The 461,373-nt window shown below is 61.7% G+C and carries 354 protein-coding genes, 1 tRNA gene and 3 pseudogenes (2 of these 358 only partly in view); 175 read left to right on the plus strand and 183 right to left on the minus strand.

The genetic code is table 11. From position 1 onward, the window contains the following. Positions 1-1,593, minus strand: the 5' portion of a protein-coding gene (gene xdhB / locus FLM52_08490) for a xanthine dehydrogenase molybdopterin binding subunit (GenBank protein ID NVN55822.1). 822 nt of this gene lie to the left of the window's left edge; 1,593 of the gene's 2,415 nt are visible here — the first part of the coding sequence; the start codon lies at positions 1,591-1,593; its stop codon lies off the left edge, out of view. After that, positions 1,571-3,100, minus strand: coding sequence for a xanthine dehydrogenase small subunit (locus FLM52_08495; protein NVN55823.1), 1,530 nt, complete (start codon positions 3,098-3,100; stop codon positions 1,571-1,573). Before FLM52_08495 ends, xdhB begins: the two co-directional genes overlap by 23 nt. Positions 3,101-3,480: 380 nt before the next feature. Here FLM52_08495 and FLM52_08500 point away from each other — a divergent pair, with 380 nt between their 5' ends. Further along, positions 3,481-4,164 (plus strand): TetR family transcriptional regulator, encoded by a 684-nt coding sequence (locus FLM52_08500; GenBank protein ID NVN55824.1) that lies wholly within the window; start codon positions 3,481-3,483, stop codon positions 4,162-4,164. 210 nt (positions 4,165-4,374) lie between these two features. On the opposite strand, the gene FLM52_08505 is transcribed toward FLM52_08500, so the two are convergent. Together FLM52_08505 and FLM52_08510 are read right to left on the minus strand one after the other, a co-directional pair. Then, on the minus strand, positions 4,375-4,980 hold the full coding sequence (locus tag FLM52_08505; GenBank protein NVN55825.1) for a hypothetical protein: 606 nt from the start codon (positions 4,978-4,980) through the stop codon (positions 4,375-4,377). Beyond that, a complete protein-coding gene (locus FLM52_08510; GenBank protein NVN55826.1) occupies positions 4,977-5,420 on the minus strand; it encodes a hypothetical protein in 444 nt (147 codons plus the stop codon). Before FLM52_08510 ends, FLM52_08505 begins: the two co-directional genes overlap by 4 nt. Before the next feature lie 361 nt (positions 5,421-5,781). Here FLM52_08510 and FLM52_08515 point away from each other — a divergent pair, with 361 nt between their 5' ends. The 6 genes from FLM52_08515 (at position 5,782) to FLM52_08540 (ending at position 11,823) form a co-directional block, all read left to right on the plus strand. Continuing rightward, complete coding sequence (locus FLM52_08515) at positions 5,782-6,777, plus strand: MurR/RpiR family transcriptional regulator (protein NVN55827.1); 996 nt, start codon at positions 5,782-5,784, stop codon at positions 6,775-6,777. A gap of 608 nt (positions 6,778-7,385) precedes the next feature. Beyond that, on the plus strand, positions 7,386-8,240 hold the full coding sequence (locus FLM52_08520; protein NVN55828.1) for a transporter substrate-binding domain-containing protein: 855 nt from the start codon (positions 7,386-7,388) through the stop codon (positions 8,238-8,240). Positions 8,241-8,286: 46 nt separating this feature from the next. After that, a complete protein-coding gene (locus tag FLM52_08525; GenBank protein NVN55829.1) occupies positions 8,287-9,012 on the plus strand; it encodes an amino acid ABC transporter permease in 726 nt (241 codons plus the stop codon). Then, positions 9,009-9,662: an amino acid ABC transporter permease gene (locus FLM52_08530; protein NVN55830.1), complete on the plus strand. Its 654-nt coding sequence runs from the start codon at positions 9,009-9,011 to the stop codon at positions 9,660-9,662. Before FLM52_08525 ends, FLM52_08530 begins: the two co-directional genes overlap by 4 nt. After that, positions 9,646-10,482, plus strand: coding sequence for an amino acid ABC transporter ATP-binding protein (locus tag FLM52_08535; protein ID NVN55831.1), 837 nt, complete (start codon positions 9,646-9,648; stop codon positions 10,480-10,482). Before FLM52_08530 ends, FLM52_08535 begins: the two co-directional genes overlap by 17 nt. A 36-nt stretch (positions 10,483-10,518) precedes the next feature. Continuing rightward, positions 10,519-11,823: an amidase gene (locus tag FLM52_08540; protein NVN55832.1), complete on the plus strand. Its 1,305-nt coding sequence runs from the start codon at positions 10,519-10,521 to the stop codon at positions 11,821-11,823. Positions 11,824-11,954: 131 nt separating this feature from the next. Here FLM52_08540 and puuE read toward each other — a convergent pair whose 3' ends face one another. From puuE to FLM52_08555, 3 genes are all read right to left on the minus strand, one after another. Beyond that, the gene (gene puuE / locus FLM52_08545; protein ID NVN55833.1) at positions 11,955-12,887 is read right to left on the minus strand and encodes an allantoinase PuuE; all 933 of its coding nucleotides are present in this window, start codon (positions 12,885-12,887) and stop codon (positions 11,955-11,957) included. Between the two features lie 158 nt (positions 12,888-13,045). Further along, positions 13,046-14,608 (minus strand): hypothetical protein, encoded by a 1,563-nt coding sequence (locus FLM52_08550; protein NVN55834.1) that lies wholly within the window; start codon positions 14,606-14,608, stop codon positions 13,046-13,048. A gap of 1,319 nt (positions 14,609-15,927) precedes the next feature. Further along, positions 15,928-17,814, minus strand: a complete 1,887-nt coding sequence (locus FLM52_08555; protein ID NVN55835.1) for a VRR-NUC domain-containing protein — start codon at positions 17,812-17,814, stop codon at positions 15,928-15,930. A gap of 290 nt (positions 17,815-18,104) precedes the next feature. Between FLM52_08555 and FLM52_08560 the strand changes: the two genes are divergently transcribed. Then, the gene (locus FLM52_08560; GenBank protein NVN55836.1) at positions 18,105-18,845 is read left to right on the plus strand and encodes a DUF3581 family protein; all 741 of its coding nucleotides are present in this window, start codon (positions 18,105-18,107) and stop codon (positions 18,843-18,845) included. 191 nt (positions 18,846-19,036) lie between these two features. Here FLM52_08560 and selD read toward each other — a convergent pair whose 3' ends face one another. Next, entirely contained in the window at positions 19,037-21,421 is a 2,385-nt protein-coding gene (selD, locus tag FLM52_08565; GenBank protein ID NVN55837.1) for a selenide, water dikinase SelD, read from the minus strand. Positions 21,422-21,546: 125 nt separating this feature from the next. On the opposite strand from selD, the gene FLM52_08570 reads away from it, so the two are divergent. After that, positions 21,547-22,176: a DUF479 domain-containing protein gene (locus FLM52_08570; protein NVN55838.1), complete on the plus strand. Its 630-nt coding sequence runs from the start codon at positions 21,547-21,549 to the stop codon at positions 22,174-22,176. A gap of 15 nt (positions 22,177-22,191) precedes the next feature. Here the strand turns inward: FLM52_08570 and FLM52_08575 are convergent, their stop codons facing one another. The 16 genes from FLM52_08575 to FLM52_08650 form a co-directional block, all read right to left on the minus strand. After that, positions 22,192-23,379, minus strand: coding sequence for an HlyD family efflux transporter periplasmic adaptor subunit (locus FLM52_08575; protein NVN55839.1), 1,188 nt, complete (start codon positions 23,377-23,379; stop codon positions 22,192-22,194). Next, the gene (locus FLM52_08580) at positions 23,376-25,673 is read right to left on the minus strand and encodes a type I secretion system permease/ATPase (GenBank protein NVN55840.1); all 2,298 of its coding nucleotides are present in this window, start codon (positions 25,671-25,673) and stop codon (positions 23,376-23,378) included. The genes FLM52_08575 and FLM52_08580 overlap by 4 nt, the downstream gene beginning before the upstream one ends. Beyond that, positions 25,670-27,037, minus strand: coding sequence for a TolC family protein (locus FLM52_08585; GenBank protein NVN55841.1), 1,368 nt, complete (start codon positions 27,035-27,037; stop codon positions 25,670-25,672). The genes FLM52_08580 and FLM52_08585 overlap by 4 nt, the downstream gene beginning before the upstream one ends. 116 nt (positions 27,038-27,153) lie before the next feature. Next, the gene (locus FLM52_08590) at positions 27,154-44,379 is read right to left on the minus strand and encodes a BapA prefix-like domain-containing protein (protein ID NVN55842.1); all 17,226 of its coding nucleotides are present in this window, start codon (positions 44,377-44,379) and stop codon (positions 27,154-27,156) included. Between the two features lie 491 nt (positions 44,380-44,870). Next, positions 44,871-45,677: a carbonic anhydrase family protein gene (locus FLM52_08595; protein NVN55843.1), complete on the minus strand. Its 807-nt coding sequence runs from the start codon at positions 45,675-45,677 to the stop codon at positions 44,871-44,873. Between the two features lie 229 nt (positions 45,678-45,906). After that, complete coding sequence (locus FLM52_08600; GenBank protein ID NVN55844.1) at positions 45,907-47,226, minus strand: molybdopterin molybdotransferase MoeA; 1,320 nt, start codon at positions 47,224-47,226, stop codon at positions 45,907-45,909. After that, the gene (gene moaB / locus FLM52_08605) at positions 47,216-47,746 is read right to left on the minus strand and encodes a molybdenum cofactor biosynthesis protein B (GenBank protein ID NVN55845.1); all 531 of its coding nucleotides are present in this window, start codon (positions 47,744-47,746) and stop codon (positions 47,216-47,218) included. The genes FLM52_08600 and moaB overlap by 11 nt, the downstream gene beginning before the upstream one ends. A 2-nt stretch (positions 47,747-47,748) precedes the next feature. Then, positions 47,749-48,093, minus strand: a complete 345-nt coding sequence (locus tag FLM52_08610; protein NVN55846.1) for a DUF1244 domain-containing protein — start codon at positions 48,091-48,093, stop codon at positions 47,749-47,751. A 301-nt stretch (positions 48,094-48,394) separates the two neighbouring features. Continuing rightward, on the minus strand, positions 48,395-49,441 hold the full coding sequence (locus FLM52_08615; GenBank protein ID NVN55847.1) for a formate dehydrogenase subunit gamma: 1,047 nt from the start codon (positions 49,439-49,441) through the stop codon (positions 48,395-48,397). A gap of 9 nt (positions 49,442-49,450) precedes the next feature. Next, complete coding sequence (locus FLM52_08620; protein ID NVN55848.1) at positions 49,451-50,110, minus strand: 4Fe-4S dicluster domain-containing protein; 660 nt, start codon at positions 50,108-50,110, stop codon at positions 49,451-49,453. Between the two features lie 130 nt (positions 50,111-50,240). After that, the gene (locus FLM52_08625; protein ID NVN55849.1) at positions 50,241-53,087 is read right to left on the minus strand and encodes a formate dehydrogenase subunit alpha; all 2,847 of its coding nucleotides are present in this window, start codon (positions 53,085-53,087) and stop codon (positions 50,241-50,243) included. A 214-nt stretch (positions 53,088-53,301) separates the two neighbouring features. Then, positions 53,302-53,529 (minus strand): twin-arginine translocation pathway signal, encoded by a 228-nt coding sequence (locus FLM52_08630; GenBank protein NVN55850.1) that lies wholly within the window; start codon positions 53,527-53,529, stop codon positions 53,302-53,304. 85 nt (positions 53,530-53,614) lie between these two features. Further along, positions 53,615-54,391 (minus strand): molecular chaperone TorD, encoded by a 777-nt coding sequence (locus FLM52_08635; GenBank protein NVN55851.1) that lies wholly within the window; start codon positions 54,389-54,391, stop codon positions 53,615-53,617. Positions 54,392-54,395: 4 nt separating this feature from the next. Then, positions 54,396-56,318 carry a 4Fe-4S dicluster domain-containing protein gene (locus FLM52_08640; protein NVN55852.1) on the minus strand — a complete coding sequence of 641 codons (1,923 nt, stop codon included), beginning with the start codon at positions 56,316-56,318 and terminating at the stop codon, positions 54,396-54,398. A 472-nt stretch (positions 56,319-56,790) separates the two neighbouring features. Beyond that, complete coding sequence (locus FLM52_08645; protein ID NVN55853.1) at positions 56,791-57,573, minus strand: DUF3306 domain-containing protein; 783 nt, start codon at positions 57,571-57,573, stop codon at positions 56,791-56,793. Next, positions 57,570-58,127: a DUF3305 domain-containing protein gene (locus FLM52_08650; GenBank protein ID NVN55854.1), complete on the minus strand. Its 558-nt coding sequence runs from the start codon at positions 58,125-58,127 to the stop codon at positions 57,570-57,572. The genes FLM52_08645 and FLM52_08650 overlap by 4 nt, the downstream gene beginning before the upstream one ends. Before the next feature lie 208 nt (positions 58,128-58,335). Between FLM52_08650 and FLM52_08655 the strand changes: the two genes are divergently transcribed. Together FLM52_08655 and FLM52_08660 are read left to right on the plus strand one after the other, a co-directional pair. Further along, positions 58,336-59,271, plus strand: coding sequence for a formate dehydrogenase accessory sulfurtransferase FdhD (locus FLM52_08655; GenBank protein ID NVN55855.1), 936 nt, complete (start codon positions 58,336-58,338; stop codon positions 59,269-59,271). Next, positions 59,271-60,320: a helix-turn-helix domain-containing protein gene (locus FLM52_08660; protein ID NVN55856.1), complete on the plus strand. Its 1,050-nt coding sequence runs from the start codon at positions 59,271-59,273 to the stop codon at positions 60,318-60,320. Before FLM52_08655 ends, FLM52_08660 begins: the two co-directional genes overlap by 1 nt. A gap of 337 nt (positions 60,321-60,657) precedes the next feature. On the opposite strand, the gene FLM52_08665 is transcribed toward FLM52_08660, so the two are convergent. Continuing rightward, complete coding sequence (locus FLM52_08665) at positions 60,658-61,296, minus strand: helix-turn-helix domain-containing protein (protein ID NVN55857.1); 639 nt, start codon at positions 61,294-61,296, stop codon at positions 60,658-60,660. A gap of 329 nt (positions 61,297-61,625) precedes the next feature. Continuing rightward, positions 61,626-62,738: a histone deacetylase family protein gene (locus tag FLM52_08670; GenBank protein ID NVN55858.1), complete on the minus strand. Its 1,113-nt coding sequence runs from the start codon at positions 62,736-62,738 to the stop codon at positions 61,626-61,628. 201 nt (positions 62,739-62,939) lie between these two features. On the opposite strand from FLM52_08670, the pseudogene FLM52_08675 reads away from it, so the two are divergent. The 5 genes and pseudogenes from FLM52_08675 to FLM52_08695 all read left to right on the plus strand — a co-directional run bounded on the left by FLM52_08675 (position 62,940) and on the right by FLM52_08695 (position 69,598). Further along, a pseudogene (locus FLM52_08675) lies at positions 62,940-63,251 on the plus strand (GNAT family N-acetyltransferase). 54 nt (positions 63,252-63,305) lie between these two features. Next, positions 63,306-66,029 carry a bifunctional acetate--CoA ligase family protein/GNAT family N-acetyltransferase gene (locus FLM52_08680; GenBank protein NVN55859.1) on the plus strand — a complete coding sequence of 908 codons (2,724 nt, stop codon included), beginning with the start codon at positions 63,306-63,308 and terminating at the stop codon, positions 66,027-66,029. Between the two features lie 433 nt (positions 66,030-66,462). Continuing rightward, positions 66,463-67,671 (plus strand): glycine betaine/L-proline ABC transporter ATP-binding protein, encoded by a 1,209-nt coding sequence (locus FLM52_08685; protein ID NVN55860.1) that lies wholly within the window; start codon positions 66,463-66,465, stop codon positions 67,669-67,671. Then, on the plus strand, positions 67,668-68,525 hold the full coding sequence (locus tag FLM52_08690) for a proline/glycine betaine ABC transporter permease (GenBank protein ID NVN55861.1): 858 nt from the start codon (positions 67,668-67,670) through the stop codon (positions 68,523-68,525). Before FLM52_08685 ends, FLM52_08690 begins: the two co-directional genes overlap by 4 nt. Before the next feature lie 200 nt (positions 68,526-68,725). Then, positions 68,726-69,598, plus strand: a complete 873-nt coding sequence (locus tag FLM52_08695; protein NVN55862.1) for a glycine betaine ABC transporter substrate-binding protein — start codon at positions 68,726-68,728, stop codon at positions 69,596-69,598. A gap of 170 nt (positions 69,599-69,768) precedes the next feature. Here the strand turns inward: FLM52_08695 and FLM52_08700 are convergent, their stop codons facing one another. The 5 genes from FLM52_08700 to FLM52_08720 form a co-directional block, all read right to left on the minus strand. Next, positions 69,769-70,440 (minus strand): RluA family pseudouridine synthase, encoded by a 672-nt coding sequence (locus tag FLM52_08700; GenBank protein ID NVN55863.1) that lies wholly within the window; start codon positions 70,438-70,440, stop codon positions 69,769-69,771. An 84-nt stretch (positions 70,441-70,524) separates the two neighbouring features. Continuing rightward, positions 70,525-71,052, minus strand: coding sequence for a hypothetical protein (locus FLM52_08705; protein NVN55864.1), 528 nt, complete (start codon positions 71,050-71,052; stop codon positions 70,525-70,527). A 312-nt stretch (positions 71,053-71,364) separates the two neighbouring features. Next, positions 71,365-72,015, minus strand: coding sequence for a pyridoxamine 5'-phosphate oxidase (gene pdxH, locus FLM52_08710; GenBank protein ID NVN55865.1), 651 nt, complete (start codon positions 72,013-72,015; stop codon positions 71,365-71,367). A gap of 70 nt (positions 72,016-72,085) precedes the next feature. Beyond that, positions 72,086-72,460 (minus strand): branched-chain amino acid transporter, encoded by a 375-nt coding sequence (locus FLM52_08715; GenBank protein NVN55866.1) that lies wholly within the window; start codon positions 72,458-72,460, stop codon positions 72,086-72,088. Next, positions 72,457-73,356 carry an AzlC family ABC transporter permease gene (locus FLM52_08720; GenBank protein NVN55867.1) on the minus strand — a complete coding sequence of 300 codons (900 nt, stop codon included), beginning with the start codon at positions 73,354-73,356 and terminating at the stop codon, positions 72,457-72,459. Before FLM52_08720 ends, FLM52_08715 begins: the two co-directional genes overlap by 4 nt. 249 nt (positions 73,357-73,605) lie before the next feature. On the opposite strand from FLM52_08720, the gene FLM52_08725 reads away from it, so the two are divergent. Continuing rightward, positions 73,606-74,454 (plus strand): cytochrome B, encoded by an 849-nt coding sequence (locus FLM52_08725; protein NVN55868.1) that lies wholly within the window; start codon positions 73,606-73,608, stop codon positions 74,452-74,454. Positions 74,455-74,578: 124 nt separating this feature from the next. On the opposite strand, the gene FLM52_08730 is transcribed toward FLM52_08725, so the two are convergent. From FLM52_08730 to FLM52_08745, 4 genes are all read right to left on the minus strand, one after another. After that, positions 74,579-75,088 (minus strand): cytochrome c, encoded by a 510-nt coding sequence (locus FLM52_08730; GenBank protein NVN55869.1) that lies wholly within the window; start codon positions 75,086-75,088, stop codon positions 74,579-74,581. Between the two features lie 224 nt (positions 75,089-75,312). Next, positions 75,313-75,720, minus strand: a complete 408-nt coding sequence (locus FLM52_08735; protein NVN55870.1) for a DUF2069 domain-containing protein — start codon at positions 75,718-75,720, stop codon at positions 75,313-75,315. Then, positions 75,721-76,353, minus strand: a complete 633-nt coding sequence (gene wrbA, locus FLM52_08740) for an NAD(P)H:quinone oxidoreductase (GenBank protein NVN55871.1) — start codon at positions 76,351-76,353, stop codon at positions 75,721-75,723. A 78-nt stretch (positions 76,354-76,431) separates the two neighbouring features. After that, complete coding sequence (locus FLM52_08745; protein NVN55872.1) at positions 76,432-76,791, minus strand: arsenate reductase family protein; 360 nt, start codon at positions 76,789-76,791, stop codon at positions 76,432-76,434. Here FLM52_08745 and FLM52_08750 point away from each other — a divergent pair. The 6 genes from FLM52_08750 to smrA all read left to right on the plus strand — a co-directional run bounded on the left by FLM52_08750 (position 76,790) and on the right by smrA (position 83,369). Further along, on the plus strand, positions 76,790-78,181 hold the full coding sequence (locus tag FLM52_08750; GenBank protein NVN55873.1) for a YihY family inner membrane protein: 1,392 nt from the start codon (positions 76,790-76,792) through the stop codon (positions 78,179-78,181). The two genes, FLM52_08745 and FLM52_08750, sit on opposite strands and share 2 nt — an antisense overlap. 522 nt (positions 78,182-78,703) lie before the next feature. Then, complete coding sequence (gene potA, locus FLM52_08755) at positions 78,704-79,837, plus strand: spermidine/putrescine ABC transporter ATP-binding protein PotA (GenBank protein ID NVN55874.1); 1,134 nt, start codon at positions 78,704-78,706, stop codon at positions 79,835-79,837. Further along, positions 79,834-80,715 (plus strand): spermidine/putrescine ABC transporter permease PotB, encoded by an 882-nt coding sequence (gene potB / locus FLM52_08760; protein ID NVN55875.1) that lies wholly within the window; start codon positions 79,834-79,836, stop codon positions 80,713-80,715. The genes potA and potB overlap by 4 nt, the downstream gene beginning before the upstream one ends. Continuing rightward, positions 80,712-81,494, plus strand: a complete 783-nt coding sequence (gene potC / locus FLM52_08765) for a spermidine/putrescine ABC transporter permease PotC (protein NVN55876.1) — start codon at positions 80,712-80,714, stop codon at positions 81,492-81,494. The genes potB and potC overlap by 4 nt, the downstream gene beginning before the upstream one ends. 40 nt (positions 81,495-81,534) lie before the next feature. Further along, complete coding sequence (locus tag FLM52_08770) at positions 81,535-82,572, plus strand: extracellular solute-binding protein (protein ID NVN55877.1); 1,038 nt, start codon at positions 81,535-81,537, stop codon at positions 82,570-82,572. A 179-nt stretch (positions 82,573-82,751) separates the two neighbouring features. Then, positions 82,752-83,369, plus strand: a complete 618-nt coding sequence (gene smrA, locus FLM52_08775) for a DNA endonuclease SmrA (protein NVN55878.1) — start codon at positions 82,752-82,754, stop codon at positions 83,367-83,369. Between the two features lie 132 nt (positions 83,370-83,501). Here the strand turns inward: smrA and FLM52_08780 are convergent, their stop codons facing one another. Beyond that, on the minus strand, positions 83,502-84,059 hold the full coding sequence (locus tag FLM52_08780; GenBank protein NVN55879.1) for a hypothetical protein: 558 nt from the start codon (positions 84,057-84,059) through the stop codon (positions 83,502-83,504). Between the two features lie 267 nt (positions 84,060-84,326). Here FLM52_08780 and FLM52_08785 point away from each other — a divergent pair, with 267 nt between their 5' ends. The 3 genes from FLM52_08785 (at position 84,327) to FLM52_08795 (ending at position 90,809) form a co-directional block, all read left to right on the plus strand. After that, complete coding sequence (locus tag FLM52_08785) at positions 84,327-86,354, plus strand: BCCT family transporter (GenBank protein ID NVN55880.1); 2,028 nt, start codon at positions 84,327-84,329, stop codon at positions 86,352-86,354. Between the two features lie 507 nt (positions 86,355-86,861). Further along, positions 86,862-88,595 (plus strand): BCCT family transporter, encoded by a 1,734-nt coding sequence (locus FLM52_08790; GenBank protein NVN55881.1) that lies wholly within the window; start codon positions 86,862-86,864, stop codon positions 88,593-88,595. Between the two features lie 549 nt (positions 88,596-89,144). Beyond that, a complete protein-coding gene (locus FLM52_08795; GenBank protein ID NVN55882.1) occupies positions 89,145-90,809 on the plus strand; it encodes an AMP-binding protein in 1,665 nt (554 codons plus the stop codon). A 147-nt stretch (positions 90,810-90,956) separates the two neighbouring features. Here the strand turns inward: FLM52_08795 and FLM52_08800 are convergent, their stop codons facing one another. Then, positions 90,957-92,213 (minus strand): dicarboxylate/amino acid:cation symporter, encoded by a 1,257-nt coding sequence (locus FLM52_08800; GenBank protein ID NVN55883.1) that lies wholly within the window; start codon positions 92,211-92,213, stop codon positions 90,957-90,959. Positions 92,214-92,831: 618 nt separating this feature from the next. On the opposite strand from FLM52_08800, the gene FLM52_08805 reads away from it, so the two are divergent. The 5 genes from FLM52_08805 (at position 92,832) to FLM52_08825 (ending at position 99,607) form a co-directional block, all read left to right on the plus strand. Then, positions 92,832-94,073, plus strand: a complete 1,242-nt coding sequence (locus FLM52_08805) for a thiamine pyrophosphate-dependent dehydrogenase E1 component subunit alpha (protein ID NVN55884.1) — start codon at positions 92,832-92,834, stop codon at positions 94,071-94,073. 149 nt (positions 94,074-94,222) lie between these two features. After that, positions 94,223-95,191, plus strand: a complete 969-nt coding sequence (locus FLM52_08810) for an alpha-ketoacid dehydrogenase subunit beta (protein ID NVN55885.1) — start codon at positions 94,223-94,225, stop codon at positions 95,189-95,191. A 21-nt stretch (positions 95,192-95,212) separates the two neighbouring features. Beyond that, positions 95,213-97,030: a dihydrolipoyllysine-residue acetyltransferase gene (locus FLM52_08815; protein ID NVN55886.1), complete on the plus strand. Its 1,818-nt coding sequence runs from the start codon at positions 95,213-95,215 to the stop codon at positions 97,028-97,030. A gap of 40 nt (positions 97,031-97,070) precedes the next feature. Then, a complete protein-coding gene (locus FLM52_08820) occupies positions 97,071-98,960 on the plus strand; it encodes a protein kinase (protein NVN55887.1) in 1,890 nt (629 codons plus the stop codon). Positions 98,961-99,118: 158 nt separating this feature from the next. Further along, positions 99,119-99,607, plus strand: coding sequence for a hypothetical protein (locus FLM52_08825; protein NVN55888.1), 489 nt, complete (start codon positions 99,119-99,121; stop codon positions 99,605-99,607). A gap of 135 nt (positions 99,608-99,742) precedes the next feature. Here the strand turns inward: FLM52_08825 and FLM52_08830 are convergent, their stop codons facing one another. Continuing rightward, positions 99,743-101,365 carry an aspartate ammonia-lyase gene (locus FLM52_08830; GenBank protein ID NVN55889.1) on the minus strand — a complete coding sequence of 541 codons (1,623 nt, stop codon included), beginning with the start codon at positions 101,363-101,365 and terminating at the stop codon, positions 99,743-99,745. A 108-nt stretch (positions 101,366-101,473) separates the two neighbouring features. Between FLM52_08830 and FLM52_08835 the strand changes: the two genes are divergently transcribed. Further along, on the plus strand, positions 101,474-102,406 hold the full coding sequence (locus tag FLM52_08835) for a LysR family transcriptional regulator (protein NVN55890.1): 933 nt from the start codon (positions 101,474-101,476) through the stop codon (positions 102,404-102,406). Positions 102,407-102,508: 102 nt separating this feature from the next. Here the strand turns inward: FLM52_08835 and FLM52_08840 are convergent, their stop codons facing one another. From FLM52_08840 to FLM52_08850, 3 genes are all read right to left on the minus strand, one after another. Beyond that, positions 102,509-103,660, minus strand: coding sequence for a bifunctional nicotinamide-nucleotide adenylyltransferase/Nudix hydroxylase (locus tag FLM52_08840; GenBank protein ID NVN55891.1), 1,152 nt, complete (start codon positions 103,658-103,660; stop codon positions 102,509-102,511). Positions 103,661-104,027: 367 nt separating this feature from the next. Further along, entirely contained in the window at positions 104,028-104,981 is a 954-nt protein-coding gene (locus FLM52_08845; GenBank protein NVN55892.1) for a nucleoside hydrolase, read from the minus strand. Between the two features lie 142 nt (positions 104,982-105,123). Continuing rightward, a complete protein-coding gene (locus FLM52_08850) occupies positions 105,124-106,044 on the minus strand; it encodes a ribokinase (protein ID NVN55893.1) in 921 nt (306 codons plus the stop codon). A gap of 169 nt (positions 106,045-106,213) precedes the next feature. Here FLM52_08850 and FLM52_08855 point away from each other — a divergent pair, with 169 nt between their 5' ends. Next, positions 106,214-108,112: a hypothetical protein gene (locus FLM52_08855; protein ID NVN55894.1), complete on the plus strand. Its 1,899-nt coding sequence runs from the start codon at positions 106,214-106,216 to the stop codon at positions 108,110-108,112. Between the two features lie 123 nt (positions 108,113-108,235). Here FLM52_08855 and FLM52_08860 read toward each other — a convergent pair whose 3' ends face one another. Beyond that, complete coding sequence (locus FLM52_08860) at positions 108,236-109,243, minus strand: D-2-hydroxyacid dehydrogenase (protein NVN55895.1); 1,008 nt, start codon at positions 109,241-109,243, stop codon at positions 108,236-108,238. A gap of 364 nt (positions 109,244-109,607) precedes the next feature. On the opposite strand from FLM52_08860, the gene FLM52_08865 reads away from it, so the two are divergent. The 13 genes from FLM52_08865 (at position 109,608) to FLM52_08925 (ending at position 121,486) form a co-directional block, all read left to right on the plus strand. After that, the gene (locus FLM52_08865; protein ID NVN55896.1) at positions 109,608-109,832 is read left to right on the plus strand and encodes a zinc ribbon domain-containing protein; all 225 of its coding nucleotides are present in this window, start codon (positions 109,608-109,610) and stop codon (positions 109,830-109,832) included. Between the two features lie 147 nt (positions 109,833-109,979). Then, positions 109,980-111,767 (plus strand): aspartate--tRNA ligase, encoded by a 1,788-nt coding sequence (aspS, locus tag FLM52_08870; protein NVN55897.1) that lies wholly within the window; start codon positions 109,980-109,982, stop codon positions 111,765-111,767. Positions 111,768-112,047: 280 nt separating this feature from the next. Beyond that, positions 112,048-112,626 carry a crossover junction endodeoxyribonuclease RuvC gene (ruvC, locus tag FLM52_08875; protein NVN55898.1) on the plus strand — a complete coding sequence of 193 codons (579 nt, stop codon included), beginning with the start codon at positions 112,048-112,050 and terminating at the stop codon, positions 112,624-112,626. A 312-nt stretch (positions 112,627-112,938) separates the two neighbouring features. Continuing rightward, positions 112,939-113,553, plus strand: a complete 615-nt coding sequence (ruvA, locus tag FLM52_08880) for a Holliday junction branch migration protein RuvA (GenBank protein NVN55899.1) — start codon at positions 112,939-112,941, stop codon at positions 113,551-113,553. Between the two features lie 240 nt (positions 113,554-113,793). Further along, positions 113,794-114,837: a Holliday junction branch migration DNA helicase RuvB gene (gene ruvB / locus FLM52_08885; GenBank protein ID NVN55900.1), complete on the plus strand. Its 1,044-nt coding sequence runs from the start codon at positions 113,794-113,796 to the stop codon at positions 114,835-114,837. Next, entirely contained in the window at positions 114,834-115,268 is a 435-nt protein-coding gene (ybgC, locus tag FLM52_08890; protein NVN55901.1) for a tol-pal system-associated acyl-CoA thioesterase, read from the plus strand. Before ruvB ends, ybgC begins: the two co-directional genes overlap by 4 nt. A 134-nt stretch (positions 115,269-115,402) precedes the next feature. Then, on the plus strand, positions 115,403-116,080 hold the full coding sequence (tolQ, locus tag FLM52_08895) for a protein TolQ (GenBank protein ID NVN55902.1): 678 nt from the start codon (positions 115,403-115,405) through the stop codon (positions 116,078-116,080). 14 nt (positions 116,081-116,094) lie between these two features. After that, entirely contained in the window at positions 116,095-116,541 is a 447-nt protein-coding gene (tolR, locus tag FLM52_08900; protein ID NVN55903.1) for a protein TolR, read from the plus strand. 3 nt (positions 116,542-116,544) lie between these two features. Continuing rightward, on the plus strand, positions 116,545-117,714 hold the full coding sequence (gene tolA, locus FLM52_08905) for a cell envelope integrity protein TolA (GenBank protein NVN55904.1): 1,170 nt from the start codon (positions 116,545-116,547) through the stop codon (positions 117,712-117,714). Next, the gene (gene tolB, locus FLM52_08910) at positions 117,711-119,003 is read left to right on the plus strand and encodes a Tol-Pal system protein TolB (protein ID NVN55905.1); all 1,293 of its coding nucleotides are present in this window, start codon (positions 117,711-117,713) and stop codon (positions 119,001-119,003) included. The genes tolA and tolB overlap by 4 nt, the downstream gene beginning before the upstream one ends. 70 nt (positions 119,004-119,073) lie before the next feature. Further along, on the plus strand, positions 119,074-119,583 hold the full coding sequence (gene pal, locus FLM52_08915; GenBank protein NVN55906.1) for a peptidoglycan-associated lipoprotein Pal: 510 nt from the start codon (positions 119,074-119,076) through the stop codon (positions 119,581-119,583). A gap of 138 nt (positions 119,584-119,721) precedes the next feature. After that, positions 119,722-120,507, plus strand: a complete 786-nt coding sequence (ybgF, locus tag FLM52_08920) for a tol-pal system protein YbgF (protein ID NVN55907.1) — start codon at positions 119,722-119,724, stop codon at positions 120,505-120,507. Positions 120,508-120,721: 214 nt separating this feature from the next. Next, a complete protein-coding gene (locus FLM52_08925; GenBank protein NVN55908.1) occupies positions 120,722-121,486 on the plus strand; it encodes a YciK family oxidoreductase in 765 nt (254 codons plus the stop codon). A 181-nt stretch (positions 121,487-121,667) separates the two neighbouring features. On the opposite strand, the gene FLM52_08930 is transcribed toward FLM52_08925, so the two are convergent. Continuing rightward, complete coding sequence (locus FLM52_08930; protein NVN55909.1) at positions 121,668-122,348, minus strand: HAD-IA family hydrolase; 681 nt, start codon at positions 122,346-122,348, stop codon at positions 121,668-121,670. Between the two features lie 2 nt (positions 122,349-122,350). Then, the gene (ubiG, locus tag FLM52_08935; protein ID NVN55910.1) at positions 122,351-123,067 is read right to left on the minus strand and encodes a bifunctional 2-polyprenyl-6-hydroxyphenol methylase/3-demethylubiquinol 3-O-methyltransferase UbiG; all 717 of its coding nucleotides are present in this window, start codon (positions 123,065-123,067) and stop codon (positions 122,351-122,353) included. A gap of 270 nt (positions 123,068-123,337) precedes the next feature. Between ubiG and mtnA the strand changes: the two genes are divergently transcribed. From mtnA to FLM52_08950, 3 genes are all read left to right on the plus strand, one after another. Continuing rightward, complete coding sequence (gene mtnA / locus FLM52_08940; GenBank protein ID NVN55911.1) at positions 123,338-124,522, plus strand: S-methyl-5-thioribose-1-phosphate isomerase; 1,185 nt, start codon at positions 123,338-123,340, stop codon at positions 124,520-124,522. A 185-nt stretch (positions 124,523-124,707) separates the two neighbouring features. After that, on the plus strand, positions 124,708-125,592 hold the full coding sequence (gene galU / locus FLM52_08945; GenBank protein NVN55912.1) for a UTP--glucose-1-phosphate uridylyltransferase GalU: 885 nt from the start codon (positions 124,708-124,710) through the stop codon (positions 125,590-125,592). Positions 125,593-125,595: 3 nt separating this feature from the next. Further along, complete coding sequence (locus tag FLM52_08950) at positions 125,596-126,882, plus strand: UDP-glucose/GDP-mannose dehydrogenase family protein (protein ID NVN55913.1); 1,287 nt, start codon at positions 125,596-125,598, stop codon at positions 126,880-126,882. Between the two features lie 212 nt (positions 126,883-127,094). Here the strand turns inward: FLM52_08950 and FLM52_08955 are convergent, their stop codons facing one another. Next, a complete protein-coding gene (locus FLM52_08955; protein NVN55914.1) occupies positions 127,095-128,183 on the minus strand; it encodes a zinc-binding dehydrogenase in 1,089 nt (362 codons plus the stop codon). A gap of 495 nt (positions 128,184-128,678) precedes the next feature. Then, positions 128,679-129,263 carry a superoxide dismutase [Fe] gene (locus FLM52_08960; GenBank protein ID NVN55915.1) on the minus strand — a complete coding sequence of 195 codons (585 nt, stop codon included), beginning with the start codon at positions 129,261-129,263 and terminating at the stop codon, positions 128,679-128,681. Between the two features lie 693 nt (positions 129,264-129,956). Here FLM52_08960 and FLM52_08965 point away from each other — a divergent pair. The 3 genes from FLM52_08965 to FLM52_08975 all read left to right on the plus strand — a co-directional run bounded on the left by FLM52_08965 (position 129,957) and on the right by FLM52_08975 (position 137,501). After that, the gene (locus tag FLM52_08965; protein NVN55916.1) at positions 129,957-131,141 is read left to right on the plus strand and encodes a hypothetical protein; all 1,185 of its coding nucleotides are present in this window, start codon (positions 129,957-129,959) and stop codon (positions 131,139-131,141) included. Positions 131,142-131,361: 220 nt separating this feature from the next. Next, the gene (locus FLM52_08970) at positions 131,362-133,287 is read left to right on the plus strand and encodes an outer membrane protein assembly factor (protein ID NVN55917.1); all 1,926 of its coding nucleotides are present in this window, start codon (positions 131,362-131,364) and stop codon (positions 133,285-133,287) included. Between the two features lie 86 nt (positions 133,288-133,373). After that, positions 133,374-137,501: a translocation/assembly module TamB gene (locus tag FLM52_08975; protein NVN55918.1), complete on the plus strand. Its 4,128-nt coding sequence runs from the start codon at positions 133,374-133,376 to the stop codon at positions 137,499-137,501. A gap of 188 nt (positions 137,502-137,689) precedes the next feature. Here the strand turns inward: FLM52_08975 and FLM52_08980 are convergent, their stop codons facing one another. Further along, positions 137,690-138,166, minus strand: coding sequence for a zinc chelation protein SecC (locus tag FLM52_08980; protein ID NVN55919.1), 477 nt, complete (start codon positions 138,164-138,166; stop codon positions 137,690-137,692). 49 nt (positions 138,167-138,215) lie between these two features. Between FLM52_08980 and msrA the strand changes: the two genes are divergently transcribed. Then, a complete protein-coding gene (gene msrA, locus FLM52_08985) occupies positions 138,216-138,854 on the plus strand; it encodes a peptide-methionine (S)-S-oxide reductase MsrA (GenBank protein ID NVN55920.1) in 639 nt (212 codons plus the stop codon). 167 nt (positions 138,855-139,021) lie between these two features. Here the strand turns inward: msrA and FLM52_08990 are convergent, their stop codons facing one another. The 10 genes from FLM52_08990 to FLM52_09035 form a co-directional block, all read right to left on the minus strand. Continuing rightward, positions 139,022-140,191, minus strand: coding sequence for a dicarboxylate/amino acid:cation symporter (locus tag FLM52_08990; protein ID NVN55921.1), 1,170 nt, complete (start codon positions 140,189-140,191; stop codon positions 139,022-139,024). Positions 140,192-140,520: 329 nt separating this feature from the next. Further along, a complete protein-coding gene (locus FLM52_08995) occupies positions 140,521-141,579 on the minus strand; it encodes a hydrolase (GenBank protein ID NVN55922.1) in 1,059 nt (352 codons plus the stop codon). Positions 141,580-141,922: 343 nt separating this feature from the next. Next, a complete protein-coding gene (gene pepQ / locus FLM52_09000) occupies positions 141,923-143,287 on the minus strand; it encodes a Xaa-Pro dipeptidase (GenBank protein NVN55923.1) in 1,365 nt (454 codons plus the stop codon). Between the two features lie 132 nt (positions 143,288-143,419). Further along, a complete protein-coding gene (locus tag FLM52_09005; protein NVN55924.1) occupies positions 143,420-144,331 on the minus strand; it encodes a LysR family transcriptional regulator in 912 nt (303 codons plus the stop codon). 351 nt (positions 144,332-144,682) lie between these two features. Beyond that, positions 144,683-145,708: an ATP-binding cassette domain-containing protein gene (locus tag FLM52_09010; protein ID NVN55925.1), complete on the minus strand. Its 1,026-nt coding sequence runs from the start codon at positions 145,706-145,708 to the stop codon at positions 144,683-144,685. A 50-nt stretch (positions 145,709-145,758) separates the two neighbouring features. Continuing rightward, positions 145,759-146,811 (minus strand): ABC transporter ATP-binding protein, encoded by a 1,053-nt coding sequence (locus FLM52_09015; GenBank protein ID NVN55926.1) that lies wholly within the window; start codon positions 146,809-146,811, stop codon positions 145,759-145,761. 20 nt (positions 146,812-146,831) lie between these two features. Then, complete coding sequence (locus FLM52_09020) at positions 146,832-147,827, minus strand: ABC transporter permease (GenBank protein NVN55927.1); 996 nt, start codon at positions 147,825-147,827, stop codon at positions 146,832-146,834. Beyond that, on the minus strand, positions 147,824-148,870 hold the full coding sequence (locus FLM52_09025; protein ID NVN55928.1) for an ABC transporter permease: 1,047 nt from the start codon (positions 148,868-148,870) through the stop codon (positions 147,824-147,826). Before FLM52_09025 ends, FLM52_09020 begins: the two co-directional genes overlap by 4 nt. Positions 148,871-149,260: 390 nt before the next feature. After that, on the minus strand, positions 149,261-150,856 hold the full coding sequence (locus FLM52_09030; protein NVN55929.1) for an ABC transporter substrate-binding protein: 1,596 nt from the start codon (positions 150,854-150,856) through the stop codon (positions 149,261-149,263). A gap of 943 nt (positions 150,857-151,799) precedes the next feature. Beyond that, positions 151,800-152,453 (minus strand): carbonate dehydratase, encoded by a 654-nt coding sequence (locus FLM52_09035; GenBank protein ID NVN55930.1) that lies wholly within the window; start codon positions 152,451-152,453, stop codon positions 151,800-151,802. 277 nt (positions 152,454-152,730) lie between these two features. Here FLM52_09035 and gorA point away from each other — a divergent pair, with 277 nt between their 5' ends. Further along, entirely contained in the window at positions 152,731-154,119 is a 1,389-nt protein-coding gene (gorA, locus tag FLM52_09040; GenBank protein ID NVN55931.1) for a glutathione-disulfide reductase, read from the plus strand. Positions 154,120-154,451: 332 nt separating this feature from the next. Here the strand turns inward: gorA and FLM52_09045 are convergent. Beyond that, a protein-coding gene (locus FLM52_09045) for an IS3 family transposase (GenBank protein ID NVN55932.1) occupies positions 154,452-155,968 on the minus strand; the annotation gives its coding sequence in 2 pieces (ribosomal slippage) (positions 154,452-155,542 and positions 155,542-155,968; 1,518 coding nt in all). A gap of 337 nt (positions 155,969-156,305) precedes the next feature. Between FLM52_09045 and FLM52_09050 the strand changes: the two genes are divergently transcribed. From FLM52_09050 to FLM52_09060, 3 genes are all read left to right on the plus strand, one after another. Next, complete coding sequence (locus tag FLM52_09050; protein ID NVN55933.1) at positions 156,306-157,295, plus strand: TAXI family TRAP transporter solute-binding subunit; 990 nt, start codon at positions 156,306-156,308, stop codon at positions 157,293-157,295. A gap of 513 nt (positions 157,296-157,808) precedes the next feature. Beyond that, positions 157,809-160,391: a TRAP transporter fused permease subunit gene (locus FLM52_09055; protein ID NVN55934.1), complete on the plus strand. Its 2,583-nt coding sequence runs from the start codon at positions 157,809-157,811 to the stop codon at positions 160,389-160,391. A 356-nt stretch (positions 160,392-160,747) separates the two neighbouring features. Then, positions 160,748-162,154: a PhoH family protein gene (locus FLM52_09060; GenBank protein ID NVN55935.1), complete on the plus strand. Its 1,407-nt coding sequence runs from the start codon at positions 160,748-160,750 to the stop codon at positions 162,152-162,154. A gap of 228 nt (positions 162,155-162,382) precedes the next feature. Here the strand turns inward: FLM52_09060 and FLM52_09065 are convergent, their stop codons facing one another. Next, positions 162,383-163,348 (minus strand): hypothetical protein, encoded by a 966-nt coding sequence (locus FLM52_09065; GenBank protein ID NVN55936.1) that lies wholly within the window; start codon positions 163,346-163,348, stop codon positions 162,383-162,385. A 517-nt stretch (positions 163,349-163,865) separates the two neighbouring features. Here FLM52_09065 and FLM52_09070 point away from each other — a divergent pair. After that, complete coding sequence (locus FLM52_09070) at positions 163,866-165,095, plus strand: site-specific integrase (protein ID NVN55937.1); 1,230 nt, start codon at positions 163,866-163,868, stop codon at positions 165,093-165,095. A 112-nt stretch (positions 165,096-165,207) separates the two neighbouring features. After that, on the plus strand, positions 165,208-165,639 hold the full coding sequence (locus FLM52_09075; GenBank protein ID NVN55938.1) for a SufE family protein: 432 nt from the start codon (positions 165,208-165,210) through the stop codon (positions 165,637-165,639). 195 nt (positions 165,640-165,834) lie between these two features. Here FLM52_09075 and FLM52_09080 read toward each other — a convergent pair whose 3' ends face one another. The 9 genes from FLM52_09080 to FLM52_09120 all read right to left on the minus strand — a co-directional run bounded on the left by FLM52_09080 (position 165,835) and on the right by FLM52_09120 (position 172,894). Then, positions 165,835-166,524 (minus strand): RES domain-containing protein, encoded by a 690-nt coding sequence (locus FLM52_09080; protein ID NVN55939.1) that lies wholly within the window; start codon positions 166,522-166,524, stop codon positions 165,835-165,837. A gap of 41 nt (positions 166,525-166,565) precedes the next feature. After that, positions 166,566-166,967, minus strand: a complete 402-nt coding sequence (locus FLM52_09085) for a DUF2384 domain-containing protein (GenBank protein ID NVN55940.1) — start codon at positions 166,965-166,967, stop codon at positions 166,566-166,568. 162 nt (positions 166,968-167,129) lie between these two features. After that, complete coding sequence (gene yidD, locus FLM52_09090; protein ID NVN55941.1) at positions 167,130-167,462, minus strand: membrane protein insertion efficiency factor YidD; 333 nt, start codon at positions 167,460-167,462, stop codon at positions 167,130-167,132. Beyond that, positions 167,449-167,895 carry a phosphoribosyl-AMP cyclohydrolase gene (gene hisI, locus FLM52_09095; protein ID NVN55942.1) on the minus strand — a complete coding sequence of 149 codons (447 nt, stop codon included), beginning with the start codon at positions 167,893-167,895 and terminating at the stop codon, positions 167,449-167,451. The genes yidD and hisI overlap by 14 nt, the downstream gene beginning before the upstream one ends. A gap of 96 nt (positions 167,896-167,991) precedes the next feature. After that, positions 167,992-168,816 (minus strand): metal ABC transporter permease, encoded by an 825-nt coding sequence (locus FLM52_09100; protein ID NVN55943.1) that lies wholly within the window; start codon positions 168,814-168,816, stop codon positions 167,992-167,994. A 78-nt stretch (positions 168,817-168,894) separates the two neighbouring features. Next, positions 168,895-169,725, minus strand: a complete 831-nt coding sequence (locus FLM52_09105; GenBank protein NVN55944.1) for a metal ABC transporter ATP-binding protein — start codon at positions 169,723-169,725, stop codon at positions 168,895-168,897. A gap of 112 nt (positions 169,726-169,837) precedes the next feature. Continuing rightward, a complete protein-coding gene (locus tag FLM52_09110; GenBank protein ID NVN55945.1) occupies positions 169,838-171,091 on the minus strand; it encodes an ABC transporter substrate-binding protein in 1,254 nt (417 codons plus the stop codon). Further along, positions 171,030-172,367 (minus strand): dihydroorotase, encoded by a 1,338-nt coding sequence (locus tag FLM52_09115; protein NVN55946.1) that lies wholly within the window; start codon positions 172,365-172,367, stop codon positions 171,030-171,032. Before FLM52_09115 ends, FLM52_09110 begins: the two co-directional genes overlap by 62 nt. Before the next feature lie 59 nt (positions 172,368-172,426). Continuing rightward, the gene (locus FLM52_09120; GenBank protein NVN55947.1) at positions 172,427-172,894 is read right to left on the minus strand and encodes a transcriptional repressor; all 468 of its coding nucleotides are present in this window, start codon (positions 172,892-172,894) and stop codon (positions 172,427-172,429) included. 284 nt (positions 172,895-173,178) lie between these two features. Between FLM52_09120 and FLM52_09125 the strand changes: the two genes are divergently transcribed. Further along, entirely contained in the window at positions 173,179-173,892 is a 714-nt protein-coding gene (locus FLM52_09125; GenBank protein ID NVN55948.1) for a DUF1826 domain-containing protein, read from the plus strand. Positions 173,893-173,973: 81 nt separating this feature from the next. Here FLM52_09125 and FLM52_09130 read toward each other — a convergent pair whose 3' ends face one another. From FLM52_09130 to FLM52_09140, 3 genes are all read right to left on the minus strand, one after another. Beyond that, positions 173,974-174,990: an alpha-L-glutamate ligase-like protein gene (locus tag FLM52_09130; GenBank protein NVN55949.1), complete on the minus strand. Its 1,017-nt coding sequence runs from the start codon at positions 174,988-174,990 to the stop codon at positions 173,974-173,976. Between the two features lies 1 nt (position 174,991). Next, positions 174,992-176,554 (minus strand): gonadoliberin III, encoded by a 1,563-nt coding sequence (locus FLM52_09135; protein ID NVN55950.1) that lies wholly within the window; start codon positions 176,552-176,554, stop codon positions 174,992-174,994. Positions 176,555-176,656: 102 nt separating this feature from the next. Continuing rightward, the gene (locus FLM52_09140; protein ID NVN55951.1) at positions 176,657-177,487 is read right to left on the minus strand and encodes an ATP-dependent zinc protease; all 831 of its coding nucleotides are present in this window, start codon (positions 177,485-177,487) and stop codon (positions 176,657-176,659) included. 1,221 nt (positions 177,488-178,708) lie between these two features. Between FLM52_09140 and FLM52_09145 the strand changes: the two genes are divergently transcribed. Next, positions 178,709-179,236: a DUF3833 domain-containing protein gene (locus FLM52_09145; GenBank protein NVN55952.1), complete on the plus strand. Its 528-nt coding sequence runs from the start codon at positions 178,709-178,711 to the stop codon at positions 179,234-179,236. Between the two features lie 92 nt (positions 179,237-179,328). Here FLM52_09145 and FLM52_09150 read toward each other — a convergent pair whose 3' ends face one another. From FLM52_09150 to nfuA, 6 genes are all read right to left on the minus strand, one after another. Continuing rightward, the gene (locus tag FLM52_09150; protein NVN55953.1) at positions 179,329-181,266 is read right to left on the minus strand and encodes a sensor domain-containing phosphodiesterase; all 1,938 of its coding nucleotides are present in this window, start codon (positions 181,264-181,266) and stop codon (positions 179,329-179,331) included. Between the two features lie 234 nt (positions 181,267-181,500). Continuing rightward, complete coding sequence (locus tag FLM52_09155) at positions 181,501-181,893, minus strand: ectoine synthase (GenBank protein NVN55954.1); 393 nt, start codon at positions 181,891-181,893, stop codon at positions 181,501-181,503. 159 nt (positions 181,894-182,052) lie between these two features. Then, positions 182,053-183,318: a diaminobutyrate--2-oxoglutarate transaminase gene (ectB, locus tag FLM52_09160; GenBank protein ID NVN55955.1), complete on the minus strand. Its 1,266-nt coding sequence runs from the start codon at positions 183,316-183,318 to the stop codon at positions 182,053-182,055. A 281-nt stretch (positions 183,319-183,599) separates the two neighbouring features. Beyond that, a complete protein-coding gene (gene ectA / locus FLM52_09165; GenBank protein NVN55956.1) occupies positions 183,600-184,172 on the minus strand; it encodes a diaminobutyrate acetyltransferase in 573 nt (190 codons plus the stop codon). Between the two features lie 336 nt (positions 184,173-184,508). Next, positions 184,509-186,308, minus strand: a complete 1,800-nt coding sequence (locus FLM52_09170) for a diguanylate cyclase (GenBank protein NVN55957.1) — start codon at positions 186,306-186,308, stop codon at positions 184,509-184,511. 330 nt (positions 186,309-186,638) lie between these two features. Continuing rightward, positions 186,639-187,229: a Fe-S biogenesis protein NfuA gene (gene nfuA, locus FLM52_09175; GenBank protein NVN55958.1), complete on the minus strand. Its 591-nt coding sequence runs from the start codon at positions 187,227-187,229 to the stop codon at positions 186,639-186,641. A 392-nt stretch (positions 187,230-187,621) separates the two neighbouring features. Here nfuA and metH point away from each other — a divergent pair, with 392 nt between their 5' ends. Together metH and FLM52_09185 are read left to right on the plus strand one after the other, a co-directional pair. Next, positions 187,622-191,347, plus strand: coding sequence for a methionine synthase (gene metH, locus FLM52_09180; GenBank protein NVN55959.1), 3,726 nt, complete (start codon positions 187,622-187,624; stop codon positions 191,345-191,347). A 330-nt stretch (positions 191,348-191,677) separates the two neighbouring features. Further along, positions 191,678-193,006 (plus strand): MATE family efflux transporter, encoded by a 1,329-nt coding sequence (locus tag FLM52_09185; protein NVN55960.1) that lies wholly within the window; start codon positions 191,678-191,680, stop codon positions 193,004-193,006. 300 nt (positions 193,007-193,306) lie between these two features. On the opposite strand, the gene FLM52_09190 is transcribed toward FLM52_09185, so the two are convergent. Then, positions 193,307-194,823 (minus strand): IS3 family transposase gene (locus FLM52_09190; GenBank protein NVN55961.1). Its coding sequence is split into 2 segments (ribosomal slippage): positions 193,307-194,397 and positions 194,397-194,823, totalling 1,518 coding nucleotides; the frame shifts between segments, so codons are not numbered across the junction. Positions 194,824-195,067: 244 nt separating this feature from the next. Here FLM52_09190 and FLM52_09195 point away from each other — a divergent pair. The 5 genes from FLM52_09195 to FLM52_09215 all read left to right on the plus strand — a co-directional run bounded on the left by FLM52_09195 (position 195,068) and on the right by FLM52_09215 (position 199,387). Next, on the plus strand, positions 195,068-196,132 hold the full coding sequence (locus tag FLM52_09195) for a substrate-binding domain-containing protein (protein ID NVN55962.1): 1,065 nt from the start codon (positions 195,068-195,070) through the stop codon (positions 196,130-196,132). Between the two features lie 136 nt (positions 196,133-196,268). Further along, entirely contained in the window at positions 196,269-197,501 is a 1,233-nt protein-coding gene (locus FLM52_09200; GenBank protein NVN55963.1) for a substrate-binding domain-containing protein, read from the plus strand. After that, positions 197,491-198,288: a hypothetical protein gene (locus FLM52_09205; protein ID NVN55964.1), complete on the plus strand. Its 798-nt coding sequence runs from the start codon at positions 197,491-197,493 to the stop codon at positions 198,286-198,288. Before FLM52_09200 ends, FLM52_09205 begins: the two co-directional genes overlap by 11 nt. 32 nt (positions 198,289-198,320) lie before the next feature. Beyond that, positions 198,321-198,821, plus strand: coding sequence for a transposase (locus FLM52_09210; GenBank protein ID NVN55965.1), 501 nt, complete (start codon positions 198,321-198,323; stop codon positions 198,819-198,821). Further along, positions 198,791-199,387 (plus strand): hypothetical protein, encoded by a 597-nt coding sequence (locus tag FLM52_09215; GenBank protein NVN55966.1) that lies wholly within the window; start codon positions 198,791-198,793, stop codon positions 199,385-199,387. The genes FLM52_09210 and FLM52_09215 overlap by 31 nt, the downstream gene beginning before the upstream one ends. A gap of 28 nt (positions 199,388-199,415) precedes the next feature. On the opposite strand, the gene FLM52_09220 is transcribed toward FLM52_09215, so the two are convergent. The 3 genes from FLM52_09220 to FLM52_09230 all read right to left on the minus strand — a co-directional run bounded on the left by FLM52_09220 (position 199,416) and on the right by FLM52_09230 (position 201,726). Next, positions 199,416-200,945: an IS66 family transposase gene (locus FLM52_09220; protein NVN55967.1), complete on the minus strand. Its 1,530-nt coding sequence runs from the start codon at positions 200,943-200,945 to the stop codon at positions 199,416-199,418. A gap of 80 nt (positions 200,946-201,025) precedes the next feature. Then, positions 201,026-201,361, minus strand: coding sequence for an IS66 family insertion sequence element accessory protein TnpB (tnpB, locus tag FLM52_09225; protein ID NVN55968.1), 336 nt, complete (start codon positions 201,359-201,361; stop codon positions 201,026-201,028). Beyond that, entirely contained in the window at positions 201,358-201,726 is a 369-nt protein-coding gene (locus tag FLM52_09230; protein ID NVN55969.1) for a transposase, read from the minus strand. The genes tnpB and FLM52_09230 overlap by 4 nt, the downstream gene beginning before the upstream one ends. Positions 201,727-201,789: 63 nt before the next feature. On the opposite strand from FLM52_09230, the gene FLM52_09235 reads away from it, so the two are divergent. Next, entirely contained in the window at positions 201,790-202,314 is a 525-nt protein-coding gene (locus tag FLM52_09235; protein ID NVN55970.1) for a transposase family protein, read from the plus strand. A gap of 51 nt (positions 202,315-202,365) precedes the next feature. Then, positions 202,366-204,003, plus strand: coding sequence for an EAL domain-containing protein (locus FLM52_09240; GenBank protein NVN55971.1), 1,638 nt, complete (start codon positions 202,366-202,368; stop codon positions 204,001-204,003). Positions 204,004-204,469: 466 nt separating this feature from the next. On the opposite strand, the gene FLM52_09245 is transcribed toward FLM52_09240, so the two are convergent. Beyond that, positions 204,470-204,706: a hypothetical protein gene (locus tag FLM52_09245; GenBank protein ID NVN55972.1), complete on the minus strand. Its 237-nt coding sequence runs from the start codon at positions 204,704-204,706 to the stop codon at positions 204,470-204,472. A gap of 146 nt (positions 204,707-204,852) precedes the next feature. Between FLM52_09245 and FLM52_09250 the strand changes: the two genes are divergently transcribed. Together FLM52_09250 and FLM52_09255 are read left to right on the plus strand one after the other, a co-directional pair. Further along, positions 204,853-206,505: a nitrite/sulfite reductase gene (locus FLM52_09250; GenBank protein ID NVN55973.1), complete on the plus strand. Its 1,653-nt coding sequence runs from the start codon at positions 204,853-204,855 to the stop codon at positions 206,503-206,505. Positions 206,506-206,518: 13 nt separating this feature from the next. Beyond that, complete coding sequence (locus FLM52_09255; protein ID NVN55974.1) at positions 206,519-207,049, plus strand: DUF934 domain-containing protein; 531 nt, start codon at positions 206,519-206,521, stop codon at positions 207,047-207,049. Between the two features lie 190 nt (positions 207,050-207,239). On the opposite strand, the gene FLM52_09260 is transcribed toward FLM52_09255, so the two are convergent. Beyond that, positions 207,240-207,413, minus strand: a complete 174-nt coding sequence (locus FLM52_09260; GenBank protein NVN55975.1) for a DUF2970 domain-containing protein — start codon at positions 207,411-207,413, stop codon at positions 207,240-207,242. A gap of 301 nt (positions 207,414-207,714) precedes the next feature. On the opposite strand from FLM52_09260, the gene FLM52_09265 reads away from it, so the two are divergent. Beyond that, positions 207,715-208,074 (plus strand): hypothetical protein, encoded by a 360-nt coding sequence (locus FLM52_09265; protein ID NVN55976.1) that lies wholly within the window; start codon positions 207,715-207,717, stop codon positions 208,072-208,074. Positions 208,075-208,424: 350 nt separating this feature from the next. Here the strand turns inward: FLM52_09265 and FLM52_09270 are convergent, their stop codons facing one another. Then, positions 208,425-208,715 carry a hypothetical protein gene (locus tag FLM52_09270; protein ID NVN55977.1) on the minus strand — a complete coding sequence of 97 codons (291 nt, stop codon included), beginning with the start codon at positions 208,713-208,715 and terminating at the stop codon, positions 208,425-208,427. 464 nt (positions 208,716-209,179) lie between these two features. On the opposite strand from FLM52_09270, the gene FLM52_09275 reads away from it, so the two are divergent. The 10 genes from FLM52_09275 to FLM52_09320 all read left to right on the plus strand — a co-directional run bounded on the left by FLM52_09275 (position 209,180) and on the right by FLM52_09320 (position 223,827). Next, positions 209,180-211,561 carry an HD domain-containing protein gene (locus FLM52_09275; GenBank protein ID NVN55978.1) on the plus strand — a complete coding sequence of 794 codons (2,382 nt, stop codon included), beginning with the start codon at positions 209,180-209,182 and terminating at the stop codon, positions 211,559-211,561. Between the two features lie 447 nt (positions 211,562-212,008). Beyond that, complete coding sequence (locus FLM52_09280) at positions 212,009-212,734, plus strand: FadR family transcriptional regulator (GenBank protein ID NVN55979.1); 726 nt, start codon at positions 212,009-212,011, stop codon at positions 212,732-212,734. 111 nt (positions 212,735-212,845) lie between these two features. Beyond that, positions 212,846-213,994, plus strand: coding sequence for a galactonate dehydratase (gene dgoD / locus FLM52_09285; GenBank protein NVN55980.1), 1,149 nt, complete (start codon positions 212,846-212,848; stop codon positions 213,992-213,994). A 96-nt stretch (positions 213,995-214,090) separates the two neighbouring features. After that, complete coding sequence (locus FLM52_09290; protein NVN55981.1) at positions 214,091-214,888, plus strand: SDR family oxidoreductase; 798 nt, start codon at positions 214,091-214,093, stop codon at positions 214,886-214,888. Continuing rightward, positions 214,885-215,904, plus strand: coding sequence for a 2-dehydro-3-deoxygalactonokinase (locus tag FLM52_09295; protein ID NVN55982.1), 1,020 nt, complete (start codon positions 214,885-214,887; stop codon positions 215,902-215,904). Before FLM52_09290 ends, FLM52_09295 begins: the two co-directional genes overlap by 4 nt. A gap of 76 nt (positions 215,905-215,980) precedes the next feature. Beyond that, complete coding sequence (locus FLM52_09300; protein NVN55983.1) at positions 215,981-216,595, plus strand: 2-dehydro-3-deoxy-6-phosphogalactonate aldolase; 615 nt, start codon at positions 215,981-215,983, stop codon at positions 216,593-216,595. A 43-nt stretch (positions 216,596-216,638) separates the two neighbouring features. Then, complete coding sequence (locus tag FLM52_09305) at positions 216,639-217,565, plus strand: SMP-30/gluconolactonase/LRE family protein (GenBank protein NVN55984.1); 927 nt, start codon at positions 216,639-216,641, stop codon at positions 217,563-217,565. Between the two features lie 59 nt (positions 217,566-217,624). Next, entirely contained in the window at positions 217,625-219,847 is a 2,223-nt protein-coding gene (locus FLM52_09310) for an alpha-galactosidase (protein ID NVN55985.1), read from the plus strand. A 70-nt stretch (positions 219,848-219,917) separates the two neighbouring features. Next, positions 219,918-221,906 carry a beta-galactosidase gene (locus FLM52_09315; protein ID NVN55986.1) on the plus strand — a complete coding sequence of 663 codons (1,989 nt, stop codon included), beginning with the start codon at positions 219,918-219,920 and terminating at the stop codon, positions 221,904-221,906. Between the two features lie 532 nt (positions 221,907-222,438). Then, positions 222,439-223,827, plus strand: coding sequence for a GntP family permease (locus FLM52_09320; protein ID NVN55987.1), 1,389 nt, complete (start codon positions 222,439-222,441; stop codon positions 223,825-223,827). 136 nt (positions 223,828-223,963) lie between these two features. On the opposite strand, the gene FLM52_09325 is transcribed toward FLM52_09320, so the two are convergent. The 7 genes from FLM52_09325 to FLM52_09355 all read right to left on the minus strand — a co-directional run bounded on the left by FLM52_09325 (position 223,964) and on the right by FLM52_09355 (position 231,629). Next, the gene (locus tag FLM52_09325) at positions 223,964-224,287 is read right to left on the minus strand and encodes a hypothetical protein (GenBank protein NVN55988.1); all 324 of its coding nucleotides are present in this window, start codon (positions 224,285-224,287) and stop codon (positions 223,964-223,966) included. Between the two features lie 185 nt (positions 224,288-224,472). Then, positions 224,473-226,683: an FUSC family protein gene (locus FLM52_09330; protein ID NVN55989.1), complete on the minus strand. Its 2,211-nt coding sequence runs from the start codon at positions 226,681-226,683 to the stop codon at positions 224,473-224,475. Positions 226,684-226,686: 3 nt separating this feature from the next. Then, complete coding sequence (locus FLM52_09335; GenBank protein NVN55990.1) at positions 226,687-227,682, minus strand: efflux RND transporter periplasmic adaptor subunit; 996 nt, start codon at positions 227,680-227,682, stop codon at positions 226,687-226,689. 105 nt (positions 227,683-227,787) lie between these two features. Then, positions 227,788-227,973, minus strand: coding sequence for a DUF1656 domain-containing protein (locus tag FLM52_09340; GenBank protein NVN55991.1), 186 nt, complete (start codon positions 227,971-227,973; stop codon positions 227,788-227,790). 501 nt (positions 227,974-228,474) lie between these two features. Next, positions 228,475-229,770 (minus strand): TRAP transporter large permease, encoded by a 1,296-nt coding sequence (locus FLM52_09345; GenBank protein ID NVN55992.1) that lies wholly within the window; start codon positions 229,768-229,770, stop codon positions 228,475-228,477. Continuing rightward, complete coding sequence (locus tag FLM52_09350; protein NVN55993.1) at positions 229,760-230,371, minus strand: TRAP transporter small permease; 612 nt, start codon at positions 230,369-230,371, stop codon at positions 229,760-229,762. Before FLM52_09350 ends, FLM52_09345 begins: the two co-directional genes overlap by 11 nt. A 130-nt stretch (positions 230,372-230,501) precedes the next feature. After that, the gene (locus tag FLM52_09355) at positions 230,502-231,629 is read right to left on the minus strand and encodes a DctP family TRAP transporter solute-binding subunit (GenBank protein NVN55994.1); all 1,128 of its coding nucleotides are present in this window, start codon (positions 231,627-231,629) and stop codon (positions 230,502-230,504) included. A gap of 600 nt (positions 231,630-232,229) precedes the next feature. Here FLM52_09355 and FLM52_09360 point away from each other — a divergent pair. Continuing rightward, positions 232,230-233,831: an MFS transporter gene (locus FLM52_09360; protein NVN55995.1), complete on the plus strand. Its 1,602-nt coding sequence runs from the start codon at positions 232,230-232,232 to the stop codon at positions 233,829-233,831. Between the two features lie 196 nt (positions 233,832-234,027). Here the strand turns inward: FLM52_09360 and FLM52_09365 are convergent, their stop codons facing one another. Further along, positions 234,028-234,786, minus strand: coding sequence for an RNA polymerase sigma factor FliA (locus tag FLM52_09365; GenBank protein NVN55996.1), 759 nt, complete (start codon positions 234,784-234,786; stop codon positions 234,028-234,030). Positions 234,787-235,209: 423 nt separating this feature from the next. Here FLM52_09365 and FLM52_09370 point away from each other — a divergent pair, with 423 nt between their 5' ends. After that, positions 235,210-236,301, plus strand: a complete 1,092-nt coding sequence (locus FLM52_09370; GenBank protein ID NVN55997.1) for a FliC/FljB family flagellin — start codon at positions 235,210-235,212, stop codon at positions 236,299-236,301. A 203-nt stretch (positions 236,302-236,504) separates the two neighbouring features. Here the strand turns inward: FLM52_09370 and fliE are convergent, their stop codons facing one another. After that, positions 236,505-236,840, minus strand: a complete 336-nt coding sequence (gene fliE / locus FLM52_09375; GenBank protein ID NVN55998.1) for a flagellar hook-basal body complex protein FliE — start codon at positions 236,838-236,840, stop codon at positions 236,505-236,507. 295 nt (positions 236,841-237,135) lie between these two features. Here fliE and fliF point away from each other — a divergent pair, with 295 nt between their 5' ends. The 13 genes from fliF (at position 237,136) to fliR (ending at position 248,932) form a co-directional block, all read left to right on the plus strand. Continuing rightward, positions 237,136-238,899 (plus strand): flagellar basal body M-ring protein FliF, encoded by a 1,764-nt coding sequence (gene fliF, locus FLM52_09380; protein ID NVN55999.1) that lies wholly within the window; start codon positions 237,136-237,138, stop codon positions 238,897-238,899. Further along, positions 238,892-239,890, plus strand: a complete 999-nt coding sequence (fliG, locus tag FLM52_09385) for a flagellar motor switch protein FliG (GenBank protein NVN56000.1) — start codon at positions 238,892-238,894, stop codon at positions 239,888-239,890. Before fliF ends, fliG begins: the two co-directional genes overlap by 8 nt. Next, a complete protein-coding gene (locus FLM52_09390) occupies positions 239,883-240,743 on the plus strand; it encodes a flagellar assembly protein FliH (GenBank protein NVN56001.1) in 861 nt (286 codons plus the stop codon). The genes fliG and FLM52_09390 overlap by 8 nt, the downstream gene beginning before the upstream one ends. Before the next feature lie 10 nt (positions 240,744-240,753). After that, positions 240,754-242,112, plus strand: coding sequence for a flagellar protein export ATPase FliI (fliI, locus tag FLM52_09395; GenBank protein ID NVN56002.1), 1,359 nt, complete (start codon positions 240,754-240,756; stop codon positions 242,110-242,112). Positions 242,113-242,152: 40 nt separating this feature from the next. Continuing rightward, positions 242,153-242,602 (plus strand): flagellar export protein FliJ, encoded by a 450-nt coding sequence (fliJ, locus tag FLM52_09400; protein ID NVN56003.1) that lies wholly within the window; start codon positions 242,153-242,155, stop codon positions 242,600-242,602. A gap of 26 nt (positions 242,603-242,628) precedes the next feature. Further along, positions 242,629-244,080 carry a hypothetical protein gene (locus FLM52_09405; protein ID NVN56004.1) on the plus strand — a complete coding sequence of 484 codons (1,452 nt, stop codon included), beginning with the start codon at positions 242,629-242,631 and terminating at the stop codon, positions 244,078-244,080. A gap of 178 nt (positions 244,081-244,258) precedes the next feature. Beyond that, positions 244,259-244,747 carry a flagellar basal body-associated protein FliL gene (gene fliL, locus FLM52_09410; protein ID NVN56005.1) on the plus strand — a complete coding sequence of 163 codons (489 nt, stop codon included), beginning with the start codon at positions 244,259-244,261 and terminating at the stop codon, positions 244,745-244,747. A gap of 6 nt (positions 244,748-244,753) precedes the next feature. Continuing rightward, positions 244,754-245,770 (plus strand): flagellar motor switch protein FliM, encoded by a 1,017-nt coding sequence (gene fliM / locus FLM52_09415; GenBank protein ID NVN56006.1) that lies wholly within the window; start codon positions 244,754-244,756, stop codon positions 245,768-245,770. Then, positions 245,763-246,233 carry a flagellar motor switch protein FliN gene (fliN, locus tag FLM52_09420; protein NVN56007.1) on the plus strand — a complete coding sequence of 157 codons (471 nt, stop codon included), beginning with the start codon at positions 245,763-245,765 and terminating at the stop codon, positions 246,231-246,233. Before fliM ends, fliN begins: the two co-directional genes overlap by 8 nt. After that, complete coding sequence (gene fliO / locus FLM52_09425; GenBank protein NVN56008.1) at positions 246,205-246,888, plus strand: flagellar biosynthetic protein FliO; 684 nt, start codon at positions 246,205-246,207, stop codon at positions 246,886-246,888. The genes fliN and fliO overlap by 29 nt, the downstream gene beginning before the upstream one ends. Then, on the plus strand, positions 246,885-247,685 hold the full coding sequence (gene fliP, locus FLM52_09430; GenBank protein ID NVN56009.1) for a flagellar type III secretion system pore protein FliP: 801 nt from the start codon (positions 246,885-246,887) through the stop codon (positions 247,683-247,685). The genes fliO and fliP overlap by 4 nt, the downstream gene beginning before the upstream one ends. A 119-nt stretch (positions 247,686-247,804) precedes the next feature. Then, a complete protein-coding gene (gene fliQ, locus FLM52_09435) occupies positions 247,805-248,074 on the plus strand; it encodes a flagellar biosynthesis protein FliQ (protein ID NVN56010.1) in 270 nt (89 codons plus the stop codon). Positions 248,075-248,188: 114 nt separating this feature from the next. Next, positions 248,189-248,932, plus strand: a complete 744-nt coding sequence (gene fliR, locus FLM52_09440) for a flagellar biosynthetic protein FliR (protein NVN56011.1) — start codon at positions 248,189-248,191, stop codon at positions 248,930-248,932. A gap of 135 nt (positions 248,933-249,067) precedes the next feature. Here fliR and flgL read toward each other — a convergent pair whose 3' ends face one another. The 11 genes from flgL to flgB form a co-directional block, all read right to left on the minus strand. Continuing rightward, a complete protein-coding gene (gene flgL, locus FLM52_09445) occupies positions 249,068-250,327 on the minus strand; it encodes a flagellar hook-associated protein 3 (protein NVN56012.1) in 1,260 nt (419 codons plus the stop codon). Between the two features lie 10 nt (positions 250,328-250,337). After that, positions 250,338-251,969, minus strand: a complete 1,632-nt coding sequence (flgK, locus tag FLM52_09450) for a flagellar hook-associated protein FlgK (protein NVN56013.1) — start codon at positions 251,967-251,969, stop codon at positions 250,338-250,340. 158 nt (positions 251,970-252,127) lie between these two features. After that, complete coding sequence (gene flgJ / locus FLM52_09455; GenBank protein NVN56014.1) at positions 252,128-253,594, minus strand: flagellar assembly peptidoglycan hydrolase FlgJ; 1,467 nt, start codon at positions 253,592-253,594, stop codon at positions 252,128-252,130. Next, positions 253,594-254,724, minus strand: a complete 1,131-nt coding sequence (locus FLM52_09460; GenBank protein NVN56015.1) for a flagellar basal body P-ring protein FlgI — start codon at positions 254,722-254,724, stop codon at positions 253,594-253,596. Before FLM52_09460 ends, flgJ begins: the two co-directional genes overlap by 1 nt. Positions 254,725-254,837: 113 nt before the next feature. Continuing rightward, positions 254,838-255,626: a flagellar basal body L-ring protein FlgH gene (gene flgH / locus FLM52_09465; GenBank protein NVN56016.1), complete on the minus strand. Its 789-nt coding sequence runs from the start codon at positions 255,624-255,626 to the stop codon at positions 254,838-254,840. Between the two features lie 10 nt (positions 255,627-255,636). Beyond that, positions 255,637-256,419 carry a flagellar basal-body rod protein FlgG gene (flgG, locus tag FLM52_09470; GenBank protein ID NVN56017.1) on the minus strand — a complete coding sequence of 261 codons (783 nt, stop codon included), beginning with the start codon at positions 256,417-256,419 and terminating at the stop codon, positions 255,637-255,639. 26 nt (positions 256,420-256,445) lie between these two features. Continuing rightward, positions 256,446-257,213, minus strand: a complete 768-nt coding sequence (locus FLM52_09475; protein NVN56018.1) for a flagellar basal body rod protein FlgF — start codon at positions 257,211-257,213, stop codon at positions 256,446-256,448. A 75-nt stretch (positions 257,214-257,288) separates the two neighbouring features. After that, positions 257,289-258,548, minus strand: a complete 1,260-nt coding sequence (locus FLM52_09480) for a flagellar hook protein FlgE (GenBank protein NVN56019.1) — start codon at positions 258,546-258,548, stop codon at positions 257,289-257,291. Between the two features lie 132 nt (positions 258,549-258,680). After that, positions 258,681-259,370 carry a flagellar hook assembly protein FlgD gene (locus FLM52_09485; protein NVN56020.1) on the minus strand — a complete coding sequence of 230 codons (690 nt, stop codon included), beginning with the start codon at positions 259,368-259,370 and terminating at the stop codon, positions 258,681-258,683. Positions 259,371-259,424: 54 nt separating this feature from the next. After that, entirely contained in the window at positions 259,425-259,901 is a 477-nt protein-coding gene (flgC, locus tag FLM52_09490; GenBank protein ID NVN56021.1) for a flagellar basal body rod protein FlgC, read from the minus strand. Beyond that, positions 259,901-260,320: a flagellar basal body rod protein FlgB gene (gene flgB / locus FLM52_09495; GenBank protein NVN56022.1), complete on the minus strand. Its 420-nt coding sequence runs from the start codon at positions 260,318-260,320 to the stop codon at positions 259,901-259,903. Before flgB ends, flgC begins: the two co-directional genes overlap by 1 nt. Before the next feature lie 274 nt (positions 260,321-260,594). Here flgB and flgA point away from each other — a divergent pair, with 274 nt between their 5' ends. The 3 genes from flgA (at position 260,595) to FLM52_09510 (ending at position 262,567) form a co-directional block, all read left to right on the plus strand. Then, positions 260,595-261,509 carry a flagellar basal body P-ring formation protein FlgA gene (gene flgA / locus FLM52_09500; GenBank protein NVN56023.1) on the plus strand — a complete coding sequence of 305 codons (915 nt, stop codon included), beginning with the start codon at positions 260,595-260,597 and terminating at the stop codon, positions 261,507-261,509. A gap of 309 nt (positions 261,510-261,818) precedes the next feature. Further along, positions 261,819-262,097 (plus strand): flagellar biosynthesis anti-sigma factor FlgM, encoded by a 279-nt coding sequence (gene flgM / locus FLM52_09505; GenBank protein NVN56024.1) that lies wholly within the window; start codon positions 261,819-261,821, stop codon positions 262,095-262,097. After that, a complete protein-coding gene (locus FLM52_09510) occupies positions 262,094-262,567 on the plus strand; it encodes a flagellar protein FlgN (protein NVN56025.1) in 474 nt (157 codons plus the stop codon). The genes flgM and FLM52_09510 overlap by 4 nt, the downstream gene beginning before the upstream one ends. Positions 262,568-262,722: 155 nt before the next feature. On the opposite strand, the gene FLM52_09515 is transcribed toward FLM52_09510, so the two are convergent. The 11 genes from FLM52_09515 to fliD all read right to left on the minus strand — a co-directional run bounded on the left by FLM52_09515 (position 262,723) and on the right by fliD (position 275,816). Then, on the minus strand, positions 262,723-263,313 hold the full coding sequence (locus tag FLM52_09515; GenBank protein NVN56026.1) for a flagellar protein FlhE: 591 nt from the start codon (positions 263,311-263,313) through the stop codon (positions 262,723-262,725). A gap of 81 nt (positions 263,314-263,394) precedes the next feature. Further along, entirely contained in the window at positions 263,395-265,491 is a 2,097-nt protein-coding gene (gene flhA, locus FLM52_09520; GenBank protein NVN56027.1) for a flagellar biosynthesis protein FlhA, read from the minus strand. A gap of 147 nt (positions 265,492-265,638) precedes the next feature. Next, positions 265,639-266,994: a flagellar type III secretion system protein FlhB gene (flhB, locus tag FLM52_09525; protein NVN56028.1), complete on the minus strand. Its 1,356-nt coding sequence runs from the start codon at positions 266,992-266,994 to the stop codon at positions 265,639-265,641. A 292-nt stretch (positions 266,995-267,286) separates the two neighbouring features. After that, positions 267,287-268,261 (minus strand): flagellar motor protein MotB, encoded by a 975-nt coding sequence (gene motB, locus FLM52_09530; protein NVN56029.1) that lies wholly within the window; start codon positions 268,259-268,261, stop codon positions 267,287-267,289. Positions 268,262-268,422: 161 nt separating this feature from the next. After that, positions 268,423-269,292 carry a flagellar motor stator protein MotA gene (motA, locus tag FLM52_09535; protein ID NVN56030.1) on the minus strand — a complete coding sequence of 290 codons (870 nt, stop codon included), beginning with the start codon at positions 269,290-269,292 and terminating at the stop codon, positions 268,423-268,425. A 296-nt stretch (positions 269,293-269,588) separates the two neighbouring features. Next, entirely contained in the window at positions 269,589-270,155 is a 567-nt protein-coding gene (flhC, locus tag FLM52_09540; protein ID NVN56031.1) for a flagellar transcriptional regulator FlhC, read from the minus strand. Then, positions 270,155-270,583, minus strand: a complete 429-nt coding sequence (locus FLM52_09545; GenBank protein ID NVN56032.1) for a flagellar transcriptional regulator FlhD — start codon at positions 270,581-270,583, stop codon at positions 270,155-270,157. Before FLM52_09545 ends, flhC begins: the two co-directional genes overlap by 1 nt. An 830-nt stretch (positions 270,584-271,413) precedes the next feature. Continuing rightward, positions 271,414-273,321, minus strand: a complete 1,908-nt coding sequence (locus FLM52_09550) for a hypothetical protein (protein NVN56033.1) — start codon at positions 273,319-273,321, stop codon at positions 271,414-271,416. Positions 273,322-273,423: 102 nt separating this feature from the next. Beyond that, positions 273,424-273,759 (minus strand): flagellar protein FliT, encoded by a 336-nt coding sequence (locus FLM52_09555; protein NVN56034.1) that lies wholly within the window; start codon positions 273,757-273,759, stop codon positions 273,424-273,426. 2 nt (positions 273,760-273,761) lie between these two features. Next, entirely contained in the window at positions 273,762-274,163 is a 402-nt protein-coding gene (gene fliS, locus FLM52_09560) for a flagellar export chaperone FliS (protein NVN56035.1), read from the minus strand. A gap of 195 nt (positions 274,164-274,358) precedes the next feature. Beyond that, positions 274,359-275,816: a flagellar filament capping protein FliD gene (gene fliD / locus FLM52_09565; GenBank protein NVN56036.1), complete on the minus strand. Its 1,458-nt coding sequence runs from the start codon at positions 275,814-275,816 to the stop codon at positions 274,359-274,361. A gap of 359 nt (positions 275,817-276,175) precedes the next feature. On the opposite strand from fliD, the gene rbsD reads away from it, so the two are divergent. The 8 genes from rbsD to FLM52_09605 all read left to right on the plus strand — a co-directional run bounded on the left by rbsD (position 276,176) and on the right by FLM52_09605 (position 285,678). Beyond that, complete coding sequence (rbsD, locus tag FLM52_09570; protein NVN56037.1) at positions 276,176-276,595, plus strand: D-ribose pyranase; 420 nt, start codon at positions 276,176-276,178, stop codon at positions 276,593-276,595. Then, positions 276,595-278,226 (plus strand): sugar ABC transporter ATP-binding protein, encoded by a 1,632-nt coding sequence (locus FLM52_09575; protein NVN56038.1) that lies wholly within the window; start codon positions 276,595-276,597, stop codon positions 278,224-278,226. The genes rbsD and FLM52_09575 overlap by 1 nt, the downstream gene beginning before the upstream one ends. Continuing rightward, positions 278,226-279,203: a ribose ABC transporter permease gene (rbsC, locus tag FLM52_09580; GenBank protein ID NVN56039.1), complete on the plus strand. Its 978-nt coding sequence runs from the start codon at positions 278,226-278,228 to the stop codon at positions 279,201-279,203. Before FLM52_09575 ends, rbsC begins: the two co-directional genes overlap by 1 nt. 145 nt (positions 279,204-279,348) lie before the next feature. Beyond that, positions 279,349-280,242: a ribose ABC transporter substrate-binding protein RbsB gene (rbsB, locus tag FLM52_09585; GenBank protein ID NVN56040.1), complete on the plus strand. Its 894-nt coding sequence runs from the start codon at positions 279,349-279,351 to the stop codon at positions 280,240-280,242. 158 nt (positions 280,243-280,400) lie between these two features. After that, positions 280,401-281,426: a LacI family transcriptional regulator gene (locus FLM52_09590; GenBank protein ID NVN56041.1), complete on the plus strand. Its 1,026-nt coding sequence runs from the start codon at positions 280,401-280,403 to the stop codon at positions 281,424-281,426. A gap of 333 nt (positions 281,427-281,759) precedes the next feature. Continuing rightward, positions 281,760-282,896 carry an MFS transporter gene (locus FLM52_09595; GenBank protein NVN56042.1) on the plus strand — a complete coding sequence of 379 codons (1,137 nt, stop codon included), beginning with the start codon at positions 281,760-281,762 and terminating at the stop codon, positions 282,894-282,896. A 192-nt stretch (positions 282,897-283,088) separates the two neighbouring features. Continuing rightward, entirely contained in the window at positions 283,089-284,300 is a 1,212-nt protein-coding gene (locus tag FLM52_09600) for a dicarboxylate/amino acid:cation symporter (protein ID NVN56043.1), read from the plus strand. 331 nt (positions 284,301-284,631) lie between these two features. Beyond that, positions 284,632-285,678, plus strand: a complete 1,047-nt coding sequence (locus tag FLM52_09605) for a hypothetical protein (GenBank protein NVN56044.1) — start codon at positions 284,632-284,634, stop codon at positions 285,676-285,678. 133 nt (positions 285,679-285,811) lie between these two features. Here the strand turns inward: FLM52_09605 and FLM52_09610 are convergent, their stop codons facing one another. The 4 genes from FLM52_09610 to FLM52_09625 form a co-directional block, all read right to left on the minus strand. Continuing rightward, entirely contained in the window at positions 285,812-286,345 is a 534-nt protein-coding gene (locus FLM52_09610; GenBank protein NVN56045.1) for a hypothetical protein, read from the minus strand. Positions 286,346-286,729: 384 nt separating this feature from the next. Then, positions 286,730-288,022, minus strand: a complete 1,293-nt coding sequence (locus tag FLM52_09615) for a c-type cytochrome (GenBank protein NVN56046.1) — start codon at positions 288,020-288,022, stop codon at positions 286,730-286,732. Positions 288,023-288,261: 239 nt separating this feature from the next. After that, positions 288,262-289,875 carry a GMC family oxidoreductase gene (locus tag FLM52_09620; GenBank protein NVN56047.1) on the minus strand — a complete coding sequence of 538 codons (1,614 nt, stop codon included), beginning with the start codon at positions 289,873-289,875 and terminating at the stop codon, positions 288,262-288,264. Positions 289,876-290,028: 153 nt separating this feature from the next. Next, positions 290,029-290,577, minus strand: a complete 549-nt coding sequence (locus FLM52_09625) for a hypothetical protein (protein NVN56048.1) — start codon at positions 290,575-290,577, stop codon at positions 290,029-290,031. 580 nt (positions 290,578-291,157) lie between these two features. On the opposite strand from FLM52_09625, the gene FLM52_09630 reads away from it, so the two are divergent. From FLM52_09630 to FLM52_09645, 4 genes are all read left to right on the plus strand, one after another. After that, the gene (locus FLM52_09630) at positions 291,158-291,619 is read left to right on the plus strand and encodes a carboxypeptidase regulatory-like domain-containing protein (GenBank protein NVN56049.1); all 462 of its coding nucleotides are present in this window, start codon (positions 291,158-291,160) and stop codon (positions 291,617-291,619) included. 54 nt (positions 291,620-291,673) lie between these two features. Next, positions 291,674-292,408 carry a helix-turn-helix domain-containing protein gene (locus tag FLM52_09635; GenBank protein ID NVN56050.1) on the plus strand — a complete coding sequence of 245 codons (735 nt, stop codon included), beginning with the start codon at positions 291,674-291,676 and terminating at the stop codon, positions 292,406-292,408. Between the two features lie 190 nt (positions 292,409-292,598). Next, positions 292,599-293,756 carry an EamA family transporter gene (locus FLM52_09640; GenBank protein NVN56051.1) on the plus strand — a complete coding sequence of 386 codons (1,158 nt, stop codon included), beginning with the start codon at positions 292,599-292,601 and terminating at the stop codon, positions 293,754-293,756. Between the two features lie 160 nt (positions 293,757-293,916). Beyond that, complete coding sequence (locus FLM52_09645; protein ID NVN56052.1) at positions 293,917-294,909, plus strand: EamA family transporter; 993 nt, start codon at positions 293,917-293,919, stop codon at positions 294,907-294,909. Positions 294,910-295,053: 144 nt separating this feature from the next. On the opposite strand, the gene FLM52_09650 is transcribed toward FLM52_09645, so the two are convergent. The 4 genes from FLM52_09650 to FLM52_09665 all read right to left on the minus strand — a co-directional run bounded on the left by FLM52_09650 (position 295,054) and on the right by FLM52_09665 (position 300,115). Beyond that, complete coding sequence (locus tag FLM52_09650) at positions 295,054-295,383, minus strand: HigA family addiction module antidote protein (protein ID NVN56053.1); 330 nt, start codon at positions 295,381-295,383, stop codon at positions 295,054-295,056. Positions 295,384-295,397: 14 nt separating this feature from the next. Continuing rightward, positions 295,398-295,691 carry a type II toxin-antitoxin system RelE/ParE family toxin gene (locus FLM52_09655; protein NVN56054.1) on the minus strand — a complete coding sequence of 98 codons (294 nt, stop codon included), beginning with the start codon at positions 295,689-295,691 and terminating at the stop codon, positions 295,398-295,400. 169 nt (positions 295,692-295,860) lie between these two features. Next, complete coding sequence (gene codB / locus FLM52_09660) at positions 295,861-297,123, minus strand: cytosine permease (protein ID NVN56055.1); 1,263 nt, start codon at positions 297,121-297,123, stop codon at positions 295,861-295,863. 553 nt (positions 297,124-297,676) lie between these two features. Beyond that, a complete protein-coding gene (locus FLM52_09665; GenBank protein NVN56056.1) occupies positions 297,677-300,115 on the minus strand; it encodes an FdhF/YdeP family oxidoreductase in 2,439 nt (812 codons plus the stop codon). 322 nt (positions 300,116-300,437) lie between these two features. Between FLM52_09665 and FLM52_09670 the strand changes: the two genes are divergently transcribed. Beyond that, positions 300,438-300,878 carry a hemerythrin domain-containing protein gene (locus tag FLM52_09670; GenBank protein NVN56057.1) on the plus strand — a complete coding sequence of 147 codons (441 nt, stop codon included), beginning with the start codon at positions 300,438-300,440 and terminating at the stop codon, positions 300,876-300,878. Between the two features lie 267 nt (positions 300,879-301,145). Here the strand turns inward: FLM52_09670 and FLM52_09675 are convergent. Then, positions 301,146-301,826 (minus strand): annotated as a pseudogene (locus FLM52_09675) (hypothetical protein). Positions 301,827-302,251: 425 nt separating this feature from the next. Between FLM52_09675 and FLM52_09680 the strand changes: the two are divergent. Both FLM52_09680 and FLM52_09685 read left to right on the plus strand, forming a co-directional pair. Further along, positions 302,252-302,605: a hypothetical protein gene (locus FLM52_09680; protein NVN56058.1), complete on the plus strand. Its 354-nt coding sequence runs from the start codon at positions 302,252-302,254 to the stop codon at positions 302,603-302,605. A 198-nt stretch (positions 302,606-302,803) separates the two neighbouring features. Next, positions 302,804-303,658: an SDR family oxidoreductase gene (locus tag FLM52_09685; protein NVN56059.1), complete on the plus strand. Its 855-nt coding sequence runs from the start codon at positions 302,804-302,806 to the stop codon at positions 303,656-303,658. Between the two features lie 149 nt (positions 303,659-303,807). On the opposite strand, the gene FLM52_09690 is transcribed toward FLM52_09685, so the two are convergent. Continuing rightward, positions 303,808-304,878 carry an MBL fold metallo-hydrolase gene (locus tag FLM52_09690; protein NVN56060.1) on the minus strand — a complete coding sequence of 357 codons (1,071 nt, stop codon included), beginning with the start codon at positions 304,876-304,878 and terminating at the stop codon, positions 303,808-303,810. A 164-nt stretch (positions 304,879-305,042) separates the two neighbouring features. Here FLM52_09690 and FLM52_09695 point away from each other — a divergent pair, with 164 nt between their 5' ends. Together FLM52_09695 and FLM52_09700 are read left to right on the plus strand one after the other, a co-directional pair. Next, entirely contained in the window at positions 305,043-306,998 is a 1,956-nt protein-coding gene (locus FLM52_09695; protein NVN56061.1) for a TonB-dependent receptor, read from the plus strand. 371 nt (positions 306,999-307,369) lie between these two features. Further along, positions 307,370-308,392 carry a patatin gene (locus FLM52_09700; GenBank protein ID NVN56062.1) on the plus strand — a complete coding sequence of 341 codons (1,023 nt, stop codon included), beginning with the start codon at positions 307,370-307,372 and terminating at the stop codon, positions 308,390-308,392. 51 nt (positions 308,393-308,443) lie between these two features. On the opposite strand, the gene FLM52_09705 is transcribed toward FLM52_09700, so the two are convergent. Continuing rightward, positions 308,444-309,409, minus strand: a complete 966-nt coding sequence (locus FLM52_09705) for a permease (GenBank protein NVN56063.1) — start codon at positions 309,407-309,409, stop codon at positions 308,444-308,446. A 199-nt stretch (positions 309,410-309,608) separates the two neighbouring features. Here FLM52_09705 and FLM52_09710 point away from each other — a divergent pair, with 199 nt between their 5' ends. Both FLM52_09710 and FLM52_09715 read left to right on the plus strand, forming a co-directional pair. Continuing rightward, a complete protein-coding gene (locus tag FLM52_09710) occupies positions 309,609-309,935 on the plus strand; it encodes a helix-turn-helix transcriptional regulator (protein NVN56064.1) in 327 nt (108 codons plus the stop codon). Positions 309,936-310,023: 88 nt separating this feature from the next. Beyond that, the gene (locus tag FLM52_09715) at positions 310,024-311,220 is read left to right on the plus strand and encodes a hypothetical protein (protein NVN56065.1); all 1,197 of its coding nucleotides are present in this window, start codon (positions 310,024-310,026) and stop codon (positions 311,218-311,220) included. A 52-nt stretch (positions 311,221-311,272) separates the two neighbouring features. On the opposite strand, the gene FLM52_09720 is transcribed toward FLM52_09715, so the two are convergent. Then, positions 311,273-312,787, minus strand: coding sequence for a PLP-dependent aminotransferase family protein (locus tag FLM52_09720; protein ID NVN56066.1), 1,515 nt, complete (start codon positions 312,785-312,787; stop codon positions 311,273-311,275). A gap of 463 nt (positions 312,788-313,250) precedes the next feature. On the opposite strand from FLM52_09720, the gene FLM52_09725 reads away from it, so the two are divergent. The 9 genes from FLM52_09725 (at position 313,251) to FLM52_09765 (ending at position 324,756) form a co-directional block, all read left to right on the plus strand. Further along, positions 313,251-314,675, plus strand: coding sequence for an amino acid permease (locus FLM52_09725; protein ID NVN56067.1), 1,425 nt, complete (start codon positions 313,251-313,253; stop codon positions 314,673-314,675). A gap of 154 nt (positions 314,676-314,829) precedes the next feature. Further along, a complete protein-coding gene (locus FLM52_09730; protein NVN56068.1) occupies positions 314,830-316,323 on the plus strand; it encodes an NAD-dependent succinate-semialdehyde dehydrogenase in 1,494 nt (497 codons plus the stop codon). A gap of 138 nt (positions 316,324-316,461) precedes the next feature. Next, positions 316,462-317,733 (plus strand): 4-aminobutyrate--2-oxoglutarate transaminase, encoded by a 1,272-nt coding sequence (gabT, locus tag FLM52_09735; GenBank protein NVN56069.1) that lies wholly within the window; start codon positions 316,462-316,464, stop codon positions 317,731-317,733. Positions 317,734-318,066: 333 nt separating this feature from the next. Then, on the plus strand, positions 318,067-319,491 hold the full coding sequence (locus FLM52_09740) for an amino acid permease (protein NVN56070.1): 1,425 nt from the start codon (positions 318,067-318,069) through the stop codon (positions 319,489-319,491). Beyond that, positions 319,481-320,485, plus strand: a complete 1,005-nt coding sequence (mmuM, locus tag FLM52_09745; protein ID NVN56071.1) for a homocysteine S-methyltransferase — start codon at positions 319,481-319,483, stop codon at positions 320,483-320,485. The genes FLM52_09740 and mmuM overlap by 11 nt, the downstream gene beginning before the upstream one ends. 311 nt (positions 320,486-320,796) lie before the next feature. Further along, on the plus strand, positions 320,797-321,450 hold the full coding sequence (locus FLM52_09750; protein NVN56072.1) for a DsbA family oxidoreductase: 654 nt from the start codon (positions 320,797-320,799) through the stop codon (positions 321,448-321,450). Between the two features lie 178 nt (positions 321,451-321,628). Continuing rightward, a complete protein-coding gene (gene rihA / locus FLM52_09755; protein NVN56073.1) occupies positions 321,629-322,570 on the plus strand; it encodes a pyrimidine-specific ribonucleoside hydrolase RihA in 942 nt (313 codons plus the stop codon). A 94-nt stretch (positions 322,571-322,664) separates the two neighbouring features. Further along, positions 322,665-324,374, plus strand: coding sequence for a GMC family oxidoreductase (locus FLM52_09760; protein NVN56074.1), 1,710 nt, complete (start codon positions 322,665-322,667; stop codon positions 324,372-324,374). A gap of 154 nt (positions 324,375-324,528) precedes the next feature. Then, positions 324,529-324,756, plus strand: a complete 228-nt coding sequence (locus FLM52_09765) for a glutaredoxin family protein (protein ID NVN56075.1) — start codon at positions 324,529-324,531, stop codon at positions 324,754-324,756. Between the two features lie 291 nt (positions 324,757-325,047). On the opposite strand, the gene FLM52_09770 is transcribed toward FLM52_09765, so the two are convergent. From FLM52_09770 to FLM52_09780, 3 genes are all read right to left on the minus strand, one after another. Further along, positions 325,048-325,410, minus strand: a complete 363-nt coding sequence (locus FLM52_09770) for a hypothetical protein (GenBank protein NVN56076.1) — start codon at positions 325,408-325,410, stop codon at positions 325,048-325,050. A 336-nt stretch (positions 325,411-325,746) separates the two neighbouring features. Continuing rightward, positions 325,747-326,739 (minus strand): IS30 family transposase, encoded by a 993-nt coding sequence (locus FLM52_09775; protein NVN56077.1) that lies wholly within the window; start codon positions 326,737-326,739, stop codon positions 325,747-325,749. A 504-nt stretch (positions 326,740-327,243) separates the two neighbouring features. After that, positions 327,244-327,909 (minus strand): GntR family transcriptional regulator, encoded by a 666-nt coding sequence (locus tag FLM52_09780; protein NVN56078.1) that lies wholly within the window; start codon positions 327,907-327,909, stop codon positions 327,244-327,246. 423 nt (positions 327,910-328,332) lie between these two features. On the opposite strand from FLM52_09780, the gene FLM52_09785 reads away from it, so the two are divergent. The 4 genes from FLM52_09785 (at position 328,333) to madM (ending at position 333,012) form a co-directional block, all read left to right on the plus strand. Next, a complete protein-coding gene (locus FLM52_09785; protein ID NVN56079.1) occupies positions 328,333-329,802 on the plus strand; it encodes an MCD, Malonyl-CoA decarboxylase MCD in 1,470 nt (489 codons plus the stop codon). Positions 329,803-329,902: 100 nt separating this feature from the next. After that, positions 329,903-331,462, plus strand: coding sequence for a malonyl-CoA synthase (locus FLM52_09790; GenBank protein NVN56080.1), 1,560 nt, complete (start codon positions 329,903-329,905; stop codon positions 331,460-331,462). A 295-nt stretch (positions 331,463-331,757) separates the two neighbouring features. Continuing rightward, positions 331,758-332,240, plus strand: coding sequence for a malonate transporter subunit MadL (gene madL, locus FLM52_09795; GenBank protein NVN56081.1), 483 nt, complete (start codon positions 331,758-331,760; stop codon positions 332,238-332,240). Between the two features lie 10 nt (positions 332,241-332,250). Next, complete coding sequence (gene madM, locus FLM52_09800; protein ID NVN56082.1) at positions 332,251-333,012, plus strand: malonate transporter subunit MadM; 762 nt, start codon at positions 332,251-332,253, stop codon at positions 333,010-333,012. Between the two features lie 287 nt (positions 333,013-333,299). On the opposite strand, the gene FLM52_09805 is transcribed toward madM, so the two are convergent. Next, positions 333,300-333,806, minus strand: coding sequence for an OsmC family peroxiredoxin (locus FLM52_09805; GenBank protein NVN56083.1), 507 nt, complete (start codon positions 333,804-333,806; stop codon positions 333,300-333,302). Positions 333,807-334,097: 291 nt separating this feature from the next. Here FLM52_09805 and FLM52_09810 point away from each other — a divergent pair, with 291 nt between their 5' ends. Continuing rightward, a complete protein-coding gene (locus FLM52_09810) occupies positions 334,098-335,108 on the plus strand; it encodes a hypothetical protein (protein NVN56084.1) in 1,011 nt (336 codons plus the stop codon). A gap of 115 nt (positions 335,109-335,223) precedes the next feature. On the opposite strand, the gene FLM52_09815 is transcribed toward FLM52_09810, so the two are convergent. The 3 genes and pseudogenes from FLM52_09815 to FLM52_09825 all read right to left on the minus strand — a co-directional run bounded on the left by FLM52_09815 (position 335,224) and on the right by FLM52_09825 (position 338,523). Beyond that, a protein-coding gene (locus tag FLM52_09815) for an IS3 family transposase (GenBank protein ID NVN56085.1) occupies positions 335,224-336,386 on the minus strand; the annotation gives its coding sequence in 2 pieces (ribosomal slippage) (positions 335,224-336,128 and positions 336,128-336,386; 1,164 coding nt in all). A gap of 475 nt (positions 336,387-336,861) precedes the next feature. Next, complete coding sequence (locus FLM52_09820; protein ID NVN56086.1) at positions 336,862-337,914, minus strand: AAA family ATPase; 1,053 nt, start codon at positions 337,912-337,914, stop codon at positions 336,862-336,864. Between the two features lie 204 nt (positions 337,915-338,118). Further along, positions 338,119-338,523 (minus strand): annotated as a pseudogene (locus tag FLM52_09825) (PAS domain S-box protein). A 401-nt stretch (positions 338,524-338,924) separates the two neighbouring features. Between FLM52_09825 and speB the strand changes: the two are divergent. The 4 genes from speB to FLM52_09845 all read left to right on the plus strand — a co-directional run bounded on the left by speB (position 338,925) and on the right by FLM52_09845 (position 344,829). Further along, on the plus strand, positions 338,925-339,875 hold the full coding sequence (speB, locus tag FLM52_09830; GenBank protein NVN56087.1) for an agmatinase: 951 nt from the start codon (positions 338,925-338,927) through the stop codon (positions 339,873-339,875). Between the two features lie 324 nt (positions 339,876-340,199). Then, positions 340,200-341,516, plus strand: a complete 1,317-nt coding sequence (locus FLM52_09835) for a YjiH family protein (protein ID NVN56088.1) — start codon at positions 340,200-340,202, stop codon at positions 341,514-341,516. A 75-nt stretch (positions 341,517-341,591) separates the two neighbouring features. Then, positions 341,592-343,268: a 5-guanidino-2-oxopentanoate decarboxylase gene (locus FLM52_09840; protein ID NVN56089.1), complete on the plus strand. Its 1,677-nt coding sequence runs from the start codon at positions 341,592-341,594 to the stop codon at positions 343,266-343,268. 109 nt (positions 343,269-343,377) lie between these two features. Continuing rightward, positions 343,378-344,829 (plus strand): aldehyde dehydrogenase family protein, encoded by a 1,452-nt coding sequence (locus tag FLM52_09845; GenBank protein ID NVN56090.1) that lies wholly within the window; start codon positions 343,378-343,380, stop codon positions 344,827-344,829. A 126-nt stretch (positions 344,830-344,955) separates the two neighbouring features. Here the strand turns inward: FLM52_09845 and sulP are convergent, their stop codons facing one another. The 3 genes from sulP to FLM52_09860 form a co-directional block, all read right to left on the minus strand. Continuing rightward, positions 344,956-346,782 carry a sulfate permease gene (sulP, locus tag FLM52_09850; protein ID NVN56091.1) on the minus strand — a complete coding sequence of 609 codons (1,827 nt, stop codon included), beginning with the start codon at positions 346,780-346,782 and terminating at the stop codon, positions 344,956-344,958. Beyond that, entirely contained in the window at positions 346,775-348,136 is a 1,362-nt protein-coding gene (locus tag FLM52_09855; GenBank protein NVN56092.1) for an NAD(P)/FAD-dependent oxidoreductase, read from the minus strand. Before FLM52_09855 ends, sulP begins: the two co-directional genes overlap by 8 nt. Positions 348,137-348,236: 100 nt before the next feature. Continuing rightward, entirely contained in the window at positions 348,237-349,127 is an 891-nt protein-coding gene (locus tag FLM52_09860) for an MBL fold metallo-hydrolase (GenBank protein NVN56093.1), read from the minus strand. A 203-nt stretch (positions 349,128-349,330) separates the two neighbouring features. On the opposite strand from FLM52_09860, the gene FLM52_09865 reads away from it, so the two are divergent. The 4 genes from FLM52_09865 (at position 349,331) to FLM52_09880 (ending at position 354,687) form a co-directional block, all read left to right on the plus strand. Beyond that, positions 349,331-350,845 carry a sugar porter family MFS transporter gene (locus FLM52_09865; protein ID NVN56094.1) on the plus strand — a complete coding sequence of 505 codons (1,515 nt, stop codon included), beginning with the start codon at positions 349,331-349,333 and terminating at the stop codon, positions 350,843-350,845. 297 nt (positions 350,846-351,142) lie between these two features. Next, entirely contained in the window at positions 351,143-352,438 is a 1,296-nt protein-coding gene (locus FLM52_09870) for a DUF3100 domain-containing protein (GenBank protein ID NVN56095.1), read from the plus strand. 114 nt (positions 352,439-352,552) lie between these two features. Then, positions 352,553-353,716 carry an amidohydrolase gene (locus FLM52_09875; GenBank protein ID NVN56096.1) on the plus strand — a complete coding sequence of 388 codons (1,164 nt, stop codon included), beginning with the start codon at positions 352,553-352,555 and terminating at the stop codon, positions 353,714-353,716. A gap of 83 nt (positions 353,717-353,799) precedes the next feature. Beyond that, the gene (locus FLM52_09880) at positions 353,800-354,687 is read left to right on the plus strand and encodes an NAD(P)-dependent oxidoreductase (protein NVN56097.1); all 888 of its coding nucleotides are present in this window, start codon (positions 353,800-353,802) and stop codon (positions 354,685-354,687) included. A gap of 9 nt (positions 354,688-354,696) precedes the next feature. On the opposite strand, the gene FLM52_09885 is transcribed toward FLM52_09880, so the two are convergent. Further along, the gene (locus FLM52_09885) at positions 354,697-355,623 is read right to left on the minus strand and encodes a LysR family transcriptional regulator (protein ID NVN56098.1); all 927 of its coding nucleotides are present in this window, start codon (positions 355,621-355,623) and stop codon (positions 354,697-354,699) included. 385 nt (positions 355,624-356,008) lie between these two features. Here FLM52_09885 and FLM52_09890 point away from each other — a divergent pair, with 385 nt between their 5' ends. From FLM52_09890 to FLM52_09905, 4 genes are all read left to right on the plus strand, one after another. Further along, positions 356,009-356,422, plus strand: a complete 414-nt coding sequence (locus FLM52_09890) for an aminoacyl-tRNA hydrolase (GenBank protein NVN56099.1) — start codon at positions 356,009-356,011, stop codon at positions 356,420-356,422. Between the two features lie 51 nt (positions 356,423-356,473). Then, the gene (locus tag FLM52_09895) at positions 356,474-357,181 is read left to right on the plus strand and encodes an SIMPL domain-containing protein (GenBank protein ID NVN56100.1); all 708 of its coding nucleotides are present in this window, start codon (positions 356,474-356,476) and stop codon (positions 357,179-357,181) included. A 41-nt stretch (positions 357,182-357,222) separates the two neighbouring features. Continuing rightward, a complete protein-coding gene (locus FLM52_09900) occupies positions 357,223-357,525 on the plus strand; it encodes a hypothetical protein (protein NVN56101.1) in 303 nt (100 codons plus the stop codon). A gap of 78 nt (positions 357,526-357,603) precedes the next feature. Continuing rightward, complete coding sequence (locus FLM52_09905) at positions 357,604-357,906, plus strand: hypothetical protein (GenBank protein ID NVN56102.1); 303 nt, start codon at positions 357,604-357,606, stop codon at positions 357,904-357,906. Positions 357,907-358,000: 94 nt separating this feature from the next. On the opposite strand, the gene FLM52_09910 is transcribed toward FLM52_09905, so the two are convergent. From FLM52_09910 to FLM52_09920, 3 genes are all read right to left on the minus strand, one after another. Next, positions 358,001-358,282: a hypothetical protein gene (locus FLM52_09910; GenBank protein ID NVN56103.1), complete on the minus strand. Its 282-nt coding sequence runs from the start codon at positions 358,280-358,282 to the stop codon at positions 358,001-358,003. Between the two features lie 71 nt (positions 358,283-358,353). Next, positions 358,354-359,343, minus strand: coding sequence for an IS481 family transposase (locus FLM52_09915; GenBank protein ID NVN56104.1), 990 nt, complete (start codon positions 359,341-359,343; stop codon positions 358,354-358,356). 519 nt (positions 359,344-359,862) lie between these two features. Beyond that, positions 359,863-359,939: transfer RNA gene (locus tag FLM52_09920), tRNA-Pro, on the minus strand. Positions 359,940-360,183: 244 nt separating this feature from the next. Here FLM52_09920 and FLM52_09925 point away from each other — a divergent pair. Beyond that, complete coding sequence (locus FLM52_09925) at positions 360,184-360,453, plus strand: hypothetical protein (GenBank protein ID NVN56105.1); 270 nt, start codon at positions 360,184-360,186, stop codon at positions 360,451-360,453. A gap of 267 nt (positions 360,454-360,720) precedes the next feature. Beyond that, the gene (locus FLM52_09930; protein ID NVN56106.1) at positions 360,721-361,824 is read left to right on the plus strand and encodes a GGDEF domain-containing protein; all 1,104 of its coding nucleotides are present in this window, start codon (positions 360,721-360,723) and stop codon (positions 361,822-361,824) included. 132 nt (positions 361,825-361,956) lie between these two features. Here the strand turns inward: FLM52_09930 and FLM52_09935 are convergent, their stop codons facing one another. From FLM52_09935 to FLM52_09950, 4 genes are all read right to left on the minus strand, one after another. After that, positions 361,957-362,496: a hypothetical protein gene (locus tag FLM52_09935; GenBank protein NVN56107.1), complete on the minus strand. Its 540-nt coding sequence runs from the start codon at positions 362,494-362,496 to the stop codon at positions 361,957-361,959. Positions 362,497-362,678: 182 nt separating this feature from the next. Beyond that, a complete protein-coding gene (mtnK, locus tag FLM52_09940) occupies positions 362,679-363,929 on the minus strand; it encodes an S-methyl-5-thioribose kinase (protein NVN56108.1) in 1,251 nt (416 codons plus the stop codon). A 243-nt stretch (positions 363,930-364,172) separates the two neighbouring features. After that, positions 364,173-365,600 (minus strand): cardiolipin synthase, encoded by a 1,428-nt coding sequence (gene cls, locus FLM52_09945; GenBank protein NVN56109.1) that lies wholly within the window; start codon positions 365,598-365,600, stop codon positions 364,173-364,175. Positions 365,601-365,816: 216 nt separating this feature from the next. Further along, positions 365,817-367,322 (minus strand): fumarate hydratase, encoded by a 1,506-nt coding sequence (locus FLM52_09950; protein ID NVN56110.1) that lies wholly within the window; start codon positions 367,320-367,322, stop codon positions 365,817-365,819. 347 nt (positions 367,323-367,669) lie between these two features. On the opposite strand from FLM52_09950, the gene FLM52_09955 reads away from it, so the two are divergent. Together FLM52_09955 and FLM52_09960 are read left to right on the plus strand one after the other, a co-directional pair. Continuing rightward, complete coding sequence (locus FLM52_09955) at positions 367,670-368,668, plus strand: N-acetylmuramoyl-L-alanine amidase (GenBank protein NVN56111.1); 999 nt, start codon at positions 367,670-367,672, stop codon at positions 368,666-368,668. A gap of 337 nt (positions 368,669-369,005) precedes the next feature. After that, a complete protein-coding gene (locus FLM52_09960) occupies positions 369,006-369,245 on the plus strand; it encodes a hypothetical protein (GenBank protein ID NVN56112.1) in 240 nt (79 codons plus the stop codon). A 142-nt stretch (positions 369,246-369,387) separates the two neighbouring features. Here the strand turns inward: FLM52_09960 and FLM52_09965 are convergent, their stop codons facing one another. The 8 genes from FLM52_09965 to FLM52_10000 form a co-directional block, all read right to left on the minus strand. Beyond that, positions 369,388-370,089 carry an ABC transporter ATP-binding protein gene (locus FLM52_09965; protein NVN56113.1) on the minus strand — a complete coding sequence of 234 codons (702 nt, stop codon included), beginning with the start codon at positions 370,087-370,089 and terminating at the stop codon, positions 369,388-369,390. A 74-nt stretch (positions 370,090-370,163) separates the two neighbouring features. Then, complete coding sequence (gene livG, locus FLM52_09970) at positions 370,164-370,895, minus strand: high-affinity branched-chain amino acid ABC transporter ATP-binding protein LivG (GenBank protein ID NVN56114.1); 732 nt, start codon at positions 370,893-370,895, stop codon at positions 370,164-370,166. 151 nt (positions 370,896-371,046) lie between these two features. After that, positions 371,047-372,372 carry a high-affinity branched-chain amino acid ABC transporter permease LivM gene (gene livM / locus FLM52_09975; GenBank protein NVN56115.1) on the minus strand — a complete coding sequence of 442 codons (1,326 nt, stop codon included), beginning with the start codon at positions 372,370-372,372 and terminating at the stop codon, positions 371,047-371,049. Then, positions 372,372-373,292, minus strand: a complete 921-nt coding sequence (livH, locus tag FLM52_09980; GenBank protein NVN56116.1) for a high-affinity branched-chain amino acid ABC transporter permease LivH — start codon at positions 373,290-373,292, stop codon at positions 372,372-372,374. Before livH ends, livM begins: the two co-directional genes overlap by 1 nt. Positions 373,293-373,549: 257 nt before the next feature. Next, on the minus strand, positions 373,550-374,653 hold the full coding sequence (locus tag FLM52_09985) for a branched-chain amino acid ABC transporter substrate-binding protein (GenBank protein ID NVN56117.1): 1,104 nt from the start codon (positions 374,651-374,653) through the stop codon (positions 373,550-373,552). A gap of 661 nt (positions 374,654-375,314) precedes the next feature. Continuing rightward, positions 375,315-377,342 (minus strand): excinuclease ABC subunit UvrB, encoded by a 2,028-nt coding sequence (gene uvrB / locus FLM52_09990; protein NVN56118.1) that lies wholly within the window; start codon positions 377,340-377,342, stop codon positions 375,315-375,317. A 66-nt stretch (positions 377,343-377,408) separates the two neighbouring features. Further along, entirely contained in the window at positions 377,409-377,843 is a 435-nt protein-coding gene (locus FLM52_09995; protein ID NVN56119.1) for an OsmC family protein, read from the minus strand. Between the two features lie 87 nt (positions 377,844-377,930). Then, the gene (locus tag FLM52_10000) at positions 377,931-378,122 is read right to left on the minus strand and encodes a hypothetical protein (GenBank protein NVN56120.1); all 192 of its coding nucleotides are present in this window, start codon (positions 378,120-378,122) and stop codon (positions 377,931-377,933) included. Positions 378,123-378,495: 373 nt separating this feature from the next. Here FLM52_10000 and FLM52_10005 point away from each other — a divergent pair, with 373 nt between their 5' ends. Further along, positions 378,496-379,527 (plus strand): folate-binding protein YgfZ, encoded by a 1,032-nt coding sequence (locus FLM52_10005; GenBank protein NVN56121.1) that lies wholly within the window; start codon positions 378,496-378,498, stop codon positions 379,525-379,527. A 124-nt stretch (positions 379,528-379,651) separates the two neighbouring features. On the opposite strand, the gene FLM52_10010 is transcribed toward FLM52_10005, so the two are convergent. The 5 genes from FLM52_10010 to FLM52_10030 all read right to left on the minus strand — a co-directional run bounded on the left by FLM52_10010 (position 379,652) and on the right by FLM52_10030 (position 386,486). Beyond that, complete coding sequence (locus FLM52_10010; GenBank protein NVN56122.1) at positions 379,652-382,495, minus strand: EAL domain-containing protein; 2,844 nt, start codon at positions 382,493-382,495, stop codon at positions 379,652-379,654. Positions 382,496-382,569: 74 nt separating this feature from the next. Further along, positions 382,570-383,337: a TatD family deoxyribonuclease gene (locus FLM52_10015; GenBank protein NVN56123.1), complete on the minus strand. Its 768-nt coding sequence runs from the start codon at positions 383,335-383,337 to the stop codon at positions 382,570-382,572. A gap of 139 nt (positions 383,338-383,476) precedes the next feature. Beyond that, complete coding sequence (mscL, locus tag FLM52_10020) at positions 383,477-383,959, minus strand: large conductance mechanosensitive channel protein MscL (GenBank protein NVN56124.1); 483 nt, start codon at positions 383,957-383,959, stop codon at positions 383,477-383,479. A gap of 375 nt (positions 383,960-384,334) precedes the next feature. Beyond that, positions 384,335-385,924 (minus strand): peptide chain release factor 3, encoded by a 1,590-nt coding sequence (locus FLM52_10025; protein NVN56125.1) that lies wholly within the window; start codon positions 385,922-385,924, stop codon positions 384,335-384,337. A gap of 166 nt (positions 385,925-386,090) precedes the next feature. Continuing rightward, positions 386,091-386,486, minus strand: coding sequence for a helix-turn-helix domain-containing protein (locus FLM52_10030; GenBank protein NVN56126.1), 396 nt, complete (start codon positions 386,484-386,486; stop codon positions 386,091-386,093). A gap of 140 nt (positions 386,487-386,626) precedes the next feature. On the opposite strand from FLM52_10030, the gene FLM52_10035 reads away from it, so the two are divergent. Beyond that, complete coding sequence (locus tag FLM52_10035) at positions 386,627-387,409, plus strand: cation transporter (protein ID NVN56127.1); 783 nt, start codon at positions 386,627-386,629, stop codon at positions 387,407-387,409. A 73-nt stretch (positions 387,410-387,482) separates the two neighbouring features. Here FLM52_10035 and maiA read toward each other — a convergent pair whose 3' ends face one another. From maiA to FLM52_10050, 3 genes are all read right to left on the minus strand, one after another. Beyond that, a complete protein-coding gene (maiA, locus tag FLM52_10040) occupies positions 387,483-388,133 on the minus strand; it encodes a maleylacetoacetate isomerase (protein ID NVN56128.1) in 651 nt (216 codons plus the stop codon). A gap of 145 nt (positions 388,134-388,278) precedes the next feature. After that, positions 388,279-389,298 (minus strand): fumarylacetoacetate hydrolase family protein, encoded by a 1,020-nt coding sequence (locus FLM52_10045; GenBank protein NVN56129.1) that lies wholly within the window; start codon positions 389,296-389,298, stop codon positions 388,279-388,281. Positions 389,299-389,416: 118 nt separating this feature from the next. Then, on the minus strand, positions 389,417-390,745 hold the full coding sequence (locus FLM52_10050) for a homogentisate 1,2-dioxygenase (GenBank protein NVN56130.1): 1,329 nt from the start codon (positions 390,743-390,745) through the stop codon (positions 389,417-389,419). A 249-nt stretch (positions 390,746-390,994) separates the two neighbouring features. Between FLM52_10050 and FLM52_10055 the strand changes: the two genes are divergently transcribed. The 5 genes from FLM52_10055 to FLM52_10075 all read left to right on the plus strand — a co-directional run bounded on the left by FLM52_10055 (position 390,995) and on the right by FLM52_10075 (position 395,337). Further along, positions 390,995-391,513 carry a winged helix-turn-helix transcriptional regulator gene (locus FLM52_10055; protein NVN56131.1) on the plus strand — a complete coding sequence of 173 codons (519 nt, stop codon included), beginning with the start codon at positions 390,995-390,997 and terminating at the stop codon, positions 391,511-391,513. Positions 391,514-391,625: 112 nt separating this feature from the next. After that, positions 391,626-391,793 (plus strand): DUF2256 domain-containing protein, encoded by a 168-nt coding sequence (locus tag FLM52_10060; GenBank protein NVN56132.1) that lies wholly within the window; start codon positions 391,626-391,628, stop codon positions 391,791-391,793. Next, positions 391,780-393,327 carry a DASH family cryptochrome gene (locus FLM52_10065; GenBank protein ID NVN56133.1) on the plus strand — a complete coding sequence of 516 codons (1,548 nt, stop codon included), beginning with the start codon at positions 391,780-391,782 and terminating at the stop codon, positions 393,325-393,327. Before FLM52_10060 ends, FLM52_10065 begins: the two co-directional genes overlap by 14 nt. Before the next feature lie 169 nt (positions 393,328-393,496). Then, on the plus strand, positions 393,497-394,768 hold the full coding sequence (locus tag FLM52_10070; GenBank protein NVN56134.1) for a HAMP domain-containing histidine kinase: 1,272 nt from the start codon (positions 393,497-393,499) through the stop codon (positions 394,766-394,768). A 32-nt stretch (positions 394,769-394,800) separates the two neighbouring features. Beyond that, complete coding sequence (locus FLM52_10075) at positions 394,801-395,337, plus strand: response regulator transcription factor (protein ID NVN56135.1); 537 nt, start codon at positions 394,801-394,803, stop codon at positions 395,335-395,337. Positions 395,338-395,487: 150 nt separating this feature from the next. Here the strand turns inward: FLM52_10075 and FLM52_10080 are convergent, their stop codons facing one another. From FLM52_10080 to FLM52_10105, 6 genes are all read right to left on the minus strand, one after another. Next, positions 395,488-396,261, minus strand: a complete 774-nt coding sequence (locus FLM52_10080) for a 3-hydroxybutyrate dehydrogenase (GenBank protein ID NVN56136.1) — start codon at positions 396,259-396,261, stop codon at positions 395,488-395,490. Between the two features lie 224 nt (positions 396,262-396,485). After that, positions 396,486-397,904, minus strand: coding sequence for a hypothetical protein (locus tag FLM52_10085; protein NVN56137.1), 1,419 nt, complete (start codon positions 397,902-397,904; stop codon positions 396,486-396,488). After that, complete coding sequence (locus tag FLM52_10090) at positions 397,901-398,563, minus strand: response regulator (GenBank protein ID NVN56138.1); 663 nt, start codon at positions 398,561-398,563, stop codon at positions 397,901-397,903. Before FLM52_10090 ends, FLM52_10085 begins: the two co-directional genes overlap by 4 nt. A gap of 147 nt (positions 398,564-398,710) precedes the next feature. Beyond that, on the minus strand, positions 398,711-399,586 hold the full coding sequence (locus tag FLM52_10095) for a hypothetical protein (GenBank protein ID NVN56139.1): 876 nt from the start codon (positions 399,584-399,586) through the stop codon (positions 398,711-398,713). 334 nt (positions 399,587-399,920) lie between these two features. Then, positions 399,921-400,649: an LrgB family protein gene (locus FLM52_10100; GenBank protein ID NVN56140.1), complete on the minus strand. Its 729-nt coding sequence runs from the start codon at positions 400,647-400,649 to the stop codon at positions 399,921-399,923. After that, on the minus strand, positions 400,646-401,167 hold the full coding sequence (locus FLM52_10105) for a CidA/LrgA family protein (protein NVN56141.1): 522 nt from the start codon (positions 401,165-401,167) through the stop codon (positions 400,646-400,648). Before FLM52_10105 ends, FLM52_10100 begins: the two co-directional genes overlap by 4 nt. A gap of 239 nt (positions 401,168-401,406) precedes the next feature. Here FLM52_10105 and FLM52_10110 point away from each other — a divergent pair, with 239 nt between their 5' ends. Then, the gene (locus tag FLM52_10110; GenBank protein ID NVN56142.1) at positions 401,407-404,676 is read left to right on the plus strand and encodes an EAL domain-containing protein; all 3,270 of its coding nucleotides are present in this window, start codon (positions 401,407-401,409) and stop codon (positions 404,674-404,676) included. Positions 404,677-404,926: 250 nt separating this feature from the next. Here the strand turns inward: FLM52_10110 and FLM52_10115 are convergent, their stop codons facing one another. The 6 genes from FLM52_10115 to FLM52_10140 all read right to left on the minus strand — a co-directional run bounded on the left by FLM52_10115 (position 404,927) and on the right by FLM52_10140 (position 432,582). Continuing rightward, positions 404,927-407,029, minus strand: a complete 2,103-nt coding sequence (locus FLM52_10115) for an HlyD family efflux transporter periplasmic adaptor subunit (GenBank protein NVN56143.1) — start codon at positions 407,027-407,029, stop codon at positions 404,927-404,929. 3 nt (positions 407,030-407,032) lie between these two features. Further along, positions 407,033-408,391 (minus strand): HlyD family efflux transporter periplasmic adaptor subunit, encoded by a 1,359-nt coding sequence (locus FLM52_10120; GenBank protein ID NVN56144.1) that lies wholly within the window; start codon positions 408,389-408,391, stop codon positions 407,033-407,035. Between the two features lie 14 nt (positions 408,392-408,405). Continuing rightward, complete coding sequence (locus FLM52_10125) at positions 408,406-409,470, minus strand: efflux RND transporter periplasmic adaptor subunit (protein ID NVN56145.1); 1,065 nt, start codon at positions 409,468-409,470, stop codon at positions 408,406-408,408. Further along, complete coding sequence (locus FLM52_10130) at positions 409,256-410,887, minus strand: TolC family protein (GenBank protein NVN56146.1); 1,632 nt, start codon at positions 410,885-410,887, stop codon at positions 409,256-409,258. Before FLM52_10130 ends, FLM52_10125 begins: the two co-directional genes overlap by 215 nt. A gap of 128 nt (positions 410,888-411,015) precedes the next feature. After that, the gene (locus tag FLM52_10135; protein ID NVN56147.1) at positions 411,016-431,859 is read right to left on the minus strand and encodes a tandem-95 repeat protein; all 20,844 of its coding nucleotides are present in this window, start codon (positions 431,857-431,859) and stop codon (positions 411,016-411,018) included. Between the two features lie 282 nt (positions 431,860-432,141). Next, positions 432,142-432,582 carry a low molecular weight phosphotyrosine protein phosphatase gene (locus FLM52_10140; GenBank protein NVN56148.1) on the minus strand — a complete coding sequence of 147 codons (441 nt, stop codon included), beginning with the start codon at positions 432,580-432,582 and terminating at the stop codon, positions 432,142-432,144. 363 nt (positions 432,583-432,945) lie between these two features. Here FLM52_10140 and FLM52_10145 point away from each other — a divergent pair, with 363 nt between their 5' ends. After that, positions 432,946-434,328 (plus strand): NAD-dependent succinate-semialdehyde dehydrogenase, encoded by a 1,383-nt coding sequence (locus tag FLM52_10145; GenBank protein NVN56149.1) that lies wholly within the window; start codon positions 432,946-432,948, stop codon positions 434,326-434,328. Between the two features lie 249 nt (positions 434,329-434,577). On the opposite strand, the gene FLM52_10150 is transcribed toward FLM52_10145, so the two are convergent. Beyond that, positions 434,578-435,636 (minus strand): cation transporter, encoded by a 1,059-nt coding sequence (locus FLM52_10150; protein ID NVN56150.1) that lies wholly within the window; start codon positions 435,634-435,636, stop codon positions 434,578-434,580. A 188-nt stretch (positions 435,637-435,824) separates the two neighbouring features. Here FLM52_10150 and FLM52_10155 point away from each other — a divergent pair, with 188 nt between their 5' ends. The 4 genes from FLM52_10155 to FLM52_10170 all read left to right on the plus strand — a co-directional run bounded on the left by FLM52_10155 (position 435,825) and on the right by FLM52_10170 (position 439,424). Then, entirely contained in the window at positions 435,825-436,754 is a 930-nt protein-coding gene (locus FLM52_10155) for an EamA family transporter (GenBank protein ID NVN56151.1), read from the plus strand. A gap of 94 nt (positions 436,755-436,848) precedes the next feature. Continuing rightward, on the plus strand, positions 436,849-437,955 hold the full coding sequence (locus FLM52_10160; GenBank protein ID NVN56152.1) for an endonuclease: 1,107 nt from the start codon (positions 436,849-436,851) through the stop codon (positions 437,953-437,955). A gap of 87 nt (positions 437,956-438,042) precedes the next feature. Continuing rightward, positions 438,043-438,807, plus strand: a complete 765-nt coding sequence (locus tag FLM52_10165; protein ID NVN56153.1) for a lipo-like protein — start codon at positions 438,043-438,045, stop codon at positions 438,805-438,807. A gap of 116 nt (positions 438,808-438,923) precedes the next feature. Further along, the gene (locus FLM52_10170) at positions 438,924-439,424 is read left to right on the plus strand and encodes a DUF1456 family protein (protein NVN56154.1); all 501 of its coding nucleotides are present in this window, start codon (positions 438,924-438,926) and stop codon (positions 439,422-439,424) included. A gap of 90 nt (positions 439,425-439,514) precedes the next feature. Here the strand turns inward: FLM52_10170 and FLM52_10175 are convergent, their stop codons facing one another. From FLM52_10175 to FLM52_10185, 3 genes are all read right to left on the minus strand, one after another. Next, positions 439,515-439,859 (minus strand): metalloregulator ArsR/SmtB family transcription factor, encoded by a 345-nt coding sequence (locus FLM52_10175; protein ID NVN56155.1) that lies wholly within the window; start codon positions 439,857-439,859, stop codon positions 439,515-439,517. Between the two features lie 382 nt (positions 439,860-440,241). Beyond that, positions 440,242-441,105, minus strand: a complete 864-nt coding sequence (locus FLM52_10180; protein NVN56156.1) for a serine protein kinase RIO — start codon at positions 441,103-441,105, stop codon at positions 440,242-440,244. A gap of 148 nt (positions 441,106-441,253) precedes the next feature. Next, positions 441,254-442,339, minus strand: coding sequence for an NAD(P)-dependent alcohol dehydrogenase (locus tag FLM52_10185; protein ID NVN56157.1), 1,086 nt, complete (start codon positions 442,337-442,339; stop codon positions 441,254-441,256). A gap of 331 nt (positions 442,340-442,670) precedes the next feature. Here FLM52_10185 and FLM52_10190 point away from each other — a divergent pair, with 331 nt between their 5' ends. Then, on the plus strand, positions 442,671-442,859 hold the full coding sequence (locus tag FLM52_10190; protein ID NVN56158.1) for a hypothetical protein: 189 nt from the start codon (positions 442,671-442,673) through the stop codon (positions 442,857-442,859). Positions 442,860-443,064: 205 nt separating this feature from the next. Beyond that, a complete protein-coding gene (locus FLM52_10195) occupies positions 443,065-443,622 on the plus strand; it encodes an NYN domain-containing protein (GenBank protein ID NVN56159.1) in 558 nt (185 codons plus the stop codon). A gap of 151 nt (positions 443,623-443,773) precedes the next feature. Here the strand turns inward: FLM52_10195 and FLM52_10200 are convergent, their stop codons facing one another. Beyond that, positions 443,774-444,544, minus strand: coding sequence for a UTRA domain-containing protein (locus tag FLM52_10200; GenBank protein ID NVN56160.1), 771 nt, complete (start codon positions 444,542-444,544; stop codon positions 443,774-443,776). 716 nt (positions 444,545-445,260) lie between these two features. Here FLM52_10200 and FLM52_10205 point away from each other — a divergent pair. From FLM52_10205 to FLM52_10235, 7 genes are all read left to right on the plus strand, one after another. Next, positions 445,261-446,292, plus strand: coding sequence for an extracellular solute-binding protein (locus tag FLM52_10205; protein ID NVN56161.1), 1,032 nt, complete (start codon positions 445,261-445,263; stop codon positions 446,290-446,292). A gap of 92 nt (positions 446,293-446,384) precedes the next feature. Beyond that, positions 446,385-447,218 (plus strand): alkaline phosphatase family protein, encoded by an 834-nt coding sequence (locus FLM52_10210; protein NVN56162.1) that lies wholly within the window; start codon positions 446,385-446,387, stop codon positions 447,216-447,218. Next, complete coding sequence (locus FLM52_10215) at positions 447,218-448,066, plus strand: ABC transporter permease subunit (GenBank protein NVN56163.1); 849 nt, start codon at positions 447,218-447,220, stop codon at positions 448,064-448,066. The genes FLM52_10210 and FLM52_10215 overlap by 1 nt, the downstream gene beginning before the upstream one ends. 40 nt (positions 448,067-448,106) lie before the next feature. After that, positions 448,107-449,030 carry an ABC transporter permease gene (locus FLM52_10220; GenBank protein ID NVN56164.1) on the plus strand — a complete coding sequence of 308 codons (924 nt, stop codon included), beginning with the start codon at positions 448,107-448,109 and terminating at the stop codon, positions 449,028-449,030. Further along, positions 449,030-450,217 (plus strand): ABC transporter ATP-binding protein, encoded by a 1,188-nt coding sequence (locus FLM52_10225; GenBank protein ID NVN56165.1) that lies wholly within the window; start codon positions 449,030-449,032, stop codon positions 450,215-450,217. The genes FLM52_10220 and FLM52_10225 overlap by 1 nt, the downstream gene beginning before the upstream one ends. Continuing rightward, positions 450,156-450,884, plus strand: coding sequence for an HAD-IB family hydrolase (locus tag FLM52_10230; protein NVN56166.1), 729 nt, complete (start codon positions 450,156-450,158; stop codon positions 450,882-450,884). Before FLM52_10225 ends, FLM52_10230 begins: the two co-directional genes overlap by 62 nt. Before the next feature lie 199 nt (positions 450,885-451,083). Further along, a complete protein-coding gene (locus FLM52_10235; protein ID NVN56167.1) occupies positions 451,084-452,289 on the plus strand; it encodes a GAK system CofD-like protein in 1,206 nt (401 codons plus the stop codon). A 117-nt stretch (positions 452,290-452,406) separates the two neighbouring features. Here the strand turns inward: FLM52_10235 and chrA are convergent, their stop codons facing one another. The 4 genes from chrA to FLM52_10255 all read right to left on the minus strand — a co-directional run bounded on the left by chrA (position 452,407) and on the right by FLM52_10255 (position 456,831). Next, on the minus strand, positions 452,407-453,669 hold the full coding sequence (gene chrA / locus FLM52_10240) for a chromate efflux transporter (GenBank protein NVN56168.1): 1,263 nt from the start codon (positions 453,667-453,669) through the stop codon (positions 452,407-452,409). A 314-nt stretch (positions 453,670-453,983) separates the two neighbouring features. Next, a complete protein-coding gene (gene arsJ / locus FLM52_10245) occupies positions 453,984-455,303 on the minus strand; it encodes an organoarsenical effux MFS transporter ArsJ (GenBank protein ID NVN56169.1) in 1,320 nt (439 codons plus the stop codon). Between the two features lies 1 nt (position 455,304). Beyond that, entirely contained in the window at positions 455,305-456,354 is a 1,050-nt protein-coding gene (locus FLM52_10250) for an ArsJ-associated glyceraldehyde-3-phosphate dehydrogenase (GenBank protein NVN56170.1), read from the minus strand. Between the two features lie 114 nt (positions 456,355-456,468). After that, positions 456,469-456,831, minus strand: coding sequence for a metalloregulator ArsR/SmtB family transcription factor (locus FLM52_10255; protein ID NVN56171.1), 363 nt, complete (start codon positions 456,829-456,831; stop codon positions 456,469-456,471). A 489-nt stretch (positions 456,832-457,320) separates the two neighbouring features. On the opposite strand from FLM52_10255, the gene trxA reads away from it, so the two are divergent. From trxA to FLM52_10270, 3 genes are all read left to right on the plus strand, one after another. Further along, on the plus strand, positions 457,321-457,644 hold the full coding sequence (trxA, locus tag FLM52_10260) for a thioredoxin (GenBank protein NVN56172.1): 324 nt from the start codon (positions 457,321-457,323) through the stop codon (positions 457,642-457,644). Between the two features lie 203 nt (positions 457,645-457,847). Continuing rightward, positions 457,848-458,966: a hypothetical protein gene (locus FLM52_10265; protein ID NVN56173.1), complete on the plus strand. Its 1,119-nt coding sequence runs from the start codon at positions 457,848-457,850 to the stop codon at positions 458,964-458,966. 231 nt (positions 458,967-459,197) lie between these two features. Further along, positions 459,198-460,181: an alpha/beta fold hydrolase gene (locus FLM52_10270; protein NVN56174.1), complete on the plus strand. Its 984-nt coding sequence runs from the start codon at positions 459,198-459,200 to the stop codon at positions 460,179-460,181. Positions 460,182-460,304: 123 nt separating this feature from the next. On the opposite strand, the gene FLM52_10275 is transcribed toward FLM52_10270, so the two are convergent. Next, on the minus strand, positions 460,305-461,373 hold the 3' portion of the coding sequence (locus tag FLM52_10275) for an NERD domain-containing protein (GenBank protein NVN56175.1). 350 nt of this gene lie beyond the right edge of the window; only the last 1,069 of its 1,419 coding nucleotides appear in the window; the start codon falls outside the window, past its right edge — the gene reads right to left on this strand; it ends in the stop codon at positions 460,305-460,307.

Here is a 461,373-nt window from a genome sequence, read left to right on the forward strand (position 1 = left end):
GGTGTTGGGCACCTTGTCGGTGCGGGTGGCGGTGATGCGTACCTTGTCCACGGCCAGCCCCAGTTCACGCGCCGCGACCTGGGTGATCTTGGTGTGCAGGCCCTGACCCATCTCGGTACCACCGTGGTTCACCTGCACGCTGCCATCGGTATAGACATGCACCAGGGCACCTGCCTGATTGAGGTGCTTGGCAGTGAAGGAGATACCGAACTTGACCGGCGTCAGTGCCAGCCCCTTCCTGACCACCGGATTGGCGGCATTGAAGGCGCGTATCTCGGCGCGGCGCGCCCAATAGCGGCCACTCTCCTCGAGCTGATCGATCAGGGTGGCCAGCAGCGGGTGCTGATTGACGTGTTGGCCATAATGCGTGGTCTCACGGCCCTCGCAGTAGAGATTGCGCTTGCGGATCTCCAGCGGGTCACGCCCCAGACGCCGGGCGATATCCTCCATTGCGGCTTCGACCGCCAACATGCCCTGAGGGCCGCCAAAACCGCGGAAGGCGGTATTGGACGCCACATTGGTACGTGCGCGAATGCCGCGCACGTGGGCATTGCCTAGATAGTAGGCGTTGTCGGCATGGAACATGGCGCGGTCGACGATGGCATCCGACAGGTCCGGCGAGTGGCCGCAGTCACCGGTCAGCTCGATGATGGCGGTCTCGATGCGCCCGCTGTCATCGACGCCGAATTCATAGCGATGGTGGAAAGGGTGGCGCTTGCCGGTCAGGCGCATGTCATCTGCGCGTGCCAGTCGCAGGCGTGCCGCACGGCCTGTGCGCCGGGCGACCATCGCCGCCAGACAGGCCACCGGTGCGGCCTGGGTTTCCTTGCCGCCGAAGCCGCCCCCCATGCGCCGGGTTTCCACCGTGATGGCGTGGAAGGGCACGCCGAGCACTTCGGCAATCAGCTTCTGGACTTCGCTGGGGTGCTGGGAGGAGCTATGCACCAGCATCTCGTCATCTTCGCCGGGCAAGGCCAGTGCGGCCTGACTTTCCAGATAGAAGTGTTCCTGGCCGCCGCTTTCCAGCTCACCGCTCAATTGCCAGGCGGATCTGGCGAGCCTGGTGCTGATGCTGTCGAGATCGCCGGCGCGACCATTGGCAAGCCGTGCCTGGGTGTGGGTCGGGCGCACCAGATCACCGCGGCTGGCCGCCTCGCGCGGGTCCAGGCATACCGGAAGGGGGGACGTTGCGACCTTGGCTAGTCGCGCGGCTTGACGTGCCGCGCGCTCGCTGTCGGCGGCGACCACGAACAGCGCCTGACCATGATGGCTGATGATGTCACTGACCAGCAGCGGGTCGCCGGGGAAGACCGGCCCCACATCGCTGTGACCGGGGATGTCGGCGGCGCTGAGCACGCAGACCACGCCGGGGGCACGGCGCACCGCTTCGAGATCCAGCGCATCCAGAGTGGCGTGCGCGACCTCGCTCATGCCGATGGCCAGATGCAGCGTGCCCGCGGGCAGTGGCAGGTCATCCACATAACGCGCCGAACCGCTGACATGGCGCTGGGCGCTTTCATGCTGACGTGACTGGAGAACGGGGGCAGCCGGCGCAGCGCTGGCGTCGGACTCAAGACTGTGCAAGGTACGCATCGAGGCTCTCCAGTGGCGTGAGGGAAGTCGTGGGCTGGCGCTCATTCAGGATGCGCTGGGCCACGCGGGGAATCAGATGGCTGGCGGCCAGCAGGCGATACTCGCGTGAGCCGCGTACGTCACTGAGTGGTGAGAAATCGGCCTGCACGGCCTGTTCGATCTGCTGGCGAGTCTGCGCCGTCAGCCTGGCGGGCGTGAGAGACTCCAGCGCTTGCAGCGTCAGCAAGACTTCCAGGTGCGGGGCGCGGGCCGGAACCCCGGCCATGCCGCCGAAGGCCACCCGCCAGTGTTGCGCGCGCCCGCTGGCATCCCGCCGCCAGGCGAAGACACCGAGCAGGGTGGAGATGTCATCATCACGCCGCTTGGACAGCTTGTGCACCGCCAGTCGCTGGTTGGGTAGCGGGCGTGGCAGGAAGACGGAGTGGATGATCTCGTCCGGCATCAGCTGGGTACGCTTGTAGTCGAGGAAGTAGTCCTCGAGCTTCAGAATGCGCTCATTGTCCTGGCTCATCAGCTGGATGTAGGCGTCCAGCGCGATCAGCAGCGGCGGCATGTCCCCGATGGGCGAGGCATTGCCGATATTGCCGCCCAGGGTGCCACGATGGCGGATCTGTTCACTGCCCAGTCGCGTGAGCAGCTCCGCGCCATCCGGGTAATGTTCCCGCAGCAGCGGCATCAGCTGGTGATAGCTGACCGCGGCCCCGATCCACCAGCCTGCCTGGCCGGCGTGCTCGCCTTCCTCTATCTTGCCAAGCGCCGCGACCTGGGTGGTGTCGATCAAGGCCGGGAAGTCGCGCAGGCGCTGGGTGTGCTCCAGCATCAGGTCCGTGCCACCGGCGATCAGCGCGGCATCCGGGTGCTCGGTGCGCAGCGCCAGCAGGGCCTGCAAGGTGACCGGCCGATAGAAACGCCCGGTGTCTGGCTCGTCATCTGGGGCGGTATCGTGCGCTTCCGCTGTGCTATCGCCAGCGTCCTGCAGGCTGGCTGGCCCGAATTCGCCTTGCAGCAGGCGATGAGCGGCCTCGCGAATCGGGCGATAGCCAGTGCAACGACACAGGTTGCCGCCCAGTGCATGGTCGATCATGGTGTCGCGCTGTCTGGCATCGATCACTTCGCCCTGATCGATCTGGCGCTGATGACGGACATGCAGCACCGCAAGGCTCATGGCGATGCCCGGGGTGCAGAAACCGCACTGGCTGGCATGGGTGCTGACCAATGCCTGCTGCACTGCCGAGAGGGTTGGCGTCTGGCTGGCACTCGCCAACCCCTCGACGGTGATCAAGTCGCAGCCGGCCAGCTGGTGGGCGGGCATCAGGCAGGCGTTGGCGGTGCTCATATTGTGGCCCGGCCCCTGCAAGGCAATGGTGCAGGCGCCGCAGTCGCCGGAGGCACAGCCTTCCTTGGTGCCGTCTTGCCCAAGTGAGGTGCGCAGCACTTCGAGTACGCTCGTTCCCGGTGCAGGTGAGGGCAGTCGGCACGCGCGCCCGTTCAAGGTGAAGTCGATCATGCGGGCATCCTGTCAGGTCGTATTGTCATTGTGGTGCCTTGTTGCGTACAGCGTCGTCCCAGCGCTCAAGTCCTCTGTTCTACGCTGCCAGCGAGCCTGTTCTTGCCAGGCGGCGAGCGTTGGTCTGCTGGCTGTTGTCTCTATCAATGTAACAGGTCGTATTGTGATTCTTGCAAGAATCTGACCAAATGGTCAGTGCATGTTGTGGTATTTTGTTCGCCGGTGTCTCAACGGGCTGTTTTCACTGCTTTTCCAACGCCACGTGATAGTCGCTTGACAAGAGCCTCCTGCTTGCGCACATCGCCGCTGACAGGCGAGACCGACAGGGAGCTGTCGCCAAGAGACTCGAATGCTTTTTTCTGACCTGATGAGTGATGCCGATGCCCGCGGATTCTCCTTCTTCCCTTTACGCTGAAGTCCGTCGTACCCGTAGCGCGGAATTGAGCGTCCCGCCTGCCAGCTCTCCGCGTGAGCAAGCCGAGAGCCGCATTCTCGAGGCCGCCGAATGCGTATTCGCCTGTCACGGTTATCGCGGCAGCACCTTGAAGCAGATTGCGGAAGTGGCCGAGTTGCCCAAGGCCAATCTGCTCTATTATTTCGGCTCCAAGGAGAAGCTCTACGTTCACCTGCTGGAGCAGACCCTGACGCGCTGGAATGCCTCGCTCGAGGATATCTCGCCTGATGACGAGCCGCGTGAGGTGTTGGAGGCGCTGGTGCGCGTCAAGCTCAAGCTGGCACGCCAGGCACCGCAGGCCTCGCGTCTGTTCGCGGCGGAGGTGATCAGCGGGGCGCCTTTCCTGCGCGATTATCTCAGTGGCGACCTGCGTGACTGGGTACAGGCGCGCTGCGATGTCATGAAGGCCTGGATGGCCGCGGGCAAGCTGCGTGAGGCGGAGCCGATGTGGGTGATTTACCTCATCTGGTCCACCACTCAGCATTACGCGGATTTCGCCGCCCAGATCGATCAGCTGGGGGGAGCGCCGCAGAGCGATGAAGACTGGGAGCAGCTGGCGGATTTCGTGGCCAGCACGCTATGTGATGGTCTGTGCCCGCGACAGTCATGAGCGGCATGAGTGGCGTAAGCGCTTGAGCCGGCGGGTTCAGCGCTCTGTCAGTTGCCTGCTGTTTGGTGCCTGTTCTCACAGCCTCGCCGCACAGTAAAAAGCCCGCCCCGGATTCCAGGGCGGGCTTTTTGGTTCTTGAATCTCGAGTCGTTCTTGCGTCGCTCGCTCTTGCGTCATTCTGGAAAAGCGAAGGAAAAGACCTTCAGGTGGTCAGCTTGCCATCTCCAAGGGCATGCTAGGATCGCGATCCAGCACGGCTTCTTCCTCTTGCTTGGCCCCCGACAACTCGGCTTTTTCCAATTGAGAGATGTCACAGTGTTGATGCATCTGCCAGCCATCGCGGGCATCGTCGGCCAGGTAGATCAGCGCGGCATCGGCACTGGCCCACAGACGCGCCAGGTCACGTTGGTGGCGGGTGCGGTTGGCCAGCGGCAGCGCATCGGCGGTGACCACCACTACCGGCGCCTTGCGCAGCCAGCGCGGCGCATGACTCGGCCAGCTGTGATGCACGGCGTCCAGCCAGGGCGCCTGGGGATGGCCGGGCGATGACTGCCAACGCCAGCCACGCCCGACTTCGGTGATCCCGCGCGCCGTCCAGATCAGGCTGCGGCGCGGCAGCTGCGCCTCCAGGCTTTTCAGCAACGCATCGTCGCTATCCGTCAGCGGCTGGATGGCGCCTGACATCATGCTCAGGTACTCGCCAGCGTGCTGGCCGGCGGTCAGTTCAAGCTTGATGCGAGGCGCCGAGGCGAGGGCGATGCTGTTCTCCAGCGGTATGTGCATGCCGCATTCCATGCCGATGGTATAGACGCTCATGCCAGCATTCCCCGACGCGTCATGGTCTGTCGCAGCAGGGTGTGGTGGCGGTGCATCGCCTCCCAGTCGGCGTGAGCCTTGCGATTGATGTCCGGGTTGAAGACGGCTTTCTGCTGCGCGATGGGCGATGCTGTCGAGGTCGAAGTCGGAGTGTATGTCTCGGCTGAGGCCTGGGCCGCCATGGCCGAGGCGGCAATGTCAGCCTGGCTGCGCGTGTCATGGGCCGGCGAATGCGGCGTGGGGGCCGCCGTTGCCTTCAGGCTCAGCGGCGGTGCCTCGTAGCCCATTGCCATCACGCCCAGCAATTGAGCGGACTGGGCATTGGCGACATCCTGGCTAGCGCTGCCAGAGCGGGGCAAGAGGGTGAATGTCTGTGTCGTGACCTTGGCTGTCATGGCTCGGCAGGTATCGAGGAGGGCAGTCATCGTTGAGGTGGCCATGAGAATGCTCCTTGCGCATCGCGAGCGCTGTATCGGGAATATTGCAGTCCGGCAAGGGTCGTTGGCGTTACTGCGCGGCATATGACCTGTCGGCTGGCTAGTCTTGATCAAGCGGCTCGCGTGCCGATTTGATGTGATGAACAGTAAAAACAGGCGCTTGTGTCTGTCGCGCGGTGCGGATGGTTGGCATCGTGCAGCGCTTGAGGGCGTCAGAGGCGCTCAGGATGAGGAAAAAGCGCTCATCGCGAGGGTTACGCCTTTCGTCTATGCACTGTCAGTCAGCACCTGGCCCAGGCTTTGCACTGTCTTGATGCAATCGTTGCTCTGCGCTCACGCAGAATCTTTTCAGGAGTGTGTCTTCATGCCACGAGCGCCCATAGATCACAGCGCGCCCCCCGAGGATGACGTGTCCGGTGAATCCCAGGCAGTGCACCCGGATGGGGAAGCGCCTGCCCCCGTTGCCGATGCCGACGACACTGTCAATCTTGCGACCAGTCTCGCTCGCCATGCCGCAAGGCAGGGCACCAGGAGCCTGAGTCTGCATCAGCGTCTGACCCGTTCGCTTGAGGAGCTCACCCCGAATGAGCAGCGCATCGCGCGCTTTCTTCTCGCGCATCAGGATGAACTGGCGCTATACAACGCCGCGGAACTGTCACGGCTGACCGACGTCTCCAAGGCGACGGTCAGCCGCCTGTTCCGCCGTCTTGGCTATCAGGACTTCCGTGAAGCGCGGGATCAGGCGCGCAGTCTGCGTCAATCGGGTGTGCCGGTGGCGGCAGCGCCGACGGCAGACCATCACCAGCGTCACTATGAGCAGGAGTGTCGCAACCTGCGTCAGGCGCTGGCGGCGCTGGACATGCTGGACATGGAGGCCTTGAGCAGTGCTCTGGCCAAGGCCGAGCGGCTGCAGATCATCGGCTTTCGCAATGCCTATCCACTGGCGCTGCACCTGCGCCAACAGTTGCTGCAGCTACGCGCGCAGGTGGCGGTGTTGCCGCAACCCGGCCAATCACTCGGCGAGGAGGTCGCACGCCTGGGTGCCGATGATGCCGTGGTGGTATTCGCCATGCGCCGGCGACCGCAGGGGCTGGCACGATTGCTTGAGTGGCTGGGGCAGGCACCGTGTACAGTGTTGCTGGTCTGCGATGACAGCTTGAGCACCATCCCCGCCGGTATCGAGCATGTTCTGCGCTGCCCGTTAGACAGCGTCAGCGCCTTCGACAGCTACGCCGCAGCCATGAGCCAGATCAACCTGCTGGCCACGCGCCTGCTGCATGACGACCTCGTCGGCGGGCGCAGTCAGATACGCCGCGTGACCGATACCTTCGATGCGCTGGAGGAACTGGGCGACGGCTGATCGTCCAGCGTGAAGTGCTCCTGCCTTTCCTTCCTCTCTCTCTATCTCCCGGTGGGCCGGAAGCCTTGCTTGTGATCTGTGTGGCGGCCCGATTCGACTCGCCGCGCTCTGCGCACCCGTAGGGCGCATATGCCTGCCTGACTGCACCATCTGCTGCCATATCGCTGGTGTCGGCGCCCTGATCTCGCCGCCCGGTGAGGACGTCATCCTCGATTTCGCCTCCCGCAGGCGTGTGTCGCTCCTTTTCCTTTCCATTCGCTGCTTGGCTTGCATGCCTGTGCTCAAGCGCGTTCTCAAGCCCCTGCTCGGGCGTGTGAGCCGCAGGCGCCTCAGCACTTCCTGCAACTTGACCATCTTGTTGAGCGCGAAGCGGAGGTCTTTGGCACACCTGTTGCAAAGATTGATAAGGGAATCACTTGTTTCATTGGTCAGGTTCTGAAGACCAATGGGGCAGGGAGTCACTGGATATGACTCGACGAGACACTCGGCAAGCAGCACGGCGGGACACTCAACAACAACCAACAACAATCTACTGCCGCAAGGCACCAGGTGCACCAAGAGCCGTTCTCGCATCAGCGCCTGGCATTGACGGATACCGGAGTCGACCGATGAGCAAGCGTCACGAGAGCAAGGCCCAGCAGCGCGCCACACGGACAGGCAACAAGCAGCGTCTTGGCAACTGGGTCCGCAAGGGAATATTGCTGGCCCTGTGGGGCACGTTGGCGTCCACCGCCCTGAGCGCACACGCGGATGCACTGAGTGACATCAAAGATAGCGGGGTGCTGAAAGTGGCGGTGCCCCAGGACTTCCCGCCCTTCGGCTCGGTCGGCCCGGACCTCAAACCGCGTGGCTACGATATCGAAATGGCGCGCTATCTGGCAGACGAGATGGAGGTGAAGCTTGAGCTGGTACCGGTCACCTCGGCCAATCGCATCCCTTACCTGCAGACCCGCAAGGTCGATCTGGTGATCTCGAGCCTGGGCAAGAATCCCGAGCGCGAAAAGGCGATCGATTTCTCCGATGCCTATGCGCCGTTCTTCCTCGGCGTGTTCGGCGAGAAGGGCAGTGAGGTGGACTCCGCGCAGGGACTGAGCGAGAAGATCATCGGCGTGACACGTGGCTCGGTGGAAGACATGGAGCTCAGCAAGGTGGCACCGGAATCGACCACCGTGAAGCGCTTCGAAGACAACAACACGACCTTGTCGGCCTTCCTGTCAGGGCAGGTCGAGATGATCGCCACCGGCAATCTCGTCACCGCCGCCATCGCCGAACGCAATCCTGCCCGCGTGCCGGTCAGCGTGCTGCCGCTCAAGAATTCTCCCTGCTATGTGGGCATGCGTCATGACACGCCGGCACTCAAGGCGCGGGTGAATGAGCTGATCGCCCAAGGGATCGAGGATGGCACGCTCAATACGCTTTCCGAGACCTGGTTCAAGGCGCCGCTGCCGTCACTGGATGCCTGACTCGAGACGACATACGCCTGATCCCTTTGCCCGTGAGGCTTGATCGATGAACTATCTCCCGGATTTCCCGCGCCTGTTGCCGTATCTGCCTGACCTGTTGGCCGGGCTGATGACGACGGTCTGGCTGACGGCGCTGACCACCACGCTGGGGATACTCGGCGCGGTCATGTGTGTCTGGCAGCGCCATCGTGCGCCGACCAGCCTCTTCAGCCGGTTGCTGGGCATGCTGGTGGAGCTGCTGCGCAACACGCCCTTCATCGTCCAGCTGTTCTTCATCTTCTTCGGTCTGCCGGCGCTGGGACTGTCACTCAGCGCCGAGATGGCCGCGGTGATCGCGATGACACTCAACCTGGCGGCCTACAGCAGTGAAATCCTGCGTGCCGGGGTCGATGCCACCGGTCGCGGCCAGTGGGAAGCCGGGCGGGCACTGGGGCTTACCCGTTGGCAGAGCTATCGCCATGTGGTGCTGATGCCGGCGCTGGAACGCATGTATCCGGCGCTGACCAGCCAGTGCGTGATCGTGATGCTGGGCTCCGCCGTGGTCTCACAGATCAGCGTGGCGGACCTGACCTTCGCGGCCAACTTCATCCAGTCACGTACCTTCCTGAGCTTCGAGAGCTACGTGGTGACGGCAGGCATGTACCTGCTCTTGGCCATCGCGATGCGTGCCTTGCTCAACCGTATCGGGCGTGGCCTGTTCGGCTTTCGCCACCTGACGCCGGCCCCGCGTAGCCGTCTGTCTTCCCCTGTCCTGAAAGAGGCCCACTCATGATCGACTTCACGCTGTGGGACATTCTGCGCAACCTGTTGCTGGCGGCGCGCTGGACACTGGCGCTGTCCCTGATCGCCTTCATCGGCGGCAGTCTGGTCGGGCTTGCGCTGACCTTTCTGCGCCTGACCCGCTGGCCGGGGGCGGCGCTCTTCTGTCGCCTCTATACCGAGCTGTTCCAGGGCACGCCGCTGTTGATGCAGCTGTTCCTGGCCTTCTTCGGCGTGGCGGTCTTCGGGCTGGATGTCTCGGCCTGGACGGCGGCGGCCGTGGCGCTGACGCTGTTCAGCAGTGCCTTCCTGCACGACATCTGGCGCGGCTGTGTCGAGGCAGTGCCCAAAGGGCAGTGGGAAGGGGCGCGGGTGCTGGGGCTCGGCTACCTGAAGACCATGCGCCACATCATCCTGCCGCAGGCACTGCGCATGGCCATCGCACCGACCGTCGGCTTCTCGGTGCAGATCATCAAGGGCACCGCGCTTGCCTCGGTGATCGGCTTCGTCGAGCTGACCAAGGCCGGCACCATGCTCAACAACGCTACCCTGGAACCCTTCACTGTCTTCGCGCTGGTCGCGTTGCTGTATTTCGCCATGTGCTATCCGCTGTCGCGGCTGGCTCGCCATCTGGAGGCACGTCTCAATGTCACTGCTCGCTGAAGTTTCTGCGCTGGATAGCGCCTCATCCGACGCCGCTGTCTCCGAAAAGACTACTGTCACCGGGAGCGCTCCCGTTTCCGAGAAGGCAAAGTCACCGCTGGTCAGCCTGTCGGCGCTGACCAAGTCCTTCGGCGACGTGGCGGTCCTCAAGGGCATCGATCTCGAGGTGCGTCCGGGGGAAGTGGTGTCGATCATCGGGCGCAGCGGTTCCGGCAAGAGCACCTTGCTGCGCTGTATCAATCAGCTCGAACAGCATGACGGCGGCGCCATTCATGTCGCCGGCAAGCTGCTGGATGGTAGCGAGATGGACGCCGCCGCCCTGGCGCAGGATGTCGGCATGGTGTTCCAGAGCTTCAATCTGTTTCCTCACAAGCGCGTCGGCGAGAACGTGATGCTGGCGCCGATGCTGGTCAAGGGTATCGCTCGCGATGTCGCGGAGCGCGAGGCTCGCGAGATGCTGGCCAAGGTCGGGCTGGGGGAGAAATTCGATGCCTGGCCGAGTCAGCTCTCCGGTGGACAGCAGCAGCGGGTGGCGATCGCGCGCGCCCTGGCGATGCACCCCAAGGTGCTGCTCTGCGATGAGATCACCTCGGCGCTGGACCCGGAACTGGTCGGCGATGTGCTCAAGGTTCTGGAACAGCTCAAACGTGAGGGCATGACGCTGATTCTGGTCACCCACGAGATGAATTTCGCCCGCGATGTGGGGGATCGCGTGATCTTCATGCACCAGGGGCGCGTGCATGAGTCGGGCGATCCCGCGACGCTGTTCGCCAATCCGGCCACGGAAGAGCTGCGCCAGTTCCTCGGCGCGGTGCTATGAGCGCAGCGTCTTGAGCGTGCAGCGGTGGACCACATCATGAGTCGAAAGGAGTCGCTCCGAGTGGACAAGCGTATCTATGTAGCGCCGGCACGTTTTTCGGGGCCGCGGAAACAGGGGCCGCTTGATGGTCAGAGACTGGTGGTGAAGGATCTGTTCGCGATCAAGGGCGAGCGCATCGGCCAAGGCAACCCTGACCTGCTGGACAGTGCTCCCATCGAGCGGCAGACGGCGCCTGCTGTCCTCGCGCTTCAGCAGGCGGGGGCCGACTATCGAGCCCGCACCACCACCGATGAGCTGGCCTACAGCCTCAACGGCACCAACAGCCATTTCGGTACGCCGCAGAACCCACGCGCGCCGCTGAGATTACCGGGCGGCTCTAGCGTGGGCTCTGCGGTGGCGGTGGCGCGCGGCGAGGCGGAGATCGGTCTGGGCACCGATACCGGCGGCTCCATCCGCGTGCCGTCCAGTTACTGCGGGCTTTATGGGCTGCGCCCGACCCATGGCCGTATCAGCATGACCGGGCTCAAGCCGCTGGCGCCGCGCTTCGACACCGTCGGCTGGATGACGCGGGATCTGGCGACGCTGACGCAGGTCAGTGAAGTGCTGATGCCGGCGGCGACAGCCACCCGACTGCCTGCGCGCATCATCCTGCTGGTGCCGGAAGGGCTGGCCGCGGGGCCTTATCAGCGCCTGCTCGGGCCGATGTCCCGGCGCCTTGAGTCACTGGGCTTTCAGTGCGAGCGGCGCATGCTGAGCCAAGCCTTCATGGCACACGCCAGTGAAGCCTTCCGGATTCTGCAGGGCTGCGAGATTCGGCGTACGCACCAGGCATGGCTGAGTACGCCGGAGCAGGGGCCCGAATCGCGCTGGCCGCGCCTCAACCCGGATATCGCGGCGCGTCTCAAATGGTGCATGACGCTAAGCGATAGCGATGAGCAGGCAGCAGAAGCCAAGGCAGGTGCCGTTCGCCGCTGGTATCGCCAGCAGCTGGCAGCCAGTCACCAGGAAGGCAGCGAGCCGCCAGGGGAGTCCGGCAGTCGCGCGTCTCATGCTCAGGCCGAAGCCACCAGCGAGGCGGTCTTCGTGCTGCCCACCACGCCGGGCGCCTCACCTTTACTTGGCGCTAGTCTAGAGGTGATGGAGGCCTATCGTCATCGCCTGATGGGACTCACCGCGCTGGCGGGCTTGAACGGTGCGCCGCAGCTGAGTCTGCCGTGGCTTGCCGACACGACGGCACGCCTGCCACAGGAAGCCGCGCCCCCGCCCTGGGGCGTGTCATTGCTGGGCCTGCCGGGACGCGATGAGAGCCTGCTGGCCTTGGCCCGCATGTTGGAAGACTGACCAGCATGTTGGAAAACTGACCAGCGCTGCCTTGTAGGTGCGATTGCAGACATTGTCTGAAGTTGAACAGAAACGCCGCATCCCGAAAGGGTTGCGGCGTTTCTGGTGCTGGCGTTTGAAGGGATGGTATGTCAGCTGGCGGGGGGATAGGGATGCTCGCGTTGCCAGTGCTCTGCGATATCGATGCGTCGCGTGATCCATACCTTGTCATGCGACTGAACGTAGTCGAGGAAGCGTTTCAGCGCCGCGAAGCGTCCCGGGCGGCCGGCGATCCGGCAGTGCAGCCCGACGGAGAGCATCTTGGGTGCGGTGTCGCCCTCGGCATAGAGCACATCGAAGGCATCGCGCAGGTACTGGAAGAAGTCCTCGCCGCTATTGAAGCCCTGGGCGGTGGCGAAGCGCATGTCATTGGTGTCCAGGGTGTAGGGCACGACGAGATGCGGCACCTGCTCGCCATTGGCGGTGGTCACCTCCATCCACAGCGGCAGGTCATCGCCATAGTAGTCGCTGTCGTAGGTGAAGCCGCCGTGTTCCACCACCAGACGGCGGGTATTGGGGCTGTCACGTCCGGTATACCAGCCCTGCGGCGCATGGCCGACCAGCTCGCGATAGCTTTCCACCGCGCGTTCCAGGTGGGCGCGCTCATGGGCCTCATCCATATGCTGGTAATGAATCCAGCGCCAGCCATGACTGGCGATCTCGTGGCCGTCCTCGAGGAAACGCGCCACCAGATCCGGATGGCGAGCCAGCGCCATGCCGACCCCGAAGACCGTCAGCGACAATTCCCGGCGCTTGAATTCATCCAGAATCCGCCACACGCCACTGCGCGAGCCATATTCGTAGATCGACTCCATGCTCATGTGCCGCGCGGGGTAGGCCTCGGCACCGATGATCTCGGAGAGAAACTTCTCGCTCTCGCTATCGCCGTGCAGCACGCAGTTCTCGCCGCCTTCCTCATAGTTGAGCACGAACTGGACCGCGATCTTCGCGCCACCCGGCCAGTTGGCATGGGGGGGATTGGCACCATAACCGATCAGATCACGCGGATAGTCGTCGCCCCACAGGGCGTTGTCGTTGTCTGGCATCGTGCGGCTTCCTTGCGGGTGGCTAACGAAATGAAGAGCGAAGACAAGAGCGATATGAAGACCCAAGTACTCTCCATTGATGTGCAGGCTTTGTGCCATCACGGCGCATCGTGGCGGCGTCACGCTTGCATCCCGCATCAATTCGTCGGTGTCCACCAGCGAGGCAGCAACCGTGCGACTTCCGGGCGCATGAAGCGGTCATCGATCAAGTGGATCACGCCCTGATCCTGCTCGCTGCGAATCACTCGGCCGGCAGCCTGCACCACTCTGGTGAGCCCCGGGTACAGATAGGTGCAGTCATCGGCATTCAATGGCTGGATGACCGGGCGAGGTGCGCGCGTATCATCGCGTGGGTCGCCTTCGGCCTGTTGCGGCTGGCTACGCCGCTGTGCGTCGTTGTCGAGCCACGTGGCCAGACGCTGCTTGAGTGCTTCATTCTCGGGGCTGAAACCGGCCAGTCCCAGGGTGGCGATGAAGGCCCCGATCAAGCGCGAGCCGGGCAGATCGATCCCTTCGCCGAACGCGCCACCCAGTACTGCGAAGCCGATGCCTTGGCCGTCGGGCGTGAAGCGCTGAATGAAGCCGGTGCGCTCAGCCTCCGTCATGGCGCGGGTCTGGCGCCATTGAGGAATCTCCGGCGCCAGCTGTTGCAGGGTGCTGGCGACCTGCTCCAGATAGACGAAGCTCGAGAAGAACGCCAGATAGTTGCCCGGGCGCTGCCGGTATTGGCGCGCCATCAATTCGGCGATCGGCCGACAGGAGGCGTCGCGATCCCGCAGGCGTGTCGAGATCCGATGACGACTGACCTGCACCTGGGTCGCGGTGAAGGGGGAATCGACACTCAGCCAGACGGCATCGTCCGCCAGACCCAGCAGGCGATGGTGATAGGCCGGTGGATTGAGCGTGGCCGAGAACAGCAAGGTGGCGTGACTGGCGCGCAGACGGGGTACCAGCCACGGCGCCGGGCTGACGCAGCGCAGTCGCGGCTGGATCTGTTGCACGCTGCGCCCGCGGGCCTTGCGTGGTCGGGTTGCTGTTCCTGCTTCTCCTCCTGCTTCTGCTTCTGCATCCGATGCTGCGCCGCAACTCGAGCTTGAATCGCTGGCGAGTGATGCTTGCCGCGCAGGGGGCGTGGCGGCGAGTTCGACCTCGAACAGCGAGTGATCGCCGAAGCCTTCGGCGAGTCGCGCCAGTGTCAGTGCCGCAAAGTAGGCCTCCATCATCTCGACATCGGGTTCCACACGGCGCCTGGCCGTGGTGGAGCCGGAGATTGTCGTTGCAGTGCCTGAAACAGTAGTGCCCGGAGCAGCAGAGGAAGCATCGCTTGCGATCAGACCCAGCTGTTCGTGGGCTTGTGTGGCTGTGACTCTCGCTGGCTGTTGCCTGTCCGCAGCAGGGGATGCGGCCTTGTCAGGCTCTGCCAACCAGTCACCCATTGCGCCGGTCCACTGGCTCAAGGCCTTGAGGAAGTCGCCGGGCAGAGCCTCCAGCGCAAGTCGCTGGGCCTTGCGGCCTTCGTCCCTGCTATCGACCTTGCTTGTCTGTGTAGCACCTTCAGTACCCTGCTCGAGCTGCTCCAGCGCGCGCCATTGGCGAGCCAGCGCACGTGAGGCCGAGCGCAGCGGGGCCGGATGGCCCGTGCGGCTCAACTGCTTGAGCAGAAAGTGGAACTGGCGCGCGTCGAGCTCGGTGCTGTACATGCCGCGGGCGCGCTCGATGAGATTGTGGCTCTCATCGACCAGTACCACCGTGCACCAGTCATTGGCCTGGGTCAGGGCGAACAGCAGCGCATGACTGTCGAAGTAGTGGTTATGGTCGCCGATGATGACATCCGCCCAACGCGAGAGCTCCTGGGCGAGAAAATAGGGGCAGATGTCATGGGCCAGGGCGTGGCGGCGTGTCGTCGCCAGATTCAGGGGCCGTCGGTCGGCGAGGGCGGCGTCGCGCGCCGCGGGCAGGCGATCATAGAACCCGCGCGCCAGCGGGCAGGACTCGCCATGACAGGCGAGGGACGGGTGCTCGCAGGCCTTGCTGCGCGCGCCCAGTTCCAGAATGCGCAGCGGTGTCGCCGGTGCCTTTTCCTGCCCTTCGCTGTCATCAGCGGCTGGTGCCAAGGTGGCCAGTGCGTCGAGTGCCAGGGCGCGCCCCGGGGTGCGGGCGGTGAGGTAGAAGAGCCTGTCCGTGCCGCTTGCGGGCATCGCGCGCAGTGCCGGATACAGCGTCGCCAGGGTCTTGCCGGTGCCGGTAGGTGCCTCGGCCAGAAGCTCGCGGCCGGTCATCACCGCCTTGTAGGCATGCTCGGCCAGTTGGCGTTGCCCGGGGCGCCAGCTCGGCCACGGAAAGGCCAGGCGGCTCAGCGCGCTGTCGCGGGCACTGCGATGGGCCAGCTCATTGGCGGCGAATTCGCTGAAGCGTGCCGCCAGACGTGCCAGCTCCGCCTCCAGCGCCTCACGGCTCCACCAGGCTTCCAGACGCTGCTCATCATGCTGCGCCTTGCGGCTTTTGGGGCCAGTCTGGTCAGTCTGCTCGTCTCGATCATCCAGGGCGCCCGCGTCCTGCTCGTTCTGCTCATCCTTGCTGGCCTTGGCGCCCCTGGGCGCATCCGCCGCGATGTCCAGATAGACCAGCGCCAGCGTGATGCCTTCGAGGTCTCGGCTGCGACACATCAGGGCACCGTAGACGCGTGCCTGGGCCCAGTGCAGGGCACGATGGTGTGTGGGCTGGCGGGAGAGGTCGCCGCGATGGGTCTTGATCTCCTCGAGGCAGTTGCGCCCGGGATCATAGCCATCGGCGCGCCCACGGATGGTCAGGTTGCCGATGTCACCGCTGAGCGAGATCTCGCTTTCATAGTCCTTGCCGCGTCGGCGCACGACACGTTGGTGACCACGGATGCCCTGCTGGGCAGTGGGCGATGGCGTGAAGCGTAGATCCAGATCGCCCTCGCGCGCGGCAAAGGCGCACAGTTCACGCACCGCGATCCGGTAGCGTGCGGGCTCAGCGTGGGTATCGTCCGCCTTGATCATGATGTAGGAGGTGCCTTGTGCCGAGAGCATTCGTCCACTGAGGCCTCGGCTGTACTCTGCCACTCGACTCGACATTCCAGCGCCGGAATCGCATGGCGTGCGAACAGGGCCAGCCATTGACGCTGGTTGTCCTGCAGACGGTCGGTGGGCGCCTTGACCTCGATCAGCCGATAACGGTCGGTGCTGTGCTCGGGGAAGAACTGGATCAGGTCTGGCAGGCCGGCGCGATGTTCGCGAGGGTTGGCCAGCAGGTGGCGGAAACAGGCTTCCAGATGCGCGGGCGGAATGCAGTCCAGTGCGTGGTTCAGCAGTTCCTCGCTCAATAGCTCCCAGTGCACGAAGGGTGCCTGAATGCCCTGTTTCTGCTGGTGGCGTTCACGAATCACCTTCCGGTAGCTTTCGTCCTTCAGACGCGCGAAGCAGGCCTCGAAATCGGCCTGGCGACGGCTGACGAAATCAGGGCGGTAGAGGTCCGCCGGGCCGGTATGGAAGGCGTGGAAGAAGGCCCCCGGCAAGGGAGCGAACAGCGCCTCCCAGCACAGCAGGGTGAAGAGCGCGGGAATCAGGCCATTCTCGACATAGAAGACCGGTGCCTCGGGCGTGGCCAAGGCATGGGCGGCCGCGCGCTCGACGCCGTGGATGCCGTCAGCCGCCGAGGTGGCAAGATCGGGCACCGTGAGGGTGATCTGCGGCGTGGTCGGCGCCTTGGCGCGTCTGGGCGCGGGCAATCCGAGGCCACGACACAGACGCGGCAGGGCGCGTTCGAGTGCCAGTTGCTCGTCCAGCGTGATCTCGGCGCGCGCCAATCGCTCGCTGGCCAGCGCGTGGGCTGTGCTGATATCGCCAGACAGCTCCAGCGCTCTCACCCGGCGCGGCATGGCACGCGGGGCATACGCGGAGTCCTCGAGACAGGCGTACTGGCGGGCAGCCGCCTGATGCCAGCCCTGACGCTCGGCGTCGCGGGCCAGCGAGAAGCGCAGGCGGTCACGCCGCTGCACCAGCCAGGCATTGGCACGATCATCAATAGCGCGCCCGTCGGTGGCATGAGCGTCAATGAGCTGATGAGGCACCGACGGCTCAGTGATGATCTCATCTTCCGCTGCAAACGGCGTTGCATCCAGCGCCGCAACGATGCGCTGCCAGTGCCGCTCAAGTTCAGCGTTCGCCGTGCGGTCCAGCCGCTCGCTGGCTTGCTGCCAGTCCTCACGCAGTTGCTCCAGCGCCAGGTAGTGATCCACCTCCCAGCAGTGGGTGAAGGCGCGCGAGGCCGGCGACAGGGCGACCGTCTCACAGCGCAGCAGACCCAGCTCGCTGAGTACGAAGTCCGACAGGTTCTGGCGCAGGTTGCCGAAGAACATCAGGCTCAGGCGTCGCGACAGCTCACCCAGCCCGACACTCAAGGTGTCGGCGGCGGGGTCGTTCAACCACGTTGGCAGTGGCCGTGGCGTGATGTCACCCAGCAGCTCGCTGAGGGCATCATGCATACGGCGCTTGGGTGTACTTCTGTGCAGCTCGGGAAAGGCTGCCCGGAGGCGCGGCAAGGTCACCAGCGCCAGCATCTCGTCCAGCGTCAGATCGGCATTGTGGCGGCACAGACCGTCAGGCGTGGCACTGTCGGCGAGCGGTGTGATCAATGGCTGGCTTGCCGCCTCGATCGCACCGATCTCGGCATAGTGCAGCTGTGAGCGCTCGAAATGATCGCCCTTGCGCATCAGCAGTCGCACCAGCAAGGCCCGCGACGCATCCGGCAGACGCGTGATGGCGTCCACCGTGGCACGCTCCGTCTCTGTCAGCAGATCGGCGTGACACTGGCAGACCCAGTCGATCAGGGTGTCGAAGTTGGCCAGGTAGTAGCGTGGATTGTCGAGGGGAGCGGCTTGCATGGCGACCTGTCGAAGTGGCGGGCAGTGCAGCGGTTGCCCGAAAGCATGGGGTTATATACAGTATATGGCCATCTATCGTGCTGCAATCTCTTGCAAAGCCTGTCACGAGTCACCACCTGACCCTCATCCAGTGATAAAATCGTTTCATCTGCATGTCTTGAAAGCTTCATGACACGACAGGTGGGCAGGCGTGACAGCGCGCCGACCGCGATTCCTCCCCTCGGAGGCATTTCCGCGATGGTTCAGGATGGGCCATCGATCATCATTCAAGCAGGGCAGGAAGGCAGTCCATGTTTCTTGATCAGTTTCACCGGGTCGAAGATGGCCGCGTGCGGATCACCGCCGAGCAGGCAAGTCGTTTCGCCAAGCAGATGGCGGGGGATTACAACCCCATTCATGACCCGGACGCGCGACGCTTCTGTGTGCCCGGCGATTTGCTGTTCTCCCTGCTGCTGGCGAAGTTCGGTCTGTCGCAGTGCATGACCATCCGTTTCTGCGGCATGGTCGGCAACGATGTGCCCTTGATCTTCGAAGCGCTGGACGCCCCCGACGAGAATGGCGTGTCCCTGCTGGTGCGCGATGAAGCCGGCAAGGTCTATCTGACGGTCGAGCGCAGCGGCGATACCACTCATGATGAGGAAGTGGTCGCCAATTTCACCCGCCAGTACATCGCCTTCTCCGGGCGCAACTTCCCGCACTTCCTGCAGCCGTTGATGCTGGAGAAGGGCGTGATGTTCAACCCGGCGCGCCCGCTGGTGATCTACGACAGCATGGGCTTCTGTTTCGAGCGTCTGGATATCGCCGACCTGCACCTCGATTTCGTGGGCTCTTCCCTCGAGGTCAACGGCAAGCGTGGCGATACCCTGCTCGAGTTCAGCATCCATGATGGTGAGCAGTGCATCGGCAGTGGCTCCAAGAAGCTGGTCGTCAGCGGGCTGCGGGATTACTGTGCCGAGACCATGGATGCGTTCGTGGAGTCCTTCGAGGCGCTCAAACGCGAAGCCGAAGCCTGTGATAGCCGGTCAGTCTGATGCCTGTCGCCAGACGCCCCGCGCATGAGTCGGCAGTCATGCAGACGCCCGCCAGAGAATTCTCTGGCGGGCGTCTTGGCATCTGAATGTCACAACGCTAAATGTCACACCGCTTGTGAAGCGTCGCTGGGAGTCGCCGGTTGTCATTCACCGTCAACTGGCTGGCTCACCGTGTGACCGTCTAACCGCGCTCAGCGCTTGATGCTGATCGGCGCCAGTGCATCGCCCTGGGGCGTGATGCGCCCGATGATGGCGCTGGCGTGATAGCCGGCGGCCTTGAGCGCGGCCAGACAGGCCTCGGCCTCTTCGGCCGGCACACTGGCCAGCAGGCCACCGGCGGTCTGCGGATCGAACAGCAGCGGATAGCGCGGATGATCGATGACGCCGGCCTGATCCTTCAGGGCACGCTTGAGGCGCAGATTGGCCGGTTGCAGCGAGCTGACCACGCCGCGGGCGACACAGTCCTCGGCGCCCTCGAGCACTGGCAGGGCATCGATCTCGAGCTCGGCATCCACGCCGCTGGCGCGGGTCATCTCCACCAGATGACCGAGCAGGCCGAAGCCGGTGACATCCGTGGACGCGCTCGCCTGATGCGTTCGCAGGATACCCGCCGCGCGCAGACTGGATTGCTGCATGCTGTCCAGCGCGGCGTCGATCCAGCGGCCGCGAGCTTCCAGGCGCGCATGCGCCGCCAACAGGGTGCCGGTGCCGATGGCCTTGGTGAGGATCAGCACCTCGCCCGGCTGCATGCCGCCCTTGCAGGTGACGCCGGTCAGACTTTCCTCCACCAGACCATTGAGCGCGAAGCCCAGCGCCAGCTCCTGACCTTCGCCGGTGTGGCCGCCGACCAGACTGCAGCCTGCCTCGTTGAGCACCTCGGTCGCGCCCTGCATCAGCTCGCGTACCAGCGGTTCGACCTTGCGCTCGACCCCTTGTGGCACCGTGGCCACCGCCGTCGCCGTGTGCGGCGTCGCACCCATGGCGTAGAGATCGCCCAGCGCGTGATTGGCGGCGATGCGCCCGAACAGATAGGGGTCATCGATGAAGGCGCGGAAGAAGTCGACGCTGTGCACCAGCGCCTGTCCTTCGGGTACGCGCACGATGGCGGCATCATCCGGGGCATGCAGCCCGACCAGCACGTCCGGGTTATCGCGTGGGGCAAGGCTCTGCAGCGCTCGCGACAGCACACTGGCCCCGACCTTGGCACCACAGCCGCCACAGCGCATCGCCAGAGCGGACAGGGCCTGATGTGCCTCCTGCTCATCCAGCTCGGCGGTCAGGCGCGGGTGGAGCCTGCCATCGCCGCCCTTGAGCGCTTGCCAAGCAGCGCTGACGCGCTGGTGCAATCCTGACAGGCCGCCGGTGGCCGTGGCGTCCTGCATGTTGGGCAGTTCAGTGAAGCGCGTCATGAACTGGCGGTCGATATGGTCCTTCCAGCGCCACAGCCACGGGCGCAGAGCCGGGGCGACCAGCCCCAGGCTGCCGCGTGAGGCGATGGCGTCGCGATCCCCAGTGCTGATCAACGCTAGCCAACGTGACTGTGGGACATGGGGCTTGAGTGGCTCGCCGCGCACGGCCCGTCGCAGGTTGTCGGCCAGTGGTCGCGCCTGACGCACGGCAAACACGCCGGCCTTTTCGCGGGGATGATTCAGCTGATGCGCGATATCGCCCGCGGCGAAGATGGCATCATCCTCCAGCGTCTGCAGGCTGTCGCGAACCTTGAGGAAGCCATCCTCGTCCAGGCTCAGTCCAGTCTTCTCCAGCCAGCGCGCGCCACCGGCCCGTGTCACCCAGATGGCCTCATCGGCCTGATGGCAGGCACCGCTGGCACTGATCAGCAGCCGCTGTGAGGACGTCGTGGAGGATTCGACAGCGGTGATCTCCTCACCGAAATGCACCTGGATACCGCGCTCGTGCAGGGTAGTGGCAAGCGCCTCGCTGACCGTGTGCGCATGGGTGGGCAACAGACGCTGACCGCGGGTGATCAGCGTCAGGTTTGGCTTGAGCGCATCAGGCAACTCGGTGGCGAGGCGCTGCTGGATGGCCAGCAGCAGCTCGACCCCGCCGGCACCGCCGCCGACCAGCACAATATCGAGCGGACGCTTGGCACTCCTGGAGCGCTCGAGCAGACTCAGCCAGCGCTGCTGGAAGGTGCTGATCGGCTTTACCGCCACCACGGGGGCGTCTGCGGCTTCAGGATCACCGATACCATCGATGTGGGACAGGCGAGGCGTGGAGCCGATATTGATCGACAGCAGGTCGTAGTCCACCGCCGGGCGCTCGGCGCAGATCACGCGGCGCTCGCGGCGGTCGATGTCGATCACCTGGTCACGATAGAAGCGGGCGCCGGCGAACTGACACAGCCGGCGCAGGTCGATATGCACATCGTCGAACGTATAATGACCGGCGACGTAGCCCGGCAACATGCCGGAGTAGGGCGTGTCGGTGTCGCGACAGATGACGGTCAGGCGGACACCGGGCTCTGGCTGCATGGCAAAGCGCATCAGCACGCCGACGTGGCTATGCCCACCGCCGATCAGGACGATATCGCGCACGATGGGTGCTTTGACTGGCATGGAGGCGGACGGCATCGTGAATCTCGACAATCAGTAAAATAGGGAAACAGGAGCACAAGAATGCAGAGCCTGGGTGTGACAGATCAGACCGGCGACAGGATGCGCAAAGGCCGGAGTCTAGCAACTTGAACTTCCTCGGTCATGCACGCCTGAGCCTTTCGGGCAGCGATAACTACCTGTTTGGCAACCTGATTGCTGATGGCGTGCGCGGCAGTGACCTGAGCGACTGGCCGCCCGAAGTGGAGGCGGGCATCCGTTTCCATCGCCGCTGTGATGCGGTGATCGATGCCCACCCCGAGACGCGCTGGCTGCTGACGCAGGTGCCACCCACATCGCGACGCGTGGCCGGCATCGCCCTCGACATGATGTGGGATCATCTGCTGGCCGCCGACATGCAGGATGACGATATCGAGCGCCTCTATCGCCTGCTGGCACGCGAGGAGGTGCCAGCACGGCTGGCGAGCCTGATCGAGTGGATTCAGGTGCGCGATGCACTCAGGCGCTATCGAGAGCTGGACTTCACGCTCGCGACGATTGCCAGCATCGGCGAGCGCATGGTGGCCAGACGTCGGTCACGCAATGGCGGTCGTTCGAGCGGCGTGGAAGGTACGCACGGACAGCGAGTTCTGGATGCAGACGCCAATCCGCTGGCGGACATGACGCCGTGGCTGGCGGATAACCGCGCGATGCTCAAGGACAGCTTCGCGCGGTTGTGGCCGGACATGCTGGCATTGCGCCAGCCGCCCGCTATCTGACGATCAGGCTTGCGCTCAGCGCAGCTCCAGACGCGTGAAGGGCCTCAGCAGGTAGGAGAGCACGCTGCGCTCGCCGGTCTCGATGTCGACCGTGGCGATCATCCCCGGCTTGATCGGCAGCGTCTCGCCGTTGTGCTCAAGCGCCGCGGTCTCGCTGCTGACCAGCACGCGATAGTAGCTCTCCTCGCCGCGTGGCGTTTCCTCCTCCAGGGTGTCAGAGCTGATGCGCTCGACCTTGCCTTCCAGCGTGCCGTAGACCGCATAGTCGTAGGCGCTGATGCGGATCGTCGCCGGCATGCCCGGGGCGATGAAGGCGACATCCTGCGGCCGGATGCGCGTCTCGAACACCAGGGTGTCCTCCAGCGGCGTGATCTGCATGATCTCCTCGCCGGGCGGAATCACCCCACCGCGGGTCGTGATCGAGATGTTGTTGACTACCCCGCGCACCGGCGAGAGCAACCGTGTCCGATCCAGCTGGTCACGGCGCTGCACGCTGGTTTCCTCAAGCGTCGCCAGTTCGGATTTCTTGTCGGCAAGCTCGGCGTAGGCATCCTGCAGATAGGTATTGCGGATCTCGGCCTGACGGCCCTTGAGTTCGGCGATCTCACGGTCGAGCTTCAACATCTCCATTTCCCCCACGGCGCGACGCTTGACCAGCGGACGGATCACCGCGAGCTGACGCTGTGCGGCACTGATTTCCTTGCTGACTGCCTCCAGGGCGCTGTCACGCTTCTTGCGCCGGGCCGTGAACAGTTCACGCTCGGTGGCGGTCAGTGCCTCGTTGTCCCGCACTTCCTCGGGGAACTCGATGCTCGACTTGTCCAGTACCTCGGCTTCCAGACGAGCGATGGTGGCGCGCAGCGCCTGTGCCTGGCTCAGTGACTCCATGTAGGCCGAGCGGAAGCGGGTCTCGTCGATGGCGGCCAGCAGCTGACCGGCCTCGACGATCTCACCTTCGCTGACCATCATTTCGTCGAGGATGCCGCCCTCGAGGCTCTGGATGGTCTGTTGACGCGAGGAGGGGATGATCTTGGCTTCGCCACGCGCCACCTCATTGACCTCAGCCCAGCTGGCCCAGGCGATGAACAGCGCGATGACCAGGAAGCTGGCCCACAGCAGTGGACGCGACCAGTGGCTTTCCAGCTTCTGGTCCGGTGCGCCCAGTTCGCGCTTGATGAGTTCGGGATCGAAACGCTGGCTCATGAGGCCTCCTGGCGCTGACGGGATGCGGAGGTGGCCGGTGTCTTGCCAGCCGATTGACTGGCCATGATCTGATCCAGCGGGCCATCCATGACGCGCTTGCCGTGACGTAGCACCAGGGCGCGTTCGACCCAGCCGAGCAGCGACTTGCGGTGGGTGGCCAGCACCAGGGTGCGGCCGGCAAGCCAGGGAGCGAGCGTCTTGATGACATGCTGCTCGGTGGCCTGGTCCAGCGAGGCGGTGGGCTCATCCAGCAGCACGACGATGGGGTCCTGCAGCACCAGGCGGGCAAGGCCGAGGCTCTGACGCTGGCCGCCGGACAGGCTGTGGCGGTCATGCAGCATCATGTCCAGCCCCAGCGGGTGGCGGCGCACGAAGTCGCCCAGCCCGGTCATCTCGATGACCTCCAGCAGGCGCATGTCGCTGACATCCCGCCCGTCGATGCACAGGTTGTCGCGCAGCGTGCCGCTGAACAGGCTGATGTCCTGCGGCAGATAGCCGATGGCTCGCTGACGATCGGCAGGGTCGATCTGACTCAGGGCGAGATTGTCGAGGGTCAGCTCTCCACTGGTGGGCGTGAAGTAGCCGGCCAGCAGGCGCAGCAGGGTGCTCTTGCCGGCGCCATTGCCCCCCAGCAGGGCGAGGTGCTCACCGGGCGCGATGCTCAGGCGGTCCAGCGCCAGCGCCTCGGGGGCTTCCTCGTCATAACGCCAGTGCAGATTCTCGGCCTGATAGCGACCATGTGCCTGGGCAAGCCGCGCGAAGCGGCGATCGCCGGGACGCTCGATATCGGTTTCCATCAGCGCATCCAGCCCTTCCTTGGCGACCTTGACGTGCTGCCAGCGGCTCAACAGCGCAGTGATCTGCAGGGTCGGACCGATGGCGCGCGACGAGAGAATCGAGCAGGCGATCAGGGCACCGACACTCAATTCGCCGGCCATGATCAGGTAGACCCCGGCGATGATGACGCCGACATAGGCCAGCTGCTGCATGCCGGTGCCCCAGCTGGTCAGCCAGGCGACGGCGTGGCGGAAGGTGACGCCGCGGTGGGTCTGCTCGGAGGTCAGGCGCTGCCACTGACGGCTGGCATGGCCCTCGGCGCGACAGGCCTTGAGGTTCTCGAGGTTGTCGAGGGTCTCGAGCAGCACGCCATTCTTGACCGCGGATTCGCGCATGCCTTCACGCGACAATCTCGACAGCCAGGGTTGCGCCAGCAGCACGGGAATCAGCATCAACACGATGGCCGCCACCGGCACCCAAACCACCGGGCCGCCCAGCAGGGCGATCAGCCCCAGGAACAGCAGCGCGAAGGGCAGGTCACCACAGGCGCCGAGGGTCGAGGCAGTGAAGAACTCGCGGATGGCATCGAAGTCACGAATCTGGCTGGCCATCGCACCGGTCGAGCGCGGCTTGGCGGCCAGGCGCATCTGTACGGCGTGACGGAAAATGTGATCGTTGAGTTCGAGGTCGATCTTCTTGCCCGAGTTCTCGATCAGCTGCGCCCGCAAGGCGCGTAGCAGCGCTTCCAGGCCGATGGCGAGCATCACGCCGATGCCCAGCGCCCACAGCGTATCGACGGCACCGGTCGGCACCACTCGGTCATAGACCTGCATCGCGAACAGGGCCGTGGCCACGGCCAGTAGAGCGGCAAGCGAGGAGGACAACGCGACCTCGGCGAAGACGCGCCAATGCGACTTGAGCCGTGACGTCAGCCAGTGGCCCTTTTGTGTCTGGCTATACCCCTCGGCACGCTCCAGCGAGATCTCGCCATGCGCAAACAGCGCAATGCCGGCGTAGGCGGCAGCCAGCGCGTCCTGTGGCAGCCAGTAGGCGCCGCCGGACAGTGGGTCGAGCAGCTTGTAGCCGGGGCCGCTGGAGGAGGTTGCCGTGTCATCCTCTGTCTGGGTGTCGCTCGTGTCGCTGCCCGACTCACTTCTCGTGTCGGTAGCCGACTCGCTGCTCGATCCCGTGCTCGACTCGGCAGGCCACTGATGCGCGGCCTCATGGGACAGCAACACGCGACTGCTGCCGTCTTCCAGCAGCACGACACAGGGCATCAGGCTTTCGGGAATTTCGCTGAGCGGCGCCTGACTCAGACGCGCGGCGATGCCCTGGCGCGACAGGGCCTGCTCCAGATCCTGCGGTGCCAGCTCCCCTTTGGTCAGCGGCATGCCGTGTCGCAGGCGCTCGAGGTCGATGCCGTGGCCCTGAAGGCGCAGCAACTGGCGCACGCTCTCAAGCAGCGGGTCCGATTGCGACGTCACGGGAGGGCGCACGGAAGACTGTGGGGAGGTCATCGGCTCACTCCTTGGGGAACGTCGGTGGCAGCAGTGTGGTGTTGCACGGGAGCTTTAGCGGACACCAGCGGCAGAGCCCCCAGCTGGCTTGCCAGATCATACTGGTCGGTGAGCAGCTGGGTATTGAGCTCGATCATCTGGCGGCGTGCAGCGAAGATCTCGCTTTCGATGGTCAGCAGGTCCTCGATATTGCGCGCCCCGGTAATGAACTGGTCGCGGTAGCTGCTGCGCAGACGCTCGCCACTGCGCGCCTGTTGATCCAGCGCCTTGATACGTGCCTCGACTGCGGGCTGACTGGCCGACAGACGCTGTATCTGGCGGCGTAGCTCGCGCGCTGTGGAGGCGGTTTCGAACTGGGCGGCGGTCAGGCGTGCGCGGTCCGCTTCGGGCTGGCGCAACGGCGTCAGACCCTGGAAAACCGGGGCCTCGATGCGCAGGCCGATGCTGGAGTCGCTGACCATGTCGTCATTCGACTCATAGCGTGAACTGGTCGCCTCCAGCCGCAACTCCGGCCAGCGCTCGGCCTCGCTCAGGCTCAGGGTGTGGCGCGCGGCATTCTGCTGACTGACATGACTGCGATAGGCCGGCGCGTTGGTGATGGCGGCATCGGTGGTGGCGGGATCTCGGGCCAGGTCCGCCACGATCGGCAGGGGCGGCGGGGCGCTCAGGGCGACATCCCTGAAGGAGCGGCCGCTGAGTATCTCGAGCTCCTGCCGGGCGGTATCGGAATCGCCCTGCAGACGTGCCAGCCATTCGCGGGCACTGGCGAGGTCCACGGCCGCGCGGTCCAGCTCGACGCGGTCACCGTAGCCCGAGAAGGTGCGGTCATTGGCCAGGGTCTCGAGGCTTTCGAGCTTCTCGATGTAATCGCGTACGCGGCGCATCATGGCGCGGTTGGCTCCGAGATCGATATAAGCGGTGATCGCCTCCTGGGCGACCTCCATCCGCGTCTGATCCAGAGTATCTCGCTCGACATCCCGCTCTGCCTTGCGCTGCGCGACCTCGGCTTCCACCTGCCCCCAGTCGTACAGCATCTGGCTCAGCGTGATGCGATAGCCGCCTTCGGTGAAGTTGTCCTCGGTGCCGACGCTGCTCTCCAGGCGTGGCCAATAGCCATCCTCGGCAATCTCGATGTCGGTGCCCGCTGCACGCACATTGGCCTGGGCAGCCTCGATGCGAGGGTCATGGGCAAGTACATCGCTCAGCACGGCGGCGAGATCGCGATTCGTCTGGGCAGTGGCCGGGAGTGATGCTGAAAGCCCGGCGGAGATGGCACAGATGGCGACGCAACGCTTCGTCGCTGGCATGCGCGCAAGTGTTGCCTGTCTGTGGGCAGACGGGCAACGAAATAGGGTGGGCATCATGTGACTCCTTGTCTTCAGAGTGTCCTCTGAAGTGCTGCGTCATCCTGACGCTCTAGTGTTTCTGAATCATGCTGATCATCAAGGGAGGCGCCCCTTGCGGGGCACCTCGATCAGGCTTATCCGTTGCTGGTATTCACGGTCACGTCTTGATCGATATACAACGTTGCCTCACCAAGCTGATAAGTATCATACGTCGTGCCGTTGAACTCGGTCGTTGTCGCGGAGGATGTTGCCCCAGCCGCTTCCACGCTATCGCCTTCATCGCCATCGATAAACAGCTCGTTATCATCATCGGTGAGGTTCAATACCGTATCGGCATCGATTTTCAGACTGGTGCCGGTCTCGCTGCTGGCCGAGATATCGAGCACTTCGATGTTGGTCGCAGTATTTACCGAAGCATCCGCATCCAGCAGTGCAGTCAGGTCAATGCTTTCCCCAGTATTGTCGAAGCTCAAGGTATCAATACCTACGCCACCCTCGACGTCGAAGGTGAGTGTGGATGTCACGAGGGTGTCATCGCCATCACCGCCATCGAAGATATTGCTGCCAGCGCCGCCTGAGAGGTAATCATCGCCCAGACTCCCGATCAGAGTGTCATCGCCATCGCCACCTTGGAGGGCATCACTTGCGCTACCGCCGGTCAAAACATCATTTCCCGTAAAGCCGTAGAGATAGACACTGGTATCGCTGCTGCTCTCATCAAAGATATCGGCTTCTGCGCCTCCAACAAGAATGGAGGAAGCATCAATCCCGCTGAATACCGAGCTGCCGTCTAGAAGATCAACATCAACTAGTGATGACAGTGTGCCTGTTGTTTCTGCATCGTAAACATCTGTGGCAGTAATACTCAAAGCATCAAAGAGTTCTACATCTACTAGGTTGATACCTCCTTGATCCAGCGTGACCGTCGCGAGAAGTTGATTTAGCGCTTCGTTGTCAATATCACCGCCATCAGCTGCAGTAATAGTGATCTGAGCATTGGCAGCGACGGTGCCAAGTACGCCATCGAATTCGGCACCTGTGTCTTGAACACTGAGCCCTAGAGCGATAGCCAAATCGTCATTCCACGTGAAATCTGGAGCAGTAATGAGTGAATCCACGTCAATTGTGACTAGCGCACTATAATCGATTACCACGGAGCGCAGGTTGTTGTCATAATCTGCAACAAAGACATTGCTATCGTAAAGATCAATAAGGCCTAATGCTTCCAGTCCCACGAGTCCGAGAAGTTCATCATCATCTGCAGTCACGGTAGGGGCGACATTACTCACCGAATCCAGGCTCTCCTCGCCAATGAAGGTGATTTCACCCGTCGCTGTATCGCCATCACCATCCACGACCGTGACACTGACATCAGACTCATTGACCTCCGTGCCCACCAACAACTGCTCGCCGCTGATGAGGGAGTCGATGACCTCACTGCTCGTCAAGGTGCCACCGTCGGTCAGATCGAGTCCATCGATATTGATGACCTGGTTGGCGGACGCGGCAGGATCAGCGGTCAATCCACCCTCTGTGTTGAGATAGAGGACGGTCGTACCAGTTGCCGAGACATATTCGGCACTGATATAGCTCGCAAGATTGTTGGTGGCGCTATCGACATAATAGGCCCCGTTGAGCATATCGCGCAGATCAAGAATGTCTCCCGATCCGGCGCCACCATTATTGAAGTTGAGCACGGTGTCTGTTGCCGCAGCAGCGACAGTGCCCTCATCACCAGCTTCCCAGCGAATGACGTCGACGCCTGCTCCGCCATCAAGCACGGTGTCGGAGCCAGAACCGCCAATCAGTAAGTCACTGCCAGCGGCACCATAAAGTTTGTCAACGCCGCTACCACCGCGCAGGATGTCACTGCTAGTGCCTCCGTAGAGCTCATCATTTCCACCATAGCCATAAACAGACTCACCTGTATCGGCAGCATTAAGAGTATCCTCTCCCTCATCTCCTTCCTTGATCGGCGGTTGGTAGTCTCCCGAGAAAAGGTCGAGATCAAGATCGATAACAGTTGCATTGGCTGCTACATCGGAGGTTGCATCCAGCGTATCTGTAGCTGCAATACTGGTTGTGCTCAGGATGGATGAGATAATGGCATCCAGGTCCAGGATATCCAGCAGGCCGGTAAGAATCCCGTCTGTCGATATAGTGAAGTCGATACTTGCCAAAATTTCATTTATTTCCAAGTTGGAAATCTGGCTGCCATCATACTTGGTGATAGTGATTGTTTCAGTTGACACTCCACTCTGTGTAGTCACTACCAGCCCCAGCTCGCTTGCCATGGCTGCGCTGTAAGTCCAGCTGCTATTTCCTACGAGAGTATCCAGCAACTCCTCTACAGTAGGCACATCGACCAGAGGTACTGCATCTAGTGTAGCTAAAGTAAGCGCCAATAAGTCAGAGATGCCATCCAGATACGTGCTGACTGTATTGTAGATGTTGCTTGTGCTGATACTGACTGAAGCGAGGTTGTTGTCTACATCGTAAGCGTTGTAAAGCTGATTGTTATTCAGGTCTACAATACTTAGTACATTAGCACCCACAATTCCCAGTACATCGTCAGTCTCTGTGACATTGACAATTGGCCGAGAATTGGCCTCGTCTGCGGTACTGAACTGGCCCTGGTGGCTGTAGCTATAGTCTCCAGAATCGATATTCAGGCTGAAGGATTCACCGGACAACGTTTCGACCGCCAGAATGCCATCGACGATGCTGACAGTATCGCCAGCTTCCAGACCAATCTCGGTAGAGGTGCCGGTCACGTCCGCGTAGGTGCCATCATCAGAGACACTGAATGTCAGGCCCTTGAATGTGAAGGACTGTACCTGCCCATTTGCCTCATCAGCCCCAAACCCGAAGTCACCCTCACCATCAAAGATGGAGCCGGTGTAATCCGTGTTCGAGCTCAGTGACTCCACGATGGTACTTGCCGCAATCGTCGGTACATCATCAGTGATATCGATGTTCAAGGTACTGCTGGTGCTCGACGCGCCATCGCTAAGAGTGACAAGCACATCCACCGTGGATGACTCGGCATCTACCTGATCAATATTGCCGAGCAGTTCTGCGCTGTAGACAACATTTGTACCATCCTCGGTGACGGAAACAACCATAACGGCCGTCGCTGCAGCGTTGTCGACATCACTTGCCAGTGTGAGCGTGCGTCCTTCATCCGTGACAACCCAATCAAGCGCCTGGCCGTTGCTGGTGAGCGACTCGGTGGAGCTGAGTGATAGTGTTGCCTCACCGCTGGTATCAGCGAATGCCGGCGTGCTGGCGACGGCGCCCGCCACAGAGGCGATCAGCGCTTCCGAGATCGTCAGACGGTTGGCATTGCCCAGATCGAGGAAATCGTCGCTCAGCTTGGTCGCCGTATCGGTCACGGCGGCCACATTCTCATTTCCCGCATCGTCCGTCACGGTCATGGTCACGGTCAGCAGTCCCTCTGCCAGACTGGTGAGATCGACGCCTGACACAGTCACTTCGCCCGCCGCCGAGACAGTGATGTTCTCGGTCGGGACGGTGACAGAGCCATTGTCGGTATCTGTGATCACGATCGTGAGATTGCTGCTGGTCAAGCCAGCTTCGACAGTGCCTTCGAATGTCACATCTGTCGCTTCTGCAGCGTTGAGGTCATCCCCATCAGCGTCCGTAAAGTTGATGACGCTCTCTGACGGAGCAGTCGTATCGATGACGATGTCTTGACTCTCGATGGCGCCATCGTTGCCGGCGGCGTCCTGCACCTTGAGCTGCACGGTGGCAGAGGTGGTGAGGTCGGTATCTACGTAGCTAACGGCAGTACCGGTCACGCTGTCGGTGATGTCTACCCAAGTGGTGCCATTGGTGCTGTAGAGCAGAGTTTCCCCGGTGGCGAGCTCGGTACTTAGCGTAGCGGTAACGGTCAGACCATCATCGTCATTGGTGATGAAATCATCGGCTGCGAGGCCAGTATCATCACTGATGGAGTCGATGGTGATAGTCGTTGTGGGGGCAGTGGCATCTATGGTCACTGTACCCAGATTGACTTCATTGCTGACGTTGCCTGCGGCGTCAGTAATGACAGCTGAGGCGTTGTAGCTACTGCCATCGGTCAACGTGTCAGCCGGGATGGTCACAGCCACAGTGCCTGCGTCGATATCCGTTTCATCCAGCTCCACATCAGCAGTAATCACATTGTCCGCATCATCTGTGTCAACCAAGGTGACCGTGGCCGTATCCCCTGCGACGGTATCCGCACTGAGCGCGACCTCGGCTTGCAGCCCATCTGCCAGCTCATCGATATTTACGCCATTGAGGGCTTCACCAATCACTAGTGACGGAGGTGCGCCCGGCGCCGTGTTATCAACCGTCACAGCGCCCAGGTTCACGGCGTCGCTGACGTTGCCGGCCACATCGGTCTGACGGACCTGCACAACGCCATCGGCATAGCTGCCTTCGGCGAGGGTGAAGGTGGTGCCAGTGCCATCGATCCAGGTGCTGCCGCCGTCGAGGGAGTACTCCCAGGTCGCGCCAGTCTCGAGGCCACTGATGGTGACCTCACCATTGCTGGTGATGCCGTCGGCATCGAGCGTGTCGGTGGTCAACGCGAGGGCCGGATCAGCGATGGTGGCATCGATCGTCACCGCGCCGAGACTGGCCTCATTGCTGACGTTGCCGGCGACATCGGTCTGACGAATCTGCACAACACCATCGGCATAGACACCTTCCTCCAGTGTGAAGGTGGTACCGGTGCCAGCATCCCAGGTGCTGCCCCCGTCGAGGGAATACTCCCAGGTCGCGTCGATCTCGAGGCCACTGACGGTGACCTCACCATTGCTGGTGATGCCGTCGGCATCAAGCGTGTCGGTGGTCAGCGCGAGGGCCGGAGCGTCAGGCACCGTGAGATCACTGGTGGTGGTACCGTCGGTCTCGAACGTATTGCCCGCCACATCGGTCACGGTCATCGAGACGGTGAGGGTGCCCTCAGTGAGCCCGGAAGTTGCGGTGCTCAGGTCCAGACCGGTAACGGACAGATTGCCGGCACCGTCGACCGTGATATCAGTCGTGGCGACGGTGATCTCGTTGGCTGGATCGGCGCTGTCAGTGATGGTGATCACGACATTGCTGCTGTCGAGACCGGCCTCGATGCTGCCAGTCAGGTCGACGGCGCTGATGTCTGCAAGATTGAGCAAGCCATCGTCACCGTCGACGAAGGCGATGCTGCCCGTCGGGGCGGTCGCATCGATCGTCACTGCGCCGAGGCTGGCCTCATTGCTGACGTTGCCGGCCACATCGATCTGACGAATCTGCACAACGCCATCGGCATAGCTGCCTTCAGCGAGGGTGAAGGTGGTACCGGTGCCAGCATCCCAGGTGCTGCCGCCGTCGAGGGAATATTCCCAGGTCGCGTCGGTCTCGAGGCCACTGACGGTGACCTCGCCATTGCTGGTGATGCCGTCGTCGGTGACGTTGGTGTCGTTGGTGAGCGCAAGGCTCGGAGCGTCAGGCACCGTGAGGTCACTGGTGGTGGTGCCGTCGGTCTCGAACGTATTGCCCGCCACATCGGTCACGGTCATCGAGACGGTGAGGGCACCCTCAGTGAGCCCGGAAGTTGCGGTGCTCAGGTCCAGACCGGTGACGGACAGATTGCCGTCACCGTCGACCGTGATATCAGCCGTGGCGACGGTGATCTCGTTGGCTGGATCGGCGCTGTCAGTGATGGTGATCACGACATTGCTGCTGTCGAGACCGGCCTCGATGCTGCCAGTCAGGTCGACGGCGCTGATGTCTGCCAGATTGAGCAGGCCATCGTCACCATCGACGAAGGCGATGCTGCCCGTCGGGGCGGTCGCATCGATCGTCACCGCACCCAGGTTCACGGCGTCGCTGACGTTGCCGGCCACATCGGTCTGACGGACCTGCACAACGCCATCGGCATAGCTGCCTTCAGCGAGGGTGAAGGTGGTGCCGGTGCCAGCATCCCAGGTGCTGCCGCCGTCGAGGGAATACTCCCAGATCGCGTCGGTCTCGAGGCCACTGACGGTGACCTCGCCATTGCTGGTGATGCCGTCGGCATCGAGCGTGTCGGTGGTCAGCGCGAGGGCCGGAGCGTCAGGCACCGTGAGGTCACTGGTGGTGGTGTCGTCAGTCTCGAACGTATTTCCCGCCACATCGGTCACGGTCATCGAGACGGTGAGGGTGCCCTCAGTGAGCCCGGAAGTTGCGGTGCTCAGGTCCAGACCGGTAACGGACAGATTGCCGTCACCGTCGACCGTGATATCAGTCGTGGCGACGGTGATCTCGTTGGCCGGATCGGCGCTGTCAGTGATGGTGATCACGACATTGCTGCTGTCGAGGCCGGCCTCGATGCTGCCAGTCAGGTCGACGGCGCTGATGTCTGCCAGATTGAGCAGGCCATCGTCACCATCGACGAAGGCGATGCTGCCCGTCGGGGCGGTCGCATCGATCGTCACGGCACCCAGGTTCACGGCGTCGCTGACGTTGCCGGCCACATCGGTCTGACGGACCTGCACAACGCCATCGGCATAGCTGCCTTCAGCGAGGGTGAAGGTGGTGCCGGTGCCAGCATCCCAGGTGCTGCCGCCGTCGAGGGAATACTCCCAGATCGCGTCGGTCTCGAGGCCACTGACGGTGACCTCGCCATTGCTGGTGATGCCGTCGGCATCGAGCGTGTCGGTGGTCAGCGCGAGGGCCGGAGCGTCAGGCACCGTGAGGTCACTGGTGGTGGTGTCGTCAGTCTCGAACGTATTTCCCGCCACATCGGTCACGGTCATCGAGACGGTGAGGGTGCCCTCAGTGAGCCCGGAAGTTGCGGTGCTCAGGTCCAGACCGGTAACGGACAGATTGCCGTCACCGTCGACCGTGATATCAGTCGTGGCGACGGTGATCTCGTTGGCCGGATCGGCGCTGTCAGTGATGGTGATCACGACATTGCTGCTGTCGAGGCCGGCCTCGATGCTGCCAGTCAGGTCGACGGCGCTGATGTCTGCCAGATTGAGCAGGCCATCGTCACCATCGACGAAGGCGATGCTGCCCGTCGGGGCGGTCGCATCGATCGTCACCGCTCCGAGACTGGCCTCATTGCTGACATTGCCGGCGACATCGGTCTGACGGACCTGCACAACGCCATCGGCATAGCTGCCTTCGGCGAGGGTGAAGGTGGTGCCGGTGCCATCGATCCAGGTGCTGCTGCCGTCGAGGGAATACTCCCAGGTCGCGTCGGTCTCGAGGCCACTGACGGTGACCTCGCCATTGCTGGTGATGCCGTCGGCATCGAGCGTGTCGGTGGTCAGCGCGAGGCTCGGAGCGTCAGGCGCCGTGAGATCACTGGTGGTGGTGCCGTCAGTCTCGAACGTATTGCCCGCCACATCGGTCACGGTCATCGAGACGGTGAGGGCACCCTCAGTGAGCCCGGAAGTTGCGGTGCTCAGGTCCAGACCGGTGACGGACAGATTGCCGTCACCGTCGACCGTGATGTCAGTCGTGGCGACGCTGATCTCGTTGGCCGGATCGGCGCTGTCAGTGATGGTGATCACGACATTGCTGCTGTCGAGACCGGCCTCGATGCTGCCAGTCAGGTCGACGGCGCTGATGTCTGCCAGATTGAGCAGGCCATCGTCACCATCGACGAAGGCGATGCTGCCCGTCGGGGCGGTCGCATCGATCGTCACCGCTCCGAGACTGGCCTCATTGCTGACATTGCCGGCGACATCGGTCTGACGGACCTGCACAACGCCATCGGCATAGCTGCCTTCGGCGAGGGTGAAGGTGGTGCCGGTGCCATCGATCCAGGTGCTGCTGCCGTCGAGGGAATACTCCCAGGTCGCGTCGGTCTCGAGGCCACTGACGGTGACCTCGCCATTGCTGGTGATGCCGTCGGCATCGAGCGTGTCGGTGGTCAGCGCGAGGCTCGGAGCGTCAGGCGCCGTGAGATCACTGGTGGTGGTGCCGTCAGTCTCGAACGTATTGCCCGCCACATCGGTCACGGTCATCGAGACGGTGAGGGCACCCTCAGTGAGCCCGGAAGTTGCGGTGCTCAGGTCCAGACCGGTGACGGACAGATTGCCGTCACCGTCGACCGTGATATCAGCCGTGGCGACGGTGATCTCGTTGGCTGGATCGGCGCTGTCAGTGATGGTGATCACGACATTGCTGCTGTCGAGACCGGCCTCGATGCTGCCAGTCAGGTCGACGGCGCTGATGTCTGCAAGATTGAGCAAGCCATCGTCACCGTCGACGAAGGCGATGCTGCCCGTCGGGGCGGTCGCATCGATCGTCACTGCGCCGAGGCTGGCCTCATTGCTGACGTTGCCGGCCACATCGGTCTGACGGACCTGCACAACGCCATCGGCATAGCTGCCTTCAGCGAGGGTGAAGGTGGTGCCGGTGCCAGCATCCCAGGTGCTACCGCCGTCGAGGGAATACTCCCAGGTCGCGTCGGTCTCGAGGCCACTGACGGTGACCTCACCATTGCTGGTGATGCCGTCGGCATCGAGCGTGTCGGTGGTCAGCGCGAGGGCCGGATCGGCGATGGAGGTATCGACCGTCACCGCACCGAGGCTGGCCTCATTGCTGACGTTGCCGGCCACATCGGTCTGACGGACCTGCACAACACTATCGGCATAGACACCTTCCTCCAGTGTGAAGGTGGTACCGGTGCCTGCATTCCAGGTGCTGCCGCTGTCGAGGGAATACTGCCAGGTCGCGTCAGTCTCGAGGCCACTGATGGTGACCTCACCATTGCTGGTGATGCCGTCGGCATCGAGCGTGTCGGTGGTCAACGCGAGGGCCGGAGCGTCAGGCACCGTGAGGTCACTGGTGGTGGTGCCGTCGGTCTCGAACGTATTGCCCGCCACATCGGTCACGGTCATCGAGACGGTGAGGGCGCCCTCAGTGAGCCCGGAAGTTGCGGTGCTCAGGTCCAGACCGGTAACGGACAGATTGCCGTCACCGTCGACCGTGATATCAGTCGTGGCGACGGTGATCTCGTTGGCTGGATCGGCGCTGTCAGTGATGGTGATCACGACATTGCTGCTGTCGAGGCCGGCCTCGATGCTGCCAGTCAGATCGACGGCGCTGATGTCTGCCAGATTGAGCAGGCCATCGTCACCATCGACGAAGGCGATGCTGCTCGTCGGGGCGGTCGCATCGATCGTCACCGCACCCAGGTTCACGGCGTCGCTGACGTTGCCGGCCACATCGGTCTGACGGACCTGCACAACGCCATCGGCATAGCTGCCTTCAGCGAGGGTGAAGGTGGTGCCGGTGCCAGCATCCCAGGTGCTGCCGCCGTCGAGGGAATACTCCCAGATCGCGTCGGTCTCGAGGCCACTGACGGTGACCTCGCCATTGCTGGTGATGCCGTCGGCATCGAGCGTGTCGGTGGTCAGCGCGAGGGCCGGAGCGTCAGGCACCGTGAGGTCACTGGTGGTGGTGTCGTCAGTCTCGAACGTATTTCCCGCCACATCGGTCACGGTCATCGAGACGGTGAGGGTGCCCTCAGTGAGCCCGGAAGTTGCGGTGCTCAGGTCCAGACCGGTAACGGACAGATTGCCGTCACCGTCGACCGTGATATCAGTCGTGGCGACGGTGATCTCGTTGGCTGGATCGGCGCTGTCAGTGATGGTGATCACGACATTGCTGCTGTCGAGGCCGGCCTCGATGCTGCCAGTCAGATCGACGGCGCTGATGTCTGCCAGATTGAGCAGGCCATCGTCACCATCGACGAAGGCGATGCTGCTCGTCGGGGCGGTCGCATCGATCGTCACCGCACCCAGGTTCACGGCGTCGCTGACGTTGCCGGCCACATCGGTCTGACGGACCTGCACAACGCCATCGGCATAGCTGCCTTCAGCGAGGGTGAAGGTGGTGCCGGTGCCAGCATCCCAGGTGCTGCCGCCGTCGAGGGAATACTCCCAGATCGCGTCGGTCTCGAGGCCACTGACGGTGACCTCGCCATTGCTGGTGATGCCGTCGGCATCGAGCGTGTCGGTGGTCAGCGCGAGGGCCGGAGCGTCAGGCACCGTGAGGTCACTGGTGGTGGTGTCGTCAGTCTCGAACGTATTTCCCGCCACATCGGTCACGGTCATCGAGACGGTGAGGGTGCCCTCAGTGAGCCCGGAAGTTGCGGTGCTCAGGTCCAGACCGGTAACGGACAGATTGCCGTCACCGTCGACCGTGATATCAGTCGTGGCGACGGTGATCTCGTTGGCTGGATCGGCGCTGTCAGTGATGGTGATCACGACATTGCTGCTGTCGAGGCCGGCCTCGATGCTGCCAGTCAGATCGACGGCGCTGATGTCTGCCAGATTGAGCAGGCCATCGTCACCATCGACGAAGGCGATGCTGCTCGTCGGGGCGGTCGCATCGATCGTCACCGCACCCAGGTTCACGGCGTCGCTGACGTTGCCGGCCACGTCGGTCTGACGGACCTGCACAACGCCATCGGCATAGCTGCCTTCAGCGAGGGTGAAGGTGGTACCGGTGCCAGCATCCCAGGTGCTGCCGCCGTCGAGGGAATACTCCCAGATCGCGTCGGTCTCGAGGCCACTGACGGTGGCCTCACCATTGCTGGTGATGCCGTCGTCGGTGATGTTGGTGTCGTTGGTCAGCGCGAGGGCCGGAGCGTCAGGCACCGTGAGGTCACTGGTGGTGGTGTCGTCAGTCTCGAACGTATTGCCCGCCACATCGGTCACGGTCATCGAGACGGTGAGGGCGCCCTCAGTGAGCCCGGAAGTTGCGGTGCTCAGGTCCAGACCGGTAACGGACAGATTGCCGTCACCGTCGACCGTGATATCAGTCGTGGCGACGGTGATCTCGTTGGCTGGATCGGCGCTGTCAGTGATGGTGATCACGACATTGCTGCTGTCGAGGCCGGCCTCGATGCTGCCAGTCAGATCGACGGCGCTGATGTCTGCCAGATTGAGCAGGCCATCGTCACCATCGACGAAGGCGATGCTGCTCGTCGGGGCGGTCGCATCGATCGTCACCGCACCCAGGTTCACGGCGTCGCTGACGTTGCCGGCCACATCGGTCTGACGGACCTGCACAACGCCATCGGCATAGCTGCCTTCAGCGAGGGTGAAGGTGGTGCCGGTGCCAGCATCCCAGGTGCTGCCGCCGTCGAGGGAATACTCCCAGATCGCGTCGGTCTCGAGGCCACTGACGGTGACCTCGCCATTGCTGGTGATGCCGTCGGCATCGAGCGTGTCGGTGGTCAGCGCGAGGGCCGGAGCGTCAGGCACCGTGAGGTCACTGGTGGTGGTGTCGTCAGTCTCGAACGTATTTCCCGCCACATCGGTCACGGTCATCGAGACGGTGAGGGTGCCCTCAGTGAGCCCGGAAGTTGCGGTGCTCAGGTCCAGACCGGTAACGGACAGATTGCCGTCACCGTCGACCGTGATATCAGTCGTGGCGACGGTGATCTCGTTGGCCGGATCGGCGCTGTCAGTGATGGTGATCACGACATTGCTGCTGTCGAGGCCGGCCTCGATGCTGCCAGTCAGGTCGACGGCGCTGATGTCTGCCAGATTGAGCAGGCCATCGTCACCATCGACGAAGGCGATGCTGCCCGTCGGGGCGGTCGCATCGATCGTCACGGCACCCAGGTTCACGGCGTCGCTGACGTTGCCGGCCACATCGGTCTGACGGACCTGCACAACGCCATCGGCATAGCTGCCTTCAGCGAGGGTGAAGGTGGTGCCGGTGCCAGCATCCCAGGTGCTGCCGCCGTCGAGGGAATACTCCCAGATCGCGTCGGTCTCGAGGCCACTGACGGTGACCTCGCCATTGCTGGTGATGCCGTCGGCATCGAGCGTGTCGGTGGTCAGCGCGAGGGCCGGAGCGTCAGGCACCGTGAGGTCACTGGTGGTGGTGTCGTCAGTCTCGAACGTATTTCCCGCCACATCGGTCACGGTCATCGAGACGGTGAGGGTGCCCTCAGTGAGCCCGGAAGTTGCGGTGCTCAGGTCCAGACCGGTAACGGACAGATTGCCGTCACCGTCGACCGTGATATCAGTCGTGGCGACGGTGATCTCGTTGGCCGGATCGGCGCTGTCAGTGATGGTGATCACGACATTGCTGCTGTCGAGGCCGGCCTCGATGCTGCCAGTCAGGTCGACGGCGCTGATGTCTGCCAGATTGAGCAGGCCATCGTCACCATCGACGAAGGCGATGCTGCCCGTCGGGGCGGTCGCATCGATCGTCACGGCACCCAGGTTCACGGCGTCGCTGACGTTGCCGGCCACATCGGTCTGACGGACCTGCACAACGCCATCGGCATAGCTGCCTTCAGCGAGGGTGAAGGTGGTGCCGGTGCCAGCATCCCAGGTGCTGCCGCCGTCGAGGGAATACTCCCAGATCGCGTCGGTCTCGAGGCCACTGACGGTGACCTCACCATTGCTGGTGATGCCATCGGCATCGAGCGTGTCGGTGGTCAGCGCGAGGGCCGGATCGGCGATGGAGGTATCAATCGTCACCGCGCCGAGGCTGGCCTCATTGCTGACGTTGCCGGCCACATCGGTCTGACGGACCTGCACAACGCCATCGGCATAGCTGCCTTCAGCGAGGGTGAAGGTGGTGCCGGTGCCAGCATCCCAGGTGCTGCCGCCGTCGAGGGAATACTCCCAGATCGCGTCGGTCTCGAGGCCACTGACGGTGACCTCGCCATTGCTGGTGATGCCGTCGTCGGTGATGTTGGTGTCGTTGGTGAGCGCGAGGCTCGGAGCGTCAGGCGCCGTGAGATCACTGGTGGTGGTGCCGTCGGTCTCGAACGTATTGCCCGCCACATCGGTCACGGTCATCGAGACGGTGAGGGCGCCCTCAGTGAGCCCGGAAGTTGCGGTGCTCAGGTCCAGACCGGTGACGGACAGATTGCCGTCACCGTCGACCGTGATGTCAGTCGTGGCGACGGTGATCTCGTTGGCCGGATCGGCGCTGTCAGTGATGGTGATCACGACATTGCTGCTGTCGAGGCCGGCCTCGATGCTGCCAGTCAGGTCGACGGCGCTGATGTCTGCCAGATTGAGCAGGCCATCGTCACCATCGACGAAGGCGATGCTGCCCGTCGGGGCGGTCGCATCGATCGTCACCGCTCCGAGACTGGCCTCATTGCTGACATTGCCGGCGACATCGGCCTGACGGACCTGCACAACGCCATCGGCATAGCTGCCTTCGGCGAGGGTGAAGGTGGTGCCGGTGCCATCGATCCAGGTGCTGCTGCCGTCGAGGGAATACTCCCAGGTCGCGTCGGTCTCGAGGCCACTGACGGTGACCTCGCCATTGCTGGTGATGCCGTCGGCATCGAGCGTGTCGGTGGTCAGCGCGAGGCTCGGAGCGTCAGGCGCCGTGAGATCACTGGTGGTGGTGCCGTCAGTCTCGAACGTATTGCCCGCCACATCGGTCACGGTCATCGAGACGGTGAGGGCACCCTCAGTGAGCCCGGAAGTTGCGGTGCTCAGGTCCAGACCGGTGACGGACAGATTGCCGTCACCGTCGACCGTGATGTCAGTCGTGGCGACGCTGATCTCGTTGGCCGGATCGGCGCTGTCAGTGATGGTGATCACGACATTGCTGCTGTCGAGACCGCTCTCGATGCTGCCAGTCAGGTCGACGGCGCTGATGTCTGCAAGATTGAGCAGGCCATCATCACCATCGACGAAGGCGATGCTGCCCGTTGGGGCGGTCGCATCGATCGTTACGGCATCCAGGTTCACGGCGTCGCTGACGTTGCCGGCCACATCGGTCTGACGGATCTGCACAACACTATCGGCATAGACACCTTCCTCCAGTGTGAAGGTGGTACCGGTGCCAGCATTCCAGGTGCTACCGCTGTCGAGGGAATACTGCCAGGTCGCGTCGGTCTCGAGGCCATTGACGGTGACCTCGCCATTACTTGTGATGCCGTCGGCATCCGTTCCGGTATCGTTGGACAATGCCAAGGCCGGACTGGTGGGCACAGTAGTGTCGACGGTGAGGGTGAACTCGCTAGAGGCTGCACTCTTGTTGCCAGCTTCGTCGGTCGCGGTGACACTGAAGACGTGGACGCCATCGGCGAGATCAGTGCTCGGGGTATAGCTCCAGGCGCCATTGGTATCCGCCGTCACGCTATCAACGACTTCGCCGTTGTGGGTGATGGTGACGGTGCTGCCGGCTTCCGCGCTGCCGGTCAGCGTCGGCGTCGCGTCATTGGTGCTGTCGCCGGAGGCGAGGGCACCGGTATCGGCTGGCACGTCGTCGGTCGCGGAGGTGATGGGCGGGGTGTTCGGTGCGGTAACGTCAGCGTCTTCCGGCACCACCAGGGCGCCGGAGACCGGGCTTTCGTTACCCGCGGCATCAGTGACAGTGGCGGTCAGCTCAGCGCCGGCTTCCTGCTTCGGAGACAGCGTGATGCTGAACGTGCCGTCATCGGCCACAGTGCCGGTGCCCAGCAGGTCGCCATCACCATTGGTGATTTCGACGGTGCCACCGGCCTCTGCGCTGCCATTGGCCGTCTCGCCATCGGTCTCGCTCAGAACCGGCGCATCCGGGGCGACAGTGTCGACGGTGAGGGTGAACTCGCCGGACGGCGCACTTTCGTTGCCGGCGGCATCGGTCGCGGTAACGCTGAAGACGTGATCATCGTCGGTGAGATCAGTCCTCGGGGTATAGCTCCAGGCGCCATTGGTATCCGCCGTCACGCTATCAACGACTTCGCCGTTGTGGGTGATGGTGACGGTGCTGCCGGCTTCGGCGCTGCCGGTCAGCGTTGGCGTCGCGTCATTGGTGCTGTCGCCGGAGGCGAGGGTACCGGTATCGGCTGGTACATCGTCGGCCGCCGAGGTGATGGTCGGCGTGTTCGGCGCGGTAACGTCAGCATCGACCGGCACATCGAGTGTCGCGGACGCTGCGCTTTCATTGCCGGCCGCATCGGTTGCCGTGGCTGTCAGAGTGCTGCCAGCTTCCTGCTCCGGTGAGAGCTCAACGGAGAAGTTGCCTTCTGCATCGACGACCGCGGCACCCACCACATCATCGTTGGCATTGGTGATCTCGACCGTGGTGCCCGCTTCACCGGTTCCGGCGACGGTGGTGCCATCGGTCTCGGACAGGACTGGCGCATCCGGCGCAGCAGTATCGACGGTGAGGGTGAACTCGCCAGAGGCTGCACTCTCGTTGCCGGCGGCATCGGTCGCGGTAACGCTGAAGACGTGATCACCGTCGGTGAGATCAGTGCTCGGGGTATAGCTCCAGCTGCCATTGGCATCTGCCGTCACGCTATCAACGACTTCGCCGTTGTGGGTGATGGTGACGGTGCTGCCGGCTTCGGCGCTGCCGGTCAGCGTCGGCGTCGCGTCATTGGTGCTGTCGCCGGAGGCGAGGGCACCGGTGTCGGCTTCCACGTTGTCGGTTGCGGAGGCGATAGTCGGGGCGTTGGGGGCAGTGACATCCGCAGCTTCCGGCACCACCAGGGTGTCGGAGACCGGGCTTTCGTTACCCGCGGCGTCAGTGACAGTGGCGGTCAGCTCAGCGCCGGCTTCCTGCTTCGGAGACAGCGTGATGCTGAACGTGCCGTCATCGGCCACAGTGCCGGTGCCCAGCAGGTCGCCATTACCATTGGTGATTTCGACGGTGCCACCGGCCTCGGCGCTGCCATTGGCCGTCTCGCCATCGGTCTCGCTCAGGATTGGGGCATCAGGCGCGGAGGTGTCGACGGTGAGTGTGAACTCGCCAGACGGCGCACTCTCGTTGCCGGCGGCATCTGTCGCAGTGACGCTGAAGACGTGCTCGCCATCGGCGAATTCAGTGCCTGGTGTGAAGCTCCACGTGCCATTGCTATCGGCGATGGTCGTGCCGATCACTTCGCCATTATGCGTGACGGTGACGGTGCTACCGATCTCGGCGCTGCCGGTCAGGGTCGGCGTCTCGTCATTGGTGCTGTCGCCGGAGGCGAGGACACCGGTATCGGCTGGCACGTCGTCGGTCGCGGAGGTGATGGTCGGGGTGTTCGGTGCGGTAACGTCAGCGTCTTCCGGCACCACCAGGGTGTCGGAGACTGGGCTTTCGTTACCCGCGGCGTCGGCGACAGTGGCGGTCAGTTCAGCGCCAGCTTCCTGCTCCGGTGAGAGCTCAACCGAGAAGTTGCCTTCTGCATCGACGACCGCTGTTCCCAGCACATCATCGTTGGCATTGGTGATCTCGACCGTGGTACCCGCTTCACCGGTCCCGGCGACGGTGGTGCCATCGGTCTCGCTAAGAACCGGCGCATCCGGCGCAGTGGTGTCGACTGTGAGCATGAACTCGCCAGACGCTGGGCTTTCGTTACCGGCGGCATCGGTCGCGGTGACGCTGAAGGCATGCTCGCCATCGCCAAGCTCGGTGTTTGGAGTGAAACTCCAGGCACCGTTGCTGTCGGCGGTGGTGGTGCCGATCACATCACCATCGAGCGTGACAGTGACGGTGCTGCCGACTTCGGCAGTACCGCCCAGGGTCGGCGTGGTGTCATTGGTGCTGTCGCCACCCTCGAGCGCACCAGTGATGGCTTCCACATCATCGGTCGCGGCGGCGATGGTCGGGGTGTTGGGTGCCGTGGTGTCAGCATCCTCCGGCACGGTAACTGCGGTGGAGGCTTCGCTCACGTTGCCGGCGGCATCGGTCGCGGTGGCGGTCAGTTCGGTGCCGGCTGCCTGCGCGGGAGACAGCTCGACCGAGAAGTTGCCATCCGCATCGGTAACGGCGCTTCCTACGCTGTCGCCGGCGGCATTGGTGACCTCGATAGTGGCGCCGGGCTCACTGCTGCCGGTGAGGATGTTGCCATTGGTCTCGCCGAGGACAGGCGCCTCAGGCGCTGTGGTGTCCTCATTCGAGGAGGAGTTGTCATCGCCAGTGGCAGCGGCCACGCCGACACCGGCGGCCACGGCAACGCCGCCTGCCAAGAGGCCAGCGGTGCTGATGCCAGCCCCCGCGCCTGCGCCCGTCGCAGCTTCTGCTCCCGCAGTGCCCGCACCTGCTGCTGCGGTAGTGAGTGCCGTCTCTGCCGTCGTCAAGGTCGCGGTACTGGTGAAGGGCACGGCCCCTCCTGCGCCAGCTTCACCCAGACCCACCTGAAAGAGCTCACCGGCGAACTCATCGCCTTGCAGATACAGGTGGCTGAGCTCGGTGGGGTCTGCATAGAAGTTTTCGACCGTGATCAGTTCCCCGTTTTCGAGGGTGACAAGCAGGTTGTCTCCCTGGCGGGTCATCATCTCGATATCGCGAGGATGGAGGTTCAGGCTGACATCCGATGTCTGATTGAGGGCAATGGTATCGACTTCACGCAGGACCGTTTCCTGTTCCGCGAGCTGACCGTGGGGCGCGACCTTGGCAGTTACCGGCATATCGTTGTCCTCAATGGCACTTCTTGTGCATTCGCGACTTTCTTTTAATTATCGATAATCAACACGTTATTATAGCTCGGATCATTTTCCTAGTACTTAGGTGTCAACCTCTTTCGTTGAAGAATGGTTTATTGATACATCGGTTTTCTTTCGACTGTGAATTTACATGACTCAATGTCTCGTTACCTCCGCGAATCGCTGCTTTACTGGAGGTCGTGGAGCCGAGTGTCAAATTCAATAACGCCTGGTTGAGGTGTTCGGATCATGCTCTGAGTATGTTTTTTCTAATCGGTCGTGCGACTAAAGATCAAGTAGTGCTAACTGGTTAATTTAGCGGCAAAAAATGATTTTAATTTAAGGTATGCTTATAAACTGTTGGCTATTGAGGCGCGGCATACGTTGTTTAAACGAATGGAATATGTTTTCGAGAATAAAAAAGGCGCCACCCGCGAGGGTGGCGCCTTTGTCGTCCGTGGCGTGGCCTGTATCAATCAGCGCTGAAGGGGACGGGCATTCTCTCCGCCTTGCCATTCACGGTAGGCGTCGATCTGTGCCTGAGAGGCTTCGATCGGCGTCTTCATGACAAACCAGGTGACGGGCTCAGAGCATGGTGGGGTGGTAAGCGAGCCGGAGTACTGCCAGCCGGCATGCTCGCGCGGCAGCAGCAGGTTGGCAGACAGGCCGCTTGTCAGGGTCTCGGAGAGGCCGCGCTGGGGCAGGCGACTCAACAGGCGGCTGAGAGCCAGGTTGTCATGCCCTTCCTCGACCAGTACGGCCAGAACGGCCAGCTTGCCTTCCGGCGTACTATGCACCAGATGGATTTCCATGGCGGCACGCTTGCCGTCGATGGCGTGCTCTGACGGCACATGCAGGTGCACCTGCGACAGAGTGTACTGGGTGCCATCCAGCGTCATGCTATTGCCGCTGGCCCCTTCGATCTGCAGGGTGTGGCCCGTATCGCGCGTGACGAGCAGCGACGAATGGTAGTCGAGTATCGGGCCCGCTTCATTCAGCGTGCGTGACTGGCTATCGATGTCGATCGGCGACTGCTGGCTGCCGGCCGAGCACTCGGCATACTCCGGGGTGAGCTCTCCCCAATGCTCGGGGCCATTGGCGCCAGTGTTGGTACCGTCCGCTGATTCGCTCGCATAGCTCCATTCGGTGACTGACGTACCAGGGGCAGGCGACGTGGCGTTGTCATCGGCGAGCGCCGGCAAGGATGACGACGTGGTGGCAAGCAGCACAGCCATGGCAAGTGGGCGTAACAGCGCGCGGGGCGACGAGGAAGAGGCTGGCATTGAGGTGTCCTTGCTCAAGAGTCCGTAACCGATCAGTGTCCTGAGCCGCCGTAGGCAGTCAGAACTCAGATGAATGAAGGCAATCAGTGTGCCGGACTCAGGGGCGAGGTCAAGATGACGCTGGAGTGTCACTAGGGTGTCGCATTCCAGCGTCAGTTGTCGCGACGTTCATCGCATCAGTAGTCACGACAATGGTAAAGACAGTTGTGAAAACAGGGAGGGGGAGATGTCAGCGCTCGAGCCACAGGCATTCCACACTGTCGCCGTGGTTGAGCTGTGCGTGGGGCGGAATCACGGCTAGTGCCTGAGCACCGGCACAGGAGGAGAGAACTGCTGAATTCTGGTCCGGGAAGGCATGCGCTTCAAGCTGGCCGTCACTGCCGGGCGACAAGGTCACGCGCAGGTGGTCCTGACGGATGGCAGTCTTCGCCGTGAAGGCTGCGCGAACCGTCATGCGTTTCAGCTCACGCAATGCATCACAGTCGGTCATCTCGCCCAGCAAGGGGCGAACGAACAACCAGCCGCCGACCCAGCTGGAAACCGGATTGCCCGGCAGGCCCACGACACGCACCGCGTCACCCCGGGGGCTGTTGATGCGCCCCAGCGCCAGCGGTTTGCCCGGTTTGATGGCCAGACGCCACAGATCCAGGCTGCCCAGCGCCTCGATGGCAGGGCGGACGTGGTCTTCCTCGCCGACGCTGACTCCACCGCAGGTGACGATCAGGTCAGCCTGTTGCGCCGCCAAAGCGAGGATGTCACGGGTGGCCTCGAAGGTATCGGCCACATTGAGTGGCGCCAGTACCACCTCAGCCCCGAAGTCGCTGAGCATCTGGCTGAGCATCACGCGGTTGGAGTTGTAGATCTGGCCGGGCTTGAGCGGCTGGCCGGGTTCGATCAGTTCATCGCCGGTCGCGAACAGGGCCACTCGTACCTTGCGTCGTACCGATACGTAGCTGAGCCCTTGTCCACAGAGAAGGCCCAGCGCGGCAGCATCCAGTCGCGTGCCCGCCGCCAGCAATCGATTGCCCTTGCTGACATCCCTGCCTTGTACCCGAATGTTGTCGCCGTGGGTGCGAGGTCCGGGCAGCCAGGCCAGGGTGGTGCCATCTTCGTCTTCACGCAGTGTCACCTCTTCCTGCATGACCACCACGTCGGCACTGTCGGGGATTTCCGCTCCGGTGAACAGGCGCGCGCAACTCGCCACGGCCAGCGGCGTGGCAGGCTGACCTGCCGCGATACGCTGACTGATCGGCAGCCAGGCACCGTCACCGATCTCCGCCACGCGGGCACAGTAACCATCCATCTGGGAGTTGTCGGCAGGCGGCACGTCAAGCTTGGCATGCACGTCCTCGGCAAGCACACGTCCTGCGGCGTCATTGACTGCCACGCGCTCGGCTGGCATCAGCGGACAGCTGTCACGGAGCGCTGCGAGTGCACTGGCCAGGGGCGCTAGCCCCTTGGCGCCGACAGGCACGGCGTCGCAGCCACATTCTGCCGCCGCGGAAGGCGACGGGCGAGAATGCGGGTCTTTACTGGCGTCAGTGGGCATGGGTTCCGCGCTCCGGGATCACCAGGTTGGCGAAGTTGCAGGGGCGGTGGCGGCTGTCGAGCTGCTCCTTGAGGATGCCGTTCCAGGCCGTCTTGCAGGCGCCGGTGGAGCCGGGCAGGCAGAACACCACGGTACGGTTGGCCAACCCCCCAAGACAGCGGCTCTGGATCGTCGAGCTTCCGACTTCCTGGTGGGAAAGCTGACGGAAGAGTTCGCCGAAGCCCTGGATCTCCTTGTCGAGCAGCACGCGAATGGCTTCCGGCGTGGAATCACGCCCGGTGAAGCCTGTGCCGCCCGTCGTCAGGATGACCTGCACGGCCGGCTCCGCGATCCACTCGCTGACCACGGCGCGCAGTTGATAGACGTCATCGGGCACGATGCGCTTTTCATGCAGGCTGTGGCCAGCTGCCGTCAGGTTGTCGACCAGGGCGCCGCCGGAGCGGTCATTCTCCGCCGTACGTGTATCCGAGACGGTCAATACCGCGATGGTGAGGCCGATCTGTTCGTCATTGCCGCTCATGATCAGTCCTTCTTGCCTTGTTGACGTGCCTCGAGCGCTGCCAGCTGCTCAGGTGTCGCCTTGGCCTGGTGGTGTGTCTTCCACTCGGAATAGGGCATGCCGTAGACATGCTCGCGCGCCACGTCGTAATCGAAGCTCACGCCGCGCTCCTCGCCAGCGGCCATCAGCCACTTGGACAGGCAGTTGCGGCAGAAGTCGGCGAGGATCATCAAATCGATGTTCTGGACATCCTTGTTGTCATCCAGATGCTTGAGCAGACGACGGAACGCGGCCGCTTCCAGTTCGGTGCGGGTCTGTTCGTCCAGTTGGCTCAGGTCTTGTACGGCTTGAGGGGTCGGGTCGCTCATCGAATTCTCCTGAGAAGGCGCAGCCAGGCGCCTGCCTTCGTGCTGTCGGGGTGCCTGGTGGGCCCAGGCGGGATATCTGAAACTTTACGCAACTAATGCAGAGCTGTGAACCAGCGCTGCACGCCCGTGGTTCGGTCTGTGATTTGGCAGACGGATTGGCCGGTGGAATACCAGTGGGTGGCAGAGTCGCGAAAGAGTGTGCGCGGGCAAGCGAGATAGCAGGCGCTGGCAAGCGAAAACGCCCGGCAGGCGAACCTGACCGAGCGTATCTTCACTCATCCAGCGGATGTCTGACGCCGCGCTAATTCGGACGTTGCTGACGTGCCAGGCTATCGTCAGGTGCCGTGGCGGGGTCTGCTGCCGGGTCCGCCGCTTCGGCCTGCTTGACCTCGTCGTACCACAGATTGTGGTGCTGCTTGGCCCAGGTTTCATCGACATAGCCGGTCTTCATGCCCTCGAGGGCACCCTCGGTACCCGCAGTGCCGATATAGATGTGGCCGAAGGACACCGCGATCAGCATCAGCGAGGCGATGCCGTGGAAGACATTGGCCCACTGCATGTTGTCACGCGTCTGACCGAAGATCGGGAAGTCCAGCACCAGCCCGCTGGCAATCACTACCAGGCCGACCGTCGCCAGAATCCAGTACCAGGCCTTTTCCCCGCCATTGGCGAAGCCGGCATCCGGATGCTTGCCCTTCATCATGCCGCCACCCTGACGGAACCAGTCAAGGTCATGCTTCTTGGGAAGGTTGAGCTTCAGCCACTTGGCCAGCACCAGGATCAGCATGATCGAGAACAGGGGGCCCACATAGTTGTGGATCACCTTGGTCGCCATGATCATGTTGGCCCAGAACACATCCCCGAACACATTGCGGAACACGAACTTGCCCCACAGCAGATTGATGCCGGTGATGGCCAGCGTCAGGAACAGCGTCGCCAGCGTCCAGTGCATGGCACGCTCCAGCGCCGTCCAGCGCAGCATCAGCTTGCCGCTGCGCGGATGGTCCAGATTGTTGCGTCCCACCAGCAGGTAGAAGATCGCCAGCACGGCCAGCATGCCACCCAGCGCGATCAGGCCGCCCGGTGAGATCCAGCGATTGCGGATCTGGCGCCAGGTCTCGCCGCTCTGGTTGATCAGGCTGTAGTTGGAGTCATGACGGCTGTCGATGGAGTTGCCCCCATTCTTGACCTGCCGCCAGGTATCGGCGTCCACCGTGCCGACCGCCTGACCGATCTCGCCGTCAGGGTTCGCGGCCAGTGCCTGAGGAGCCAGCCAGAGACTGGCCAGCAGCAGGCACAGGAACATGGCGACCACGGTCAACCGTGAAGCTGTAAAGTGCGCGCGCATGTCGCCTCCTTACCCCTTGCGGGCTGCGTCGTAGGCCAGGTGGTCCGCCTGCTGGACGCTGCTGGTGGTCAGGTTGGCAGAGGTTTCCGGATGACTGGCCTTGTCGACCGGCGACCAGGCGCCATCTTCATGGCCACGGTAGACCACACGCTGACGGAAGATGTCGGAGACGGTCTCGGCATCGCCGGCCAGCAGGGCCTTGGTGGAGCACATCTCGGCGCACAGCGGCAGCTTGCCTTCGCTGATGCGGTTGGCACCGTACTTCTCGAACTCTTCTTCCGGGCTGTCGGCCGGGCCGCCGGCACAGAAGGTGCACTTGTCCATCTTGCCGCGCTCGCCGAAGGCGCCTTGCTGCGGGAACTGCGGGGCGCCGAACGGGCAGGCGTACAGGCAGTAGCCGCAACCGATGCAGATGTCCTTGTCGTGCAGGACGATGCCATCATCGGTCTTGTAGAAGCAGTCGGTGGGGCAGACCGCCATGCACGGCGCGTCATCGCAATGCATGCACGCCACCGAGATGGAGACTTCACTCGGCTTGCCGTCGTCCAGGGTGACCACGCGGCGACGCTGGATGCCCCACTCGGTCTCGTTGGCGTTCTTGCAGGCTGTCACGCAGCCATTGCACTCGATGCAGCGCTCTGCATCACACAAAAATTTCATCTGGGCCATGGTGCTTCTCCTTCACGACCTGTCGCCGGGTTCCTCGGTCGACAGGCCGGATGATTCTGGTAACGGTGACGTCCGGTCGTGTCCTGTGCTGCGTCATGGCCTCGTCAACGAGACGCGGCCATCACCCGAGTCAGGCGAGGCTGACGCGGCACAAGGTGACCTTGGTTTCCTGCATCAGGGTCACGGGGTCGTAGCCGTAGGTGGTCGCGGTGTTGGCCGATTCACCGAGCACATAGGGCACGGTGCCTTCCGGATAGCGGGACTCGAGGGATTCGCCTTCGTAATGCCCACCGAAGTGGAAGGGCATGAAGACGACATCCTGGCCGACACGCTCGGTGACCATCGCCATCACCTTGACGCGGCCGCCCTCGGCGCCCTCGACCCACACCATGTCGCCGTCCTTGATGCCCTGGTCATTGGCCAGAGCCGGATTGATCTCGACGAACATCTCCTGCTGCAGCTCGGCCAGCCACGGAATGGAGCGTGTCTCTTCGCCACCCCCTTCGTATTCCACCAGGCGGCCCGAGGTCAGGGTGATCGGGTACTTGGCGCTGACGTCCTTCTCCTGGATGGAGGTGTAGAGTGTCGGCAGGCGATAGATGGACTCGGAATCCGGCCAGGTCGGGTAGTCCTTCACCAGATCGCGACGCGCGGTGTACAGCGGCTCGCGGTGCTTGGGGATCGGGTCCGGGAAGGTCCACACCAGGGCACGCGCCTTGGCGTTGCCATACGGCATGCAGCCATGCTTGATGCACACGCGCTGGATGCCGCCGGAAAGATCGGTCTTCCAGTTCTTGCCTTCCGCCGCCTGCTTTTCCTCGGCCGTCAGATCATCCCACCAGCCCAGCTGCTTGAGCAGCTTGTCGGTGAATTCCGGATAGCCATCCTCGATCTCGGCGCCCTTGGACCAGGAGCCTTCCGCGAGGATGTTGGTGCCGTTGTGCTCAACGCCATAACGCGCGCGGAAGTTGCCGCCACCCTCGGCCACCGTCTTGGAGGTGTCATACAGGATGGGCGAGCCCGGGTGCCCCATCTCCGGCGTGCCCCAGCACGGCCACGGCAGGCCGTAGAAGTCGCCGTTGGCCGGGCCGCCACGGGCCTTGAGCGTCTCGAAGTCGAAGGTGTGCCAGTTCTGCTGGTGAGCCTTCAGGCGCTCAGGGCTCTGGGCGGTGTAACCCACCGTCCACATGCCGGCATTGAACTCGCGCGTGATGTCCTCGACGACGGGCACGCTGCCCTCGACCTTGATGTTGCGGAACAGTTCGTCGGCGAAGCCCAGCTTGCGAGACAGCAGGTACATGATCTCGTGGTCGGGCTTGGACTCGAACATCGGCTCGATGACCTGATCGCGCCACTGCAGGGAGCGGCTTGAGTTGGTCACGCTGCCGGTGGTCTCGAACTGGGTCGCGGCCGGCAGCAGGTAGACGCCGTCGGTACGGTCGTGCATGACGGCGGCGATAGTCGGGTAGGGGTCGACCACCACCATCATGTCCAGCTTGGCCATCGCCTTCTTCATCTCCGGCCCGCGGGTCTGGGAGTTGACGGCATGGCCCCAGTAGAACATCGCCTTGAGCGCGGTGCGCTGGGAGATGCGGTCCGGGTTCTCGAGTACGCCATCGACCCAGCGCGAGACGGTGATGCCGTTGGTATGCATCGGCTTGCCGTCGTGATATTCGGTCTGGTCGTAGCGGTTCTGGATCCACTCGAAGTCGACGTTCCAGACCTTGGACCAGTGCTTCCACGCGCCTTCGGAGAGGCCGTAGTAGCCCGGCAGGGAGTGGGACATCAAGCCCAGATCCGTGGCGCCCTGGACGTTGTCGTGGCCACGGAAGATGTTGGCGCCGCCACCGGACTTGCCGATGTTGCCCAGCGCCAGTTCCAGGATGCAGTAGGCGCGGGTGTTGTTGTTGCCGGTGGTGTGCTGGGTACCGCCCATGCACCACACGACGCTGCCCGGACGGTTCTGAGACAGGCGACGCGCGACGTCGAGCATGTCGGCCTCGGCGACGCCAGTGATGCGCTCGACTTCCGCCGGCGGGAACTTGGCGACTTCGGCACGCACTTCCTCCATGCCGTAGACACGCTGCTGGATGTAGGCCTCATCTTCCCAGCCGTTCTCGAAGATGTGCCACAGCAGACCCCAGATGTAGGCGACATCGGTGCCCGGGCGCAGGCGTACGTACTTGTTGGCCTTGGCAGCTGTTCGCGTGAAGCGCGGGTCGACGACGATGATCTCGGCGTTGGAGCGCTCCTTGGCCAGCAGGATGTGCTGCATGGCCACCGGGTGCGCTTCGGACGGGTTGGAGCCGATGAACAGGATCGAACGACAGTTGTGCATGTCGTTGAAGGAGTTGGTCATCGCCCCGTAGCCCCAGGTGTTCGCGACCCCCGCCACCGTGGTGGAGTGACAGATACGTGCCTGGTGATCGACATTGTTGGTGCCGAACAGGGCCGCGAACTTGCGCATCAGGTAGGCCTGTTCATTGCTGAACTTGGCCGAACCCAGCCAGTAGATGCTATCGGGGCCATGCTCCCTGGTGAGCTCGAGCACCTTGTCGCCGACTTCCTCGATGGCCTGCTCCCAGGAGAGCTTCTTCCACTTGCCACCTTCGAGCTTCATCGGGTACTTGAGGCGACGGTCAGAGTGACCATGCTCACGCAGCGATGCACCCTTGGCGCAGTGCGCGCCACGGTTGAAGGGGTGATCGAAAGCGGGTTCCTGCTTGGTCCAGACACCTTCCTGGACCTCGGCATAGACGCCGCAGCCCACGGAGCAGTGTGAGCAGATGGTGCGCTTCGTCTCGACCGGGGCATCAGACACTTCGGTCTTGGCTTCGGCGCGTTTCATCATCGGGGCGGCCATGAAGCTCGCGGCGGCAAGGCCGCCGGTGGCGACACCGCTGCGTTTCAGGAACTGGCGGCGGTTGATACCGAGTCCTGAGGTCTCTTTGGCAGAGGGGGTGGGGGTCAGTCGCATGACATCATCTCTCCTCGTCACCCGAATCATTGCCCGGGCCGCGTCAGCGGGTCAGGGGGCAATGTCGGGAGCGGCGGTCTTTCAGATCAGGGGCAGTCCTGATCCGTGCCGACTTGTCACTGTCGATGGCGGGCGGAAACCTCTCCGCGCTGCCCGTTGTTCAGGCCGCTGGCCGCGCGCATGGCGCTGGCTCGGGACACTGTCTATCTGGCATTCAGTCACGCAGCGTGGCGTAGAAGGCCTTGACGTGATCACTCTCGCGATAATTGTCAGTGCCCTTGTCCTTGACGGGGGCCTCTGGCGCGGCCTGGTCCGGAATCACGGCACCGGCCAATGACCCTGCTGCAGCAACCCCTACGGTGCTGGCGCCCAATACGCGCAGGAATTTGCGGCGCCCCTGACGCGCCTGGTTATGGCTGTCTTTTGCGTCATCAGTCTTCATGCTGATCTCCTGTCGGCAATGCTGCTGGGTGATGCGAGATGGATAGCGTTGCAGTCTCGAATGTTGCTTCACGTCATGCGTGACATCAGTGTCTTGCGTCGGGGGCCACACTGGCTGGCATGACGAGCTGGACGGCTTCGGCCGTCACCTGCTCGTCAGAGATGTTTCCGGTAGCCGCATGCAGCGGGATCGAATCACCGAGGTTCAGGCGCTCTGCCCGCAGGAAGGCCTGCCCCAGGTAGCCGACGGCGGCATAGAAGGGGCTCTCGCGTCCCGCGAGGTCGGCGCAGCAGCGCTCGCCCCAGCTGGCCACATGGCGGCGGAAGAAATTGACCTGCTCGCCGGGCATCTCATCGATCAGCATGGCCATCACTTCGCACAGTGCGCCGAGATGATCCTCGGGCTCATGCACGTCGCTCTGGCGTTCGAAGCCGAGGCGTTTCAGGTCCTGGCGCAGGGCGACCAGCGGCATCTCCATCAGCGAGCCGGTGAGGTACCAGCTGGCGTAGGGCACTACCTCGCCCTGCACCACGCCTACCAGGCTCTGGAAGAAGTCGTCTTCCAGCCGGCGCGAGTCGCTGACGCGGGCGGCCAATGACAGCGACGCCAGCGCGCGCGGCAATTGTTGCTCGGCGGCCCCGGGCAGGCTGGTGGCGTCATGGTCGAGTTCGGCCAGAAAGTCGATCAGCTCCGCATCCGGCGCCGCGCGCAACAGCCGCGCCAGCAACCGATAGAGGTCGGCGCGCAGTGCCTGCTGTTCTTCACTATGGCTTATCAGAGAGTCGGCCGCAGGGGTGTCAGGTGCACGGTCGTCAGTCCCACCTGCTGCAAAGTCGTCGGGAGTCGACGTGGGTGATGTCATTGGCTCACACCTTGAGTTGGGCATCGGGATTGCGTGCCATTTCGTGCCAGATGTCCTTGACGCGGCAGTCGCTGCACATCTTCAGGCGCAGTGCACCATCGCCCTGGAAGTAGGCATGCGAGGCCAGTTTGGTCTGCATCGCCGTGATGGTGGCGGTGGAGCCGAACGGCGTGCCGCAGCTGATGCAAGGGAAGGGCACATCCTGCTTGATCAGCTGCGGTTCGCGGCGCACCTCGGGCTGCGGAGCAAAACCAGGCGTCAGGGTGATGACCTGCTCCGGGCATGCCTGCTCGCACAGGCCACACTGCACGCAGTCACCTTGAGTGAAGGATAGTGCAGGCGAGGTGCGATTGGCCGAGAGAGCGCTGGTCGGGCAGACGGCGACGCAGCCCTGACACAGCGTGCAGTTGTCACTGTCGACGTTCACCACGCCGAAGGGCGCGCCTGTCGGTACGGCGACGCTGTCCTGCGCCAGGTCCGCGACCGACAGGGTCGCCAGGTGATCGAGCACCCGATTGAGGCGTTCGCGCTTGCCGGGGCGTGCCTGCGGTTGACCCAGCAGCCAGTCACGGGCGATCGGCTGACTGGGCTGGTGCTCTTCTTCGCTATCCGCGCCCGGTGCCAGAGCGACACACAGCGGCGTGATCAAGGGCAGGGGGTCAGCCTCGCGGGTATCCATTTGCGGCAGGGTGGCCGGCAGTGATACGAAGCGGATGCGCGGCTCGCCACTGGCCGCATTGGCAAGTCCCATGCTGTCGAGCAGGGTCAGTGCCAGGCGACGTTCGCTCTCGAGCTGCTGGTACTGGCCTGCGGGCAGGTCGTGGGGCAGTTCGACGATGACCTGTGTCGCACCGAGTGCGAGTGCGGCCAGCCACTCGTCGTGCCCGGTGGCGGAGATTTCCTCGAGAGTGATATCGAGGCAGCGCTCCTGGTCGACACTCGCCAGGGCAGTCTGCGAGGCAAGGGATTGCTCCAGGCGATAGCGCAGCAGCGGGTAGAGGCCGCCGCCATCCTGATAGCGCTCCAGCAGGCGCTGGATCTGCTCCATGCGCTGCTTGGCCGGAGGCTGGGTGAAGCTCAGTGCGCCGGTCGGGCAGGCGCTGACGCAGCTGGCCGCGCCGTGGCACAGGTAAGGGTCAATCTCGATATGCGCATTGCGACGACCGGCCACCGAGAAGATGGCATCGGCACTGCACGATGACAGGCAGCGCGTACAGCCGATATTGCCGGCACTGGCGTGCGCGCAGGTATCGAGATTGACGGTCACGTAATTCGGTTTGTCGAAGTTGCCGATCAAACCCGCGAACTGCATGGCCCAGGCGGTCAGCTGTGGCAGTGATTCCTGAGAGGCCTCAGCATCGGCGACCAGCTGATCCAGCTCGGCGATGATGTCCGCGCCGGCCTGCAGGTAGCCGGGCGGTGGCAGTTCCGCCTGGTTGAGCGGCTGGCTGGACAGGTCGGCGATCAGGTCGAAATGGGGCGCGCTGCCGGCACCTTGCGGCGCCAATGCGGCGGCCAGATTGACGCCATCACTGGCAAGGCTGAACTGGCCGAGGTGACCGCTCAGCGCGAGCATGTCACGTGGAGCACTGTGCGCAGGCAGCGACTCACTGGCGGCGAGATGCTGTTCATCCATCGTCACCAGCGCACTGTTGTCCTGCTCACTGATCAAGAGTGCCACCGGCAGCTGAGCGGTAGCCGGCAGGCGGGTCAGCAGACTCGCCAGTGCTCGCACTCGTGCTTCGCTGCCGATGATCGCGGTGCGTCCCTGACTGTGATAGCGGATGGGGGCGCTGCCGGCATCCGTCGCCAACAGCGGCAGACTGGAGGCAGGCGAGCCACCCATGGCGGATGACAGGGCGCGTTGGCGTGCTTGTTGATTGAGGGCGCGTTGAGCGCTCTCGAGGCTTGAGCTGAGCATCCTCATCCTTATTCGGTCGTGGCGGACCTTGCATGCAAGCTGCCGTCAGGTGGCAGGCGGATGATGCAGGTCCCGGTCGTCGCTGATTCTCGCGGCCTCTCTCGGTCTTTCGCGGTGAGGGCCGGGTCGGCGATCGACAGTCGTTCAGTGGGGATTCATGACAGGCCAACTCTTGCATGCTGTTGATGACATTGCCGTTTTCACGCCCAATGGGAGAAAGGCGCGGTCAGGTCGCGCAGGCACTCATCACCGCAGGCGGTTGATGTTTGTCATCATCTTCAAGGGTTGGCATGTCATGCTGAATCTTGCCTGTGCATTGCAGTCAGTGCGCCTTGATTGGGCGCGTCAGGGTGACTCATGAGGCATCAGGATGACCTTGGTCAGGCGTGCTCGGATTGCTCGTGGGTCATAATGACTCATGTCGAGTCGCGGCGCGTCATCCTGACGCCCTGGTGGGGCTTGTGGTATCGGCCTCTCGTCACGGCTTGTAACGGGCGACACGGTCATCATCTGATTCGGGTGCTGTCTCGGGCGGGTCTTGCGCAGGTATCGCTTGCGGGTCAGGCGACTCGACTATCTCTTCTCTGGGGGTCGCGTGTGTCTCGACCACTGACGCCCCGCCATCAGGTGCCTGCTCAGCGATCTGATCGTCTGTCTCCTGCGCCGTATCCACCTGGGGTGTCTCGCTCGCCTCATCGAGCTTTTCCAGGCCTTCTTCGACCTTGCGGGTCCAGCTGCGCAGCGTGTCGGCGACACCTTCGGCGAGCGGACGCATCTGGGAAAAGTCCTGGTCGTAGTCATCCAGCCCATCGCGCACCGAGTGCTCGCCGCCCATGAAGATGCGTCGCAGCGCACGCTGGCGTAGCGCCGGGTCCACGCCGCTCTGCATGAAGGCGCTGATGTCGGCGTCTGGGGTCAGGGTGTCGGGGTCTGGCAGCTCGATGGCTGGCGTTTCAGCATTGTCATCGCCCGATGCGTGCTGATCGTTCGCGGCAGCTGCCTGTTCTGATGCCTGCTCTGCTGTGGAGGAGCTATCGCCGCTAGGGGCTTCGTGCACCGAGACGCGCGCTGCTGAGGTGTCAGCGCTATGGTCAGAGACGACTTCCGCCTGTGAGGGCGGGAGGGCGTCGTCTTTGGTTCCCTCTGTGCTGTCCGGCTGTACCAGTTGGTCTTCTCGGCGGCTGTCGCCTTGCTTGCGGCGTGACCAGCGCGAGAACAGGCCTTCATTGGCCGGGCTTGCGTTATCGTCGTGCTGGCTCATGACGTGCTTTCCGTACCATTACCGGGCTGATGCGCCCTGTCGGGTGTCGCGGCGGGCTGCTCTGCCTGACTGGCGCGCCCGGCGCCCTTGCGTTTCTTCTTCTTGCCCTCGTCGAGTCGTTCGCCGTGACGCGCGAGGTAGGCTTCCAGCCACACCATCAAGGCAGGGGGCATCGGCACGTCCAGCACCAGCTGGTCGCCATCCATCCACTGCGATGCCACTTCCTGACAGGCTGTCACCACGCGGGGCTGCATGCCGTCGGCTTCGCGCTCATCGCATTGGACGAACAGACGTGGCTGCTCGCAGCGCAGGTTGTAGCGGTAATCGGTGCGCTCGGTGAGGTGAAGCTGCAGTGGCAGGGTGCGGCGATGCGCTACTTCTTCAGCGGCGGCAGGCTCTGCTGCGTGCGAGTCTGTCTCTGGCGTTGCAGAGGGCGAGAGGTCGGCAATCCGCCAGGTGTCGATGCTGAAACGCCCCAGTTTCTGCGTGGTGGGTGCCAGGGTGATGCTCAACCAGCGGGTGTCGTCACTACGGGGAAGGATGGATTCAGACATGGCTTCCTTGTTCACTGCTGTACCCGCAAGCGGGTCTGAAAAGAATGCTGCGATTGTGCTGGTTTGCAAGATGCATGCCGGCGCTTGCGATATCAGGGTCTTCATCAGTCAGTGCGGGGACAGCTCTGCCATCGGGCTGGTACTCTACTGCGATTCAGCACAAGAATTGCCATTCCCACCGGCTCGATCAGGGAGACCCGAGTTCATGATGCCCTCTGCACGGCCAGCGATCAGTCGCGCCACACTACCCACTACGCTGGACATCGAAGTCATGGATGAGCGCGGTGAGCGCCATCAGCAGTCCATTGCCGCCGAGCGCTCGCTGACCATCTATCTCAATCGTCGCGAGATCGTGACCTTGATGACCCTGGGCGCCGAGCCTGAGGCATTGGTGGCCGGTTATCTGCGTAATCAGGGCCTGCTGGGTGAGCTTGAGGACCTCGAGGCGCTGCAGGTGGATTGGGAAGTCGAGAGCGCCTCGGTGGTGACGCGTCATTTGCCTGAGGATGTCGAACAGCGCCTCGGCAAACGCACCGTGACCACCGGCTGTGGGCAGGGCACTGTGTTCGGCAATCTGCTGGAGCGCCAATCACTGGCCGCGCTGGACGCAGGCCCCTTCAGCCAGGCCTTGTTGTATCGCCTGCTGCAGGCGCTGGCGGCGCACAACGCGACCTATCGCAAGGCCGGTGCGGTTCATGGTTGCGCCCTGTGTCGGGATGATGAGGTATTGGCGTTCATCGAGGATGTCGGCCGCCACAACGCCGTTGATACGCTGGCGGGGCTGAGCTGGTTGGCGCCCTTGAGTGATGATGCCAGTGATTATCAGGGGGCCAACATCTTCTACACCACCGGCCGCCTGACCTCCGAGATGGTACTGAAGGTGGCTCAGGCGGGGATCTCGGTGCTGGTCTCACGCTCCGGTGTCACGCAGAAGGGAGTGGAGCTGGCGGAACGCTTTGGCGTGTTGTTGATCGCGCGCGCCAAGGGGCGCCACTTCCAGGCGGTGGACCCTACCGGGCGGCTGGTGCTGGATGCCATCCCGCCGCTGCGTGCAGGTGACGCTCTCAAGTCATCGCGCCATGACGCGTCAGGCAAGCCATCTTCTTCAGACGGCGCAGCCGGACACGACAAGGGGGCGCAGTGATGAGTCGTCTTTCTTCGCCGCTGGGCGTCATACCCTCACAGGGCTTTTCCTCTGAACTCGGCCTATCTTCGGGTAGCTCAGTCAGTGAGTCTTCAGGCGAGGCTCTGAATGCGGCCACCGGTCGGCAGGCTCCGGTCCCCCACGACAACCCCTTTCTGACGGTGCAGGAAGTCGCGCGCCTGCTGCATCTCAACGAGAAGAAGATCTATCAGCTGGCCAGTGACGGGACCATGCCGGCGACCAAGGTGACCGGCAAGTGGTTGTTTCCACGCCGATTGGTGGAGCAATGGATTCTCGAGTCCAGCCATCATGGCGTACTGGCGGATCGTCTGATGATCACCGGCAGTGACGACCCGCTGCTGGCCGCGCTCTCCATGCGTCTCAATCAGCAGCATGCCGGTAGCGCCTTTTATGGCATGAGCGTGACCGGCACGCGTCTGGGGCTTGATCTGCTCAGTCAGGGGCGTGCTGACGTCTGCGCCATTCACTGGGGGCGCGCGGAGGAGGCGGCGCTGCGGCATCCGGCGCTGATTCGCGGTCACGATGGCTATCGCCAATGGGTGATGGTGCGGCTTGCGCGTCGTACCCAGGGGCTGATCATCCGCAATGATGATCGTCATCTGTCCATCGACCCCAGCGGCCTGTTCGGTTCGCAGCGGCGGTGGGCGGTGCGACAGGAAGGGGCGGGCTCGCAGCGCTTCCTGCAGGAGTGGCTGTCCGGCCATCAGATGCGTGCCGAGCAGCTCAATACCCTGGCGATCGCCTACTCCGAGCGTGAAGTGGCCTCGATGGTGGCGCGGGGCGAGGTGGATGTCGGCCCCGGCACGCTGTCGGCCGCCAATGAGTTCGGCCTCGGCTTCGTGCCGGTCTGTGAAGAGGCCTTCGACCTGGTGGTGCCGCGCAATGTTTACTTCCGCGATCTCTTCCAGGGATTGCTGGACTATCTGGCCACACCGAATGGTATTCAGCTGGCGCAATCCCTCGGCGGCTATGATCTGCGCGAATGCGGACAGTTGATCTGGCGCGGCGATGCCGCACAGCACGATTGAGACGCTCAGTATTGAGACACTCGGTATTGAGACGCTCGATAAGCTGAACACCTAGCGGATGCTGGCGGTCAGGACTAGCCGGAAGCCATGAGTGTCTTTACGATATCCAAAAAATCGCCCATTAGCGCATGGCTAGTGGGCGATTTTTGTATTGCGGGCTGACGGCGAGCTTGGTCTAGCAAGTCATTGTTTCGAATGGACCGGCCAGGTGGCGCTCGCGTTAAGGCAATCTTTGCGGTTTAGCTTCCCGCCAGCGCGTCATGTGCCTTATCTCAGCTCATCTCACTTCAACACAGCCCAGCTCGCTTAAACACAGCTCTGCTCACTTCACATCAGCTCAGCTCGGATCCGAATCATTGCGAGTGCACACTGACAGCACGATGGCATCTTCTTCGCTGGTAGAAACCAGAGCGTGACCCATGTCGGAGTCAAAATAGATGCTGTCACCCTCACTCAGCGGCAAGGGTTCATAGAATTCCGAATAGAGCAGAATGCTGCCCGCCAATACCATCAGGAACTCCTCGCCGTCGTGACGCACCCAGTCGGGGAAGTCATCGAAGCTGCGCGCACGCACGCGAGTCTTGAAGGGAATCATGCGTTTCTGCGCCAGCTGCCAGGACAGCAGCTCGTGCTCATAGGTCGGTGTCGGGTGTGACTTGCCATCGCCGACGCGCGTCAGATCGCGACGCCCGAGAGTGCCACTCTGGCGCTTGGGCGGGCTCAGCAGCTGCGGCAGGTCGATGTTGAGTCCATGAATCAACTTCTGGACCGCAGTGAAGGTCGGCGAGATCTGCTCATTCTCGATCTTGGACAATGTCGAGCGTGCCAGCCCCGTGCGCTGGCTGACATCTTCCAGCGTCCAATGATGGGAGAGGCGGATCTGCTTCACGCGTTCGCCAAGCTTCAGGGGCTCAACGAAGGGTTTGCGACCGGAAGCGATCCGGACGGCGGCGTCCTTGTCTGTCGGTGTGCTCATGAGAGTGGCTTCGCTATGGGCGTGATATTGGCGGCGCACGACATTGAGTGTCGCAGCGCTGTCAGCTGGCGATAAAGTTTACTATCGGAAACTTTATCGCCAGCTTATCACAGCATGGCAAGTGCGCATCATCCCGACACGTAGCCAACATGGCTGTCCGCGACATGGCTGTCTGTAACACTTAAGGCTTGCTGGTGCTCGCGTGATGCAGCGACAGGTTTCGTGGCTGCGGGAAACCTGTCGCGAGGTGTGGCGCGCGCTAGGGGGGGAAGCCACCGGTGCGGGGGATGCCCAGCGCTAGAACAGCCGGGCACTAGAACAGCAAGGCGCTAGAACAGCGGGTGATCACGCTCATCCTCGGCGGGCTTGGCAAGCGGCGGCTGGACGCCGTCTGGTGTGCCAGTGGCGGAGCGGGTTGGGAGGGTATCCACGGTGGGAGGCGCGAGATTGAGCTGATCTAATGGGCACTGGCCGGGGCGTTGGCCGCTGGCACGCGCATCGAGGCCATCTTGCATCGGCAAGCCCGCCAGCGCCTTGAGATGCGCCTCGGTGCTGCGCCCCAGTGCCTCCAGGCAATACCCGCCCTCCAGCACGGAGACGATACGCCCGTGGCAATGACGCCGCGCGACATCCATCGCCAGCAGGGTGACCCAGTAATAGTCGTCATCTTCCAGGCACAGTTCCGCCATCGGGTCTTCACGATGCGCATCAAAGCCCGCCGAGATCAGGATCAACTCCGGCTTGAAATCATCCAGCTTCTTCAGCCATTGGGCTTCAATGGCGCGCCGGAAGGCCAGTGAGCCGCTGCCTTCGCTCAAGGGGGTGTTGTGAATGTGCTCCCAGCGGCTCTCCAGATAACGCCAAGGGTACATGGCGTCTTGGAAGGAGGAGCACACCAGCGTATCGGGATCATGCTTGAAGATATCGACGGTGCCGTTGCCCTGGTGCACATCGAAATCGAGGATCGCGATCCGCTTCACTCCGTAATGCTGGCGGGCGTGCAGGGCGCCCACCGCCACGTTGTTGTAGAAGCAGAAACCCATCGCATCGGCGCGTTCGGCATGGTGGCCCGGTGGGCGCACGGCGCAGAAGACGTTGTCGGCCTGATCGCGCATCACTTGGTCGACCCCGCGTACCACCGCGCCGGCGGCCAGTCGCGCCGCGACAAGGCTATCGGCACACATCACGGTGTCTTCGTTGATGGTCAGCAGTTGCCCGGCCTGGGGCGGGCATTTTTCCAGTGCCTGCAGGTGGCGCATGGGGTGCACGCGCGCCAGCTGTTCAAGCGTTGCCGCTCGCGCACTGTATTGCTGGACATGCTGAATCACGCCGCTCAGCGCCAGCTGACGTTCGATGGCCTGCAGACGCAGTGGGCTCTCGGGATGGGTGGGGCCCATGAAATGCTGACCGCAGTCGCGATGGGAGATGTAGGAGGTGATCATCGGCATGCCTGCGTGAGTGTGCGTGTCATAATGGTCTGCACCATGACGTAACAGTAAGAGTCGTCAATGGCATGAGCCAGTCGCCGATGGTCTACCTTGTTTCACGCATGAAGGGCGCGAGGATGGCTGTTCAGACCTGCGCTTTCGCGGCATGCTGCTCATATCGCGCTGACGAGGCGCAACCGCTGACAGGACAAGCCTATGGGAACGCGATTTCTGCGCAATTTCTTCGAGCCCGCCAGTATCGTGGTGATCGGCGCTTCGGAAAAGCCGCATTCACTGGGCGGGCAGGTATTGCGCAATCTGCTTGAAGGGGGCTTCAAGGGCACCCTGACGGTGGTCAATCCCAAGGGATATGAGACGGTGCATGGCGTGGCGTGCGTCAAGCGGGTCAGTGAGCTGGAGCAGGTGCCGGACCTGGCCATTCTGTGCTCACCGCCGGATACCTTGCCGCGTGTGGTCGAGAAGCTGGGCCGGCGCGGCGTCAAGGCGGCGCTGCTGATTTCGGGAGGTGTCGCGCCGACACCGGTCAGCTCGTTGGCTCGCGTTACCGGCAAGGGGCTTGAGATGCTGTCACGCCGCGATGGGCTGAACTTCTCTGCCCCGCGCCTGCCGGGCATTCACACGTCTATTTCGAGCAAGTCAGGCCCCAATCCCTCCGCCACCGAGTCGTCGTCTTTGGATGAGGCCGGCGAGCCTTTAGCGTCGAGCCCCGAGCGCTATCCGCGAATCGCCGACAGCACGGACGACGTGCTGGATGCCTCGCAGGCACGTGAGCCGGGTGTCGAAGTCCCGCGTATCCACCGGGATCAGGAAAGCCTCAACAGTCGGTTGCTAAAGGCCGCCCGTGGCAGTGGGATCCGCCTGCTCGGACCGGAATGCATGGGCATCTGCGTGCCCAACCGCCACCTGAATGCCTCCTTCAGCGGGCAGCCAGTGGTCAAAGGCAAGGTCGCCTATCTCGGCCAGTCGGGGATGCTGGGCAATGCGATGATCGACTGGGCGGCTGGGCGCGGCATCGGCTTCTCGCATCTGGTGACCCTGGGCGACAGCGTCGATGTGATGCTGCCCGACCTGATCGACTATCTGAACCAGTACGGGCCGTCGCAGGCCTTGTTGTTGCACCTGGAGCGCATTCACGACCCGATGCATTTCATGACCGCGCTGCGTGAAGCGTCCCGCAATCGGCTGGTGCTGGCGATCAAGAGCGGGCGCACCCCCGAGGCCGACCTGTTCGGCACACATGTCACGCGGGGCGTGCCCAATCGCGACCGGATCGTCGATGTTGCCCTCGCGCGTGCCGGGGTGGTGCGTGTCAATGACAGCGAAGACATGTTCGATGCGCTGGAGACGCTGAATCGCATGAAGCCGTTGCGCGGTGATCGACTGGCGATCGTCTCCAATGGGTTGGGCCCGGCCTTGCTGGCCATCGACAAGCTGATGGCGGGTGGCGGCAAGTTGGCCGAGCTGAGTGAGGAGAGCCGCCAGGCGCTGCTCAAGGCCGAGTTGGACGTCAGCCTGCCGGGGCGTAATCCGGTGGATCTGGGCGGCAATGCTACGCCACAAGACTTCCTGGCCGCGGTCAACATCGTGGCCAATGACCGTGGCGTGGACGCCGTGCTGGTCGTGCATGCGCCGACACGTCTTGCACCTTCGCGGGCTACGGCCGAGGCGCTGGTGGCGCATCGCAAGCAATTCCGACGCAACCTGCTGACCAGCTGGATGGGACTTGAGCAGGCACTTTCGGCCCGTCATGAATGTCATCTGGCCGGCATCCCGACCTATCTGTCACCTGAGAAGGGCGTCAAGGCCTTCCTGCAGATGGTCGATTATCACCGCGTGCAGACACTGTTGCAGCAGACGCCACCGAGCCTGGCCTTCTCGACCAGTGCCGAGATCCGCGCCCGTGCCCATGACCTGGTGCATAGCGCGCGGCGTGCGGGCCGTGAATGGTTGACCCACTCGGAGACGGCGCAGGTGCTCGATACCTACGGCATCGCGACCGCGCCCAGCCGCTATGTACTCGACGCCGCTGAAGGCGTGCGTGCCATCGTCGAGTTGCAGCGTTCTGCCACGGATGACGACAAGCCTTCTCGTCAGGGCCCCTATGCGCTGCGCGTGGTGCATGAACACAACAGCCAGCCGTTCCGCTATCGCCGCTACCCACAGCGGTTGTCTTCCGGCGTGGTGCAGGACCTTTCCGGTCCGGAGGATATCGCGCTGGCGATCCGCCGCATCACCCAGAAGGTGGCGGAGGGCGATGCCGAGCGCGGTCGCAGTGACCACGAGCGTACGCGCATTCATGAGTTCTGCCTGCAGCCGATGCAGCGTGGCAAGCACTCGCTGCAGTTGAGTGCAGGTATCACGCGCGATGACGAATTCGGCCCGGTGATCGTGTTCGGTATCGGCGGTTACAAGGTCAATGTGCTGGCGGACCGCCAGGTGGCCTTGCCGCCCCTCAACATGACACTGGCGCGTGAGTTGATCTCGCGCAGCCATGCCTCCCGCCTGATCGCCGAGCACTCGCCGGACCCGGAGCGCGATTTCGAGCGCGTCAGCACGCTGTTGATCAAGCTCTCACAGTTGGCATCGGATTTGCCTGACATAAGAGGGTTGGAAATCAATCCGTTGTTGCTCAACCGTGAGGAAGCCGTGGCGGTGGACTTCGCGTTGGATCTCGGCAAACCGGCTCGTTTCGCGATCATGCCGTATCCGGAGGAGCTGCGTGAATGGGTGTCGCTGGACAATGGCATGTACGTCGAGGTGCGCCCGATACGCGGCGAGGATGCGCCCTTGATCACGGCCTTCCATGCGCGGCTCTCCGAGGAGAGCATTCGTTTCCGCTACTTCCACCACAAGGCGGCGCTGACTCAGCGAGATCTCGCGTTGCTCGCCCAGATCAATTACGACCGCCAGATGGCCTTCATCGCCGAGCGTGAAGTGGAAGTCCAGTCAGGTCAGTCGCCGCAGCGCGAGATGCTGGGGGTGGTGCGGGTATGGAATGACCCGGACAACATTCGCACCGAGTTCTCCGTCATCATCCGCGATGACATGCAAGGCGAAGGGATCGGTCGTCTGCTGATGGAGAAGATGCTGCGCTATTGCCGCTCGCTGGGCACGCTGGAGATGGTCGGCAAGATCATGATCGACAACCATCCGATGCGTGCCCTGATGAAGCACCTTGGCTTCACCTGTCGCTACAACATGGAGGAGCAGGTCATCGATGCCAGCATCCGTCTCAACGAGCCGGTCAGTGATTGGCAGCGCCTGAGGCTGGAAGCCAAGGCCTGATGCGCCTTGTTGGTGCATGGGCTCATTTGATAGGCGTGTGCGGGGGGTGTTCAAGGGCGCGTGCACGCCAGGCGGTTCTCGGCCACACGCAATGCGTCAGGGGATGGAGAGCAATAGACCAATAACAACATGCAATGTCGTGATTCAGGGAGGTACCAGCAAGAAGCGTCAAGAGCATACCACCTTGGTCGTATAAACGTCTGTTCGTGTTTGAGCGCTTATCAATAAAACTGTATTGTGATTACAAATATAAGAATCCTTTATGGATAATGGCGCAGGGGATGACACAGTATTCTGTCAGCAGGTCGGCAAGCGCAGCTTGCGGCCAGATTGCGCGATGTCAGCGGCAGGGTGAGCCATTCTCCCTGCCGGATTGAGTGCGTAATGGACAGAATCCGTGAATATTTCCTGCCCGCTGACGACAGGAAAGCCAATGACTGACACTCGCGACGTGAAGATTCGAGTGCGCAATCTGAGCAAGGTGTTCGGCAATCAGCCCGACAAGGCACTCAAATTGCGTGATGAGGGCATGAAGCGCCCTGAGATTCTCGAGAAGACTGGCCAGACGTTGGGGCTTTCCAACGTGGAATTTGATGTGATGGAAGGCGAGTTGCTGGTCATCATGGGGCTGTCCGGTTCCGGGAAATCGACCCTGATCCGCTGCCTGAACCGGTTGATCGAGCCGACGGAGGGCGAGATCCTCATCGATGGCGATGATGTCGCCAAGCTGGATGACAAGTCGCTGTTGCGCTGTCGCCGCAAGCATTTCTCGATGGTGTTCCAGAATTTCGCGCTCTTTCCGCATCGCACTGTGCAGCAGAACGCCGAATTCGGCCTCGAGGTGCGCGGTGAGGACAAGACGGTCTGTTATCAGCGTGGGCGCGATGCGCTCAAGCAGGTAGGGCTGGAAGGGTGGGAAGATGCCTATCCCAGCCAGCTCTCGGGTGGCATGCAGCAACGGGTCGGCCTGGCACGCGCCCTGGCCAACGACTCAAGCGTTCTGCTGATGGACGAAGCCTTTTCGGCGCTTGATCCTCTGATTCGCAAGGACATGCAGCAGGAGTTGCTGGCGCTGCAGCACAAGATGAAGAAGACCACCATCTTCATCACCCACGACCTCGATGAAGCTCTGTCCATCGGCGACCGCATCATCCTGCTCAAGGATGGCGAGATCGTGCAGATCGGCTCCCCCGAAAGCATCCTCACTTCCCCGGCCAATGATTATGTGGCGCGCTTCGTCGAAGGCGTCGACATGTCGCGTATCCTCACTGCGCGCTCGGCGATGACCGATGTGCGGGCCACCGCACGTGATGACGATGGCCCGCGCACGGCGCTGCGCAAGATGGGCGACAACGGCCTCGACAGCCTGTTCGTGGTCCGTCGTGATCGCACCGTGCTCGGGATCATCACCGCCGAGGATACCGAACGTGCCGTGCGCGAGAATCTTACCGATCTCTCGAGCATCATCCACTCCGATTGCTGTCAGGTCTCGCCGGAAGAACCGCTGCACAACCTGTTCGCGATGTTTGCCGGTCATCACCATCCGCTGGCGGTGGTCGATGAGCAATCCCGCCTGTTGGGCGTGGTGATCAAAGGGTCCGTACTCGCGGAACTGGCGGAAGCAGGGGAGGCACACGCATGAGCGACGCAACCGGTTTTACCATCCCGAAGATAGAGCTGGGTGACTGGATCGAGACGGGGCTGGATTACCTGACGACCAACTACTCAGGCATCACCCGCGGTATCTCCAAGTTCACCGAGACCGGCATCGACGTCCTGAACAATGCACTGATGTGGCTGCCCGAGTGGGCGCTGATCGCCCTGGTCGCGCTGCTGTGCTGGCGGCTGGCCGGCCCGCGACTGGCGATCGGCTCGATACTCGGGCTTGGGTTGATCTGGAATCTGGACCTGTGGGACCCGATGATCGAATCGCTGACCCTGGTGGTGATCGCCACCCTGGTCGCCGTGGTCATCGCGGTACCGCTGGGGATACTGGCGGCACTCTCGGACCGTTTCTACAAGGTCATCATGCCGGTGCTGGACTTCATGCAGACCATGCCGGCTTTCGTCTACCTGATTCCGGCAATCCCCTTCTTCGGTATCGGCTCGGTCTCCGCCATCTTCGCCACCGTGATCTTCTCGATGCCGCCGGCGATTCGCTTCACCACGCTGGGCATTCGGCAGGTGCCCAATGACCTGATCGAAGCGGCCGATGCCTTCGGGGCCACCCGCAGCCAGAAGCTCTTCAAGCTGCAGCTGCCGCTTTCCCTGCCCACCGTGATGGCCGGCATCAACCAGACCATCATGCTGGCACTGTCGATGGTGGTGATCGCGGCCATGATCGGCGCCGATGGCCTGGGGAATGAGGTCTGGAAAGCCATCCAGCGCCTGCGTCCGGGAGATGGTTTCGAAGCGGGCATCGCGGTGGTCATCCTGGCCATGCTGCTCGACCGCCTGACCCAGACCTTCAGCAAGGAAAAGAAGCCCCGTTCATGAGGGGATTCACCAGTGGCCTCCGTGCGCTTTGTGGCTATGCGGAGGCCGCTTCGAGCACTTCCATACCCGACTCAACGTTTGGCCGTCGGCACGCGTTTTTCGACAGATGTGCTTCGATAGACAATGAGTAAATTCGAATGAAGGGGAAAATGATGAACAAGCAAGATGCCTCCCGCACTACCTTGAACGTCACCGCGAAGATGAATGCCGCCACCAAGGCATTGCTGCTCGGCGCTGTCATGTCCTCCTCACTGGCCGGGGCGAGCGCCGTGTATGCCGCCGGTGACAAGGGCGATGTGACGCTGGCCTACGTCGAATGGTCCTCTGAAGTCGCCTCCACCAATGTGGTCAAGGCGGTGCTCGAATCGCAGGGCTACAACGTCGAACTCAAGGCGCTGTCTGCGGCGGCGATGTTCCAGGCGGTCGCCTTCGGCGATGCCGATGGCATGGTCGGTGCGTGGCTCCCCACCACCCACGAAGACTACATGGCCCAGATCGCCGACAAGGTCGACGACCTGGGCGTCAATCTCGAAGGCACCAAGCTGGGGCTGGTCGTGCCGTCCTACAGCAAGCTCGAGACCATCGACGACATCAAGACCCACGGCGATGACATCGATGAGCGCATCATCGGCATCGAGCCGGGCGCAGGTCTGACGCGTCTGACCGAGCAGGTGCTTGAGGACTACGCTCTCGAGGACATCGATCTGACCACCGGCAGCGGCGCGACCATGACCGCCGCGCTGAGCAATGCGATCAAGGGGGAGCGTGAGATCGTCGTCACTGGCTGGACGCCGCATTGGATGTTCGCCCGCTGGGACCTCAAGTACCTGGATGACCCGAAGGGCGTCTACGGCGGTGCCGAGGAGATTCACACCCTGGCGCGCAAGGGACTTGAGGAAGACATGCCGGAGGTCTACGCAATTCTCGACAACTTCGCCTGGACCCCGGCTGACATGGGCGAAGTGATGCTCAACAACCAGGAAGATGACGCCGACCCCTACGAAACCGCCAAGGCATGGGTGGAAAGCCATCAGGATATCGTCAAGGAATGGCTGCCGGCCGCGGCTGAGTGATGCCTGACGCATGACTCACTGAGTCATGAATGACGAAACGCCCCCGCAGGGTCTCCTGTGGGGGCGTTTCGTTGTGTGCCTGCAAGGACGCGTCACTCACACGAGGCGGGCTCAGCCTGAATTGATCAGATCGGATGGGATCAGAACGGACTGGCTCAGAAAGGACGGGTTCAGAAAGGACAAGGACTGCGCACTTCCATTCGCTCACCGCTCACCGGATGGTCGAAGCTGATCATCTCGGCATGCAACATCAGGCGCTCGGCCATGAAGAAGGCCTCATCCGTCGCATAGAGATCGCAGCCCAGGATCGGGTGGCCGATCTGCTGGCTATGGATGCGCAACTGATGCGTGCGGCCTGACACCGGCGTGAACTCGACGCGCGTGCGCGCCGGGTTCTCCAGACGTTCGATGACGCGGAAATCACTGATGGCCGCCTTGCCTGTCTCGTAACAGATCTTTTGCAGTGGGAACTGGTCGACGTCCTTGGCGATGGGCAGCGAGATGCGCCCGCTGTCTTCCTGGAGATGGCCATGCAGGATCGCGGTGTAGGACTTGCCGATGTTGCGGTCCTGAAACTGGCGCGTCAGGTTGCCGTTGGCCGGCTTGTTGAGCGCGACCAGCATGATGCCGGAGGTGCCGAAATCCAGCCGATGCAGCAGCTTGGCGCTGGGGTATTCCTTGACCAGGCGATGATGCAGCGAATCCAGATTGAGCGGATGCTTGCCGGAAAGGCTGAGCAGGCCACTGGGCTTGTGGATCAGCAGAATATCATCGTCGGCGTACAGCACCGCGTAGGTTTCGTGGCAGACGGGAACGATGAACGGGTCGGCTTGTGGCTGCATAGGGGCTCGTCAGTGACATCAAGGAGGGCGGGGCGAAATGGCAAGTGAGGTAATTGCTGGCGTGCTCTAGAGCGCTGGCGCGGTCTAAAGCACGATATCCTGCCAGTGATACTCATACTCATCGTCCTCACCATCCTCAGGCGCACGACCGATGAAGAGACTGGCAGTGAATGCGCGCACGAAGATCACCTGGCTGCCATCCAGTGCGGTCAGCACCTCACCCTTCTTGAGCTTCTTGATCTTGCGCTTGCGTGCTGCGGCAGCATCACGCGCCGCGCGGGTGTCGGTGCGCCACTGGGCGGCAATCTCACCGGGCGCTGTCGACTGTTCGAGCAGTTCTTGTGGGCATTGCAGCGGAATGTCTGGCGTGCCCTCGTCACGGATATGGTATTCCCAGCGGCTGGGATCCCCATTCTTGGGGGCCTGCATCAGGTGCTGGCGAATGAAGGTATGGCCGTGAGGGTGCTCCAGCACGGTATACAGCACATTGCCGACCACGGCGTGATCGACCAGCGAGATGCCATGCCTATCGGACGGGGTGTAGCCGGCCAGCAGACGGTCTACCAGTGTCTGACGTGCCACCTTGGGGGTGCCGCTGTCATCCCAGGCCATGAAGCCTCCAATCTGAGCGTGTCTGGCATCGCAGGCCATGTCGGGGGCACCGGTGAAGCGCAGGCCGACTGGCGTTCGAGAGGCCGAAAGGGCGGCCATTGTCCGGCTTGTGCCCGGCGAGGGCAAGCCGCTGACCGCGCGAATCTGCACCTGCGGGGTCTCAAGGTTAGCGCAAGCGATAACACAAGCGGCACCCCGGACGGCGCCCGCACAGTAACCCGAACAGCAACGCAAGAGGCCCCACATGAGCGGAGCCTCGAAAAGAGCGCTGTGTTGGCGCAGAGTGGCTATCGGCATGGACTGGCTAGCGGGTCAGGGCGCCAGCAGTTGCTTGTGCCATTCGCCGTCTTCGGTGTCCAGGCGCTGGTAGCGCACGCGATCGTGCAGGCGCGAGGGCTGACCCTGCCAGAATTCGATCATCTCCGGTACCACGCGGTAGCCGCCCCAATGCTCCGGACGCGGTACCTCGGTGGTGGCATAGACCTGCTCGAAGCGACCCTGACGCTCGCTGAGCCACTCGCGATCGGGAATCTCGACACTCTGCTGCGAGACCCAGGCGCCCAGCTGGCTTTCCTTGGGACGTGAGGCGAAGTAACGGTCGGAGAGTTCATCCGCGACCTTCTCGACGCTGCCTTCGATACGTACCTGACGCTGCATTGCCGGCCACCAGAAGGTCAGTGCGGCGAAGGGAACATTGGCCAGCTCGCTGCCCTTGTGACTCTGATAGTTGGTATAGAAGATGAAACCCTCACTGTCGCAGCCCTTGAGCAGCACGATGCGTGCATGCGGCTTGCCCTGGCTGTCGACGGTGGAGAGCGTCATGACATTGGCGTCGTTGTCATCGGCGGACAGGGCGCTGGTCAACCACTCCTGAAACAGCTCGAAGGGCTCCAGCGGTGTGTTCGCAAGGCTCAGGCCATCACCGGAATAGGTTCTGCGCACATCGGCGATATCGCGGTTCATGGTGGGCTCCCTTGATGAATTGCTCATGTAATGACATGACTGTGACCGCTCACGTGCTGGATCGCAAGCCTCAGACACCACCCAGCTGCAGCCACGCCATGTAAAGCCCGGTACCGACGGCAATCGAGAGCAGCGCATTGCGTCGCCACAGATGCAGCCCCGCCACGCAGATGGCCGCGACCAGCATGCCGGCGCCCTCGGCGCTCTCAAGCCAACTCCGCCAGGCCGAGATGCGGTACACGGACTCTGACATGTCAGGCAGCTGCATGGCCGACAGCGAGACGATGATCAGCACGACCATGACGATGGCCGGCAGATAGCGGCCCATGTGCAGAATCAGCGGATGGGCCGAATGGCGGGACAGGAACACGAAGGGCAACGCGCGCGTGGCGAAGGTCGCACCGGCTGACACGGCGATCAACAGCAAGGCCTGCAAGGTCGTCATGGGGTGGTGTGCTCCGGGGCTTGATTGTGCTCAGTCCGGCGCGCGCCAGACGTGTCTTGTGGGGGATGATCGTCACGCGGGGCAGGCGTGACGTGTGGCTGTTGTTTGCCACGTTTGCCACGCTGGTAATGATATTGCCCCAGCAGGAGCGCGCAGGCTGCCGCGATGCTGCCCAGCAACAGCTGGTCTTCCGGCAACAGCCACAGGCCCGCGAGCGTGACCAGCAGGCCGAGCATGAAGGGCCAGCGCTCGCGCAGGGCGAACCACTGTTCGATGCCCAGCACCACGAACAGTGCCGTCAACGCAAACTCGATGCCGCTGCTGTCAAAGCTGAGCTGTCCGGCTGCCAGACCCAGCAGTGTCCCCAGTACCCACCAGGATTGGTTGAGGAAAGTGATGCGCAACATCAGGCGTTGGTCATCACGGCGCGCCACAGGATCATCGCGCTCGCCGCTGCGCGGCAGGCTGGCCAGCAGCGAGTAGGTTTCATCGGTCAGCCCGAAGATGAGGTAGAGCTTGCCAAGGCCCGCCGCGCGGAAGCGCTCCAGCAGCGACAGGCCGTAGAAGAGGTGACGCGAATTGAGCAGTAGCGTGGCCACGCAGACCTCGGTAATGCCGGCTCCCGCACCGAGCAATGCCACCGCCAGAAACTGGCCGGCCCCGGCCAGAATGACCAGTGACATGAGAAGGCCCAGCCATGGACTCAACGGCAGCTGGGTGAACAGCACGCCGAAGGCAGCGCCCAGCGGGATATAGCCGAACATCACCGGCAAGGTCTGGTTGAGTGCCTGTTGCCATAGGTGGCGACCGCTGACTGGCTGCCGGGGAGGCGAGCCCGCACCGGCGGTGTCGCCCCGGGAGGCGTGCGAGGTACTGGCCGGGGAAGGCGATGACATGGCGAGAGTTCCATTCTGCGCAGGCGGGGTGAAGATGGGCGACACATGCAGGGGGCCTTCAAGAGGCCGAGTCCCCACAAGCTGCAGACAATCTACGCAGCATATAATGTCATCAAGTGTCAGGCGATGCTGCCAAGGTGGCAGCTGGCAGTGGAAAGTGCTGACTCAGCGCTTCATTACTGATATTTCACATGTCTCATGGCGGCAGAGCGGGTTGATTGACCGTGGGTCGCCAGGTCACGGCCACCTATGCTGGCCTGTAGTCGCTCGTTGGCTGCCTATCGCTGCCTGACCACATGCCGTGCCATCAAAGGTTCATTCGCTGAGGGAGTCATCACGATGAGTTCGAACCGATCCCGCAAGGCCTCGTCTGATACGCCGCTTGCCGGTCCGGGCGAGCCTTCGCCGCTGCGCAGTGTCGTGATCTGGGGGCTGGCCATCCGGCTGTTCCACCTGCTGCTGATTTTGGCGATCATCGGCATGTGGTACACCGCCGAGGTGGGTGCAGGGCTCGATTTTCCGATGGTTTGGCACGCACGGCTGGGATATTGCGTGATCGGGCTGGTGGTATTTCGCCTCATCTGGGGGCTGGTGGGCAGCGGGCATGCTCGCTTCAGCCGCTTCGTGGCGTCACCGCGCACGACCTGGCGCTATGCCGGTGACTTTCTGGCGGGTCGCGCGCCATGCCATGCAGGCCATAACCCCTTGGGGGGCTGGATGACGCTGACCATGTTGCTGGTGCTGGCGATTCAGGGATCGAGCGGGCTGTTTCTGACCGATGACCTGCTGTTCGAAGGGCCCCTGCATGACCGGGTCCCAGCGAGTGTCGCCGAGGGGCTGGCCTGGGTGCATCACACCAATATCACGCTGCTGTGGGGGCTGATCGCCCTGCATCTGATGGCTATCGTCTGGCACGGCCTGCGCGGTGAGTGGTTGATCTGGGCGATGGTGCATGGCCGCAAGCATTTCAGGCGCGATGAGTCGGTGGCAGACGAGGGTGAGCCAGTGCCACCTTCACGCCCACGCAGGTGGCTCGCGCTGGGGTTGGCGATCGGTATTGCCGTTCTGGTCATCTGGCAGGGGGCGCAGTTGCCGTAAGCTCTGCTTGCTTTCACTCATGCTTTCGCTCTGACTTTCGCCCTCAAGTATGCCAAGACGCAAAAGCGCCGCCACGAGCAATCTCATGGCGGCGCTTTTGCGTCCTGAAGGAGCTTTGGCGATATCAGTCAGCGCGATACTGCTGATGACAGCCCTTGCAGGTCTTGGCTGTCTCGACGAACTGGCTGCGCAGGGCGTCAAGATCCTGACTGACGGCGGCGTCGGCCAATGCCCGGCTCTGGGTCATCAGCGCTTCTGCACGCTTGTCGAAGCCTGCACGGTCGCTCTCTATCTTGCTCAGCGCGTCGGTATCACCGTCGTAGGAGCCGGCGATGAAGCCCTCCCATGGCATCTGAGCCAACAGCGCCAGTCGCTCGGCGCGGGTGCGAAACTCCTCGACATCATAGTCCTGCTTGCCCTTGACCATCGCACCCATCGGACTGAACTGCCATGCCAGCGTCTGGAAGACAGCCTGGCGATACTGGATGGCATCTTCCGTCTTGTCAGCCAGTGCCGGAGGCGACGCCAACAGGCTGGCAAGCACTGCGCCAGCCGCTAGCACGCCAGTGGTCAGGCGGTTGCGCGAAATGCCCCCAGGGCGCGGAAAAGACAAGTGTGTTGTCAGGCTGATCATGACAAAGCCTCGCTGTGGTCAACTCGCAAAGCCGATACAGCATAGGCGGCTTGCGATGGTTGAGGAGACACGCTGGAAGGAGCGGTGGGTAAGGGTGGGGAAAGCGGCAAGCCGCCATGGGAAGGCGCAGACCGATACCCGCCATTCTAGTCGGCTATTTTACGGCTATTCTAGCCGAACAAGGCACGACGAGAAGGGCGGGCAATGGAGAGGCCAGGGCTTGATCAGGCCTGCGGCTGACGCTTGAGGTTGCGCGAGCGGAAACGGGCGTAAGCCATGCTGGAAATGAACAGCCCCAGTGCCGCCAGTGCTTCAAGTCCACCGATGACGGCGTGGCCAGGCACACCGGCCAGCATCACGCCCTGCATGATGTAGAGCAGGCTGACGAACGCCAGCCAGACATGGCCACGTGCCCGGCGGGTGAAGATGGCGGGCAGAAACAGGGCGAGCGGCAGCAGGCGGACCAGCAGCGGCACCAGGCCGTTGTTCTCGCTCTGGGCCATCAATTGCATGCCGCCGATCAGCAGCAGCAGGGCAAGCGCCGCGAAACTTGCGATCACGCCGCGACGGCTCTTGGCTTCCAGCGTATCGAGCCCCTGATCACGTTCCAGTCGTTCAAGCCAGGCACGCATCTATTTCGTCTCCCTGAGCGATTGCATGGCAAGGGCCAGGCGAGCGATGCGCTTGCCCTGCGCCAGTGCCAGGCGCTGTTCGTTGTCATCGACGTCGTTGTCGCCACGCTTGCCGCTGACGTGGGTCGTGCCGTAGGGCGTGCCGCCCTGGGTTGTCTCGAGCAACTCGGTGGCGCTGTAGGGCACGCCAGCATAGACCATGCCGTGGTGCAACAGCGGAATCAGCATGGTGATCAGTGTGGTTTCCTGGCCGCCATGCAGAGAGCTTGAGGCACTGAAGGCGGTGGCAGGCTTGTCGATCAAGGCCCCGTTCATCCACAGCTCACTGGTGGAGTCCAGGAAGTACTTGAGCGGTGCCGCCATGTTGCCGAAACGGGTCGGGCTGCCCAGCGCCAGGCCCGCACAATGGCGCAGGTCGTCCAGCTCGACATACATGGCCCCGCTGTCGGGGATTTCCGGCTCGGTCTGCTCACAGGTGGCCGAGATCTCGGGCACCCGGCGCAGGCGCGCCTCGACACCGCTGATGGACTCGATACCGGCGGCGATCTGCTCGGCCAGCGTGCGGGTCGCACCATGGCGGGAGTAATAGAGGACGAGGACGTACGGCGTCGCGTCGGGGGTCGTTGCGGACATGAGCTTCCTCAGGTGGATGACAATCTATCGAAAGGGGCAAGCCGAGCGCCTGGGTGAGCACACCCTGTCAGCGGGGACTCAGGCATCACCCAGCAGCACCAGCACATCTTCGGGCGGGCGCCCGATGACGGCACGCTTGCCATCATCGAGAATCGGTCGCTGCATCAGTTTCGGCGTTGCGGCAATCGCATCGAGGCGTTGCGCGTCACTGGGGTCTACAAGGCCCAGCGCCTTCCACTCGGCTTCGTTCTCACGGGTCAGAGCCCGCGCTCCGCCTTGCACGCGGGCGGCCAAGGCCCCGAGCTGTTCGCGATCGAGAGGGTGCTCCAGGTAGCGGACAATCTCGAGGTCACTCACCTCGAGACGCGAGGTCAAAAGGGCCAGTGTTTCCCGTGACTTGGAGCAACGCGGGTTGTGGTAGAGTTTCAGGATCGACATGACTGTCTCCATTTTCGAACAGACGATGGGGCATCACGCAGGCGCTACTGGCCATGGCCGGCGGTGGCGTATGCATCAGGCACGCATTGTAGAGGGGCGCACAAGAATGCCACAACTGCCAGGGATTACGCGGGGCATGCCCGCCATCGGCGTCATTCTCAAGCTGGTATCACGATTCAACTACCATGACGGCAAGAAGACCGCGTCGGCACTGACCTATACGACGCTGTTCGCCATTGTGCCTCTGATGACGGTCATCTATGCGATGTTTGCCGTCATTCCCAGTTTCGATGGGGTAGGCGATCAACTGCAGACCACGGTGTTCTCCCAGTTTCTGCCCTCGACCGGCGCTACGGTGCTCGAGTATCTCAACGAGTTCTCCGGTCAGGCGCGCAATCTGACCTCGGTGGGTCTGATCTTCCTATTCGTGACCTCGGTGATGATGATGATCACCATCGAAGGCGCCTTCAATGCCATCTGGCAGGTGCCGGAAGGGCGCAAGGGGCTGTCGAGCTTCCTGATGTACTGGGCCGTCCTGACGTTGGGGCCGCTGATGCTGGGCTCGGGCTTCTTGCTGTCGTCCTTTCTGACCTCGCTGTCCTTCTTCGACTCGGCTGCCGAGATGCTGGGCGGCAAGGCCTTGCTGCTGCGTCTGTTGCCGCCGCTGTTGAGCGCTGCGGCCTTCACCTTCATCTATGCCGCGGTGCCCAACTGCAAGGTTCGCCTGCGTGACGCCGCAGTCGGCGCGCTGACCACGGCGCTGGCGCTGGAGCTGGCCAAGGCGGGCTTCTCGCTCTACGTGACGCATTTCCCGTCCTATCAGGCCATCTACGGCGCCTTCGCGGCCGTGCCGCTCTTCCTGCTGTGGGTGTTCCTGTCCTGGTGCATTGTGCTGTTGGGGGCGGAGGTTGCGGCCTGGATGGGCGAACGCTCCAATGCTGACTGGCATCGCTGGCCGCCGTTCTGGCAGACCCTTGGCGCCGTGATGCTGCTCAAGGATGCCCATGAGCACGGTGAGCCGCTGTCTGATGATCGCCTCACGGAGGTGCTGGGCAGTCGTTATCGCCGAGTCCTCAAGCCGCTGATCGCCGAGAACATCGCCAGCCAGACCCAGGATGGCCAATGGGTACTGGGGCGTGACCTCAACCATTACTCTCTGTGGGAAATGGCCCATGCCTTGCCTTGGGAGTTGCCGGCCGGCGAGGCGGGCGAAGCGCCGCATCCGCGCCTCGAGCCGCTGCGCGAAGCGCTGGCGCATGCGCGCGCCGCCGAGAAGGAACGCATGGCCTGCAGCCTGGTGGATGTTCTGCCCGGAGTGGAGGAGGTGGACGCTGAGTCCGCGGCGGTGGAGAAGAAGGGCTCGCAGGATCCCCCACTTGCCGCGACCTGAAGGCGACGGATACGCGATGGCAAGGTGACAGCCCGAGGTTGAATGGGCAGAATGCGCACACTGTGCCGACGGCTCTCCCCGCACAGGGTGCGGCGAACGCCGAAGACTGATGACAATGAAAAGGCCCGACTCCCGCTCGGGCCTTTTTATTTGTCTCTCACGCATGACCCGGAACCGCTCGCTTGTCTTGCTAGAAGTCGACCTGCACGCTGGAGAGCCTGACTGAAGTATGGGTGAGGTATGGGTGAGGTGTGAGTGAGACAGGTCAGCTGGCGGCGGCTCGCCGTGCAGACACGCAAGTGAAAGGTTGGCATGCCAGACTGACGACGGTGCCTTGCCCGCTGCCTGATGTGACCTTTGCGCGACCTGTGTGCCAGCGCGAATGCGAGCGGCGAGGCGAGAGCTGGCAGTCTCCCGGTGGCCAGGCACGATGGAATTGACGATGTGGCGTGCCAGTCCCTGGCGCGCCTGACATGCATGAGGGTGCCGTTCGCGGCGCCCGCTGGAGGTGACAACCCGCCGATGAAAAGCTCTGCTCCTGAGAAGGCCCCGCTGGTCAAGTTGCGTGGCATTTCCAAGACCTTTGGTGATCGCAAGGTGTTGGACAGCCTTGACTTGGATTTGAACGATAGTGAGTTCGTCACGCTGCTGGGCCCGTCCGGTTGCGGCAAGACCACCGTGCTGAGAATGATCGCCGGTTTCGAATCGCCGGATAGCGGCACTATCACGCTCGAGTCGACGGCCTTGCATGAGCGTCCCGCTCACCAGCGCCCGGTCAATACCGTCTTCCAGAGCTATGCGCTGTTTCCGCATATGAACCTCTATGACAACGTGGCCTTCGGTCTGCGCATGGAGAAGGTCGCCAAGGCCGAGATTCATGAGCGGGTGCGCGAAGCGCTGGAGATGGTGCAACTGGCCCATCTGTCGGACCGCCGCCCGGACCAGCTCTCCGGCGGGCAGCAGCAGCGCGTCGCGATTGCCCGCGCCGTGGTCAAGCGGCCACGCGTCCTGTTGCTCGATGAGCCGCTGTCGGCGCTGGACTACAAGCTGCGCAAGCAGATGCAGAATGAGCTCAAGCGTCTGCAGCGCCGCCTCGGCATCACCTTCGTGTTCGTCACCCATGATCAGGAAGAGGCGCTGTCGATGTCCGATCGCGTGGTGGTGATGCGCGAAGGTGGCATCGAGCAGATCGGCACACCGCGTGAGGTCTATGAATCGCCGAGCACGCTGTTCGTGGCGCGCTTCGTCGGTGAGATCAACCAGCTGGCGGCACAGGTCGTGCGCCCCGCGGCGACGGCCGGACGCATTGAGATCACGCTGCTCGGTCAGACGCTGGAACTCAGCAGCCATGGCCGCGCCTATCAGGGCGGAGAGGCGGTGCAGGTGCTGCTGCGCCCGGAAGACATGCGACTCAAGGGCGCCGAGGACAGCGAAGGTTTCCCGGCACGGGTCATCGAGCGAAACTACAAAGGCATGACCTTGGACACGGTGCTGGAGCTGGACAGCGGTCAGCAGTTGCTGGCCAGCGAATTCTTCGACGAGGATGATCCTGACTTCGACTATCGCCTTGGCGAGCGCGTACGTGTCAGCTGGGTGCCGGACTGGGAGATCATCCTGCCCGATGATGCGCCTGCCGTGACGGGAGCGGGTGCATGAGTCTAGCGCGCAATCCCTTCAAGACGGCCACCCTGACCGTCATCTGGGGCTGGCTGATCCTGCTGGTGCTGGCCCCGACGCTGCTGGTGGTGCTGGTCAGTCTGATGCCGGAAAACACCGGCCAGCTGCTGGGCGGTGAGCTGTCGCCGAGTACGCTGTGGCAGGGCTTCGTGACCAACTATGGCCAGATGATCAGCCCGGTGTATCTGAGCGTCTTCGGTCATTCGCTGTGGATCGGCCTGGTCACGACGCTGATCTGTCTGCTGCTCGGCTATCCCTTCGCGTGGATGATCTCGCGGGCCAGTCCGCGCCTGCAGCCCTTGCTGCTGCTGTTGGTGATCATTCCGTTCTGGACCAACTCGCTGATCCGCATCTATGCCCTGCGCACGCTGATCGCCACGCGCGGGCTGCTCAACGATGTGCTGATGAATCTCGGCCTGATCGATGCGCCGCTGCGTCTGCTGTATACCGAGGAGGCGGTGATCGTGGGGCTGGTCTACATGCTGCTGCCGTTCATGATCCTGCCGCTGTATGCCGTCTTCGAGCAGTTGAATCGCCCGACACTGGAGGCGGCCCGCGACCTTGGCGCCAATGGTCTGGCCACCTTCCGCCATATCGTGCTGCCACTGACCATGCCGGGCATCATCGCGGGCGTACTGCTGGTGTTCCTGCCGGCGATGGGCATGTTCTATGTCTCGGACCTGCTGGGCGGTTCGCGCCATCCGCTGATCGGCAACATCATCAAGGGTCAGTTCCTGGAGGCCAACAACTGGACCTTCGGCGCGGCGATCAGCGTGATGCTGACGCTGGTGATGGCGTTCCTGCTGTTGGCCTATTACCGCAGCGTCAAGCTCTTCAAGCGTGAGGTGACCCTATGAAGGCGAGCGCCGCGCTGCGTTGGTTCAGCCGCTGCTATCTGACGCTGATCTTCACGCTGTTGTATGTGCCGATCCTGGTGTTGATCGGCATCTCGTTCAATGACTCACGCAACCCCTTCGTGTGGGGCGGCTTCAGCCTGCGCTGGTACGACAAGCTGCTGAGCAATGGCAATCTGATGGAGGCTGCGCTCAATACGTTGTGGCTCGGGGTGACGGCGGCGACGCTGGCGACCCTGATCGGCACACTGACGGCCACCGCGCTTTATCGCTATCGCTTTCGTGGCAAGCCGCTGCTCAATGGCATGCTATTCACGGTGATGATGATGCCGGACATCGTGATGGCGATCGCCTTCCTGGCGCTGTTCATTGCGTTGGGTATCCAGCTGGGTTATTTCTCGCTGCTGGTCTCGCACGCCACCTTCTGTCTGCCGTTCGTGGTGATCACCGTCTATTCCCGCCTGACGGGCATCAACCCGCAGTTGCTGGAAGCGGCGCGTGATCTGGGGGCCAGTGAAGCCCGCGCCGTCTGGCACGTGCTGGTACCGGCGCTGATGCCGGCGATCGCCTCCGGCTGGCTGCTGAGCTTCACCCTGTCGCTGGATGATGTAGTGATCTCGACCTTCGTTACCGGGCCGACCTTCGAGGTGCTGCCGCTGCGCATCTACTCGATGGTGCGACTGGGGCTAAAACCTGAAGTGAATGCATTGGCAACCCTGCTGTTGGGGCTGTCTCTCTGTCTGCTGTTGATTTCACAGTTGTTGCTCAAGGAGAAAAAATAACATGCAAGGTACCCGTTTCCCGCTGCGCGCCGCTGGCCTGATGGCTGCCGTCAGCCTGGCTTCCATGGCCACATCCGCTCCCGTTCTGGCCGCGGATGACAGCGACAAGGTCCTCTACGTGTACAACTGGACCGAGTACATGCCCGATGAGGTCATCGAGCGCTTCGAAGAGCAGACCGGCATCGATGTCGTCTACTCCACCTTCGATTCCAACGAAGCGATGTACGCCAAGCTCAAGCTGCTGGACAGCGACAACAGCTACGACCTCGTCTTCCCGTCGACTTATTACATCGACAAGATGGCGCGTGAAGGCCTGCTGCAGAAGCTGGATGTCAGCAAACTCGACCATTTCGAGGACCTCGACCCGAATCTGGTCGATCGTGACTTCGACAAGGGCAACCAGTACAGCGTGCCTTACATGTGGGGCAGCGCCGGTATCGGTTACAACCCGGACTATGTCGAAGAGGGCGCGCTGACCAGCTGGAACGATCTGTGGAACGACAAGTATCGTGACAAGCTGCTGCTCTCCAACGACATGCGCGAAGTCTTCCATGTCGCACTGGCAAGCCTCGGCTTCAGTGGCAACACCACGGACCCGGACGAGATCAAGGCGGCCTACGAGAAGCTGACCCAGCTGATGCCCAACGTGCGTGCCTTCAACTCCGACGCGGCGCGCGTGCCCTTCATGCAGGGGGAGGTGGATGCTGGTTTGATCTGGAATGGTGAGGTCTATCAGGCCAACCAGGAAGGCGTGCCGGTCGAGTATGTCTATCCCAAGGAAGGCATTATCCTGTGGATGGACACCATGGCGATTCCGTCCAACGCGCGTCACGTCGATGCGGCCTATCAGTTCATCGATTACCTGATCAGCCCGGAAGTCAGCAAGGAAATCAGCGAGTACGTGGGTTACACCACGCCGAGCCTGGCGGCCAGGAACATGATGGACCCGGAAGTGCGTGACAATCCGGTGGTCTTCCCGACTCAGCAGGATCTCGCCCGCGGCGAATTCCAGACCGATGTCGGCGATGCGCTGTCGATCTATCAGAAGTACTGGGAGCAGCTCAAGACCGGGCATTGATCCGCCCTTGAGGCGTGATGACGCAAGAAATCACGTCAGCGACTTGAGCTGAACCGACGCCCCGAGGCATGCTCTGTCTCGGGGCGTCGTCGTTTGTCGACCTTGACTGCGCGCTCCACGTAATTGACACGTCCTGGTGAAGACTGGAGGGTGCCATGTCACGTTTTTCCCCTGCAATGATGTCGGCGGCGCATGCCCGTGAGTTGAGCAGTGCCGAGGCGGATGATCTGTTCAGTCGTGAGATGCAAGGCGTTGCTCCCCTGACGCGCGGCAAGGACCGCGCCGATGTCACCACGGCCCGCAAGGGCCCCAGCGAGGCTCAGCTGGCACGGCGTGAAGACGCACAGAAGACCCTGGGCAATGAACTGGACGGGCTGTCCGACAGCTACGTGGAGCATCTCTCGCCGCATGACCCGGTCGAGTTTCGCCGCGATGGCATCCAGACCGGTGTGCTGGAGCGCTTGCGCCAGGGCGGTTACCCACCCGAGGCGCAGCTCAATCTGATGCGTCGTCCGCTCATCGAGTGTCGCCGTGAGGTGCATCGCTTCATTCAGGATGCCTGGCGCAGCGAGTTGCGTTGCCTGCTGGTGATTCATGGCAAGGGGCGTGACAGCGAATCGCATGCCGCCTTGATTCGTGCCTACCTGGTGCACTGGCTGGAGCAGATGCCCGAGGTGCAGGCCTGGAGCAGTGCCACGCCGCGCCATGGTGGGTTGGGGGCGACGCTGGTGATGTTGCGCAAATCCCGCGCGGCGCGTGACAACAACCGTGAACGGCACCAGAAGCGGCGCGGCTGATCGCCACGAGCAGCAAATCCCGCAGGCAGTCAAATCAGACAACAGCAAGCCGACAATAGACACAAGAAAGCCCCGCCAGGCCGCGATCATCGCGAACTGGCGGGGCTTTTTCATGCTCATGGCTCAAGCAGACTATTGCACGCTGTAGCCGCGACCAGTGAAGCAGGCACTCAGCGCGCGGCGATAGGTGTCTGCGTTGCTGGCGGTCACGGGCGGCGCCGCGGAATTGGCTTTGGCGCCACTCTGCTGATTGGCCCAGCGATGGCACTCATAGCGATCACGCGCTTGCTTGTCTTGGCTCTGGCCCTTGGTGGGGTAGGCGATGACATCGACCGCCGCGGCCGTGAGTGTCGCCTGAGCGGGGGCCTGGACCGGCAGATACTGCTGCTGGCTCTCTTCCCACAGGTAATAGGTGCCTGCCGCCAGGAAATACAGCGTAGCGCCCACCCAGACACCACGCGCCCCTGCGGGCAGGCCATGACCGTGCCCCGGGCCACCCGGTGCCCAGCGAATCAGCCGACCGGGCTTACCATGCCCGATCACGATGTCGGGGCCTATGTAGCCCGGACCATCGAAACGCCCATGCCCTGGTCCGGCCATGGTAGACGTGGCCGGCAGGGCACTCAACAAGGCGAGAGCCAGCGCGAGATAGCGTAGGGGGGCCTTGCCGGAATGACGATTGCGACTCATGCGTATACTCCTGTATGGACAGCATGGCAATTGAGTGTGCTGATGGTGTTGGAGGCCAGCGTGCAAGCATCAAGAAAACAAATGGCATTGTGTGCCAAGAGCGTGGCGAGAAGTTGGACGGTAGTTGGACAAGACATTGGCTACTTAGTTATTAGATGATATTATTTCCAAACGATCTGATTATTTTTTTTCATTATAGTGTCGTGTGCCAGCAAGGCGTCGACACCGGTCATGACTGCCTTGCAGTACACTCACAAGGAAATCCTCATGCGCAATACTCCTGCAGCGGGCGGTGGCGAATCCGCCAGTGACGCGCCGCGCTCCGGCCTGTTTGCCAAGGTCAACCCACCGGTCTTCTTCGGTGCCAATGCCATCGTATTGATGCTGGTGATCTTCACGGCGGTCTTTTCCGGTACCGCTATGTCGATATTTGAAGCGGTTCAGAGCTGGATTACCAACACGGCAAGCTGGTTCTACATCCTGTGTGTCGCCATCGTTCTGGTTTCGGTGGTGTATGTCGGCTTCTCACGCCATGGCGAGATTCGCCTGGGGCCGGACCACTCATTGCCGGACTACAGCAACGTCACCTGGTTCGCGATGCTGTTCTCGGCGGGCATGGGCATCGGCCTGATGTTCTTCGGCGTGGCCGAGCCGGTGATGCACTTCCTCAATCCACCGACGGGCACCCCGGAGCAGGTCGAGACCGCGCGTGAAGCGATGAAGCTGACCTTCTTCCACTGGGGGCTGCATGCCTGGTCGATCTACGCCATCGTCGCGCTGATTCTGGCCTACTTCAGCTATCGTCATGACCTGCCGCTGACGCTGCGCAGTGCCTTGTATCCCCTGATCGGCAAGCGCATCTACGGCCCGATCGGCCATGCGGTGGACATCTTCGCCATCGTCGGCACCGTCTGTGGCGTCGCCACTACGCTGGGCTACGGCGTGGCACAGGTCAATGCCGGGCTCTCGCACCTGACCGGCATGCCGAACAACGACTGGACCCAGGTCGCGATCATCGTCGTGATCACCGGCCTTGCCACCATCTCGGTCGTGACCGGCCTGGACAAGGGCATCCGCATCCTGTCCGAGATCAACCTCGGCCTGGCGGTGGTGCTGTTGCTGTTCGTGCTGCTGCTCGGCCCGACCGCCTTCCTGCTCAAGGCGTTCGTCCAGAATTCCGGCTTCTACATGGCGGATATCGTCGGCAAGACCTTCGAGCTCTACGCCTACGAACCCAATGACTGGATCGGTGGCTGGACGCTGCTCTACTGGGGTTGGTGGATGTCCTGGTCTCCGTTCGTCGGCATGTTCATCGCGCGTGTCTCGCGCGGCCGTACCATCCGGGAATTCGTGATCGGCGTGCTGTTCGTACCGGCCGGTTTCACCCTTCTGTGGATGACCATCTTCGGCAACACCGCCATCTCGATGATTCTGGAGCAGAACGTCACGGCGCTGGTCGATACCGTCAACGACAACTATTCGCTGGCCCTGTTCACCTTCCTCGAGCAGCTTCCGCTGTCGTCCATCACCTCGGTGATCGCGCTGGTGATGGTGATCGTGTTCTTCGTCACCTCGGCGGATTCCGGCTCGATGGTCGTTGACATGCTGGCCTCCGGGGGTCGTGAAGATACTCCAGTATGGCAGCGTATCTATTGGGCCTTCGCCGTTGGACTGTTGGCTATCGTGTTGATGCTTGCCGGTGGCTTGGGGGCGCTTCAGACCGCCACCATCGCCACGGCCTTGCCGTTCGGCATGATTCTGCTGGCGGCGATCTTCGGGCTGCTGCGTCAGCTCAATCTCGAGTCTGTCAAGCGGCGCTCGCTGTCGGTGAACACTGCCGCCGCGACACCGATGGGCGAGAAGGGCAACTGGCGCAAGCGTGCCCAGCACCTGATGAGCTTCCCGACGCGCGCCATGGTTCGTGGATTCCTGCGCGGCACCGTCGCGGAAGGCATGCAGGAGCTGGCCGAAGAGCTGCGCAGCCAGGGGCTGGAAGTCGACGTCACCACCAGCCGTGATCGCGTCTACTTCAATGCACGCCACGGTGAGGAAGATGACTTCATCTACGGCGTGCGCATTCGCTCTCACCTGCGCCCGGATCTCAATCTGGATCAGGAAGACGAGGGGGATGAAGAGGATTACTGTCGTGCCGAAGTCTTCCTCAAGGAAGGCGGTCAGTCCTATGACCTGATGGGCTACAGCAAGGACCAGGTCATCAATGATCTGCTCGAGCAGTACGAGCGTCATATGCACTACCTGCACCAGTTACGTCTGAGCCAGTCGGTCGGTCAATGATCCGGGCGGGCAGTCAATGACGATTCTCGCGTCGCCATGACGCAAGAGCCCCTTGTGGAGAGATCCGCCGGGGGCCTTTGTCAGTCTGTATGAGGTTCCCTGAACGAGGTTCCCTGAACGAGGTTCCCTGAAAGAACTGGCCTGGATAGTGCATGTGTCGAAAGGTGCCTTGACCTGAGGCTTCGTTTTCCCAGTTCAGGTATTAGCTCTGCTTATCCAGCCGACGTCGAGATCTTATTTGTCTCGCAAGCAGGGGGGCTCTAGCATGGATTCTTCCCATAAAGTCGCATATCGGCTGGGGCCAGATGACATGCCGCGGTGTTGTCTCCTGCCAGGATTCTCGCCCATGACTGACCGAAGGTGAACGCGATCTGCCCGCAATGTCTCCATGACGGCTGAGGTTCCCTGAGCCCCAGCATCCGCAGTCATGAACAACGATACCGCTGTCATCAACGACGATAGCGGCATCATGAAAATGATAATAAATACCCGTCACGAGGTAGAAACATGCTGAAAGGAAAGGAACTGGATGCACTCATCGAGCAGCGAGGTGTCCTGAAGGGACTCAACTCGACGCTCGGTATCACCGCGATCACCATGACCGTGTTCTTCATTCTCTATGCGATTCTGTTGGGCAAGACGGCCAGTGAGCAGTTTCTGGGCATCAAGTCCTGGATAGAGAGCACCCTGGGCTGGTACTACGTGCTGGTGATGTTCTCGACCTTCATGGTCTGTCTTTACGTGATGTGTTCGCGTGTCGGCAAGATTCGGCTGGGGCGTGACAATGAGCGTCCCGAGTTCAGCAATTTTGCCTGGTTCTCGATGCTGTTCGGCTGCGGGACCGGCGCAGGCATGCTGTTCTTCTCGATGTCCGAGCCCATGATCCATTTCGCGAGTGATTGGAGCGGCGGCAATCCGTTTTTGAGTGCTGACGTCAAGGCGGCCGTTGCCGCCTTCTTCGAGGCCAAGCAGGCCGCCCTGGCGAGTGGTCTCATGCCGGGGGACGAAGGCTTCCCGGTGCCTGACAGCCGCGTCGCGGAAGCGGCCGCCGGTGGCATCAAGCTCACTGTCTTCCACTGGGGGACGATCGCCTGGGCCATGTATGCCATCGTCGGGCTGTCACTGGCCTATTTCGCCTTCCGCAAGGGCCTGCCGCTCTCGATGCGCTCGGCTCTCTATCCGCTGATCGGCAACCGGATCTACGGGCCCATCGGACACACCGTCGATATCCTGACCGTGTTCGGCACCATTTTCGGCATCGCCACCACGCTCGGTCTGGGCGTCGAGCAGATCGGCTCCGGCCTGATGTCACTGGGTCTCATCGAAGAGAAGTCGCGCATGGTGACCGTGGTCTCCATCGTGTTGATCAGCGTCATTGCCACCCTGTCAGCGACCAGCGGCGTGGCACGTGGCATCAAGCTGCTTTCCACCTTCAATACCTGGGTCTGCCTAGGCATCCTTGCCTACTTCCTGCTGGTGAGCGACGCCAACTATCTGATCGCGAGCTCGATCACCGCGCTCGGGGATTACCTCACCGATGGTGTCTCGATGACACTGTGGACGGCGCGCACGCCGGACGAGCAAGTGTGGCAGGGCGGCTGGACCATCTTCTACTGGGGCTGGTGGATCGCCTGGGCCGGTTTCGTCGGCATGTTCATTGCCCGCATCTCGCGCGGCCGGACCATCCGTGAATTCATTCTCGGCGTGATGGTCATTCCCTCCGTCGTCGCGCTGGTCTGGTTTGGTGTCATCGGCTCGGCGGGGATCTATCAGTCTCTGTACGGGGCCGACATGGGCATCTACACGGCTGCGGTCACCAACTGGGACTACGCCGGTACCCTCTACCACTCGTTCGAGGTGCTCACACCCGGCATCGCCGCGACCGTGGCCAAGGTGGCGGCGCTGGTCGTGGTGATCATCTTCTTCGTCACGTCAGCGGATTCCGGCACCCTGGTGCTGGGACGTCTGCTGGCCTTTGGTCGTCGTCCGCCGGTCCAGCAGCGTATCATCTGGGGCATGATGCTGGGTGCCGTGACCTTGATCCTGCTGTTGCTGGGGGGCGATCAGGCGCTCAAATCCCTGCAGGCTGCCTCGATCGCCGGCGCCTTGCCGTTCACCTTCGTGCTGATCGCGATGATGATCGGGCTGCTGAAATCGCTGCGCGAGGACGGCGAATCGATGATCGAGAACGAGGAGCATATCCGCAAGATGATCGAGAACGAGGTCCGCGACCTCTCCTGAGTTGCCGTTTGCCAGACGTATGCGCCTGACGCATGCGTTCGGAGTGCAAGACATGAGGCCTCTGCCCCCTGGGCAGGGGCCTCGTTGTTTCTCGCTTTCAGGTCAGGGCCGTTTACCTCCTGGGCTCAGGGCTGTTTCTCTGCTCCAGAGCAGGCCTGCGCATATCACCAAGGTCGCAAGGCAATATCAAACGTACGTATGTTCCAATGTTGGCAGGTCCATCGATTCCGCCAACGGCGCGCAGTATCGCTTTGCGGCTATGCTGTCGACAGTGAAGGGTTCACAGACTGATACCTATCCGAGGGAGTTCCGATAGCGCCTCATCACGATGGCCAGGATGACGTCTCACAACAACAAGGTAACGGGGGCAGTGACGCCGAGCGCCCCACGTACTGATCAAGGAGCAACGCCATGCATGATCCCCTAGCAGCGCGACCCGATGAGTCAGGCAAGTCCACTAACGACTCCATTAATGACGTGACGACAGAACCTTCCCGCGCGGCATATGCCTCGTCCGACGTTTCGAGCGCACAGGCAACGACAGGCGACATGAGCGGCATGTCGTGCCTGCGGTCTTCTCAGGAGGTGGATTTCAGCGGCTACGACTCCCTGATGGACATGCTGGAGAAGGCCTGCTCGGCGCATGGCGAGCGCCCTGCCTTTACCTGCATGGACCGCACCATGACCTTTGCGGAGCTGGATGCCACCAGTCGTCAGCTGGCGGACTGGTTCCAGCATGAGACCGACCTCCAACCGGGCGATCGTGTCGCCATCCAGTTGCCCAATACGCTGATGTTTCCGGTGGTGGCCTTCGCCGTGCTGCGTGCAGGCCTGGTGCTGGTAAATACCAATCCGCTGTATACCGAACGTGAGATGGAGCATCAATTCAATGATTCCGGCGCGCGGGCGTTGGTAGTACTGGCCAACATGGCGGACAAGGTCGAACGCGTGCGGGGGCGCACTGGCCTTGAGTACGTGCTGGTCTGTGAATTGGGCGACATGCACCCGGCCTTCAAGCGACTGCTGATCAATACCGTGGTCAAGCACGTCAAGAAGCTGGTGCCGAGTTACCACCTGCCTGACGCCATTCCGCTGCGCACGGCCATCTCGCAGGGCAAGGCCGAGCGCTGGGAACGGCCGACACTGGCACTCGATGATATCGCTGTGCTGCAGTACACCGGCGGCACCACCGGGGTCGCCAAGGGCGCGATGCTGACTCACCGCAACCTGCTCGCCAACATGCTGCAAGGCAAGATGGCCCTGACGCAGGGCTTGAACCCCGGCCACGAAACGCTGGTGGCGCCGCTGCCGCTCTATCACATCTACGCCTTCACCATTCATCTGGCCTGCATGCTCAGTGAAGGTAATCACACCCTGTTGATTCCCAATCCGCGCGATATCCCGGGCTTCGTCAAGACGCTGCAAAAGCACGACTTCACGATGTTCGTCGGTCTCAACACGTTGTTCGTGGCGCTGTGCAACAACCCCGGCTTCCAGGCACTGGATTTCTCGAAGCTCAAGATCACCACCTCAGGGGGCGTGGCGCTGACGCGCAAGGCGGCAGAAGAGTGGAAGCGGGTCACCGGCAGCGATATTTCCGAGGGCTACGGCATGACCGAGACCTCGCCGATCGTGTCGTTCAACCCGCTGGATGCCATTCAGCTCGGCACCATCGGTCGGCCGATGCCCTCCACCGAGGTGCGCCTGTATGACGATGAGGGTGCACTGGTCGCGATGGGGGAGCCGGGCGAGCTGTGCGTGAAGGGGCCGCAGGTGATGAAGGGGTATTGGCAGCGTGAGCAGGCAACCAAGGACAGCTTCACTACCGATGGCTTCTTGCGCACCGGGGATATCGCAGTCTTCCAGGACGATGGTTATATGCGCATCGTCGATCGCAAGAAGGACATGATCATCGTCTCCGGCTTCAACGTATATCCCAATGAGGTCGAGGACGTCATCGTACGTCACCCGGATGTGCTCGAGGCGGCCGCCGTCTCGGTGGTGGATGAGCGCAGTGGTGAAGCGATCAAGCTATATGTCGTGCTCAAGGACGGCGTAGAGCTCGAGGCGGATGCGCTGCGTGACTGGTCGCGCAAGGAGCTGGCCAGCTACAAGGTGCCACGTCAGGTGGTCTTCATCGATGAGCTGCCCAAGACCAACGTTGGCAAGGTGCTCAGGCGTGAACTGCGCGATTCGCCGCCGGAATCTGCCTGACCTTGCCGTTGATATCTCCCTGTTGGTGACAGCCTGAAATACGGAGTCTGAACACTGCTCTTGAAACACGAACGCCCCGCTCATTGAGCGGGGCGTTCGTGCTTACGATGCATGTTTCAAGGCAAGGCGCTGGCGAGAAGGCCTGCGTCAGGCGTCCTTCTTGGGCTGGGTCGCGTTGTAGACCTCGAGGTCCAGCTCGTTCTCGGACTTGCCGACCAGGGTGGTGACCATCAGGTCGCCCGCGACATTCACGGTGGTGCGCGCCATATCGAGGATACGGTCGATACCGGCGATCACCGCGATGGCTTCCAGCGGCAGGCCTACCTGGCTCAATACGATTGAGAGCATGATCAGGCCGGCGCCAGGCACACCGGCGGTGCCGATGGAGGCCAGAGTACCGGTCAGCACGATCATGCCGTAATCCATCATCGACAGCTCGATGCCGGTCATCTGGGCGATGAACAGTGCCACCACGCCTTGGTAGATGGCGGTGCCATCCATGTTGATGGTCGCACCGACCGGCAGCACGAAGCCGGAGACACCTTCCGAGACGCCGAGGTTCTTCTGGGCGCAGCGGATGGAGATCGGCAGGGTGCCGGAGCTTGAAGCCGAGGAGAAGGCCACGACCAGTGCATCGACGATACCGCGCAGATAGCGCACCGGGTTCAGCTTGCCCAGCGTCGCCAACAGGCCGGAGTAGACCACCAGTACGTGCACGATGCTCGCCAGATAGGCCACGCCGATCACCTTGGCCAGCGGCAGCAGCACGTCCAGGCCATAGTTGCCGGAGACATGTGCCATCAGGCCGAAGACGCCGAACGGTGCAAAGGCCATCACGAACTCGGTCAGCTTGTACATCACCTCGGCGAAGCTGTCGAAGACGCGCACGACCGGCTCTCCCTTGTCGCCGATCATGATCAGCGAGATGCCGATCCCGATGGCGAAGACGATGATCTGCATGATGTTGCCGTTGGCCAGCGCATCGATGGGGTTGCTTGGCACCAGGTTGACCAGGATTTGCACCAGCGAGGGCGCCTCCTTGGCTTCCATCGCCTTGTCGAAGTCGAACGTGAAACCGTTGCCCGGCTGGAAGATGCTGGAGGCCAGCATGCCGATGGCGATCGCGAAGGCGGTCGTCAGCAGGTAGAGGGCGATGGTCTTGCCGCCGATGCGGCCCATCTTCTGCGGGTCACGCATCGAGGTGATACCGACCACCAGGGTGCTGAAGACCAACGGTACGATCAGCATCTTGATCGCATTGATGAAGATATCGCCCAGCGGCTTGAACATGCTGGCGCTTTCTCCCATCAGGGCGCCAGCGAGTATCCCCAGGGCGAGGCCGCCCAGGATCTTCTGCCACAACGGCAAACGGCGCCACAGGTTAGGGCGGGAGGAATCACTCATGGAACTGTCCTTAGGTGTCTAGCGATGATCATCGCTGATGATGCTCAGGGCGCGCCCGAGTCTGTCGTCTCGATGCCTTGTCACGATTGCGCACTGCATTAAGCACTTTTTTGGTGCGGGAAGATTAACAGTCAGCCTTCACTCACCCTCTGCACCTTTAGTCGCAAAAAAGCGTTCTTACACGCGAATTCACCTTTCTATGCCGAACGCGCATGAGCCCATGCCGCAAAAGGTTCCACCAAAGAAGTAGTTGTCAGGCAGGCATATCGTCTGCCTTTGCGATACCTTGACGTTAACGTTAACTGATAGGCCGCCAGAGCGACTTTCCACTAGTCTGATGGTAGGCACTGTTGCCATCGTCGAATCGACAGCTTCCGGTTCGACATTCCTGAAGGTACGTCATTGCCTGCCCGGCCTCACGAGGGCTGGGTAATCCCTCAAACGCCTGATCGGTAAGAGAGGACGCTGAGCATGTCCGATACAACAACACGCGGACCCGTCTCCCCGGGGAGCGCGCCGCCCGATGGCTTACAGCCAGAGCTGAATGACCTGACCGCCATGCCGACGGCAGACCAGATCGCGCCGCAGGGGCCGACGGTGCTGCATCATCTGGCCTTCATGACCGGCGATGAACTCTGCATCCCGATCTTCAAGCGCCTGCGTCAGGACGGCACCCTTTATCCCGTCGAGGAGTCGCAGGTACAGGGAGAGCCGTCACAGGACGCTTCACCTATCGAACGCGACACGGCGCTCAGGATCTACCGCACGATGCTGTTCACCCGGGTGCTGGATGAGCGCATGCTGGCTGCCCAGCGCCAGGGGCGCTTGAGCTTCTACATGCAATGCACTGGCGAGGAAGCCACGGTGATAGGCAGTGCGGCGGCGCTTCAGGACGATGACATGATCATGGCGCAATACCGTGAGCAGGGTGCGCTTGCCTGGCGTGGCTTCAGCTGTGACGAATTCATGAACCAGATGTTCGGCAACGAGCGCGACTACGGCAAGGGCCGTCAGATGCCGATCCACTATGGGTCGCGTGACCTGCACTACATGACCATCTCTTCGCCGCTGGCAACCCAGATCCCCCAGGCGACCGGCTATGCCTACGGTCAGAAGCTGGCGGGCAAGGGGCAGTGCACCATCACCATCTTCGGTGAAGGGGCCGCCTCCGAGGGCGATTTTCATGCCGCCCTCAACATGGCCTCCGTGCATCGGGTGCCGTGCATCTTCCTGTGTCGCAACAATGGTTATGCCATTTCCACCCCGTCATGCGAGCAATTCGCCGCCGATGGCATAGCACCACGTGCCTTCGGCTATCACATGCAGAGCATCCGGGTGGATGGCAATGACGTGATCGCCGTCTACGAAGCCACCCTGGCGGCGCGCAAGATCGCGGTCGAGACCCATCAGCCGGTATTGATCGAGGCGATGACCTACCGTCTGGCGGCGCACTCCTCTTCGGACGATCCCTCCGGGTATCGCAGCAAGAAGGAGGAGGCCATCTGGCGCGACAAGGACCCCATTCTGCGCATGCGCAACTGGCTGGAGGCACAAGGCTGGTGGAGCGAAGAGGAGGAAAAGGCCACTGGTGATCAACTGCGTCGCGAAGTGCTTGAGTCCATGAAGCGCGCCGAGAAACTGGCGCCACCGGCGCTGGACACGCTGATCAGTGATGTCTACGACACGCCGACGCCGTTGCTCACACAGCAGCTCGAAGACGTGAAACAACATATTCGCAAGTACCCGCACGCCTACCCCAAGGGCGCCGCCAGCATGGGATTCACTTCGCAGGAGCTGGAAGACAGCCGCAAGGTGTATCAGGAACGCCATCAGCGTGTGGATGGAGGCCAGACATCATGAGCGAGCAGATGAGTGAACAGCCGTTGGAGAAAACGCCAGTGACAGACTCAGCTACAAGCGACTCAGCTGCGGCGGGTTCAGCGGCGAAAGAAGCGTCTGTCGCGCCTGGCAGCAAGGATGCAGCGGTCTCGGCCTCGGGCAAGAAACAGATGAACATGCTGCAGGCGATCAACAATGCGTTGAATATTGCCATGGCCGCCAATCCCCGTGTGGTGTTGTTCGGGGAGGATGTCGGGGTATTTGGGGGCGTCTTCCGAGCTACCAGCCACCTGCAGGACAAATACGGTCGAGAGCGCTGCTTCAATACGCCACTCACCGAGCAGGGCATCATCGGGTTCGCCAACGGGTTGGCGGCACAGGGGTCGACGCCGGTGGCCGAGATCCAGTTCGCCGACTACATCTTCCCCGCCTTTGACCAGATCGTGAACGAGGCGGCCAAGTTCCGCTACCGCTCCGGTGATCTGTTCGATGTCGGCGGCCTGACGATTCGCACGCCCTATGGTGGCGGCATCGCAGGCGGGCTCTATCACTCCCAGTCGCCCGAGGCGTATTTCGCGCATACTCCGGGCCTCAAGATCGTGATCCCACGCAACCCCCACCAGGCCAAGGGCCTTCTGCTGGCAGCGATTCGTGATCCCAATCCGGTGCTGTTCATGGAGCCCAAGCGGCTCTATCGCGCCTCGGTGGGCGAGGTGCCAGAAGCCGATTATGAACTGCCCCTGGGCGTGGCCGATGTCATTCGTGAAGGCCGCGATATCACGCTGCTCGGCTGGGGCGCTCAGATGGAAGTCATCGAGAAGGCCGCTGCGCTTGCCGAGCAGGATGGCATCGACTGCGAGATCATCGATCTGCGCAGCATTCTGCCCTGGGATATCGAGACGGTGTGTGACTCGGTGCTCAAGACCGGTCGTCTGGTGGTCAGTCATGAAGCCCCGCTGACGGGAGGCTTTGCCAGCGAGATCGCCGCCACCGTGCAGGAGCGTTGTTTCCTGTATCTCGAGGCACCGATCCGGCGCGTCACTGGCCTTGATACGCCGTTCCCGCTGGTGCTCGAGAAGGAGCATCTGCCGGACGAGCTCAAGATCTACGAGGCCATCAAGCAAAGCTTGAATTACTGATGACAGGGAGTGATGCGCGCCATGAATGATTTCATCCTGCCCGATATCGGCGAAGGCATTGTCGAGTGCGAGCTGGTCAAGTGGTTGATCAAGGAAGGCGACGTGATCGAGGAAGATCAGCCGGTGGCCGAGGTCATGACAGATAAGGCGTTGGTGGAGATCCCCGCGCCCCACGCCGGTACCGTGGTCAAGCTTTACTGTCAGGAAGGCGAGATTGCCCGTGTCCATGCGCCGCTGTTTGCGGTGGATGACGGCGTTGGCAGTGATAGTGATAGTGATAGCGAGAAGACCGGACACGGCGAGCGCGAGGATGATCATGCCGGTGATGTCATGACGGTTGCAGCGCCTGCTCGCTCGACAGCACCGACTCAGTCTGCCGCCAACCAGGCGGCCAGCAGTCAGTCGGATGTCGCTGCGTCAGCGTCTGCCAAACCAGCCAGCAATGGGGCAGCTAGCACACAGACAGCCGCGGCCCTTGAACGACGCTCGCGTGATTTCATCCTGCCGGATATCGGTGAAGGCATCGTCGAATGTGAGGTGGTCACCTGGCACGTCGCGGAAGGCGACACGGTGGAAGAAGACCAGACGATCGTGGATGTGATGACCGACAAGGCGCTGGTCGAGATCACCGCCTCGGAGCCCGGGCGTATCGTGCGCTTCCATTACGCCCAGGGCGAGAATGCTCGAGTGCATACGCCGCTTTATGCCTATGTGCCTGATGAAGAGGCAGAGGCTGAAAGCGCTGAGAGCACTGAGAGTGAAGTCACCGCGCCTGAGCGCAAGCAGGCTCAGCCAGAGTATCTGGCGGAGCACCGCCAGGGGGGCGACGACAAGAGCGACAAAAAGAGTGGGCAAGACGGGAGTCACGGGAAGAGCCGGCCTCGCATACCCGCGACCCCTGCCGTGCGTCGCCTGTTGCGCGAGCATCAGCTCGAACTCCAGGCCATTGCTGGCTCGGGGCGAAACGGCCGGGTGCTGAAGGAAGATGTGCTGGCTTATCTCAAGCAATCCGAGGCTCGCGAGACTGACGTGGCGCCTGATGATGCTCACAAAGTCGGCGAGGCTGTCGAGATCGACAAGGCAGCTGCCGAAGCGTGTGCTGTGGCCAGTCACGAGGAGAGGTCGTCACGCCTTGAGTCAAAAGCGGTACCGCTCAAGGGGGTCGCGGCGGTGATGGCTCGGCGCATGGTGCAGGCCAGCACGCAGATCCCGCATTTCCATTATGGCGATGAGCTCGATATCACCGACCTGCTGGCGTTGCGGGCCCGCCTCAAGGTACGCGCCGAGCAGCAGGGCATTCGCCTGACCCTGATGCCGTTCATCATGAAGGCCATGGCGCTGGCGGTCATCGAGGAGCCGATTCTCAATGCGCGCCTCAGTGAAGATGAGAGCGAGATTCTCTATCAGAGCACCTGCAACATCGGTATGGCGGTGGACAGCGCCAGCGGGCTGATGGTGCCGAATGTGAAGGGCGTCGAACGCCTGAGCATTCTCGATATCGCGCGTGAGGTGGCGCGGCTGACCGAGGCTGCGCGCAGCGGGCGCGTTGCCCAGGCGGACCTCAAGGGCGGCACCTTGTCGATCTCCAATATCGGTGCGCTGGGCGGCACCTATGCCGCGCCGATCATCAACCAGCCGGAGGTCGCCATCGTCGCGCTGGGGCGCACTCAGCGTCTGCCGCGCTTCGATGACGAGGGCAATGTCTGTGCGCGTGACATCATGACCATCACCTGGGCGGGAGATCATCGCATCATCGATGGCGGAACCATCGCGCGCTTCAGCAATCTGTGGAAACACTATCTGGAGCACCCTGACGAAATGTTGCTGTCGCTGTCATGAGGCGCTGTCTGATCCTGGGGCCGGCTAGAGAGCATCCTGCATGAGTGATGCGCGCGCCCACGAGCACCTGCAACAGTTCTATATCCCGGAAGAGCAGTCGATCTACCTGCTCTCGCATCATGATGCCAAGAAGCTCAAGGATTGGGTGGCGCTGTGCATCTCCCAGCTCCAGGGGCTTGGCTACCGGGATATCCATCTGGTCGGCAAGGGCGCCTACGGCTTTGTATTCGCGGGCTGGCGCCTGGGCGAAGACCGGCGCACGCGGGAAGAGCACGTCTTCAAGTTCACGCGGGTGACTCTGCCCCAGGCACTGCAGGACCGTCTGGAGGAAGAGGCCTACATGCTCGACCAGGTCGCCCACCCGCTGATTCCGCGTCTGATCAGCTATCAGCGGGTACGGCGGCAGTCGATTCTGGTCATGCAGCGTGCACCGGGCATCAATCTCGAGGAATATTCGCTGCGTCATGGGCGCATGGCGCCGCGTCTGGTGGTCAAGATCGCCAGCCAGCTGGCCGACATCCTCAAGTCGCTGCGCGGGACATCGACAGGGGGAGGTACGCCACCGGTCGTGCATGGCGACATCAAGCCGTCGAATCTAGTCTTCGATGTCGAGCGGGAGCAGGTGGCATTGATCGACTGGGGCAGTTCGGTGTTCGCTCAGCTCGATGAGCATCAGCAGTTCATCACGACCAACGTGATGCAGCTGATGTCGGATAACCTGCAACAGACCAATGCGCGTCTGGGCGATGTCTATTTCATCGGCGAGGAGCAGCTCAATGGTGCGCTGTCCTCGCCGCGCTTCGATGAGCAGGGCGTGGCCGCCACACTCTATGCGCTGGCCTCAGGTCAGTCGTGTCGCTTCGGCGTACACGCCATTCCGGCGGTGTCGCTGGGGTTGCCGCGGGAATTCGCGCGTCTGCTCGATGGCATGCTCGCGGATGACCCGCAGCTGCGCATGCAGGCCGGCGACTACTTCCTGCGCGAGATGGGCAGGATCGCACGGCTGGTGATGCCGGAATTGCCTCTCGAGCCGCCACAGTCTCTGCTGCCGGTCTGGGTGAGGCCGGCAACACGCGAGATCGACACGGTTGTCTATACCTCGCGCAAATCCTTCCTGCGTGAGGCCTTCGAGACAGACGAGTCCGGTGAACACGCTGGCAACGCGCTGGACGCCGTCAATGATGTCCAGCTGGATCGTTACTACAAGAACTTCATGCAAGGCATGGGAGGCACCGAAAAAGCCTTCCTGGCCGCGGTCAGTCGCCTGGGCAAATACCCGATCGTCGGCGGTCTGGCGATTCGCTGGGAGCCACAGGGCATCTTCGTGGATACTGCGCTGCACCTGCATGATCCTGCCTTGAAGGCCGCCTTCGTCGTCGCGATCAACAACATGGTCGCTCTGGCGCGTGCCATCTATCGCCGGGGCGTGTTCAAGGCGTGTCTGTTCAATGCCCGCGATACCTTGCATCTGGAGCGGGAAGACCCGGAGGCCGCCTTCGTCTTCGCGCCGACGGCAGACGGGGAGGCCAGACCTCGCTTGAGCTATGAGGTCAGCGCGGTGCCGGAGCTTGAGGATGACTCGCGTGTGCACTCCTACTTCGAGGACGGACCGGACCCTGAGGAACTTCTGGCGCTGCCCGAGGAGATATTGAAGGCACTGGAGTCACTCAATGCCATCCATCACACCGGCATGCTGATCTTCGAAGCCCTGCCACACCACCTCAAGATTCACAGTTATTACCGACTGCTGGATCCCTCGCGCGAGCAGGCATTCGCGCGTTTGCTGGCGGAGATTCTCGATGCGGTGCCGCTGATCTCCGGGCTGGGAATTTCCGGCTTCATGAAGATGCCCTACAAGAACACCAAGCATTTCGATCATATCGAGGCACAACCCGAACGCTTCTATCCACGGGACCCGCGCGCAGTATGAAAAGGAGTTTTCCTCGGAAGGCATTCGCATGGTGATGCCGATTTATCTAACCGTGATTATCGTGATTCGTGTTAGTGTCACATCGCGTGATCATTGCTGATCTTGCTGAACTCAATAATCAGATCGATGAAAATCGATAACCTACAGGGAACGTACTCATGTCTCGACCTCTCGCTCGGAAATTGCGTCAAGCTTCAGGTGGTCTGGCTATTCTGGCGCTGCTGGCAGGGTGTAGCGCGCATACGACGATCAGCAGCCCGTCAGAGACGGCGCGAATCAACTTGAAAGATGTCTCCAGAGATCAGTCTACCGTTCAAGAAACGCTACCTACCACCAGTTTCGGAAATTACGAGTTTGAAGTAATGGATGACAACAAGATGCCGATGTATGGCATTCTGCCGCTGAAGTTCAATGGCGGTTATCTGGCGCTTGATATCCTGTTCTTTGCCCCCGCCGCATTCTTCAATCTGCGTGAAGTCCACCCTTACTATGAAATCGACCATGACGAGGGTGTCGTGCGTTATCGTGATGAGAAGGGCGGAGAATGGACGACCTATACACCCACCGTGGAAGAAGCTGAGCGTGCACGCAAATACTTTGCCGCGCATCGTGATGATGTAATCTCACAGGCCAGCGCACAGCAGTAAGCGTGATGCCCGAAGTCGGTAAAGTCGTGACTCATGGCCTTGATACGACAGCGCCGCACCAGAGGCTTTCTGGTGCGGCGCTGTCGCATGTGACAACAGGTTGATACGGCAAGAGAGCAGACTCTCGCTGAAGGGTCAGTCCTTCATCTGACGCGGGCGCGTCATGGCCTGCGGGGACAGCAGTGCCTCCAGGCGTGCTTCATCCAGCAGGCCTTCCTCGCGCACCAGTTCCAGCACGCTGCGACCGCTGGCCAGGGCTTCCTTGGCGATGCGGGTGGCATTGTCGTAGCCGATATACGGGTTGAGCGCGGTGATCAGGCCGATGGAATTGTTGACCAGCTCGGCGCATCGATCACGATTGGCGGTGATGCCGATCACGCAGCGATTCCTGAGCATGGTCATGGCACGGCTCAGCTGGCGGATGGAGTCGAGCAGTTTGTAGGCGATCAGCGGCTCCATCACGTTGAGCTGCAGCTGGCCGGCTTCCGCCGCCATGGTCAGCGCGGTGTCGTTGCCGATGACATCGAAGGCGACCTGATTGACGGCTTCCGGAATCACCGGGTTGACCTTGCCCGGCATGATCGAGCTGCCCGGCTGCTGAGGCGGCAGGTTGATCTCGTTGAAGCCGGTGCGTGGGCCTGAAGACAGCAGGCGCAGATCGTTGCAGATCTTGGACAGCTTGACCGCCAGGCGTTTGAGCATGCCGTGGAACAGCACGAAGGCCCCCATGTCGCTGGTGGCCTCGACCAGGTCCGACGCCGGACGGAAGTCGATGCCGGAACGACGCGCCAGAGCCTCGATCGCCAGTGCGCTGTAGCGCGGGTCGGCATTGATGCCGGTGCCGATCGCGGTCCCGCCCAGATTGACCTCCTTGAGCAACTCATTGAGGTTGGCGATGCGATCGACGTCTTCACGCAGGGTGTTGGCGAAGGCGCGGAATTCCTGGCCCAGCGTCATCGGCACCGCATCCTGCAGCTGGGTGCGACCCATCTTGACCACGTCATCGAATTCCAGCGCCTTGGTGGCGAAGGCATTGGCCAGTTCGCTCAATGCGTCCACCAGCACCGAGTGGCTGCGCAGCAGGCCGACACGGATGGCAGTCGGGTAGGCGTCGTTGGTGGATTGCGCCATGTTGACGTGATTGTTGGGGTGCAGCTGCTGGTAATCACCTTTCTCGTAGCCCAGGAATTCCAGGCCCAGATTGGCGATTACTTCGTTGGCATTCATGTTGGTCGAGGTGCCGGCGCCACCCTGGATCATGTCGACCACGAACTGATCATGGTGATCGCCATTCATCAGACGTGCACAGGCGTGCTGGATGGCATCGTGCTCGCGTGTCTCGAGATAGCCCAGCGCATGGTTGGCTTCGGCGGCGGCGGCCTTGACCAGCGCGAGCCCTTCGACGAGACGCGGGAAGTGTGACAGCGGCACCCCGGAGAGGTGGAAGTTGTTGAGCGCACGCTGGGTCTGCACACCGTAGTAGGCATCAGCCGGCACCGGCTCGCGCCCGAGGAGATCCTTTTCAAGTCGGAAGCCGTTGGCCAGTGCCTCACGCTCGGCATGGCTCAAGTCGGCCGGTGTGGAAGCTGCCGGGGTGGCATTGGCGGCGATGGGGGTTTCCGAGAGATGGTTCACTTGGGCGGAACTCCTGGCTGAAGTACACTGTGGCGCTTGAATGGCGGCTAGGTGGACAAGGGTAACCAGCGCAGCCCCTCGGCGGCCAATGCCATTCAACGCTGCCGTATACGTCAAATGCATAAGACGAAGGTGGTGGTGCGCCGCGACGCACCATTCTCCATGACAAGACCCTGCATGACCGGCCAGGCAAGCCTCGCTTGGGCATGTTCGACATTTTTGGGAGTTCGGGTGAACCTGGAAACTAAGTGGTTGGAAGATTTCGTTGCGCTGTCCAATACCCGCAGCTTCTCCACCTCGGCTCGCCTGCGACACGTTACCCAGCCTGCGTTCAGCCGCCGCATCCGTGCGCTTGAGCAGGCCGTGGGCACTACGCTGGTCGACCGCTCGACGACCCCGGTCAGTCTGACGCCGGAGGGCCAGTTGTTCCTGGTCACCGCGCGCAACCTGACAGAGCAGCTGTCAGAGTGTCTCGCCCATCTGCGCGGGCTGGGCATGGCCAACGAGACCTTGGATATCGCGGCCGCGCATTCGCTGGCGCTGGCCTTCTTTCCCAAGTGGATCTCGCGTCTCCAGCAGGGCCTGGGAGAGTTGCCGACACGCCTGTCCGCGATGAATGTCGGCGACGCCATTCACTCGCTGCGCGAAGGCAACTGCGACTTGATGCTTGCCTATTACGACCCTTACGCCAGCATGCAGCTGGACGCCGAGGCCTTCCCATCCTTCTCGGTCGCCAAGGTCAACATGCTGCCGGTGTGCGTGCCGCTGGAGAATGGCGAGCCCCGCTTCCCGCTGACCGGGCAGAGCGAGACCAGCCAGGATGCGATTCCCTTGCTGTCCTATACCCAGGGGGCATTTCTGGGTCGCAGCGTGAAGATGCTTTTGAAGAATGATCCACTGCGCCTGCGCCTGCGCACCGTCTATGAGATGGCGATGGCCGAGGGCCTCAAGGGCATGGCCTTGCAGGGCGTCGGCATGGCGTGGATTCCGGATTTCTGCATTCGCGATGAGCTGGAGAGCGGCAAGCTGGTGCGCGCGGGCAACGAGGCGTGGGATATCCCGCTGGAGATTCGTCTCTATCGGTGTTCGCTGGTCCACAAGCCCGGCATCGACAAGCTGTGGAAACAGCTGATGAACTTGCCGCGCGACTTCCTCGAAGCCTGAGCCTTACCGGTGTATTGCTGGTTTAGTAGACCTGCGTGTCTCTTGACCGAAAACGGCAGCCCACTGGGCTGCCGTTTTCGTGTGTGGACCACATTCCAGCCGTCAGAAACCGCTCTGGCCCGCATGTAGGCCCAGGAAGTTCTGAATGATGTAGAAATGATCCTCGAAGAGGGTGTCGGGCTCCAGATCCGCCAGCGCGACCCAGCGTGCCTGCTCCTCGCTCTCGCCGCCGCTTCTGAGCTTGGGAAGCTGCTGCTCCGGTCGCAGGGCGAAGTAGAAGGCCTCTGCCAGGGTGCGCCCGCGCCAGCTGCGATGCGGTGCGTCAAACAGACGCTGACCGCGCAGAGAGCCACGCAAGACTGGTTCCGGCACCTTGAGGCGCACACGCTCCTTGAGCTCACGCAGACAAGCATCCAGCAGGCGCTCCTGGGGTTGCACGAAGCCGCCAGGCAGGGCGTAAAGCCCCTTGCCGGGTGCCGCGCGACGTGTGGTGAGCAGCACATGACCTGACTGCACCACCACGGCGTTGACCGTGATGAACAGTGGCGGGTAGGGCGCATCGCTCCAGGCGGCGCGATATTGCTCCAGCAGGCGACGTTCCTCGACCAGCCCTTGCCACGCGGTCTCCTCCAGGAAGCCATGCAGGTGCTGAGCCACCGGCGATGGCAGAAGCTCCCGTCCCTCGTTGTCCAGCCAATCCTCGGCGCGGGCGCGCTCGGTGAAGATGACCTCACGAATACGGCTGGCTTCCATCCCCTCGCGCAGCGGCACCGCTACCGACTCCCACTGCGGGAAGAGGCTCAGGTAGTAGCTTGTCTGGCTGTTGCTGTCACGACGATTGGCACCGATCAGTGCGATTCTTGGCATCCGGTTGGCCTGCGGACGTGCGATATCGCGTACCTTGCGCTGCACATCACGCACCCAGACATCGTCGTTGTACAGGGCATCCAGCAACGGCACGATTTCCAGGCGCGCATTGTCGGCATCGTCAAAGCAACTGCGGATCATGCGCGTGCGTTCGGAGAAGGTGAACGGGTTGCGCAGTGAACGTGCCTGCCAGGCAGAACCGACCAGCACGATGACCTGCCGCGCGAGGCGCAGGGCTTCTTCCATCACGGCAACATGGCCATGGTGCATGGGTTGGAAGCGACCGATGAAGACCAGGCAGTCGTACTGGGTGTCGGCGATCGCGGGAGAATCCTGAGTACGAAGCGTTGCAGCGGGTGCAGAGGGCAACGTTGTCGTCGAAGGCATGATGAGCTCCGTGGCAGGCAGGATGGGGCGGCTTATAAGGCGCTTGCCCAGTGAGATTCCGCTAGCGTATCAGATTATGTGCATGCGCCGAACGGCTCGCCATTCACTCTCGTCTGGTAAGGGGTATTCAAAAGTTTATCCCGTTATCTTGTTGAAGAAATTTCAATAACCCAGCAAACCTCGGTCTTCGGGGCATGGGGAGGCCGTTGCGGTAAAGGAGAGGCGCCAAAGAGGGGGAGGGAGCAAGGAGGAAAGGGGAAGTGAACAAGCGCGAATGCACAAACCGAGACAACGCCCGCCAGCAATGACGCTGACGGGCGTTGTCTCGGTTTGATGGCAGACCCAGGCGGGCCTGCCGGGCACCGGATCAGGACGCCTTGGCGGTCAGCACGTCGGTGATCCACTCGACGACCTTGTCGCCCTGGGCATTGACGCAGACGTCGACCAGCGGCGTCTGGGACCACTGGTTGCCGAGGAATTCGCGACCCTCAGGGGCGAACAGCGTCTGACCTTCGGCCAGGCCTTCGACTTCGACATTCAGGTGGCCGCGCTCGGTAGTGAACAGCTCCGGCTTCATCAGCCAGGCGAGGGCGCAGCTGTCGTGCGGGCAGCAACCATCGATGCCACGCGCTTCCTGATAGAAGGCCTTGTAGAACTGATAGCTGCCGGACAGCACTTCGCCGAGTGCGCCTTGCGAGACGCGGATGCGCTCGACATGGGCCGGAGACAGCACGCAGCGGTGCGTCGCATCGAGACCGACCATGGTCAGCGGCCAGCCGGCGGTCAGCACCTTGGCGGCGGCATGCGGGTCATTGAAGATGTTGGCTTCGGCGACCGGTGAGACGTTGCCGCCTTCACGGATGGAGCCGCCCATGATGACGACCTGCTTGACCTTGCTGATGATGCTCGGGTCCAGCTGCAGTGCGGTGGCCAGATTGCCCAGCGGGCCGACGGCGACGAGGGTGATCTCGCCCGGACGCGCATTGACCTGCTCGACGATGAACTGCGGTGCGCTGACGGACAGCGCCTTGCCCTTGGGCTCCGGGATCTCCATGTTGCCGAGACCATTGGCGCCGTGGATGTGCGCCGGCGCCGGGAACTTGTCCTTGACCAGCGGCTGGGCAGCGCCCTGGGCGACCGGAATCTCCTGGCCCGCCAGTTCGCCCAGCAGCAGGGCGTTGGAGGTGGCCGTCTCGATGGTAACGTTGCCGAAGGTGGTGGTCATGCCGAGGAATTCGATGTCCGGATGCGCCAGACAGATGGCAATCGCCTGGGCATCATCCACGCCCGGATCGGTATCAAAGATAATCGGTGTTTTCATGCTGACCTCGTGAAAGAAGTGACCTGCAATAAAGGGCGTTACGCCAACAGGGCGCCCATGAGGTGACACGGGCACGGCACGGGCCACGTGGTAGTGCCCCGTGCAGGTAGTTCAGTCGTTCAGAGACTTGTTGCTCGAAGACTCAGTTGCTCAGGACGTCGAGTGTCGGCCATTCGGCCAGGGCAGCGGCGACATCACTGGCCAGTGGAATGCTCGGCGCTGCGCCTTCGCGGCTCACGCACAGGGCAGAGGCGGTACTGGCACGACGCAGGCTTTCTTCGATGCTCTGGCCTTCGATCTGGCTTGCCAGGTAATAGCCGATGAAGGTGTCGCCCGCCGCGGTGGTGTCCACGGCATTGACGCGATGCGCCGGCAGCTGGATGTGCTGTTCCCCCAACTGGTAGCAGACGCCTTCACTGCCCAGCGTCATGACCACTTCGGTGTCAGGCAGACGAGTGTGCAGCGCGGCGAGCAGGGTGGCGACAGGCGCGCTCTCTTCCAGCTCGACCAGCTGTGCCGCTTCACCACGATTGAGGAACAGCACCTGGCAGTATTCCAGCGGCAGGCGCAGGACATCAGCCCCCATCGGGGCCGGATTGAAGGCGATCTTCATGCCCTTGGCATGTGCCAGCTCGATGACCTTGCCCAGTGCGTTGCACTCATTTTGCAGCAGCAGCCAATCTCCCTGTGTCACGCCGGAGAACAGTGTCGCCAGATGCTCATCGGTGAAACCGTGGTTGGCACCCGGATGCAGAATGATGCTGTTCTCGGCTTGGTCGTCCACCTGGATGATGGCGTGGCCACTGGCGCAGGCGCTCAGCTCGACCTGCGAGGTGATGACACCGGCGCTTTCCAGCGGCTCGAGTGCCCAGCGATCACTGTTGCCAAGGCGGCCCCAGTGCGTGACGTCGCCTCCGGCGCGCGCAAGCGCGAGCGACTGGTTGGCACCCTTGCCACCCAGTACCTGACGGTAGGAGAGACTCGCCAGGGTTTCACCCGGTCGTACCAGGTGAGGTACCCGATAGACGTGATCGATATTGATAGAACCGTAGTTGTAAAGCATGCAGCCTCCTTGGGGGCGAGCATCCTAGCAAAGCCTTGGCCGCCTGTCCCCAGTCGTATCACCAAGGTCTGACCTTTTGGTCATGATTAAGCGTTGAAGCTATTGGCCTCTTGGAACGCAAGAGAAAGTGCATACTGCCCGCATCTCGCTGGATTCAGGATAGTCGCCCATGTCGGAGTCGAAGCAACCCGCCGTCACGATCAAGAAGTGGGTCTGGCGAGCACTCTTCACCAGTACCATGATTCCATTGCTGTTGGTCGAGACCGCCCTGGTGGCGGTGTATTTCGTGTCCAATGAGAAGATTCGGGATGCCAACCTCAATTACCTGCAATCCCAGTCGAGCAGTGAGCTCAATCTGGCGATGCTACGTGAGGCCAAATCACTCAGCCAGCAACTGGAGCATGTCCAGAACCTGTCGCGCGGGCTCGGTGTCCAGGCAGGCGAGCTGGCCATGGGCGATGCCAGCTCTGGGGTAACGGCTCGCGAAATTGCCCGTCACGCAAGCCTGCCCAGCGGTGTCTGGGCCAGTCAGCAGACGGCAGACAATCAGGGCAGCGGCTTCTATCCCGCCTTGCCAGACTCCGGGCAGGACATCCCCCTGGCGCTGCGCATGACGGCGGTCGACCCGATCATGCGCAGTGTCGTATCTTCCAACTCGGCCGTGATCCAGTCCTTCACCACGATGGCCGACTGCTATGTCCGCCTTTTCCCCTATGTCGATCTGGCCTCGCTGGTGCCAGCCGACCACGATTGTCGGGACTTCTCCTTCTTCTATCTGGCCGCGCCAGAGGCAAATCCCTCGCGAAACACCATCTGGACCGATATCTACGAAGACCCGGCCGGCAATGGCTGGATGGCGTCGGCCGTCAGTCCCTTCTATTCCGAGCAGGGCGAATTTCTCGGCGTCGCCGGCGTCGACATGACCTTGGATGTGATCGTCAATCAGGTGCTGGCGATGGAGCTGCCCTGGCAGGGTTTCGCGATGCTGTTCGATGCCGAGGGACGCTCACTCGCCGTCCCGCGGGCCGGTGAGCAGTTGTTGTCGCTGCTGCCGCTGGAAATTCCCGATGCCAATGACCTCCAGAAAGAGGATGTCATTCGGCCCGCCCAGTTGGACCTGAAAGGTCATGATGTCTTCAAGGGACTCGCGCCCCGCATCCTCGAGCAGCGTCGTGGCCTGGAGAGCGTCAATGTGGCGGGAGCGCCCTACAAGGTGGCGTGGGAGCGCTTGCCGGGCAATGGCTGGATCATGTTGAGCATGGTCGAGGAGAGCGCAGTCTTCTTCCGTACCGCCGAGATCGGACGCAACTTCCAGCTGGTCGGCATGGCGCTGGTCGGTGGCCTGTTCTATTTCGCCTTCTTCATTCTCATGAGCTGGCGCACGCATCACATCAGCCGTCGCCTTTCGGTGCCGCTGGCCGAGCTGCGTGAGCGTCTGCACCGCATCGGCATGGGCGCGGAAATCGAGTCCGCGGGTGGCAGTGGCATCGTCGAGCTGGATGATGCCAACGCCACCGCCGAAGAGATGTATCAGCGGCTGCGCCAGACCCAGAAGGAATTGCAGTCCAGCGAGCGTCGCCTGCTGGATTCCCTCGAAGCAAGCGGCGATAGCCTGTGGGAAATGGACATTCCTGAACGCATCGTGCGCATCCATCCCAATCTCTGGAAGATGCTCGGCGCTTCGGGCCACGAGCCGTTGGCAATGCGCGAAATGGACTTCGATCGCTTGATTCACCCGGAGGATCTCGAGCAGGTACATGCGATCAGGCACAAGATCCTCACTACCTATGGCGAAAGCTTTGAGTGCCAGTACCGGATGCGTGCGCCGCAGGAAGAGGACCTTCAGCAGATCGAGGCGATGGGAATGAACGAAGCAGGCATGGAAGTCGGGACAAGCGAGGCTGGCGGTGTACAGAAGGGAGGTGCGCTAGAGGGCGACGACAAGTTGGGTGCAGAGCGAGCGATCGGCACCCGGTGGGTACTGTTGAGCTCACGCGGTCGTGTGGTGTCGTGGGACACTGAAGGCAATGCCCTCAAGGCGGCGGGCATGCATATCCGCATCCGTTGATGCTGACCACTCACGAAAAAGCCCCCGACTTGGCGTATATGCCGGTTCGGGGGCTTTTTCGTGACCTGCCGCTCGCACCTGCCGCTCGGCGTCAGTGGCTGGCGCAACGAGGGTGTGGCCGTGTCAGGCGTGTTCGTTCAGGAATGTCTCGATATTGGCCAGACTGAGATCGAGCATGTTCTGGCGCGCCTCCTGGCTGATCCAGGCATTGTGCGGCGTGACGATCAGGTTCAAGGGCGCACTCGCCGAATGATGCTGGCTTTCCAGGGCCGAGAGCAGCGAGTGGCCTTCACGTGGCGGTTCTTCCGGCAGGCTATCCACCGCCAGGCCGCCGAGTTGTCCGGTGGCCAGTGCCTCCAGCGCTGCGTCCTCATCGATGATGCCCCCGCGGGCGCAATTGACCAGCAGTGCACCTGGCTTCATGGCGGCAAGCGCCTGCTCATCGATCAGATGCTGTGTCTCTGGGGTCAGCGGGCAGTGCAGGCTGATGGCGTCAGCCTGGGGCAGCAGGCTTTCCAGCGCGGGGCGCTCGGCGGTGGGGGCGGTGCCCGGTCGGGCGGCAAAGGTCACGCGCATGCCGAACGCCTCGGCCAGCCTGCCCACCGCAGTGCCCAGCTCTCCCTTGCCGATGATGACCAGATGCTTGCCGGACAGCTGCACCACGGGGCGGCCCATCAGACAGAAAGTCGGACTGCATTGCCACTCGCCCGCGGCGATGTCGGTCTGGTACTCCGGCAGGCGGCCTGCCAGTGCCAGCAGCAGCATCCAGGTGTGCTGCGCCACCGAATGAGTGCCGTAGGCATTGACGTTCATGACCCGAATGCCACGTGCTTCGGCGGCCGCCATGTCGATATTGTTGGTGCCGGTCGCCATTACCGCGATCAGCTTGAGGGTCGGCAGCTCATCCATGTGGTGCGCCTCGATGCGTACCTTGTTGACCAGCACGATGGAGGCACCTCTCAGTCGTGGCACCACTTCCTCGGGTGCGGTGGCGTCATGACAGACCAATCCTTCCAGACGGGCCTCGAGGCGCGAGAAGTCCAGTCCGTCACCGACGGAGCCGGCATCGAGCATGACAGCCTGCGGGGCGCCGGTGGACGAGGCGGGCTCACAGTGAGAGGAAGCGGGCATGGAAGAACGAGAGGGAGACTGCGCAGTACGATCGTGATCGGACATAGGTGCCTCATGATGGCGTAGGAAAACAGACAGGAAGACATAAAGGCTGGCCCGGAAATGACGAATACGTAGCGTCTGGGCCGGTTTGTGCTTGGGTGTTGCCCCGCACGGGGCCGAGCACGCTATAATGTGCCCCTTTCGCTTTGACTTGAAAGCCGCTCAACTGGCCTTATTGTAGGCGTCTCTTGCTGATGCTTGCGAAAGCTCTCATGTTGGGGCCGCAGGTGCGCTGAACGCAAGACGCGCCGCAAGGCATAACATTGTCATGGTTCACGGTGCTCAGACAGCCCCGTGACCAGTATCGTCAGGAAAGAAAACCATGCCGATCTATGAATACCACTGCAAGGCCTGTGGCCATCGGATGGACAAGTTGCAGAAGATCAGCGCTGCGCCGCTGACGGAGTGTCCGGAGTGCAAGACGGACCAGCTCGAGAAGCTGGTCTCCGCCGCCGGGTTCCGTCTGGCAGGCAGTGGCTGGTACGAGACGGATTTCAAGTCCGGCAGCAAGAAGAATCTGGCCGGTGGTAGCGACAGCACCGCCTGATACAGCTGGGATAGTGCGTCAGGCATCAGCGTGATGAGGGTCAAGGGCGCCCAACGGGTACCCTTGACCCTCATCGCCAACGGCAGGCCCTCTGAGACAGATGCGCATCAGCGCGTCGATCATGAATTTGAGCAACAAGGAATCAACATGCGCAGCCACTATTGCGGCAAACTGAACGAGACCCTGATCGATCAGGATGTCACTCTGTGCGGGTGGGTGCACCGCCGTCGCGACCACGGTGGCGTCATCTTCCTCGACATGCGCGACCGTGATGGCATTGCCCAGATCGTCGTCGATCCGGACACCGTCGATGCCTTCGCCACTGCCGACAAGGCGCGCAGCGAGTTCGTGCTGCGTATCAAGGGCCGTATCCGTCTGCGCCCGGAAGGCACCCAGAACCCGAACATGCCGACAGGCATGATCGAAGTGCTGGCCAAGGACGTCGAAGTGCTCAACACCGCACAGACGCCGCCGTTCCAGCTCGACGACCACAACAAGGTCGGTGAGGAAGTTCGCCTCAAGTATCGTTATGTCGACCTGCGTCGTCCCGACATGATCGAGAAGCTGCGTCTGCGCTCGCGCATCACTCACAGCGTGCGCGCCCAGCTCGAAGCCCTGGGCTTCCTCGACATCGAAACCCCGATCCTGACACGTGCCACCCCGGAAGGTGCACGTGACTATCTGGTGCCGAGCCGCACCTACGCCGGCAGCTTCTTCGCGCTACCGCAGTCTCCGCAGCTGTTCAAGCAGCTGCTGATGGTCGCCGGTGTCGATCGTTACTATCAGATCGCCAAATGCTTCCGTGATGAAGACCTGCGTGCTGACCGTCAGCCGGAGTTCACCCAGATCGACCTCGAAGCCAGCTTCGTCGACGAGCAGGACATCATGGGCATGACCGAGACCATGATCCGTGGCCTCTACAAGGAAGTGCTCGATGTCGAGCTGGGTGACTTCCCGACCATGCCGTACTCCGAGGCCATCAGTCGCTTCGGTTCCGACAAGCCGGACCTGCGTATCCCGCTGGAACTGGTCGATGTCGATGACTTGATGAGCGGCGTGGACTTCAAGGTCTTCTCCGGTCCAGCCAAGGACGACAAGGGCCGTGTCGCCGCGCTGCGTGTGCCGGGCGGTGCCAGCCTGTCACGCAAGGAAATCGACGCCTACACCAAGTTCGTCGGGATCTACGGTGCCAAGGGGCTGGCGTGGATCAAGGTCAACGAACGTGCCAAGGGCGTCGAGGGGCTGCAGTCGCCGATCGTCAAGTTCATGGAAGACGTCGTGGATGACGTGTTGGACCGCTGTGGCGCCGTCGATGGCGACATCGTGTTTTTCGGTGCTGACAAGGCCAACATCGTGGCCGAGGCCATCGGTGCGCTGCGCGTCAAGCTGGGCGAAGACCTCAACCTCTACACCCGCGAATGGGCGCCGCTGTGGGTCGTCGACTTCCCGATGTTCGAAGCCGATGCCAACGGCCGCCTGAGCGCGCTGCACCACCCGTTCACCGCGCCGTCCTGCACGCCGGAAGAGCTCAAGGCCAACCCGGAAGCGGCACTGTCTCGCGCCTACGACATGGTCATCAACGGTACCGAGCTGGGTGGCGGCTCCATCCGTATCCACGATCAGGCCATGCAGCGTACTGTGTTTGAAGTGCTGGGTATCGGTGAAGAAGAAGCGGAAGAGAAGTTCGGCTTCCTGCTCGACGCCCTGAAGTTCGGCGCGCCGCCCCACGGTGGCCTGGCCTTTGGTCTCGACCGCCTGGTGATGCTGATGACCGGCGCCAAGACCATTCGTGAAGTGATTGCCTTCCCGAAAACCCAGAGCGCCGGCTGCATGATGACCGACGCCCCGGGCGTAGTCAGCAGTGAGCAGCTCAAGGAGCTGAACATCCGTCTGCGTCAGAAGGTCAAGGTCGAGGACGAAAGCGGTCAGGCCTGATTCAGCGGCGCATGACCGAGAGAGTGACTGGTGGGGCCGTCTGGACTGATTCGATCAGACAAGGGCGGTTCCGCGGTGGCGGGTTTGCCCCTGTGGCCTGATAGACTAGGGGGCGAGCAAGCCCGACAAGGCGGTGCGAGACTGTTTGCTGGCGTTCACGTCAGGCAATGACAGTGTCGCACCGCCTTTTTTGTGGCATGGTGGCTGGTTATATACACAGTAAGAGCGATGGCGCGATGATGAAAGCGAAGGTGGAAGGTGTGAGAGACGAGGCGGCAGCATGATCATTCTTGGCATCGACCCGGGCTCACGTCTGACCGGGTATGGGGTTCTGGATGTCTCTGCGGCTCAGCCTCGCTATGTGGACAGTGGCTGCATCCGCATGTCACAGGTCAGCCTGGATCAGCGTCTGGCGCAGATCTATGCCGGCATCAGCGAGGTGATCGCCCTGCATCGCCCCGCGGAATTCGCCATCGAGCAGGTCTTCATGTCCAAGAACGCCGATTCGGCGCTCAAGCTGGGTCAGGCGCGCGGGGCTGCCATCGTGTGTGCAGCCAACCACGGCTTGCCGGTATTCGAGTACGGCCCGCGGCAGATCAAGCAGGCCGTGACCGGTACCGGTGCCGCCGAGAAGTCTCAGGTGCAGCATATGATCACGCATACGCTCAAGCTCTCCGCCACGCCACAGGCCGATGCCGCCGATGCGCTGGCCATCGCCTTGACGCATTGTTTTACGCGTCGACGCCTGACGCCCGGCAATGACCAGCTGGAAGCCTTGGGGCTGGGGAATACCAGTCGACGCAAGGGAACCCGCGTGCGACGTAGCAGCAGCTGGCGAGACTTCGAGCCTGACGCCTGACATGCCGCTGAGCGACAAATGCGGTATTGTGCTCAATTAGTAGCGATTTTTCAGTCACTTGTAGAGTGTCTGCCGAGCCTGGCAGCAGCCGATTGCGTGATGCGCCAAGCCGCGCGGCATCAGGCTTCGGGTCCTCACCCAAGGTATGACTGTCAGAAAGATGCGACAAATTCGTCGTGACACTGGGACATGCCGCCTGCGCTTCATCTTTGGTAGGCTTGCCCGCATTGTAACAATCCGTGCAGAGAATCGGGTCTGCGAGCAGCACGATCCCACCGAACACGTTCTCTGCCGAGCAAGGACAGCCGCAACATGATTGGACGCCTGACCGGGACATTGCTGGAAAAACAACCGCCGCAGCTGGTGCTTGACGTACAGGGTGTCGGTTATGAACTGGAAGCTTCGATGAACACCCTGTTGGGCTTGCCGGCCGTGGGCGAGCATTGTCAGCTTTACACCCACTTGGTGGTGCGCGAAGACGCGCAGTTGCTGTATGGCTTCGGCAAGGAGCCCGAGCGTCGTCTGTTCCGTGAATTGATCAAGATCTCCGGTGTCGGCCCGCGTCTGGCGCTGGCGATTCTGTCGGGAATGGAGCAGTCCGATTTCATTCGCTGTGTTCACGACGAAGATAGCCGAGCGCTGACACGACTGCCGGGCGTCGGCAAGAAGACAGCGGATCGACTGATCATCGAGATGCGCGATCGCCTCAAGCATTGGACGCTGCCGGCGGATGATGGCCTTGATGAAATGGCGCGTGCTTCCCAGCCACAACCGCCGGTCACCCATCCTCTGGCGGATGCCGAAGCCGCACTGGTGTCTCTGGGCTACAAGCCTGTCGAGGCGGCCAAGATGCTCTCCGGGCTCGAGACTGGCGCCTCCACGGAAGCGCTCATCAAGGCGGCGCTGGCGCGCAAGATGGCCAGCTGAGGCCCCGCCGGAGCAGCAAACATGCACCCTATAGTTTCCGTGAAGGAAACGGTGCATCGTGATTGGATTTATTGACTAGGGATTGGCAGGTTACTGGGGTAGAAAGTGCGCGCTTGAACGAAGATGCGCTAGATCGTTGCACCGCCCTGGCCAACCTTGCCACCTGCCACTGACGCATGTTCATGGCCCATGATCCGCGCCATGTGCGTGACCTGCGTCATCAGGAGTTGAGCAAGCATCATGATGGAGTCGGACCGACTGATCTCCGCGGCGACGCATGATCCGGAAGAGCGGATCGATCGCGCCAACCGGCCACGCACGCTGAGTGACTACATCGGACAGCCCATCGTCCGCGAGCAGATGGAAATCTTCATCAGTGCCGCACGAGGACGAGGCGACAGTCTGGATCACACCCTGGTCTTTGGCCCACCCGGTCTCGGCAAGACGACGCTGGCGCACATCATCGCCAGCGAGATGAGTGTCGATATCAAGTCGACCTCCGGGCCGGTGCTGGAACGGGCAGGGGATCTGGCAGCGATGCTGACCAACCTGCAGGAAGGCGATGTCCTGTTCATCGACGAGATTCACCGCCTGTCACCGGCCGTCGAGGAGGTGCTCTATCCGGCGATGGAAGATTACCAGCTCGACATCATGATCGGTGAAGGGCCCGCGGCCCGCTCGATCAAGCTTGAACTGCCACGATTTACCCTGGTGGGCGCGACGACGCGCGCGGGGCTGCTGACGGCGCCACTGCGCGATCGCTTCGGCATCGTTCAACGCCTCGAGTTCTACGATATCGAGTCACTCACCGACATCGTGGCGCGCAGTGCCAGGCTTTCCGGCATGGAAGTCGAGATGGAAGGGGCGCTGGAGATTGCGCGTCGCTCCCGCGGCACGCCGCGTATCGCCAATCGCCTGCTGCGCCGGGTGCGTGACTTCGCCGAAGTGCGCTCGGATGGCCGCTTGACGCTGGAAGTGGCCGACAAGGCACTCAACATGCTCAACGTCGACAGTCACGGCCTGGATCATATGGACCGTCGACTGCTGTTGGCGATGATCGAGAAGTTCGATGGCGGGCCGGTCGGGGTCGATTCACTGGCGGCGGCCATCGGGGAAGAGCGCGATACCATCGAGGATGTGCTGGAGCCCTATCTGATTCAACAGGGCTTCATGATGCGCACGGCGCGCGGGCGTCTGATCACACGCTCGGCCTATCTGCACTTCGGGATCACCCCACGTGAAGAGCAGGCACGGCTGGGACAGGAAGGAAATGATGCGTCATGACATCTGAAGACGCTGGAAATACGTTGAAGGGGGAAGCTGCATGTTTTCACCACACTGTGCGCGTCTACATCGAGGATACTGATGCCGGTGGCATCGTCTACTACGTAAATTATCTGCGCTTCATGGAACGTGCGCGCAGTGAATGGTTGCGTGCTAAGGGCTTCACGCAGCAAGCCTTGCTTGAAAAAGGCATTCAGTTGGTAGTACACAGTGTAACAAATCGTTATCTTCGTCCTGCGCACCTGGATGACCTGCTGACCGTGACGGCAACGGCAGGCGCCTTGCGCGGTGCACGCTTGACGTTCACCCAGAAGGCGCTGCGCGGTGAGCAGATCTTGAGCGAAGCGGAAGTCGTGATTGCTTGCGTCGATGCCACGACCTTGCGCCCCAGGCGCTGGCCCGGGGAATTGCTCGCGGCTCTTGAGGTCTGAGACCACAAGGCGCGATGAGGCCGCTGTCAGCCAGGCACAGAGACGCCAGGCTGATGAACAGATTATTTATCGTGTCACTGAGTGACGGTGGCACAGACTGAACCAAGTAAAGAGGGATTTCCGTGGAAGATTCGATGTCGATCATTTCGCTGTTCGCGAACGCCAGTCTGGTCGTTCAGGCAGTCATGTTGCTGTTGCTGGCAGCTTCCATTGCATCCTGGGTGGTGATCTTTCAGCGCGGGATGGCATTGTCCCGTGCCAAGCAGGCTTACGCGGTCTTTGAAAAGCGCTTCTGGTCCGGGGTCGACCTCAATCACCTCTATCGTGAATTGCCGGCAGATGAAGAATCCACCCCGGGGGCCCATGGCGTATTCCGTGCCGGCTTCCGCGAGTACAGCCGCCTCAAGCCCAAGTCCAGCAATGCCGATGCGGTGATGGATGGCGTACAACGCAGCATGCGCGTCACGCTGTCACGTGAAGAAGAGCGCCTCAACGTGCACCTGCCATTTCTGGCCACGGTCAGCTCCGTCAGCCCCTATGTCGGTCTGTTCGGAACCGTGTGGGGCATCATGGGCTCCTTCCAGGCACTGGGTACGGCTCAGCAGGCAACTCTGACCACCGTTGCCCCCTGGATTGCCGAAGCACTTGTCGCGACTGCCATGGGCCTGTTCGCCGCCATCCCGGCCGTCATCTTCTACAACCGTCTGGCGAGTCGTGCTGATCAGCTGCTGGGTCGCTATGAAGATTTCGCCGAAGAGCTTCACTCCATTCTGCATCGTAATCTGCACGGTCGTGGCAGCAACGACGCTTGAAGGGAGGCGAGTCAATGAAAGGACCGTATAGCAGAGGCCACAAGCGCAAGCTGTCCTCCGAGATCAATGTGGTGCCCTTCATCGACGTCATGTTGGTGTTGCTGGTCATCTTCATGATCACCGCGCCGATGATGACGCAGGGGGTTCAGGTCGAATTGCCCAAGGTCACTTCAAAGCCGATCGACAACCCCGACGATGTGACACCGCTGATCGTCTCGCTGGATGACAGTGGCAATTACTACATCGACCTGGGATCGGATGAAGACAAGCGCACTCCGGTGGCACTGGATGAACTGGGCAGCAAGGTCGCCGCCATCGTGGCCGAGAAGCCCAAGACGCCCGTGCTGGTGAAAGGTGCCAAGACAGCGCCCTATGGCGATGTCATGGGACTGATGAGTACGCTGCAAGGTGCCGGTGTTCCCAATGTCGGGCTGATTTCAGAACCGCCGAATGAGGGCTGATGAATGAGTCAGCCAGAGATTGAAAAACGGGTCGGGTTGGGATTGCCTGTCGTGCTTGCCGTTGGCCTGCACTTGGGCATCCTGATTCTGACTCTGGTGAGTTGGCCAGAATCCGAACCGGAGAAGACCAACACCACCATCGTCAACGCGACACTGGTCAGTACCGAGACCACGACCAATCAGGCCCAGCAGGCGAAGTCCAGCAAGGCGCGTGATGCGGCCGAAGAATCGGATCAACGCCAGAGCGCCAAGGAAGAGGCGGCCAGAGAGGCAGAGCTTGTAGCGGAACAGCAACGCAGCGCCGCCGAGGAAAAGGCGGCTGTCCAGAAGGCGCAACAGCAAAAGGCGGCTGAGCAGGCTAAGGCGGCTGAGCAGTTGAGGACTGAGCAGGCGGCTGCCGAAAAGGCCAAGGCAGAAGCGGCCAGGCGTGCAGAGGAAGCCAAGGCGATTGCCCTTGATCGCAAGAAGGCCGAAGCGGAAAAGCAGGCCAAGGCCGATGCCTTGAAGAAGGCTGAAGCCGAAAAGGCTGCCAAGGCCAAGGCTGAAGCCGAAAAGGCTGCCAAGGCCAAGGCGGAAGCCGAAAAGGCTGCCAAGGCCAAGGCCGAAGCCGAAAAGGCCGCCAAGGAAAAAGCCGCAGAAGAAGCGCGCAAGAAAGCGGAAGCCGAAAAGGCAGCCAAGGCCAAGGCAGCAGCGGAGAAGGCCGAGAAGGAAAAGGCAGCCAAGGCCAAGGCGGCGGAAGAAGCGCGCAAGAAAGCGGCCGCTGAGGCCGCACGCCAGAAGGCGCTTGCCGAGAAAGCGGCGCAGGCCTCTGCCGGCTCGCTGGATAGCCTGATAGACAGTGAAAGCGACGCCATCAGCGGCGCCAAACAGGCCGCTCAGGCAGCCAACAGCTTCGAGAGTCTGCTCAAGAAGTATGTCGGACAGAATTGGAATCGGCCCTCGGGCTCCGTTCCCGGTATGACGGTCACGCTGAGAGTGTCATTGTTGCCGACAGGCGAATTGGTGTCGGCTGCGGTCAGCAAGAGCAGTGGTAACGCCGCCTTCGATCGCTCCGCGGTTCAGGCGATCCAGAAAGCAGCGCCGTTTACCGAGATGCAGGACCTGCCGGCTGGTGCCAAGAGCCAGTTCCGAAACTTCAACCTGTACTTCAATCCAGAGGACCTGGGCCGATGAGACGATTGACCGCATGGATGATGGCAGCCGCCTTGCTGGCAGTGACCAGCCTGGCAAGAGCTAACCTGACCATCGAGATCACCAAGGGCAATGACAGCGCCACACCTATCGCTGTCGTGCCGTTCGAGAATCTGACCGGGGGAAGTCTGCCGCAGGACCTCGCACGTATCATCTCCGATGATCTGGCGCGCAGTGGCCAGTTCGACCCGATCAAGCGCGACAATCTGATCGCGTTGCCGGGCACGACGCAGGACGTCTTCGTCAATGACTGGAAGCGCCTAGGGGCCAGTTACCTCGTGGTGGGGCAGGTAAAGTCGGCCAGCAATGGTGGTTATAGCATCCAGTATGAGCTGATGGACGTGCTGGGCAACAAGCGCATGCTTGGCGAAGTCATCACCGGAAGCAATGGTGAGCTGCGCGCGCGTGGCCATTATATGAGCGATGAAATATTTGAGGAAATCACTGGAATTCGCGGTGCTTTCTCGACAAAAATCGCATACATTACCGCCAATGGTGTTGGCGACAATATTCGTTTTGCCCTGTACGTGGCGGATTCAGATGGCCACAATAGTCAGGAGATTCTGGCCTCCGATGAACCGATCATGTCACCGGCATGGTCGCCGGATGGCAAGAAGCTGGCCTATGTCAGTTTTGAAGCCGAACGTCCCGCTATCTATGTGCAGGAATTGGGCAGTGGTCGTCGTGCAAAACTGACAGGTTTCCGAGGTATCAATGGTGCTCCGGCCTGGTCACCGGATGGACGTAAACTGGCAATGGCATTGTCAAAGGATGGCCAGCCGGAAATCTATGTGATGGATATTGCCAGCCGTCAGTTCCAGCGTCTGACCAACAATTCTGCGATCGATACCGAACCGGATTGGTTGCCAGATGGCAGCGGTATGGTGTTCACCTCTGATCGTGCAGGCTCCCCACAGATCTATCGACTTGATCTGTCCGGCGGCACGGAGCGTGTGACATATACCGGCAATTACAACTCCCGCGGGCGCATCTCACCCGATGGAGAGAACCTGTTCATGATCAACCGCGCAGGCAACGGTTATCAGGTTGCCAAGCAAGATCTGAAGAGCGGTCGGGTTACCTCCCTGACCGATAGTCAGTGGGATGAATCACCAAGTGTTGCGCCGAATGGCACTATGGTGATATATGCCACTCAGCAAGGAACCCGCGGGGTCCTGGGCCAGGTGTCGGCAGACGGAAGGGCACAATTCTCCCTGCCGTCAGCACAAGGCGACGTGCGTGAACCTGCGTGGTCGCCGTTCCTGAACTAAACCACTAGAATGCAACTGAGCCTCCAAGAAAGGCTTGGCATTCGTACCCATTAGAGCAAGGAGTTTCACAATGCAGTTCACCCCGTATGCAAAAGGTCTGTTGGTTGCCCTGTCCCTGAGCGTGATGGCAGGTTGTTCCAGCAGCGGCGGCGCTCAGGACGGCGACATGGATTCAGCCAACAGCGGTGCGAACACTGCCGGCATGAATACTGGTGCCAACACCAACGCCAACCAGATGAGCAACGCCACCATGCCTGACGTGCGTACCATCTACTTCGCCTTCAACAAGGACACCATCCGTCCTGAGTTTGAAAGCGTCCTGATGGGTCACGCTCAGTACCTGAAAGCCAACACCAGCGCCAATGTCGTTCTGGAAGGCCACGCTGATGAGCGCGGTACTCGTGAATACAACCTGGGTCTGGGCGAGCGTCGTGCCAAGTCTGTCGCACGCTTCCTGACTGTCCAGGGCGTGTCTCCGTCACAGATCGAGATCGTCTCCTACGGTGAAGAGCGTCCGGCAGTCCAGGGCCACGGCGAGTCTTCCTATGCCAAGAACCGTCGTGTGGTCTTCGACTACTAAGCACGGTTCATCTCCGCGACTCTCTCATGAGGCGTGGAGACGCTAGAAACTTGTGTTGAGCTGGCCCGGGCAAGAGGCGTGACCTTGAACCCCGGGCTTGCTTGCGCGATACCATGATGATTCGGCGGAGCCGACAGCATGAAACACAGCCTGAAAGGGTTGTTCGGTGCGGGAGCCTTGTTGCTCCCGTTGTCCGTTTTGGCCGCACCGACGGTCGAGGACCTCACTGGGCAATCAAACTCGCTCTATCAGCAGGCCAATACTCGTTTGAGTGGCGGCGGCACCCTGACCCTTCTCAATCAACTCGACGAACAGGCACAGGAAATTGCCCGACTTCGCGGTCGAATCGATGAGCTGGAATACCAGTTCAAGCGCCTGACCGAGATGTCACAGCAACGCTACCTGGATCTGGAGCAGCGGGTTTCTGGTGGCGCTTCCGCCGGGGAGAACGGTCAGGTTGTCGATTCACAGGCAGCAGCGGCAGTCACTGGCGGCGCAAGTGCCGGTGGTACAGCCAGCACCAATGGCGTCAGCAATGCCGACAGCGGTGCAGCTGCTCAGAAGGAATACGAGAATGCCTTCGCCAAGGTTCAGTCTCGCGACTTCGACGGTGCCATTGTCGCCTTTGAAGCTTTCGTGGTGGACCATGGGGATTCCAATCTAGCAGCCAATGCACATTATTGGCTGGGCGAGCTGTATTCGGCCAAGAACCAGCTGGATGCTTCCGCCCAGGCCTTCGAGACTGTAATCAGCGAATTCTCGCAATCCAGCAAGGTGCCGGATGCGATGTACAAGCTGGGACTGGTCAAGGCGCGTCAAGGCAAGGCGCAGGAAAGTCGCTCCTTGCTCGAGAAGCTGGTCCAGCAGCATCCGGACAGCAAGGCTGGCACCATGGCCAAGGACTTCCTGTCCTCCGGCGCCTGAGTGCCCGTGGCCATTGGCCATCTGTATTCCGCAAAGCCCGCGCTTGGTATTCTACCAGGTGCGGGCTTTGTCTTATGTGGCGCTCGGCGCCTCATGCCATCGGCAGGCGACCCGAGTGCGCTTCATTCGATTCATGTGGCCAAGCAAGTATTGTCGGTGAAGAGGCAGTGACTCTCATCGGCGTTGACGACAGATCTCAGACAGGGATATCACCATGGCAGAGTGCAAGATCGACTATCAGGCCCCGGACGACATGCTGAAAGGGCGGATCATTCTGGTGACCGGGGCGGGGTCCGGCATTGGGCGTGAAGCGGCAGTCGAATATGCGCGTCATGGGGCTACGGTGATATTGCTGGGCAGAACCATTGCCAAGCTGGAAGAAGTCTATGACGAGATCGAGGCCTTGGGAGCACCACAGCCGGCCATCTATCCGCTCAACTTCGAAGGGGCTTCGCTAAAGGATTATCAACAGATGGCTGACACCCTGCACTGCGAGTTCGGTCGACTGGATGGTCTGCTGCACAACGCTAGCCTGCTGGGCAAGATCACTCCGTTCGAGCAGTATGATCCGGCGCTGTGGGAGCAGGTCATGCAGGTCAATATCAATGGTCCCATCTGGATGGTCCAGGCGTTGCTGCCATTGCTCAAGGCCTCGAAGGATGCCTCCGTCGTGCTGACAAGCTCCAGTGTCGGGCGCAAGGGGCGTGCCTTCTGGGGCGCCTACAGTGTCTCCAAGTTCGCCACGGAAGGCTTCTCGCAGATGCTGGCTCAGGAACTGGAGAATACCAGTCAGGTGCGGGTCAATACGCTCAATCCCGGTGGCACGCGGACTCCGATGCGCAAGTCGGCGTTTCCGGCCGAAGACCCCGATACCCTGCGCACGCCCGCCGACATCATGCCGACCTATCTGTGGTTGATGGGGCCGGACAGTCGTGGTCGTACCGGCGAGATGTTCGATGCCCAACCGCCGAAAACCTGAGCCTTGGTCGATTATCAACTCTTCATCGGGTGACGCCGCCAGACGTGTCATTCGACGTACTCTACAACAAGAACGCCGATGGCTTTGGCCGTCGGCGTTCTTGTGTCTGGCTGCTTGTGTCTACCTCTGGGCCATTCTCTTTCGAGAACTGGATCGTGCGAGCTGTGTCCGTATCGCTCGGTCAGCGCAGACCTGCTGCCCGAAGCGCGGCATTGATGACTTCTTCCGAGGTGTCAAACCACACATCGGCTGGCCAGGCGTCCACATCGTCACCCTCACGGACATAGCCGTAGCGCACCGCGACCGCCAGCATGCCCGCCGCGCGCGCCGCCTGCATGTCACGGTCATGATCCCCCAGGTACCAGCATTCGGGAGCATCGACGCCGAGGCAGCGCGCCGCCTCCCACAGAGGCTCTGGATGCGGCTTCTTGACCGGCAGGTCATCGGCACACAGCAGGCAGCGGGGCGTAAGCTCGAGCGCGGCGATCAGCGGCTCGGCGAACTGACGGGGCTTGTTGGTCACGATGCCCCACGGCAGGCCTGCGCGCTGACAGATCTCGATCAGGGTGTCATAGCCCGGGAACAGCACACTGTGCGCCGCGACATCGCGAGCATAGAACTCCAGCAGACGAGTGCGCTCGGCAGCATGCTCGGGATGGTCGAGCTCATGCCCCAGGGCAAGGGTCACCAGTGCACTGCCACCGTGGGAGACTTCGGCACGGATCACCTCGTACTCCAGGGGGGGGAGACCGTGATGCTGACGCAGCTCATTAGTGGCGCGCGCCAGGTCCGGCGCGGTGTCCACCAGGGTGCCATCGAGATCGAAGATCAAGGCGGCGGGACGAGGTAGCGCTGCCGGCAGGCTCACGCAAGCTCTTCCTCTGTGGGGCGACGGGTGTGCATCAGGTAGTTGACCGACAGGTCGGAGGCATTCAGGCGATATTTGCGCGTCAGCGGGTTGTAGGTCATTCCGGTGGAGCCTTCCATCTTGAGGCCCGCATCACGTGTCCAGCGACCCAGCTCGGCCGGACGGATGAACTTGCGATACTCGTGGGTGCCACGCGGCAGCATCTGCAGCACATATTCCGCGCCGAGAATCGCGAAGGCATACGCCTTGGGATTGCGGTTGATGGTCGAGAAGAACACCATGCCGCCGGGCTTGACCAACCGTGCGCAGGCCGCGATCACCGAGGATGGGTCTGGCACGTGCTCGAGCATTTCCAGACAGGTGACGACGTCGAACTGGCCGGCCATCTCTTCTGCAGCGGCTTCGGCGGTGGTCTGGCGATAGTCCACCTCGACACCGGACTCCAGTTGGTGCAGGCGGGCAACGGAAAGTGGTGCCTCACCCATGTCGATACCCGTCACCTGGGCACCACGATGCGCCATGGCTTCGGAGAGAATGCCGCCGCCGCAGCCGACGTCGATCACGCGCTTGCCTGCCAGGCCAGCGTGGGTGTCGATATAGTCGACCCGCAACGGATTGATGTCATGCAGCGGCTTGAATTCACTGTCACGGTCCCACCAGCGACTGGCCAATGCCGAGAACTTGGCGATCTCGCTGGCATCGACATTGCCCAGATGGTCCTGGGGCTGAGCATCTTGCTGGGTGTCGTTATCGCTCATCTTTGCATCCTTACCGTTACGGAAGTGCTGTTCGGGAGGTGTCAGGCCTGTACAGGCACCTTACCCTCGGGCACGATTCCACCATTCTAATCCGACTGCCGTCGCGGGTCAGCGTCCAGCGCAAAAAACTCATCATGACGGGCACTTGCGTTACGATGGGGCAGGACGTCGCGCCACGCGCGATGGCCAGTCGTCATTATTGTCATGTAGCAACGGGGAGTGGTCATGAGCCTGGTTCCGATTCGCTGGGTAAGCCAGCAGGAGTGTGCATCGCGGGAAGAAGACCCGGCAGTAGTCCAGCCCGATGCCCGCGCTGGCGTCACTCATGATGTCACTTCTGATGTCACTCAGCCGGCGGTGAAGCTTGCGTTGCTCGACCAGCGCCTGCTGCCGGGTGAAACTCGCGAGGTGCTGCTTGAGGATGCACGCGGGGTCGCGACTGCCATTACCGACATGGTGGTTCGCGGTGCACCGGCCATCGGGATCGCCGCCGCCTATGGCGTGGCGCTGGAGGCTTTCGTCATCAACCGCGAGGGCGGCGACTGGCCGTCACGCCTGGCCAGTGCCTGTGATGTGCTGGCTGCCTCGCGCCCTACAGCGGTGAACCTGTTCTGGGCGCTGGATCGCATGCGCAAGGTGATTGCCGCACACGCCACCCAATCGCAGGCCCCGTATGAAGCGTTGCTGAAGGAAGCCGTGCGCATTCATGAGCAGGATATGGACGACAATCTGCGCATGGCCGAGTTTGGTGCCCAGGTGATTGCGGCCTCCCTTGCGCAAGGCGAGACACGGTGCGAGGTCATGACCCACTGCAATACCGGCGCGCTTGCCACCGGGGGCCACGGCACGGCGTTGGGCGTGATCCGTACCGCCTACGCTCAGGGCATTCTTGGCCGTGTGCATGTCAACGAAACACGCCCCTGGTGGCAAGGCTCTCGCCTGACGGCGTGGGAGCTGGTGCAGGAGCAGATCCCCGCGCGGCTGGCCGTGGAAGGCGCAGCCTCGTTGATCATGCAGCAGGGGGCCCGGACGCCGGAGGGGGTGCGCTGGTTGATCGTCGGCGCGGACCGCATCGCCGCCAACGGCGACACGGCCAACAAGATCGGCACCTTCTCGCTGGCCGTTCAGGCGCGTGCCCACGGCATCAAGGTCATGGTTGTGGCCCCTCTGGCCACGTTCGATGGCACCCTGGCCAGTGGCGCGGACATCCCCATCGAAACGCGTGACGCCTCCGAGCTGCGTGAGGCGGGCGGACGCCAGATCGCGCCGCAGGACATCGATGTCTTCAACCCGGTCTTTGATGTCACACCGCATGAGTATATTGATGCCATCGTCACGGAACATGGCGTGGTAGAGTCGCCCGATAGTGACAGTGTTGGTGCGCTGCTCGGCCGCGCCATGCGCCGTTGATGGCGATCCAGCAAGCGGTAGCGCTTGGCAAGCCTCGGATAGTGCAGGAATTTCGCACTCCTTGATCAAACTGGCATAATCCCTGCCTATGATGAAGGATGGTCGTTGATTGGCTTCGACGTCAGTAACCCGGTGGAGGCCCTTCGACGGACTTCATCACGACATAGACACAAGGAAGACGCTACATGATACGCAAGGCTGTTCTGCCTGTTGCCGGTCTCGGCACACGTTGCCTCCCGGCCTCCAAGGCCATCCCCAAGGAAATGATCACCATCGTCGACAAGCCGGTGATCCAATATGTGGTGGAAGAAGCGGTCGCAGCCGGTATCAAGGAAATCGTGCTGGTTACCCATTCCAGCAAGAATGCCATCGAGAACCACTTCGACAAGCACTTCGAGCTGGAAACCACCCTGGAAGCCAAGGGCAAGCTCGAGCTGCTCGAACAGCTGCGTAACATCATCCCGGATGACGTCAAGATCATCAGCGTGCGCCAGCCGGAGCCGTTGGGCCTGGGCCACGCCGTGCTGTGTGCCAAACCGATCGTCGGTGATGAGCCGTTCATCGTCATGCTGCCGGACGTGCTGGTTGATGGCGAAGGGCTCGAGAAGAATGACCTGGCGCGCATGATGGAGGCCTATGAAGCCACCAACGCCGCCCAGATCATGGTCGAGAATGTTCCGCAGGACATGGCCTACAAGTACGGTATCGTCGCGATCGACGGTGACACGCCGGAAGCCGGCAAGTCCGCCCTGATCAATGGCATGGTCGAAAAGCCGGCCCCGGGCACCGAGCCGTCGACCCTGGCGGTCATCGGCCGTTATCTGTTGCCGGGCCGTATCTTCGAGCTTCTGGAGAACACTCCGCCGGGCGCGGGTGGTGAGATCCAGCTGACCGATGCCATCGACACTCTGCGTGACGACAAGGCCGTCGCGGCCTACCGCATGGCCGGTGACACCTACGATTGCGGCCACCAACTGGGCTATCTGGAAGCCACTCTTTCCTTCGCCAAGCGTCACCCGACCTTCGGTGAAGGCTTCCGCGAGCTGCTGACTCGCTACCAGGAGAAATAAGCCATGCAGGTGCTGGTGCACGGAAGCGAACTGGCGGCGGCAACGGCCAGCGCCGCTCTGGCGAGCGTGGGTCACCGTGTCTGGTGGTGGCCGCATGAGGATATGGACTGGGCTGCCCTAGAACACGTCGACTGGTTGAACAGTGAGCCAGGCCTGCGTGAACGCCTTGATCGCCATCGGGAGCGCGGCGATCTCACCCTCATCGACGGCCTCGAGTCACTGCGGCGCATCGATATCCACTGGATCGCCGTCTCGCCGGACCAGCGCGAAAGCGCGCTGAGTCGTGTCGAGCAGCTGGTGGCGACCCTGGATGAGCCGCTGGTACTGGTCAACAACTCGACCTTCCCGGTGGGCACGACCGAGCGTTTCGAGGCGTTGTTACCGCGTGACGACCAGTACGCCGTCGCCTTGCCGGACATGTTGGAAGAGGGCCGTTCACTGGCCACCTTCGAGCGTCCGGCCCGCTGGTTGCTGGGCAGCGAAGCGGAACCTGCCACTCTGCGGGTGCAGGAGTTGCTGCGTGCCTTCAACCGACGCGAAGATGTCTTCCAGATCATGCCTCGCCGCGCCGCCGAACTGACCAAGCTGGCCATCAACGGCATGCTCGCGACGCGTATCAGCTACATGAACGAAGTGGCGGGTCTGTCCGACTCCCTCGGCGTTGATGTGGAATATGTGCGTCAGGGCATGGGCGCCGATCCGCGTATCGGCTTCGGCTATCTCTATCCGGGCTGTGGGTTCGGTGGCCCGAACTTCTCGCGTGACCTGATGCGTCTGGCTGATGTCCAGTACCAGACAGGGCGGGAATCGATGCTGCTCGAGCATGTGCTCGACATCAACGAGGCCAAGAAGGAGACGCTGTTCCGCAAGCTGTGGCAGCACTTCGATGGTGAATTGCGCGGCCGCACCGTGGCGATCTGGGGTGCGGCCTTCAAGCCGGGAACCGCACGTATCGACCATGCGCCGGTGTTGACCTTGCTGGAAGCGCTGTGGGCCCAGGGCGTGCGCGTTCGCGTACATGATCCCGCGGCCTTGTCAGCGCTGGGTGATGCCTGTGGCGCGCATCCGTTGCTGGAGCTGGTCGATGGCAACATGTATGACGCCTTGGAGGGGGCTGATGCCTTGATGCTGGTCACCGAGTGGAAGTGTTACTGGAACCCGGACTGGCAGCGCCTGAAGCGTGAGCTAAGCGCGGGCCTGGTGCTCGATGGCCGCAACATCTTCGACCCGCGTTACGTGGCAAGCCAGGGACTGGTCTATCGCGGTATCGGCCGCCGTGCCAGCCCCTGACAGGCATCTCCAAGGATAAGGCTGACGCGTTCTAAAGCTGATGTTCTCTCGGACTGATGCATCTTCAGGCTGACCCTTGCGTGCTCGGTATGCAAAAGCCCTCATCCGGAACCGGATGAGGGCTTTTTGTCGTGCGCGTCAGGCTTTTATCATGGGGCCCAAGCTTTTCCATGATGACCGCCAGGCCTTTCATGCAGACCGCCAGGCTGACTTCAGGCCCAGGGCTCGAGCACGAACTTGCCCACATGGCCCTTGCTGAGAAACTGCTGTTGCGCACTGACGATCTCGGTCAACGGGAAGCTGGCCGCGATCAGCGGGCGAATCTCGCCTTGCTCTACATAGCGAATCAGATTGGGGAAGGTGGCTTCACACCAGGCAGTGGTGCCTAGCAGTCGCAGATTCTTGAGGTACAGGTCGCGCAGGTCCAGCGTCACCATCGGGCCGGCGATGGCGCCGGTAGTCACCAGACGGCCGCCACGCGCGAGCAGCTTCATCATGATCGGGAAGTTGTCGCCCGCGACATTGTCGACCACCAGGTCGACGCTTTCGTGGCCCAGCAGTTCGAGCAGGTCGGCCTTGCGGTCCAGAAGTCTGTCGGCGCCGAGTTCGGCAAGGGCCTCATGCTTGGCGGCGCCCGCTACGGCATACACCGTTGCGCCGCGGCGCTTGGCCAGCTGCAACGCGGCGGAACCGACTCCGCCCGAGGCGCCCAGAATCAGCACACGCTCGCCCGCCTTGAGCTCTGCCTGTTCGAGCATGTTTTCCGCCGTGCCGTAGGCGCAGGGCAGGGAGCCAAGCTCGACATCGCTCCAGTCACAGTCCACCGCGAACACTTCACTGGCGCGCACGCTGACGAATTGCGCGAAGGCGCCGTCGAAGTCCGAACCCATCCATTCATTTTCCAGTGAGTCCCAGCCCTCGCTGCGCATGCAGGAGCGTACCAGCACGCGCTTGCCCAGCAGGCTGGTATCCGCATTCGGGCCCAATGCCACCACCTCGCCACAGCAATCCGTGCCCTGTATCAGGGGGAAGGGCGTTTCTCCCTTCCAGCCACCTTCCGGCGGCGCCGGCTTGTCAGTCGTTGCCTCTGCATCCGCGTTGTCATGCACGCTGTTGGCCTGTTGGGTCGCGGTAGTGATCGTGGAGGAATACCAGCCCAGACGCGTATTGATCTCGGTGTTGTTCATGCCAGCTGCCAGCACCTTGATCAGCACCTCGCCCTCACCGGGTGTCGGCACCGGGCGCTGCTGCGTCTCGAGGCATTCATAGCCCCCATGGCCGGTGGTCACGATCGCCAGCATGGAGTCGGGCAGTGAGGAGGTCGAGGTGTCAGTGGGCATCGGTATTCCCTTTTTAAAAGTATGTATTTCGTGCAGTCAAAGAATGCATTTCAAGCAGTGTCTGCCAACAATGTCGTCGAGTCTCTTGTCATTGCGTCCCAATGAACGATCAAGGGAGCGCAACGAGGTAGAGCGTACGTTCTACCCATGCATCATTAGATAGGGGCAACGCCGTCGTTTGCAAGTCGACAGACAAGATTCTTCTTTCGGTGGTGCACCTCTTAGCGTAGCCAAGCCTTGCGTGTAGCAGGCTCGCGGCTGGGTGAGGTTGTCTTGAACGAAAAAAACCCCGCCAGGTGGCGGGGTTTTCAGAGCAGAGCATCCAGGCGTCATAGCAGGGTGACGTTGAATGTCTTGGCTCAGCTGGCATCTCGAGCGGTAAACGACCCGATCTCCTGAGAATTGCAAATCTCGGTTATGCAAAACTCGGCCTAGCCAAACTCAATCTGGAAAAGCTCAGGCTGCGAAGTTCTGTGCAGCGAATTCCCAGTTGATGATGTTCCAGATGCTTTCCAGGTACTTCGGACGCGCATTGCGGTAGTCGACGTAGTAGGCGTGCTCCCAGACGTCGACGGTCAGCAGCGGAGTCTGACCAGACTTAGCGACCGGGGTGTCAGCATCGTCAGTGTTGACGATTTCCAGCTCGCCCTGGGCGTTCTTGACCAGCCAGGTCCAACCGGAACCGAAGTTGCCAGCGGCAGAAGTGTTGAACGCTTCCTTGAAATCAGCAACGGAGCCCCACTTGGCCACGATAGCGTCTGCCAGCGGGCCGGACGGCTCGCCACCACCATTCGGGGACAGGCAGTGCCAGTAGAAGGTGTGGTTCCACACCTGAGCCGCCTGGTTGAACAGACCACCCTGGGCGCTCTGGATGATCTCTTCGAGAGATTTTTCTGCGTCAGCAGTACCTTCGACCATGCTGTTCAGCTTGGTGACATAGGCTTGGTGATGCTTGCCGTAATGGTACTCAAGGGTCTCGGCAGAGATGGTCGGCTCGAGTGCGTTCTTTTCGTACGGCAGTGCTGGAAGTTCAAATGCCATGGGGATCAGCTCCTTTTCCTCACCAATTGGGTCGTGCTCTGTCTTCGTGGGGCTTGGGGCTGAGTATTTCAATGCCTGGCCTGCCATCGTGTGATGGAAGAGGGTCAGACAAGCACAGACTCAAGCTCCGCGACCAGCATCACTCCCGGCCCCGAGACTGGCCACCCGCTCAGGCAGCGGGCAAGGGCGAAAGTGCATGACTCGCCGTGCATCCTTCATGTCGTGGCTACGCGCATGAAATGTGCAATCAGCGTGAAAAACCTTGTGAATCCAGACAGCTACGAAGACAGAGGCTGCGCGTATCGCAGTGTCTGGCACTATAGCACCCAGACACCGACAGGCCAACGCTGGTGGGCACTGACCGCGGGATCCTCTCAAGCGTCTTGCCAGGTTCGCGTTCATTGCCGAGCTTTCCCCCCATTGCTGTCACTCTGCCCACGTGCCCACGATGACGGGCCAGCGCGGGAACCTGATGAGATGACCGAGGTCAGCTGTTAGACTCGATTTCCTGTACGTGAACCATGACTTATCTTTTGTAGAACCTGCATGACTGTATTTTTATACAGCAGCGCGAAAAAGCGCACTTTCGGTCGCCTTGCATCTGGTGCGATGGGGCCAGTGAGCCCACCGACATGCCCGAAGATGCTGCGCTGACCCTTTCGCTGCTGATCGACTGCCGGAACTGGAGCCAGAATGCGGCCGCACAATGCTGAACCGTCTCTCAATGACTCACCGAACGATGCGCTGGTTGCGCGTCCCGACGATGCGCTTGGCGTGCATCACACTCGTCCCCCTGCGCCCAGACGCTGGCCGACGTGGCTTTGCCTCCTTGCCCTGGGGGGCGTGGTGGGCTGGCAACAGTGGCAGCTACATGACCTGCAGACCCTTGGGGGCGATCAACGCGATCAGCTTGGCGCGCGTGTCAGTCAACTCGAACGTTCCGTGGCCCAGCTTGAGCAGCAGGGCGATGAGCGCCTGAACGAATTGCGTGATGCGCTGGGGGAGCAGCTCAGCGCCTTGGACAGCCAGTTGAATGACACTGTGCTGCCGGCGCTGACCACCCTGCAGAAGGACAAGGCGTCCCTGTCGAGTGAGGCCGTCGCCCGCCTCGAGACGCTGGAAGACAAGGTGACAAAGGATGCGGATGGCGCTCAAGAGCGTCTGACCGGCATGGACGAGGCACTTGATCGTCTGGAGGGTCGCGTCACGACGCTTACCCAGACAGGTGACAATCACGCGACCCTGATCACGGCGCTGCAAGGTTCGATGGCGGCGCTGGAATCCCTCAGCCGTGATGGCCGTGCAGCGTTGGGCGCGCGCCTGGACGCCCAGTCGGCCACGCTTGGACACCTCGAGCCGCTGATGGACAAGACTTCCAGCACCCTGGACACGCTGGCTACCCGCATCGAGACCTTGCAGAGCGATATTGAAAGCGTTAACGCCGAGCAGTTGGCCTCGCTAGAGACTCGCCTCACGGCACTCCAGACGGACCTGGCCACGCAACAGACCCAGACGCGTGACTTGCAGCAATCGCAGCAGCAACTGGGCGAGACGCTGAAGGCACTGCCGGAGCCGGTGGCGGCCGCTGATAGCGATGAACTGGCCAGCAAGCTCAAGGGCCGTTTCGCGCCGCTTGACGAGCTGGCAGCGCTTGAGACCGCGCAACGCTCACTGGCCTCCCAGCTGGGTGAGCTGCGTCGTCAGCAGACAGCGCTCAGTGCCGGCCTGGAAGCCAGCTCACAGGGGGCGTCAGAGGACACGCGAGAGCAGTTGCGCTCGCTGGAAGCCAGCCGCCGTCAGCTGAGCGGCCGTGTCGCGTCACTATTGGGTCAGGTGTCTGAACTGGAACAGCGCGTCACTCGACTGGAGCGCCGTTGAGCCTGTGAAGCAGGGATACAAGTAACGACGATATGGCGTGGCCCGCCATCCAGGCAGGCCATGTGCAACGCCCCGTGATGACCGAGCGCCGCACGACATGATGAACGGGAACGATGGACAGTGCTTTCCACCAGCACTCAACAAAGGACGAATCATGAGTGGCGACAACAAAGAGCCTGCTCGAGCGACCGGGCCGCGCGGTTTGCCGCATCGCTATCTGATGCCGCTGATCCTGTGTGGCGGTCTGTGCTTCGCATCCCAGGCGCTGGCGATCGATGCCGCCGTCAAGGGAGTCAAGGGCGCGACGGCCACCAATGTGGTCAACTTCCTGGCCGGGATGACGCTCGAGGGCGATGCGCCGGCCGAGCGCTATGAGGATGAGATCATCCGGCGCACCCAGGAAGCGCTGCAGGCCTTCGGTTACTACGATGCCCAGATCACGCTCAGCTATCCCGAGAAGGGGTTGCTGGGCGGCGATGATGTGGTCGTGACGGTGGATGCCGGTGAGCCGGTCACCATCGAGACGCTGGAGCTGCGACTCGAAGGCGACGCCGCGCGTGACAAGGTCATGAAGAAGGTGCTGGCCGACACCGACCTCGAGGAAGGCGATGTGCTGCGTCACTCACGCTATGACAGCCTCAAGTCGACTCTGACGTCGCTCAGCCTCGAGCGCGGCTATTTCGACACCTCCTTCTCCCAGCAGCGCATCGAGGTACGCCCCTGGCTGCACTCGGCACGCATCTATCTGGTCATGCAGAGCGGTCAGCGCTACCGCTTTGGCGATATCACCTACCTCAACAGTCAGATAGAGCTGGATCGCGTCAAGACCATGCAGCCGTTCAAGACGGGAGATTATTACGAAGCCGACAAGTTGAACCAGTTCAACCAGCGGCTCAGTGAGGCCGGCTGGTTCCGCTCGGCCGCGATCAAGCCACAGCTCAATCCGGGCGCCGAACTCAAGACCACCAGCCCCGACAGCGAGATCAAGACCCCTTATGCCGAGGCACAGGGCTATGAGGGGTCATGGCTTGCCGATGTCGAGAGGACTGGAATCGAGGCGGAGGCTGATGACGCTGGCTCCGCTGTGGCTGGCACTAAAGGTGCCGCTGGCAACGACACGCCGGTGCTGACGGGCGATGCGCTGGAGGCCGCGGTCAAGACGGCCAACGGCCCCATCATCCCCGTGGACATCAGCCTGATTCCCGCTGACCGTCACAAGTTCGAGACCGGTATCGGCTACGCGACGGATGTCGGACCACGCCTGCAGTTCAGCTGGGAGATGCCGTGGGTCAATCGCTATGGCCATAGCCTGACCAACAGCCTGTTCCTGTCCTCGCCGGAACAGACCTTCGAGGGCGAATACCGCATGCCGCTCGAAGACCCGCTCAAGGATAGCTATATCCTCGAGTACGGGATGTCGAACACCGACGATGAAGATACCGAGAGTCTCGAGACCACCGTGCGCTTCACCCGCGAATGGAAGTTCGACAATGGCTGGACCCAGCGCGTGTTCTTCGGTTCCACCTATGAGGACTACACCCAGGCGGACGAATCCGGAGCCGTGCTGCTGCTGTATCCCGGCGTGAGCTGGAATCGTACCCGCACCCGTCCCAAGACCTTCCCGATGTGGGGCGACCGCCAACAACTGACTTTCGAGTACGGCGATCAGTTGTGGGGCTCGGACGTGACCTTCCTGCGCTCCCAGTTCAACACCAACTGGATACGCTCCATCGGCGACAACCATCGTTTCGTCGCGCGCATGGGCGTCGGCCACGTCGATACCGACAATTTTGATGACATGCCACCTTCGATGCGCTTCTTTACCGGGGGCGACAACAGTGTGCGTGGCTATTCCTACGAAACACTCGCCCCGGAAGACGACGATGGCGATCTGGAGGGCGGTAGCTCGTTGCTCACCAGCAGCCTGGAATACGATTACCGCCTGACCGGCGACTGGTGGGGCGCGACCTTCTACGATGCCGGTAACGCCTTCAATGGCTGGGACGCACTCGAGCTCAAGACGGCGGCCGGCATGGGGATTCGCTGGATCTCGCCGGTAGGGCCGATTCGTCTCGATATCGCCCATCCCTTCGATGACGATGACAACGATTACCGTATTCACTTCTCGATCGGGCCGGAATTCTGAGCGGGCCCCGCCTCTAAAACGAGTGTCGTGCGGATCAAGCGCCAGCAAAGGACCCTCAGCTGAGCGGGTGAGCTGATAAAAAAGATATGGAGATGTTGGAATTGTCTAATCCCTATGTACGTCGGGGCGGCCTGGTCATCCGGTTGCTGATATGGCTGCTCGTGTTCCTGATCGGGCTGACGATGCTGCTGGTCGGGGGCGTGCTGTCCCCGTGGGGCACCGGGCTGGTGCTCGATCAGGCGCGCTCGCGTGGCTTCATCGATTACTCCCGGGCCTCCGGCTCACCGCTGGAAGCGCTGTCACTCCAGGACGTCTCGCTGGACCTGCCGGGGCTGGCCGTCAATGCCGACTCGCTGTCACTGGTCTGGGGCGAGGACTGTCTGCTCAAGGGCAAGCTGTGTCTCGAGTCGCTGGAGTCCAGTGGTCTCGCGATCACCCTGAGCGATAACGGTGCCAGCACTGAACCGGAAGCGGAGAGCGGCGAGAGTCTCAACGTGCCCATCGTGGTGCCGATTCCCATCGAGGTGCGCAAGGTCGCCATTGATGACTTCGCCCTGGCGCTGGCGGATGGCAGTCGCGTCACCTTTGATCATTTCCATACCTCGGCCGCGCTGTCAGTGAGTACGCTGACGCTTGGCGAGACACGCCTGATCACCAGTCGTTTCATTCCCGCCGATGCCGCCGCGGCGCAAACGACGTCAGACACTGCCAGCCTCGAGGGAGTGAGCATCACGCCTGAGGCTCAGCAAGCGGCAAGTGAAGTGGTCCACACTCAGGTCGTGGCGTCTCAAGCCGAGAGCGCCGCCAAGGCCATCTCGAATGAGACCATCTCGAACAAGGCCATCACGGATGACGCCGCAGAAGTAACTGACACGACTGCCGCTGAAACCACGGATGAGACAGCACAGGCCGGACGCATTGCCTTGCCGGAAGTCTATCTTCCGCTGACCATCGAGGTTCCCGACCTCGCCATTGAAGACTTTGCGCTCAAGGGGCCAAGCCCGTATGAGGTCAGTCGCCTGTCGCTGGCACTCAAGGCGGAAGGGCATGACATCACGCTCTCGCGTCTCGAGGTCGATTCCCGCGACGTGAACGCCGATCTCGTGGCGCAGGTCACCTTGAAGGGCGAGTATCCGCTGAGCGCCACGCTCAATGCCGAGACCCTGATTGACCCCGTGCGTCATGAAAAGCTGCGCCTGTCTCTGGAAGGCTCGCTGGCGGATCTTGAAGCCTCTCTCAAGGCCGACGGCCCACTGGCCGCTGAGCTTGTGGCCAGCGCGGATGTACTGGACAGTGATCTTCCCTTCGAGGCGCGCCTGAGCTCCGAGCGGATCACCTGGCCCTTTGCTGCCGTCACTGATGCCTCTGATGCCACTTCCGCTGCCGCTGTCTCCTCGACGCCTGACTATAGTGTCGAGAATCTGGCGCTGGTCGCCAAGGGCTCACTGTCGGGGTATACGACCACGCTGGATGCCATCATAGAGGGGCGTGACATTCCGCGCGCCACCTTGTCATTGGCAGGCGACGGCGATCTCGCGCATTACCGCTGGCAGCCGCTCAAGATCGCGCTCAAGCGTGGCTCCGCGACCACCCGTGGCGAGATTCACTGGCAGGAAGGTATCCAGGTCGCCGCCGAGCTGGCCCTCGACAAGCTGCATCCCGAAGACTTGCTGCCGGCCCCGACCGGGGGCGGTCAGAAAGCCGTGCGTGGTGAGCTGAGCGGCAATCTCGTGGCCAGCTTCCAACAGCCGCAGCAAGGACCGTGGGCCGTCGATGTCAGCAAGCTGGATATTCATGGCACCTTGCTCGAGCGTCCGCTCACGCTGACTGGCAAGCTTTCAGGCAATGCCGACATGCAATGGAACGTCAACGCGCTGGAGCTGCGTCAGGGCCAGAACCGGCTGAGCGCCAAAGGCAAGATTGCCAAGACCATCACCCTGGCGGCCAACATCGATTTTCCGGCGCTCTCGACCCTGATGCCGGATATCGCGGGTGAGCTCAAGGGCAAGATCGATGCCTCGGGCACGCTCGACAAGCCTCAGCTGGCCAGCAACTTCACCGCACGGCGTCTGCAGATCGGTGAGAACCGTATCTCCGACCTGGCGCTGTCGGCCGGGGTCGATGCCCGCAAGCGGGGGATTGATGACCCGGCACTGGATATCGCTCTGAATGCCGATGATGTCAGAGCTGGCGGACAGCAGATCGCGACGGTCGCGCTGACGCTGGGAGGCTTCCTGAGCGATCACACCCTGCAGTTCGATACCGAGATGGCCGGTGAGATGCCGTTGTCTCGTCTGGGGCTGACTCTCAAAGGTGGGCTCGACAAGGCGCGTGAGCATTATCGCGGTGCGCTGTCTCCGCTGACGGCGAATACCGATTTCGGGGACTTCAACTTCGACACGCCGGCGAGCTTCGATGCCAATCTCGCCAAGGGTAGCGTGCTGGTGCAGCCGTTCTGCCTGAGTCGTGAACAGGGCGGCCAGATCTGTGTCGCCGAGCCCTTGAGCGCGGGCAATGACGGTCAGGCCGTGGTGACGCTCGAGGGGATTCCACTGGACATGGCCCAGAGCGCCATGCCGGAGAGCTGGACCATCGGCGGTGCCACGGGCGGCAAGATCACGGCAAGCTGGAAGCAGGGTGGCCAACGCTGGAATGCTGACGCGGAGCTGGCGGGCAAGTTGACGCTGGCCGGCGAAGACGCCGACGGCAATGCCTGGTCTCTGCCGGAGACCACCCTGCAACTGGCGCTGGAAGCCACACCCGACAAGGCCGATCTCGATACCCAGATTCGCCTCGACAGCGCTGGCGGCATCGGTCTCACCGTGTCGGTCCTCGACCCGGCGGGCGCAGGTCAGCTGGATGGTTCGCTGGCCATTCGCGACATTGACCTCTCGCCGTATCGTCCGCTGGTGGCGGGCATGACTCAGCTGGAAGGCAAGCTGGCGGGTGACGTCGAGGTCGGCGGCAACCTGAGCCTGCCGTCGTTGACCGGCCCGATCGCGCTGACCGGCGTCAAGGTGCAGGGCGAAGGCCTGCCGGTGTCGTTGTCGGATGCCCAGTTCACCGTCGACTTCGATGGCAACAGTGCCGATATCGATGGCTATCTGGTGGGCAATGATGCGCGCTGGGGCATCGATGGCGAGGCGGCGTGGCCGACGCTTGAGGACTGGACGGCGTCATTGAACCTCGACGGTGCGAAGAATCCGCTCGAACTGCATATCGCCGGGATCGGCCGCATGCGCGTCGCGCCGGATCTCGAGATCAATGCCAGCCCCACGCTGCTCAAGCTGCGGGGGGACGTCAAGGTGCCGTGGACACGCATCGAAGTGGACCAGGTGCCGCCGTCTGCCGTGTCACCCTCCAGTGACACCATCATCATCGAGCGTCCCAGTGATGAGGACACCTCCAACCCGGCCGAGCTTGCCGATGGCAGCGATACCGCCAAGGCGCTCAACGAGGCCGGCATGGCGCTGGATGTGCGTATCGGCATCCATATCGGCCCGGATGCGCGCCTGGAGGCGATGGGGCTCAAGACCAAGCTCAGAGGCGATCTCGATGTGCGCCAGGCCAAGGGCGGCGTGCAGGTCTTCGGTGAGGTCAATCTGGTCGACGGAACCTACAAGAGCTTCGGGCAGGACCTGCAGATCAGCAAGGGGCAGGTCTTGCTGGCCGGACCGCCCTCGAGCCCGCGCCTGAATATCGAGGCGATCCGTGATCCTGACAACACCGAGGACGACGTGACCGCAGGAGTGCGTGTGACGGGGCTTGCCTCGTCACCCAGCGTCGAGATCTTCTCGGACCCGTCGATGGATGAGTCCTCGGCACTGAGTTATCTGCTGCGCGGTGAGGGCCTGGACAGCGACACCAGCAGCGACAGTGCGGTCACGTCCGCCTTGATCGGCATGTCGCTGGCGCAAAGTGGTCAGGTGGTCGGCCAGATCGGGGAAACCTTCGGTGTGCGCGACCTGAGTCTGGACAGCTCCGGCAGCGGCGATGACAGCCAAGTGGTGGTCAGCGGCTATATCGCCCCGGACCTGAAACTCAGTTACGGCGTCGGGCTGTTCTCGCCGATCGCGGAGCTGACCCTGCGTTACAAGCTGTTCCGCAATCTGTATGCCGAAGCGGTGTCTGGCACGGCCCAGGCTGTGGATCTGCTCTACAGCTTCTCGCTGGGTCGCAGCGAGCTGGCGCCCAGAGTCGGCAAGGACAGATGACACGTCAGGCCAATTGATTGCCACAGCTTCAGCCCCCATCGACAGGTTCGGTGGGGGCTGTCTCGTTTTCGAGGGGGCGTTTCAATGAGCTTGTCTCAAAGCGCTCGTTTCGAAGGGCTCGCAACGCTTATGCTCGAGAGCTTAATCTCAATCTCAAGCGCACGCGCGTCAGCACAAGACGCTGACGGTCACGCAGTGCAGCAACGCTTGATCTTCTTGCCGCTGCCACAGGGACACAGGCTGTTGCGCCCTGGCGTCAGTGTCTGCCACTCGGCATCACCGTCGACATAACGCCAGTGATGGCCATCGTGATGGAAGCGGCTAAGTTCCTGCAATTGTTGGAACTTTCCCTGCTCGAAGAAGGTGGCATGAAAGCGTACCATGCCGGTATCGGCATCTTGTCCGCTGTCCAGAATCTCCAATGCCAACCACTGCGGGCCAGCACCTTCGAGATCGGCGCGTGCCGGGCAATGGGCTGGGTCCCAGCTGTCGATAAGGAAATCGCTGAGCGATAGGCTGAAGGCACTGTAGCGGGCGCGCATCAATTGCTCGGGGCGTTCGGCGCAGGTGATGTCAGCATGAATCGGCTGACAGCAATCGACGTAGCGTCGCGCCTCAGCACTATTGGGCTGGCAGGGGCAGATCTTGGGGGGCAGAGATGACATCATTGAACCTATACACGATTGCACGACGCGACACAGGAGAGAGTCCGCCATGTGGATAACGGAAGATAAGCAGACCATTCCTTCAGCGCAGGACAGCTTGCCAGGGCGCAGTGAAGCGGTTCGCATCAGCGGCGTTCATCACGTCAATGGCTGCTCGATTGTACCGCCGTTCGACAGTGAGTGTGAGGAGATCGTGCTGGGGCTGGGCTGCTTCTGGGGAGCCGAGCGCCTCTTCTGGCAGCTGCCGGGCGTCAAGGTGACGGCGGTCGGCTATGCCGGCGGCTATACGCCGAATCCGAGCTATGAAGAGACCTGCACCGGCAAGACAGGCCACACCGAGGTCGTACGCGTGATCTTTGACCCAACGGTGATCGGTCTGCCGGAGATCCTGCGGGCCAGCTTCGAGGCCCATGACCCGACCCAGGGCATGCGTCAGGGCAATGACATCGGCAACCAGTACCGCAGTGCGATCTATTACACCCGCGAAGACCAGCGCGCCATCGTCGAGAAGAGCATGGCCGACTACCAGCAGGCGCTGGATCAGTCCGGTCTCGGCCGCATCACCACCGAGGTCGCACCACTGCGCGAGTTCTACTACGCCGAGGAATATCACCAGCAGTATCTGGCCAAGAATCCGGGTGGCTACTGCGGCCTGAAAGGCACGGGAATCAGCTGCCCCATCGGCTGACAGTTTGGCACAGTCTCAAGACAGGCAGGACATGGCTGCCATGAGACTTTGCTGAGAGATTACCGCTGAGAAACACGAAAGCCTCATGGTCGCCGCGAAGTTCACGGTCGCCATGAGGCTTTTTTCTGTCTGGAGCAGCTTTCGGTCAGACGCTGCGATGCACTGTGTCAGCGGTAGCGCTGTCGATCCTGCTCGGCTTCTGCAAAGCGGTCGATCCACTGTACCAGGGCACCATCGCCAGTGACGTTGCACGCGGTACCGAAGCTGTCCTGCGCCAGATAGAGCGCCATCATCAGGCCGACGGCGGCGGCATCGAAGCCGAGCAGGCTCTGTAATACGCCCACCGAGGTCATCGCGGCCCCGCCGGGCGAGCCGGGCGCGGCAATGATTGTCACCCCCAGCGCGGCGATGAACGGCAGCAGCGTGGTGAGCTCGGGCGTTGCCAGTGAGGGAGTGACCAGCATCACGCCAATGGCGCACACGGTCAGCGTGATGGCACTGCCGCACATGTGGATGGTGGCCAGCAACGGTACCGCAAAGCTCGCCACGGATGGGGAGATGTGATTGAGGTGCATCTGGCGCACGGTAACCGGAATCGTGGCCGCGGAAGACATGGTACCGGCGGCGGTGAAGTAGGCGGGCAGCATGTGGCCCAGCGCCTTCATGGGTGAGCGACCGGTGCTGGTGCCGCTGGTGACGTAGAGCAAGCTCAGCCACAACCAATGCAAGGTCAGCGCCAGCAACAGGATCATGCCGAAGCTCTTGAGGGTATTGGCGACCGTGCCCGCGATCGTCATTTCGCAGAACAGGCCGGCGATATAGAACGGCAGGGCAGGAATCAACGCCTTGGCGATGAAGCGCTCGACGATGTCCCGCCCACCGTTGGCCAGCTGACGCATGCCGTCATGCTCTGTGGCGGAAATGCCGATACCGAACAGGAAGGCCGTCACCAGCGCGGTGCTGATATCGGTCAGTGGCGGAATATCCAACGTGAAGTAGGGGCTCAAGTGCTTGATGGCATGGCTGACCGGCAGCTGGTCCTGTTGCACGATATGCGGCACGACCTCCAGCCCGACGATACCTGCCAACAGTCCTGCCAGCGTCGTCGAGGCATAGGCCAGCACGATGGTCAGGGTCAGCAGACGGCCCGAGGAGCGCTCGAGACGAGCGATCCCACTCATGATGAAGAACAGGATGATCAACGGAATGGCGTATTCCAGCAGCTCACCGAACAGTACCTTGAAGGTCAGCAGGGTGCGGATCAGGGATTCGGGAGCCCATTGCCCCAGTAGGATGCCAGCCACGATGCCGAGCACCAGGCGAAAAATCAGGTTCATTATCAGGCCAGTAGAGTCTTGAACGTAAGATGGGCGCGCAGTCTACCATTCTCCCTGAATCGTGACAGTGATCCGTGTCACCCTTCACATCATTATCCTGTATACCGTTATCATTTTTAATACACTAAATTTGGCCACCAAAACACAGACGGCCGTAATCAGGACTCAGGGCTTCCCACCGGATCTGAGGGCGGGAAGGCGAGCAAAAGTGGAAGAAGCCAAAAGAGGCAAGGAATACCAAGGACAAGAAAGCCCGGAAGGGTGGCGTGTTGGCGTCTGAGTGGCGGTCAATCCCGCCAGTTCAATGCAGCCGGTTCAATGCAGGCAGCTCAGTGCGCTTCGCTCTGCACCTCGGCCTGCGCTTGTGGCTTGGGCAGCCCGCTCCAGGCCTCCAGTTGCTGACTGACACGGCGAGCCAACCAGGAGCTCAGTCGCCCACGGCGCCATTCGACGAAGCCGACGTGCCCACCGCGCTCACTGAGCTCGATACGCACGGCCTCGGAGGGTTGGTGGAAGCGTGCGAACAGATCGCGTGGCATGAAGGGATCATCCAGTGATTGCAGAATCAGCGTCGGCAGTTCGATCTCGCTCAGCAGACGGCCCGCCGAGGAGCGCGTGTAGTAATCACTCGCCGAAGTGAAGCCATGCAGGGGCGCGGTGACTTCGTTGTCATAGGCCCAGAAACTGTTCAGCTGGGTCAACTGATGCGCTCCGATCGAAATGGGTAGCGGGCCATTGGCAAGCTTCGCCGCCACCTTGGCCTTCAGGCCCTTGAGCAGATGGCGCTGGTAAAGGCGTGAGAAGCCGTGATTGAGCACATCCGCGCTGGCCGCCAGATCCAGAGGGGCGCTGATGGCGATCGCGCCAGCCAGGTCCAGGCCATCACCGCCTTGTTCAGCCACCAGCTTGAGCAGCATGTTGGCGCCCAGCGATACGCCACAGGCGACCTTGATGGCGTGCGGGTAACGTCGCCCCAGCTCGCCGAGCACCCAATAGGCGTCTGCGGTATCCCCGCTGTGATAGGCGCGTGGCAGGCGGTTGGGAGATTGCCCGCAGCCACGGAAATGCATCATCACCGGTCGCCAGCCCATTCGAGCGGCCGCGTTGAGCAGCTCACGGGCGTAGGGCGAGCTCAAGTCACCCTCAAGGCCATGAAACAGCACGAACAGAGGCGCATCCTCGCTCAGGGCCGTCGTACGCTCACGCTTTTCATGACCGTCACTGATGACCCAGGCGAGCTCGACGAAGTCACCATCGGGAAGATTGAGAATCTCGGTGCGACGACTCAGGGGCGCGCGGGGCAGAAGGCGGGGCAACAAGGTCTGGACATGGCGATTGCGCAGGCCAAGGGCAGGGCGAAACTCTGACGTGAAGATGGAGTGCGGCATGTGAGGTAGCTCCAGTGGCAGGCCTGGGCGATGACGTTGGTAATCGAGTGATGGGCATGCCCTTGATGGCGGTGGCCTGCAGCAAGATCTGACAGGAATTTCTACACGGATGTCGTTGGCATCATTTCACTTGGCGAAGCCAATCGCTAGTCGCAGTGCAGCATACGCATCGACGCCAATGGGGCTAGCTCGCCTTGGATCACATTCCCAGCCTGGCGCTCGAATACTCAGCCTTGGGTCACGCGACAAAAAGCCGCCATCGGCACAAGACCCATGGCGGCGTGAGGCAGACGTGACCGCAAGTGTTACAGCGAGGGGGCCGACGGCGTCGTGACAGGCCTGATTACAGACCTGTCGCCGGGCTGCGTGTCAGATTGAGGGCACCGTCTGCGGTGATGACCAGATTGTCTTCGATACGCACACCACCATGCGGAGCCAAAGCCTCGACCAACTTCCAGTCGATATGCTCACCGCGTGCATCGTTGCACAGCGGCTCCAGCAACATGGGGATGATGTAGCAACCCGGTTCGATGGTGATGGCCATGCCGGTCTCGAGCACACGCGTCAGGCGCAGCATCGGGTGACCTTGCGGCGGATGACGGATATCGCCAGTGGTGTGATCAGGAATGCGGCCCGCCACATCATGGACTTGCAGCCCCAGCAGATGCCCGAGACCATGCGGGCAGAAGGCTGCCGTGATCCCTTGTGCAACCTGATCTTCGGCGGGCAGCGACACCACGCCCAGCTCCCGCAGCAGCTCACCCAGCTCGCGATGCATCTCGAGATGCAAGTCGACGTAGTCCACCCCGGGCGCGAGTCTTGCGATCAGACGCTTCTGCAGCGCTTCCACACCCTCGATCAGGGCGCGATACAGCGGCAGCGCATCGTCGCCCGCCCAGCTGCGCGTGATGTCAGAGGCATAGCCGTGCACGCTGGCGCCGGCATCCACCAGCAGGCTGTGACGGGCAGAAGGAGCCTGTAAACCATAATGCTGGTAATGCAGAACCGCGGCATGCGCATTGAGACCCACGATATTGCCGTAGGGCACATCCGATTCCCGTTGGCGAGACGCGCCAAGATAGGCCAACTGGATATCGAGCTCCGCACCGCCTTCCATGAAGGTACGTCGGGCAGCCAGATGGCCACGCGCGGCGCGCAGGCTGGCTTCTTCAAGACAGGCGATCTCGAATTCGCTCTTGCAGACGCGCCCCTCGTCGAGCTGGCGCACCAGGCCGACCGGGTTGGGCAGTGCCTCAAGTTCGCTGACCACCTGAGGGTTGAGCTCGGCGATTTCACCCAGCAGCGCCACGCGGCCCTCGGGACGCTGTGGCAGTGTCGGCTTGCGCAGATGGACGATCTCGAACTGCTCGGCCCAGGGCGCAGTGTCCGGCGTCGGCAGGCTGGGGGACAGATGCCAGAAGTCATCGGGGGCATAGAGATAAAGCGTCGGACGCTCGCCCGGACGAATCACCAGCCAGCTATCGCTGAGACCCGCCATCGGCACCCAATGCAGAAAATGAGCATGCGACTTGAAGCTGGCATCCTGATCGTCGGCGAAATGCCGCTTGGGCTTGCCACTGTGCAGTACGATGGCGTCCAGATCATGCTGCTGCATGGCGATTTCATAGCCTGATTGCAGCGCCGCCAGATGCGCGCGGTGTGCCGCGGCGTGTGTGATGGTCGGGTCGTTGAGCTGGCTGTCGGACATGATGTTTCCTTGCAAACGGTCGTCACGCCTGACATGGAGAGGTGAGCGTCAATGGCGTGGTGTGGTGGAGAATGAGGGGATGAAGGAGAGAGAAGAGTGCCGCTGAGCCGTCGCCCCTCCAGCCCGGATGACTCACGAGAAATGGGCTTCCAGCTGGTGCCAGAGCTCACTGACACTGTCGTGGCGCGGCACGCGCGGGCGATACAGGCGAATATGCAGGCCAAGATCCCAGCGCGAGTCACCGGCACGCACCAGCTTGCCGCAGGCGATTTCTTCTGCGGCCAGTCGCTGCGGCAACCAGCCGATGCCATAGCCCTGCAACACCAGCGCCTTGATGTTGGCCGCCTGGATATTCTCGTTCATGGTCACCAGGTGCGCCTGAATCGGGACCTGAGCGAGATGCGCCATCAGCGAGGTGGCGACGACGGCGCGCGGATGCGGGCTGATGAACGGCAGCGGATTGCGCCGCATGCCCGGCAACTGATGGCGGGGGTTACCATCCGCGCCGGGCGCACACAGCGGAATGAAGGTTTCTTCGCCGACTACCAGGTATTGGTAACTGTCCAGCTCAAAGCCGAGATCGACACGTGCCTGGGGCCAATAGCACAGTGCCAGGTCACATTCGCCGCGATCCAGCCCGTGGAAATAGTCGGCCGCCAGCCAGCCGGTGGCACGCAGATAGGGCAGCACCTGTTCACGCAGCTGAAGCTCATCGAGCCAATCAGGCAGGAAGTGGGACACCAGTGACTGCGGTGCCCCCAGCGATATCTTGCTGGCTTGCTGCTGGGCCATGTCCTGCAGGCGTTCGCGTGTGATACGTACGCGCTCGGTGATCTGCTCGCACAGCTGGAGAAACTCGTCTCCGGCGGGAGTGAGCGACAGCGGCAGGGTCTGACGATTGATCAAGGTGGTGCCCATCTCCTCTTCCAGCAACTTGATGCGGCGGGAAAAGGTAGGCTGAGAGACATTCTGTGCATCGGCTGCCCGCGAGAAATGTCGGGTCTGAGCCAGAACGATGAAATCTTCGAGCCAGCGAATTTCCATGTAATCGGAGTGCCTCGTCGGCCTGGGAACAGGCCATGTCAGGAGGTCGGGTGCACATCTCTTCGGACGTGTCACACCAGAGTATCTTGGGGATGCGCCATCGGGGCCCGGTGCCACGCTGAATCTTCTTCTATCAACGTGGGCAATGGCGCCAATTGACCTGTTGGTCAATCGCGGATGTGCGAAATCTTGCCCACACAAAACGCGAGATGCAATCGTCAATGAGGGCAATACGCAAGGTTGCCGATGACAATGGCAACCTTGCGCGGTCTTTCCTTGCTTGGGGCCGGAAACGCAATGATCGATGGCGCCCATCACATCGCCGCCATCACTTTCGCTACTGCCATCACATCAATCGATACGGCCTTCTTCCACGGCGTGGCAGGCGACCTGACCAGTGTCCGTGGCGATCAGGCGCGGAATCTCGGTGCGGCAGCGCTGATTGGCATGCGGGCAACGGCCATGGAAGACGCAGCCCGAAGGCAGATTGACCGGCGTCGGCACCTCACCCTCGAGGCGAATGTGATTGGGTTTGTCATCGTGCAGGCGCGGAATCGCCGACATCAACGCCTGGGTGTAAGGGTGACGCGGGCGAGCAAACAGCGAACGGGTGTCCGCCAGCTCGCACAGCGTGCCCAGATACATCACCGCGACGCGGGTACCGAAGTGCTCGACCACGGCCAGATCATGGGTGATGAACAGATACGTCAGGTTGCGTTGCTCCTGCGCCTCCATCATCAGGTTGAGCACCTGCGCCTGGATGGAGACATCCAGCGCCGAGATCGGCTCATCGGCGACGATGAATTCCGGGTCCACCGCCAGTGCGCGCGCGATCGAGATACGCTGACGCTGCCCGCCGGAGAATTCATGGGCGAAGCGCTTGCCCCAGTCGGGGTCAATGCCCACCGAGCGCATGACCTCCTCGATCTTGTCACGGATCTCGCCATCCTTGAGGTTCGGCTGATGGAAGCGCAGCGGCTCCTCCAGGGTCTGCTGGATGGTCATGCGTGGATTCAGCGACGCATAGGGATTCTGGAAGATCATCTGCATGCGACGACGGTAGGGCAGCAGGTCCCGCGGGGCCATGTCATCGATGCGGGTACCGTCAAAACAGATCTCTCCACCGCTGGGCTTGAGAAGCCCCATCACGGTACGTGCGACCGTCGACTTGCCACAGCCGGATTCTCCGACCACGCACAGCGCCTCACCGCGCTTGACATCCAGCGTGACGCCATTGATGGCGTGCACGTATTCCTGCTTGCGACGCAGGCGTCCCTTCTCGAAGGTCAGCTGCTCGAGGAAGTCGCCGGACAACGAGAAGCGCTTCTCGAGATCACGGATTTCCACCAGAGTTTCGCCAAGCTCGGCGCTATCCATGGGGAGGGAGGCCCGGGGGGAGGACTGAGCGTCCTTCAGAATTGCCGCGCTCATGCGTTCACCTCCGTGTGGTGGCTGTCAGTGGGTGTGGTGCCATTGCCGTTGGCATCGGAGATGATCGGAGTCCAGCGCTCGCCGGCCACCATGGCATCGACCATATGGCAGGCCACCTTGCAGTTGCCGGAATGGGCAAAGGCCGGCACTTTCTCGAGGCAGACATTCGCTGCGAAATCACAGCGCGGATTGAAGGCGCAACCGGCCGGAATCTTGGTCAGGGTCGGCATCGAGCCACGAATCTGGTTCAGACGGCTGCCCGGAGTGGCCATCTGGGGCAGGGCGTTGATCAGCCCTTGGGTGTAGGGGTGCTGAGCATCATTGATGATCTCGCGGGTCGGACCCTGTTCGATGACACGCCCGGCATACATCACCAGGGTGCGCTGGGTGACCTGGCTGACCACCCCCAGATCGTGGGTGATCAGGATCAGCCCGACGTTGTGCTTCTCGCACAGCAGCAGCAACAGCTCCATGATCTCGGCCTGGATGGTCACATCCAGTGCGGTGGTCGGCTCATCGGCGACGATGATGTCCGGGTCCAGCAGCAGCGCGATGGCGATGATGATGCGCTGTCGCATGCCACCGGACAGCTCATGGGGGTACTGATCCAGGCGCTTCTCCGGTGAGGGAATGAAGACCTGATTGAGCTTGTGCAGGGCGATGGCGCGCGCATCCTTGCGGGAGATGTGACGGTGCGCCTTCAGACACTCGATCATCTGCTCACCGATGGTCAACACCGGGTTGAGCGTCATCATCGGGTCCTGGAAGATCATCGAGATGCGGTTGCCGCGAATCGCCTGCATCGCCTTGGGCTTGAGGGTGTTGAGCACTTCCCCATCGAACTTGATTTCGCCGCCGGCGATGTAGCCGGGCTTGGCGATCAGATTCAGGATGGTGAAGGCCGCGACCGACTTTCCGGCCCCCGACTCACCAACGATCCCCAGCCGCTCACCGCGTTCCAGGGTGAAACTGACGTCGCGCAGGGCGCGCACCTCACCGCCTCGCATGGCGAAGCGGACGTCGAGATTGTTGACTTCAAGTAGTGCCATTGTCTTGACTCCTCTCGGCTTCAGCCCTTGTAGAGACGCGGGTTCATGACATCACGCAGCCAGTCGCCCAGCAGGTTGATGACCAGGACCAGCACGATCAGCACGCCACCGGGGATCAGCGTGATCCACCAGCTGCCCGACTGCAGATAGTCGAACCCGGATTTGATCAGTGACCCCAGCGACGGCTGGGTCTCCGGCATGCCGAGACCGAGGAAGGACAGCGCCGCCTCCGAGATGATCGCGTTGGCGATCTGCACCGTGGAGATGACGAAGATCGGCGACAGGGTGTTGGGCAGGATGTGACGGAACATGATGCGACGGGAGCGGAAGCCCATCACCCGCGCGGCATCGACGTATTCCTTGTTCTTCTCCGCCAGCACCGAAGCGCGGACGGTACGTGCATACTGCGGCCATTCCGCTAGCCCGATGATCAGGATCAACAGGATCAGCGCGTAGTCCGAGAAGGCGGCGCCACCGAAGGTCGCCTTGATGATGGCACCCACCACGATGGCGACCATCAGGGTCGAGAACGACAGCTGGATATCGGCCATGCGCATCAGGAAGGCATCGATACGCCCGCCCAGATAGCCCGCCAGCAGCCCGAAGGTCACGCCGAGCAGCGCCTGCAGGATGACCGCGCCGAAGCCGATCAACAGTGACACGCGCGTGCCGTAGAGAATGGTGGAGAGCAGATCTCGCCCCTGGGCATCGGTGCCCAGCAGGAACGCCGGATCACCGCCCGCCATCCACGCCGGCGGCAGCTCCGAGTTCATGATGTCGATACTGGCCAGGTCATAGGGGTCAGCCGGAGCGATCCACGGCGCGAGGAAGGCCCCGAGCACCATGGCGATGAACACCAGCAGACAGGCCTGAGCCATCCAGTCACGCTTGAAGCTGTAGACCAGATAGGACTCGCGGAAACGCTGCCAACGGCCGGGGACCACGATGGAACTGGTCTTCGGGGTGACGGGCGCGTTGCTCGATTGGGTGTTGGACTGAGTGTTGGATTGGCTCATGCCGGTTTCCCCGCAAGCTTGACGGTGGGGTTGACCAGTCCGTAGATCAGATCGACGAGGGTATTGGTGATCACGAAGATCACGCCGACCATCATCAGATAGGCCACGATCAGCGGGATGTCGGAGCGGGTGATGGCCTCGAGGAACATCAGGCCCATGCCCGGCCACTGGAAGACGGTCTCGGTCAGGATGGTGTAGGCCACCATGGTGCCGATCTGCACGCCGCCGACGGTGATCACCGGCAACATGGTGTTCTTCAGTGCGTGCAGGAAGTAGATACGCTTGAGGCCGATGCCCTTGGCGCGCGCGAACTTGATGTAGTCCGACTGCAGCACTTCCATCATCTCGGCACGAATCAGGCGGATGAACAGCGGCAGCATGATCGAGGCCAGCGAGGTGGCCGGCAGCACCAGGTGCCAGAGGCCATCGGCGGTGAAGAAGCCGCTCGACCAGGTGCCCGCGACGTGCACCAGCTCACCACGTCCGTAGGAGGGCATGCCGCCATCGGTGGACAGCATGCCGTTCAGGACACTGCCCCAGGTGGTGTCGCTGGGGAACCAGTCCACCGTCACGCCGATCGCGAACAGCTGGATCAACACGATGGCGGTCAGGAAGACCGGCACCGAGATACCGATGATCGAGGTGCCCATGAACAGGCGGGACAGCCAGTTTCGTGGACGGATCGCTGCGAACACCCCGATGGGGGCAGACAGCAGGATGATGATCAGGCTCGAGGCCATCACCAGTTCCAGCGTGGCAGGCAGGTGCTTGAGAATCACCTCGGTCGCCGGCTGCTTGTAGAAATACGAGGTGCCGAGGTCCCCTTGCAGGGCATTGCCGGCAAAACGCAGATATTGGGTGATGAAGGGGTCGTTGAGGCCCATTTCATCGCGCATGACTTCACGCTGGGCTTCCGACACGGCCTGGCCGGTCATCTCGCGCAGCGGATCGCCCAGGTTGTCCTGGATGGCGAAGCTGATGATGCTGATCACGAACATGACCAGTACGGCGTGCATCAGGCGTTTGATCAGAAAGGCAATCATGGATCGCCACCTTCCTCGTGAACATCACGGTCTCGCGCGTGTCGGCCCTATCCATGCTGGCCGATCACGCTGGGTGTCAGGTATCCCGCCTATCGCTGGCCTGTCATCGGGCACAGGCTCCCCAACCCATCACCGATAGGCGATAGTGAGGAAAACGACAGGCGGGGGTAAGTCGTCGCGTTAAGGTCAGTAGGGCAACCAGAGAACTCAGTGTCAGCGTTTCACGTGTTGACTGACTAAGTTGACTGTCTCTGGCTGCCTGCCTTGCCTGACGCGAGGGGTGAGTGAGGAATCGATGGGGAGTGGGTGAGCTGAGAGCACGGAATCAGACCTTCACAGCCGCCTTCCACATCCCATCCATCTTGCCTGTCCCTTACTCACGCGGCGGGATCACTCCTGGTCGATGACCAGATCCCCCAGATACGGGAAGTTCATCACGTTGAGGACCGGCTCGATGTTGACGCCATCACGCGCCCCCCAGGCCAGGTTCTGCCAGTGCAGCGGCACGAAACCGGCATCGTCGTAGACGGCCTTCTCGGCGGCCTGCAGCATCTTGGCGCGCTTGTCGGTATCGGTCTCCAGGTTGGCCTCGGTGACCATCTTGTCGACGTCCGGGTTGCAGTAGTTGCCTGAGTTGTACTGGCCGACACCGCTGTCGGCGTCCGGGCAGAAGGTCAGGAATTCGAAGAAGTTGGCACTGTCTTCGGTATCCGAGTGCCAGCCGATCATCATCATGTCAGCCGTACGCGCATCGAACTCCGGCCAGTACTGGGCCTTGGGCAGGGTCTTCAGATCGACCTTGATATTGATCTTGGCCAGCATCGAGGCCACGGCCTGGGCGATCTTGGCGTCGTTCACATAGCGGTTGTTGGGCGCCATCATGCTGATCTCGAAGCCATCCTCGTAGCCGGCTTCCTTCATCAGCTCCTTGGCCTTGGCCACGTCATAGCGCGGCGTCAGCTCGGGGTTGTGGCCCTGATAGCCATCCGGGGACATCTGGGCGGCGGGGGTCGCGAAGCCTTTCATCAGCTTCTGGGCGATGCCTTCCTGATTGATGGCGTAGTTGACGGCCTGACGGACGCGCTTGTCCTTGAAGGCTTCGACACGCTCCTGGTTCATCTGGAAGGTGATGATGCGGGTACCGCCCATCTCGACCAGGTGCACGCCGTCCTGCTTGCGAATGCGTTCGAGGTCGGTCGGCGGTACCGGCGCGATGAAGTCCATGTCGCCGGAGAGCAGCGCCGCGACGCGAGTGGCGTTTTCCTTGATCGGGGTCAGCACGATGTCATCGACGTTGCCCGGGGATTCGGTGTCCCAGTAATCCTCGAAACGCTCGAAACTGATCTTCACGCCCTGTTGACGGTCCGCGACCTTGTAGGGGCCAGTGCCGGACTCGTTGCGTGAGGCGAAAGTGTTGGCCGCCTTGGCGATCTCATCCTTGGCCTTGCCGTCTTCGGTCTCACCGGTATAGAAGGCGCTGTCCATCGGGAAGATATAGGTGGCGGCATTCAGCACCAGCGGGAAGGGCTTCTCGGTCACCAGATCCACGGTGTAGTCATCAACTGCCTTGACGTCGGTGAACGGCGCAAAGATGGCCTTGAAGTCAGCACTCTTCTTGAGACGCTCGATGGTCCAGACCACATCCTTGGCGGAGAAGTCATTGCCGGAATGGAACTTGACGCCTTCGCGCAGATGGAAGCGCATGGTGTTGTCATCGATGCGCTCCCAGCTCTTGGCCAGGCGACCATCGAAGCCAAGGTCCTTGTTCCAGCGAATCAGCGGGTCGTAGACCATGTGCGACAGCTGCAGGGTGCCGCCGGAGAGCTGCTCGTGGATATCGAGGGTCACGGGGTCTGCGTCATAGGCCATGCGCAGGGTGACGTCTTCGGCCAGGGCCGGAGCCGTCATGGCCAATGTCGCGCTGCCGATCAGCGCGCACAGGGTCTTCTTGTGGAAGAGGGTCTGGAAGGCATTCTGACGGGTCATGAGCTTCCCTTTGCTTGTGATGTTTGGTTGTTCTTGTGGCTCTCTTCGCGTTGTCCCTGTCAGGACATCACGCAAGGATGCGCTTTCACAGTAGTGAGGCTGGCTGCATGGAGACAATCGAAATGTTGAGTAGCCGGATTCAGGTGGTGAATAGCCTTTTCCTCGCGGCGCAACGTCATCCAGGCTGGTGCAAGGTTTGGCAGGGATGAAGTGACACCCCGGATGTCGCACGGCAACACGATCTCTCACGTCCACAAAGCCGTGAGCCAGGCGCGTCTCCTGTCGAGGCAATGCGGTGAGACTCAGCCCTGCCACCTGCCGAGAAAGCCATTGTGACACTGGTCTTCTTCTCTCACACCGCAAGCCTTGATGACAATTAAAAACCAATATAATCAATGTCTTGAATAAACAATGATGACCGAGACTCGGGAAGCTCTCTGGCCGCGGTGTGACCGTGTTGTGTGTACGTTCCATCAGTCGGCAGCGCTTGGGCGAGAGACATTGCGTACGCAGGAGGGGCCAATCAGGCGTCAAGTCACCTGGCGGTAAGCAGACGCCATCAGGGGCTGAAAAGCCGACAGGATACGTGCTGATTTTTCGATGTGTGCAGCCTCTGCACTTGATTGGTGCGCATGGCGTTCTGCGACCAAAGTTGCGCCTCTGGGGCCCTTCACGAAAGTGATCAGAGCATTGCAAGTCTGCACATTGGAGATCAGGCCGACAGGCGCCAAGGCAGTCGCCGCTGGCAAGCACTAGCGACTAAGCACTGGCAGAGGGGAAGGAGCATTTTAAGAAAGGCATTTGAGAAAGGCGCTTGCGGAAAGCCACTTGAGGGCCCGTCTTGATAAGCGGGAGTTCCGAAACGCGTCACGCCCCCAGATGGGGGCGTGACGGGGATGCTGATCACGAGTTTCGGCAGGAGATGTAGCGCCGGCAAGCTCGATCAGTCCTGCTGGGGCAGAGGCTCGATGCGGTCGACACGATACAACTGCGGAACCTGAGACAGGCCGCTGATGGTGCAGTCGAGGTTGTTGACTCGCCCGTCGGAGAGACCATAGACCCAGCCATGAACCTCGATCTTCTGACCGCGCTCCCAGGCACGCTGCAGGATCTTGGTGCGTGCCAGATTCTGCACCTGAGACATGGCGTTGAGCTCGCACATGCGATCGACCTGCTCGTCCAGCGACAGATGCTTGAGCTCGTCATAATGCAGGTTGTAGAGCTCACGCAGCGTGTGCAGCCAGTAGTCGACCATGCCGTTGTCACCACCGGTGATGGAGGCGCGCACACCGCCACAGCCGTAATGCCCGACGATCATGATGTGCTCGACCTTGAGGACATCCACGGCGTACTGGATCACTGACAACGCGTTCATGTCGTTGTAGTGAATCAGGTTGGCCACGTTGCGGTGAACGAAGACTTCACCCGGCGGGAGATCGATGATCTGGTTGGCAGGCACACGCGAATCGGAACAGCCGATCCACAGGTAGTCAGGATTCTGCTGATCGGAGAGACGCTTGAAGAAGTCAGGGTCGCGTTCGGTCATGGACGTCGCCCAGACCTTGTTCTGCTCCAACAGCTTATCAATATTGCTCATGGCGAGGTGACCACTTATCAGAAGACGGGGCAGGGGAAGATGTTGTACAGACATGCCTGCACTCACAGGACCCACAACGACGCAATACATCAACTTCATGGGCTACCCGGAGCGGCGCACGTTGTAACTTTTGTCTAACATCGCATTCATTTTTACCGCGCGATGGCCTGCAGGGTCAACCAGCAGTCGCGACCCCGGAAGCCGGCAGCCCGTATCATGGGGCTGCCGGTACGCGAGACTCCTGATACCATGTGCCCAATTCATCAAGGAGATTCCCGTGACCGATCAGACCTCAAAGCCTGCGACAGGCCAGTACGATTTCGACCTGTTCGTCATTGGTGCCGGCTCCGGCGGCGTTCGCGCTGCCCGTACCGCCGCCGCGACTGGCGCCCGCGTTGCCGTGGCAGAAGACCGCTATCTCGGCGGTACCTGTGTCAATGTCGGTTGCGTGCCCAAGAAGCTCTACTCCTACGCTGCCCACTACCATGACTCCTTCAAGGACAGCGCCGGCTTCGGTTGGGATCTGGGGGACGCCCCTCGCTTTGACTGGGCGACCCTGCGCGATCGCAAGACCGCCGAGATATCTCGTCTGAACGGCATCTATCGCAATCTGCTCAACAATTCCGGTGCCACGCTGATCGAAGGCCGTGCCAGCATCGCCGATGCCAACACCGTCGTCGTCAATGGCGAGCGCCACACCGCGGCCAAGATTCTGGTCGCCACCGGCGGCTGGCCGTTCCTGCCGGACTTCCCGGGTCGTGAACATGCGCTGGATTCCAACCGCATCTTCGATCTGGAAAGCTTCCCGAAGCGCTTCTTCGTCATCGGTGGCGGCTATATCGCCGTCGAGTTCGCCAGCATCTTCAATGGCCTGGGTGCCGAGACGCATCTGAGCTATCGCGGCGACCTGTTCCTGCGCGGCTTCGACAACGAAGTGCGCGAGTTCACGCGTGACGAGATGGCCAAGAAGGGCGTCAACCTGCACTTCAACACCACGGTCGAGTCCATCGACAAGCAGGGCGACGTCTACAGCGTGCGCCTGAGCGATGGCCAAGTGCTGGAAGTGGATTGCATCCTCGCCGCCACCGGGCGCAAGCCGAACATTGAAGGCCTGGGGCTCGAGAATGTCGATGTGGCGCTGAATGTCGATGGCACCGTACGCGTCAACGAACGCTTCGAGACCACCACCCCGTCCATTCTCGCGCTGGGTGACATCATCGGTGGCCCGGAACTGACGCCGGTGGCGCTTGAAGAGGCCATGCACCTGGTGCGTGCGCACTTCGGCGACGGTGTCGTGGGTGGCCTGGACTATGACAGCATCGCGACAGCGGTCTTCTGTCATCCGAACATCGGTACCGTCGGCCTCAGCGAAGAAGCCGCGCGTGAGAAGTTCGACAGCATCCGCGTCTACACCGCCGATTTCCGTCCGCTCAAGCACACTCTATCCGGCAGCGATGAACGCAGCCTGATGAAGCTGATCGTCGATGATGCCAGCGACAAGGTCGTCGGCGTGCACATGGTCGGTGATGAAGCCGGTGAGATCATGCAAGGCATCGGCATCGCCGTGCGTGCCGGCCTGACCAAGGCCGACTTCGACCTGACCGTGGGCATTCACCCGACGGCAGCGGAAGAGTTCGTCACCATGCGCAGTGTCACGCGCACCTGACAAACCAGTCGCAAAGACGGCTCAGCGAAAGGACTGAGCTTCGAAAAGACTGAACGTCGAAATAGAACATCGAAAACAGAACGCCCCACGGCCTTGCCGTGGGGCGTTTTTGCATGCGTCTTTTGCCTGCACCCTGACGCGAATGGACTGCAAAAGGGGAGTCATGGTTACTGAGTAACGGTGCAGGTTACACAATCAGCAGCAGCCAACACCTGAAGCCTCGCGGCAAGTTGCGCGCAATGAGGAAGCGGCAATCTTCGTGTGGCGAGAGACAAGTCGTTGCCTGCGCGGAATCTGTCAACATAGTTGGCACATGAAGTGGTGCTGGCTTTTTAAAATCCTGCTGCCTGCGGTATCGGATCCCGCTCCGGATTCAAATGCACTATCTCCGGCAGGTCGAGTTTTCGGATGTCGCCTGACCATCGCTCCGGGTGACGCTGCTTCGCGGCCTCGAAGACCTCTCGGCGCTGCGTCAGAATGCCTTTGGCCTCGCCGTCATGACGCTGGCTCGGCGTGACGTAGCGAAGGGCGCTGTGCCGGTGCTCATGGTTGTACCACTCGGTAAATTGCTGAACCCAGTCCTGAGCCTCGGCCAGGGTGGCGAACCCGTCGATGGGGAAGCCCGGCCGGTACTTCAGCGTCTTGAAGGCCGACTCGGCGAAGGCATTGTCGTTGCTGACTCGCGGTCGGCTGTATGAGGGAGTGATGCCCAGGTCATAGAGCTTTTCCAGGAAGGTCGCTGCCTTCATCGGGCTGCCGTTATCTGAATGCAGAATCAAGGGTTTATGACGATCTGTCAGGCGCTCTCGCCAGCAGGCTTTCTGGATCAACTCAGCGGCCAGCTCGCCAGTCTCTGTTTCATAGATCTCGTGCCCGACGATCTTGCGGCTGAAGACGTCCATTATCAGGTACAGATACCACCAAGTGCCGCGCGCGGGACCGGGCAGCCACGAAATGTCCCAGCACCAAAGCTGGTTCGGCGCCGTCGCCTGGTGAGTGGTCGGTGGGCGCTTACGCTGAGGGGCCTGCTGTCGACCCCGGTGATGTTGCTGATCATATTCATGAAGCACTCGGTATATCGTCGACTCAGAGGCCAGATAGCGGCCCTTGTCAGCCTGATCGGCCACGATGAAGGCCGGAGGGCGGCTTCGGTACTCTGGAGCGTTGCACAACGCCACGATCGATTTTCGCTCCTCGGGAGATAGCTTGTTGGCCGGTTCCGGGCGATCGGCGTCGGGACGGCGGTCCGCCGTCACTTCGCCTTCTGCGACCCAGCGGTAGTAGGTCCGCACGCTGATGCCCATCACCTGACAGGCCTTGGCCAGCCGAGCCCCGTCACGCTGGGCGTCTTGCACCAGGGTCACGATGCGCTGGCGATCCGGGAGGCTGGTCAGTCGTCCTCGTCGTGGGTCGTGCCCCAGATCGCCTCGGCTTTTTTTGACAGGGTCAACAGGGCCGCCGTCTCGGCGAGGGCCTTGTCCTTGCGGTGCAGCTCGCGCTCCAACTTACGGAGCCGCTTTTGCTCCGCCTTGCGAGCCTGGCGTTGTTGCTTGGCCTGCGCTGCCACGTCGTCGTTGGCGTTCATGCAGGCATCCCGCCAGGCTTCCACCTGCTCGGGGTAGAGCCCACGCTCGCGGCAATAGGCGCTGAGTTCGGCCTCGTTCATCGGGGCCGTCTCCAGGACGATCTGGAACTTCTCCTGGCTGGTCCACTGGTCGGGCTGGGTGGAACGTGATGGCAAAACTTGTCCTCGCTCTCTGGCCTGTTTCCGCCAATTGTAGAGGGTTGTTGCAGTGATGCCTTCCTGTTCGGCCAATTCCGGGATGGTCATGCTCATAGGCGGCGCCATCTTCTTGAGGATGGCTTCCTTACGCTCTGTGGAATAACGCACGTTGATCACCTCTCAATCCGTTTAGGTGACAACTACGCTGGCAGATAGGGTGCGCAGTTCACTGCCAACACCTACACCTTTCGTAGCACAAAGCATGACAAGCTGGTACTCGTGCACTTCAGCTATGCTAGTCTCAGTGCAGCGTTATGCACCTCAAATTACTGAAATATCAGCCATGTGGCAGTGGATAAGCCTGAAAATCGGCTTGTTTCACACGCGATAAAAGCAAGGGCCTGGCCGGTATCGAGGTGCATGACGGCAAGACCAATAACAAGCCAGCAAAGGGAGTTTCAACATGACCATGATCAAGAAGTCGCTGACAGCGGCGGTCGCGACCGCAGGTCTTGGCCTGATGGGGATCTCCGGAGGCGCCAGCGCCGCCGAGCAGACCTTCGTAACCATCGGCACCGGCGGTGTAACAGGCGTTTACTATCCGGCTGGTGGTGCAATCTGCCGCTTGGTCAACCGTGGCAAGGCCGAACATGGCATTCGCTGCAGCGTCGAATCCACGGGCGGTTCCGGCTACAACCTGAACAGCATCCGTACCGGCGAGCTGGACATGGGCGTTGCCCAGTCTGACGCGCATTACAATGCCTATGAAGGCAAGGGTGACTTCGAAGACTTCGGCCCGAACAAGGACCTGCGTTCACTGTTCTCCCTGCACCCGGAACCGTTCACTGTCGTCGCTCGCAAGGACAGCGGCGTGACCGAGTTCGACCAACTGGAAGGCAAGCGCATGAACATCGGCAACCCGGGTTCCGGTCAGCGCTCGACCATCGACACTCTACTGTCCTCGCAGGGCAAGGACACCAGCGTGTATTCCGTGGCCTCCGAACTCAAGGCCTCCGAGATGTCTTCTGCACTGTGTGACAACAAGATCGACGGTTACGTCTACGTCGTGGGTCACCCGTCCGGTTCCATCAAGGAAGCGACCACCACCTGTGACGCGAACATCGTCAATGTCACCGGCGACGCCGTCACCAAGCTGGTCGAAGAGAAGCCTTACTTCTCCGTCGCGACCATCCCGGGTGGCATGTACCGCGGCAACGATGACGACGTGACCACCTTCGGTGTCCGTGCCACCATCGTCTCCAGTACCGAAGTCGAAGACCGCGTCGCCTACGAAGTGGTCAAGGCCGTGTTCGACAACTTCGATCAGTTCCAGCGCCTGCACCCGGCGTTCCAGGTCCTGAAGAAGGAAGAGATGGTCAATGCTTCCCTGACGGCGCCGCTGCATGATGGCGCCAAGCAGTACTACAAGGAAGCTGGCCTGCTGAGCGAGTGATATGCCCTGAGCGCCTCGCCTGCGAGGCGCCGTGCATGAACGCTCATCCTGCGCCCAGGGAGCCGAGCACAGGGAGCACAGGGAATTCCCGGAGACCGCACTCGTTGCGGTCTCCGTGCTTGTGGAAAGTCTGCATTCCCGGGAGGCCACTCAGGTCGAGCAGGAAAGGGCCAAGCAGGAAAAGGCCGAGCAGGGAAAGCGCAGCAGAGACACCCGCCGTCAGCACGCCGCCAGGACTTGCCTGCGAGTGGCAAGTGGCGTGACGGCAGCCGCAGCATGGACAAGCGTGACCAGGCAAGGCCTCACGCTCGTCACGAGCCTAGCTCACTGCCCGTTCAGGACATCGTTCAGGAAATTTACGCCCTGATCGGGTGAATCAATGGAAACATCTGTCAGGCCGGACATACTGAAGACGTAACCAGCTTGATAAGCATGTGGTTGAGCAGCGCCTTCTGGTCGAGCAAGAAGGTGAACTGTCAGCCATCGCCTGACTCGCGTACCGGATCACACAAAATGACCAAAACCCAAACTGCAGCAACGTCTCAGGCGCCAGACGCCGAGACGCATCATGATGCTGAAGTCCTCGAGATGCTGGAGTCGGAAACCGGCGGCCGTCATCCCGTGGGCTTCGTGGGCCGCCACTTCATGTGGCTGATTCCACTGGCATGGTCGTTGTTTCAGCTTTATCACGCCTCGCCGCTGTCACTGCTCAACTCCGACACCGCGCGCGCCGTGCATCTCTGTTTTGCCATCTCGCTGGCCTTCGTGGCGTACCCGGCCTACAAGGGTGCCCCCGCCAACCGCATTCCTCTCTATGACTGGGCATTGGCGATCTTCGCCGTGGCGGGTGTCGCCTATGTGCTGATCTTCAGTGATGAGCTGGCACGCCGCGCTGGCGCCTATACCACCGTGGACCTGGTGTTCTCGGGGATCGGCCTGGTCCTGCTGCTGGAAGCCACGCGTCGCGCACTCGGGCCGCCCCTGGCGGTCGTCGCCAGCGTCTTTCTGCTCTACAGCCTGTTCGGCGCCTACATGCCCGATGTCATCGCGCATGCCGGGGCCAGCCTCAACAAGCTGCTCGGCCACCAGTGGCTGACCACGGAAGGGGTTTTCGGAGTCGCGCTCGGCGTTTCCACCGACTTCGTGTTCCTGTTCGTGCTGTTCGGTGCCTTGCTGGAGCGTGCAGGCGCCGGTAACTACTTCATCCGCATGGCCTTCTCCATGCTCGGCCACATGCGTGGCGGACCGGCCAAGGCCGCCGTCGTCGCCTCTGGCCTGTCCGGCATCATCTCCGGCTCCTCCATCGCCAACGTCGTCACCACCGGCACCTTCACCATCCCGCTGATGAAGAAGGTCGGGTTCCCGGCCACCAAGGCGGGCGCCGTGGAAGTGGCAGCGTCCACCAATGGCCAGCTGACGCCGCCGATCATGGGCGCCGCAGCCTTTCTGATGGTCGAATACGTCGGCATTCCTTACCTTGACGTCATCAAGCATGCCTTGCTGCCGGCATTGATCTCCTACATCGCCCTGATCTACATCGTGCACCTGGAAGCGTGCAAGGCCGGCATGGAAGGCCTCAAGCGCACCCAGAAGACCAACATGATCGCGACCTTGCTGACCTTCCTGACCGTCTTCATCGGCATGGGAATACTCACGCTGGTCGTCTACTACGGCATCGGCTGGATCAAGACCCTGGCGGGTGACGGCGCGGTCTGGATCGTGCTGCCGCTGCTGCTGGCCTCCTATGTGGCACTGATCGCCTATTCGGCATGCTTCCCGGAGCTCGGGGAAGGCGACATCGATGAACTGCCGCCGGTCGGCCCGACCGTCAAGGTCGGTCTCTACTTCCTGCTGCCGGTCGTGGTACTGGTGTGGTGTCTGACGGTTGAACGCATGTCACCGGGGCTGTCGGCCTTCTGGGCCGTGTTGTTCATGATCTTCATCACCGTGACCCAGCGTCCGCTGGTGGCCATCTTCCGCAAGGAAGGCAATGTCGGTGGCGCCGCGCAACGCGGTGGCGAAGACCTCTTCCATGGCCTGGTGATCGGCGCCAAGAACATGATCGGCATCGGCGTGGCCACCGCGGCGGCAGGTATCGTCGTGGGCACCGTGACCCTGACCGGGCTGGGCCTCAAGATGACCGCCTTCGTCGAGTTCATCTCGGCCGGCAATCTGATGCTGATCCTGCTCTTCACCGCCGTGATCAGCCTGATCCTGGGCATGGGCCTGCCGACGACTGCCAACTACATCGTCGTCTCGACGCTGATGGCACCGGTCATCGTCAATCTGGGCGCGGAAAACGGCCTGATCGTGCCACTGATCGCCGTGCACCTGTTCGTGTTCTACTTCGGGATATTGGCCGATGACACGCCACCGGTGGGGCTAGCCGCCTTCGCGGCGGCCGCGATTGCCAAGGCAGACCCGATCAAGACCGGTATTCAGGGCTTCACCTACGATATCCGCACCGCGATCCTGCCGTTCATGTTCATCTTCAATACCAATCTGTTGCTGATGAACATCGACAGCTACTGGCACCTGGCGATCACGGTGGCCTCGGCCGTCGCGGCGATGCTGGTCTTCGCGGCGGCGACGCAAGGCTACTGGCTGACGCGTACGCGCTGGTACGAGACCATCGGCCTGCTGCTGATCACCTTCACGCTGTTCCGTCCGGGCTACTGGTGGGACATGATCTATCCGCCCACCACCATGGCCGCGCCGCAGCAGATTGAAGCGCTGATCGCCGAAGCGCCGGTGGACAGCAAGCTGCCGATTCACGTCTCGGGCATCAACCTGGATGGCGACGAGGTCTCCAAGACCGTGTTGCTGCCGGTTTCTGACGCCGAGAGTGGCGAAGCCCGCCTGACCGATGTCGGCCTGACGCTGGATATCAGCGACGAGCAGGTGCTGGTCAGCATGATCGAGTACGGCAGCGTGGCACAGCAGGCCGGCATCGATTTCGACTTCACCATCGATGGCATCCAGCAGAAAGCTGAGCGTCCGCCGAAGGAAATCGCCATGCTGCCGGCACTGGCATTGCTGTGGCTTATCGGCTTCCTGCAGGTACGTCGACGTCGCCAGCAACCCGCCGCTGCCTGACGCCTAAGCGCTTCCGCTCGACAAGGTAACGTCTGAGCACCAACCCTCACGGTCGATGCCGTGAGGGGCTAAACAAAAGCCGCCCCCTAGATTCTCGGTGGGCGGCTTTTTCATGCCTGAAGCGCTGACGTTGCGTGCGGCGCGGCTTGCTCTCTCGGCTGCAAGGTGATGCTGCTCAACATGATGCTGTCAGGCACCGGGCAAGAGGGCATTTCATGAGGGAGCCACAGTATGCGCCTGCCTTGCGTGACCTGTCTGCAAGGCTTGCGTGAAATCTGAACGCGTTTTTGCAACACGATCGACATATTCATCATGCTAGGTTCAAGGGGCACACTCCAACGGAAGGCATGTCGCCAATGGTAAGAGTCGAGAAGCAGTCCCGTCGTCTGTACGTCCTCGATACCAACGTGCTGATTCACGACCCCTCAGCCCTGTTCCAGTTTGACGAGCATGATGTCGTCATCCCGATGACGGTGCTGGAGGAGCTGGACAAGCACAAGAATGGCCACAAGGAGATTGCCCATACCGCCCGCCAGATCAGCCGTACGCTGTCCGATCTCACCGCGGATGTCACACCTCAGGAAATCCTGCGTGGAATTCCGCTCCCGCCCTCCATGAATGGTGCGGGCAACCTGCACTTCCTCTCCGGCAACGTCGATCAGAGCGACGCCTGTGCCGACAATCGCATTCTCGCCGAGACCCGCAGCCTGGCTACACGCTGCCAGGACGCTTCGGTCATCCTGGTCACCAAGGACATCAATCTGCGCATCAAGGCCGCCGCTTTGGGGATGGCGGTGGAGGACTATCTGACTGACCGCGCCTTCACCGACAGCGATGCCATGATCGAGGGCGTCAAGCTGTTTCATGAAGCCGGTCCCGATGGCCAGGGCGTGTGGGACGACTTGCAGGTCGATGTCACCGTCACGCGAGAACACCATCGCACCTTCTACGATCTGTCCGGCCAGATGCCCAAGGACTGGTACCCCGGCATGCTGATCGCGGATTGCGATGGCGATGATGGTGCAAGCTTCGAGGCCATCGTACGCGAGCTGGAGCATGACTATGCACGCCTGGAAGTGCTGCAGAACTATCGCAACGAGCGCAGCGCTTGGGGGGTGAATGCCCATGACAGTCGCCAGAACTTTGCCCTCAACCTGCTGATGGACGACAGCGTCGACATGGTGTCAATCGCGGGCAGTGCCGGCACCGGCAAGACCTACATGACGCTGGCTGCCGCGTTCGAGCAGACACTGGAGAAGAAGCGTTTCGAACGCATCATCTTCACCCGCGCGCCGATCGCGATGGGCGAAGAGATTGGCTTTCTGCCCGGCACCGAAGAAGAGAAGATGTCACCGTGGATGGGCGCCTTCCACGACAACATGGACAACCTGCTGCGCAAGGAGGGAGAAGGCACCAGCGCCTGGAACGAGGAGGCCACGCGCGCCTGGATCGGCAATCGTGTCCAGATTCGCTCACCGTCCTTCATGCGTGGCCGCACGCTGAGCGACACCTTCCTGATCATCGATGAAGCCCAGAACCTGACACCCAAGCAACTCAAAGGTCTGCTGACACGGGCGGGCGCCAACACCAAGGTGGTACTGCTGGGCAACGTCGGCCAGATAGACACTCCCTATCTGACCGCCAACACCTGTGGTCTTGCAGTGGCAGTGCAGCGTTTCAGCTCGTGGCCGCATGCCAGTCACGTGACACTCAAGTGCGTCGAGCGCTCACGTCTGGCGTTGGTCGCGGAAGAGCTGCTGTGAGGTGTTCACCATACTTTCGACAACCTGTTAGCCACACGATGGTGTCGTCATCACGACACTGGCGACTCTGACACCACAGGCTCGGTATCAAGGGAGTGGTATCACGAGAATGAGATCACGACAGCACTGACAGAAAACGCCGCCCATCTGGGCGGCGTTTTCGTGCGCATTACTCATGCCAGTCACGGAAATCATGCCACAAGTGCGTGGCAATCACTCGCAAGGCTTTCAGCATACGAAGGGCGGCAAGGGCGCAAAGGCCAGGCGTTCCTTGAGCAGCTTGTTCTCATGTGTCAGCTGCCCGAGTTGAGCCTCCAGGCGTGAGTATTCCGCCGAGGAGTGCTCCAGCTGCGCACGCATGTCCTTGAGCTCCGTCTCGCGCTGCTGGCGAGCCGATGTCTCTTCAAAGCGACGACGCTCTTCTTCCTGCAGCTGCTTGCGTTGCTCGGCCGCCTGGGCATCAAGACGCTCGACGCGCTTCTCGAGCTGCTCCTGGCGGCGTCGATGCTGCTTGTCGAGCTCGCTCTTCTCGAGGCGCGCATCATCCAGCATCTTCATCAGCCGCGTTTCACTGGCCTCATGACGCGCCTCTTCCTGCGCGAGGCGTTCCTTCCACTCGCTTTCCTGCGCCTGAATCGCCTGTTGATGGCGCTCATGGTCCACTTCGCGCGTGCGCTCCATGGCCGCGATGTCTTCCTGGGCCAGGGTCAGACGCTTTTCGAGCTTGTCCTGCAGCTGCTGCCAATGTTCCTGCTCATTGGTCAATGTCGCCAGGGCCTGCACGCGCTCTTCAAGTCGCGCCTGCACCTGGGCCAATTGCTCGGACAGGGCGCTGAGTCGCTGTTCGGCATCTTCCGCGCGGCGCTGTGCCTGCGCTTCGGCTTCACGCGCCTCGACGGTCTGCTTGTCCGCTTCCTGGCGATAGTGCACCAGACTTTCATTGGCCAGTGACTGCGCTTCCTTCCAGACCGTGGCCAGGGTCTCGGTGAGACTGTCGGGCATCGCCTGGGTCAGCGGCTCATCACGCTTCTCGGCGCGCCGCTGGCGCCAGTCACGCAGATGATCGCTGATGGTGGTGAAGCTGCCGGTCCCCAGCACTTCACGAATCTTCTGCACGCTCGGGGCCTCGCCCCGCGCCATCAGTGACTCGATGGCTCGTTGTACATCCTCGTACTGGACGCCAGTGCGCGCCATGGGAATCTCCGTCCTTAGTCCGTCATTGATACGTCGTCAGTAATTGCTGCTTGACCGCCATTACGCCACGAAGCGCGGCCAACTACCACTCTCCAACACGCACTCTCATAACGTAAAGGCAGCGGATGGGCCACGTCATCTGGCGAGAGCAATACCTTGGATGCCGCTTGCCTTCTTCTGCCGTCAGCCTGGCGCCCATCTTAACGATGTTTTCTGACAAGATAAAGATAATTACATATTGCGTAATACGTAATTTACGATACGATCAGATTGATAAATTCATGATTACGCGCCTTATCTTGAATTATCATGGCCGTAACGTCACAATCAGCCCCGAGGACAGGGCAAGCCTGGCCAGAACAGAGAAGGTCAGGGCAGGAAGGGCAGACAAGAGAAGGACAGGGGCGCCCCAGAGCGGCGCACGCCTGATATGACGCGCCAGACGGGTGATATACAGCCAAGATGCTGCAACGGGAGTTGATCGGTGAAAGAAAGCACGCATGACGGTATCACCGCGCTGGTCGGGCATCTGGAGGGCGAGCTATCCAGAGCGCAACAGCATGCCCAGCTGACGGCCGCTGATGATCGCTCACTGATTCGCGCCCGCACGGATGTCGAAGCCGTGGCCGCCTGGCTCAACGAATATCGCCACAGTGCTCAGACGCTGCGCGCCTATCGCAAGGAGGCGGAGCGCCTGCTGCTATGGCTCAAGGCCGAGGGGGAGCAGGGCAGAGAATCCGCCCTGGCCAGTCTGGATCGCGAACGCCTTGAGCACTTCGAGGCGTTTCTGGCCGACCCTCAGCCTGCAGAGGTCTGGATCGGTAGCGTGCGTGCCCGCAAGCATCCTCAGTGGCGACCCTTTCGCGGCCCGCTGGCCCCCGCCAGCCGCCGTCAGAGCCTGGTGATCCTGCAGGGCATGTATGCCTGGCTGATCGAGGCCGGCTACCTGTCACGCAATCCGTTCCGGCTGATGCGCGACAAGCGCCGCATGGACAACCGCACGCTGCGCATCGAGCGCTATCTCGAGCGCCCCTTGTGGGACTGGCTGTGGGGGCGCATCGAAGCGCATTGCGAGGAGCTGACACAGCTCGGTGCTTCACCTGAGGATGGGGTGTCCCGCGAGCGCTTCGTGGCCGAGCGCCAGCGCTTTCTGTTCGCCTTCGCCTACTTGATGGCGCCACGCATTGCGGAAATGGCCGCCGCGAGGATGGGCGATATCGTCAAGCGGGAAGGCCAGTGGTGGTGGCGGGTGATAGGCAAGGGCGCCAAGCTGGCCGAGATTCCGCTGCCGCCGCCGATGCTCGAGGCACTGGTTCGCTGGCGTCGCCTGCGCGGGCTCAGTGATCTGCCGCAGGCACTGCCCGCCGACGAGTCGCTGCCACTGCTGGCGCGCCTGGATGGCACGACACCGCTCGGCGACAACCAGCTTTACCGCTTGATCAAGCAAACATTCACACAGGCCGCCATCGACATGCGCCAGCGAATCCAGAGTCCCGGCGATGCCAGCGAGCTGATGGCACGCACCCTCGATCAGGCAAGCCCTCACTGGCTGCGCCACACCGCGATCACCCATCAGGCACAGGCTGGGGTAGAGCTGCGCTTTCTGTCGCGCTCCGCCAGACACTCGCGACTGGATACAACATCTCGCTACCTGCACGCCGAGGACAGCGAGTGGCAGCAGCAGATGGCCAGACATACGCTGGCGACGCCAGGCCATCCGCCTGAGGCGCCAGAACACGACCCGTGAGCGCTGCTACAGGCGCCCAGGCCCGAAGGCGCCGTGCGTCCGGTGAGGTCAGGCGTTATCATGGCGACAGCGTATCTTCAGACACTTTGCAGTGACATCATCGGGAGTCAGCATGAGCGACGCGCAACAAGCGCAGGCGGAACTGGTCGAGGAATTCAGCTTCTTCGACAACTGGATGGACCGCTATCAGTACATCATCGACATGGGCAAGGCGCTGCCGGAATATCCGGAGGCATTGAAAGGACCTGAGACCAAGATCGACGGCTGTCAGTCCAACGTCTGGATTCACTCCGAAGTGCGTGGCGAAGGCAGCGAGCAGCGCCTGCATTTCCAGGCGACCTCGGACGCCGCCATCGTGGCAGGCCTGATCGCCGTGGTGCTGCGCATCTACAACGACCGGACGCCGCAGGAAATCGTCGCCACCCAGCCGACCTTCCTCAACGAGCTCGGCCTCGACAAGCACCTGTCGCCGACGCGCTCCAATGGTCTGCATGCGATGCTCAAGCGTATCTACGGCGTCGCCGAGCTGCACGCCAACGCCTGAGACCTGGCATTTTAGCTCTGATGCTTTAGCTATGATGCTTCAGGTCTGGGCCGACACGAGTAACGCAAGACGCCCGCCATTTCAGTCTCGAGATTTCGAGCGGAATGGCGGGCGTCTTTTTTGGGTTTTTCTCAAGAATTTCTCAGTGCTTTCTCAGGCTATTCTCAGCCTGTGCAGCAGGGCGTCTGCACGCCCTCAGCGATGCTCGCGCACTTCCAGCACATGCGTCATGGCCTGATGCTGCCCATCCCAGACATAGCGCAGGTGAGGCCCCTGAATGGGGATACTGACCGCCGGCGGACGCAGAATGGCAGCGCACTCGGCGCTTGCATCCACCTGAGCGTGGCGCACGCTGGGGTAGAGCAGACCAAAGCTGCCAGCTTCTCGCAACCTGGCGGCAAAGGCCTGGCCGGCAGGGTAGCTGGCCATGTCTGGCTGACAGAGGGCGTTATGGCCCTCCCGGATGTCATGCAGTGGCTGCGTCACGCGATTGACGTAGCTGCGCATGGTCATTTCCTGGCTGGGCTGCGCGGTATCGGCCAGAAAGCGCGCCATGTGGAAGCGGGTCTCGCTGATCGCGGTATCCAGCGTGCTGGCGCAGTAATAGACCCCGAAACTGCCATCGGTGAAACGCGAGGCACGCCCGATGTGCGTGAAGGCCGCCATCACCGGCGTGGAGCCCGGCCCGCTGATGCGGTCTTGCGGTGCGACGCGACTCAGCTCGCCGGCTTCTTCGCGCAGGCGATCATTGGTCAGCGCCTCGATGGCAAACGCCATCTCCAGCTCATCAGGCTCGAGAATATCCTCGAATACCGAAATGGGCGGGAAGGCACTGGAGATCACGCGCCAGGCGTTCTGCCAGTCCGGCAGCGTCAGCGCGGGCAGGGCGGAGTCATCGACATGCTTGCCTTCGCTCGTCCATTCGCTCATCCACGCACTCCGTCGAGATAACGGCGAGTGTCGGCCAGCGAGACCACCTGTCCGGCCAGCATGTAGTCCAGCGCACTCTGGCCGTTGAAGGGTGCCGCCCGATTGGGGCGCCGCACCCATTCATGGGCCATCTCGGGCGTATTGCTGAACAGGATGCGCAGGGCCTTGTGGATCCCCATCACGTAGGAGATACGCTCCAGGGTGTCGTTGGGCAGGCGTACTTCCGGCAGCTTGCGGTACTTGTGGTAGGTGGTGGTGCCGATGCCCCCCAACAGCACGCGCTGATCCGCCGCGCTGCACTGCCACTTCTCCATGATGTTGAAGAAGGACTTGAGGGCAACGCGGCCCGCACCAGGGCTGGTCGGGGACACGCGATCGAGGGCGGCTGCGGTGGACATGACATTCTCCTGCTGACTGACGATGGCGTCACAGCTGACGCCATACACATGTGAATGATAACACAGAAATACTTCACATGCGCACAGACATCCGCAAGACTCCGCCGCTCGCAGGGCACACGACCCAGTCACTCACCCCGGTCACTCGCAAGGCGTATGCCCTCAAGGCCTGGGGACGTCGTCCTGATCATGCGCATCACAGCAGCTGACAGACGAGGCGTGCCCCTTGCGCGGTGGCACGGGGTCCACGCCACCCGGCCCGCCCAGCGGGTGACAGCGCGACAGACGCCTGGCCGTGAGCCAGCACCCCTTGAGGGGCCCATGCACCTTGATGGCCTCCAGTCCGTAACTGGAGCAGGAAGGATAGAAGCGACAGCGCGGTCCCAGCAGCGGGCTGAGCACCAACTGATAGCCGCGTAGCAAGCCGGTCAGCAGGCGCGTCATGACCGACGTCATGCCGCGCCTGAAGGAGTGGCGACGTTCAGGCGTTGCCATACAGGGTGTTCGGATCAATGATCGGCGGATCGGTAATCTCGGCACCTTCAGCATCCAGGCGCCAGTAGAAGCAGCTCTTGCGCCCGGTATGGCAGGCAGGGCCTGTCTGATCGACCTTGACCAGCAGGGTATCGCCATCGCAGTCCAGATGCGTAGTGACCAATTTCTGCTGTTGGCCCGAGCTCTCGCCCTTGCGCCACAGCTTGCTGCGCGAGCGTGAGAAGTAGCACACGCGACCGGTGGAGAGCGTCTCGCGCAGGGCTTCGGCGTTCATCCACGCCATCATCAATACCTCGCCGCTGTCATGCTGTTGCGCGATGGCGGGAATCAGCCCGTCGCCATTCCAGGGCAAGGCGGCGATCAGCGCCTCCAGCGCGACCTTCTCGCCGACGTCGGCATTCTCCAGCGACTTGAGCAGTCCATCCTGAGCCATTGAGGGTGTTTCCTTGCAAAGTCCATATCGAAGCCCCGGCAGTGTCATGTCACGCTGGCCGGGGCTCACGCAGTATTCAATATCACAAGCCGCGAATCAGCGACGCAGTCCGCCACGAGCGCTGCGCCAGATGAGCGACAGCAGGTAGGCGACACCAGCCACCAGCACGATGGTCGCGCCGGCCGGCAGGTCGAACTGCCAGGAGAGCGCCAGCCCACCGGTGGTGAAGGCCATGGCCGCCAGGCTCGCGATCACGATCATCATGCCCAGTGAGCGCGCATGATGACCGGCAAGCGCGGCAGGCAAGGACAGCAAGGCCAGCACCATGATCAAGCCCACCGCCTGCAGCAGCAGCACGACGGTGATCGCCACCATCACCAGCAGCAGCAGGTAGAGCGTCTTGACCGGCACGCCCCGCAGACGCGCGAACTCTTCATCGAAGATCACCGCAGTCATCGGACGATGCACCAGCAGCAACACCAGCGCCAGGCCTCCCACCATCCAAGCCAGGGTACCGATGGCATCCGCAGGCACCAACAGCAGGTTGCCGAACAGATAGCTCATCAGATCGACCTTGTAACCCGGGGTCTGACTGATGAACAGGATACCGGTGGCCATGCCGATGGCCCACAGCGCGCCGATGACGGTGTCTTCCTGATCAAAGCCCTTGAGACTGATGTAACCGATCAGCAGAGCGGCGAGAATGGCGCTGATGAAGGCGCCGACCAGCGGGCTTGCGCCCATGAAGTAGGCGATCCCCATGCCGGCAAGCACGGTATGGGCGATACCCCCGGCCAGATAGCCGATGCGGCGCACCACGACATAGGGGCCGACCAGACCTGCCGCAAGACTGGCCAGCAGACCGGCGAAGAGGGCGTTCTGGAGAAAATCCTGGCTGCCCAGGGCGGTGATGAAATTCATGTAATGTAAGCCTAGAGCGCAGAGCGGGCGGTGTGAAGGAAGTGAAACAGGCCAGACGGACAGTCACCGGCCGCGACATCAGTGATGGTGATGGATCATCTGGACGTTTTCACCATAAAGTCGCTCGATCGATTCAGCGGTGAGTGTCTCGGTGTCATGGACGATCATCTTGCGGTTGAGGCAGGCGACCCGATCGACGTAGTCACTGATGAAGCCGAGATCGTGACTGATCACTACCACGCTCATGCGGTTGGCCAGGCGATTGAACAGCTCGAACAGGGAGCGCTCGCCGTCGCTGTCGACACTCGCGGTGGGCTCATCCAGCAGCAGCAACTGAGGCTCGGCCGCCAGGGCGCGGGCGATCAGCACACGCTGCAGCTGACCGCCGGAAAGGGCATCGATATGCCGACGGCGCAGATGACTGATGCCGACTTCTTCCAGCACTGCACCGATCGCTTCACGGTCCGCGCGTGGCCAGGGGCCCCACTGACGACGACGCCCCTGGCGCCCCATCAGCACGACGTCTTCCACGCGGATGGGGAAGCGCTTCACGAAGTTGGCAAACTGCGGCACATAGCCGATATGGCGCGCGGCAGCCTTGGGCGTGCGCCCCAGCACGCGGACACAGCCAGCCGCCGGCTTGTGAAGACCGAGTATCAGCTTGAGCAGCGTGCTCTTGCCGCCACCGTTGGGCCCGATCAGTCCCACGATCTCGCGCGCGCCGACCTGAAAGTCGACATCGTCGAGAATGAGCTGCTCGCCATAACGGAAGGTCACGCCGCGAATATCAATGGCATCCGGTGCATCTGCCGGCACCGGGCGAAAGACCGGTCCGACACTGCGCCCGGTGGCTGACGCCTCCGGATGGCTGTCCGCACGCGGGCGCGCGACGGAGATGGGGCTGACCATGACGTAAGGTACCTCGTTGCAACGCAGACGGGCGCATGAGCGCCCGTCTGACTTTTCGATGGGGCAGGGCATTGTGCAAGATCAGACGCCATGCGCAATACCTGGCCGGCAATTACTGGCTGTCAGTCAACTCGAAACCCGCCTTCAGCGCTTCGGTGGCGTGCTTCAGGTTGTCGAGATAGTCCTCTGCCAGCGGGTCCAGCACAGCCACTTCGGCCTCCAGGGAGCTGGCGATCCGCTTGGCTGCCGTCTGGGAGAACTGCCCCGAGACGAAAATGGTGCCGATGTTCTCATCCTTGGCACGCGTGATCAGCGTGGCCATCTCGCGCGGCGTGGGCTCACGACCACTGACTTCAATGGCATGCTGCTCGAGCGAGTAGCGGTCCGCGAAGTAGCCGAAGCTGGGATGGAAGATCAGGAAGTTGCGGCCCTTGTAGGGTGCCAGCGTCTGAGCGATCTGCGCATCCAGCTCGCTCAAGGCCTTGAGCAGATGCTGCTCATTGGCATCGATCTCGCTGGCATGTTGCGGCAGGCGTGCCTCAAGCACCTCGGCGGCACGCTCGACGACGGTCTGCATGCGCTGCGGGTCCAGCCAGAGGTGGGGATCGGCTTCGCCGAGATCGCCATGCTCGTGCTCGTCATGATCCGCGTGGGCTTCATGCTCATGCTCATGCTCGTCGTGATCCGCGTGGGCTTCATGCTCATGCTCGTCATGATCCGCGTGGGCTTCATGCTCATGCTCGTCGTGATCCGCGCCATGATCATGATGATGCGCTTCGCCACTGCCGAAGTGGCGTGTGTTGAGACCCTCCTCAAGATGCACCACTTGCATCTCGGCGTTGTTCTTCTCCAGGCGCGGCAACCACACCTGCTCGAAGGGCACACCGATGGCCAGATAGAGCGGGACTGTCGACAGCTCGGCCACCTGGCGTGGTGTCGGGTCATAGGCGTGCGGGTTGTCGCCCGGCTTGGCCAGGGTGGTGATCTCGACATGCTCACCGGCCAGCTGATCGACCATCCACGCGATGGGCGGCACGCTGACGGCCACATGCAGAGGGGCGCTGTCCTGGGCGTGGGCGGCAGGCGTCGCGAAGGCGGCAAGCGCGCCCAGCACACTCAGCGGCAGGGCACGCGCGGCCCGCGGACCCAGCGTGCGCTGGACCCGGGACAGCAGCTTTTCACACAACATTTGGCGAGACGCCAGGGGAGAGCCCGCATACATACTCATGACACCACTTCCTTTGCTAGTGATCACGACATGATGCGGGCAGGGCGTGCCGAGAACCGGCACGCCAGGACCGCCATCAGCCGCGGTTGAACGAGAGTCGCTGGCCGTTGGCCACCGGATTGACGGTCTTGCCGTCATAGGCTTTCACGCCGTTGACGAAGGTCGCATCGATACGCGCCTTGAAGGTCACGCCATCGAAGGGGCTCCAACCACACTTGTAGAGCACGTTGTCACGCGTGACGCTGGTCTCGCCATTGAGGTCGACCAGCACGAGGTCAGCGAAGGCCCCTTCACGGATGTAGCCGCGATCGACGATGGAGAAGCGATCCGCCACGTTGTGACTGGTCTTCTGCACCAGAGTCGCCAGGTCGTAGATGCCGTCCTGAACCTGGTCGAGCAGTGACAGCAGGGCATGCTGCACCAGCGGCAGGCCGGAAGGTGCCTTGAAGTACGGGTTCTGCTTCTCTTCCCAGGTATGCGGTGCGTGATCGGTGGCGATGATGTCGATACGGCCATCCATCACGGCAGCGCGCAGGGCGGCGCGGTCTTCGGCGGTCTTCACTGCCGGGTTGCACTTGATCAGGCTGCCACGGGTGTCGTAATCGGCGTCGCTGAACCACAGGTGGTGCGCGCAGACTTCGGCGGTGATCTGCTTGCCCTTCATCGGGCCGGCCTTGAACAGCGCCATTTCCTCGGCGGTGGTCAGGTGCAGGACATGCAGCTGGGTACCGTTGCGGGTCGCCAGGTCGATCGCCAGACGCGAGCTCTTGATGCAGGCTTCGCGCGAGCGGATCAGGCCGTGTTCGGAGAAGGGCACGTCTTCCCCGAAACGCTCGCGCCAGCGCGCCTCGTTCTCGAGAATCATCGGCGTGTCTTCGCAATGCGTGACGATGGGCGTCGGGGCATGCTTGAAGATGCCTTCGAGAATCTCCGGATCATCGACCAGCATGTTGCCGGTAGAGGCGCCCATGAAGATCTTGATGCCGCAGGTCTGGTTCGGATCCAGCGTCTTGATCGCTTCCAGGTTGTCGTTGCTGGCACCCAGATAGAAGGCGTGGTTGGCATGGGCACGACCGGCCGCCACGGCAAACTTGGCTTCCAGTGCATCGCTGTCCAGGGTCGCCGGCTTGACGTTGGGCATGTCGAAGAAGGTGGTGATCCCCCCGGCCACGGCAGCAGCTGACTCGGTGGCGATGTTGCCCTTGGCGGTCAGGCCCGGCTCACGGAAGTGCACCTGATCATCGATCATGCCCGGCAGCAGATGGCGGCCGGCGGCATCAATCACTTCACGTGCATCGAGGTGAGACAGGTCGCTGGCGATGGCGTGAATACGCCCGTCCTTGATGCCCACATCCTGGGTGGAAATGGTGCCTTCGTTGACGACTTGCGCCTGTGAGATGCGGATGTCCAGCATGTGACGTCCTCCGTGGGAAGCAAATGTTATATCGTATCAAAAGCGCTCGCAAGCGCCGTTCACTTAGCGTTTTCTGCCATGGCAGCTGCTTGAGAGGTGCAATCCTGGCAACGCCCCTCGAGTTCGATGGTCTGGCGTTCGATCGAGAAACCATGGCGATCGGCGCTGGCGACTAGCCGGGTGCCGAGATCGTCATCATGCATTTCCTCGACACGACCGCAGCCGCGGCAGATCAACAGCTGAAAGCCGTGCTGATGTTCCGGGCAGTGGCAGGCAAGGTAGGCATTGAGTGATTCGATGCGATGGACGAGGCCCTGTTCGAGCAGGAAGTCCAGCGCACGATAGATCGTGGGAGGGCGGGCAGCGCCATGCTCCTTGGCGAGCTGATCCAGCAGGTCATACGCCTTGAGTGCGCCATGACTGGTCGCGATCATTTCCAGTACACGTCGCCGTATCGGCGTAAATCGCACACCGCGCGCCAGACATTGACGTTCGGCCTGGTCAATCAGCGAAAGTGGCTCTGGCATGAAGAATCCTGATTGTCGTGAATCCCGGATGTCAAAAGGCGTCAAGCGCGATGAGGGCAAGTGCGTCAGCGCGCAGCCTGAATGACCAGATGCTTATTCTAGGGCAAATGGGCCATGACGGGCCACCGGCAAGGGCATCGGGGCTGCGTGAGTCACGTAAAGGCAACGCACGGCGCAGGGGCCGACATGAAAGCGTGGACAAGCGAGCAATATGATATAACATAACAATTATTGCTTTCTGATCGCGATGATAGACCCGCGACCATCCCTGACAGGAGGATTTCATGGCCCAGTTCGAGGCGCTGCACCCACCCCTTCACACACGGCCCGAGTCACGCCTGGCAGCCAGTTCGTCACCTTCGACCCTCGCGGCGGCACCAAGACCCGCAACCCATTGGCATATCGGTCACGAGGCACATGACCTGGGAGCCATCTTCGATCCCGATATCAGTCTGGCCGTGATGCAACGCCGCATCGATGCGGCATTGAAGATGGCGGTCAAGGCTCAGTCCTCGGGTGCCTACCCGCTGCGCATGCGCTGGCGTGGCCCGATCAGTGATCTGCGTGAGGCGCTGGAGCGCTACCTTCCCGCACCGGATGCCGGGGCTGCGCTGATAGAGGATATCCGTGTGCTGGGTGAGGCCATGGGCGAACTCTTCGAGGTCAAGGATATCGGCATGCGACTGGAGATGACCCAGAGCGCCATGTGCCCGCGCTTTCATGTCGATCGCATCCCCGTCAGATTGGTGACGACCTACGATGGCCCGGGCACCCAGTGGCTGCCGGAACATGCCGCCGACAGAATGGCACTGGGCCATGGCCAACCCGGCCATCAGGACATCTGCCTGGCCCCCGGCGAGATACATGAGCTGCGCCCGGGCAGCCTGGCGTTGCTCAAGGGCGAGTGCTGGCCGGACAACGAAGGACGAGGGCTGATCCATCGCTCACCGGTGGTGCCCAATGGCAGTCGCCTGATGTTGAGCATGGACCCCGGCTGAGCTGAGACCAAGTGAATCATCAAACAAGAACACCCCGCCAAGGCGGGGTGTTCTTGTCTTTACCGATGGCACGTCAACGGATCAGTCCGCGATCGGCGCCATGCCGACAGTGGCGACATCTTCCTTGCTGCGCGAGAAGTGCTTGCGCGCAAAGGCGACACGCTCGGCGACCGGCACACCGTCGGGCTGACGCTCGATCAGCTCGAGTCGCTTGCGCAGGCCCTCGCCATTGGCCATCTGGATGGCCAGGCCCGGTCGGGCGTTGAGCTCCAGCAGCATCGGGCCATGGCGACGATCCAGCACCATGTCGGTGCCCAGATACCCCAGTCCGGTCATCTCGTAACAGCCGGCAGCCAGCTCGAGCAGGGTGTCCCACTGCGGTACCTTGAGCGAGAAGATATCGTGCCCGGTATCGGGGTGCGCGAACTGCGGGCGATCGTACTGCACGCCGCGCACCGCCCAGCCACTGCCGATGTCCAACCCGACGCCGACCGCTCCCTGGTGGAGGTTGGCCTTGCCATCCGAGGCCGCCGTCGACAGACGCATCATCGCCATCACGGGATAGCCCTTGAAGACGATGACACGAATGTCCGGCACACCCTCATAGGTGAACTCGGCGAAGGCCTGATCGAAGGAAATCAAGCCTTCGACCAGCGCCACATCCGGTGAGCCGCCCAGCGAATAGAGCCCTGACAGGATATTGGAGACGTGACGTTCCATGTCGGCACGCGTGATGCGCGCGCCGCTGGGCTTCACATACTCTTCGCCATCATGGTGCTCGACGACGAGGATCCCCTTGCCGCCTGATCCCTTGGCCGGCTTGATCACGAAACCTGCGTGATCGCGCACCATGTCGACGACGCGCTCAACCTCGAACTGGCTGGCGACCTTGCCGATCATCTCCGGCGAGGCCAGGCCGTACTTCTGACACAGCAACTTGGTCTGCAGCTTGTCATCGACCAGCGGATAGAGGCGACGGTCGTTGTATTTCGAGATATACCCGATGTTGCGGCGATTCATGCCGACAACCCCCCGGGCGCGCAAGGCGCCCGGCGTGGTCCAGTTGCGCGACCAGCGATTCAGCCATGACGAGAGCATCTCAATCCTCCGTCAGCGGCTTGAAGCGGCGCAATTCCAGCAGACGATAGCCGGTGTAGTTGCCGAGCAGCAGGATGAAGGCCATCAGCACCAGTTGCAGACCGAGGAAGTTGAAGGTCAGGTGACGCACCCAGGGATTGTTCATCGCCAGATAGGCCAGCACAGCGGTCAGAAGGCTGCCGCCACCTTGCTTGAGCACTTCCTTGGGACCTTCCTCTTCCCACAGGATCGACATGCGCTCGACGGTCCACGACAGGATGATCATCGGGAAGAAGGTGATGGTCAGGCCGGCGTTCAGACCGAAGCGATAGGCGAGTACCGAGAAGATGGAGATGATCGCGATCACCGTGATGATCACCACCGAGACCCTCGCCACCAGCAACAGATTGAGCCGCGACAGGTAACTGCGGATCACCAGGCCCGTCGCGACGATCAGCAGGAAGCCGATCAAGCCGGTCACCAGACTTGTCTGGATGAAGGCGAGGGCGATCAATACCGGCATGAAGGTACCGGAGGTCTTGAGACCGACCAGTACACGCAACAGCACCACGACCAGCGCGCCGATCGGGATCAGCAGGATGGTCTTGAACAGCGCCTGCTCTTCCAGCGGCAGGGAGTGGATCGAGAAGTTGAGCAGCTCGTCATTGGCCAGCTTGTTGCGCACCGCGACGGCCGCCGGCTCGTTGTGACGGATCATCGAGAAGCTGACACGGGAATTCACGCCGCCTTCGACTTCCAGCATCGGCGCGCCACGACCTTCCCACAGCAGCAGGTTGTCCGGCTCACCTTGCTTGCCGGTTTCCGGGTTGATCAGCACCCAGTCGGTGTTGATGTCTTCAGCATCGGCGGCCTCGACATCCACCGCCTCGTTGCCTTGCGGCGTTTCGGCGAAGACCTGCAACCAGGACGAGACCGTCTGGCGACGACGACCGTCTTCCAGGCTCAGGCCGCTGACCAGACGCGCACTGACACCGGCCTCATTGAGCAGGCGCAGCATGAGCTCGGGACGCTCGAACTGGGTCAGCAGCAGGCGCGCATTCTCGCCCTGACGCTGATTGTCGAACTGCTTGATCAACTCACGTGCGAAGGTGAACGAATCGGCACTGCGCTCACGGGCCTGATCGATGACCTGGGCCGCGGCGGTATCGTAGGGACGCTCCCAGGAGACTTCCTGAGGGGCCGGCAGGCGCTTGATGGCCGCAGGGGTTGCGTTGTCGGACTCCAGCATGGTCACGGTGTAATACAGCAGCTGCGAGCCTGCTGCTTCACGGATCGACCATTCGGCACGACGGCCCGGCAGGTCATCCAGATAGGACAGCCCGAAGCCCGAGGACGCCGTGTTCTCGGTGAGAACGCTGTAGCCTTTCTGGTTTTCCGGCAGCGCCAGCGACGCCTTGACCGGACCACCAGTGGCCGTGAAGGCCACTTGGGCTTCGATATCCCACACTTTTTGCTGTGCACCGGGTACCCAGGGCACATCAAACGAAATATGGCGATAGGCGGTCAGGCCCACACCGATCAGCATCAACAGGCCGACCAGAAGATAGAAAGCAAAACGCGACATGGGAGTCCTTGAAATGTCTGGAGCAGTCATGATGGCTCGGTGGCGCACCGAGCCATGTCAGGCAGCGAAGCCGGGCAGAGGAGACAGGAGGGCGCTTGCCACTCAGTCGCGGTTGCCTTCGTTCGGGTCCTCGTCCTTGGCCGCTTCGTTACTGGGTGCACTGCCCGGGTACTCCGGACGTGCATTGATGAAGGTACGGCTGACGTCCACCGCAGCGATGTCCATCATGAAGCGACGGCCCAGCAATACCGGATAGGTGAGATCACGACGATCATTGAGGGTGAACTCGACCTTCTGCTTGATGTCACCCAGCGTCATCAGCAGGCTGACGACGGGACGCTCTTCGCGGCCGGAGGCCTGGATGATGGTTACCGTGCGGCTGACCTGGGCTTCGACCCACTTATCACGATCGCCTGACACGAAATACTTGCCGTCATCCCGCAGCGCCAGTTTGAACTTGACCCACTTGGCGCCGTCGCGCTCGAATTCGGTGATATCACGCGCCGACAGCGACGAGGTGTTGGCCCCGGTGTCGATCCGTGCCTTGAAGTAACTGCTGATGGTCGGGAAACCGACCCACTCGACGCGCCCAAGCAGGGTCTTGTCGAGGATGGGGTTGTCGGTCACGGCCTTGCAGGCTTCCACGGCCTGCGGCTGTGCGGGCTGTTCCATCTCGGCATGGATCTGGCGCAGCTGACTGCCGACTTCTCGCACGTCACGACGCAGGGAGCGGCTCAGCGCCTGCTGGTCGGCAAGTTGCTGCTGTTGGACGTTGCATTGGCCTGCCAGCTGCTCCTGCAGGGCATCGATGCGTTGCGAGAAGGCATCTGGCGTCAATACCGGTTTCTGCGGTTGCGGTTGTGCCGGGACGCAGCCGGCCATGACGACGACACTGGTCAAGGAAACAGGCAATAGCAGCTTGCGGATCAGCATAGGGGAGAAGGTTCCTGTTCAGCCTTGCTGCCGCTCTACAACCTGTGTGAACGGCAGACATAATTCTTGTCCATCGTCAGTCAGCACACTGATCCGACGATGCCTGGGTATTCCCTTGTATAGCTTTGGCGTTCTAGCACCGAAGCGTTACTGGAGGCGATCATACGTAGCCCGAATGGTGACTGTCCACGTTTCAGCACCTGACGCCGAGCCATTTACTGCGATTCACCAACGTAGCGATCACTTTATGTCGCCAGTCGAGGACAGACCACACCAGCTCACGCCAGTCGTGGGTCAGAGCCGCTATCAGCCGGCTGTAGATATAACGCCAGCTTGGCTTGCGTCGTTTTCAGGTGACGAAAACCTTGATGGAATCCAATCTGCAGACAGAACTAACCTTCGCGGCAACTTGCACAGCCAGACCTCACTGTTTGCGCATTGTTCAGGATGCCACTGCATCATCAGCGCGGGATCACAGCATGGTAACGACACGATCTCGGATGCGAGTGTGCCGACGAAGCGAGCTAGACTGTCGCCAAACTGATCAAATGCAGGCCACTCAGCAAAAGATAGGCGGGAACGTCGACTGACTCCATCGGCTGACTTTAATGACAAGCAGAACGAGGTTCACAAGCAGCTATGCAGAAGCTGTCATGCACGCGGAGGAGGCCAAGTGCCTGAAGATCGACGCTCAAGCATTGATGCACACAGCTTTAGCATGCTCACGAAACATCGTATTTAACATAATATATATTATACGAACTGTGAATATGTAGGTTTTGAGAGTGATTCTGGCGCGTCCTCATAGCCAGTTCCTGTGGTTCATCAGGCCATATCAATCAGGTCGAGCCGTCAGGACAAGTCCTGCGAGAGGAATCTGTCGGCTTGCAGCAGCGACGGCAAGAATCACGGGCCACTTTAGCACCCGCTAGATACTTCGAGACAATTTGCCGGAGTCCGTGAGTCAGGAAGCCCGTTGCTCAGGAGCGCGAATAAACTTATCCTTGATACAACTCACGCACAATCGTTGTAGAATAATTCGGACCACATGTAATCCACGCTGCAGATCTTGTCACCCAACCTTGCCGCGCACCGTGATGACTCACGGATGGGCGCCAACCGGAGTCAGCGATGCCCTCTTTCTCATCCTGTCTGTCAGCTAGCGCTGGATTCATGCACAACGGCATTCGGTGCATCAGCGGCCGCGCAGCCGTGTTGATCATGGCAGCGGGGTTATCAGCCTGTAGCGGACCTCAGATAGAAGATTACGCGGGCAGCGGCCCTGAACTTCGCATCGATGAGTACTTCCTGGGCCATACACGTGGCTGGGGCATGGTGCAGGATTACCGTGGTGAGGTGACGCGGCGGTTCGTGGTCGATGTCATCGGCAGCATGCAAGGCAATCAGCTGATTCTGGAGGAAGACTTCGTCTATGCCGATGGCGAGACGCAACACCGCCGCTGGACCTTTACCCCGGCGGGTGAACGCCAATGGACTGGTCGAGCGGCAGATGTGACGGGCGAAGCGACAGCGACGACCCGCGGTAACGCCTTGCGCATGAACTACGTGCTCCAGGTACCGATCGACGACAGTACCTGGGAGTTCAGCATGGATGACTGGATGTATCTGCAACCGGATGGTCGCATCCTTAACCGGACCTCGATGCGCAAACTGGGCCTCGAAGCTGCTAATATCACCCTGGCATTTCAGCGCTGCCCCTGTGACTCACCAGCATCTGAGCCGAAATGACAGCTCTTGCGCGGCAGTTATGTTGGCCCCTGATGGCTTCAGTCCTCGATAGCGCCAGCCTTTGTCGGTTCCAGCGCCTGACAGCCCAACTCTCATGAGGCACCGGAGCCACCCGCATGCTGTTCGAGCGATGTCTCCACCTTGGACAACCACTTGCCGTAATCGTCTTCTGGCGCCATCGGCACTCCAAAAGCGTATCCCTGCAATTGATCAAAGCCCAAATCAACCATTGCCTGACGCTGGCGTGAGTGTTCGATGCCAACTGCGATGGCGGAGATATCCAGGGCATGCAATGCCGCCGTCCAGGCTTTCAACAGGCGCCCCTGACGCGTATCGGTCTGCAACAGACTGATCCAGCGCGGATGCAGTTTAACGCTGGTGATGGGCAGCATGCTTATTAGACGCAGGCTGTCATCCTCAGGGCCGAAACGGTCGACACAGAAACTGATACCGTCATTGGCCAGCGATTTCATCGCCAAAACTAGTGACTCCGGCGTCGCGGAAAGACTCTCGACACCGCTGATATCAAGGCGCAGGCAATTTCCCTTGAGCCGGTAAAGGCGCAGGACACGGCGCAGAGTATCGATATACTCGCTTTCGATCAGGCGCGACGCCGTGATATTCAGCGACAGAGGTAACAACATCTCGTTACCCTTCCTGGTCGCCAGCCAGTGGCTGAGCAAGGCGCAGCTTCTGCGCAGCACCCAGATATCGAGCTCCTCATCCAGCCCCGCGTGTCTGGCGATGCGCAACATCTGATGGGGTGTGATCCAGCGGTTCTTGTCTTGCCAGCGCAGCAGCACTTCCTGACCGCTGAGGTCTTGGCTGCCCGCAGTGACGATGGGCTGTAGATGGATGCACAGCTCATTGTCACGCAGCGCCTGGGCAAAGCGGTTGTTCATCTCGAGGCACAGATTGAGGTTGTCCGTGAGATCCGCAAGCTGGACGCCCTTCTCTTTTGGCGCCCACTCACTGGCACAATCAAGCTCGTCTTCCACCACATCGATTAGTTCCGCCGCTGACATGCTGACGCTTATAAAGGTGCCTGCTCCGATCAGTAAATCAGGTCGGGTATTGGCGGAGAGATGCAATAACCAAGGCTGTTCCACGAAGCGATGCCTGCGCATGCCGTGCAAGGCCTGGTCACGCGGCAACAGGATCATCAGGGTATCTTCGCTAATGCGCCCTTTGAGCAGGCTCTCATCATCGAAATTTTCATTGAGCTGGTTGGACAGGGACTGCAGAACTCCTTCGTAGAAGTCGACGCCCTGCTGCTTGCGCAGTCTTTCAGCATTTGTCAGCTTGAGCAGAATGACTTGTATCGGCCCTTGGCTTGCATATTCTTCCAGCCAAGCAGACATTTTATGAAGAAAGCGCCCACGCAGGCTGTAGCCGGTGATGGGGTCGATATTGGCTTGCAACGTAGCGCGTGCTCGTTCTCCCAGCAGCGAATCACGCTGGATCAGCTCATTCTCGACCAACAGTGCACAACGCTCCAGCCGCTTCAGCTGGACCGTATCCAGTTCACGGGGCTTGTGGTCGATCAGGCACAGTGTCCCCAGCGGCAGGCCGCTGCTATCACGCAGCACGGCACCCGCATAGAAGCAGACATGCGGTGGCCCTGTCACCAGGGCGTTATCAAAGAAGCGCTCATCCTGACGCGCATCATTGACGATCAGAAAGCGCTCTTCATGCAGCGCGTGGGCACAGAAAGCGAGATCCCTGTCCGTCTGCCGTGCATCCAGCCCACAATGGGCCTTGAACCACTGGCGGTCTTCGTCCACCAACGACACAAGGCAGATGGGCACATCAAAGATATCGGCGACCAGTCGCGTCAGATCGTCATAGCGTTTTTCATGGTCACTATCCAATACATGCAGCGAATGCAGGCTATTGAGGCGCTCTTCTTCACGCGGATGAGGTGCCGCCGGCCTGAAGCCGGGCCGGCCACCCGGCGCGAGGGTCGTCTTTGCAGCGGAATCTGCCATGGCATACTGCCTCGTTGGTACTTCTATGAGATATAACCGCATGTTCGTACTTGAGCATACCCGCCTCCACTGTTGACTGGCAGAATCGGCAACTGGCGATTCACAAACGATAATTGAGCGTGTAAATCACTGAATGCATTGCTGTGTGGCAATATCGCAGCGATTTCTCGCCATCACGACACAGAAAGCCCCGTAGCAAGGCTACGGGGCTTTCTGGTTGACGCTTGTCCTTTTGAGCTCAGACGCTTCGCGCCTCACTCACGAAGAGACAGGGTTTCAGGCTTCAGCGGGTGCATAAGAGCCATCTTCACGATGGACTTCCTTGCCGGTCAGGCCCGGGGTGAACACACACGCCAAGTGCATGGTCTTGGTAGCACGCAGCAAGTGATCATCATGCTCGTTGAGGATATAGATGTCGCCCGGCTTAATCGGCCAGATCTTGCCATCGGCCAAGGTTTCGACCTCACCCTCACCTTCCATGCAATACACCACTTCATAGTGATGCTTGTAATGGATGTGGGTCTCGGTGCCTTCAAAGATGCGGGTTATGTGGAACGAACACTTGCCGCCATCTTCATCGAGCAGCAGGCGCGTGCTATCCCAGTTGCCATTCTCGGCCTTGACCAGACGATCAGTGTTGCGAGCTTCTTCGAGATTGCGAACGATCATGTGTTTTCCTCACTAGGCTGCCTGACATCGACAGCTGACAGATGGCGATTACCGTAACGAAGGGGTGACCTGGATGGGCAATCGGTGGGGGTGGCAAGCCAGCGTCTCACCAACGACCCGCGGGACGCCGATGACCGGGCGCCCCGCGGGAAGACAACGTTACTTGGACAGCACTGCGGCAGCGCTTTCCTCGATGATATCGAGGGCTTCCAGCAGGTCTTCGTCACGGATGGTCAGCGGGCACAGGCACTTGACGACCTGACCGGAGTGACCACTGGTCTCGATGATCAAGCCCTGCTCGAAGCAGCGTGAGGTGATGGCATCGGCCAGCTCACCGTCACGGACATCGATACCGCGCATCAGACCACGGCCCTTCTCGTGCGCTTCGAAGCCATTCTCGCGGGCCTTGCCGGCAATCTTCTGGAAGCGATCTTCGACGATACGGCCCTTGCGCTGGATATCGCGCTCGAACTTGTCATCGCTCCAGAAGTGGCGCAATGCGGCGGCGCCGGTCACGAAGGCCAGGGCGTGGCCACGGAAGGTGCCGTTGTACTGGCTCGGCTTCCACTGGTCCAGCTCGGGACGCATCATCACCATCGCGAACGGCACACCGGAGGCAGACAGCGACTTCGAGTTGCAGACGATGTCCGGCACGATGTTGGCGTGCTCGAAGCTGAAGAACTTGCCGGTACGGCCACACCCCGCCTGGATATCATCGACGATCAGCAGGATCTTGTGCTCCTTGCACAAGGCATCCAGACGCTGGAGCCATTCGATGGAGGCAGGGTTGATCCCACCTTCACCCTGTACGGTCTCGACCAACACTGCTGCCGGGCGATCCAGACCGCTGGAGGAATCCTTGAGCAGCTTGTCGAGGTAGGCAACGGTGTCGATGCCCTCACCCATGTAGCCATCGTAGGGCACGAATTGCGCACCCTGCGCCGGCAGACCCGCCGCATCACGGAACTTGGCGTTACCGGTGGTGGCCAGCGCCCCCATGGTCACACCATGGAAGCCGTTGGTGAACGACACGATGTTGTGGCGGCCGGAAACCTTGCGCGCCAGACGAATGGCAGCTTCGACCGCGTTGGTGCCTGTCGGCCCCGGGAAGTGGACCTTGTAGTCCAGACCACGCGGCTTGAGGATCACTTCCTCCAGCGCTTCGAGGAAATCGCGCTTAGCGGAAGTCCACATATCCAGACCGTGGATGATGCCATCATTGCTGATGTAATCGACCAGTGCCTTCTTGAGTACCGGATGGTTATGCCCGTAGTTGAGCACACCGGCACCGGCGAGGAAATCGATGTAGCGCTTGCCGTCCTCGGTGAACAGGTGGGCATTCTGCGCCTTGGTGAAAACGGTCGGGAAAGAACGCGAATAAGTGCGTACCTCGGATTCCATCTGTTCGAGAATCTGCGTATTCATGCTGTCACCTCCCTGGTGATGGATGGCCGCGTACTAAAAGGCCATACCAGAATGTAAAGACGATCCAACGAATGACACTGCCCCCACCTCGCTAACACATGGGGTCAGCAGGAGATGTCACAACCTTCCTGTCGTGAACATCTGCCGAACGGGACGTGATTCTTCTCGACGACCGACACAAGAATCATGACGGCGTCCCGTCCGGGACTTCTTGCGGTTTGCTACCCGCCCTTGCTGCGCATGGGCCTTGATTGCACAAGAGCCTTGAGCGCGTTGAGCACTTAGATGTCGCTCGGCAGGAACGGGCCGATGCGCACCAGGTTTTCGGCAAGGTGCTCACCACCCAGCTGATCTGAGGAGAAGTACTCACGCGAGTGCAGCGGCACCTGCCAGCGCTCGGCGAGGCGAGTGAACAATGCCCAAGACGCCTCGTTGTCCGGCGTGATGGTGGTCTCAAGATGACGCACGTGCGCCATTTCGGGACGCTTCATCACGGCTTCAATCAAACGACGTGCCAAGCCAGTACCACGCGCCTTCTCACCGACGGCGATCTGCCACAGGAAGAAGGTCTGAGGGGCGTCGTTGCGGGTGTAACCAGAAACAAAGCCGACTACCTCACCTTCCTCATCTGTCGCGATGGCACAGCTGTCACGGAACTGCGTGGCCAGCAAAACGTACGAATACCCTGAATTGAGGTCCAGCGGCGGGCAGGCCTTGACCAGCTCATAGATGCCCCAACCATCATCAGTAGTCGGCTGACGGATGAACAACGGCGCGCTGGCGCGGTTGATCACGGCATCGTGGGTGTGGTGGGCCAGGCCCTGAATCGTGGAAGTCATTGTCATGGTTTTCATAAAATATTTCGCAGTTGGCGAATTCGCTATAAACCATAACAAACTGTTATGGGTATCGCAAACCATAAATTATTCTCGTGGAGCGCATGGATAACACATGATTATCCAAAACCCGTATCGGTGAGCGTGCAGGCCCGGGCCGGGGCCAGTACCAGTACCAGTACCGGGCAATACTCGCCCTTGCCCACCGCCCGCAGGTGGTTTGTCCCCACCAGACGCAAAACGGCGCCCCTCGGGGCGCCGTTAGATTGCCTGCTCATGCGGCATCTAGCCTTGCTATCGTTGCCAATGCCGCTGAGGCGGCTTCTGCACTAGTGCTCGAACCCTAGGCTTCCGTCACTGCTGTTTCTGCACATCACGCTTCTTGCTCGCGATCGCGACAATCTGGCCCAGCTCATCATGGCGGCTGAACTGCACCGCGCAATTGCGGCCTTCATTCTTGGCGGCGTAGAGCGCCATGTCCGCATTGTGTGATAGCTGTTCACGGTCGCTTCCATGCTGAGGTGCGATGGCAATCCCGATGCTGCAACCCACTTCCAGCTTGTGCTCTTCATACAGGAATGGCTTGCCCAGGCTGTCGATGATGCGCTTGGCCAGCTGGGCCAGCTCCCCATGGCGTCCCAGATTCGCCTGTATGTCGGCGTTATGGACCAGCACCACGAACTCATCGCCTCCCAGACGCGCGACGAAATCGCCCTTGCGCACCACCTGATTGAGTCGCTCCGCGATCACCTTGAGCGCCGCGTCCCCGGCGGCGTGTCCATGGGTGTCATTGATGGGCTTGAACTTGTCGATGTCCAGCATGAGACACGCCAGCTGCCCGCCTTCGTCACTGACGCTTTCGAGCCAATGCTCGACCCGCTCATAGAAATGCTGCCGATTGGGCAGTCCCGTCAGAGAGTCATGCATCGCTAGTTGGGTGATGCGCTTCTTGTAGTTGTTGCTCTCGATGATGTTGTACTTGAACTTCTGCAGCGCCCGTGCCATCTGGCCCACTTCATTGGTGTGCTGGGTACTGTCGATCACCACGCTGACATCGTCATTGGCCAGGGTATTCATGGTCTGGGTCAATCGACGTATCGGCACCAGAACATAACGCCCGAACAGCCACATCGAGATGCCGATCAGCACCACGATCATCGCCAACGCCAGGCCATTGACCCATGGGGCCACCGTGGCCAACAGATTGAGCGTCTTGCCTACCGCAGCAGAAGTAGCCCCGATCCGCATGCGGGTTTCATGATCCAGCACCGCCAGTGCGTCAAGCGCTGGCGCATCGTTGACCTTGACTTGCTGATCGATCTCACGCGGCGAGAGCTCAGTCTGCTGATCATGTAACTGGCTGACCTTGTTCAAACGATCACTGTAGGACTGGATGACATCGGCGATATCGCGGATGGCACGTTGCTCGGCGGTGTTCATGCCCAGCGCACGATATGCCGCCAGGGTGGCGCGCAGCGATTCGATGTCTTGCGCCGCCTGCTGACCGTAGATGGCATCGCTGCGCAGCACGTAATTCTTGAAGTGGTGGATCATCTCACCATAGCCGAGATCACGGCGCAGGTTGGCCACCAGGCGAGCCTTGCCCATGCCGTTCTCGAGCGGGTTGTCATTGTCACGCAGCTCCGCGATGGAAATGCGCCGCAGGGTATTCAGCCCCGAGACGGCCTGGAAATCATCGATCTTGACCAACTTGTCGATATCGCCACTCGATCGCCCCTGCTCGATCATCGTGCGTATTCTAGGCACCATAAGCTCATAACGGCTGATGGTGGCACGCAGCCCCGCCACCGCATTTTCCTCCTCTTGGGTCAGTCCAAGGCTCTGGTAACGGCTCAGAGCGCTGCGAGCGGCACCGATCTCATTCTGCACCTCGCCGATCAGCGCGGGGTCCTGACGTAGCACGAGATTCTTGAAGTCATGCACCATGCCGCCATAGCCCAGGGCCTTGGTCAGCTGACCTTCCAGGCGCGGCTTGTCAGAGCGCGCCTGCTGATATTCCTGCCAGTCATACTGCAGGTCGGACACGTTGCGGGTAATAAATGCCAACACGATCAGCAACACCAGACCCGCCAAGGCAGAAAGCACACAGATGATGATGTTGATGGTGCGAAAACGCAGGTTGGCCAGACTCATGAAGGCTATCTCTTGACGTTGGAAGGAAAGGTTCGACGATACATGTCACGCCGGACGGCCGTAGGGCTGATGCCAGCATGAAAAAGATACTGCCACGATACCAGATAACTCTAATACTTCACTCAGCAACTTCACTGAGCCTCCCTTCATACGCCGCGCGCCCTGGCCTGGATGCCCCAGGCTCGCGCCAGATCAGCTCAGACCCTGAGAAGCGATGTCGCACGCATAAAAAAATCTCCCACCGAAAATCGATGGGAGATTGCGTTTCTGACCTGTGCCTGGATCGACTCTGGCGTTGGCCTGATCACATTCCTGGAGCCAGACCCGGAATCAGCTGTAGTAGGCGTTGGTCGTGTCGGTGTGATCGGTCACGTCACGCACACCGGTCAATTCCGGGATACGCTCCATCAGCGTCTTCTCGACACCATCCTTCAGGGTCAGATCGACGGCGGAGCAGCCCTGGCAACCGCCGCCGAACTGCAGTACGGCGACCTGCTCTTCGGTCAGCTGCACCAGCTTGATCTCGCCACCATGAGCCGCAAGCCCCGGGTTGATCTCGCTGTAGAGGATATAGTTGATGCGATCTTCAAGGGGGCTATCCGCGTTGACCTTGGGCATCTTGGCGTTCGGTGCCTTGATGGTCAGCTGGCCGCCCATGCGATCGGCATTGAAGTCGACGGTCGCTTCTTCCAGGAAAGGCACGCTGTGCGTATCGAGATAGACCTTCAGCTTCGGCAGATCCAGGATCTCATCCGTCGGCTCTTCCTCGCCCGGACGGCAATAGGCGAGACAGGTCTCGGCATATGGAGTGCCCGGCTGGGTGATGAAGATGCGCACGCCGATACCTTCGACGTTCTGCTTCTCGAGCAGCTCGGCAAGATACTCCTGGGCGCTGTCGGTAATCTGGATGCTCTCACTCATGGCGCAGAGACTCTCTTGATGTCAGGTGACTAATGGCTCCATGTTAAGGAAAACCTGCTGCACTCGCAATCCTGAGCAAATCACTCGGGTTTGGTGCCTGTGCGCGACCACTCCCTTTCTTGGGCACTCCTGACTGACTCATGTTGCGCATGAATCATGCTCATCGTGACGATTCTGTAGTCTGATACGATAGCCCCAACTGGCCAGGCGGGGATTTGTGAGCAAATTCCCAGCCGGCGCCTCTCAATAGCAATGAGTTCGCGCCTGTGGCGTGTGGCTTTCTCGGCAAGATGCTGGCTTGGCAGAGCACTGGCTTGGCAAGTTACTGGCCTGGTAGAGAAAGTTGCCCGCCCGGGAAACAACGCGACAGGTCACGTACGCTGGAGTCCGTCATGGCGCAAGCCCAATCCCCTGTTCCTTATTCTCTGTCCTTGCCCGACACGCTGAGCCAGGCGCTGCAGGAACGCATCCTGATCCTCGATGGCGGCATGGGCACCATGTTGCAGAGTTACGGGCTGGAGGAGGAAGACTTCCGAGGTGAGCGCTTCGCCGACTGGCCCAGCGACATCAAGGGCAACAACGACCTGCTGGCGCTGACCCGACCGGACATCGTCGAGGCGATCCACCGCGCCTACTTCGAGGCCGGCGCCGATATCGTCGAGACCAACACCTTCAATGCCACTCAGCTGTCGCAGTCCGATTACGGCATGCAGGCGCTGGTTCACGAGATCAATCTTGAATCTGCACGCCTGGCGCGCAAGACGGCGGATGCCGTGGCCGCCGAGACCGGAATCCCGCGTTTCGTCGCCGGGGTGCTCGGCCCGACCAGCCGCACCTGCTCCATCTCGCCGGACGTGAATGACCCCGCCAAGCGCAACGTCACCTTCGATATCCTACGTGACAACTACCGCGAAGCCGCATTGGCGCTCTTCGAGGGCGGCGCGGACCTGATCCTGATCGAGACCATCTTCGACACTCTTAATGCCAAGGCGGCGATCTACGCCCTCGAGGAGCTGTTCGACGAAGGTCACCCGCGCCTGCCGGTGATGATCTCCGGCACCATCACCGATGCTTCGGGACGTACGCTGTCCGGCCAGACCACCGAAGCCTTCTGGAACTCGGTGCGTCACGCGCGCCCGCTGAGTATCGGCCTCAACTGCGCGCTGGGCGCCGAGGAGTTACGCCCCTACCTGCGTGAGCTATCCGAAAAAGCCGATACCTTCGTCTCCGCGCACCCTAACGCCGGCCTGCCCAACGAGTTCGGTGAGTACGATCAGACACCGGACGAGATGGCCGAGATCATCGGCACCTTCGCCGCTGATGGTCTGCTCAACATCATCGGTGGTTGCTGTGGCTCCACCCCGCAGCACATCCAGGCGGTCAAGCGCGTGGTGGACCAGCACCCGCCGCGCAAGGTGCCGGAGATCGCCCCGGCCTGTCGCCTGTCAGGACTCGAGCCCTTCAACATCCAGTCGGATTCGCTGTTCGTCAATGTGGGTGAGCGCACCAACGTCACCGGCTCCGCGCGCTTCCGACGCCTGATCAAGGAAGAGGATTACACCACGGCACTGGAAGTGGCTCTCGAGCAGGTCGAGAACGGCGCCCAGGTCATCGACGTCAACATGGATGAAGGCATGTTGGAATCGAAGGAGGCCATGGTGCGCTTCCTCAATCTGATCGCCTCGGAGCCGGATATCTCGCGCGTGCCGATCATGGTCGATTCCTCGAAGTGGGACATCATCGAAGCAGGGCTCAAGTGCATCCAGGGCAAGGCGGTGGTCAATTCCATCTCGCTCAAGGAAGGTGAAGAAAGCTTCCGTCAGCAGGCGCGGATCTGCCGTCGTCATGGTGCCGCCGTGGTGGTCATGGCCTTTGATGATGTCGGCCAGGCCGATACCTTTCAGCGCAAGATCGAGATCTGCGAGCGCGCCTACCGGATGCTGGTTGATGAAATCGGCTTTCCGGCCGAGGACATCATCTTCGACCCCAACATCTTCGCCATCGCCACCGGCATCGAAGAGCACAACAATTACGGGGTCGATTTCATCGAAGCCACGCGCTGGATTCATGACAACCTGCCCCAGGCGATGATTTCCGGTGGTGTCTCCAACGTGTCCTTCTCGTTCCGCGGCAACAATCCGGTCCGCGAAGCGATCCACTCGGTATTCCTCTATCATGCCATCCAGGCGGGCCTGAGCATGGGTATCGTCAACGCCGGCCAGCTGGCACTCTACGATGACCTGCCCCGGGAGCTGCGCGACGCCGTTGAGGACGTGGTCCTCAACCGCCGCGATGACAGCACCGAGCGTCTGCTCGACATCGCCGACCAGTACAAGGGCGATGGCAGCAGCGGCGAGAAGAAGGAAGACCTCGAATGGCGCAGCTGGTCGGTCAACAAGCGCATCGAGCACGCGCTGGTCAAGGGCATCACCGTCCATATCGAGGAAGATACCGAAGAGGCGCGCCTGCAGGCAGCCCGACCCATCGAGGTCATCGAAGGGCCGTTGATGGACGGCATGAATGTAGTCGGCGACCTGTTCGGTGCGGGCAAGATGTTTCTGCCCCAGGTGGTGAAGTCGGCGCGCGTCATGAAGCAGGCGGTCGCCCACCTGATCCCCTTCATCGAGGCAGAAAGATCCGGAGACACCCAGGCCAAGGGCAAGATCGTCATGGCAACCGTCAAGGGTGATGTCCACGACATCGGCAAGAACATCGTCGGCGTGGTGCTTCAATGCAACAACTATGAGGTGATCGACCTGGGCGTGATGGTGCCGGCGGAGAAGATCCTGCAGACCGCCATCGACGAAAAGGCCGACATCATCGGGCTATCCGGGCTGATAACGCCGTCGCTGGACGAGATGGTCAATGTCGCCAGGGAGATGCAGCGCCGTGGCTTCGAGTTGCCGCTGCTGATCGGTGGTGCGACCACGTCCAAGGCTCACACCGCAGTCAAGATCGAACCGCAGTATGAGCAGCCGGTCATCTATGTCACCGACGCCTCGCGCGCGGTGGGCGTGGCCTCGCGGCTGCTGTCGCCGGAACTCAAGGCAGCCTATGTCGATCAGATTCGCACCGAGTACGCCGTGGTACGCGAGCGAAACGCCAAGCGCCGCCCCAAGGCCGCGGACCTCGACTACCGCGAGGCGCGCAAGCGTCGTTTCCAGCCTGACTGGGAGCATTACACCCCGCCGGCCCCCAGCTTCACCGGCCTCAAGGTCTTCGATGACTACGATCTGAATGAACTGGTCGAGCGCATCGACTGGACGCCCTTCTTCATGAGCTGGCAGCTGGCGGGCAAGTACCCGAAGATTCTGCAGGATGAGGTGGTCGGGGAAGCGGCGCGTTCACTGTTTGCCGATGCCAGGGTGATGCTGCGCAAACTGATCGATGACAAGGTGCTGTTGGCCCGGGGTGTGATCGGCTTCTGGCCGGCCAACTGCGTCGACGACGACACCCTGGAAGTCTACGCCGATGAGTCACGCACCCAGGTGGTCGAGCGCCTGCATCACATCCGTCAGCAGATGACCAAGAACCGTGATGGCGTCTGTCACAGTCTTGCCGACTTCATCGCCCCGCGTGACAGCGGCAAGCCGGACTGGATCGGTGGCTTCGCCGTGACCACTGGGCATGGCGCGGATGAACTGGCCGGGGAGTACGAGGCGGCTGGCGATGATTACAATGCCATCATGGTCAAGGCGCTGGCGGACCGTCTCGCCGAAGCCTTCGCCGAGCGCCTGCACGAGCGCGTACGCAAGGAATTCTGGGGCTACGACAGCGAGGAAGTACTCGACAACGAGGCGTTGATCGCCGAGAAGTATCGCGGCATTCGTCCGGCTCCCGGCTATCCGGCCTGTCCGGATCACACCGAGAAGGCCACGCTGTTCCGCATGCTCGAACCGGGGAAGCATGCCGGCATGGAGCTGACCGAGAGCTTTGCCATGTGGCCGGCAGCCGCCGTCTCTGGCTGGTACTTCGCACACCCGGAGTCGAAATACTTCTCCACCGGCAAGATTACCCGCGATCAGGTGCAGTCCCTGGCGAGCCGCAAGGCAATGGAGCTTTCCGAAATGGAACGCTGGCTGTCGCCGGTGCTGAGCTACGATCCCGACGCCGATTGATCCGCTACTTGAGACTCCTCGACTGCTGATGGAGCCATCGTCAGCTCGGCGCGCCTCACCTCTCACGAGATGGGGCGCGCTGTCATCTGAGAGCCGATGTCTTCAGTTTGCCGAGCGCGCTATCATGGCGCTCTTCCTTGTCTGCTGTCGTGAGTCGCCCGTGCTGTTGTCACTGCTTTGTATATCACTGTCCTGTCTGTCTCTGCTCGGTTTCTCGCTGTTCTGTTCATCGCAGCCCCGTTCCCTAATTTCCCGCTTGTCAGCCGCCTTCGAGGCTTTTGCCCCCTCCTGCTCTTCTCATTTTTCCGACACCCCGCGTGGGAGCGTCTGATGCTGGGGGATCTTGCGCGCAACACACGAATACTCAAACTGGCGCTGCCGATCATCGGGGCGATGCTGTCGCAGAGTCTGCTCAACCTGATCGATGCGGCACTGGTCGGCAGCCTGGGCGAGACGGCGCTGGCGGGCGTGGGGATCGGTGGCTATGCCATGTTCATGGTCACGGCGCTGATCTTCGGGCTGTCTTCCGCCGTCCAGGCCCAGACCTCGCGACGCCTGGGCGAGGAAGCGCCTGAGCGTTGTGGCGAAGGCCTGAATGCCGGCCTGGTACTCGCGTTGTCGATCGGCATTCCCGTCACTCTCGCCTGTCATCACTGGGCTGAGCCACTGCTGTCGCTGATCAATGACCAGCCTGGCGTGCATGAAACGGCCGCCTCATATTTCCAATGGCGGGTGCTGGGGCTGGTCCCGGTCGCCATGGCGTTCTGCTTCCGAGGTTTCTGGAATGGCCTGCAGCGCACCGGCATCTATCTGCGCATCATGTTGATCACCCAGGCGGTCAATGTCGTGCTCAGCATCATCCTGATCCACGGTCTGTTCGGCGCTCCGCAGATGGGCGCGGATGGCGCCGGGGCCGGTACGACGCTATCCCTGCTGGTCGCATTGGCGCTATGGATCAAGGCGACGCTGGGCGAGCGCCGTCTGCACGGTGTCCTGCATGCCTGGCCACCGATGACGCATTACCTGACGCTGCTCAAGCTGGCGGTGCCCCACTCCTTTCAGCAGCTATGGTTCGCAGCGGGCTACGCGATGCTGTTCTGGATACTCGGGCAGATCGATGCGGCCAGCGTCGCAGTCGGCCATGTGCTGGTGAATCTCTCCCTGCTGCTGATATTGCCCGGAGTCGGGCTCGGGCTTGCCGCCATGAGCCTGGTAGGTCAGGCCCTGGGCAGCGGTGAGCATGAAGAGGCCCATCGCTGGGGGTGGGACACCGTACGTGTGGCACTGCCGTGTCTGCTGTTGCTGGGCTTGCCGCTGTGGGTCGCGCCAGAAAGCGTGCTCGGGCTGTTCCTGCATCGCCCGCCATTGATCGAACTGGGCCTGCTGCCGCTGCAGATGACAGCCGCCATGATCGTGCTCGATTGCACCGCCATCGTGCTGGCCCAGGCACTGCTGGGCGCCGGGGCCCAACGCACCGTGATGCTTGCCACCTTGAGCCTGCAGTGGCTGATCTTTCTGCCCGCGGCCTGGTGGTGGGGCGTCCATCAGGAAGGCGGCCTCGTCGCCATCTGGGCGATACAGCTTGCTTATCGCCCGCTCAACTCGCTCGTCTTCGGGCTTATCTGGCAACGCAGAGCGTGGCAAGCCTTGCGCCTTTGAAGATATTCTCTGGTGCGGCTATCCAGCAGCCTTTGCTGCCACTCGCGCTTGTAGCCTATGGAAGACATCAACAGATAATGAGATATGTCGTTCAATCGTTGAAGCTTGGTAAATAGCAGCCAGTTTGAAGTCCATGCTCAGCTTGCCCAGTCGTGTACCCTGAAAGAAACATAAGTCAATGCACCGGGGGGAACGCCATGTCCGCTGCCACCATCAGGACAGGACGAGCACAACCTGGCTTGCGAAGGCTGATCGGCGGAATCTGTCAACATAGTTGGCACATGAAGTGGTGCTGGCTTTTTAAAATCCTGCTGCCTGCGGTATCGGATCCCGCTCCGGATTCAAATGCACTATCTCCGGCAGGTCGAGTTTTCGGATGTCGCCTGACCATCGCTCCGGGTGACGCTGCTTCGCGGCCTCGAAGACCTCTCGGCGCTGCGTCAGAATGCCTTTGGCCTCGCCGTCATGACGCTGGCTCGGCGTGACGTAGCGAAGGGCGCTGTGCCGGTGCTCATGGTTGTACCACTCGGTAAATTGCTGAACCCAGTCCTGAGCCTCGGCCAGGGTGGCGAACCCGTCGATGGGGAAGCCCGGCCGGTACTTCAGCGTCTTGAAGGCCGACTCGGCGAAGGCATTGTCGTTGCTGACTCGCGGTCGGCTGTATGAGGGAGTGATGCCCAGGTCATAGAGCTTTTCCAGGAAGGTCGCTGCCTTCATCGGGCTGCCGTTATCTGAATGCAGAATCAAGGGTTTATGACGATCTGTCAGGCGCTCTCGCCAGCAGGCTTTCTGGATCAACTCAGCGGCCAGCTCGCCAGTCTCTGTTTCATAGATCTCGTGCCCGACGATCTTGCGGCTGAAGACGTCCATTATCAGGTACAGATACCACCAAGTGCCGCGCGCGGGACCGGGCAGCCACGAAATGTCCCAGCACCAAAGCTGGTTCGGCGCCGTCGCCTGGTGAGTGGTCGGTGGGCGCTTACGCTGAGGGGCCTGCTGTCGACCCCGGTGATGTTGCTGATCATATTCATGAAGCACTCGGTATATCGTCGACTCAGAGGCCAGATAGCGGCCCTTGTCAGCCTGATCGGCCACGATGAAGGCCGGAGGGCGGCTTCGGTACTCTGGAGCGTTGCACAACGCCACGATCGATTTTCGCTCCTCGGGAGATAGCTTGTTGGCCGGTTCCGGGCGATCGGCGTCGGGACGGCGGTCCGCCGTCACTTCGCCTTCTGCGACCCAGCGGTAGTAGGTCCGCACGCTGATGCCCATCACCTGACAGGCCTTGGCCAGCCGAGCCCCGTCACGCTGGGCGTCTTGCACCAGGGTCACGATGCGCTGGCGATCCGGGAGGCTGGTCAGTCGTCCTCGTCGTGGGTCGTGCCCCAGATCGCCTCGGCTTTTTTTGACAGGGTCAACAGGGCCGCCGTCTCGGCGAGGGCCTTGTCCTTGCGGTGCAGCTCGCGCTCCAACTTACGGAGCCGCTTTTGCTCCGCCTTGCGAGCCTGGCGTTGTTGCTTGGCCTGCGCTGCCACGTCGTCGTTGGCGTTCATGCAGGCATCCCGCCAGGCTTCCACCTGCTCGGGGTAGAGCCCACGCTCGCGGCAATAGGCGCTGAGTTCGGCCTCGTTCATCGGGGCCGTCTCCAGGACGATCTGGAACTTCTCCTGGCTGGTCCACTGGTCGGGCTGGGTGGAACGTGATGGCAAAACTTGTCCTCGCTCTCTGGCCTGTTTCCGCCAATTGTAGAGGGTTGTTGCAGTGATGCCTTCCTGTTCGGCCAATTCCGGGATGGTCATGCTCATAGGCGGCGCCATCTTCTTGAGGATGGCTTCCTTACGCTCTGTGGAATAACGCACGTTGATCACCTCTCAATCCGTTTAGGTGACAACTACGCTGGCAGATAGGGTCGGGCTGTGTGGTTGCCTTGCCCTCAGCGGGCTGGTCAATGCTGCATCCTCTGGAGCTTCCTCCTCCGATCTCACGCCTCGAGCCTCCGAAAAAACACATACCTCTGCCTACTCTTCAGGCCAATCGAGGACGCGAGGTGCACAAAAGGCGATGCCAGGACGCCCGCTGACAGCCACCTTCGTGAACCCCGGACTGCGTGGCGAACGCTTCTGGGACATGGTAACCGACACCATGCAAGCGGCCGCCCTGGACCTGAATATCTCATTGGAAGTCGTCTACGCCGAGCGCAATCCCTATCTGCTGAAGAAACTCGCGATTCAGGTCCTGGAGAGACCTGCTGCTCCGGATTACCTCCTGCTGGTCAATGAAGAGCAGGCGGCCTCCGAGTTGTTGACGATTGCGGATAGCCACGACACCCATGTACTGATGCTGTTGAACGGGCTCACCCGCGAAGAGGCGCTGAGTAAGGGTGACTCGGGCAACACCCACTCCTCTTGGATAGGTAGTATCATTCCGGACAATCACACCGCTGGGAAACGTATGGCAACCCAATTGGTCAAGACAGCTCGAGAAAAATCTCCCGCTGGTCAATTGCAGGGGCTTGCCTTGATAGGCGATACCCAGACTCCAGCTTCCATTGCACGCAATGCAGGGATGGTAGCTGGCTTTTCCAAAGACAAGGCCATCAGCATAGATCGGATTCTCGAGGCGCGATGGAATAGTCAGGATGCCGAACATCTGACCGCCCAATACCTCAAGTGGGTCGACCTCTCAGGCGGTCAAAGTGACCTGATTTGGGCGGCAAATGATGCCATGGCGGAGGGAGCCATTCTTGCCCTCGAATCTGCTGGTCTCACGCCCGGCGAGGATGTCTTGGTGGCGGGACTCAATTGGTCGCCTGAGGGCATCAGGAGGGTATCAGAGCGCAGCATGCTTTTGACCGACGGTGGGCATTTCATGGCCGGAGCGTGGTCGATGGTCATGGTACGTGATCATGCTGAGTTTGATAATTGGACGCCAAGAATTGTCAAGTTCCCGATGAGCCAAATCACTCATAAAAATGTAGACCTATATGCCCCTATTCTGGAATCCCCTAGTTGGGAAACTGCTGATTTCAAAACCTTTTGCTTGCAAGACCCTCTGGACACTTATGAATTTGACCCGATGATAACATTGAGGCAGATGATCGACATTAGAAACAAAAAAATGAAATGAATCCTCATCACACACAATCAATGAAGCAGAGCTTTAGCAACACTAGCCCAGCATCACTTCAAGAAGGATCGTCGTGACGTAGCAGGGAAATTTTTAGCATTTATTATAAAATCGACACCTGAGGCATGGGGTCATCATGAAATTGACACGCAAATTATCATTACGAAATTACGTCAGAATGACTAGAAAAGTCATTACAAGTGCGTTGTTATTATCACCATTGATGTCTTCTCAGGCAGGTGCGGAATTTACTGCCCCATCCATGCCCATCCAGAATATCGTGTTCCTCAACCCTGGATATGCGACAGAAGCTTTCTGGTCACAGATGATAATGGCAGCTTCTGTCACAGCTACCTCGCTGGGAATGACATTGGAAACTGTCAGTGCCAACCGAAATACCGATGAATTTCTTCGGCTCGGCACAAAGATCATGATGCGCAAGAATCCCCCCGACCTACTGATCACTACCAATAATCATGGCCTCGCCATACCGATCCTGGCCACCAGTGATGCTACTGGAGTACCCGTCATGATTATACTCAACAGTCTGACGCATGAGCAGCTCCAGGATGAAGGCATGGTTGTTGGCCGTCATGCCTATTGGCTAGGGAATGTCTCACCGAACCATCAGCAAGGAGGGCATGACACCATGCAGGCCCTTATCGAAAGACATCAAATACTGCATGGCAAAGCTGAGGGCGCCGTTATTGCCCTCGTGGGCGGGCAACACGACGAAGCATCCCGCTTGAGGCTTAGGGGGATGCAAGATGCCTTGCGTCAAGCCCCCTATCTTTACAGAGATAGAACATTTCAGGCGAATTGGAGTTATGAAGATGCTTTTCGGCTAGTAGACCGCTATGTGAAGCATCAGGGTAGTACTCTGCCACTAAGGGTCGTCTGGGCTGCCAGCGACCTGATGGCAATCGCGGCGATCGACGCACTCAAGGTTAATGGCTTACGCCCTGGTAAGGATGTGCTTGTGGCCGGCATGGGCTGGACTGACCAGGGAATCAATCATCTCCGTACTGGAGAGTTGGAGGCCAGTGCAGGAGGCGATGCCCTGGCCGCCGCTTGGTCACTTGTATTGCTGGCAGCATTGCAGCGAGGTGTCATCACGTCTGAAGCGCTAGGCACCCGTTATTACACCATGGGCCTGGCCACAAGTGCTGCCCCCGACTCTTATCTTGATGAGATCTCAATGGAGACACTGGCACTCAAACCGATGGGGCACTGGGTAGAGAAGGTAGCGAACTTGCCTGATAGTGCTTCGCCTTTCCTGCCACTACCGGCATACCAGAGCTCTACTGCCAAAACGCTGGGACATAAACCTCTAACCTCTGCCATGGAAGGGGGAAAGCGTGAAAAATGATGCCTCGAAACTCTCCAAGACTCGCGCGTTGGCCAGCGACATAGAGTGCGAGACTGCGTCACCGCTCAGGTGGAAAATATTGCGTGTCCTCGCACCATTGGTCCTCACCATATGCACCATCAGTGGAATCGTTAGTTATCACTTGTATGCCAATAAAGCCTTTGAGCGCATGCATGAGGACCATCAGGAGATGATTGATATCGTGGCATTGTCGATGCCAGACGCCATATGGAATTTTGACGACGAGAAAGTTCATGCCCTTCTAGAATCTCTTAGTTATCAAGATAGCGTTCATGCCGTGCGCTATTTCGATCATGAAGGCAAGCTTGTCAAGGAGATTACCAAGAACGGAGCAGCATTGGATCCTCTTACATACTCGCGACCACTCATCTATGAGAACTCGCTGGTCAAGCAGGCTGTAGGCAGGCTTGAACTCGAAAGCACCAACGCTCCTTTGGTTACTATTCGTTACCAAGGCGCAACCTTACTATTCTCGATTGCCATCATCATCATTCTGTCGATCTTGCTGATGCTTTCATGGCAGTTGAAGCATTACGTGCTGGCTCCCTTGAAAAAGGCTGTAAATGGCATGGGCCAATTGGAAGGTCAGCACACCAGATTCCAACACACCCCCCCTGTACACTCGCGCGAAATCAACAAGGTCATCGAGGAGTTGAACAAGCTTGGTGAGAGGATCTTCACCATGATGGGCGTGCTGCGCGATAATGAAATGCGCTATCAGCACTTCTATCGTGATACCCCTGCATTGCCCTATCTGCCAGCGTAGTTGTCACCTAAACGGATTGAGAGGTGATCAACGTGCGTTATTCCACAGAGCGTAAGGAAGCCATCCTCAAGAAGATGGCGCCGCCTATGAGCATGACCATCCCGGAATTGGCCGAACAGGAAGGCATCACTGCAACAACCCTCTACAATTGGCGGAAACAGGCCAGAGAGCGAGGACAAGTTTTGCCATCACGTTCCACCCAGCCCGACCAGTGGACCAGCCAGGAGAAGTTCCAGATCGTCCTGGAGACGGCCCCGATGAACGAGGCCGAACTCAGCGCCTATTGCCGCGAGCGTGGGCTCTACCCCGAGCAGGTGGAAGCCTGGCGGGATGCCTGCATGAACGCCAACGACGACGTGGCAGCGCAGGCCAAGCAACAACGCCAGGCTCGCAAGGCGGAGCAAAAGCGGCTCCGTAAGTTGGAGCGCGAGCTGCACCGCAAGGACAAGGCCCTCGCCGAGACGGCGGCCCTGTTGACCCTGTCAAAAAAAGCCGAGGCGATCTGGGGCACGACCCACGACGAGGACGACTGACCAGCCTCCCGGATCGCCAGCGCATCGTGACCCTGGTGCAAGACGCCCAGCGTGACGGGGCTCGGCTGGCCAAGGCCTGTCAGGTGATGGGCATCAGCGTGCGGACCTACTACCGCTGGGTCGCAGAAGGCGAAGTGACGGCGGACCGCCGTCCCGACGCCGATCGCCCGGAACCGGCCAACAAGCTATCTCCCGAGGAGCGAAAATCGATCGTGGCGTTGTGCAACGCTCCAGAGTACCGAAGCCGCCCTCCGGCCTTCATCGTGGCCGATCAGGCTGACAAGGGCCGCTATCTGGCCTCTGAGTCGACGATATACCGAGTGCTTCATGAATATGATCAGCAACATCACCGGGGTCGACAGCAGGCCCCTCAGCGTAAGCGCCCACCGACCACTCACCAGGCGACGGCGCCGAACCAGCTTTGGTGCTGGGACATTTCGTGGCTGCCCGGTCCCGCGCGCGGCACTTGGTGGTATCTGTACCTGATAATGGACGTCTTCAGCCGCAAGATCGTCGGGCACGAGATCTATGAAACAGAGACTGGCGAGCTGGCCGCTGAGTTGTAAGCGTTCGGGCATCACCGCTTGCGAGTGATCACGCAGTATGCTGCCAATGATGGGGCAGAAGTTCGTGCACTTGGCTAGCCTTTTGGGTCGGCAGCCTTTCCAACACATTTTTCAGGTAGGTATAGGGCTCATGGCCGTTCAGCTTGGCACACTGAATGAGGCTCATGATGGTGGCAGCACGCTGGCCACTGCGCAGAGATCCGGCGAACAGCCAGTTTGAACGCCCCAGCGCCCAGGGGCGAATCAGATTCTCCGCCCGGTTGTTATCGATCGGCAACGCGCCGTCATCCAGGTAGCGCGTCAACGCCGCCCAGCGCTTCAGGCTGTAATCCAACGCTTTCGCCGTCGCCGAACCATTCGGAACCTTCTCGCGATGCGCCAGCATCCAGCGATGTAGCGCATCGGCGATGGGCTTTGCTTTCGTCTCCCGCAGCCGTTGACGCTCTTCCGCACTGAATGACTGTACCTCACGCTCCACCTGGTATAGCTGACCGATCAGTTCGATAGCCTGCCCGGCGATCTGGCTCTTGCCAGCGACGTGCAGATCGACAAATTTACGGCGGGCATGGGCCATGCAACCGATCTCGGTAACACCGTTGGCGAAGCTCTGCTTGTAGCCGCTGTAGTCGTCACAGACCAGCTTGCCCCGCCACTTCCCGAGGAAGTCGCGGGCATGTTGACCGCCACGTCCCTCGCTGAAGTCGTAGATTACGGCCTTCAACCCGGCATACGGGGTGGTGGCGTAGGCCCAGAGATAGGCGCGGTGCGTCTTCTTCTTGCCAGGGGCCAGCATCGGTACCGGCGTTTCGTCGGCATGCAGCACCGGCTCGTTGAGCAACACTTCACGCAGTGCATCGATCAGCGGCTGAAGTCGCACCCCGCAGGTGCCGACCCACTCGGCCAGGGTGGAGCGCGGAATCGCTACGCCGGCGCGGGCGAAGATCTGCTCCTGGCGATAGAGTGGCAGGTGATCAGCATATTTGGCGATCAGCACCTGGGCCAGCAAGCCGGCGGTGGGGATGCCCTTGTCAATGATCTGCGTCGGCATCGGTGCCTGGGTCAGTGTCTCGCATTGGTCGCAGACCCACTTGCCACGGATATGCCGCTCGACGTGGAACACGCCCGGCGTGTAATCCAACTTCTCACTGATTTCCTCGCCGATCCGCCTCAGCTGACAACCACACCGGCAGTGATCATTCTCCGGATCATGATGAATCTCGGTGCGCGGTAGCTCGGGAGGTAAGGGCGTGCGCTTGGGCGTCTTCCTTGCCACTGGCGTGGCAGCAGTGAGGTGGAGCTCTTCCAGCTCGGTCTCGATGGCAGCAATGTCGGCGTCCACCCCTTCCTCCAGCAGGCTGATCTGCAGGACATTGAGCTGCTCGCTGCGCTTGCCGAAGGCGTGGCGCTTGAGCAATGCCATTTCATAGGTCAGCTTTTGATTGACCTGCTCGCTGTGGCGTAGCGCTTTCTCCTTTTCCTCCACCTGCGTCATCAGCGTTGCCGCCAAGTGGCGGAGCTGATCGGGAGAGAGTTGAGTCAGGTCAGGGGGCGTCGTCATTCCGCCAGTATGCCAGCCCGCCGACGAGAACGGGATTAGCGCATCCGCGAATAGCGGGGCCGCCAAGTCTGTGCCGCTCATCACACGACCGAGATCACCCCGTCGGCGCCGAGACGCTGCCAGGGCAGTCCTTGCACCAGTGCCGTGACCTGCTCGGGGCAAAGCTCGATACGATCGCCCTGCCAGTGACCGGCCCAGTGGAACTTGCCCTGGTTCAGGCGCCGGGCGCACAGCCAGACACCCAGGCCATCGTGGACCAGCACCTTCATACGGTTGCCGCGCCGGTTGGCAAAGAGATAGGCACAGTGCGGGCGAGCCGCGCCGAACACCTTCACCACCCGGGCTAGGGCCGTATCCGGACCGGCCCGCATATCCAGCGGCTCGGTGGCCAGCCAGATTTCGTCGATGCGGATCATGCGAGCAGCTCTCGGATCAGAGATCGGCAGGCGTCGGCCTCCGAGGCAGGCCACTCGATGACCATCGGGCCGTTGGGGTGCGGGATCGTGAGGCGAATAGGGTCCGCCACCTGATGCTGGGGAGTGGCCGGTGACAACTCGCGAGTCATGGGCACCGGTACAAATGCCGGTATTTCTGGCACAGCCGTTTGCTGACGGGTGGTACGGATCCAATTGTGGACCAGGTTAGCATTCAGGCTGTGCTCCAACGCCACTCCGGCAACGGAGGCACCGGGTTGCTGACACGCTTCGACGATCCTGGCCTTGAAGGCGGCAGTGAAGCGGCGACGCTTGCGAGGAACTTCCAACACGCTTGATTCCGTCATGATAAGTGTCCACTTATTGATAGGTGGACATCTAACGTGACGGAATTCAGGACTCTGCGGTAGATGGGATCACCGGTCGCTTACGCTGAGTTGATCCAGAAAGCCTGCTGGCGAGAGCGCCTGACAGATCGTCATAAACCCTTGATTCTGCATTCAGATAACGGCAGCCCGATGAAGGCAGCGACCTTCCTGGAAAAGCTCTATGACCTGGGCATCACTCCCTCATACAGCCGACCGCGAGTCAGCAACGACAATGCCTTCGCCGAGTCGGCCTTCAAGACGCTGAAGTACCGGCCGGGCTTCCCCATCGACGGGTTCGCCACCCTGGCCGAGGCTCAGGACTGGGTTCAGCAATTTACCGAGTGGTACAACCATGAGCACCGGCACAGCGCCCTTCGCTACGTCACGCCGAGCCAGCGTCATGACGGCGAGGCCAAAGGCATTCTGACGCAGCGCCGAGAGGTCTTCGAGGCCGCGAAGCAGCGTCACCCGGAGCGATGGTCAGGCGACATCCGAAAACTCGACCTGCCGGAGATAGTGCATTTGAATCCGGAGCGGGATCCGATACCGCAGGCAGCAGGATTTTAAAAAGCCAGCACCACTTCATGTGCCAACTATGTTGACAGATTCCGATTGTTGATGGTCCTTGACAAGAAGGGCATGGTACAAGATGCCAGTGAGAGGATGCTGGAAGTGACCGGATGGGCGCGTGAGCATCTTGTCGGCATGCCATTCTATACACTCATCAGTAGTGAAAATGGAAATTATGTTCACCGCATCAGTACTGCCTTGCGACTGGGTAACGCCTGCAACGAACTGGTAATGAACTTGAACTGCCAACACCAGGAAGATCGTCAGGTTCAGGTGGTCATTCCTGCGACCAATGGCAGCCAGTCGCAAGGTACGATGATGATGCTGACAGACATTACCGAACTGACCAAGACGCAACAGCGACTTCTGGAGCACGAGCTGATAGACCCATTGACTCAGTTACCCAACCGGCTGTCGCTCAATCAGCACGTAAAGCAGCTGATCGGAGATGACACTGCATTTGGCTTGCTTTTGGTCAACATTGATCGATTCCATAGCATCAATCACCACTTGGGACCCATGGACGGTGACCTCCTTCTGAAAGAGGTGGGCACACGGCTGAAGGAGTGTAATCCCGATTGGATTGGACGCACCGGGGGTGACGAGTTCGTCATGACCTGTGAAAAGGATAATCTGAGTACGCTGGTATGCCGAATTCAGAAGGCCTTCTCGCACCCACTTCTCAAGTCTGGCGAGCCTATTAATATCAGCTTCAGCATGGCAGGACTTGAGGCTCAGGCAAATGACGAAAGCCCCAGTCGTCTGATGCGCCTTCTTGAATTGACTATGGTCGACATCAAACACGAGGGGGGCAATCAATACCGCACCTGCGTTCGCGATAGCGCGTTGGAAGATGGGGAACCCTTATTCCTCAAGGAACGCTTGATAGACGAAGCCCTGACCATGGGCTGGTTTCGTCTTTATCTACAGCCCATCTTCAGTGCAGAAAGCTCCAATCTAAACAACCCGGAACTATTGGGTGCGGAGGCCTTGATCCGACTTGAGCATCCTGAACTTGGCCTCGTGCCACCCAATGAATTCATTGCCGCGGCAGAAAAGACCGGCCAAATCATTGCCATAGGCAACTGGGTGTTGGAAGAGGCAGCCAGCATTCTAAGTCAATGGCGTATGGATGGGTTCGAGGGACGCTACCTATCTGTCAATGCTTCCGTCATGCAATTCAGGGATCAAGACATGCTGCATCAGCTCGAGTCACTACTCGAGCGCCACACGATTCATCCTTCACAGCTTGTAATTGAGGTCACCGAGAATCTGATGCTTGATAGTAAGCCGGGTCTTCGGGACCAACTGCATGCCATTCGCAAACTGGGCATCAACCTATCACTGGATGATTTCGGCACAGGCTTCTCTTGTCTTTCTTATCTGCATGAACTGCCCTTCGGTATATTGAAGATTGATCGATCTTTCGTCATGAATGTCGAGACCGCCCCCCGAGACAGAGAACTGGCGAAGATCATCGTCTCCATGGCGAAGTCGTTCGGCATGCAGGTCGTGGTTGAAGGAATAGAGAAAATTGGCCAAGCCAAAATATTCAAGGATTTGGGGGTTTATGCTTTCCAGGGCTTCCTCTTCGGTCGCCCAATGCCAATTCCGGACTTTGAGAGACGCTTCCCCGGAAATGCGAGGATCGCATGGCTCAAGCCTGCCAAAAGCAACCGAGCTTAGGAAACGACTTGTGCCAAGAATACGACAGTCAAGTCCATTCTGAACGCTTGACCACCACAATGACCACCGCCTGATAAGCACAGCGTGCTCCTACCCAAATATAGGTATTTTGTCGCCGGTCCGTACCTGTCTGGGCTCCTGACATCAAACTCCCGATCAAGAATATTTGGTATATCCAGGTGTGGTAGATCAGCCTTCTCGTAGGCGTGGCTAGGCTAGGCGGCTGTGAGCTCATCAGCCCCCAGTGGATCATCCGCCTGCTGGCCCGATAACGACGCAGCTGTGTTCCTCATTTTGCGATGCTACGAGCGCCGGCAGAGCCGTTACTGACGGTATACGCCTCGACAGCCTGATCCAGCAGTTTCTGCTCAGTCTCACAGGGCCCTTCTATCCCGACCACGCCAAGCCCGGTAGCAACTGCGCCGCACCGCAAACACCTGACAGCAGGATCTGTCAATACACTTGATCACTGCGGGACCGATGAGATCTGACTCATCGAATGGCTGTTGCAGGCGATAACGGTATCGCCAAATTCTATCCCGATGGTGGCGAACAGGCCCAGCGGCAGGATTTGAGCAGCACTCCCCCATCCTGAAGCTTGTATAAGCCTAGATCGTTGCTGGCCCTTGCCTATGGTGACATTCCCAGCCCCTAATTCCAGCTGTCTGCCCTTTTCTTTTTCGCTGCTGGTAGGCAAACTCAACGCGCCTTCTTAATAACGCCATCGTCGAAAACTATGAGGATTTATTCTTTTAAAGAATAAAGAATAGAGGGTATGGTGGCTTCAGCATCAACAAGATTCGCATCAGTGGACGATCATCTGATGCCCGACCGCAGGACACCCCTGACATGTATCGCTATGACACCTACGACCAGACACTGGTCGACGAGCGGGTAGCTCAATTCAAGGACCAGATGGATCGCTATCTGGCGGGCCGTCTGGGAGATGAAGAATTCCGCCCCCTGCGCCTGCAGAATGGCCTCTACATCCAGCGTCACGCCCCGATGCTGCGTATCGCCATTCCCTACGGAATGTTGAGCGCTGTCCAACTGCGCGCCATGGCGGCCATCAGTCGTCGATATGACCGTTCCTATGGACACTTCACTACCCGCCAGAATCTGCAGCTGAACTGGCCGAAGCTGGAAGATGTCCCGGCGATTCTCGCCGAATTGGCTCAGGTCGAGATGCATGCGATCCAGACCAGCGGCAACTGCATCCGCAATACCACGACTGACCAGTTCGCCGGTATCGCGGAAGACGAGACCGTCGACCCGCGTCCGTGGTGTGAGCTGATCCGTCAGTGGTCGACGCTTCACCCCGAATTTGCCTATCTGCCGCGCAAGTTCAAGATTGCCGTCACCGGCGCAAGCGCCGACCGCGCTGCCATCCAGGTCCACGATATCGGCATTCGTCTCAACCGCGCCGACGATGGCAGCGTCAAGGCCACCATCCTGGCGGGTGGCGGACTCGGCCGAACGCCGATGGTCGGTGACATCGTGCGCGAAGACCTCGACTGGCAGCACCTGCTGACCTATCTGGACGCCATCGTGCGTGTCTACAACCAGTGGGGCCGTCGCGACAACAAGTACAAGGCGCGCATCAAGATCCTGGTCAAGGCATTGGGAATCGAGGAATTCCGTCGTCGCGTCGAGGAAGAATGGGCCCACCTCAAGGATGGCCCGGAAACCCTCACCGACTCCGCCGTCACCAAGGCGACCAGCTACTTCCCCGAGCCTGAGCGCCGTGAAGTCAGTGCCGAGGCCATCGAGGCCTATGAGGCCCTGCGCCGCGAGAACCGTGCCTTCGCGCGTTTCGTGACCAACAACGTCGTCGGCCACAAGGTGCCGGGCTACAAGGCCGTCACCCTGTCGCTCAAGCGCCGTGAACTGGCCCCGGGTGACGTCACTGCTGACCAGATGGACGCCGTGGCTGACCTCGCGGAGCAATATGGTTTCGGTGAACTGCGCGTGACACACGAGCAGAACCTGGTGCTGTCAGACGTGCCGGTCGATGAGCTCGAGACACTCTGGAAGGCGCTGGAAGAACTCGGCATGGCCAACCCGACTGTCGGCACGCTGGCGGACATGATCTGCTGCCCGGGTGGCGATTTCTGCTCGCTGGCCAATGCCAAGTCGATTCCCATCGCTCAGGCACTGCAGGACCGTTTCGAAGACCTCGACTTCCTGTACGACCTCGGCCCGCTGGACCTGAACATCTCGGGCTGCATGAACGCCTGTGGCCATCACCACGTAGGCAACATCGGCATCCTGGGTGTCGACAAGAAAGGCCAGGAGTTCTATCAAGTCTCGCTGGGCGGACGCAGCGACGACAACGCCACGCTCGGCAAGATCCTCGGCCCGTCCTTCAATGCCGAAGACATGCCAAACGTCATCGACAAGGTGCTGCAGGTGTACGTCGAGCAGCGTCTGGAAGATGAAGTCTTCGTCGATACCTACCACCGCATCGGCATGAAGCCGTTCAAGGAGCGGGTCTATGCCTGAGGTGACTGCAGAAATGACATCAGCACGCGAATTGACCGATCAGCGCCAGGGTGGCGTCATCCGTCAGAATCAGCTGGTGAGCGAAGATGCCTGGCAGGTCGTACGCCTGGATGAAGACGGCAACCTGACGAGCTATCAGCAACCCGCCCTGCTGCCGCTGGCAGAATGGCAGGCACTTGTCGCCGCCGGCGAAGGCTCTGATCATCTGGCACCCTGGCTTGCCAGTGACACCGAGCTCACGCCGGAACTTGGCAAGGCACTGGTGGACGCACCGCTGCTGGCGGTCGACTTCCCGAACTTCAATGATGGCCGCGGCTACACCATCGCCCGCCTGATGCGCGAGCGCTTCGGCTATCAGGGTGAGATTCGCGCCATCGGTGACGTGCTGGTGGATCAACTCCACTACATGAGCCGTTGCGGCATCAGTGCTTTCGCCCTTCGTGACGATCAGTACGTGGAAGATGCCTTGCATGCCCTGAGCTCGTTCAGCGTCAGTTACCAGACCGGTGTCGACCAGAAGACGCCGCTGTTCGCGCGTCGCTGACCGCCCCTTCTTGATCACTCACTGTTTCTGCCGGCAAACAGACGCGGGGTAGAAGGCAGAAACAGTCGAGTGAGCCAAGCACAAAGCCCCCGTACAGGAAGGTCTCCTGGACGGGGGCTTTTTTCATGCCTGATGTTTCGTATCTGAAGAATCTTGTCTGGCGTTTCGTCTCAGTCGCCTGAGCGGCTCATCAGCCGGCGACGACCGTGGACAGCAATGCCATCCCTCCCACCAGCAGTGCGGCCATCACCAGTCCCACCACCAGAAAGTCCAGCGCATGGCCATGCTCGAAATCACGCTTGCGATTGGCCTCCTTCTGGACTCCAAAGAATGCTGCCAGTACGGATTTGACTTCATTGATCATGATCGCCTCCTGGTCGGTGACCTCACGCAATTCATCATCTGGGCACAGGGTTGTCTGAGGACAGGGTCGTTGAAGCCAGTCTTGTTGAAGACAGAGTTGACTGGGGTCAGCACAGGATGCTCGCGCGCATTCCAGCAGAGGGAGCTATGCTCAACTCAGCTCAGGTTACGAAGCCTGTGCCACCAAACACCAGCCACTATCACTATTGGTCACAATAACGCCAAACACCAGCCGCCCCGCAGGTATTTCCCCAAAGGTTTGCACTCATCAGCTATCAGATACCATGAGACAGGAGTCCAGAATGCCAGTCGCCAATCAACCGATACAGCCTTTCGCTGCCATGTTCAGCACCCCACTGCCCTGGATGAATCGGCCCGATGACCTCGTGCATCCCCTCGCCCCCTTGATGCGTTGTCAGCAGGTATGGTGGACCCTGAGCCACAAGGCATATGAGCAGGAAATCGAGTTTGTTCGCATGTGGCAGACCAAGAGCATGGAAATGGGCCAGTGCCTGCTATCCACCGGGTTCGTTGACCCTCTCGAGTCGAAGGAATGCCTGACGGAGATCGTCAGTGATGTGCAAGAACATACCGTCAAGCGCCTGCAACGCCTGCAAGGCCTGACAGATGAATTGAAGGAAGCCATCTGGGAGGAGATCTAGGGCGCAGCTCTGGGCCTGGAGCTGGAGCTGGAGCTGGGGCTGGGGCTGGGGCTGGGGGAGAGTTGCCCAAAAGCGCTTGTCGACAAGAGGCTAGCGGTGTCGTCGCCAGATCAGCAAGCCAATAAAAAGACGTCAGAAGATCTATCGGGGTAGATGATCCATCGGATCCGAGTGAGCCAAGCGAGAAACGCACAACGCCCAGACTTCAGGGAGAAGTGCTGGGCGTTGTGCTTACACGCTTGCAGGCCTGATCAGACCATCGCGACACGTAAATCATACCTGCATAGCTCAGGACGTATATCAAGAGTAGCTCAGAGCGTAGCGCAGGATAAGTCAGGCAAGACGAGGGCTTACTCTGAATCTGCGTTCCCCTTGAATGCCTCAAGCTCTCGCAGCCATGTCTGAGCGGCCTCACGATCAAGATCGAATTCCGCGATCAGGCTTTCGAGTCGCGCCACGAACTCCTCATCACGCTTCTGGGCGCGCGCCTCGTCATCGTCGGGGTTCGACTCGGCGGCGGGGACAGACTGAGAAGAGCGATCCAGCGCATTTAGCTCTTCCGCCAACGCCTTTTCGAGCTCATCAAAGAGAGCACGCTGCTTGCGAGCGCTGGCAATGATCTTTTCATCATGTCGGTTCATGCACGATTTTCCACTTTTAATCTTGTCGACAACAAGAAGACAACGCTATGAGTTCACTGCAGGACGATGAGCGACAATTTGACTTGCAGTTTATGCACGACACCTTCAACACTCAACCGGCGCGCCTCAAATCAAGATGTTAGCGAGCCTCTTCTGGACAGCCATCGATAAATGACAGATATCTTCTTGAAAGCCATACAGAAAACTAGCTTCATCATGCCCCTTTCAACGTCTGCTCGCAAGACATCGCGCGATACGCAAGGCGCGCAAGTGCCCTGAACTGGGGCTTCGCGCAGTGTTGAGCGCCCTCACTTGGCATTGGGGCGGTAACATCGTAGCGTTGGCTAGATGGCATAGAGGACTGAAACGATATCTTCTGGGGCTTGCGCTAGCCGCTATGCTCGAAACAGTGACATCATCACCCTCCCCGGCGCCACCGCATCACTCATGGATGACGTGACTCGATGATCAAGGATAGTGATCTCTCTCGACATGGGCCAGATATCGGCCCGCCCGATCTGCGCTACCCGGACAGACAGCGTCCATTCGGCAAGCCCTTGCGCTTGTGGCTAGGGTTGACCGCACTCTCCTGTCTCTCACTTGGCGCCCTGCTGGTATTTCAGGAATCGCAGAGTCGCGAGCAGGACATTCTGCAGGCCCAGGCGACACAGATGTTGGTCGCCAAGGAGCGGCGTCAACAGGCCAGGTTAATGGTGGAGCAGACGCTCGGCATGATCGCCTCGCGACATCGCAATTACGAGCATCGTCTGCAAAGCCTTCTGATCACCACCATGCGCTCCCCATCACTGGGCATCAGCCATCTGAGTGGTCGTGATCGCTCCTTCATCAGCACCGAACTATTGCGCCAGTTCCCGGACCTGCGCATCGACCCGGACTGGATCGACATCGGGCAGCTCCCCACCACGCTCCACCCTGAGTGGTGGAATCAGGAGCTGAATCAGCGCCTCAACGCAGGTGTGCGCAAGGCACAATTCCTGCGCGGCACGGATGCCGGGCTGGTGTTTGCCGTGCCTCTGGGGCAAGAGGAAGACAGCCTCGGCGCCGTGCGCCTTGATCGTCGCCAGCAGCCGGCCCCTTGGGCGTTGGTGCATATCGACCCGAAGATGGTGGCTTTTCTGGTCGCCAATGAGCTGAGACAGTCACTGCACGCGAGTATCGAGCGCGAGGAAAGCCGCTATGTCTGGATCAACGAGATACTGGACCCAGCCGGGGGCGAGGGCTATGCACGTCGCTTGATCCATCCTCTGCTGCCGTCCACCGAAGGCAAGTTGCTGTCGACCGAGTACCAGGACAGCAGTGGCCGCTTCCCGTATCGCACCGAGCTCGAGGGTGTCTTGAACGGCAGTGGCATCTTCTTCGATTACCGTTTCCCCAAGCGCCCGGGCGCCGAGCAGGTCGACAAGACCGCCTACGCCGCCCTGTATCCCCCCTTCCAATGGATCATCGCCAGTGGTGTCTATCTCGATGACATCAGTGAAACCGCCCTCAAGGCGCACGCAGACTTGATGAAGAAAAAGCACGCGCTGGAGCGTTGGCATTTCCTGATCACGCTGTTGGTGACCTTGATGCTCTGCTTGGCCTTTGGCTACGCCTTCCTGCGCCAGTATCGCGAACGACAGCTGCAGATGCGCCAGCGCATGAATCAGCTGGAGCATGAGCTTGAGCAGCGCGGCGAGAACAGGCTCGGGTCGGTGATGGGCATGATCCGCGAGGAACGCTGTCCCGAGCGCTCGGGAGAAGACTATCTGGCCGCCAATCTTGTCGGCGCCATCGCGACACGACTCGGGATGGACCGCCAGGAAATCGCCACGCTGGAGCGCGTTGCCATGCTGCATGATATCGGCAAGCTGGCGCTGCCCGACTCACTGCTGCGTCCGCGCGATGAACTCCATTTCGATCAATATCACTTGTTGCGTCGCCATGTCGAGGTCGGTGCACGCATGATGGAAGATGCCCTGATGGCACCCGCGGAAGCTGACCTGTTGCGTGCCAGTCAGCAGTTCATGCTCGGTGCCCCTCCTCATGCAGACATCTCACAGGCAAAACAGGCCTCTCCCGATATTGCAGCGACCTCTCATGGCGAGACGTCGCTCACTGCCAGCACTCTGGCGATGGTCGTGCAGATCATCGAGCTGGTGCGTCATACTGGGGTCAGTGAGGCCCAGGCGCTGTGCGATATCGAACACCGTCATGGACATCTACCGCCAGAATTGCTGCAGGCGGCGCGTGAAGTGCTGACGGAGCAACCGATACCGCCGGCGCCCACCCTGCATCGACTCTGCCCGCAGCAGGTAGAACGTGACCCCAACCGGTGGCGCGACAACCACAGCGGCTGCTTCACCCGCGCATTGCTGGATGCCGCTCTCGAAGCACTTTCCGGTGAGTGTCAGGACGCCATGGGGCAGCACATCACGCTATGCCATCTTCGCCTAAGCCGGAAGGAAGGAGCACGCCGCGATGCTGGCGACAGGCAACTTGCCCCCCTTGATGCCAAGCTTGGCCCGCATCTGAATGCCTGCTTCTATCCGCTGCGTGTCTTCCGCATCAGTGAGGGCAACTTCATCGTGATGGGCCATCTATGTCGGGATATCTCGCCTGCGCAGAAAGTGACTCGCCGCCCTGAAGGCAATGAGCCACTGTTCGAAGCGCCAGCCAATGGCACTGCCTCGCCACCCACCGCCGATTCCTTGGCATCTCTGCTGTCATCGCTGGAAGACACCGCGACGCTCGAGATCACGCTGCTCGATCTCTCCTGTGCCCAGACACTCAAGGAATGGCAATTGACCCTCAATGGCCACCTGGCTCGCTACCCGCCATCGGCGTGAGCTGATCATGACATCAGGCTTTCCTTGTGACCCGCTTCCCGATGACCCGCTTTGCATTTGACCCGTCTTCCCAACCGTGACAGGCGCCAGACATCGTGTCTGGCCCCGTTCGTTGTGGACGCACCCTTTTTACTCCCCCCTTTTTACTCCCCCTTTGTTACCCGCCTCGTTGTTGGCTGCGCCCTTGTTAGCTGTGTCGGGCGAACTTTCGCGCGACCAAAGTTGAAGTGTGTGCGTCTTGTTGAAATGTCCGACATTTATTAATGTGTGTTCAGACATTTATTCTGATGCTCTAAATCTCATGCGTCAGCGCCGCACTCCAAGGCGGTGCGATGCAGTGACTCTCCTGACCCTCTCTTCACGACAGGCACCTCAATGACCGACTCTCTGGCGGCAGCCTCGCTCGCCACTGACAGCGCCTCGGCTGACGACGCGACCCCGCGCAGCATGGAGGCTATCGCCACCTGCATGGCGCGGGAAATCCTCGCGGGCAGCTTCGGCCCCGGTGATAGCTTTCCGCGTGAACTTGACCTCTGCCAGCGCTTCGACGCCAGTCGTAACCGTGTTCGCAACGCCCTGGCCCAGCTGGTGAGCGCCGGGCTTCTGGAGCGCACCGCCGGGCGTGGCACCATCGTGCGCGAGATGAGCGAATGGCAGCTGCTGGACCCGCTGATGAGCCATTGGGTCAGTGGCCTCGACGGTATCAACCCGGACCTGATGCGCGAGATCTACGCCTTCCGCCTCTCCGTCGAGCCCTACGTCAGTGCGCTGGCCGCGATGAAGGCCAATGCCCAGGATCTCGCACGCCTGGAGCGCGCCTTCGAAGGCATGGTCAATACCGCCAATGACAGCTCACGCGAGGCGCATGCCGAGCACGATGTCGCCTTCCACGAGGCCATCTACCACGCCACGCACAATCTGGTGTGGACACAGCTTGGCAGTTTGCTGCGCCCTTCCATCAGCCAACTGATCCACAGTACCCAGCAGTCCGCGCAGCAGCATGATCACAGCCATCATCGCGCCAGCCTCGATCGTCACCGCGCGGTGATGGAGGCCATTCGCCTGCGCCAGCCCGAGATGGCGCGGACCTGCGCCGAGCGGGTACTGGAAACCGCAGCGCGCGACCTCGGCTTCTCGCCGGACCACCCGCATCTGGGGGACCGCCGCTTCTGATCCTGAGCTTCTGATACCGATCGGGCGTCAGCCGATGACGGCCGATACCACGACCCGCTTCGCCTGGCGCTGATCTTCGTTCCAACGCCCATTCTCAACAAGGACGCAACCGTGAAAATCACCCGACTCAAGACCTGGCAAGTTCCGCCGCGCTGGCTGTTCCTCAAGATCGAGACCGACGAAGGCTGTTATGGCTGGGGCGAACCGGTCATCGAGGGCCGCGCCGCGACGGTGGAGGCCGCCGTGCACGAGCTGTCCGATTATCTGGTGGGTCAGGACCCGCGCAATATCGAGCATCTGTGGAACGTGATGTACCGCGCAGGCTTCTACCGTGGCGGCCCGATCCTGATGTCTGCCATCGCCGGTATCGATCAGGCGCTGTGGGACCTGAAGGGTCGTGATCTGGGAGTGCCCGTGCACCAGCTTCTCGGCGGCCCGGTGCGCGACAAGATGCGCATGTACGCCTGGACCGGCGGCGACCGCCCGTCAGATGTCGGCGCAGGCGCCAGGGCACTGGTCGATCAGGGCTTCACCGCCTTCAAGATGAACGGCACGCCGGAGATGCAGATCGTCGATTCGCACAAGAAGATCGATGACGCCGTGGCACGTGTCGCCGAGGCTCGTGATGCGGTCGGTCCGGATGTCGGCATCGGCATCGACTTCCATGGCCGCGTGCATCGCCCGATGGCCAAGGCGCTGTTGCGTGAGCTGGAGCAGTTCCACCCGATGTTCATCGAGGAGCCGGTCGCGCCTGAGCACCTGCCGTCGCTCAAGCACATCGCCGAAGGCATCGCGACGCCCATCGCCACCGGCGAGCGCCTGCACACCCGCTTCCAGTTCCGCGATCTGCTGGCCGACGGCATGGTCGACATCATCCAGCCGGATCTCTCCCACTGTGGCGGCATCAGCGAAGGCCTGAAGATCGCCACCCTGGCCTCGGCCCACGATGTGGCGCTGGCCCCGCACTGCCCGCTCGGCCCGCTGACGCTGGCGGCCTCGCTGCAACTGGACGCGGTGTGTCACAACGCCTTCATCCAGGAGCAGAGCATGGGAATCCACTACAACAAGGACAACGACGTACTGGATTACCTGGTCGACAAGGAGGCACTGGCGATCAAGGACGGCTTCTGCGCCATTCCACAAGGCCCGGGGCTGGGCGTCGAGATCGACGAAGCCTTTGTCGAGGAACGCGCCAAGGTCGGTCACCGCTGGCGCAATCCGCTCTGGACCCACGAAGACGGTTCTGTCGCCGAGTGGTAATGCCGAGCAAGCCGCAACGCACACATTGACAACACAGATGCCATGCCAAGACAGGCCTTCCGCCGAAGGCCTGTCACGCTGCAGGAAGGATTCCACATGACCCGTACCGCATCATCCACGCCTGAACGCCCCGCCTTCGCCGACTTTCGCTACCCGGACCTCGAAGGTGCCAGCGTCTTCATCACCGGCGGTGGCTCCGGCATCGGCGCCGCGCTGACCGAAGGCTTCCTCGCCCAGGGCGCCAAGGTCGCCTTCGTCGGCCTGTCCGATGCCAGCGAATTCTGTGACGCCATGGAAGCTCGCTACGCCAATCGTCCGCTGTTCATCCCCTGCAACATCCAGGATATCGAGGCGCTGCAGGCCGCCGTCGCTCAGGCGCGTGAAGCCCACGGGCTGATCAACGTGCTGGTCAACAACGCCGCGCGTGACACCCGTCATACGCTGGATGAGTGGACGGTGGAACAGTGGGATGAATCCATCGCCACCAACCTGCGCCCGCAATTCTTCACCGCCCAGGCCGTCGCCCCCGACATGCGCGCACTGGGTGGCGGCGCCATCATCAATCTGTCCTCCAACAGCTACATGCTGGGGCTGGGCGGCTACCCGACCTACGTGACCGCTAAGGCCGGCATCATGGGCATGACCAAGGCGCTGGCGCGCGAGCTGGGGCCGGACGCCATTCGCGTCAACTGCCTGATTCCGGGCTGGGTGATGACGGAGCGTCAGCGCGAGCTGTGGGTCAACGACAAGGACTTGAACGAGTGCATTGATCAGCAGTGTCTCAAAGAGGCCATTCCGGTCGAGGACATGATCAATCCGTGCCTGTTCCTGGCCTCCAGCGCCTCGCGCATGATGACCGGCCAGCCGATGGTGGTAGACGGAGGCCGAGTGTGAGCGCCCTCAGCGTCACGCCGGCCTGGATCGCCGTCGACTGGGGGTCCAGCAATCTGCGCGCCTGGGCCGTCAATGGCGATGATGCAGTCATCGCCCAGGCCAGCAGTGCCCGCGGCATGCTGGGACTGGCGGCGGATGAGGTCGAGGATGTGCTGCGCGTACTGATCAATGACTGGCTGCCCGACGATATGACCTCTCCCATGCCGGTACTGATCTGTGGCATGGCCGGCGCGCGTCAGGGCTGGCAGGAGGCGGCTTACCTGCCGTTGCCCACGGACAAGACGCCTTCCCGTGATGTGCTGGGGGCACTCTCCGAGCAGCTGACCCATGTCGCGACCCGCGACAGCCGCCTTGCCGTCGCCATCGTGCCTGGCCTCTGTCAGCAGCAGCCTGCCTTTGACGTCATGCGTGGCGAGGAGACCCAGCTGGCGGGCCTGGTCGCCGCCCAACCCGACTACAGCGGTGCGGTGTGTCTGCCCGGCACCCACGCCAAGTGGGCACATCTCGCCAGTGGCGCCATCACCGGCTTCAGCACCTTCATGAGCGGCGAGCTCTTCAAGTTGCTCAGTCAGGATTCGGTGCTCAAGCACTCCGTCTCCTCGGGAGATCTCAGCGACGACGCCCAGCGTGATGCCTATCTGGCGGGCATCGACACGGCGCTTGCCGCCCCTGTACGCACCACCGCGCAGCTGTTCGGTATTCGTGCCCGCGATCTGCTTGATACGGGTCTGCCTGAGGGTGACGCTCGCAAGGCGCTGCTTGGCGCACGCCTGTCAGGCCTGGTGCTGGGGCTTGAGCTGGCGGGCGCCACTGCGGAGCTTTCGGATCACGCCACCATCACTCTGATCGGCGACGCCGTGCTGTGTCAGCGCTATCAGGTCGCGCTGGAACATCTGGGCTATCAGGTCACCACTGCAGCCAACGCCGACATGATTCTGGCGGGGCTCGGACGCATTCAGCGTGCACGATCAGCCGCGCAGGCCTCGTCATCGGAACGCGCCTCTGTGAGCCATTGATTCAGCGTTGCAGACATCGCTCGTCAGTGAGTCACGTCATTCCCCATTTAGAACAGCCCCTTTTCTGGAGATCGCCATGAGCCTGCCTCTGGTCGCCATACTCCGCGGTGTGACACCGCAAGACATCATCGCCATCGCCGACGAGATCATCGCTGCCGGCATCACCCGCATCGAAGTCCCGCTCAACTCTCCTCAACCGCTGGAGAGCATCGTCGCGCTGGTCGAGCACTGCGATCGGGCGCATGGCGGCGAGATCCTGATCGGTGCCGGCACCGTGCTGACCCCGCAGCAGGTGCGCGACGTCCACGCCGCGGGCGGCCGTCTGATCGTCTCGCCCAATGCCGATGTCGACGTCATCCGCGAAAGCCGCCGGCTGGAGATGGTCTCGCTGCCCGGCATCGTCACGCCGACGGAAGCCTTCGCCGCACTCGCTGCCGGTGCCTCGGGCCTCAAGCTGTTTCCGGCGACTCAGGTCGGCATCGTTAACATGAAAGCGATGCTGGCTGTGCTGCCCAAGGACACCAAGCTTTACGCCGTCGGTGGCATCGGCAGTGACAACTTCGCCGAATGGCGCGCCGCGGGTGTCCACGGCGCTGGCCTCGGCACGGCCATCTACACGCCTGGCCTGAGCGCGGCCGAAGTCGGTGAACGCGCTCGCACGCTGGTCGCGGCGTGGCAGGCAGCGGACTGAAGTGGCGCCAGGCGAGAATGGCTACCAAAAAAAGGAGCAGTAGATGACGGCATCACCCTCCCTCGGCACTGCCAAGCGCCTCGTCGCCAGTGGCTGCGAGCTGGGCGAAGGACCGGGCTGGACGCCCGCAACCAAGGCCCTGCCCGCGCGGGTGCGCTGGCTTAATATCCTCGCTGGCGAGCTGCATCACGCGGCCGCTGACGGTAGTGATCACATCATCACTCAACTTGCGCGCCGCACCTCCTATGCAGCCGTTACCCAAGACGGCGATTACCTGCTGGTCGCAGAGGGGATGCTCTCGCGCTTCACCCCCGAGACTGGCGCCGTGGAGGATCTCATGCCCTTCGAGGCGGACGCAGCGCCGGCCACGCGCAGCAATGATGCACGGGTCGATCGTCACGGCAGTCTGTGGCTCTCGAGCATGGGCTGCAACGCCGAAAGCGGTGCCGGCAGCCTCTATCGGCTGCATCGCGGAGAGCTGCACCGAGTGCTCAAGGGGCTGACCATTCCCAATGCCCTATGCTTCTCACCCGATGGCCGCTTCGCCTATTTCACCGACACCGTCACCGGCCAGGTGATGCGCTGGCAGCTGGACGCCGATGGCTGGCCACTCACCTCGGCAGGTGAATACAACGCCCCTGAGGTCTGGGCCGACCTGCGGGATGCCGGCGGTGGCCCGGACGGCGCCGTGATCGACGCCGATGGTCATATGTGGATTGCGCTGTGGGGGGCCGGCCGCGTGGCAAGGCTGGACCACGACGGCAAGGAAATTGCCCATGTGGCGCTGCCGGTCAGCCAGCCTTCGTGCCCGCTGTTCGGTGGCGAGGGGCTGAGCACGCTGTATGTCACCACGGCGCATGAAGGCATGGCCACGCCGGATCAGGCGGCGGGTGATGGTGACCTCTTCGCGTTGGACCTGTCAGCGCACGGTTTCAAGGGACTGGCAGAGCCACCGCTGGTGCTGGGCTGACAGGGACTAGGCTGACACCGCCATTCCCTCTCTGATCTTTCTTTATTTCTGGACCTCTCATGATGACCGCAGACGCCCCATCCTCCCGACCTTCGGCTGCGCCTGACGCGACCTGGTCAAGCGATCAGCAGTGGTTGAACCTGAGTGCCGATGGCATCCAGCTGCAGCTGGATCTCGCCGATGGCCTGCTCAAGCTGGCCCATTTCGGGCGCATCGCGCCCATCAATCCGGCTCAGCACCGCCTGATGAGCGCTGCTGCCACGCCCCAGGCCAGCCTGGATCAGCTGCCGCCCAACACCCTGTTCAATGATGCCGGACTCGGCTTTGCCGGCTATCCGGCGCTGATCGGTGATCGCGAAGGCCGCGACTGGCTGACGGCGATGCGCCTTTCGGATGTGGCCTGCTCGACGGATGCCTCCGGCGCTCACGCCCGCCTGACGCTTCGCGACAGCCTGAGCGAGCTGGAAGTGCTGCTCGCGCTGACCGTCACCCACGAGGGCGTATTGCGTCAGCAGACGACCCTGACCAATCAGTCTTCAGCGCCCTACCGGCTCGAATGGCTGGCAGCCACCTGCCTGCCGTTGCCGGTCCGCTTCGAGGAATGCCTGAGCTTCGGTGGCCGCTGGGTGCAGGAATTCACCGAGACGCGTCATCGTCTCAGCGAAGGCACCTTCACGCTCGAGAACCGTCGCGGCCGCAGCTCGCATCAACGTGTGCCGACACTGATCACCGGCACACCAGGCTTCAGCGAGCAGCGTGGCGAAGTCATCACCGCGCATCTGGCGTGGAGCGGCAACCATCGCGCCCTGATCGAGCGTCAGTTCGATGGCAGCACCCAATTGCAGATGGGCGCCCTGCTACTGCCCGGCGAGCAGATGCTGGCCGCCGGCGACAGCGTGACCACCCCGGAAGTGGTGATGGCCTGGTCGGATACTGGCATCAATGGCGCCAGTCAGCGTATGCATCGCACCCTGCGCGCGCGCCTTGACTGGCCGGTGGCTGACAAGCCGCGCCCGGTACACGTCAACACCTGGGAAGCACTCTACTTCGATCACGACGCGGCGCGTCTAGAGGAGTTGGTCGTTGCTGCCGGTGAGGTGGGTGCCGAGCGTTTCGTGCTCGATGATGGCTGGTTCGTCGGCCGGGATGGCGAGCGCGCCGCCCTTGGCGACTGGTATCTGGATGCCGGCAAGTACCCGCAGGGGCTAGGGCCGCTGATCGAGTCCGTACAGGCGCACGGCATGGAATTTGGCCTGTGGGTCGAGCCCGAGATGGTCAATCCGGACAGTGAACTCTTCCGCAGCCATCCGGACTGGATTCTCGGGCTGGAGGGGCGTGAGCAGCCACTGGGACGCTATCAATGCGTGCTGGACCTGACCCGCCGCGAGGTCTGTGACTACCTGTTTGCGCGCCTCGATGCGCTGCTCAGCGAATACCCGATCAAGTATCTGAAATGGGACATGAATCGCGACCTGACCCATGCGGGCGGCCAGGCGGAGGAAGGACGTGGCAAGCCTGCCGCCCATGCTCAGGTCAGCGCGCTCTACTCACTGCTGGCCCGCCTGCGAAAGGCGCATCCCGGCGTCGAGATCGAGAGCTGCGCCTCGGGTGGCGCGCGCACCGATCACGGCATTCTGCGGCACACCCATCGCGTCTGGACGTCTGACTGCAACGACCCCCACGAGCGCACGCATATCCAGCGCGGGGCCAGTCGCGTACTGCCGCCGGAGCTTCTGGGCGCGCATATCGGGCCGCAGCACGCCCATACCACCTCGCGCCGCACGACGCTTGCCTTCCGTGCCTCCACGGCGCTGTTCGGTCATCTGGGGCTGGAGCTGGATGTCAGCCAGCTCGATCAGGCGGAGCGAAGTGAACTGCGCGGCTGGATAGCGCGTTACAAGGCGCTGCGTGGCCTGCTGCACAACGGTGTCAGCTGGCGCCTGGATTGCCTGGATGACAATCAGCATGCCCACGGTGTGGTCAGTCAGGATGGCCAGCAGGCCCTTTTCAGCATCAGCCAGCTGGCCATGCCTCGTCACGCCGTACCCGCCGCCCAGCCGCTGACCGGCCTGCAAGCCAACACGTCCTACCGGCTCGAGCTGCTGGAACTGCCGGAGCACCCGGAGCGACGCATGAAGCAGCTGCCCGCCTGGATCAGCCGACAACAGGCCGGCGAGCCGGTCGTCGTCTCCGGTGAGTACCTCATGCGTGAAGGCCTTGCCCTGCCGGTGCTGGACCCCGACCAGGCAATCCTGATTCACCTTCACGCGGTTACGGCATGACCCGTGCGGCGCCGGCCGTGATGGCCTGCGCCGCGCTTGCTCCCCATTTTCAGCATCAAGGATGACCCCCATGCAGCTCGGTGTCTGTTACTACCCGGAACACTGGCCACGTGATCGCTGGCCGCAGGATGCTCGCGACATGATGGAAGCCGGCATTCGTGTCGTGCGTATCGGCGAATTCGCCTGGAGTCGCCTGGAACCCAGCGCGGGTGACCTGCGCTTCGAGTGGCTGGATGAGGCTGTCGAGGTTCTGGCGGCGGCCGGTCTCAAGATCGTGATGGGCACGCCCACGGCGACACCGCCCAAGTGGCTGGTGGACGCCCACCCGGAAATTCTGGCCGTCGATGAGAATGGCGACACGCGTGGCTATGGCTCGCGTCGTCATTACTGCTTTTCTTCGCCGACGTTTCGTACCTTGAGTGAGCGCATCGTGCGCCTGATGGGCGAGCGCTACGCAAACCATCCCGCGATCATCGCCTGGCAGACCGACAACGAGTACGGCTGTCATGACACCATCCTCAGCTACTCCGCGGCCGCCCGCGCCCGCTTCCCAGAATGGCTCGAGGCGCGTTATGGCTCGGTCGAGGCCCTCAATGAGGCCTGGGGCACGGTGTTCTGGAGCATGGAGGTCAGCGAGTTTTCCCAGGTCGAGGCGCCCGTCGGCACCGTGACCGAACCGCATCCGGCCATCGTGCTCGATTATCGACGCTTCTGCTCCGACATGGTGGTCCAATACAACCGCCTGCAGGTCGACACCCTGCGTGCCGCGGGCGTCAGCGGCGATATCGTGCACAACTTCATGGGCCTGTTCACCGAATTCGATCACTTCGATGTCGCCCGTGATCTGGATATCGCCAGCTGGGACAGCTACCCATTGGGCTTTCTGGAACGTGGCGCCCATGACGATGCCACCAAGGCCCATTATCGTCAGCAAGGTCACCCGGACTTTGCCGGCTTTCATCACGACCTCTACCGCGCCATGTGCAAGGGCCGCTGGTGGGTGATGGAGCAGCAGCCCGGCCCGGTCAACTGGGCGATCAGCAACGCCGCGCCCTTGCCCGGCATGGTACGACTATGGAGCCACGAAGCCTTCGCGCATGGTGCCGAAGTCGTCTCCTATTTCCGCTGGCGTCAGGCACCCTTCGCCCAAGAGCAGATGCATGCTGGTCTGCTACGCCCGGATGGTTCGCCCGCCTCGGCCTGGCCGGAACTTTTGCAGGTGCGCGATGAGCTTCAAGTACTGGCAGAACACGACTCGACGGCTGCCCAGCAGGCGCCTGTCGCCCTGATGTTCGATTACGCCTCCATCTGGGCCTGTCAGATCCAGCCCCACTCCGAGAACTTCAACCCGCTTGAGCTGTACCTAAGCTGGTACAGCGCACTGCGGCGACTCGGGCTTGATGTCGATATCGTCTCACCGAGCGATGCGCTCAGTGGCTATCCGCTGGTCGTGCTGCCCTGTCAGGTGATCGCCGATGAGGCACTGGCGGCACGTCTGAGCACTGCGCGCGATTCAGGCAGTCGCGTGATGATCGGCGCACGCTCCGGCTCGCGTACGCCGGAGTTTCAGATACCCACGCAGCTGGCACCCGGCGCACTCAGCGAGCTGACGGGCATCACGGTCGATCGAGTCGACGGCCTGCGGCCAGGCGCTGAGCCCGCCGTCACCCTGAGCAACGGCGCACGCGGTCATGCCCTGCGCTGGCGCGATCTGCTCGATCATCAGCGCACCCGCGCACAGGTGGTAACGCGCTTCGAGGATGGCGAACCCGCCATCCTGCATCAGCGCGGTGTCAGCTATCTGACCGCATGGTTGAGTGAAGACAGCCTGGTGGCGATGCTGCAGGCGGAGTGTCAGGCCTGCGGCATCACCACCCATGCGCTGCCCGACGGCGTGCGTCTGCGGCGTCGCGGGCCGCTCTGCTTCGCCTTCAACTATGCCCCCGAGCCGCGCTGGCTGCCGGAAGGCCTCGTCAATGACAGCGGGCTGCTGGCCGGTAACCGGGCGCTGGCACCCGCTGATGTCTGTATCTGGTTCAGTGACGAACAGCGCCCCTGAGTGAGGCGACTACTGCCCACTCATTCAACGCGAAAATCGACTTTGCTTGAAAGCAGGACATCTCTCGGATTTCGCGACCGGCAGACCGTTCGATCACTTGCCGCGGCGCCTTCGGGCGCCGCTTTTTTGTACAACTATGCTGGACAGCTATTCTGAGTCCGCATGTCACCTGCCCAGGCTTCATGAGTGATTACAACAGCGTGCTGCCCCCCCCTGCTTACCGGCCGACTAAGGCTGCCACATTGACGACATAAAGCAGGCCAACGATAACGGTATATTGTTTTATGTAAAATGGCCTTTCATTCGCAGCGCAAGGCTAGATGGAGTTTACCCTTGAGTGCTCACTGACCGCACAGCGCTGCCACTTAAGGCGCATTGTTCTCATGTCAGACAATCTCTAGTGTGCTGGATGTCTCTGTATATAAGCCAATAAATAGCAAAAACAACAGGCCACGCACCTGTAGACAGGACAACCGTCGTCAATGGCAGACGACCCACGACTACGATAATGCAAACTACGAGATACCCCCCCATGAGTATTCTTGCCATTCTGATATCGCTCGGGCTGCTGATGTTCCTGGCCTACCGCGGTATCACCGTCCTCTTGCTCGCCCCTCTGATGGCCGCCCTCGCCGTCGTCCTGTCAGGAGATGCAGCCGCCCTGCTGCCCAGCTACACCGTGACCTTCATGAGCCAGCTGGGCGGCTATCTGGCCAAGTTCTTCCCGCTGTTCATCCTCGGCGCCCTGTTCGGCCAGCTGATGGCCGATTCCGGGGCCGCGCATGCGATCTCCGAAGGTCTGGTCAAACGCCTGGGGACACGCCATGTGATCCTGACTGTGGTCCTGGCCTGTGCACTACTCACCTATGGGGGCGTCTCGCTGTTCGTGGTCGCCTTCGCCGTCTATCCGATTGGCGCCCAGCTCTTCCAGCGCACCGGCACGCCCAAGCGATTGTTGCCCGCGGCCATCGCACTCGGCTCCTTCACCTTCACCATGACGGCACTCCCCGGCACGCCGGCCATCCAGAACGCCATCCCGATCCCCTACTTCCAGACCAACAGCTTCGCGGCGCCAGGCCTGGGCATCATCGCAGGCCTGATCATGCTGGGGCTGGGTACCTGGTGGCTGAAGGGACGTGCCAGCAAGGCTCAGGCACAGGGGGAAGGCTACGGGGTCCACAAGGACGAAGCGCTTGAGGAATCCCCGGCGCCCGCCGCACGGATGGGCATGATCACGGCGCTGATTCCGCTGGTGATGGTCATCGGCCTGAATGCCTTGCTGACCTATTTCGTCTTCCCGCGCATCGATTTCTCCTACCTGAGCGAGGCCTTCCCGGAGCTTGACCCGGCGGGCGCCACCGGCATGTGGTCGATCCTGATCGCGCTGGCCTTCGCCTCCACCTGGCTGGTCATTTCACGCTGGAAGCAGTGGGCCGACCTGAAGACCACCGTCAACAATGGCTGCTTCGGCGCCATGCTGCCTGTCTTCAATACCGCCTCAGAGGTGGGATATGGCGCGGTGATCGCCAGCCTGGCCGGTTTCGCGATGGTCAAGGAGGGAGTGCTCGGCCTGTATCCGGCCAACCCGCTGATCTCGGAAGCGGTGGCAGTCAACGTGCTGGCCGGCATCACCGGCTCGTCATCCGGCGGCATGAGCATTGCGCTTTCGACTCTGGGCGAGACCTACCGCGAGATGGCCGTCAATGCCGGCATCGACCTGGAGCTGATGCACCGCGTGGCAGCGCTGGCGGCGGGTAGCATGGACACCTTGCCGCACTCCGGCGCGGTCATCACCCTGCTGGCGATCTGCAAGCTGACTCACCGCCAATCCTACGGCCAGATGTTCATGATGACGGTCGCCTTCCCGATGCTGGCCCTGATTGCCGTCGTGACCCTGGGCAGCCTGGTCGGAAGCTTCTGAGCCCTAAAGCTCCACAACTGTGGGAAGTTTTCGAACATGAGTGGAGCAAAGTGAGGCCAGGCCAATGACAAGAAGGCCACCCGAACGGGTGGCCTTCTTGTTGAGCAATCACGCTGGCCAGCGACGCGCCGACATCTCAATAAACGTGGTGAGCCCGCTTCGGGTCCAGCGTCTCATGACGTGCCCGCGTCTTGATCCACAGCGTCAAGTCATCGCGGTCGGCGCCGGGATTCTCGGCGACCCACTCGACGATACGCGAGGCAATGAATTCGGCATGAAACTCTTCGTCGAACTGCAGCAGCATCAGGTCCTCGCCCGCCTGGGAGATGCGCAACAATACCTCACTTGCCGGCAATACATAGAGATTCAACTCATGCAGATATTGCGTCGTGAAGGTCACGCGCCGAAAACGCTCGGGAACATTGCGCCCACTCTTGCTGATATCGTTCATGAAAGCCATGGCTCTCTCCTGCATCAAGGCGCTCATCGTTTTTGCTCATTATTGAGCTTTGCCATTTAATCATAGCGCACAGGATGTGCTTCCGGCTGGTTTATGCAGATATTTTAATAAAACCTGCAAACGACATCCTTCAACCGGTTATCAACTCAATATCCTGGCAAGTCACTTCCGGATAGCAGCCGATATCACTGTTGCCGCTGACGCAATGCATCACTTTGCAAGGTTAGCTGAACTCGCGTCAGCCAGCCCGCCAGCAGCGCCTGCTTGTGCCGACTCATGGTGCGATGTTGCTCGATCACTTCGCATAATCGATCGCCGGCCGCGCGCATTCTGGTTGGGCTCTCCCCTCGGGCACAGCGCTGATAGTCATCCGCCAGCGCATGGATCAATTCGCGCAAGGCGTGCTGTACCGGGCGCGGCACATCGTTGCCCAATTCGCGCCGCACGAAGCCTATGCCGCGTCCGATATCCATCCCTGTCAGGCCCAGCGTCAGTAGCGGCATGCCGAGCACTTGCTCCTGTGCAGCATCGGGCTGGCCGTTTGCCGTTTCGCCACTGCGGCGCGCTTCCTGTTCACGACTGCGAGTCTGCTCATGCCGGGCCAGGCGCAACAGCCTGTCGCCCATACGGCCGCCGAACCAGCTGTCCAGGCGTTCGGTAGAGCGCTCCGCCAGCTCACGAATATCACTCGCCGTGGCGCGAATCAGCTGGCGCTTGTCCCAACCGGCTCCCGGCACAGGGATCAGGCGGAATCCAATGATGGTCACGATCAGACCGATCCCGGCTGCCAGACTCCGATTGAGGGTATAGGCGACATCGAAGGTCATACCGTTGTCCGGCATCACCAGCAGAATATTGAATACCACGAAGGGCAAGGCGATCCCCGCCAGCGCCGGCACAACGGCCCCCAGCAGGCCGAGGAACAGGGGAATACTGAAGATGATCACGAAGGACACGAAATGCTGGGCGTGACTGAGCATGACATTGCCGAACAGCAGTACGCTCGGGACCGCCAGCAGCAAGCCCTTGAGCACCATCGGAATGATCGGTGCCGGATCACCGCGACTGACGAAGATTCCCGAGAACAGCGTGCCCAGCAGCATGGCCACCGCACCGTTGTCCCATGCCGTCGCAAGCCAGAAAATCGCCGTGGCACTGAAGATGGTCATCGCACGCAGCGCATCGATGGCGGCGCGACCATGATCTCGGTGCCAACTCATGCTCGGCTGACGCAGCTGATGTCGGCCGGGATGATTGATGACCTCACGTGCCTGCAGGATGACCAGCGCATGCCCCAGTACCTCACGCAGACTGAACAGCAGCCGAGCCTCCAGCGCGGTAATGCTTCGCTGACCGCGTGACAGCCGTAGACATTCGCCGCGCAGCTCCCTGAGTGTCTTGCGGGCCTGAGCCGTGCCCTGGTTGTCTGCCATGCTCTGAAAGGCCGCACCCAGGCGTTGCATCAGGTCCTGTGTCGGCTGGCTGAAGCGTTCGGCTTCCTGTCTCCGGGTCTGGGTCAGCTCACCCGTCGGTGCGATCGGCTTACCGTCATCGCGCTGTGATGGCACGAAGAACTCGGGATGACGCAGCTGGTGCAGGGCCTTGAGGGTCGCGTAGAGACGCATGCTTCGCCGCGTCAGCAGGTGTACACCACGTATGCGCCCCTTGCCCTGGGGGCCTTCATAACGCGCTGAATGGGCATCGATCTCGAGATTGTTGAGCGCATCCAGCCCGGTCATCATCTGCTCGAGCATCGCCATGCGTTCCTGATGCTGATCCTTTTGCCGTCCAGTAGTCTTGCCTCCCTCTAACGGCATCGAGAAGGCCAGCGCCATATAGCGAAAGGTGGCGTTCACCGCCGTATCCGACAGCTTGCCGAGATGATCACGCACGCGAATCGGCCAGACCAGCGCACTCACGACGACGGCACACAACGCGCCAAGACTCAGCTCACTGAGACGTGCCAGTGCCACCGAGAAGAAGTCATCCGGCGCCGAGGACGTCAGCACCACGATGATCATGCAGGCCACCGCCGCCATCACACAGCCATAGGACAGATTATTGTGTGTCAGCGAGGCGCCATAGATGCATAGCCCGATCCATAGCGTGACCGAACCCAGCGCCAGTTCGGGCACCTGGGCAAAGCAGCCCATGATCACCACGGCCACACAGGTACCGACGAAGGTTCCCGTAACCTGACAGATGCCCTTCTCGACCACCATGCCCGACATCGGACGTGTCTGCAGAAACGCCGCCGAGATCAGCGCCCAATAGGGTCGATCGAGATCAAAGAAGAAGGCAGCGTAGAGGGCCAGCGCCATCGCCAGCACACCCTTGGTGGCAAACTTGAGCGCGAACGGCGAAGGCCTGAGGAAGGCAGCCAGAGCGGGAGACATGGATCAGTGCTTCCCGTCTTCGTCTTGGACGGCCTGAGCTGTCTCGACCGATTCCGCCTCGACAGACGTTGCTTCGACAGACTCTGCCTTGGCCTGCGTCGCCTCATCATTGCCATCCTCAGCAGTGATCAGCCTGACACTCGCCGTCATGCCGGCGGCAAGATTGACACCTGAGGCACGCACCGCCTCGATATCATCGAATTCCACCCGCACCGGAATGCGCTGCGCCAGACGCACCCAACTGAAGGTGGCACTGACCTGGGGCAGTTGCTGGGCATTGGTCGCGGTATTGTCATCGGCGATGCCCTGACCGATCCCCACGACTCGCCCCTTGAAGTCTTCATTGCCGCTCATCAGCGTGATCTGGACCGGATCGCCCGGACGCACATGCTGCAGCTTGGTCTCCTGGAAGTAGGCGCTCAGGTAGAAGGAGTCATCCTTGATCAGTGCCATCACCGACGTGCCTGCCGTGACGTAATTGCCCTGACTGAGATGCATGTTGAGGATACTGCCGTCGGCGGGTGCCACCAAACGCGTACGATCGAGATCCAGCTGCGCGGATTGCACCGCGGCTTCGGCCTGTTGCACATCAGCGCGGGCAACCTCGGCTTCCAGGCGCGCACTGTCGCGTTCTTCCTCACTGATGGCACGATTGGTCAAGCGACCACGACGATTGGCCTCATGCTCCTTCAGGCTCAGGGTCGCCTTGGCACTGGCCAGACTGGCCTTGGCCTTGGCGAGCGCGGCCTCGTAGCGCGCACGATCGACCTGAAGGATGACGTCCCCTTCCTTGACCCGCGTGGTATCCGCCACATTCAGCTCACGCACCCAGCCGGAGACATCCGAGCTCAGCGTGATCACCTCGGCACGCACCCGGGCGTCACGCGTCCAGGGACTGTACATGTAGGTATTCCACAGCCACACGGCACACCAGGCTGCAGCCGCCACCAGACATAGAGTAATGATCCATTTGACGGCTTTGTGTCGCAGGTTGCGCATGCGGTTTCCTTGGGGAATAGAGGGGCTGGGGAAAATGGGTGGCACGAAAGGGTTCGCGGGGAAATCGAGATGACGAATGGCGAGACGCTGGGGCAATGACGTACGTCACGTCACGAGGGCTACCACCGCCGCCAGACAGATGACAAACAGCGAGATATCGAACCAGGCCTCGAACCAGAGTTCGTGATTGGCCAGCAGACGATGCAGCAACGTACGAATGAGCCCCGCCGCCAGCAAGGCGACCAGGGCATAAACCAACATCGGGCTGATCAGGAATTCCCCGACCACCATTTCATGCAGCGCATTGAAGCCAGACCCAACATCATTGCCTGCGGCGATTTCCTTCATCGAGATGTCCTTGACTTGCGTTATGCGAGAGCTGGCTTGCGTATGCGAGAGGGGGCTTTCTTCAAGCGATAGCTGTATAGCGACTGCCATGCGTGCAATCAGCGTTCAACGATGGTGGCTGCCTGGCGTTCATTCAAGGCCTGCGGGTGAACTGTTCCACTACGCGAATCTTGAGGGCAGCATCATCGCTGAGAATATATGCAGGCTAACATTTTTCACCGCCGTGCACCGTTGCGTGAGAAGAATCACCCCATTCCTTGCACAGCGCGCGACCAGAATCCGCTCTCCATTTGGCTGAGCGCTAACCGGGACAATCAGCCTGGACACCAGGTATTCAGGTGGTAGCAGCGGCCAAGGTGGCCTGAAACGCAAAACGGCTTACCCATAAGGCAAGCCGTTTCATTTCGCACAGTGAAGACATCAGTTGATGATCGTGAGGGTCTACTACACCGCGTAGCCGAGCACGCGTGGCAGCCACAAGGCGAGCTCAGGGAACAGCATCACCACCGCCAACGCCGCCAGCATCGCTACCACGAAGACCATCGCCCACCCGACCGTCTTCTCGAGTCTTACTCCGGCTACGCTACTGGTCACCATCAGGTTGACCGCGACTGGCGGGGTGAACTGCCCGATCGCGATGTTCATCGCCAGCAGGATACCGAACCACACCGGATGCCAGCCGAAGTGCTGCATCACCGGAATCAGCACCGGCATCAGGATCAGGTAGATGGAGACCGCATCCAGCAGCATCCCGGCGATCAGCACTGCCACCATCACCAGAATCAGCAGCGTCGTTCCGCTATCCGACAGCGTGATCAGCCATTCAGCGAGATGGCGGAAGGTGCCCAACATGGTACCCGCCCAGGCGAATATGCCCGCCAGCGCGATGATGAGCATTACCACACCGGAGATGACGGCCGCCTCCCTGAGCAGTTCCCACACCTGAGAGAGCTTGAGCTCACGGGTGATGAAGAGCCCGACACACAGCCCGTAGGCGGCAGCTACTACCGCCGCTTCCGTGGGCGTGAAGAGGCCTGAGCGCAGTCCGCCAAGGATGATCACCGGTGCCAGCAGGGCCGGGATCGCTGCGCGGAACGCCGGACCCAGCGCGATACGCTCGACCTGAGTCGGGTCTTCCCAGCGATAGCGACGCGAGAGGAACCAGGCCGGCAGCAGCAAGGCCACACCCACCAGCAAGCCCGGAATCAGGCCCGCAGCAAACAGCGCACGCAGATCCACCCCCGGGACCACGATGGAATAGAGGATCAATGCGATGGACGGCGGGATCAGGATCGCCGTGGAGGCCGAGGCCGCAATCAGCGTCGCCGAGAACGCCTTGGGATAGCCTGCCCGTGTCATGCTGGGAATCATCACCATCGCCACCGCGGCAGCATCCGCCGGGCCGGAACCACTCATGCCGCCCATGATCAGGCATACCAGCACCGCCACCAGTGCGAGCCCCCCGTGACGCGGGCCGATCAACGCCTGGGCGAAGCGCACCAGCCGCGCCGCCACTCCGGCACGCTCGAACACCAGCCCGGTCAGGATGAACAGCGGAATGGCGATCAGCGGATACTTGGCGATGCTGTTGTAGGTATTGGTGCCGAGGGTGGCCAGCATGCTGACCGGCAGCCCCGCGACGATACCCACCGCCCCCGAGAGCCCCAGCGCGAAGGCCACCGGCACGCCGAGTATCAACAGCGCGGCGAAGCTTGCAAGCAACCAGAGATCAGGACTCATGATCTGACTCCTTGTGCTCCGGCGATGCATTCTGACCGGGTCCCTGCCCAGGCCCTTGCACAAGACGCTCGACACACTGCTGCAACTGACGCCAGGCCATCGCCAGCGCCAATATCGGCAGCCAGATCACGTACCACCAGTTGGGCAGACCCAGCCCCGGTGACAGCGAGTCCCACTGATACTCCTCCAGCGCGAAGGTTCCCCCGAACCACACCACCAGCCCCAGCACGACCAGCACCGCCAGAGTCTGCACGATCACGACCAGTCGCCACAGCGACAACGGCAGCACGTCTTCCAGCAATGCGATACGAATATGTGCCTGACGGCGAATCGCCACCGAGGCGCCCGCCAGCGTCAGCAATACCAGCAGGAAGACCGAGAATTCCTCGGTAAAGGCAAAGGAGGCATCGGTGGCATAGCGCACCACCACATTGGCCAGACTGATGATACCGATAAGTCCCAGCGCCAACGCCGCCAGCCAGGACTCCGGCCGCACACGTGGCGGTGGCCTGTCCACGGGGGCAGGCGCTGCGCTGGTGCCAGTTTGATGTGAGGTTTGTTGAGACGGTTTTTGAGCCGATTGTTGCGACTTTTGCGACATGACGCGCGATCCACACGAACGCCGAGGCTGTCAGGCCCCGGCGTGGTTCTTCACTCAATAACGCGCACAGACCGCATTATTCCCGATGTCATCTGCTCAGTGAGCAGCGGCGATGATGGCCCTGGCAGACTCAGCGCGAGGCCTTGACCTCGGCACGTGCCGTCTCGACCAGCGCCTCACCGATCTTCGGTGTCCAGCTTTCGTAGACCGACTGGGTGGCGTCACGGAAGGTCTGCATCGCATCCTCATCGAGCTTGACGACATTCACGCCGCGCGCCTCGATGTCCGCCAGCCGCTGGGCATTGCCTTCACGACTCATGGCGATCTCCCAGGCACCCGCTTCCCTGGCGGTCTCGGTCAGCAGCGTGCGCTCCTGTTCACTGAGCGACTTCCACACGCGCTGGTTGGCGGCAAAGATCAGCGGGTCCGCCATGTAGTGCCAGAGGGTCAGGTGGGTCTGACCGACCTGGTCGATGCGTGCGACATCGAACACCGACAGCGGGTTCTCCTGCCCATCCACCGCGCCGGTGGTCAGTGCCGGCTTGGCATCCGCCCAGCTCATCTGGGTCGGGTTGGCGCCCAGCGCCGTGAAGGTGTCCTGGAACAGCGGCGAGCCCACTACACGAATCTTCAGGCCCTTCAGGTCATCCGGCGAGGTTATCGATTTCGACGAATTGGACACCTCACGGAAGCCGTTCTCGCCCCACGCCAGCGGCTTGATGCCCTTGGACTCGATGGCGGCGAAGACCTGCTTGCCCGACTCGCCCTGGGTCAGCGCATCGATGGCGGCGTGGTCCGGCATCAGGAATGGCAGCGAGAACAGATTGAGCTCCGGTACCTGGGGCGACCAGTTGATGGTCGAGCCCACCGCGAGATCGATCAGCCCCTGACGCATGGCCGAGAACTCCTTGGTCTGGTCCCCCGCCACCAGCTGAGCGTTCGGATAGACGCGCAGAGTGAGCTCGCCACCGGAGCGCTCCTCTACCAGCTCCGCCCACTTCTCGGCCGCCTGCCCCCACGGGAAGGCATCCGACAGCACGGTGGAGACGGACAGCTCGCGCGCCTCGGCATCACTCGCCATCAGCGGTGACAGCAAGGCCAGGCCAAGCACGCCAGCCATCAAGGCAGAGCGACTCGTGACAGTGACACGCGGGCGCGCGGTCTGGCTTTGAGAAAGGGCTGGAGAATGATCCGAAGTGCAGTGATGCAGATGACGAGGGGCGGGGCCAGCGTTGGCGTGTACAGCGGTCAGGGTCATGAATAACCTCTTGATTATGATGTTGTTGAGTGTGTCCAGAGGCAGATTCGCATCTACTTTGGTCGCTGACCATTCGACCATGCGACAGATCGGTGCTTTTTCGACGCTCATATGCTGTCTCGCTGCATTACCGATTACTGTATATCCATCCACCCCACGGATTTTCCGAGACCTCTTGCGTACGAAACGCTCGACCATGTGATGTCATCAGCGTGTGTCACCAAGGAGTGTATCCAGCGATGCAAGAGGGCCAACCCTCGCACAGGCCCCGCCAGCAGGGAGTTTGACGATATTTTCCTTCGCATGATGCCGTGCCTTTACAGCGCCAGCGTGTCCCGAGTCCGGGTCGGGTCATGATTTCATGAGTGACTGTATATTCATCCACCCCATTACATCCTTGAGACAAATTTCACGATATGTCGCCTTTCAACCACGCAATGGCGTACCACGGGTCGCAGACTCCGGATTCGGCCGGTAGACTGAGCGCCGTTCCCGCAAGGACCAACCACGACTGACCAACATCACGCACGCAAGTGTCGTACCTGACATCTCGTCGGCACCGCTCCCACGGTCCCGACCCCGACCGATGAGGCCCCTTCCATGCCGCACCCCCAGCAGGAAGCCGTACCCACTCCCACCTTCGAGACCGAGCCTCTCGACACCTCGCGCAAACGACTGCAGCCGACCAGCAGTCTCGGCGCAGCGGTCGTTCTGTGGTCGCTGCTGCTGGGAATGGGGATGCTGATGCTGGCCAACGGACTGCAGGGCAGTCTATTGGGGATTCGTGCTTCCTCGGAAGGCTTCAGCAACACCATGACGGGCATCATCATGTCGGCGTATTTCGCCGGCTTCCTGCTCGGCTCGACGCTTGCACCGCGCAAGCTGCGCCGGGTCGGTCATGTGCGCACCTTCGCGGCGCTGGCCTCCATCACCTCAGTGTGCATCCTGATCCACGCACTCTATGTGGTGCCCGAGGTGTGGATCGCCATGCGCTTCATCACCGGCTTCGCCTTCGCCGGTCTCTACGTGGTGGCGGAGAGCTGGCTCAACAGTCAGGCGACCAACCAGATGCGTGGCCGTCTACTGGCCATCTACATGGTGATCACCTATCTGGGCATGGGCGGCGGCCAGTTGCTGCTCAACGTCGCCAACCCGGAGACCTACCTGCTGTTCATTCTGGTATCGGTGATCATGTCCTTGGCGCTGGTGCCGATGCTGCTGTCCGCCTCACCGCAACCGGAAGGCGCGCAGCCGGAGGCCATGGGACTGGTGCGTCTACTGCGCCTGGCACCGCTGGGCACCCTGGGCGGCTTTGCCACCGGTATCGCCAACGGCACCGTCTTCGGCATGGGCGCGGTGTATGCCGACCGCGCCGGCCTGCCGGTGCAGGAAGTCTCCTGGTTCATGGGCGCCTTCATTCTGGGGGCCGCACTGCTGCAATGGCCGCTGGGCAAGCTCTCCGACAAGCTGTCGGCCAAGAAGGTGATTCTGGGCTGCAGTCTCGGGGCGATCGCGCTGTCCATCGGTGGCGTGCCGTTCAGTGGCGGCAGCATGATGACCATGGTGCTGCTGGGTGCAGGCCTCGGCGGGCTGATCCTGACCCAGTACTCGCTGTTCCTTGCCGCCGCCAACAATCTGCTGACAACGGCCCAGATCATCTCCGCCAGCGGCACGCTGGTGCTGATGCATGGCGCCGGCGCGATTCTGGGCCCGCTCACCGCGGGTCTGCTGATGGAGCGCTTCGGGGCCGTCGGCTTCCTCTATACCCTGACCGCCATTCACGTGCTGATCGTGATTCTGGCCGCCAGTGTCACCAGCAAGCCGCGTCAGGAGCTGGAGGCCGAGGAAGGCGATCACCCCGGCCACTATGTGGTGGCGCCCTCCACCACCAGTCCGCTGAGCGCCGCCTGGGTCGAGGAGGCCATCACCGAGCCGGAAACCGGTCAGCTGGAATTCGACTTCGATGCCGAACCTGAGCCGGAGCCGAGTGAGGAAGAACTTGCCGCCCAGCAACAGGAAGCGGCCTCCGAAGCAGAAGAAGGCGTCGTTCAGCAGGTCGACAATGAGGAAGGCGTGATGAACGACCGCGTCACCGGCATGGAAGACGACTGGCATCTGGATGGCCATATCGACGAGCAGGCCCAGCACCTCAGCGAAGAGGAACGTCGCGTCAAGTCGGAACCGGAGCGCGAGAGCTACTGATCACGTCTGATGAAATGCTCTATCAACAAGAACACCGCCTCTCGGGGCGGTGTTCTTGGTTGGAGCGGGCGAAACTGAGATAGGGGAAACTGAGACAGCAGAAACAAGGCAGGCGTAACAGCAAGACGGTACAGCGAGAGGATAACGTTCGGGGAAACGAAGAAGGCTCACAACGATAAAGACTCAGGATAGAGGCTCAGCGACGACGCTTGCCCGCCCGCGCCACCAGATGCGGTGCCAGCACACCCTGCAGCCTACGCACGGCCTGGGAATGCAGCTGCGAGACACGCGATTCGGTGACATCGAGTACCGCGCCGATCTCCTTGAGGTTGAGCTTCTCCTGATAATAGAGCGCCATCAACAGTTTCTCGCGCTCCGGCAGCCGCGCGATGGCCTCGTTTAAGGCCCGCCGCGTATCGGCCTCTTCCAGCGCATCATGCGGCAAGGCAAACGGCGTGACGAAGGGCGTCGCTTCAGGCGAGGCATGACTACCTGCCAGCCCGCCTTCCTCATCCATCATCTCGTCCAGCGACATCACCATGCCGTTGTTGGTGTCCAGCAGCAGGCGGCGATAATCCTCCAGCTCAAGCCCCATGGCGGCGGCGATCTGGGTCTCCTCGGGCGGATAGCCCAGGCTCTGCTCCAGCTGCTGGATCACGCTCTCAAGCTCGCGTCCTGCACGGCGCACACTGCGCGGCAACCAGTCGCGCGAGCGCAGCTCATCGAGCATCGCGCCGCGGATGCGCTGACTGGCATAGGTGGCAAAGCTGGCGCCGTGGCCCTGCTCATAGCGTCCCACGCATTCACAAAGCCCCAACATGCCAGCCTGAATCAGATCCTCGAGATCGACACTCGCTGGCAAGCGCACCTGCAGCTGCAGCGCAATGCGGCGCACCAGCGGCTGATACTCGGTGTAGATATCCTGCTGGGCCATGCGCCCATTGGCGGTATACATCGGCGTCCTGGTCCTCGCTTGCATCCCTCGGGGTCGTTTGACTCAGGGTCGTGCCCCCATCCTCGGGACTCCTGTTCCCAGCGTATTGTCGCGCCCCCGCCACAAACCATTCGCTCGAATAGCTACCCTCAGCGACGGCTTTCCTGCCTTACGTCGCCACTCCGCCTCGGGGAGACGGAAATGAAGACAGACGTGAAGAGACAGAGAGGGAAGACGAGACACGTACAACCCCCACCAGCCGGTCGACAGAATGTCGCGAGCATCTCGCGGGGCGAGCCAGAAACTCAGTCGGAATGAGAAACATCGAAAGGCTGCAGAAAATTTCTAAAGTTTTGTCGCGCCGCGACGATAACTGAAGCAACGGCACAGGAGTCGTTACTGGCGACACGCCATCTATCTCCCCATTACGACAGGAAGTGACACATGGCTTCAGTGATCAATACCAACACCCTTTCCATGGTGACTCAGCAGAACCTGAATCAGTCCCAGAACGCCCTAAACACCTCCATGGAACGTCTGTCCTCCGGCCTGCGCATCAACAGCGCCAAGGACGACGCCGCCGGTCAGGCCATCGCCAACCGCATGGACGCCCAGATCACCGGCCTCTCCCAGGCTCAGCGTAACGCCAACGACGGCATCTCTGTCGCCCAGACCGCTGAAGGCGCTTTGAATCAGGTCAACGATAACGTGCAGCGCATCCGAGAATTGACGGTTCAGGCGCAAAATGGCACCAACAGTTCTGAAGATTTGCAATCCATCCAGGACGAAATCAACCAGCGCACTATCGAAATCGACCGCATTTCAAGGGAAACGGATTTCAATGGCGTCAAGGTACTGTCCGAAGACCAGTCCATCTCCATTCAGGTCGGTGCGAATGATGGTGAGACAATCAACATTGATCTCAACAAAATCGACTCGTCATCATTAGGCTTGGATACACTTGATGTCACCAGTTTGCCTAAAGCAGCTTCATTCGGGAATGGCTTCAATGATGGTACTAACGCTATTGTGACAGATGACCCGACAGTCACAATTACAGACAATGGTGGCACTGAGCTTGATGGAGCAAGCGTGTTTAAGGATAGTGACGACAACTACTATATCAAAACCGCGGAAGGCGAATATTATACAGCCACAGCTGCCAACAGTGACTCCGCTGGCGGTGCTGGTACCAACTATGACACAGTGACAATTAAAGCAAATACTACCGCTATGGCAAGCGATGACATTTCTAATGCGGGTTTGTCACCGCTTAGCGACATTGATGATGCCCTGAATGATATCGACAGCCAGCGTTCAGCCCTCGGTGCCCTGCAGAATCGATTCGATTCCACGATCACCAACCTCTCGACCATTGAAACCAATCTGGCGTCTGCCCAGTCGCGTATCCAAGATGCTGACTATGCAGAAGAGGTCTCCAGCATGACCACTGCACAGATTCTGCAACAGGCGGGGACTTCCATGCTAACCCAGGCCAACCAGGTGCCGCAGAACGTGCTGTCACTGCTGGGCTGATCTCTGGCTCGCTTGCTGAATAGTCCTGTCAATCAGCAAGAATGGCAGGCCTGTCGCTGGCAGAGGATAGTGGCCTTGTTGATATCGCTCCTTTTAGTCAACAGCGCTCTTGCATTTCAATCTCCGTCAGCAATGTCCAGCAGCAGCAAACAAAAAGGGCAGACGCATCGCGTCTGTCCTTTTTCATTGGAATGGGACATGTATCACACCGCCATGTTCATGATTTCCTTGTAAGCGCTGAGCAACTTGTTGCGCACCTGCACGGTCATCTCGAATTCCAGTGAGGCCTTCTGACCCGCCACCATGACCTGATCGAGGCTGACATCCGGGCTGCCCAGCTCGAAGGCCTTGGCCTGCCCCGCCGCGATCTGCTGTGACTGGCTGACGCGCGCCAGCGAATCCTTGAGCATGCCGGCAAAGCCCTGTGCATCAGTGCCGCTGGCGTCTGACACTGCGCCCACCGACTGAGCGTTGCTCCCGGCCGCCTGCGCCGCCATCTGATCGAGCTGCTGCAGACTGCCCGTCATCGCGGATGACATCGCCGCGCCGACTGCCTCAATCGCCATCCCGCCTCTCCTTTCTCAACGCGTGCCATTCGTCTGCCGCTTTCAGTGGGGCCAGACTACCAGTCAGTCGAGCGGCTGAAAGTGACTAATACCCCTGTTTTGCGACGCTATTCGTCTGATTGGATGTGCGCCCAGCTTCGATAATGGCCATCCTACGCAAGAAGGCGCTGCGAAACGCGACATTGTTGATCCCTCGTTTTCATGTTTCACCCTGCTTGCTGGAATCACCCGCTGCGAGTTCAGACCACGGCGCTTATCGGACATCTGCATGAGTACACCCAGCCAGACAGCGCCCCAGTCGGGCACCTCGACGACGTCACAATCACCAGACAAGCCAGCCAACCCCTTGCTGCCGCGCCTGGCGGCATTGCCACGCCTGCCGCTTATCATGGCGGCCGCCTTCAGCGTGGCTGTCATCGTCGCATTGTTGCTGTGGGGCGCTGGCACCCAGTGGAGTGTGCTCTATCGTGATCTACCCGCCAGCGAAGGCGGCGAGATCGTCGCGCAGCTGGAGCAGACCGGCGTGCCCTACCGATTGAGCAATGAAGGCGCCACCGTCGAGGTCCCCAAGGAGGATGTCTATCGCCTGCGTCTGGCACTTGCCCAGCAGGGCCTGCCCAGCCAGGGCGGTTCCGGCTTCGAGCTGATGGATACCCAGGCCTTCGGCATCAGTCAGTTCACCGAACACGTCAATTACCAGCGCGCCCTGTCCGGCGAGCTGTCACGCACCATCGCCAGCCTCGATCCGGTGTCCAGCGCCCGTGTGCATCTGGCACTGCCGGAAGATTCCGTCTTCGTGCGCGAGCGCCGCCCAGCGACGGCGTCCGTGGTGGTTGAACTCAAGGGCGGCCAGCAGCTCAAGGCGCGTCAGATCCAAGCCATCCAGCATCTGGTGGCCGGCAGCGTGCAGGGCCTGGCCAGCGAAGATATCACCGTCGTCGATCAGGACGGCAATCCGCTGTCGCGCCCGGCGGGCGATGCGCTCAACCTCGATGGCAGTGCGCTGGAATATGCCCAGGCACTGGAGCGCCGATATCAATCGCGCATCAATGCCCTGCTGACGCCACTGGTGGGACGCGACAACTTCCGCGCCGAGGTCAGCGCCCAGCTCGATTTCTCCCACGCCGAAGAGACCGAAGAGCACTACACGCCCAATCAGCAGCCGGGCAGTGCAGCAGTGCGTAGTGAACAGCTCAACAATACCGGCGCTGGGGAAATGCTCGGCATCGGGGGCGTGCCGGGTGCCCTCTCCAACACGCCCCCGGGAATTGCCGCCTCGCCCATCAATGCCGATGACGCGGCGAATGCTGACGGCACGACACAGACAGACGACGCGGCCAGCGGCCTGAGCAACTATCAGCGCAGCAGCACCATCAACTATGAAGTCAACAAACGCGTGCGCCATACCCGTGCGCGCTTGGGTCGCCTCGACAATCTCTCGGTGGCGGTGGTGATCAATCACCGCCGCAGCATGGACAGTGACGGCAACCCAACCAGCGAACCGTTGGCAGACGACCAGCTGGCACAGATCGAATCGCTGGTGCGCGAGGCGATGGGCTTCAATGTCGAACGTGGCGACAGTCTGAGCGTGATCAATGCGCCCTTCATGACCGCCGAGCAGCGGAACGCCGGCCCGCCGCAGCAATGGTGGGAGAAGTGGCTGAACAATACCGAGATGCAGGCGCTGGCCATCGAGCTTGGCCGCTACCTGATCATCGGCTTCATCGCCTGGCTGCTGTATCGCAAGTTGCTCAAACCCTTGCTGATACCACAACAGAATCCGCAGGACTCCCAGCCCATCGGGCAACTGGGCGAGCCCCCGGGAGCATCGCACCGGACTCCAGACCTTCGAGAGAGTGATTCCTCCACGACAGACCACTCAGCAAAGGGCTCCATGCCAACAGCTGGGTATGGGGAGCTGGAACGTGACTCTCATCATCAGCACAACCTGAAGAAAGCACAGGATATGGCTCGCGAAGACCCTCGCCTGGTCGCCATGATCCTCAAGAACTGGATGAGCCATGATGACTAAACCATTGAGCAATCTGGAGCGTAGCGCAGCCTTGTTGATGAGCCTTGATCAGGATAGCGCAGCGGAAGTCTTCAAGTTCTTCACCACCGCCGAGATTCAGCAGCTGAGTGCGACCATGACTCACCTTCCTCAGGTATCTCAGCAGCAGATGTCTGAGCTGCTTGAGGATTTCCATGCCGATAGCCAGCAGTTCAGTGCCGTCAACACTCTCTCGAGAGACCACATCCGTTCGGTACTGATCAAGGCACTGGGTCAGGATCGCGCCAGCTCACTGTTCGAGGATATCTTTGCCAGCAAGGAGCAGAGCAACGGCCTGGAAACCTTGAATCTTCTTGAGCCTGCACTAGCAGCCGAGGTGATCTGCAATGAACATCCACAGATCATTGCCACCATCCTGGCGCATCTGGAGCGCCATCAAGCGTCGCAGATTCTTGAACACTTCGAAGAAACTCTGCGTCACGACATCCTGCTGAGGATTGCGACCTTGTCCGATATCCAGCCGATCGCTTTGCAGGAATTGAACGAGGTATTGTCCAGCCTGCTGGAGGGTCAGATTCTCAAGCGCAGTAGAACAGGTGGCATACGCGTCACAGCGGAGATTCTCAACCTCTTGCCAAAGCAGCATGAAGAGAAAGTGCTCGAGGCAATCCGTGAGCACGATGAAAACCTCGCCAATCTCGTGATCAACGAGATATTCGTATTCGAGAACCTGTCCGATCTGGAAGACCAAGCCATTCAGCTGATCCTCAAGGACGTGGATAACGAGACATTGGTAATAGCACTCAAGGGTGCCAATGAAGCGATTGTGCAGAAATTCCTGCAGAACATGTCGCAACGCGCAGCAGAAACGCTGACGGACGATATGGAGGCGCTAGGCCCTGTCCGCGTCAGCCAGGTCGAGGCAGAGCAGAAGACTGTACTCGATGTCGTCCGTCGCCTGATGGATAGTGGAGAGATAATGGTGAACCCAAGTTCTGAAGACTATGTCTGATCACGCTCCTGCCCACACCACTAGCGAATGGCAGCCGCTGGAACTAGACGCGCTGGATGGCAAGTCCGCATCGCCCCAGTCGGGTGGCGGCTTTCAAGCCGGCATGCCGCACACTGCGGCACCGGATGTCGGCCTGATTCGGCGCATGGCGCAGCGTGCTCGCTCGACCTTCGAGCAGGAGACGCTACAGCAGCAACAGGCGGCGCGTGACGAAGGCTATGCCGCGGGCGAGAAAGCCGGTTATGAAGCGGGTCTGGCGCGTGCAAGGCAGGAAGCCGCCGAGCAGGCGGCGCGTCAGGCCGAGGCCGCCCGGCAGGCGCTCGAACAACAGGCCGCCCAGCTGGCACCGCTGATCGAGAACCTGCAGCAGTCACTGGCGTGCCTGGATGAGCAGATCAGCGATGAGCTAGCGGCGCTGGCCATCAGCGTCGGTCAGCATCTGGCCCATGAGGCATTTCGTGCCCATCCGGAGCACATCATCGACAGCGTGCGCAGCCTGCTGGCGGCGGATCCGCCGCTGATCGGCCGTCCGCGTCTTTACCTGAATCCGGACGACCTGCCGCGCGTCGAGCAGGCAATGGGCGAACAGCTCACCAGGCTGGGTTGGCAGTGTCTGCCGGATGCCAGCCTGAGCCTCGGCGGGTGTCGCGCTGAAGCCGACAGCGGCTGTCACGATGCCAGCCTCAAGAGTCGGCTGGAGATGCTGTCACGCCAGCTGCGCCATCGCGGCAGCGCCGACGGCAGCCTGCATGGCAAGGACGAGGCCAGCGGGTCGCGCATGGTGCACCGCCAGTCGTCAGAACATGTACCGCCAGAGCAGGCATGCACTGAGCTGGCAGGAGATCGCGCATGAGTGACACGCCATGAGCACCTCTTCCGCACAGCAATGGCGCAGCGCGCTGGGCGCCATTCGTGAGCGCGTCGAGAGCCTCGAGCCCCAGCGCAGCAATGGCCGCCTGGTGCGCGCGACCGGCCTGGTGCTGGAAGCGGTCGGCCTGCGCCTGCCGGTGGGCGCCAGCTGCCTGATCGAGCTGGGCGCGAAGCTGCCGCCGGCCGAGGCCGAGGTGGTCGGCTTCGCCGATCAGACCCTCTACCTGATGCCCATCGACCCGCTCAGCGGCGTCGCACCGGGGGCGCGGGTGTTTCCCCTCGGGCATGGCAATGTCGGCGAGCGACGCTATCCGGTCGGCGAAGCGCTGCTCGGGCGAGTCGTCGACGGCGTGGGTCGCCCGCTGGATGGCCTCGGCCCGCTGGAAGATGTCGAGCATGCGCCGCTGGAGAGCCGTCCCCTCAATCCGCTGGAGCGCGCGCCCATCGACACGCCGCTGGATGTCGGCATTCGCGCCATCAACGCCTTGCTGAGCGTCGGCCGTGGCCAGCGCATGGGGCTGTTCGCCGGTTCTGGCGTCGGCAAGAGTGTGCTGCTGGGCATGATGGCGCGCTTCACCGATGCCGATGTCATCGTGGTCGGCCTGATCGGCGAGCGCGGGCGCGAGGTGCAGGAATTCATCGAGAACATTCTCGGCGAACAAGGCCTCAAGCGCGCCGTGGTCGTGGCCACGCCGGCCGACATGACGCCGCTGCATCGCCTCAAGGGCGCCAGCTACGCGACGCGCATCGCCGAGTCCCTGCGTGACAAGGACCAGAATGTGCTGCTGATCATGGATTCGCTGACCCGTTACGCGATGGCCCAGCGCGAGATCGCCCTGGCCATCGGTGAGCCACCGGCCACCAAGGGCTATCCGCCTTCGGTATTCGCCAAGCTGCCAGCGCTTGTGGAACGCACCGGCAACGGACGGCGTGGCGGCGGGTCGATCACCGCCTTCTATACCGTGCTGACCGAAGGCGATGACCAGCAGGACCCCATCGCCGACAGTGCTCGCGCGATTCTGGATGGACATATCGTGCTGTCGCGGCGCATCGCGGAAAGCGGCCACTACCCGGCCATCGATATCGAAGCCTCTATCAGCCGCGCGATGTCGGCGGTGGCGCCGGAGCGGCAGCTCACTCGCGCCCGTCGCTTCAAGCAGTTCTATTCCAGTTATCAGCGCAATCAGGACCTGATCGCCATCGGCGCCTACCAGCCCGGCAACGACAAGGTGCTCGACGCCGCGGTGCGCCTGCACGAGCCGATGGGACGTTTCCTGCAACAAGGCACTACACAGCACGCAAGTCTTGCCGATAGTACGAACATGCTCGAACAGTTGCTGGCCCAGCCATGACGGACGCCTTCACCTGTCATTGATCGGGAACCTTCACTGAATGGCCATCTCATCGTCACGTTTCGACACCCTGACCCAGCTGAGCGAGCGCCGGCGTGATGGCGCTGCGCGCCAGCTCACCAGCCAGCGTCAGCGTCAGGAAACCGCCGCCCAGCAACTGGTCACCCTAGAGCAGTACCGTCTCGACTACTGCCAACAGATGCAGGCACGCTTGACTCGAGGGCTGGACCCGGCCAGCTGGCACAACTATCAGGCCTTCATCGCCTCGCTGGACAAGGCGATTGCCCAATGTCGCGCTCGGGTGACCCGGGAACAGACCCAGACGCACCATCAGCATCAGCGTCTGGTGAAGGAACAGCAGACCCACGCGGCCTGGCAGGGCCTGGCGGATCGCGCCAGCCTGAGCGCCGCGCTGCAGGCGCGCACCGCCGAGCAACGTCAGAGTGATGAACAAGCCACCCAGGCCTGGTTACGCCGTGCCAATGGCTGAAGACGGCCAGTCAGAGGAGTGACACCATGACGGACACTGCACGCATCTCGATGTTGTCGGCCACCTCGCCAACCCTCTCGCCAACAAGGGCACCGACCAGCGCCAAGGACTCTTCCGAGGCGACTCGTTCGCGTGACGACGTCGGCTCGGCTTCCGCAGAGAGCGACTTCGAGGCACATCTTTCACGCGCCCAGCGCGAGGATCGCCAGCAGGACAGGCAAGCGATGCAGACGCAGGCGCAAGAGGCACAGCAACAGCGTATCGAGCGTCGCGAGGCGGCCGAAGACAAGCATGCGCAGCACCTCGAGCAGGCTCATGCAGCGTCGTCAGAGACATCGCCCACTCCGGACCCGGTCGCTTACGCCTTCCAGAATGGCAACCTCCTGCCTGCCCAGCCCTCATCGGCAAACGGACAGCGATCAGCGCAGCCACTTGAGGCCTCACGACTGGATAGCAGCGTCGAGCGCGGCATCTCGCGCATGCAACAGCTGCAGCAACTCACGCAAGGTGGCCAAGGCGCTTCTGGCGGCGGCGATGCAGCATTGAACGCGACAACTGCCGCAACAATTGCCACGACAGCGGGCAATACAGAGGGCAACACGGCGCTGCAAGGTGACTGGCTGGCCGCGCTGCGCAACCCAGCGGCGGCTGGACTGGACGGCGCGATTGCGGATCAGTCACCCAGCAACAGGAGCTCCGCGACAGCGGCAGGCAGCCTGAGCACGGATGCGCCGTCCTCACTGACGGATGGCGCGCTAGGCCCGCTGACCGAGGAGGCCATTGAAGGCGTCACCGCCAAGGCCGACGGCGCCCTGCTTGATGCCAACGGCTCACGCGCCGGTGCCGATCAGTCCCAGCTCTCGGGTGCGTCAACAGCTGGCGTGTCAGCCGGCGCATCGAGTTCGAGCGCTGCAGGCAGCGGTGCCATGCTCAATGGCACGGGCAATCCAGCGGTCAATGCAACAGGTATGGCACCACAGGCTGGCACCTTGATTCCCGCAAGCGTCGGCACTCAGGCCTGGCAACAGGCACTCAGCGAGCAGGTGGTACGCATGCAGCTGAGCAAGTCGCCACAGGCCGAGATCGCGCTCAATCCAGCCAATCTGGGCAAGCTGACCATTCGCCTCAACATTGGCGAACAGGGCACCAGTGCACACTTCGTCGCGAGCCAACAACAGGTGCGCTCGGCGGTCGAGTCATCCCTGAGCGAGCTGCGTCAGGCGCTGGAATCTCGGGGGCACGAGCTGACGGCGATCAGCTTCAGTGCTCAGGACGACACACCTGACAACACACCGGACGAGGCGGCGGACAACTCGGCCAATCAGGGTCAGTTCGCCCAGCACCTCGAGGATCAGCCGGCGAGTGATACCAGCACAAGCGCTGACGCCATGGAGGGAAGTCTCGCCGCGGGAAATCTCACAAGCAATCTTGCAAGTGCAACCCAGGCAGCCTGGGGGCAGCGTGAATGGCAGGCATGACGGGCCTGGCGCTTGCCAGGTGCTTGTGTCAGCGGCTCCCGTCAGGTAGCTGTCAGATGAGCCCGCCTGGCGCGTCATCATTCAAGTAAGCGCTCGCACGTGGCGTTATTCCGCCGTTCGATAACCACGCCTTCGGTCATACTGGCCCCGCCACCGACTCCAGGGACACCGCACCACGATGTCAACGATTATCACCACCCCCGCCAGTCAGCGTCGCTCCTGGCTGCTGATCGGGGTCATCAGCCTGATGAGTGCCGTGATCGCGGCGCTAGTGGCCGTCTATTTCGCACTTCCGATGCTCAGTGATCAGAAGGCCGCACAGGACGCCGAGCCGGAGGTCGTGGTCGTGCCACCGCCGGTCTTCATGCCGCTGGCGCCCTTCACGGTCAACCTGGAAAGCCCACGCGGCAATCGCCTGCTCTATATCGGCATCACGCTCAAGATGGCCGACCAGGACGTGGTAGCGCGTGTGGAAGAACTCAAACCCGAACTCAAGAGCCGTCTGCTGCTGTTGCTGTCGGGCCAGAGCCCGGATGAGCTGATCACCCAGGCCGGCAAGCAGACGCTGCAGAGCACCCTGACCGAGGCGCTTTCGCGCCCCTACAGTGAAGGCGGCCAGCCACTGGCCATCTCCGGCGTGCTGTACAACGACTTCATCGTGCAATAACTGGCCATGGCTCAAGACGATCTGCTGTCACAGGACGAAATCGATGCTCTGCTCTCCGGCGTGAACGGTGACAGCGGTGCAACGGCTGACGCCTCGAGCACGCCCGGCGAAGCGCGCATTCGCCCCTTCGACCCGGCGAGCCAGCACCGCATCATCCGGGATCACCTGCATGCCCTGGATATCATCAACTCACGATTCAGTCGTCAGTTCCGCATGGGGCTATTCAACCTGATCCGCCGCGGCGCCGATATCACCGCCGGGCCGGTGCAGTTCCTGAGCTACAACGAATTTTCTCGCAACGTGCCGGCGCCGACCAACATCAACCTGTTCACCATGAAGCCGCTGCGCGGCACCTCGATGCTGGTGTTTCCGCCCAGTCTCGTGTTCATGGTGGTAGACAGCCTGTTCGGCGGTGACGGCCGCTTCGTGACCAAGTCAGAGGGCCGCGAATTCACGCGCACCGAACAACGCGTCATCCAGCGCCTGATGCAGCTGGCCTTGAATGCCTACCGCGACGCCTGGTCGGCGGTCTACGCCGTGGAAACCGACTATCTACGCAGCGAGATGCAAGTCAAGTTCGCCAATATCACCAGCTCTCCCAACGAGATCGTGGTGTGCACCAGCTTCCATCTGGAGGTCGGCAATCACAGTAGCGACTTCCAGATCTGCCTGCCCTACTCGATGATCGAGCCGCACCGCGAGCTGCTCTCGAGCCCGCTGCAGGAAACCAGCGCCGAGGGTGACAGCCGTTGGGGCGAGCGCCTGCGCAAGGAAGTGCGCGCCACCGATGTCGAGCTGCACGCCGACTTTGCCAGCATCACCACCACGCTGGGCGCGCTGGCCGAACTTGCCGTGGGCGATGTGCTGCCCATCGAGAAGCCCGAGCGCGTCAACGCCTACGTCAACAATGTGCCGGTTCTCGAAGCCGGTTTCGGTCGCGCCAATCGCCACCGCGCCCTGCGCGTGACCCGCATCATCAATCATCCGATCAACACTGCCAGCGAGGACAGCGGCGATGAGTGAGCCCAATTCGCCAGACGCGCCCGCGCCCAAGGCCACCCCGAATTCCCCGACATCCGGTACTGACGACCCCTGGGCCGATGCGATGACCGAGCAGATGGGCGACGAGTGGGCCAAGGCGCTGGAAGAACAGCAGAGCGAGGCTGCCCCGCAGGGCGGCGACATCTTCGAGCCCCTCGATGGCAGCGGTGGCGGCGCACGCCCGCGCGAGCTGGACATGATCATGGACATCCCGGTCAAGATGACCGTGGAGCTGGGGCGCACGCGCCTGACCATCAAGCAGCTGCTGGAGCTGTCGCAGGGCTCGGTGATCGAACTGGATGGCCTGGCCGGTGAGCCGATGGACATCCTGATCAACGGCTACCTGATCGCCCAGGGCGAGGTGGTCGTGGTCGAGGACAAGTACGGTATCCGCATCACGGAAATCATCACCCCCAATGAGCGGGTTCAGAAGCTCAACCGCTAAGGCTGTTCATGTCATGACCTCCGATGCCCCTGACGGCGCGATCCTGCTGCCGGATACTGAGACGGCGCCCTACAGTGCTGCCAGCACCATTACCAGCGCCAGCACCCAGGCGCCGTCACCGGCCTTTCTCAGTAGCGACGCAAACCTGACTGCCGACACAGGACACAGCTCACCGCTGGGCGCGGCCAGCCTGGTCAATACCGGGCTGGCACTTGCCGGCGTGATCGGCGTGATCCTGCTGCTGGCCTGGCTGATGAAGACGCTCGGGGGTGCCCAGACACTGCGCGGCAATCGCATTGCCCTGCGCCCGCTGGCGCGGTTGGCGCTGGGTCACAAGCAGAGCCTGGTGGTGGTAGCGGTGGGCAACCAGCAATTGCTGCTGGGCGTCGGGCCGGCGGGTATCACCTCCCTCGGTGAGCTGACGGCCGAGAATGGCGGCCTGGTGCCCGCAGACGCTGGCAGCACTCCGAACGACGCATCGCTGGCCTCGCCTGCCTCCCCAACCGGCGGGAGCGGTGCCGCGGCAGGCTTTGCCGAGCTGTTGCGCGACCGACTCGCCAGACGCTCGCCGACTGCTACATCCGCCACGATGCCCTCTGATGTGACGCAAACGACTACCCCAGACAAGACAGATGACGCGGAGCCTCGCTCATGACGGGGCTGGTGAGGTTGTCGCCGGGCTTGAAGAATGCAGGAAGGCTGAAGACAAGAGAGCTGCTGACAGGACTCCTGATCGTATTGTCGGCATGTCTGCTGACCAGCCAGGCGGCGCACGCCGATGTACTCAACGGCCTGACCAGCCAGCCACTGCCGGACGGCGGCGAGTCCTGGTCGCTGAATATCCAGACGCTGATCCTGCTCAGTGGCCTCGCCCTGCTGCCGGCGGCCTTGCTGATGATGAGCGCCTTTACCCGCATCATCATCGTGCTCGGCCTGCTGCGCACCGCGCTGGGTACCGCGTCTGCGCCGCCCAATCAGGTACTGGTCGGCATCGCGCTGTTTCTAACTTTCTTCGTGATGTCGCCGGTGCTGGAACGTATCTACGACGAGGCCTGGCAACCCTATGACAGCCAGGCCATCAGCCTGCAGGAAGCCATCGAACGCGGCGGCGATCCGCTGCGCGAATTCATGCTCGGTCAGGTGCGTGAGCCGGATATCGCCCTGTTCGCTCGCCTGGCCAAGGTCGAGGAAATCCAGACCCCGCAGGACGTGCCGTGGCGGGTGCTGCTGCCGGCCTTCGTCACCAGCGAGCTGAAGACGGCCTTCCAGATCGGCTTCAGTCTGTTCGTGCCCTTCCTGATCATCGACCTGGTGGTGGCGAGTGTGCTGATGGCGCTGGGGATGATGATGGTGCCACCCGCCACCATCTCGCTGCCCTTCAAGTTGATGCTGTTCGTGATGGTCGATGGCTGGCAGCTGCTGCTGGGGTCGCTGGCCGAGAGCTTCTACTGAAAGATCATCTACTGAGCCAGCCCCTGGCATCACGCAGGCGCCGAGCTTTCTCATCGTGACGCGCAACCGTGCACTGCCAGCCTCGACACCTCCCATCTGCCCATCGAGAACGCTCCGCCATGACACCTGAAGTCATCACCAGCCTGGCCTCGCATGCCATGTACATCACCCTGTTGGTGGCAAGCCCGCTGCTGGCCAGCGCCCTGTTCATCGGCCTGATCGTCAGCCTGTTCCAGGCCGCGACCCAGATCAACGAGATGACCCTGTCCTTCATCCCCAAAATTCTCGGCGTGTTCGGCACCCTGGTACTGGCCGGCCCCTGGTTGCTGGAGACGCTGATGGACTTCACGCGCAGCGTCTTCACCGGCTTCCCGCACCTGATCGGATGAGCGACACCTGCATGAGCATCGGCAACTGGCTCGACGCAAGCCCGGCGGGAGGACATCTCCTTGCCGAATGATCTGCTGTCCCCCGAGCACCTCCAGGCCCTGCTGCTGAGCGTGATGTGGCCCTTCGCGCGCCTGTCCGGTTTCATGATCAGCGCGCCGCTGTTCGGTCACCGCAGCCTGCCCACACCGGTGCGCCTGTTGATGGCCTTTGGCCTGGCGCTGATCATCGCGCCACTGGTCGAGAGCCCACCCCCGGTGGATGTGCTCGGCCCGGCCGCCGTCTGGCAGCTGGCATTGCAGATGGGCGTCGGCCTGGCACTGGGTCTGGTGATGCGCATCACCTTCGCCATCGTCGAGGCGGCCGGAGAATTCATCGGCTTGCAGATGGGGTTGGCCTTCGCCAGCTTCTTCTCGGCTGACACCGGCACCAATACCCAGGTGCTGTCGCGCCTGCTGGGCATGCTCGCCATGCTGCTGTTTCTGGCCTTCAATGGCCATCTGCTGGTACTGGAAATCCTGGTCACCCACTTCCACGAGATTCCCCTCGACCTGCGCCGCATGGGGCCCGTCGGGCTCGAGAATCTGTTGCTGTGGAGCGCCAGCCTGTTCAGCGCCGGCCTGCTGCTGGCCCTGCCGCTGGTGGCCTCGCTGCTGGCGATCAACCTCGCGATGGGCGTACTCAACCGCTCGGCACCGCAGCTGTCGGTGTTCTCGATCGGCTTCCCGCTGACCCTGCTGCTGGGCATCGCGATGCTGTGGCTGATGATGCCGGGCATGACGGACTGGCTGTCGCTGCTGTTCCGTCAGGCGCTGGGCGCCTTCCAGGCCGTACATGAAGGCCTGGGCACGATGCCATGACATGCAAGCAAGGATCTGAAAAGCAAAGATCTGAAAAGCAAAGACCAGAACGCAAGAGCCGCACCGGATGCCATCGCGAGAGCGAGTATCCAGTGCGGCTTTTTCATCATTCCTCGAACGGGGTCACGTCATCACTCAGCGCAGATAGTCGAACAGCGACATGCCCGCGATATCCGAGAACGCCTGCTGTGAGGCCTGCAGCCCCACCTGGGTCAGCGAGTAGTCGGAGATCGCCTCGTTGTAATCCAGATCGATCAGGTCCGAGCGGGTCGAGGCATAGTTGAGCTCACGGTCATCCCCGATGATATCCAGTGAATCCAGCTCGTTGAGCTTGGTGCCGACATCGGCACGCACCGTCAGCACATTGTCGAGACTGTTGCTGAACTGGCGACTGGCGGTCGAGATGGCGTTGTTGAAGGCGGTCTGATCGGCCTCACTCTCGATCGGCGTGCTCAGCGCGCTGATCAGGCCATCCAGATTGGCGAACAGATCGGCGCTGGCCTCACCCTCCTCGACCACCAGCTGCGTTGCCTTGCCGGAGGCCTGGGCCTCAGACACCTGCTGCTCATCACCGGACAGCGTCATCGACAGGCCATTGAACGCAAGGGTCATGCCATCGCTGAACGCCACAGGCGATGGCAGCGGATTGCCTTCGGCATCCAGGATCGGGAGATCATTGCCTTCGGCATCGGTGCCACTGATCGTGACACCGGCGGCATCGATGCTGATGCTATAGCCCGCGCCATCAACCCGCGCCGAGACGTCGACGACGTCCGGCCCCTTGAAGGTGATCGGCAGTGACGACTCGCTTTCGCTGGTCTGGCGGGCCAGCTGCTGATTGCCGGATGCCACGCCGCCAAAGATCTGGCTGCCGGTATGATTGACCTCCATCAGGCGCGAGCTGTCGACGCGTTGCTGGCGCTGCTGATCATCGCCGCGATAGCTGCCATCCTCGCCAAAGGGCGCCGTATCACCGCTCATGCCGCCGAACAGATAGTTGCCGTTGCCGTCGGTGCTGTTGGCCAGTCCCAGCAGCACTTCGCGGCTGCCTTCAAGCTCGGTGGCCAGCGCATCACGGTCACTGTCACTGAGGGTGCCGTTGCCCGCCTGCACGATCAGGCTCTGGACTCGCGTGATGGTGTCGGTGACCTGATTGAGCGCGCTTTCCTCGATGGAGAGGTTGTTGCGCGCCGTGGTGCGGCTGTCACTGAACTGCTCATTGACGGCCTGGGACTGCGAGATCGTCACCGCCTGGCTGGCCGCACTCGGGTCATCCGAGGGATTGACCACGCGCTTGCCGGTGGCCAGCTGCTCGGACACCTTGGAGAACGCCGCCTGCTGATCCAGCATCGAGGTGACGCCCTGGGCATAGAGGGTTTGGGTACTGATGCGCATCACGGCCTCGTTAGCGGATGTTCAGAATGGTATCCAGCACCGTCGACGCGGTCTGGATGACCTGGGCGTTGGCCTGGTAATACTGCTGATAACGGATCAGGTCCGCGGCCTCTTCATCCAGATTGACCCCCGAGATCGACTGGTCTGCCGCCGACAGCTGCTCGGTCAGGCCCTGCTGAGCCTCCAGGTTGACCTGCACCTGACGGGTCTGGTTGCCGACCTGGCTGACCAGTGACGCGTAGTGATCATTGAAGCTGCCGGCGCTGCCCAGGGCGTCGCTGCTCTGCAGTGACTGCAGGGCGAGAATGTTGCGGTTGTCGAGACTGGCATCGCTTGAGCCCGCGGCGATCTCGGCGCCCTCGTCGATCGCGACCCCGAAGGTATCGGCGATATTGCGCGTCGGCTGGATGGTGAAGCTGTCACCGTCCGCCATGCCGGTGGCGGTGAACACCAGGCCATCCTGGCGCATCACGCCTTCGCTGTCCGGGGTCAGGGTCTGCACGGCGCCGCTGCTGAGGTTTTCCAGCTGGTAGGTGCCGCCGCCAAGGCTCAGGCGGTAGTCATCGCCGGTCAGCGCGACGCTGTAGAAGTCGTCACCGTCCTGCTGGGTGGCGGGGGCGAATGTCACCTCAAGGTCCGCTCCGGCGGCGTTGCCGCTGGCCGGCTGCACTTCCGGATCACCGAGGGTGAAGAAGTCGCCCCCCGTGTTGCCATTGGCGTCGACACCGTCGGCGTGCTGGGCATTGAAGGTCAACGTCAGACCCGCGGCCAGCTGGCCGAGCTGATTCTGGGTCGGCTCGAGGCTGTCGGCTCGGAAGCTCAACAGCCCGCCCAGGGTGCCGCCTTCGAGCTGCCCCTCATCGATGGCGCTGGTCACGCCCGGCGCCACGCTGTAGGTGACCACCGAACGGCTCAGGTCCTGCGGGTCTGGCTCCACGGCCAGTTCATGATTGCTGCTGCCGTTGACCAGCAGCTGGCCATTGCCGAGGCTGACGCTCAGCCGGCCATCCTGATCCTGCACCTCGACGCCGACCAGCGTCTGCAGGTCGGTCACCGCCTGATCGCGCTGGTCCAGCAGGCCCAGTGGCTCTTCGCCGGTACGCGCACGCGTCAGGGAAATCTGCTCGTTGAGCGAGGCGATCTGGCTGGTGGCAGTGTTGATGTCGCCGACCACATCGCCGAGCCGTGAATTGACCGCAGAGTCCATGTCATCCAGATAGGCGGAGAAGGCATTGAACTGCCCGGCCAGGCTCTCGGCGCTGCCCAGCAGGCTCTCGCGCGCCGCCGGATCACTCGGCTGACTGGCCACGCCTTCGATGGCGCCAAAGAACTCCTGCATCAAGGGCGCCAGGCCCGCCTCGTCATCGGCGAGCAGATTGTCGATCTGACTGATGTTGGCTTCGTGGGTCTCAAGCGCCGTGCTGGCGCTCATGGCGCTGTCCAGCTGCGCCGAGAGATAGCTGTCGGTCTGACGACTGATCGACGCCACGCTGACACCACCACCACTGCTGCCACTCAGTTCGACCGTTTCACGGCTATAGCCCGGCGTGTAGACGTTGGCGATGTTGTTGCTGTTGGTGGCAAGCGCCGTCTGGGCGGCTTGCAGACCACTGACACCGATACTCAACATGCTGCTGGCCATGGCGTTTACCTGAAAGGAACAATGGGAAAAGGGAGAAGGTGAATGACGCCATACCGGCGTACGGATGCTGTGATTATCGGCGCGTCAGACGCCAACTTGATGCCGCAGGCAGCAATAGTTGCCAGCGATTCATCAACAGTGAATCGTCATAAGCGGCGCTAGCGGAACAGCGGCTCCGAACGGCCCATCGCCAACTGGATGGCACCTGATGTAGCGCCTTCACTGCCAGTACCGATCTCTTTATCCGCCGCAGGCGCCATATCCGTCGCAGACGCCACAGACGCCACACCCGTCTCTGACACCGCCTCCGTCGCTGCCGCCATCTGGACCAGCGGCTGAGCATCGCGCGCATCGAGGGCAAACAGCGGCGCAGAAGGCTCAAGCAGCCCGCGCGTGGAGCTTGAGTTGGCGGTTGCGACAGACGCTGACGCAGGCACGGCATCGCGTGACGCCAGGCGGGTCTCCGCTGTCTCGCGAGTGCCGCTGGCCTCCAGCGGGCCGACCCGACTCATGATCGAGATCAGCTTGTCGGCATAGTGCGGGTCAGTGGCGTAGCCCGCCTCCTGCAAGGCACGCGCCGCACTCTCGGCGTCCGGAGACTGCTTCACGTGGGCATAACGCTGGGCGCCGGTCAGTAGTGAGGCATGATCGCGCAGCGCACTGGCCTGATCGGGATAGACGCGAAAGCTGTCCTCGAGACGCATGCGGCGCCCATCGCGGTATTCGGTGGTCAGCACCGTGGTGCTGTCGCCCTGCCAGCTGCTGCCGGCCTTGATGCCGAACAGGTTATGGCTGTCGGTGCCGGCCTCGGTGTGGATACGACGCTGCCCCCAGCCCGTCTCCAGCGCGGCCTGCGCCAGAATCAATTCTGCGGGCAGCCCGCTTTCAAGACTGGCCGCCTGAGCGGCGGGACCAAATTCCGCCACGAAGCGCTGTACATTCTCCGGCTGACGACGTTGTTGCTCGCTGAGCGCTGCCATGTCGGTCACTGCCACCGGGCTGACGGTGTCAGACACGTCATCCTTGCCTGTCGTCGCCATCGGCAGCTCGGCATAGACCCCTCGCGCCGTGTCGCCGGGGGCCAGCGTATCGAGTATCGCCATGAAACCGGTGACCTCGTCTGCGTCGCGTGTCTCCACCGCCGCCTGCCAGTCATCCTCGCGAGCCGCGCCCCCCTCCGGGGTCAGACCCACCGCCGACAACCAGCCACCGGCCCCCTGTTCAGCGACCGGCTCGCCCTCCACTGCTGCACTGGGGGACATTGCAGTGCTGCTATCCGTGTTCGTGCCCGGCGCCGAGCTGGAAGACAACTGCTGAATCAGGATCTTCGACAAGCCGATACCGTCGCCGACACTGGCCAGTTGCTGGGAGAGCTGCTGGTCCAGCATCGAGGTCATCATCTCTTGTTGCTGGGAGCCACTCAGCGCTGAATTCTCGGTCGCCGAGCGCATCTGCTTGAGCATCATGTTGAGCATCAAGGCCTCGAATTGGCGCGCACTCTCCTCCAGTGCCTCCTGCTGGCGCTCGCCGCCACTGCTGGCCGCCCCCTTGAGGCTCGCCAGACCCTGGGTATCGAAGGCCAGACGACCGGCATCCACGTTGGCACCGCTACCAAGCACACTCATCAGATCACCTCGAGATCAGCACGCAGCGCACCGGCTGCCTTGAGCGCTTCCAGAATCGAGACCAGGTCCTGCGGCGTGGCGCCCAGCGCATTCAGGCCATCGACGACCTCCTGCAGACTGGCAGTCCCCTCGACCATGCGCAGCGCACCGCCCTGCTGATTCACGCTGATATCGGGGTCGTTGACCACTGCCGTCTGCCCCTGGGACAGCGGCGCAGGCTGACTGATCACCGGATTGGCGTCGATCACCACCGACAGATTGCCGTGGGTAACCGCGGCGCGCGCCAGGCGCACTTCGGAGTTCATCACCACCGAGCCGGTCCGCGCATTGACCACCACACGCGCACGCGGCACGCCCAGGGCGACCTCGATGTTCTCGAGCCTGGCGATGAACCCGACACGCTGACTGAGATCACGCGGTGCCTGCACCACGATATCGCGGCTGCTGAGCGGCGAGGCCAGCGAGCCCCCGAAGTTGCGGTTGATGGCGCTGGCGACGTTCTGGGCATGATTGAAATCGCCCTCGAACAGATCGAGATGGATCACGCCATTCTCATCCCCGAGACGCGTCGGCACGCCGCGCTCCACCGTCGCGCCACTGGGAATGCGCCCAGCGGTCAGCTGGTTGACCTGCACGCTGGAACCGCCGGCCGAGGCACCGGCGCCACCGATGATCAGATTGCCCTGCGCCAGCGCGTAGACCTGGCCATCCACGCCCTTGAGCGGCGTCATCAACAGGGTGCCACCGCGCAGACTCTTGGCATTGCCCAGCGACGACACCACGACATCGATGGGCTGACCGGAGCTTGCAAAGGCCGGCAGACTGGCGGTGACCATGACCGCCGCCACGTTCTTGAGCTGCATGTTGGTACCCGACGGCACCGTCACGCCCAGCTGGGACAGCATGTTGGTCAGACTCTGGCCAGTGAACGGCGCCTGGGTGGTCTGGTCCCCACTGCCATCCAGCCCCACCACCAGGCCGTAGCCGACCAGCGGGTTGTCGCGCACGCCGCGCACCTGGGCGAGGTCCTTGATGCGATCGGCCTGCGCCGACTGCAGCGTCAAGGTCAGGCAGCTCACCAGCATCAGGCAGGCGGCCAGCGCAGCGCGCCAGCGGGGATAAGGGAGCATCTCAGGCATCGGATAGCGACTCATGATGGGACAGCGTGGTGAGAAATCGGGACGAAGCATTCAAAACAGGGCAATCCTCTACAGAACAAGCCGCGGCAATCGCCACGCCAGGCTCAGAACGGCGCCAGATTGAGGAAGAAGCGCTGCATCCAGCCCATGTTCTGTGCCTCGTTGATATAGCCATCACCGACGTATTCGATGCGTGCACTGGCCACCTGGGTGGACTGCACCGTATTGGCCGAGGAAATCGTGCGCGGATTGACCACTCCGGAGAAGCGAATCGACTCGGTGCCCTGATTGATCGCGATGCGCTTCTCGCCGCGCACCTCCAGATTGCCGTTGGGTTGCACCTGACTGACCGTCACGGTGATGGTGCCGGTAAAACTGTTGTTGGCATTCGAGCCACCACTGCCGGTGAAATCATTCTCGCCCTCGATATCGGCATCGGTGCCATCCAGCAGGCCCGTCATGAAATCGGGGATGGCGGTCAGCGAGAAGCCGAGGCTGCCGTCACGGCTGGCATTGCTGGCCGAGCTCTTGCTGGCGCTGACATTCTCGTCGAGCAGGATGGTGATGATGTCGCCGATGGCACGCGGGCGGCGATCCTCGAACAGCGGCTGGTTGCCATACAGCGGTTGGAAGATGGCGCCATTGGCCATCGGTTCCGGGCGCGGCTGCATCGTCGATTCCATTGGCGTGGTATCGACCAGCGGCTCGCTGGGGATATGGGCACACCCGGCGGCTACCAGCGTCACGGCCAGCATCGCCAATCCGGCCAGCGCGCGGCGCAGGCGACGCCAGCCAGGCAACGTCAATCCGGGCTTCGCCAAGCCAATCTGGCGTGGGCAAACAGCTGACAGGGATGGCAACGCCACCACCGGGAGATCACGCGAAAGCGACATGCGACAACCCTTACATCTGGACCAGACGCTCCAGCATCTGATCGGTGGTGGTCACGGCCTTGGAATTGATCTCGTAGGCACGCTGGTTCTGGATCATGCCCACCATCTCTTCCACCACGTTGACGTTGGAGGTCTCGACGAAGCCCTGATAGAGAGTGCCCGCACCATTGAAGCCCGGCACGTTGTCACTGCGCGGCCCGGAGGCGTCGGTCTCGGAATACAGATTCTCGCCGCGACTGAACAGGCCCGTCGGGTTGATGAAGGTGGACAGCTGCAGCTGACCGACCTCGGTGCTGTTGGTGGAACCGGGCTGGGTGACGCTGACCACGCCATCGGAGGCAATATCGACACTCAGGGCATTGGCCGGAATGACGATCGCCGGGTCCAGCGGGTAGCCACTGGCGGTGACCATCTGGCCAGTGCTGTCGAGCTGGAAGGAGCCATCGCGGGTATAGGCATTGGTGCCATCCGGCAGCATCACCGCGAAAAAGCCCTGACCATTGATCGCGACATCCTTGGAGTTATCGGTCTGCTCCAGATTGCCCTGGATGTGCAGACGCTCGGTGGCCACGGTGCGCACCCCGGTGCCCACCTGCAGCCCCGAGGGCAGCTCGGTGGTGGCAGAGGAGGCAGCGCCGGGCTGGCGCATGTTCTGATAGAGCAGATCTTCAAATACCGCGCGCGACTGCTTGAAACCATTGGTCGAGACGTTGGCCAGGTTGTTGGCCGTGACGTCCATCTGCATCTGCTGAGCTTCAAGGCCGCTCTTGGCTGTCCATAGGGCACGAATCATCAGGGGGCTCCGCCGTGATTACGGGGTCAGTCGGTACCAAGCAGGCTGTTGCCACGCTCGGCCATGCGCTCTGCCGTATCGATGCTCTTCATCTGCATCTCGAAACTGCGCGCGTTGTTGATCATGGCGACCATCGCGTCGGTCGCCGAGACGTTGCTGCTCTCCAGGGCGCCGGAGACGACGCGCACCAGCGGGTCGGCAGCCAGCGGTGGCGCGGCCTCCCCGGCCTCAGTCGGCGGCTGACGGAAATAGCCGTCCTCGCTGCGCACAAGCGCCGGACTGCCGGGAATGGCCTCGGGATTGACCAGCTTGAGCTGGGCCTGCAGCACCATGGTGTCAGGCGCATCCGCCGCCGAGCGCGCACTTACGCTGCCATCAGCGGAGATATGCACGATGGCGTTGAGCGGCAGCTCGATCGGCCCGCCATCGCCCAGCACCGGCAAGCCGCCGGAGGTCAGGACACCATCGGCATCGATCTGCAGCGCGCCGTTGCGGGTGTAGAGCTCCTCGCCATTCGCGCCCTGCACGGCCAGCATGCCGGGGCCGTCGAGTGCGACATCCAGGGCGCGATCCGTGGTCTGGATCGTGCCCTGGGCCATCGAGGCCCCCGCGGTAGTCAGCTGACTGGAGACGCGTGTCGCCAGCCCTTCGCCCTGCACATCCACCGCCCTCGACAGTGTCAGCATCTCGCGAAAGCCGGTGGTCGAGAGGTTGGCCAGGTTATGACTGGCGACATCCTGAGCCGCCAGGCTGCGCTGGGCGCCGCTCATGGCGGTGTAGAGCATTCTGTCCATCAGCCGACTCCAATCTGGTCAGATAACGCGTACAACGCTGGCGCTGTCAGGCGACATGGCATCAGTCCGCCCGGATCAACGCAGGTTGATCACGGTCTGCTGGACTTCGTCCTGCACCGAGATGGTCTGGGCATTCGACTGGTAGTTGCGCTGGGCGATGATCAGATCGACCAGCTCGGTGGTCAGGTCGACGTTGGAGGCTTCCACCGCCCCCGAGACCACATCACCGAATACCCCCTCGCCCGGCACGCCGACCAGCGGCTCACCGGATTCCGCGGTCGCCAGCCAGCTGTTGTCGCCATTGGGCTTGAGGCCCTGATCGTTGGCGAAGTTGGCCAGCGAAATGGTGCCCAGCGTCTGGGTCAGTTCATTGGAGTAGCTGCCGATCACCCGCCCGTCACCGTCGATGGAGATGCCCACCAGGCTACCCGAGGTGTAGCCGTTCTGGGATAGCGAGGTGACTTCGTAGTCATTGGCGTACTGGGTGCTGCCCGTCAGATCGATGCTGAAGCTCATGTCCTCGGCACCATTGGAAAGGGCGTAGGTCATGGCGGTCTGGGTATAGTCGTTGCTCAGCTGACCATTGGTACCGAAGCTGATCTGCTCCACCTGGACATCGAAATCCACTGTCGGGGTGATCCCCGCATTCACATCCGACTGGTATTCGGCCGACTTGCCGGCGAAGTCCATCACATGCTGCACGTCCCAGGTATTGCTGCCGGTCTTGGTATAGAACGACGTCACCACATGCTCGCTGCCCTGGCTGTCAAATACGCTCATCGACGAGGCGTAGTCATAGCTGAGCGGATCCATCGGGTCGAAGGTCGTGGTGGTCGGCTCGGCTTCGGAATCCAGATTGATGGATATCTGCGCGCCGTAGATGCTGTTGGCCAGGTTGTCCTGGGTCGCACTGGCCGCCAGCGGGGCAGTCGGCACCTGCAGCACCACGGGCTCGCCGGTGACCCGCTCGCCGGCATAGCCCGTCAGCTGGGCACCCTGCGTATTGACGAGATAGCCATCGGCATCGACATTGAGCTGGCCATTGCGCGAATAGACCACCTGACCGCTGCTGTCGGCAAAGCGCAGGAAGCCTTCGCCGGAAATCGCGATATCGAGATCCCGCCCGGTGGTTTCCAGCGAACCGGTCGAGAAGTCCTGGGAGATGGCGGCCACCTGGACCCCGATACCCGCCGCCTGAGAACTGGCATAAAGATCCGCGAACTGGGTCTCGGAGGACTTGAAGCCTACCGTTTCCGAGTTGGCGATGTTGTTGCCGATCACATCCAGATTGGTTGCCGCCGCACTCAAGCCGCTCAATGCCTGTGAAAACGCCATGGTCTGTCCCTTTGATCGCGATGAAGATGAAAGCCCGAGACCTGTCAGCGAGCTCGGGGGCGGCCAAACGGCCTGAAACTGTTGGCCCGTCCGGCGGGCTCGCTGGCGCTATCCCGGCGCCATGGGCTCAGCTCAAAGCACCTGACGCACGGCGTCCAGACTGACGACACCCAATGCCGGGCCCAGGTCCAGCTGAGCGCCGCTGTCAGTCTGATTGACGCCACTGACCACGCCATAACTCAGCGTCTGCAGGTCGTCATAGCGCTCGCCTGCCCGCTCGGCCGTCACGGCCAGCTGGTAGGCGCCATCGGCGGCTTCAGTGCCATCATCCAGCAAACCGTCCCAGACGAAGCCATGAATACCCGCCTCCAATGCGCCCAACTCGAAGGTCTTGACCACACTGCCATCCGCGCCCAGCACCTCGACAGTGGCGTTGTCGACGTCGTCGGCCAGCTCAAGGCCGAAGGGTGTCGAGGTCGCGTTGCCCACCAGCACCGCATTGCCGCCGACCAACACGCCCTGATCGAGCAGACTGGCCGCCTGCAGCGCTTCACTGCTGGAAATCTGCGCCGTGATGCCCTCAAGCGTGGTGTTGAGTTCTTCGATACCGCTGACGGTGCTGATCTGGGCCAACTGCGCGGTCAGGTCGGAATTCGACACTGGGTCCATCGGGTCCTGGTTCTGCATCTGCGCCACCAGCAGGGTCATGAACTGATCATTGAGCTCCTCGGTACTGCTCACCGACTGCGTGCTATCGGTGACACCGGAGGTCGTGGTGGTCTGGTTGATGCTGTTGAGCACACTGGTGTCTAGCGTCGCCATGCGGTTACCCGAAATCAGAATAAGCGGTCAGAAGGCCAAAGCCCTGAGCGAGGGTCATTCCCCCAGCGTCAATGTCTTGCGCAGCAGGGACTTGGAGGTATTGAAGACCTCGACATTGGCCTCGTAGGACTTGGAGGCCGCGATCATGTCGACCATCTCGGCAACCGGATCGACATTGGAGAAGGTCACATAGCCCTGCTCGTCGGCGAGGGGATGATCGGGGCGATACTCCTGGCGCGCCGGAGCATCGCTCAGTTCCACCGAGCTGACCCTGACACCCCCGAGGCCTGCACTGCGTGACGCCATCTGTGTCGCCAGACCGCCACCGGCCAGGTTGGCCGTCGCCAGCGAGGCATTGGCCTGACGCGCCAAGGGCGCGTACTCGAACACCACCTGCCGCGCCTGATAGGGCTTGCCATCCGGGCCCGCCACGCTGTCGGCGTTGGCCATGTTGCTGGCCACGGCATTGATGCGCTGCGACTGGGCCGCCATCGCGGAACCCGCGACGTTCAAGATGCTGAACGCTGCCATCAACTGTTCTCCGATTGCATGGCCAGACGCAGGCCCTGGATCTTGCCGGTCAGAAGCTCAAGGCTGGCCTCGTAATGCAGACTGTTGTCCGCGAAATTTACCCGCTCCACATCCATGTCGACGGTATTGCCGTCCAGACTCGGCTGTGTCGGCACGCGATAGAGCAGGTCCGCACCCAGCGACAGCCCGGCCCCGCTGGCTGCCTGGTGGCCTGGCTGGGTCGTGTTCAGCGCAAGCGGCCCAGGGGCGGCATTGCCCGCCGTCGCCTTGGCCAGGGTGGCGGAGAAGTCGATATCGCGCGCCAGATAGCCCGGCGTGTCGGCATTGGCGATATTGGTGGCCAGCACCTGCTGCCGCTCGGCACGAAGGCCCAGCGCCTGCTGATGAAAGCTCATGAGGGAATCAAGTCGATCAAACATGGAAGTGCCCCGCTGTCAGCACCTCGCCCTGATGTGGGCGAGGGAACATCCATCGATCAGCTCACGCGTAGGGGAGCATGACGGAAAGCAGGACTGAGAATAGTCAGCCAGCGCCAGGATGAAGGTAAGAACAAGCCACTTTATCGCGGCTATTTCTGGCCATGCCGGTGTCGGGGGCGGCTTACAATCTCTCGCGATACTGATCCAGCACCCTGACCCTGCGCTCTGAACCAATGGGGCTTGTTCCCGCCTTCCACCCCGGACGCCACTCGCGATGAGAGACTGCATACCGAAAATCTGCGTAGCGAAGGGTCTGTCTGTGGCAAGAGGACTGTCTGTGACTAGAGGAATGGCGGTGACAAGAGGACTGTGGCGCACCATCGCCAGCAGCGGGCTGTTGGCGATGGTGCCCGCGGGGGCCGCTGTGCATGCCAGCACCTCAGACGCGGTGAGCTCTGCCATTCAGCCGCCTGCCGCCCAGGCATCAGCATCAGTCTCAACAACAGCGCCATCAACCAAAGACGCGCAGACACGCGCCGTCGAGGCCCTGCGCTGGCAATTGAGCGACTTTTTCACCGCCGAGGACAGCGGCCCCGTCAGAGTGCGCATGCCGGGTGAGCCACCACTGGGCGCGCCCAGCGAGGCCTCCGTACAACTCGAGCTGCGTCGCCTGCCCGCCCGCCTGAAAGACTGCTCGGCACCCCAAATGAGCCTCAACGCCGCGCGCAGTGACCGCCATACACCGGGCCTCAAACGCCTGCAGCTACTGTGCGCGAACGGTCAGCAACATATCGTCAGCGTTCGCATGGAACGCTATGCCTGGCGCCTGAGCACGCCACAGCCGCTCGCGAGCGGCACCCCGCTGGCACCCGCGAGATTGACGCCGGTGCTGACACCACTGGGCAAGTTGCGTGGCAATGGTTTCGAGAGCGCCGCGGCACTGTCGGGCTTCGAGGTACGCCGCCGCCTGCACGCCGGCGAGGTCCTCACCCGCAACAGCGTGCGCGCCATCCCGCTGGTAAACTTCGGCGATACCGTGACCTATCAGGTCAGCGGCACAGGCTTCAGCATGCAGCGCAGTGCGCGGGCACTGGAGGCTGGGGGGCTCGATGAGCGCATCCGCATCGAACTCGCCCCGGGCGACTGGGTGCGCGCCCGCGTCATCGGGCCACGGCGTGTAGCGCCATGATGACTTCAGATGAGATGAGCGAGCTGAGCCGCACCGGGCCAACCCGAGTCATCCTGTTGACTGTGCACGCCCAGCCACGACACGCTGACGCACCGGAAAGACATGCTGACGCTCAAAGGCCGAAGAGCTTGGTACTGACAAGCCGCCGCCCACACCAGATACCTCAGTCCTGAGGGACCATATTGCCTGTGTGGGGTAAAGCTTGGGCTGGCATGGCCGATAGTCGATTCAAGCGCGCAGATGACGCACGCAACCCATCCATGACAGGCTCGTCGTCGAGCCCGGCCCGACGGCCAGAGAGGACAGTCAATGAAGATTGAACATGGCGGCCCGATACAGCGCAGCGACACTCAAGCCCCGCGCGAAATGCGCCCCGAGGCGGCCAAGGACACCACCGCCACTACGGCGGCGACCTCCACGGCCGACTCCACTCAGGTCGAGCTTTCCAGCAGCGCGATCGATGCGAGCCAGGACATCGACCAGGCGCGCGTCGACAGCCTCAAGCAAGCCATCGCCGATGGCAGCATCAAGATCGATGTCGACCGCATCGCACAAGGGCTGATCGATGCCTTCGAAGGTGACGCATGACACTCGATGACGCCTCGACAGCCTTGCTGGGCGAGATCTTTTCCGGCCTCGAGCAGGAGCTGAATGACTTCATTGCCCTGCTCGAGGAAGAACAGCGCCTGCTGGGTCAACGCCTGCCGAGCGCGGCAGACCTTGAGGCCTCGCGCGAAGCCAAGCTGGCCAACGCCGCCCGCCTGGAAGCGCTGGAGAGCCGCCGACGTAGCTGGCTGAGCAACGCCGGGCTTACCAACGACCCACTTGAACTGCATACGGTGCTCGCCAGCCAGCCGGTACTGGCCACCCAGTGGTGGCATCTGGTGACGCTGACGCGCCGCGCCCAGGCGCGCAATCGCTTGAATGGTGAACTGATCGGTCAGCGCATGGCACTGCACAGCAAGATTCTCGACAGCCTGCATCAACGCTCCCCCGGCCATTACGGCGCCGATGGACGCCCGGCAGCGGGAGCCTCACGCCTGAACGTCTCGGCCTGACTGTCCTGACCTGACTGTATTTTCTTTTACTGCCCCAGAAACACGCGAGGCCCGGCATTCTGCCGAGCCTCCAGACACTGCTGATTCATTCCAATCGCCAGTCATTCATCGCCAGCCACTCAAAGCCAGTCCCGTTTCGCTGACAACGCCGCCTGTCACGCACCTTCCAGACTCTCGACGTCGATCACCAGCTGGATGTCATCCAGATGCGCCGCCGGCTTGAGTACGCCACGCCCATTGCGATAGACCTTCAGCGAGAATGGCGCCGTCGCCAGCTCTCGGGTCGGCAGGGTCAACTTGCCACGCCTCGCCTCGAGCATGGCGCAGCGCTCTTCCAGGCAGAGCATGATCTGCCATTCCCCCGGCGCACGCGTGAGCGAATAGCGCCAATGAATCGCGGTGACGCGCGTCCTGTCAGGCGCCATCAGCCCTGAATCACGCACGGCATCTGCCACTGCCAGAGGGCGCATATACCAATGCCCCCGCTGAGCGATGGTCAGCGACTCGACAGACATCATCACCGCCGCGCTGGCTGCCTGCACCGGCGCGGCCAGCGTCGTGGCCCACAGCGCTGCTGCCGTCATCAAGGCCGCCATCGGTGCCGTCCTGCTTTTGGGCTCCGCACTTAGCTTCACACTCGACGCCATTCCCGCCCAGGCCGTACTGCACTCTGCCGCCACTCGCATTCTTCTCTGCACCACTGACTCCTTCAGATCCGTCTTGTTGCAGACGCTCGACACCCCCATGCCGTCGCCTTCCCTGTCCCACTTATCTGCCTTTGCGGCATGTTGTTGTCTTGCCCGGTGATGAGTCGCGCTACCCTGGCGTCACGCAGCACGACCCCCGATCATCTGGGTGACTCGCAGCTCGCGGTCATCGGGGATCTCTGCCTGGGAAAGCACCGCCAGACTCTTGAAACGACGACGCAGGAAACGCCCCACCAAGGGTCGCAGCGCATGCCCGACCACCAATACGCTGGGCTCCCCATTGGCATCCTGCGCAGCGACGGCATTCTTGGCATGCTGCATCAAGGTATCGGCAAGACCGGGCTCCAGCGCATTGCCGCTGCTCAAGGCCTGCATCAGCACCTGCTCAAGCTGCGCTTCCAGGCCGATCACGCGCAAGACGCGCTCGGCGCCGAACCAGTACTGGGTGATGGCGCGCCCTAGCGCGACGCGCACCATGGCAGTCAGGTCGTTGGGGTCCTTGCTGTGCGGGGCATGTTCCGCAAGCGCCTCGAGGATGGTACGCATGTCGCGAATCGAGACCTCCTCATCCAGCAAGTTGTGCAGGATGCGCTGCAGGGTGCCCTGACTGATCAGGGCCGGCACCACTTCCTCCACCAGACCGCCATCCTGCGGGCCCAGCTTCTCGAGCAGCTTGCTGACCTCACTGCGCCCGAGCAGCTGATCGGCATGGCGAGTCATCAGATGATTGAGGTGGGTCGTGATCACGGTCGGGGTGTCGACCACCGTGTAGCCATAGACCTGGGCCTGCTCGCGGGTTTCCGGCTCGATCCAGGTGGCGGCCAGGCCGAAGGCCGGCTCGGTGGTGGCCACGCCCGGCAGCTTCCCGGACACCTTGCCCGGATTGATCGCCAGCCAGCGGCCCGGATAGGCCTCGCCCCGCCCGACCTCGGCACCCTTGAGGCTGATGACATACTGATTGGGCCCAAGCTCAAGGTTGTCGCGGATATGTACCACCGGCGGCAGGAACCCGATCTCCTGGGCGTACTTGCGACGCACCCCCTTGATGCGCGCCAGCAACTCACCGCCCTGACGCATGTCGACCATCGCGATCAGGCGGTGACCGACCTCCATCGCCAGCGGCTCCACCAGTCGCACGTCATCCCAGCTGGCCTCGCTGACCTCCTGCACGGCCGCCGCAGGCGCGGGCGCCGCCTCTTCCTTCGCCTCGCTGCTGATCTCCTTCTCGCGCTGGGAGGCCCACCACCCAAGCCCCGCCAGCAACAAGGTGAAGAGAATGAAGACCATGTTGGGCATGCCCGGTACCAGGCCCAGCAGCCCCATCACGCCAGCCGCCAACCACAGCACCTGCGAGCTCTTGAACAGCTGGCCGATCATCTGCTGACCGACGTCTTCATTGGTGTTGACCCGCGACACCATCACGCCCGCGGCGGTCGAGATGATCAGCGACGGAATCTGGGCCACCAGGCCATCGCCGATGGTCAGCAACGTATAGGTGCGCGCCGCATCGGACATGCTCAGGTCGTGCTGACCGACCCCGATGATCAACCCGCCGATGATATTGATCACCATGATCACCAGCCCCGCCACCGCATCGCCACGCACGAACTTGCTGGCACCGTCCATCGATCCGAAGAAATCGGATTCCTGCGACACTTCCCGGCGACGCTCGCGGGCCTGATCTTCGCCGATCAGGCCGGCGTTGAGGTCGGCATCGATCGCCATCTGCTTGCCGGGCATGGCGTCCAGCGTGAAGCGTGCACCGACCTCGGCAATACGCCCGGCGCCCTTGGTGATGACCATGAAGTTGATGATGACCAGAATCGAGAACACCACCAGGCCAACGGCGAAGTTGCCGCCGACCAGAAACTGCCCGAAGGCCTCGATGACCTTGCCCGCAGAGCCACCGCCATTGTGACCCTCCATCAGCACCACCCGCGTCGAGGCGACATTGAGGGACAGGCGCAGCAAGGTCGAGAACAGCAGCACCGCGGGGAAGGCCGAGAAATCCAGTGGCTTCTGCGCAAACATGCTGACCATCAAGATCATGATCGACAGCGCGATATTGAAGGTGAACAGCAGGTCGAGGATGAAGGGCGCCAGCGGCAACACCATCATCGACAGGATCATCATGATCAGCAGCGGCCCGGCGAGCACCTTCAGCTGGCTGGAGGTGTTGAGCCCCACTCGGTCAAACAGTGTCAGCAAGGTATTCATGCAAGCGGCTCATCGATCGTGGAGGACGTTGCGCGTGCTGCGCAGCGGCCCGGGCTTGGGGTGCAGAAATGGCGGTCAGTCATGGAATTCGGCTTGCAGCATCAGCTGCCAGGCACGGTCATCAACTTCGGTAATCAACTTCAGACTTCAACTTCCGGCACGAGGATCCGTCGTCGCGTCCGCGTCCGGTACAGGCTTGGCGCTGGGCTGGAAGACCGCCCCGGCATCGGCATCATCAGAATCATGATCAGAAGACATTGCGTCAGAGGGCGGCGCGCCTGAGGCTAACGCGTCAGCTTCGGCTGTCGACTCACCGCCATCACGCTGGATGCCTGGCGGGCCAGCCCCCTCAGCCGTCCCTTGCACCTCCTCGGGCACCTGATACTCATCGGGAACGGACAGATCTGTCGGCAGACTCGGGCGCAGGCCACCCTGCTGGCGGGCCCGCTTGAGTCGCATCGCCCAGGCCAGCACCTCGGCGATCACCTGATAGAGCGCAATGGGAATTTCCTGCTCGAGATCGACATGGGTGTGCAAGGCACGCGCCAAGGGCGGCGCACTCAGCATCGGCACCCCGTTCGCCTCGCCCACTTCGCGAATGCGCAGCGCCACTTCATCACGCCCCTTGGCCACCACCCGCGGTGCGCGCATGTCGCCCTCGTGATAGACCAGCGCCACCGAGTAGTGCGTCGGGTTGTTGACGATGACATCGGCAGTGGGCACGGCGCTCATCATGCGCGCGCGCGCCATCGCCTGCTGCTGCTGACGAATGCGCGCCTTGATCTGCGGGTCGCCATCCGTCTCCTTGTGCTCGCGCTTGATCTCCTCGAGGCTCATGCGCAGCTTCCTGGCGTGGCTCCACAACTGATACGGCACATCCATCAGCGTCGGCACGATCAGCATCAATATCGCCAGCGCCGTGCAGCGCGCCACGATCGCCAGTGAATCCGCCATGGCGTTGCCCAGCGGCATCATCATCAACGCCATCAATTCCTGGCGCTGGGCATGCAGATACATCACCACCACGCCACCGACCAGTATCGACTTGGCGATGGTCTTGAGCAGCTCGGCCAGCGCCTGGGAGGAGACCATCCGGCCCAGCCCCTTGACGGGATTGAGCTTGCCCAGCGACGGAGCCAGCGACTTGGTGGAGAACATCCAGCCGCCCAGCAACACCGGGCCGACCAGCGCCAGCACCATCAGCAGGGCGAACAACGGCAACAGAGCCAGCAAGGCCTCCTGGCCCAGCATCAAGGCATTGGCAAGCATCACGCGACTGTCGAGTGCCTGAGCGCGATCAAAGCCGAACGAGGCGCCCAGCACACGCTCCAGGGTGTTACCAAGCGGCCCCGCCAACAGCCACAGGCCTGCAGCACCTCCGCCCAGCAACAGAAAGGTCGCAAGCTCCCGCGAACGGGGCACCTGCCCTTCCTCGCGGGCCTTCTGTATTCGGTGGGGAGTGGCCTCTTCCGTCTTGTCGTCGCTGCTTTGCTCATCAGCCACCGGCTACTCCATTTGCCTGGGATCGCATCTGCCTGGGCTGCCTGGGAGCATGACGCTCACTCAAACTGGCGCGCACGGCGAACGCATCATGCCGAGAATGGGCCTCATTGTGACAAGTACAGCGGGGATCAAAGCGCGGAATAGCGCCCAAAAACGCCCTTGCCCGCCACACGGGTAGTGGACAGGCAAGGGGATGAAGAACAAGGACCATCAGGAGCCACTCCGCGGAAGGCTAGAAACGGAGGCTATCTAGCAGGTCACCGACCTCATACTGCTGCAAGGCACTCAGCACTCAGCTGTCCAGCTCGAAGGCGACGGAACTGTCGGTGACGGGACTGCCAGCGACGGGATTCGTCACGCGCACCGGGCTTGCCAGTTGCTCGAGACGCTCGCGCAGGCTGTTGATGTCCTCGGCGGGCTGGGGATTGACGCCGTTGCTGTCGGTGATATCGCGATAGGCCGACTGGCTGAGCACCATCAGGCTGATGCGACGATTGATGGCGGCCTCGGGATTCTGGCTGTCGAGGCTGATGCGCGAGCCCATGCCAACCACGCGCACGATGCGCTCATAGGGCAGCCCACTGTTTCCGAGCACGCGGCGGGCGGCATTGGCGCGATCGGTGGAGAGCTCCCAGTTGCCGTAGCCGCCTTCGCCGACGAAGGGGCGATTATCGGTATGCCCGGTGATGCTCAGATGATTGGGCAGCCGCTTGAGAATCGGCGCCAGCAAGCCAAGCAGCTGCGAAAGCTGTGGCGAAGGTTGCTTGCTGCCCAACGCGAACATCGGGTGCTGATCGCTATCGGTGATCTGGATACGCAAGCCTTCGGAGGTCAGCTCGATCTGCAGCTGTTCTCGCAGTTCGGCCAGGTCCGCGTCATCGGCCATGCGCTGCGCCATGGTGGTGTCGATCTCGTCGCGAAGGGCGGCCATGCGAGAATCATCGGCCAGCGCCTGACGCTGCAGGCGTTGCAGATCAGCGCCCTTCTCGCCCTGGGTCTGCTCGGCCATGAAGCCGCCGCCGGGAATGGCACTGCTGGAGGCCGAACTGCGATCGCCCCCCAGCAGCGAGACTTCCAGCGGCGCACCGAAATAATCGGAGATTTCCCGCAGGTCCTCATCCGAGGCATTCGAGATCACCCACATGACCAGGAAGAAGGCCATCATCGCGGTCATGAAGTCGGCGTAGGCGATCTTCCAGCCACCGCCATGATGGCCTTTGACGATACGCGGCCGCTTGATGACGATGGGTCTGCGCTCTTCACTCATCGAGACCTCCGAGCTTCAGTCCAGAGACACCCACTGCCTCGACCAGGACAGCCAGCGACACCTGTGTCACTGACACGCAAGTGACGGGCGCACTTGAGACTGCCGCATTTGTGAGTGATGCACTTGCGACTGACGCACTTGCGAGAGACTGCAACGCCATATCAGCCCGCACCCTTGTTCTTGATCTCGCGCACATGCTCTTCCAGCTCGTTGAAGCTGGGACGCTCGGCGGTGAACAACGCCTTGCGGCCGAATTCCACCGCGACCTGCGGAGCGTAGCCATTGAGTGAGGCCATCAGGATGACGCGAATGCACTGCATCATCTTCACGGCCTCGTGCACCTCGTGCTGGATCTTGTTGGCGACCGGCGTGACGAAGCCATAGGCCAGCAGGATGCCGAGGAAGGTGCCGACCATGGCATTGGCGATCAACACGCCCAGCTGGGCGGCGCCCTGGTCCGCCGAGGCCAGCGCATGCACCACCCCCATCACGGCGGCAACGATCCCGAAGGCCGGCAGGCCATCGGCCACCGCCGAGAGGGAATGCACCGGAATCTCGGTCTCGTGCTTGAAGGTCTCGATCTCGTGCTCCATCAGCGACTCGAGCTCGAAGGGGTCCATGTTGCCGCTGACCATCAGGCGCAGGTAGTCGGTGATGAAATTCATCAGAATGGGGTCGGAGAGCAGGCGCGGATACTCGGCGAACAAGGCGCTTTCCTGCGGGTTGTCGATGTCCTGCTCGATCGCCAGCATGCCCTGCTGACGGGCACGTGACAGCAGCAGATACAGCAGCCCGATGACTTCCATGTACAGGGACTTGTTGTAGCCACGCGTGCGCTTCAACTTCGAGAATGCCTTGCCGGTGGCCTTGATGGCCTTGCCGTTGTTGCCGGCCAGAAAGGCGCCGACGGCAGAGCCGCAGATGATGAGCAATTCCGCGGGCTGCATCAGCACCGCCAGGTGCCCGCCCACCATCAGATACCCGCCCAGGGTGGACCCGATGACCACTAGATAGCCTATGAACAACAACACAATAACCCCCTTGGCATTCGGTCAACGTCGCATGAGTCTGACTATCGGCGTCGCTGAGCATGTCTTTAGGGTCACGGCGGATTATTCGTTGAGGCAGTCGCTGTGGAAAGCACAATGGCCGAATGAGCCATGGTCGAAACAGTCAGGGTCGAAACAGTCGGCATCGAGACAGCCGGGTAATCACTGCCGCAAAACGCAAGAAGGCTTGCCCGGGGATGGGCAAGCCTTCTGATCTTTGCACACTCGTCTTGCTCGTTCGCCTGGCGCCTTCACTGACACGAGACAGAAGACAGCTATCAGCCGAGACTGGCGACGGCTGCCGACTGCTCCAGTGCCAGTTCTTCACGGGCCTTGCGACGGGCGGCCGTCTTGCCGGCACGCGATGGCGGCTGACAGATGCCACACACGTAATCGTGTGATGGCGTGTGGGCGTGCACCACGAAATGACCACTGCAGGTCTTGCAGCTGGCCACTTCCAGCAGATCGCTTTCGAAAAAGCGCACCAGTGTCCAGGCGCGCGTGAGCGCCAGCACCGGCTCGTCTTCGCCGACATGCTCCAGGTAGAAGCGATAAGCCTTGACGAAAGCATTCATGCGCGACGCGCCCTGCGCCTTGAGCCGACGGTAGAAACCGTGGAACAGCGATGCATGCAGATTGGGCTGCCAGGTCATGAACCAGTCGGTGGAAAACGGCAGCATGCCCTTGGGCGGCGAGACACCACGAACTTCCTTGTACAGCTTGACCAGACGCGCGCGGCTGATCTCCGTTTCCGTCTCGAGCACCTGCAGGCGGGCCCCCAGTTCGATCAACTCTACTGCCAACTGCAGCTGTTGCAGTTCATCGACGAGACTTTTCTGGGTCATCAGCTGACTCCCACCTGGCGAAGTCCAGCATCGTTCTGACGCGCATTCAGCAGCATGGCAGTGTGCATCGCGCTGAAATCCTGGTCGCGCCCACCCTGCAATACTCCCTTGAGCTGCGAGGCATCATCCAACGCCAGCTCGCACAGCAGTTGATTGCAGGACGACAACGACACCAGCTGACTGACACTCATGCCAGACAATAGATCCGCCATCTCTTGATCGAGACCCAGGCGTACCAGCGCCATTTCCGTATCTTCGACCAACAAGCGCTGCACAAGCAGAAGATACGACAGATTGACACTCTGTATATCATTGAGCAGTGAGGACATCATGATTCCCTGAGTGGTCTGATCGTCCCGAGCTACCGCCAACCCTGGCGCTCGACCGTCATTCCTTATGATTTTGATGTGATGTAACGAAATACTCAATGGCGCCGGGCCAGTGGCACCATGCGGGCTTGCGGCTTCATGACCAGATGAGCCACCCACTTTAAGATGGCGATTCTAATACTTAATCACGTAATGGACCAGACTCTTCATCAACATTTTTTTACATACCACTACGCTATATGCACAAAAGCTGCATCAAGCCGCCGAAATGGCAGCAAGGTGCGTCAGAAAAGCCCTCAATCTTGTCTTCAAGACGACTTGCATAATCACGATGCACCAGATTTGTCATACAAATCAATAGCAAGCGGATGGTGCGCACAGGATGTTGCATTTTCGTGAAAGGCAGGCCTGCCCCTTTCCCGCCACCCGGGGCATGCCTTGTACAATATCGAGCAATTGCCCCGAACGGGCCGCCAACAGACAGCAAGTTACCCCTGCGTAAAGGCGAGGGATAATGCGATGTCAGTACTTGACCAAGGCGGGCTATCTGCTATTTCAACGCTGCGAGAGGACCCGCCAGCGGCTCGCCCAAATGGGCTTCTCTCGCCGCTTCAACACAATAAAACACTGCATATGGGGGTTCTGGCACAAACAACATGCAGGATCGAGCTGCATTTACAGGGCGACCCTCGGCGGAGTTTCAATACCGTATCCACGCAAGCAGTTCGCCTGAGTGACGCTTTATTTAAATATTATAAATAAATTATATTTCTCGCTATCCTGGTCTATGGCGTGACGCCTGAAGTGTCACTTCACACCTCCACAGTCGCCATGCAGTGGCATGCCATAAAAACATTCGTCAGGGCTCAATGAGCAAGAATCGTACAAGGATGAAACATCACCCTGCAGGGCGGGACATTTTGAGGATTTTACTCGCGAGGCGCCTTCTGTGAGCGATACCTCTCGGCCCATAGCTCGGCGATCTTGACGACGACCTGCATCAAGGCTGTAGGCAATTCCTTGCGTGCCGGCAGGCCGGTGGCCAGCATTTCGACCAGCTCGGGCATTTCATGCACGCTCAGACCCAGCGAGTTGGCCCGCTGCTGGATGCGCTGCCCCAGCCTCTCACCCTGGGTATGCATGAAATCCGTCGCTTGCTCTGCCGTGGCCCGAGGGGCATCGACAGATGTGCCATCAGAAGACGCGGGCGCCTCATGATCAGATACTGCATCGACGGGGCGTACGTGCACCCTGGGCGCCATCCCGGCCAGACCTTGCGCGAGCGCATGCTGCAGTTCGCGCAAGGCCGCATCACGCTGGCCTGCGTTGCTGGAGGGTTGCGTCAGTCGCTCTATCTCGACCACCAAGGCCACAGGCGCAGCGAGCTGATACCAGGTCAGCTTCAGTGCAAGCGTTGCCCTCTCTGAAGCATCACTGCTCCTGCTCTTCTCACCACCCTCACTTTCCGCACTGGCTGGCGCTGACGCTTGCGTCTGATCTTCGCCCTGCTCCGCATTGTCCTTCGCGGCAAGATTTCTCTGCTCGGAAGTCACCTGTGACTTGCGATCGCTGCCCTCCTCGCCATCGCTGTCGCCTGCCACCAGGGTGAGCGACATCTTCCACTGCTGAGCCTCGCCGTGATCACTGCGGCGACTGTCAGGTGTAGCGTCATGCGCAGCCACGGGTATCACGGCCAATGGCGCTGCACGTCGCTCCCCCTCATCCCGCGAGCGGTGCCGATAAGGCGGCCCCGGGAAATAGAGGCTGAAGAAGACATGCAGCCCGGGCATCAACAGCCCCTGCCAATTGAAGGGCTGACCCAGTATCAACAACAGCTGTTGCTGTACCAGCCCGCTGGCAAGGGCATCTGAACCAATCACCTGGCGAGACACATCAGAGGCGGCAGGTTGAGCGACGCCCAATTGCATGTTGGCGCGATAGGCACCCAGCGCACTGGCTTCATGGGCGCTGGCGCCATGTCGGGCCACGTCCACACTACCTGCCGACAACAGCATGTCACCGCTCGGCCGCGCCATGCCTGCGCGAGGCTCACGGCGCAGCTCTTCTCGCATGTCTCGCATGCGCCAGACAAAGGCGCCCTCGCGCGTCTCTTCCCAGGGGGTGAAGTGCGCCTCCGCCAGCACCGGCCATTGCCGCCAGGCCAACAGAGCCTCCAATCGGGCATTGGCAAGCTGAGGATGCCCGGCGAGGTCGGCCAATCCCACCCGATTCTCGACCCAGGCGAGCAGGTCCGCTTCGTAGAAGAGCCCGCTCTGGTGAATCTGCTGGCTCAAGGCCGCCGACAGACTGTGAAGTGATGCGCTGGACAACGCCATGGGGGCCAGAAGACCGGTCAAGGGCTGGCCGCGCGCCAGCAGAGAAGCCAGCGATTGCCCTTCCGGCAGCGCCAACCCGACCCGCGCGGACGGCGAGCCGCTGGCCACCAGCTGTGACAAAGCATCGAGCAAATGCGACATCGTCTGTGTCTGCGTCGTCAGCTCGACGTAAGCACCGGACGGTGGGAGGGAGGAAGAAGCTGACGCGAGGGCGCCAGTGGGAGAAGTGGAGGCTTGCGTGGCTGTCAGCAACGCTGCACTGGCATCCAATGACGGGGCCGCAGGCCTTGCGCCTGAGCCTGTTCCCGCGCCTATCTGTAAGAGCGGATTGGCGCCATTCTGGCCACCACTTCCCTTGCCATCTTCCGCCCCCAACCCCTGACGCGACTGGAGAGCGGAGGTCGGGAAGACGACACCGGAGTCCGCCGGCGGCGGGGGTTGTGCCGCCCTCCCCAATACCTGATGGAGCAGACTATCGATCAAGGGATTGATGCCGCTCATGTCGTGCGATCCTCATTGCCAAAGAGGCCGTCAGGGAGTCATGCGCGCAGCCTCGGCGACTCGGCCCTTGTCGCAGCTTCCTCGAGCTTGGCTGTGCTGGCTTCAGCTGCCCTGGCCATAGCTGCGGGCCAGCTTGCGGCGCGCACTCACGTCCCCGAGCACTTCCTGCAACTGGCTCTGGCGCGCCTTGAGCTGGACGGTCAGCTCGGACTCCAGCGTGGTCAGCGTGCGCAGGCGTTGTTCCAGCGCCCTGCGCGTCTCGGCGTTGCCCCCTCGCGGCATGCGCAGCTGCTGCATCTTCTCGATATAGCTGGCCTGCCCGCCGAGTACCGCGGGCCAGTCACCCAGGCGCGCTGAGCGCAGCATGGCATTCATCTGCTCCAGCAGCTCATCGCATTGCTGGAAGGTGTCATCAGCGAGCAGTGCATTGCTGTCCATGGTCAGCCCATTCCCTTGTCGTGTACGGCAATCTGACGCCAGGCGTCTCCCAGCTCGTTGAGCAGGCGACGTGCCTCGTCGAGCTTTTCCGGGCTGTTGCTCAGGTTGGCCTGCATGATCAGGCGCGCGATGTAGTCATACATGCGATCGAGATTGGTCGCGACCTCATTGCCCTGCTCATGATCCAGGCAGGCACGCAGACCTTCGGTGACGATGCTGGTCGCCTTGGCCAGCGACTGTCCCTTGGCGGCCACGTCGCCGGCCTCCATCTGCAGACGCCCCGCCGCCAGCGCGCGGTCTGCTCCCTCGAACAACATCACGATCAACTGGTGCGGGCTGGCGGAAAGCACACCGGATTCCACGCCGACACGGGCATAGGCATTGGCGCCACGATAGCGACTCATGGTGATTGGTTTCCCTTGTTCATGACGTTTGTCAGTATCTCTGTCAGATGTGGAGCCGTCGACGGCACGTGGCCTCGACTGCGGGCATGGCCGGACTCATCGAATCTCGCAGGCGCATGGCGGATGGCAGATGGCGGATGGTCCAGGCCTGGGCCCAGTGGCCAAAGACCAATGTCTCGGGGCATCAGCTACCGATCAGCCCGTCATGTCCCAGCTGTTTTCCAGCGTTTCCAGCTGACTGGTCAGGTAATCACTGGTAGATGTCAGGTTGGCCACCAGGATGTCGAGTTTCGTGAACTGTTCCCGATAACGCTCGATGGTGGCCTCGATGGTGTCTTCGGTCTGCTCATACTGACTGGCGAGACTCTCGAGCGACCCCTCGATGCCTTCCGTGGTGCCTTCCAGCGTGCCGTCTTCCCCGACCACCTCTTCCAGCAGACTGGACATCTGGCTGGCGAAGCCGCTGGTACCCGCCTCATCATCGGAGATGAAGAACCCCGACATCGCCGCCAGCTGAACACTGTCGGCGGCCTCGATCACGGCGCTGTCGAATTCGAGCTTGCCATCGTTGGTACGGCTCACTCCCAGCGAGGAGAGCGCATAGAAATCGCCCTCACTGGTGAAATTCAGCGCCGAGGTCAGGCGGCTCTCGATGGTGCGCAGCGTCGAGTCCCCCAGCAGTTCCCCCGCGGTCCCTTCATCGGCATTGAAGGCGGTGTAATTGTCGATGGTGTCCTGAAGATCGTTGTAGGCATTGACGAAGGTCTCCATCGCCTTGCTCACAGACTCGGCGTTCTCCTTGACGGTGATCACGCTCGCAGTCGTATTCGTCTCGCTCAGCGTCAGGGTCAAACCATCCACGGCATCATCAATGTCATTGGAGGTGGCTTGCATGCTGATGCCGTTGACGCTGAATTCGGCATTGCGCGCCGCGACGACTTGCTCCATCCCGCTGGCGGCCGGGTCACTGCTTGTCGCGTCATAGCTCGCCGGGTCATGGCTGAGCAGGCTCTCGAGCTCTGCCACCTCGCCGCTGGTCGCGAGGCTCATCACCGCCTCGTTGCCCGTCTCATCCGAGGTCATCACCAGGCGATACGGCGTGTCGGAACCATCATTGACGATCGAGGCCGTGACCCCGAGACCCGCCTCATTGATGGCATCACGAATGCCTTCCAGCGTGTTGTTACTCTCGTCGATGACGATGCCGGCGCTGCGCTCGGCGTCCGCCGCATAGCTGCCGTCACTGGCCAGCGTGCCCAATGACAGCGTCAGCGTGGTCGCGGTGCCATCACCGATGGCCTCATCGCGGCTCGCCTGCCCCGCCGTCGCCAGACTCTGCGCCTGTGCCAGCTGGGTGACAGCCACCGAATAACTGCCCGCACTCACTTCCGAGGTTGCCGTGGCACTGACGCCCGAGCCACTGGCAGTGGTCGTCATGCCGGCATAGGTCTCGGCATCGGCCAACGCCGCGGCGGCGGTATCCAGGGATTCCAGGCGACTTTGAATCGTGCCCCAGGCCGACAACTCGGCTTCGTAACTTGCCTGCTGGTTCTCGATCGGCGTGAGCTTCTGACGCTCTGCCGTCTCCAAATCCGTCAGCAGACTGTTGAGGTCGAGCCCAGAGCCAATCCCCAGCGATGAAATCGTCGCCATATGCACCTCTCGATAGGGTGAAGGTATTTTTACATGCCCGCAGAGTCGCCATCAGGCGAAAAAGCACGCATACCGGGCGTATTTGTCTGTCTGAGTGTTGGGGCTATCGGCACGGGCCTGGTGAACTTGAGGACTTTCTTGTTCACACATTCTCTTGCATGAGCGCCTTCTCTTTAACGCTCACCTCCCGAGAACACCCCGCACTAGACCTCAGACTACAGAAAGGTAGCCACCCTACAGCGCCTACGACGTATCGCTTACCGCACCGCAAACGTTTGCGGTTCATAATTGGCGCCATTGTGAACCAGCGGATTCAGACACTGGATCGACTCATTCCTGCTTTACCCAAGGACTGCGACGTGAAACGACACGGCATCTTGAACGGACCTCTCAGTGGCCACCTCGCCCGTCTCGGCCATACCCACACCGTGGTGATCGCCGACGCCGGCCTGCCGATTCCCGAGGGCGTGCCCTGTGTCGATCTCGCGGTGGTCCCCGGCCTGCCCGCCATGCTGCCGGTGCTGGACGCCCTGCTGGCCGAGCTGTGCATCGAGGCCACGACCCTGGCCGAGGAGCTGCCGGTCAAGAGTCCCTCCTTCCACAACGCCGTCGTCGAACGCCTGGATACACTGGATCGTCTGTCACTCACGCCGATCGCTCGCCAGCAACTCAGTCATGAAGCCTTCAAGGCGGCGTTGCCCGAGGCGAGCGTCATCGTGCGCACGGGCGAGTGCACGCCGTACGCCAACGTGATCCTGCACTGTGGGGTGCCCTTCTGATGCAGAGCCATGCACAACCGAGAGTGCTGATGGCACTCAAGGGCATCGACAAGGGCTTCTCAGGGGTCAGCGTACTCAAGGGTGTCGACTTGACCCTGCGCGCGGGGCGCGTGCATGCGCTGGCCGGTGAGAATGGCGCAGGCAAGTCGACGCTGATGAAGATTCTCTCCGGCGTCTATCGCTATGACGCCGGCACGCTGTGGCTGCGTGACGAGGAAGTGGTCTTCACCACTCCACGTCAGGCAATGGACAGCCGCATCGCCATTATCCATCAGGAACTCAATCTGGTGCCGGGCCTGTCCGCCGGCGAGAACATCTTTCTCGGCCGTGAGCCACGTACCGCGCTGGGCACCGTCGACTGGAAGCGTCTACACCGCGATGCCCGCCAGCTGCTCGACCGCCTGCGCCAATCGCTGGATTCCCGCACCGCAGTCAGCGAGCTGAGCATCGGTCAGCAGCAGATGGTCGAGATCGCGCGTGCGCTGTCGCTGGACGCCGAGATCATCATCATGGATGAGCCCACCGATGCGCTGACCGACATCGAGACCGAGATTCTCGCTGAGGTCGTGGCCGAGCTGCGCGCCGAGGGCCGCTCGCTGGTCCTGATCACCCACCGCCTGAACGAGATCTTCAGCATGTGCGATGAAGTCGCCGTGCTGCGCGATGGCCAGATGATCCACCAGGGCCCGACGGCGGAACTGGATGAGGATGGCCTGATTCGCCTGATGGTCGGCCGCGAGCTGGCCGAGCGCTACCCTTATACGCCCGCCACCCCTGATGGCGAAGCGATGCTCGAGGTCGAGGATCTCGAGGCGCCGGGCGTCAAGGGCATCAGCTTCTCGGCCCGTCGCGGGGAAGTGCTCGGCTTTGGCGGCCTGATGGGCGCCGGGCGCACCGAACTGGCCCGCGCCCTGTGCGGCGATACCCGTATCAACGCCGGCAGCGTGAAGCTGCATGGCCAGCCGGTGCGCTTCGCCTCGCCGGCCGAGGCATTGGCCGCGGGCCTGGTGTATGTGCCGGAAGACCGCAAGCAGGCGGGCCTGATTCTCCCTCACTCGGTGGCCAGCAACATGTCGTTGAGCGCCCTGCCCAGCTTCTGTGGTGCGTTCGGGCGCATACGCCATGGCGAGGAAGCCGCCGCCGTCGAAAGCTTCGTCAAGAGCATGCAGATCAAGGTCAGCAATACCGACCAGCCGGTCGATACGCTGTCCGGCGGCAACCAGCAGAAGGTATCACTGGCCAAGGCATTGATGCCGGCGCCGGAGCTGGTAATTCTCGATGAACCGACCCGTGGCGTGGATGTCGGTGCCAAGCGCGAGATTTACCTGCTGATCAACGAGCTCAAGCGCCAGGGCAAGTGCGTACTGCTTATCTCCTCGGAGATGCCCGAACTGCTCGGCCTGGCCGATCGCATTCTGGTGGTCGCCGACGGGCGCATCTCCGGCGAGTTCAGCCGAGAGAACGCGACCCAGGAAGCGATCATGACCGCGGCCTCCGGCCTCGAGAGCCCCCTCAGCAGTGGCAACGACGCCGCGAATGGCACGTCAACGTCCAGCGCTGCACCACGCGGTGCGACCCGCCCGTCTTCTACCCCCGATTCCTCCGCTTCCCGCCACGAGATGCCGAACTGATGTCTACTCCTTCTTCCTCTGCCGCCAGCGGCCGCCGCCTCGACGTCATGCGTCTGCTGGTCGACAACAAGGCGCTGATCGCGCTGGCCCTGTTGATCGCCGTGAGTGCCGGCCTGTCCGACAACTTCCTGTCATCTGACAACCTGCTCAACGTGCTTCGCCAGACCAGCATCAATGCCATCATCGCCATGGGCGTGACCTTCGTCATTCTCACCGCGGGCATCGATCTGTCTGTTGGCGCGGTACTGGCGCTGACCGGCGCTTTCGCGGCCTCGATGACCGCCGCCGGCCTCTCCCCCTGGCTGAGCGTGCCGGGCACCATCATCGCCGGTGCTGGCCTGGGCGCCATTTCCGGCCTTTTCGTCGCCTTCGGTCGCATCCAGGCCTTTATCGTCACCCTGGTGGCGATGACGGTGCTGCGCGGTGCCACGCTCGTCTACACCGATGGCCGTCCGGTCTCCATCGGCGTCAGCGAAGCCGCGGACAGCTTCTGGAATCTGGGCGGCGGTTACTGGCTCGGCGTGCCGATTCCGATCTACATGATGTTCTTCGTCTACGTGCTGTGCTGGGGCGTGCTGCATCACACCCGCTTCGGGCGCCACGTCTATGCGGTCGGGGGTGGTGAGAAGGTCGCGCGCCTGTCCGGCATCAACGTCAATCGCATCAAGATCAGCGTCTATGCCATCGCGGGTGCCTTCGCGGCACTGGCCGGCGCCATCCTCGCCGCGCGTCTCGGCTCGGCACAGCCGAATGCCGGTACCGGCTATGAGCTGGACGCCATCGCAGCAGTCGTCATCGGCGGCACCAGCCTGATGGGTGGCCGCGGGCGCATCTTCGGCACCTTGATCGGAGCACTGGTGATCGGCGTGCTCAACAATGCGCTGAACATCATGGGCGTCTCCAGCTACTACCAGATGATCGCCAAGGGCGCCGTCATACTGCTCGCGGTACTGATCGACAGCCGCGCGCAGAAATAGAAGCGCAAGTACCGAAGAAATAGAAGAGCAAGTACGTAATACACGATACGGTTTCATTCCCGGCAGCATCGAAGACCCTCGCCCCCGTGCGCCAACCACGGGGGCCCTCCAGCGGGTCGCCGACAACAACGAAAGGACCATCGCCATGAAAAAACTGCTCACCTCCACGCTGACCACCGCCATCACTGCCGCAGGCCTGAGCATGATGCCGGTACAATCCGCCATGGCCGACAAGATCGCGCTGGTGGTCTCGACGCTGAACAACCCGTTCTTCGTCAGCCTCCAGCAGGGTGCCAAGGACAAGGCCGAGGAACTGGGCCACGAACTGATCGTGCTGGATTCCGGCGATGACGCTGCGCGTGAGCTGTCCAACGTCGAGGACGCCCTGTCCCGCGGCGTCGATCTGCTGCTGATCAACCCGACCGACTCCGATGCCGTGGTCTCAAGCGTGCGCACCGCCAATGGCCGTGATGTGCCGGTGGTGACACTGGATCGTAGCGCCAACGGCGGTCGCGTCGCGGCGCACGTCGCCTCCGACAACGTCGCCGGTGGCGAACTGGCAGGCAATTTCATCGCCGAGAAACTCGCAGGCAAGGGTGAAATCGTGCAGCTGGAAGGCGTCGCCGGCGCCTCGGCCACGCGTGATCGCGGTGAAGGCTTCATGAAGGCCATCGACGGCCAGTCAGGCCTCAGCCTGGTGGCCACTCAGCCGGCCAACTTCAATCGCACCCAGGGCCTGAACGTGATGGAAAACCTGCTGCAGGCGCACCCGGGCGTGAATGCCGTGTTCGCCCAGAACGACGAGATGGCGCTGGGCGCCCAGCGTGCCTTGCAGGCCGCCGGCAAGGACACCCTGCTGGTCGGCTTCGATGGCACCGATGAAGGCATCAAGGCCGTGCAGGCCGGCAAGATGGACGCCACCGTCGCCCAGCAGCCGGCGCTGATCGGCAGCCTCGGCGTCGATACCGCCGACAAGCTGCTCAAGGACGAGGACGTCGAGAAGACCATCTCCGTGCCGCTCAAGCTGATCACCGAATAAGCGATCCCACGGCTCACGCCGCCTGCATCGCGAAACAGGACGCCGGCCACTGGCCGGCGTTTTTTCGTCTTCCCATCAATGGCGTGTCTTGCTCGCCCTGCAGGGCCAGTGACGCCCGCTCGACTTTCATCATCAGGCTCACCACCAGGGATAGAAAAGTGATTCGACTCAAGGATGTGGCGGCACACGCCGGTGTTTCGGTGACCACGGTGTCGCATGTCGTGAATGCCACCCGTCCGGTGGCCAGCGCGACCGAAGCCCGGGTACGCGAATCGATCGCCGCGCTCGGCTATCGACCGGACAGCGTCGCCCGCGCCCTGAAATCCAACCGCAGCCGCACCCTGGGGATGATCGTCACCAGTGCGCACAACCCCTTCTTCGCCGAGGTGATCCGCGGCGTCGAGGACCGCTGCTACCAGGCGGGCTACAGCCTGATTCTGTGCAACAGCGACGATATCGACGCCAAGCAGCTCAGCTATCTCGAGACACTGCGGGACCGACGCATCGATGGACTGGTGGTGATGACCGCCGAGAACGGTGCCGGCTTTCTCGAGGCGCTCAGCGCCCTGCCACTGCCGACGGTGATGATGGACGCCGAGCCCCAGCCAGGCTGGGACATGACGGTGGTCAATGACGATTCACGCCTGGGGGGGAAACTTGCCATCGAGCACCTGCTGGGGCAGGGGATCGAGCGCATCGCCCTGCTGACCGGGCCTCGTGATCATCCCCGTTCCCGCGAGCGCCTGAGCGGCGCACTGGACGCCCTGCACGCCGCTGGCCTGGGACTCGCCGAGGACTGGCAGATCGCGACCCAGTTGATGCTGGCCGACGGTCATCGCGCGGCCCACCTGCTGCTGGCCAATCCGGCCGACAGACCCGATGCCATCTTCGCCTTCAATGACCTGCTGGCGCTGGGCTGTCTGCGCGCCGCCCAGGACCTGGGCCTTGAGGTACCTCAGCAACTCTCGATCATCGGCTACGACGATATCGAGATCAGTGCCTACCTCTCACCCGCCCTGACCACCATCCGCCAGCCGATATATGCGTTGGGCACCACGGCGGTAGACCAGCTGATCGCACGTCTGGAAGGCACTCCCTTCCCGGGCCAGACCCAACTGGCCCCGAGGCTGGTGGAACGCGACAGTGTCGCGCGGCCAGACCAGCGCCTTCAGGGTCAGGCTTGAGCACAGCCGTGTTTGAGCACAGCCACGCTTGAGCACAGCCAGGATTGAGCGCCTTCAGGCTAGATCACAGATCTATACCGGGTGAGCATCAAACATATCAAACACCAACATTTCTCTTATAGGTGAACACTGCCTACCCTGCCCCTCGTGAATCACCGCTGCCACGGCTGGCAGCACGCACATGAGGACACCCAGGTGACAGGCACTTCCCCTTCAAGCACTTCCCCATCGGACACTGCGCGATCAGATACTGTCCAGGCAGGCACTGACACGCCGACATCGACACCAGAGGCTGACAGCACGCCCGCCATTGGCCGCGGGTTGTTGTGGCTGATGGCGATCGCGGTCGCCGCGACCGCCGCCAATCTGTACTACAACCAGCCGCTGCTGGCGGAGATGGCCCGCTCACTGGGCGTGAGCCAGGGCATGATCGGCCTGATCCCCTCCGCGACCCAATTCGGCTACGCCGCAGCCATCCTGCTGATCTCGCCGCTGGGCGACACCATGGACAGGCGCCAGCTGATCCGCAATCTGTCCATCACCTTGGCACTGGCCTCACTGGGCATCTTCCTGGCCCCCAGCTTCTGGCCGCTGTTGCTGGCAAGCTTCGTGGCCGGGCTGGGCGCCAACATCACCCAGCAGCTGATTCCGCTGACCGCCTCGCTGTCCACCCCCAAGGCGCGCGGCAAGAACATCGCCACCCTGATGACGGGGCTGACCATCGGCATACTGCTGTCACGCACCCTGAGCGGCAGCATCGGCGGATACTGGGGCTGGCGCAGCGTCTTCCTGGTCGCGGCCATCCTCACCGTCATCATCGGTGTGCTGCTGCATCGTCACCTGCCCAGCCGTGCGCCTGCCGTGCAGATGGCCTACCCCAGACTGATCGCCTCGATGGGCACGCTGTTCAAGCAACATGCCCTGCTGCGAGAGTCCGCACTGACCGGCGCGCTATGGTTCGCGGCCTTCAATGCCATGTGGGCGTCGCTGGCCATTCATGTCACTGATGCGCCGTTTGACTACAGCGTCCAGCAGGCGGGACTGTTCGGCATCATCGGACTGGCGGGCATCTTCGGTGCCAAGGCGGCGGGCCGACTGGTCAATCGTGTCGGCGCGGGGCGCCTGATCAGCTTCGCCTTGGTGACGGTGCTGGCATCCTTCGCGGTACTCAGCGTGTGGAGCGACAGCCTGGCCGGACTGATCGTCGGCATCATCCTGCTGGACCTGGGCGTCTTCGCGGCCCAGATTCCCAACCAGGTGCGCGTATTCTCGATCGACCCCAAGGCCCAGAGCCGCATGAACGCCGTCTACATGCTGTGCTACTACCTCGGTGCGGCAGCCGGTTCCGCCATCGGCGTCAAGATGATGAGCATCTATGGCTGGCAGGGCATGTCGCTGTTCGGGCTGGCACTGGCAGCGCTGGCACTGGTTCATCATCGTGTGAAGCAACGCCACACGGGGGCCAGTTGAACGTCTGAAATGGCAGCCGATCAGCACGCCGAATCCCCGCGCACGAGCCGCAGGATTCGGCGTCTGGGAGAGCGCCTGAAATGGTGAGGCAATTCAGGTAAACTCTGCGCGCCATTTCGGTGCGTCGCCGAGGTGGTACGCGATTCACGACCCGTTATCGGGGCAAGAACCCGTCAAACCCTCGAGATCCACATGAAGCTCATCGTCAAACTTATCCTCGGCATCATTGCCGGCCTGCTGATCGGCCTGATGGCCCCGGATGCCCTCGTACGTGCCGCGCTGACCGCCAAGGTCATCATCGGCCAGCTGATCAACTTCACCATCCCGTTGATCATCCTGTTCTACGTCATGAGCGGCATCGCGTCGCTGCCGAAGAATTCCGGCGCCATGCTCGGTCGCACCGTCGGCATGGCCTACGGGTCGACGATTCTGGCCGGCATCTTCGCCTTCCTGGTGGCCAGCAACCTGCTGCCCGGCATGCTGTCCGGCATGGCGCCGGTCGCTGAAGGCCGCGATGCCCTGACTCCCTTTCTTGATCTCGAAATCCCCGCGGCACTGCCGGTGATGACAGCCCTGGTGCTGGCCTTCGTGTTCGGCGTGGTCATCAGCCGCCGCGAACTGCCGACCCTGAAAAGCGCCGTCTTCGAATCGCGTGAAGTGGTCGAGGTATTCCTCAATCGCGTCATCATCCCGCTGCTGCCCCTGTTCATCGCCGGCACCTTTGCCGAGATGGCCTACGAGGGCAAGGCGCTGTCGACACTGGATACCTTCTGGAAGGTGCTGGTGCTGGCGATCGTGATGCACTGGATCTGGCTGAGCACGGCCTACCTGATCACCGGCCTGATCCAGCGTCGTTCTCCGCTGGGCCTCTTGCGCAACATGCTGCCGGCCTACCTGACGGCGCTGGGCACCATGTCGTCGGCGGCGACCATCCCGGTCAGCCTGCGTCAGACCAAGGCCAACGGCGTCAGCGATGAAGTGGCCAACTTCAGCGTGCCGCTGTGCGCCACCATCCACCTGTCCGGTTCCACCATCACCATCGTCACCTGCGCCACTGCCGTGATGATGATGAGCCACAACCTGGCACTCGCAAGCCTCGGCGAAGTGATTCCGTTCTTGATCATGCTGGGCCTGACCATGATCGCCGCGCCCGGAGCACCGGGTGGCGCGGTGATGGCGGCGCTGGGCGTGCTGGGCAGCATGCTCGGCTTTGGCGAGGCGGAACTTGGCCTGATGATCGCGCTGTATCTGGCCCAGGACAGCTTCGGCACCGCCACTAACGTCACCGGCGATGGCGTGATCGCGCTGTGGGTCGATCACTTCGCGCGCCGCGATGGTGTGGTGACTACGCAGGAACTGGATGCCGCGACCAGCGAAGCACCAGTGGCACGCTCACAGCCGTGAGCTGCCCTATGTGCTGAGCCGTGAGCAGTCGCATGCTCTGAGCCGTGCAAGAAGTGAGCTGAGCCACCTGCGCTGACAGTCGTCAAAAGCCCCGCCTCCTTTCGGAGACGGGGCTTTTTCATGCCCGCGGCCATCCATACGCTCATCTCCACGGCTATCCTCACGGCTATCCTCTCAATCACCCCGCAGGATGGCGTGCCGGCGGGAGGTGAGACATGACGCCGCGCCGTGCCTGACACCCACAAGCCAAACGGCTACCATTGGCGCCCACGCGCGAGCGCTGTCATCGCTGCCGTACGTCATCACCCTGTTACCGTTGCCGGAGTGCCAGATGTCCCTGCTTCCCCCTGCACTGTTCTGTCCTTCGATATCACTACCGATATCTCGCCCGCGCCTGGCACGCATGTTCGCCACCCTGTCGCTCACCACTGCCAGCCTGACCCTCGCCCAGCACGCCAGCGCGCTGGAGATCGGCATGCCCGCCGATGGCGGTGTCAGCGTCAGCCCCGCCGTGATGCTCGAAGCCAAGGGCACCCTCGATGACCAACTGAGCAGCCCGCTGATGCTCAAGCAGTTCTCAAGCCCTGAGGCCGTGGAGCAAGGGCTGAGCGATGGTAGCCTCGACGCTGCCTACCTGACGCCGCAGATGCTCAAGGCTCTGGCCGAAAGCGGCATGTCACTGCGAGTGCTGGATGGCGCGGATCTCGACGATGTCAGCCTGGTCGCGCGTGACGAGCTGATCCGCTACACCGAGTTGTTCGAGCCGCAGGAGCTGCTGATCCGCTTCCTCAACGACACCACGCGTGCTGTGCGAGTGGTGATGCGCGATGACGATGCACGCTCGCATCTAGCGCTGAAGCAGTGGGTCGAGGTCAAGGTCGGCTCCAGCATGCAGCTGGTCAGCCCGCGCTCGCTGGAAGAGCTCGAAGGCGATGAATATGTCGGGGATGCGCCCCAGGCGCTGATCAACAGCCGCAAGATGCACGCGGCCTTCCTCAACGGCGATGACGCGACGCGTCTGGTGGCCTTGCATCCGCTGTCCAAGGACTGGCTGCCGCGCGCCGACATGCTCGACCTGCCGCGCATGCTGCTGGTCAGTCGTGCCGATATCGAGGATGCGAGCCTTGAGGCCGAGCTCGAGTCGCTGGCCGCCGAACACGCCCGCATGCAGCAGAGCCTGCATGGCGAGGAGCCGCTGAAGCTCGCCTTCACGCTCAAGCAGGCCTGGCCGGCGGATGCCGGTGAGGCGCCGAGTCTGCCCAGGGTGGTGCATGCGCTGAACGGGCGCTCGATCCCGACCGCCGACATGCGCACCGCCCTCGAGGACTGGCTGGGCGAGCAGCAGTCAGCGGTCAGCTGGCCTAAGCTCCAGCAGTAGACCCAGCAGTAGGCCCAGGTGTAGACCCGGCCGCAGGCCCAGCACTAGATCCAGCGGTCATGCCCGCCACAGGGCGAATGACAGACACAAAAAAACCCGCCGATTGGCGGGTTTTTTCGATCAAGGGCAACGATCAGGCGTCGAGGGCTTCAGCGATCTGGGACTGAGCCTTCGGGCCGATGCCCTTGACTTCAGAGATCACGCCATCGGCGTGAGCCTTGCGAACCTTGGCGACGTCGTCGTAGCCAGCATCAGTCAGGGCACGGATAGCGGCAGCATTGAGGCCGAGGTCTTCCAGAGAGGCCGCATCGGCTTCTTCGGTCGCTTCCTCGACGGCTGCGCCCATCGGCATCATGCGAGACTGGGCGATGGCCTGTTCGCGTGCAAGACGTGCCTTGTACTGCACCAGCTTCTGGTTGAACTCGTGCTCGACCTGCTTGCGGTGCTTGTCAGAGGCTGCGGCTTTCTCGCTCAGGCGTTCGTTGCGAGCGCGCAGGTCTTCGACTTCCTTCTTTGCCTTGTCACGGGCATTACGGAGCTTGTCGGCTTCCTTGCTGGCTTCACGCAGCTGACGCTCCAGCTCCTTGATGCGGGCGTTCTGGTCCTGCTTGATGTCCTGCTCCTGAAACAGGGATGCAAGCTGGTCGTCAAGATTAGCGTCGGTCATACTGCTATGTTGCCTCGAATAATTGATAAAGAGCTAAAGTCTGGGCACACATTCTACCGCAGTTCTTCAGTTTGTGCTGCATTTGAGCGCAACACGAGCGGGATGAATGTGAATCGGGGGTCCTGCATGGGGCAATATTACCCCAACTGTGTGACATCGCCAGTCACGGATGAACCAGTCATGGTTGATCCAATCGAGGATGATACCGAGCGCGGGATGAGACGGCCTGAACGCACACGACAACCGCACGTCGGCACCGTGGCGCAGGTCACGAAAGAGACAGCCCGCTTTGAGAGGCTGTCTTTTTTCGCGGTTACCCAGCACTTGCGCAGGCCTGTCAGCACAGACCTCAGCGCCTGCACCGGACTCAGGCCTTCACCTGACTCAGTGCTTGCGCCAGTCCTCGAGCTTGTCGCTCAGCTGCTGACGACGCGCTTCGGGCGATGCCAGCGTCTCGGACTGATGACCTTCCCCGAAGCGATTCTCGAGATAGTCCATTAGGTTGATCAGCTCATCGTCGGTCAGGCTGTCATTGAAGGCCGGCATGAAGACACTGTGGCCGTTGTTCTCACGCTGCACGCCATTGAGGATCGCCTGAGCCAGATTGTCCGGATAGACACTGCCGGTCACGCTGTTGTGGAACAGCGACGGGTAGTAGCCATCCTGGGTGCCGGCACCATCCGCGCCGTGACACATGGCGCAGTGGCCCAGATACAGACGCACGCCAGGAGTTGCATCGGTCAGCTGACCTATCAGATCTTCATCATCGGGGCGCTTGTCCAGCGGCTGACCGCGCAGCAACAGCACGTCATCGGCCGGTGCGCCCTGATTGAAGCGCGTGGCGACCTGCGGCTCGCTTTCGGCCTTGCGATCGCCGTCATTGACCGCCTCGCCCTGCTCGCCCTTGCCATCCACCGCCGGAATCGACTTCAGATAGACCGCGATGGCGCGCAGGTCATCTTCACTCATGTAACGCATGGAGTGTTCGACCACATCCGCCATCGGGCCGCCAGCCTGCGCCTTGCCCTTGAGGTTGCCGGTCGCCAGATAGGTCTGGATATCCTGCTCGCTCCAGCTGCCCAAGCCGTCCTTGTGATCAGGTGTCAGATTGAAGGCGCGCCAGCCTTCAATCATCGCCCCACCCAGATAGCCTTCTTCTTCACCGGTCAGTGCTTTTTCCTGGAAGGCGAAGCCACGCTCGGTGTGACAGCTGCCACAGTGGCCCGGCCCCTGGACGAGGTAGGCGCCACGGTTCCAGTCGGCACTCTTCTCGGGGTCATCCTGCCACGGCTCCAGCGGCGAGAAGATCTCTTCCCACAGCGCCATCGGCCAGCGCATGTTGAGCGGGAACGGAATCTCGCTTTCGCGGTTGGGCGTGCCGCTCGGCGTGACTTCATGCATGTTCCAGGCGTAGAGCGCCTTGATGTCCTCATCCGTCAGACGGGCATAGGACGGGAACGGCATCGCCGGATAGAGGTTGTGGCCATCGGCAGCCTCGCCCTCGCGAAGCACACGGGTGTACTCCTCGAGGGTGTAGTTGCCGATGCCGTGCTCGGTGTCCGGGGTAATGTTGGTGGCGTAGATCTCACCCACCGGGGTCTCGAAGCCGAGACCACCGGCGTATTCATCGCCGTCCTCGGTGCTGTGACAGGCCGCACAATCACTGGCGCGTGCCATGTACAGCCCCTTCTCGATCAGCGCGGGGTCATTGGTGGCGGCCTTGTCGGCTTCCACCTGTCTGGCGTGCTCGTCCTCGCCGCTACCACAGGCGCTGAGCAACAAGGCGCTGGTGCCCACAATGGCGGCCAGGCGGACGGCACGGGTCAGGCGTGCGGGGCGAAGGGTCGGGCGGGCACCGCGACCTTTCTCATCAATGGCATCACGGGTGCCAGCAGTACGGACGTGCGGGACCATGCTTATATTTCCTGTTCGAGCAGATCGGCAATACGCAGAGACAACGCCGCGATGGTCAGAGTGCAATTGACCGACCCGACGGTGGGCATGCTGCCCGAGCTGGCGACAAACAGGTTGTCATGGCCATGCACTCGGCAATCGCGATCCACCACGGAGTCTTTGGGGTTGTCTCCCATCAGGGTCGTACCGCAGATATGCTGGTTGTTGGAGAACTCATCACGAAACGCGATGTCGGTACCTCCCATCAACTGAGCGATACGCGCATATTGTTCTCGGGTATGCGCGGCGCTTCGCTTGACGTACTCATCGATAGCATAACGGAATTCCGGGCGCGGCAGGCCCAGAGCGTCGCGTTTTTTTGACGGCGTGATGCGATTGACAGCCTCTGGCAACAGCTCGTGGAAGCTATCGAACTGCACATAGCGGCTGGCGCGGTTATTGATCTGCGCCTGCAGATCCGCACCGAGCCTGAGCGGTGTTTCCGACAGCACCTCCGTCGTCATCTGTTGCGTGCGGGCAATGTTGGACAGATGCAGCTTCTTGGATGCGAAGTCCTTGCGGAAGTCGCCGTCGCGCCAGGTGATGATCGAGGTCATCTCCTGAGGGCCACGCCCGGCCCACAGCGGCTCATCGGCCAGAAAGCTCACCCCGGTGCCAGGATGGTCCATAAGATGCCGACCGACCATGTCGTTCTGGTTACCCACCCCATCGGGGGTATGGGCGTTGACCGACATCTGCATCAGCTTGGGCGTCTCGATGCCATTGGCCGCCAGCACCACCCGCGCCGCACTCAGGCGATGCTGCTTGCCGTCGGGGTCCAGATAGCGCACCTCGCGAATCTTGCCACTGGCGTCGCTTTCCAGATGATGCACGATGGCATTGTCGATCAACCTGGCGCCGGCACGTTCGGCCTTCTCGACATGGATGATGCCGGAGTACATAGCACCGATCGGGCAGATAGGCATGCAGTTGTTGTTGCCGCAGCAGGTCGGGCGCTCATCATAGGGGCGGCTGTTGCGCGCCACCGGCTCGGTGACCATGTCGAAGCCGTGGGGATTGATGCGCTCGCTGACCCGCCGCTCGTTCCACGACAGCGGCAGCGGTGCCATCGGATACTCGGCGCTGCGCGGGCTGCCCAGATCGACATCATTCGGCCCCCACACACCCAGCGCGACCTCGGCGCGGAAGTAATAGTCTTCCAGATCGTCATAGCCGATCGGCCAGTCACGCCCGACGCCATACTCGCTCTTCATACGGAAATCACTGGGCAGGAAGCGCCAGGCCGAGGCCGCCCAATGCCAAGTGGTACCGCCGACGGCGCGGATATACTGGGCGTCATAGGGCTGCTCGCCCTTCTGCACCAGATAGTCGGCATTCTTGCCGTAGAGCATCGGATGGGGCGCCGCCTTGCTGGCAGGATAGGGCCCCATGAAGTCCATCTTGTTGGCCTGGTTGCGGAAGCGCTCGACGATCTGCCAGCGCTGCATGCGCGGGCCGGCTTCCAGCATGATGACCGACTTGCCGGCCTCGGCCAGGCGATGTGCGATCAGGGCACCGGCGACGCCGGACCCCACCACGATCACATCGGCATCATACGCACGGGATTCCTCGGCCATGCAGGATTCTCCTCGGGAAATTGGGAACAGCAACAGGAGCGGTCAGGACGCCCCTGGAAGATCTGGCACGCAGGCGATGTCAGAAGCGGAGGTCTCAGCACGGACCCGAGGCCCTACCATCCGTCACGCGCAGATCTGAAGAAAGCGTGCCAGTCAGGCCTTGGGTGCCTCGGCCCAGAACCCCGGACGGTTGGGGCAATAGGTACGCACCACCTGCACATCGCGCGGCCCGGCATACATGCCAGCGCGCTCGAAGGCGATGACCTCGGCGGCGGGGTCACTGATCGACTTGCCGACCGTGCCGAGCATCCAGGCCTGCAGCAGACGGCGCACCAGCGCCATTTCGCCGTCGCTCAGGTCTTCCTTTGTCACGTACTCTCGCGACTCGCCCAGGGCCAGCAAGCGGGTCTTGAGGGCCGGCAACCTGCCGACACCGGGCACTCCCTCGGCCGGAATTCTCGCCAGCGCCTCGAAGTAGCGCTGGCCCAGCCGCTCATCCAGGGCCTTGTCGCTGAGCAGCCAGCGCGACAGGACCATGAACGTCGCGAAGGCACTGTCATCCTGCGTCTGTTGCTCGTCAGCGACTGTATCGGCTAGGGCCTGAAGGGACAGGCCGCCAAACACGGCAATGCCTGCCCCACCAAGCCCCAGCTTCAATAGCTGGCGACGTGAAGAATCAGTAGCGCTCTGGGATGTCGACATGCGGCCCTCCCGGACAATGAATGGTTCACCCGACGCCAGCGCACCGCGCGCTAGGCGGTCATGCCATCTAAGCTGCACTCGAACAGCACACAGGCAGATTTTGAGCGGTTTTGAACAGCTCTTGCGAAGCCCTTGCACAGGGTTTGATGAATAGCATGGTAACAAGCGCCATCACGTTATAGACAAACGTATAATGAACAAGGAATTCCTGTTTAAGCAACTCCAGAGGCTTGCTTCGCGCAACCCAGCGCGCTCACAAGCAAACGCTTGCTGTTGGCCTACCGACAAGGGTCGGTCGAAACCGCGAGAGTTATCAGCGGATGCCTACGGATGCCGATGCCTGACGGAAGAATCATCCGCGCCTGTCTCTCGCTCACCGGCAGTTCCCTGACTGTGCTCGGCGCAGTAGGATGTGGGGCAAAGGCAGCAGCTGTGGCCAGACTGGCTCGCTCACGCGCCGACGCACGCGCCGCCCATCACTCGACTTCAGGGAAGACTCGCCATGCTTCGTCACTTGCGTACTCCACTCGCTCTGCTCATGAGCACCGCCGTTCTTGCCGGGTGTGAAAGCGCCTCGCGCATGGCCGACAGCATTTCGCTGCCGGACTTCGGCTCTTCGCAGTCCGAACAGGGCGAGCAGCGCGTCCAGCGCACGGTCGCCTTCCCGGAGGCGGAGTACGCCAAGCTCGACAAGACCGGCACCTCGGTGATCAAGGGCCGCATGTCCTATGAGTGGCAGGGCCAGACAATCTACGCCAACCGGGCGGGCATCTCGATCGCGCCGGTCACCACCTACTCCGCAGAAGCCGCGGAACTGGCGCTGGCGGGCAAGACGGCGTCTCGCGCCGACCCGCGTGCCCAGGCCTATACCCACATCGTGCGCACTGACAGCAATGGCTACTTCAATGCCACTGGCCTGCCATCCGGCACCTTCTATGTCGCCGGTGTCATCCAGTTGCCGGACGGCACACGCAGCCCGCTGATTCTCAGTCAAGTGCAGGTCGGTCGCGGCCAGACCCGCAGCATCGAGCTGAGCCGCTGATACCCTCTTGCTCTCCATGCTGCCCTTGTATCGCCGGATGATGGCCACCGCTCGATGACGACACTCTCGCTGCGCGCCTATACCCCACAGGCCACGGTCCATGACCACGACCACCACCAGCTGGTGCTGCCGATCCGCGGCCATCTCGATATCCAGGTCGGCAGCCATCACGGCACCGTGGTCACCGGCGAGTGCGTCATCATTCGCCCCAGGGAATCGCACCTGTTTCATGCCAAGGACGCCGCGCGTTTCATCGTCGCTGACCTGGACACCCTGCCCGACAATCTCGCGGCTTCACAACGCGTGGTGTTCTCGATCAGCACCCTGCTGATGAACTACCTGCTGTTTCTCGAAGCGCAGCTGCAGGGTGAGGTCGACAAGCACATCGATCAGCTCTCCATCGCGCTGTTTCTCGGCCTGCTGGAGAAGCAGACCTGTGATCAGCGCGTCGATCGTCGTCTGCTCAGAGTGCTCGACGTCATGAACGCGCAGCTGGCCCAGCCCCACGACGTGGCATCACTGGCCAGACTCGCCCACCTGAGCCCGACCCAGTTTCACAAGGTGTTTCGCGACAATCTGGGCGTCAGCGTCAAGCAGTACCTGACCGCCAGACGCATGGAGCGCGCGCGGGCGCAGTTGATCCACACCGATCTCAGCGTCCAGCAGGTCGCCGAGGCCGTCGGCTATCAGAACCTTTCCGCCTTCTCGCGGCGCTTTTCCTGCTACTTCGGCCAGTCGCCACGCGATATGACGCGCCAGTATTCGAGCCTCACTCCCCCGGATGACTGACTGAATGACCGACTCGATCATCTGAACAACCAATTGGGTACCCGAGCCCGACAGTCAATCACCGCACTCCGGTGGTATATGATGTTTTGCTTCTCCTGGCAGATAAGAGCGTAGTTTCAGCACAATATATCCTCGCGATGAGGCGTAATCTCGTGCACACCGAGACACACTTCATTGCGAGCCATCCACCATGCAGCACTCCTTCTCCCGGACGCCCTTCCGCCCAGCGCTGGAACGCCAGATCGGCAATCTTTCCGTCCTCACGGCCGCCCTGCTATGGGGCACGACCGGCACCGCCGCCCACTTCAATCAGGATGTCAGCCCGTTGGTCACCGGCGCCTTCGCCATGGGCTTTGGCGGCATTCTGCAGGCTGTGCTGTCGCGACGAATCCTCCATGAGGAGCTGGCCGCCCTGCTGGTCAACAAGCATCTCGTGCTGTGGGCAGCACTGTTCATCATCGTCTACCCGCTGGCCTTCTATTCGGCCATGGAATACACCGGCGTCGCGATGGGCACCGTGATCACCATCGCCACGGCGCCGTTGGCGGCAGCGGTGCTGGAATATGTGCTGGATCGCAAGCGCGTCAGTGCGCGCTGGTACGCGGCGCTGATGCTGGGCATGGCCGGCGTGGGGCTGATGGCCATGGGGGAGACACGCCTGGCGGACACGGCGGCAAACGCCACTGCCAGCGGCGTTGCCAGCGAGAGCCGCAAGCTCATCGGTATCGGGCTGGGCGTGCTGGCCGGCGCGAGCTACGCCACCTATTCGCTGCTTGCCAGACGCATGATGCTGCTGGGCGTGCATCGCCGTGCAGCCATGGGGGCGATGTTCGGCTGTGCCGGCGTCCTGCTGTTGATCGGCCTGGTCATCAGCTGCCTGTTCCTCGATCCGCGCCTGTTTGCCACGCCGGTGAATTCGGCGGTTGCCATCTACATGGCGCTGATCCCGATGCTGCTGGCCAGCCTCATATTCGGACGCGGGCTCGCCAGCGTGCCAATCAGCCGGGTGACAGTCCTGACCATGTTCGAGCCATTGGTGGCGGGCCTGTTGGCCGTCATCGTGGTCGGCGAGCAGTTCACACTGATGGGGGCCATCGGCATGGTGCTGATCATGACCTGCCTGATGCTGCAACTGCGTCCGCAGGCAACGCAGGCGCCGATGGCCAGCCCGCAGGCAGACCTCGCGGCCTGGACGACACCTGACACGGCCTGCGACGCTCAAGCTGATACACACGTCGACACTGCCCACTGGGGTAAGCGTGATCCGTGGAGCGATACCGAGCATGGCCGCGATACCAAGCAAGGGTCGGAGCAAGAAACGGCGCCATGGCAGCGTCACGACGCCTGACGACCAGGGATTTGTTGGCAAGTGGGAGTGAGCGCCCTGATCGGCAGCCAGCTGGCGCGGCAACTCAACTCCCCGAAAGTGGTTTCAGCACACTTTTGCCAAGACTCATGCGGCGACTGAGAACGGCCAAGGGATTGGCAAGATACGCAAGGACATCACCATGACAACCACTCGCACTGATATCGCGGCCTCTTCAAGGTCGACCGGCATGGGTAGCCTGGCCGTTCTGTTTGCCGCGCTGCTGTGGGGTACCACCGGCACGGCGGCCCACTTCAATCAGGATGTCAGTCCGCTGGCGACTGGCGCCTTCGCCATGGGCGTCGGCGGCTTGCTACAGGCAGTGATCGCGCGGCCCAATATCATGGGCTGTCTGGGCCTGTTGCTGGCGCAGAAGAGCCGGGTGTTGCTCGGCGCCGTGTGTGTCGTCATCTACCCGCTGGCCTTCTATTCCTCGATGCATCTGGCCGGCGTCGCCATCGGCACGGTGATCACCATCGCCACGGCACCACTGGCCGCGGCGATTCTGGAGCGCCTGTTCGGCCACCACCGACTCACGCTGAGCTGGTATCTCAGCCTCGCGCTGGGCATTGCCGGTGTGGTGATGATGGCGATGGGCGAAACGGCCACTCATGGCGGAGACATTGCCACCATCAGCGCCAGCGGCGACCCGATGGCGACAGGGTCAGTGAGCGTGCCTGACGCTGACTGGCAACGCCTGGCCGGCATCGTGCTGGGCATCATCGCCGGCACGACCTACGCCGCCTATTCACTGATCGCCCGGCGCATGATGGACCATGGCACCCACGCCCGCGCTGCCATGGGCAGCCTGTTCGGCGTCGCCGGTATCGCGTTGATCGCAGGCCTGGGCCTCAGCATGCTGGTGGCCGACCCGCGCCTGTTCGCCACCCCCGGCAACACATCGGTCGCGCTCTACATGGCACTGGTGCCGATGTTCCTCGGCTATATCGCCTTCGGCTACGGCTTGAAGACCGTCGCCGCCAGCAAGGCCACCCTGCTCACCCTGTTCGAACCGCTGGTCGCCGCGCTGCTCGCCGTGACCTTCGTCGGGGAACATATCGCACCGCTCGGCTGGCTCGGCATGGCGCTGATCGCTGTCTGTCTGGTAATTCAGGTGAAGCCAGCAACCGCCTGATCTAACCGAGCGGCACGACGAGGTGTTACCGAATGCAAAAAGCACAAAGCCCCAGCCTGAGTGTCAGGCTGGGGCTTTGTATTGCTGGGCATAAGCTCTCGGGCTCACGCCATCTCAATCACTCGCCGTGAAGCGCGCAGGACGTCAATGCGAGGCAAGCTCGGTGGCATCAACTTGCGGCGTTATGCGACGCACGCCCTTGGCATCCTGCGCGTAGGCACGATGTCGCACATCCCAGAGCTCTACGGCATGCTGGATGTTGAGCCAGAACTCCGGCGTATTGCCTAGCGCAGCCGCCAGCTTGATGGCCATCGGGGCCGTCAAGGTGCCCTTGTCATGCACGATACGACTCAAGGTATTTCTGTGCACTCCCATCGCCTCGGCCAGGGTGCGAATGTCGATGCCCATCGGCTCCAGAAACTCTGCCGTCAACATCTCGCCTACCGTCAGTGGTCGCCGCTGAGTATTTCTCATCACTGCTACCTCCTCTAGCCCTTGTAAGCATGCGGGTCTAGATATGTTTGATGGGCAATCCCTGCCTCCCATCGAAAGATGAGTCGATACTGCTTGTTGACGCGAATCGAGCAATAACCTGCGAGATTGCCCTGTAGATGCTCGAAACGATTGCCTGGCGGAATCCTCAGATCAGACTCCTGGCTTGCGGCATCGAGAATCTGCAACTTGCGATAGAGCGAACTGGAGAGCGCCGCAGGTATCTTGCGGTGACCAACATCTCGCTCGTAGAAGCTCTCGAGCCACTCATCCCTGAATTCCACCGCCATGGCAGCACCTTTTTCCCCTCATTCTATGCACAACCATGTTGTGCATCAAGTGGCCCTCCCTGAGGTGGCTCCACCCTGAAGCTTCTTCACACATGAAAAGCGCCCAACGAGTCCAAGACTCGTTGGGCGCTTCATATTCCTCTGGCCTTCACACCAGACGCTCAACGACTCACGCTGCCGTCTTGTTGACCAGCTCCACCCTGGCAAGCTTGATCAGTCCGCCGTAGACGACGAAGGCGATCACGACACCCACGACCGGCGGCATGAAGGGTGAGCTCCAAGCACACAGGCAGGCGATGGCGTAGGCGGCAAGGCCCGGCCAGTGGTAATCGACCTTGGGCATCTCGGCGAGGCGCGGATACTGTCCTTTGTGACCGAGCCAGAAGTTGGCCATTATCACGCCGCCGATCGGCGGGATGAAGGTGCCGAGCAGAATCAGGAATGGGATCAGCCACTCATACATGCCGAGTACCGCCAGCACCGTGCCGATAGCCGCGCCGCCCAGGGTGACGCGCTGACGATGCGGCGTGCGCAGCAGATTGCAGCCGGCGATCGCGAAGTTGTAGATGGTATTGTCCTGGGTGGTCCAGATATTGAGAAACAGCATCAGCACGGCGAGGCTGACCAGCCCCTGGGCGATCATCACATCGACGATATCAGCCTGCTGATAGATCATCGCGCCCAGCGCACCGGTCAGCACCATCAAGCCATTGCCGACGAAGAAGGCCGCCAGCGTGGCGATCACGGCGATCTTCGGCGAGCGCGCGAAGCGGCTCCAGTTGGTCGCCTGAGTGCCGCCACTGATGAAGGTGCCGATCACCGCGGTGATGGCGGCGGTCCAGCTCATGGAATCCGTCGGCGTCAGTGCCGCAAGTCCCGCCATGCCGCCGACATCGACCATGCCGGTGTAGAGGCTGAACAGGATGAACAGCAGCATGGCCGGCACGGCGACACGTGACAGCATGTCCAGGCCGCGATAGCCGATCATCGCCGTCAGACAGAAAGCAAAGCCGAAGATGACCATCAGCGGCGTGGTCAGCCATTCCGGCAGGCCGAGTGTCTTGACCAGCACGATGGCGATGGTCGCGGTGCCCCAGGCGTACCAGCCGATCTGGGTGAAGCCGAGCACGAAGTCGGACAGACGGCTGCCCTTCTCGCCAAAGCACAGGCGGCCCATCAATACCGAGTTGAGGCCGCTCTTGCAGGCGATGTAGGCCAGCGCCGCCGCATAGCTCCCCAGCAGCAGATTGCCGATCACGATGATCCACATCAGCTCATTGAGTTCGAAGGCCGCGCCCAGTGACCCACCGGCCCACATGGTGGCGGTGAAGAAGGTGAAGCCGAGCAGCACCATCGAGGTGGAAAGCAGCCCACGTCGTGCAGAAGCGGGGACTTCGCTCAAGGGATAATCATTGCCGGATTCGCCTGCCATCGAGGCATGGTCTGAAGCATGACCTGAAGTGCGGTCTGCGGAATGAGGTGAGGAGTGTTCTGCCATGAGTGCCTTCCTGGAGCTCGGTCGTGAGTCGTCGAGTCTTGTGGGGGTGTCAGCCTGCCTGAACGCCGGGCACCGCCCCGCGGGCAAGGTGGCGGGCAGGGCGGAGGTCAGAGCGGCGGTCGCTACCCTACCACCACGCAAGATTCACGCCACCCATCCTCACGCCGCGCAACAAACCAGCTCACCGCCTGTGCCATGAAGCTGACACAGGCGTCAGGATCCGGCCTGGCTACAGGCGCAGGTGAGCGCAAGGCCATCTCCAGAAAGATTTCGCGGCTAGCCCGGCGCAACACCTACGAACCCCTCAGGTACGCCGACGTTGGCATCATCTTGAGCGCCAGACACAAGAACGCCACGCGGCGCACTCTTTCAGTGCAGCGCGTGGCGCGGCTCTCGCCCTCCTTCACTGACATCAAAACCTGACGCCAAGTACAGGATGCAAATTTTTTCAAGTATTTCCTTGTTTAGCGGTTCATGCTGAAGCCCTTCAACTGCTCGCCAACACACCCTCCGTGGCATTGACCTCTTCGCTGTCCATCAGGCGCAACCGGACCGGCACCGATTTCGAGGCGGGCGTGTTGCTACGCGCATCACGGTGATCCAGCGGAATCAGATCATTGGTTTCCGGGTAGTACGCTGCCAGACAGCCGGTAGGGATGTCGTATTCCTTGAGCTTGAAGCCGGCCATGCTGCGCTCGACACCATCCTCGCTCACGGTCTCCAGCCGCACCCGCTGCCCCTCGTGAAGGCCCAGCGTCTCGAGGTCCCGTGGGCTGATCATCACCACCATGCGCGTGCCGTAGACGTCGCGATAGCGGTCATCATTGGAGTAGACGGTGGTATTGAACTGGTCATGGCCCCGCATGGTGCTGAGCAGGAAGGTGCTATCCATGTCCAGCGTCTCATGGGTGACCTTGTTCAACCCCTCCTCATCGGTGCCCAGCCCCTCAGGGAACAGGAAGTTGGCGCGCCCCGTGTCCGTGTGCCAGATGCGCTCACGCGGGGCGATGCGGATATGGAAGCCGCCCTGAGCCAGGCGCGCATTGTAGTCGGGGAAGATCTGCGGGAAGACCTGCTCGATGCGATCACGGATCCGAGCGTAATCCGCCTGCAGCCAATCCCAATCCAGGGTGGGATGCGGCGGCAACGTCGCCTTGGCCAACTGACAGGTGATGGCGATCTCGGAGTGCAGACCTGGGTCCGCCGGCGCCATTACACCGCGCGAGGGCGAGACATTGCACATGCCGTCCTCGACACTGGTGACCTGCTCGGCCCCCTTGCCATCGGCACCTGCCTGGAGATCGCGCTCGCTGTGCCCCAGGGTCGGCAGTACCCAGCCATGCTTGCCGGGGTGCAGATGGCTGCGATTGAGCTTGGTGGCGACATGCACCGTCATGTCCAGCTCGCGCACCTTTTCCACCACACGCTTCTGATCAGGAATCGCGCGGAAGAAATTGCCGCCCATGCCGATGAAGGCGCGCACCTCGCCGCGCAGGATCGCTTCACAGCATTCAGCGACATCATGACCATTCTCGCGCGGACACTGGATATCGAAGACTCGATCGAAGGCGTCAAGCATGGCATCAGTGGGCAGATTCTCGATCCCCACGGTGCGGTCGCCCTGCACATTGGAATGTCCGCGCACCGGACAGGGCCCGGCACCCGGCTTGCCGATATTGCCGCGCAACAGCAGCAGGTTGACGATCTGCTGGATGGTATCGCCACCCCGAGCATGCTGGGTGATACCCATGCCCCAGCAGCAGATGACGCGCTCCGCCTCAAGATAGGTCTGCGCGGCCTGCTCCAGCGACTCACGTGTCAGGCCCGACATCTCGACCAGCTCCTGCCAGTCGAGTCCACGGCAGTGATCAGCGAAGGCGTCGAAGCCATGGGTATGCTGCGCGATGAAGTCGTGATCCAGCAGCCCCACCGCATGCGGATTGCGCTCACGCAGCGCATCGTCGGCCTCGATCACGTACTTGCACATCGCCTGCACGGCAGCGAGATCACCGCCAATGCGCAACTGATGATACTGAGTACTGATCTCGACGCCCTTGCCGCTCAGCATGTCCTTCGGCGACTGGGGGTCGGCGAAGCTCACCAGCGCCCGCTCGCGCAGTGGATTGAAACTGACCACCTCGGCACCGCGTCCCCGCGCCTCATGCAGATCCCCCAGCATGCGGGGGCTGTTGGTGCCGCTGTTCTGGCCGAAGATGAAGATGGCATCGGCCTGCTTGAAGTCTTCGAGATTCACCGTCGCCTTGCCGATGCCGATGGACTCCGGCAGTGCCCGCGAGGTGGTCTCGTGACACATGTTCGAGCAATCCGGGAAGTTGTTGGTGCCGTACATGCGCCCGAACAGCGAGAACAGGAAGGCCGCCTCGTTGGAGGTACGCCCCGAGGTATAGAACTCGACCTGATTCGGGTCATCATACTGTTTGAGACGCTCACCAATCTCGGCGTAGGCCGCCTCCCAGCTGGTGACCTCATAGCGATCCTCAGCTGCGTTGTAGCGCAGCGGATGCGTCAGGCGCCCTTCCTTCTCCAGATGATGATCCGCCCACTCACGAAGCTGGCTCACGGTGTTCTGAGCGAAGAGTTCATCGCTCACGCGCTCACGCGTGGCCTCCCATGCCAGTGCCTTGGCACCATTCTCACAGAAATTGGCCCCCTTGGGCTTGTCCCCATTCGGCCAGGCACAGCTCGGACAGATGAAGCCATCCGGCTTGTTCATCTTCATCAGGCTGAGGTGGCCCTTGACGGGCAGATGCTCCTGCCAGATGAAGGTCTCCACCGCCTTGAGCGATGGCCAGCCGCCACCCGGCGGCCGGTTCAGTTGGCTGCCCGCAAGTGAAGCGGACAACGCCGGCGCGTGCGACCCCTTCGAGCTGAATGAATCGACTGGCGTGGTCTCATCGTGTGACATGTCGTGGCTCCTGGCGGCGCTCGCTCACTTCATCGGCGTCAGTCACAAGACATCGACCCGGGAAGAGAGGCAGGCAAAAGGTGGGCAATGATTCATCACTTGCCTCGACGAGACCCTTTTTCAAGGTCGATCGGCGTTGCGCACTTGAACTTCCGCCGATCCGCCACCAGAGTTGTACAAACCTGACACAAGCAAGGCCTTTCGGCGCAAGCAAGACCTCCTGATGCAAGCAAGTCCTCCCGACCAGGAAAGCCATTGATCAGGATGTGCCATTGGCCTTGCCAAGCAACTCAAGAAGCCAAAGCTGATGAGGAGCCGGACTATGACCATTTTTGAAGCCCTGCGCGAGACCCACGACGAACAGCGCCACCTGCTGGACATGCTGGTACAGACCGAAGGCGACAGCGAGCCGCGCGATGACCTGTTCAAGCGCCTCAAGGAGTCGCTGACCCACCACGCGGGAGCAGAGGAACGAGCGCTCTACATTCCGATGATGGAACACGACATGACGCAGGAGAAAGCGCGTCACAGCGTGGCCGAGCATCACGAGATCGACGAGCTGGTAGAGAAGCTGGAAGCGACCGATTACAGCTCTCCCGGCTGGCTGGCCGCCGCCAAGCAGCTACAGCACCTGGTCACCCACCACCTGGATGAGGAAGAGCAGGAAGTCTTCCAGCTGGCAGGCCGTGTCTTCGATGAGGCCACCAAGAAACAGCTTGCCGAGGAATATCATCAGGACATGAAGGCGCGCGAAGCAGCCTGATACGTCTCCTGATGCCTAGCGCCTGACGCGCGACAGTAGACCAGCAGGATATGAAACGGGCTGGCCACATGCAGTGGCCAGCCCGTTGTCGTTGATGGTGGTCGAGATGTTAAGCAAAAGAGTCTGACGCCCGGCCACACGACCTTACCGGCGGCGACTGCCTTTCCCCCCAGCACCCTTGAACATGCCACCAGCACGCTTGCCCTTCTTCTCACCCTTGCCCGCCGCTGGCCTGGCCTCGGAGGTCGCGGAACGTCCGACATGGCGGGCGATCCAGATCGTATGCTTGGCTCCGGACGTGCCATGCGCGTACACCTGACGCGCATCGGCCTTGAAACCGGCCCGCGACAGACGCTGCGAGAAGCGCGCATCGGCCGTGGCCGACCACACCGCCAGAATGCCAGCCGGTCGCAACGCCCTGGCGCATACCGCCAGCCCCTCGGTACTGTAGAGCCAGTCATTTTCATCCGCGGTCAGGCCTTCCGGGCCATTGTCCACGTCCAGCATGATGGCATCGAAGCCGCCGGGCGCTTCACGCAGCACCTCGGCCACATCGCGATTCTCGACGGTCGTGCGCGGATCCCGAATCGGGTAGCCCGCCTTGGCCCCCAGCGGGCCATCATTCCAGGCCACCACTCCCGGCACCAGCTCGGCGACGACCACCTCGGCATCGGCCTTGAAGTGCTTGAGTGCGGCGGCCAGCGTGAAGCCCATCCCCAGTCCGCCGATCAGAACGCGCTGCGGCGCCGAGGCCGTGCCGCGACTCTTGAGCAGACCGGCAGGAATCTCTGCCAGCGCATCTTCCGAACCATGCATGCGGGTATTCATCAGCTGCCCGCCCTTGCCGCTCTCGATCTTGATGACGAAGTCCTCGCCATACTCGAACAGACACAACGAATCCGTCGTGCCGGGGATCGGCGCGGTATCGAGCAGCACAAAGCGTTTCATGGCACATCCATAGAAGGAAAAATGATCATCTGTCAGGTGGCTTGGTGGCCATCCTGACTATATTCAACATGACGGACATCTGTACGACATGGGGGAGCGTTAGTCTAACAGTCGGAACCCCGTGGCAGGTATCCGCCTGCGCGAAGGCATGAAGTTTCGCGAAACCACGATAAAAAATGAGAACATGCGCGCATCAAGGCTGGAAGATATTCGCGAATTCTCTAATACTACCCATTGAAGAACGCAGCACTCGCTCAAAGCGAACACTCTCAGTATGAATCTTCACTCTGATCGATGGTTGTCATGCAAGGGACGGCACTTGGGTCACGATGCAGGCAGGTCAGCCTACGGCCATCATCACAGCGTGATACATAGAGAATCATTCAAGATTCCGACTCATCGGAACTCGCAAAGAGGATATTTCGATGCCGCATACCCATCCGGAGCAACTCGCGACGATCAGTGCCAGCCAGGTCGAGGAACACTTTCGTGATCTCCATCCCATCGTCGCGTTGGTCTCAGCCACTCGGCTGCTGCAATTCCTCGAGCGGGAAGGTCTGACACTGCATGCACACCGTGCTCTGTGCGCCAGCATCATTCGCAAGGCATTGCCCAGCCTCGAAACCGGCCCCGGGCATGATCCTGCCAATCTGCCGAGCCTGCACGGAATAGAACAGACCGAGGAAAGCGAGCCGCGTGTTCCACTTGCGCAGGCCATGGCAGCGGGCGCCAGTACGCCAGCCACCATACATGACAAGCATGAGGATATCGCCTCCTGACAACCGCCAGGTCTGCTGATGACGCTTAACTCCGACGCCCAGTCCCTTTCATGCGGAACTGGGCGTTTTAATATTGCTAAACAAGAAAATCATCATGAAGGGTTTAATCCGTCGCGATCGTCCACAGATCTGTGGGTAGACGTTCAGCGTCTGAACGCGCACCAGCGCATTCACGATCAACGAACCAAAGGTGACGGCATGACTCAGCAACAGCCCCCACAGCATCAGAACCATCAACCGGGCGATGAACATCGCATGGACCCCAAGCCTGAGTACATCCGCGAGAGCTATCGCGGCAGTGGCAAGCTCACGGGCAAGGTGGCAGTCATCACCGGTGGTGACAGCGGTATCGGTCGCGCCGCCGCCGTGCACTTCGCACGCGAGGGTGCCGATTGTCTGATCACGCACCTGGGCAGTGAAGAAGTCGATGCCCAAGAGACCATCCGATTGATCGAAGCCGAAGGCAGACGCGGACGCCGCATCGAAGGGGATATCGGCGACCCGGCCTTCTGCCGCAAGGTCGTCGAGGGCGCGATGGAGGAATTCGGACAGATAAATATTCTGGTCAACAATGCCGCCGAGCAGTACGACTGGGATGACGTGACCGAGATCGATGATGAGCAGATCGAGCGTACCTTCAAGACCAATCTGTTCAGTCACTTCTACATGATCAAGGCCGCCGTGCCGCACCTCTCCAAAGGCGATTCCATCATCGCCACCTCATCCGTCAACGCCTTCAAGGGCAATGACAGCCTGATTGATTACAGCGCCACCAAGGGCGCCATCCAGGGACTGGTACGTTCACTGTCCGGCACGTTGATGGATCGCGGTATTCGCGTCAATGCCGTCGCGCCCGGCCCGGTGTGGACTCCCTTGATCCCCGCCAGCTTCGAGGATGAAAAGGTCGCCAACTTCGGCCAGCAGGTACCGATGGAACGCCCAGGCCAGCCAAGCGAAATGGGCCCTGCCTACGTCTATCTGGCCAGCGAAGACTCAAGCTACATGACAGGCCAGACGATTCATCTCAATGGTGGCGTCGTGCTCAATACCTGATCACAGACCTTCAGCACGCACCTGAGCAAACCGGATGTGATACGACATGCTGATGCGACATGCTCTATCTCTATGCGCCTTTGTCGATACAAAACGGGCCGCCCATCTTGGGCGGCCCGTTTTGTCGCGCGCAATGTCCGCAGGATGACTCAGCGAGCGGCACGCAGACGCTCGGCCTGAGCCAGCGTGCAATCACTGAGCAGATCCAGCGCGCCCAGTGCCTGATCGCCGGTCACGAAGGGGTGTGCATCGCCTGACTTGCGAGTCTCGAGTGCCGCGATTCGTCCGGGGGTGCCATCTCGCTTGGGATGATTGGACAGGAAGACGTCGACACCTGCCTCTTGTGCAATCTGATGCATGCGTGACGCCGAGGCAGAGTAGCCGCGCAATCTGGCTTCGTCCGGCCCGAAGTTGAAGCCAGTCCCGCCCCACAGCACAGCGTGATGCACCTCATCGCCATCCTTGACCGGGAACACCAACGACAGCGTGCCGGGAGTATGCCCGGGCGTGATGTACATGCCGAGCGTGGTGTCACCCAGCGTCAGCCTCTCATCGTCGATGACCTGATGATCCCGCTCTGGCGGCTCTCCCCAACGTGGGTTGTCGATGCGCTGCTCGGGGTCATCCAGCATGTCCCAATCGATCTTGGTCATGATCACCTCGGGGGCATACTGCTCCACGATCCAGGATTGACCGCCGTAATGGTCGCCATGGCCATGGGTAATTACCAGATAGCGAATATCGGCAGGGTCCAGCCCCAGCTCGCGCATGCCCGGCGCGATGATGGTCTCGGCCTGATTCGGGGTGTTCATCGCATCGATGAGGATGATGCCCTCGGAGGTGGTCAAGGCCCAGCTTGAAACCTGGCCATTGCCGACGAAGTAGAGATTGTCGAATACCTTGTGCGGCCCCAGCGACTTGCGCTTGTCAGCGGAAGGCTTCGATCTGGGTTTGGCTTTGGCAGTCTCACCCTCCGCGTGTCGATGGCGCTTGCCGGCGTCAACCAAGGGAGCTTCGAGGCTACATAGACTGTGCAGGCCCGGATATCCCTCACCCGCCGCCAATCCCCGTTGTGCAAGCTGAGTCGCAAGCGGCGACATCGCCGCCGCAGCAGAAGCATCGACTGGCTGCGATGCCGCGCTTGCCAAGGCAACACCTGAAAGCGGCAGACTGATCAACCCTGCCAACAGTCCTGCCGTAACTCGCCGAGAATTCCCCATAGAAAGCCCTATCTCACCAAGATGAATGGATTCAGCATTTAAAGATTGTCACCAACGCCACTTTTACGCAACAGTGCGTTGCGTAGCCGCAATGCAAAGCATTATCATTAAAAAAGTGCACGAATGATGCACATACATAAAGATAATCTGGGGAACTCCAATCGATGCCAGCGCTCCTACCCGCTCATAACCCATCTGCACCTCGCCATTTCTCGGCTTCACGCTCAGCAGTCTTGTTGGCGCTGGCGACGCTTCCCTCTCTGGTAGCACTCCCGAGCCATGCCTCCGACCAGCTGGAAGACATCGTCGTCACCGCATCCGGGCATGATCAGATGGCCAAGGATGCCCCGGCCTCGATGAGCGTGATAACGCGTGAGAGCCTTGAAGGCCGTCATTACAGCGACCTCACCGATGCGCTGCGCGGCTTGCCCGGCGTGACGGTATCCAGCGGCGGCTACTCCAAGGACATCAGCATTCGTGGCATGCCCGGTGAATATACGCTGATTCTGGTGGATGGCCGCCCGATCGACAGCCGTGATACGCGACCGAGCGGCAGTGGTGGCTTCGAGCAGGATTGGCTGCCGTCACTTGAAGCGATCGAGCGTATCGAGGTGGTACGTGGCCCGATGTCGACGCGTTATGGCTCCGATGCCATCGGCGGGGTCATCAATATCATCACCCGCAAGACACAGGAGGAATGGGTCACCAATCTGCACTATGACACCTTCATTCCACAGCACAGCGTGTCGGGACATGAACGCCAGAGCCGCATTCGCACCTCGGGCCCGCTCATCGATGGGTTGCTGGGCCTGAGCGTCAGCGCCGGACAGACCACGCGCCAGGAAGATGACATCACGCGCGGCTACCCACAGCGCAAGCGTCAGGACCTCGACACCAAGCTCAGCCTCACGCCGGACGACAACCAGCGCATCGAGGCCGAATTCGCCTATCACGATCAGAATCGCCAGACCGAGGAAGGCCGCAGTCAGGGCCAGGACAGTGATCGTGATTGGGATACTCGCCGCTTCAGCCTCAGCCATCAGGGTGACTGGGCCAGCGCCAGCACCAATTCCTACGTTCAGTACGAGACGTCACGCAACGATAGCCGTGACATCACGCTGAGCAATACCAAGGCGAGCAGCAACGTGCTGATTCCGCTGGGCGATCACCTGACCACCCTGGGCGTGAGCTTCGAGGAGGAGCACCTCGAGGACAACGACACCAACGCCCTGAGCGAGATCAACGAGATCCGCAACAGCCGCTGGTCACTGTTCGCCGAGGACGAATGGCTGCTGACCGACGACTGGGCGCTGACCGGCGGCGTGCGTCTGGATGAAGACGAGAACTACGGCAGCCACCTGTCACCGCGTCTTTATAGCGTCTACCAACTGGCCGACAGCTGGACGCTCAAGACAGGCGTGGCGACCGGGTACAAGGCGCCGAGTCTGCGTCAGGTCGCCGACAACTGGGTACAGGACAGTCGCGGCGGCGATATCTATGGCAATCCGGATCTGGAAGCCGAGACCTCTCTCAGCCGCGAGATCGGCCTGCTGTATGACAATGCCAGAGGCACCCAGGCGGGCGTGACCCTGTTCCGCAGCGACTTCGATGACAAGATCGTCACCGAACTGTGCCCGGATGGCGCCTGCGCCGGCGGCGCGGATGATGCGCGCTGGTACAACAACGTCGACAGTGCCGTCACCCAGGGCGTCGAGCTGAGTCTCAATCAGGAGCTGAGTCACGACCTCGCGCTGGCACTCAGCTACACCTATACCGATTCCGAGCAGACCAGTGGCGAGAACAAGGGCCAACCGCTGACCCAGATTCCCCGCCACCAGGCCACGGCTCAGCTGGACTGGCAGCTCAACCATCGCCTCAATCACTGGACACGAGTCGACTGGCGTGGCGAAGAGACCCAGCCAGCTACCGGTGTCACCAGTCGTACCGTCATCGCGCCGTCCTACACGATCGTCGATACCGGCGTCAGCTTCGATGCCACCACTCAGTTGACACTTAGCGCCGGCCTCTACAACCTGTTCGACAAGCGTGTGCGCTACGACGACTTCGGCTACGTGGAAGATGGCCGCCGCCTGTGGGTCGGCGTCGACTACACCCTCTAACACTGACTCAGGCCGCCAACGGCTTGCCTCCCATGCAGTGAGCGATCAGCCCGCTGCATGGGAGGTAATCGCGGCTTTCCTCGCCACGCCTCTCTTCTCTCCTCTTCTGTTCCTCTCTCCTCTTTTCTCTCTTCTTTTCTCTTCTCTTTCCGCCTCCCCCCTTGTCTTGTCTTCAGTGCCTCGCTGGCCTGTCACCTCTGCTCTCACTGCCAGTATCAGGCCCTGCTGTTTGTCCGCATCAGTCATTTCAGTCGGCTGAAAGCCAGTGGCCTCTCTATTCTGAAAGCAGCCACAGGCGTTCTTTGCGGATAGCGGCCACAGGCATTGCCTGTGGACAGGACTGAGCATTACCCGCTCTGCAGGAGGCAAGCATGTCCAAGCTGATTCTTTCACTGGATGGCGGCGGCATACGCGGGGCGGCAACCGCGCAATTCCTGATGCGTGTCGATGCGACACTCAGAAATGACCACCAGACCAGTCTGCGTGAGCAGGTCAATTTCTATGCGGGCACCAGTACCGGCAGCCTGATCGCGCTGGCGCTGGCCACCACCAACATGAGCCTCGAGGACATCAACGGGCTCTACAGCGTGACCAGCGCCAGGCAGATCTTCGCCGACAACCGCGGCTGGTTCGAACTCGATGGCATCAATGCGCCCAAGTACGAGGCCAAGGGCAAGAGCGCAATGCTCAAGAAGCATCTCGGCCAGGCCAAGCTCAGGGATGTCCCCGCTGGCAAACAGGTGCTTGTCGTCACCTACGGGATCGAGAGACGCCGCCCGCATGTCTTGAAGTCGAGCAAGCGCGAGCATCACAAGCTGCTGGCCTGGCAGGTCGCGGACGCCTCCAGCGCGGCGCCCACCTACTTCCCGACCCGCGACATGAAGCTGGGGCCGGACAACGAGCAGACCTGGCTGATCGATGGCGGCGTCATCGCCAACAACCCCACCATGTGTGCCATCGCCGAAGCCTGTCGCCTGTGGCCGCATGAGCCGCGACGCGTGCTGTCGATCGGCACCGGAACCCGCACGCGCAAGGTCAATGGCCCGGATTCACAGCACTGGGGCGCAGTGCAGTGGGTACTGGAAGGCAGCCTGATCGACGTGCTCTCCGATGAGAAGGTGGTCGGCTATCAGGCCATCACCCTCTCGCCGCCGGGCAGCTACATCCGCGTCAATGCCGAGATGCGCCCACAGCCCGGGATGCTCAAGGCGCCTGATGACGCGATGGATGACATCAGCCCCACCAACATCAAGCATCTGAAGGCCATGGGCGATTTCTGGTTCGAGCAATACGGTGACGCCGTGGTGGCCCTGATCACCGACCGCTATCAAGGGCCGTCGCTGGATCGCATCGACCCACTCACCGGCCGGCCGCAAGCCTATCAACCCGAATGATCTTCTCTCGAACGCCAGCCGCTGGAACGCCAGGCGTCAGCACAGCAGCGGTCAGAACAACAGATAGGTGGCGTAACCGGCGATCATCGCCATCGCGAAGATCACCGTCACGAAGGCCAGGATCAGCTTGATACCGAACAATGAGCGCAGCAGCACCAGCTCGGTCAGGCTGGCGCCCGCACTGCCAATGATCAACGACAGCACCGTCCCCGCCCCCACGCCCTTGGCCATCAATGCCGAGGCCAGCGGAATCACCGCTTCCGCGCGAATATAGAGTGGCACGCCGATCACCGCCGCGACCGGAATGGCCAACGGGTTGCTCGGGCCGGCGTACTGCACCAGCAGCTCCGTCGGCATGAAGCCATAGATGACACTGCCGATGGCGATGCCGATCAACAGATACGGAATCACCTTCACGAAGTCATTCCAGGCCTCACGCACCAGGCCGTGATAACGCCCCTCGGGCTTGCGCGTTGCCTCCGAGACCACCGCCGCCCCACAGCTGCTGGTACTGGCGACGTCTGAACCACGACCGCCGGTGGCTTGCTCCTTGATGCCACAGCTCGAGACGTCCTGCACCTTGTCCTGGCGGATGAAGCGCTCGAACCCCAGCGCCTGCAGCAACCAGCCCGCCCCCAGTGCCACGCCCAGCGCGGCCGTCACATAGACGGCGGTGAGTCTGGCGCCGAAGGTGGCCAGCAACAGGCCGATGATGATCGGGTTGAGCAGCGGTGATGAGAACAGGAAGACCATCATCGGCCCGAAGCCGGCGCGGGCACGGATCAAGCCCTTGAGCATCGGAATGGTCGAGCAGCTGCAGAATGGCGTGATGGCACCAAGGCCAGCGGCCATGAAGTAACTGCTGCGGCGACTGGCGCTCAGCAGCGCCTCGACCCGGGATGGCGGGATATGTCGCTGCAACACCCCGACCAGCAGGCTGATCAACAGGAACAATACCGAGAGTTCTACCGCCAGGAAGGCAAACATGCCCAGGGCGTCGTACAGTGAGTCAGACATTGCATACCTCTAAATTGCCAGGCCCTACATACCAGGATGTATATTTCCAGAACTTTCGCTCCCAACCTCTATATTTCTAGAAACATGGAAACGATGCAAAGCCTAGATTGCAGCTCACGCTTGTGTCAACTATAATTCTAGAAATATCGAAACATATGCTTTCACCTCCTCAGACGACACGCTTAACAGGATGACTGCCATGGAACATGATGCCGCTGCCGCCAGCCTTGCCGAGTTGGGCAACCCTCACCGCCTGGCGATCTTCCGCTTTCTGGTGAGGGCCGGCTTCGACGGTGCCACGGTGGGCAACATCCAGCATGCGTTGGAAATTCCGGGCTCCACGCTCTCGCATCACCTCAGTCGCATGGCCGCCGTCGGCCTGATCACCCAGAAGAAACAGGGGCGCAGCATCATCTGCGTGCCGCAGTACGGGCACCTGCAGGCGGTGATCGAATTTCTGTGCAACGAGTGCTGTATCGGGCTCGAGGAAGAGGTCGTGCCTGCGCTGGATGCTGACCAGGAGTGATGATCAAGCGCTTCGGGCGTCGCAAGACGCCTGTCAGCGATTTTGCTACCCTGCGCTGCCGAGCAGTTTGATCAATCGAGACCCTTGCATGCCCAAAGCGCCTGATGATTTCCCCATCCCTTCCCTGCGCGCCTGGCTGGTCGGGCTTGGCCTGACGATGACGACGTTGGCCGCCTCGCCGGCACTTGCTGCACAGGACATGGATTACGACCAGCCGGAAGCCTTCGCCACCCTGAAGAAGGCGGTCAGCTATTTCGATGAAATGGATACCTTGCCGGAAGAGGCATGGATCAGCCGCGATCAAGCGTCTGCGCGCAGCGATATGGACGAGATGATCGAGGAAGCCATGCAGGCCCTCGACGTGCCACAACTCTCGACACTGCGCAGCACCTATCGCCAGGTCGAGGAGAAGATTCGCGAATCGCGCAGCGAGATTTCCGAGTTGAAGGAAAAGCGCATCCTCGCGCCGGACACCGATGTCTCGACGCTGACGCGCCTCACGCCCACCGATACCCTGCGCGAATTCACCGCCAGCACGCGCGGCGATTATGATCTGCTGATCGCCGCGCATGAGAAGAACATCGCCGCCTATCTGGGCGAGCTGACCACGCTGGAAGGCAAGCTGGCCGCGCGACTCGAGGAGATTGGCATCACCCTGACGCCGGACCAGGTCCAGGTGTGGCTGTCCTCGGTAGTCGGCGATGATGTACTGACCATGAGTGTCGTGTTCGCCAGCATCAAGTCGGTGGCTCAGCAGCTCGCGGAGCTGACCCGCGACAGCGGCGAGAACCTCGACTACGCGCGTCGTTATTACGGCATGGTCGTCATGCTTCACCGCATGATCGTGACCATGCAGCAGGACTTCATCACGCGCGTGAATGATGAGGTATTGCCGCAACTGCAAGGCTTCGCCGACGAAGCCGAGGCCACCACGCGAGAAGCCCACACGCTGATCAAGCAAGGCGGATCCCGCGAGAGTCTCGAGAACAACATCCGCGCCAATGCGCTGACGCTCAAGACGATCAACCTGTATCGCTCGCTGGTCACCGAGCAGCGCGACCGGGTCACAACCTCTCTGACCAAGAGCCAGCGCGAGCTTGCGGTGGCGACCAATACCTATCGCACCGTCAAGCTCAGCGCCCACGTCGCCGACCTGATCCGCCAGGGCGTCAAGACCTTCGACACCTTGGCCGGCCTGCAGGTACCGGTCGCCACCAGCTTCGAGAACAGCGCCATGCGCGAGGAATTCCGCAAGCTGACCGAGCGCATGCAGCAGGCAAAATAACGCCCGCAACCGGTGTCGATACCACGCCTTCGCCGGTCCGGCGAAGGCGTTTTCAGTTGTGCCGCCGAATATCCCGCATGCTCAGGATGCTCTCCAGGGTGCGCCTCAGACGCGCCACCTCACTGACCAGACTCTCGCCCGCCAGCATGCCGACTCCCAGCACCAGTCCGCGCCGCGAATCCTCGCCGCTGCAGACCATGCTCAGTGGCCGTACGATCAGATGCTCCTTGACCATCAGCTGCGCGACGCGCTGATCGTCGATCTCCGGGGCGAACTGCACGCACAGGCTGATACCCCGCGATGGCGGCGAGACACTGATGATCCCTTTCACCTGACTCAGCTGGTCGTGCACCACCTGCTGCCGACCGAGATAATCGCGCTGGATACGCTGATACCAGGCATCGAGGTCGCCATCGGCGATGAACTGCGCCAACACCGCCTGATCCAGCATGCGCCCTTCACGAAACACCTCGCTGCGCAGGCGGTTCATCGGCCCGGCCAGTGCGCGCGGCACCACCAGATAGCCCAGCCGCAGCCCGGGAAACATCAGCTTGGAGAACGACCCCACCAGCAGGCGACTGCCGGAATCGGGATCAAACAGCAGCTCACCGTGATCATCACCGCTGAACTCGTAATCATCCTCGAGGATATAGGCGGGCTGACAGGCCTCGCACAGTCTCTGCTTGTCACGCCGCGAGGTGGGCACACTCAGCGGATAGTGATGCGAGCCGGTGAAGTAGGCGATCTGCACCGGCCCGTCGCCAAGCGAGGTGAGATCGTGTCCTGCCTCACTTGTCGTATCGCTCACCGGCCGCCAGGGAATCTGCCGGGTCTCGAGGCCCGCGGCCAGAAAGACATTGCGCGCGCCCCAATAGCAGGGTGATTCCATCACCACCCGCTGCCCGGCATCCGCCAGCGCCAGCGCGCACAGCTCGATGCCGTGGTGGGTGCCCTCGGTGATGATGATCTGCTGGGTATCACAGTCGATGTTGCGCCAGCGGCGCAGAAAATCGCGGATCTCACGCTTGAGCGGACCATAGCCGCCGCTGGAGTAGGACAGCAGCAGCGCGTTGTGCGGCACCGTGACGCTGGCATACAGCTGACGCCACTTGCGCATCGGAAAGCGCGCGATGTCCGGAATGCCCGGCACGAAGGCACCACTCTGGATCAGACTCGCCCCTTGCCCGCCCAACACCTTGCGGGCCCGAGCCGACAACGGCAGCGGTGCCGGTGCTGCCCCCGCCGCGCCTGCTCCTGACTCCGCCGACCCGAACTCCCCCGACCCCGCGCTGGCCCTGCGCGCATGGGGGCGACGCGTCCAGGTGCCCTGACCCTGGCCGGTGTGCAGATAGCCCTCCTCGATCAGCGACTTGATCGCCAAGGCCAGCGTATTGCGCGCCACTCCCAGCGCCTCACACAGCTTGCGATGCGGCGGCAGTCGCGCACCCAGCGGCCATTGCTCACGAATCACCTCGAGCAATGCCTGCTCCAGTCGCACCTGCTTGCCCAGCGTCTCGGACTGGCGGCGATAAGATTCGATCAGCGGCTCAAGCGCGGCCAGTTCCATCCCGGTCTCCCGTTGCCCTTGTCGTTGTCGTTGTCGTTGTCGTTGTCGTTGTCGTTGTCGTTGTCGTAGTGCTGTCACGCAGCTTCCCGAGGTCGTCCAACCCCGCCAGTCACTCGCTTGACAGGCGGCGCGCAGCGCCCATTCAGCCCTGATTATCCGCAGCCCCTGCCGATTGGTCCAGTCAAACGCAAAATTGGTCTATTCGCCATCGGGCATGGCACTGGTAGCGTGTGTTTCAGGCGTTGCCTACTGACTGATGCTCACAGCGAAATGATTGCTGAACCGCTCCTGGCTCCCCCTTTACAGGAGCGACCTTTCAGCAAGCATCAGCCAGCGACAGGACTGTCATTACTTCTCGTTCATGCCAGCAAGCTTTGGATTTGAAATTGAGAAGAGCGCACGGGACATCAGCAGGAAACGGCTTCGCTTTATAACAAATTCCAAGATCGATTTGAGTATTCCAATGAATAACAGTACTCCCCCTGCAGAACAGCTAGTCAGAGTCCTTGCGCGTGGCGACGTCCTGGCACTTGCCTTTGGCGCCATGGTCGGTTGGGGCTGGATCGTCCTCACCGGCGGCATGATTCAGGATGCCGGCAGCGTCGGTGCCATCATCGCCTTCATCATTGGCGGCATCGCCGTCGTCCTGATCGGTCTGACCTATGCAGAACTGGCAGCAGCCATGCCCAAGGTGGGAGGTGAGCATGTCTACAGCTACCGGGCCATGGGGCATTTCTCTTCCTTTCTGTGCACCTGGACCATCATTCTCGGCTATCTGAGCGTGGTGTCCTTCGAGGCGGTGGCATTGCCCACGGTCATCGAGAACCTCGCGCCCAACTATGCCGTTGGCCACATGTGGACCATCGCCGGTTGGGATGTGAAGGCGACCTGGGTGGCTGTCGGTGTCGGCGGCTCGCTGGCCATGATGGCGATCAACTATGTGGGGATCACCACTGCCGCACTCCTGCAGAAGGTTGTCACAGGCGTGATTCTGATCGCCGGCGTCCTGTTCGTGACCGGCGCCTTGTTCGAAGGTGATGTCGCCAACATGACACCGCTGTTCATCCAGTCCGAAGGCGGCGTGGTGGCAGGCATCATCGCGGTGCTGGTACTGGTGCCTTTCCTGTTCGTCGGCTTCGACGTCATTCCGCAGGCCGCAGAGGAAATCAATCTGCCCTACAACGCCATCGGCAAGGTGCTGATGATGTCCGTGGTACTGGCCGTGGTCTGGTATGCGCTGATCATCCTGGCCACCAGCATGGCACTGGACCATGACTCCCTGCTGGCAAGTTCACTGAGCGTGCCGGATGCCATGCAGGCGCTGTTCAACACGCCATGGGCCAGCAAGCTGATGATCCTTGCAGGTATCGCCGGCATCATCACCAGCTGGAATGCCTTCTACATCGGTGGCTCTCGCGCAATCTATGCCTTGGCACATGCCGGCATGCTGCCGGCCGCCCTCGGCAAGCTGCACCCCAAGCACAAGACGCCCACCAATGCGGTACTGCTGATCGGTCTGCTGTCCTGCATCGCGCCTTTCTTCGGTCGTCCGGCACTGGTGTGGATAGTCGATGCGGGTGGCCTGGGTATCGTCATCGCCTATCTGTTCGTCGCGATCTCGTTCCTGATCCTGCGCATTCGCGAGCCTGACATGCCGCGTCCGTTCCGTGTCCGCCACGGCAAGCTTTGCGGTGTGCTGGCCATCCTGCTGTCCTTCGGCATGGCCTGCCTGTATCTGCCGGGTAGCCCTTCCGCGCTGACCGGCACCGAATGGCTGATCTTCGGCGCCTGGATGGCACTGGGCCTGGTGATGTACGCCATCGCCCTCAAGCAATTCGGCCGTGAATACAGCGACCGTGTCATGGCCCCCGCTTTCACGGCGCAGTAAACACGCAATAACTACACCGCTGGGCAGTCTGTTCCGCCTGCCCAGCCATATCGACTCAGTGATATTCGAGCCGACTCGAGAGCAGCTGAAGCCTCTAGCGACATGCTGCTCACTCCAGAATGACCTGCACGCCAGAACGCCAGAGGAGCTTCACATGTCCCGTTCCGCCCTCCCGATCAGCGACTTCCTGAAGCGCTACGTCAACTCGGAAACCAGCAGCGACGTCTTCGTCCCGGCGCTGATCGGTACCGAGCACCGCGAGACCGGCACCACCTTCAACGTGACCAATCCCGCCACCGGCGAGCAGCTGGCGCGTGTCGCCGAGGTCAGCGCCGATGACACCCGTGACGCCGTCGCCGCGGCCGAGGCCGCCGGCAACGCCTGGAAGAAGGTGCCGGTGAAGGAGCGTTCCGCACTGCTGCGTCGCTGGTTCGATCTGGTGCTGGCGCACCGGGAAGACCTCGCCCAGCTGATGACGCTGGAACAGGGCAAGCCGATGGCGGAGTCGCGTGGCGAGGTGACCTACGGTGCCTCCTTCATCGAATTCTTCGCCGAAGAAGCCAAGCGCATGGCCGGCGAGACCCTGCCGTCCCACGGCGCCGACAAGCGCCTGATGGTGCTGCGCGAGCCGATCGGAGTGGTAGCCGCGATCACGCCGTGGAACTTCCCGTTGGCGATGATCACCCGCAAGTGCGCCCCGGCGATCGCCGCAGGCTGCGCGGTAGTCATCAAGCCGGCCGAAGCCACGCCGCTGACCGCACTGGCCTTGGCGGACTTGGCGCTGGAAGCCGGCTTGCCGAAGGGCCTGATCAGTGTCGTCACCGCCATGAAGCCGATCGCCATCGGGGAAGTGCTGACCACCGATCCGCGCATCCGCAAGGTGTCCTTCACTGGCTCCACCCCGGTGGGCAAGACGTTGATGGCGCAGTGTGCCTCCACCGTCAAGAAGACCGCGATGGAACTGGGCGGCAACGCACCCTTCATCGTCTTCGATGATGCCGACCTGGATGCGGCCGTCGATGGCGCCATCGCCTCCAAGTTCCGCAACGCCGGCCAGACCTGCGTGTGCACCAACCGCTTCCTCGTCCAGGACGGTGTCTACGACGCCTTCGTCGAGAAGCTCGCGGCACGTGTAGAGAGCATGCAGGTCGGTGATGGCCTGGTCGAAGGCAACACCATCGGCCCGCTGATCAATGACGCGGCGGTCAGCAAGGTGCAGAGCCACGTCGATGATGCCGTGAGCAAGGGCGCGCGCCTGGTCACCGGCGGCAAGAAGCACGCTCTCGGTCACAGCTTCTTCGAGCCGACCGTGCTGGCCGATGTCACCACCGACATGGTCGTCGCGGAGGAAGAAACCTTCGGCCCGCTGGCGCCGGTGTTCCGCTTTGGCAAGGACGAGGAAGCCATCGCGATGGCCAACGACACCCCGTTCGGGCTGGCCGCGTATTTCTACGCCAACGATTACCGTCGTATCTGGCACACGCTGGAAGCGCTGGAATACGGCATGGTCGGCGTCAATGAAGGCCTGATCTCCACCGAACTCGCCCCCTTCGGTGGCATCAAGGAATCCGGTCTGGGTCGCGAAGGCTCGCACCACGGTCTGGAAGAGTTCACCGAGCTGAAGTACGTCTGCATCGGCGGCCTCTGATGTTGTGAAGACGCCTCGCGACGATGCCTCGGGGGACGTCTCGCGACGTTATCCCACCACGTTTACAAGACAACGGTGGCATGGCCCGCACTATGCCACCGGCAACAAGAAAAGGAGCCTGACATGAGCCACTCTCAGCTGAGCAACGAACAACTCGACGTCCTCAAGCACAAGTACGTCGCCAAGGGTGCCGTCACCGCCACACCACAGTTCGCCGATACCGCACTGAACGCGGAAATCTGGGACGCGGATGGCAATCGCTGGATCGACTTCGCGGGCGGTATCGGTGTACTCAACCTGGGTCATCGTCATCCGAAGGTCGTCGCCGCCGTCAAGGCGCAGCTCGACAAGGTCATGCACACTGCCGCGGGCGTCATCTCCTACGCGCCGTATGTGCAACTGAGCCAGAAGCTGGCCGAGCTGACGCCGGTACGTGGCCCGGAACGCAAGACCCTGCTGGTCAACTCCGGCGCGGAAGCGGTCGAGAACGCCATCAAGATCGCGCGTGCCGCCACCGGACGCAGCGGCGTCATCACCTTCGACGGCGCCTTCCACGGCCGCACCATGATGACCCTGGCGATGACCGGCAAGGTGCTGCCGTACAAGAACGACTTCGGCCCGATGCCGGGTGACATCTTCCGTGCGCCCTACCCGAACCCGATTCACGGCATCAGCGAAGAGCAGTCCCTGAACGCCATCCGCACCCTGTTCAAGACTGACATCGCACCGCATCGTACTGCGGCCATCGTCATCGAGCCGGTACAGGGCGAAGGCGGCTTCTACATCGCCTCACCCAGCTTCCTGACCGCCCTGCGTGAGCTGTGTGACGAGCACGGCATCCTGCTGATCGCCGATGAAGTGCAGTCCGGCTTCGCACGTACCGGCAAGCTGTTCGCGATGGAACACAGTGGCGTCGAAGCCGACATCATGACCATGGCCAAGAGTCTGGCCAACGGCATGCCGCTGTCGGCCGTCGTCGGTACCGCCGAGGTGATGGACTCCTCCGGTCCGGGGTCGCTGGGCGGCACCTACAGCGGCAACCCGCTGTCCTGCGCCGCGGCCCTGGCCGTGATCGACGTCATTCGCGAAGAGAACATCCTGGAGCGCAGCACCCAGATGGGCGAGCAACTGGCCGCGCGTTTCGCCAAGTGGGAAGAACGCTTCGCGCATGTCGCGCACTCACGCAACCAGGGCTCCATGGCGGCCTTCGAGCTGGTGGACGCCGATGGCAAGCCAGACCCCGCCGCAACGGCGGCCGTGTGTGCCAAAGCCAAGGAGCTGGGACTGATCCTGCTGTCCTGTGGCTTCTACTCCAACTCCATCCGCGTGCTGGTGCCGTTGACGGTCGAGTCTGAAGTGCTGGAAGAAGGTCTCGACATCGTCGAGAAGGCGCTGGAAAGCCTCGCCTGATCACTTGCCTGACGCAGAACGTCTAGCGCAAGCATGTACAAAAACAGCGGCCACCTTCGGGTGGCCGTTCTGAATTTTCAACCCCTACCGAGATCAGTAATCGAGAGGTCACAAGAAAGCCCGGTCGAGAGCCCTGGATCACCACCTCGTTACCCATCTAACCATATAGCCAATCAACCCAAGCCGTCTTTTGAGGCAAATCATTGATTAAATTATGATATTCGGCGAATCCCTATCCACTCTGGCGGGTAACTGCCATGCAATACGCCATTCTGAAAGACGGCTGCCTTGACGAAGGTCTTCTTCACGGCAGCACCTCGAGTATCCCTTCCCATGTCTGACAGCAACGCCACCGACTTCAAACGCAGCATGCAGCAGCGCCATCTGGTGATGTTGTCACTGGGCGGTGTCATTGGCACCGGCCTGTTTCTCAGCTCCGGCTATACCATCCAGCAGGCGGGCCCGGCGGGTGCGGTACTCGCCTATCTGATCGGCGGCCTGGTGGTCTATCTGGTGATGATGTGTCTCGGCGAACTGGCCGTGCATCACCCGGAACCCGGTGCCTTCAGCGCCCACGCCACTCTTTATCTGGGTCCTGCCACCGGCTATACCGTGGCCTGGCTCTACTGGCTGACCTGGGCCGTGGCGCTGGGGTCGGAATTCACCGCCTCCGCCGTGTTCATGGGACGCTGGTTCCCCGGTGTCGAACCGTGGATCTGGTGCGCCATCTTCTCGCTGATCGTGTTCGGCATGAACATCGTCTCGGCGCGCTTCTTCGCCGAGTCCGAATTCTGGCTGTCGCTGATCAAGGTCGCCGCGGTGATCGTGTTCATCGCGGTAGGGGCCGCGGCCATGTTCGGCTTCACGCCCCTGGCGGGTAACGTCGAGGCGCCGGGCGTCACGCGTATCCTGCAGGAGGGGGTGTTCGATCACGGCGTGATGCCGATTCTGATGACGCTGCTGGCCGTCAGCTTCGCCTTCTCCGGCACCGAGCTGATCGGCATTGCCGCCGGCGAAAGCGAGAATCCCGAGAAGAACGTGCCGCTGGCGATTCGCGCCACCCTGTGGCGGCTGATCCTCTTCTTCATCGGCACCATCATCGTCATCGCCACCCTGTTGCCGCAGGACAGCGCCGGCCTCAAGGAAAGCCCCTTCGTAGCGGTCTTCCAGCTCACCGGCATTCCGTACGCAGCGGATATCATGAACTTCGTGATCATCACCGCGCTGCTGTCGGCGGCCAATTCCGGCCTCTACGCCGCCTCGCGCATGCTGTGGACCCTGGCGGACCAGAAGACGCTGCCGCGCGTGTTCAGCCGCGTCAATCAGCGCGGCATTCCGGTGCCCGCACTGCTGATCACCATGCTCGGCGGCCTGCTGTCGCTGCTCTCCAGCGTGTATGCCGAGGACACACTCTATCTGGCGCTGGTGTCGATTTCCGGGCTGGCCGTGGTGCTGGTGTGGATGGCGATCGCCGCCAGTCAGTTCAGCTTCCGCCGCCAGTGGCGGAAGGCCGGCCATAGTGCCAGCGAGCTGACCTACCGCGCGCCGCTGTATCCCGTCGTGCCGATTGCCGCCTTCCTGTTCTGCGCGCTGGCCTGCATCGGCATCGCCTTTGACCCCAACCAGCGCATCGCGCTCTACTTCGGCGTGCCCTTCGTGGCGCTGTGCTATCTGGTGCACTATCTGACCCATCGCACGTCTGCTGACGCCGCGAATTCTGCCAACCCGACTCCGCAGGAGGCCTTCGATGCCCGCTGATGCCACCCGCAATCCGCTGAGCGCCATCACCGCGCGAAAGCCCTTCATGATCGTCGATGGCGCCCTGGCCACAGAGCTTGAGCGTGCCGGGTTCGATCTCAACGACTCGCTGTGGTCAGCCAAGGTGCTCGCCGATAATCCGCAGGCGATCGTCGATGTCCACCGCGCCTACTTCGAGGCCGGTGCCGATGTCGCCACCACGGCCAGCTACCAGGCAACGCTTGAGGGCCTGATGGCACGCAATCTGAGCGAGACCCAAGCCAGCGCGCTGATCCAGCGCTCAGTGACCCTGGCCGCGCAGGCCCGCAGCGACTATATGGCCGCCCATCCGGAGCGCCTGGAATGCCCACCGCTGGTCGCGGCCTCCGTCGGCCCCTATGGCGCCTGGCTCGCCGATGGCAGCGAATACCGTGGCGGCTACGCGCTGGACCGCGCCGGCCTGCGCGACTTCCACCGTGCCCGCCTCGCCACGCTGCTCGATGCCAAACCCGACATTCTCGCCGTCGAGACGCTGCCCTGTGCCGAGGAAGCCCAGGCCGTGTGTGACCTGCTGCGCGATGACTTCCCCACGGCGCGTGCCTGGATCGCCTTCAGTGCGCGCAACGCCACCGAATTGAGCGACGGCACGCCGATCCGAGAGGCCGTACGCGCTATCGCCGACTGCGAGCAGGTGGTCGCCATCGGCGTCAACTGCACCGCGCTCGAGCACATCGAATCGCTGGTGCGCGAGATTCGCGGCGAGACAGATAAAGACATCGTCATCTACCCGAACTCCGGTGAGGTCTATGACCCGGTCACCAAGACCTGGTCCGCCGCCTGCGCCGTCTCAGATGCCGATGGCCATGGCTCTGAGCATGGCTATGAACACGACCACGACCTCGCCGGCTGGACACCACGCTGGCTGGCCGCCGGCGCCACGGCCATCGGTGGCTGCTGCCGCACCGGCCCGGACGACATCCGCGCCCTGGCGGATCTGCGCAAGGCGCTGAGTTGATTGAGGCCCGGGGCTGATACGAACGCTGAGTACGCCGCAGTGAACACACAGCGCTGAGCTCCAAGTACTGAACTCGAAGTGCTGAACTCCAAGCACTGAACACGAACGCCCTGTCCGGTCATGTCGCATGATCGGTCAGGGCGTTTTCAGTAGCGTCCCGCGCCCCGAATCGCTAGGATGGCAGGACACTTGTGAGCGATTGCTCAAAATCATTTCGACGTGCTTGTATCGACTTACACTTTTCGACGTGCTCTCACGGTGGTCTTCACGCTGTAGTGAAGCGCACTTGAGAGATCAGCAGGAGAATCCCCATGTCACAGCTCGATATCCAGGTCGCCTACGACGTGGTCTGCCCCTGGTGCTGGATCGGCAAGCGCCATCTCGATGACGCCATCGCGCAGCTCGACTTCAAGGATGATGTGCGCGTGAACTACCTGCCCTTCCAGCTCAATCCGTGGGTGCCACGTGAGGGCATGGCGCGCGCCGACTACCGCGCGCAGAAGTTCGGCAGTGTCGAGCGCGGTGCGGAGCTGGATGCCCAGGTGGCCCAGGCCGGCGCGCAGAGTGGCGTCACCTTCCGTCATGCTCTGATGGAGCGCACCCCCAACTCCACTGATGCCCAGCGTATCGTCTGGCGTCAGCAGTCAGCGGGCCTGGCTGAGCGCCCGATGCTGGAAGCCCTGTTCAGCGCCTACTTCCACGATGGCAAGGACGTGGGTGACCGGCAGGTGCTGGCCGAGATCGCAAGCCAGTACGATGACGACCTGAGCATCGAGCAGGCGCTGGCCTTCCTCGATTCCGACGCGGGCGAACAGGAAGTCGCCGCCCAGCAGGAAGCGCTGCGCAACGCCGGTATCCAGTCGGTGCCCAGCACCATCGTCGGCCAGTACTACGTGCCCGGCGCGCAACCGGTGGAAGTGCTGGTACAGATGCTCAACGAGGCGCGTGCCCAGCAGGCGGATTGATCTGCCACGCACTGACACCAAGCGCTGACACCGGGCGCTTGCACCAGACACGAATGCCATGAACAGACAGACGACACGCCAATGGTCAGGATGGCGTGTCGTTTTGCGTTCAGGCATAAAGGAAAGGCTGATTGAGGCAGGTCACGACAACAAGACGACTCACGACAAGGACTGCTGCATGCCGCGCCCCACCATTCTCGATTGCGATCCCGGCCACGACGATGCCATCTCGCTGATTCTGGCCCTCAGCTCAGACGCGCTCGACGTCCTGGCCGTCACCACCAGCGCCGGCAATCAGACGCCCGACAAGACGCTCAACAACGCATTGCGGGTGCTCACCCTGCTGGGCCGCCACGATATCCCGGTGGCGGGCGGTGCGCCCAAGCCATTGGCGCGTGAGCTGATCATCGCCGACAACGTGCATGGCGAAAGTGGCCTGGATGGCCCTGAATTGCCAGAGCCCGGCTTTGCCCCTGTCACCCAGAGCGCCATCGAGCTGATGGCCGAGAAGGTCCGCGCCTGTGAGCAGAAGGTCACGCTGGTGCCCTCCGGCCCGCTGACCAATATCGCGCTGTTTCTTGCCGCCTACCCTGAGCTGCACTCACGCATCGACAGCATCGTGCTGATGGGCGGCGCGGCCGGTGTCGGCAACTGGACGCCCGCCGCCGAATTCAACATCTTCGTCGACCCCGAAGCCGCCGACATGGTGTTCAAGTCCGGCCTGCCCATCGTCATGTGCGGGCTGGATGTCACCCATCAGGCGCAGATCATGGATGAGGACATCGCGCGCATCCGCACCATCGACAATCCCGTCGCCCAGTGTGTCGCCGAGCTGCTCGACTTCTTCATGATCTACCATCGCGATCCGAAGTGGGGCTTCAACGGCGCGCCATTGCATGATCCCTGCACCATCGCCTGGCTGCTGGCGCCTGAGCTATTCACCGCTGTCGATTGCTGGGTCGGCGTCGAGACGCAGGGCGAGCATACCCAGGGCATGACGGTGGTGGACCGCTATCAGCTCACCGGCAAGCCGCACAACGCCAGAGTGCTGTTCGATATCGACCGCCAGGGCTTCGTTGATCTGCTCGTCCGGCAGCTGGCGCAGCATTCCCCCCGCTAGCCCGCTCGCCAGCATCCAGAAGGCAGTCGCCCTGCCAGCGCCATGCGAGGCGCTCTTTCCTGCTGAGAGCAGCGCTTCCCTGAAGAGAGCCGCCATGTCAGACACCGATCGCCATGCCAATGACACCGCGCAGCAGACACACGCCCATAAGCACGAGCATAAGCACGGCCATAAGCACGAGCATGACTACGACTACCTCATCGTGGGCTCGGGCTTTGGCGGCTCGGTATGCGCGCATCGCCTGACCGAGAAAGGCTATCGCGTGGCGGTCATGGAACAAGGCAAGCGCTGGACACCGGACAACATGCCCCGCTCCAACTGGCGGCTGAGTCGCTGGCTGTGGCGGCCGATGCTAGGCCTGCGCGGTTTCTTCACCATGAGCTTTTTCCGCCATGTCATCGTGCTGCATGGCAACGCGGTGGGCGGCGGCTCCATCACCTATGCGCAGACGCTGCTGGTGCCGCCCGACAAGGCGTGGGACAACGGCCAGTGGGCGGGGCTCAACGACTGGCATGCGGTGATGCCGGCGCACTACGCCACGGCGAAGCAGATGCTCGGCGTGACCACCAATCGGATCATCGCGCCGGCGGATCACCACTTGAAACGCATGGCACAAGTCGCCGGCTGCGAAGACACCTGGTACCCCACCGAGGTCGGCATCTTCTTCGGCCCCGAGGGAGAAAGCGCCACGCCAGCCGCTGGTAGCGCGCATCCAGACCCCTACTTCGCTGGCGAAGGACCTGAACGAAAAATCTGCATCGGCTGCGGTGGCTGCATGATGGGCTGCCGACATGGCGCCAAGAACAGTCTCGACAAGAACTATCTGTATCTGGCCGAGAAGCACGGTGCCCAGGTGCACGCCAAGACCAAGGTGATCGATGTCGTGCCGCTCAATGGCAAGGCGGATGGGGCCGATGGCTATGCGGTGACGACGGTGCCCTCCACCTTCGCCGGCCTCTATCTTGGCTTGGGCAAGCGCCGCGTCACCTGTCAGTCCATCGTCTTCGCGGGCTCGTCGCTCGGCACCCAGGAGTTGCTGTTCCACCTCAAGGACAAGGGCTCATTGCCGAACCTCTCGAACGCGCTGGGCAAGCGGGTGCGCACCAATGCGGAATCGTTGATCAGCTGTCGCATGCCGGACAGTCCCGATGACATGTCCAAGGGCATCGCAATCGGCTCCGGCATTCATATCGATGAGCACACCCATATCGAAGCCACGCGCTATCCGGCGGGCTCCGACTTCATGGGGCTGCTGTTTACCGCGATGGCCAGGGGCAAGCCCGGCTGGACACGCCCCTTCTCGTGGCTCAAGGCCATGGCGAAGGTGGTGGCGGCCAATCCGCGCCGTGCGCTGAAATTCCAGCTGCCGTGGGGCTTCGCGAAGGAGACGATCATCTTTCTGTGCATGCAGACGGCGGATGGCCACCTCAACATGACACTGAAACGCCTGTGGTACTGGCCGCTGCGCAAGGCGCTGGTCACCGAGGGCAAGCGCATCCCCACCTTCATCCCCGAGGCGAATGATTTCGTCACGCGTGGCGCAGAGGCCATCGGCGCCATCCCCGGCAGCAGCATCCCCGAGATACTCTTCAACATCCCGACCACGGCGCACTGCATGGGCGGCGCGGCCATGGCGGCCTCCCCCGAGGAAGGCGTCTGCGATGGGCAAAATCGCGTCTTCCATTACCGCAACATGTTGATCTGTGACAGCTCGATGCTCGCCGCCAACCTGGGCGTCAATCCCAGCCTGACCATCACGGCACTGGCGGAACACGCGATGAGCCATATCCCGCGCAAGGAATGATCTGCAGGATGCGTGGTGTGGAATGTGCTGATGCAGGAAGTGCAGGTGTAGAGAGAAAGCGACGGCTGGTATCATTGCCCGCCAGCGTCTCAGGCCATCATCTAAGACCAAGTGCCTACAACACGCGGGATCGATCAACACGGGAGCAACAGCAATGAAACGGGTGTCACTCTTCAGCATGGCGAACTGCCCGCACTGCAAGACAGCCAAGCAGTATCTGGAGCAGCAGAAGATCGGCTTCCGCCTGGTGGATGTCCGCTCCCCCGCGGGACAGAAGGAATTCGCCAAGACAGGCTTTCGCAGCGTACCTGTCCTGAAAATTGGCGATCAGTTCTTGAAGGGATTCAGTGTCAAAGGCTTCAATCAGTTGTACAAAGGTTAGCTAACCAAACTTAGCGCACTCGTTCACCGAGATACACTCCAATACTCCACAACAGTCGAATGCCAGATATCATAGACATTGAATCATTAACCATATAAATGCTTGCGGTGAGACGGCAACATTTCATTAACCAAGACAGACTAAACTTCTAACTTTTCTGTCTAAACCTTAGGATGCAAGATCTCTTAATGAGCAAGAGGTTAAATTTTTTACTGTATAGCTTGAAACTTAACTCAAAGAATACTTATAAGCACGAACTTTCCTTATCTAAAGATCAGGCAAAAAATCACTTTAGGTATGCTTATATCTCTTTGCCATTATTTCTGGGTCTTCATTCATGAGAGCCCCCATTAACTCGAAATTAACGCTAGGGGATTTGGTGAGAACATTCAGCATTTCTTTATCAACACTATTCTCATATTTCAGAACACCGCCATACCTTTTTCCCACCCTCTTACTAATATACCTTTCTGCTTCCTTAGGAAACTCTTTTAAAAAGTTATCAAAACTTATAATTAAATCATCTGTTAAAGCTATAACACGCTCATTAATATCAACTATAGCTATAAGAAAAGCCACGCCGAGAGTTTCTAGAATTTCATCCTCCGATAGCTTCCTCATCATCGGTCCATCTATTTTGTCACGAAGTTTCATCCTCATCTCTTCATTCAACTCATCCCTTTTGCTCCAGAAAGTTAACAATGAATTGTAATTGTGAAACATAGCTTTAATCTTTAAAATATTGCACCAATGAGCTGATGAGTCTTTCCCAGAACTAGCTAAAAAAGATAACTCATGCATGTTCTCAGATAATTTATCAACATCAATAAGTATACTAGGGATAGCAAGTAACCGTTGAATAGGATGACTCTCTAATGTGCCAATATAATTATACTTTATCGCTATTAAATTGGACCTTGCAGACTCCGCATCCAATATTAGCTTATTGATAGAGTCGATTTTATTCTTTTCAACCTTAAGCTCCTGAATTCAAGCAATAAGCGCAGCACCTGCAGTATCCAGCCCACCTGAGTATTCCCCTAGAAACACCTGCGCCGGTGTCCGGTAGCCGAGTCGCTTTCGAGGACGGTCATTCAGCTTTTCGACCACCTTGCGTAGCTCTGCATTGCTGACCTGACGAAAATCCGTTCCTTTGGGGAAGTACTGCCGTATCAGGCCATTCGTATTCTCGTTGGTCCCACGCTGTCCAGAGCAGTAGGGATCGCAGAAGTACATCGCCGCCGTCACGGCCTTGGCCACCGCTTCGTGGCCAGCGAATTCCGATCCATTGTCCAGTGTGATCGTCTGGACCGCTCCCCGACGCGGCTTCAACAAGCGGATCATGGCTGCTTGTGTCAACTCGGCCGAGATCTTGGGCAATCGTGCCGCCAGTAAATAGCCACTGCGACGCTCGACCAGCGTGACAAGGCCTGATTGCTTGTGCCCCTGTATCACGGTATCGCCCTCCCAGTGGCCGATGAAGCGCCGGTCATCAATCTCATCTGGGCGGTGCTCGATACCGACTCGATTGGGGATCTTGCCCAACCCGGCGCTCTTGGCGTGCGTGCGGTGCTTATTGCGGCGTTTAGGCTGACGGAGATGCCGCCAAAGGTCACCACCCCGTGCCTTGTCGTCCCAGATCAAGGAGTAGATCCATTGATGACTGACACTAACGCCAGCCAAGGGCGCCATGAAGCCACTGATTTGCTGTGGGCTCCACTCCTCACGTAGCCGACCGGCAACGGCGGCCATCATGCCTGGAAGGCGCTTTGTCCACTTGTTAGCAGTGCGGCGCCGATGATCACTGAGTATCTGAGCCTGCTCGGGATCATAGCCATTAGCGGTGGCGTTACGGCGAATTTCACGGCTGATCGTGCTGCTGTGGAGGTTCAGCTCCCTGCCGATCTGGCGCTGGCTCATGCCCAAGTCATAACGGGCGTGGATCTGATATCGTTGGGTCTGGGTCAGCTGTCGGTATTCCATACTCTGCTTCACTTTGGTCGGTGAGCCGAGAAGGGTACCGGCGCTGGCCCTCCTGCCTCTACCGTGCGGTCCAAAGTGCTGCGGTTATTCTATGAATCCAGGGCTTATCTTGACTATTGAAGGCGAGGTAGGCAGCAATTGCACCGAGGGCAGCAGAGAGGAAAGGGCTAGCTAAAGGAAAAACATATTCTGAAAAAATATCGACATTTGCTCCCGTGGAATAGGACAAAGGTAAATATATTACATGCGAACTCAAGCATTCAGACAAAAGACTATAGCAACCGCTAAACTCATATCCGCTTGTCATTAACAAACCCTTTTAAAAATTAAAAAGACATATTAGCAGCGCGCAAAACATCAATATAACAGAGAAATCAAATACTAACACCTTATCATAAGAACCTATATTTATCTTTCTTAACCAACCGGAAGTCAACAATATGACACGACACTATAGTACAACACAACCAACTCTAATAATAAATAATTCACAAATGCATGCAGTTACTCAACCTCATGTAACCGCTCAATGTTCGCCACTAGATCCGTAAACCTCTCCCCCTGGATATGCACGTGATCCTTCAGCGCCTGTTCTGCAGCAGCGGCGTCGCCGGCTTCGATGGCGGCGACGATGGCTTCGTGCTCGGCGTAGGAGCTGTACATGCGGTGGCGGACGTGAAGTTGCAGGCGGCGGTAAGGCTTGAGGATGGCGTGCAGGCGCGTGGCTTCTTCGGTGAGGAAGGCGTTGTGGCTGGCGCGGTAGAGACAGTGATGAAAGAGGCCGTTCTCGTAGTAGTAACCATTGGCGTCGTCGGCTTCCAGGCGTTCACGGCAGGCGGCGTGGGCGTCCTTGAGTTCAGAAAGCTCCTGCGGGGTGATGCGCCGAGCGGCGAGCCGACCACACATGGCTTCCAGTTCTGCCATGACTTCAAAGCGTTCCACCAGCTCCGAGACGCCCAGCTGCGTCACGAAGGTGCCGCGCTTGGGCACCACCTTCACCATGCCGGAGGCGGCCAACTGCTGCAGCGCCTCGCGGATCGGCGTGCGTGAGCATTGGTACTCGCGCCCCAGCGCTTCGGGATCGAGCTTAGTGCCCGGCGGGAAGCGCCCTTCGACGATGGCATCTTCGAGCAGATCGCGAAGGCGCTGGGTGTGGGACATCTTGATCATCTTCGGCGTCCTTGTACTGTGACCTGGCGGCTGTTCTCGCTGAAGCGGTCTTGATGGGACATCGCTTGTCAGTTGCTGTGACCTTGTCAGTCACCATGAACGTGTCAGCAGCGGTGATTCTGAAAGCGACCTTCTTATTGTTGCGCCTTTGCTTTTACAGTAGAAATTGATTCACCGCTGTCACGCCCACCACCACGCGCTTCAGGCTTTGCTCCCCTGCCCTCATTGAACAGGGGATGCAGCCGCACAGGAAACTGACTTTAGTCGTGTCTAGCATCCCAAGGCTTGACGCTAGCACATCAGACGCCTATCTGTTGTATACAACAAGACGAAGCCAAATATTCAAGTCTCAGACGCCATACTGAGCAATAGACAGGAATCAGCCACCACAGCTTCGCGTCTCGCGCCTTGAGGAAGACCGCCATGAACATCAATCTGAGTTTTCTGCAGGACCTGCTGACCCATGTCGGCCAGCGTGCCCGCCAGCAGGTCGGCCTCTCGCCCGGCGCCGGCAATGAAGACACCGCCCTCGCCCGCCTGACCGAGAGCTGCCACAACCTCACCGAGAGCAGCGGTGAGGCCTCGCGCATCATGATGGCCCAGCGGGCGCTGGAGGATTATCAGCAGCTGGACCACGAGCAGCGCCTCGCCTTCTTCCGCGTGCTGGCCGAGCACTACGCCGCCGATGAAGACCGCATCCACGCCGCCTACGCCGCCTATCGCGACTCCCCGGACAACGCCAACCTGAGCACACTGTTCGCCGCCAGCGAACCCAGGCGCCAATCGCTGTTGCGCCGTCTGAACCTGTGCCCCGGCGGCACCTATGAAATCGTGCGCATGCGCGCCGACCTTCTCAAGCTCATCAAGCAGAATCCGGAGCTCAAGCCGCTGGATGCCGACTTCGCGCACCTGTTCGCCTCCTGGTTCAATCGCGGCTTCCTGATGCTGGAGGCCATCGACTGGAACACCCCCGCGGCGGTGCTGGAGAAGATCATCCGCTATGAGGCGGTGCATGCCATCCAGGACTGGAGCGACCTGCGCGGACGTCTCGACCCCGAGGACCGCCGCTGCTACGCCTTCTTCCACCCGGCCATCGGCGATGAGCCGCTGATCTTCGTCGAGGTGGCGCTGTGCAAGGGCGTACCCAACAACATCCAGCATCTGCTCGCCAACAGCGGCCAGACCACCGAGCGCGAGGCGGACACCGCCGTCTTCTACAGCATCAGCAATTGCCAGAAGGGCCTGAAAGGCATCTCGTTCGGCAACTTCCTGATCAAGCAGGTGGTGCAGGAGCTGCAGCGCGAACTGCCCAACCTCAGCCGCTTCGTCACCCTCTCACCGGTGCCCGGCTTCAGTCAGTGGCTCGAACGCGCACGTGATGAGGAAGGCCTGGAAGTCTCCGACCTGCTGGCCCATCACCTGCAGCACGATGACTGGATGAATGACGAGGAGGCCCAGCAGAAGATGGCGCCGGAGCTGCGCGCCCTCGCCGCCCATTATCTGGTCAACGTCAAGCATCGCAGCGGCCAGCCGATGGACCCGGTCGCGCGCTTCCACCTCGGCAACGGCGCCAGCCTGCATCGCCTCAACTGGCCCGGCGATACCTCGCCCAATGGCCGCCAGCAGGCCCACGGCCTGATGGTGAATTACCTCTATGAGCCGCACCGCATCGAGCAGAATCACGAGGCCTTCAGCCGCAACGACAGCGTGGTGTGCAGCAGCGAGGTCAAGAAGGAATCGAAAGCCAACAAGGAACTGGCCAAGGCGCCGAAGCGCGAGGCCAGAAAAGAAAGTGAGCTTCTGTCATCAAAAGCAGCCGAACAGCCGCCCGCGCCGAAGTCGGCTGCTGATGCCAACGACAGCAAGCCAGCGCCTGAGTCTTTGAAGGAATGAGCCGCTTGAAGAATAAGCCACTCAAAGAATGAATCGCTCGGCAGGCACGCCGCCTGCCGGAGCACGCCTCACTACAAAAACAATGCCATTGGAGCCAATGATGCCTCACGCCAACCACGACAACCTCTATCTGCAATTCGCGCGCAACTTCGATGAGCGCCCGGATGCCACCTTCCTCGACACCATCAAAGGCCACGGCTACACCTTCGCCGAGGCACGCAGCGCCGCCGGTCAGATGGCCACCGCGCTACGCGAGCTGGGCGTGACACCTGGCGACCGCGTCGCGGTGCAGATCGACAAGAGCTGCGAGACCGTCATCCTGTATCTGGCCTGCCTGCAGGTCGGGGCGGTCTATCTGCCGCTGAATACCGCCTATACCGGCGAAGAAATCCGCTACTTCCTGGGCGACGCCGGGCCGCACCTGTATGTCTGCCAGCCCAGGGTGCTGGAGACGGCGCGCGCACTGGGCAAGGAATGTGGTGTGCCACGTGTCGAGAGTCTGGGCACCGAGCAGGACGGCAGCCTGATGGTGCAGGCACGCCAGTGCAGCGCGAGCCACGAGGTCGAGCCACGCGCCGCCGATGATCTCGCTGCCATTCTGTATACCTCCGGCACCACCGGCCGCAGCAAGGGCGCGATGCTGACCCACGCCAACCTGGCCTCCAACTGCCAGGCACTGGCCGAGACCTGGCGCTTCAGCGCGGACGACCACCTGATCCACGCCCTGCCCATCTTCCATACCCACGGGCTGTTCGTGGCCTGCAATATCGTGCTGACCGTCGGCGCCTCGATGACCTTCCTGCCCAAGTTCGATGCCGAGCAGATTCTGGATCTGATGCCGCGCTCCAGCGTCTTGATGGGCGTGCCGACCTTCTACACGCGCCTGCTGGAGTCCGAGCGCCTCAACCGCGAGACGACCGCCGGCATGCGTCTGTTCGTCTCCGGTTCCGCACCGCTGCTCAGCGAAACCCACAGCGAATTCAGCGCACGCACCGGCCACGCGATTCTCGAGCGCTACGGCATGACCGAGACCAACATGAACACCTCCAATCCCTACGACGGCGAGCGCCGTCCGGGCACGGTGGGCATGGCGCTGCCCGGCAGCGAGGTGCGCGTCACCGACCGCGAGACAGGCGCCATCCTGCCGCGTGGCGAGACAGGCCTGATCGAGGTGCGCGGTGCCAATGTCTTCAAGGGCTACTGGAAGATGCCGGAGAAGACCGCCAGCGAATTCCGCGAGGATGGCTTCTTCATCACCGGCGATCTCGGCCATATCGATGCCGATGGCTATCTGTGCATCAGCGGCCGCGACAAGGACCTGATCATTTCCGGCGGCTACAACATCTACCCGAAGGAGGTGGAGCTGCTGATCGATGACATGCCCGGCGTCAACGAATCGGCGGTGTTCGGCGTGCCCCACCCAGACTTCGGCGAAGGCGTCTGCGCGGTGGTGGTGATGCAGCCCGGCCACCAGGACAGCCTCGATGAAGCGGCGGTGCTCGCCGCCCTCAGCGACAAGCTGGCACGCTACAAGCAGCCCAAGCGGGTGTTCTTCATCGACAGCCTGCCACGCAACGTGATGGGCAAGGTGCAGAAGAAACAGCTGCGCGAGGAGTATGCCGAGCTGTTCGCCCCTGAGCCAGCCCGCTCACACGGTTGAGCCAGCCCTGTCACCTTTTCCACCCCTGTCAGGCCCGACACCTGACACCCTCGTGCCACCGGCATGGCGTGACGCCATCACGTCATGCCGGTGGGTTCACTCACCCTCAAGCCCTGCAAAGGACAGACAAAAGACAGGCAAAGGACGCGCAATAGTCAGACACAAGACACGCAACGCCAGGCTAGCCAACCTGAATAAAGAGATAAGTTAAATAAATCAGATAGACGACAAGACGCCACACTGATTCACCACCACTTCACCACCACTCACCACAACAACAAGAAGGTATTACGCCATGGTGATCTACGGAGTTGCCCTGCTGGCAGGGTGCATGATGGCCGGTCTCGTGATCGGGGATCTGCTCGGAGAAATGCTCAATATCGATTCCAATCTCGGCGGCGTCGGCATCGCGATGCTGCTGCTCATCTTCATCACCGGCGTGCTGAAGGACCGCGGCAAGATGGCCGACAGCACCGCCAGCGGCATCAATTTCTGGAACGCGATGTACATTCCCATCGTGGTCGCGATGGCCGCCAGCCAGAACGTGGTCGCGGCCTTCAGTGGCGGCATGGTCGCGCTGGTGGCGGGCGTGCTGGCCGTGGTACTGGGGCTGGCCCTCGTGCCGCTGCTGACCGGCAAGCGTCCCGAGAATGCGCTGGAAGATGACCCGCTCGCCGGCAAGACCCGCTATACGCCGACCAGAACCTCAGTGACGACGGGTGCACCGGTGCTGGACCGCAACCGCCACGCTTCCTCCACGCCTGCGCACAAACTCTGAGGGCTGAACCATGATCGATTCACTCGTCCAACTGTTCGACAAGTATCATCTGGTCGCTGCCTTTGCCGTGATCGGCCTGGCGATGTATGTCGCCTACTGGATCAGCAACAACCTGACCCACGGCAAGCTGCACGGCTCCGCCATCGCCATCATCCTCGGTCTGGTGCTGGCCTATGTAGGCGGTGCGACCACCGGCGGCAGCAAGGGGCTCTCGGATGTCACGCTGTTCTCGGGACTTGGCCTGATGGGCGGCGGCATGCTGCGTGATCTCGCGATCATCGCCACCGCCTACGGGGTCAATCTCAAGGAAATCCGCCAGACCGGCTTTCGGGGTGTCGTGGCGCTGTTCGTCGGCGTGCTGATCTCCTTCATCGCCGGTGGTGGTGTCGCCATCGCCTTCGGCTACACCGACCCGGTCGATATCACCACCATCGGCGCGGGCGCGGTCACCTACATCGTCGGCCCGGTCACCGGTGCCACCCTGGGGGCCAGCTCCGAGGTGATCGCGCTGTCGATCGCCGCCGGGCTGGTCAAGTCGATCCTGACCATGGTCGCCACGCCGATGACGGCGCGCCTGATCGGGCTCGACAATCCACGCTCCGCGATGATCTTCGGCGGCCTGATCGGCACCACCAGCGGCGTCGCGGCCGGTCTCGCCGCCACCGATGCCCGCCTGGTGCCCTACGGCGCGATGACGGCCACCTTCTACACCGGCCTGGGCATTCTGCTCGCCCCGACGGTGCTGTTCCTGGCGGTACGTGCGGTGATGTAACGTTGCTCTGATAAAGACCGCTCTGAACAAGCGGCGCAGAAACAAGACGACGGCGGCATCAGCAAGGACAAAACGTCTCACGCTGATGCCGCCGTCGTGTTTTTACTGTCTAGCTGCTTCCTTTCCCATGCACGCTGTCACGCAGGCAAGCCTGATCAGCGTGGCTCCATCCCCTCGCTTGATCAGTTGGCAAGACGCTGATTATTTGGAAAGACGCTGAAACCAAAAAAGGCCACCAGATTGCTCTGGTGGCCTTTCAGGTTCTGGCACGTATAGTCTGTCGCGCATCACTGATGGGTGATGGCCGCCTCGCAACTCACCGGAAAATTGAGCGAATTGGCGATGAAGCACAGCGCATGCGCCCGATGGTGCAGCTCATGAGCGAGCGCGATATCGTCACCGGCGGCCAGCGTGATCTCGGGGCGCAGCACGATGGAGGTGAAGCGTCCCGCCTCGCCCGGGTTCTCTGTCTGAGTCTTGTCATCCGCGGCGGGTGCGTCTTCCTGCATCGTGCCCTCGGCGTGGTCGTGATAGCTCATGACACGAATGCCGGCCTCAGCACACAGGTGCAGATACCACAGCTTGTGGCAGGCCGAGACGGAGGCCACCAGCATGTCTTCCGGATTCCAGCGGCCAGCGTCGCCCCGAAAGGCGGGGTCGGCGGAGCCTTCAAGGCTCGGCTTGCCACTGACACGGGCCACGAAATCACGCTCATAGGCGGTGTAATGGCGGGTGCCATCGCCGCGATTGCCGGTCCACTCAAGTTCAACCGAGTACTGGTGTCGTCTGGACATCGTTGTCTGCTGCTCTCTCACAGGGGAAACCGCGTGCGTCGCATGACGCGCAATCTGATACTTCTGCCTGATTAGGCATCTGAACAGCGTCAGCACCCAAGAAGTCATCGTAAGCCGATGATAGGATTGAATTGATCGCACTCTGACAGGATGTCACGCATGGCGTTTGCAGTCGCACGACCCTCTGGTACACGACCCTCAGGAATACAAGGCCCGGACACGAGAGCCTCTGGCCCACGCGCCGGGCTGGCCGTCGCCGCCCTGAGGTGGGGTCTCGGCCTGAGCCTGGGGTTGTGTCTATTGTCCCCCGGTGCCTCGGCACGCGCCGAAGCGGCGCAGTTTCGCTCCTCACCGCAGGTCATCAATACGCTGAGCAGTACCTATGGCTTCGTCATCGCCCAGGTCATCACCCTGTCACGCATCGCCGAGGAATATCCCGGCCTCGCGCCGGATGCAGAGCTGGCCTCCGCCTATTTCGACAATGCCTTCCCGAACATCAGCCACCGCCTGGCGGACAACCTTGCCACCCTGATGGGCCGAGCGCATGCCCGCGAAGTGCTGGAAGGCATTCGCCGCGAGATCAAGAAGGAGCTGGATTCCCAGCTGACCACCGACAAGCTGACCAGCGACTTCGCGGCCCGCTTCATCGAGGCCATTCATCTGCGCGCCCAAGGGGAATACCTGCCCTCGCCGTTCAAGGAATTTCTGCTGGCGACCAAGTATCAGATCGAGCCGGTATACGAGCTGTACGACGGCTATTTCCAGCAGTTCCACACCAAGGGCCACGCCAAGTCACTGGGCATCAACCTGGCGCTGCATCTGCCTGCCTCGTGGTCTGCCGCCGAGGGACGCCTGCCGCATATCGTGCAGAAATGGCAGAGCCAAGCGGGCACTGGCACCGACATGATCATCCTCGAGATCTATGATCTGCATGGTGAGACCGTCAGCGACGCGCAGCTCAAGGTAATGGCCGCCACGGACCAACTGGCGCAATGGGCACCCATCAACAGTCAGATGCTCGACTCCGGCCTGACTCAGGTGGATCACCGTCAGGCCTACTGGTTCGATATCGCCATGACACAGCGACACCAGGGCACGCCCATCACCTCGCAGACCCGCGAATACGGCCTCTTCCTCGACGACAAGCTGATCCGCCTGCACTGCACCAGCTACCACCCCACCGCCGACGGCACCACCTACGCCAAAGCCAAGACAGACCTCACCGTCGATGACGGCTTCAGCGAGATCAAGCCGTTATGTGAAGGGGTGATGGGGAGTTTGGTGGTGATGGAGGTGGATTAAACCAATGTAGCTAGCTTTAAAGCTCTCATGCTTCATTAACAAATAAGAATTTATAGAACAAGACACAGCCAACAATATAACAATATGATCTTGCCCAGTAACCATGGACACCCACCTAAGCGATCATTCGGGCTTCGAAGGCCTCCGGGCTGATCATTCCGATGGCACTGTGCCGGCGATGCCGGTTGTAGTCCAATTCAATATACTCGAACACCTGTCGTTTCATCGCTTTCCGGGTGTGAAATCGCTCACCGTGAATCGCCTCGACCTTGAGACTGTGGAAGAAGCTCTCGGCACAGGCATTGTCATAGCAATTTCCCTTGGCACTCATGCTGCATTTGAGGTCGTATCGGGAAAGCAACGACTGATAGAGAGTCGAGCAATACTGGCTGCCGCGATCCGAGTGCACGATGACATCTCTTGGCATCTTTCGATTCCATAGAGCCATCTTCAGGGCGTCAGCGGCCAAGTCGGCGGTCATCCGTTCATTCATCGCCCAGCCGATGACTTTGCGCGAGTACAGATCGATCAATACGGCCAAGTAAAGCCAACCCTCGTCGGTCGCCAAGTAGGTGATATCACCGGCCCATTTCTGGTTTGGCGCTGTTGCGGTGAAGTTCTGCTTCAGCAGATTGGCCGCCACCGGCAGTGTGTGACGCGAGTTGGTGGTGGCCTTGTACTTCCGCGCCGCTTTGGCACGCAGGCCTTGCCGATGGAGACTGGCAGCGACGGTTTTACGATTTATCGGCAGCCCCTCATCATGCAGGTCCAAGGTCAATCTGGGAGCACCTGAGCGTCCTTTCCTGTGGTGATAGGCCTGGGCCACTCGCTGATCGATAACGGCCTGCTGGCGTCGCCGTTGACAGGGTTTTCCGCTATGCCGTCGCCAAGCGTAGTAGCCGCTACGAGCAATGCCAAGAATGGCGCACATGCGCTGGATACTGAATGCCTGACGATGTTGCTGGATGAAGGCGTACTTCACTTCAGGCTTTTGGCAAAGTACACCGCGGCTTTTTTTGCAATTTCAAGCTCTTCTGACTTCTCGGCCAGCTGACGTTTGAGTCGAACATTCTCGTCGGCCAGTGCCTGCTCTCGGGCCGAGGCACTTTGCTTCTGTTGAGATTTGGCGCGCCACTGATAGAGCTGGCTGGGCTGCACCCCTAGCTCTCTGGCGGCGGCGCTGATACCGATGCGGTCGGCGAGTGCCAAAGCCTCATCCTTGTAAGCTTGGGAGTAACGGTTACGAGTCTTCTTCATCGACGCTGACTGCCTTGCCATGGGTTACCTCGTTCAGTGAGTGTACTTCCTTAATAGGATGTCCACTGTCACTGGGCAAGATCAATATGCTATTTCCTGAAAGGAGACCTATGCCTGAATCTTCCAATCTCAGACTCAATATTGAACTCTAGATTTAATTAACGAAAACTTGCAAGTTTATAAACTCTTAACCTTCAAGTTAAACTACTTCCCTAAATATAACCAAGAGAAACCATCCATAATATTAACAGCTTCACCATAACTACGGTAACTCTATCAGGCGAGACCCGACAGATAGGCCTAAAGTAGCTGCACTCACAAATGAAAACATCAATGCAACTTTAAAATTGGTCGTAGCTATATAGTGATCATAGCGTCCAATAATATTGAACAAAAATTCACATTTCTCTTTATAGCTTTCATCAACATTATCCAAAATCAACCTCTCTAAAATCCCATATGAACACAAAACAGAAAATCTTTAAACGCATAGCAATTATTTTAATAACATACATTTCAACTTCCTCACCACCGAAGGCTGGCTAATCCCTGCCCTCTTCGCTATTGCATAGGTACTGGGCAGCTCGGCAGCCATCTCGCGTAGCCATTGCGCTTCGATGCGTGCCAGGCCTTCCTTGAGGGTTTCGTTGGGGCCGAGTTTGGGGATTGGCATGGCTACCGCCCCCTCAGCGGCAGGCGCTGAGAGGGAATTGGGACTATGGAAGTTATCGGCAGTGGTAAAACTATCATTAACGCCTATTCCATTAGATTTTTCATTACTGAAGCCAAATGAATTGCCTAGTCCATTAGCGTTATTCGTGGAACAAGTGCTGAGCAGTGTTTTCACTGAGTCGCTGTCGATGACATCACTGGGGGCGCTGAGCCAGGCGCGTTCCAGCCAGTTTTCCAGTTCGCGGATATTGCCGAGCCAGTCCTGGCGCATGAGGATGGGCCATAACGAGGCGTCAAGAAGCTTGCGGCGGCCATGACGTTGATTGAGGCGCGAGAGGTGTTGCTCGATCAGGGCGGGAATGTCTTCGCGGCGTTCACGCAGCGGCGGCAGGCTGACGGGTAGCACATTGATGCGGTAGTAGAGGTCGAGGCGGAACTGGCCCTGCTCCACGCGGGCGGCGAGGTCTTGATTGGTGGCGACGACCAGGCGGAAGTCGGCGCGGCGGGTGGTGGTGTCGCCCAGGCGGGTGATCATCCCGTCCTGAATCACCTTGAGCAGCTTGGTCTGGGTGGCCAGCGGCAGCTCACCGATCTCATCGAGGAACAGGGTGCCGCCTTCGGCCTGCTCCATCAGGCCCGCCTTGCCACGGTTGCCCGCGCCAGTGAAGGCACCAGCCTGATAGCCGAACATCTCGGATTCGAACAGGCTCTCGGGAATGGCGCCGCAGTTCACCTCGATGAAGGGGCCGTCGGCGCGTTGGCTCCAGCGATGCAGTTGATGGGCGAAGGCCGTCTTGCCGACCCCGGATTCGCCCAGCATCAACACCGTGGCGCTGGTGGGCGCGACCCGCTTGAGCAGCAGCGCTATCTCGCGCATCACGGGGCTTCTGACCTGCAGCTCGCCCAGATCCAGCGCGGCGTCTTCGCACTCGGCCTGCTCGCGCGCTGATTGTTCACGTTGCCGCTGTTCCGCCTGGCTCTGTGCATATTGCTCCGTGGCTTGTTGGCCTGATTGGCCTGCCCTCGGCGTTGTCCAATCGCCCTCTGCCTGACTGACGCCGCCCAGCTCACTGCCGCGTGAATTGCGGCGCAGGTGATCACTGAAGCGCTGCTGGAGCACCGCGTACTCCTGCTGCAACAGCTGGATATCGGTGAGATCCATCGAGCGGCTGACCACGCACTCAAGCTTGCCCGCGACAAACACCGGATGCGCCTGCGCCACCACCCGCCGCCCGGTGGCGGTAAGCTGCATCATCTGCAGCGTGCGCCCCGTGCGCAGCACCTCCAGGCTGATGGAGGGTTTGAGCACGCCACTGGCTTCCAGCTCATGCACGTTGGCGGCACACAGCTCCTCGCGGGTCATGCCATAGACCGCCGCGGCGCCAGGGCTGACATCTGTCACCTGGCCATCCGCATTGACCACGAAGTAGTGATCGTGAGCGGTGTCGATGATGGTCTTGAGAATCTGACGGTCGAGCTCTGACATGGCGGGCACCTCATGGTCGAGCCTGTGAATCGGGCGGGGCTTTCCAGCAGGTCTTTCTATCGCTTCTTTCCAGCAGGTTTTTCCAGCTGGTCTTTCTCGCACTGCGCTTGAAGACACTCTCGATGATGCCCGAATGTGATCCACAAATGAATCATCGATCCATTTTTGAATCATCAATGACGCACGAGTGATCCACAAATGAATCACTCGGCGACCGCCGTCAAATAAAACTCAATAAAATCAATCAACTGAAAATTGGCATGGTTACTGCAATGCTGGAGTATGCACCAAGGAAGATCGCCGGCTTTCATCACACCGTCCAGCCAGGCGATCAGGCGAACAATCACAATACCCAGCTCGCCGTCAGCGTATCGCGAGCGATTCAAGACCTGGAGAGACAGATGAGCGAGTTCAATCAGCCGCTGGGCGGCAACGACATGCCACGTTTCGGCGGCCCGGCCACCATGATGCGTCTGCCGGCTCAGGAAACCGCGGAAGGACTGGACGCCGCCTTCATCGGCATTCCGCTGGACATCGGTACCTCCAACCGTCCGGGGGCGCGCCTCGGCCCGCGTCAGATCCGTGATGAATCGCGCATGCTGCGCCCCTACAACATGGCCACCCGCGCCGCGCCCTTCGATAGCCTGCAGGTGGCGGACATCGGCGATGTGCCGATCAACACCTTCCACCTGCCGAAGAGCATGGACATCATCGAGCAGTTCTACGATGAGGTGCTGCGCCACGACTGCGTGCCGCTGACGCTGGGCGGCGATCACACCGTCACCCTGCCGGTGCTGCGCGCCATCGCCAAGAAGCATGGCCCGGTCGGCCTGATCCATATCGATGCCCACGCCGACGTCAACGACCACATGTTCGGCGAGCCCATCGCCCACGGCACGCCGATTCGCCGCGCCCAGGAAGAAGGCCTGCTCGACAGCCATCGCGTGGTGCAGATCGGTCTGCGTGGCACCGGCTACTCCGCCGATGACTTCGACTGGTGCCGCCAGCAGGGCTTCCGAGTCGAGACCGCCGAGATGTGCTGGTTCAAGTCACTCGCCCCGCTGATGGCCGAAGTGCGCGACATGATGGGCGACCGCCCGGTGTACATCACCTTCGACATCGATGGCCTGGACCCCTCTGTCGCCCCCGGCACCGGCACCGTGGAAGCCGGCGGCCTGACCATGCCGCAGGGCATGGAAATCGTGCGCGGCGCGCGTGGCCTCAACATCGTCGGCGGTGACCTGATGGAAGTCTCCCCGCCCTATGACCCCAGCGGCAACACCGCGCTGATGGGCGCGACCCTGCTCTACGAGATGCTGTGCGTGCTGCCGGGCGTGCAACAGCGCGACTGATCCACGAACGACCCACGAATGACCCGCTGTCCTGCTTTACCCGCGCCGGGGCCCGTCCCGCCCTCGGCGCACACAACCTCAACACCGAATACGGTTTCATCCTCGTATACGGCATGAGCTTCACGGGAAGCTCGGCCAGGGCCTGACCATTACAACAAGATCTAGGTGACCCGCATGACAACCAGCATCGACTCCGCGGCGGACCATACGCCGCCCCGCTCCAGCTCAAGCGCTGATTCACGCTCCAACAAGACACATAACGGTGAGAAGGCGCAGAAAGACCTCATCGCCACCCGTCCCGTGCCGCTCTCGGTCCACGGGCTGATGAAATTCCTGGTGCCGTCATTGCTCGGTGTCAGCTTCTTCCTGGTGCCGTTCAGTGTCGGCGACACCATCAATATCGGCATGGGCCTGATGGCCGATTGGCTCAAGGCCACGCTCGGCAGCGCCTTGCCCGCCATCGCCGTGGCGGTGCTGTGTCTATCGGTGATCCTCACCGCCTTCGTCAAGCTCGCCAAGCCGAACTGGGCGCGCCACGGCGCAGCGCACGAGCTGTTCGACGTCTCGCCGGTATGGTTTGCCATGCGCTCCCTCGGCGCCATCTTCGCGCTGATGACCTACTTCCAGTGGGGGCCCACTCAAGTGACGGCGGCCTTCACCGGCGGCGTGATGCTCAATGATCTCGCGCCGGTGCTGCTGACCTTCTTCTTCTTCGCGGCCATTCTGCTGCCACTGCTGGTCGACTTCGGCTTCATGGAATTCATCGGCAGTCTGGTGCGTCGCCCGTTCCGCGCCATCTTCAACCTGCCCGGGCGCAGCGCCATCGATGCCACCGCCTCATGGATGGGGTCCGGCACCGTCGGCGTGCTGATCACCACCCAGCAGTACGAGCAGGGCTTCTACAGCAAACGTGAAGCGGCAGTGATCGCCACCAACTTCTCGGTGGTCTCGATTGCCTTCGCGTTGCTGGTCACCAGCTTCATGAACATCAATCACCTGTTCGTGCCCTTCTATCTGACCGTCGTCATCGCGGGCCTGATCGCCGCCGTCATCGTGCCGCGCCTGCCGCCGCTGTCACGCAAGCGTGATGATTATCATGAGCCAGTCGGCTGTCAGATCAGTGAAGAGAACCAGAGCGACTGTGGCGTGCTGCGCTACTCACTGGGCATGGCCGTCGCGCGCGCCGAGCATGCGCCGGGCCCGCTCAAGCTGGTGAAATCGGCCTGCTTCAATGTGGCGGACATCTTCCTCGGTCTGCTGCCGGTGGTGATCGCCATCGGTACCGTGGCACTGATGCTGGCCGAGTTCACGCCAGTGTTCACCTGGCTCTCCTACCCGATGATTCCGCTGCTGGAACTGCTGCAGATTCCCCACGCGGCAGAGGCAGCCCCGGCGACGCTGGTCGGCTTTGCCGACATGTTCCTGCCGGCGGTGCTGGCCAAGGACATCGACAGCGAACTTACCCGCTTCGTGATCGCCTGCCTGTCGCTGACCCAGTTGATCTACATGTCCGAGATCGGCGCCCTGCTGCTCAAGTCGAAGATTCCGCTCAAGCTGTGGGAGCTGGTGGCCATCTTCGTGCTGCGCACGCTGATCACCCTGCCGATCATCGCCGGTATCGCGCATCTGTTCGTGTTCTGAGCCAAGCGGGCACTCAACGTGTTTCTCATCTCATACGGGAGCACCACGGTGCTCCCGTCATTGGAATAACCTGCCATGACCTGTGCTGAACTCCTCATCCGACTGCTGCGTGACACCTACGGCGTCGACACCGTCTTCGGTATTCCCGGCGTGCATACCGTCGAGCTCTACCGTGGCCTGGAGCCGGATGCCGACCCCGCCGCGCGCAGCATTCGCCACGTCACCCCGCGCCATGAACAAGGCGCCGGCTTCATGGCCGATGGCTATGCCCGCAGCACCGGCAAGCCCGGTGTGTGCTTCATCATCACCGGCCCGGGGATGACCAACATCACCACCGCGATGGGCCAGGCGCTGGCCGACTCCATCCCGATGCTGGTGATCTCCAGCGTCAATCGCACCGACACCCTCGGCCGTGGCCAGGGGCGTCTGCACGAGCTGCCCAGCCAGCAGCAGCTGGTGTCGGGCGTGGCGCGCTTCAGCCACACCCTGCTCGACCCGGCCGCGCTGCCGGAAGTGCTGGCCCGCGCCTTCGCACTGTTCGAGGGTGCCCGCCCCGGCCCCGTGCATATCGAGATTCCCATCGACCTGTTCAATGCCGAGATCCCCCCGCCCGCCGGTCGCACCACGTATGATTTCACGCGCCCGCGCATCGGCCGCCTCGCGCCGGACCCGGCCCTGCTCGCTGAGGCCGTGAGCCTGCTGCAGGGCGCCGAGCGGCCATTGGTGCTGCTGGGCGGTGGCTGTGTCGCCGCGCCCCAAGCGGCCCGCCAGCTGGTGGAGGCGCTGGATGCCCCCACCGTCACCACCATCAATGCCAAGGGTCTGCTGGGCAGCGCCCACCCGTTGGATCTCGGCGCCAATGCCGCGCTGCCTGCGGTACGCGAACTGGCGCGCGACGCCGATGTGGTGCTGGCGATCGGTACCGAGCTTGGCGAGACCGACTACGACGTGGTGTTCGATGATGGCTTCGTGATCGGTGGTCAGCTGATCCGCGTCGATATCGACCCCGAACAGCTGGCGCGCAACCAGCAGGCGACGCTCGCCATCGTCGCCGACGCCGGCCTGGCACTGGAGACCCTTGCCGCGCGTGTTGCTGATGACCTGGGCGAAACCTATGACAAGACGGCTGACGCAAAGGCAGGCAAGACACGCGGCGCGCAGACCACCGCCGCGACGCTTGAAGCCCTCGCGTTGCCGACCGATCCGGCCTTCGCGCCCTACGTGCCGCTGTTCGACACCCTCCAGCAAGCGCTGCCGGAGGCGATCTGGGTGGGCGATTCCTGCGCGACCGTCTACGCCGCCAATCATCTGCTCAGCCAGCCGGCGCCACGCCGTTACTTCAATGCCTCCACCGGCTACGGCACGCTCGGCTACGGCCTGCCCGCCGCGATGGGCGCGACCCTGGGCCGCCCGGACCTGCCGGTGATCGCGCTGGTCGGCGATGGCGGCATCATGTTCACGCTGTCCGAACTCGCCTGCGCAGTGGAAGAACAGCTGCCGGTGGTGATCGTGCTGTGGCACAACCAAGGCTATGAAGAGATCCGCCGCTTCATGGACAACGCCGCCGTCACGCGTCTGGGCGTCGACATCAAGGCCCCCGACTTCCAGCTGCTCGCCCAGGGCTTCGGCTGCGCCGCCGTGGCGATCGACTCCCCCAGTGAGCTGGCGACCGCGATCAGCGAGCGCGACGCAAGCGCCCCGCTGCTGGTGGAAATTGATGCGGCGGCGTGGCAGCGCTCAATCGCCGGCTGAGTCCGGCTCGGCGCAGCGCATCATTCTCACGAACAATGCCCGCCTGTGCCCTTGAGGTGGCAGGTGGCATGGAACTCTCATGCCAGAAACTCACATGTCAGGAATGTCCATGCACAAGCTCGATCATCAGTTCATCAACAACGAGTGGGTCAAGTCCCACGGCGAGCGTCGTCTGGCGGTCACCAATCCCTTCGAGGAGACCGTCATCGCCGAGGTGACGGCAGGTGATGCGCGTGATGTACAGGCTGCCGTCGCGGCCGCCGCCGATGCCTTTGAAGACTGGCAGGCGTTGAGTGGCGGCGAGCGTGCGGTCTATCTGGAGGCCTTCGCCGAGGCGCTGACGTCACGTCGGGAAGCGCTGGTGGAGATGTCGTGTCGCAACAACGGCAAGATTCGCGCCGAGGCCGAGATCGATCTCGATGATGCCATCGGCTGCTACCGCTATTACGCCGCCCAGGCACGCGCGCTGGATGCGCGTCAGGGCGTGGAAGTCGCGCATGATGTCGAAGGCTATGCCGCGCACACCTATCACGAACCGGCAGGCGTGGTGGGACTGATCACGCCGTGGAACTTCCCGCTGGTCACCAGCGCCTGGAAGGTCGCGCCGGCGCTCGCCGCGGGCTGCACCCTCGTGATCAAGCCCTCTGAAGTGACGCCGCTGCCGGAGCAGGTGATGGCCGAAATCGCGCTGGAAGCCGGACTTCCGGCAGGCGTTTTCAACCTGCTGCACGGCGATGGCGAGGGCATCGGCGCACCGCTGACCCGTCATCCGCGCATCGACAAGATTTCCTTCACCGGCAGCAATGTGGTCGGCGAGAAGGTCATGCAGGCCGCGGCCGGCGGCACGCGCGGCGTGTCGCTTGAGCTTGGCGGCAAGTCTGCGATCCTCGTGCTCGACGATGCCGACGTCGAGGAGGCCGCCGATTGGGTGATGGCGGGCATCTACTTCAATGCCGGTCAGATCTGCTCTGCCACCTCGCGCCTGCTGGTGCACGAGGCCATCGCCGATGAGCTGCACACCGCACTGGCCAGCCGCATCGATGCGCTGGTGCTGGGTGACCCGCTGGATGCCGCGACCCAGATGGGCCCGATGACCAGCGCCCGCCAGCGCGATACCGTGCTCAATTATCTCAACGTGGCGCGCGAGGAAGGCCTGACGGCGCTGCGCGATGGCACCCATCGCAGCCTGCCGAGCAAGGGTTACTTCGTGGCGCCGACGCTTTTCACCGATGTGCCGGTGACAAGCCGTCTGTGGCGCGAGGAGGTCTTCGGGCCAGTGCTGTGCTCGCGCCGCGTCGCCGATGAGGCCGAGGCGATCCGCCTCGCCAATGACTGTGATTTCGGGCTGGTGGCCACGGTGGTCAGCGGTGATGCCAGGCGCGCCCAGCAGGTCGGCCGCCGTCTGCGTGCAGGCGTAGTGTGGTACAACAGCGAGCAGTTGCCGCTGGTACAGGCCAGCTGGGGTGGCTTCAAGCGCAGCGGCATCGGCCGTGAGCTGGGGCCGTGGGGCCTGGCGGGCTATCTGGAGGTCAAGCACATCATCGGCCCAGTACTTGACTGAACGTATTGACTGAACGTATTGACTGAGCATCTTGTGTGACCAGATGACAAAACGCCCCGCCTCGGCAATCACCGAGGCGGGGCGTTTTCGTTTACGGCTCTTTCTTGAAACCAGCCCCTTCTCCTATCAGCCGACCGCCGCCGTCTGGCTGATGCCGTCCCGCGCACATGACTGGCCGCAGTGGCTGCCGTGAATGCTCAGCGCCTGCCAGGCATCGAAGGTGCTGAGATAGATGTCGCCACCGAGATTCGCTGGCAGCTCCGAACACTTGAGGCGGTCCATCACCGGGCCCTTCACTTCACTCAGATGCAGTTTCACGCCAGCGGCGCTCAGGCGTTCATTGATGACTTCCAGGCTTTCCAGCGCCGAGGCATCGATCAGGTTGACCGCCTGACAAGCCAGCACCAGATGCTTGAGCGAGGGGCGTTCGGCCATCAGCGCCAGCACGGTGTCTTCCAGATAGCGTGCATTGGCGAAATACAGACTCTCGTCGATGCGCAGAATCGCCAGTTCGGGGTCGGTCTCCACCTCATGGCGCTCGACATTGCGAAAGTGCTCGCTGCCCGGCACACGCCCGACCAGCGCACTGTGCGGCTGGCTGGTGCGCTTGAGATAGAGCCCCAGCGATACGACGATGCCGACGATGATGCCGCTCTCCACCCCATGCGCGAGAGTGATGATCAACGTGACCATCAGCGCCGCACCGTCACCCTTCGAATAGCGGAAGGTGCGTTTGATCGCCGCGATATCGATCAGGCTGGTGGTGGCGACGATGATGATCGCCGCCAGCGTCGCGCGCGGCAGCCAGGCCAACCAGTCAGTCAGCCACAGGCTGGCGAGCAGAATGCCGATGGCGGTAAAGGCCCCCGCCAAGGGCGTGGCGGCGCCGGCATCGAAGTTGACGACTGAGCGCGACAGCCCGCCCGAGATCGGCATGCCACCGCTGACGCCTGCGCCCATGTTGGAGACGCCCAGCGCGATCAGTTCCTTGTCGGGGTCGATGCGCTGACGGCGCCGCGCGGCGAGACTCTGGGCCAGCGCCAGCGATTCGACGAAGCCGACCACGCTGATCAAGAGTGCCGAGAGCAGAAGGCCCGACCAGTCATGGCTGACGAAGGACGGCAGGCTGAGGTCGGGCAGCCCGCCGGGCACGGCACCGATCAGCGCCATGCCGCTCTTGCCCTGCTCAAGAGGACCACTCAGGCCCCAGGCCAGCAGGCTGGAGACGATGACGGCGATGATCGGCGTGGTCTTGCACAGCATGCCCGCCGCGCTCGCGCGCATCCCGAGGGCCATCAGGATCTGCTTGAGATGTCGGCGTGCCAGAATCAGCCCCGTCAGGCAGCCCACCCCGATGACGAGTGTCGGCCAGTGCAGCCCTTGCCCGCCTGCCGACAGCGATTCGCCCATCGCGATCAGATTGCCGCCGCTGAGGCTCAGGCCGGTGATGGGGCCGAGCTGACTGGCGATGATCAGAATGCCCGAGGCGGTCATGAAGCCCGAGATCACCGGGTGGCTGATGAAATTCACCAGCACTCCCAGGCGCAACAGCCCCATGGCGATCAGCATCGCGCCGGAGAGAAAGGCCAGCAGCAGCGCGGCGGCCAGCATCTCGGGCGTGGAGAGCGCCGCACCACCGGCGCCGCTCATGCCCGCGATCGCCGAGGCCGTCATCAGCGAGATGATCGCCACCGGCCCCACCGCCAGGGTGCTGCTGGTGCCGAACAGCGCATACAGCACCAGCGGCAGCATGCTGGCGTAGAGGCCGACCTGCGCCGGCAGCCCCGCCAGCAGCGCATAGGCCAGCGCCTGAGGCACCAGCATGACGCTGACGATCACCGCCGCCAGCAGGTCACGCCCGAGACTGTGGCGGTCATAGTGGGCAAGCCAACCCGCCAGCGGCAGCCAGCGGGCAAGCGGCGTCCCCTTTGCCTCTCGGACCGGCTCAGACATCGCGTGACGCCGGACGCGCCAGCCATTCATGGCCCTTGAGCATCAGGTTCCAGTAGATGAACGGCAGCCCCCGCGCCTTGAGCTGCCAGGCCAGGCGTGTCGGGCGCGTGCCGTCATTGACCCACTTGGGGAAGGTCGGCTGCAGTTCGCCGCCGTAGCCGAATTCCGCCAACACGATGCGGCCGTTCTCCACCGTCAGCGGGCAGGAGCCATAGCCCCGATAGCCTGCGGTGAGCGCGCCACCTGCCAGCGTGGCCAGCAGGTTCTCGACCACTACGGGGGACTGCTTTCGCACCGCCGCGGCAGTCTTGGCATTCGATGTGCCACTGACATCGCCCAGCCCGAAGATAACGGGATGGCGCATGTGCTGTAGGGTCTCGGGCTCGAGATCCAGCCAACCAGCAGCGTTGGCCAGCCCTGACTCGGCGATCAACGCCGGTGCCTTCTGCGGCGGCACCACATGCAGCATGTCGAAGGACTGCTCGACGATCTGCGGCTCGCCGCCCTCCTCAGCTGCCGGTACCTCAAAGCGTGCCGTCTGCGTCTCGCCATCCACCGCGACCAGGCGCTGTTGGAACCTGACATCGATGCCATAGCCCGCGACCGCCTCTTCCAGCGCCGGCACGTAGGCCGGCACGCCGAACATCACGCCGCCGGCGTTATGGAAGCTGACCTCGAGCTGCGACAGCACGTTCTCACGCTGCCAGTGATCGCAGGCCAGATACATCGCCTTCTGCGGCGCACCGGCGCACTTGATGGGCATCGGCGGCTGGGTGAACAGCGCCTTGCCGCCCTTGAGGGTCCGCACCAGCTGCCAGGTATAGGGCGCGAGATCATAGCGATAGTTGGAGGTGACGCCATTTTCGCCCAGCGTCTCCTCCAGCCCGTCGATAGCGCCCCAGTCCAGCTCAAGACCGATGGCGATCACCAGACGCTCGTAGCGCAGGCGATGGCCATTGCCATTGCCAAGCGTGACTTCGTGCGCCTCGGCATCGATGGCGGTGGCCGTATCGCGATACCAGTGCACGCCCTTGGGCATCACCGAGTGCATCGGCTTGCGCGTGAATTCCGGCGTGAAGATGCCGCCACCGACCATCGTCCAGCCCGGCTGATAGCTGTGCTGCTCAGCGGGTTCGACGATGGCGATGTCCATGCCCGGCTGACGCTTGAGCAGACTGGCCGCCACCGCGATACCGCCGGCCCCGCCACCGATGATCACCACCTTGTGGGCGTTGGGTGCCAGGCGGTGATTGGCGGCGCGAGTCGCTTCAGTGGCCGAATCAGCCCCCAGATTGTCACAAGGCGTCGTTGCAGAATCCGAAACTGGCGGGGTCTGTGGCGTGCTCTGGCTCATCGATAAGGCTCCCATCGCGGCAATTCGTCCATTTGAGTCACAAAATTACGTAAGCAAGTTACATAGGCAAAGCACTTCAGCAAAGCCGACATGGCGGCCATCACAGCTGATCAAACGGCAGATTGAGCGGAATCTTGAGATAGGCGCGCCCGTTGTCTTCCGCCGGCGGCAGCTGGCCGGCGCGCATGTTCACCTGCACCGCCGGCAGCATCAGGCGCGGCATGCCAAGCCCGGCGTCACGCCTTGAACGCATATCGACGAAGGCCTGCTCATCGATGCCGTCATGCACATGGATGTTGTGCTTGCGCTGCTCACCCACCGATGTCTGGCAGCAGAAACCTTCGCGTCCTTCGGCCGAATAATCATGGCACAGGAAGATGCGCGTGCTGTCAGGTAGCGAGAGCACCTTGTGGATCGAGCGATACAGCGTACGCGCATCGCCGCCGGGGAAATCGCAGCGCGCGGTGCCGTAATCGGGCATGAACAGGGTATCGCCGACGAAGACGGCGTCGCCGATCACGTAGCTCACGCAGGCCGGCGTATGACCCGGCGTATGCAGCACGCGGCATTCAAGCCCGCCGATCGCCAGGCTGTCGCCCTCTTCCAGCAGGCGATCGAACTGTCGGCCATCGCGCGCGAAACCCGCCTCGGCGGCAAAGATATCGGCAAAGATGTCCTGCACTTCGCGTATACGCGCCCCGATCGCCAGCTGGCAACCCAGCTTGCCTTTCAGGTAGGCGGCCGCCGACAGGTGATCGGCGTGAACGTGGGTCTCGAGAATCCATGCCACCTCGAGGGACTCGGCGTCGATATGCGCAAGCAAGGCATCCGCAGAGCGGGTGCTGGTGTGGCCTGCGGGATAATCAAAGTCGAGCACGGGATCGATGATCGCGCACTGGCGGGACTGCGGGTCGCGCACCAGGTACGTGAAGGTGTTGCTGTCTTCGTCGAAGAAGCTCTCGACCTGGGGGCGCTGTGTTGAGGTTGCCATCTTCCGATCTCCTGCTTCGCTCAAGGATTGATGCCTCAAGCCTACGCCTGAAGCAGCAGCAACGCAAAAAAAGAATAACGTTAAAACCACAGGGAATAACAATAAGGCTTTTTCAATAACCTGCTGTTCTAGCGAGGGAATTTCTGAGTCGAAGCCGAGGAAGTGCGGCTGCCGGGGTGGCTCTCCCCCCCAAGGTATAGCGGATGGCGCGCCGCAGGGCAGATAGGCTGACATTGCCAGGTGACACGATTCACCTTTACACTCTTGAACAATTAACCTCCGCGAATCGCTGTCTTTCCTTCACGCCTCATTGGATGAGCTACGCCATGCCACGCATTCTTCAATGGTCGATCACGGTTGCCCTCGCCGGCTTCCTGTTCGGTTTCGATACCGCCGTCATCTCGGGGGCGGATACCTCACTGCAGAGCCAGTGGGGTCTCAGCGACCTCATGCACGGCCTGGTCATCATGTCGATGGCCCTGTGGGGCACAGTGATCGGTGCCATCTTTGGCAACTGGCCGACCGATCGCTTCGGGCGCCGCGCCACGCTGATCGGCATCGGTATCCTCTATCTGGTCTCCGCGCTGGGCTCGGCGCTGGCCACCGATCCTTATGTGTTCTCGTTCTTCCGCCTGCTGGGGGGGCTAGGTGTCGGCGCGTCTTCCGTGGCAGCGCCTATCTACATCTCCGAGATCGCCCCCCGCGAACGTCGCGGGGCACTGGTCGGGCTCTACCAGTTCAACGTGGTATTCGGGATCGTGATCGCCTTCGTCTCCAACTACTTCATCGGCTTCATGGACGGCGAGAACTGGCGCTGGATGCTGGGGGTGGAAGCCGTGCCGGCCGCGCTCTATCTCTTGATGATCTGCAAGGTGCCGCGCAGCCCGCGCTGGTTGATTCTCAAGCGTAATGATGAAGCTGGAGCAGCCGAGATCATCAAGCTGATCAACCCCAAGGCCGATATCGCCGAAGAACTCGCCATCATTCGTGGCACCGAGAGCGAGGGGATTGCCAAGCAACATACCCGCCTGTTCGCCTGGCGCTACCGCCTGCCTATCCTGTTTGCTTTCCTGATTGCCGCATTCAATCAACTTTCTGGCATCAACTTCATCATCTACTACGCACCGCGCATTCTGGCCGAGGCTCAGCTCGAATCCAGTGCTGCATTGCTCTCTACAGCGGGAATCGGGGTCATCAATCTGATATTCACAATGCTGGGTATGTCATTGATCGACAAACTGGGGCGCCGGACTCTGATTCTGATCGGCTCCGCCGGTTATCTGTTGTCGCTGTGCCTGATTTCCTGGGCCTTCTACCTCAAGGACTTCAGTGCCATGGGCGGTTATGGGGTCCCGATCCTGATGGCTGTCTTCATTGCGGCGCATGCCATGAGCCAGGGTACTGTGATCTGGGTGTTCATCTCCGAGATCTTCCCCAACAAGGTCCGTGCCATGGGGCAGTCCTTCGGCAGCTCCGTACACTGGATCTTTGCGGCGCTGATCGCGTTGCTGATGCCGACCATCCTCAGCCACTTCAGCGGTGGGCCGGTGTTCGCCTTCTTCGCCGTCATGATGCTGCTGCAACTGGTGTTCGTGCTGTTCTTCATGCCCGAGACCAAGGGTGTCTCGCTTGAGGAACTCCAGGGCCGCCTGATCCGCCCTTCGCGCAAGGAGAAGGAGCAGGAACAGGCCGCGGCACTCGCGCCACAGGGCAACTGAGGCTCTTGACGCTTGGGCTTTGAAGCCCGACTCGAATAACGCTCTCCAGACGCCGACACCCCGCCCTGTGCGGGGTGTCGGCGTTCGGGGGTGCCTTCACTGTTCGTCATCACCCACCAGGCTGCTCTATTTATTGGTACACCCGCTGTGTTTCTTTAGAACACCGCTCCTGACAATACTGGATTGCGCTGACCGCCCCGGCAGAGGGTGGCAGCCGACCGCCGCGGGCTTGCCCCGGGCGCTGCATTCCAGACGTTTCAAAAGCTCAAGACACTACAATAACAAGCGGAGTCCCACATGCCCCTTTCTCAACTCCTGGACTGGCGGTTGCACCTGCTGGTCGTGGTGCTGTCCCTCGGCGCCGAACTGATCGGTATTCTCAAGTTCCCGCTCGGCCCCGGCACCTTGCTGCTGTTGCCGCTGTTCTATGCCTTCATTGCCGCCGTACTGTGCAATCCGCACCTGTTCAGCGGCACGAAACGGGTCATCCCGCCGGTGATCAGCGCGGCGGCAGGGCCGGTCATCCTGCTGTCGATCATGCCGTTCATCGCCCGCTTCGGTTCCACCATCGGCCCGGCCATCGAGCAGCTGATCTCGGCGGGTCCGGCGCTGATCCTGCAGGAACTGGGCAATCTGGGCACCATGCTGATCGCGATGCCGATCGCGGTAGTGGTGCTCAAGATGGGCCGTGAGGCGATCGGCGCGACCTACTCCATCGCGCGGGAACCCAACATCGCGATCATCTCCGACAAGTACGGCCTCAAGGGCCCGGAAGGCGTCGGTGTGATGGGAGTCTATGTGGTGGGCACCATGTTCGGCACCCTGTGGTTCGCGCTGATGGCGGGCTACCTGACCTCACTGGACATCTTCGACCCGCGTGCACTGGCCATGGCCTGCGGTGTCGGCAGCGGCAGCATGGTGGCGGCGTGTTCCGGCGCCATCGCCGGTGCCCTGCCGGAGATGGGCGAAGAGCTGCTGGCCTTCGCCGGCGCCAGCAACCTGCTGACCTATGCCACCGGCCTCTACGTCTCGCTGTTCATCGCCCTGCCGGTCGCCGAGCGCCTGTTCCGCTTCTTCAGTCGCAAGCGGGCCGGCAGCGATGACGCCATGAATGACGAGGAAGCCAAGCTCGCCTCAGACGCGCTGGTTGAAGATCGCCCGGAAAACCAGCTGGGCAAGACGGCCATGGTCGTCGCGGCGGTCTGCGTGGTCGGCTGGGTGGTCAACACCATCAATGGCGCCAGCCTGATCGACGCCGCCCCCGGCATGCTGATCCTGTACGTGATGACCATGCTGGGTCTGCTGGTCGCCCGCGTCATGCCCTTCTATCTGCCGGCCATCGCCTGGGTGTCGCTGGTCAGCATCCTGATGACGCTGCCGTGGTTCCCGGGCAGCGGCTGGATCACCGAGCAGCTGGGCTTCGTCAACTTCCTCGCCATCGTCACGCCGGTCCTCGGCTATGCGGGTCTGGCACTCAGCAAGCGCGAGTTCAGCATGTTCCGCCAGGCGGGCTGGAAGCTGGTGATCATCTCGCTGCTGGTCTTCACCGGCACCTATATCGGCTCGGCAGTCGTGGCGCAGGCACTGCTCTGATCACACGGGCTTCCGGCTTTACCTTTCGCATTACCTTCGCTTCTCACTTTGCTACCCCCTTCTCATCACTTTTACGCCGGCACTTCAGGGTGCCGGTTTCCACAGGAATTCAGCATGCAACTACCCGACAAGATCGACGAGGCACTGCTGCGCAGCTGGCGTCATGAGTTTCATCAGCATCCCGAGACGGCCTTCGAGGAGCACCGCACCTCGGCGCGCGTCGCCGAGATCCTGCGTGCCGCTGGCCTGGACGTCACCACGGGACTTGCCGAGACCGGTGTGATCGCGGTGCTCGACGGCAAGCTGGGCAAGGGCCAGACCATCGGCCTGCGCGCCGACATGGATGCGCTGGATGTCACCGAGGCCAACGCCGTCTCACATTGCTCGCACACGCCGGGCAAGATGCATGCCTGCGGTCATGATGGCCACACCACCATGCTGCTGGGCGCGGCCTGTGAACTGGCGCGCGATCCTGACTTTGCCGGCCGCGTGGTGTTCGTGTTCCAGCCGGCCGAGGAGAACGAAGGCGGCGGCCGGCGCATGGTGGAGGACGGCCTGTTCGAGCAGTTCCCGATGGATGCCATCTACGGCCTGCACAACTGGCCGGGGCTGGCACTCGGCGAGGCGGCGGTGCATGAAGAGGCGGTGATGGCGGCCTTCGATGTCTTCACCCTGACCCTGGGCGGTCACGGCTGCCACGCTGCCATGCCGCATCTGGGCAAGGACACCATCCTGGCGGCCTGTCAGCTGGTGACCCAGTTGCAGGGGCTGATCAGCCGCGAGACTCCGGCGCACCAGACCGCGATTCTCAGCATCACCCAGTTCCATGCCGGCGATGCCTTCAACGTGATGCCGGAAGAAGTCGAACTGCGCGGCACCCTGCGCTGCTTCGACCCGACACTGCGCGCGCATCTGCAGCAGCGCTTCCATGACGCCGTCGATGCCATGGCGAACTTCCACGGTCTAAAGGTCAACTTCGACTATCAGCCGCGCTATCCCGCGACGCTCAATGCGCCCGGCCATGCCGAACGCTGCGCCAGCGTTCTCGAGCAGTTGCCGAGCATCCGGCGGGTCCATCGTGACCTGCCGCCCTCGATGGCCTCGGAAGACTTCGCCTATCTGCTGCAGGAATGTCCGGGCGCCTATATCTGGCTGGGCAACGGCGAAGAGAGCGCCTCGCTGCATAATCCGCACTACGACTTCAATGATGCTGCCACGCCCATCGGCGTCAGCTACTGGACGTCGCTGGTGCGTCAGCTGCTGGCCGTTGGCGGATAGCGCATGGCTGCGATGAAGCTCTGACGAACCATCACCACTGATCAAGACCACCAGCGACACGGGCTCGGCGAGGAGTGCTGAGCATGACGATCTGCGTGATTGGCGATGCGCCCATTGGCACTCGGGCCATACAGGCGCTTGCGCATGCCGGAGTCGAGGGGGTCATGGCAATGGCGGCCTCCGAGGTGCAGGACGCCCAGAGCCACCCACCCTTCAGCGCCGATGTCTATCTGATGGCTCTGGCGACATCACAACAGGTACAGAAGGTACTGACGGGCAAGCAAGGCCTGCTGCGCAGGGCGTCGCCCGGCAGCACCGTGATTGACCTTTCCAGTGGTGATGTCACGCTCAGCCGCGAACTGGCCGTGCAGACACGCCTCGCCGGCCATCACTGGCTGGAAGCGGCCACCAGTCGCAATCCCGCCGATGAAGCGAATGACAGCCTGACGCTGTTGATCGGCAGTAATGAGGCGACAGTGGCGCGCATGTCAGCACTGCTTGACGCCATCAGCAGGCAGCATCTGCATGTCGGAGACGCCGGCTGCGGCCATGCCACCGCCCTGGCCAGCGACTATCTGCATGCCGCGCATTTGATCACCACTGTCGAGGCGGTCGCCATGACCTATCGCGCGGGAGTGACACCCCAGGCGTGCATCGATGCCATCAACCTGGGTGCAGGGCGCAGTGCCGTGAGCGAGGTGAATTTTTCGCGTTGGGTGCTGCCGGGCCGCTATGACTCGGGGATCTCCACCGGTCAGCTGCGCCGAGACCTGCGCCTGGCGCGCAGTTTCGTCACCACGCTCAACCTGCCGGAAGGCTTGATGAAGGCAGTCTTCGAGTGCTGTCAGCCGCCGGAGCCATGTCCGGCGGACGAGGATGATCTCCATCATCTGTGCGATCGCTGGCTGAGCAAGGTGCCCGCCCATCTGCCCCCGCCTCGCCTGACCGAAATCAGAGCCCCTGGATCATGAGACCCACGATCAGCGCGCTTCCTGACGCGGACCGCTGAATGCCGCGATCCAGCGTTCGAGATGGCGCAGCAACTGCAGGCTGGCACGCGGCATGCGCCGCCCGACCCGCGTGATGATATGTGCGCGGGCCTGGCGGAAGCTGGCGCACTCCACATCCCGTGCGATCAACACGCCCTCCTGAAGCTCACGCGCCGCGGCGAAGGCCGGCAACAGTGTGATGCACAGCTCGGAGCGCGCCGCCTGCTTGAGCACCTCCATGGAATTGGTCTGCACCACCATATGCGGGCGCACCCCGGCCTCACGAAAACCATCGTCCATCAGCTGACGCACGCCGTGGCTCGGCCCCCACAGCGCCATGGGGTGCTGCGCCACTTCCTCGAGCGTCAGCGCATGGGTCTCGCTCGCCAGCGGATGCTCCGGCGACATGATGGCCACCAGCGGCTGCGGGCTTGAATGCCAGAAGCGCAGCTGGGGATGGACCCGCTCGTGATACATCAGGCCGATATCCGCCTCATCCTCGATCACGCTGTCGATGATGCTCTGCATGCTGCCGGTATCGACCTTGAGCGTGATGCCGGGGTACTGCTTGCGAAAGGCGCGCAGCGGACTGTTGATGATATCGCCGACGAAGCCCTCGCCGATGATCAGGCGAATCTCCCCGGTTTCCAGCCGCTGATAGGCATCGAGGCGCTCGCCGAGGTGCTGGTCGAGCGTCTCTCGCTCACGGATGTATTCCAGCAGCATCTCGCCGACCCGCGTCGGCTGCACGCCGTCACGGGTACGCTCGATGAGCGAGGCGGCCATGGCCTCTTCGAGCAGACCTATCTGACGACTGACAGCCGAAGGGGCGATGTTCAGACGCGCGGCGGCACGCCGGATGGAGCCGGCTTCGACGGTGACCTGAAAATAGACGAGACGCTGATGCGGGATATCCATGAGACGCTCTGCAAAGGATGGGAAAGGGGCTACGAAAAGCGGAGAGTCTTTACACAAGACGCAGCCAGCAGAGTACCCGATATCTGGGCGTCTCGGGCAGCGCGCGGTTGAACTCACCCTCCCTCAACACCATGTCAGAATGAATCCTCGCACCGCCTCTTCATGCCAGTTCTCATGGTCTTCTGCGCATCAAGCGAGGACAAGGAAGCGAGAACAAGCGATCATCGCCGCGAGCCGACCCGATGGGGAGGCAGACGCACGACGCACGACGCACGACGCACCCGCCATTCTGAAGCCAGTGCGCGAATAGGCTAAGATGGACCATCGCTTTACTGACTGTGCCTGCGTGACAAACCACACAGTCCCAAAAACAAGGAGATTCAATATGCTGACCATCTCCAATTCGGTAGCGCTGGCCGACTGGGAAATCGACCTCACCCAGATTCGCGCCCAGGGCAATGGCGGCCAGAACGTCAACAAGGTCGCCTCCGCCGTTCACCTGCGCTTCGATGTGCAGCGTTCGACGCTGCCCGGCTTCTACAAGGAGCGCCTGATGCAGCTGTCGGATCAGCGCATCAGCAAGGAAGGCGTCATCATCATCAAGGCGCAGAGCCATCGCACCCTCGAGCTGAACAAGGAAGATGCGCTGGCGCGCCTCAAGGCGATGATTCTGGAAGCCGTCAAGGTACAGAAGGCGCGCCGTGCGACAGCACCCAGCAAGGGCGCCAAGCGTCGCCGCGTCGACAGCAAGACGCGCAAGGGCAAGATCAAGGCCATGCGCGGCAAGGTACAGGTCTGACCCCGCCGAGGGCGGCGGTCAGCTCACAGCTCACGTCAGGGACGACAATTCATGCGCAATATCATCAGCTCGGCCGTGCTGGGCGGCCTGCTGGCCGTGGGAATGGTCTGGAGTGGCAGCTATCTCAAGCAGGCCGCACAGGTGTGGGAATCTTCCAGCCGCGTGGTCACCGTCAAGGGGCTCGCGGAGCGCGAGGTCAAGGCCGACCTGGCCCTCTGGCCGCTGCACTTCAGCGTCAATGCCAATCAGCTGACCGGGCTTCATGAGGCGCTGGCCAATGATGAGCGCAAGATTCGCGCCTTTCTCACCGCCCGCGGCTTCCCCGCCGACCAGGTCAGCGTGACCTCTCCCCAGGTGACTGACCTCTACGCCAACAGCTACAACGCCCAGCGTCCGGATGAGCGCTATCGCGCCGAAGCCACGGTGCTGGTGCGCTCGCCCAAGGTCGACCTCGTCAAGCAGAGTGCCTCACTGACCGGTGAGCTGGTGCGCGAGGGTATCCTGCTCTCGGCTGACTATGCCTATCGCACCGAATTCCTGTTCACGGGGCTTGAGGCCATCAAGCCCGACATGATCGCGGCCGCGACCGCGGATGCCCGGCGCGCCGCCCAGCAGTTCGCAGAGGATTCCGGCAGCACCGTCGGTCACATCAAGCATGCCAGCCAGGGCTATTTCTCGATCTCGGACCTCGACAGCTATACCCCTGACATCAAGAAAGTCAGAGTCGTGACCACCATCGACTACACCCTGAGCCACTGATCACCACTCGACAGCCCCCTTCTTCGCTGTATGGAGCCCCCATGTCCGACACCCCGCTGAGCAAGACCCAGACGAGCTTCTATCGACGCCTGTTCGTGGCCCACCTCATCGCGCATGACATCGCCAGCATACCGGCCATCATCGCGGCCACCGGCATGCCACGGCGCACCGCCCAAGATACCATCACTGCCCTGGGTGAGCTCGAGATCGTCTGTGAATTCCAGCGCGAGGAAGGCCAGCGCAACAATATCGGCCACTACGTGATTCGTGACTGGGGGCCGATCAATGCCCAGTGGGTCGCCGACAACGCCGAGCGCCTGCAGAAGGCGCTGGGCTATGCGTGAGAGGCGCAAGCTTGATCGAACAACAAAAGCTGAGAAATGAGGGTCCAGGGATAAGGATCGAGAAGTGAAGGTCGAGAGATGACGCCCGAGATTCTGGGCAGTGCCGTCCAGCATGGCGTGCTCGCCGTGCTGATCCAGCTGGCGCTGTGGCCGCTGTTTGGCATGTGGTCGGCAGGTGCCATCGCCGTCGCCCTGTTCCTGGGCCGTGAGATCGCTCAGCATGAATACAAGGGCGATGGACCCAAGGCAGAGAACTGGGACTACGGCCTGCTGCAGCACTGGAATCTGGATTCCTGTCTCGATGTCGCCCTGCCGCTGCTCTGCTGTGTGAGCCTCGCCAGTACGGTCTGGGCGTTCAGGCGCTACCTGGCCCGGGCGTGATCCTGCGCTCACCTGTCTCTTGCCTGCATCTAGCCTGTTTTTCACCTCTGCACGGTGCAATGACATTCGCTTAAGAGCGTTGCCTCAAGCATCATCAGCCAACGGCAATGCTGGTGACACTGCGCCGTGCGGCGCCCGACACAGTGGCGGAAGGCGCAGAGGCTGCGCGACGACGCAGTGGATGTCGGGCGCGATCCTGCAGGTAGGCCGAGAGCGCTTCAGGGCGAATGCCGGGATGCTGGAAGACGTAATCCCCGGTGATGATCGACAGAAATTCAGCACTGCGTGCACCCGCGACCTCAAATCCCAGGATGAAATGGCGCGCCTGAGAGACCTCGAAACAGTAGTTCTCCGCGGCCACTGCGCAGGTCTGCACCACATAGCCTCCGCCCAGCTGTTCTCTGAGGATGGATCGTTCGAGATTGAATCGAGATGCCGTGTAAATGTCTATGTGTCGGGTTCCGTCTGATTGACTATAGCTTGCGTAAACAGCTCAGGTCGTTCGACCTGCCACTCCTTCATTGCTGCTATAGGCGCTTTGTGGTGTAGTGCTCTCTGAGGAATGTGGTGGTTATAGAGCCAGCAATAACGCTCGAGTGTCTGTTCTAAATCCTCACTTGAGTCATAACGCCGAGTCGCCAGTACATCGCTGATACGCCCATTGAAGCGCTCCACCATCCCGTTCGTTTGGGGTCTGCCTGGCCTGATCAATCGATGCTCGATGCCATGGCTCTGACATTCCTGATCGAAAAGGTGATGTCCACTGGGCTTACGTTCGCCACCCACGGTAAAGCGATCGGTAAAGGATTTACCGTTGTCCGTGAGCACGGTTCGAATCGTGAAGGGAGCCTCCTCTTCCACACGCTTCATGAACGCCTGGGCATCCTTTGCAGATTGACTTGATCTGACCTCCAGATACACCCACCGAGTGGCACGATCAATCGCGACGTAGAGATAACGCTTCTGATCTTCGTCAGGCATTTGGGGCAGGTGCTTGATATCAATGTGCACATACCCGGGCTCATAATCCTTGAAAGGCCGATGCTTGGGCTTCTCGTCCTCCTTCGCATCTTGACGCGCCAGCTTGGCGAGAGTCGGTACATCACGTCGTTTGAGCATGCGCTGAAGTGCGGAACGCGACAGATTGGGGTTCAGGAATTCGCGAGCAACGACAAGTAGATCATCGAGCCCCAGGCGAAGCAGTTCACGTGCGGCGATGACGATCTCTTCCTGTTCTGAGGTCAGAGTCGCGAGTAGGTTATGACGTGTGTGGGAACGATCCAGGACATCATCACGATAGCGCCAGCGCTGTATAGTTGAGACGCTGACCCCGAACTGACGAGCGAGATCTTTGTTCGTCATGCTGGAGGGAGCTGCTTGGATGTCGGCACGGATTTTCGGTGTCGTCGTCGCTTGCTTATGCAGCTTGATGTCCATGAAGCTTTTCCTGAATCAATTGCTTGATGAGCTCACGAGAGGCTAACAAAGGATAGCTTCGTTGTGAAATCCGATCATCCGGCACCCTACATCTATGATTTTCATTATCACCCCCAATATCGACTGGCGAAGTATATACGAAAATTCTAATGCTTACATAATTAGAGAACCCATCCTGCCTGCCCCGCCCTTCGAAACGACAGAAAATTGATCCACATCAACTCAATCGGCAGCGTTTTCAGAGCCAAATGTCAAAGGCATCTGCCTGGATCGTCAAACAAGAACTTGCGCGAGCACAGCGCTGATTGTGCTGAGGGGCCAGGAATATGAGCAATACAAATCGAAGACGGGATGCGCGAGGCAGGCTGGTGGTCGCAAGAAAGGAAATGAAGGATGTATGTGAGGAGCGAAGAGAATGGAACAGAAGAGCGGAGAATAAAAATGAAGAGGCAGGTATTTTTCGGACATGCGAAAACGCAAAAAGGCCATCCGTTTCCGGATGGCCTTTTCACTTGAATCTGGTCGGGACGACAGGATTCGAACCTGCGACCTCTGCAACCCCATTGCAGCGCGCTACCAAGCTGCGCCACGTCCCGACAGTGTCTGGAAGAGCTTCCCCCTCAAGACGAGACGTAATGTACCGCATTGATCTCAAAAAGAAAAGCAGGAATCTCACATTTCTTTACCTGCGTCGTGATCTGGTGTCGCAGTGCCCCCTGAATCCGCTGTCGGCATTGCAAAATGCCCGGGTGCGACGCATGTTCATGAAGCAGGCATTCATTGCGCACCTTCGAATGCAACGCCCCATGAACGACAATCGTCCAGAGGAGTTCGCGACCGATGATCCAATTCACGCTTACCACCACGCTCAAGGGCGGCACCAGTGTCAGCGGAGACCCCATCAAGGTCAGCGCCGACAGCGCCCCCGCCGCCGGCAGTCAGATCACCAAGGGGCAATGGCCGGCACTCGATGCCCTGTCACCCAACTTTCCGGTGACAGTCACGGGAGTCGAAGAGGACGAGGATGGCAACACCTTGGTGCGCCTCAAGGAAGCCGACAGCCCGGATGCCAACGACCCCGACAGTTACCGCTACACGCCCTGGAAGTAAGCGAGCGGCGACGCAAATCATTGGGGAGGCATCAAGAGTTTTCGCGCCAGCATCGAACAGGCAATATGTTGCTCATTAGTCGCAGGAGCGACCCACGTCACTGCGCAAAGTAATGAATGAGGCATTTTTTGACCCGCCGTGCGTTAGCATAGGGTTTGCGAACCTTCCGTTGGCTCTGGTGAGCTGTGGCTGATGATGGGGTGGTGTATCATCCAACCTTTCCGGTTGGTACCTGGCGTGCACTGACATCCCGATGCCCGAGGTCACATGGTCAGCCCATTGAAATTGATAGTTACCTCTTGGCGTTGGCTGGTCGGCAAGACTGGCTCCGCCCGCGAGATACTCCATCATGGCTTTCTCGTTTCCGCTGTCTTCATCGGGTTGATTTCGGCCCTCTTCAACTCCCTGTTTGACCTCACCCTGCCGGCGTACAATATCGTGCTGGTCATCATCAGCGCGTTCATCGCCCTGATGTGGTATCGCTCGCGCTTTCATGGCGAGTTCCAGCGGATGGCCTGGCTGTTCTGTGCGCTGGTCACCTTCGTGATGCTGCCCGGCAACTGGCTGTTCAATCATGGCGCGACCGGCCCGACCCTGCTGTTCTACCTGATGGCGTCGGCCTATGTGCTGGCGGTACTGCCCGCTGACCCCAGGCGCCGAGGCATCATCATCATTGGCCTCATGTTCATGCCTTGGGCACTGCTGGCCTTTGAGCATGCAAGGCCGGGCCTGGTCAGCCGCTATGCCTCCGAAGGCATGCGCTTCATTGACATGGGCTTCAGTTACACGCTGGCCTTCGGGCTGCTCAGCGTGGTGATCGCAGGCTACGCTCGACGTATCCATGAAGAGCGTGATATTGCCGATGCCTATGCCGCTCGACTGGAGCGCCTCAACTTGCTGGATAGCCTGACCGGCCTCTACAACCATCGCGCGATTCACGAACAGGCGAAAGCCTGGATCAGACGTTCGCAAAGTGCCTGTTTACTAATCTGTGATCTGGATCATTTCAAGATGATCAATGACAACCACGGGCATCCATACGGCGACACGGTACTGGAAGAGTTCTCACGCCATGTCAGCAAGCTGACGCAGGAGTTCTCGGGGGAAGCGGGACGCTATGGCGGCGAGGAGTTCATGATCCTGATCCCCGGCACCCTGGCGACGGCTCGCCAGTTCGACAGATGCCTGCGGGAGCGCTGCGAAGCCTCGCCCCTGCTGCACGGTGTGATCCTCTTCAGCACCGGCGCCAGCGAATTGCACCCCGACGACACCCTGTCGAGCTGGGTCAAGCGCAGTGATGACGCCCTCTACCACGCCAAGGAAAATGGCCGTGGCCGTCTGATGGTCGACAAGGACCTGAGCGTCATCTGAGCCGCGGCCGGACCGAACCAGCCTCGCTCACGACAGCCGCTCCGGCTGAGCCCTCCCCAACGACAACGCCCCCGCAAGCATGGCTTGCGGGGGCGTTTCGTGTACCGCATGACATCAAGAAAACGCTATCGCTCAGCGCTCGCCCTTCAGCCACTCGAGGTTGATCTCGTGCTGACCGTTGTCATCGGTGATGAAGATGGTGCCTTCGGAGATCATCACGGTCCACTTGATGTTGCGTGGCAGCGACTCGGTGATGGCGTCCAGCGAACCTTCCGGCACGGCCGCGATGTTGAGGTTGGAGAGCCCCGCCACCGCCGGCACGACCTTGGTTTCCCACACGCGCAGACTGCCATAGGCCAGCAGCGAGGTACGCTCGGTGCGTCGCGAGCACCAGGTCAGGCGCTCGGCATCCGGCTGACCGACTTCGATCCAGTGCAGGATACGGCCATCGAGGCTCTTTTCCCACAACGCCGGCTCATCGACATCGGACAGGCCGCGACCGAACGCGATGTTCTCGCTGTACCAAAGGGCGTGGCCCAGCAGACGCACGCACAGGCGCAGTTCGGTTTCGGAGGGATGACGCGCCACGGTGAAGCGCAGGGTCTCGTAGACGCCGCGATCCAGGTCGGTCAGCGACAGATCCACCTTGTAAGGCGTGGAAGACAGGGCCATGAAAATCTCTTCTTGAAAAGGCAGACGTCTTGGAAAGGCGATGGCAGGAAGTCACTCTCCTGATAAAGCACCATGCTCCTCGACTGAACCACGCGCGTGGCAGGACAAGCGCGTGGGTACGGAGCGCAGAGTCTACCCTAGCCGGGCCCTGAACGCCCGACTCCTGCCTGGCATGCCCGCCCTCAGGCGAGGTGACGCGCCACCAGGGCATCGATGGCATCGATATCGCTCAGGCTTTCGCGCGCCATGATCAACTCGCGCCCGAGTGCCAGCGCCCGCCGCTCGGCACGCGCGCGGGTGGCCTCATCGCTGATGGATTCGAGTTCCAGAATATGCGCAAGCCCCACAGTGCGGCGAATCAGCTCACAGCCGGCGTAGCCGAGTGCGTCACGCAAAATGCGAGACAACAGACGCTCAGCCACGCTCGGCGCAGCGAAGCTGGCATCCGGCGAGTGGGCGGCCTGCTCACGAAACTCACGAGCGAAGCTTTCCCAACTGGCGACCGCCTGGGCACGCAGCTTTGCCACGTAGTCACGCTTGTCGCCCTGCTCGCCCTCAAGTTCGGTATGCGCACAGGCCGCCAGCCACAGTGCCGCCAGCCAGCTGCCGATATCGAAGCCCGCCGGACCGTAGAAGCCGAATTCCGGATCGATGACCTTGGTGCTGTCTTCCCGCACGAAGATCGAGCCCGCATGCAGATCACCATGCAGCAGTGCTTCGGGCGCGGACAGGAAACGCTGCTTGAGCTCGGCCACTTCGACTTTCAGGGCGGCGTCCTGCCACAGGGCTTCGGCATCCGCACGCAGCGCCGGATTGATGCTGTTGCGTTCGTGATCGCAGAACGGATCGATGAAGAACAGGTCTTCGGTGATCTTGCACTGATCGGGATTGATGAAACGGGCGACGCGCGCCTTCTTGTCGTGGGCATCGAGAGCCAGATCGCTGCTGCGATAAAGCGTAGTGGCCAGAAAATGCCCCATCTGCTCGCCCAGCCGCGGCAATGACGCGCGCTCCAGGAAGGCATGGCGCAGATTGCGGTGATCGCCGATATCTTCCATCACGATGGCCGAGCGAGCTTCATCAAAGTGATGAAGCGCCGGTACCAGGTCCGGCGCACAGTCGGCCTCGAACTGCAGGGTTTCCGCCTCGATGCGCACACGCACCAGCGACAGCGGCCAGCTTTCGCCGATGATGCGCACCCAGGGCAGTCCCTGCTTGACGATCACCGAGGCGGAGCGGTCCGGCGTGCAGACGCGATAGACATAGTTGATGTTGCCGTCGCCGATCTCTTCGACCTGAAGTTCTTCAGCGGTCGCGAAGGCCGGATAGCGTGCGCCGACATGCTGGCGCGCGAAGGCGATCACATCCGCATTATCGCGAAACTGATAGTCGATGGAGGGCGCAGTGCTAGCGGTGGAGTCTTGAGCAGTCATGGCAGGTCTCAGCGCTGAGTCATGAAGTCGCCGGCCTCGGTGTCGCTTGGCGTGCGTGGCACGTGAAGCACCTCAAGGCTCTCACTTTATTCCAGATAGAAATAAGAAGGCGATCAGTTATAGCGAGAAGATGCCTGCTGGCGCGACGATTGGCAAGACCTGCCGAGTGAGTTTTGCTCAGCTCGGCAGGCGCTTGTCGCATGCAGGGCTTAGCATGTAGGACTTCGCATGCAGGATGCTGCATTACTGGATGGGTGCCAGCAGATAGGCCGCGCGCGAGACCAGCTTGCGCCACATCGGCCGTGCATCCAGCTCTTCGCAGCTGATTTCACGACAGTGACGGAAATCTTCCTCGAGCATCGCCTCCACTTCCGAGGCGAACTGGTGATCAGGCACGAACGCCGTGATCTCGAAGTTGAGGCGGAAGGAGCGATTGTCGAGATTGACGGTGCCGATGGTCGCCGTATGGCTGTCCATCAACATTACCTTCTGATGCAGGAAGCCGGGTTGATAGCGGAAGACACGCACACCGGAGCGAATCATCTCGGACAGGAACGAGAACGCCGACAGGAATACCAGCAGGTGATCGGGACGCTCAGGAATCATCACCCGCACATCCACACCACGTAACGCTGCGATCTTGAGCGCATCCTGCACGCCCTGGTCCGGCACGAAATAGGGGCTGGTGATCCAGATGCGACTGACCGAGGAGTGAATCGCCTGCTGCACCAGCAGACTGGCCGTCTCGCGGCGATCCGCCGGGCCGGAAGGCACGATTACCACATGCTGACACTCGTCACAGCTGATCTGCGGCTGCCATTCGAGCGACAGCACCTCACCGGTCGCCCAGTGCCAGTCTTCCCAGAAGGCTTCCTGCAGCCCCATCACGCTGGGCCCCTCAAGCTTAAGATGGGTATCGCGCCAGGCGCCATAGCGCTCGGAATGGCCCAGATATTCATTGCCGACATTCAGCCCGCCGACGAAGCCGACGCGGCCATCGATGACGGTGATCTTGCGGTGATTGCGGAAGTTGATCTGGAAGCGATGGCGCCAGCCACGCGAGGAGTTGAAGGCGCTGACCTCACACCCCGACTCCAGCAGATCATTCAGATAGCCATCGGGCAGCTTGCGCGAGCCGATCTCGTCATACAGGAAACAGACCCGCACGCCGCGTTCGGCGCGGTTCATCAACTTCTGCTTGAGACGCACCCCCAGTTCATCGTTTCGCACGATGAAGAACTGGATCAGGATGTAATCCTCGGCGGCATCGATGGCATGAAACAGCGCATCAAAGGTGTGCTCACCATTGATCAGCAACTTGGCGCGGTTGCCGGTGGTGACCGGCATCATCGCCAGACGCTCGATGGCATCCAGATGGGTGGGGTTGCCGCCCAGCGGGCGTGACAGCCACGGCGACAGCTTGGGCCGAAAGCGCATCAGCACACGGCGCATGGTCGAATCGCGCTCCTCACGAGCGCTGACGTATCCATAGAAGCGTGGACGTCCGAACACCCAGTACAGTGGCAGCGCCACGTAGGGGAACGTCAGCAGACACAGAATCCAGGCAATCGCCCCTTGAGAAGTGCGGCTCGACATCAGGGCCATGACGGCGGACATGGCACCGAGGATATGACTGGTCAGCAGTAGAAAGCCGAGTAGCCAGGCGGTCATTGCAACTCCATTGCAGACGTCAGGTTGCCAGAGTATGCCACAGCAGCGCGCGCAACGATGCCGTTGCATTGGCGCTCGTGAAGATGTCTTGAGCGCCACAAAGCCAAGAACCCCGCCGATGAGTGATCACGGGCGGGGTTCTTCAGGTCATCTCACAAGGACACTTGCCACAAGGACGCATGCCACAGGACATGACGATTCATCACTCGGCCGTCATCAGGCGCGGCTGGCGATGATTTCCTTCCACTTGGCCGGGCCGGTCTGGTGAACGGAGACACCCGCGCTGTCGACGGCCACGGTCACCGGCATGTCTTCGACCTCGAATTCGTAGATCGCTTCCATGCCCAGGTCTTCAAACGCCAGCACGCGTGACTTCTTGATCGCCTGGGCGACCAGGTAGGCAGCGCCGCCGACGGCCATCAGGTAGCTGGACTTGTTGTCACGGATGGCGTCGATCGCGGTCGGGCCACGCTCTGCCTTGCCGACCATGCCCAGCAGGCCGGTCTCTTCCAGCAGGGTGCGCGTGAACTTGTCCATGCGGGTCGCGGTGGTCGGGCCAGCCGGGCCGACGACTTCGTCACGGATCGGGTCGACCGGGCCGACGTAGTAGATGAAGCGCCCCTTGAGGTCGACCGGCAGCTGCTCGCCGCGTGCCAGCATCTCGGTCATGCGCTTGTGAGCCGCATCACGGCCGGTCAGCAGTTTGCCGTTGAGCAGCAGGGTGTCGCCCGGCTGCCAGCTCTGCACTTCCTCGGGCGTCACGGTGTCGAGGTTGACACGCTTGACGCTGTCGCCCGCTTCACGGGTGATTTCCGGCCAGTCCTCGAGCTTGGGTGCCGGCAGTTCTGCCACGCCGCTGCCATCCAGGGTGAAGTGCACGTGGCGGGTCGCCGCGCAGTTCGGGATGATCGCCACCGGCTTGTTGGCCGCGTGGGTCGGGTAATCCATGACCTTGATGTCGAGCACGGTGGTCAGACCGCCGAGGCCCTGGGCGCCGACACCAGTCGCATTGACCTTCTCGAACAGCTCGAGACGGATCTCTTCGGCACGGTTGGAGGCACCACGCGCCTGCAGCTCCTGGATATCGATCGGCTCGAGCAGGGACTCCTTGGCCAGCTGCATCGCCTTCTCGGCGGTACCACCGATGCCGATGCCCAGCATGCCGGGCGGACACCAGCCAGCACCCATCTTCGGAATCTGCTCCAGCACCCAGTCGACCACGGAGTCGGACGGGTTGAGCATCGCGAACTTGGACTTGGCTTCGCTGCCGCCACCCTTGGCCGCGACGTGGATCTCGACGCTGTCACCCGGCACCAGCTTGTGATGGATGATGGCCGGCGTGTTGTCCTTGGTATTGGCACGCTTGCCGTCCGGGTCTGCCAGCACGGAGGCGCGCAGCACGTTGTCCGGCAGCAGGTAGGCGCGACGCACGCCTTCATTGACCATGTCGTCGAGACTCATGTCGGCCTCGAAGCGCACGTTCATGCCGACATGAACGAAGACGGTGACGATACCGGTGTCCTGACAGATGGGACGATGACCCAGGGCACACATCCGGGAGTTGATCAGGATCTGCGCGATGGCATCCTTGGCGGCAGGATTCTCTTCACGCTCGTACGCCGCGTTCATGGCGTCGATGAAATCCTTCGGATGGTAGTAGGAGATGTACTGCAGCGCGTCGGCGACGCTCTGGATCAGGTCATCCTGGCGGATCACGGTCATCAGGATCGGCTCCTCAAGGGCAAGCGATGGGAAAGACAGACACACTGGCGCGCAGGGCACAGGGGCGATTACTGTTGTCAGGCACGGCAATCGCGCCGCCACGGGGCGAGCGTCAGGTCAGGTGCGCAGGATTATACCTCATGCGAGCACTCGGCGGCAGAGCGAATCCTGCAACCCGCAAGTCATGAGAATTCAGCAGGTTACAGCCCAGTCTGCGCAAGGCTCTCCCACCCTGAGCCGCCTGCTTCGCTGCCGGCAGTCGGCTGCATCGCAAGGCGACTGACGCCGTCCCGTTGCGGTACCGTCCTGTCATGCAGACTCCCTTTATTAACCACGATGACCACTCAATGACGCCACGCAACTGTTCCTCACGCCCCTATTCATCACCCCCCTATTCACCACGTCCCTGCTCGCCACGCTTCTTCTCGTCACGCGTCTTTTCGCGACGTCTGCTGACGCTGGCCGCTGCCACGCTTATCGTATTGCTGGCAGGCTGTGGCACTCAGCCGGGTTCCGCCGCCGGTGACGGGAGCGATACCTTCGACTGGGTAACATCTTCTCCCCCAGGCAAGAGCAATTCGCGGATTCGCCATCTGGTGCTGCACTACACCGATGATGATCTGCGCGGCTCCCTGATCAGTCTGACCGGCTCTCAGGTCAGCGCGCATTATCTGCTGTCGCCGCCGATGCCCGAGATCGGTCTGCCGCGCGTCTATCCGCTGGTTCCAGAAGCGCGCCGTGCCTGGCATGCCGGCGTCAGCCAGTGGAGTGAGCGCAGCAATCTCAATGACACCTCCATCGGCATCGAGATCGTCAATGCCGGGCCGCAGGCATTGGCACCACGGCAGGCAGGCGAGCAGGAAGATGCCAAGGCGGCGGTCGCCAGGCGCTGGTCCCCCTCGCGTGACTTCGCGCCGTGGAGCGAGGCGCAGATCAGCGCACTGATCACGCTGATCAAGCCCATCATCGCGCGCCATGGCATCAAGGCGGTGGATGTCGTCGGGCATTCGGACATCGCCCCTGAGCGCAAGACCGATCCCGGCCCGCGCTTTCCCTGGCGACGTCTGCATGACGCCGGCATCGGTGCCTGGCCACACACCTCTGACGTGCAGTGCTTCCAGCGCCAGCTGGCAAGCGAGGGTCTGCCATCACATGAGGATCTGCTCACGGCGCTCACGCACTACGGCTATCCGGTGGACCATGCGCGCCCTGAATTGGCGATTGCCGCGTTCCAGGCACATTTTCGTCCCGGGGCGATCAGCGGGGCCTTCGATGCCGAGAGTGTCGCGATATTGCTGGCGCTCAACGCACGTTACCGTCAGTCCCCCGGCTGCCAGCCGACCTGAGATCGCCAGATGTGGGAATCGGGCAGACATCTAAATGCTACCTCCCTGTCATGTTTTTGACGCAGCATCGGTTCGTCCTTGACGCGTTAAACAGATTTGCATGGCAGTTTGGAGACCGCCGTCTACTCTGGGATGAGGCATGACCAGAGAGGGTCATGGACAGACAAGCTAGCAACTGGCTCGGAGAAGCCGGAATACCCCATCACAATGAGGTTCATCATGGCTGACAACATTCTCAGTGCAGTACCTGATACGGCAGCAGACATGACAATACCCGCCACATCCCCCGGCGCTCGGATTCGTCGTCTGTGATGACAATCGTATCTACGGCGCGGGCATGAGCGAAGAAGACTGCCTCGACAACACCCTGGAGTGCCTATGTGGTTTCTGTGAGCGCAGCGCGCTCAAGAAGATGCTGGAATTGTGCCAGGCCGGCGTGCGCTACCCCCTGCGCCAGCTTCCCGCCAGCCAGGCATGCGTCAACAGCTGCCAGGCCTCGGGCCCCACCGATCATTTCCGCATTCATGACGGCGTCGCCTATGCTCCGGAAGAGTTCGTGACACCTCTCACGGCATAAGCCATTCACGCCACTTTTACCCGCCCCCTGCATCGCATCCTCAAGAAAGCGCCCCTGCCACCGAGGTTTCAGTGACAGGGGCGCGCTCTGTTGCATTGCCTTCCTCTGGTGAGGCGCGGCAGCGAATCACGTGCCAGGCCTCTCAACCGCCGAGATAGGCGCGACGCACGTCGTCATTGGCCAGCAGCGCCTTGCCGCTGTCCGCCAGCACCACGCGACCATGCTCCAGCACATAACCGCGATCGGCGATCGACAAGGCACGATGGGCGTTCTGCTCCACCAGGAAGATGGTAGTGCCCTGCTCGCGCAGCTGCTCGACGATCTCGAAGATCTGCCCGATCACGATGGGTGCCAGCCCCAGCGATGGCTCATCGAGCAACAGCAGTCGCGGCCGACTCATCAGGGCGCGTCCGATGGCCAGCATCTGCTGCTCTCCGCCGGACATGGTACCGCCGCGCTGCTGGAAGCGCTCCTTGAGACGCGGGAATAGCCCCAGCACGTGCTCGATGCTGCGTTCGTTCTCCTCCTTGCTCTGGTAATAGCCGCCCATGGCCAGGTTTTCCTCCACCGTCATGCCGGTGAAGATGCGGCGACCTTCCGGCACCACCGACAGCCCACCGCGCATCACGCGTGCCGTAGGCGTGCCGGTGATCTCCTCGCCCTCGAACCACACCCGCCCGCTGGTCGGACGCGGATCGCCACAGATCGACATCAGAAGCGTCGTCTTGCCGGCACCGTTGGCACCGATCAGCGTCACGATCTCACCCTGGCCGACAGCCAGCGAGACATCATTGAGCGCCTGCACCGGCCCGTAGTGGGTGGTCAGATGCTCGAGGGCCAGCATGGCCTCCCGGGGCGCGAGTTCCTCATCGCCAAGCGTGGCCTCGGGCGTCACGTCTTCGACATGCTCACTCATGATCACTCTTCCCCCAGATAGGCCTTGATCACGGCATCGTTGCGCCGTATGTCCTCCGGGCTGCCATCCGCCAGCGGCTGGCCCTGATTGACCACGTAGATGTGGTCCGAGATGCCCATCACCAGACTCATGTCATGCTCGATCAACAGTACCGAGATGCCCTCATCGCGTGTCAGGCTGACGATCAGATCATCCAGGTCCCGTGTCTCGTTGGGATTGAGGCCCGCCGCCGGCTCATCCAGCATCAGCAGCCGCGGCCTGGCGACCATGCAGCGCGCGATCTCGAGTCGACGCTGCTGGCCATAGGCCAGATTGCCGGCCTCGCGATTGGCGAATTCGAGCAGACCGACTCGCTCCAGCCAGTCACCGGCATGCTGCATCAGCGCCTTTTCACTGCGTCGATAGCCCGGCGTCTTGAACAGTCCCTTGAGAAGATTGCGTTCGGCGTGCATGTGCTGCGCCACCAGCAGGTTCTCGACGACGGTCATCTCCTTGAATAGCCGCACGTTCTGGAAGGTGCGCACCATGCCGGCCTGGGCGATGCGATAGCCCGGCAGGCGATGCATGGCGCGGTTCTGGAAATACACCTCACCACCGGTGGGCTGATAGAAGCCTGAGATGCAGTTGAAGACGGTTGTCTTGCCCGCACCGTTCGGCCCGATGACCGACACCACCTCGCCCGGATGCACCTGCAGCGTCACGCCGTCCACGGCCTTGAGGCCACCGAACTGCATGGTGAGATCGCGCACATCCAGCAATGGCGCCCCACCCTCGGCGCGCGCCTGACGACGCGAAGAGGCCACCGGTGTCGGATTGTCGAGGTCTTGCCTGTCGCGGACCTGCTGGTCACGAACCTGCTTGTCATGGACCTGCTTGTCATGTGTGTCAGCCACGGTCGAGCTCCATCTGCGGTCGTTTGAGCGGCACCAGGCCCTGAGGACGCCAGACCATCATCAACACCATCATCAGCCCGAACAGCAGCATGCGATATTCATTGAATTCGCGTGCCAGCTCCGGCAGCAACGTCATGGCGATCGCGGCCAGGATCACGCCCAGCTGCGAGCCCATTCCGCCCAGCACCACGATGGCCAGAATGATCGCCGACTCGATGAAGGTGAAGGACTCGGGGCTGATGAAGCCCTGTCGCGCGGCGAAGAAGGCGCCAGCGAAACCGGCGAAGCTCGCACCGATCGTGAAGGCCGAGAGCTTGATGCCGGTGGGGTTCATGCCCAGCGAGCGACAGGCGATGTCATCCTCGCGCAACGCCTCCCACGCCCGCCCGATGGGCATGCGCAGCAAGCGGTAGATCACGAACAGCGTGATCAGCACCAGAATCAAGGCCAGCAGATACAGGTAGATCACCTTGAGGGCCGGGTCATAGTCGATGCCGAAGAACTCATGGAAGGCGATGTTGCCCTCGTCGGCTCGCCGCGAGAACTCGAGATTGAACAATGTCGGCTTGGGAATGCGCGCGATGCCATTCGGGCCGCCGGTCAGCTCGGTCCAGTTGTTGAGCAGGATGCGGATGATCTCGCCGAAGCCCAGCGTCACGATGGCCAGGTAGTCACCACGCAGCCGTAGTACGGGGAAGCCAAGCAGATAGCCGAACAGCGCCGTCATCAATCCGGCGATGGGCAATGCCTCCCAAAAGCTGAAGCCCAGATAGCTGTTGAGCAGCGCATAGGTATAGGCCCCGACGGCGTAGAAGCCCACGTAGCCGAGATCCAGCAGCCCGGCGAGCCCCACTACCACGTTGAGCCCCAGGCCCAACATGATGTAGATCAGCGTCAGAGTGGCGAGGTCCACCGCCGATCGGTTGGAGAGGAACGGGAAGATCAGCAACGCACCGATGGCCAGCATGATCCACAGCTGACGCTTCTGACCGCTCATCACATCCGGGACGCTGAAACGTGAAGGTTTGCGCGTGCGTGCACGCCACTCCTCGATCTGCGGACGTACCAGCTGATGCAGGAAGACGGCCAGCGCCGCGGCCAGCAACCATCCCCAGGTGTCCATGCCCATCAAGCGTACCGTGGTGGTGATGCCGGTGGACTCGAGCTGCACCCCCAGTACCGAGCCACCCAGCACGAGAGTCAACACGGCGGCCGCAAGTGCCGACCACCAGGGCCGCCGATAGGAAGGCTGTGGCGGAATCGTCTCGGCGGGCGAGGTACCCGCTGTCTTCAGCGTCTGTTTCGCAAGCTTGGGCATCAGATCTTCTCCACTTCGGGCTTGCCGAGAATCCCGGAGGGACGGAACAGCAGAATCAGGATCAGCAGCCCGAAGGCCACCACGTCCTTGTATTCAGTCGACAGGTAACCGCCGGTCAGCGCCTCCGCGACGCCCAGCAGCAGGCCACCCAGCATGGCGCCGGGGATGCTGCCGATACCGCCCAGCACCGCTGCCGTGAACGCCTTGAGGCCGGCCAGGAAGCCGATGTAGGGATTGACCACGCCGTAGTACATGCCGAGCAGCAGGCCCGCCACGGCGGCCAGCGCCGCGCCGATCACGAAGGTCACCGAAATGATCATGTCGGTATTGATGCCCAGCAGACGCGCCATGCCGGCGTCCTGCGAGCAGGCACGACAGGCACGCCCCAGCCGCGAGCGCGAGATGAAGGACGACAGCAGCAGCATGCACACCAGGGTGACGGCGAAGATGATCACCTGCATGTAGGACAGATTGACCGCAAAGCTCTCGATGCCGAATTCCCAGCCGCCCGGGATCAGGCTGGAGATCGCCATGTCCCGCGAACCCTGGGCCAGACGCATGTAGTTCTGCAGGAAGATCGACATGCCGATCGCCGAGATCAGCGCGATCAGACGCTTTGAGCCACGTACCGGGCGATAGGCCACCCGCTCCACGGCAAAGCCGTAGGCACAGGACACCAGCACCGCCACCAGCAAGGCGGCCGCCATCAGAAAGAAGGGGTTGGCGATACCCAGCATGCCCAGCGCCGCGATGACGATGAAGGTCACATAGGTGCCGATCATGTAGATCTCGCCGTGGGCGAAATTGATCATGCCGATGATGCCATAGACCATCGTGTAGCCGATGGCGATCAAGGCATAGGTACTGCCGATGGTCAGGCCATTGATGACCTGTTGCAGGAAGTAGAGGATGTCTTCCATTGAAACGACCCTTGGCCGCGACTGTCGTCGGCTTGTGGCCGGTGACCGTCAGGGAAATGCCGCATGCGCGGCGACAACGGGAAGGCACGGCGATATTGCATCACCGTGGACTCGACCGAACGGAGCAGCCCGCCATGCCAGGTGGCATGACGGGAAGCGTCTCGGGGGTGATCCACCACGGTCACATGAGGTCTCGAATGAGATGTCACGTGGCCGTGGCGAAGGCTGGGCTCAGACGAGCAGAGGCCAGCCGATGATCAATGTGCCGCTTCGCTCTTGGTTCCGTCGGCGTGCCAGTTGTAGACGACGAAGTTGAAGTCCTTCAGATCGCCCTTCTCGTCGTATTCGACCTTGCCGATGGGCGTGTCGAAGCTGTTGGCGCGCAGATATTCGGCAACGTCATAGGGGTCGGTGGAATCGGCGCCCTTGATGCCATCGGCGATCAGCTCCACCGCGGTGTAGGCCGGCATAACGAACGGCCCGGAGGGGTCCTGATCCTTGTCCTTGAAGGCCGCGACCAGATCGGCGTTCTTCGGGTCTGTCTCGAAGGCCGGCGGCAGCGTCACGTAAAGCCCTTCGGAGGCCTGACCGGCAATCTTGGAAATGTCCGGGTTGCCGACCCCTTCCGGGCCCATGAAGGGGGCATCGAAGCCCAGCTCACGCGACTGACGCAGCAAGAGGCCCAGTTCCGGGTGATAGCCTCCGTAGTAGACGAAGTCGACATTCTCCTTCTTGAGCTTGGAGATCAGCGCCGAGAAATCCTTGTCGCCTGCCGTGATGCCCTCGAACAGCACCACATCGATGCCGGCTTCCTCGACGGTGTCACGCACGCCGGTGGCGATGCCTTCCCCGTACTGCTGCTTGTCGTGGATCACGGCCATGTGCTTGGGCTTGACCGTCTCGGCGATATAGCGCCCGGCGACCGGCCCCTGCAGGGAATCCAGGCCGATGGTGCGGAAAACCAGCTCATAGCCCTGCTCGGTGATGGTCGGGCTGGTGGACGCCGCCGTGATCATCATCACGCCTTCCTCGGCGTAGATGTCCGAGGCCGGCTGGGTCGCGCTGGAGCACAGGTGGCCGATCACGTACTGGACACCGTCATTGACGATCTGGTTGGCCACCGCCACCGCCTGCTTGGGATCACAGGCGTCGTCGTATTTGACGCCCTTGAGCATCTCGCCGTCGATGCCACCGGCGGCATTGATCCGCTCGATGGCCATCTCGGCACCGATGAACTGCATGTCACCGTACTGGGCGACCGGCCCCGTGACCGGGCCTGCCATGGCGATGGTGATATCGGCCTGAGCCTGGGTGGACATCGCCGCGGCGATACCGAGAGCGAGAAGAGACCTGCGCATCATGATGAGAATTCCTGTTCCCGATTATTGTTGTACTACTGTTGTTGCACTACGGCCGGGCAGCCCTGACTGACGCCTGGTGGCAGCGCTGGGCTGACCGAAAAAGGCTGGCGACAGTGTCTGTCATTCGCTGACCTTGTGCGCCGCTGCCAGCCTGCAGGCAGGGGATCGACACGTCAGGAATGCCTTGAAAGCATTATTGGCAGCAGCGAATACGCATGTAAAGTGACCGTTTGGGCGCTCATGGATGCGGCTCGGCAACCTGCCAATAGCGAAAAGCACCACGCTTTCCATGGTGGCCAGACAATCCTCGGAAATCCTGATCAAATCCAGTCATTGGCACATGCCAATACGTAGACAACAGGATTTCCCTCTCCTCTTGCACCATCAAAAGGCACTACAGCCCCCCGCTCGGCTACGCCCAAGGTTGTAAGAGAAGCAATCCTGCTGCCCTCCCCGAGCAACCGGTTGGTCCTGAGCCATGCATTGAGCTGCAATGTGATGATCAGCAACGCATAGACAAGATAACGGGATAACTTGTTGATGGCGCTTCCCCGTCAGATACCCGCCACCCTGAACGCCACGCGCCCGACGATGGGAGACATCGTCGGGCGCGCAGGGTCATGCCTTTAGTAACGCGGATGCTGAGGGATGGAGAATAGCGTCAGCCCAGCGCGATCAGGCGATTGCGAACGTCGTTGATCTGGTCGCGCAGTCGACCGGCTTCCTCGAACTCGAGGTTCTTGGCCGCGGCAAACATGGCATCTTCGAGACGGCTGATCTCCTTCTCGAGCGCCTGAGGGCCTTCGGCCGCCATCGCGGCGTAGTCCGGCGTCTCTTCCGCCACCTGACGCTCGCTGCCCTTGCGACGGCTGCTCTTGCGGCCCGGCGCCTGGGCACCTTCCATGATATCCGCCACCGACTTGGTGATGGTGCGTGGCGTGATGCCGTGCTCGTCATTGAAGGCCATCTGCTTCTCGCGACGGCGTTCGGTCTCGGCGATGGCCCGCTGCATGGAATCGGTGATGCGATCCCCGTACAGGATGGCCTTGCCGTTGGCGTTACGCGCCGCGCGGCCGATGGTCTGGATCAGGGAGCGTTCCGAGCGCAGGAAGCCCTCCTTGTCGGCATCCAGGATCGCCACCAGCGAGACCTCCGGTATATCGAGCCCCTCACGCAGCAGGTTGATGCCGACCAGCACATCGAACTTGCCCAGACGCAAATCACGAATGATCTCGACGCGCTCGACGGTATCGATATCGGAGTGCAGATAGCGGACCCGCACGTCGTGCTCGCCCAGATACTCGGTCAGGTCTTCCGACATGCGCTTGGTCAGCGTGGTGATCAGCACGCGCTCGCCCACTTGGGTACGCGCCTTGATCTCGGAGAGCACATCATCGACCTGAGTCGAGGCCGAACGCACCTCGATGACCGGATCAAGCAGCCCGGTGGGACGCACCACCTGCTCCACCACCTGGCCGGCATGCTCTTCTTCGTAGGGGCCAGGCGTCGCTGAGACGAAGACAGTCTGCGGCAGGATGCTCTCCCACTCCTCGAATTTCATCGGACGGTTGTCCAGCGCAGACGGCAGACGGAAGCCGTACTCCACCAGCGTTTCCTTGCGCGAACGGTCACCGCGATACATGCCACCGACCTGCGGCACGCTGACGTGAGACTCGTCGATGAACACCAGCGCGTCCTTGGGCAGGTAGTCGAAGAAGGTCGGCGGCGCATTGCCGGGATCACGCCCCGACAGATAGCGCGAGTAGTTCTCGATGCCATTGCAGTAGCCCAGCTCCATCATCATCTCGATGTCATAGAGGGTACGCTGCTCCAGGCGCTGGGCCTCGACCAGCTTGTCGTGCTTGCGCAGGTAGTCGAGGCGTTCGACCAGCTCTTCCTTGATGCGATCGACCGCGGCGACGATGGTCTCGCGCGGCGTCACATAGTGACTCTTGGGATAGATGGTCATGCGCGGCACCGACTCGGCCACCTCACCGGTCAGCGGATCGAACAGCCGGATGGAGTCGATCTCGTCATCGAACAGCTCGACACGCACCGCCTGCTCTTCGGAGTCGGCCGGGAAGATGTCGATCACATCGCCGCGCACCCGATAGGTACCGCGCCGGAAATCCATGTCGTTGCGGGTGTACTGCAGCTCCGCCAGACGCCTGAGAAAGCCGCGCTGATCGATCTGTTCGCCACGATTGAAGTGCAGGCGCATCTTCAGGTATTGATCCGGGTCACCCAGGCCGTAAATGGCCGAGACGGAGACCACGATGATCGCATCGCGGCGTTCCAAGAGCGCCTTGGTCGCCGACAGACGCATCTGCTCGATGTGGTCATTGATCGAGGCATCCTTCTCGATGAAGGTATCAGAGGAAGCGACGTAGGCTTCGGGCTGATAGTAATCGTAATAGGAGACGAAATATTCGACGGCATTGTCGGGGAAGAACGACTTGAACTCGCCGTACAGCTGTGCCGCCAGCGTCTTGTTGGGGGCCATGACGATAGCCGGGCGCTGCAGACGCTCCACGATGTTGGCCACCGTGAAGGTCTTGCCGGAGCCGGTCACGCCCAGGAGGGTCTGATGCGCCAGGCCCGCGTCCAGGCCGGTGATCAGCTTCTCGATGGCCGCCGGTTGGTCACCGGCCGGCTGAAACTTGGAATCGATGCGAAATGGTTTGCTCATGCGCTCTCAATGGTGGCAGTCAGTCGAGTCTTCAACTGACGACAGGCAGATGATTGCCCGGCGGCATCATTCGCTCGCGGGCGCTTCTCGACTGGTCACCGAGACCCGGGTGCTGGTCATCAGGCGATGGATGGGGCAACGCTCGGAGATCTCGATCAGGCGCGCGCGGGTCTCGGGGTCCAGCTCATGACCCTCCTCGGCCAGAAACTGCATGCTGACCGTGAGGCGGTATTCGCTGTCGCTGCCACGGCGCTCGTCGCTGTCGTCCCGGTCCACCGTGGTGGTGATCCCCGCCAGCGGCAAGCCCTTGCGCCGAGCGTACATCTGCACGGTGATCGACTTGCAGGCCCCCAGCGACAGGTCGAAGTAGTCATGCGGGTCCGGGGCGCTCTCGTCACCACCGACCACCGCCGGCACATCGACCAGCAGCTCGTCAAAGCTTGCGATCTGAACCCGTTGCACGAAGCTGCCTGACCGACGGCTGATTACCTCGATGCTCATTCGTCACCTCCCTGTCGCTGATCTGTCCGTGATCCCGCTCATGAGACGTTGCCTGTTTCCCGCCTGTCCAGCGTCACCGCACCGCGGTCACTTGACCTTGTAACCGGCCTTCTCGATCGTCTTGACCAGCGCGTCATAACGCACCTGACCGTCGACTTCGGCAAAGCCACGCCCGACCTCGGCTTCCTTGACGCCATCCATCATCATCAGCGCCGTGGTGACCTTGTTGACGTCCTTGACGCTCTCGACGCCGATCAAAGTTAGAGAAAAGCTGGCCATCGTGTCATTCCTGTCATGCAGTAAAAAAGGGCGCCGCGGCGCATTGCAGCCGTCAAGAATAGCATGGTTGCCTGACAATCAGCGCGCGTCAGACTCGTCGCGAACCGGGCCACAGAAATGCCTGACGTAACGGGAACACTGATTTGCGCGTTCTTTTGCTGCCAGTCGGGGCACAAGGGGCTGACAGCCGCCAGCTGGCGCGTGACAATGCGGGCATCCGACATGCCGCCTGGTTGCCAGTGCGCCACCGGCAGTTCACTCCTTCGCAACAGGATGGTGGTAGATGAATCCCTTCAAGACCCTGATGCAAGACCACGGCTACCAGCTCGGTGAGGACGGCCGCCTGACGCTGTGTGAGCCAGCTGACGCCTCCATGCCACTCGCTGGCGTAGCTGACCGTACCCTGGCCGAAAATGTGTTGACCCCGCTGGGCAATTTCGAGGTACTCGAGGTCTGCGGCAAGGATGGCGAACGCTTTCTGCAGGGACAGACCTCACAGCAGCTGAGTCTGGTCGATGGCGAGCTGGCGCCGCTGACGACCTTCTGCACCCCGAAGGGACGCATTCTGGCCATGGCCCAGCTGCTGCGCGTCAGCGAAGAACGCCTGTGGCTGGTGATGCCAGCTGACACCGCTGAACCGCTGCGTGCCCATCTGGCCAAGTTCGCGCCCTTCTACAAGGTGACGCTGGAGGTATCGAGTGAGCTGAGTGTGCTCGGCCTGCTCGGCGAGCAGGCTCTGGCGGCCAGTGCCGACGCCCTCGAAGTACCTGCGCTGGCCGAGCATGACCTGGCGATGCGCTCGGTCCTCCCGTCGCCCATGCAGTCGAGCGAGGAAGCAGGACCACAGACCTGCGCGCTGGCGCGCCAGCCGTCAGGCAATACCCCGCGCGCGATACTGGTCGGCCCGCATGCCGCGCTGGCAGATCTCGCGACGACGCTTTTCGCGCGCGATGTGGCCGCCAACGACGACACCCGCTGGGGCCTGGAAGATATCCGCGCCGGTCTGCAGTGGGTCACCTCCGCGCAGACTGACAGCTGGCTGCCGCAGATGCTCAATCTGGAAGCCCTCGCCGCGATCAGCTTCAAGAAGGGCTGCTATACCGGCCAGGAAGTCGTGGCCCGCGCCCACTTCCGCGGCCAGGTCAAGAAACGTCTGCAACGCCTGACGACAGCGCAGCCGGCCGACTTGCCGGCGGTGGGCAGCAAGGTCACAAGCCCCGACGGCAAGTCTCTCGGCGAAGTGTTGCAGGCAGCCCATGATGAGCAGGGACGTCTGGAGCTGCTGGCCGTCATCAGCCTGCGCGATGAAGAGATCGCGTTGGCATTGGAAGATGGCACCGAGCTTGAACGCAGCGCACTGCCCTATGCCGTCGAGCGTCGCGACCCGGAGCAGCTCAAGGACTGAAGGGTACGGTTTGATGCACTGATCGCTTCACAGACACCAAAAGAAAGCCCCGCGCGTGCCAACGTGCGGGGCTCTTGTCTGCCACGGATTGCTGATGTCAGGCGCCTGGCGGGGCTCCCAGCCCTTACAGCCCTTCCGGCAGCCAGCCATCCCCTGCGATCAGATGCTCGATCAGCTCCTGCACCGGCATCGGTCGTGCATAGAGATAGCCCTGATGCAGCGAGCAGCCATGCGCGAGCAATTCCGCTCGCTGCTCTGGCGTCTCGATGCCCTCGGCTACCACCGCAAGATGGAAAGCCTCCGCCAGGCCCAGCATTGCTTCGATCATGGCCTGCCCCTTGCTGGAGCCAAGCGCCATCACGAACTGCCGATCGATCTTGAGCTTGTCGAACGGCAACTGCTGAAGCTGTGACAGCGAGGAGTAGCCCGTGCCGAAATCGTCCAATGCCAACGCCACGCCGTGAGCCCGAATGGTCTGGAACAGCACGGCGAGGGCCTGGATGTCATCCGGTAGCTGGCTCTCGACCAGTTCAAGCGTCAGGCGCTCACACAGCTCCGGGTGCCGGAACAACATTTCCAGGTCGGACAGGAAGCGCTTGTCCATCATGTGGCGCACGGTCACGTTGACGCTCAAATGCAGCTCATGTCCGCTTTCGTGGACGCGAATCAAGGTCGCGATGCTCTCCTTGAGCACCCAGCGCCCCAGCGCGACATCCAGCCGAGCGGACTCGACGATGGCCATGAAGTCCGCTGAGCCCATCAAGCCATGTTCGGGGTGCTGCCAGCGAATCAGCGCCTCCGACAGCTGCAAGCGGCCGCTACGCCCATCGACGATCGGCTGCACGAAGAGCCTGAGCTGATTCTCGCGCAGCGCGACGGTGAACTCGGCCTCCAGCTGCTTGAGGCGACGCAACTCACGCTCCGCTTCCTCATCGAAGAAATGCCACTCGCGTTGGCATTGCTCGGTATCGTGCAGGGCACGTTCGGCGCGATAGACCAGCGCATCCACCTGATGGCCATCCTCGGGATAGCGCGTGATGCCCAGACTCGGCTGCAGATAGATCACCTCATCATTGAGCGTGACCTTGTCGCGCACGGCGTTCAGCAGGTTGTCCAGCCAGCCGCTGATACCGCCACGCGTCGCTTCCAACAGCCGGCGCTGGACCATGATCAGCAGCCTGTCGGTCTCAAGGCGCGCCACATCGCCGGAATTGCCAAGCAAGGGAGCGATGCGTTTCTGGACCTGCTCCAGCTGGTGATTGCCCGGTTCGGCGCCGGCATGATCGAAGAGCACCTGCAAGCCGCCAATCCGCAGTGCTATCAGCACGAAGCCCTCCATCGGCGCGACCTCGCCCAGCTGGTCAATCCGCACCTTGATCAGCCGCAGCATGCCTTCACGACTGAGCAGACCGGTATCGAGATCCATCTCGCGCTCCTCGAGCAACTGGTGCTGGAGCAGCACGCGTTCCTGCTCCAGCCCTCTTACCACCAGCGTATCGAGGGTCATGTCCAGCAACGGCATCATCTCGGTGGCGTTGAGTCGATGACCGCGACTGGCCACCAGCAGCAATTCGCTGCGCCCGGGATGCGGCGAGATCGAATAGCCCATCAATTGGCTGGCGCCCAGTCGCTGACACAGCAGCAGGGCGCGATCTTCCTGCTCATCGACACTGCTGTCGACATTCCCATCGCCATCTCGTCGCGAGCGATCACCGGCTGACACGCAAACGCGCCCCACCGGCAGGCGCCAGATAGGATCACGCCGCAAAGATGCCTCACTCAACCACTCACGCTCATCGTGACTCTGCAGAATCAGGTAGCCGGCGTTGGGATTTCCAACCTCACGCCGATAGATGATGATCTCTGCCCCCAGCATCTCGCGCACGCGCTGCAGGTAGCGGGTGAGAGACGCACGCGCATTCTGCGGCGTGTGGGTTTCATAGGGGACGCTCAGGAATTGCTGGTTGAGAATGCTGTGGCGCTGGTATTGATGCTCGAGATAGGCGCCATAGGCCCGGCTCGCCCTGCGGCGCCGATTGTCGCGCACCTGCATGCCGATGGTCCCCATGCCCGCCAGCAAAATGATCAACAGCAGCACCGCCAGCGGAGTGCCCATCTTCTGCACCAGCTGAGCGACGCGATTTTTATCCTGCCAGCAGGCCTTGGCATGGTTGTAACGATCGGCCCGGGCGGATGCCGGCAAGGCCACGCAGACCCGCTGCGTCGCGACAAGGTGTGGCATGGCGTTGCTGACCACCTGCAGGCCTTTCAAGCCCAGCACGGCCGCCTGCTCATCCAGCAGGTCTGTCGTGAGCGGCATGCCCAGTATCAATAGCCCCTGCTCGTCCTGCGGTGGCAAGGCCTCCTCATCCTCGTAGAGCCCCTGCATCCCGATTAGCCATGGCTGGTTGTCGACGATCAACCAGGCCAGCTGAGGTTGTGTCGGTGACTGGCGGGCAGCCTGGATGACGGGGGCGAGCGCGCGTCGCCAGCTCACCGGCTGCTTGCCCAGCCAGTCGGCCCCCGGGGACCCGGCGTTGTGCTGCACCCAGGCTGCCACCTGCCCATCGCCACGCACGGCAGAGATCAGCTGTATGCCGGTATTGATGGCGAACTCAGGGCCATACATGGACTCAAGCCAGGTCGTGTCCAGCTCGGGCTCGCGTAGAAACCTGTTCACGGCTTCTTCCCAGTAGCCGTTTTCGTGCAACTGTCCCGCGAGCAAGCGCTCTTCACTCTTGACCCACAAGGCCAGCCGCTGCCTGTCGGATTCACGATCCGCCTCGCGGGATTGCGTGATCTGACTGGCCGTCAACCAGCCGGTGGCCAGCAATGCCGCCAGCAACAGCAGCGGCAGCAGATACATCCGATAGCGGGGGCCAGCAGGCAGAGAAGTGTGCGGGAAGACAGCAGAAGACTCGTGTGCCGGCACACGAGAAGAGGAACGCGATGGTGAAGAATCTGACATTGATTTACCGATGATGAGGCGACCTCCTGAACCGGGTCGGCAGGCTGTCGCCTGGCCTTTGAGGTCAGTCTAGATCAGTCGTTCAGTTGAAGAATACGCTGCACATTCGTCGTGGTGGATAACGCGATATCGTGGCGACTGCTCGAGCGGAGTTCCGCCACCACGTCCGCGACCTTCGCCACTCGCGATGGCTCATTGCGCTGCCCCTGAAATCCGCACAGCGGCATGTCGGGGCTATCAGTTTCGAGCACGAAGCCATCGTCTGGCAGTGACGCCACCACTCCGCGCAGCTTGTTGGCACGCGGGTAGGTCACGCTGCCGCCCACCCCCAGCACGAAGCCAAGCTCGAGAAAGCGCTGTGCCTGCACCTGACTGCCCGCGAAGGCGTGGATGATACCGCCACGGGTGAGTCGTGCCTGCTTGAGTCGCTTGGCCACTTCGTCATTGGCGCGCACGCAGTGCACGATGACAGGCAGGGAGAATTCGCGTGCCATGCTCAGCTGGGCCTCGAACAACTGCCATTGGGCGTCATGATCGGCCAGTCGCGCATCAAAGCCACATTCCCCCAACGCGACGACATGATCTGCATGCTGATCGAGGGTCTGATGAAGCGCCGCCAGCGCGGCATCACCATGCTCGCAAAGAAAATAGGGATGCAACCCCAAGGCACCGAATATACCCGCCGATGAACCCGCCAGCGCTAGCACTGCCGGAAAGCTTGCCACCGTAGTGGCGGGCACCACGAAGGCCGAGACGCCTTCCTGCTCGGCACGCGCGATGACCGCCTCACTATCCGGCGTGAAGTCAGCGAAATCCAGATGGCAATGGCTGTCGATCAGCATGGAATCTCTCGGTGATGGTAGAACTGCCATCGTGCTATATCAGCGAGTGACAGACAAACGAAGGGACCGACCTGGTGGCCGGTCCCTTGAGGATGACTGTCGATATTCCTTGTCAGTCGTCGTGACCGACGCAGATGGCCTAGGCCGCCTCCACCGGCGCTGCCGGCGCCAGCTCGGAGGTGCAATGACCACAACGGGTCGCCGCCAGCGGCACCTTGGAAAGACAATAAGGGCAATCCTTGTCGGTGACCTCCTCCGGCACTTCCTCGGCCTCCTTCTTCAGCTTGTTGATCTGACGGATCAATACGAAGACTGCCAGCGCCACCAGGGCAAAGCTGATGATGGCATTGATGAACAAGCCATAGTTCAGCGTCACGGCCCCCGCTTCCTTCGCGGCATCCAGGCTGGCATAGGGGGCCGCCTGGGCACCTTCCTTGAGCACGATGAAGAAGTTGGAGAAATCGACTCCCCCGATCAGCAGCCCGATCAGCGGGTTGAGCATGTCACCCACCAGACTTTTGACGATCAGGGTGAATGCACCGCCGATGATGATGCCGACCGCCATGTCGACGACATTTCCCTTGACGGCAAAATCACGAAATTCCTGCATGAATCCGGACATCTGTCACCTCCTGTCACTCGCTAACCATCCGGTGGATTACCACGCATCAAGCGTGGCCCGCACTGAGACATATCCCACGCCATTGTTGTTGTCATTGTCTGCGCCCTACCGACCTTCGCCCCAGCAAGCTTCATCACAGGGATGCCAGCAAGGCAACATGACCCGAGCATTATGCCGTGCTGATGCTACGCCACGGGTTGGCTGTGTAAACGTAGGGTTACACGCTTGTCTGAACACAAAAAACGCCACCTTTATCCGGGCATAAAAAAACGCCACCCCCGAGGGGTGGCGTTTTTTTATGCCCGGATCGACAGTCTCGCTATCGCAGCGTCGCTGTGGCAGCACCATTACTACATCGCCGTTGTGGCAACTGTCTCAGTGCTCACGGGTCGCGCGGAAGGTGATGTCCGGCCAGCGTTCCTGGGTCAGCTGCAGGTTGACGCGGGTCGGCGCGATGTAGGTCAGCCAGCCACCGCCATCATAAGCCAGGTTGGCACTGGCCTTGCGCTTGAAATCTTCCAGCATCTTGGTGTCATCGCAGTAGATCCAGCGTGCGGTCTGCACGTTGATCGCCTCATAGATGCACTCGACCTTGTACTCTTCTTTCAGGCGATGAGCGACCACGTCGAACTGCAGCGTACCGACGGCACCGACGATTAGGTCGTTGTTGTCGAACGGTTGGAAGACCTGGGTCGCGCCCTCTTCGGAGAGCTGCTGCAGACCTTTCTGCAACGCCTTCATCTTCAGCGGGTCCTTCAGGCGCACGCGCTTGAACAGTTCCGGCGCGAAGTGCGGAATGCCGGTGAAGCGCATGTCCTCGCCGATGGTGAAGGTGTCGCCGATCTGGATGGTGCCGTGGTTGTGCAGGCCGATGATATCGCCCGGCCAGGCCTCTTCCACGTGGGAGCGGTCCGCCGCCATGAAGGTCAGGGCGTCAGGAATCTTGACGTCCTTGTTGATGCGCACGTGGCGCATCTTCATGTTCTTCTCGTACTTGCCGGAGCAGACACGCAGGAAGGCGACACGGTCACGGTGTTTCGGGTCCATGTTGGCCTGGATCTTGAACACGAAGCCGGTGAAGCGCTCATCGTGGGCCGTGACTTCGCGGGTATCGGTATCGCGCGGCTGAGGCGGCGGCGCGTATTCGACGAAGCCGTCGAGCATCTCACGCACGCCGAAGTTGCCCATGGCGGTACCGAAGTAGACCGGCGTCAGCTCACCACGACGATAGGCCTCGAGATCGAACTCGTGAGAGGCGCCGCGCACCAGCTCGACTTCCATGCTCAGCTCTTCGATCAAGCCCTCACCCAGCGCTTCGATGGCTTCAGGGCTGTCGAGGCCCTTGATGCGTACGTCATCGGGGATGCGGTTGCCCTGGCCCTGCTTGTAGAGATGGATCTCGTCATTGAGCAGGTGATAGACGCCCTTGAAGCCCTTGCCGACACCGATCGGCCAGGTCACCGGCGCGCACTGGATGTTGAGGACCGTCTCGACTTCGTCCATCACCTCGATGGGGTCACGCGTCTCACGGTCCATCTTGTTGACGAAGGTCAGGATCGGCGTGGTGCGCAGACGGCAGACTTCCATCAGCTTGATGGTGCGGTCCTCGACACCCTTGGCACCATCGATGACCATCAGCGCCGAGTCGACGGCCGTCAGCGTCCGGTAGGTATCCTCGGAGAAATCCTCGTGCCCGGGGGTATCCAGCAGGTTGACCATGCGGTCCTTGTAGGGGAACTGCATCACGGAGGTGGTCACGGAGATGCCACGCTCCTGCTCCATCTTCATCCAGTCAGAGGTCGCGTGACGATCGGCCCGCTTGCTCTTGACCGAGCCGGCCATCTGGATGGCATTCCCGAACAGCAGCAGCTTCTCGGTGATGGTGGTCTTACCGGCATCCGGGTGAGAGATGATGGCGAATGTACGGCGCACATCCGCCGCCTTGGCAATCTGGGAATCTGACATTGGCTGAAAGGCATCCGGCCCGGCGTGAGACACGCCGCGCGCACTGTTGGGTGAATAGCAGAACAAGACGAATGGCGCGCATTGTAGCGGCTGGCGCGGCGCGGCAACAGAGGCGAGCGCGATCAGCGGTCTTCAGTCATCCTTGCGCGCGCGAAATACCAGGGCCTTACTCCTCGACCTCGGACAGTGTCTCGACGATATGGCACTGCGCCACCACCCCGCCGGCACAGCAGTGCGTCAGGCGCTGCAATTCCTCCTCCATGACGGCGAGGTCGCGCTGACGCTTGCGCACCTCGGCCAGCTGTGCCTCTATGCGCGCATCTATCTGATCGCACGGCAACGCCTGCTGATCCGCCAGCCCCAGCAAGGCGCGGATATCATCCAGCGAGAAACCCAGACGTCGACAACGGCGGATGAAGGTCAACCGGCGCAGTTGTGCATTGCCATATTCACGATAGCCGTTGGCCGCACGCCGCAGCGGGGCCAACAGACCCTGCTTCTCGTAGTAGCGGATCGTCACCGCCTGGACGTCTGAAGCCTTGGCCAGCTGACCGATACTCATCGCCCTTGTGTCAGCCCCTGAGCTTTGTGGGTCTTGCGCTGCTGTCGCCGGCTCGTGCTCGGATCCTTGTGTCATGAGGCTTGACCTTATAGTGACTATAACCTCCATGCTGTCATCAACACGACAGGAGGCCAAGACCCATGAAAAGCTGTTGCGAAAGCAAATCCGGCGAGCTGGCAGAGCTCAGAGCCTCTCAGGGCAAGGTACTCAAGATATTGCTAGCCCTGAATGCCAGCATGTTCTTCATCGAATTCACCGCAGCCTGGTGGCTGGGCTCCACCGCACTGCTGGGGGATTCACTCGACATGTTCGGCGATGCCAGCGTCTACGCCCTGACCCTCTACGTGCTGCACCGCAGCGTGCGTGAACGTGCATTGAGCGCACTAGTGAAAGGCATCGTGATGCTGGCGCTGGGCGTGATCGTCCTTGGCGAAGCAGGCTACCAAGCCCTTCATGGCGTCGCCCCTGCCGCACACGGCATGGGCGCCTTCGCTCTGCTGGCGCTGGCCGTCAATCTGGTTTGCTTCGGCCTGCTGTGGCGCTTCAAGTCGGATGATCTGAACATGCGCTCCACCTGGCTGTGCTCACGCAATGACATCATCGCCAACGCCTCGGTCTTCGGCGCTGCGATACTGGTGGGTTGGACGGGCTCCCGTTGGCCGGATGTGCTGCTGGGGGCGGCGATTGCCGCCCTCTTCCTGCAGTCCGCCTGGCAGGTGATTCGCGACGCGCGAGTTGAGCTGCGCAATGCCAAGCAAGCCGAAAGCGCGCAAGCTGCGCATGAGCAAGACGCAAGCTCCCAAGCCCCTGACGCTCCGCCATCATCCTGCGCCACCCGCAGTTGTTGTGCGCCACCCACGGCTGCTGTGGTGGTCGAGCAGACACCCGCCAGCAGCGGCGGCTCCAGCAAGTGCTGTCGGTGAGACGATGACCCGAGACAAGAAAGCGCCCCGTCGAGATCGCCGGGGCGCTTTCTTGTCGGGATACCGACAATGATCAGGCCGCCGGACAATCTGGCTGACGCTCGGGGTGGGCCTGCTGAAAAGCTTCCAATGACTGACAGGCCGCCTCGATGGCCAGAATCCTCGGGTAGTCCTTGAGTTCACACCCGAAGCGCCGGGCATTGTAGAGCTGGGGCATCAGGCAAGCATCCGCCATGCCCGGGCTATCGCCATGGCAGAAACGTCCTGCACTTTCCGCCAGCATCACTTCCAGACGCGCGAAGCCCTCGGCGACCCAGTGTCGATACCACTCAAGGCGCTGCGCCTGCGTGACTTCAAGCCGATCGGTCAGATAATTGAGCACGCGCGGATTGTTGAGCGGATGCATCTCACAGGCCATGAACTGGCACAGTGCGCGCACCTTCGCACGCGCTTCCGGCGCTGAGGGCAACAGCGCCGGGGTGGGCCAGCGCTCCTCCAGATATTCCATGATCGCGAGCGACTGGGTCAGGGCCACCGGTGCGGGGGTATCTCCCACCATCAGGGTCGGCACTAGTCCCTGGGGGTTGATGGCCAGATAGTCCTCGCTACGCTGTTCGCCCTTGAGCAGATTGACCGGCACCTGAGCGACCTCTATCCCCTTGAGCGCCAGCGCGATTCTTACCCGATAGCTGGTAGATGAACGGTAATAGCCATACAGACTCATTGAACTCATGCTGCACTCCCCTGTGGCGCGGTTGGATACCGGCCGCCCTTTCGCACTGTCTCGCACCCAGTTGGCTTGAGGCTTACCGGCGCACGACGTCTTCCCGAGACGTGTCTCTGAGAAGCTCTGCCTGACGACGCCGCCCTCAGGCGTCCAACTGCGTCACCTGCTGATCAATGGCGCCGAAGATGCTCTGGCCATCGCGATCGAACATCTCGATGCGGATGCGATCACCGAAACGCATGAAGGGCGTGCGAATCTCATCGAACAGGATCTTCTCGACCATGCGCACTTCGGCCAGACAGCTGTAGCCCACGCCCCCTTCGCTGATCGGTTTGCCGGGGCCGCCATCCTTGCCGGGATTGGACACGGTGCCTGAGCCGATGATCGCGCCGGCGCCCAGGGGGCGAGTCTTGGCGGCATGCGCCACCAGCTGCGGGAAGCTGAAGATCATGTCTGGCCCGGACTCTGGCTCACCGAACTTCTCACCATTGAGATGCACGCTCAACGGCAGATGCACGCGCCCCTGCTGCCAGGCATCCCCCAGCTCGTCCGGCGTCACGGCGATGGGCGAGAAGCTTGACGACGGCTTGGCCTGGAAGAAGCCGAAGCCCTTGGCCAGCTCGCCGGGGATCAGCCCACGCAGACTGACGTCATTGACCAGCATCAACAGGCGAATGTGGTCCTCGGCCTGCTCCGGACTGACGTGCATCGGCACATCATCGGTGATGACGGCGATCTCGCCTTCGAAATCGATGCCATGCTCCTCACTGACGCATACGATATCGGCGTTGGGGGCCAGGAAGCTGTCGCTGCCACCCTGATACATCAGCGGGTCATGCCAGAAGGTCTCGGGCATCTCGGCGCCACGTGCCTGGCGCACCAGCTGGACATGGTTCAGATACGCCGAGCCGTCTGCCCACTGATAACTGCGCGGCAGCGGGGAATGAAGCGCCTGGCTTTCCAGCGCAAAGGCGTCCGCCAGCGTGCCTTCATTGAGCGCCGCGTAGCGTTGCTCGAGCCCGGGCGCCAGCGACGTCCAGTCTTCCAGCAGCGCCTGCAAGGTCGTTGCGACATCCGCGACCTTGACGGCGCGGGTCAGGTCACGGGAGACCAGCAGCAGCGTTCCATCACGGGAACCATCCTGGTAGGTAGCGAATTTCATGGGTGCCTCCTTGAAGAGCAACGTGAGCAACGTGAGCAATAATGCAGGAATTGCCTTGGGTCGGATGACGATGAACAGTCAAAGGTCATCGCTGATGCAGGGTGAATTAAGGAATGAATCAAGGGGTGAATTGAGGAGTAGTGTGAGGCGTGAAGTGAGACGCGAGCCCCTGCCAGACCGAGCCGTAGTCGCGCTGCCGAGCGCTCGACGACAGGGCCTGCGGGGTGGGCTGGAACAGATAGCGACTCTCGAACATGAAGGCGAGCGTATTGCCCTGATAGCGGGGGGCGAGCTCTGCCTGACTGGCGGCCTCGAAGGTGGCAGCGTCAGGGCCATGCGGGGTCATGGCGTTGTGCAGACTCGCGCCGCCCGGACGGAAGCCTTCGCGCTTGGCGTCATATTCGCCATGGATCAGCCCCATCAACTCGCTCATCAGGTTGCGATGGAAATACGGCGGTCGGAAGGTGTTCTCGGCGACCATCCAGCGTGGCGGGAAGATCACGAAGTCGAGATTGGCGACCCCGGCGGTGTCCGACGGTGATGTCAGCACAGTGAAGATCGAGGGGTCAGGATGATCGAAGCTGACCGTATTGATGGTATTGAAGGTCGCCAGATCATATTTGTAGGGCGCGTAGTTGCCGTGCCAGGCCACGACATCCAGCGGTGAATGATCCAGGCTCGTGCGCCAGAAACGCCCGCCGAACTTGGCCACCAGCGTGAAGTCACCGGCTTCGTCCTCGAAACGTGCCGATGGCGCGAGGAAGTCGCGCGGATTGGCCAGTCCATTGCTGCCGATGGGCCCCAGCGAGGGCAACTCGAGAGGCGCGCCATAGTTCTCGGCCACATAGCCTCGACAGCCCTCCGCGTGCCCCGCCAGCGGATTGAGCTGGAACTTGATACCACGCGGAATCACGACGATCTCGCCGCTAGCGACTTCCAGCAGGCCCAGCTCGCTGCGCACCTCAATGGCACCCTGCTGCGGCACGATCAGCAATTCGCCATCAGCATTGTAGAAAAAGCGCTGTTGCATGCCGCGAGAGAAGGCGTAGAGATGCGTGGCACAGCCCTGCTGCGCCTGGGCATCCCCATTGACCGCCAGCGTGATCAGGCCTTCCAGAAAATCGCCAGCGCAGAACGCGATGGGGTCCCAGCGCATCGGGTTGGGATCCGGCATTCCCTCGGCCAGCGGTGCGGTGGCGACCTGCGGCATCTCCATGGGCTGATAGGCGCCCTGCACCACCGAGGGCCGAATGCGGTAAAGCCAGCTGCGCAGATTGTGGCTACGCGGCGCGGTGAAGGCCGAGCCGCTCAACTGCTCCGCGTACAGGCCATAGGGGCAACGCTGGGGAGAGTTCTGGCCCTGCGGCAAGGCGCCAGGCAACGCCTCGCTGGAGACATGATTTCGAAAACCGGCGTGATAATGACACTCAGCATTGCGCTCGCGCATGACGATTCATCTCCTTGTGGGCTCGCGGCTCCTGATGACCCGGGGGCATCCACGGCACGACATGCCGCCACCGCCCTCAAATAGTTACATATGAAACCATATAGACGGATTCATACCTTGGCAATCACTCAAGTGCTCGACTTTTGTCTTGCTCGCTGTCGAAAGTGGTAACATCGGTAACCTGACCCGACCGCCATGCACTGTCGTGACAACGCTTGTCAGCCTTCTCACCGAGACAGGTAACTCTCGATGCAACGCACTGATGACACTCCCGAAGCGCGCGATGCCCTTGATGGGGAAGCCTCACAGGACACGCCCCGCTGCGAGCTGGATCTTGACCAGTTTTTGCCCTATCGCCTCAACCGACTGGCCGAGCGCACCAGTGAGGCGATGTTCGCCCGCTATGGCGAGCGCTTCGCCATCAATGTCGCCGAGTGGCGTCTGCTGGCCTGGTTGAGCCGCGGCGTGCCGATGACCGCGCGGGAAATCAGCCTGCGCACCCACATGGACAAGGTACGCGTCTCGCGCGCCGTCAAATCACTGGAGAGCCGTGAACTGATTCTGCGTCGTCCGAGCGAGCAGGACCAGCGTGCGCAGTTGCTTGTCCTAACCGCCGAGGGCGAGGCCATGCTCGCCGAGCTGATTCCCGAAGCGCGGCGTTTCGAGGATGAGCTGCTCGGCGCCGTCAGTGCGCGCCAGTATCGTGATCTGCTGATCACCATGCAGACTCTTGAGCGACAACTGGATCAACTGCCGGGCAGCGACTGAAGCGGACATGCAAGGCACTCGCGAACAGGATGACAGAGGACTTCCTGGCCGCCATTTCGCGTGATGTACAATTGTGGTATAGGTTATGTAAAGTTTTAGGGGCCTCGACCGCATGCATCGCAAACCGCACCTGCCCAGCAAGTTGTGCCAGACCTGTCAGCGGCCCTTCACGTGGCGCAAGAAGTGGCAGGACTGCTGGGACGAGGTACGTCATTGCAGCGAGCGCTGTCGCCGCACCGCACGCCAGAAGTCCCGGGAGGTACGCAATGACAACCACTGATCACTGGCTGGTGTGGCTGAATGACGACCTGCGCCTCGATGACAACCCGCTGTGGCAAGCCGCACTCGCCGAGCGGCCGACTCGCCTGCTGGTCGTGCATGTACTGTCCGAGACGACCTTTCAGCCCTTCGGCAGCGTCAGCCCCGGGGAGCCACACCTGCAGCCGCTCAGCACGGGACGGCAACATGCCCTGCTCGGGAGCCTGGAATCGTTGCGCACGCGACTTCAGGCGCTGGGCAGTGACCTGCTGATCCTCCATGGCGACGCAGCACGACTGATTCCGAAGCTGGCAAGGCAATATGGCTGCCGGGGTGTCATCACGCGCCGCGCCACGGGCGTGGTGGAACAACGCCAGCAGCGCGCGGTGGCAAGCCAGTGTCGCTTGCGACAATTGAACAGCGGTTTGCTGCTGGACGAAGACGAGCTGCCGGAACCACTCGCCGCCCTCCCCGTGAGCTTCAGTGCCTTCCGACGCAAGCTGGAGAAGGCCCGCCCAAGCCTTCCCGACATGCCTGCCCCGCTGGAGGCGCCATCCACGCTCCCCGGTTGGCCAGAGGACGCCCCTCGTGGCTTTCAGGGCGCGGCCAGGCAACTGCTCGAGGCTCGCCACTGGCAGGCCGACACCCGCGGAGAATACACCTTTGCCCCCGGAGAGCCCGCCGGTCTGCAGCGCCTGCAGGATTACCTGAGCCCGACCTTCGCCGGTCAGTACAAGACCACCCGCAATCGCCTCAGCGGCGCGGATTTCTCGACCCGCTTCTCCGTGTGGCTGGCACTGGGCTGTCTGTCGCCGCGGCGGATACTGGACGCGCTGCACCGTTTTCAGGCCACGCTGCCCGAGCACTGCGAGCATCCGCAGGCTGCCTTCAAGGACAGCGACTGGATCCGCGTCGAGCTTTTATGGCGTGAGTACTTCCACTGGGATGCACGGCGGCTGGGCAGGCACACCTTCACGGGCGAGTCCCAAAGCCACGACGCGGCTCTGCCGCGCAGCCATGAGCGAGAGTCGGAACCGCTTGAACGCTGGCAGACCGGAATGACCGGGGTGCCATGGGTCGATGCCGGCATGCGCGAACTGGCGGCTACCGGCTGGCTGAGCAACCGCATGCGCCAGAACGTGGCGAGCTTTCTGGTCAAGGACCTTGGCGTGGACTGGCGCCAGGGAGCGGCCTGGTTCGAGCATCAGCTACTGGATCACGACGTCGCCTCCAACTGGGGCAACTGGCGCTATCTGGCGGGTATCGGACGTGATCCGTGCGGGGATCGGCACTTCAACATGATGAAGCAGGCACGCCAGCATGACCCTCTCGGTCATTACGTCAGCCGCTGGATACCAGAGATTGCGACACTGCCCGCCGGCATGCAGCGCCATGCGCCCTGGCTCGCCTGGTCAAGCAGCGCAGGGCGCAACGGATCAGCGGGCCACTACCCGCGCCAGCCTCTCACGCATGTCGAGGGCTGGGAGGCCCACCTGGCCGACGTCACACCGACACGCGTGACGCCCTGGCTGAGTGGCTCCTTCGAGCGAGGCTGACAAGCGTTGAACCACGAAGAGAGCGCCACAAAGCGAGCACAACGAAGAGGGTGCAACGCAGAGGAAGCAACGCAGGGGATTGCATGGCGCCTTGGCGCTAACTGACCGTCAGGGCTGCACTTTATGAGCCTTATTCACTATCATGGCCGCATTCCTCGCAGGAGTCGTCATGAATCAGCCGCTACCGCCACCACTGTCCACGCCGCACCGCAATCTCATTCGTCTGACCATCGCGCGCGGCATCACCTGGACCGGCTTTCTCATCCTGATCATCTTTGGGCTCGAGATCATCGGCTTTCAGCTCAACGTGCTGCCCGTCATCTCGATCATCATCGCGATGGGGCTGGTCAATGTCGCGACCTGGTGGCGCCTCGGGCAGTCGCATCCCGTCACCGACACCGAGAACCTGATTCACCTGCTGGTGGATATCGCCGGTCTGACGATGCTGTTCTTCCATACCGGTGGCTCCACCAACCCCTTCGTGCCCTATTATCTGGTGCCGGTGACCATGGCGGCCGCAACGCTCCCGTGGCGTTATGCCTGGGTGATTGCCGCGGTCGGCATGGGCTGTTACAGCTTCCTGATGGTGTTCTATGAGCCGGTGCCACAGCTGGCGACCTACGAGCTGGGCGGACGCATCAGCCTGCATGTCATCGGCATGTGGCTGAACTTCGGCCTGTCGGCGTCGCTGGTGACCTACTTCATCTACAAGATGGCCCATGCCCTGCGCACCCGGGATCAGGCGCTGTCCACCACGCGTGAGGCCGCCCTGCGCAGCGAGCAGGTATTGGCGGTGGCCAGCCAGGCCGCCGGCACCGCGCATGAGCTGGGCACCCCGCTCTCCACCATGGCGGTGCTGCTGAGCGAGATGCGCGAGGATGCCAAGGACAGGAATGACCCTCAACTGGAGGATGATCTCGCCCTGCTGCGCAGTCAGGTCGACACCTGCAAGCAACGCCTGCAGGCGATGGTAGCCGCGGCCGACCGCCGCCGCATGGAGCAGCCCCAACCCATCAACGCTGCCCAGTGGCTGGAGGAAATCGTGCAGCGCTGGCTGGTGGTGCGCCCGGATGTGCAGCATAGCGTCGAGGTGACGCCCGGCGCTGAACAGGCCTCCATGCTGGTGGACACCACGCTTGAGCAGGCACTGATGAATCTGCTCAACAATGCCGCTGACGCCTGCCCGGATGATATCGAGATCACCTTGGAGCAACGCGATCAGGAAGTGCTGATCGACATCCGCGATCATGGCGATGGTGTGCCCATGGCGGTGGCGGATCAGCTCGGCGAGACCTTCATCTCCACCAAGTCCAAGGGCATGGGCATCGGCCTGTTCCTCACGCATGCCACCATCAATCGGTTCGGTGGCGGCGTGAGTCTGTACAACCACGAAGATGGCGGCACCTTGACGGAAGTGCGCCTCCCCCTTCATCTGACATGATGGCGGCAAAGACCGCCCAAGCGAGAACCCTGATGAGCGATGCAACCCGACTGCTGATCATCGACGATGATGAATTCTTCTGCCAGGTCACGGCGCGCGCCATGACGCGTCGCGGCTATGAAGTGGAAGTGGCCCGTGATGAAGCCCAGGCACTCAGCGTGGCGCGCAGCCACCGCCCGGAGCTGATCACGCTGGACCTGAAGCTCGAGCAGAGTTCCGGCCTCAAGCTGCTGCCAGAACTGATCGCCCTGCTACCTGACGCGCGTATCGTGGTGCTGACCGGCTATTCCAGCATCGCCACCGCGGTGGAAGCCATCAAGCTTGGCGCGGTCAACTACCTGTGCAAGCCCGCCGATGCCGATGAGATTCTCAACGCCTTCAACCGCGAAGGCGGCGACCCTGCCGCCGAGATCTCCGACAACCCGCCGTCAGTCAACCGCCTGACCTGGGAGCACATCCAGAAGGTGCTCAACGAGCACGATGGCAACATCTCCTCCACGGCCCGCGCCCTGGGCATGCACCGCCGTACCCTGCAACGCAAACTGCAGAAGCGGCCGGTCAAGCGCTGAGATAGCGCCGCAGCCCTGGCCTGCGTCCCAGGCGACATCTTGTTGCCGAGCAAGTAAAAGCCCTCACCATGGATTCGTGCTTGCACGCAAGGATGGTGAGGGCTTGGTGTCTCTTTACAGCCTGGAATGAGTCGACACTCAGGTACGTCGTTACTGCGCCGTCCACCCCAGGTCCATGTTGAAGCTGGAGCCGGTTACCGAGCCTGCCTTGTCAGATGCCAGCCATACCGCCATGCCCGCCACTTCGGAGGGATCGATCATGTGCTTGATCGCTGCGCCCTTGAGCATGATCTTCTCGATCACTTCATCTTCGGGCATGTCATTGAGCTTGGCCTGCTCGGCGATCTGCTTGTCGACCAGCGGTGTGCGCACGTAGGCCGGGCAAATGGCATTGGCGGTGATCCCACTTTCCCCACCCTCGAGCGCAGCGGTCTTGGTCAGGCCCATCAGGCCATGCTTGGCGCTGACGTAGGCCGCCTTGCCCGGTGACGCGACGTGCGCATGGATGGATGCCATGTTGACGATGCGCCCATACCCATTCTTCTCCATGTGCGGCCAGGCTGCCTGGATCAGCGTGAACGGCGCACTCAGCATCAAGGCGATGATCTGATTCCACTTGGCTTCGGGGAAGTCCTTGATGCGCTCGACATGCTGAATGCCGGCATTGTTGACCAGGATATCGAGGCGTCCGAAACGGGATACGGCGTCTTCCACCGCCGCGCGACACTGCTCGGCATCCGTCAGGTCGGCCTTGAAGAAGGCAGCCCCGGCCTTGTCGGCGACCTCTGCCCCCTCATCACTGAAATCGACCGCCAGCACCTGATGCCCGGCATCGCACATCGCTTGCATGATGGCGGCGCCGATACCACTGGCGGTGCCGGTCACCAGTGCAACGCGGACAGGGGAAGATTGTAGTTCACTCATGCGAATCTCCTGACAGAGGGGAATGTCATGCTGCTCTGCAACATATCATGAAGATAGCGCTAATCTAGCCGCCTTTACCACCCGACCATCGCCGAGTTGCACTCCCCCCCTGGCATTATCGAGCGCCAGCCAGTATCACAGCCGCATGATGCATGCGACGCAATCGTTGCATCCGCCGACGCAACCCGGCCGCCAGGCGCTATTCACGACGAGAAGTGGGCCGGCTATGACGGAAAGCGAACCTGCACCAGCAGCCCCGGGGCCTGCGGCGTTCCCAAGGGACTCTCCTTCAGCGCAAGCTCTGCGCCTAGACGTTCAGCGAGCTCGCGCACGATGGAAAGGCCCAGCCCGGAACCTTGAGTCTTCTGGCCGGCCAGACGCACGAAGCGCTCAAAGACGCGCTCGCGTTCACGCAGCGGGATTCCGGGGCCCGTATCGGCCACTTCCAGACGCCATCCATCGTCGTCGCGGCGGATATCCAGACGCACCTCTCCGCCTTCTGGCGTATAGCGCAGCGCATTGTCGAGCAGATTGCGCAGCAGCACGTAGAGGCCGTTCTCATGACTGACCAGCTGCGCGCCGGGTGCAACCTCGATATGCAGCTTGATGCCTCGCTGGCGTGCCATGGGGCCCAGGTCCCGCGCCAGCTCATTGGTCAGCTGGACGAGATCGACGGAGCGACGCGGTGCCTCTGCCCCGCTTTCCAGTCGTGACAGGGTCAACAGCTGCTCCACTACCCGTGTCATGCGATTGACGCCATCCACGATCATGCGTGCCGAGCGCCGCGAGGCCTCATCCCTGGCATCGGCCTCCAGATTCTGGGCATGCACCTTGATGCCCGCCAAGGGAGTCCGCAATTCATGGGCCGCATTGGCCGTGAAGCGCCGCTCCTTGTCAAGGGTGTCCGCCAGGCGCACCAGCAGCCCATTGAGGGCATCCACCATGCCGCGTATCTCGTCAGGTGCCTCGCTGGCATCCAGCGGCTCAAGGTATCCGGGTTGACGGGCCGTGATCTGATGACTGATGCGCAGTACGGGACGAAACCCCCGCGAGACCGCCACACCGATCAGCAAGGCGATCACGAGCAGCCCGACCACCAGCGCCAGCACGTTGTGCAACGCAATCTGGCCAGTCAGTTCATCGCGCACATCTTCACGCTGGGCCGCCGTGACCCAGATGCCACTCTCGGGGAAATACAGCGTGAAGGTGAACCAGTCATGGTGATTGTCATGCTGCATGCCATAGCCAGGCACCGGCAGGTAATCCAGCGCCACGGAGCGTGACGAGAGGCCAAGCAACGGCTGGCCCAGCGCATCCCACATCTGGAAGATCAGTTTGTCTTCATAGACATGTCCCAGCGGGGATTTCTCATGGCCATCGGCAAAGCTCAAGGAGGGCGGGCGCAGGCTGAACTGGCCCGATGTCATCTGCTGCAACTTTTCCTGACGCGCGTCTGGTGTCAACGACGCGAGTCGGGACTGATAGAGTCGCCCCAGCATGCGTGCATTCTGGGCCAGTTCAGCGTCGAACAGCTCATCAATCTGCTCGCGGGAATCAAAATAGCTCCAGGCGGCGGCCGTCCCCAGCACGACCACGACGCCACCGATCAGGTTGCGCCGCAGGAAACTGCGGATGGATTTCACGTGAGTTCCCCCAGCCGATACCCCACGCCGCGCACGGTCTTGACCACCTCGGTGCCGAACTTGCGGCGCAGATGGTGCACATGTACCTCGATGACATTGCTCTCGACATCGCCATCCCAGCCATAGAGCTGCTCGACGAGCTGATCCCGGCTGAAGACACGACTGGGGTGCAGCAGCAGGAACTCCAGCAGATCAAATTCGCGCCGCCCCAGCGCGACTTCGCTACCGGCGAGCGTGACAGTGCGGCCAGCCTGATCAATGCGCAATGGCCCCAGCTGCAGGCAACCGCTGGGCTGCCCGGCATGGCGCCTGACCAGCGCACGCAGACGCGCTACCAGCTCGGCAATGTCGAATGGCTTGACCAGATAGTCGTCCGCGCCGCCGTCCAGACCACGCACCCGGTCGCTGATGTCATCACGTGCCGTCAGGATCAATACCGGCAACGTCTGGCCCTGACGGCGCAAGTGACTCAAGACCTGCAGACCATCGAGATCCGGCAGGCCAAGGTCCAGCACCAGCACATCGAAGGGCGAATGCTTGAGCGTGGCGGCAACGTTGGCGCCCTCCTTCAACCATTCAGTGCTCATGCCTTCGCGGCGCAGGGTATGGCTGACCCCCTCGCCCAACAACGGATCATCTTCGACGAGCAGAACTCGCATCTGGACTCCTTGGAATCGTTCTGATTCTGCCATGTCATATCGGGACATGAGAGGACATGAGACAAGACGTCCGCCACCGATGGGTGGCGAACGTTGGAAGCATACTGCGGAATAGCACATCGCCGGTGTCGATGGATCAGCCAGTCATCACACACCGCTGCGTGCGCGACGCCCCGGGTGTCGAGCATGGCGCCACCTGGCCAGACGCGCCGTCAGCAGCATTTTCTGCTCACGCAGCCCGAGCGCGCCACGCTCCAGCATGCGGCGCGGCCCTCCGATGACACGCCGCAACGCCTCACCCGCCACCAACCAGCCATCCGCGAGCGGGTGCCCGGCTCGCGCCAGACGCAATCGGAAGATCAGCTCGCGCGCCTGACGCGCCACACTGACAGGATGGTTGCCCTGATGACGCGCCAGGCGCATCAACAGAGGGTCCTCTTCGCCGGTGATCAGCGCCGGGGTATGCAACCTGATACGTGAGTGCTTCGCTGTCGGTAGCGGAACGAAAAAGTCGCCATCTGCCTGCACGATCAGCTCCAGCAGTGGGCGTCGACTATCCGCCGAGTCATGCAGCTCAAGACACTCCAGTACCTTGGCACGCATCTCGGCCGGCCACCCCCCATGCTCGAGCACATGCCAGGCGCGGCCACTCTCCAGGTGCCAGCGGCCATCGCCCGGCAGGCTCAGCAAGGTATCGGGGCGCTCCAAAGTCGGGATGTTGCGCAGTTGCGTGCATAGCGCGTCCCCCCTCACATCTGCGTGCGTCAGTGACAGGCGGCGATGTTGCTGGCCTCTCGGGGTGGGCAACAACCTGCACAGCAAGGCAAGGTCATCCCCCTCTCGCTCGACCAGAGTCAATGCAGCCCCTGCTGCTGCCAGCTGCCAACAGAACTCTCGACAGCTGGAGGCCATCGGCGCCTCGACCAGGACCCGATGCCCGGCAAGGCCAGCGGGCTGGAGCCTTTCAGCGGTGTGGGCAAGACCAGTGCGTTCAAGAACTGTGCGTGCAAGAGAAGTGAACATGAGGGCTTTCCTTGGGTCGAGGCATTACCAGACACAGAGGCGCGAGTGGATGCCACGCCTTGTGGACCTGCGCAGGAGCATGATCGATCAGCTCACTGACAGACATGTGGCAACGAGGTGACATCTCCACAAGACGTGCTGGCGATTGCCATGGCCAACACGCAAGCGCTGAGCTGAACCATGGAGTGATCACCAGCATGAATGGCTGCGCTTAACGCAAACTTAAGCTCTCATAGGACGATGCCACGATAACGCTGGCCTTCCTGCTTCTTGCTCGCCGCTTGCTCGCCGATTGCTCACCTCCAGCTCGACTCTCCACCAATGTCCCTCATGCTCAGACGCCGAACAGCCTGACGATAGGCGGCACGATGAAGGCGGTCAGCAGACCGGTCAGCCCCATCGACATGCCAGCGAAGGCGCCCGCCAGCGTGCTCACCGACGAGAAGCAGAAGGCAGTACCGATACCATGCGCCGACAAGCCCATGGTGAAGCCCTTGACGGTATCGTCTCGCGCCCCTGCCAGTCGCATGACAACGGGGCCTACCACACAGCCCAGGGTGCCGGTCAGCAGCACCAGCCCTGCCGTCAGCGAGGGAATACCGCCCAGTTTTTCGGCGATCCCCATCGCGATCGGCGATGTGACGGATTTGGGCGCCAGGCTCAAGGCCACCTGGGTATGTGCCCCCAGTGCCAGCGCCAGACCCAGGGTGGTGGTCACGGCAGTGACGATGCCGACGCAACAGGCCGTCAGCAGTGGCCACAGCATCTGCTTGACGCGATCGAGATGGTCAAACAACGGTACCGCCAGCGCAACGGTGGCCGGCCCGAGCAGGAAGTGGATGAACTGGGCCCCTTCGAAGTAGGTGGGATAGTCGGTATCCGTCAGCCACAGAAACCCGATGATCAGCGCGATGGAGACCAGTACCGGATGCGCCAGCGATGCGCCCCGGGCCAGACGATTGATCGCCGTCGCCAGCAGAAAGGCCACCAGCGTCAACAGCAGATGCAGCAACGGAGAAGCGCTCAGGTACACCCACAGGGCGTCCAGCGGGGCCAGATTCATGAGGACACCTCATCGGCGCTGGGTGACTTGCCTCCTGACCCGCTCGGTGTCGCAGAACCTCGATCGATCAAGCGCTGCAATAGCCACGCCGTGACGAATTGGGTGACCGCGATCGACGCGACCAGCGTGATGGCGATGGCGGTGAGATCGCGTGCGATAAGCTCGAAATGGACCATCACACCAACGCCCGCGGGCACGAACAGCAGCGACAGATGCGAGAGCAGGCCATTGCTGGCAAGCCTGAGACTGGCAGGCACACGTTCCCGCAGCAGCGCACGGGCCAGCTGACGTTGACCGAGATCTCGATCCGCATTCTCGTCAATACGCAGCACTCCTTCCCCCTCTCTGTCCGGGGCAGGCAACAACCGTTTGCGCAACCGCCCTCGCAACATCAACCCCAGCAGCAGGAACAACATTCCCAATACCGGCCCCGGCACCGGAAGCAACAACGCACGCCCCGTCACCTCGCCGAGAAACTGGCAAAGCAGCAAGATGCAGAACCCCTTGATCAACGCCATTTCCTTACAGACTCCTCTTGACCGTGTCAGCCCGTCAGGCCGTCATGCTGACAATTATGTCACAGCCATCCCTGACGCCCTTGCCTCTCCCTCCCGGCATCCTCATGACCCCGGCGCCCTTGCTGCCCTCCGTGCTCTCAGTGCTCTCAACTCCCAACAACGGTGAGGCAACGCTTTACTGTGATAGTCTGCGATCTTGATCCCCCATCACCGTTACAGACAGGGAAGGCTGCGACACGATGCCAGATTCTCTCGGGCTTGATACATCCATTATTCCCAATTGGATCAAGACATTGCGGCATGAAGAGGATCATCAGGCCCTGATGATCCTTGAGCTGGCTGCCGACCTGGCTGGCGCTCCCATGGCGATGATCAACCTGCGTGATGGCGAGCAGCTCAAGCGCTGGTTGAGTCTGGACGACAACGTGCATGAGTCGGTTCCCATCAACGATACGCTGTGTGGCGTGGCGGTACTGCAAGCCAGCCCCCTCATCACGTGTGACGCCCGTCGACAACCGGAACTCGCCGGTTGCAGTTCGGTTCTTGTCGACGGCATTCGTTATTACATCGGCCTGCCTATCAAGGCAGACAATGGTGAAATAATCGGCTGCATGAGCCTGGCGGACGCTGAGCCGCGTCAACAATTGCCCAGCCCGGACGTCCTCGTCCGGCTGGACAAGCTCGCGAGCCTGGCAACCGAGGCGCTGAAACGCCAGGTCAATCAAAGCTACCTCAATGCAGAGTTTGCAGACAGTCAGTCGCGCGCCAGCTGGATAATGCGCAGCATTTCCGATGGCATCATCGAATGGAAAACAGGTAACGAGAGATTGACCATCTCTACCCGTCTGGAAAACCAGTTGGGGTATGAAGCCGGCACACTCGACACTGCACTCGGGGCGCTGCATGAGAGAGTCGCACCCGACATGCGTGACGACTTCAAGGCCTTGATCAATGCCAAGCGACTGAGCGGGACGCCTTTCAATTGTGAGTTGCTGATCCGCACTCAGCAGGGAGATCATCGCTGGTTTGAGCTGCGCGCTCAATTCGAGGTCAGAAACGGCGCGCCCTACCGCTTCATCGGCTCATTGCTGGATATCCATCAGCAGCAACTGGCCAAGGATGCCCAGGCCGACAAGCTGCGCCGCTATGAACGTCAGCAGGCGGCCTTGATCGAGCTCGGCAACACCCGCCACGATGAGAACGCGCAGCTCGACAGCCTGCTGCCATGGTTATGTGAGCAAGTCGCCAAGGGCCTGCAGATACGCAAGGTAAGCTTCTGGTACATGAATGACGACCGTGACTGTCTTTCGCTTGCCCATGTCCATGATGCGTGGGTCCCACCGCCGCACGATGCCACGCATGACACAGTCCCCACTCGCCTTACCCGCACCCATAACCCAGTCTATTTCGAGGCTCTGGATGCCGGTCATGCGCTCGCCCTGGCCGACGTGACCAAGGCCAATCAGGAATTGCTGTTTGATGGCACCTTCCGCTGCAGCGTGAAGGCCATCATCGACAGCCCGATCCGTGTGGCGGGCCAGGTGGTGGCCGTCATCTGCTGCACGGAAAGCAATGCCCCGCGCGAATGGGCGGATGATGAACAGGCGTTTCTGGCCTCGGTGGCGGATCACGTCTCACAGCTCATGACCGAATTCGAGCAACAGGCTTCTCAGAAACGCCTGCGTGCCAGCGAGCGACGCTACCGCGCCACCTTCGAGCATTCCGCTGTCGGCATGGCACACCTGAGCACCAGTGGCCAGCTGTTGCGCGTCAACCAACGACTCGAGAGCATCCTGGGCTACACCGCCGCCACCTTGTCGCAGAGTGTGATACGCGAACTGATCGAGCCGGAAGACCTGGAAAGCTTCCTGCAGCAACATCAGGCCCTGATCGAGCAGCGCAAGGACTTCTTTACCCAGCAATGCCGCTTCATCCATGCCTCCGGCAACTCGGTGCATGCAGAGATCAGTGTCTCTGCGGTCGAGGCGACGCCAGACCAGGATGGCTATACGCTGCTGGCGCTGATCGACAATACGCTCAATCACACCATGTCGCAGCGCATGGCTCACGAGGCCAATCACGACAGCCTGACGGGCTTGCTCAATCGCGGCGCCTTCAAGCGTGAACTGACGACACTTTGCGATGATGCACGCGCCACTCACACGCTACATTGTCTCGCCTACATCGATCTGGACCAGTTCAAGGTCGTCAATGACACCTGCGGCCACTCGGCCGGCGATGCGCTATTGATCCAGCTGGTCGACGTGATTGCCGCCGACTTGCGCAAGCAAGATCGTCTCGCGCGCTTGGGAGGGGATGAATTCGGCTTATTGATGCCAGACATGTCGCTGGAGGCCGCCGAGGCACTGCTCGAAGAGATGCGCCAGTCCGTCACCAACTTCCGATTCATGTGGGAAGACAAGCTGTTCACCATCAGTACCAGCATTGGCCTGGTGAGCATCGACAGCAATCACAACGACCCGCACCAACTGCTGAGTGCCGCCGATGCTGCCTGCTATGAAGCCAAGGATGCCGGGCGTAACCGCATTCATCGCCACAGTGAATCCGGTGACGAGGTAGCTCGGCGCATGCAGGAAATGCACTGGCTGACAGAAATCACCGCGGCCATCGAAGAACAGCGCCTGGTGCTTTACCAACAGCCGATTGTCAGCACTCTCGCCACTGCACAAGCTGACAACGCAGAGCTAGGCAACGACCCGCATTGCAAGCCGCTCAGCGAGCTACATTACGAAGTGCTGGTGCGATTGAAAGGCCGAGATGGCACCATCATTGCCCCGGGCGCCTTCCTGCCTGCGGCGGAGCGTTATGGCCTGTCAGCCGCCATCGATGAACATGTCGTTCGCCAATACCTGAGCTGGCTGGCAGCGCACCCTGCGCATGCCCAGCGACTGACCATGGTGTCTCTCAATCTCTCTGGACACTCCATCAGCAGCCCGAGCTTTCGTGACCTGCTGGTCACGCTGGTCCGCGACAGTGGCATCCCGGGTGACAAGCTGTGTTTCGAGATCACCGAATCCGTCGCCATCACGCGGCTGGGCGACGCTCGTGCCTTCTTCGAGGCACTCGGCGCACTCGGTTGTTCCTTCGCGCTGGATGACTTCGGGAGTGGCGTGTCATCCTTTGGCTACCTGAAAAACCTGCCCGTCGACTTCCTGAAGATCGATGGCGCCTTCATTCGCGACATGGACACCAACCGCGTCTCCTACTCCATCGCCCGCGCCATTGCCGAGGTCGCGCGTGAAATGGGTATGAAGACCGTGGCGGAATTCGTGGGGAGTGCGCAAGTGCTCGCCTCCGTCGCCACCATCGGCGCCGACTATGTGCAGGGCTACGCGCTGGGCATGCCGGAGCCACTCGAGACACTCGCCATCTGCTCCAATACCGATGACAGCCACGGCAAGAGGCGTACCGGCGACACAGACTCCAGCCCGATCTCACGGGTCAACGACGCTCGGGTGGCGCAGCCTCTTGCTCCTAAGTCCGGCTGAATCAGGGCGTGTCGAATCAAGGCGGAGCGCCCCATAGAGCAGAGCGCGGCGTTTCATCGAAACCACACAAAGCCCTCTTTCCAAAGCCTCCTTTTCAAGCACTCTCCATAAGCCCTGTCTCCAGAGATCCGCTCTCCAGAACCAGACCAGAGAAGCCCAGCCTCCGAGCGGCGAACGCCACTCGTAAGCTGGGCTTTTGCTCTCTTATTTAAAATACAGGATGCAGGGCGCAGGAGTGAGAATAGCGGTGTCAGAAACCGGATTCGCGACGCCAGACCCCCACCACTTCACGCCAGGTGCGGCTCAAGAGGCTTCGCGGCTCAGTCTCGACGTTGACCATGCCGCGCCGGCCGGGCATCGAGAGTACCAGCGCCTGCGAGAAGTCCACCGGCTCAAGCGTGACACGATAGAGGCTGCGCATCAGTTCCAGCTGCCCTTCCTCGCCCTCGCGAACCTTCAACTCCCCACCATAGGGCGCGGCCATTTCAGGCTGCTCAAGTACTGCGACTGCCTGTGGTTCGACGCTGACCACGCGCATTTCCAGCGGCTTGCCTACCGGTGCCAACGGATAGAACCAGGCAGTAGCACCTTCATCGACGCGCAGCACCTCTTCCTCTTCCACCCAGGCCGTCAGGGTCACCTGCTGGGGATTACGCAGCGTCATCACCCACTCACCTTCACCGACCCAGCCCCCTTCTCGCAAGGCAGGGTTGAGCGAGTGCACCTTGCCGGCGAATGCCGCCTCCAGCTGACCGGTCGCCTGCTCGGCTTGCAGCGCGCTGACCCGTTGGCGCTGCACATCCAGATCAGCCTGTACGACCGGACTATCCTGCAGCAGCCTGCGATCCAGGCCACTGGCGGAGCGACGCCAGTCCAGCTGCTCCACGCGACGCTCGGCACTGGCAAGCCGCTGGGCGACTTCCGGGGCACTGATGGTCGCCAGCGCTTGACCGGCGCTCACCTCGTCACCCTGGGCGACATCGAGATGCAGCTGGCCACCGAAAGGGGCTTCGAGACGGGCCGAGGGTTGCTCAAGCCATCCCGGCAGACGTAGCTCGCTCTGCCAGGGCCAGACCAGCAAGGCCCCCAGTGCCACGATGATCATCCCGGTACGAAGCAGCGCCAGATTGGCGCGTGGCTTGCGACCTTCACTGAACCAGCGCCGAATTTCATTCACGATTGGCCGCATGATGAAGTACCAGATCTCGACGGCGAACAGCACGATGCCGAGAAGCTTGAAGAAGAAGTGATAGACCGCCAGGGCGATCCCGAGAAACAGCAGCAGGCGATATACCCAGACGCCGAACGCGAACAGTACCAGAGCACGCTGCGGACGCTCAGGCGGCGCTTCCTTGAAGGCGAACAGCCATTCACGTAGCTGCCAACGCGCCAGCGCCTGGGAGCGCGGTTCAAGATTGGGCTGTCGCCAGGCATCCGACAGCAGGTAATAGCCATCGAAGCGCATCAGAGGATTGAAGTTGACCAGCGCCGACATGATCCAGGTCGTCGTCGCCAACCAGAAACACAGGGTGCGCAGCAGGCCTTCCGGCAGCAGATGCCAGCTCAGTAACGCCAGTACCGCGATAGAGAGCTCGACCGCGACACCCGCAATATCGACGTCAACTCTGTCCCGAGCCCGGGTGAGTCGCCAGGTATCACTGGTATCGGTATAGAGCACCGGCCAGCCAACAATGAAAGCCACTCCGATGGTCGGGACGCGCGCGCCCTTGGCCTTGGCAACGAAAGCGTGCCCCAGCTCATGCAGTATCTTGACGAAGACCAGCGCCAGCCCCAACGTCAGCCAGCCGCCGACAGCGCCGAGTGCCGCGAAGCTCGCGATGAAGGTATCCAGCTGGCGTACCGTCAGCCATAGGCCCACCAGAAACATGACCGCCAGGCTCCAGAAGAAGCCCCGGCTACCCAGCCAGCGTACCTTGTTGACGTGCCGGCTCAGCCAGCGATCCGGATTGGCCAGTGGAATGCGCACGAAGAGATAGTGATGCATCAACCACTTGAGCCCGGTGGGGCGCGACTCAAGGCGGCGTTGGTAGCGCTCCTGCTGACCGGGATCCCCACGCACCAGATCATGCTGACGCAGAAATTCCGACAAGGCGCGCAACTGCTCGCCAGGCACTTCACGACCAAGACTGGCACTCGCCTGTTTGGCGGCTGCCGCTTCCTGACCACCGCGAATGAAGGGCAGCAATTCGATGGCGGCCTCGCCCAGTCGGTAGAAGCGCTGGGCGACCGGATCATGCAGCAACCAGCGCCGCTTACCATCGCGATCCTGCTCGACGGGGTGCAACTTGAGGTCTTCACGCAGTACGGCCAGCGGGGGAGTCTGTGAGATCATGCTTTACCACCCGGTCCAGCTGCGCAGTGTGGCCCACGGGCGACGGAACAAGTAATACCCCAGCGTGACCTGTTCTCCCTCTACCTTGGCCGTACCCCGCCAGCCGACGCGCGGCAGATTCTCGGCATCGCTCAACACGGCGTGCGCGCGGTAAGCGAGCTCGCCATCCGGCGCCAGCTCGGCCCGATAATTGACGTGCGTCAGGCGTGCTTCACGAACCTGTGAGGGGTCGACATTCAAGAACAACGAGACCGCGGCACCTTCCGGCAGCGGAATGTTATCGGCACTCGGCAGCCAGATTTCCACCTCGGCGCCCCGGGTGTCGGCCACTTCCAGTAGACGCTCACCCAGCCTGACCGGACGCCCTGCCCAATCGCTGGTATCGCCGAGGATCGCGACCCCCTCACGCGGCGCTTCGACACGCACACGCGTCAGTTGTGTTTCAAGGAAATCGACATCGGCACGCGCCTGGTCCACCCGTGCCCTCAACAGCGGCACCTCGGCACTGGCCTCACGCTCGGTGAAGGAGCGTTGCCGGGCACGTGCATATTCCGCCTGCGCCACCGCCAGAGCCTGGTTGGCTTCAGCCAGCCGCCCCTTGAGCTCGGCATCATCGAGACTCGCCAGCAACTGCCCCTTCTCCACCACCTGATTGGGTGCCACCGACAGGTCCTTGAGCACGCCATCCAGGGGCGAGCGGATGATACTGCTGACCTCGGGCACCACTTCCGCCTGCCCCAGCACGGAAAGGCGTACCGGCACCAACATCAGCAGACCGATTACCACCAGGGCCGCGCCCCACAGCAGACGTTTGCCCACCGGCTGGCGCTTGCGCCCCGAATGACGTGCCAGCACGTTCTCGGCTCCTTGCACCCAATGGGTCAGCAGGCGTTGCTCAGCTTCATTCCAGGGCTTCTCGCGCAACAACAGCAAGCCACCCTCGATACGGCCTCGCCATACCATGGGCACCCAGAGCCCTTCACGCGGCCAATACTCACTCCAGTCTTCGGCAAGAGAGGCATCACGCTCCTTGAGACGCTCCGGCGTCAGTGACATGACCTGCTCAGGCCTGGTCGCCCGTGAGTCACCTGCCTTGTCGGAGACGACCTGACGATCCAGATCAAACGCCTTGATGACGCGTCTTGCCCAGTGCAGATAGGGGCTCTGCTGCTCGACATCGGTGGCGCCGGAATGTGACGAAAGCTTGCCATTGCTGACCAGCAACATCTGGCGCGCGGGAAAGAGGTAGCCTGTGTCATTGACCAGCACATACTCGGCTTCCTTGCGCCCCTTGGCGCTCATCAAACGCTTCTGCAGGGTGATGAGGCCCGCCAGGCGATCTGTCGTGACGTTGCCTGGCATTTCGACCCGCCGATTCATTGTGCCGCCTCTCCACTATCCACCTCATCGAGGGTGGAAGGACTCAGAGAGGGAAACCGGACCTCGCCACTCATGCCGGGCTTGATGCCGCCATCCGGCTTGGCATCCGGCCGCGCGATCACCTTGAGGGTCTGGCTGACCGGGTCAATGTTGTCGACGACGCGTACGATCTTGCCGGCCAGTTCCGCCCCCGTGGCATCTGCGGTGAAGGTCATCGGGGTATCCGCGCCGACCTGCCCCAGCCACATGGCGGGAATGACGGCCTCGATCTCGAGCTCGTCGGAACTCACCAGCTCCAGCATCGGCTCGCCATTGGAGACGAACTGATGAGGATTGACCGCACGCGAAACCACTTCCGCATCGAAGGGCGCCGTGATGGTGCAATCGCTGAGATAGACATCCGACAGCTTGACCGAGGAACTGGCCTCATTGACCGCCGCTCGCGACAGATCCACGTCCAGCTGGCTGACATTGTCATAGCGCGCCAGCTGCTTGTTGACCTTGTACTGGGAGCTTGCACCGGACAGACGCGCACTGGCGACTGCCCGCTCCGCCTTCAGCGAACGGCAGTCGAAGCGCACCAGCACATCGCCCTTGTTGACCTCTTCCCCGACACGCCGATTGACTTCCAGCAGGCGCCCCGACAGGGGCGCCGCCAGAATGGTGGAATGGACAGCACTGACCTGACCGCGAACGGTCGGTTGATCCGCCCCGTGCGCGGCATTCATCAGCCCGGGCAGCATGGCGACCATCAGGGTTCCCCCCAACCTCGCCATGCGGCGATTGATACCTTTACCAGCAATCATCATCGTCAGCATCCCTGTTGAAATATGGCGGGAGGCTAGCTTACAGACTGGCCTGACCGTCCTGTGCTTGGGTTGTCTCGGACTGGGCTTCCAGCCAGAGTGCCGGGTCCTGCAGTGGCAGGCTGCCGCCTGACCACTGGCGGAAGGAGGCATCCAGGTTGCTGGCCAGCGTATCGACGTCGTAACGCTGATAATCCTCGGGGACCGGATTGAAGCCCAGGCTGAACAGGAAGCCACCATAGGCGTCCTGTGCATCGGCGTAGGCCAATGAATTGCTCAGCACGGAGTTCAATGCCTTGGCCTGGTTGAGCAGGGATTGCGTCCCCGAGATAGCCCGGCTTGCCCGCGCCTGCTTGCTGAAGTCCGCGATCTGCTCATCGAGTGCCTGGAAGCGCTGCGCGATCGCCAGGCTGTCCAATGAGTTGTGGTACTGCTGCCAGCCCAGATTCACCCGTGCCAGCGTCGCCATGTTGCTGGCGAGACGACGCGCTTCGACCATCTGGTCACGCGCCTCGTTCTGAGCCTTGATCTCATCGATCGCGAACAGACGGAAGATGTTCCAGCTGACCCGCACCCCGGCCTGGGCCCAGGTATCGTTGTAGAGATAGCTGTTGCTGTCGTAATTGGCGCTGTAGGAGAACTCCAGCCCCGGCAACAATCGCAGCATGCTCTTGCGCGCTTCACGTTGCGCGATGCGCGCATTGTAGAGCTGACCGACGTATTCCCCGCTGTTGGCCAGCGCGACACGCTCAAGCACATCCAGGTCATTGGAAGGTAACGGAGGAAGTTCCGGCAGCTCACTCGGCGCCTGCAAGGGGATCTCGACATTGGGGGCCTGATTGATCAGGCTCGCCAGTTCGATCTGGGAGGTCTCGACGGAACGCTGCAAACTCTTGAGGTTGCGCATGATGGAGAGCAGCTGGCGCTGCTCCTGCAGGACATCCAACGGTGCCCGCAGTCGTTCGCGCTGGATCTGATCCAGCTTCGCGAGCGCCTTTTCGGTGTCTATCAGCAAGGCATCGATGCGCGGCTTCAACTTCTGCGTCACTGCAGCCTTCCAATAGGCACTGCGCGTCTGCTGAAGCAGCTTCGCCATGATGTCACGCCGGGCGTTCTTGACGATCAGGAAGCGGTCCGCTTCCTGCTTGGCCTTCAGGTAGCTGACACCGAAATCCAGCACGTTCCAGGAAAGGCGCAGATCGGCATCGGTGCGGTCCTTGTCGACAGAGGTCGACTGGGCAAGGCTCTGCACGCCGGTACGCACGTTCTCGCTCGAGGAGGCATCTTCATTGTTGCGACTGGTGAAACCGGCATTTGCCGCCAATACAGGCAACATGTCCATCTTGGCCAGATTGAAGCTCTGCTCGGCCAACGCCTGCTCCATCAGCTTGACGCGATTGTCGAGGTTATACTTCAGGGCTCGGGCCATCGCGTGATTGAGATCCAGCGGCTCGCTGATGGCGGGTGTCATCTGGGCAAAGAGTGCCTCGTCACCCTGGATGGCGGTCGCGATATCCTGACGATCCAGAGGCTCAGGTTGCACGGTGCCACATGCCGACAAGGCAATACCCGCGGCGCTGATGGCAACCATCGTCGTCAGTGTCTTGAGACGACCCCGCCCACGCGACTCAGGCAACGCTCGGGCGGTTTCCGTTTTTTCGTTTCCCGTCATGATATTGCCTCGTTCCCTTGCTCTTGTTCACCCGCCCCCCTTGGTGTGGGGCAGGCGGCCACCTTGTATTGGATAAGCTCACTTTTACGCTACGGAGAGCTCGTTTCGGTTTATTCTATTAACGTTAATCAAGAAATGTCTGAATCGTCATTCAACAACGCCATCAAATCGGCAAGCACATCGGCATGGTCGTGACTGAACCCGTCACGTCCGGCCACTTTGAGCATCTCGGAGAGTGGCACAGCACCAAGTGCCGCGGTCTCTTCTTCAGCCGCCTGCTCTTGCTCGGTGGCCTCGTCCTGCTCATCTCCTTCACCCTGTTCACCTCCCTCGCTTCCAATCGCGGGAGCCGCATCAGATGATGGCGCCGTTGCGTTGCCATCGAAGAAGACTTCGCTTTCCTGCTCATCTTCCTGTTCAGGGGTGAGGTAGATGACGAAAGTGGTGCTCGCTTCGTTTCCGGATTCGTCACGACCGATCACCTTGACGTCGATGCGCTCGACGCCAAGGGACAAGGCCAGAGCACGATTGACGCGATAGGTCAGCGAATCGCTGTCGAAGACCACATAATCCGGCAGCGGGCTGCCATCGGTACGGGTCGACTCAACCTTGATCTCTTCATTGTTGGTACTTTCGAATGCGCCCGCCGGCAGCGCAAATTCATATACAGCTTCATTGGCCACGACATCACGCAAGATGATGGTCAACTGCACCGGCTGAATGCTCGGGATATCCAGCAAGGTGGAATCGCTGAGCGGTTCGAAGAGCTCCTCATCAACTTCCGGAAGGAAGCCTGCTTCACCCTCATCAGATCCAGCATTTGCTCCACCCGCCGGGGAACCATTACCGGAGGAGCCTTCGACTGGGGTCACAGGCACAACAGGTTCCGGAACAACGTTGTCGCTGAGACCAGCCACCCGGATCGTCAACTCACCGACTGCCGTCCCCCCTTCTCCATCACTGACCACGAAGCTGAAGTCATCCGTCACCTGCTGGCCATCGTCGAGGGACTGAACGGCATCACCGTCGTTGTCCAGCACATAGTTCCAGGTGCCATCGGAAGCGATGATCAGCTGACCGTAAGCGCCCTGGATCACGGTGTCGCTGTCAGTGACGGCCTGATCATTGACGCTCGCAATGAGCAGTGAATCGCCATCGCCATCGACAGTTACCGGCTCGCCATCAGCATCGACCAGCAGGCTACCCTCAGCCGTCGTCACTCCGTCCTCTGAGACGTCCGCACTCTGATCCAATGCCTGCGGCGCCGGATTCCCTACCTCAAAGGTGAAGGTCGTGGTGACATCCGAGCCATTCTCGTCGGTGCCCGTCAGCGTGACGGTGTAGATGCCGTCATTGTTGTCACCGCCGGTGGAGGCATCCGGTGACAGCGTGCCGCTGATCTCGCCGGTGGTCGGGTCAATCACCAGGCCTTGCGGCAGATTGTCGACGCTGTAAGTCAGCTCCGCACCCTCGTCGACGTCGGTGAAGGCGTCAGCGATGGTGAACGGTATGATCGCGTCGCCGTCATTGGCAGTCTGATCGGCCGGCTGCGCCCCATCGACCAGCACCGGTGCGTCATTGGTGCCGTTGATGGTGACGGTGAGCAGTGCCGTGTCGGTGCCACCCTGACCATCGGAGATCTCGTAGGTGAAGGTCTCGGTGATCACCTCGCCTTCGGCCAGCGCCTGCACCGCCGCATTGCTGTTGTCCAGCGCGTAGGTGTAGCTGCCGTCTTCAGCGATGGTGACGCTGCCATAGGTGCCGGTGACCGGGGTACCTGCGGCGGTGTCAGTGCCGGCATTGGCACCAGCACCGATACCGCTGACGACCAGAGCATCCGTATCGTTGCCACCGTCGACATCGACGTCACCATTGGTGTCGCCATCGCTGAGCAAATTGCCAGTCGTGGTGCTGGTGTCGCTGGTCGCGATGCCCTCATCCAGTTCGGCGGTGTTGTCGAAGGCTTCCGGCGCGACGTTGGCCACGGTCCAGGTGAAGGTCGTGGTGACATCCAAGCCATTCTCGTCAGTACCAGTCAGCGTGACGGTGTAGATGCCGTCATTGTTGTCACCGCCGGTGGAGGCATCCGGTGACAGCGTGCCGCTGATCTCGCCGGTGGTCGGGTCAATCACCAGGCCTTGCGGCAGATTGTCGACGCTGTAAGTCAGCTCCGCACCCTCGTCGACGTCGGTGAAGGCGTCGGCGATGGTGAACGGTGTGATCGCGTCACCGTCATTGGCAGTCTGATCGGCCGGCTGCGCCCCATCGACCAGCACCGGTGCATCATTGGTGCCGTTGATGGTGACGGTGAGCAGTGCCGTGTCGGTGCCACCCTGACCATCGGAGATCTCGTAGGTGAAGGTCTCGGTGATCACCTCGCCTTCGGCCAGCGCCTGCACCGCCGCATTGCTGTTGTCCAGCGCGTAGGTGTAGCTGCCGTCTTCAGCGATGGTGACGCTGCCATAGGTGCCGGTGACCGGGGTACCTGCGGCGGTGTCAGTGCCGGCATTGGCACCAGCACCGATACCGCTGACGACCAGAGCATCCGTATCGTTGCCACCGTCGACATCGACGTCACCATTGGTGTCGCCATCGCTGAGCAAATTGCCAGTCGTGGTGCTGGTGTCGCTGGTCGCGATGCCCTCATCCAGTTCGGCGGTGTTGTCGAAGGCTTCCGGCGCGACGTTGGCCACGGTCCAGGTGAAGGTCGTGGTGACATCCAAGCCATTCTCGTCAGTACCAGTCAGCGTGACGGTGTAGATGCCGTCATTGTTGTCACCGCCGGTGGAGGCATCCGGTGACAGCGTGCCGCTGATCTCGCCGGTGGTCGGGTCAATCACCAGGCCTTGCGGCAGATTGTCGACGCTGTAAGTCAGCTCCGCACCCTCGTCGACGTCGGTGAAGGCGTCGGCGATGGTGAACGGTGTGATCGCGTCACCGTCATTGGCAGTCTGATCGGCCGGCTGCGCCCCATCGACCAGCACCGGTGCATCGTTGGTGCCGTTGATGGTGACGGTGAGCAGTGCCGTGTCGGTGCCACCCTGACCATCGGAGATCTCGTAGGTGAAGGTCTCGGTGATCACCTCGCCTTCGGCCAGCGCCTGCACCGCCGCATTGCTGTTGTCCAGCGCGTAGGTGTAGCTGCCGTCTTCAGCGATGGTGACGCTGCCATAGGTGCCGGTGACCGGGGTACCTGCGGCGGTGTCAGTGCCGGCATTGGCACCAGCACCGATACCGCTGACGACCAGAGCATCCGTATCGTTGCCACCGTCGACATCGACGTCACCATTGGTGTCGCCATCGCTGAGCACATTGCCAGTCGTGGTGCTGGTGTCGCTGGTCGCGATGCCCTCATCCAGTTCGGCGGTGTTGTCGAAGGCCTCGGGGGCAACGTTGGCCACGGTCCAGGTGAAGGTCGTGGTGACATCCGAGCCATTCTCGTCGGTGCCCGTCAGCGTGACGGTGTAGATGCCGTCATTGTTGTCACCGCCGGTAGAGGCATCCGGTGACAGCGTGCCGCTGATCTCGCCGGTAGTCGGGTCAATCACCAGGCCGTCCGGCAGATTGTCAGCCGAGAAGCTCAGCTCTGCACCGTTGTCGATGTCGGTGAAGGCATCAGCAACACTAAACGGCGTGATGGAGTCCCCATCGTTACCGTTTTGGTCAACCGGCTGCGCATCATCCACCAGCACCGGTGCATCATTGGTTCCGTTGATGGTGATCGAGACGACCTGCTCGGCGGTCGCGCCCTGGCTGTCGGTGACGACCACGGTGTAGTCGAGCACCAGGCTTTCGCCCGCTGCCAGATGATCGAAGGCTTCACCCTCGACGCTGGCACTATCAAAGGTCCAGTTCAGGGTGCCGTCGTTGTTGGCACCATCGATGATGGCGTCGGCATCGACGGAGAGCATGCCCAGCAGCTCGGCATTGCTCAGGCCATCGGTGTCACCAGTGGCGTTCACCGCGGTGACACTCGGCGTGACTTCGTCGGTGGTGTCCAGATCGCTCACGGAGAGCGTGCCAGCGGTGGTCAGCGTGTCGTCGGTCTCGGTCAGTGACTCGGCGGCGCTGTCGTCGCCTTCGATGGCGATGACCGGCGTGTCATTGGTGCCGTTGATGGTGATCGAGACGACCTGCTCGGCGGTCGCGCCCTGGCTGTCGGTGACGACCACGGTGTAGTCGAGCACCAGGCTTTCGCCGACGGCCAGATGATCGAAGGCTTCACCCTCGACGCTGGCACTATCAAAGGTCCAGTTCAGGGTGCCGTCGTTGCTGACACCATCGATGATGGCATCGGCGTCGACGGAGAGCATGCCCAGCAGCTCGGCATTGCTCAGGCCATCGGTGTCACCAGTGGCGTTCACCGCGGTGACACTCGGCGTGACTTCGTCAGTGGTATCCAGGTCGCTCACGGACAGCGTGCCAGCGGTGGTCAGCGTGTCGTCGCTCTCGGTCAGTGACTCGGCGGCGCTGTCGTCGCCTTCGATGGCGATGACCGGCGTGTCATTGGTGCCGTTGATGGTGATCGAGACGACCTGCTCGGCGGTCGCGCCCTGGCTGTCGGTGACGACCACGGTGTAGTCGAGCACCAGGCTTTCGCCCACGGCCAGATGATCGAAGGCTTCACCCTCGACGCTGGCACTATCGAAGGTCCAGTTCAGGGTGCCGTCGTTGTTGGCACCATCGATGATGGCGTCGGCATCGACGGAGAGCATGCCCAGCAGCTCGGCATTGCTCAGGCCATCGGTGTCACCAGTGGCGTTCACCGCGGTGACACTCGGCGTGACTTCGTCGGTGGTGTCCAGATCGCTCACGGAGAGCGTGCCAGCGGTGGTCAGCGTGTCGTCGGTCTCGGTCAGTGACTCGGCGGCGCTGTCGTCGCCTTCGATGGCGATGACCGGCGTGTCATTGGTGCCGTTGATGGTGATCGAGACGACCTGCTCGGCGGTCGCGCCCTGGCTGTCGGTGACGACCACGGTGTAGTCGAGCACCAGGCTTTCGCCCACGGCCAGATGATCGAAGGCTTCACCCTCGACGCTGGCACTATCGAAGGTCCAGTTCAGGGTGCCGTCGTTGTTGGCACCATCGATGATGGCGTCGGCATCGACGGAGAGCATGCCCAGCAGCTCGGCATTGCTCAGGCCATCGGTGTCACCAGTGGCGTTCACCGCGGTGACACTCGGCGTGACTTCGTCGGTGGTGTCCAGATCGCTCACGGAGAGCGTGCCAGCGGTGGTCAGCGTGTCGTCGGTCTCGGTCAGTGACTCGGCGGCGCTGTCGTCGCCTTCGATGGCGATGACCGGCGTGTCATTGGTGCCGTTGATGGTGATCGAGACGACCTGCTCGGCGGTCGCGCCCTGGCTGTCGGTGACGACCACGGTGTAGTCGAGCACCAGGCTTTCGCCCACGGCCAGATGATCGAAGGCTTCACCCTCGACGCTGGCACTATCGAAGGTCCAGTTCAGGGTGCCGTCGTTGTTGGCACCATCGATGATGGCGTCGGCATCGACGGAGAGCATGCCCAGCAGCTCGGCATTGCTCAGGCCATCGGTGTCACCAGTGGCGTTCACCGCGGTGACACTCGGCGTGACTTCGTCGGTGGTGTCCAGATCGCTCACGGAGAGCGTGCCAGCGGTGGTCAGCGTGTCGTCGGTCTCGGTCAGTGACTCGGCGGCGCTGTCGTCGCCTTCGATGGCGATGACCGGCGTGTCATTGGTGCCGTTGATGGTGATCGAGACGACCTGCTCGGCGGTCGCGCCCTGGCTGTCGGTGACGACCACGGTGTAGTCGAGCACCAGGCTTTCGCCCACGGCCAGATGATCGAAGGCTTCACCCTCGACGCTGGCACTATCGAAGGTCCAGTTCAGGGTGCCGTCGTTGTTGGCACCATCGATGATGGCGTCGGCATCGACGGAGAGCATGCCCAGCAGCTCGGCATTGCTCAGGCCATCGGTGTCACCAGTGGCGTTCACCGCGGTGACACTCGGCGTGACTTCGTCGGTGGTGTCCAGATCGCTCACGGAGAGCGTGCCAGCGGTGGTCAGCGTGTCGTCGGTCTCGGTCAGTGACTCGGCGGCGCTGTCGTCGCCTTCGATGGCGATGACCGGCGTGTCATTGGTGCCGTTGATGGTGATCGAGACGACCTGCTCGGCGGTCGCGCCCTGGCTGTCGGTGACGACCACGGTGTAGTCGAGCACCAGGCTTTCGCCCACGGCCAGATGATCGAAGGCTTCACCCTCGACGCTGGCACTATCGAAGGTCCAGTTCAGGGTGCCGTCGTTGTTGGCACCATCGATGATGGCGTCGGCATCGACGGAGAGCATGCCCAGCAGCTCGGCATTGCTCAGGCCATCGGTGTCACCAGTGGCGTTCACCGCGGTGACACTCGGCGTGACTTCGTCGGTGGTATCCAGATCGCTGACGGACAGCGTGCCGGAGGTCGCAAGCGTGTCGTCGGTCTCGGTCAGCGATTCCGCCGCGCTGTCGTCGCCTTCGATGGCAATGACCGGCACATCATTGGTGCCGTTGATGGTGATCGAGACGACCTGTTCGGCAGTCGCGCCCTGGCTGTCGGTGACGACCACGGTGTAGTCGAGCACCAGGCTTTCGCCCGCTGCCAGATGATCGAAGGCTTCACCCTCGACGCTGGCACTATCGAAGGTCCAGTTCAGGGTGCCGTCGTTGTTGGCACCATCGATGATGGCGTCGGCATCGACGGAGAGCATGCCCAGCAGCTCGGCATTGCTCAGGCCATCGGTGTCACCAGTGGCGTTCACCGCGGTGACACTCGGCGTCACTTCGTCGGTGGTGTCCAGATCGCTGACGGAGAGCGTGCCGGAGGTCGCAAGGGTGTCGTCGGTCTCGGTCAGCGATTCCGCCGCGCTGTCGTCGCCTTCGATGGCAATGACCGGCACATCATTGGTGCCGTTGATGGTGATCGAGACGACCTGTTCGGCAGTCGCGCCCTGGCTGTCGGTGACGACCACGGTGTAGTCGAGCACCAGGCTTTCGCCCGCTGCCAGATGATCGAAGGCTTCACCCTCGACGCTGGCACTATCGAAGGTCCAGTTCAGGGTGCCGTCGTTGTTGGCACCATCGATGATGGCGTCGGCATCGACGGAGAGCATGCCCAGCAGCTCGGCATTGCTCAGGCCATCGGTGTCACCAGTGGCGTTCACCGCGGTGACACTCGGCGTCACTTCGTCGGTGGTGTCCAGATCGCTGACGGAGAGCGTGCCGGAGGTCGCAAGGGTGTCGTCGGTCTCGGTCAGCGATTCCGCCGCGCTGTCGTCGCCTTCGATGGCAATGACCGGCACATCATTGGTGCCGTTGATGGTGATCGAGACGACCTGTTCGGCAGTCGCGCCCTGGCTGTCGGTGACGACCACGGTGTAGTCGAGCACCAGGCTTTCGCCCGCTGCCAGATGATCGAAGGCTTCACCCTCGACGCTGGCACTATCGAAGGTCCAGTTCAGGGTGCCGTCGTTGTTGGCACCATCGATGATGGCGTCGGCATCGACGGAGAGCATGCCCAGCAGCTCGGCATTGCTCAGGCCATCGGTGTCACCAGTGGCGTTCACTGCGGTGACGCTCGGCGTCACTTCGTCGGTGGTGTCCAGATCGCTGACGGACAGCGTGCCGGAGGTCGCAAGCGTGTCGTCGCTCTCGGTCAGCGACTCCGCCGCGCTGTCGTCGCCTTCGATGGCGATGACCGGTGCATCGTTGGTGCCGTTGATGGTGATCGAGACGACCTGTTCGGCGGTCACGCCCTGGCTGTCGGTGACGACCACGGTGTAGTCGAGCACCAGGCTTTCGCCCGCTGCCAGATGATCGAAGGCTTCACCCTCGACGCTGGCACTATCGAAGGTCCAGTTCAGGGTGCCGTCGTTGTTGGCACCATCGATGATGGCGTCGGCATCGACGGAGAGCATGCCCAGCAGCTCGGCATTGCTCAGGCCATCGGTGTCACCAGTGGCGTTCACTGCGGTGACGCTCGGTGTCACTTCGTCGGTGGTGTCCAGATCGCTGACGGACAGCGTACCGGAGGTCGCAAGCGTGTCGTCGCTCTCGGTCAGCGACTCCGCCGCGCTGTCGTCGCCTTCGATGGCGATGACCGGTGCATCGTTGGTGCCGTTGATGGTGATGGTGAGCAGTGCGGTATCGACACCACCCTGCCCATCGGAGATCTGATAGGTAAAGGTCTCGTTGAGGCTTTCTCCGACAGCCAGTGCCTGAACGTCAGGATTGGTGTTGTCCAAGGTGTAGGTGTAGCTGCCATCTTCCGCGACGGTGATGCTGCCATAGGTGCCGGTCACGTCAGTATCGACCGCACTTGCCGTACCGGCGTTGGTGCCAGCACCGATACCACTGACGATCAGTGCATCGCTGTCATTGCCGCCATCGGTGTCGGCATCCGGTTGCGCATCATCGAGGATATTGCCTGTGGCAGTGCTGGTATCGCCGGTGGCGACGCCCTCATCCAACTCGGCAGTGTTGTCGAAAGCCTCGGGCGCGACGTTGGCCACGGTCCAGGTGAAGGACGTGGTGACAGTGGCGCCATTCTCGTCGGTGGCGGTCAGGATGACGGTGTAGGTGCCGTCATCGTTGTCACCGCCGATGGAGGCATCCGGCGACAGGGTGCCACTGATTTCACCGCTGGTCGGATCGATCTCGATCCCGTCCGGCAGGTTGTCAGCCGAGAAACTCAGCACGGCATCATTGTCGATGTCCGTGAAGGCATCCGCGACGCTGAACGGCGTGATGGGGTCGCCATCGTTGTCGGTCTGATCAGCGGGCTGCTCGCCGGCAACCAGTACCGGTGCATCATTGGTACCGGTGATGGTGATGGTCACCACCTGCTCCGCCGTCTCTCCCTGGCTGTCGGTCACCTGCACGGTGTAATCCAGCACCAGCGTCTCATCCAGTGCCAGATGATCAAACGCTTCCGGCAGGTTCGCGCTGTCAAATGCCCAGTTCAGGGTGCCGTCGTTGCTGACACCGTCGATGATGGCTTCGGCATCGACGGAGAGCATGCCCAGCAGCTCGGCATTGCTCAGGCCGTCGGTGTCACCAGTGGCGTTCACTGCGGTGACGCTCGGGGTGACTTCGTCGGTGGTGTCCAGATCACTGACGGACAGGGTGCCGCCGGCGGACAGCGGTGCGTTGGTCTCGGTCAGGTCGGCGCTGTCGCTGTCGTCGCCTTCAACGGCAATGACAGGTGCATCGTTGGTGCCGTTGATGGTGATCGAGACGACCTGCTCGGCAGTGGCGCCCTGGCTGTCGGTGACGACCACGGTGTAGTCGAGCACCAGGCTTTCGCCAACTGCCAGATGATCGAAGGCTTCACCCTCGACGCTGGAGCTATCGAAGGTCCAGTTCAGGGTGCCGTCGTTGTAGGCACTATCTATGATCGCGTCGGCATCGACGGAGAGCATGCCCAGCAGCTCGGCATTGCTCAGGCCGTCGGTGTCGCCTGTGGCGGTCACGGAATCAATACTGGGCGTGACGCTATCCGAGGTATCCAGATCGCTGACGGACAGCGTGCCAGCAGTGGCAAGCGTGTCGTCAGTCTCGGTCAGCGTTTCGACCGCGCTGTCATCGCCTTCAATCGCGATGACTGGAGCATCATTGCTGCCATTGATGGTGATGGTGAGCAGTGCGGTATCCGTGCCGCCCTGACCATCGGAGATCTGGTAGGTGAAGGTTTCGCTGAGCACCTCGCCCTCTGCCAATGCCTGGACATCTTCATGGGCATTGTTCAGGACATAGGTATAGGTGCCGTCTTCATTGATGGTGACGGCACCATAATTGCCCTCGACGTCACTGCCAGCGGCGGTGAAGGCGCTCGGGACCGCCCCGAAGGCCAGGCCACTGACGACGAGCGCATCCGAGTCGTTGCCGCCATCACTATCTGCCTGGTCATTGACACCGGCCCCCGCAGCGGCAAGGACATTGCCACTGACGTCACTGTTGTCACCGGCATCAAGTCCTTCCGTCACGAAGGCAGCATCGTTCTCGGCTTGCGGGTCGACGTTGGCCACGCTCCAGGTGAAGGTCGTCGTGACCTCGGCACCGTTTTCATCCGTGGCCGTCAGGGTAACGGTATAGACACCGTCGTCTCCGCCGATGGAGGCATCCGGTGACAGGATGCCGCTGATCTCGCCGGAGTCGGCATCGATCACCAGGCCCGGGGGCAGATTGTCAGCGGCGAAGCTCAACACCGCCTCGTTGTCGACGTCAGCGAAAGCATCTGCGACGCTGAACGGCGTGATCGCATCGCCGTCATTGTCAGACTGATCTTGCGGCTGAGCGCCTGCGACCAACACCGGTGCATCATTGGTGCCGGTAATGGTCAGCGTGATGTCCTGAGTGTCGGTGCCGCCGTTGCCATCCGCGACATCGACCTGGTACGTCAGGGTCAGCACTTCCCCCTGCTCGAGATGATCAAAGGCTTCGGGAAGCGCGCTGCTGTCGAAGTTCCAATTCAGGATGCCGTCGTTGGCAGTGCCATCGATGATGGCGCCACCATCCACGCTGAACATCGCAAGCAGAGCGGCGTCCGACAGGCCATTGACGTCACCGTCGGCGACCACCGCCTCGACCGTGGGCGTCACGCTGTCGGAGGTATCGACATCGGTGACCGTCAGGGTGCCATCCGCGCTCAAGCCGCTATCCGACTCTGAAAGCGCGGCGCTGATGCTGTCACCGGCCGCAATCGTGATGGCCGGCGCATCGTTGGTTCCGTTGATGGTGATGGTCAGCTCGGCGGTATCCGAGCCTCCCTGGCCATCGGAAACCGCGTAGGTGAAGGTCTCGGTGACACTTTCCCCCACTGCCAGTGACTGAACGTCCGGATTGGTGTTATCGAGGGTGTAGTCGTAATCGCCGGCACTATCGAGTGAGATGCTGCCGTAGGTGCCCTCGGCAGTTGTCGCCGCGTCCACCACGGTCTGACCCGCCCCGACACCGCTGACACTCAGGGTATCGGTATCATTTCCTCCGTCTGCATCGACACTGGCATCCAGCGCTGCGTCAGTCAGAACATTGCCGCCTGTCGCACTGGTGCTGGTAGTGTCGAGCCCTTCCGACACATTCGCGATGTTGTCCTGCGCCACCGGTGCTACGTTGTCCACATTCCACACGAAGGTGGTGGTGACGGTCGCGTTCTGATCATCGGTCGCCGTGACCGTCACGAAATGTGCGCCATCGGTGCCGCCCTGGGAGGCATCGCTGGTCAGCGTTCCGCTGATCACACCTGTTTCCGGATCGATTGTCAGGCCGTCGGGCAGGTTCGCTGCGCTATAGGTCAGCACGGCATCGCCATCGACATCCGCGAAGGCGGTGGAGACATCCACCGGCGTCACTTCATCGCCATCCGCATCGTTCTGCTCGACGGGTTGAGCGTTGTCCACCAATACCGGGGCATCATTGGTGCCGTTGATGGTGAGTGTCAGCAGAGCAGTCGCAACGCCACCCTGGCCATCGGAGATCTCGTAGGTGAAGGTCTCGACCAGACTGTCGCCGATATCCAGCGCCTGAACCGCTGCGTTGCTGTTGTCCAGCGTATAGGTGTAGCTGCCGTCCGCCTCGATCACGACGGCGCCATAGGTGCCGGACACCTCGGTATCAGCTGCAGACCCCGTGGCGACGTTCTCGCCGAAACCGACACCGCTGACGACGATGTCATCGTTGTCGTTGCCGCCATCACTGTCTGTGCCGGCGTCGTTGATCACGTTCCCCTGAGCCTGGCTGACGCTGGTGTCTGCCACGCCTTCATCGAGAGAATCGCTGTTGTCCTCTGCCACCGGCACCACGTTGGCCACGGTCCAGGTGAAGGATGTGGTGATCACCCCACCGTTGCCATCGTCCGCAGTGAGCACGACGGTATGTACCCCATCACCCTCAGTCCCGCCCTGAGAGGCATCGCTGCTCAAGGTGCCACTGATGACACCCGTCTGCGGGTCCAGGCTCAGGCCGTCCGGCAACTGTGCGGCGGTGTAGGTGAGCTCGGCACCGTTATCGACATCCTCGAACAGGTCGGCCACCGAGAACTCAGTAATCGCCTCGCCATCTTCATGGGCCTGGTCACCCTGGGTCGCGACGACGGTCGGGGCGTCATTGGTGCCAGTCACGGTGATGGTCAAGGTACTGCTGGATTCGGCACCGTTATCATCCTGGACCGTGTAGGCGATGGTGGTGGTGGCGCTCTCGCCGACAGCCAGGGTGTCGAAATCGGTCCCCGGCGCGAAGGTATAGCTGCCATCCTCGGCGATGGTGATGCTGCCGCCCCCGGTCATGTCGACCGCGGCATCCACCCCGGCGGCGGAGCCCGCTACCTGACTGACGACGCTTGTGGAGCCTGTATCGATATCGCTGTCATTGCTGAGCACACCCTCGACGGCGTCCACCACCAGGTTGGCATTTTCAGCTGTGGTACCGGTATCCGCTTCGGCCACCGGCGCATCGTTCACGCCAGTGAGGGTGATAGTGACCGTCGTGGTGGTCACGCCATCGGCGTTGGTGACCGTGAAGGTATCGGCCAGCTCAACGCCCTGGTTGAGCTGTTGCACGGCATCCTGTGCATTGTCTGCGCTATAGGCCCAATTACCATCAGCATCGACCGTCAGCTCGCCATACACCCCGGTGAGGGTAGCGGCGGTGAACTTGTCTTCACCTGCATCACCGCCGGCCCCTGCCGCCAGAGTGCCGGTAGCCACGAGGTCTCCCTCATCATTGACCGCCGTGTCTTCCGTGACGTCGCCGGTGGCCGGTGTCAGGGTCGGCACATCGTCAACGCCATTGATGGTCACGCTGACCGTGGCGGTGGAGACACCGCCCAGGCCATCGCTGACCTGATATGTCAGGGTGGTGACAGCGCTTTCGCCGGCCTTCAGCGCTTCGAAATCGCCGCTGGGATCGAAGCTCCAGCTGCCATCAGCATTCAGGATGAAATCACCACCCTCACTACCGGCTACCGGCTGACCGACATTCGCACCACTGCCATTGACCTGACTGACGACACGCGCGGAGTCAGCGTCCACATCAATATCATTGTCCAGCACATTGGTCGTGTCGGCCGTGGCCAGCTCAGTGTCTTCATCGGTGGTTGAGGCATCATCGGTCGCGACCGGAGCATCGTTGGTGCCATTGATGGTGATCGTCAGCAGCGCTGTATCGGTGCCACCCTGGCCATCGGAAATCTCGTAGGTGAAGGTGTCGGTGAGACTGTCGCCGACATCCAGTGCCTGAATGACGGGATCGGTGTTATCGAGCGTATAGGTATAGCTGCCATCCTCGGCGATGGTCACGCTGCCGTAGCTACCTGCAACCGGCGTACCGGCTGCCTCGTCCGTGCCCTGGTTGGCGCCCACCCCGACACCGCTGACGACGATGGCATCGTTGTCATTGCCCCCATCGCTGTCAGTACCTGCATCAGAAATGACATTGCCGTCGGCCGTGCTGACGGAATCCGTGGCAAGACCCTCAGAGATAGCGTCGCTATTGTCCTGCGCGACGGGGTCCACATTGGCCACGGTCCACGTGAATGTCGTGGTCACGGGCGCATTGTTCTCATCCGTCGCCGTCAGCGTGACAGTGTGAACGCCCCCGCTACCGCCCTGGGAGGCATCACTGGTCAGCGTGCCACTGATCACACCAGTATCCGGGTCGATGCTCAGCCCATCCGGCAGGTCCGTTGCCGAGTAGGTCAGCACCGCACCGTCATCGGCATCCGCGAACAGGTCCACCACATCAAAGGGCGTGATGGCCTGACCATCGACGCTGTCCTGAGCCGCCTGGGTCTCCACCACGGTTGGCGCATCATTGGTGCCGGTCACGGTAATCGTCAGCGTATTGCTCGACTCAGCGCCATTGTCATCAATGACCGTATAGGCAACGGTGGTGGTGGCAGACGCGCCCTCGGCGAGATAATCGAAGTCAGTCCCCGGCGCGAAGACATAGCTGCCATCCGCGGCAATGGTGACATTACCGCCCCCTGCCATGGCGACCGTTGCCCCAACGCCTGAGGTGTCACCGGCCACCTGACTGACGGCGCTGGTAGAGCCGGTGTCGATATCCGTGTCATTGGCCAGTACGCCATCCGCAGCCGCGACGCTCAGATCGGCGTTTTCTGCAGTCGTGCCAGTATCCGCGACAGCGACCGGTGCATCATTGACACCGGTGAGGGTGATGCTGACGGTGGTCTGGGTGACACCATCCGCATTGGTGACGGTCAGGGTATCCGTGAGCGTGGCGCCCTGATTGAGCTGCTGGATGACAGCCTGGGTATTGTCGGCACCGTAGGACCAGTTGCCATCAGCATCGACCACCAGCGCCCCATAGGAGCCCGTGACTGTCTCAGCCGTGAACTTGTCTTCCCCGGTGTCGCCGCCAGTGCCCGCATCAAGCGTACCGCTGGTAGTCAGGTTACCGGAGGTGACATTGGTATCTTCGATGACATTACCGGTGTCAGGAGTCAGCGTCGGGGTGTCATCGACACCATTGACGGTCACGCTGACAGTGGCGGTCGAGACGCCTCCCTCGCCATCACTGACCTGGTAGGTAATGGTGGTGACCGCGCTCTCACCATCGGTGAGGCCGTCGAAATCAGCGCCCGGATCAAAACTCCAGGTACCATCGGCATTGACCGTGAAGGAACCACCCTCACTGCCCGAGACAGCTGAGCCAACTCCGCCAGCATTGCCATTCACCTGAGTGATGGTGAAATCGCTGGCAGGCGTATCCAGGTCGGTGTCATTGTCGAGCAGATTGGGGGTGTCAGCGGTGGTCAGCTCGACGCCTTCGTCGGTCGAATCGGCATCATCATTCGCGACAGGGTCGTCATTGGTATCCACGACTTGCAGATAGCCGGTCAGGACATTGCTATCCAGCCCGACACCATCGATTTCGGCCAGACTGTCGTTGTTGCCGTCATTGACGACTACGGTGTAGGCACGCGTATCGGTGTCCGGGTCATCGCTGGTGTTCTGATAGGTCAGCGAGTCAATCAGCGCCGAGACCTGAGCCGCCGTTGCGCCGGAGCTCAGCGTCACCGTCAGGGTCCCGTCAGCAAAAGAAGCACCGGCGAAGCCCGCCAGAGAGTCATCGACGGCAAACACATCGGCAGCCGTCGCGGCATCGATGGAAACCGTGATGGTGCCACCACCGAAGTTGTCACCGACCAGGGCGGTATCGACATCCGAAAGAGACGCACCTGATACCAAGGCCACCTCGGAACTGCCGGTACCGGCACCTGTGTTCTCCACGATAGAGATGGCAAAGGCTTGCGGCGCCGTGCTGCCGGAGAGTACCGGTGCATCATTGATCGCATTGACGGTAGTGCTGATGGTGTCGGCATCGTCGATACTGGACCAGATACCCGTCTCGTCGAAGGTGGAAACATCCACGCTGTCACCGGACGTCACCGCACCGCTGCTATCGTCGGCCACGACGTAGGTCAGGCCTGTGGGAGTACCATTGAAATCTTCAGCCGGCAGGAAGCGCACTGAGTCAGTCGTCGAAAGCACCAGCGCATTGCTGTCACTGACATCATCGGGGACGTCGATCCAGGTATCACCGCCATCGGTGGAGTACTGCCAGGTCCCCTCTGTGTCATCAGAGGGATTGGAGGTGATCGCGATGCCTGCCAGTGCATTGGCAGAACTGCCCCCCGAAACAGCCTCCTGGGCCTGATCATCAGCGGAGGCGTCATCGAAGTTCACGCCGACAAGGTCCGCGACAGTAGCACCTGCCGGGTCAGTGTCATCCTCATCGATGGCAGCCAGCGCGACGCTTTCATCAGGTGTGGTCGGGGCATCATTGACAGCGGTGATGCTGGTGTTGATGGCAATGGTGCGGCTTGACCAGACGCCAGTCGTCAGATCGCGGTCACCATTGGCAGTTTGATTCAGATTACGAAGATCATTGGCATTGGTACTGGCAACCAGTGCTGCGCTGCCATCCCCCAGACGAACGGTCAGAGCGCCAGGCACACCATTGAAGTCGTCGGCAGGCACGAAGCGAATGTCGGCATCAGCAGGCAGAATGAGGGCATTGTTGTTACGCAGATTATCTGGGACCTGCTCCCAGGTGCTACCACCGTCAGTGCTGTACTCCCACTCCCCCTGCGCATCGGTAGACGTATTCCCGACGATGGCAACATAGGTGAGATCTGTCTCGGTAGTAGCAGCGGTATTGCCATTCTCATCGGTCTGATCATCGGTGGTGTCATCGTACTGATCGACCAGCAGCGTATAGAGATCCGTGCCGGCGATATCCTTTGCCGCGGTGTCTTCTGCAACGGAGACCACTGTTTCCGCTGTACCGGCGGCAAGCGGACGGTCATTGACCGGCGTCACCGTGAGAGTGATATCACTGCTCGCCTCCTCTGCACCGCCCTGACCGGTATTGCCGGCATCATTGAAAACGATGCGGAGGGTATCTTCACCATAGAAGTCGGCTGCAGGGGTATAGACCTCGCTATTCAGTGAGGCCTGGAGCGATGCGACGGTACCCGTGAAGGTGATGGTGTTGGTGCCATTGCTGAAGGTGCCGTGATCCACCGTCAGCGTCAGCGTCAGGTTGTCGGCACCGAAATCATCGGCGTCATCAAGGGTGACCCCGAGCGCCGAGAGCGTGAGGCTGCCATCTTCGACCAGCGTGGTAGTGCCGGTCGCTGCAGAGATGGTAGGTGCATCGTTGGTGCCGGAAACATTGACCGTTATGGCGGTGGAGACAAGGAAGGCATTTTCCTGATCAGGGTCACCATTACCATCATCACTGAACTCGACATCCAGTATCACTGAGGTATCTGCGTTCACTTCAGCGGCAGTCAATACGAGGTCATCAAGCGCGGCATTGATTTCGCTGAGCGTCCCCGTCAGGGTCACCTCACTGGTACCGTTGCCAGTGACACCGGCCGCATTCATATTCAAGGTGCCGCCGGTTTCACCCGTGGTGCCTCCCCGCACAGTCACTGTGACGGTCTGGGTATCTTCGAAGACATCTTGACCGACATCATTGGTGTCTGCGACGGACAGCCCAGTGATGGTCAAGGGCTGACCATCATCCATCGTTTGCACCGGTGTGGTGGAAGTCAGTACCGGCTCATCATTGACCGCCGTGACAGTGATATCAGAAGTTGCTGAGCCTGTTTCAGCAGTCCCTGAGCCATGCAGTTCGGAATCTGTCGCAGTGACTGTCAGCGCTACTGTGCCATTGTCATTTGCCGTCGGCCGGTATTGCACCTTGGCAAGTGCGGCATTGACGTCATCCAGTGTGCCAGTGACAGTAATGGTGTTGGTATTATTGCCACTGACTGTAGCATCACCGGCATTGGCGGCCGTGATCCGGACCCGTCCCTCGGCCACCGTCACCTCAACAGTCATCTCTTCATCAAAACTGTCGGGGTCCGCGACAGAAATACCTGCAAGTGTATTCCAATTGGAGTCCTCGACGACAGTCAGCTCGCCAAGGGCCGGTAGCGTCACGACAGGGGTGTCGTTCTCGGTGGAAACCCACAGTTCGATACTAGCGGTGGCGGTATTGAACTCATCACCAATCGTCACCCCTCCCTCGTTGGCATCGCCGCCATTCAAGGAGCCATCATCAAGACGATCATCTACTACGGCTTCCACCGTCCAACGTGCATCGAAATCAGCAGCATTACCTGCCAGCACCATCTGGACTTGAAGGTTTTCCAATAGTGCCTGCACACCCTCTAGCGTGCCTTCAAGCACCAGAGTGTCAGCCGACAAGTTTTCCGTTGCCTCAGTGCTGAAAGTGGCGTCCGTGGTCACCGACGCATCTGTAGTCAATATTGCGGTAGTAAAAGGAACAGTAGCTCCCGCCTCATCCTTCAGCGAAAGAGATACCGTGATGCTATCCGTCTCGCCAGCATCAATACCCGAACTGGAGTCGAGATCCAGTATATCGACATCACCAATGACAAAGGCATCACCAAGGTCCAATGCTGAAAGTGCTGTGGAAGCCGGGATCAGTCTGTCTTCTGGCTGGGTTGCCGTGATTTCCGGCGAATCATCCAACGGGGTGATATCAATGCTGAACGTCGCAATGTCGGTCGTCAGCGGTCCATCACTGACAGTGAAGGTGAATTCGTCGCTATGGCCCTCTCCACCATCGTGCTCATAGGACAGTGCCCCACTGTCGATGTCAGCCTGGGTGAAGGAGCTACCGACGCGCAGCACCTTGCCATTCACCGTCAGAGTGCCGTTCTCCGGCAGGCTCTTGATCACGAAGGTCGACTGACGCGTGGTGTTGTCGCTGTCCACGGCCTGCAACAGGCTATTGTCGATGACTGCTGTTTCCCCTTCCCCAAGAGTCAGCACATCGTTGGCGGAAGTGGACGACTGATCCAAGGCATCAATGACCGTCTGATCCGCAGCATCGGAGGTCAGCGGAATCAGAGGGGCATCATTGAAGGGCGTGACTTGAATGGAGACGTTGCCGACATTGGAGACGAAACTGGTATCGTTCCCATTGTCTACCGGAGTGGAAGAATCCGTCGCGAAGGGATCAGACGGCGCAGTCAGATCATCACGCACGATAAAGGTAAAACTGTCATTGAGGGAGTCGACACTTTCACCACCGTCGTGAACGTAGCGCAATCCCCCCGTCTGACCATCCGCCTGCGCGGTCAGCATCGCCTGGGAGTACCAGACATCGGTGGAGGCTGCCTCCCAGCTGTCGCCATCCCAGACTTCGAGTGACCCACCGCTCAGCTCGGTGCTGGTGATCTGGAACCAGAGGTCATCACTTGCCCCCTCGCCGCCCAGATTCTCCAGACTGCCATCCACGTCCGACATCACCAGATTGGTGATTCGAACGATGCCGTCGGTCGTGTCGGTCTTCTCGAGCAGATTGACACTTGAATCCCCGGCGATGGGCGCATCATTGACTGGCGTCGCATCAATGGTGAAGACATCGCTGATAGGCTCCACGGTATCCGGGTCGTTGTCGTCTTTCGTATCCGTTGGCAGGATGGTGAAAGTGAAGCTCGACTGATGATCTTCGCTGCCATCGTGCAGGAAGGTGACCAGCCCGTCATCGATATCTTGCTGGGTGAAACTGCCAAAATTGGATATCGCCTGATCACCCAGGAATAGCGTCCCGTTGGTCGGTATGTCCGTCACGGTATAGACGATCTGGGTCGCAGGCAGCACGTAACCGTCCAGCTCGGCGCCATATTTGAGCATATCGTCGGTGATGACCACCGCGGAGGAAGCAGGATCGGACGTGCTTTCGCTCACGATGACGCCGGTATTCTTCAATTGCTTGGCGTAGATGGTTTCCTGTTGCTGCTGGCCGGTGCCACCGGCCACATTGTCAATCAGGAAATTCAGCGTACCGACGGTCGGTAAATCTGCCCCGCCCCAGGTCCCTGCGTCTCCTGCCTCTTCAAACGCCTTGAATTCAGAATCGGTCAGCGTGAATGCGAAGCTGTCGCTGGTGCCACCAGTGCCATCCACGAGGGTCTGTTGATAACGGACCTCGCTCGCCGTGACCTGCGCCTGCGAGAAGGTGCCACCTTCCGGCAGCTTGACCCAGTCAGACCCATTGAGAATCTGGATCTCACCAAAGCTCGGCAAGGTGTCGATCTTGTAGCTCAGCTGATCATCGGTGCTGTCCGGGTCTATCGCGTTCAGGGCAGATGCATCAATCAGCACCGCCCCATCAGTAGCGTCCAGCACATCAGTAGTGGGCGTCAGAGTCGGGTCATCATTGTTCTCGAGAATGTTGATCTCGACGGTACGTTCACTGGAAAGCTCATTGCCCGCCCCTTCGCCACCGCCGGCGTCAGTCACCTTGATGGTGAAACTGGGCAAGTCATCGATAATCGGCTCGTCCCCATCATGGGCGAAGGACAGCAGTTCCAGCTGATCGGCAGTAAAGGTGGCGTAACTACCCTGATCAAGGCTATCGATATCGATGATCTCATCTGTGTCTGCGATACCGTCCTGATTGAGATCCAGATAGAGGGTGCCACGCTCCGAGAGATTGCCCAGATCCGTGATTTCCACCGTTGCATTGGCCGCCGCATCGGCATGCCCGGACTCTTCATCGGTGTAGCTCAGGCCAAGCCGAGCATTTTCGCCCTCGAACTGCTGCGGTTCGCCTGTGATGGTTGGCGCGGCGTTGTCAGGAATCAGCTCGATATTGAGGGTATTGGAGGCCTCACCACCCGCGCCATCCACCACCGTGATGGAGAAGCTGTCACTGTCTCCAACGGCCACATCGCTGCCGTCATGGGTATAGACCAGCTTGCTGAGCTGGTCTGCATCGAAACTCGAGCCAATTGCCACCGGAGATCCATTGAACGTCAGCGTCCCCCCCGTCGGCAGGCTGTCGATCTCGATGATCAGCTGGTCGGTATCCTGCTCGCCACTGTCGACATCCGGATCACTCAGACCCAAGGCTTCAATGGAGAAGGTGAAGGTTCCCGCCTCGGTGACCGTCGCGCCGCTGTCCCCGAACACCGGGTCATCGTTGACAGGCGTCAGAGTGGCGACGAAATCGAGGCTGCCTCGGTTGGTATCCACCACCCCGTCCGTGGTTTCGGTGAGGCTCAGGCTCAAGGTGATATCGTCGGTGTAATCGTCACCCGGGGTGACCACGAGACCGGCGAGCTGATCGGTGATCTCCTGGGCTGTGCCCGTCAGGGTCGCGCTGCTGCCGCCGCTACTGAACTCCGCCCCGGCATCGGCGGCTGCCTGATCCAGATTCAGTGTCAGCGAGTACTCATCCGTAGCGTTGCCCTCGTCATCCACGTTGCCACTATCTGTGACACTCAGGCTCGAAAGCGAGAATTGCGTATCTTCGGTGCCCGACAGCGAAGCACCAGTATCGGTGGCCGACACCTTGTCACCGTTGCTGTCGGCACCCTCGGCAATGGTCACGGCAGCAGCGGCATCCAACAGCAGACGGGGCTCAAGGGCCTGAAGATCGAGTTCGCGCATGGGGGGAGCACCAATGTAATTATAGTGAAACCGATGGTTACGAAAAAGATACAATACAGCATGCGCGAGATCAATTTTTTACAAAGACCCACGCTATCCCCACCTAACGCTCAAGGATTATCTTTGGATCATAGAATATTCAGATATTTAGAAGAAGACCTAATACATTACTAATACCTAAATGATGAGAATATCCAAAAAAAGAGACCAACTGCTCAACAGTTGGCCTCCAAAATTCTTATACCTGTTGGTGATGAGACTACCCCCACACCGACATGAGCGTTATTTGAGTTTACCTACCCACAAGGCAGCCGCTTCCACCAGCTTCTGGTGCGCATGGCGGAAGGCCTCCTCGCTCTTGCGATAGGGATCAGGGATCTCTTCCCCCTGGCCGCCCGCCAGCCAGCGACCGAACAGCATCGTCTTGCCACTGACCTGCGGCGCCATCTGGTTGATGGCGCGGCGATGGCCATCGCTCATGACCAGAATCAGGTCTGCAGCCGTCAGCATCTCGACCGACACCTGGCGCGCACGATGCTCATCTACCTCGAGCCCTGACTCGACGGCGAAGCGTGCTGCCGTGGGTTCGACCGGGTGATCGACCAGTGCGCCCACACCCGCCGAGTGCACTGTCTTGCCAGGCAACGCCTGCTTCAGCAGTGACTCGCCGACCGGACTGCGACAGATGTTGCCGGTACACACCACCAGAATATTGTTGAACACGCTGACTTCCTCTTCCTTGTGACGCTTGCACTCATGTTGATGGCCCGGCGCGCGGCAAGCTTGGCCCCGCACGGACGTCAGACGCCCATTGTCGCATGCTGGCAGCCTGTTCGGCAGGTTCACATTCGACCGCTTCGCGATCGAGCACTGATGACACCTCTGGCTTTTCAAGGGCCAGCAGCGTGCTCATATGGCAACACTGAGGTGACCCGACGCAATAGCCCCCTGCCCCTTGAAGACCTCAGGCAATATCGCCAAGTCCTGAATGTGTAGCCAATTAAGTGACTGGCTCAAGGGCCGATCTCGATCCCTCGTGATCCCCATTCAGTCACTTGCTGAACCAGCACCCACCAGGGAGGCAAGATGAGCAACAAGACACTGACCGCATCCAACCCGGCCAATGACAAGGTTCTCAAGGAATACGCCACGCTGAGCAAGGAAGAGGTTCAGCAGAAACTGGAGCAGACGCGCAAGGCGTACTCGAGCTTCAGCCAGACCACCGTGCAGGATCGTGCGCAGCGCCTCACCGTTCTGGCGGACCTGATCGATGAGCATCAGAAGGAAATCGCCACGCAGATCGCCCATGAGATGGGCAAGCCCTATGATCAGGGCATCAGCGAGACGCAGATTTCCTCCAGCATCGCGCGCTTCTATGCCGATAACCTGCCCAAGCTGATGGAAACCGAGCAGCGTGATGTCGACGGTGCCGTGCGTGCCAAGATCGTCAAGGACCCCATCGGCGCCGTCCTCGGCGTGATGCCGTGGAACTATCCGCTCTATCAGGTCATCCGTTTCGCGGCTCCGGCCCTGGCGGGCGGCAATGTCTGCCTGATGAAGCACGCCTCCAATGTCCCGGGCTGTGCCGATCTGATCACTCAGCTGTTCCACAAGGCCGACTTTGAAGAGGGTATCTTCACCTGGTTGCCGGTGGGCTCGGAGATGATCGAAGACATCATCAATGATCCCGTTGTCCAGGGCGTCACCCTGACCGGCAGTGAAGAGGCGGGCCGCAAGGTCGCCGAGCAGGCAGGCGCGGCGCTCAAGCCAAGCGTGCTGGAGCTGGGCGGTATCGATCCGCTGATCGTGCTGGATGACGCCGACATCGAACGTGCGGTGGATCTCGCCATCGCCGGGCGTTTCGACAACACCGGCCAGAGCTGCGCCGCGTCCAAGCGCCTGATCGTCGACAAGTCCCTCGCCGAGGACTTCTCCAAGCGCCTGATCGAGAAGGTCAAGGACATGCGCATGGACGACCCGATGAGCGAAGGGGTCGATATCGGCCCGATGTCTCGCAAGGACCTGCGCGATGACCTGCATGACCAGGTCCAGCGCGCCATCAAGGCAGGCGCCAAGCTTGAATGCGGTGGTGAGATTCCGGATCGCGACGGTGCCTGGTATCCGCCGACCGTGCTGACCAATGTCACCCAGGGCAATCCGGCCTTCAATGAAGAACTGTTCGGTCCGGTCGCCTCCGTGGTGGTCGCCGACAACGAAGCGCATGCCATCGAGCTTGCCAACGACTGCCCCTATGGCCTGGGCAGCACCGTGGTGGCCAAGGACGACGAACGAGGTGAACGCGTCTCTCGTCAGCTGCAAACTGGCATGAGCTTCGTCAACCGTCCGACCACACCCTTCGCCCAGCTGCCCTTCGGTGGTGTCAAAGGCAGTGGCTATGGTCGTGAGCAGAGCGAATATGGCTTCGGTGCCTTCATGAACATCCGCACCGTCTATGTCGCTGAACACTGAGAGGCTCAGTCCTGACTCGCCAAGCACTGGCCGCTGAGCGTTGAGGTGCAACGCGACGCCAGCGACGCTGATAGCTGAATAGCTGAATAGCTGAAGAGCTGAAGAGACTGCAGCGGATGATTCACTCCAGTCCCTTCGCGGCAACGAACAACGCCCCGCTTTTCAGCGGGGCGTTTTGCGTCAGGGATTCGCATGCTTTGCCTTGCGATATTCCCTCCCTCAACCAGTGCGCTGATCGCACTCATGACATCAGCGCGTCACGCAGCCCTGCAGGCATGCCTCGCCTTCCAGCTGAACCGTAACGTGCGAGATGTCATGGCCGTCGCGCAGATAGGCCTGAACACGCTCCAGCACATCGCCGGGCACGCTGGTGGCGGCCACGACGACATGCAGACTGGCAATCGGCGACTGAGGCGTCAGCCCCCAGAGATGCAGGTCATGTACGCTCTCCACGCCCTCAAGCGCCAGGATGCCCGCCTGGATATCGGCGTGATCGAGCTGCTCCGGCGTGCCTTCCAGCAAGGTATGCGCCGAACGCTTCACCAACGACCAGGCGCCGCGCAATATCAGCACCGCCGCGAGCACTGACAACAGCGGGTCAGCCTGATTCCAGCCGGTAGTCATGATGATCAGCGAGGCGACGATGGCCGCCACCGAGCCGAGCAGGTCCCCCATTACGTGCAGTACCGCGCCGCGCAGATTGAGGTTGTCCTGATCGCCCTGATGCAGGATACGAAATGCCACGATATTGACGACAAGTCCGAGCACGGCGATGGCCAGCATCGGTCCCGCCAGTACTTCGGAGGGCAGCCAGAGCCGCTTGATGGCGGCCACCACGATCGCCGCCCCGATCACCAGCAGAGTCAGGCCATTGACGAACGCGGCCAGCACCTGAAAGCGTGCATAGCCGAAGGTCAGCTTGCGGGTCGCCGCCCGATGCCCGAGGCGAAACGCGCCCCAGGCCAATGCCAGCGACACGGTATCACTGAGCATGTGCCCGGCATCCGCCAAGAGGGCCAGTGAGCCCGCGACCAGCCCGCCGACCACCTCCGCCAGCATGAAGCCGCCCGTCAGATACATCGCCAGCTTGACGCGTCGCTCGCTGTCGGCGGTCACCTCAGGCGCATGATCATGGTGGTGCCCATGATGATCGTGCGAATGGCCGTGTGAATGTTCATATGAGTGGCCGTGTGAATGGCCATGCGAGTGCCTGCCTGAAGGGTCAGAGCCATGAGAATGATCGTGAGCGTGCTGCCCGGAAGGCTCATGCGAGGGATCGCGAACCTCATCTTGCGGTGTCGATGCCATTCAACCTCCGGCCATCTAATGAAAAAAGAAACGTGTCTGCATGATGCGCAGCGTAACATCGAAAGTCGCGCGGCTTTCAAGACGCATTGGCGGATTTTCGCGTTCCGATAAAGGCCAGCAGCCACTGCGCCAGCTTGATAGGATAGTTATCACTTGCGAAGCAACGAATAAAGGACTCCCCCCTCCCCATGAGCCTCTCCTCCGAGACGACCCCCTCCCGTTCACCCCTCAAGGCCGACCTGCTTCTCCTGCTGGTCACCATCATCGCCGCCGCAGGCTGGATCTTCTCCAAGGAGGCGATGGCCGGCATGCCTCCACTGCTGTTCATCGGCAGCCGCTTCCTCCTGGCAGGCCTGATTCTGGCGATCTTCGACGCTCGCTCGCTGGGACAGCTACCCACCAGACGCAAGCTGCGCGCCAGCGGCGTCGGAGTCCTGTTCGGGGGCGCCATGGCCTGCTGGTCGCTGGGGGTCGCACTGTCTGATCAGCTGGGCGTGATCGCCTTCATCAACAGCTTCGGCATCCTGCTGGTGCCGGTGCTCGCACGACTGCTGTTCAAGGACAGGCCACCGCTGAGCACCTGGATCGCACTGCCCACCGCCCTGCTCGGATTCGCCCTACTCGGCATGGGCCAGCCCGGCGCGACCGATGGCTTCACCATCGAGCCCGCTCAATGGCTCATCTTCGGCGCCGCCTGCCTGTTCGCTCTGGTGTTCAACTTCAATTCACGCCTGGTACGCAATATCCCGGCCCTGCCGCTGACGGCCATCCAGCTGATGACCACCGGCGTCACCTGCCTGATACTGTCGGCGCTCAGCGAGAGCTGGCCCGCCGGCATCAGTCTCGACATCCTGAGCTGGTTCCTGGCCAGCACCCTGATCGCCAGCACCCTGCGCTTCTTCCTGCAGATCTACGCACAGGGCCTGACCACCCCCAGCCACGCCTCAGTCATCCTGATGCTGGAAGCGGTCTGGGCCGCCCTGATGTCGGCAGCCTGGTTCGGTGAGCGCATGACCCTGATCCAGATGACCGGCTGTGGCCTGATCTTCACCGCCCTGCTGATCAATCGCTGGCAGTGGATCTCGCGTCTGTGGCGCCAGCGGAGAGCCGCCTCTTGAGCAAGCGGCCTGACTTGAGTGTCGCGCTGGCCGCCACCATGTCAAAAGCATGAACGCTTGGCATGTCGTCCCCTTCCTCAGCCTCGGAGCCTCCATGATTGCCACATTACTCGGCGTACTGACGCTGCTGATGGCAGCCTTCACCTTGCTGCCATTGACGCGCATTCGCCACTGGTCGGTGCGCATCATGGACTTCCCCCGTCTGCAGCTGGCCGCATTGTGGGCGGTGCTGTTGATCGCCGACCTCACGGTCTCCGGGCTGGCGCCAGGGCTCAGGATATCGTTGGCAGTCATCGCCGTGGCCGGGCTCATCTATCAGGCGCACTGGATCGCGCCCTATACCCGCCTCTTTCCCTGCGAGTCCGCGCGCACCCAACAGCACGACCGGCAGCGTCAGGTCCGCCTGCTCACCGCCAATGTCCTGACCAGCAATCATGACAGTGACAAGCTGCTGGCCATCGTCGAACGTGAGCAACCCGACGTGCTGGTGACGCTGGAATCCGATGACTGGTGGCAGCAGCGGCTCGACGTGCTCGAGGCGGACAGCGAGCAATACGGCTATTCCCACACCCTCAAGTGTCCGCTGGACAACCTCTATGGCATGCATGTGTATTCGCGCCTGCCCTTGCATGACGCCAGAATCAATTATCTGGTGGAAGATGACGTGCCCTCGATGCATGCGCAGCTGGAACTGGCCAGCGGTGACCGCGTGCGAGTGCACTTCCTGCATCCGGCGCCACCCAGCCCGACCGAGAATGACGAATCGTCCGAGCGGGATGCCGAACTGATCATCGTGGCGCGCAGCGTCGCCGACAGCCAGCAGCCGGTGATCGTGACCGGTGACCTCAACGACGTGGCCTGGTCTCGTACCACGCGCCTGTTCCGCAAGCTGTCCGGTCTGCTGGACCCGCGCGTCGGCCGTGGCATGTTCAATACCTTCCACGCCAACATTCCCCTGCTGCGCTGGCCGCTGGATCACCTCTTCCACAGCGAGCATTTCAGTGTGGTGCGCGTGGCGCGCATGGAAGCCTTCGGCTCCGACCACTTCCCGCTGCTCACCGAACTGGCGCTGACGCCCGCCCAGGACACCGACGAGACACTCGATGCCCCGGAGCCGGACGCCGACGACCAGGCCGAGGCCAGCGAGACCGCCAACGACGAGGATGTCAGCCAGCAGGACGTGCCGAAGCCGGGTCGCTGAGCACGACAGGACCGAGATGGCATTTGGCTGAATTCTCCAAAAGGTCCCAGACTGGCTGATGAGGCTTGAGCCATACGGGAGGCAGGCATGCGAGGACTCGACTGGCTGGGCACGCGGCTGGCGCGTCATCTCACGGCGCCGGGCAAGTTGCCGGCGCATCGCGCCACGTCATCACCGGAAAAGCTGGCTGCCACCCTGCGGCGCGGCGATGTCCTGCTGGTCGAGGGCACCTCCCGCATCAGCACCGCCATTCGCTACCTCACCCAATCCACCTGGTCCCACGCCGCGCTCTGCGTGCGCACCCCACTGAACAGCAGAGGCCGCCCGGTCAAGGGCGACTGCCTGCTGGAAGCGGAGGTCAGCGCCGGGGTGCGCCGCGTGCCTCTCAACCATTACTGGCACCAGCACACGCGCATCTGCCGTCCGGTCGGACTCACGGAGGAGGAGATCAGCGCATTGATCGCCCATGCCGAGGCGCGGCTGGGCCATCAATATGACCTGCGCAATATCGTCGATCTGGCTCGCTATCTGATTCGCACGCCTCCGGTGCCCAGCCGCTATCGACGCCGCATGCTGGCACTGGGCAGCGGCGACCCGACCCGTGCGATCTGCTCATCGCTGATCGCCGAGGCCTTCCAGGCTGTGCGCTATCCCATCCTGCCAGACAGTGACGTCGTGCCCTCCAGCGACCCGGCATGCCTGCACTGCTATCAGGAATTGCTGCATATCCGCCATCACAGCCTGTTTGCGCCCTGCGACTTCGATATCTCGCCCTACTTCGACATCATCAAGCCGACCCTGTGCGCCGGATTCGATCCCCATCGCCTGCAGTGGAGCGAACCGCCCACCTGATCTGATATGCTGCGCGCCATCCGCGGCCTGGCTGGCCGACGCTTGTGCATCAGCTCTCCTGTGCCGACTGAGCCGCCTGCCGCCCACTGACACTCTTCACGACCGGAACCACGCCCGTGACCAACAACGACATCATCCGTCGCCTGCGCTACGCGCTGAACCTCTCCGACACCGACATGATCAACACCTTCGCTGCCGCGGACCACGAGGTCTCACGCGCCCAGATCAGCGATTGGCTCAAGCGCGATGATGATGAAGCCCAGCAGCGCATCAAGGACATCGACCTGGCCAGGTTCCTCAATGGCCTGATCAACGTGCGCCGCGGCAAGCGCGAAGGCACCCAGCCGGCGCCTGAAAAGCGTCTCGACAACAACCTGATTCTGCGCAAGCTCAAGATCGCCTTCGAGCTCAAGGATGACGACATGCTCGAGCTACTGGCACTGGCCGGATTCGAGCTGATCACCAAGTCCGAGCTGTCTGCCTTCTTCCGCAAGCCCGATCATCGCCACTACCGCGAGTGCAAGGACCAGATCCTGCGCAACCTGCTCAAGGGCATCGAACTGCGCCATCGTCGCCAAGACCCCGAGACCGAGCAGCACGCCGTCGATCCGGTCTGATCAGACCCTGATGTGACGCCATACAACAACGCCGCCTCGGATTCCGGGGCGGCGTTGTTGTATGGCGGCAATGGCGGTACCCACAGCGGCTCAGCATTCGCGGTTGGGGCGCCCTTCCATGGTGGCCAGGCGCGCCAGCAACGGCGCCATGCGGTGCTGGCTCCCTTCCGCCGCCGCGACCAGCGCCGGCAATACCCAGCACGGCAGGTCAGGCATCAGGCGGTAGTAGACCCATTGTCCCTGGCGGCGATCCAGCAGCAGACCACAATTGCGCAACTGGGCCAGATGGCGCGATACCTTGGGCTGCGACTCCTGCAACACGTAGGTCATCTCGCATACGCAAAGCTCGCCTTCTGCATGGATAAGCAACATCAGCACAAGGCGTGTATCGTCGCTGAGGCATTTGAAAAGACGTGTCGGGGTCAGAAGAGACAATGCAGAATTCCACCTGATTCAATGATGTGAGCGTGCCGCCAACCACAGCTGCAAGCGCGTGCGAATTTCGTTCAAGGCGCGCCCATAGGACACCGCAGTATCCTCATTGCGCGGATCCTCGATATCCCAGAACAACAGCTCATCGGTCTGGCCATCCCACTGGCGACACTGCTGCATCGCCTTCTGATACGACGCGATGGCGGTATCGAAGGGTTGAGATCGGTAGCGATCGACTCGCTCGCCAAGTCTGAGTCATCGCCCCCGGCGCGTGCAAGAAGGTCCGACGCATGCTGTAGCGAGGCACCAGTTGCTCGCCACTCGAGAGCTCTTCCCAAGAGCTGCCCGCCACAACCCAAGCCCCGGCCAGTAGCTAGCAACTCAGCTAGTCATCATCGCCCTCTTCGGCACTCTTCTGGCGCGCCTTGCGCTCCTGCTCTTCTTCCATGGCCGCCATGATGTTCTCGAGCAGCGCATCCACGTCCGGCGCTTCGGCGTCGTCCTCATAAAGGCCCGTCAGCTCGACATCCGGGTCCATATCACCGGCCTCAAACAATGCCCAGATCTCATCGGCGTAGCGTGTCTGTGCCAGTTCAGGCGCGAACATCGCGTAGTAGGCGGTGATATTGGCGACATCACGCGCCAACATGCTCTTGGCATTATTGTTGGCCGCAGCATCGACCGCCTGCGGCAGATCAATGATCACTGGGCCATAGTCATCGACCAGCACGTTGAACTCGGACAGGTCGCCATGCACCAGGCCGGCATGCAGCATGCGCACGATGTACTGCATCATCAGCGCATGGTCTTCCCGCGCCTGCTCGGCGGACATCGAGACATCATTCAGGCGCGGCGCCACATTGCCGTCGTCATCGGTGACCAGCTCCATCAGCAGCACGCCATCGAAGCAGCCGAACGGTTGCGGCACGCGCACACCGGCATCGGCCAGACGATACAGCGCATCGACCTCGGCATTCTGCCAGGCGGCTTCCTGCTGGTTGCGTCCGAAGCCGGAGCCCTTCTCCATCGCCCGCTGACGGCGACTGTTGCGCACCTTGCGGCCTTCCTGATAGAGCACGGCCTGCTTGAAGCTGCGCTGGGCAGCATCCTTGTAGACCTTGGCACAGCGGATCTCGTCTCCGCAGCGCACGACGTAGACCGAGGCTTCCTTGCCACTCATCAAGGGGCGAAGCACTTCATCGACCAGGCCGTCATCTATGAGCGGCTGGATTCTCTTTGGCGTTTTCATCGCGTTCTTATACGCGTTTTGCGATACATCGGGAATCACCCTGTAGCAATTTTGTGACATACCTTACGACAAAACCCCCGCCAATGCGTCATTGGCGGGGGTTTCAGCATTCACTGACAGACTGCCTGATCGGCAGCAGCGTCAGCGCTTATTGGGCGTTCTTGAGGCTCTGCATGTCAATCACGAAACGATACTTGACCTTGCCTTCCTGCATGCGCTTCCAGGCATCATTGATGGTGTCGATGTCGATCATCTCGATATCGCAGCCAATGTCGTGCTCGGCGCAGTAGTCGAGCACTTCCTGGGTCTCGGGCATGCCGCCGATCAGCGAGCCGGCCAGCACGCGACGCTTCATCACCAGATTGCCACCCTGCAGCGCCGGGTCCACTTCCTGCACCAGGCCGACGAGGATATGCGTGCCGTCGTACTTCAGGGTATTGAGGTAAGGGTTGAGGTCATGCGGCACCGGCACCGTGTCGAGCAGGAAATCGAAGGTTTCGGTGGCGGCCGCCATCTGCTCGTCATCCGTCGAGACGATCACATGATCGACACCATTTTCGCGCGCTTCCTCGACCTTGCTCTCGCTGCGGGTGAAGAGCGTCACTTCACAGCCCATCGCCTTGGCGAACTTGATGCCCATATGGCCCAGGCCGCCCATACCGATCACCCCGACCTTGTCGCCGGACTTCACGCCATAGTGACGCAGCGGCGAATAGGTCGTGACACCCGCGCACAGCAGCGGCGCTGCCACAGCCGGGTCGAGCTTGTCCGGGATGGAGACCACGAAGCGTTCGCTGACGACGATCTTGTCGGAATAGCCGCCCTGGGTGAGGCTGCCGTCGTGACGGTCCGGGCTGCCGTAGGTCATGGTCATGCCGTCGAGGCAGTATTGCTCGAGCCCCTTCTGACAGGCGCTGCATTCGCGGCAGGAATCCACCATGCAGCCAACGCCGACCATGTCGCCCACCTTGTACTGACTGACGTCATTGCCAACCTGGGTCACCCGCCCCACGATCTCGTGCCCCGGGACCAGCGGATACTGAGAAAAGCCCCAGTCATTGCGGCCGACGTGCAGATCCGAGTGACAGACACCGCAGTAGAGAATCTCGATGGCCACATCGTCCGGACGCGGCTGGCGACGCTCGAAGTTCCAGGGCGCCAGGTCTGCCGTTTCGGATGCCACGGCATAAGCGCGAGTCTGGCCGTCAAAATCACCGTTGGAAGGGCTAGTCATGGAGTCTCTCCTTGCTTGGCTGAGCGTCGGTTGGCGTGACCATCAAAGATGATTCAGCGCCCGTGAAAGGGATTCGCATGCCATGCGGCAATCGCGATCATGCCCAAGTACCTCTTGCCGACAGCCCGACTTTTCAATGGCTTGGCTGCCCTGCATCACTGTGTTGGTCAGATCGCAACAGCGACCCACCAAGCTGCGCGAGACTTGCAGACACAAGAGAAAGCGGCGCGAAACATCAGGCTTCTGATTCCAAATTGACGCCATCAAGCAGCAAAGTTGCCACTGTGTTATCCTGCACCTTCACCCCTCACGTCTTGGAACGGAGTCCCGCATGGCGAATACTCGTACTACTGCAAAGAAAAAAGCACCGGCTGCTGTCGAAACCTCAGCCTCGCTTGAAGCTCAGATGCAGGCCTTCTTGGACCGTGGTGGCAAGGTGGATGTGATTGAATCCGGTGTCAGCGGCCAGGTCATTGGCGTCAAGCCGACCAAGCCGTCAAACCCTGCTGCCAAGAGCTGAAGCTTGCCCATCAAGCCTTGGTGCCCGAACGCGCTGCTCGCCTCTCTCAACTGGCGCCTGCCATCGAGTCACTGACTGGTGAGAGCGTTGTTCATCGCTAGACCTCCAGCCGCTGCCCTGCATCATCAGGTAGCGGCCGGCATCTTTCTGGGGAGAGGAAAATCACCTCTTGCCTGCCCTTGCCCCTCCCGCCACGGCGACGCCCATGCCAGCCTCTACTTCGCGCGACAGCTCCCTCGACTCCCGCCAGCACAGCGTGCATGGCACTCGCGACGCGGATGGGGCACGCACACACCTGGCCGTCTTCATTGATGTGCAGAACATCTACTACACCACCCGCGATACCTTCGGCCGGCAGTTCGATTATCGTCGCCTGTGGGCAGAGCTCGAGCGCCTCGGCTCGATCCAGCATGCCTACGCCTACGCGATCGACCGTGGCGACCCCAAGCAGCAGCAATTCCAGCAGCGCCTGCGCGAGATAGGCTTCACGGTCAAACTCAAGCCCTTCATCCAGCGCGGCGACGGCTCGGCCAAGGGCGACTGGGATGTCGGCATCACCATCGACGTGATGGAAGCCGCCCCCGAGGTCGATGAAATCATCCTCGCCTCCGGCGATGGCGACTTCGCCCTGCTGCTGGATCATGTCGCCACCCGCCACGCCATCACCACCCGCGTCTATGGCGTCGAAGCCCTCACCGCCCTTGCCCTGATGAAAAGCGCCCATCACTTCCGCGAAATCGATGAAAGCCTGCTGATGCGCTGATACGATCGATCGCGTCTCAACCGCGTCCGAATCCTGCCCATCGCACAAGAAACACCCGCACGCCCTCCACTAATCAAGAGGATGTGCGGGTGTTTTCGTCTGGGCCACTAGCGGCCTGCCAGACATTCAGGCTTTACCGCGAACTTGCCGACTAGCTCTGTGGTGCGGCACTCAACGTCAATTCAATGGCGTCGTGGCGCCAGTGTTCATCATCGCAGTCCACCGCGCGGCCATTTTGATCGAAGTTGATGCGAGTGATGCGCTGCGCGGGGCTGCCTTGCGCGGCGTTCAGTGCGGCGGCGGCCTCAACGTCGAACACCGTGGAGGCCAGCTCGAAGCTGACGCGGCTGACACGAATGGCGTATTCGCGTCGATAGAGGTCGGTCAGGGAGTGGGCTCCGAGATCGAAATCGAGGATGTCAGGGAAGCAGTCACGTCGCAGGTGATGGCAGACATGCAGCACGCGCCGCCCGTCGATACGCCGCACGCGAGTGATGCGATAGACCACTGAGCCCTCCGCAATCCCCAGTCGCCGCGCGATCACCGCGTTGGCAGCGACCTCTCCTGCCGCCAGTACCTCGGTGCTGGCCACCCGCTGCTGTGACTCGACCATGTCGCGAAATGGCAGGCACGCCAGCAAGTCATAGCGCAGTCGTGGCGGCGAGACGAACCAGCCCCGCCGATTCTCACGATAGATACGCCCCTCCGCCTCCAGCTGCAGCAGGGTGTCGCGCAGGGTGACCCGCGTCGTGGCAAAGCGTTCGATCATCTCGCGTTCGGAGGGCAGGCGCTGTGAGGCGCGTAGCGGCGCTGCCTCAAGATGGTTCAGCAGCTTGCCCTTGAGCCCTGCCACGGGGACATCCGCGTCAGGAGTTGCTGATGAAGCAGCGTCACTCTGGGGCTCAAGCGAAGATGAAGGCATGCGAAGTTCCTGAAAGATAATGAAAGACAGCAATTTCTGGCGAGTCACTTGCATGACATCCAGGGCGTCCAGGATGGAAAGGGTCAGAGAGAGGCGATTTCTGTGGTCTAGTTCAGATGACTCGCAAAGCTCAGTGCGTCTTTTCAAGACACGCTTGTCGAGACACGCATGAGGAGAATAGTGGCATTGGCGTGACAACTCGGTGACAGCGCAGATTTGGCTGCCACGCCAGCTCAGTCATCACGCGCTGACTCATGTCTTGCACGCCCTGCTTTGCAGACTTATGGCTGTGGAAGATAGCGAGGACCGGGGCCCGCGGCAAGGCATGAAGAAGGCACGGAGAAGGTATGAAGGATGCAGAGGCAGAGCCCTCACCCATGCCATGACAACGACATGTTGACGACACGCAACTGTCACAGGCGAGCGCTAGAGTCGATCGTGTCTTTCGGACTGAACTAGACCACACAGTTTCGGCTATCTCGGCACTTGCATTTGCCTGAGCACTTGGCAGAGCACTGGTCTGATCAATGATCCAAGAACTGGCCTGAGCAATGACCTGAGCACCCGGACGTGCTCTCAGCGTGTCGATGGAGTGTCTGATACCCGTCACGCCTTACCTTCAGCGCAGCGATTGTTCATCACCTACTGGGGAAATCTCCTTGAAGTCGATTGCCACTACCTCATCCCGCTCCACCGGCCTGCTGGTTTCCACCTGCATGGCCGCCCTGTTGGGCAGTGCCTCCGTCAGTGCCGCCGACATGCCGGCTGACCTTCTCGAGGCCGCTCAGTCCGAAGGCCGTGTCGATAGCGTCGGCATGCCGGACAGCTGGGCCAACTGGAAGGACACCTGGGCAGACCTCGAGTCGAAGTATTCCATCGCGCATAGCGATACCGACATGAGCTCCGCCGAGGAAGTTGCCAAGTTCAAGGCCGAGGGTGAGAACGCCACCGCCGATATCGGTGACGTGGGCTTCGCCTTCGGTCCGATCGCGGTGCAGCAAGGCGTGACCCAAGCCTACAAGACCACGACCTGGGATCAGATCCCGGAGTGGGCCAAAGACAAGGATGGCCACTGGGTACTGGGCTACACCGGCACCATTTCCTTCATGATCAACAAGACGCTGGTCAGCGAAGATGAGCGCCCGACCTCCTTCTCAGATCTCGCCGAGGGTGACTACAAGGTGTCCGTCGGCGCCGTGGGCAAGGCCTCCCAGGCCAACAACGCCATTCTGGCCGCTGCCTTCGCCAATGGCGGCAAGGAATCCGACCTGACACCGGGCCTGGAAGTCTTCGCGGAACTGGCGCGCCAGGGCCGTCTGTCACTGGCAGAGCCGAGCATCGCCAACCTGGAGAAAGGCGAAGTCGAAGTCGCCCTGCTGTGGGACTTCAATGCCCTGAACTATCGCGATCAGATCAACCGCGACACCTTCGAGGTCGTCATTCCGTCTGATGCCTCCGTCACCTCCGGCTACGCCACCATCATCAACAAGCATGCCGCGCACCCGAATGCCGCCAAGCTGGCCCGTGAGTACATCCTCTCCGATGCCGGTCAGCTGAATCTGGCCAAGGGCTATGCCCGTCCGATCCGCGCCGAGCACCTCACCCTGCCTGAGGATATCGCCGCCAAGCTGCTGCCCAACGAGCAGTACGCCAATGCTCGTCCGGTTCAGGACTTCGCGGGCTGGGAAGCCAGTGCCAAACAGCTGCCGCGTCAGTGGCAGTCCCAGGTACTGATCCACCAGCAGTGATCCCCGGCCTCTGCTTCACGCGAGCAGAGCGCGCACCATCCTGACAGACGGCATCGCCTTTGCGGTGCCGTCTTGAGCTTCACGGAGTCACCATGTCTCAGCGTGTCATTCTTGTCGTGCTCGACGGCCTCAACCATGCCGTGGGTCATCATGCCATGGGCTATCTGAGTGCCCTGGTAGAGGCCGGCCGTGGCCAGTATCAATCACTGGACTGCGAGCTGCCGGCCATGTCGCGCCCGCTCTATGAATGCCTGCTGACCGGCGACCTGCCTGTCGACTCAGGTATCGTCAACAACGGTATCGTGCGCCGCTCACGCGGCATCAGCCTGTTCGACCTTGCCAGCCAGCAGGGCAAGCGCACGGCTGCTGCCGCCTATCACTGGGTCAGCGAACTCTATGTCGCGGCCCCCTTCGTGCCGGCCCGCCATCGCTGGCTCGACAACCCGGAATCCGCCATCCAGGCGGGCATCTTCTACTGGCAGGATCATTATCCGGATGACCATCTGTTCAGTGACGCCGAAATGCTGCGCCTGCGTCACGACCCGGATTTCCTGCTGGTGCATAGCATGAACATCGACGATGCCGGCCATCGTCATGGCGGCGACACGCCGCAGTACCGCAACGCCGCGCGGCATGCCGACGTCGCCCTGGCCGACTACCTGCCGGCATGGCTGGAAGCCGGCTATCAGGTGATGGTCACCGCCGATCACGGCATGAATGCCGACCGCTCACATTCCGGCCTGCTGGAAGAGGAGCGTCGCGTGCCGCTGTGGACCTTCGGCACCGCCTTCGCCAACGCCACCGCGACGGATCTCAAGCAACGCGAGCTCTGCGGCACCCTGGCCACACTGCTGGGACTCGAGCACAGCAAGGCGAGCAATCCGTCGCTGCTGGCGAGCCATGCTGCCACGCGAGGCCTCAAGTGATGTCTGCCGCCTTCAAGCGCCGCCTGACCAGCCCCGTCATGTGGCTGTTGCCGTTTGCACTGATCTTCGGCGCCTTCCAGATCGCGCCGCTGGTGTGGGTGATGATCAGCGCCTTCAAGACCCCTACTGGCTGGGGGCTGGCCAACTTTCACGAGATCGCCTCTTCGGCCTTCTTCCGGCAGGCCATCTGGCGCAGCCTCGAGATCTCCTTCATGTCCAGCGTGCTGGGGCTGGCGATCGCCGCCGTGACCTGTCACAGCATGCAACGCTGCGGCCCGCGTCTGACGCGCATGATGATCGCCTTCACCAACATGACCAGCAACTTCGCCGGTGTCCCGCTGGCCTTCGCTTTCATCATCCTGATGGGCGCCAACGGCATGCTGACCCTGATGCTGGAGCGCTTCGGCCTGCTCGAGGACTTCAATCTCTACTCGCGCACCGGCCTGATCGTCATCTACATCTGGTTCCAGATTCCGCTGGGCATCCTGTTGCTGTATCCCGCCTTCAGCACCCTGAAGACGGAGTGGCGTGAAGCCGCCAGCCTGCTGGGCGCCAATCGCCTCGCCTACTGGCAGCACATCGGCCTGCCGGTGCTGTGGCCGTCACTGGCGGGCACGCTCACCGTGCTGTTCGCCAATGCCATGGGCGCCTACGCCACCGTCTATGCGCTGGTGAACACCAGCTACAACCTGATGACCATCCGCATCGCCAACCTGGTCTCCGGCGACCTGTTCCTGCAGCCGGAACTGGCCAGCGCACTGGCACTGGTGCTGGTCGTCATTCTCATCATCGTCACGCTGATTCAGCAATGGCTCATGCGCAGGAGCTACCATGTCACTTCCCGCTGAACTGCCCTATCGCCACGGCAAGCCCTTGCTGCCCAGCCTGATGGCACGCCTGCGCCGCGTGAATCTCTACACCTTCATCGTCACCAGTATCTTCGCGCTGCTGGCACTGCCGCTGATCGCGACGCTGTTCTACGCCCTGGCGACACGCTGGGGCGCCAGCCTGACTCCCGACGCCCTGACCGTGAAATGGTTTCTGGAACTCTGGACCACACCGCGTTTTCTGGCGGCGTTCGGGCGCTCGCTGCTGGTCGCCGTCGGCGCGCTGGCACTGTCGTTGCTGCTGATCGTGCCGGTGGTATTTCTCGCCCACACACGCTATCCGCGCCTGGACAGCGTGATGAATGGGCTGATCCTGCTACCCTTTGCCGTGCCGCCCATCGTGTCATCGGTCGGCCTTCTGCAGCTCTACGCAGGCGGCCCGCTGGCCATCGTCGGTACGCCGTGGATCCTGATACCCACCTACTTCACCATCGTGCTGCCCTTCATGTACCGCGCCTTGGCCAACAGCCTGCGTGCACTGGATGTAGCCTCCCTGATGGAGGCCGCTCAACTGCTGGGGGCAAGTCCGCTCAAGGCGTTCTTCCTGGTCGTACTGCCCAATATTCGCGTCGGTATCCAGATTGCCGTCTTCCTGGCCTTCTCGTTCCTGGCCGGCGAATTCGTGTTCGCCAACATGCTGGTCGGCACCCGATTCGAAACCCTGCAGGTCTATCTGAACAATATCCGCGGCGCCAGCGGCCATTTCACCAGCGCCCTGGTCATCACCCTGTTCGTGTTCACCCTGATCCTGACCTGGCTCGGCAATCGTCAGCCCGCCGAGCAGGAGATGCCCGCGGATGACCCCGATGAGGCGCTGACCACCGCCATTACCGACGGCTTGCCCGGCCCGCTGCCGAGCGCCGACCCCGAGCCGCGCCACACCACTCACCAGTCGTCAGACTCCGCACCCCGAGGGGACCGCTGATGCTTGCCATCGACACCGCCACCACATTCGATAGCCAGAGCGCCGGCGGCCTTCTGACCAGCGCCCTGCGCGAACGTGCCGCCGACCAGCACTACCTAAAGCTCAATGGCCTGGCCAAGAGCTTCGGCAAGACCCAGGTGTTCGCCGAGATAGAGGCCGAGATCGCGCGCGGAGAATTCATCACCCTGCTCGGCCCTTCCGGCTGCGGCAAGTCGACTCTGCTGCGCGCCATCGCCGGTCTCAATGATGTCGATGCCGGCAAGATCATCGTCGATGGTCACGACATCACGCCACTGCCGCCGCAGCGTCGCGGCATCGGCATGGTCTTCCAGCACTATGCCCTGTTCCCCAACATGCGGGTGGCGGACAACGTGGCCTTCGGCCTGCGCATGAAGAAGGTACGCCCGGAAGAACGCGAGCGGCGTGTCAGCGAGGTGCTCAGACTGGTGGAGCTGACCGATCAGGCGCAACGCTTCCCGCACCAGTTGTCCGGCGGCCAGCGTCAGCGTGTGGCGCTGGCACGCGCGCTGGTGGTCGAACCGCAGATCCTGCTGCTGGATGAGCCGCTGTCGGCACTCGATGCGCGTATCCGCCGCCATCTGCGTGATCAGATCCGCGATATCCAGAAGAGCCTCGGCCTGACCACCCTGTTCGTGACCCACGATCAGGAAGAGGCACTGCTGCTGTCGGACCGCATCTTCCTGATGCATCAGGGGCGCATCCTGCAGCAGGGCAATGCCGAATCGCTGTATACCCGCCCGGTGGATGCCACGGCGGCAGGTTTCATGGGGCATTACAATCTGATCGGTCGCGAGCTGGCGCGCCCGCTGCTCGGCTACGAAAGCGACAGCCCGCGCGTGGCAGTGCGTCCGGAAGCGCTGTACCTGCAACCGGACACCAGCCCCCAGGGACAGCAGGATGAATATGCCAACTTCCCGACCCAACCCTTGCCGGACAATGCCGGCCCCGGCTGCCCGGGCGTGATCCGCCGCCACCAGCTGCTCGGCAATATCGTGCGCTACGAGGTGGACTGTCAGGGACTGCGCCTGAATGTCGATGTCCTCAATCGCAGTGCTCGGCAGCTACTGCCGCGCCATCTGCGCGTGATACTGCACGCCGATCTGGATGAGGTTCAGGCGCTGGGCGGTAACGAGACCGCCACCACGACGCAGGTGTCCCATGACTGACATCACAGGGCTTGCCATCTTCGATCTTGACGACACCTTGCTCGAGGGCGATGCCACGGGGCTTTGGACCGACTGGTTGATCGCGAGGGGCTGGATCGTCGATGGCGAGAAATATCGCGCGATCTGGGCACAACAGATGCAAGACTACGTGGCAGGTGAGCTCGACATGGAGACCCACCTGACTCACCTGCTGGCCCCGCTGGCAGGGCGGGCCGTCAGTGAGGTCGATGCCGAGGTGGCACGCTTTCTCGATGCCGAGCTGATGCCACGCCTGTATCGTGAGGGGCTGGAGCGGATCCATTGGCACCGCGCTCAGAATCATCAGGTCGTGATCATCTCGGCCTCGACAGCGCATCTGGTCGCCCCCCTCGCCGAGCGCCTGGCGCTGGACGCGGCCCTGGCCACGGCCCTTGAGACCGAGCAAGGCTGCTACAACGGGCGGGCCTGTGGCATTCGGACCTTCCGCGAGGGCAAGCTCGCGGCACTCAAGGCATGGCAACGGCAACACGCCAGCCACAGCACTGGAGTGCCCAGCTGGGGCTATTCGGATTCACGCAATGATCTGGCCTTGCTGGAATTCGTCGATCACCCCTTCGCCGTCCACCCGGACCCGACCCTTGCCAACCTGGCGCAACAGCGCGCCTGGCAGACACTACGTTGGCAATGAAGGAAACCGGGTTGGTAATGAGAGAGGCTGGCAGCAAGAGACGCTGGGCTGGAATCGAGAGCTCCTGCGCTGGAATTGAGAGACTGGACGGGAATCGAGAGTCCCTGCGCTGGAATTGAGAGAAAGTGCATAATAGGCGACGCTGGGCGTAAAAAAAGGCACTCTATGCCAAAAATGCAAGCATAAAGGAAGCCATGCAATGGCCAAGGTCAGGGTCAGTCGGATCGCACGTGTACCCGATCCCATGCGCGTCAGGCGCTATCTGAAAGCCCCCGAAGTCGGCCCGCGCGTGCTGTTCTTCAGTGGCGGCACCGCACTGACCGGGGTCTCGCGCACCCTGACCCGCTATACCCACCACAGCATCCATCTGGTGACGCCGTTCGACTCCGGTGGCAGCTCAGCCAAACTGCGCGACGCCTTCTCGATGCCCGCCATCGGCGACCTGCGTTCACGCCTGATGGCGCTGGCCGATGACAGTGTCCTGGGCCATCCCGACATCTATCGCCTGTTTACCCACCGCCTGCCGCGTGAAGCGCGCCCGGAGATGCTGCACGCCACGCTGCGCGAGCTGGCAGCCGGACGTCATCCGTTGACCATGGCGGTCGCGGAACCGATGCGCACCCTGATCTGCCATCAGCTGGGCTTTCTCATCGACGCCATGCCGGAAGGCTTCGATCTGCGCGGCGCCAGCATCGGCAACCTGATCATTGCCGGTGGCTATCTGAACCATCACCAGCAGCTGGATCAGATCATCTTCCTGTTCTCCAAGCTGGTACACGTGCGCGGTACGGTGCGCGCCGTGGTCAATGCCGATTTCCATCTGGCGGCAACGCTGGAAGATGGCCGCGAGATCATCGGTCAGCACCGCATCACCGGCAAGGAAGTCGCCCCTCTCGATTCGCCCATCGCGCGCATGCGCCTGGCCGCGACAGAGGGCGACCAGCATGTGCCCGTGGTGCCGGAGCTGCACGCCAACAATCGCCAGTTGATCGAGTCGGCCGAACTGATCTGCTTCCCTCCCGGTAGCTTCTACTCCAGCGTGCTCGCCAATCTGCTGCCCAAGGGCGTCGGGCGCGCAGTGCTGGCCAACCCCTGCCCCAAGGTCTACATCCCCAACTGCTGCCCGGACCCGGAGCAGACCGGCAAACGCATGGATGAGCTGGTCAGCGTGTTGCTCGACACCCTGTGTGCCGACCTGACCGGCCGCATGGAAGACTGCCCCACCGAGAACCTGCTCAACATCGTGCTCCTCGACAGCCAGCGCGGTGACTATCCCGGCGGCCCCTGCATCGAGGCGCTCGAGCGCATGGGCATCACCGTGATCGACACCCGTTTGATCAGCGAGCAGAGCGCACCCTACTACGACAACGAGCTGCTGGTCACCGCGCTGTTGTCGCTGGTGTGACACCAACCGCGAGACGCTCGGCATGAGTTGCTATGCATGAACTGCTCTGCAGACAAGAACGCCCCCGCCTGCCAACAGCAGACGGGGGCGTTCTTTTGCCAGATACGACGTCGAGACTTAGATCACGCCACGAAGGGCGCCGAGGATCACCATCCCCAGCACCAGCTTCCAGGGTGCCAGCGAAAAACGCGTCAGAGCGATGAAGGCGGCCAGCGCGATCACCATGTCCATACGGCTCAGCACGCTGGTGGTCCACAGCGGGTCATAGAGCGCCATGCCCAGCACGCCCACCACGGCTGCATTGGCGCCGGCGAGCGCAGCGCGCGCCCCGGCACGTGCACGCAGACGCCCCCACAAAGGCGCCACACCGATCAGCAGCAGAATCCCCGGCAGGAAGATGCTCAACAGCGCAATGACGGCACCGAGCAGTGCCGAACCGCCGTCCACCTGCGCCATGCCAGCCCCCAGCCAGGCGGCAAAGGTGAACAGCGGCCCCGGCACCGCCTGGGCGGCGCCATAGCCGGTGAGGAAGGTATCGGCCGCGATATGCCCCGTCTCGACGGTAGAGGCCTCCAATAGCGGCAGCACCACATGCCCGCCCCCGAACACCAGCGCCCCGGCACGGTAGAAGATATCGACCAGACTGCCGGAGGCCACCAGCGGCAGGCCGATCAACAACACGAAGAACGCGATCAGGCAGTAGCGCGCCAGGCGCGGCGAGACCGGCAGTGACAGCCCCGCGGCCTGGGCTTGCTGGCGCACGGATGCTGCCTTGTCATCACGACACAGCAGGCTGCCGAGCACTGCGCCCATCGCGATCACCCCGACCTGGGTCCAGGCGCTCTGTGCCAGCGCCAGGCCCAGCATGGCCAACAGCGCCAGACAGGTACGCCGCAAATCCGGGCACAGCTTGCGTGCCATGCCCCAGATCGCCTGGGCGACGACGGCCACCGCTACCAGCTTCAAGCCGTGGATCACCCCGGAGGCCAGCGGCCCTTCGAGGCTGCCGGCCACCAGTGCCAATACCAGCAACGCCAGCGCAGACGGCAAGGTGAAGCCGATCCATGCCAGCAGCCCACCCATCACGCCACCGCCACGCACCATGCCCAGCGCGAACCCGACCTGACTGCTGGCCGGCCCCGGCAGAAACTGACAGAGCGCGACCAGCTCAGCGTAGGCCTTGTCACTCAACCAGCCTCGCCTGCGTACCAGCTCATCGTGGAAGTATCCGAGGTGGGCAATCGGGCCGCCGAAGCTGGTCAGTCCCAGCGTGAAGAAGGTGCGCAGCACTTCACTGCGCCGCGTCTTGTCGCTCGCAAGCGGGGCATCAGGCGTCGCAGGGTCGCGCTCACGCCTTGCAGTTTCATCCGGATGTGACATGACGTTTCTCTTGGAACGGAAAGAAAAGGCTAACGACCGGAAATCCAGCCAGGAGCTTATATCAGGGACTTATGTGAGAGATATACAAAGATTCTTCACTTGCTGACGCTACGGTGACATCAGGTGAATGCGCAATGTCCTGATTCTCGCCCCTTGCATCACCCACCAGACTATCGCCGCCAGATGACAGGAAGCCCTTCCCATCAATGGGGAGGGCTTCCTGTAGGAGTGCTTTCTGCATACTGGCTCAGGCGTCAGCAACACGCCTTATGGCACCGGGTCATCAAGCGCAAGGCGCCTTTAGTCATGGCGCATCAGGTAGCCGACGTCTTCTGAGTGGAGGCATGCTGCGTGTCAGGGGGCAGTGCGATGGCCATCACGGCGCTCGCCGCCACCAGCGCCGCCGACCACCACAGGCAGGCTTCCAGCCCATAGGCCTGATAGAGCCAGCCGGACAGCAAGGTGCCCAGCAGGCGCCCCATGGCGTTGGCCATGTAATAGAAGCCGACATCCATCGACACGCCTTCACTGCGCGCGAAGCGCACGATCAGGTAGCTGTGCCAACTGGAATTGACCGCAAAGATGACGCCGAACACCAGCAGGCCGATGATCAGCCACTCGAGAGGTGCCAGCCCCAGCAGGATGGCCGCAGTCCTGTCGACTCCCTGCTGCACATCCAGCGACATGCTCGCCATCAGCGCGGGCAACAAGGCCAGCACACCAGCCAGCAGCACGGTCATCCAGCGCACGCCTGCATCACCGTGCAAGCGACGCGCGATCGGCCCGGTGATGCGCGGGGCCTGGGTCTGCACCCCGCCGTAACCGATCACCCACGCGGCCATCAGGATACCGACTGTCCAGAAGTTCCAGCCATGTACCTCGGCCAGATAGACCGGCAAGGCGACCACGAACCAGACATCGCGTGCAGCGAACAGACACATGCGCGCCGCCGACAGCACATTGACCGCTCGCGAGGTCGAGAACATCTCACGAAACGCCGGCTTGCGGCTGGCCTTGCTCTGCCCCAGTGATGCCGAGAGCTTGCGCAGGGACAGCACCAGCACCACAGCCAGCATCAGCCACATGGCCAACACCGTGCCCTGGAAGCCGATGAGGCTGAGCGCCGCGCCACCGAGGAAGAAGCCCAGACCCTTGAGAGCATTCTTGGAACCGGTCAGCAGCGCGACCCAGCGATACAGCGAGCTCTGCGACTGCGCCGCCTGCTGCCCCTTCGGCACCAGCACCTTGATGGCGCTCTTGGCGCTCATCTTGTTGAGATCCTTGGCGATGCCCGACAGCGCCTGGGCGATCATCACCCAGATCACCGTCAGCATGGGCTCCGGCACCAACAGCATGCCGAGCGCCACCAGCTGCATCGCAAGCCCGGCATTCATGGTGCGATTGAGGCCAAGCCTTGCCCCCAGCCAACCGCCGACCAGGTTGGTGACGACACCGAAGGCTTCGTAGAACAGGAACAGCAGCGCGATATCCAGCGCCGAATAGCCCAGCGAATGGAAATGCAGCACCACCAGCATGCGCAGTGCGCCATCCGTCAGCGTGAAGGCCCAGTAATTCCCCGTCACCAGCAGGTACTGGCGCACCTCATGGGGCAGCTCTCGCAGGCGGGCAAGCATGTCAGCGCTCCCGTGTACTGGCGTCGGCCAGATCACCCAGACCCACTTTCAGCGCCAGCTCTGCGGTGCGATTGGCATAGCCCCACTCGTTGTCATACCAGGCGTACAGCTTGAGCTGGGTACCCGCGACCACCATGGTCGAGGGCGCATCGATGATGCTGGAGCGGGAATCGGTACGGAAATCGATCGACACCAGCGGACGTGTCTCGTAGCCCAGCACGCCGGCCAGTTCGCCTTCTGCCGCGCACTGCAGCGCCTGATTGACCTCATCCACCGTCACTTCGCGGTTGAGCTCGAACACCATGTCGGTCAGCGAGGCATTGGCCAGCGGCACGCGAATGGCGTGGCCGTTCAAGCGGCCTTCCAGTTCCGGGAAGATGGCACTGATCGCCTTGGCGGAACCGGTGGTCGTCGGAATCAGGCTCATGCCGCAGGCCCGCGCGCGGCGCAGGTCCTTGTGCGGCGCATCCAGAATCGTCTGGGTATTGGTGATGTCGTGCACGGTGGTCATGGAGCCATGACGAATGCCGAACTGCGCCTGAATCACCTTGATCACCGGTGCCAGGCAGTTGGTGGTGCAGCTGGCCGCCGTCACGATGCGATGCTGTTCGGCGTTGTAGAGGTGGTCGTTGACGCCCATGACGATGTTGAGCACGCCCTCTTCCTTTACCGGCGCGGAGACCACGACCCGCGTGACGCCCTGCTCGAGATAGGCGTTCAGCACCTCGGTGCTCTTCTTCTTGCCGGAGGCCTCGATCACCACATCGCAGCCTGACCAGTCGGTGTCACCGATCTCACGCTGGCTTGAGAATGCCGTGCGCTGACCATCGAGGGTGATGGAGTCCGCGTCACTGGTGATACCGGCACCCGACGACCACTGGCCATGCACGGAATCGAATTCCAGCAGATGAGCGAAGGTCGCGGCATCGCCACCCGGGTCATTGATACGCACCACGTCCAGCGCGATATCCTCGCGCAGCTTCCACAGCGCGCGCAGCGCGAGACGACCGATGCGTCCGAAACCGTTGATGCCGACGCGCAGGGCCGGCATGCCCTCCGGCACGGTGATGGACGAGGAATAGGACGGAGCGCTATGAGCAGGACACATGGGCATTTCCTTGAGAGTGTTCGAAAGGATTCGGCTAACGTTCTTCGCCCTGTGCGCTCAGCAGCAGCGCACAGGGCGGTTGGGCATCGTCTCCAGCCACGCCACCCAGCGCGACACCTCGCGGGCGTTGGCCTGACAGAGAGTCGCGAGAATCTGATGGCACCAGGCCGGTAGATCAGGTGCCAGGCGGTAGTGCACCCACTGGCCACGCCGCTGACTGGTCAGCAGGCCAGCATCTCTCAGCTGGGCGAGATGCCGCGAGACCTTGGGTTGGGAGATGGGCATGGCGCGCTGTTCCAACAGCCAGATGAGCTCGCAGACACACAACTCTTCCATCTGAGCCAACAGCTGCACGACGGTCAGGCGAGTATCCTCGGCAAGGCACTTGAAGACCTGCAAAGGTGTCAGGCAGGCCGCCATGCCGCCCACCCCATCAATAGCGTCATGGGTTGACGGTTTCATGGCGATGTCCTCGCGTATGCCTGAGCCATCTTGATCCCCTCCCGATTCCCTCTCACCGGCACCTGACGCATGGCAAGGCAGGTTGCCTGCCAGCCGGCTGAAGCGCGGTGATATATGAAATATCATATATATGTTTTTCCATATATCAAGTGACACATGCATGAAAGTTGGATGACAGCCGGTGCGTGAATCAATGGCAGCGATGGACAGCGAGTGAAGGGTAAATGGAGGGCGAATGAAGCACGTTCAGAGTGTCGCTTGGCTCGGTGTACCAGCGGGTAGGCGGTCACACCATCGCCACTGTTGCGCAAACGGCACGCATATGTTGCCTGGCCTCAAAAGCGAATGCGCTTGCGAACAAAAGTCGAGCAGCGTTAGTGTGTGCCCATCAAGCACACCAAGTGCCCTTTTGAATCACGCATCCCTCGTGATGCACAGGAGAGACAAATGGCGGATTTCGCACAAGTCGTCGATAGCAACTACACCCAGGAAGTCATCGAGAGCGAGCAGCCGGTACTGGTCAAGTTCTGGGCACCGTGGTGCGGCCCGTGCAAGATGCTCGACCCGATCGTCGAATCCATCGCCGAAGAACAGGGTGATGCTCTCAAGGTCGTTGCCATCAATGTCGATGATGCACCGGACCTCGCCGCCCAGAATGGCGTCCGCGGACTGCCAACCATCGCGCTGTTCAAGTCTGGCGAGAAGCTCGAAGCCCTGACCGGTGTCCAGCCGAAGGAAAACTTCGATGCCATGATCTCGCGTCACGCCTGATCGAATCGGCCGCTGGCCGCAAGGCACAGACGCTGCAATGAAAAAAACGCCCTCCATGAGGGCGTTTTTTTGGTCTGCACGGTGCTTTAGGTTACTCTATACCCATGATTTTTCAGGAAATTATCGTCATCGAGAAATCCCTGACTTCAAGATATCGCTCATCGCGACAGTAACACCAGCATTATCACGACAAGGAAACATTGATGCCCGACCCCGTCCGTTCGCCCCGACATCTGGGCATGATCGCCCTGCTTACTGGCCTGCTGACGGGCTGTGCCAACGGCCATACGACGCTGCCGGCCACCACCTCAGCGCTCAAGGCCGGGCCTGCCTACGGTGAGATGCGCTCTGTCGCCGTCATGCAGATTCGCCCCGGCAATGTGGCAGTGACGCCCAATGGACAGGTCTTCGCCACCATCCACCCGATGGATGGGGACCACGATGTGCAGCTGGTCGAGATCACCGGCCAGAACAGCTACCGCGCCTGGCCCTCCCCCGCCTTGCAGACGCATGCTGGCCGCTACAGCGACGCCACCATCGATTCCCCGCTGGGCATCTACCAGGATGGCCAAGGCGGGCTTTGGATCACCGACATGGGGCTGCATCTGGGCAAGACCCGCCTGTGGGGCTTCGATATTGCCTCGGGCAAGCTGATCACCAAGCTGACTTTGCCGGCGAATATCGCCCCCGAGGGTAGCTTCGTGCAGGACCTGGCGGTGGACCGCAGCCGTGGCGTGGCCTATCTGGCAGACATCGCCAATCCGGGCTTGATCACCGTTGACCTGGAGAGCGGCGAGGCCACCCGCTTCGGCGAGCATCCGGCGCTTGAGGCAGAACCCGGTGCCAAGCTCAAGATCAATGGCAAGGACATCCAGTTCAATGGCAAGCCTGCCAAGGTCGGCGTCGACCCGATCACCCTGTCCGGCGATGGAGAGACGGTCTTCTTCGGCGCCATGACCGGCCACAGCTGGTACAGCGTACCGGCCAGACTGCTGCGCGAAGGCGCCGATCACGCCACCATCGCCGCTGCCATCACGCGCGTCGGCGACAAGCCCGTTTCCGATGGCGCGGATACCGCCGGGGGCATCCACTACTTCACCAACCTCAATCAGCATGGGCTGGATGTACTGGGCGCCGATGGCAAACTGACGCCGCTGGTGCGCGATGAGCGTCTCGACTGGCCGGATGGCGTGCGCATGGCAGCCGACGGCTGGCTCTATGTCACCGTCAACCAGCTCGACAGCACGCCGCCCTTCAATGACGGCAAGGACAGCGGCCAGGCGCCGTACCGTATCTTCAAGGTCTGGCCGGTCGATAATTGAGACGGCTATAAAGAGGTCCATCGAGTCGACCCTCTGAACGACAACGCCCGCATTCCTTGGTCAGGAATGCGGGCGTTGTCGTTTCTCATCCTGTTGAAACCCTGCTGGACACTTGCAGGAGGACTGAACAATACTGACGACAAACAAACGTTTGAATTTGCACTGACCAGCAGCGTGTCAAGACAGCCTAATGACAAGCCCAGCCCAAAATAAAAAAGAGACCAGATCGCCATGACCGAACGCTTGCCGGATACCTGCCCCGCTACTGCCAGTGCGCTTTCAACAGCGCCACAGAATCACGACACGGCACAACACCCCGCCCGCTCAAATGGTGAACACGAGTACGAGATTGCGGCGGCAGACGGCTATCGCCTCGCGGCGAGCGTGCATGAGCCTGACCTGCATCGCGCCAGCGTAAAGGGCGTCGTCCTTCTCCACCCCGCCACTGGCGTGCCGCAGTCCATCTATCGCGCCTTCGCGCAGGCGCTGGCCAGCCGCGGCTTCCAAGTGGTGCGCTACGACTATCGCGGCATCGGCCGCTCGGCGCCTCCCACACTGCGTGGCTTCGCCGCCAGCATGTCCACCTGGATCGATCAGGATGTCGAGGGCGTGACCCGCTGGGCCGCACAGCGCTGGCCAGAGTTGCCGCTTCTGGCAGTGGGCCACAGCATCGGTGGTCACGCCGTGGGCCTGAGTGACTCGAGCCGCCTGCTGAGTGCCGCGGCGCTGGTGGCCTCCCACGCAGGCTGCCTGCATTTCATCAAGCCGCTTGGCGAGCGCCTTCGGGTCACGGCCCTGCTCAAGGTGATCGGTCCACTGACATCGCGCACCCTGGGCTATGTGCCGGGGCGGCGACTCGGCATCGGCGAGAACCTGCCCCGCGGCGTCGCCCTTGAGTGGAGTCGCTGGACCAGCCTGCCACGCTACTTCTTCGATGATCCTTCCATGCAGGCCGAGCGCCGTTTCGCCAGAGTCACCCAGCCGTTGCTGGTATTGGGCTTTGACGATGACCCTTGGGCGACGGCCCCCGGCATTGATCTGCTGACCGGCTATTTCACGCAAGCCACATTGGAGCGCCATCAGATCGACCCACGCCAACACGCTACGGGGCCCATCGGGCATATGGGGTTCTTTCGCCGCCAGCATCGAGACAGCCACTGGCCGCTGATGATCGACTGGCTGGAACGCCAGGCAGCAGCCGCTCGGAAGGAATGAAGCCGCCAATGCGAGTTCCATGGCCGCAATACGCAAGACGGCAGCCCGAGGGCTGCCGCTGTCATGCTGTCGTCGTCATTCTGCCGTTGTCGTACTGTCGCTGTCTGTCTGCAAGACACCACATCAATCGGGCTGTCGGAATATCACGAACTCGTGCTCACATTGCGGGCATTGCCCCGAGTAGACCGCCCCGGACTTGCTCAGGCGTACGCTGTGATGCTCGCAGGCCGGACAGCCCTGCTTGAGTGATGTATTGGCGTTGCAGACCCGACATTTGACGTAATAGCCGTAGGGGCCGTAACGCCCCAGCAGTGCATCTTTTTCCTGACATTTCTGGCACTGGACTCGCACTTCCGGTGGCGCTTGCGTGGTGGCGGAAGCCTTCAGGCGTGCGGTGATTCTGTCGAGATGCTCGCTCAACTGTGGCGAGGCCAGACACGCTTCAGGCATTGGCGACCCGACAGGTGCCTCGGCTGACGGCGCTGATGTTTCGGCTCCGGATTCGGCTTTGGGCAGAGCGACGCTCTCGGCGCTTGCCTTCACCTCATTGACTGCCGCAGCAGCGGGGATGGCAACTGCCACTGCATTCGAATCGCCTCCCTGCCTCTTTTTACAGCGTTCCTGGCGGCCGCGCTCCTGTTCGCCACGCCCATTGCTGCCAAGAAAATTGTCGCCAATGCCATTGCCGCCATGAGTACTGTAGCCCGCGCCGTTGTTACCGAGATCTTTGTTAGCGAGGTCTTTGTTGGCGAGGGCTTTGCTGTCAGATTCGCGGATACTACCCTCATTGACCGCCCATCGACTCGCGGTACTGTCAGCGGCGTCTGGTGTCTTCGCTGCCGGCTGCGGGCGACGGCTCACCTCGCGACGAACGCTCTCGACGGCATGCGCGCGACGCGAACGAGCGTCCTGCTTGAGCAGGAACTCGCTGACACGTTCAAGCTCATCCTTGGTGAACTCCGGACGCGTATCGAACAGCAAGGCACGCTTGACCATCGAGCGCGCCCCGATCAGACCACTGACCTGCTCGTGGAGAAACTCCGGCTTCACCACCTGAGCCGAGACCCCCTTGGCCATATCGTCACGGTGCACGATGGCATTGCTTGAGACGGCGCACAGCACTTTCCATTGTCGACCGGCAAAGCCGCCTTGCAGCCCCAGGGTCTTGTTCATCAAACGAGCGCGATGCTCG

This window comes from bacterium Scap17 (assembly GCA_013376735.1).
Taxonomy (GTDB): domain Bacteria; phylum Pseudomonadota; class Gammaproteobacteria; order Pseudomonadales; family Halomonadaceae; genus Cobetia.

Bases quoted from the DNA above. Each gene is read 5' to 3' on its own strand.
- FLM52_08495 (NVN55823.1), bottom strand. From the start codon at position 3,100: ATGATCGACTTCACCTTGAACGGGCGCGCGTGCCGACTGCCCTCACCT.
- FLM52_08500 (NVN55824.1), top strand. From the start codon at position 3,481: ATGCCCGCGGATTCTCCTTCTTCCCTTTACGCTGAAGTCCGTCGTACC.
- FLM52_08505 (NVN55825.1), bottom strand. From the start codon at position 4,980: ATGAGCGTCTATACCATCGGCATGGAATGCGGCATGCACATACCGCTG.
- FLM52_08510 (NVN55826.1), bottom strand. From the start codon at position 5,420: ATGGCCACCTCAACGATGACTGCCCTCCTCGATACCTGCCGAGCCATG.
- FLM52_08515 (NVN55827.1), top strand. From the start codon at position 5,782: ATGCCACGAGCGCCCATAGATCACAGCGCGCCCCCCGAGGATGACGTG.
- FLM52_08520 (NVN55828.1), top strand. From the start codon at position 7,386: ATGAGCAAGCGTCACGAGAGCAAGGCCCAGCAGCGCGCCACACGGACA.
- FLM52_08525 (NVN55829.1), top strand. From the start codon at position 8,287: ATGAACTATCTCCCGGATTTCCCGCGCCTGTTGCCGTATCTGCCTGAC.
- FLM52_08530 (NVN55830.1), top strand. From the start codon at position 9,009: ATGATCGACTTCACGCTGTGGGACATTCTGCGCAACCTGTTGCTGGCG.
- FLM52_08535 (NVN55831.1), top strand. From the start codon at position 9,646: ATGTCACTGCTCGCTGAAGTTTCTGCGCTGGATAGCGCCTCATCCGAC.
- FLM52_08540 (NVN55832.1), top strand. From the start codon at position 10,519: ATGAGTCGAAAGGAGTCGCTCCGAGTGGACAAGCGTATCTATGTAGCG.
- FLM52_08550 (NVN55834.1), bottom strand. From the start codon at position 14,608: ATGTACAGCACCGAGCTCGACGCGCGCCAGTTCCACTTTCTGCTCAAG.
- FLM52_08555 (NVN55835.1), bottom strand. From the start codon at position 17,814: ATGCAAGCCGCTCCCCTCGACAATCCACGCTACTACCTGGCCAACTTC.
- FLM52_08560 (NVN55836.1), top strand. From the start codon at position 18,105: ATGTTTCTTGATCAGTTTCACCGGGTCGAAGATGGCCGCGTGCGGATC.
- selD (NVN55837.1), bottom strand. From the start codon at position 21,421: ATGCCAGTCAAAGCACCCATCGTGCGCGATATCGTCCTGATCGGCGGT.
- FLM52_08575 (NVN55839.1), bottom strand. From the start codon at position 23,379: ATGAGCCAGCGTTTCGATCCCGAACTCATCAAGCGCGAACTGGGCGCA.
- FLM52_08580 (NVN55840.1), bottom strand. From the start codon at position 25,673: ATGACCTCCCCACAGTCTTCCGTGCGCCCTCCCGTGACGTCGCAATCG.
- FLM52_08585 (NVN55841.1), bottom strand. From the start codon at position 27,037: ATGATGCCCACCCTATTTCGTTGCCCGTCTGCCCACAGACAGGCAACA.
- FLM52_08590 (NVN55842.1), bottom strand. From the start codon at position 44,379: ATGCCGGTAACTGCCAAGGTCGCGCCCCACGGTCAGCTCGCGGAACAG.
- FLM52_08595 (NVN55843.1), bottom strand. From the start codon at position 45,677: ATGCCAGCCTCTTCCTCGTCGCCCCGCGCGCTGTTACGCCCACTTGCC.
- FLM52_08600 (NVN55844.1), bottom strand. From the start codon at position 47,226: ATGCCCACTGACGCCAGTAAAGACCCGCATTCTCGCCCGTCGCCTTCC.
- moaB (NVN55845.1), bottom strand. From the start codon at position 47,746: ATGAGCGGCAATGACGAACAGATCGGCCTCACCATCGCGGTATTGACC.
- FLM52_08610 (NVN55846.1), bottom strand. From the start codon at position 48,093: ATGAGCGACCCGACCCCTCAAGCCGTACAAGACCTGAGCCAACTGGAC.
- FLM52_08615 (NVN55847.1), bottom strand. From the start codon at position 49,441: ATGCGCGCGCACTTTACAGCTTCACGGTTGACCGTGGTCGCCATGTTC.
- FLM52_08620 (NVN55848.1), bottom strand. From the start codon at position 50,110: ATGGCCCAGATGAAATTTTTGTGTGATGCAGAGCGCTGCATCGAGTGC.
- FLM52_08625 (NVN55849.1), bottom strand. From the start codon at position 53,087: ATGCGACTGACCCCCACCCCCTCTGCCAAAGAGACCTCAGGACTCGGT.
- FLM52_08630 (NVN55850.1), bottom strand. From the start codon at position 53,529: ATGAAGACTGATGACGCAAAAGACAGCCATAACCAGGCGCGTCAGGGG.
- FLM52_08635 (NVN55851.1), bottom strand. From the start codon at position 54,391: ATGACATCACCCACGTCGACTCCCGACGACTTTGCAGCAGGTGGGACT.
- FLM52_08640 (NVN55852.1), bottom strand. From the start codon at position 56,318: ATGAGGATGCTCAGCTCAAGCCTCGAGAGCGCTCAACGCGCCCTCAAT.
- FLM52_08645 (NVN55853.1), bottom strand. From the start codon at position 57,573: ATGAGCCAGCACGACGATAACGCAAGCCCGGCCAATGAAGGCCTGTTC.
- FLM52_08650 (NVN55854.1), bottom strand. From the start codon at position 58,127: ATGTCTGAATCCATCCTTCCCCGTAGTGACGACACCCGCTGGTTGAGC.
- FLM52_08655 (NVN55855.1), top strand. From the start codon at position 58,336: ATGCCCTCTGCACGGCCAGCGATCAGTCGCGCCACACTACCCACTACG.
- FLM52_08660 (NVN55856.1), top strand. From the start codon at position 59,271: ATGAGTCGTCTTTCTTCGCCGCTGGGCGTCATACCCTCACAGGGCTTT.
- FLM52_08665 (NVN55857.1), bottom strand. From the start codon at position 61,296: ATGAGCACACCGACAGACAAGGACGCCGCCGTCCGGATCGCTTCCGGT.
- FLM52_08670 (NVN55858.1), bottom strand. From the start codon at position 62,738: ATGATCACCTCCTACATCTCCCATCGCGACTGCGGTCAGCATTTCATG.
- FLM52_08680 (NVN55859.1), top strand. From the start codon at position 63,306: ATGCTGTCACGCCGCGATGGGCTGAACTTCTCTGCCCCGCGCCTGCCG.
- FLM52_08685 (NVN55860.1), top strand. From the start codon at position 66,463: ATGACTGACACTCGCGACGTGAAGATTCGAGTGCGCAATCTGAGCAAG.
- FLM52_08690 (NVN55861.1), top strand. From the start codon at position 67,668: ATGAGCGACGCAACCGGTTTTACCATCCCGAAGATAGAGCTGGGTGAC.
- FLM52_08695 (NVN55862.1), top strand. From the start codon at position 68,726: ATGAATGCCGCCACCAAGGCATTGCTGCTCGGCGCTGTCATGTCCTCC.
- FLM52_08700 (NVN55863.1), bottom strand. From the start codon at position 70,440: ATGCAGCCACAAGCCGACCCGTTCATCGTTCCCGTCTGCCACGAAACC.
- FLM52_08705 (NVN55864.1), bottom strand. From the start codon at position 71,052: ATGGCCTGGGATGACAGCGGCACCCCCAAGGTGGCACGTCAGACACTG.
- pdxH (NVN55865.1), bottom strand. From the start codon at position 72,015: ATGAACCGCGATATCGCCGATGTGCGCAGAACCTATTCCGGTGATGGC.
- FLM52_08715 (NVN55866.1), bottom strand. From the start codon at position 72,460: ATGACGACCTTGCAGGCCTTGCTGTTGATCGCCGTGTCAGCCGGTGCG.
- FLM52_08720 (NVN55867.1), bottom strand. From the start codon at position 73,356: ATGTCATCGCCTTCCCCGGCCAGTACCTCGCACGCCTCCCGGGGCGAC.
- FLM52_08725 (NVN55868.1), top strand. From the start codon at position 73,606: ATGCTGGCCTGTAGTCGCTCGTTGGCTGCCTATCGCTGCCTGACCACA.
- FLM52_08730 (NVN55869.1), bottom strand. From the start codon at position 75,088: ATGATCAGCCTGACAACACACTTGTCTTTTCCGCGCCCTGGGGGCATT.
- FLM52_08735 (NVN55870.1), bottom strand. From the start codon at position 75,720: ATGCGTGCCTGGCTTGAACGACTGGAACGTGATCAGGGGCTCGATACG.
- wrbA (NVN55871.1), bottom strand. From the start codon at position 76,353: ATGTCCGCAACGACCCCCGACGCGACGCCGTACGTCCTCGTCCTCTAT.
- FLM52_08750 (NVN55873.1), top strand. From the start codon at position 76,790: ATGACTGTCTCCATTTTCGAACAGACGATGGGGCATCACGCAGGCGCT.
- FLM52_08745 (NVN55872.1), bottom strand. From the start codon at position 76,791: ATGTCGATCCTGAAACTCTACCACAACCCGCGTTGCTCCAAGTCACGG.
- potA (NVN55874.1), top strand. From the start codon at position 78,704: ATGAAAAGCTCTGCTCCTGAGAAGGCCCCGCTGGTCAAGTTGCGTGGC.
- potB (NVN55875.1), top strand. From the start codon at position 79,834: ATGAGTCTAGCGCGCAATCCCTTCAAGACGGCCACCCTGACCGTCATC.
- potC (NVN55876.1), top strand. From the start codon at position 80,712: ATGAAGGCGAGCGCCGCGCTGCGTTGGTTCAGCCGCTGCTATCTGACG.
- FLM52_08770 (NVN55877.1), top strand. From the start codon at position 81,535: ATGGCTGCCGTCAGCCTGGCTTCCATGGCCACATCCGCTCCCGTTCTG.
- smrA (NVN55878.1), top strand. From the start codon at position 82,752: ATGTCGGCGGCGCATGCCCGTGAGTTGAGCAGTGCCGAGGCGGATGAT.
- FLM52_08780 (NVN55879.1), bottom strand. From the start codon at position 84,059: ATGAGTCGCAATCGTCATTCCGGCAAGGCCCCCCTACGCTATCTCGCG.
- FLM52_08785 (NVN55880.1), top strand. From the start codon at position 84,327: ATGCGCAATACTCCTGCAGCGGGCGGTGGCGAATCCGCCAGTGACGCG.
- FLM52_08790 (NVN55881.1), top strand. From the start codon at position 86,862: ATGCTGAAAGGAAAGGAACTGGATGCACTCATCGAGCAGCGAGGTGTC.
- FLM52_08795 (NVN55882.1), top strand. From the start codon at position 89,145: ATGAGCGGCATGTCGTGCCTGCGGTCTTCTCAGGAGGTGGATTTCAGC.
- FLM52_08800 (NVN55883.1), bottom strand. From the start codon at position 92,213: ATGAGTGATTCCTCCCGCCCTAACCTGTGGCGCCGTTTGCCGTTGTGG.
- FLM52_08805 (NVN55884.1), top strand. From the start codon at position 92,832: ATGACCGGCGATGAACTCTGCATCCCGATCTTCAAGCGCCTGCGTCAG.
- FLM52_08810 (NVN55885.1), top strand. From the start codon at position 94,223: ATGAACATGCTGCAGGCGATCAACAATGCGTTGAATATTGCCATGGCC.
- FLM52_08815 (NVN55886.1), top strand. From the start codon at position 95,213: ATGAATGATTTCATCCTGCCCGATATCGGCGAAGGCATTGTCGAGTGC.
- FLM52_08820 (NVN55887.1), top strand. From the start codon at position 97,071: ATGAGTGATGCGCGCGCCCACGAGCACCTGCAACAGTTCTATATCCCG.
- FLM52_08825 (NVN55888.1), top strand. From the start codon at position 99,119: ATGTCTCGACCTCTCGCTCGGAAATTGCGTCAAGCTTCAGGTGGTCTG.
- FLM52_08830 (NVN55889.1), bottom strand. From the start codon at position 101,365: ATGCATTTGACGTATACGGCAGCGTTGAATGGCATTGGCCGCCGAGGG.
- FLM52_08840 (NVN55891.1), bottom strand. From the start codon at position 103,660: ATGCCTTCGACGACAACGTTGCCCTCTGCACCCGCTGCAACGCTTCGT.
- FLM52_08845 (NVN55892.1), bottom strand. From the start codon at position 104,981: ATGAAAACACCGATTATCTTTGATACCGATCCGGGCGTGGATGATGCC.
- FLM52_08850 (NVN55893.1), bottom strand. From the start codon at position 106,044: ATGCTTTACAACTACGGTTCTATCAATATCGATCACGTCTATCGGGTA.
- FLM52_08855 (NVN55894.1), top strand. From the start codon at position 106,214: ATGTCGGAGTCGAAGCAACCCGCCGTCACGATCAAGAAGTGGGTCTGG.
- FLM52_08860 (NVN55895.1), bottom strand. From the start codon at position 109,243: ATGCCCGCTTCCTCTCACTGTGAGCCCGCCTCGTCCACCGGCGCCCCG.
- FLM52_08865 (NVN55896.1), top strand. From the start codon at position 109,608: ATGCCGATCTATGAATACCACTGCAAGGCCTGTGGCCATCGGATGGAC.
- aspS (NVN55897.1), top strand. From the start codon at position 109,980: ATGCGCAGCCACTATTGCGGCAAACTGAACGAGACCCTGATCGATCAG.
- ruvC (NVN55898.1), top strand. From the start codon at position 112,048: ATGATCATTCTTGGCATCGACCCGGGCTCACGTCTGACCGGGTATGGG.
- ruvA (NVN55899.1), top strand. From the start codon at position 112,939: ATGATTGGACGCCTGACCGGGACATTGCTGGAAAAACAACCGCCGCAG.
- ruvB (NVN55900.1), top strand. From the start codon at position 113,794: ATGATGGAGTCGGACCGACTGATCTCCGCGGCGACGCATGATCCGGAA.
- ybgC (NVN55901.1), top strand. From the start codon at position 114,834: ATGACATCTGAAGACGCTGGAAATACGTTGAAGGGGGAAGCTGCATGT.
- tolQ (NVN55902.1), top strand. From the start codon at position 115,403: ATGTCGATCATTTCGCTGTTCGCGAACGCCAGTCTGGTCGTTCAGGCA.
- tolR (NVN55903.1), top strand. From the start codon at position 116,095: ATGAAAGGACCGTATAGCAGAGGCCACAAGCGCAAGCTGTCCTCCGAG.
- tolA (NVN55904.1), top strand. From the start codon at position 116,545: ATGAGTCAGCCAGAGATTGAAAAACGGGTCGGGTTGGGATTGCCTGTC.
- tolB (NVN55905.1), top strand. From the start codon at position 117,711: ATGAGACGATTGACCGCATGGATGATGGCAGCCGCCTTGCTGGCAGTG.
- pal (NVN55906.1), top strand. From the start codon at position 119,074: ATGCAGTTCACCCCGTATGCAAAAGGTCTGTTGGTTGCCCTGTCCCTG.
- ybgF (NVN55907.1), top strand. From the start codon at position 119,722: ATGAAACACAGCCTGAAAGGGTTGTTCGGTGCGGGAGCCTTGTTGCTC.
- FLM52_08925 (NVN55908.1), top strand. From the start codon at position 120,722: ATGGCAGAGTGCAAGATCGACTATCAGGCCCCGGACGACATGCTGAAA.
- mtnA (NVN55911.1), top strand. From the start codon at position 123,338: ATGAGCCTGGTTCCGATTCGCTGGGTAAGCCAGCAGGAGTGTGCATCG.
- galU (NVN55912.1), top strand. From the start codon at position 124,708: ATGATACGCAAGGCTGTTCTGCCTGTTGCCGGTCTCGGCACACGTTGC.
- FLM52_08950 (NVN55913.1), top strand. From the start codon at position 125,596: ATGCAGGTGCTGGTGCACGGAAGCGAACTGGCGGCGGCAACGGCCAGC.
- FLM52_08955 (NVN55914.1), bottom strand. From the start codon at position 128,183: ATGCTGGCGATCGTGACCACCGGCCATGGGGGCTATGAATGCCTCGAG.
- FLM52_08960 (NVN55915.1), bottom strand. From the start codon at position 129,263: ATGGCATTTGAACTTCCAGCACTGCCGTACGAAAAGAACGCACTCGAG.
- FLM52_08965 (NVN55916.1), top strand. From the start codon at position 129,957: ATGCGGCCGCACAATGCTGAACCGTCTCTCAATGACTCACCGAACGAT.
- FLM52_08970 (NVN55917.1), top strand. From the start codon at position 131,362: ATGCCGCTGATCCTGTGTGGCGGTCTGTGCTTCGCATCCCAGGCGCTG.
- FLM52_08975 (NVN55918.1), top strand. From the start codon at position 133,374: ATGGAGATGTTGGAATTGTCTAATCCCTATGTACGTCGGGGCGGCCTG.
- FLM52_08980 (NVN55919.1), bottom strand. From the start codon at position 138,166: ATGTCATCTCTGCCCCCCAAGATCTGCCCCTGCCAGCCCAATAGTGCT.
- msrA (NVN55920.1), top strand. From the start codon at position 138,216: ATGTGGATAACGGAAGATAAGCAGACCATTCCTTCAGCGCAGGACAGC.
- FLM52_08990 (NVN55921.1), bottom strand. From the start codon at position 140,191: ATGAACCTGATTTTTCGCCTGGTGCTCGGCATCGTGGCTGGCATCCTA.
- FLM52_08995 (NVN55922.1), bottom strand. From the start codon at position 141,579: ATGCCGCACTCCATCTTCACGTCAGAGTTTCGCCCTGCCCTTGGCCTG.
- pepQ (NVN55923.1), bottom strand. From the start codon at position 143,287: ATGTCCGACAGCCAGCTCAACGACCCGACCATCACACACGCCGCGGCA.
- FLM52_09005 (NVN55924.1), bottom strand. From the start codon at position 144,331: ATGGAAATTCGCTGGCTCGAAGATTTCATCGTTCTGGCTCAGACCCGA.
- FLM52_09010 (NVN55925.1), bottom strand. From the start codon at position 145,708: ATGGATAGCGCCGAGCTTGGCGAAACTCTGGTGGAAATCCGTGATCTC.
- FLM52_09015 (NVN55926.1), bottom strand. From the start codon at position 146,811: ATGGCACTACTTGAAGTCAACAATCTCGACGTCCGCTTCGCCATGCGA.
- FLM52_09020 (NVN55927.1), bottom strand. From the start codon at position 147,827: ATGAGCCAATCCAACACTCAGTCCAACACCCAATCGAGCAACGCGCCC.
- FLM52_09025 (NVN55928.1), bottom strand. From the start codon at position 148,870: ATGATTGCCTTTCTGATCAAACGCCTGATGCACGCCGTACTGGTCATG.
- FLM52_09030 (NVN55929.1), bottom strand. From the start codon at position 150,856: ATGACCCGTCAGAATGCCTTCCAGACCCTCTTCCACAAGAAGACCCTG.
- FLM52_09035 (NVN55930.1), bottom strand. From the start codon at position 152,453: ATGAGCAATATTGATAAGCTGTTGGAGCAGAACAAGGTCTGGGCGACG.
- FLM52_09050 (NVN55933.1), top strand. From the start codon at position 156,306: ATGACCATGATCAAGAAGTCGCTGACAGCGGCGGTCGCGACCGCAGGT.
- FLM52_09055 (NVN55934.1), top strand. From the start codon at position 157,809: ATGACCAAAACCCAAACTGCAGCAACGTCTCAGGCGCCAGACGCCGAG.
- FLM52_09060 (NVN55935.1), top strand. From the start codon at position 160,748: ATGGTAAGAGTCGAGAAGCAGTCCCGTCGTCTGTACGTCCTCGATACC.
- FLM52_09065 (NVN55936.1), bottom strand. From the start codon at position 163,348: ATGGCGCGCACTGGCGTCCAGTACGAGGATGTACAACGAGCCATCGAG.
- FLM52_09075 (NVN55938.1), top strand. From the start codon at position 165,208: ATGAGCGACGCGCAACAAGCGCAGGCGGAACTGGTCGAGGAATTCAGC.
- FLM52_09085 (NVN55940.1), bottom strand. From the start codon at position 166,967: ATGTCCACCGCAGCCGCCCTCGATCGCGTGTCCCCGACCAGCCCTGGT.
- yidD (NVN55941.1), bottom strand. From the start codon at position 167,462: ATGGCAACGCCTGAACGTCGCCACTCCTTCAGGCGCGGCATGACGTCG.
- hisI (NVN55942.1), bottom strand. From the start codon at position 167,895: ATGGCTCAGGATGGACTGCTCAAGTCGCTGGAGAATGCCGACGTCGGC.
- FLM52_09100 (NVN55943.1), bottom strand. From the start codon at position 168,816: ATGAATTTCATCACCGCCCTGGGCAGCCAGGATTTTCTCCAGAACGCC.
- FLM52_09105 (NVN55944.1), bottom strand. From the start codon at position 169,725: ATGGTCAGCCCCATCTCCGTCGCGCGCCCGCGTGCGGACAGCCATCCG.
- FLM52_09110 (NVN55945.1), bottom strand. From the start codon at position 171,091: ATGACGGCAAGACCGTCAATCCGGTGGCCAACGGCCAGCGACTCTCGT.
- FLM52_09115 (NVN55946.1), bottom strand. From the start codon at position 172,367: ATGCTGGACATCCGCATCTCACAGGCGCAAGTCGTCAACGAAGGCACC.
- FLM52_09120 (NVN55947.1), bottom strand. From the start codon at position 172,894: ATGCCAGAGCCACTTTCGCTGATTGACCAGGCCGAACGTCAATGTCTG.
- FLM52_09125 (NVN55948.1), top strand. From the start codon at position 173,179: ATGGCCCAGTTCGAGGCGCTGCACCCACCCCTTCACACACGGCCCGAG.
- FLM52_09130 (NVN55949.1), bottom strand. From the start codon at position 174,990: ATGCTCTCGTCATGGCTGAATCGCTGGTCGCGCAACTGGACCACGCCG.
- FLM52_09135 (NVN55950.1), bottom strand. From the start codon at position 176,554: ATGTCGCGTTTTGCTTTCTATCTTCTGGTCGGCCTGTTGATGCTGATC.
- FLM52_09140 (NVN55951.1), bottom strand. From the start codon at position 177,487: ATGCTGATCCGCAAGCTGCTATTGCCTGTTTCCTTGACCAGTGTCGTC.
- FLM52_09145 (NVN55952.1), top strand. From the start codon at position 178,709: ATGGCAGCGGGGTTATCAGCCTGTAGCGGACCTCAGATAGAAGATTAC.
- FLM52_09150 (NVN55953.1), bottom strand. From the start codon at position 181,266: ATGCGGTTATATCTCATAGAAGTACCAACGAGGCAGTATGCCATGGCA.
- FLM52_09155 (NVN55954.1), bottom strand. From the start codon at position 181,893: ATGATCGTTCGCAATCTCGAAGAAGCTCGCAACACTGATCGTCTGGTC.
- ectB (NVN55955.1), bottom strand. From the start codon at position 183,318: ATGAATACGCAGATTCTCGAACAGATGGAATCCGAGGTACGCACTTAT.
- ectA (NVN55956.1), bottom strand. From the start codon at position 184,172: ATGAAAACCATGACAATGACTTCCACGATTCAGGGCCTGGCCCACCAC.
- FLM52_09170 (NVN55957.1), bottom strand. From the start codon at position 186,308: ATGAGTCTGGCCAACCTGCGTTTTCGCACCATCAACATCATCATCTGT.
- nfuA (NVN55958.1), bottom strand. From the start codon at position 187,229: ATGAGTGAGAGCATCCAGATTACCGACAGCGCCCAGGAGTATCTTGCC.
- metH (NVN55959.1), top strand. From the start codon at position 187,622: ATGGCGCAAGCCCAATCCCCTGTTCCTTATTCTCTGTCCTTGCCCGAC.
- FLM52_09185 (NVN55960.1), top strand. From the start codon at position 191,678: ATGCTGGGGGATCTTGCGCGCAACACACGAATACTCAAACTGGCGCTG.
- FLM52_09195 (NVN55962.1), top strand. From the start codon at position 195,068: ATGCCAGGACGCCCGCTGACAGCCACCTTCGTGAACCCCGGACTGCGT.
- FLM52_09200 (NVN55963.1), top strand. From the start codon at position 196,269: ATGAAATTGACACGCAAATTATCATTACGAAATTACGTCAGAATGACT.
- FLM52_09220 (NVN55967.1), bottom strand. From the start codon at position 200,945: ATGACGACGCCCCCTGACCTGACTCAACTCTCTCCCGATCAGCTCCGC.
- tnpB (NVN55968.1), bottom strand. From the start codon at position 201,361: ATGATCCGCATCGACGAAATCTGGCTGGCCACCGAGCCGCTGGATATG.
- FLM52_09230 (NVN55969.1), bottom strand. From the start codon at position 201,726: ATGACGGAATCAAGCGTGTTGGAAGTTCCTCGCAAGCGTCGCCGCTTC.
- FLM52_09235 (NVN55970.1), top strand. From the start codon at position 201,790: ATGGGATCACCGGTCGCTTACGCTGAGTTGATCCAGAAAGCCTGCTGG.
- FLM52_09240 (NVN55971.1), top strand. From the start codon at position 202,366: ATGGTCCTTGACAAGAAGGGCATGGTACAAGATGCCAGTGAGAGGATG.
- FLM52_09250 (NVN55973.1), top strand. From the start codon at position 204,853: ATGTATCGCTATGACACCTACGACCAGACACTGGTCGACGAGCGGGTA.
- FLM52_09255 (NVN55974.1), top strand. From the start codon at position 206,519: ATGACATCAGCACGCGAATTGACCGATCAGCGCCAGGGTGGCGTCATC.
- FLM52_09260 (NVN55975.1), bottom strand. From the start codon at position 207,413: ATGATCAATGAAGTCAAATCCGTACTGGCAGCATTCTTTGGAGTCCAG.
- FLM52_09265 (NVN55976.1), top strand. From the start codon at position 207,715: ATGCCAGTCGCCAATCAACCGATACAGCCTTTCGCTGCCATGTTCAGC.
- FLM52_09270 (NVN55977.1), bottom strand. From the start codon at position 208,715: ATGAACCGACATGATGAAAAGATCATTGCCAGCGCTCGCAAGCAGCGT.
- FLM52_09275 (NVN55978.1), top strand. From the start codon at position 209,180: ATGATCAAGGATAGTGATCTCTCTCGACATGGGCCAGATATCGGCCCG.
- FLM52_09280 (NVN55979.1), top strand. From the start codon at position 212,009: ATGGAGGCTATCGCCACCTGCATGGCGCGGGAAATCCTCGCGGGCAGC.
- FLM52_09290 (NVN55981.1), top strand. From the start codon at position 214,091: ATGACCCGTACCGCATCATCCACGCCTGAACGCCCCGCCTTCGCCGAC.
- FLM52_09300 (NVN55983.1), top strand. From the start codon at position 215,981: ATGAGCCTGCCTCTGGTCGCCATACTCCGCGGTGTGACACCGCAAGAC.
- FLM52_09305 (NVN55984.1), top strand. From the start codon at position 216,639: ATGACGGCATCACCCTCCCTCGGCACTGCCAAGCGCCTCGTCGCCAGT.
- FLM52_09310 (NVN55985.1), top strand. From the start codon at position 217,625: ATGATGACCGCAGACGCCCCATCCTCCCGACCTTCGGCTGCGCCTGAC.
- FLM52_09315 (NVN55986.1), top strand. From the start codon at position 219,918: ATGCAGCTCGGTGTCTGTTACTACCCGGAACACTGGCCACGTGATCGC.
- FLM52_09320 (NVN55987.1), top strand. From the start codon at position 222,439: ATGAGTATTCTTGCCATTCTGATATCGCTCGGGCTGCTGATGTTCCTG.
- FLM52_09325 (NVN55988.1), bottom strand. From the start codon at position 224,287: ATGGCTTTCATGAACGATATCAGCAAGAGTGGGCGCAATGTTCCCGAG.
- FLM52_09330 (NVN55989.1), bottom strand. From the start codon at position 226,683: ATGTCTCCCGCTCTGGCTGCCTTCCTCAGGCCTTCGCCGTTCGCGCTC.
- FLM52_09335 (NVN55990.1), bottom strand. From the start codon at position 227,682: ATGCGCAACCTGCGACACAAAGCCGTCAAATGGATCATTACTCTATGT.
- FLM52_09340 (NVN55991.1), bottom strand. From the start codon at position 227,973: ATGGTGGTCGGGGAATTCCTGATCAGCCCGATGTTGGTTTATGCCCTG.
- FLM52_09345 (NVN55992.1), bottom strand. From the start codon at position 229,770: ATGAGTCCTGATCTCTGGTTGCTTGCAAGCTTCGCCGCGCTGTTGATA.
- FLM52_09350 (NVN55993.1), bottom strand. From the start codon at position 230,371: ATGTCGCAAAAGTCGCAACAATCGGCTCAAAAACCGTCTCAACAAACC.
- FLM52_09355 (NVN55994.1), bottom strand. From the start codon at position 231,629: ATGACCCTGACCGCTGTACACGCCAACGCTGGCCCCGCCCCTCGTCAT.
- FLM52_09360 (NVN55995.1), top strand. From the start codon at position 232,230: ATGCCGCACCCCCAGCAGGAAGCCGTACCCACTCCCACCTTCGAGACC.
- FLM52_09365 (NVN55996.1), bottom strand. From the start codon at position 234,786: ATGTATACCGCCAATGGGCGCATGGCCCAGCAGGATATCTACACCGAG.
- FLM52_09370 (NVN55997.1), top strand. From the start codon at position 235,210: ATGGCTTCAGTGATCAATACCAACACCCTTTCCATGGTGACTCAGCAG.
- fliE (NVN55998.1), bottom strand. From the start codon at position 236,840: ATGTCATCCGCGATGACGGGCAGTCTGCAGCAGCTCGATCAGATGGCG.
- fliF (NVN55999.1), top strand. From the start codon at position 237,136: ATGAGTACACCCAGCCAGACAGCGCCCCAGTCGGGCACCTCGACGACG.
- fliG (NVN56000.1), top strand. From the start codon at position 238,892: ATGACTAAACCATTGAGCAATCTGGAGCGTAGCGCAGCCTTGTTGATG.
- FLM52_09390 (NVN56001.1), top strand. From the start codon at position 239,883: ATGTCTGATCACGCTCCTGCCCACACCACTAGCGAATGGCAGCCGCTG.
- fliI (NVN56002.1), top strand. From the start codon at position 240,754: ATGAGCACCTCTTCCGCACAGCAATGGCGCAGCGCGCTGGGCGCCATT.
- fliJ (NVN56003.1), top strand. From the start codon at position 242,153: ATGGCCATCTCATCGTCACGTTTCGACACCCTGACCCAGCTGAGCGAG.
- FLM52_09405 (NVN56004.1), top strand. From the start codon at position 242,629: ATGACGGACACTGCACGCATCTCGATGTTGTCGGCCACCTCGCCAACC.
- fliL (NVN56005.1), top strand. From the start codon at position 244,259: ATGTCAACGATTATCACCACCCCCGCCAGTCAGCGTCGCTCCTGGCTG.
- fliM (NVN56006.1), top strand. From the start codon at position 244,754: ATGGCTCAAGACGATCTGCTGTCACAGGACGAAATCGATGCTCTGCTC.
- fliN (NVN56007.1), top strand. From the start codon at position 245,763: ATGAGTGAGCCCAATTCGCCAGACGCGCCCGCGCCCAAGGCCACCCCG.
- fliO (NVN56008.1), top strand. From the start codon at position 246,205: ATGAGCGGGTTCAGAAGCTCAACCGCTAAGGCTGTTCATGTCATGACC.
- fliP (NVN56009.1), top strand. From the start codon at position 246,885: ATGACGGGGCTGGTGAGGTTGTCGCCGGGCTTGAAGAATGCAGGAAGG.
- fliQ (NVN56010.1), top strand. From the start codon at position 247,805: ATGACACCTGAAGTCATCACCAGCCTGGCCTCGCATGCCATGTACATC.
- fliR (NVN56011.1), top strand. From the start codon at position 248,189: ATGTGGCCCTTCGCGCGCCTGTCCGGTTTCATGATCAGCGCGCCGCTG.
- flgL (NVN56012.1), bottom strand. From the start codon at position 250,327: ATGCGCATCAGTACCCAAACCCTCTATGCCCAGGGCGTCACCTCGATG.
- flgK (NVN56013.1), bottom strand. From the start codon at position 251,969: ATGGCCAGCAGCATGTTGAGTATCGGTGTCAGTGGTCTGCAAGCCGCC.
- flgJ (NVN56014.1), bottom strand. From the start codon at position 253,594: ATGAGTGTGCTTGGTAGCGGTGCCAACGTGGATGCCGGTCGTCTGGCC.
- FLM52_09460 (NVN56015.1), bottom strand. From the start codon at position 254,724: ATGCTCCCTTATCCCCGCTGGCGCGCTGCGCTGGCCGCCTGCCTGATG.
- flgH (NVN56016.1), bottom strand. From the start codon at position 255,626: ATGTCGCTTTCGCGTGATCTCCCGGTGGTGGCGTTGCCATCCCTGTCA.
- flgG (NVN56017.1), bottom strand. From the start codon at position 256,419: ATGATTCGTGCCCTATGGACAGCCAAGAGCGGCCTTGAAGCTCAGCAG.
- FLM52_09475 (NVN56018.1), bottom strand. From the start codon at position 257,213: ATGGACAGAATGCTCTACACCGCCATGAGCGGCGCCCAGCGCAGCCTG.
- FLM52_09480 (NVN56019.1), bottom strand. From the start codon at position 258,548: ATGGCGTTTTCACAGGCATTGAGCGGCTTGAGTGCGGCGGCAACCAAT.
- FLM52_09485 (NVN56020.1), bottom strand. From the start codon at position 259,370: ATGGCGACGCTAGACACCAGTGTGCTCAACAGCATCAACCAGACCACC.
- flgC (NVN56021.1), bottom strand. From the start codon at position 259,901: ATGGCAGCGTTCAGCATCTTGAACGTCGCGGGTTCCGCGATGGCGGCC.
- flgB (NVN56022.1), bottom strand. From the start codon at position 260,320: ATGTTTGATCGACTTGATTCCCTCATGAGCTTTCATCAGCAGGCGCTG.
- flgA (NVN56023.1), top strand. From the start codon at position 260,595: ATGAGAGACTGCATACCGAAAATCTGCGTAGCGAAGGGTCTGTCTGTG.
- flgM (NVN56024.1), top strand. From the start codon at position 261,819: ATGAAGATTGAACATGGCGGCCCGATACAGCGCAGCGACACTCAAGCC.
- FLM52_09510 (NVN56025.1), top strand. From the start codon at position 262,094: ATGACACTCGATGACGCCTCGACAGCCTTGCTGGGCGAGATCTTTTCC.
- FLM52_09515 (NVN56026.1), bottom strand. From the start codon at position 263,313: ATGGGGGTGTCGAGCGTCTGCAACAAGACGGATCTGAAGGAGTCAGTG.
- flhA (NVN56027.1), bottom strand. From the start codon at position 265,491: ATGAATACCTTGCTGACACTGTTTGACCGAGTGGGGCTCAACACCTCC.
- motB (NVN56029.1), bottom strand. From the start codon at position 268,261: ATGAGTGAAGAGCGCAGACCCATCGTCATCAAGCGGCCGCGTATCGTC.
- flhC (NVN56031.1), bottom strand. From the start codon at position 270,155: ATGACCCAGAAAAGTCTCGTCGATGAACTGCAACAGCTGCAGTTGGCA.
- FLM52_09550 (NVN56033.1), bottom strand. From the start codon at position 273,321: ATGAGCGGCATCAATCCCTTGATCGATAGTCTGCTCCATCAGGTATTG.
- FLM52_09555 (NVN56034.1), bottom strand. From the start codon at position 273,759: ATGGACAGCAATGCACTGCTCGCTGATGACACCTTCCAGCAATGCGAT.
- fliS (NVN56035.1), bottom strand. From the start codon at position 274,163: ATGAGTCGCTATCGTGGCGCCAATGCCTATGCCCGTGTCGGCGTGGAA.
- fliD (NVN56036.1), bottom strand. From the start codon at position 275,816: ATGGCGACGATTTCATCGCTGGGGATTGGCTCTGGGCTCGACCTCAAC.
- FLM52_09575 (NVN56038.1), top strand. From the start codon at position 276,595: ATGCAGAGCCATGCACAACCGAGAGTGCTGATGGCACTCAAGGGCATC.
- rbsC (NVN56039.1), top strand. From the start codon at position 278,226: ATGTCTACTCCTTCTTCCTCTGCCGCCAGCGGCCGCCGCCTCGACGTC.
- rbsB (NVN56040.1), top strand. From the start codon at position 279,349: ATGAAAAAACTGCTCACCTCCACGCTGACCACCGCCATCACTGCCGCA.
- FLM52_09595 (NVN56042.1), top strand. From the start codon at position 281,760: ATGGCGATCGCGGTCGCCGCGACCGCCGCCAATCTGTACTACAACCAG.
- FLM52_09600 (NVN56043.1), top strand. From the start codon at position 283,089: ATGAAGCTCATCGTCAAACTTATCCTCGGCATCATTGCCGGCCTGCTG.
- FLM52_09605 (NVN56044.1), top strand. From the start codon at position 284,632: ATGTCCCTGCTTCCCCCTGCACTGTTCTGTCCTTCGATATCACTACCG.
- FLM52_09610 (NVN56045.1), bottom strand. From the start codon at position 286,345: ATGACCGACGCTAATCTTGACGACCAGCTTGCATCCCTGTTTCAGGAG.
- FLM52_09615 (NVN56046.1), bottom strand. From the start codon at position 288,022: ATGGCACGCGCCAGTGATTGTGCGGCCTGTCACAGCACCGAGGACGGC.
- FLM52_09620 (NVN56047.1), bottom strand. From the start codon at position 289,875: ATGGCCGAGGAATCCCGTGCGTATGATGCCGATGTGATCGTGGTGGGG.
- FLM52_09625 (NVN56048.1), bottom strand. From the start codon at position 290,577: ATGTCGACATCCCAGAGCGCTACTGATTCTTCACGTCGCCAGCTATTG.
- FLM52_09630 (NVN56049.1), top strand. From the start codon at position 291,158: ATGGCCGACAGCATTTCGCTGCCGGACTTCGGCTCTTCGCAGTCCGAA.
- FLM52_09635 (NVN56050.1), top strand. From the start codon at position 291,674: ATGACGACACTCTCGCTGCGCGCCTATACCCCACAGGCCACGGTCCAT.
- FLM52_09640 (NVN56051.1), top strand. From the start codon at position 292,599: ATGCAGCACTCCTTCTCCCGGACGCCCTTCCGCCCAGCGCTGGAACGC.
- FLM52_09645 (NVN56052.1), top strand. From the start codon at position 293,917: ATGACAACCACTCGCACTGATATCGCGGCCTCTTCAAGGTCGACCGGC.
- FLM52_09650 (NVN56053.1), bottom strand. From the start codon at position 295,383: ATGAGAAATACTCAGCGGCGACCACTGACGGTAGGCGAGATGTTGACG.
- FLM52_09655 (NVN56054.1), bottom strand. From the start codon at position 295,691: ATGGCGGTGGAATTCAGGGATGAGTGGCTCGAGAGCTTCTACGAGCGA.
- codB (NVN56055.1), bottom strand. From the start codon at position 297,123: ATGGCAGGCGAATCCGGCAATGATTATCCCTTGAGCGAAGTCCCCGCT.
- FLM52_09665 (NVN56056.1), bottom strand. From the start codon at position 300,115: ATGTCACACGATGAGACCACGCCAGTCGATTCATTCAGCTCGAAGGGG.
- FLM52_09670 (NVN56057.1), top strand. From the start codon at position 300,438: ATGACCATTTTTGAAGCCCTGCGCGAGACCCACGACGAACAGCGCCAC.
- FLM52_09680 (NVN56058.1), top strand. From the start codon at position 302,252: ATGCCGCATACCCATCCGGAGCAACTCGCGACGATCAGTGCCAGCCAG.
- FLM52_09685 (NVN56059.1), top strand. From the start codon at position 302,804: ATGACTCAGCAACAGCCCCCACAGCATCAGAACCATCAACCGGGCGAT.
- FLM52_09690 (NVN56060.1), bottom strand. From the start codon at position 304,878: ATGGGGAATTCTCGGCGAGTTACGGCAGGACTGTTGGCAGGGTTGATC.
- FLM52_09695 (NVN56061.1), top strand. From the start codon at position 305,043: ATGCCAGCGCTCCTACCCGCTCATAACCCATCTGCACCTCGCCATTTC.
- FLM52_09700 (NVN56062.1), top strand. From the start codon at position 307,370: ATGTCCAAGCTGATTCTTTCACTGGATGGCGGCGGCATACGCGGGGCG.
- FLM52_09705 (NVN56063.1), bottom strand. From the start codon at position 309,409: ATGTCTGACTCACTGTACGACGCCCTGGGCATGTTTGCCTTCCTGGCG.
- FLM52_09710 (NVN56064.1), top strand. From the start codon at position 309,609: ATGGAACATGATGCCGCTGCCGCCAGCCTTGCCGAGTTGGGCAACCCT.
- FLM52_09715 (NVN56065.1), top strand. From the start codon at position 310,024: ATGCCCAAAGCGCCTGATGATTTCCCCATCCCTTCCCTGCGCGCCTGG.
- FLM52_09720 (NVN56066.1), bottom strand. From the start codon at position 312,787: ATGGAACTGGCCGCGCTTGAGCCGCTGATCGAATCTTATCGCCGCCAG.
- FLM52_09725 (NVN56067.1), top strand. From the start codon at position 313,251: ATGAATAACAGTACTCCCCCTGCAGAACAGCTAGTCAGAGTCCTTGCG.
- FLM52_09730 (NVN56068.1), top strand. From the start codon at position 314,830: ATGTCCCGTTCCGCCCTCCCGATCAGCGACTTCCTGAAGCGCTACGTC.
- FLM52_09740 (NVN56070.1), top strand. From the start codon at position 318,067: ATGTCTGACAGCAACGCCACCGACTTCAAACGCAGCATGCAGCAGCGC.
- mmuM (NVN56071.1), top strand. From the start codon at position 319,481: ATGCCCGCTGATGCCACCCGCAATCCGCTGAGCGCCATCACCGCGCGA.
- FLM52_09750 (NVN56072.1), top strand. From the start codon at position 320,797: ATGTCACAGCTCGATATCCAGGTCGCCTACGACGTGGTCTGCCCCTGG.
- rihA (NVN56073.1), top strand. From the start codon at position 321,629: ATGCCGCGCCCCACCATTCTCGATTGCGATCCCGGCCACGACGATGCC.
- FLM52_09760 (NVN56074.1), top strand. From the start codon at position 322,665: ATGTCAGACACCGATCGCCATGCCAATGACACCGCGCAGCAGACACAC.
- FLM52_09765 (NVN56075.1), top strand. From the start codon at position 324,529: ATGAAACGGGTGTCACTCTTCAGCATGGCGAACTGCCCGCACTGCAAG.
- FLM52_09770 (NVN56076.1), bottom strand. From the start codon at position 325,410: ATGAAACTTCGTGACAAAATAGATGGACCGATGATGAGGAAGCTATCG.
- FLM52_09775 (NVN56077.1), bottom strand. From the start codon at position 326,739: ATGGAATACCGACAGCTGACCCAGACCCAACGATATCAGATCCACGCC.
- FLM52_09780 (NVN56078.1), bottom strand. From the start codon at position 327,909: ATGATCAAGATGTCCCACACCCAGCGCCTTCGCGATCTGCTCGAAGAT.
- FLM52_09785 (NVN56079.1), top strand. From the start codon at position 328,333: ATGAACATCAATCTGAGTTTTCTGCAGGACCTGCTGACCCATGTCGGC.
- FLM52_09790 (NVN56080.1), top strand. From the start codon at position 329,903: ATGCCTCACGCCAACCACGACAACCTCTATCTGCAATTCGCGCGCAAC.
- madL (NVN56081.1), top strand. From the start codon at position 331,758: ATGGTGATCTACGGAGTTGCCCTGCTGGCAGGGTGCATGATGGCCGGT.
- madM (NVN56082.1), top strand. From the start codon at position 332,251: ATGATCGATTCACTCGTCCAACTGTTCGACAAGTATCATCTGGTCGCT.
- FLM52_09805 (NVN56083.1), bottom strand. From the start codon at position 333,806: ATGTCCAGACGACACCAGTACTCGGTTGAACTTGAGTGGACCGGCAAT.
- FLM52_09820 (NVN56086.1), bottom strand. From the start codon at position 337,914: ATGCGCGAGATAGCGCTGCTGCTCAAGCGGGTCGCGCCCACCAGCGCC.
- speB (NVN56087.1), top strand. From the start codon at position 338,925: ATGAGCGAGTTCAATCAGCCGCTGGGCGGCAACGACATGCCACGTTTC.
- FLM52_09835 (NVN56088.1), top strand. From the start codon at position 340,200: ATGAAATTCCTGGTGCCGTCATTGCTCGGTGTCAGCTTCTTCCTGGTG.
- FLM52_09840 (NVN56089.1), top strand. From the start codon at position 341,592: ATGACCTGTGCTGAACTCCTCATCCGACTGCTGCGTGACACCTACGGC.
- FLM52_09845 (NVN56090.1), top strand. From the start codon at position 343,378: ATGCACAAGCTCGATCATCAGTTCATCAACAACGAGTGGGTCAAGTCC.
- sulP (NVN56091.1), bottom strand. From the start codon at position 346,782: ATGTCTGAGCCGGTCCGAGAGGCAAAGGGGACGCCGCTTGCCCGCTGG.
- FLM52_09855 (NVN56092.1), bottom strand. From the start codon at position 348,136: ATGAGCCAGAGCACGCCACAGACCCCGCCAGTTTCGGATTCTGCAACG.
- FLM52_09860 (NVN56093.1), bottom strand. From the start codon at position 349,127: ATGGCAACCTCAACACAGCGCCCCCAGGTCGAGAGCTTCTTCGACGAA.
- FLM52_09865 (NVN56094.1), top strand. From the start codon at position 349,331: ATGGCGCGCCGCAGGGCAGATAGGCTGACATTGCCAGGTGACACGATT.
- FLM52_09870 (NVN56095.1), top strand. From the start codon at position 351,143: ATGCCCCTTTCTCAACTCCTGGACTGGCGGTTGCACCTGCTGGTCGTG.
- FLM52_09875 (NVN56096.1), top strand. From the start codon at position 352,553: ATGCAACTACCCGACAAGATCGACGAGGCACTGCTGCGCAGCTGGCGT.
- FLM52_09880 (NVN56097.1), top strand. From the start codon at position 353,800: ATGACGATCTGCGTGATTGGCGATGCGCCCATTGGCACTCGGGCCATA.
- FLM52_09885 (NVN56098.1), bottom strand. From the start codon at position 355,623: ATGGATATCCCGCATCAGCGTCTCGTCTATTTTCAGGTCACCGTCGAA.
- FLM52_09890 (NVN56099.1), top strand. From the start codon at position 356,009: ATGCTGACCATCTCCAATTCGGTAGCGCTGGCCGACTGGGAAATCGAC.
- FLM52_09895 (NVN56100.1), top strand. From the start codon at position 356,474: ATGCGCAATATCATCAGCTCGGCCGTGCTGGGCGGCCTGCTGGCCGTG.
- FLM52_09900 (NVN56101.1), top strand. From the start codon at position 357,223: ATGTCCGACACCCCGCTGAGCAAGACCCAGACGAGCTTCTATCGACGC.
- FLM52_09905 (NVN56102.1), top strand. From the start codon at position 357,604: ATGACGCCCGAGATTCTGGGCAGTGCCGTCCAGCATGGCGTGCTCGCC.
- FLM52_09915 (NVN56104.1), bottom strand. From the start codon at position 359,343: ATGGACATCAAGCTGCATAAGCAAGCGACGACGACACCGAAAATCCGT.
- FLM52_09925 (NVN56105.1), top strand. From the start codon at position 360,184: ATGATCCAATTCACGCTTACCACCACGCTCAAGGGCGGCACCAGTGTC.
- FLM52_09930 (NVN56106.1), top strand. From the start codon at position 360,721: ATGGTCAGCCCATTGAAATTGATAGTTACCTCTTGGCGTTGGCTGGTC.
- FLM52_09935 (NVN56107.1), bottom strand. From the start codon at position 362,496: ATGGCCCTGTCTTCCACGCCTTACAAGGTGGATCTGTCGCTGACCGAC.
- mtnK (NVN56108.1), bottom strand. From the start codon at position 363,929: ATGACTGCTCAAGACTCCACCGCTAGCACTGCGCCCTCCATCGACTAT.
- cls (NVN56109.1), bottom strand. From the start codon at position 365,600: ATGACCGCCTGGCTACTCGGCTTTCTACTGCTGACCAGTCATATCCTC.
- FLM52_09950 (NVN56110.1), bottom strand. From the start codon at position 367,322: ATGACCGTGATCCGCCAGGATGACCTGATCCAGAGCGTCGCCGACGCG.
- FLM52_09955 (NVN56111.1), top strand. From the start codon at position 367,670: ATGACGCCACGCAACTGTTCCTCACGCCCCTATTCATCACCCCCCTAT.
- FLM52_09960 (NVN56112.1), top strand. From the start codon at position 369,006: ATGAGCGAAGAAGACTGCCTCGACAACACCCTGGAGTGCCTATGTGGT.
- FLM52_09965 (NVN56113.1), bottom strand. From the start codon at position 370,089: ATGCTGGCCCTCGAGCATCTGACCACCCACTACGGGCCGGTGCAGGCG.
- livG (NVN56114.1), bottom strand. From the start codon at position 370,895: ATGCAGTTCGGTGGCCTCAAGGCCGTGGACGGCGTGACGCTGCAGGTG.
- livM (NVN56115.1), bottom strand. From the start codon at position 372,372: ATGCCCAAGCTTGCGAAACAGACGCTGAAGACAGCGGGTACCTCGCCC.
- livH (NVN56116.1), bottom strand. From the start codon at position 373,292: ATGGAAGACATCCTCTACTTCCTGCAACAGGTCATCAATGGCCTGACC.
- FLM52_09985 (NVN56117.1), bottom strand. From the start codon at position 374,653: ATGATGCGCAGGTCTCTTCTCGCTCTCGGTATCGCCGCGGCGATGTCC.
- uvrB (NVN56118.1), bottom strand. From the start codon at position 377,342: ATGAGCAAACCATTTCGCATCGATTCCAAGTTTCAGCCGGCCGGTGAC.
- FLM52_09995 (NVN56119.1), bottom strand. From the start codon at position 377,843: ATGAGCATCGAGGTAATCAGCCGTCGGTCAGGCAGCTTCGTGCAACGG.
- FLM52_10000 (NVN56120.1), bottom strand. From the start codon at position 378,122: ATGGCCAGCTTTTCTCTAACTTTGATCGGCGTCGAGAGCGTCAAGGAC.
- FLM52_10005 (NVN56121.1), top strand. From the start codon at position 378,496: ATGCCACTCGCTGGCGTAGCTGACCGTACCCTGGCCGAAAATGTGTTG.
- FLM52_10010 (NVN56122.1), bottom strand. From the start codon at position 382,495: ATGTCAGATTCTTCACCATCGCGTTCCTCTTCTCGTGTGCCGGCACAC.
- FLM52_10015 (NVN56123.1), bottom strand. From the start codon at position 383,337: ATGCTGATCGACAGCCATTGCCATCTGGATTTCGCTGACTTCACGCCG.
- mscL (NVN56124.1), bottom strand. From the start codon at position 383,959: ATGTCCGGATTCATGCAGGAATTTCGTGATTTTGCCGTCAAGGGAAAT.
- FLM52_10025 (NVN56125.1), bottom strand. From the start codon at position 385,924: ATGTCAGATTCCCAGATTGCCAAGGCGGCGGATGTGCGCCGTACATTC.
- FLM52_10030 (NVN56126.1), bottom strand. From the start codon at position 386,486: ATGAGTATCGGTCAGCTGGCCAAGGCTTCAGACGTCCAGGCGGTGACG.
- FLM52_10035 (NVN56127.1), top strand. From the start codon at position 386,627: ATGAAAAGCTGTTGCGAAAGCAAATCCGGCGAGCTGGCAGAGCTCAGA.
- maiA (NVN56128.1), bottom strand. From the start codon at position 388,133: ATGAGTCTGTATGGCTATTACCGTTCATCTACCAGCTATCGGGTAAGA.
- FLM52_10045 (NVN56129.1), bottom strand. From the start codon at position 389,298: ATGAAATTCGCTACCTACCAGGATGGTTCCCGTGATGGAACGCTGCTG.
- FLM52_10050 (NVN56130.1), bottom strand. From the start codon at position 390,745: ATGCGCGAGCGCAATGCTGAGTGTCATTATCACGCCGGTTTTCGAAAT.
- FLM52_10055 (NVN56131.1), top strand. From the start codon at position 390,995: ATGCAACGCACTGATGACACTCCCGAAGCGCGCGATGCCCTTGATGGG.
- FLM52_10060 (NVN56132.1), top strand. From the start codon at position 391,626: ATGCATCGCAAACCGCACCTGCCCAGCAAGTTGTGCCAGACCTGTCAG.
- FLM52_10065 (NVN56133.1), top strand. From the start codon at position 391,780: ATGACAACCACTGATCACTGGCTGGTGTGGCTGAATGACGACCTGCGC.
- FLM52_10070 (NVN56134.1), top strand. From the start codon at position 393,497: ATGAATCAGCCGCTACCGCCACCACTGTCCACGCCGCACCGCAATCTC.
- FLM52_10075 (NVN56135.1), top strand. From the start codon at position 394,801: ATGAGCGATGCAACCCGACTGCTGATCATCGACGATGATGAATTCTTC.
- FLM52_10080 (NVN56136.1), bottom strand. From the start codon at position 396,261: ATGAGTGAACTACAATCTTCCCCTGTCCGCGTTGCACTGGTGACCGGC.
- FLM52_10090 (NVN56138.1), bottom strand. From the start codon at position 398,563: ATGCGAGTTCTGCTCGTCGAAGATGATCCGTTGTTGGGCGAGGGGGTC.
- FLM52_10095 (NVN56139.1), bottom strand. From the start codon at position 399,586: ATGTTCACTTCTCTTGCACGCACAGTTCTTGAACGCACTGGTCTTGCC.
- FLM52_10100 (NVN56140.1), bottom strand. From the start codon at position 400,649: ATGAATCTGGCCCCGCTGGACGCCCTGTGGGTGTACCTGAGCGCTTCT.
- FLM52_10105 (NVN56141.1), bottom strand. From the start codon at position 401,167: ATGGCGTTGATCAAGGGGTTCTGCATCTTGCTGCTTTGCCAGTTTCTC.
- FLM52_10110 (NVN56142.1), top strand. From the start codon at position 401,407: ATGCCAGATTCTCTCGGGCTTGATACATCCATTATTCCCAATTGGATC.
- FLM52_10115 (NVN56143.1), bottom strand. From the start codon at position 407,029: ATGATCTCACAGACTCCCCCGCTGGCCGTACTGCGTGAAGACCTCAAG.
- FLM52_10120 (NVN56144.1), bottom strand. From the start codon at position 408,391: ATGCCAGGCAACGTCACGACAGATCGCCTGGCGGGCCTCATCACCCTG.
- FLM52_10125 (NVN56145.1), bottom strand. From the start codon at position 409,470: ATGCACAGGACGCCTATGGTGGCTTCCTGTTCAGCCTGGGCTTCAATC.
- FLM52_10130 (NVN56146.1), bottom strand. From the start codon at position 410,887: ATGACGGGAAACGAAAAAACGGAAACCGCCCGAGCGTTGCCTGAGTCG.
- FLM52_10135 (NVN56147.1), bottom strand. From the start codon at position 431,859: ATGCGCGAACTCGATCTTCAGGCCCTTGAGCCCCGTCTGCTGTTGGAT.
- FLM52_10145 (NVN56149.1), top strand. From the start codon at position 432,946: ATGAGCAACAAGACACTGACCGCATCCAACCCGGCCAATGACAAGGTT.
- FLM52_10150 (NVN56150.1), bottom strand. From the start codon at position 435,636: ATGGCATCGACACCGCAAGATGAGGTTCGCGATCCCTCGCATGAGCCT.
- FLM52_10155 (NVN56151.1), top strand. From the start codon at position 435,825: ATGAGCCTCTCCTCCGAGACGACCCCCTCCCGTTCACCCCTCAAGGCC.
- FLM52_10160 (NVN56152.1), top strand. From the start codon at position 436,849: ATGATTGCCACATTACTCGGCGTACTGACGCTGCTGATGGCAGCCTTC.
- FLM52_10165 (NVN56153.1), top strand. From the start codon at position 438,043: ATGCGAGGACTCGACTGGCTGGGCACGCGGCTGGCGCGTCATCTCACG.
- FLM52_10180 (NVN56156.1), bottom strand. From the start codon at position 441,105: ATGAAAACGCCAAAGAGAATCCAGCCGCTCATAGATGACGGCCTGGTC.
- FLM52_10185 (NVN56157.1), bottom strand. From the start codon at position 442,339: ATGACTAGCCCTTCCAACGGTGATTTTGACGGCCAGACTCGCGCTTAT.
- FLM52_10190 (NVN56158.1), top strand. From the start codon at position 442,671: ATGGCGAATACTCGTACTACTGCAAAGAAAAAAGCACCGGCTGCTGTC.
- FLM52_10195 (NVN56159.1), top strand. From the start codon at position 443,065: ATGCCAGCCTCTACTTCGCGCGACAGCTCCCTCGACTCCCGCCAGCAC.
- FLM52_10200 (NVN56160.1), bottom strand. From the start codon at position 444,544: ATGCCTTCATCTTCGCTTGAGCCCCAGAGTGACGCTGCTTCATCAGCA.
- FLM52_10205 (NVN56161.1), top strand. From the start codon at position 445,261: ATGGCCGCCCTGTTGGGCAGTGCCTCCGTCAGTGCCGCCGACATGCCG.
- FLM52_10210 (NVN56162.1), top strand. From the start codon at position 446,385: ATGTCTCAGCGTGTCATTCTTGTCGTGCTCGACGGCCTCAACCATGCC.
- FLM52_10215 (NVN56163.1), top strand. From the start codon at position 447,218: ATGTCTGCCGCCTTCAAGCGCCGCCTGACCAGCCCCGTCATGTGGCTG.
- FLM52_10220 (NVN56164.1), top strand. From the start codon at position 448,107: ATGGCACGCCTGCGCCGCGTGAATCTCTACACCTTCATCGTCACCAGT.
- FLM52_10225 (NVN56165.1), top strand. From the start codon at position 449,030: ATGCTTGCCATCGACACCGCCACCACATTCGATAGCCAGAGCGCCGGC.
- FLM52_10230 (NVN56166.1), top strand. From the start codon at position 450,156: ATGAGGTTCAGGCGCTGGGCGGTAACGAGACCGCCACCACGACGCAGG.
- FLM52_10235 (NVN56167.1), top strand. From the start codon at position 451,084: ATGGCCAAGGTCAGGGTCAGTCGGATCGCACGTGTACCCGATCCCATG.
- chrA (NVN56168.1), bottom strand. From the start codon at position 453,669: ATGTCACATCCGGATGAAACTGCAAGGCGTGAGCGCGACCCTGCGACG.
- arsJ (NVN56169.1), bottom strand. From the start codon at position 455,303: ATGCTTGCCCGCCTGCGAGAGCTGCCCCATGAGGTGCGCCAGTACCTG.
- FLM52_10250 (NVN56170.1), bottom strand. From the start codon at position 456,354: ATGCCGGCCCTGCGCGTCGGCATCAACGGTTTCGGACGCATCGGTCGT.
- FLM52_10255 (NVN56171.1), bottom strand. From the start codon at position 456,831: ATGGCGGCCTGCCTGACACCTTTGCAGGTCTTCAAGTGCCTTGCCGAG.
- trxA (NVN56172.1), top strand. From the start codon at position 457,321: ATGGCGGATTTCGCACAAGTCGTCGATAGCAACTACACCCAGGAAGTC.
- FLM52_10265 (NVN56173.1), top strand. From the start codon at position 457,848: ATGCCCGACCCCGTCCGTTCGCCCCGACATCTGGGCATGATCGCCCTG.
- FLM52_10270 (NVN56174.1), top strand. From the start codon at position 459,198: ATGACCGAACGCTTGCCGGATACCTGCCCCGCTACTGCCAGTGCGCTT.